This is a genomic window from Streptomyces sp. NPDC059256, assembly GCF_042753785.1.
Classification (GTDB): Bacteria; Actinomycetota; Actinomycetes; order Streptomycetales; family Streptomycetaceae; genus Streptomyces.
Genome location: NZ_JBHYZO010000001.1, coordinates 391,299 through 852,671, shown reverse-complemented (window position 1 = coordinate 852,671; position 461,373 = coordinate 391,299). Strand labels below are relative to the sequence as shown.

At 69.2% G+C, this 461,373-nt stretch carries 393 protein-coding genes, 3 tRNA genes, 5 pseudogenes and 1 riboswitch (1 of these 402 cut by a window edge); of the genes and pseudogenes, 217 read left to right on the top strand and 184 right to left on the bottom strand.

The features are described 5' to 3' along the window. Positions 1 to 55: 55 nt before the first annotated feature. Positions 56 to 328, bottom strand: coding sequence for a hypothetical protein (locus ACFXJL_RS03665; protein ID WP_329022692.1), 273 nt, complete (start codon positions 326 to 328; stop codon positions 56 to 58). Positions 329 to 587: 259 nt separating this feature from the next. Between ACFXJL_RS03665 and ACFXJL_RS03660 the strand changes: the two genes are divergently transcribed. Next, on the top strand, positions 588 to 1,859 hold the full coding sequence (locus ACFXJL_RS03660) for an Ig-like domain-containing protein (RefSeq protein ID WP_384631577.1): 1,272 nt from the start codon (positions 588 to 590) through the stop codon (positions 1,857 to 1,859). 112 nt (positions 1,860 to 1,971) lie between these two features. Here ACFXJL_RS03660 and ACFXJL_RS03655 read toward each other — a convergent pair whose 3' ends face one another. Both ACFXJL_RS03655 and abc-f read right to left on the bottom strand, forming a co-directional pair. Then, positions 1,972 to 3,603, bottom strand: coding sequence for a hypothetical protein (locus ACFXJL_RS03655; protein ID WP_384688862.1), 1,632 nt, complete (start codon positions 3,601 to 3,603; stop codon positions 1,972 to 1,974). A gap of 196 nt (positions 3,604 to 3,799) precedes the next feature. Continuing rightward, positions 3,800 to 5,533, bottom strand: coding sequence for a ribosomal protection-like ABC-F family protein (gene abc-f / locus ACFXJL_RS03650; RefSeq protein ID WP_384688859.1), 1,734 nt, complete (start codon positions 5,531 to 5,533; stop codon positions 3,800 to 3,802). A 383-nt stretch (positions 5,534 to 5,916) separates the two neighbouring features. Between abc-f and ACFXJL_RS03645 the strand changes: the two genes are divergently transcribed. Then, positions 5,917 to 6,372, top strand: coding sequence for a helix-turn-helix domain-containing protein (locus tag ACFXJL_RS03645; protein WP_384688856.1), 456 nt, complete (start codon positions 5,917 to 5,919; stop codon positions 6,370 to 6,372). A 67-nt stretch (positions 6,373 to 6,439) separates the two neighbouring features. Here ACFXJL_RS03645 and ACFXJL_RS03640 read toward each other — a convergent pair whose 3' ends face one another. After that, positions 6,440 to 7,042 carry a ClpP family protease gene (locus tag ACFXJL_RS03640; RefSeq protein WP_384631573.1) on the bottom strand — a complete coding sequence of 201 codons (603 nt, stop codon included), beginning with the start codon at positions 7,040 to 7,042 and terminating at the stop codon, positions 6,440 to 6,442. A gap of 1 nt (position 7,043) precedes the next feature. Continuing rightward, the gene (locus ACFXJL_RS03635) at positions 7,044 to 7,727 is read right to left on the bottom strand and encodes a ClpP family protease (RefSeq protein WP_384631571.1); all 684 of its coding nucleotides are present in this window, start codon (positions 7,725 to 7,727) and stop codon (positions 7,044 to 7,046) included. Between the two features lie 304 nt (positions 7,728 to 8,031). Between ACFXJL_RS03635 and ACFXJL_RS03630 the strand changes: the two genes are divergently transcribed. Then, a complete protein-coding gene (locus ACFXJL_RS03630) occupies positions 8,032 to 8,316 on the top strand; it encodes a hypothetical protein (RefSeq protein WP_358876325.1) in 285 nt (94 codons plus the stop codon). 162 nt (positions 8,317 to 8,478) lie between these two features. On the opposite strand, the gene msrA is transcribed toward ACFXJL_RS03630, so the two are convergent. Both msrA and ACFXJL_RS03620 read right to left on the bottom strand, forming a co-directional pair. Continuing rightward, positions 8,479 to 9,144 (bottom strand): peptide-methionine (S)-S-oxide reductase MsrA, encoded by a 666-nt coding sequence (gene msrA / locus ACFXJL_RS03625; protein WP_358876324.1) that lies wholly within the window; start codon positions 9,142 to 9,144, stop codon positions 8,479 to 8,481. A 102-nt stretch (positions 9,145 to 9,246) separates the two neighbouring features. Next, positions 9,247 to 10,353, bottom strand: coding sequence for a hypothetical protein (locus ACFXJL_RS03620; RefSeq protein WP_358876323.1), 1,107 nt, complete (start codon positions 10,351 to 10,353; stop codon positions 9,247 to 9,249). Between the two features lie 153 nt (positions 10,354 to 10,506). Between ACFXJL_RS03620 and ACFXJL_RS03615 the strand changes: the two genes are divergently transcribed. Beyond that, positions 10,507 to 11,664: a cystathionine gamma-synthase gene (locus ACFXJL_RS03615; RefSeq protein WP_358876322.1), complete on the top strand. Its 1,158-nt coding sequence runs from the start codon at positions 10,507 to 10,509 to the stop codon at positions 11,662 to 11,664. 216 nt (positions 11,665 to 11,880) lie between these two features. Here the strand turns inward: ACFXJL_RS03615 and ACFXJL_RS03610 are convergent, their stop codons facing one another. From ACFXJL_RS03610 to ACFXJL_RS03595, 4 genes are all read right to left on the bottom strand, one after another. Then, positions 11,881 to 12,072, bottom strand: a complete 192-nt coding sequence (locus tag ACFXJL_RS03610; RefSeq protein ID WP_329022708.1) for a DUF1059 domain-containing protein — start codon at positions 12,070 to 12,072, stop codon at positions 11,881 to 11,883. A gap of 88 nt (positions 12,073 to 12,160) precedes the next feature. Continuing rightward, positions 12,161 to 12,433, bottom strand: a complete 273-nt coding sequence (locus tag ACFXJL_RS03605; RefSeq protein WP_358876321.1) for a hypothetical protein — start codon at positions 12,431 to 12,433, stop codon at positions 12,161 to 12,163. Beyond that, complete coding sequence (locus ACFXJL_RS03600; protein WP_384688850.1) at positions 12,430 to 12,975, bottom strand: sigma factor-like helix-turn-helix DNA-binding protein; 546 nt, start codon at positions 12,973 to 12,975, stop codon at positions 12,430 to 12,432. Before ACFXJL_RS03600 ends, ACFXJL_RS03605 begins: the two co-directional genes overlap by 4 nt. A 327-nt stretch (positions 12,976 to 13,302) precedes the next feature. Beyond that, positions 13,303 to 13,848: a MarR family transcriptional regulator gene (locus ACFXJL_RS03595; protein ID WP_358876319.1), complete on the bottom strand. Its 546-nt coding sequence runs from the start codon at positions 13,846 to 13,848 to the stop codon at positions 13,303 to 13,305. Between the two features lie 158 nt (positions 13,849 to 14,006). On the opposite strand from ACFXJL_RS03595, the gene ilvA reads away from it, so the two are divergent. Next, positions 14,007 to 15,242, top strand: coding sequence for a threonine ammonia-lyase (ilvA, locus tag ACFXJL_RS03590; protein WP_384631565.1), 1,236 nt, complete (start codon positions 14,007 to 14,009; stop codon positions 15,240 to 15,242). 109 nt (positions 15,243 to 15,351) lie between these two features. Here ilvA and ACFXJL_RS03585 read toward each other — a convergent pair whose 3' ends face one another. Further along, a complete protein-coding gene (locus ACFXJL_RS03585) occupies positions 15,352 to 15,543 on the bottom strand; it encodes a DUF397 domain-containing protein (RefSeq protein ID WP_384689156.1) in 192 nt (63 codons plus the stop codon). Positions 15,544 to 15,560: 17 nt separating this feature from the next. Next, positions 15,561 to 16,388: a helix-turn-helix domain-containing protein gene (locus ACFXJL_RS03580; protein WP_384631563.1), complete on the bottom strand. Its 828-nt coding sequence runs from the start codon at positions 16,386 to 16,388 to the stop codon at positions 15,561 to 15,563. Positions 16,389 to 16,725: 337 nt separating this feature from the next. Between ACFXJL_RS03580 and ACFXJL_RS03575 the strand changes: the two genes are divergently transcribed. The 4 genes from ACFXJL_RS03575 to ACFXJL_RS03560 all read left to right on the top strand — a co-directional run bounded on the left by ACFXJL_RS03575 (position 16,726) and on the right by ACFXJL_RS03560 (position 20,505). Further along, positions 16,726 to 16,959, top strand: a complete 234-nt coding sequence (locus ACFXJL_RS03575) for a hypothetical protein (protein ID WP_384631561.1) — start codon at positions 16,726 to 16,728, stop codon at positions 16,957 to 16,959. A 550-nt stretch (positions 16,960 to 17,509) separates the two neighbouring features. Continuing rightward, complete coding sequence (locus ACFXJL_RS03570; protein WP_384631560.1) at positions 17,510 to 18,313, top strand: phosphotransferase; 804 nt, start codon at positions 17,510 to 17,512, stop codon at positions 18,311 to 18,313. Between the two features lie 324 nt (positions 18,314 to 18,637). Then, positions 18,638 to 19,657, top strand: coding sequence for an ATP-binding cassette domain-containing protein (locus tag ACFXJL_RS03565; RefSeq protein ID WP_358876313.1), 1,020 nt, complete (start codon positions 18,638 to 18,640; stop codon positions 19,655 to 19,657). After that, positions 19,654 to 20,505, top strand: a complete 852-nt coding sequence (locus ACFXJL_RS03560) for an ABC transporter permease (protein WP_358876312.1) — start codon at positions 19,654 to 19,656, stop codon at positions 20,503 to 20,505. Before ACFXJL_RS03565 ends, ACFXJL_RS03560 begins: the two co-directional genes overlap by 4 nt. A gap of 135 nt (positions 20,506 to 20,640) precedes the next feature. On the opposite strand, the gene greA is transcribed toward ACFXJL_RS03560, so the two are convergent. Together greA and ACFXJL_RS03550 are read right to left on the bottom strand one after the other, a co-directional pair. Then, complete coding sequence (gene greA, locus ACFXJL_RS03555) at positions 20,641 to 21,138, bottom strand: transcription elongation factor GreA (RefSeq protein WP_358876311.1); 498 nt, start codon at positions 21,136 to 21,138, stop codon at positions 20,641 to 20,643. 352 nt (positions 21,139 to 21,490) lie between these two features. Next, positions 21,491 to 21,892, bottom strand: a complete 402-nt coding sequence (locus ACFXJL_RS03550; RefSeq protein ID WP_358876310.1) for a DUF4307 domain-containing protein — start codon at positions 21,890 to 21,892, stop codon at positions 21,491 to 21,493. Positions 21,893 to 22,066: 174 nt separating this feature from the next. Here ACFXJL_RS03550 and mca point away from each other — a divergent pair, with 174 nt between their 5' ends. Next, complete coding sequence (gene mca, locus ACFXJL_RS03545; protein WP_384631557.1) at positions 22,067 to 22,948, top strand: mycothiol conjugate amidase Mca; 882 nt, start codon at positions 22,067 to 22,069, stop codon at positions 22,946 to 22,948. Next, a complete protein-coding gene (locus tag ACFXJL_RS03540) occupies positions 22,941 to 23,174 on the top strand; it encodes a hypothetical protein (RefSeq protein ID WP_329022724.1) in 234 nt (77 codons plus the stop codon). The genes mca and ACFXJL_RS03540 overlap by 8 nt, the downstream gene beginning before the upstream one ends. Before the next feature lie 324 nt (positions 23,175 to 23,498). Here the strand turns inward: ACFXJL_RS03540 and ACFXJL_RS03535 are convergent, their stop codons facing one another. From ACFXJL_RS03535 to ACFXJL_RS03490, 10 genes are all read right to left on the bottom strand, one after another. Further along, positions 23,499 to 25,016: a class I adenylate-forming enzyme family protein gene (locus ACFXJL_RS03535; protein WP_384688842.1), complete on the bottom strand. Its 1,518-nt coding sequence runs from the start codon at positions 25,014 to 25,016 to the stop codon at positions 23,499 to 23,501. 127 nt (positions 25,017 to 25,143) lie between these two features. Further along, positions 25,144 to 25,959: an ABC transporter ATP-binding protein gene (locus ACFXJL_RS03530; protein WP_384688839.1), complete on the bottom strand. Its 816-nt coding sequence runs from the start codon at positions 25,957 to 25,959 to the stop codon at positions 25,144 to 25,146. Beyond that, positions 25,956 to 26,948, bottom strand: coding sequence for an ABC transporter ATP-binding protein (locus ACFXJL_RS03525; protein WP_384688837.1), 993 nt, complete (start codon positions 26,946 to 26,948; stop codon positions 25,956 to 25,958). Before ACFXJL_RS03525 ends, ACFXJL_RS03530 begins: the two co-directional genes overlap by 4 nt. Beyond that, a complete protein-coding gene (locus ACFXJL_RS03520; protein WP_384688834.1) occupies positions 26,945 to 27,877 on the bottom strand; it encodes an ABC transporter permease in 933 nt (310 codons plus the stop codon). Before ACFXJL_RS03520 ends, ACFXJL_RS03525 begins: the two co-directional genes overlap by 4 nt. Continuing rightward, entirely contained in the window at positions 27,874 to 28,821 is a 948-nt protein-coding gene (locus ACFXJL_RS03515) for an ABC transporter permease (protein ID WP_384631547.1), read from the bottom strand. Before ACFXJL_RS03515 ends, ACFXJL_RS03520 begins: the two co-directional genes overlap by 4 nt. A gap of 13 nt (positions 28,822 to 28,834) precedes the next feature. Further along, on the bottom strand, positions 28,835 to 30,505 hold the full coding sequence (locus ACFXJL_RS03510; RefSeq protein WP_384688830.1) for an ABC transporter substrate-binding protein: 1,671 nt from the start codon (positions 30,503 to 30,505) through the stop codon (positions 28,835 to 28,837). A 30-nt stretch (positions 30,506 to 30,535) separates the two neighbouring features. Beyond that, entirely contained in the window at positions 30,536 to 32,209 is a 1,674-nt protein-coding gene (locus ACFXJL_RS03505; protein WP_384688827.1) for a CocE/NonD family hydrolase, read from the bottom strand. A 36-nt stretch (positions 32,210 to 32,245) separates the two neighbouring features. Further along, a complete protein-coding gene (locus ACFXJL_RS03500) occupies positions 32,246 to 32,884 on the bottom strand; it encodes an MSMEG_1061 family FMN-dependent PPOX-type flavoprotein (protein WP_329022738.1) in 639 nt (212 codons plus the stop codon). Continuing rightward, positions 32,881 to 33,867, bottom strand: a complete 987-nt coding sequence (locus tag ACFXJL_RS03495; RefSeq protein ID WP_384688824.1) for a PDR/VanB family oxidoreductase — start codon at positions 33,865 to 33,867, stop codon at positions 32,881 to 32,883. The genes ACFXJL_RS03500 and ACFXJL_RS03495 overlap by 4 nt, the downstream gene beginning before the upstream one ends. Continuing rightward, a complete protein-coding gene (locus ACFXJL_RS03490; protein WP_384688821.1) occupies positions 33,864 to 35,603 on the bottom strand; it encodes an amidohydrolase in 1,740 nt (579 codons plus the stop codon). Before ACFXJL_RS03490 ends, ACFXJL_RS03495 begins: the two co-directional genes overlap by 4 nt. 185 nt (positions 35,604 to 35,788) lie before the next feature. On the opposite strand from ACFXJL_RS03490, the gene ACFXJL_RS03485 reads away from it, so the two are divergent. Beyond that, the gene (locus tag ACFXJL_RS03485) at positions 35,789 to 36,508 is read left to right on the top strand and encodes a helix-turn-helix domain-containing protein (RefSeq protein WP_358876299.1); all 720 of its coding nucleotides are present in this window, start codon (positions 35,789 to 35,791) and stop codon (positions 36,506 to 36,508) included. A gap of 22 nt (positions 36,509 to 36,530) precedes the next feature. Here ACFXJL_RS03485 and ACFXJL_RS03480 read toward each other — a convergent pair whose 3' ends face one another. Beyond that, a complete protein-coding gene (locus ACFXJL_RS03480; protein WP_384688818.1) occupies positions 36,531 to 37,751 on the bottom strand; it encodes a saccharopine dehydrogenase family protein in 1,221 nt (406 codons plus the stop codon). A gap of 257 nt (positions 37,752 to 38,008) precedes the next feature. Between ACFXJL_RS03480 and ACFXJL_RS03475 the strand changes: the two genes are divergently transcribed. Then, the gene (locus ACFXJL_RS03475; protein WP_358876297.1) at positions 38,009 to 38,713 is read left to right on the top strand and encodes a TetR/AcrR family transcriptional regulator C-terminal domain-containing protein; all 705 of its coding nucleotides are present in this window, start codon (positions 38,009 to 38,011) and stop codon (positions 38,711 to 38,713) included. A gap of 46 nt (positions 38,714 to 38,759) precedes the next feature. Here the strand turns inward: ACFXJL_RS03475 and ACFXJL_RS03470 are convergent, their stop codons facing one another. The 5 genes from ACFXJL_RS03470 to ACFXJL_RS03450 form a co-directional block, all read right to left on the bottom strand. Then, entirely contained in the window at positions 38,760 to 39,737 is a 978-nt protein-coding gene (locus ACFXJL_RS03470; protein ID WP_384688815.1) for a hypothetical protein, read from the bottom strand. Positions 39,738 to 39,850: 113 nt separating this feature from the next. Further along, complete coding sequence (locus tag ACFXJL_RS03465; RefSeq protein WP_384688812.1) at positions 39,851 to 41,128, bottom strand: CHAT domain-containing protein; 1,278 nt, start codon at positions 41,126 to 41,128, stop codon at positions 39,851 to 39,853. A 5-nt stretch (positions 41,129 to 41,133) separates the two neighbouring features. After that, positions 41,134 to 43,746, bottom strand: coding sequence for a hypothetical protein (locus ACFXJL_RS03460; RefSeq protein ID WP_384688809.1), 2,613 nt, complete (start codon positions 43,744 to 43,746; stop codon positions 41,134 to 41,136). 31 nt (positions 43,747 to 43,777) lie between these two features. Beyond that, the gene (locus tag ACFXJL_RS03455) at positions 43,778 to 46,987 is read right to left on the bottom strand and encodes a tetratricopeptide repeat protein (RefSeq protein ID WP_384688806.1); all 3,210 of its coding nucleotides are present in this window, start codon (positions 46,985 to 46,987) and stop codon (positions 43,778 to 43,780) included. Between the two features lie 76 nt (positions 46,988 to 47,063). Continuing rightward, positions 47,064 to 47,480, bottom strand: a complete 417-nt coding sequence (locus ACFXJL_RS03450) for a hypothetical protein (RefSeq protein ID WP_384688804.1) — start codon at positions 47,478 to 47,480, stop codon at positions 47,064 to 47,066. Positions 47,481 to 47,776: 296 nt separating this feature from the next. On the opposite strand from ACFXJL_RS03450, the pseudogene ACFXJL_RS03445 reads away from it, so the two are divergent. Then, positions 47,777 to 47,920, top strand: a pseudogene (locus tag ACFXJL_RS03445) (DUF255 domain-containing protein); the annotation flags it as partial. 45 nt (positions 47,921 to 47,965) lie between these two features. On the opposite strand, the gene ACFXJL_RS03440 reads toward ACFXJL_RS03445, so the two are convergent. Then, positions 47,966 to 48,373 (bottom strand): PIN domain-containing protein, encoded by a 408-nt coding sequence (locus ACFXJL_RS03440; RefSeq protein WP_358876291.1) that lies wholly within the window; start codon positions 48,371 to 48,373, stop codon positions 47,966 to 47,968. After that, positions 48,370 to 48,633, bottom strand: coding sequence for a hypothetical protein (locus ACFXJL_RS03435; protein ID WP_358876290.1), 264 nt, complete (start codon positions 48,631 to 48,633; stop codon positions 48,370 to 48,372). Before ACFXJL_RS03435 ends, ACFXJL_RS03440 begins: the two co-directional genes overlap by 4 nt. A 601-nt stretch (positions 48,634 to 49,234) precedes the next feature. On the opposite strand from ACFXJL_RS03435, the gene ACFXJL_RS03430 reads away from it, so the two are divergent. Together ACFXJL_RS03430 and ACFXJL_RS03425 are read left to right on the top strand one after the other, a co-directional pair. Beyond that, positions 49,235 to 49,636, top strand: coding sequence for a DUF4357 domain-containing protein (locus ACFXJL_RS03430; protein ID WP_358876288.1), 402 nt, complete (start codon positions 49,235 to 49,237; stop codon positions 49,634 to 49,636). Positions 49,637 to 49,752: 116 nt separating this feature from the next. Further along, on the top strand, positions 49,753 to 50,010 hold the full coding sequence (locus tag ACFXJL_RS03425; RefSeq protein ID WP_358876287.1) for a hypothetical protein: 258 nt from the start codon (positions 49,753 to 49,755) through the stop codon (positions 50,008 to 50,010). A gap of 102 nt (positions 50,011 to 50,112) precedes the next feature. Here the strand turns inward: ACFXJL_RS03425 and ACFXJL_RS03420 are convergent, their stop codons facing one another. Continuing rightward, complete coding sequence (locus ACFXJL_RS03420) at positions 50,113 to 50,679, bottom strand: Uma2 family endonuclease (RefSeq protein WP_358876286.1); 567 nt, start codon at positions 50,677 to 50,679, stop codon at positions 50,113 to 50,115. A 197-nt stretch (positions 50,680 to 50,876) separates the two neighbouring features. Between ACFXJL_RS03420 and ACFXJL_RS03415 the strand changes: the two genes are divergently transcribed. Continuing rightward, positions 50,877 to 52,883 (top strand): thioredoxin domain-containing protein, encoded by a 2,007-nt coding sequence (locus tag ACFXJL_RS03415; protein WP_384688800.1) that lies wholly within the window; start codon positions 50,877 to 50,879, stop codon positions 52,881 to 52,883. 135 nt (positions 52,884 to 53,018) lie between these two features. Here ACFXJL_RS03415 and ACFXJL_RS03410 read toward each other — a convergent pair whose 3' ends face one another. Further along, a complete protein-coding gene (locus ACFXJL_RS03410; RefSeq protein WP_358876284.1) occupies positions 53,019 to 53,678 on the bottom strand; it encodes a TetR family transcriptional regulator in 660 nt (219 codons plus the stop codon). A 136-nt stretch (positions 53,679 to 53,814) separates the two neighbouring features. Then, a complete protein-coding gene (locus ACFXJL_RS03405) occupies positions 53,815 to 54,501 on the bottom strand; it encodes a hemolysin III family protein (RefSeq protein ID WP_358876283.1) in 687 nt (228 codons plus the stop codon). A 305-nt stretch (positions 54,502 to 54,806) separates the two neighbouring features. Between ACFXJL_RS03405 and ACFXJL_RS03400 the strand changes: the two genes are divergently transcribed. After that, positions 54,807 to 56,627 (top strand): phosphoenolpyruvate carboxykinase (GTP), encoded by a 1,821-nt coding sequence (locus ACFXJL_RS03400; protein ID WP_384631517.1) that lies wholly within the window; start codon positions 54,807 to 54,809, stop codon positions 56,625 to 56,627. A gap of 342 nt (positions 56,628 to 56,969) precedes the next feature. Here the strand turns inward: ACFXJL_RS03400 and ACFXJL_RS03395 are convergent, their stop codons facing one another. The 6 genes from ACFXJL_RS03395 to ACFXJL_RS03370 form a co-directional block, all read right to left on the bottom strand. Continuing rightward, the gene (locus tag ACFXJL_RS03395; protein WP_384688796.1) at positions 56,970 to 57,356 is read right to left on the bottom strand and encodes a hypothetical protein; all 387 of its coding nucleotides are present in this window, start codon (positions 57,354 to 57,356) and stop codon (positions 56,970 to 56,972) included. 280 nt (positions 57,357 to 57,636) lie between these two features. Beyond that, positions 57,637 to 58,848, bottom strand: a complete 1,212-nt coding sequence (locus tag ACFXJL_RS03390) for a pyridoxal phosphate-dependent aminotransferase (protein ID WP_358876280.1) — start codon at positions 58,846 to 58,848, stop codon at positions 57,637 to 57,639. Positions 58,849 to 59,193: 345 nt separating this feature from the next. Continuing rightward, positions 59,194 to 59,847, bottom strand: a complete 654-nt coding sequence (locus ACFXJL_RS03385; RefSeq protein WP_358876279.1) for a DUF4360 domain-containing protein — start codon at positions 59,845 to 59,847, stop codon at positions 59,194 to 59,196. Positions 59,848 to 60,138: 291 nt separating this feature from the next. Then, entirely contained in the window at positions 60,139 to 60,372 is a 234-nt protein-coding gene (locus ACFXJL_RS03380) for a chaplin (RefSeq protein ID WP_358876278.1), read from the bottom strand. A 323-nt stretch (positions 60,373 to 60,695) separates the two neighbouring features. Beyond that, entirely contained in the window at positions 60,696 to 61,106 is a 411-nt protein-coding gene (locus ACFXJL_RS03375; RefSeq protein ID WP_358876277.1) for a rodlin, read from the bottom strand. A 503-nt stretch (positions 61,107 to 61,609) separates the two neighbouring features. Beyond that, positions 61,610 to 62,020, bottom strand: coding sequence for a rodlin (locus ACFXJL_RS03370; protein WP_329022774.1), 411 nt, complete (start codon positions 62,018 to 62,020; stop codon positions 61,610 to 61,612). A 242-nt stretch (positions 62,021 to 62,262) separates the two neighbouring features. On the opposite strand from ACFXJL_RS03370, the gene ACFXJL_RS03365 reads away from it, so the two are divergent. Beyond that, the gene (locus ACFXJL_RS03365) at positions 62,263 to 62,502 is read left to right on the top strand and encodes a chaplin (RefSeq protein ID WP_329022775.1); all 240 of its coding nucleotides are present in this window, start codon (positions 62,263 to 62,265) and stop codon (positions 62,500 to 62,502) included. Positions 62,503 to 62,739: 237 nt separating this feature from the next. Here ACFXJL_RS03365 and ACFXJL_RS03360 read toward each other — a convergent pair whose 3' ends face one another. After that, positions 62,740 to 63,030, bottom strand: coding sequence for a hypothetical protein (locus ACFXJL_RS03360; RefSeq protein ID WP_358876276.1), 291 nt, complete (start codon positions 63,028 to 63,030; stop codon positions 62,740 to 62,742). 534 nt (positions 63,031 to 63,564) lie between these two features. Here ACFXJL_RS03360 and ACFXJL_RS03355 point away from each other — a divergent pair. From ACFXJL_RS03355 to ACFXJL_RS03315, 9 genes are all read left to right on the top strand, one after another. Beyond that, on the top strand, positions 63,565 to 64,659 hold the full coding sequence (locus ACFXJL_RS03355) for a DUF3344 domain-containing protein (RefSeq protein WP_384688790.1): 1,095 nt from the start codon (positions 63,565 to 63,567) through the stop codon (positions 64,657 to 64,659). Between the two features lie 62 nt (positions 64,660 to 64,721). Next, on the top strand, positions 64,722 to 65,966 hold the full coding sequence (locus ACFXJL_RS03350) for a glycosyltransferase (protein ID WP_384688787.1): 1,245 nt from the start codon (positions 64,722 to 64,724) through the stop codon (positions 65,964 to 65,966). Further along, positions 65,963 to 67,471: a sugar transferase gene (locus ACFXJL_RS03345; protein ID WP_384688784.1), complete on the top strand. Its 1,509-nt coding sequence runs from the start codon at positions 65,963 to 65,965 to the stop codon at positions 67,469 to 67,471. The genes ACFXJL_RS03350 and ACFXJL_RS03345 overlap by 4 nt, the downstream gene beginning before the upstream one ends. 2 nt (positions 67,472 to 67,473) lie before the next feature. Then, positions 67,474 to 68,838 carry an O-antigen ligase family protein gene (locus tag ACFXJL_RS03340; protein WP_384631505.1) on the top strand — a complete coding sequence of 455 codons (1,365 nt, stop codon included), beginning with the start codon at positions 67,474 to 67,476 and terminating at the stop codon, positions 68,836 to 68,838. After that, positions 68,835 to 70,574 (top strand): murein biosynthesis integral membrane protein MurJ, encoded by a 1,740-nt coding sequence (gene murJ / locus ACFXJL_RS03335; RefSeq protein ID WP_384688781.1) that lies wholly within the window; start codon positions 68,835 to 68,837, stop codon positions 70,572 to 70,574. The genes ACFXJL_RS03340 and murJ overlap by 4 nt, the downstream gene beginning before the upstream one ends. Then, the gene (locus tag ACFXJL_RS03330) at positions 70,564 to 71,316 is read left to right on the top strand and encodes a polysaccharide deacetylase family protein (RefSeq protein WP_358876271.1); all 753 of its coding nucleotides are present in this window, start codon (positions 70,564 to 70,566) and stop codon (positions 71,314 to 71,316) included. The genes murJ and ACFXJL_RS03330 overlap by 11 nt, the downstream gene beginning before the upstream one ends. Positions 71,317 to 71,321: 5 nt before the next feature. Next, positions 71,322 to 72,515 carry a glycosyltransferase gene (locus ACFXJL_RS03325; protein ID WP_384688776.1) on the top strand — a complete coding sequence of 398 codons (1,194 nt, stop codon included), beginning with the start codon at positions 71,322 to 71,324 and terminating at the stop codon, positions 72,513 to 72,515. Beyond that, on the top strand, positions 72,512 to 73,216 hold the full coding sequence (locus ACFXJL_RS03320; protein WP_384631499.1) for a lipopolysaccharide biosynthesis protein: 705 nt from the start codon (positions 72,512 to 72,514) through the stop codon (positions 73,214 to 73,216). Before ACFXJL_RS03325 ends, ACFXJL_RS03320 begins: the two co-directional genes overlap by 4 nt. Then, positions 73,216 to 74,367 carry a GNAT family N-acetyltransferase gene (locus ACFXJL_RS03315; RefSeq protein ID WP_384688773.1) on the top strand — a complete coding sequence of 384 codons (1,152 nt, stop codon included), beginning with the start codon at positions 73,216 to 73,218 and terminating at the stop codon, positions 74,365 to 74,367. The genes ACFXJL_RS03320 and ACFXJL_RS03315 overlap by 1 nt, the downstream gene beginning before the upstream one ends. Before the next feature lie 682 nt (positions 74,368 to 75,049). On the opposite strand, the pseudogene ACFXJL_RS03310 reads toward ACFXJL_RS03315, so the two are convergent. After that, a pseudogene (locus ACFXJL_RS03310) lies at positions 75,050 to 76,210 on the bottom strand (glycoside hydrolase family 26 protein); the annotation flags it as partial. A 179-nt stretch (positions 76,211 to 76,389) separates the two neighbouring features. Between ACFXJL_RS03310 and ACFXJL_RS03305 the strand changes: the two are divergent. After that, positions 76,390 to 77,898 carry an ATP-grasp domain-containing protein gene (locus ACFXJL_RS03305; RefSeq protein ID WP_384688770.1) on the top strand — a complete coding sequence of 503 codons (1,509 nt, stop codon included), beginning with the start codon at positions 76,390 to 76,392 and terminating at the stop codon, positions 77,896 to 77,898. Between the two features lie 35 nt (positions 77,899 to 77,933). Continuing rightward, positions 77,934 to 79,205, top strand: coding sequence for an NAD(P)-binding domain-containing protein (locus tag ACFXJL_RS03300; RefSeq protein ID WP_384688768.1), 1,272 nt, complete (start codon positions 77,934 to 77,936; stop codon positions 79,203 to 79,205). Positions 79,206 to 79,248: 43 nt separating this feature from the next. On the opposite strand, the gene ACFXJL_RS03295 is transcribed toward ACFXJL_RS03300, so the two are convergent. Further along, entirely contained in the window at positions 79,249 to 79,449 is a 201-nt protein-coding gene (locus ACFXJL_RS03295; protein ID WP_384688765.1) for a hypothetical protein, read from the bottom strand. A 492-nt stretch (positions 79,450 to 79,941) separates the two neighbouring features. Here ACFXJL_RS03295 and ACFXJL_RS03290 point away from each other — a divergent pair, with 492 nt between their 5' ends. Further along, positions 79,942 to 80,532, top strand: coding sequence for a DUF4352 domain-containing protein (locus tag ACFXJL_RS03290; protein ID WP_384688762.1), 591 nt, complete (start codon positions 79,942 to 79,944; stop codon positions 80,530 to 80,532). Positions 80,533 to 80,577: 45 nt separating this feature from the next. Then, entirely contained in the window at positions 80,578 to 81,081 is a 504-nt protein-coding gene (locus tag ACFXJL_RS03285) for a DUF5949 family protein (RefSeq protein ID WP_384688759.1), read from the top strand. A gap of 128 nt (positions 81,082 to 81,209) precedes the next feature. Here the strand turns inward: ACFXJL_RS03285 and ACFXJL_RS03280 are convergent, their stop codons facing one another. Continuing rightward, complete coding sequence (locus ACFXJL_RS03280; RefSeq protein ID WP_384689153.1) at positions 81,210 to 82,577, bottom strand: cytochrome P450; 1,368 nt, start codon at positions 82,575 to 82,577, stop codon at positions 81,210 to 81,212. 452 nt (positions 82,578 to 83,029) lie between these two features. Between ACFXJL_RS03280 and ACFXJL_RS03275 the strand changes: the two genes are divergently transcribed. Next, positions 83,030 to 83,506, top strand: coding sequence for a tyrosinase family oxidase copper chaperone (locus tag ACFXJL_RS03275; protein ID WP_384631491.1), 477 nt, complete (start codon positions 83,030 to 83,032; stop codon positions 83,504 to 83,506). A 19-nt stretch (positions 83,507 to 83,525) separates the two neighbouring features. Further along, a complete protein-coding gene (locus ACFXJL_RS03270; protein WP_384688756.1) occupies positions 83,526 to 84,404 on the top strand; it encodes a tyrosinase family protein in 879 nt (292 codons plus the stop codon). A gap of 85 nt (positions 84,405 to 84,489) precedes the next feature. On the opposite strand, the gene ACFXJL_RS03265 is transcribed toward ACFXJL_RS03270, so the two are convergent. Further along, positions 84,490 to 84,753 carry a chaplin gene (locus tag ACFXJL_RS03265; RefSeq protein ID WP_329022807.1) on the bottom strand — a complete coding sequence of 88 codons (264 nt, stop codon included), beginning with the start codon at positions 84,751 to 84,753 and terminating at the stop codon, positions 84,490 to 84,492. 263 nt (positions 84,754 to 85,016) lie between these two features. On the opposite strand from ACFXJL_RS03265, the gene ACFXJL_RS03260 reads away from it, so the two are divergent. After that, a complete protein-coding gene (locus ACFXJL_RS03260) occupies positions 85,017 to 85,217 on the top strand; it encodes a hypothetical protein (RefSeq protein WP_358876261.1) in 201 nt (66 codons plus the stop codon). On the opposite strand, the gene ACFXJL_RS03255 is transcribed toward ACFXJL_RS03260, so the two are convergent. Next, positions 85,218 to 86,831 (bottom strand): amidohydrolase family protein, encoded by a 1,614-nt coding sequence (locus ACFXJL_RS03255; RefSeq protein WP_384688753.1) that lies wholly within the window; start codon positions 86,829 to 86,831, stop codon positions 85,218 to 85,220. 19 nt (positions 86,832 to 86,850) lie between these two features. After that, complete coding sequence (locus ACFXJL_RS03250; RefSeq protein ID WP_384688750.1) at positions 86,851 to 88,125, bottom strand: amino acid deaminase; 1,275 nt, start codon at positions 88,123 to 88,125, stop codon at positions 86,851 to 86,853. A gap of 132 nt (positions 88,126 to 88,257) precedes the next feature. Between ACFXJL_RS03250 and ACFXJL_RS03245 the strand changes: the two genes are divergently transcribed. The 3 genes from ACFXJL_RS03245 to ACFXJL_RS03235 all read left to right on the top strand — a co-directional run bounded on the left by ACFXJL_RS03245 (position 88,258) and on the right by ACFXJL_RS03235 (position 90,632). Beyond that, positions 88,258 to 89,409: a sugar kinase gene (locus ACFXJL_RS03245; RefSeq protein WP_384631482.1), complete on the top strand. Its 1,152-nt coding sequence runs from the start codon at positions 88,258 to 88,260 to the stop codon at positions 89,407 to 89,409. Then, entirely contained in the window at positions 89,406 to 90,158 is a 753-nt protein-coding gene (locus ACFXJL_RS03240) for an IclR family transcriptional regulator (RefSeq protein WP_329022814.1), read from the top strand. The genes ACFXJL_RS03245 and ACFXJL_RS03240 overlap by 4 nt, the downstream gene beginning before the upstream one ends. 63 nt (positions 90,159 to 90,221) lie before the next feature. After that, the gene (locus ACFXJL_RS03235) at positions 90,222 to 90,632 is read left to right on the top strand and encodes a RidA family protein (RefSeq protein WP_384688745.1); all 411 of its coding nucleotides are present in this window, start codon (positions 90,222 to 90,224) and stop codon (positions 90,630 to 90,632) included. A 151-nt stretch (positions 90,633 to 90,783) separates the two neighbouring features. Here ACFXJL_RS03235 and ACFXJL_RS03230 read toward each other — a convergent pair whose 3' ends face one another. Then, a complete protein-coding gene (locus tag ACFXJL_RS03230; protein WP_384688743.1) occupies positions 90,784 to 92,775 on the bottom strand; it encodes a serine/threonine-protein kinase in 1,992 nt (663 codons plus the stop codon). A gap of 383 nt (positions 92,776 to 93,158) precedes the next feature. Beyond that, positions 93,159 to 94,853, bottom strand: a complete 1,695-nt coding sequence (locus ACFXJL_RS03225; protein ID WP_358876255.1) for a glycoside hydrolase family 18 protein — start codon at positions 94,851 to 94,853, stop codon at positions 93,159 to 93,161. 378 nt (positions 94,854 to 95,231) lie between these two features. On the opposite strand from ACFXJL_RS03225, the gene ACFXJL_RS03220 reads away from it, so the two are divergent. The 15 genes from ACFXJL_RS03220 to ACFXJL_RS03150 all read left to right on the top strand — a co-directional run bounded on the left by ACFXJL_RS03220 (position 95,232) and on the right by ACFXJL_RS03150 (position 109,209). Beyond that, positions 95,232 to 96,110, top strand: a complete 879-nt coding sequence (locus ACFXJL_RS03220; RefSeq protein WP_384631476.1) for a hypothetical protein — start codon at positions 95,232 to 95,234, stop codon at positions 96,108 to 96,110. A 339-nt stretch (positions 96,111 to 96,449) separates the two neighbouring features. Then, complete coding sequence (gene cpaB / locus ACFXJL_RS03215; RefSeq protein ID WP_358876254.1) at positions 96,450 to 97,163, top strand: Flp pilus assembly protein CpaB; 714 nt, start codon at positions 96,450 to 96,452, stop codon at positions 97,161 to 97,163. 7 nt (positions 97,164 to 97,170) lie between these two features. After that, positions 97,171 to 98,418, top strand: coding sequence for an AAA family ATPase (locus ACFXJL_RS03210; RefSeq protein WP_358876253.1), 1,248 nt, complete (start codon positions 97,171 to 97,173; stop codon positions 98,416 to 98,418). A 65-nt stretch (positions 98,419 to 98,483) separates the two neighbouring features. After that, positions 98,484 to 98,918, top strand: coding sequence for a TadE family protein (locus ACFXJL_RS03205; protein ID WP_384688737.1), 435 nt, complete (start codon positions 98,484 to 98,486; stop codon positions 98,916 to 98,918). After that, positions 98,915 to 99,274 (top strand): TadE/TadG family type IV pilus assembly protein, encoded by a 360-nt coding sequence (locus ACFXJL_RS03200; protein WP_384631471.1) that lies wholly within the window; start codon positions 98,915 to 98,917, stop codon positions 99,272 to 99,274. The genes ACFXJL_RS03205 and ACFXJL_RS03200 overlap by 4 nt, the downstream gene beginning before the upstream one ends. A 93-nt stretch (positions 99,275 to 99,367) precedes the next feature. Further along, positions 99,368 to 100,708, top strand: a complete 1,341-nt coding sequence (locus ACFXJL_RS03195) for a CpaF family protein (RefSeq protein ID WP_358876250.1) — start codon at positions 99,368 to 99,370, stop codon at positions 100,706 to 100,708. A gap of 122 nt (positions 100,709 to 100,830) precedes the next feature. Next, positions 100,831 to 101,772, top strand: a complete 942-nt coding sequence (locus tag ACFXJL_RS03190) for a type II secretion system F family protein (RefSeq protein ID WP_384688734.1) — start codon at positions 100,831 to 100,833, stop codon at positions 101,770 to 101,772. Positions 101,773 to 101,782: 10 nt separating this feature from the next. Continuing rightward, positions 101,783 to 102,670: a DUF5936 domain-containing protein gene (locus ACFXJL_RS03185; protein WP_358876248.1), complete on the top strand. Its 888-nt coding sequence runs from the start codon at positions 101,783 to 101,785 to the stop codon at positions 102,668 to 102,670. A 64-nt stretch (positions 102,671 to 102,734) separates the two neighbouring features. After that, positions 102,735 to 104,213, top strand: coding sequence for a sensor histidine kinase (locus ACFXJL_RS03180; RefSeq protein WP_384688731.1), 1,479 nt, complete (start codon positions 102,735 to 102,737; stop codon positions 104,211 to 104,213). Positions 104,214 to 104,384: 171 nt separating this feature from the next. Next, positions 104,385 to 105,323 (top strand): response regulator, encoded by a 939-nt coding sequence (locus tag ACFXJL_RS03175; protein ID WP_384688728.1) that lies wholly within the window; start codon positions 104,385 to 104,387, stop codon positions 105,321 to 105,323. A gap of 219 nt (positions 105,324 to 105,542) precedes the next feature. After that, positions 105,543 to 105,791 carry a hypothetical protein gene (locus tag ACFXJL_RS03170; RefSeq protein ID WP_384631897.1) on the top strand — a complete coding sequence of 83 codons (249 nt, stop codon included), beginning with the start codon at positions 105,543 to 105,545 and terminating at the stop codon, positions 105,789 to 105,791. Positions 105,792 to 105,796: 5 nt separating this feature from the next. After that, positions 105,797 to 106,474 (top strand): pilus assembly protein TadG-related protein, encoded by a 678-nt coding sequence (locus tag ACFXJL_RS03165; protein WP_358876519.1) that lies wholly within the window; start codon positions 105,797 to 105,799, stop codon positions 106,472 to 106,474. Between the two features lie 29 nt (positions 106,475 to 106,503). Beyond that, positions 106,504 to 107,103 (top strand): hypothetical protein, encoded by a 600-nt coding sequence (locus ACFXJL_RS03160; RefSeq protein ID WP_358876246.1) that lies wholly within the window; start codon positions 106,504 to 106,506, stop codon positions 107,101 to 107,103. Beyond that, positions 107,103 to 107,759, top strand: coding sequence for an OmpA family protein (locus tag ACFXJL_RS03155; RefSeq protein ID WP_384631461.1), 657 nt, complete (start codon positions 107,103 to 107,105; stop codon positions 107,757 to 107,759). The genes ACFXJL_RS03160 and ACFXJL_RS03155 overlap by 1 nt, the downstream gene beginning before the upstream one ends. A 121-nt stretch (positions 107,760 to 107,880) precedes the next feature. Beyond that, entirely contained in the window at positions 107,881 to 109,209 is a 1,329-nt protein-coding gene (locus tag ACFXJL_RS03150) for a hypothetical protein (protein WP_358876244.1), read from the top strand. A gap of 103 nt (positions 109,210 to 109,312) precedes the next feature. On the opposite strand, the gene ACFXJL_RS03145 is transcribed toward ACFXJL_RS03150, so the two are convergent. Beyond that, positions 109,313 to 109,678: a DUF192 domain-containing protein gene (locus tag ACFXJL_RS03145; protein ID WP_384631459.1), complete on the bottom strand. Its 366-nt coding sequence runs from the start codon at positions 109,676 to 109,678 to the stop codon at positions 109,313 to 109,315. Between the two features lie 338 nt (positions 109,679 to 110,016). Between ACFXJL_RS03145 and ACFXJL_RS03140 the strand changes: the two genes are divergently transcribed. Both ACFXJL_RS03140 and ACFXJL_RS03135 read left to right on the top strand, forming a co-directional pair. Beyond that, positions 110,017 to 110,967 carry a prepilin peptidase gene (locus ACFXJL_RS03140; protein WP_384688724.1) on the top strand — a complete coding sequence of 317 codons (951 nt, stop codon included), beginning with the start codon at positions 110,017 to 110,019 and terminating at the stop codon, positions 110,965 to 110,967. A 209-nt stretch (positions 110,968 to 111,176) separates the two neighbouring features. Then, complete coding sequence (locus tag ACFXJL_RS03135) at positions 111,177 to 112,748, top strand: DUF2079 domain-containing protein (protein WP_384688721.1); 1,572 nt, start codon at positions 111,177 to 111,179, stop codon at positions 112,746 to 112,748. A 42-nt stretch (positions 112,749 to 112,790) separates the two neighbouring features. On the opposite strand, the gene ACFXJL_RS03130 is transcribed toward ACFXJL_RS03135, so the two are convergent. Continuing rightward, positions 112,791 to 113,945 (bottom strand): winged helix DNA-binding domain-containing protein, encoded by a 1,155-nt coding sequence (locus tag ACFXJL_RS03130; RefSeq protein ID WP_384688719.1) that lies wholly within the window; start codon positions 113,943 to 113,945, stop codon positions 112,791 to 112,793. Between the two features lie 113 nt (positions 113,946 to 114,058). Here ACFXJL_RS03130 and ACFXJL_RS03125 point away from each other — a divergent pair, with 113 nt between their 5' ends. Then, positions 114,059 to 114,412 carry a helix-turn-helix domain-containing protein gene (locus ACFXJL_RS03125; RefSeq protein WP_358876239.1) on the top strand — a complete coding sequence of 118 codons (354 nt, stop codon included), beginning with the start codon at positions 114,059 to 114,061 and terminating at the stop codon, positions 114,410 to 114,412. A 619-nt stretch (positions 114,413 to 115,031) separates the two neighbouring features. Here the strand turns inward: ACFXJL_RS03125 and mgrA are convergent. After that, positions 115,032 to 116,087, bottom strand: coding sequence for an L-glyceraldehyde 3-phosphate reductase (mgrA, locus tag ACFXJL_RS03120; protein WP_384631451.1), 1,056 nt, complete (start codon positions 116,085 to 116,087; stop codon positions 115,032 to 115,034). Positions 116,088 to 116,310: 223 nt separating this feature from the next. Between mgrA and ACFXJL_RS03115 the strand changes: the two genes are divergently transcribed. From ACFXJL_RS03115 to ACFXJL_RS03095, 5 genes are all read left to right on the top strand, one after another. Then, a complete protein-coding gene (locus ACFXJL_RS03115; RefSeq protein ID WP_358876237.1) occupies positions 116,311 to 117,075 on the top strand; it encodes an isoprenyl transferase in 765 nt (254 codons plus the stop codon). A 641-nt stretch (positions 117,076 to 117,716) separates the two neighbouring features. Continuing rightward, on the top strand, positions 117,717 to 119,039 hold the full coding sequence (locus ACFXJL_RS03110) for a PhoH family protein (protein WP_358876236.1): 1,323 nt from the start codon (positions 117,717 to 117,719) through the stop codon (positions 119,037 to 119,039). Between the two features lie 357 nt (positions 119,040 to 119,396). Next, the gene (locus ACFXJL_RS03105) at positions 119,397 to 120,134 is read left to right on the top strand and encodes a transglycosylase SLT domain-containing protein (protein ID WP_358876235.1); all 738 of its coding nucleotides are present in this window, start codon (positions 119,397 to 119,399) and stop codon (positions 120,132 to 120,134) included. Positions 120,135 to 120,277: 143 nt separating this feature from the next. Beyond that, the gene (locus ACFXJL_RS03100; protein ID WP_384688714.1) at positions 120,278 to 121,636 is read left to right on the top strand and encodes an AI-2E family transporter; all 1,359 of its coding nucleotides are present in this window, start codon (positions 120,278 to 120,280) and stop codon (positions 121,634 to 121,636) included. Next, positions 121,633 to 122,355: a hypothetical protein gene (locus tag ACFXJL_RS03095; RefSeq protein ID WP_384688711.1), complete on the top strand. Its 723-nt coding sequence runs from the start codon at positions 121,633 to 121,635 to the stop codon at positions 122,353 to 122,355. The genes ACFXJL_RS03100 and ACFXJL_RS03095 overlap by 4 nt, the downstream gene beginning before the upstream one ends. Before the next feature lie 104 nt (positions 122,356 to 122,459). Here ACFXJL_RS03095 and ACFXJL_RS03090 read toward each other — a convergent pair whose 3' ends face one another. Then, the gene (locus ACFXJL_RS03090) at positions 122,460 to 122,996 is read right to left on the bottom strand and encodes an alkyl hydroperoxide reductase (protein WP_329022864.1); all 537 of its coding nucleotides are present in this window, start codon (positions 122,994 to 122,996) and stop codon (positions 122,460 to 122,462) included. A 3-nt stretch (positions 122,997 to 122,999) separates the two neighbouring features. Next, positions 123,000 to 123,554 carry a peroxiredoxin gene (locus tag ACFXJL_RS03085; protein ID WP_329022866.1) on the bottom strand — a complete coding sequence of 185 codons (555 nt, stop codon included), beginning with the start codon at positions 123,552 to 123,554 and terminating at the stop codon, positions 123,000 to 123,002. A 198-nt stretch (positions 123,555 to 123,752) separates the two neighbouring features. Here ACFXJL_RS03085 and ACFXJL_RS03080 point away from each other — a divergent pair, with 198 nt between their 5' ends. The 4 genes and pseudogenes from ACFXJL_RS03080 (at position 123,753) to ACFXJL_RS03065 (ending at position 124,875) form a co-directional block, all read left to right on the top strand. Then, the gene (locus ACFXJL_RS03080; protein WP_384688708.1) at positions 123,753 to 123,977 is read left to right on the top strand and encodes a hypothetical protein; all 225 of its coding nucleotides are present in this window, start codon (positions 123,753 to 123,755) and stop codon (positions 123,975 to 123,977) included. Further along, complete coding sequence (locus ACFXJL_RS03075; RefSeq protein WP_384689150.1) at positions 123,970 to 124,263, top strand: hypothetical protein; 294 nt, start codon at positions 123,970 to 123,972, stop codon at positions 124,261 to 124,263. The genes ACFXJL_RS03080 and ACFXJL_RS03075 overlap by 8 nt, the downstream gene beginning before the upstream one ends. Positions 124,264 to 124,365: 102 nt before the next feature. Then, positions 124,366 to 124,589 (top strand): annotated as a pseudogene (locus tag ACFXJL_RS03070) (hypothetical protein). Next, positions 124,555 to 124,875, top strand: coding sequence for a hypothetical protein (locus ACFXJL_RS03065; protein WP_384688706.1), 321 nt, complete (start codon positions 124,555 to 124,557; stop codon positions 124,873 to 124,875). The pseudogene ACFXJL_RS03070 and the gene ACFXJL_RS03065 overlap by 35 nt, the downstream one beginning before the upstream one ends. Positions 124,876 to 124,980: 105 nt before the next feature. Here the strand turns inward: ACFXJL_RS03065 and ACFXJL_RS03060 are convergent, their stop codons facing one another. Further along, positions 124,981 to 126,300, bottom strand: coding sequence for a tetratricopeptide repeat protein (locus ACFXJL_RS03060; protein ID WP_384688703.1), 1,320 nt, complete (start codon positions 126,298 to 126,300; stop codon positions 124,981 to 124,983). A 185-nt stretch (positions 126,301 to 126,485) separates the two neighbouring features. On the opposite strand from ACFXJL_RS03060, the gene ACFXJL_RS03055 reads away from it, so the two are divergent. Together ACFXJL_RS03055 and ACFXJL_RS03050 are read left to right on the top strand one after the other, a co-directional pair. Next, positions 126,486 to 126,740 (top strand): hypothetical protein, encoded by a 255-nt coding sequence (locus ACFXJL_RS03055; RefSeq protein WP_329022877.1) that lies wholly within the window; start codon positions 126,486 to 126,488, stop codon positions 126,738 to 126,740. 782 nt (positions 126,741 to 127,522) lie between these two features. Then, positions 127,523 to 128,377 carry a phosphotransferase gene (locus ACFXJL_RS03050; protein ID WP_384688700.1) on the top strand — a complete coding sequence of 285 codons (855 nt, stop codon included), beginning with the start codon at positions 127,523 to 127,525 and terminating at the stop codon, positions 128,375 to 128,377. Between the two features lie 70 nt (positions 128,378 to 128,447). On the opposite strand, the gene ACFXJL_RS03045 is transcribed toward ACFXJL_RS03050, so the two are convergent. Further along, entirely contained in the window at positions 128,448 to 129,461 is a 1,014-nt protein-coding gene (locus ACFXJL_RS03045) for an EcsC family protein (protein WP_384631442.1), read from the bottom strand. A 492-nt stretch (positions 129,462 to 129,953) separates the two neighbouring features. Then, the gene (locus tag ACFXJL_RS03040) at positions 129,954 to 130,514 is read right to left on the bottom strand and encodes a helix-turn-helix domain-containing protein (RefSeq protein WP_358876225.1); all 561 of its coding nucleotides are present in this window, start codon (positions 130,512 to 130,514) and stop codon (positions 129,954 to 129,956) included. Between the two features lie 98 nt (positions 130,515 to 130,612). Between ACFXJL_RS03040 and ACFXJL_RS03035 the strand changes: the two genes are divergently transcribed. Beyond that, positions 130,613 to 131,425 (top strand): SDR family NAD(P)-dependent oxidoreductase, encoded by an 813-nt coding sequence (locus ACFXJL_RS03035; protein WP_384688696.1) that lies wholly within the window; start codon positions 130,613 to 130,615, stop codon positions 131,423 to 131,425. Positions 131,426 to 131,546: 121 nt separating this feature from the next. Here the strand turns inward: ACFXJL_RS03035 and ACFXJL_RS03030 are convergent, their stop codons facing one another. Beyond that, entirely contained in the window at positions 131,547 to 131,963 is a 417-nt protein-coding gene (locus tag ACFXJL_RS03030; RefSeq protein WP_384688693.1) for a nuclear transport factor 2 family protein, read from the bottom strand. A 245-nt stretch (positions 131,964 to 132,208) separates the two neighbouring features. Between ACFXJL_RS03030 and ACFXJL_RS03025 the strand changes: the two genes are divergently transcribed. Then, entirely contained in the window at positions 132,209 to 133,189 is a 981-nt protein-coding gene (locus tag ACFXJL_RS03025; RefSeq protein ID WP_384688690.1) for a GlxA family transcriptional regulator, read from the top strand. Between the two features lie 158 nt (positions 133,190 to 133,347). Further along, positions 133,348 to 134,280, top strand: a complete 933-nt coding sequence (locus ACFXJL_RS03020; protein ID WP_384689148.1) for a LysR substrate-binding domain-containing protein — start codon at positions 133,348 to 133,350, stop codon at positions 134,278 to 134,280. Positions 134,281 to 134,309: 29 nt separating this feature from the next. Here the strand turns inward: ACFXJL_RS03020 and ACFXJL_RS03015 are convergent, their stop codons facing one another. The 5 genes from ACFXJL_RS03015 to ACFXJL_RS02995 all read right to left on the bottom strand — a co-directional run bounded on the left by ACFXJL_RS03015 (position 134,310) and on the right by ACFXJL_RS02995 (position 139,261). Continuing rightward, entirely contained in the window at positions 134,310 to 136,751 is a 2,442-nt protein-coding gene (locus tag ACFXJL_RS03015) for an FtsX-like permease family protein (protein WP_384688687.1), read from the bottom strand. A 58-nt stretch (positions 136,752 to 136,809) separates the two neighbouring features. Further along, complete coding sequence (locus tag ACFXJL_RS03010) at positions 136,810 to 137,496, bottom strand: ABC transporter ATP-binding protein (RefSeq protein WP_358876219.1); 687 nt, start codon at positions 137,494 to 137,496, stop codon at positions 136,810 to 136,812. Next, positions 137,493 to 138,017, bottom strand: a complete 525-nt coding sequence (locus ACFXJL_RS03005; RefSeq protein WP_358876218.1) for a PadR family transcriptional regulator — start codon at positions 138,015 to 138,017, stop codon at positions 137,493 to 137,495. Before ACFXJL_RS03005 ends, ACFXJL_RS03010 begins: the two co-directional genes overlap by 4 nt. A gap of 78 nt (positions 138,018 to 138,095) precedes the next feature. Beyond that, positions 138,096 to 138,329: a hypothetical protein gene (locus ACFXJL_RS03000; protein WP_329022896.1), complete on the bottom strand. Its 234-nt coding sequence runs from the start codon at positions 138,327 to 138,329 to the stop codon at positions 138,096 to 138,098. Beyond that, the gene (locus tag ACFXJL_RS02995; RefSeq protein WP_358876217.1) at positions 138,326 to 139,261 is read right to left on the bottom strand and encodes an SPFH domain-containing protein; all 936 of its coding nucleotides are present in this window, start codon (positions 139,259 to 139,261) and stop codon (positions 138,326 to 138,328) included. The genes ACFXJL_RS03000 and ACFXJL_RS02995 overlap by 4 nt, the downstream gene beginning before the upstream one ends. A gap of 518 nt (positions 139,262 to 139,779) precedes the next feature. On the opposite strand from ACFXJL_RS02995, the gene ACFXJL_RS02990 reads away from it, so the two are divergent. Continuing rightward, positions 139,780 to 142,020 (top strand): transglycosylase domain-containing protein, encoded by a 2,241-nt coding sequence (locus ACFXJL_RS02990; protein WP_384688683.1) that lies wholly within the window; start codon positions 139,780 to 139,782, stop codon positions 142,018 to 142,020. Positions 142,021 to 142,084: 64 nt separating this feature from the next. On the opposite strand, the gene ACFXJL_RS02985 is transcribed toward ACFXJL_RS02990, so the two are convergent. The 5 genes from ACFXJL_RS02985 to ACFXJL_RS02965 all read right to left on the bottom strand — a co-directional run bounded on the left by ACFXJL_RS02985 (position 142,085) and on the right by ACFXJL_RS02965 (position 150,677). Continuing rightward, positions 142,085 to 143,548 carry a catalase gene (locus ACFXJL_RS02985; protein WP_358876215.1) on the bottom strand — a complete coding sequence of 488 codons (1,464 nt, stop codon included), beginning with the start codon at positions 143,546 to 143,548 and terminating at the stop codon, positions 142,085 to 142,087. A gap of 373 nt (positions 143,549 to 143,921) precedes the next feature. Next, positions 143,922 to 145,853 (bottom strand): SpoIIE family protein phosphatase, encoded by a 1,932-nt coding sequence (locus tag ACFXJL_RS02980; RefSeq protein ID WP_358876214.1) that lies wholly within the window; start codon positions 145,851 to 145,853, stop codon positions 143,922 to 143,924. Between the two features lie 636 nt (positions 145,854 to 146,489). Further along, positions 146,490 to 147,170 (bottom strand): DUF402 domain-containing protein, encoded by a 681-nt coding sequence (locus ACFXJL_RS02975; protein WP_358876213.1) that lies wholly within the window; start codon positions 147,168 to 147,170, stop codon positions 146,490 to 146,492. A gap of 90 nt (positions 147,171 to 147,260) precedes the next feature. After that, positions 147,261 to 148,655, bottom strand: a complete 1,395-nt coding sequence (locus ACFXJL_RS02970; RefSeq protein ID WP_329022906.1) for a class II fumarate hydratase — start codon at positions 148,653 to 148,655, stop codon at positions 147,261 to 147,263. 336 nt (positions 148,656 to 148,991) lie between these two features. Further along, positions 148,992 to 150,677: a fumarate hydratase gene (locus ACFXJL_RS02965; protein WP_358876211.1), complete on the bottom strand. Its 1,686-nt coding sequence runs from the start codon at positions 150,675 to 150,677 to the stop codon at positions 148,992 to 148,994. Between the two features lie 193 nt (positions 150,678 to 150,870). Between ACFXJL_RS02965 and ACFXJL_RS02960 the strand changes: the two genes are divergently transcribed. After that, positions 150,871 to 151,548 (top strand): DUF1707 domain-containing protein, encoded by a 678-nt coding sequence (locus tag ACFXJL_RS02960; protein ID WP_384631426.1) that lies wholly within the window; start codon positions 150,871 to 150,873, stop codon positions 151,546 to 151,548. Between the two features lie 225 nt (positions 151,549 to 151,773). Beyond that, positions 151,774 to 152,127, top strand: coding sequence for a WhiB family transcriptional regulator (locus tag ACFXJL_RS02955; protein ID WP_329022912.1), 354 nt, complete (start codon positions 151,774 to 151,776; stop codon positions 152,125 to 152,127). A 383-nt stretch (positions 152,128 to 152,510) separates the two neighbouring features. On the opposite strand, the gene glpX is transcribed toward ACFXJL_RS02955, so the two are convergent. After that, the gene (gene glpX, locus ACFXJL_RS02950; protein ID WP_358876209.1) at positions 152,511 to 153,542 is read right to left on the bottom strand and encodes a class II fructose-bisphosphatase; all 1,032 of its coding nucleotides are present in this window, start codon (positions 153,540 to 153,542) and stop codon (positions 152,511 to 152,513) included. 116 nt (positions 153,543 to 153,658) lie between these two features. Here glpX and ACFXJL_RS02945 point away from each other — a divergent pair, with 116 nt between their 5' ends. Beyond that, positions 153,659 to 154,210: a DUF4245 domain-containing protein gene (locus ACFXJL_RS02945; RefSeq protein WP_358876208.1), complete on the top strand. Its 552-nt coding sequence runs from the start codon at positions 153,659 to 153,661 to the stop codon at positions 154,208 to 154,210. A gap of 75 nt (positions 154,211 to 154,285) precedes the next feature. Here ACFXJL_RS02945 and ACFXJL_RS02940 read toward each other — a convergent pair whose 3' ends face one another. The 4 genes from ACFXJL_RS02940 to ACFXJL_RS02925 form a co-directional block, all read right to left on the bottom strand. Continuing rightward, positions 154,286 to 154,876: a malonic semialdehyde reductase gene (locus ACFXJL_RS02940; protein WP_358876207.1), complete on the bottom strand. Its 591-nt coding sequence runs from the start codon at positions 154,874 to 154,876 to the stop codon at positions 154,286 to 154,288. Between the two features lie 139 nt (positions 154,877 to 155,015). Beyond that, entirely contained in the window at positions 155,016 to 155,252 is a 237-nt protein-coding gene (locus ACFXJL_RS02935) for an exodeoxyribonuclease VII small subunit (protein WP_358876206.1), read from the bottom strand. 156 nt (positions 155,253 to 155,408) lie between these two features. Beyond that, the gene (gene xseA, locus ACFXJL_RS02930; RefSeq protein WP_384688675.1) at positions 155,409 to 156,617 is read right to left on the bottom strand and encodes an exodeoxyribonuclease VII large subunit; all 1,209 of its coding nucleotides are present in this window, start codon (positions 156,615 to 156,617) and stop codon (positions 155,409 to 155,411) included. A 214-nt stretch (positions 156,618 to 156,831) separates the two neighbouring features. Further along, positions 156,832 to 158,250, bottom strand: a complete 1,419-nt coding sequence (locus ACFXJL_RS02925; RefSeq protein WP_384688672.1) for an APC family permease — start codon at positions 158,248 to 158,250, stop codon at positions 156,832 to 156,834. Between the two features lie 80 nt (positions 158,251 to 158,330). On the opposite strand from ACFXJL_RS02925, the gene ACFXJL_RS02920 reads away from it, so the two are divergent. Both ACFXJL_RS02920 and ppgK read left to right on the top strand, forming a co-directional pair. Continuing rightward, positions 158,331 to 159,344, top strand: coding sequence for a 4-hydroxy-3-methylbut-2-enyl diphosphate reductase (locus ACFXJL_RS02920; protein ID WP_384631421.1), 1,014 nt, complete (start codon positions 158,331 to 158,333; stop codon positions 159,342 to 159,344). 30 nt (positions 159,345 to 159,374) lie between these two features. After that, positions 159,375 to 160,130, top strand: a complete 756-nt coding sequence (gene ppgK / locus ACFXJL_RS02915; RefSeq protein WP_384688670.1) for a polyphosphate--glucose phosphotransferase — start codon at positions 159,375 to 159,377, stop codon at positions 160,128 to 160,130. A 63-nt stretch (positions 160,131 to 160,193) separates the two neighbouring features. Here the strand turns inward: ppgK and ACFXJL_RS02910 are convergent, their stop codons facing one another. Then, complete coding sequence (locus ACFXJL_RS02910; RefSeq protein ID WP_358876201.1) at positions 160,194 to 160,790, bottom strand: DUF6542 domain-containing protein; 597 nt, start codon at positions 160,788 to 160,790, stop codon at positions 160,194 to 160,196. A gap of 226 nt (positions 160,791 to 161,016) precedes the next feature. Between ACFXJL_RS02910 and ychF the strand changes: the two genes are divergently transcribed. The 3 genes from ychF (at position 161,017) to ACFXJL_RS02895 (ending at position 166,981) form a co-directional block, all read left to right on the top strand. Next, complete coding sequence (gene ychF / locus ACFXJL_RS02905; RefSeq protein WP_384688667.1) at positions 161,017 to 162,105, top strand: redox-regulated ATPase YchF; 1,089 nt, start codon at positions 161,017 to 161,019, stop codon at positions 162,103 to 162,105. A gap of 691 nt (positions 162,106 to 162,796) precedes the next feature. Beyond that, the gene (locus ACFXJL_RS02900; protein ID WP_384689145.1) at positions 162,797 to 164,683 is read left to right on the top strand and encodes a DNA/RNA helicase domain-containing protein; all 1,887 of its coding nucleotides are present in this window, start codon (positions 162,797 to 162,799) and stop codon (positions 164,681 to 164,683) included. Between the two features lie 189 nt (positions 164,684 to 164,872). Then, positions 164,873 to 166,981, top strand: coding sequence for a DUF2075 domain-containing protein (locus tag ACFXJL_RS02895; RefSeq protein ID WP_384689142.1), 2,109 nt, complete (start codon positions 164,873 to 164,875; stop codon positions 166,979 to 166,981). Positions 166,982 to 167,055: 74 nt separating this feature from the next. On the opposite strand, the gene ACFXJL_RS02890 is transcribed toward ACFXJL_RS02895, so the two are convergent. The 5 genes from ACFXJL_RS02890 to ACFXJL_RS02870 form a co-directional block, all read right to left on the bottom strand. Further along, positions 167,056 to 167,184 carry a DUF6408 family protein gene (locus ACFXJL_RS02890; RefSeq protein ID WP_384688664.1) on the bottom strand — a complete coding sequence of 43 codons (129 nt, stop codon included), beginning with the start codon at positions 167,182 to 167,184 and terminating at the stop codon, positions 167,056 to 167,058. A 951-nt stretch (positions 167,185 to 168,135) separates the two neighbouring features. Beyond that, positions 168,136 to 169,494 (bottom strand): hypothetical protein, encoded by a 1,359-nt coding sequence (locus ACFXJL_RS02885; RefSeq protein WP_384688661.1) that lies wholly within the window; start codon positions 169,492 to 169,494, stop codon positions 168,136 to 168,138. Continuing rightward, complete coding sequence (locus ACFXJL_RS02880; RefSeq protein ID WP_384688658.1) at positions 169,491 to 171,491, bottom strand: hypothetical protein; 2,001 nt, start codon at positions 171,489 to 171,491, stop codon at positions 169,491 to 169,493. The genes ACFXJL_RS02885 and ACFXJL_RS02880 overlap by 4 nt, the downstream gene beginning before the upstream one ends. Further along, positions 171,488 to 172,282: a toll/interleukin-1 receptor domain-containing protein gene (locus ACFXJL_RS02875; RefSeq protein ID WP_384688655.1), complete on the bottom strand. Its 795-nt coding sequence runs from the start codon at positions 172,280 to 172,282 to the stop codon at positions 171,488 to 171,490. The genes ACFXJL_RS02880 and ACFXJL_RS02875 overlap by 4 nt, the downstream gene beginning before the upstream one ends. Before the next feature lie 326 nt (positions 172,283 to 172,608). Continuing rightward, a complete protein-coding gene (locus tag ACFXJL_RS02870; RefSeq protein ID WP_384688653.1) occupies positions 172,609 to 173,853 on the bottom strand; it encodes a helix-turn-helix domain-containing protein in 1,245 nt (414 codons plus the stop codon). An 852-nt stretch (positions 173,854 to 174,705) separates the two neighbouring features. Here ACFXJL_RS02870 and ACFXJL_RS02865 point away from each other — a divergent pair. Next, a complete protein-coding gene (locus ACFXJL_RS02865) occupies positions 174,706 to 176,280 on the top strand; it encodes a S8 family serine peptidase (RefSeq protein ID WP_384631408.1) in 1,575 nt (524 codons plus the stop codon). Between the two features lie 194 nt (positions 176,281 to 176,474). After that, positions 176,475 to 177,635, top strand: coding sequence for a DUF4190 domain-containing protein (locus ACFXJL_RS02860; RefSeq protein ID WP_384688650.1), 1,161 nt, complete (start codon positions 176,475 to 176,477; stop codon positions 177,633 to 177,635). Between the two features lie 266 nt (positions 177,636 to 177,901). Here the strand turns inward: ACFXJL_RS02860 and ACFXJL_RS02855 are convergent, their stop codons facing one another. Beyond that, positions 177,902 to 179,290 carry a glycoside hydrolase family 18 protein gene (locus ACFXJL_RS02855; protein WP_384688647.1) on the bottom strand — a complete coding sequence of 463 codons (1,389 nt, stop codon included), beginning with the start codon at positions 179,288 to 179,290 and terminating at the stop codon, positions 177,902 to 177,904. A 277-nt stretch (positions 179,291 to 179,567) separates the two neighbouring features. Here ACFXJL_RS02855 and ACFXJL_RS02850 point away from each other — a divergent pair, with 277 nt between their 5' ends. The 5 genes from ACFXJL_RS02850 to ACFXJL_RS02830 all read left to right on the top strand — a co-directional run bounded on the left by ACFXJL_RS02850 (position 179,568) and on the right by ACFXJL_RS02830 (position 185,235). Further along, positions 179,568 to 180,320, top strand: coding sequence for a GntR family transcriptional regulator (locus ACFXJL_RS02850; RefSeq protein WP_329022950.1), 753 nt, complete (start codon positions 179,568 to 179,570; stop codon positions 180,318 to 180,320). Between the two features lie 278 nt (positions 180,321 to 180,598). Then, positions 180,599 to 180,778 carry an SPOR domain-containing protein gene (locus ACFXJL_RS02845; RefSeq protein WP_329022951.1) on the top strand — a complete coding sequence of 60 codons (180 nt, stop codon included), beginning with the start codon at positions 180,599 to 180,601 and terminating at the stop codon, positions 180,776 to 180,778. Positions 180,779 to 181,053: 275 nt separating this feature from the next. After that, positions 181,054 to 181,521 carry a (deoxy)nucleoside triphosphate pyrophosphohydrolase gene (locus tag ACFXJL_RS02840; protein ID WP_384688643.1) on the top strand — a complete coding sequence of 156 codons (468 nt, stop codon included), beginning with the start codon at positions 181,054 to 181,056 and terminating at the stop codon, positions 181,519 to 181,521. Positions 181,522 to 182,055: 534 nt separating this feature from the next. Continuing rightward, positions 182,056 to 182,472: an ATP-binding protein gene (locus ACFXJL_RS02835; protein WP_358876518.1), complete on the top strand. Its 417-nt coding sequence runs from the start codon at positions 182,056 to 182,058 to the stop codon at positions 182,470 to 182,472. 147 nt (positions 182,473 to 182,619) lie between these two features. Next, positions 182,620 to 185,235, top strand: a complete 2,616-nt coding sequence (locus ACFXJL_RS02830) for a SpoIIE family protein phosphatase (RefSeq protein ID WP_358876189.1) — start codon at positions 182,620 to 182,622, stop codon at positions 185,233 to 185,235. 136 nt (positions 185,236 to 185,371) lie between these two features. On the opposite strand, the gene ACFXJL_RS02825 is transcribed toward ACFXJL_RS02830, so the two are convergent. The 6 genes from ACFXJL_RS02825 to ACFXJL_RS02800 form a co-directional block, all read right to left on the bottom strand. After that, positions 185,372 to 186,085: a PspA/IM30 family protein gene (locus ACFXJL_RS02825; RefSeq protein ID WP_358876188.1), complete on the bottom strand. Its 714-nt coding sequence runs from the start codon at positions 186,083 to 186,085 to the stop codon at positions 185,372 to 185,374. A 354-nt stretch (positions 186,086 to 186,439) separates the two neighbouring features. Then, complete coding sequence (locus ACFXJL_RS02820) at positions 186,440 to 188,518, bottom strand: TPM domain-containing protein (RefSeq protein WP_384689139.1); 2,079 nt, start codon at positions 188,516 to 188,518, stop codon at positions 186,440 to 186,442. 150 nt (positions 188,519 to 188,668) lie between these two features. Then, a complete protein-coding gene (locus ACFXJL_RS02815; protein ID WP_329022958.1) occupies positions 188,669 to 189,463 on the bottom strand; it encodes a succinate dehydrogenase/fumarate reductase iron-sulfur subunit in 795 nt (264 codons plus the stop codon). Next, positions 189,460 to 191,385: a fumarate reductase/succinate dehydrogenase flavoprotein subunit gene (locus ACFXJL_RS02810; protein ID WP_384631395.1), complete on the bottom strand. Its 1,926-nt coding sequence runs from the start codon at positions 191,383 to 191,385 to the stop codon at positions 189,460 to 189,462. Before ACFXJL_RS02810 ends, ACFXJL_RS02815 begins: the two co-directional genes overlap by 4 nt. A gap of 1 nt (position 191,386) precedes the next feature. Beyond that, positions 191,387 to 192,208 carry a hypothetical protein gene (locus ACFXJL_RS02805; RefSeq protein ID WP_358876186.1) on the bottom strand — a complete coding sequence of 274 codons (822 nt, stop codon included), beginning with the start codon at positions 192,206 to 192,208 and terminating at the stop codon, positions 191,387 to 191,389. A 37-nt stretch (positions 192,209 to 192,245) separates the two neighbouring features. Next, complete coding sequence (locus ACFXJL_RS02800; protein WP_384688638.1) at positions 192,246 to 192,500, bottom strand: hypothetical protein; 255 nt, start codon at positions 192,498 to 192,500, stop codon at positions 192,246 to 192,248. 737 nt (positions 192,501 to 193,237) lie between these two features. On the opposite strand from ACFXJL_RS02800, the gene ACFXJL_RS02795 reads away from it, so the two are divergent. The 14 genes from ACFXJL_RS02795 (at position 193,238) to ACFXJL_RS02730 (ending at position 213,998) form a co-directional block, all read left to right on the top strand. Next, positions 193,238 to 195,712: an ABC transporter family substrate-binding protein gene (locus ACFXJL_RS02795; RefSeq protein ID WP_384689136.1), complete on the top strand. Its 2,475-nt coding sequence runs from the start codon at positions 193,238 to 193,240 to the stop codon at positions 195,710 to 195,712. Positions 195,713 to 196,059: 347 nt separating this feature from the next. Beyond that, complete coding sequence (gene typA / locus ACFXJL_RS02790) at positions 196,060 to 197,961, top strand: translational GTPase TypA (protein WP_358876184.1); 1,902 nt, start codon at positions 196,060 to 196,062, stop codon at positions 197,959 to 197,961. A gap of 1,560 nt (positions 197,962 to 199,521) precedes the next feature. Beyond that, on the top strand, positions 199,522 to 200,559 hold the full coding sequence (locus ACFXJL_RS02785) for an ABC transporter permease (protein ID WP_358876183.1): 1,038 nt from the start codon (positions 199,522 to 199,524) through the stop codon (positions 200,557 to 200,559). A gap of 99 nt (positions 200,560 to 200,658) precedes the next feature. Continuing rightward, positions 200,659 to 202,452 (top strand): ABC transporter substrate-binding protein, encoded by a 1,794-nt coding sequence (locus ACFXJL_RS02780; protein WP_384688635.1) that lies wholly within the window; start codon positions 200,659 to 200,661, stop codon positions 202,450 to 202,452. A 107-nt stretch (positions 202,453 to 202,559) separates the two neighbouring features. After that, the gene (locus tag ACFXJL_RS02775; protein ID WP_358876181.1) at positions 202,560 to 203,537 is read left to right on the top strand and encodes an ABC transporter permease; all 978 of its coding nucleotides are present in this window, start codon (positions 202,560 to 202,562) and stop codon (positions 203,535 to 203,537) included. 10 nt (positions 203,538 to 203,547) lie between these two features. Beyond that, positions 203,548 to 204,609 (top strand): ABC transporter ATP-binding protein, encoded by a 1,062-nt coding sequence (locus ACFXJL_RS02770; RefSeq protein ID WP_358876180.1) that lies wholly within the window; start codon positions 203,548 to 203,550, stop codon positions 204,607 to 204,609. Positions 204,610 to 204,621: 12 nt separating this feature from the next. After that, positions 204,622 to 205,740 (top strand): dipeptide ABC transporter ATP-binding protein, encoded by a 1,119-nt coding sequence (locus tag ACFXJL_RS02765; protein WP_358876179.1) that lies wholly within the window; start codon positions 204,622 to 204,624, stop codon positions 205,738 to 205,740. A 238-nt stretch (positions 205,741 to 205,978) separates the two neighbouring features. After that, positions 205,979 to 206,914, top strand: a complete 936-nt coding sequence (locus tag ACFXJL_RS02760) for a GNAT family N-acetyltransferase (RefSeq protein WP_358876178.1) — start codon at positions 205,979 to 205,981, stop codon at positions 206,912 to 206,914. A 285-nt stretch (positions 206,915 to 207,199) separates the two neighbouring features. Continuing rightward, the gene (locus ACFXJL_RS02755; RefSeq protein ID WP_384631386.1) at positions 207,200 to 208,831 is read left to right on the top strand and encodes an ABC transporter substrate-binding protein; all 1,632 of its coding nucleotides are present in this window, start codon (positions 207,200 to 207,202) and stop codon (positions 208,829 to 208,831) included. 114 nt (positions 208,832 to 208,945) lie between these two features. Next, positions 208,946 to 209,869, top strand: a complete 924-nt coding sequence (locus ACFXJL_RS02750; RefSeq protein WP_358876176.1) for an ABC transporter permease — start codon at positions 208,946 to 208,948, stop codon at positions 209,867 to 209,869. Continuing rightward, positions 209,862 to 210,842 (top strand): ABC transporter permease, encoded by a 981-nt coding sequence (locus tag ACFXJL_RS02745; protein ID WP_358876175.1) that lies wholly within the window; start codon positions 209,862 to 209,864, stop codon positions 210,840 to 210,842. The genes ACFXJL_RS02750 and ACFXJL_RS02745 overlap by 8 nt, the downstream gene beginning before the upstream one ends. A gap of 10 nt (positions 210,843 to 210,852) precedes the next feature. Then, positions 210,853 to 211,860: an ABC transporter ATP-binding protein gene (locus tag ACFXJL_RS02740; RefSeq protein ID WP_358876174.1), complete on the top strand. Its 1,008-nt coding sequence runs from the start codon at positions 210,853 to 210,855 to the stop codon at positions 211,858 to 211,860. Beyond that, on the top strand, positions 211,853 to 212,884 hold the full coding sequence (locus ACFXJL_RS02735) for a dipeptide ABC transporter ATP-binding protein (RefSeq protein ID WP_329022984.1): 1,032 nt from the start codon (positions 211,853 to 211,855) through the stop codon (positions 212,882 to 212,884). The genes ACFXJL_RS02740 and ACFXJL_RS02735 overlap by 8 nt, the downstream gene beginning before the upstream one ends. Before the next feature lie 193 nt (positions 212,885 to 213,077). Continuing rightward, complete coding sequence (locus ACFXJL_RS02730) at positions 213,078 to 213,998, top strand: hypothetical protein (protein WP_384688628.1); 921 nt, start codon at positions 213,078 to 213,080, stop codon at positions 213,996 to 213,998. A gap of 178 nt (positions 213,999 to 214,176) precedes the next feature. Here the strand turns inward: ACFXJL_RS02730 and ACFXJL_RS02725 are convergent, their stop codons facing one another. Both ACFXJL_RS02725 and ACFXJL_RS02720 read right to left on the bottom strand, forming a co-directional pair. Beyond that, complete coding sequence (locus ACFXJL_RS02725) at positions 214,177 to 216,348, bottom strand: hypothetical protein (protein ID WP_384688625.1); 2,172 nt, start codon at positions 216,346 to 216,348, stop codon at positions 214,177 to 214,179. Between the two features lie 110 nt (positions 216,349 to 216,458). Further along, positions 216,459 to 218,624, bottom strand: coding sequence for an alpha/beta fold hydrolase (locus tag ACFXJL_RS02720; RefSeq protein ID WP_384688622.1), 2,166 nt, complete (start codon positions 218,622 to 218,624; stop codon positions 216,459 to 216,461). A 156-nt stretch (positions 218,625 to 218,780) separates the two neighbouring features. Between ACFXJL_RS02720 and ACFXJL_RS02715 the strand changes: the two genes are divergently transcribed. From ACFXJL_RS02715 to ACFXJL_RS02700, 4 genes are all read left to right on the top strand, one after another. Next, positions 218,781 to 218,975: a hypothetical protein gene (locus ACFXJL_RS02715; protein WP_329022991.1), complete on the top strand. Its 195-nt coding sequence runs from the start codon at positions 218,781 to 218,783 to the stop codon at positions 218,973 to 218,975. A 177-nt stretch (positions 218,976 to 219,152) separates the two neighbouring features. Further along, entirely contained in the window at positions 219,153 to 220,043 is an 891-nt protein-coding gene (gene mshB, locus ACFXJL_RS02710) for an N-acetyl-1-D-myo-inositol-2-amino-2-deoxy-alpha-D-glucopyranoside deacetylase (RefSeq protein ID WP_384631377.1), read from the top strand. Next, positions 220,040 to 220,450, top strand: a complete 411-nt coding sequence (locus ACFXJL_RS02705) for a DUF6113 family protein (RefSeq protein ID WP_384688618.1) — start codon at positions 220,040 to 220,042, stop codon at positions 220,448 to 220,450. Before mshB ends, ACFXJL_RS02705 begins: the two co-directional genes overlap by 4 nt. A 235-nt stretch (positions 220,451 to 220,685) precedes the next feature. Next, a complete protein-coding gene (locus ACFXJL_RS02700) occupies positions 220,686 to 222,731 on the top strand; it encodes a hypothetical protein (protein ID WP_384688615.1) in 2,046 nt (681 codons plus the stop codon). Between the two features lie 240 nt (positions 222,732 to 222,971). On the opposite strand, the gene ACFXJL_RS02695 is transcribed toward ACFXJL_RS02700, so the two are convergent. From ACFXJL_RS02695 to ACFXJL_RS02685, 3 genes are all read right to left on the bottom strand, one after another. Beyond that, positions 222,972 to 224,087, bottom strand: a complete 1,116-nt coding sequence (locus tag ACFXJL_RS02695; protein ID WP_384688612.1) for a winged helix DNA-binding domain-containing protein — start codon at positions 224,085 to 224,087, stop codon at positions 222,972 to 222,974. Positions 224,088 to 224,210: 123 nt separating this feature from the next. Continuing rightward, the gene (locus ACFXJL_RS02690) at positions 224,211 to 225,059 is read right to left on the bottom strand and encodes a transglutaminase-like domain-containing protein (RefSeq protein WP_384631371.1); all 849 of its coding nucleotides are present in this window, start codon (positions 225,057 to 225,059) and stop codon (positions 224,211 to 224,213) included. A gap of 124 nt (positions 225,060 to 225,183) precedes the next feature. Further along, positions 225,184 to 226,218 (bottom strand): GNAT family N-acetyltransferase, encoded by a 1,035-nt coding sequence (locus ACFXJL_RS02685; protein ID WP_384688609.1) that lies wholly within the window; start codon positions 226,216 to 226,218, stop codon positions 225,184 to 225,186. A gap of 115 nt (positions 226,219 to 226,333) precedes the next feature. Here ACFXJL_RS02685 and fdxA point away from each other — a divergent pair, with 115 nt between their 5' ends. Both fdxA and dapC read left to right on the top strand, forming a co-directional pair. Beyond that, on the top strand, positions 226,334 to 226,654 hold the full coding sequence (fdxA, locus tag ACFXJL_RS02680; protein WP_250919434.1) for a ferredoxin: 321 nt from the start codon (positions 226,334 to 226,336) through the stop codon (positions 226,652 to 226,654). A 120-nt stretch (positions 226,655 to 226,774) separates the two neighbouring features. Beyond that, positions 226,775 to 227,869, top strand: a complete 1,095-nt coding sequence (gene dapC / locus ACFXJL_RS02675) for a succinyldiaminopimelate transaminase (protein WP_358876164.1) — start codon at positions 226,775 to 226,777, stop codon at positions 227,867 to 227,869. A gap of 250 nt (positions 227,870 to 228,119) precedes the next feature. Here the strand turns inward: dapC and ACFXJL_RS02670 are convergent, their stop codons facing one another. After that, positions 228,120 to 228,566 carry an ATP-binding protein gene (locus ACFXJL_RS02670; RefSeq protein ID WP_358876163.1) on the bottom strand — a complete coding sequence of 149 codons (447 nt, stop codon included), beginning with the start codon at positions 228,564 to 228,566 and terminating at the stop codon, positions 228,120 to 228,122. Positions 228,567 to 228,868: 302 nt separating this feature from the next. After that, complete coding sequence (locus tag ACFXJL_RS02665) at positions 228,869 to 229,855, bottom strand: hypothetical protein (RefSeq protein WP_384631365.1); 987 nt, start codon at positions 229,853 to 229,855, stop codon at positions 228,869 to 228,871. A 449-nt stretch (positions 229,856 to 230,304) separates the two neighbouring features. Here ACFXJL_RS02665 and ACFXJL_RS02660 point away from each other — a divergent pair, with 449 nt between their 5' ends. Continuing rightward, complete coding sequence (locus tag ACFXJL_RS02660) at positions 230,305 to 231,054, top strand: TIGR00730 family Rossman fold protein (protein ID WP_329023011.1); 750 nt, start codon at positions 230,305 to 230,307, stop codon at positions 231,052 to 231,054. Positions 231,055 to 231,180: 126 nt separating this feature from the next. Here the strand turns inward: ACFXJL_RS02660 and folP are convergent, their stop codons facing one another. Then, positions 231,181 to 232,041 (bottom strand): dihydropteroate synthase, encoded by an 861-nt coding sequence (gene folP / locus ACFXJL_RS02655; RefSeq protein WP_358876161.1) that lies wholly within the window; start codon positions 232,039 to 232,041, stop codon positions 231,181 to 231,183. 121 nt (positions 232,042 to 232,162) lie between these two features. On the opposite strand from folP, the gene ACFXJL_RS02650 reads away from it, so the two are divergent. After that, complete coding sequence (locus ACFXJL_RS02650; RefSeq protein ID WP_358876160.1) at positions 232,163 to 232,519, top strand: DivIVA domain-containing protein; 357 nt, start codon at positions 232,163 to 232,165, stop codon at positions 232,517 to 232,519. Continuing rightward, complete coding sequence (locus ACFXJL_RS02645) at positions 232,512 to 233,126, top strand: DNA-3-methyladenine glycosylase I (protein WP_358876159.1); 615 nt, start codon at positions 232,512 to 232,514, stop codon at positions 233,124 to 233,126. Before ACFXJL_RS02650 ends, ACFXJL_RS02645 begins: the two co-directional genes overlap by 8 nt. Before the next feature lie 45 nt (positions 233,127 to 233,171). Here ACFXJL_RS02645 and ACFXJL_RS02640 read toward each other — a convergent pair whose 3' ends face one another. Continuing rightward, positions 233,172 to 233,972, bottom strand: coding sequence for an enoyl-CoA hydratase/isomerase family protein (locus tag ACFXJL_RS02640; RefSeq protein WP_384688602.1), 801 nt, complete (start codon positions 233,970 to 233,972; stop codon positions 233,172 to 233,174). Positions 233,973 to 234,294: 322 nt separating this feature from the next. Between ACFXJL_RS02640 and ACFXJL_RS02635 the strand changes: the two genes are divergently transcribed. Continuing rightward, entirely contained in the window at positions 234,295 to 234,462 is a 168-nt protein-coding gene (locus tag ACFXJL_RS02635) for a DUF3117 domain-containing protein (protein WP_009997451.1), read from the top strand. Positions 234,463 to 234,741: 279 nt separating this feature from the next. Here the strand turns inward: ACFXJL_RS02635 and ACFXJL_RS02630 are convergent, their stop codons facing one another. Beyond that, entirely contained in the window at positions 234,742 to 235,443 is a 702-nt protein-coding gene (locus tag ACFXJL_RS02630) for an O-methyltransferase (RefSeq protein ID WP_358876515.1), read from the bottom strand. Positions 235,444 to 235,550: 107 nt separating this feature from the next. On the opposite strand from ACFXJL_RS02630, the gene sigE reads away from it, so the two are divergent. The 5 genes from sigE (at position 235,551) to ACFXJL_RS02605 (ending at position 240,760) form a co-directional block, all read left to right on the top strand. After that, a complete protein-coding gene (gene sigE / locus ACFXJL_RS02625) occupies positions 235,551 to 236,318 on the top strand; it encodes an RNA polymerase sigma factor SigE (protein WP_329023019.1) in 768 nt (255 codons plus the stop codon). Then, the gene (locus tag ACFXJL_RS02620) at positions 236,315 to 237,301 is read left to right on the top strand and encodes an anti-sigma factor family protein (RefSeq protein WP_384688599.1); all 987 of its coding nucleotides are present in this window, start codon (positions 236,315 to 236,317) and stop codon (positions 237,299 to 237,301) included. Before sigE ends, ACFXJL_RS02620 begins: the two co-directional genes overlap by 4 nt. 108 nt (positions 237,302 to 237,409) lie before the next feature. Further along, a complete protein-coding gene (locus ACFXJL_RS02615) occupies positions 237,410 to 239,137 on the top strand; it encodes a trypsin-like peptidase domain-containing protein (RefSeq protein ID WP_384688596.1) in 1,728 nt (575 codons plus the stop codon). Positions 239,138 to 239,499: 362 nt separating this feature from the next. Continuing rightward, positions 239,500 to 239,946, top strand: coding sequence for a sec-independent translocase (locus ACFXJL_RS02610; protein ID WP_358876155.1), 447 nt, complete (start codon positions 239,500 to 239,502; stop codon positions 239,944 to 239,946). Positions 239,947 to 240,067: 121 nt separating this feature from the next. After that, on the top strand, positions 240,068 to 240,760 hold the full coding sequence (locus ACFXJL_RS02605) for a hypothetical protein (RefSeq protein ID WP_358876154.1): 693 nt from the start codon (positions 240,068 to 240,070) through the stop codon (positions 240,758 to 240,760). Positions 240,761 to 241,032: 272 nt separating this feature from the next. On the opposite strand, the gene ACFXJL_RS02600 is transcribed toward ACFXJL_RS02605, so the two are convergent. Genes ACFXJL_RS02600 through ACFXJL_RS02590 form a run of 3 tightly spaced genes read right to left on the bottom strand, consistent with a single transcriptional unit; the run spans position 241,033 to position 244,060 of the window. After that, a complete protein-coding gene (locus ACFXJL_RS02600; RefSeq protein ID WP_358876153.1) occupies positions 241,033 to 242,166 on the bottom strand; it encodes an Mrp/NBP35 family ATP-binding protein in 1,134 nt (377 codons plus the stop codon). Between the two features lie 42 nt (positions 242,167 to 242,208). Then, positions 242,209 to 242,790 carry a DUF1003 domain-containing protein gene (locus ACFXJL_RS02595; RefSeq protein ID WP_358876152.1) on the bottom strand — a complete coding sequence of 194 codons (582 nt, stop codon included), beginning with the start codon at positions 242,788 to 242,790 and terminating at the stop codon, positions 242,209 to 242,211. Beyond that, positions 242,783 to 244,060: a magnesium transporter MgtE N-terminal domain-containing protein gene (locus tag ACFXJL_RS02590; RefSeq protein ID WP_383534006.1), complete on the bottom strand. Its 1,278-nt coding sequence runs from the start codon at positions 244,058 to 244,060 to the stop codon at positions 242,783 to 242,785. The genes ACFXJL_RS02595 and ACFXJL_RS02590 overlap by 8 nt, the downstream gene beginning before the upstream one ends. A 238-nt stretch (positions 244,061 to 244,298) precedes the next feature. On the opposite strand from ACFXJL_RS02590, the gene ACFXJL_RS02585 reads away from it, so the two are divergent. Next, the gene (locus ACFXJL_RS02585) at positions 244,299 to 245,069 is read left to right on the top strand and encodes a hypothetical protein (protein ID WP_358876151.1); all 771 of its coding nucleotides are present in this window, start codon (positions 244,299 to 244,301) and stop codon (positions 245,067 to 245,069) included. Positions 245,070 to 245,082: 13 nt separating this feature from the next. Here ACFXJL_RS02585 and ACFXJL_RS02580 read toward each other — a convergent pair whose 3' ends face one another. Together ACFXJL_RS02580 and ACFXJL_RS02575 are read right to left on the bottom strand one after the other, a co-directional pair. Next, positions 245,083 to 245,595 carry a hypothetical protein gene (locus ACFXJL_RS02580; RefSeq protein WP_384688590.1) on the bottom strand — a complete coding sequence of 171 codons (513 nt, stop codon included), beginning with the start codon at positions 245,593 to 245,595 and terminating at the stop codon, positions 245,083 to 245,085. 80 nt (positions 245,596 to 245,675) lie between these two features. After that, positions 245,676 to 246,791 (bottom strand): magnesium and cobalt transport protein CorA, encoded by a 1,116-nt coding sequence (locus ACFXJL_RS02575; protein ID WP_358876149.1) that lies wholly within the window; start codon positions 246,789 to 246,791, stop codon positions 245,676 to 245,678. 473 nt (positions 246,792 to 247,264) lie between these two features. Between ACFXJL_RS02575 and ACFXJL_RS02570 the strand changes: the two genes are divergently transcribed. From ACFXJL_RS02570 to ACFXJL_RS02555, 4 genes are all read left to right on the top strand, one after another. Then, a complete protein-coding gene (locus tag ACFXJL_RS02570; protein ID WP_384688588.1) occupies positions 247,265 to 247,867 on the top strand; it encodes a suppressor of fused domain protein in 603 nt (200 codons plus the stop codon). Between the two features lie 230 nt (positions 247,868 to 248,097). After that, positions 248,098 to 248,736, top strand: a complete 639-nt coding sequence (locus ACFXJL_RS02565; protein WP_329023042.1) for a DUF6758 family protein — start codon at positions 248,098 to 248,100, stop codon at positions 248,734 to 248,736. Positions 248,737 to 248,886: 150 nt separating this feature from the next. Continuing rightward, positions 248,887 to 249,759 (top strand): PHP domain-containing protein, encoded by an 873-nt coding sequence (locus tag ACFXJL_RS02560; protein WP_358876147.1) that lies wholly within the window; start codon positions 248,887 to 248,889, stop codon positions 249,757 to 249,759. A gap of 43 nt (positions 249,760 to 249,802) precedes the next feature. Beyond that, positions 249,803 to 250,408, top strand: a complete 606-nt coding sequence (locus tag ACFXJL_RS02555) for a MarC family protein (protein ID WP_329023046.1) — start codon at positions 249,803 to 249,805, stop codon at positions 250,406 to 250,408. 108 nt (positions 250,409 to 250,516) lie between these two features. Here ACFXJL_RS02555 and ACFXJL_RS02550 read toward each other — a convergent pair whose 3' ends face one another. Beyond that, the gene (locus ACFXJL_RS02550; RefSeq protein ID WP_329023047.1) at positions 250,517 to 250,669 is read right to left on the bottom strand and encodes a hypothetical protein; all 153 of its coding nucleotides are present in this window, start codon (positions 250,667 to 250,669) and stop codon (positions 250,517 to 250,519) included. Between the two features lie 188 nt (positions 250,670 to 250,857). On the opposite strand from ACFXJL_RS02550, the gene ACFXJL_RS02545 reads away from it, so the two are divergent. Then, positions 250,858 to 251,769 carry an NYN domain-containing protein gene (locus tag ACFXJL_RS02545; RefSeq protein ID WP_329023049.1) on the top strand — a complete coding sequence of 304 codons (912 nt, stop codon included), beginning with the start codon at positions 250,858 to 250,860 and terminating at the stop codon, positions 251,767 to 251,769. Between the two features lie 67 nt (positions 251,770 to 251,836). Here ACFXJL_RS02545 and ACFXJL_RS02540 read toward each other — a convergent pair whose 3' ends face one another. Continuing rightward, positions 251,837 to 252,703: an alpha/beta fold hydrolase gene (locus tag ACFXJL_RS02540; protein WP_384688582.1), complete on the bottom strand. Its 867-nt coding sequence runs from the start codon at positions 252,701 to 252,703 to the stop codon at positions 251,837 to 251,839. A 114-nt stretch (positions 252,704 to 252,817) separates the two neighbouring features. After that, entirely contained in the window at positions 252,818 to 254,848 is a 2,031-nt protein-coding gene (locus ACFXJL_RS02535; protein ID WP_384689133.1) for a DEAD/DEAH box helicase, read from the bottom strand. A gap of 564 nt (positions 254,849 to 255,412) precedes the next feature. Between ACFXJL_RS02535 and ACFXJL_RS02530 the strand changes: the two genes are divergently transcribed. Further along, a complete protein-coding gene (locus tag ACFXJL_RS02530; protein WP_329023055.1) occupies positions 255,413 to 256,138 on the top strand; it encodes a ferritin-like fold-containing protein in 726 nt (241 codons plus the stop codon). A 142-nt stretch (positions 256,139 to 256,280) separates the two neighbouring features. Here the strand turns inward: ACFXJL_RS02530 and ACFXJL_RS02525 are convergent, their stop codons facing one another. From ACFXJL_RS02525 to ACFXJL_RS02510, 4 genes are all read right to left on the bottom strand, one after another. Then, positions 256,281 to 256,550 (bottom strand): hypothetical protein, encoded by a 270-nt coding sequence (locus tag ACFXJL_RS02525; RefSeq protein ID WP_329023056.1) that lies wholly within the window; start codon positions 256,548 to 256,550, stop codon positions 256,281 to 256,283. A gap of 276 nt (positions 256,551 to 256,826) precedes the next feature. After that, the gene (locus ACFXJL_RS02520) at positions 256,827 to 257,054 is read right to left on the bottom strand and encodes a DUF3107 domain-containing protein (protein ID WP_329027770.1); all 228 of its coding nucleotides are present in this window, start codon (positions 257,052 to 257,054) and stop codon (positions 256,827 to 256,829) included. 122 nt (positions 257,055 to 257,176) lie between these two features. Further along, positions 257,177 to 257,830 (bottom strand): TetR/AcrR family transcriptional regulator, encoded by a 654-nt coding sequence (locus ACFXJL_RS02515; protein WP_384688579.1) that lies wholly within the window; start codon positions 257,828 to 257,830, stop codon positions 257,177 to 257,179. A 167-nt stretch (positions 257,831 to 257,997) separates the two neighbouring features. Next, positions 257,998 to 258,237 carry a hypothetical protein gene (locus ACFXJL_RS02510; RefSeq protein ID WP_358876144.1) on the bottom strand — a complete coding sequence of 80 codons (240 nt, stop codon included), beginning with the start codon at positions 258,235 to 258,237 and terminating at the stop codon, positions 257,998 to 258,000. Between the two features lie 154 nt (positions 258,238 to 258,391). On the opposite strand from ACFXJL_RS02510, the gene ACFXJL_RS02505 reads away from it, so the two are divergent. Then, positions 258,392 to 259,357 carry an alpha/beta hydrolase gene (locus ACFXJL_RS02505; RefSeq protein ID WP_358876143.1) on the top strand — a complete coding sequence of 322 codons (966 nt, stop codon included), beginning with the start codon at positions 258,392 to 258,394 and terminating at the stop codon, positions 259,355 to 259,357. 150 nt (positions 259,358 to 259,507) lie between these two features. Beyond that, positions 259,508 to 260,899 carry a DUF3152 domain-containing protein gene (locus tag ACFXJL_RS02500; protein ID WP_384688576.1) on the top strand — a complete coding sequence of 464 codons (1,392 nt, stop codon included), beginning with the start codon at positions 259,508 to 259,510 and terminating at the stop codon, positions 260,897 to 260,899. A gap of 650 nt (positions 260,900 to 261,549) precedes the next feature. On the opposite strand, the gene ACFXJL_RS02495 is transcribed toward ACFXJL_RS02500, so the two are convergent. Further along, positions 261,550 to 261,681 carry a hypothetical protein gene (locus tag ACFXJL_RS02495; RefSeq protein WP_384688573.1) on the bottom strand — a complete coding sequence of 44 codons (132 nt, stop codon included), beginning with the start codon at positions 261,679 to 261,681 and terminating at the stop codon, positions 261,550 to 261,552. 578 nt (positions 261,682 to 262,259) lie between these two features. Between ACFXJL_RS02495 and ACFXJL_RS02490 the strand changes: the two genes are divergently transcribed. The 3 genes from ACFXJL_RS02490 (at position 262,260) to moeZ (ending at position 265,348) form a co-directional block, all read left to right on the top strand. Then, positions 262,260 to 263,228, top strand: a complete 969-nt coding sequence (locus ACFXJL_RS02490; protein WP_358876140.1) for an NAD-dependent epimerase/dehydratase family protein — start codon at positions 262,260 to 262,262, stop codon at positions 263,226 to 263,228. Further along, entirely contained in the window at positions 263,216 to 264,106 is an 891-nt protein-coding gene (locus ACFXJL_RS02485; RefSeq protein WP_384688569.1) for a spherulation-specific family 4 protein, read from the top strand. Before ACFXJL_RS02490 ends, ACFXJL_RS02485 begins: the two co-directional genes overlap by 13 nt. 63 nt (positions 264,107 to 264,169) lie before the next feature. Next, the gene (moeZ, locus tag ACFXJL_RS02480) at positions 264,170 to 265,348 is read left to right on the top strand and encodes an adenylyltransferase/sulfurtransferase MoeZ (protein WP_329023070.1); all 1,179 of its coding nucleotides are present in this window, start codon (positions 264,170 to 264,172) and stop codon (positions 265,346 to 265,348) included. A 190-nt stretch (positions 265,349 to 265,538) separates the two neighbouring features. On the opposite strand, the gene ACFXJL_RS02475 is transcribed toward moeZ, so the two are convergent. The 3 genes from ACFXJL_RS02475 to ACFXJL_RS02465 all read right to left on the bottom strand — a co-directional run bounded on the left by ACFXJL_RS02475 (position 265,539) and on the right by ACFXJL_RS02465 (position 272,135). After that, positions 265,539 to 267,128 carry an alpha/beta hydrolase gene (locus ACFXJL_RS02475; protein ID WP_384631339.1) on the bottom strand — a complete coding sequence of 530 codons (1,590 nt, stop codon included), beginning with the start codon at positions 267,126 to 267,128 and terminating at the stop codon, positions 265,539 to 265,541. A gap of 259 nt (positions 267,129 to 267,387) precedes the next feature. Beyond that, on the bottom strand, positions 267,388 to 268,968 hold the full coding sequence (locus tag ACFXJL_RS02470; RefSeq protein ID WP_384688565.1) for an alpha/beta hydrolase: 1,581 nt from the start codon (positions 268,966 to 268,968) through the stop codon (positions 267,388 to 267,390). Between the two features lie 203 nt (positions 268,969 to 269,171). Then, positions 269,172 to 272,135, bottom strand: a complete 2,964-nt coding sequence (locus ACFXJL_RS02465; RefSeq protein ID WP_384688562.1) for a lysylphosphatidylglycerol synthase domain-containing protein — start codon at positions 272,133 to 272,135, stop codon at positions 269,172 to 269,174. Between the two features lie 227 nt (positions 272,136 to 272,362). On the opposite strand from ACFXJL_RS02465, the pseudogene ACFXJL_RS02460 reads away from it, so the two are divergent. From ACFXJL_RS02460 to nudC, 5 genes and pseudogenes are all read left to right on the top strand, one after another. Further along, positions 272,363 to 272,752, top strand: a pseudogene (locus ACFXJL_RS02460) (MGMT family protein); the annotation flags it as partial. A 323-nt stretch (positions 272,753 to 273,075) separates the two neighbouring features. Further along, the gene (locus ACFXJL_RS02455) at positions 273,076 to 276,507 is read left to right on the top strand and encodes an ATP-dependent helicase (protein ID WP_384688559.1); all 3,432 of its coding nucleotides are present in this window, start codon (positions 273,076 to 273,078) and stop codon (positions 276,505 to 276,507) included. Positions 276,508 to 276,700: 193 nt separating this feature from the next. Next, entirely contained in the window at positions 276,701 to 280,375 is a 3,675-nt protein-coding gene (locus tag ACFXJL_RS02450; protein ID WP_384688556.1) for a UvrD-helicase domain-containing protein, read from the top strand. 10 nt (positions 280,376 to 280,385) lie between these two features. Next, positions 280,386 to 281,780 carry a dipeptidase gene (locus ACFXJL_RS02445; RefSeq protein ID WP_358876132.1) on the top strand — a complete coding sequence of 465 codons (1,395 nt, stop codon included), beginning with the start codon at positions 280,386 to 280,388 and terminating at the stop codon, positions 281,778 to 281,780. Between the two features lie 141 nt (positions 281,781 to 281,921). Continuing rightward, positions 281,922 to 282,833 carry an NAD(+) diphosphatase gene (gene nudC, locus ACFXJL_RS02440; protein ID WP_384631874.1) on the top strand — a complete coding sequence of 304 codons (912 nt, stop codon included), beginning with the start codon at positions 281,922 to 281,924 and terminating at the stop codon, positions 282,831 to 282,833. A gap of 292 nt (positions 282,834 to 283,125) precedes the next feature. Here nudC and ACFXJL_RS02435 read toward each other — a convergent pair whose 3' ends face one another. Further along, the gene (locus tag ACFXJL_RS02435; RefSeq protein ID WP_329023082.1) at positions 283,126 to 283,380 is read right to left on the bottom strand and encodes a mycoredoxin; all 255 of its coding nucleotides are present in this window, start codon (positions 283,378 to 283,380) and stop codon (positions 283,126 to 283,128) included. Between the two features lie 269 nt (positions 283,381 to 283,649). On the opposite strand from ACFXJL_RS02435, the gene ACFXJL_RS02430 reads away from it, so the two are divergent. From ACFXJL_RS02430 to ACFXJL_RS02410, 5 genes are all read left to right on the top strand, one after another. Then, complete coding sequence (locus ACFXJL_RS02430) at positions 283,650 to 285,824, top strand: ATP-dependent DNA helicase UvrD2 (protein WP_384688553.1); 2,175 nt, start codon at positions 283,650 to 283,652, stop codon at positions 285,822 to 285,824. 163 nt (positions 285,825 to 285,987) lie between these two features. Beyond that, positions 285,988 to 286,314, top strand: a complete 327-nt coding sequence (locus ACFXJL_RS02425) for a hypothetical protein (RefSeq protein ID WP_384631325.1) — start codon at positions 285,988 to 285,990, stop codon at positions 286,312 to 286,314. 194 nt (positions 286,315 to 286,508) lie between these two features. Then, the gene (locus ACFXJL_RS02420) at positions 286,509 to 286,877 is read left to right on the top strand and encodes a WhiB family transcriptional regulator (RefSeq protein ID WP_329023089.1); all 369 of its coding nucleotides are present in this window, start codon (positions 286,509 to 286,511) and stop codon (positions 286,875 to 286,877) included. After that, the gene (locus ACFXJL_RS02415) at positions 286,874 to 287,197 is read left to right on the top strand and encodes a hypothetical protein (protein WP_358876129.1); all 324 of its coding nucleotides are present in this window, start codon (positions 286,874 to 286,876) and stop codon (positions 287,195 to 287,197) included. The genes ACFXJL_RS02420 and ACFXJL_RS02415 overlap by 4 nt, the downstream gene beginning before the upstream one ends. 90 nt (positions 287,198 to 287,287) lie before the next feature. After that, a complete protein-coding gene (locus ACFXJL_RS02410; protein ID WP_384688549.1) occupies positions 287,288 to 287,491 on the top strand; it encodes a hypothetical protein in 204 nt (67 codons plus the stop codon). Positions 287,492 to 288,162: 671 nt separating this feature from the next. On the opposite strand, the gene ACFXJL_RS02405 is transcribed toward ACFXJL_RS02410, so the two are convergent. Next, a complete protein-coding gene (locus ACFXJL_RS02405; RefSeq protein ID WP_384688546.1) occupies positions 288,163 to 289,608 on the bottom strand; it encodes an ABC1 kinase family protein in 1,446 nt (481 codons plus the stop codon). 39 nt (positions 289,609 to 289,647) lie between these two features. Then, entirely contained in the window at positions 289,648 to 290,931 is a 1,284-nt protein-coding gene (locus ACFXJL_RS02400) for a ThiF family adenylyltransferase (protein WP_384688543.1), read from the bottom strand. Between the two features lie 278 nt (positions 290,932 to 291,209). Here ACFXJL_RS02400 and ACFXJL_RS02395 point away from each other — a divergent pair, with 278 nt between their 5' ends. The 4 genes from ACFXJL_RS02395 to ACFXJL_RS02380 all read left to right on the top strand — a co-directional run bounded on the left by ACFXJL_RS02395 (position 291,210) and on the right by ACFXJL_RS02380 (position 295,133). Next, the gene (locus tag ACFXJL_RS02395; protein WP_384631318.1) at positions 291,210 to 291,845 is read left to right on the top strand and encodes a M48 family metallopeptidase; all 636 of its coding nucleotides are present in this window, start codon (positions 291,210 to 291,212) and stop codon (positions 291,843 to 291,845) included. 232 nt (positions 291,846 to 292,077) lie between these two features. Then, entirely contained in the window at positions 292,078 to 293,679 is a 1,602-nt protein-coding gene (locus ACFXJL_RS02390) for a TerD family protein (protein ID WP_384688540.1), read from the top strand. 13 nt (positions 293,680 to 293,692) lie between these two features. After that, a complete protein-coding gene (locus tag ACFXJL_RS02385; RefSeq protein WP_358876125.1) occupies positions 293,693 to 294,373 on the top strand; it encodes an AIM24 family protein in 681 nt (226 codons plus the stop codon). 19 nt (positions 294,374 to 294,392) lie between these two features. Next, positions 294,393 to 295,133 carry an AIM24 family protein gene (locus ACFXJL_RS02380; RefSeq protein ID WP_358876124.1) on the top strand — a complete coding sequence of 247 codons (741 nt, stop codon included), beginning with the start codon at positions 294,393 to 294,395 and terminating at the stop codon, positions 295,131 to 295,133. Between the two features lie 75 nt (positions 295,134 to 295,208). Here ACFXJL_RS02380 and ACFXJL_RS02375 read toward each other — a convergent pair whose 3' ends face one another. Together ACFXJL_RS02375 and ACFXJL_RS02370 are read right to left on the bottom strand one after the other, a co-directional pair. Next, positions 295,209 to 295,733, bottom strand: coding sequence for an NUDIX hydrolase (locus tag ACFXJL_RS02375; RefSeq protein WP_384688536.1), 525 nt, complete (start codon positions 295,731 to 295,733; stop codon positions 295,209 to 295,211). Continuing rightward, complete coding sequence (locus ACFXJL_RS02370) at positions 295,730 to 297,253, bottom strand: zinc-dependent metalloprotease (RefSeq protein ID WP_358876122.1); 1,524 nt, start codon at positions 297,251 to 297,253, stop codon at positions 295,730 to 295,732. The genes ACFXJL_RS02375 and ACFXJL_RS02370 overlap by 4 nt, the downstream gene beginning before the upstream one ends. A gap of 192 nt (positions 297,254 to 297,445) precedes the next feature. On the opposite strand from ACFXJL_RS02370, the gene ACFXJL_RS02365 reads away from it, so the two are divergent. The 4 genes from ACFXJL_RS02365 to ACFXJL_RS02350 all read left to right on the top strand — a co-directional run bounded on the left by ACFXJL_RS02365 (position 297,446) and on the right by ACFXJL_RS02350 (position 301,004). Then, positions 297,446 to 298,573, top strand: a complete 1,128-nt coding sequence (locus ACFXJL_RS02365) for an SDR family oxidoreductase (RefSeq protein ID WP_358876121.1) — start codon at positions 297,446 to 297,448, stop codon at positions 298,571 to 298,573. A 93-nt stretch (positions 298,574 to 298,666) separates the two neighbouring features. After that, positions 298,667 to 299,125, top strand: coding sequence for a molybdenum cofactor biosynthesis protein MoaE (locus ACFXJL_RS02360; protein WP_384688531.1), 459 nt, complete (start codon positions 298,667 to 298,669; stop codon positions 299,123 to 299,125). A gap of 496 nt (positions 299,126 to 299,621) precedes the next feature. Beyond that, positions 299,622 to 299,795, top strand: coding sequence for a hypothetical protein (locus ACFXJL_RS02355; protein ID WP_329023115.1), 174 nt, complete (start codon positions 299,622 to 299,624; stop codon positions 299,793 to 299,795). A 117-nt stretch (positions 299,796 to 299,912) separates the two neighbouring features. Next, entirely contained in the window at positions 299,913 to 301,004 is a 1,092-nt protein-coding gene (locus ACFXJL_RS02350) for a PDZ domain-containing protein (RefSeq protein WP_384688528.1), read from the top strand. A 206-nt stretch (positions 301,005 to 301,210) separates the two neighbouring features. Here the strand turns inward: ACFXJL_RS02350 and ACFXJL_RS02345 are convergent, their stop codons facing one another. Continuing rightward, positions 301,211 to 301,879, bottom strand: coding sequence for a PPA1309 family protein (locus ACFXJL_RS02345; RefSeq protein ID WP_384631307.1), 669 nt, complete (start codon positions 301,877 to 301,879; stop codon positions 301,211 to 301,213). A 175-nt stretch (positions 301,880 to 302,054) separates the two neighbouring features. Here ACFXJL_RS02345 and ACFXJL_RS02340 point away from each other — a divergent pair, with 175 nt between their 5' ends. From ACFXJL_RS02340 to ACFXJL_RS02330, 3 genes are all read left to right on the top strand, one after another. Beyond that, positions 302,055 to 305,009, top strand: a complete 2,955-nt coding sequence (locus tag ACFXJL_RS02340) for a UPF0182 family protein (RefSeq protein WP_384631871.1) — start codon at positions 302,055 to 302,057, stop codon at positions 305,007 to 305,009. A gap of 116 nt (positions 305,010 to 305,125) precedes the next feature. Next, a tRNA-Met gene (locus ACFXJL_RS02335) sits at positions 305,126 to 305,199 on the top strand. 202 nt (positions 305,200 to 305,401) lie between these two features. After that, the gene (locus ACFXJL_RS02330) at positions 305,402 to 307,555 is read left to right on the top strand and encodes a sel1 repeat family protein (protein WP_384688525.1); all 2,154 of its coding nucleotides are present in this window, start codon (positions 305,402 to 305,404) and stop codon (positions 307,553 to 307,555) included. A 68-nt stretch (positions 307,556 to 307,623) separates the two neighbouring features. On the opposite strand, the pseudogene ACFXJL_RS02325 reads toward ACFXJL_RS02330, so the two are convergent. Further along, a pseudogene (locus ACFXJL_RS02325) lies at positions 307,624 to 307,820 on the bottom strand (helix-turn-helix domain-containing protein); the annotation flags it as partial. A 221-nt stretch (positions 307,821 to 308,041) separates the two neighbouring features. Next, positions 308,042 to 309,253, bottom strand: a complete 1,212-nt coding sequence (locus ACFXJL_RS02320) for an MFS transporter (protein ID WP_384688522.1) — start codon at positions 309,251 to 309,253, stop codon at positions 308,042 to 308,044. Positions 309,254 to 309,635: 382 nt separating this feature from the next. Between ACFXJL_RS02320 and ACFXJL_RS02315 the strand changes: the two genes are divergently transcribed. Continuing rightward, a tRNA-Met gene (locus tag ACFXJL_RS02315) sits at positions 309,636 to 309,709 on the top strand. 183 nt (positions 309,710 to 309,892) lie between these two features. Here the strand turns inward: ACFXJL_RS02315 and ACFXJL_RS02310 are convergent. After that, entirely contained in the window at positions 309,893 to 310,309 is a 417-nt protein-coding gene (locus ACFXJL_RS02310) for a transcriptional repressor (RefSeq protein ID WP_329023123.1), read from the bottom strand. A gap of 138 nt (positions 310,310 to 310,447) precedes the next feature. Here ACFXJL_RS02310 and ACFXJL_RS02305 point away from each other — a divergent pair, with 138 nt between their 5' ends. Next, complete coding sequence (locus ACFXJL_RS02305) at positions 310,448 to 311,899, top strand: catalase (protein ID WP_358876115.1); 1,452 nt, start codon at positions 310,448 to 310,450, stop codon at positions 311,897 to 311,899. 504 nt (positions 311,900 to 312,403) lie between these two features. Here ACFXJL_RS02305 and ACFXJL_RS02300 read toward each other — a convergent pair. Next, complete coding sequence (locus ACFXJL_RS02300) at positions 312,404 to 312,805, bottom strand: CBS domain-containing protein (RefSeq protein WP_358876510.1); 402 nt, start codon at positions 312,803 to 312,805, stop codon at positions 312,404 to 312,406. A gap of 470 nt (positions 312,806 to 313,275) precedes the next feature. After that, positions 313,276 to 314,076, bottom strand: a complete 801-nt coding sequence (hisN, locus tag ACFXJL_RS02295; RefSeq protein WP_384688517.1) for a histidinol-phosphatase — start codon at positions 314,074 to 314,076, stop codon at positions 313,276 to 313,278. 190 nt (positions 314,077 to 314,266) lie between these two features. Here hisN and ACFXJL_RS02290 point away from each other — a divergent pair, with 190 nt between their 5' ends. After that, positions 314,267 to 314,875 carry a TetR/AcrR family transcriptional regulator gene (locus ACFXJL_RS02290; protein WP_384688514.1) on the top strand — a complete coding sequence of 203 codons (609 nt, stop codon included), beginning with the start codon at positions 314,267 to 314,269 and terminating at the stop codon, positions 314,873 to 314,875. Between the two features lie 43 nt (positions 314,876 to 314,918). Here ACFXJL_RS02290 and ACFXJL_RS02285 read toward each other — a convergent pair whose 3' ends face one another. The 4 genes from ACFXJL_RS02285 to ACFXJL_RS02270 form a co-directional block, all read right to left on the bottom strand. Continuing rightward, positions 314,919 to 315,242, bottom strand: a complete 324-nt coding sequence (locus tag ACFXJL_RS02285; protein ID WP_329023131.1) for a multidrug efflux SMR transporter — start codon at positions 315,240 to 315,242, stop codon at positions 314,919 to 314,921. A 114-nt stretch (positions 315,243 to 315,356) separates the two neighbouring features. Beyond that, complete coding sequence (gene rsgA, locus ACFXJL_RS02280) at positions 315,357 to 316,370, bottom strand: ribosome small subunit-dependent GTPase A (RefSeq protein ID WP_358876111.1); 1,014 nt, start codon at positions 316,368 to 316,370, stop codon at positions 315,357 to 315,359. Between the two features lie 12 nt (positions 316,371 to 316,382). Continuing rightward, a complete protein-coding gene (gene aroA / locus ACFXJL_RS02275; RefSeq protein ID WP_358876110.1) occupies positions 316,383 to 317,705 on the bottom strand; it encodes a 3-phosphoshikimate 1-carboxyvinyltransferase in 1,323 nt (440 codons plus the stop codon). Positions 317,706 to 317,774: 69 nt separating this feature from the next. After that, entirely contained in the window at positions 317,775 to 318,572 is a 798-nt protein-coding gene (locus ACFXJL_RS02270) for a M50 family metallopeptidase (protein ID WP_358876109.1), read from the bottom strand. A gap of 49 nt (positions 318,573 to 318,621) precedes the next feature. On the opposite strand from ACFXJL_RS02270, the gene ACFXJL_RS02265 reads away from it, so the two are divergent. From ACFXJL_RS02265 to def, 8 genes are all read left to right on the top strand, one after another. Further along, positions 318,622 to 319,437 (top strand): SOS response-associated peptidase, encoded by an 816-nt coding sequence (locus ACFXJL_RS02265; RefSeq protein WP_384631298.1) that lies wholly within the window; start codon positions 318,622 to 318,624, stop codon positions 319,435 to 319,437. Positions 319,438 to 319,662: 225 nt separating this feature from the next. Continuing rightward, entirely contained in the window at positions 319,663 to 320,337 is a 675-nt protein-coding gene (locus tag ACFXJL_RS02260; protein ID WP_384689128.1) for an alpha/beta family hydrolase, read from the top strand. Between the two features lie 273 nt (positions 320,338 to 320,610). Next, positions 320,611 to 321,294: a sigma-70 family RNA polymerase sigma factor gene (locus ACFXJL_RS02255; protein ID WP_383534158.1), complete on the top strand. Its 684-nt coding sequence runs from the start codon at positions 320,611 to 320,613 to the stop codon at positions 321,292 to 321,294. Beyond that, positions 321,291 to 321,620: a mycothiol system anti-sigma-R factor gene (gene rsrA / locus ACFXJL_RS02250; protein WP_329023144.1), complete on the top strand. Its 330-nt coding sequence runs from the start codon at positions 321,291 to 321,293 to the stop codon at positions 321,618 to 321,620. The genes ACFXJL_RS02255 and rsrA overlap by 4 nt, the downstream gene beginning before the upstream one ends. 218 nt (positions 321,621 to 321,838) lie before the next feature. Next, a complete protein-coding gene (locus tag ACFXJL_RS02245; RefSeq protein ID WP_384688509.1) occupies positions 321,839 to 323,296 on the top strand; it encodes an HD-GYP domain-containing protein in 1,458 nt (485 codons plus the stop codon). Next, positions 323,296 to 324,615 carry an HD-GYP domain-containing protein gene (locus ACFXJL_RS02240; RefSeq protein WP_384688507.1) on the top strand — a complete coding sequence of 440 codons (1,320 nt, stop codon included), beginning with the start codon at positions 323,296 to 323,298 and terminating at the stop codon, positions 324,613 to 324,615. Before ACFXJL_RS02245 ends, ACFXJL_RS02240 begins: the two co-directional genes overlap by 1 nt. A 173-nt stretch (positions 324,616 to 324,788) precedes the next feature. Continuing rightward, positions 324,789 to 325,790, top strand: a complete 1,002-nt coding sequence (locus tag ACFXJL_RS02235) for a hypothetical protein (RefSeq protein WP_329023150.1) — start codon at positions 324,789 to 324,791, stop codon at positions 325,788 to 325,790. Between the two features lie 123 nt (positions 325,791 to 325,913). Continuing rightward, positions 325,914 to 326,546 (top strand): peptide deformylase, encoded by a 633-nt coding sequence (gene def, locus ACFXJL_RS02230; RefSeq protein WP_329023152.1) that lies wholly within the window; start codon positions 325,914 to 325,916, stop codon positions 326,544 to 326,546. A gap of 58 nt (positions 326,547 to 326,604) precedes the next feature. On the opposite strand, the gene ACFXJL_RS02225 is transcribed toward def, so the two are convergent. Further along, positions 326,605 to 327,570: a GlxA family transcriptional regulator gene (locus ACFXJL_RS02225; RefSeq protein WP_384688503.1), complete on the bottom strand. Its 966-nt coding sequence runs from the start codon at positions 327,568 to 327,570 to the stop codon at positions 326,605 to 326,607. Positions 327,571 to 327,652: 82 nt separating this feature from the next. On the opposite strand from ACFXJL_RS02225, the gene ACFXJL_RS02220 reads away from it, so the two are divergent. After that, entirely contained in the window at positions 327,653 to 327,985 is a 333-nt protein-coding gene (locus ACFXJL_RS02220; RefSeq protein ID WP_384631291.1) for a hypothetical protein, read from the top strand. Between the two features lie 135 nt (positions 327,986 to 328,120). Here ACFXJL_RS02220 and ACFXJL_RS02215 read toward each other — a convergent pair whose 3' ends face one another. From ACFXJL_RS02215 to ACFXJL_RS02205, 3 genes are all read right to left on the bottom strand, one after another. After that, positions 328,121 to 329,140 (bottom strand): ribonucleotide-diphosphate reductase subunit beta, encoded by a 1,020-nt coding sequence (locus ACFXJL_RS02215; RefSeq protein WP_358876102.1) that lies wholly within the window; start codon positions 329,138 to 329,140, stop codon positions 328,121 to 328,123. Further along, a complete protein-coding gene (locus tag ACFXJL_RS02210; RefSeq protein WP_384631287.1) occupies positions 329,140 to 331,557 on the bottom strand; it encodes a ribonucleoside-diphosphate reductase subunit alpha in 2,418 nt (805 codons plus the stop codon). The genes ACFXJL_RS02215 and ACFXJL_RS02210 overlap by 1 nt, the downstream gene beginning before the upstream one ends. A gap of 163 nt (positions 331,558 to 331,720) precedes the next feature. Then, positions 331,721 to 331,800, bottom strand: a riboswitch (cobalamin riboswitch). Positions 331,801 to 332,998: 1,198 nt separating this feature from the next. Then, positions 332,999 to 333,763 (bottom strand): GntR family transcriptional regulator, encoded by a 765-nt coding sequence (locus tag ACFXJL_RS02205; RefSeq protein WP_329027779.1) that lies wholly within the window; start codon positions 333,761 to 333,763, stop codon positions 332,999 to 333,001. A 900-nt stretch (positions 333,764 to 334,663) separates the two neighbouring features. On the opposite strand from ACFXJL_RS02205, the gene ACFXJL_RS02200 reads away from it, so the two are divergent. The 6 genes from ACFXJL_RS02200 (at position 334,664) to ACFXJL_RS02175 (ending at position 342,931) form a co-directional block, all read left to right on the top strand. Further along, positions 334,664 to 335,950, top strand: coding sequence for an extracellular solute-binding protein (locus ACFXJL_RS02200; RefSeq protein WP_329023161.1), 1,287 nt, complete (start codon positions 334,664 to 334,666; stop codon positions 335,948 to 335,950). Between the two features lie 111 nt (positions 335,951 to 336,061). Next, positions 336,062 to 337,039, top strand: coding sequence for a sugar ABC transporter permease (locus tag ACFXJL_RS02195; protein ID WP_358876100.1), 978 nt, complete (start codon positions 336,062 to 336,064; stop codon positions 337,037 to 337,039). After that, on the top strand, positions 337,039 to 337,869 hold the full coding sequence (locus ACFXJL_RS02190; protein ID WP_384688497.1) for a carbohydrate ABC transporter permease: 831 nt from the start codon (positions 337,039 to 337,041) through the stop codon (positions 337,867 to 337,869). The genes ACFXJL_RS02195 and ACFXJL_RS02190 overlap by 1 nt, the downstream gene beginning before the upstream one ends. Positions 337,870 to 337,874: 5 nt before the next feature. Continuing rightward, on the top strand, positions 337,875 to 339,410 hold the full coding sequence (locus tag ACFXJL_RS02185) for a glycoside hydrolase family 3 N-terminal domain-containing protein (RefSeq protein ID WP_358876098.1): 1,536 nt from the start codon (positions 337,875 to 337,877) through the stop codon (positions 339,408 to 339,410). Positions 339,411 to 340,002: 592 nt separating this feature from the next. Then, a complete protein-coding gene (locus ACFXJL_RS02180) occupies positions 340,003 to 341,073 on the top strand; it encodes an SIS domain-containing protein (RefSeq protein WP_384640454.1) in 1,071 nt (356 codons plus the stop codon). A gap of 373 nt (positions 341,074 to 341,446) precedes the next feature. Continuing rightward, positions 341,447 to 342,931: a histidine kinase N-terminal domain-containing protein gene (locus ACFXJL_RS02175; RefSeq protein ID WP_358876508.1), complete on the top strand. Its 1,485-nt coding sequence runs from the start codon at positions 341,447 to 341,449 to the stop codon at positions 342,929 to 342,931. A 181-nt stretch (positions 342,932 to 343,112) separates the two neighbouring features. Here ACFXJL_RS02175 and ACFXJL_RS02170 read toward each other — a convergent pair whose 3' ends face one another. Both ACFXJL_RS02170 and ACFXJL_RS02165 read right to left on the bottom strand, forming a co-directional pair. Further along, the gene (locus ACFXJL_RS02170; RefSeq protein WP_003953983.1) at positions 343,113 to 343,370 is read right to left on the bottom strand and encodes a WhiB family transcriptional regulator; all 258 of its coding nucleotides are present in this window, start codon (positions 343,368 to 343,370) and stop codon (positions 343,113 to 343,115) included. Positions 343,371 to 343,687: 317 nt separating this feature from the next. After that, on the bottom strand, positions 343,688 to 344,656 hold the full coding sequence (locus tag ACFXJL_RS02165) for a diacylglycerol kinase family protein (protein ID WP_329023170.1): 969 nt from the start codon (positions 344,654 to 344,656) through the stop codon (positions 343,688 to 343,690). Positions 344,657 to 344,798: 142 nt separating this feature from the next. On the opposite strand from ACFXJL_RS02165, the gene ACFXJL_RS02160 reads away from it, so the two are divergent. Then, the gene (locus tag ACFXJL_RS02160; RefSeq protein ID WP_329023172.1) at positions 344,799 to 345,215 is read left to right on the top strand and encodes a hypothetical protein; all 417 of its coding nucleotides are present in this window, start codon (positions 344,799 to 344,801) and stop codon (positions 345,213 to 345,215) included. Between the two features lie 307 nt (positions 345,216 to 345,522). On the opposite strand, the gene ACFXJL_RS02155 is transcribed toward ACFXJL_RS02160, so the two are convergent. The 3 genes from ACFXJL_RS02155 to ACFXJL_RS02145 all read right to left on the bottom strand — a co-directional run bounded on the left by ACFXJL_RS02155 (position 345,523) and on the right by ACFXJL_RS02145 (position 347,434). Continuing rightward, positions 345,523 to 346,521, bottom strand: a complete 999-nt coding sequence (locus ACFXJL_RS02155) for an RNA polymerase sigma factor SigF (RefSeq protein WP_358876096.1) — start codon at positions 346,519 to 346,521, stop codon at positions 345,523 to 345,525. Then, positions 346,518 to 346,931: an anti-sigma regulatory factor gene (locus tag ACFXJL_RS02150; RefSeq protein WP_329023176.1), complete on the bottom strand. Its 414-nt coding sequence runs from the start codon at positions 346,929 to 346,931 to the stop codon at positions 346,518 to 346,520. Before ACFXJL_RS02150 ends, ACFXJL_RS02155 begins: the two co-directional genes overlap by 4 nt. A gap of 242 nt (positions 346,932 to 347,173) precedes the next feature. After that, positions 347,174 to 347,434: a UBP-type zinc finger domain-containing protein gene (locus ACFXJL_RS02145; protein ID WP_329023178.1), complete on the bottom strand. Its 261-nt coding sequence runs from the start codon at positions 347,432 to 347,434 to the stop codon at positions 347,174 to 347,176. 289 nt (positions 347,435 to 347,723) lie between these two features. Between ACFXJL_RS02145 and ACFXJL_RS02140 the strand changes: the two genes are divergently transcribed. Next, entirely contained in the window at positions 347,724 to 349,325 is a 1,602-nt protein-coding gene (locus ACFXJL_RS02140) for a Na+/H+ antiporter (RefSeq protein ID WP_384688490.1), read from the top strand. On the opposite strand, the gene ACFXJL_RS02135 is transcribed toward ACFXJL_RS02140, so the two are convergent. Both ACFXJL_RS02135 and ACFXJL_RS02130 read right to left on the bottom strand, forming a co-directional pair. Next, positions 349,301 to 350,212, bottom strand: coding sequence for a 1-aminocyclopropane-1-carboxylate deaminase/D-cysteine desulfhydrase (locus tag ACFXJL_RS02135; protein WP_384689124.1), 912 nt, complete (start codon positions 350,210 to 350,212; stop codon positions 349,301 to 349,303). The genes ACFXJL_RS02140 and ACFXJL_RS02135 overlap by 25 nt on opposite strands. A gap of 120 nt (positions 350,213 to 350,332) precedes the next feature. Further along, the gene (locus ACFXJL_RS02130) at positions 350,333 to 350,923 is read right to left on the bottom strand and encodes an N-acetylmuramoyl-L-alanine amidase (protein ID WP_384688487.1); all 591 of its coding nucleotides are present in this window, start codon (positions 350,921 to 350,923) and stop codon (positions 350,333 to 350,335) included. A gap of 287 nt (positions 350,924 to 351,210) precedes the next feature. On the opposite strand from ACFXJL_RS02130, the gene ACFXJL_RS02125 reads away from it, so the two are divergent. The 4 genes from ACFXJL_RS02125 to ACFXJL_RS02110 all read left to right on the top strand — a co-directional run bounded on the left by ACFXJL_RS02125 (position 351,211) and on the right by ACFXJL_RS02110 (position 355,419). Continuing rightward, positions 351,211 to 352,635, top strand: coding sequence for a family 2B encapsulin nanocompartment shell protein (locus tag ACFXJL_RS02125; RefSeq protein WP_384688484.1), 1,425 nt, complete (start codon positions 351,211 to 351,213; stop codon positions 352,633 to 352,635). A gap of 226 nt (positions 352,636 to 352,861) precedes the next feature. Beyond that, positions 352,862 to 353,893 carry a family 2 encapsulin nanocompartment cargo protein polyprenyl transferase gene (locus ACFXJL_RS02120; protein ID WP_384640669.1) on the top strand — a complete coding sequence of 344 codons (1,032 nt, stop codon included), beginning with the start codon at positions 352,862 to 352,864 and terminating at the stop codon, positions 353,891 to 353,893. 157 nt (positions 353,894 to 354,050) lie between these two features. Beyond that, positions 354,051 to 354,626 carry a dihydrofolate reductase family protein gene (locus tag ACFXJL_RS02115; protein WP_358876091.1) on the top strand — a complete coding sequence of 192 codons (576 nt, stop codon included), beginning with the start codon at positions 354,051 to 354,053 and terminating at the stop codon, positions 354,624 to 354,626. A gap of 352 nt (positions 354,627 to 354,978) precedes the next feature. Next, entirely contained in the window at positions 354,979 to 355,419 is a 441-nt protein-coding gene (locus ACFXJL_RS02110; RefSeq protein WP_358876090.1) for a DUF6304 family protein, read from the top strand. Positions 355,420 to 355,631: 212 nt separating this feature from the next. Here the strand turns inward: ACFXJL_RS02110 and snpA are convergent, their stop codons facing one another. Next, positions 355,632 to 356,294, bottom strand: coding sequence for a snapalysin (gene snpA, locus ACFXJL_RS02105; RefSeq protein WP_358876089.1), 663 nt, complete (start codon positions 356,292 to 356,294; stop codon positions 355,632 to 355,634). 233 nt (positions 356,295 to 356,527) lie between these two features. Between snpA and ACFXJL_RS02100 the strand changes: the two genes are divergently transcribed. Then, a complete protein-coding gene (locus ACFXJL_RS02100; protein WP_358876088.1) occupies positions 356,528 to 357,484 on the top strand; it encodes a LysR family transcriptional regulator in 957 nt (318 codons plus the stop codon). 3 nt (positions 357,485 to 357,487) lie between these two features. On the opposite strand, the gene ACFXJL_RS02095 is transcribed toward ACFXJL_RS02100, so the two are convergent. From ACFXJL_RS02095 to sodN, 3 genes are all read right to left on the bottom strand, one after another. Continuing rightward, complete coding sequence (locus tag ACFXJL_RS02095) at positions 357,488 to 358,027, bottom strand: NUDIX hydrolase (protein ID WP_384688479.1); 540 nt, start codon at positions 358,025 to 358,027, stop codon at positions 357,488 to 357,490. A gap of 178 nt (positions 358,028 to 358,205) precedes the next feature. Beyond that, positions 358,206 to 358,685, bottom strand: a complete 480-nt coding sequence (locus ACFXJL_RS02090) for a hypothetical protein (RefSeq protein WP_384688476.1) — start codon at positions 358,683 to 358,685, stop codon at positions 358,206 to 358,208. A 346-nt stretch (positions 358,686 to 359,031) separates the two neighbouring features. Further along, positions 359,032 to 359,427, bottom strand: coding sequence for a superoxide dismutase, Ni (gene sodN, locus ACFXJL_RS02085; protein WP_329023196.1), 396 nt, complete (start codon positions 359,425 to 359,427; stop codon positions 359,032 to 359,034). A 151-nt stretch (positions 359,428 to 359,578) separates the two neighbouring features. Here sodN and sodX point away from each other — a divergent pair, with 151 nt between their 5' ends. After that, positions 359,579 to 360,001: a nickel-type superoxide dismutase maturation protease gene (gene sodX, locus ACFXJL_RS02080; protein ID WP_384689120.1), complete on the top strand. Its 423-nt coding sequence runs from the start codon at positions 359,579 to 359,581 to the stop codon at positions 359,999 to 360,001. Here the strand turns inward: sodX and ACFXJL_RS02075 are convergent. Beyond that, on the bottom strand, positions 359,902 to 360,534 hold the full coding sequence (locus ACFXJL_RS02075) for a CGNR zinc finger domain-containing protein (protein ID WP_358876085.1): 633 nt from the start codon (positions 360,532 to 360,534) through the stop codon (positions 359,902 to 359,904). The two genes, sodX and ACFXJL_RS02075, sit on opposite strands and share 100 nt — an antisense overlap. Positions 360,535 to 360,622: 88 nt before the next feature. On the opposite strand from ACFXJL_RS02075, the gene ACFXJL_RS02070 reads away from it, so the two are divergent. The 3 genes from ACFXJL_RS02070 (at position 360,623) to ACFXJL_RS02060 (ending at position 362,761) form a co-directional block, all read left to right on the top strand. Continuing rightward, on the top strand, positions 360,623 to 361,390 hold the full coding sequence (locus ACFXJL_RS02070) for a class I SAM-dependent methyltransferase (RefSeq protein WP_384688472.1): 768 nt from the start codon (positions 360,623 to 360,625) through the stop codon (positions 361,388 to 361,390). A gap of 133 nt (positions 361,391 to 361,523) precedes the next feature. Then, positions 361,524 to 362,018: a sigma-70 family RNA polymerase sigma factor gene (locus ACFXJL_RS02065; protein WP_358876084.1), complete on the top strand. Its 495-nt coding sequence runs from the start codon at positions 361,524 to 361,526 to the stop codon at positions 362,016 to 362,018. Next, complete coding sequence (locus ACFXJL_RS02060; protein WP_384640482.1) at positions 362,015 to 362,761, top strand: hypothetical protein; 747 nt, start codon at positions 362,015 to 362,017, stop codon at positions 362,759 to 362,761. The genes ACFXJL_RS02065 and ACFXJL_RS02060 overlap by 4 nt, the downstream gene beginning before the upstream one ends. Positions 362,762 to 362,822: 61 nt before the next feature. Here the strand turns inward: ACFXJL_RS02060 and ACFXJL_RS02055 are convergent, their stop codons facing one another. The 3 genes from ACFXJL_RS02055 to ACFXJL_RS02045 form a co-directional block, all read right to left on the bottom strand. After that, on the bottom strand, positions 362,823 to 363,590 hold the full coding sequence (locus ACFXJL_RS02055; protein ID WP_358876082.1) for an amino acid ABC transporter ATP-binding protein: 768 nt from the start codon (positions 363,588 to 363,590) through the stop codon (positions 362,823 to 362,825). Continuing rightward, positions 363,587 to 364,528 (bottom strand): amino acid ABC transporter permease, encoded by a 942-nt coding sequence (locus ACFXJL_RS02050; RefSeq protein WP_358876081.1) that lies wholly within the window; start codon positions 364,526 to 364,528, stop codon positions 363,587 to 363,589. The genes ACFXJL_RS02055 and ACFXJL_RS02050 overlap by 4 nt, the downstream gene beginning before the upstream one ends. A gap of 202 nt (positions 364,529 to 364,730) precedes the next feature. Then, positions 364,731 to 365,720, bottom strand: coding sequence for an ABC transporter substrate-binding protein (locus ACFXJL_RS02045; protein ID WP_384640486.1), 990 nt, complete (start codon positions 365,718 to 365,720; stop codon positions 364,731 to 364,733). 528 nt (positions 365,721 to 366,248) lie between these two features. Between ACFXJL_RS02045 and ACFXJL_RS02040 the strand changes: the two genes are divergently transcribed. Beyond that, entirely contained in the window at positions 366,249 to 367,460 is a 1,212-nt protein-coding gene (locus ACFXJL_RS02040) for an NADP-dependent malic enzyme (RefSeq protein WP_358876079.1), read from the top strand. A gap of 566 nt (positions 367,461 to 368,026) precedes the next feature. After that, on the top strand, positions 368,027 to 368,992 hold the full coding sequence (locus ACFXJL_RS02035) for a zinc-binding dehydrogenase (protein ID WP_384688466.1): 966 nt from the start codon (positions 368,027 to 368,029) through the stop codon (positions 368,990 to 368,992). Positions 368,993 to 369,131: 139 nt separating this feature from the next. Here the strand turns inward: ACFXJL_RS02035 and ACFXJL_RS02030 are convergent, their stop codons facing one another. Further along, positions 369,132 to 370,070 carry a helix-turn-helix transcriptional regulator gene (locus ACFXJL_RS02030; protein WP_384688463.1) on the bottom strand — a complete coding sequence of 313 codons (939 nt, stop codon included), beginning with the start codon at positions 370,068 to 370,070 and terminating at the stop codon, positions 369,132 to 369,134. Between the two features lies 1 nt (position 370,071). Next, entirely contained in the window at positions 370,072 to 370,980 is a 909-nt protein-coding gene (locus tag ACFXJL_RS02025) for a DUF4097 domain-containing protein (RefSeq protein ID WP_384640492.1), read from the bottom strand. A 151-nt stretch (positions 370,981 to 371,131) separates the two neighbouring features. Between ACFXJL_RS02025 and ACFXJL_RS02020 the strand changes: the two genes are divergently transcribed. Continuing rightward, positions 371,132 to 371,974 (top strand): hypothetical protein, encoded by an 843-nt coding sequence (locus tag ACFXJL_RS02020; RefSeq protein ID WP_384688459.1) that lies wholly within the window; start codon positions 371,132 to 371,134, stop codon positions 371,972 to 371,974. Positions 371,975 to 372,228: 254 nt separating this feature from the next. Here ACFXJL_RS02020 and ACFXJL_RS02015 read toward each other — a convergent pair whose 3' ends face one another. After that, positions 372,229 to 372,411, bottom strand: a complete 183-nt coding sequence (locus ACFXJL_RS02015; protein WP_329023220.1) for a DUF6104 family protein — start codon at positions 372,409 to 372,411, stop codon at positions 372,229 to 372,231. A 119-nt stretch (positions 372,412 to 372,530) separates the two neighbouring features. Here ACFXJL_RS02015 and ACFXJL_RS02010 point away from each other — a divergent pair, with 119 nt between their 5' ends. The 4 genes from ACFXJL_RS02010 (at position 372,531) to ACFXJL_RS01995 (ending at position 379,839) form a co-directional block, all read left to right on the top strand. Continuing rightward, positions 372,531 to 373,139: a CU044_2847 family protein gene (locus tag ACFXJL_RS02010; protein ID WP_384688456.1), complete on the top strand. Its 609-nt coding sequence runs from the start codon at positions 372,531 to 372,533 to the stop codon at positions 373,137 to 373,139. After that, the gene (locus tag ACFXJL_RS02005) at positions 373,118 to 375,142 is read left to right on the top strand and encodes a trypsin-like peptidase domain-containing protein (RefSeq protein WP_384688453.1); all 2,025 of its coding nucleotides are present in this window, start codon (positions 373,118 to 373,120) and stop codon (positions 375,140 to 375,142) included. Before ACFXJL_RS02010 ends, ACFXJL_RS02005 begins: the two co-directional genes overlap by 22 nt. Before the next feature lie 127 nt (positions 375,143 to 375,269). Beyond that, the gene (locus tag ACFXJL_RS02000; protein ID WP_358876072.1) at positions 375,270 to 376,283 is read left to right on the top strand and encodes a MoxR family ATPase; all 1,014 of its coding nucleotides are present in this window, start codon (positions 375,270 to 375,272) and stop codon (positions 376,281 to 376,283) included. A gap of 94 nt (positions 376,284 to 376,377) precedes the next feature. Then, on the top strand, positions 376,378 to 379,839 hold the full coding sequence (locus ACFXJL_RS01995) for an SAV_2336 N-terminal domain-related protein (RefSeq protein WP_384688450.1): 3,462 nt from the start codon (positions 376,378 to 376,380) through the stop codon (positions 379,837 to 379,839). Between the two features lie 157 nt (positions 379,840 to 379,996). On the opposite strand, the gene ACFXJL_RS01990 is transcribed toward ACFXJL_RS01995, so the two are convergent. The 4 genes from ACFXJL_RS01990 to ACFXJL_RS01975 form a co-directional block, all read right to left on the bottom strand. Beyond that, on the bottom strand, positions 379,997 to 383,902 hold the full coding sequence (locus tag ACFXJL_RS01990) for a multifunctional oxoglutarate decarboxylase/oxoglutarate dehydrogenase thiamine pyrophosphate-binding subunit/dihydrolipoyllysine-residue succinyltransferase subunit (RefSeq protein ID WP_384640505.1): 3,906 nt from the start codon (positions 383,900 to 383,902) through the stop codon (positions 379,997 to 379,999). Between the two features lie 300 nt (positions 383,903 to 384,202). Next, positions 384,203 to 385,297 carry an ATP-binding protein gene (locus ACFXJL_RS01985; RefSeq protein ID WP_358876069.1) on the bottom strand — a complete coding sequence of 365 codons (1,095 nt, stop codon included), beginning with the start codon at positions 385,295 to 385,297 and terminating at the stop codon, positions 384,203 to 384,205. Next, on the bottom strand, positions 385,294 to 386,031 hold the full coding sequence (locus tag ACFXJL_RS01980; protein WP_329023234.1) for a response regulator transcription factor: 738 nt from the start codon (positions 386,029 to 386,031) through the stop codon (positions 385,294 to 385,296). The genes ACFXJL_RS01985 and ACFXJL_RS01980 overlap by 4 nt, the downstream gene beginning before the upstream one ends. A gap of 91 nt (positions 386,032 to 386,122) precedes the next feature. After that, positions 386,123 to 386,842, bottom strand: a complete 720-nt coding sequence (locus ACFXJL_RS01975) for a spermidine synthase (protein ID WP_384688446.1) — start codon at positions 386,840 to 386,842, stop codon at positions 386,123 to 386,125. A gap of 528 nt (positions 386,843 to 387,370) precedes the next feature. Between ACFXJL_RS01975 and lon the strand changes: the two genes are divergently transcribed. After that, entirely contained in the window at positions 387,371 to 389,782 is a 2,412-nt protein-coding gene (gene lon / locus ACFXJL_RS01970) for an endopeptidase La (RefSeq protein ID WP_358876067.1), read from the top strand. 272 nt (positions 389,783 to 390,054) lie between these two features. Beyond that, positions 390,055 to 390,903 (top strand): pentapeptide repeat-containing protein, encoded by an 849-nt coding sequence (locus ACFXJL_RS01965; protein WP_384688442.1) that lies wholly within the window; start codon positions 390,055 to 390,057, stop codon positions 390,901 to 390,903. Between the two features lie 91 nt (positions 390,904 to 390,994). Here the strand turns inward: ACFXJL_RS01965 and ACFXJL_RS01960 are convergent, their stop codons facing one another. Beyond that, positions 390,995 to 391,795, bottom strand: coding sequence for a lysozyme (locus tag ACFXJL_RS01960; RefSeq protein WP_384689117.1), 801 nt, complete (start codon positions 391,793 to 391,795; stop codon positions 390,995 to 390,997). Between the two features lie 272 nt (positions 391,796 to 392,067). Between ACFXJL_RS01960 and ACFXJL_RS01955 the strand changes: the two genes are divergently transcribed. After that, the gene (locus ACFXJL_RS01955; RefSeq protein WP_384640515.1) at positions 392,068 to 392,577 is read left to right on the top strand and encodes a MarR family winged helix-turn-helix transcriptional regulator; all 510 of its coding nucleotides are present in this window, start codon (positions 392,068 to 392,070) and stop codon (positions 392,575 to 392,577) included. 118 nt (positions 392,578 to 392,695) lie between these two features. Here the strand turns inward: ACFXJL_RS01955 and ACFXJL_RS01950 are convergent, their stop codons facing one another. Then, positions 392,696 to 393,484: a hypothetical protein gene (locus tag ACFXJL_RS01950; protein ID WP_384688438.1), complete on the bottom strand. Its 789-nt coding sequence runs from the start codon at positions 393,482 to 393,484 to the stop codon at positions 392,696 to 392,698. 373 nt (positions 393,485 to 393,857) lie between these two features. Here ACFXJL_RS01950 and ACFXJL_RS01945 point away from each other — a divergent pair, with 373 nt between their 5' ends. The 5 genes from ACFXJL_RS01945 to ACFXJL_RS01925 are packed head-to-tail and all read left to right on the top strand — an operon-like array spanning position 393,858 to position 399,466. Beyond that, positions 393,858 to 396,638, top strand: coding sequence for a nitrate- and nitrite sensing domain-containing protein (locus ACFXJL_RS01945; protein ID WP_384640518.1), 2,781 nt, complete (start codon positions 393,858 to 393,860; stop codon positions 396,636 to 396,638). Then, positions 396,635 to 397,117: a roadblock/LC7 domain-containing protein gene (locus ACFXJL_RS01940; protein ID WP_358876063.1), complete on the top strand. Its 483-nt coding sequence runs from the start codon at positions 396,635 to 396,637 to the stop codon at positions 397,115 to 397,117. The genes ACFXJL_RS01945 and ACFXJL_RS01940 overlap by 4 nt, the downstream gene beginning before the upstream one ends. Continuing rightward, positions 397,114 to 397,530: a DUF742 domain-containing protein gene (locus tag ACFXJL_RS01935; RefSeq protein WP_358876062.1), complete on the top strand. Its 417-nt coding sequence runs from the start codon at positions 397,114 to 397,116 to the stop codon at positions 397,528 to 397,530. Before ACFXJL_RS01940 ends, ACFXJL_RS01935 begins: the two co-directional genes overlap by 4 nt. Then, positions 397,511 to 398,182, top strand: a complete 672-nt coding sequence (locus tag ACFXJL_RS01930) for an ATP/GTP-binding protein (RefSeq protein WP_384640523.1) — start codon at positions 397,511 to 397,513, stop codon at positions 398,180 to 398,182. Before ACFXJL_RS01935 ends, ACFXJL_RS01930 begins: the two co-directional genes overlap by 20 nt. A 39-nt stretch (positions 398,183 to 398,221) precedes the next feature. Continuing rightward, positions 398,222 to 399,466, top strand: a complete 1,245-nt coding sequence (locus ACFXJL_RS01925) for a styrene monooxygenase/indole monooxygenase family protein (RefSeq protein WP_358876061.1) — start codon at positions 398,222 to 398,224, stop codon at positions 399,464 to 399,466. Positions 399,467 to 399,474: 8 nt separating this feature from the next. Here the strand turns inward: ACFXJL_RS01925 and ACFXJL_RS01920 are convergent, their stop codons facing one another. The 4 genes from ACFXJL_RS01920 to ACFXJL_RS01905 form a co-directional block, all read right to left on the bottom strand. After that, positions 399,475 to 400,308: a hypothetical protein gene (locus ACFXJL_RS01920; protein WP_384688432.1), complete on the bottom strand. Its 834-nt coding sequence runs from the start codon at positions 400,306 to 400,308 to the stop codon at positions 399,475 to 399,477. 126 nt (positions 400,309 to 400,434) lie between these two features. Then, complete coding sequence (locus tag ACFXJL_RS01915) at positions 400,435 to 400,719, bottom strand: hypothetical protein (protein ID WP_329023254.1); 285 nt, start codon at positions 400,717 to 400,719, stop codon at positions 400,435 to 400,437. Positions 400,720 to 400,848: 129 nt separating this feature from the next. Next, on the bottom strand, positions 400,849 to 401,583 hold the full coding sequence (locus ACFXJL_RS01910; protein WP_384688429.1) for a TetR/AcrR family transcriptional regulator: 735 nt from the start codon (positions 401,581 to 401,583) through the stop codon (positions 400,849 to 400,851). Between the two features lie 53 nt (positions 401,584 to 401,636). Further along, positions 401,637 to 402,572, bottom strand: a complete 936-nt coding sequence (locus ACFXJL_RS01905; RefSeq protein WP_358876058.1) for a diiron oxygenase — start codon at positions 402,570 to 402,572, stop codon at positions 401,637 to 401,639. A 340-nt stretch (positions 402,573 to 402,912) separates the two neighbouring features. Here ACFXJL_RS01905 and ACFXJL_RS01900 point away from each other — a divergent pair, with 340 nt between their 5' ends. Beyond that, the gene (locus ACFXJL_RS01900) at positions 402,913 to 403,818 is read left to right on the top strand and encodes an ADP-ribosylglycohydrolase family protein (RefSeq protein ID WP_384688425.1); all 906 of its coding nucleotides are present in this window, start codon (positions 402,913 to 402,915) and stop codon (positions 403,816 to 403,818) included. A 26-nt stretch (positions 403,819 to 403,844) separates the two neighbouring features. On the opposite strand, the gene ACFXJL_RS01895 is transcribed toward ACFXJL_RS01900, so the two are convergent. The 7 genes from ACFXJL_RS01895 to ACFXJL_RS01865 form a co-directional block, all read right to left on the bottom strand. Next, positions 403,845 to 404,324 (bottom strand): DUF3291 domain-containing protein, encoded by a 480-nt coding sequence (locus tag ACFXJL_RS01895; RefSeq protein ID WP_384688423.1) that lies wholly within the window; start codon positions 404,322 to 404,324, stop codon positions 403,845 to 403,847. A gap of 66 nt (positions 404,325 to 404,390) precedes the next feature. Beyond that, positions 404,391 to 405,848, bottom strand: coding sequence for a penicillin-binding transpeptidase domain-containing protein (locus tag ACFXJL_RS01890; RefSeq protein WP_358876055.1), 1,458 nt, complete (start codon positions 405,846 to 405,848; stop codon positions 404,391 to 404,393). Further along, entirely contained in the window at positions 405,845 to 407,200 is a 1,356-nt protein-coding gene (locus tag ACFXJL_RS01885) for an FtsW/RodA/SpoVE family cell cycle protein (protein WP_384640542.1), read from the bottom strand. The genes ACFXJL_RS01890 and ACFXJL_RS01885 overlap by 4 nt, the downstream gene beginning before the upstream one ends. Positions 407,201 to 407,285: 85 nt before the next feature. Then, a complete protein-coding gene (locus ACFXJL_RS01880; RefSeq protein ID WP_384689114.1) occupies positions 407,286 to 408,488 on the bottom strand; it encodes an ATP-binding protein in 1,203 nt (400 codons plus the stop codon). 155 nt (positions 408,489 to 408,643) lie between these two features. Further along, positions 408,644 to 409,387 (bottom strand): hypothetical protein, encoded by a 744-nt coding sequence (locus tag ACFXJL_RS01875; protein WP_358876053.1) that lies wholly within the window; start codon positions 409,385 to 409,387, stop codon positions 408,644 to 408,646. A 130-nt stretch (positions 409,388 to 409,517) separates the two neighbouring features. Continuing rightward, the gene (locus ACFXJL_RS01870) at positions 409,518 to 409,832 is read right to left on the bottom strand and encodes a zinc-ribbon domain-containing protein (protein WP_383532926.1); all 315 of its coding nucleotides are present in this window, start codon (positions 409,830 to 409,832) and stop codon (positions 409,518 to 409,520) included. Beyond that, on the bottom strand, positions 409,829 to 412,018 hold the full coding sequence (locus ACFXJL_RS01865; protein ID WP_384688418.1) for a PBS lyase: 2,190 nt from the start codon (positions 412,016 to 412,018) through the stop codon (positions 409,829 to 409,831). The genes ACFXJL_RS01870 and ACFXJL_RS01865 overlap by 4 nt, the downstream gene beginning before the upstream one ends. A gap of 181 nt (positions 412,019 to 412,199) precedes the next feature. On the opposite strand from ACFXJL_RS01865, the gene ACFXJL_RS01860 reads away from it, so the two are divergent. Beyond that, a complete protein-coding gene (locus ACFXJL_RS01860; protein WP_384688415.1) occupies positions 412,200 to 413,240 on the top strand; it encodes a nuclease-related domain-containing protein in 1,041 nt (346 codons plus the stop codon). 71 nt (positions 413,241 to 413,311) lie between these two features. Here ACFXJL_RS01860 and ACFXJL_RS01855 read toward each other — a convergent pair whose 3' ends face one another. After that, positions 413,312 to 414,217, bottom strand: coding sequence for a DNA ligase (locus tag ACFXJL_RS01855; RefSeq protein ID WP_358876049.1), 906 nt, complete (start codon positions 414,215 to 414,217; stop codon positions 413,312 to 413,314). 140 nt (positions 414,218 to 414,357) lie between these two features. Next, positions 414,358 to 415,233 (bottom strand): non-homologous end-joining DNA ligase, encoded by an 876-nt coding sequence (gene ligD, locus ACFXJL_RS01850; protein WP_384688413.1) that lies wholly within the window; start codon positions 415,231 to 415,233, stop codon positions 414,358 to 414,360. Between the two features lie 58 nt (positions 415,234 to 415,291). On the opposite strand from ligD, the gene ACFXJL_RS01845 reads away from it, so the two are divergent. Both ACFXJL_RS01845 and ACFXJL_RS01840 read left to right on the top strand, forming a co-directional pair. Then, positions 415,292 to 416,368: a Ku protein gene (locus ACFXJL_RS01845; RefSeq protein ID WP_384688410.1), complete on the top strand. Its 1,077-nt coding sequence runs from the start codon at positions 415,292 to 415,294 to the stop codon at positions 416,366 to 416,368. A gap of 82 nt (positions 416,369 to 416,450) precedes the next feature. Continuing rightward, a complete protein-coding gene (locus tag ACFXJL_RS01840; RefSeq protein ID WP_384688406.1) occupies positions 416,451 to 418,190 on the top strand; it encodes a protein kinase in 1,740 nt (579 codons plus the stop codon). Positions 418,191 to 418,278: 88 nt separating this feature from the next. Here the strand turns inward: ACFXJL_RS01840 and ACFXJL_RS01835 are convergent, their stop codons facing one another. After that, positions 418,279 to 419,088, bottom strand: a complete 810-nt coding sequence (locus ACFXJL_RS01835; protein ID WP_358876045.1) for an SAM-dependent methyltransferase — start codon at positions 419,086 to 419,088, stop codon at positions 418,279 to 418,281. A gap of 416 nt (positions 419,089 to 419,504) precedes the next feature. Between ACFXJL_RS01835 and cseB the strand changes: the two genes are divergently transcribed. The 4 genes from cseB (at position 419,505) to ACFXJL_RS01815 (ending at position 423,678) form a co-directional block, all read left to right on the top strand. Beyond that, positions 419,505 to 420,233, top strand: coding sequence for a two-component system response regulator CseB (cseB, locus tag ACFXJL_RS01830; RefSeq protein WP_384689111.1), 729 nt, complete (start codon positions 419,505 to 419,507; stop codon positions 420,231 to 420,233). Between the two features lie 80 nt (positions 420,234 to 420,313). Continuing rightward, positions 420,314 to 421,513: an ATP-binding protein gene (locus ACFXJL_RS01825; protein ID WP_384689108.1), complete on the top strand. Its 1,200-nt coding sequence runs from the start codon at positions 420,314 to 420,316 to the stop codon at positions 421,511 to 421,513. Between the two features lie 207 nt (positions 421,514 to 421,720). After that, complete coding sequence (locus ACFXJL_RS01820) at positions 421,721 to 422,686, top strand: D-alanyl-D-alanine carboxypeptidase family protein (protein ID WP_384688403.1); 966 nt, start codon at positions 421,721 to 421,723, stop codon at positions 422,684 to 422,686. Beyond that, complete coding sequence (locus tag ACFXJL_RS01815; RefSeq protein WP_384688400.1) at positions 422,683 to 423,678, top strand: endonuclease/exonuclease/phosphatase family protein; 996 nt, start codon at positions 422,683 to 422,685, stop codon at positions 423,676 to 423,678. Before ACFXJL_RS01820 ends, ACFXJL_RS01815 begins: the two co-directional genes overlap by 4 nt. Before the next feature lie 165 nt (positions 423,679 to 423,843). Here the strand turns inward: ACFXJL_RS01815 and ACFXJL_RS01810 are convergent, their stop codons facing one another. The 9 genes from ACFXJL_RS01810 to ACFXJL_RS01770 all read right to left on the bottom strand — a co-directional run bounded on the left by ACFXJL_RS01810 (position 423,844) and on the right by ACFXJL_RS01770 (position 436,290). Next, a complete protein-coding gene (locus ACFXJL_RS01810) occupies positions 423,844 to 424,734 on the bottom strand; it encodes a siderophore-interacting protein (RefSeq protein ID WP_384688397.1) in 891 nt (296 codons plus the stop codon). Between the two features lie 3 nt (positions 424,735 to 424,737). Continuing rightward, positions 424,738 to 426,642, bottom strand: coding sequence for an ABC transporter ATP-binding protein (locus tag ACFXJL_RS01805; RefSeq protein ID WP_384688394.1), 1,905 nt, complete (start codon positions 426,640 to 426,642; stop codon positions 424,738 to 424,740). Continuing rightward, positions 426,639 to 428,411 carry an ABC transporter transmembrane domain-containing protein gene (locus ACFXJL_RS01800; protein ID WP_384688391.1) on the bottom strand — a complete coding sequence of 591 codons (1,773 nt, stop codon included), beginning with the start codon at positions 428,409 to 428,411 and terminating at the stop codon, positions 426,639 to 426,641. The genes ACFXJL_RS01805 and ACFXJL_RS01800 overlap by 4 nt, the downstream gene beginning before the upstream one ends. After that, positions 428,408 to 429,352 (bottom strand): ABC transporter ATP-binding protein, encoded by a 945-nt coding sequence (locus tag ACFXJL_RS01795; protein ID WP_384688388.1) that lies wholly within the window; start codon positions 429,350 to 429,352, stop codon positions 428,408 to 428,410. Before ACFXJL_RS01795 ends, ACFXJL_RS01800 begins: the two co-directional genes overlap by 4 nt. 32 nt (positions 429,353 to 429,384) lie before the next feature. Then, positions 429,385 to 430,452, bottom strand: a complete 1,068-nt coding sequence (locus ACFXJL_RS01790) for a FecCD family ABC transporter permease (protein WP_384689106.1) — start codon at positions 430,450 to 430,452, stop codon at positions 429,385 to 429,387. 62 nt (positions 430,453 to 430,514) lie between these two features. After that, positions 430,515 to 431,585 carry a FecCD family ABC transporter permease gene (locus ACFXJL_RS01785; protein WP_384688385.1) on the bottom strand — a complete coding sequence of 357 codons (1,071 nt, stop codon included), beginning with the start codon at positions 431,583 to 431,585 and terminating at the stop codon, positions 430,515 to 430,517. A gap of 51 nt (positions 431,586 to 431,636) precedes the next feature. Continuing rightward, positions 431,637 to 432,719, bottom strand: coding sequence for an iron-siderophore ABC transporter substrate-binding protein (locus ACFXJL_RS01780; protein WP_384688382.1), 1,083 nt, complete (start codon positions 432,717 to 432,719; stop codon positions 431,637 to 431,639). A 317-nt stretch (positions 432,720 to 433,036) separates the two neighbouring features. After that, positions 433,037 to 433,891, bottom strand: a complete 855-nt coding sequence (locus ACFXJL_RS01775; protein WP_384640582.1) for a helix-turn-helix domain-containing protein — start codon at positions 433,889 to 433,891, stop codon at positions 433,037 to 433,039. Between the two features lie 197 nt (positions 433,892 to 434,088). Next, positions 434,089 to 436,290 carry a UvrD-helicase domain-containing protein gene (locus ACFXJL_RS01770; protein WP_384688379.1) on the bottom strand — a complete coding sequence of 734 codons (2,202 nt, stop codon included), beginning with the start codon at positions 436,288 to 436,290 and terminating at the stop codon, positions 434,089 to 434,091. Positions 436,291 to 436,386: 96 nt separating this feature from the next. Between ACFXJL_RS01770 and ACFXJL_RS01765 the strand changes: the two genes are divergently transcribed. Beyond that, positions 436,387 to 438,984: a DUF262 domain-containing protein gene (locus ACFXJL_RS01765; RefSeq protein ID WP_384688376.1), complete on the top strand. Its 2,598-nt coding sequence runs from the start codon at positions 436,387 to 436,389 to the stop codon at positions 438,982 to 438,984. A gap of 46 nt (positions 438,985 to 439,030) precedes the next feature. Here the strand turns inward: ACFXJL_RS01765 and ACFXJL_RS01760 are convergent, their stop codons facing one another. Continuing rightward, on the bottom strand, positions 439,031 to 439,702 hold the full coding sequence (locus ACFXJL_RS01760) for a hypothetical protein (protein ID WP_384640591.1): 672 nt from the start codon (positions 439,700 to 439,702) through the stop codon (positions 439,031 to 439,033). 283 nt (positions 439,703 to 439,985) lie between these two features. Between ACFXJL_RS01760 and ACFXJL_RS01755 the strand changes: the two genes are divergently transcribed. Further along, positions 439,986 to 440,408, top strand: coding sequence for a 3'-5' exonuclease (locus tag ACFXJL_RS01755; protein ID WP_384688373.1), 423 nt, complete (start codon positions 439,986 to 439,988; stop codon positions 440,406 to 440,408). Positions 440,409 to 440,493: 85 nt separating this feature from the next. Here the strand turns inward: ACFXJL_RS01755 and ACFXJL_RS01750 are convergent, their stop codons facing one another. Continuing rightward, complete coding sequence (locus ACFXJL_RS01750; RefSeq protein ID WP_384640624.1) at positions 440,494 to 440,628, bottom strand: hypothetical protein; 135 nt, start codon at positions 440,626 to 440,628, stop codon at positions 440,494 to 440,496. Positions 440,629 to 440,778: 150 nt separating this feature from the next. Between ACFXJL_RS01750 and ACFXJL_RS01745 the strand changes: the two genes are divergently transcribed. After that, positions 440,779 to 443,901 (top strand): tetratricopeptide repeat protein, encoded by a 3,123-nt coding sequence (locus ACFXJL_RS01745; RefSeq protein ID WP_384688369.1) that lies wholly within the window; start codon positions 440,779 to 440,781, stop codon positions 443,899 to 443,901. A gap of 209 nt (positions 443,902 to 444,110) precedes the next feature. On the opposite strand, the gene ACFXJL_RS01740 is transcribed toward ACFXJL_RS01745, so the two are convergent. Both ACFXJL_RS01740 and ACFXJL_RS01735 read right to left on the bottom strand, forming a co-directional pair. Continuing rightward, positions 444,111 to 444,467: a DNA-binding protein gene (locus ACFXJL_RS01740; protein ID WP_384689103.1), complete on the bottom strand. Its 357-nt coding sequence runs from the start codon at positions 444,465 to 444,467 to the stop codon at positions 444,111 to 444,113. Between the two features lie 180 nt (positions 444,468 to 444,647). Further along, positions 444,648 to 444,719: transfer RNA gene (locus tag ACFXJL_RS01735), tRNA-Arg, on the bottom strand. A 194-nt stretch (positions 444,720 to 444,913) separates the two neighbouring features. Here ACFXJL_RS01735 and ACFXJL_RS01730 point away from each other — a divergent pair. The 14 genes from ACFXJL_RS01730 to ACFXJL_RS01665 form a co-directional block, all read left to right on the top strand. Beyond that, positions 444,914 to 445,396 carry a response regulator gene (locus tag ACFXJL_RS01730; protein WP_358876005.1) on the top strand — a complete coding sequence of 161 codons (483 nt, stop codon included), beginning with the start codon at positions 444,914 to 444,916 and terminating at the stop codon, positions 445,394 to 445,396. 55 nt (positions 445,397 to 445,451) lie between these two features. Beyond that, positions 445,452 to 446,426 (top strand): ArgS-related anticodon-binding protein NrtL, encoded by a 975-nt coding sequence (gene nrtL, locus ACFXJL_RS01725; protein ID WP_384688366.1) that lies wholly within the window; start codon positions 445,452 to 445,454, stop codon positions 446,424 to 446,426. A 10-nt stretch (positions 446,427 to 446,436) separates the two neighbouring features. Next, a complete protein-coding gene (gene lysA / locus ACFXJL_RS01720) occupies positions 446,437 to 447,828 on the top strand; it encodes a diaminopimelate decarboxylase (protein WP_358876003.1) in 1,392 nt (463 codons plus the stop codon). A 101-nt stretch (positions 447,829 to 447,929) separates the two neighbouring features. After that, positions 447,930 to 449,228, top strand: coding sequence for a homoserine dehydrogenase (locus ACFXJL_RS01715; protein ID WP_329027797.1), 1,299 nt, complete (start codon positions 447,930 to 447,932; stop codon positions 449,226 to 449,228). 7 nt (positions 449,229 to 449,235) lie between these two features. Beyond that, complete coding sequence (gene thrC / locus ACFXJL_RS01710) at positions 449,236 to 450,318, top strand: threonine synthase (protein WP_329023367.1); 1,083 nt, start codon at positions 449,236 to 449,238, stop codon at positions 450,316 to 450,318. Positions 450,319 to 450,810: 492 nt separating this feature from the next. Next, positions 450,811 to 451,767: a homoserine kinase gene (thrB, locus tag ACFXJL_RS01705; protein WP_358876002.1), complete on the top strand. Its 957-nt coding sequence runs from the start codon at positions 450,811 to 450,813 to the stop codon at positions 451,765 to 451,767. A gap of 393 nt (positions 451,768 to 452,160) precedes the next feature. Next, positions 452,161 to 454,197: a transcription termination factor Rho gene (gene rho, locus ACFXJL_RS01700; RefSeq protein ID WP_384688362.1), complete on the top strand. Its 2,037-nt coding sequence runs from the start codon at positions 452,161 to 452,163 to the stop codon at positions 454,195 to 454,197. Between the two features lie 296 nt (positions 454,198 to 454,493). Beyond that, the gene (locus tag ACFXJL_RS01695; protein ID WP_384688359.1) at positions 454,494 to 456,263 is read left to right on the top strand and encodes a trypsin-like serine protease; all 1,770 of its coding nucleotides are present in this window, start codon (positions 454,494 to 454,496) and stop codon (positions 456,261 to 456,263) included. Positions 456,264 to 456,475: 212 nt separating this feature from the next. Continuing rightward, complete coding sequence (locus tag ACFXJL_RS01690) at positions 456,476 to 457,618, top strand: LCP family protein (protein WP_384688356.1); 1,143 nt, start codon at positions 456,476 to 456,478, stop codon at positions 457,616 to 457,618. A 158-nt stretch (positions 457,619 to 457,776) separates the two neighbouring features. Continuing rightward, positions 457,777 to 458,001 (top strand): 50S ribosomal protein L31, encoded by a 225-nt coding sequence (gene rpmE / locus ACFXJL_RS01685; RefSeq protein ID WP_250918244.1) that lies wholly within the window; start codon positions 457,777 to 457,779, stop codon positions 457,999 to 458,001. 101 nt (positions 458,002 to 458,102) lie between these two features. Then, the gene (gene prfA, locus ACFXJL_RS01680) at positions 458,103 to 459,182 is read left to right on the top strand and encodes a peptide chain release factor 1 (protein ID WP_358875998.1); all 1,080 of its coding nucleotides are present in this window, start codon (positions 458,103 to 458,105) and stop codon (positions 459,180 to 459,182) included. 37 nt (positions 459,183 to 459,219) lie between these two features. Continuing rightward, positions 459,220 to 460,065 carry a peptide chain release factor N(5)-glutamine methyltransferase gene (gene prmC, locus ACFXJL_RS01675; protein WP_329023378.1) on the top strand — a complete coding sequence of 282 codons (846 nt, stop codon included), beginning with the start codon at positions 459,220 to 459,222 and terminating at the stop codon, positions 460,063 to 460,065. Positions 460,066 to 460,099: 34 nt separating this feature from the next. After that, positions 460,100 to 460,747 carry an L-threonylcarbamoyladenylate synthase gene (locus ACFXJL_RS01670; protein WP_329023379.1) on the top strand — a complete coding sequence of 216 codons (648 nt, stop codon included), beginning with the start codon at positions 460,100 to 460,102 and terminating at the stop codon, positions 460,745 to 460,747. Further along, positions 460,744 to 461,373, top strand: the 5' portion of a protein-coding gene (locus tag ACFXJL_RS01665; RefSeq protein WP_358875997.1) for a protein-tyrosine-phosphatase. 39 nt of this gene lie beyond the right edge of the window; the window shows 630 of its 669 coding nt (coding positions 1-630); the start codon lies at positions 460,744 to 460,746; the stop codon falls past the right edge of the window. The genes ACFXJL_RS01670 and ACFXJL_RS01665 overlap by 4 nt, the downstream gene beginning before the upstream one ends.

The following is a 461,373-nucleotide window of genomic DNA, read 5'->3' as shown; positions in this document are numbered from 1 at the left end:
TGGAACCGTCGTTCGGTACTGCCCGGTCCCAGCCGGGTACAGACCCGAAGGACCCTCAGGTCACCAGGGACGCACGCTGGCGCACGGCGTAGGTCACGAAGCCCACGCCGATGCCGAGGAAAGCCGTGCCGCCGATCAAATACGGAGTGGTGTCGGGGCTACCGGTGTCGGCAAGTCTCAGCTCCTCGCCGGTCACCCCTGCTGTGGTTCGCTGGTTCCCCGTCCCGTCCTGGTCTGCTGTGGCGTTCGCTGACGGAACGAACCACAGCGCACAGAGAAGGGCTCCTGCGGTTGCGGCGGTCAGAAGCGGTCGGCGTGCGACGGACACGGACACGATCTCCCTTGAGACGTACTGGAGTTGGCCGGATGCGCTGATGCTAGTGAAAGCAGCGGTTCGGAGGAAAGCCGGGAGCTCGCAAGACCCACCCGTGAATGCCGGGACCCCACCAGGGAAGATGGTGATACACCAAGAAGGCGGCCGTGTAGGCATCCGGCGAGTGGCGTTCCCCACATCTGTGGGGGAGTAGGAACCGGGTAGCCCGAAATGGGTGTTGAACTCAGTAGTTCGGTCAGGGGAAAACGGGACGATGGAGAAGCGTGTGATGACGGACAGCAGGCGGCGCAAGGGTCTTGTGGCCGTGTCAGCGGTGCTGAGCGGGGTGCTGGTGCTGTCCGCCTGCAGCAGTGACGGCGGAGACAAGGGCGGGGACAGCTCCGACGGCTCCAAGAAGTCCCAGGCACAGGTCGACGAGGCGGCGGCCAAGGAGACCTCCAAGGCGCGAATAGCGATTCTCCCGAAGAACGGTGCGACCAACGCGAGCATCAACAACGCCGCCAAGGTCACCGTCGCGGAAGGCACGCTCACCGAGGTCACCATGACGTCCGAGGCCGGACAGACGGTCAAGGGCACGCTCGCCGCCGACGGCAAGAGCTGGGCCCCGGACGGACAGCTTGAGAGGTCCACCAGCTACAAGATCGCTGTCACCGCGAAGGACTCCGCCGGGCTCACCGCCCACGAGAACACCTCCTTCACCACCGTGTCCCCGAACAACAGCTTCATCGGCAACTTCACGCCGGAGGACGGTTCCACGGTCGGAGTCGGCCACCCCGTCTCCATCAACTTCAACAAGCCGATCGTCAACCAGAAGGCCGTCCAGGAGGGGATCACCGTCTCCTCCAGCAGTGGACAGGAAGTCGTCGGCCACTGGTTCAACTCTCAGCGCATCGACTTCCGGCCGGACCAGTACTGGCAGGAGGACTCGACGGTCACCCTCAAGCTCGCCCTGGACGGCGTCGAGGGCGCGCCCGGTGTCGTCGGTGTCCAGCAGAAGACGGTCACTTTCAAGATCGGCCGCAACCAGGTCTCCACCGTCGACGCCAAGTCCAAGATGATGACGGTGACCCAGGACGGCAAGACCATCCGCGAGATCCCGATCTCCGCGGGAGCGCCGAGCACCCCCACGTACAACGGTCAGATGGTGATCTCCGAGAAGTTCAAGGAGACCCGGATGAACGGTGCCACGGTCGGCTTCACCGATGACGACGGCAAGGGCGAGTACGACATCAAGGACGTTCCGCACGCCATGCGGCTCTCCACGTCGGGCACCTTCATCCACGGCAACTACTGGGGCGACGACGGGATCTTCGGTCGGAGCAACACCAGCCACGGCTGCGTCGGCCTCAACGACGCCAAGGGTGCGAACGACTCCAAGCAGCCCGGCGCCTGGTTCTACGACAACTCGATCATCGGTGATGTCGTGATCGTCAAGAATTCGAAGGACAAGACGATCAAGCCGGACAACGGCCTGAACGGCTGGAACATGAACTGGGCGGACTGGAAGGCGGGCTCCAAGGTCTGACCGACCGCCAGGGGCCGGCCGATGAGCCCCACAGCACGGCACGAGCGGCGGCGACACCCCACCCGGGGTTGTCGCCGCCGCTCCTTGCTGAACCGCCTTCCGCGATCCGCTCTCAGCACTCAGCCTGGCGCGTCAACCCGTAGCGGGAGCCCATCCGGTACTCCCCGCCGCGCTCCACCGTCAGCCGTGTCCATTCGCCCTCCGGACGCAGACACGCACCCTCCACCCGGAGCCAGGGCGAGTACGCGACCCGTACCGTCACCGACCCCGCCGACGGCATCCGCACCACGAGTTCGGCCGCATCACTGCGTACGGCCGTACCGGGCGACGACACCAGCGGTACGGCGTCCCGCACCTGGTAGACCGTCCAGTCGTTGTCGCCCCAGGCCCGTTCCAGCCACGACGGCGCACTGTTGACGATCTCGGCCTCGCCCTCGGCCGGCCCGTCGATCTGACCGTGCGGCACCACCACCAGGCCGACCCCTCGCTGGTCCAACCACTGGCGGTAGGTCGATGTGCTCAGCGAGCCGTCGTAGAAGAGCCGCCCGCGCTCCACGTCGAGTTGACGGTTCCACCCCCGCGCCATGTTCACGTGCTCGGCGAGGACATCGGCCTCCCGGTGATTGCGGGCCGGGACGACCTCCACCCGGGTCCGATCCGCGCCCAGTCGGGTCAAGGCGCTGACGACGCCCTCCGTGTTCTCGGCCCAGGACGGCACGTCCACCGAGACGACCAGGTCGTCCTTCGTCTTCTCCAGCACCCAGAACGTGTTGACGGCGAGTACGACGACGAGCGCCGCGCGGAGCGCACCCGTGACCCCGCCGCCGGCCGAACGCAGAAGGCGGCTGAAACCACCGTGTGCCAGTACCGCGGCCAGCAGCACGGGCGGCCCGGCGAGACCGGCCAAGCGCTCCACGTTGGTTCCGATCGGCGACGGTATGAAGAACGTCAGCACCACACCGAGGGCGTAGATGCCCGCCCCGTACCGCACGGTGCGCCATTCGTCCGGCGCGGTGAGGACCACGATCGCGCAGACCAGGAGCGGCAGCCACAGTTTTCCCGAAGGCATCGGCATCTCCCCCGCGAAGGGGAAGAGCAGGGTGACCGCGCCCACCACCACGGTCGGTGGCACCAGGAGGGCGGCAGCCCGCCGCCAGTGCCGCTCCAGCGCCAGGGCCGCGCCCACCACCAGGAGGAACAGCCCGGCGACCGGGCTCGCCATGGTCGCGAGCGCGGCGAACAGCGCGGCGAGCAGTGTCCGTCGCATCCACACCAGCGCGAGCATCCCGATCGCCAGCCCCAGGGCGAACGTCGTGCGCCCGGACGCCACGTTGCACCAGATCGCCACCGCGCCGAGCAGCGCCGGCCACAGGGGGGCCGGCACCTTCGCCTGCTGGAGGAGACGGGCCAACGCCCAGGTACCGACGAGCCCCGAACCGACGGACACCGCCGGGACACCGAAGGCCGCCATCAACGGAGGGGCGAGGAGGCTGTAGTTCGCGGTGTGCATCCCCCCGTACCAGGACAGGTTGTACGCGGACCACGGGTGCCGCTCCACAAAGCCCGTCCAGGCGAACTGAGCCGCCAGATCCCCACCGCCCGTGGCCAGCCACAGTGCCCAGACCACGTAGAACGGCAGGATCACCCCCGTCACCAGGAGCGGGACGCGCCACTCGGGTGGTGCGTCCCGCTCGACGGTGGTCGCTGCCGGTCTGATCGCTGTTGCCTGTTCACTGAACCCCACGCCACAAACCCTACTGTCGGGCGAATGCCGGTTCGGCGGCCGTCGGCCTCCGCACAGCGAAGCGAGGAGCTCATGCGCCACATCGTGCTCCATCCCCCCACCGAGACATCGAGCCATGGCAGCGGCCGTCGGGGACGACGGACCGTCACCCCGCAGCCCCTGTCCGACCCGGGCGCGGGGCGACGGCCGCCTGTCGCTAGATCGAGGCGTACGTCGTCCGGTCCGACACGCTGGCGCCCGCCCTCAGCTCCAGACGCTCCCCCTCGAACCCCCTTCGGAACCTGCGGTCGTGCGAGACCACCACCACCGCACCGGCGTAGTCGGCCAACGACGCCTCAAGCTCCTCCACCAGACTCAGCGCCATGTGGTTCGTCGGTTCGTCGAGTACGAGGAGGTCCACCGGTGCGGCGAGCAGCCGGGCCAACTCCAGCCGCCGCTGCTGACCGACGGAGAGCGCGGCCACCGGGACGGCGAAGTCCGCCTCGTGGAAGAGGCCGACGTCCAGCAGTTCGTCCGCGTACTCCTCGGGCAGCCCGGGTCGGCCCGCCGCATAGGCGGTCAGCAACGGAAGTCGGGACGGCCGTGCGGGCAACTCCTGACGGAGGTAGCCCACCGCGGCTCCCGTTCGATGCGTCACCGTTCCGGAATCGGGGCGCAGTTCTCCCGCGAGGACACCCAGCAGGGTCGTCTTCCCGGCGCCGTTGGGGCCGGTGACCAACAATCGGCCTCCGGACTCCACCCGCAGCCCGGCAAGGCGCAGCCGTCGACCGACGCTCACGTCCGCCAGTTCGACCAGTAGTCCGCCACCGGCCGCCGAGGTGGGCCGGGCCCGAAAGCGCAAGGGTTCCGGCGGCGCCTGCACCGGCTCCCTCCGCAGCCGTTCCAGATGTTGACGCGCCGCCCTGACCTGCCCGGAGAGTTTGTCCTCATGGGATCGGCGGTGCTTGCCGAAACCCTCCCGCGGGTCCTTGCCGCTCGAAGCGAGCCGCTGCCCCGCGGCAGCGACCAACTCCTGTGTGCGCGCCACATCCTCCAACCACTCCTGGTGACGCTGCTCCCAGCGCCGGCGCGTGGCCGCCTTGGCGGTGCGGTAGCCCTGCCAGCCGTCCCCGTACCGGGACACGGCACGGGTGTCCCGGTCGACTTCCAGGATGGTGGTGGCGATGCGATCGAGGAAGTCCCGGTCATGGGTGACCGTGACCACCGTGCCGCGGTGGGCGCGTAGCCGTTCTTCGAGCCAGGTCGCGGCCTGCTCGTCCAGGTGATTGGTCGGTTCGTCGAGGAGGAGCAATTCGGGGGAGGCGGCGAGGACGCACGCCAGGGCGAGGCGGGACTGCTGTCCGCCGGAGAGCGTGCCGAGGCGGCGCTGCCGAGAGAGTCCGGACAGGCCGAGCCCGTGCAGCGAGGCGTCCACCCGGGCGTCCATCGTGTAGCCGCCGCGTTCCTCGAAGGCGGTCAGGAGGTCTCCATAGACGGCGAGTGCTTCTGCACCTGTGTCTGCACCTGTGTCTGCACCCGTGCCTGTGCCTGCACCTGTGTCTGTGCCTGCGCCTGTATCTGCGTCTGCGTCTGCGTCGGCGTCGGCAAGGGTCTGCTCGACCTGTCGCAGCCGACGCTCGATCGACCGGAGCTCGACCAGGGCCGCATCGATCGTGTCATCGACGGTGTGATCGGGGCCGAGCCCAAAGGTCTCGGCGATGGTCTGGGCGAGATGGCCGACGCCTCCCGGCGCATGGACGGTGATCTCACCGGTGTCGGCGGGTTCCACTCCCGCGATCAGACGGAGCAGGGTGGACTTGCCGGAGCCGTTCTCACCGATGACTCCGGCGCGTTCGCCGGGCCGGGCGGTGAGGGTCACTTGATCGAGGACTGAGCGGTCCCCATAGGACTTCGAGACGTCCTTCATGGACAACTGGGCGCGTTCGCGCATGATCTTTCCCTGACAAGAAGAGGTGAGGGTTCGGACTCAACGGGCGAGGCGGACGGCACACGAGATCAACGCGGCGCGACCATGCGCGCCACGGACGAGGCGTCCGTGCCCGGAATCAGAGAAAGAAGTAGTGCTGGTGCGAACCCATGCCTCCACTGTAACCAGACCCGCCCGGTGGACGCGTGCCGATATCGCCCGCTCCCTCCGATCGTGCCGGTACGGGCGCGCGGTCGGTCCGTACCGGCACCCGGGGTGCCGACTGGTCGGCTCTGCCTTCACGAACGGGTCGGCTGCCGGCCCGCCGCCGCCTTCGCGCCGGGATTTCGCGCGGGGCGCAACGCAGCCGTCTCCCTTTCGGCGGATGCACTTCCTACGCTGGTCAGGTGAGCAGCCAAGCGTCCAACCCGGCCCGTGTCGTCCCCCTGAGCCAGGCGTCCCTGCGCCCTGCCGAGCGGGAGCCACTCTGGCGCGATGTCGTCGGCGGCGTGCTGCGTCGTGAACGGCTCGCACAGGAACGCACCCTCCAGGACGTCGCGGACGCGGCCCGGATCTCGATGCCCTACCTCTCCGAATTGGAGCGAGGACGCAAGGAGGGTTCCTCCGAAGTCCTTGCGGCGGCGGCCGGCGCCCTGGGCCTGAGTTTGGCCGAACTCCTCGCACTCACCCAGGACGAGTTGGCGCGTCGCACCGGATCCGCCGGACGACTCCAGCGGATCGGCGCGTCCAACCCGGCAGCGCCGCTGAATCAGCACCAGCACCAGCACCAGCACCAGATCCGGCACCAGCACCGGAGCGGCGGCCCTGCCCGCTACCAGGGCCAGGTGAGCCTCGCGGCCTGACGCCGCAAGCCCCATCAACGCAGGGCATCAACGCAGGGCAGGGCGGGCGCGCCCCGCCCTCGCGGTCTCACCCCGGTAGCTGCCGCCTGCTGATCACCTCGTCCGCAAGCCCGTACGCCACCGCCTCCGGCGCCGTGAACACCCGGTCCCGGTCCATGGCGGTCCGCAGTTCGGCGCCGTCGTGCCCGGTGTGCCGGGTCAGCACCTCCTCCACCTGGGAGCGGATGCGCAGCATCTCCTTCGCCTCCAGGCTGAGATCCGACACCACGCCCTGCCTGCCCCGGCTGGAGGGCTGTCCGAGCAGCACCCGCGAGTGCTCCAGCACGAACCGCCGTCCCGGGTCGCCACCCGCCAGCAGCACCGCGGCGGTCGAGGCCGCCTGGCCGACGCAGAACGTCGAGATGGGCGCACGGATGAAGCTCATCGTGTCGTAGATCGCCATCAGCGAGGTGAAGGAGCCACCGGGCGAGTTGATGTAGATGGCCACCTCGCTCTCCGGACTGGACGATTCGAGGTGCAGCAGTTGGGCGATGACCACATTGGCCACACCGTCGTCGATCTCCGTACCGAGGAAGATGATGCGCTCGGAGAGTAGCCTGCTGTAGATGTCATACGCCCGCTCGCCCTGTGCGGTGCGCTCGATCACGGTCGGAATCGTGTACTGGGCCATGTCAGAGCCCCATCCGTCGTCGCGTACCGGCCGGCCGGATGTCGTCGAGCGAGGCGACGACACGATCCACCATGCCGTACTCCCTGGCCTGTTCCGCGGTGAACCAGCGGTCCCGATCGCTGTCCCGGGAGATCGTCTCCATGCTCTGCCCGGTGTGCTCGGCGGTGATCCGTTCGATGGTCCGCTTGGTGAATTCGAGGTTCTCCGCCTGGATCGCGATGTCCGCGGCGGTTCCCCCGATGCCGGCGGACGGCTGGTGCATCATGATCCGCGCGTTCGGAAGTGCGCTGCGCTTGCCCGGGGTTCCCACGGTGAGCAGGAACTGCCCCATGCTCGCGGCGAATCCCATGGCGAGCGTGGACACGTCGTTGGGGATCAGCCGTAGCGTGTCGTAGATGGCGAGCCCTGCGGTCACGGATCCGCCCGGGCTGTTGATGTAGAGCGCGATATCGGTCTGCGGGTCCTCGGCGGAGAGCAGCAGCAGTTGGGCGCAGACCCGGTTTGCGGACACCTCGTCGACCTGGGTGCCGAGGAAGACGATCCGCCGTGCCAGGAGTTGGCCGGCGAGCTGATCGTCGAAGGGGGTGGCGGGCGTCTCGCCCTCGGCCGCCCGCGGACCGTCGCTCCCGGCGTACCGGTCCTGTGCACTCCCTGGCCGTTCCCACGGGGACAACAACGCTGACATGGAACCTCCTCGTGATGGCGGCCCTTGGTGCCGCATTCACCACTGTCCGCGCGCCGACAGACGACTGGCGGCTTTCTCTGCCCGTGGCAGATCGGCCGAGAGCAGAGCGGGCCGATGCTGTGGTCCCGAACGAGTTCGCCCGGACCAACAGGAGTCGCACCGGCGGGAGTTGTGTGGCAGGAGTTGTGCCGGGAGTCATCACGGCCGTGTCGCTGTTGGGTAGTGGCCCGGATTCGGTCGCCCGGCAGATTTCACCGCACCCGGTCTTCCGGACCCAACCCTGCCCATGCCTACGATTCAACGCATGATCAAGATCTCATGGGCACTCATGGACGTTCACGTCGACGAATGGATCGGTGAGGATGTCGTCACGGGCGCGGCAGCATTGGAAGCGAAGGTCGGCTCGGTGGTGGGGGCGAGCGGGATGAAGCCCGAGGCCGTGCAGGGCTGGCGGGAAGCCTTCCTCACCCCCACGGTCGAGGCCCTGCGCAGTCAGGGAGCCAGCGCGCTGGCGCGGGGCGAATCGTGGAGCACAGCCGCCGGGCCGTTACTCGTGCACCTGGACCCCTCGACCCCGGAGTCCCCGTAGACGAAAGAGGAGCGAAGTGCAGCGTCCGGCGGGGCGTCGGATGGCCCGCGGGTGCCGCGGAAGGTGCGTGCCAGGGCGGACCCGACGCTCGTCGGGTCCGCCCCAGTGCTGCCCATGCCTCCGTCGATTCCCCTGAGAGGGCTCGATTCCGGTGGAGAAGGCTCAGCCGTCCGCCTTGGCGACACCGATCGGGCAGCTCACACCCGTGCCGCCGATGCCGCAGTAGCCCGTTGGGTTCTTGTCGAGGTACTGCTGGTGGTACGCCTCCGCCGGATAGAAGGGGCGGCCTTCCTCCGGGAGTACCTCGGTGGTGATGTCGCCGTAGCCCGAACCGTTCAGAACCTGCTGGTAGGCATCGCGTGACGCCGCAGCGGCGGCTGCTTGGTCCGGGGTGTGGGTGTAGATCGCGGAGCGGTACTGGGTGCCCACGTCATTGCCCTGCCGGAAGCCCTGCGTCGGGTCGTGGGACTCCCAGAAGACCTTCAGGAGCTGTTCGTACGACACGACGGACGGGTCGAAGACGACACGGACGGCCTCGGTGTGACCCGTCTGGCCCGAACACGCCTCTTCGTACGTGGGGTGGGGCGTGACCCCGCCCTGGTAGCCGACCAGCGTCGTCCAGACGCCCTGGGTCTGCCAGAACTTGCGCTCGGCACCCCAGAAACATCCCAGGCCGAAGTCAGCGACCTCCAGGCCCGCGGGATAGGGCCCCAGCAGGGGATTGCCCAGGACCGTATGGCGTGAGGGAACCTCGAACGCGGGCGCGGGGCGTCCCTTGAGCGCCTGGTCGGGGGTCGGCAGCTGAGGGGGACGGCGGGACAGGAACATAAGGGGGCTCCTTGAGATTGCTGGGCCTCTTGACCAACGTATGAAAGCGATCCCGCATTCCCCCGGACCGCGCTTCCCCGGCCTTCCGTGACCCCGCGGACCTCAGTGGGAGAGGGTCGCCGGGCTGCCGCCGTTCGCCTCGTACCCGGCCACCGCGAGGTTCCGGTAGACCGTGTACTCCGCGGCCGGGTCCGAGCTCTCCGTCCACGGCACCGCGCCGACGTGCCCGTCCACGCGGACGAGCTGGTGCATCGCCTCCGCCCACCGCTCCGAGCGTACGAGGAACTGGATCAGCAGATGGCGTACGTGCGCCAGCATCGGGTCGTCGGCGCGTGCCGAGTGCACCGCGTACAGCGCGCCTTCCATCGCCTTGGACACGACGGCGGTCTGGTAGAAGCCCTGGACCATCACCAGGTCGGGCATGTGCTCGTGCACCGCGAACAGCGGAAGCGAAGCCAGCAGCGAACCCCGAGGGGCCCGCGCCGCGGCCGTGGTGGCGAAGTGGTCCGCCTCCTGGCGGCTGCCGTGCCACTTCTCGCTCCAGTACCGCAGGGCGGCCAGGTGCGCCCCCATGTGCTCCGGAGCGCGGTCGATCACCTTGGCCCACAGCTGGTCGAACTGCTCGTGCGGATAGCCGAGGCCACGGGCGACCGCCAACTCCACGATGTACGGAACGGGGTCGCCCGGACCGAGGAGCGCGGCTTCGCCGCAGACCGTACGGGCCTCTTCGAGGATGATCCGGAAGTCGTCCGAGCCCACGGTGGACGACCGCCACGCCTGCTGGACCAGGAACTCCGCATGGACCTGCGCACCGCCCGCGTCCTTCGGAGACTCCGACCGCCACGCCCGCAGCCACGCCCCGCCAACGCCTGGCCTCTCCTGGAGCTCCAGCGACGCGGCGCCGGCGAACGCCTGCACCCGCTGCCAGCGCACTTCGCCGTCCTTCGGCGTACCGGACAGCAACTGTGCGGCGGCCCGCCAGTCCTGCGTCCGCTGGACCACGTCGAGCACATCGAGGAGATCCTGGTCGGGGCCGGGAAGTCGGATGTCGAGCTCTTCCTGCCGCAGGAATCCATAGCTCTGCGGGTCGGCGGCATCGGGTGAGCCGGGAGCCACCTGCTGGATGCCACCACGGCGCCGGCGCATGACGTAAGGACCGATGATCGCGGCCAGCATGGCCATCGCGATCAGGAACCACAGAATCTCCATGACGCCATTGTCCCGGACCGCCCGGGTTACGGGCCACGTCCGCGGTCCGTGCGCAGCGCGGGGGCTGGGCACGTCCACGGATCGGGCGGACGCGGGCCACGCCCGTGGACGGTAGACGCCCCACCCGCGCGGCGGTACTACCCTGAGGGACTTATGAGCCACCAGCACAGCTCCCAGAACCTCGAAACCCTCGCCATTCACGCCGGCAACACCGCCGACCCGTTGACCGGCGCGGTCGTCCCGCCCATCTACCAGGTCTCCACCTACAAGCAGGACGGTGTCGGGGGACTGCGTGGCGGCTACGAGTACAGCCGCAGCGCCAACCCGACCCGTACCGCGTTGGAGGAGAACCTCGCGGCGCTGGAAGGCGGACGGCGCGGGCTCGCCTTCGCATCCGGGCTCGCGGCCGAGGACTGCCTGCTGAGAGCGCTCCTCGAACCCGGCGACCACGTGGTGATCCCCAACGACGCCTACGGCGGCACCTTCCGGCTCTTCGCCAAGGTGGTGGCGCGCTGGGGCGTCGAGTGGTCGGTCGCCGACACCTCCGACCTGTCGGCGGTACGGGCCGCGGTCACCCCCAGGACCAAGCTGATCTGGGTGGAGACGCCGTCCAACCCCCTCCTCGGGATCACGGACATCACCGCGCTCGCCGAGATCGCGCGCAGTTCCGGCGCCCGACTGGTGGTGGACAACACCTTCGCCAGCCCCTACCTCCAGCAGCCCATCGCGTTGGGCGCCGACATCGTCGTCCACTCCCTGACCAAGTACATGGGGGGCCACTCCGACGTGGTCGGCGGCGCGTTGGTCGCTGCCGATGCCGCGGTCGGCGAGGAGTTGGCGTACCACCAGAACGCCATGGGCGCTGTGGCGGGCCCGTTCGACTCCTGGTTGGTGCTGCGCGGGATCAAGACCCTGCCGGTCCGGATGGACCGGCACAGTGAGAACGCCGGCAGGGTCGCGGAGATGCTGACCCGCCACCCGCGCGTCACCCAGGTCCTCTACCCGGGGCTGCCCGAGCACCCGGGGCACGAGATCGCCGCCAAGCAGATGAAGTCCTTCGGCGGGATGGTCTCCTTCCGGGTCGAGGGTGGCGAAGAGGCCGCGGTGGAGGTCTGCAACCGGGCCCAGCTGTTCACTCTCGGTGAGTCACTGGGCGGGGTGGAGTCCTTGATCGAGCACCCGGGGCGGATGACCCATGCCTCGGTGGCGGGCTCGGCGCTGGAGGTTCCGGCCGATCTGGTGCGGCTGTCCGTGGGCCTTGAGGCGATCGACGACCTCCTGTCCGACCTGCACCAGGCGCTGGGGCGCTAAGGCATCCCGCCCCTGGATTCGACGTTCGACGTACGGGAGCCGGCCCCCCGACCGCGGGGTGCCGGCTCCATTCGTTCCGGAACGGACGGCGTCAGCGACCGACATCGGCTCTGGCCCGCCCTTACATCGTCACTTTCCGTGAATAGGTGTGCTCTCCTTGAGCGCCGTTTCTCGTCCCTGTGTCCCGGCACTATCGGTGTGATGTCGGGGCACGGGTCAGGCCGGCACCCTCTCGTCTTCCAGCGAGGCGCGGACCTGCTCCCTCAGCTCGGGGGTGTCCTCGTGGCTGTGCACGGACACGGCGTGCTCGGTCGCTGCCCGTACGACTTCCTCTTCCTCGCCGGTGATGGTGAGGGTGCAGTCCATCTCGCTCGGGAACTTGCGGCAGTCAGCGACTTTCCTGGTCATGGTGACCTCCTCGGAGCTGTCGGTACACCGCACCTCCAGGATAGTTCCGACAGGGATGTATCCATGCAAACAGGGCGTAATGGATGTGTTATCCGTCCGTCGGTGGAGTCATGTCCACCGGTCGCACATTCCAGGGCTCGACGGCCATGGCCCACACCGTCGCCGCGACCACCACGGCCAGGAGGAGCAGCCATCCCGTCCGGCGCAGTGCGCGACGGCGGCGCAGCACGGTGGCCCCACGCGTCACGGCCCGGGCGATGAGTTCCTTGGGGACGGCCGGGGGGCGGGTCTCCAACATCTGACGGACCTCGCGCTCCTTGCGGCTCGGAGTGCCGCCGGGTATCCGACTGGGCCCGGTCATGACGCCGACTTCGGCGATGTGTCTGACGTGTCTGCGGTGTCTGACGTGTCTGCGGTGTCTGAGGGGCGGGGGGTGTGGGGGGTGTGGGGGGTATCCGCACGCGCAGCGCGGTCGGCGCACAACGCGGCGACCGCACGGCGACAGACGGTACGGACTCGTTCCTCGGAGAGCCCGAGCAGTGCTGCGGTCTGCTCCTCCGCCACCCCTTCGTACAGTCGCAACACCACGACCAGGCGTTCCTGAGGTGTCAGCCGCGCCAGCACCCCGCCCTCCGTGCGGTGTCGACGCCAGGAACAGCGGGCGAAGCGGTGGACGAGTTCCTGACGGGTGCAGTCGTACGGGTCCTCACCACGCAACCGGTCCCACTGCGCAAAGGTCAGCGCCAGCGCGGCCGTCAGCAGGTGTTGTGCACGAGCATTGGCAGTGGGGGACTCGGCCGTCAGCAGTGTCGCGGCATGGAGCAGCCGTCCCGCCGCGCCCGCGGTGAATACTTCGAACTCCCGGACGCGGCGATCCGCCAGTGCCGACCGCCGCTCGCTCACGTCCTCATATAGAGGCAGCTGTGCAGTCCTGGTCAAGAGGTCGGCGCAGCCCTTCGTGCGCCTGTGCCGGGAACCCGGGCACCGGGGTTGTGGTGCGGGAGTCCGAGCGGTTGCCGTCAGGAGTCGTACGGGCCTGTGAGGCCGTATCCGTCCTGTTCAACGGGGCGGGCTTCCGGGGAAAGGCAGGGGGCCTACGGGTCGATCGAGCCGTACGAGCCCTGGTTGACGTGCGCCCCCAAGGGCCGGATGAGACGACCTAGGGGCGTGGGGGCATGGAAACGAACGTGGTGCGTGGGCGCACCCGAAAGGGCCGGGTGCAGTCGTGGCCTATGACACGGCCGATGAGTTCTGTGCGTTGATCGAGGGCAGTCCGGCCACCCCCTGGTCCATCGGGGACATCCCGGCCTGACGGGCTGAGAGCGCGGTGTTGAAACGGGTGAGCAGGCTACAGAACGACTCGCGTTCCGACTCCGTCCAACCGTCCGTGACCTGGGCCATCAGTTCCCGACGCGAGCTGCGGACCTCTTCGAGGCGAGCTTGGCCACGGGGGGAGAGTTGCAGGACGACGGCCCTGCCGTCCTCCGGGTGCGAGGTGCGTTTCACCAGACCGGTGTCGACCAGGGGTGCGACTTGGCGGGTGACGGTGGATGAGTCGATGCCCATCCCTGCTGCGAGTGCTTTCACACCCATCGGACCCTCCCGGTCGAGCCGGTTGAGCAGCAGATAGGCGGCGCGGTCCATGGAATTGCGGACCTGGCCGACCCCGCCGAGCCGGGTCTGCTCCGCGCGACGTGCGAAGAGGGCGACCTGGTGCTGGAGAGCATCGAGGAGGCCAGGTTCGAGATGAGTCGTCATGTCCTGAGAAGTGGGCATGGCCAGGGGGCTCTCTCGTGCGGTGGTCGATTGGTGGGGGACAGAGTACGCGGACGTGGGGCGGTGCGTACGGGGCCTGGGGAAACCCATAACAAGTGGTCGCGACGGCGATTGGTGAGCGTGGGCCGTCCAGCGTGAGAGCTGCGAGACTTGGCGTCATGACCTTCAGCACGCCTGACACCTTTCGCCCTGTCATCCTCGACGATGTGCGCGGGGCGCAGAAGATGCTCTCCGGCGTAGCGCGCATGACCGCCATGGAAGGCAGCAGGCATCTGTCCCAGTTGGTTGGTGCTCCGGTGCACTTCAAGTGCGAGAACCTCCAGCGAACCGGCTCGTTCAAACTGCGCGGCGCCTATGTGCGGATCGCGGGGTTGCGGCCGGAGGAGCGAGCCGCGGGAGTGGTCGCCGCGTCCGCTGGGAACCATGCGCAGGGAGTGGCTCTCGCCTCCTCCCTGCTGGGAGTGCGCTCCACCGTTTTCATGCCCGTGGGCGCGCCGCTGCCGAAGGTGGCGGCGACACGGGAGTACGGCGCTGATGTGAGGCTCTATGGGCAGGTCGTCGATGAGACGATGGCCGCCGCGCAGGACTATGCGGAGGCGACCGGCGCAGTCTTCATCCACCCGTTCGACCACCCCGACATCATCGCCGGGCAGGGCACGGTGGGTCTGGAGATCCTGGAGCAGTGCCCCGAGGTGCGCACGATCGTGGTGGGGGTCGGTGGCGGTGGTCTGGCCGCGGGCATTGCGGTCGCGGTGAAGGCGGTGCGTCCCGATGTGCAGGTGATCGGTGTACAGGCCGAGGGCGCCGCCGCCTATCCGCCGTCCCTGGCCGCGGGCCGACCGGTGTCGATAAAGGCCCCGGTGACGATGGCCGACGGCATCAAGGTGGGCCGCCCGGGTGACGTACCGTTCAAGATCATCGGAGATCTGCTCGACGAGGTGCGCACGGTCTCCGAGGACGCACTGTCCCGTGCGCTCCTACTCTGCCTGGAGCGGGCGAAGCTGGTCGTCGAGCCGGCCGGGGCCTCCCCGGTGGCGGCCCTGCTGAGCGATCCCAAGAGCTTCCGTGGCCCGGTGGTCGCTGTTTTGTCGGGCGGGAACGTGGACCCGCTGCTGATGCAACGCATCCTGCGCCACGGCATGGCTGCGGCCGGCCGCTACCTCTCGCTACGACTGCGACTCACCGACCGCCCCGGTGCGCTGGCGGCGATGCTCGGGGCACTGACCGTGCTCGACGCCAACGTCCTCGACGTGAGTCATGTGCGGACCGACCCCCGGCTCGGGCTCACGGAGGTGGAGGTGGAACTCCAACTGGAGACGAAGGGGCCGGAACACTGCGACCAGGTCGCCGCGGCGCTGCGCGAGGCCGGATACACGGTCACGGTCATGGGCTGAGCCCGCCCCGCTCGTGCGCATCGTCCGGAGTCGGATGCCACGACACAACGGAGGGTCCCCCGCAGCCGCGGGGGACCCTCCGTCGTTCGTCTGCCACTTCCTCCATGTCTTATGTGGGGAGGGCGTTGTCCTTTATCGCGTTGACGAAGGAGGACCAGGCCGGTTCCGTGACGGAGATGGCGGGCCCATCTGCGACCTTGCTGTCTCGTACGGGGACGGCGCCTTGCGCTGAAACCCGACTGGGGGCCCACTCAAGGCACTGTCCGCCGGAAGATCCGCTGTAGGACGACTTCGTCCACACAACACTGTGGTAGTCAATCACTGCTTGTACTCCTTGGTCAGAACCTTGATGAACGCAACTGACTCATCAGGGGGCAGAGCATGGGCGCGGAGGCGGTCATAGATCTCGGTCCCCATCCGGACAGCGTCGTCGGAACGATAAATCCTGCCTCCTTGCGGAACGTCATCTGCATAGAGGACGGCAGGTGCGCCAGAAAACTCCAGCATGGTGAACGCCTGTGTGTGCGCCGCGGCTGCGCCAGCGGAGAATGGGATCACCTGAATGTCCACTCCTGGGCACCCTGCTCTGAAGATCAAATGTTCAAGCTGGCCAATCATTACTGACTGGCCGCCCACCACGGTGCGTAGGCAACTCTCGTGCAAGACAACCCAAAGCAGGGGGGTTGCTTCTCGATCGAGGATGTCGTGGCGCCTGAGACGGGCCGCTACCTTTCCGTTGATGATCTCTGCTGCGGCTCGTGGATGGCCTGCGGTGAAGATCGCCCGTGCGTAGTCCTCTGTCTGGAGCACGCCCATGATGCTCGTCGTCGAGTAGTCGAGGATTCGGCTTGCTTCCCACTCCAGTTGGAGATACGGCACGAACCACGACGGATGGTCCCCCTCCGCTACTCGGCGGAGCAAGCGTGCGAACAGGCCGTGTGTCCCGAACGTGAGATCGCAGCCTTGGGCGAACCTCTCGCTCGGCATCAGCGTTCCCGCTTCCGCTTTGCTCACATAGCCTGTGGAGTACCCAACGGCCTTCCCGAGCTGAGTCTGGGTCAACTTGCGGCCCTTCCTCACTTCTCGGACTTCCAGGCCGAACCGCTGAAGCGGATTCAAATCTACTGGCTGATGTCGTGAACTCATGCGGCTGACCTCGTACTTGGGTGCCCTAATCTGCGTAAACATGGCAGGTTCAGTTTGAACACTAGCATTCAAACCATGCCGTCCCTCGTGCCTTTGTGTTGGTCTGGCGACGCACAGAAGTAGACGTGGAGGTCGGAATGATCATGAGTGGTGGAGATGATGAAGGCCGGCGCATCGCAGGGCGACTCCGTCTCGAAAGAGTCGATGGCTACGGGGAATTCGCCTCACGCAGGATGTTTCCTGGCGGATTCGAATGGACTTCCTCTGTTCGCACACAGGTTGGCGTGAAGCTCTCCGCGCCAGCAGGCTCTGGGTGGCCGTTCCGGGTGGTGGCGTAGTGGCTTTCGATCCCGAGGTCGGCGATGTGGTGCGGGACGTTCAAACTCGGCGCGTGGGGCGGGTGATGGACCGCGAAGGGGGCTACATCCAGCTTCGCCCACTCAACGGCGGTGTGGAGTGGGATGCGTTGCCCGAGCACGTGGTGCCCGCCGAGCAATCGGACGCGATGAGCGCCGAAGTGGCCAGGGTCAATGCGCAGAGCAGGAGTGCGCGGTCCGGGGCGGCGTTGTGAAGGTGTGTCCGGTCGTTGCGGGAGTGCGTCGGCTCGGGCGGGGGCGTGCGGTGTGGTTTGCGTTGATCGCCGTGGTGCCCGCCACGCTGTTGTGGGCGGCGCTCTCCCGGGTTCTTTGACTCCTGCGCCATGGGCTCCCGGCCCCCTCGCCTTCCGCGTGCGTGGGGGCCGGTGAAGGGGGTTCGTCCGGTCGGGCTGAGGGGCCCGGCCGGACGAACCCCGGAACGCAACAGCGCCCCACCATGACGGCCCGAGCGCATGTACGGGGCTTTCCCCGTGGAGGGCGGGGCGTTAGACGTTGGGGGGCTATACACCATGCCAACGACAGTCGGGAAAGAGATAGTTGGCAGGAGATCTTCGAACAGCTGAACACGACAGAATCGGCCGAGGAGCGATGCATGATGCCCTGGATTCTGAGCCAGTGCGACCACCAGTGGGTTGGCTGGAGCGGGAAGAACAGGTGCCGCAAGTGCGGTGCCACGCAGGGCTCGGCGACTGAGCAGGTGGGGCCTTCGCAGCGAGGCGGCCTTGTACACCCCGAGAGGTAAGCATGTCTGAACGTGTCGGTTGGGATGCCCTTCCCTGGGCATTGCGCGCAGCGATCGAGGAGCGTACGGGGGAGGTGACCGGGTCCGAAACCGTGCCTGAAGGGCTGAACTGCTCAACCGCCCTGGTCCTGCACGTTCGGCGGCACGGGCGACTCTTCCTCAAGGGCGTGCACGAATCCCATCTCGACGAGGTCTCCGCCCTGTGCCGGGAGGAACTCATCAATGAGACGGTTCGGGGGGTCGCCCCGGCCATTCGGCACAGCGTCAAGGCTGCCGGTTGGTACTGCCTGGCGTTCGCGTATCTCGATGGCCGACACGCCGATCTGGCGGCGCCGGCGGACCGGGAGGCGATCGGGACCACCCTGAAGGCGATGCAGCAACTGCGCGTTCCTGACTTCCCGGTACCGCCGCTGGTCGAGAGGTTCGTCGGCTATCTCAAGCCGGGGGAGAAGGAATTACTCGTCGGTGGGCATCTGCTGCACACCGACACCAACCCCCACAACCTGATGATCGGCCACGACGGAGGGCGCGCCTCCGTCATCGACTGGGCCATGCCGGCGCTGGGGCCGGCTTGGGTCGACGCGGCCAATACGGCTGTACGGATCATGGAGTGCGAGCAGTCGCCCGAGACCGCCCTGCGATGGCTCGCGGGCTTCGCCAGCTGGCGGTCCGCCGATCCACGGGCCGTTGCGGCGTTCGTCGAGGTCACCTGTAGACACTGGAGCGATCGGGTGGGCGAGCGGGGTGCGGCCGGCAGCAATGCCCGCTTCCGGCGGCTGCTCGGCTTCCCGCACAAAATCCCCTAGCGATTCTCTGCTCGGCAGATAGTGTCTGCGGCGAGCGTCGACGGGTCCGGGCATTGCGGATGCCCGGACCTGGGCGGGAGCCTCCCGGCGCTGTCGGAGGACCCTTCACCGTCGGGACACCTCGGCGATGGAAGGCGCGATGTATCGCGATATTCATCTTGAGACTCGCGATACATCGCGTTAGTGTGCTCCTCGTTGCGCCCCCAGTGGACGTTGAATCGGGCGCAACATATCCGTAGAAATGTTTTGATACAGGGCATTCTGGTGTGGGCCCGCAGCTCCACCACCGTGCCCCGAGCCATCTGCCACCATGGGAGTCCCCATATGCCAGGCGCGATTTATGCCGAAGGGCTGGTCAAGACCTTCGGCGAGGTCAGGGCCTTGGACGGCGTCGATCTCGACGTACCCGAAGGTACGGTTCTCGGACTGCTCGGCCCCAACGGCGCCGGCAAGACCACGACCGTGCGCGTTCTCACCACCCTGCTCCAACCGGACAGCGGCAAGGCCGTCGTCAGCGGCATCGATGTCCTCAAGCACCCCAACGAAGTCCGCCGATCCATCGGCCTCTCCGGCCAGTTCGCCGCCGTCGACGAGTATCTGACCGGCCGGGAGAACCTCCACATGGTCGGCCAGCTCTACCAAATGAGTTCGCGCGACGCCAAGGCGCGGGCCGCGCAGCTCTTGGAGCGGTTCAACCTCGCCGATGCCGCGGATCGGCCCGCCAAGACCTACTCCGGCGGTATGCGACGCCGGCTCGACCTGGCCGCCGCCCTCGTGGTCTCCCCGCCCGTGATGTTCATGGACGAGCCCACCACCGGTCTCGACCCCCGCAACAGGCAGCAGCTCTGGGAGGTCATCCAGGAACTCGTCAGGGGCGGTACGACACTGCTGCTGACCACGCAGTACCTGGAGGAGGCCGACCATCTCGCCGACACCATCTGCGTCGTCGACCACGGGCGGGTGATCGCCCGCGGCACCGCCGACGAACTCAAGGCGCGCACCGGCGGGGAGCGCGTGGAGGTCGTCGTCCACCAGCGCGATCAGATCGACCCTGCCCGTGAGGTGCTCGCTGGCCTCGGCAAGGGCGAAGTGGCCATCGCCGAGCACACCCGCAAGCTCACGGTCCCGGTCGCGGGCGGCGCCAAGCTGCTCGCCGAGGTCATTCGGGACCTCGACGCCCGAGGGGTGGAGATCGACGACATCGGACTGCGTCGACCGACCCTCGACGACGTCTTCATCTCGCTCACCGGACATGCCGCCGAGATCGCGGCCGAAGAAGCCGAAGAGGCGGACGCCGCAGGTCGGCAGGACGGCCGTGACGGCCAGAACGGGAGGACGAAGTGACCACCACGACGGAGGCCGCCAACCTGGCGGCCCCCCAGCCCCGTGGCGGCATCGTGCAGTCCGTACGCGACTCACTCGTCGTCGCCCGACGGAACCTGATTCGCATGACCAGGATTCCCGAGGTCATTCTGTTCGGGCTCATCCAGCCGGTGATGTTCGTGGTGCTGTTCAGCTACGTCTTCGGCGGTTCCGTGAGCGTCGGCGGCAGCACCAGCGCCGTTGACTACCGCAACTTCCTGATGGCGGGCATCTTCGCGCAGACCGTCACCTTCGCCACGGCGGGGTCGGGCGCGGGCATCGCCGATGACATGCACAAGGGGCTGATCGACCGGTTCCGGTCCCTGCCCATGGCGCGCGGTGCGGTGCTCACCGGACGTACGCTCGCCGACCTCGTCCAGACCACGCTCACCATCGTCGTGCTGGTCATCGTGGCCCTACTGGTGGGCTGGCGCATCCACGAGGGCATCCCCAAGGCGCTCGGCGCCTTCGGCCTGCTGCTCCTGCTCGGGTATGCGTTCTCCTGGATCGGCGCCCTGATCGGGCTCTCGGTCCGCACCCCCGAGGCCGCCACCTCGGGCGGGCTGATCTGGCTCTTCCCGGTCACGTTCATCTCGAACGCGTTCGTCGACTCCAGCCAGATGACGCCGTGGCTGCGGCACATCGCCGACTGGAACCCCTTCAGCGCCACCGTTCAGGCGTGCCGCGAACTCTTCGGCAACCCCGGGGTCTCGCAGTCCGACGCCTGGCCCATGCAGAACCCGGTGTGGGCGTCGCTGATCTGGTCCATCCTGATCATCGTCGTCTTCCGTTCGCTGGCGGTCCGCAAGTACCGCTCGGCGGCCGTCTGACCTCCTCCCGGGCGCCAATGCCCGCAGGACATACGCCGAGGGGCCGGATCGCTGATGCGATCCGGCCCCTGTGTTCATCCGGCTCGGTGAACCGCGCGCCCCGACCGTCAACCGAACCGGTCGGGCGGCGGCTGCTCAGCCGCCGTAGGGCTTGGCGGCCAGGATCTTCACCGAAGCGCTCTTGCCGTTCGGCAACTCGTACTGCGCGGTGTCGCCGACCTTCTTGCCGTTCACACCCGTGCCCAGGGGGGACTGCGGGGAGTAGGTCTCGATGTCGGAGCTCGCGTACTCGCGCGACGCCATCAGGAAGGTGAGGGTGTCGTCCTCGTCACCGTCGAAGGCGATCGTCACCACCATGCCGGGCTCCACGATGCCGTCGTCGGCCGGCGACTCGCCGACCTTCGCGGTGTCCAGGAGCTGGGTCAGCTGGCGCACTCGGAGCTCCTGCTTGCCCTGCTCCTCCTTGGCAGCGTGGTACCCGCCGTTCTCCTTCAGGTCCCCCTCCTCGCGCGCAGCTTCGATCTTCTTGGCGATCTCGATGCGCGCGGGACCAGACAGGTATTCCAGCTCGGCCTTGAGCTGGTTGTACGCCTCCTGGGTGAGCCAGGTGACGTTCTCGCTGGTCTGGGTCACAGGTGCTCCTCGTAGGTACTGGGAATACAAAGCATCGCCCTACCCAGAAGGATGATGCCTTCCCGGGTGGGCGAAACCACGACCCTAACAATTTCGTGGCGGAAGGGGGAGAACAAAAGCCATCAGACATGCGTCTGTGCAGGTCAGTGTCGGAATCCAGCCCTCGGCGTCGAGATTTCGACAGCGGCCGGGACGCCTTATCTCACTGGTTGCTGCCCTGGCGCCACCCTGCGTTGCCACTGGGGCGGCCGGGAGACCTGTGGTTCATGGGTCGAGTTCGGGACAATCGCTCTGGCGTGTCGAACCCGTCGAATCCATGTCTCGAACCCCGGCAGGAGTCCGCCCAGAGGCCCTAGCCAACCGTGCAGCCGGCCAGCTCCGCGCTGGTCGCGAGTGCCGTCGTACGGATCTTGACCACCTGGTCGATCCGGTTCTCGCCGGCGGGTACCGGCACTTCGAGCCAGCCGACCTCCGCGCCGTCCTCGGACCGGGAGCGCACGGTGCAGCTGCCCTTCGCCGACTCGTCCTTGCGGATCTCCAGATGCAGCTGGACCTCGGTCTTGGACACCACCGAGAACTTGATCACCTCGGCGCTGATCTTCTGCCCCGCGATGTAGTCGTAGCCGAACCAGCCGACCATGCCGACGAGCCCCACGCCCAAGATCGCGCCCAGCACCTTGAGCTTGCGGTCGGCGCGCTGGTCAGCGGAGCGCCCGTAACGACCCTCGGGAAGCTGGTCGCGCACGGCGGTCATGGTCTTTCCTCCAGGACTGGGGGACGCCGGAATTTTCCCTCCCCCGATTCGGTCACTATAGAAGCCCCCCGAGACGTCCCGACCGCCGCCCCGTATGACGTCCCGGCAGCCGGCCCAGCCGGACAGAACCATTTTTGTTGCGCTATATCGCTACGAGTCATTGAGGATTGAGTCTTGACTGAGCAGCTGAGGCTGATGGCCGTTCACGCCCACCCCGACGACGAGTCGAGCAAGGGCGCGGCCACCATGGCCAAGTACGTGTCCGAGGGGGTGGCCGTGCTGGTGGTGACCTGCACCGGAGGCGAGCGCGGTTCCATCCTCAACCCCAAGCTGGTGGGCGACTCCTACATCGAGGAGAACATCCACGAGGTTCGCAAGAAGGAGATGGACGAGGCCCGCGAGATCCTCGGCGTCGACCAGGAGTGGCTGGGATTCGTGGACTCGGGACTTCCCGAGGGTGACCCGCTGCCCCCGCTGCCCGACGGCTGCTTCGCCCTGGAGGACGTGGACCGCGCCGCGGGACGCCTGGTGCGGTCGATCCGCTCCTTCCGTCCCCAGGTGATCACCACCTATGACGAGAACGGCGGCTATCCGCACCCCGACCACATCATGACCCACAAGATCACGATGGTGGCCTTCGAGGGGGCGACGGATGCCGAGCGCTTCCCCGAGGACGAGTTCGGCCCGGTGTGGCAGCCGCTGAAGCTCTACTACAACCAGGGCTTCAACCGGCCGCGTACGGTCGCGCTGCACGAGGCGCTGCTCGCCCGCGGTCTGGAGTCCCCCTACGGGGAGTGGCTGGAGCGCTGGAAGGAGTTCGAGCGCGTGGAGCGGACGCTGACCACGCATGTGCCGTGCTCGGAGTTCTACGAGATCCGGGACAAGGCGCTGCTGGCGCACGCCACCCAGATCGACCCTGACGGCGGCTGGTTCCGGGTGCCGCTCGACCTCCAGCGCGAGGTCTGGCCGACCGAGGAGTACGAGTTGGCGAAGTCTCTGGTCGATACCTCCCTCCCCGAGGACGACCTCTTCGCGGGCATCCGCGACAATGCCTGATATGAGCGCAAGCGCAAACCTCGCAATGACGCACGCGGCGACCCTCGCCAAGGAGCTCGACGAGAACAAGGTCACCCCCGGTGTCCTCGGCTTCCTCGTCTTCGCGGCCCTCGCCCTCGGTGTCTGGTTCCTGATGAAGTCGATGAACCGGCATATGCAGCGGGTCAACTTCGAAGAGGCCGAGGACCCCAAGGCGGAGCGGACCCCGCGGGCCAACAGCGCCTGAGTCGGCCGGAGCGCCGCCGTCCCCCTGCGGGCCGAGAGGCCCGGGGCGGTGGCCCCGGCTCCGGCTGCCCTCGGCGGTCACCCACAGTGACGACATGGGGGCGGAGGGGTCTCCTACGGTGGTGGTCCGCGGTCGTCGTCTTCGGTCGTCGTCTTCGGTCGTACGGCTTTCGTCGCGCCTTTTCGGCCGCGAAGCCCCCGCTCTTGACGCGGCGAGCGACCCCGCTGGAGACGCTGCGAGGACGGGGAGCGAGCAACGACGAGGACCGGCCGGGGAAACCGGCCGGTCCTCGTGGTTTTCGGACCCTCCCGCGCGTACGGGGAGTCAGTGGTCGAACGTGGTGATCAGCGCCCGCCGCATGATCTTCCCGGTGGATGTCTTCGGCAGATCGGACACGAAGCGGATCAGGCGGGGCCGCTTGTAGGCGGCCAGCCGGTCCGCCGCGAAGGCGGACAGCTCCTCATCCGTGGTGTGCGCACCCGGCGCCAGCACCACATAGGCACAGGCCAGCTCGCCCTTCACCGGATCGGGCACCGGGCCGACCGCGACCAGCGCCACCGCGGGGTGCGCGGCCAGCACCCGCTCGATCTCCGCGGGGTAGACGTTGTAGCCCCCGGTGATGACCATGTCCCCCCGGCGGTCCACGATGAAGACGTGCCCGGTGGCGTCCATCGTTGCGATGTCCCCCGTGCGCAGCCAACCGTCGGCGTCGATCGCTCGGGCACTCGCCTCCGGATCGCCGTGGTAGCCGAGCATCACGATCGGACCCCGGACCAGGAGTTCGCCCGGTACGCCGCGGGCGGCAGTGCGGCTGAGGTCGTCGAGATCGGCGATCCGCACCTCCACTCCGGGCAGTGCCACCCCGATGGAACCCGGTACCGCGGGCGCGTACGGGCTGTGGGTGGTGCCCAGACCCGAGATCTCCGTCATCCCCCACAACTCGATCAGGGGGGCGCCGCTGCGCTGTTCCCAGCGGTTGATCGTCGTCGTGGGAATCGTCTGGCCGCCGACCGTGCACCGGCTCAGCGACGACAGGTCAGCCCCGCCGAGCGCGGGATCGGCCAGCATCATCGCGTACATGGCCGGTACGCCCTCGAAGAGGGTCGCCCGGTGCTCGTCGATCAGTCCGAGTGCGGCGGCCGGGGCGAAGCGCTCCATGAGGACCACGGTGCCGCCGACGAGGAACGTGCCGTTGATGACGACATTGCCGTACACATGGGGTGCGGGCAGTGCGGTGACCACCACGTCGTGCTCGGTGCGGGCGTGCATGGTGGCGGTCATGGCGCAGTTCAGCAGGACGGCACGATGGCTCTGCACCGCTCCCTTGGGATGGCCGGTCGTCCCGGAGGTGTAGCCGATGGTGCAGGGCAGGTCCGGGTCCGTGGTGACCTGGGGGGCCGGCCCTTCGAAGGCGGTCAGTTCGGCGAAGTCGACCGCGCCGTCCGCGGGGCCGCCGAACGAGACGACCGTCCGCAGCTCCGGCAGCTCCCGGGTCAGCTCGGCCACCGCGGCGGCCTGCTCGACCGAGGTGAACACCGCCGCAGCCCCGCAGTCGCGCAGGACATAGGTGAGCTCCTCCCGGGTGAGCATCACATTGACCGGGTTGACGACCGCACCCGTACGGAGCACGCCGTGATAGGCCGCGACCCACTCCCATCGGTTCTGTGCGTACAGCGACACCGTTTGACCGGGCCCGACGCCGCGGTCGGCGAGGGCCGCCGCCACCCGGTCGGCCAGCAGGTCGAGTTCGGTGAAGCTGAGCGTCCGGTCCGTGGTGATCAGTGCGGTCTTCGCACCGAACCGGGCCGCTGCCCGACGCAGGATGTCTCCGGGTCCGTTCACTGGTGCCTCCGTCGAGCTCGCGTACACGGTCGGGTCGGGATCGAGAAGTGGCGCGTTCGGCAGGCCGGCCGGGTGGCACGGGTCCACGCGGGGCGACGGGCCGGCACCCGGCGAGCGGGGCAGGGGCTCATGGTGTGCCCCGGGCGGGGACGCTCTCGCGCAGCCGCTGGGTGTACGCGTGCCGGGGGTGGTCCAGGACCCGTTCGGTGGGGCCCTGTTCCACGATGTGGCCGGCTTGGAGCACCAGGACCTGATCGGCCATGTGTCGTACGACGGCCAGATCGTGGGTGATGAAGATGTACGCGACCCCGGTGGTGTCGCGGATGTCGCAGAGCAGATTGAGGATCTGGGCCTGGATGGAGACGTCAAGCGCGGAGACCGCCTCGTCCAGCACGATGACCCGGGGATCGGCGGCGAGGGCGCGGGCGATGGCGACCCGTTGGCGCTGGCCGCCCGAGAGGCCCGACGGCAGTGCCGCGGCCTGGCGCTCGTCGAGGCCCACGGATGCGGCGATCTCCATGACGCGGTCGGCGCGGTCGGTTCGGCTGAGGCGGGTGTGCAAGCGCAGGGTCTCGTCGATGGTGTCCCGGGCGCTCTGCCGGGGGTCGAGCGAGGTGTAGGGGTCCTGGAAGACCATCTGGAGTTGGCCGCCGCGCCGATGGCGCTCGGCGGTCCTCCGGGCGGGACTGCTGCGGTCGTGGCTCAGTACGGAGATCGTTCCGGCGGTGGGGCGTTCCAGCCCGGCGAGCATCCGGGCGGTGGTGCTCTTGCCCGAGCCGGATTCGCCCACGATGCCCAGGCATTCACCTGCGGCCACCTGGAAGGTCGCCCCGGCGAGCGCGACGAACTCGCCCCGCGGGGGACCCAGGGGACCCGGGGTACCGGTCGGATACACCTTGCGCAGGTCCCTTACGTCGACGACGGGCTCCGGGGGTGCGCTCATCGGGTCACCTGCCGGGAAGTGGGAGCGGTGGAGATATCGGCCAGCCGGTCGCAGCGCACCAGCCCGTCCTGTCGTACGGCCAGCGCAGGCCGGGACTGCCGACATGTGTCCACGGCGTGGGCGCAGCGGGTGGCGAACGCACAGCCGGGCGGCGCTTCGAACGCGGACAGCGGGCGGCCGGGCACCACGGGCAGACGCGCGGCACGGACGTCGGGGGCGGGCCGGGCGGCGAGCAGCCCGCGCGTGTACGGATGGAGTGGTGTGCGGACGAGCGACTCGGCCCGGCGCACCTCCTGGAGACAGCCGGCGTACATGACGGCGACCCGGTCGCAGAAGGTCGCCGCGAGATCGAGGTCATGGGTGATGAAGACCAGTGCGGTGCCCTCCTCGCGGCGCAGTTCATCGAGGAGCGAGACGACCTCGGACTGGGTGGTGACGTCGAGGGCCGTGGTGGGTTCGTCGGCCAGGATCAGCCCGGGGCGAGCGAGGAGCACCGAGGCGATCATGACGCGCTGGAGCATGCCGCCGGACATTTCGTGCGGGTACTGGCGCATCCGGCGCGGCGGGTCCTCGATGCCGACCCGGTCCAGCATCTCGACGGCGGCCTTGTGGGATGCGGTGGTGCGGTCGATCTCGGTGAGGAAGTCGCCGATGCGCTGACGGGGATCGAGATGGGCCCTGGCGTCCTGGAAGACCATCCCGATCCGACGGCGGGCCACGGTTGTTGCCGCCAGCCCGACCCGGCCCTGGGCGCTTCGCCCGTAGAGGTCGGTGCCGTCGAACCGGACGTCGCCCGTCACGGTGTGGCCGTGCGGCAGCAGACCCATGACGGTCCGGGCGGTCATCGACTTGCCGGAACCCGATTCGCCGACGACGCCCAGCGCTTCGCCGGGGGCGACCGTGAGCGTGAGATCGGTGATCACCGGGCGCGGGGCGCCGTCGATGGGGATGCTCACGGACACCCCGTCGAGGTGGAGCAGGGGGTTCACGGGGTCCTCCCGGTCGACTTGGACGCCCGACGGGTGCGCCGGGGACGGGTGTCGCCGCCGAGGCGGTCACCGAGGAGCATCAGCGCGACGACGGTCGCCACGATCAGCGTGCCGGCGTACACGACCTGGGATGAGTGGCCCTGGAGGACCGCTTGGGCGTCGTTGACGAGGACGCCCCAGTCGGCCTGGGGGGATTGGACGGCCAGACCGAGGAAGGACAGGGCCGCCAGATCCATCAGGGCACTGGCGAAGGCGATGGGTATCTGCGCACCGACCACGGGGCTGATGTTGGGCAGCAGATGGCGCAGGCAGATCGTGGTGCCGCTGTGCCCCTGGACGGTGAGCGCGGCGATGTACGGCATGGCGCGTTGACGCAGGGCCGCGCTGCGGGCGACCCGGGCCACGTACGGCAGATAGGCGACGGCGAGCGCGAGGACCGCGGGCGCAGGTCCGGGGCGGAAGACGGCGACCGCCAGGACGGCGAGGAGGATGGCGGGCAGCGAGAACACGATGTCGAGGAAGCGACCGACGACCGCGTCGAGCCAGCCGCCACGCCAGGCCGCCGCCAGGGCGAGCGGTAGTCCGATCACCAGGCTCAGCAGCACGACCAGGGCGGGTCCCAACAGGCTGGTGCGGGCGCCCCAGATCAGCCGGGACGCGATGTCCCGGCCGGTGCCGTCGGTGCCGAGGAGATGGTCGCCGCCGGGCGGGGCGTAGACGTTGAGCAGGTCCTGCGCATCGGGATCGTACGGTGCGACCACGGGGGCCAGCAGCGCCGTCGCGATCATCAGCGCGATCCATCCGAGCGCGATCAGGCCGGCGATCCCCAACCGGTCGCGCAGGCGCTTCCCGGCCGGGGTGGCAGCCGGGGGAGCGGGCGCGGTCGATGCGGGCGATGCGGCCACCGAAGGGGGCTGGGTCGTCGTCATGCCGTGCCCTTCTGCCGCAGTCGGGGGTCGAGGAGTTGTTGGGCGATGTCGACGGCGAGGTTGGCCAGGACGAACGCGGTGACCATCAGCAGGGTGACGGCCTGCACGGTCGGGAAGTCCTTCTGGTTGACGGAGCCGATGAGGAGCGAGCCGAGGCCCGGCAGCCCGAAGGCGTTCTCCACGACCACCGTGCCGGCGAACAGGGCGGCGACGAGCAGCCCGCCGACGGTCACGATGGGCGGCGCCGCATTGGGCAGGACATGACGGCGCACCACCTGCCGGTGGGGAATGCCGCGCGCCCGGGCGGTCTGGGCGTACTCCTTGTCCAACTCGGCGCGCACGGCGGCCCGGGTGACCCGGGCGAGCAGTGCGGACGAGATCAGGGCGAGGGAGAGCGCGGGCAGGACGAGGGCGTGCAGTCGGCCGATGAACCCGGCGTCACCGGCGCCGTAGGCCGGGAACCAGTCGAGCCGGACCGCGAAGACCGAGATGCCGATCGAAGCGGCGACGAACGCGGGGACACCGGCCGTCACCGCGGTCACGGCCGACACCAGGTCGTCGATGCGGCCGGGCCGAAGGGCCGAGAGCAGCCCGAGGCCCAGACCGATGACGGCGATCAGCACCGCGGTGACCGCCACCAGGGAGAGCGTGGTGTCGAACACCGCGCCGATCCGGGTGGCGACGGGCTGGTTCCCCACGAAGGAGGTGCCCAGATCGCCCTGGAGGGCGTCACCGAGCCAGTGCAGGTAGCGCACCATGAACGGGTCGTCGAGACCGTACTGCTCCCGTACCGCTGCGCGGCGTTCCGGGGTCGGGGTGCTGTTGCCGAGGAGGACCGATTCGGGGCTGCCCGGCGCGAGGTAGAGCGCCGCGAAGACGACGAAGCTCGATACCGACAAGGTGACGAACAGCCCCGCCAGGCGGCCGGCGAAGAATCGCATCATGGTGCGCGCCGCCTTAGGGAGCGCCGACGGAGGCGGCCCAGGGGCGGCCCATGTAGGCGAAGGTCAGGGGAACGCCCGCGACTTTGTCGCTGAGGTAGACCGTGGCGCGGGGGGCGACGATCGGAATCCAGGGCAGGTCTTTCGCCAACTGCTTCTGGGCCTCGATCAACAGGCCGGCCCTGGCCTTGTCGTCGGTGGTGCCGAAGGCGCTCCTGATCTTCTCGGTGACGGTCGGGTTGTCGTAGCCGCCGTAGTTCTGCGGGCCGTCGGGGGTGGCGATGAAGCCGTACAGGAACGCCGGTTCCATGACCTGGATGTAGTTCATGGTGAGGAAGGCGTCGTAGGGCTTGCGGGCGGCGGGGTCGATGAACATCTCCCCGTACTGGGCCAGGGGCAGCCCGACGATCTCCAGGTCCAGGCCGATCGCCTTGCCCGCCTGCTGGAGGGTGGTGGCGACGCTGGAGTACAGGTCGATGCCGGTGGGGTAGGCGAGCTTCACCTTGCGGCCGGTGGCGCCCGCTTCGGTGACCAGCTTCTTGCCCCGGGCCGGGTCCTTCTTGATGGTGAGCTCGTCGTACGCGTTCTGGTACTGGTTGCGGGCGTACCCCCAGGTGCCGGGGCCGGCCACGGTGTACAGCGGGTCGGCCGCACCGGAGAAGATGCTGCGGGCGATGCCCTCGCGGTCGATGGCGGCGGAGAGCGCCTGGCGCACCCGGGCGTCGGCCAGCGGACCGCCCTTGAGGTCGCTGACGATCAGATCGAGGTTCTGTGGCGAACTGCCCTCGGCGCCGGTCCACAGTTTCCCGCCGCTCGCCTTGCCGAGGGTGGGCACCAGTTGGGAGGGGATGTTGAAGCCGCCGTCGACGGACTTGCCTGCGATGGCGTTCGACAGGGCCTTGGCGCTCGCGGGGAAGACGAAGGTGACCTTCTTGGAGCGCACGGCCGACGGGTCCCAGTAGTGGTCGCTGCGCTCCAGCGCCAGATCGTTGGTGCCGTCGAAGGAGGTGACCCGGTAGGGGCCGGTGCACAGCACCCCGCCTGCCGGAGTGCCGAGGGCGGCACCCTTCGCCTCGGCGTGCTTCTTGCTGAGGACGGAACCGCCGAGGGTCGCCAGGACGTTGACGAAGACCGCGTCGGGCTTCTTGAACTTGATGGTGATCGACCGGTCCGATGCGCCGGTGCCCGCGGTGATCGATGCGACGTTGGCGTACAGGGAGCTGTACGAGGACACCACGGCCGGGTTCATGTTGCGTTTGAGGCTGAACACGACGTCGTCGATGGTCATCGGGGTGCCGTCGGTGAACTTGACCCCCTCGCGCACGGTGAAGGCCAGGGTCTGCGGATCGGGCTGCTTCCAGGAGGACGCCAGTCCCGGGGCCAGGGTGTAGTCGCTCTTGACCCGCAGCAGCGACTCGCAGATGTTGGGCAGCACGGTCTGCTCGGGATAGTCCGCGTTCTTGATCGGGTCGAGGCTGTACGGGGCCCGGTAGTCGCCGTACCAGGTGTACGAGTCCAGGCCACCGGTCGCCGTCGGGGTGTCCGTGCGGCCCTTGGCGAAGGACTCCGGCTTGTCGGCGTCGCCGCCCCCGCCGCCGCACGCGGTCAGGGCGAGGGCACTGGCCACCAGGCCGACCAGGGCGGTGCGCGCCGGTCTTGAAGTGCGTGGTGATATGTGGAGATTCATGAGGGATGTCTCCTAGCGTCTGTCGAGCGTCTATGCGGAGCCGTCGGAGACGGTGAGGGTCAGGTGCGTGCGGTCGCCGCCGATGCGCAGGGTCTGCTCGGCCGGACTGAACTTGGTGGCCTGCCACAGGTCCCCGTCGGTGCCGGGATGCGGCGCGTACAGCGGGAAGTCGCTGCCGCAGATCTGGAGGCGCAGCCGGTGGCCGGGCCGCAGCCGGTAGCCGGTGTGGCCGAGGTCGACCCGGACGCTCTGCGGCCCCTGACCCGAGATCAGGCACTGACCGCGCACGATCATGCGGGCGGAACCGTCGGGGGAGACGTCGTGGAGCTTGACGAAGAGGTGTCCGGCGGCGGCGCTGGTCTCGATGTCGACCGTGGCACCGACCGGGCCGACCAGGTCGAGGGGGACCTCGACCGGTGCACCGGTGAAGGTCGCCACATCGGGCCGGCCGTGCAGATGCTGCTCGTCGGGGTATTCCTGGAGGTGCACCCACGGGTCACGGACCGGAGACGGTACGGGATCGAGCGGGTCATGCGTCCAACGGACCGCTGTCGGCCGCTGCTCGGCGGTCTCGGTGAGGGTGCCGCCGTCGGCGCTCGCGGTGGCCAGCGATGCTCCGGCCGGGTGCAGCCGCAGTTCCCGGGTGGCGGGCGGCGGCCAGGAAGCGGCGGTGCGCTCGCCCTCGTGCCCCTGGTACCAGACGGCCCGCGGGAAGCTCCCGGGGTTGCCGCGCCCGCCGACGAAGGCATCGAGGAAGTCGAGGGTACGACCGAGGTAGCGCGGCAGGACCGCGTCCAGCACCGACTCGTGGACCCCGTGGTCCAACTCGGGCGGTACGGGCGCCTGGTCGAGGTGGTAGGTGTGGTGGTCGCAGGCGTCGGCGTCGAGGTAGGCGTGCTCGCGCCAGCGCGGGTCGGCGAGTTGCGCGGTGTGGTCGCGCATCGATGCGTCGATGAGGTTGTCGAACCAGCCGACGCGGTGCAGTACGGGCACGGGCCGACCCGCCAGCGGCGCCCGGGTGCGGAACGGGTCGACGAGCGGGCGCCCCGAGATCACGCTGTCGACCGCGGCGGAGCGGTGACCGATCGCGGCGAACGCGTCCTCGAAGAGGTCCCGCAGGGGTCGTACGGACCAGTCCACCTCATAGGCGTACAGGTTCTTGTCCACCCACATATGGGCGAAGTAGTTGGCGAAGTACAGGCACAGCGCCTGATCGGTGCCGCTGCCCGCGAGATCGCTGAGGTCGGAGATCTCCATGCTGGTGACCCGGGGGACGATGGCGCGCAGCGCCGGATGGCCGCCCGCTGCCCCGGCCCACTGCGTGTAGCCGTGGTAGGAGTCGCCGACCATGGCGACCGATCCATTGGACCAGGGCTGGGCGGCGACCCAGTCGAGCGTGTCGTACGTGTCCTCGATCTCATGGACGAACGGCACGGTGTCGCCCTCGGAGCGGAACTTGCCGCGCACGTCCTGGGCGATGAAGACATAGCCGCGCTCCAGATAGAGCGGTGCGATCTTGTGCACCGCCATATAGGCGCTGGCCTTGTCGTAGGGCAGACGGCTCACCACCGCGGCGTGCTTGCGCGGGGACGCCGGCAGATAGACGTCCGTGGCGAGGCGGGTGCCGTCGCGCATGGAGATCAGGTGCTGTTCGGCGCCCTCGTGGAGCGGGGACGGGCCGATCCGCAGGAACGGGACGGTCATGGGATTCCTCTCGGGGCGACGGTTGAAAGGGTCCGGCTACAGGTTGTGGCGGTAGTCGTCGGCGAGATCGTCGTCGAGGAGGGCCGCGGTGAGTCCGGCGATGCCGAAGTGTGCGGCGGCGATGGTGCCGCCCGAGGGAAGCTGGGCGGCGAGTTCGCGTGGCTCGTCGTCCCAGAGGCCGGATCGGATGACGGCCTTGGCGCAGTGCAGATACGCCTCGTCGACCTCGACGACGGTCGCCAGCTTCGCCGGGCGGCCCCGGGACTCCAGCATGGGCAGCAGATCGGGGTCGTCGGTGGGATAGGCGCGCCCGTTGACCCGCAGGGTCTCCGCGTAACCGGGCACCAGGAAGAGCAGCCCCACACCGGGGTTCTCACAGATGTTGGTGAAGGTGTCCGCGAGCTGGTTCCCGGGACGGTCGGGGATCAGGAGGGTCCGGTCGTCCAGGACGCGGACGAAGCCCGGGTGGTCGCCGCGCGGCGAGCAGTCGGTGCGACCTGCGAGATCGGCGGAGGCGACGCAGCAGAACGGCGAGTGGGCGATGAAGAGCCGGCAGTGGTCGTCGAGACGGTCGAGGACCTTCTGCCGCATCACGGGGTCCGGGGTGCCGACGATCTCCCGGACCCGGGCGAGGTCGATCCGGCCGGGGCGGGTGGCGAGCGGGGCAGTGGTCATAGGTCCAGCTCCAGTACGGGGGTCAGGGAGCGGGAGACGCACGGGTACATCAACCGGCCCGCCTCTCGTTCGACCGCATCGAGGATGTGGTCGCGGTGGTCGGGGACACCGGCGCGGACGATGACCTCGCAGGTGCCGCAGATGCCTTCGCGACAGGAGCCGTGGACCTTGATCCCGGCGCCGAGGAGCGCATCGAGGACGCTCTCGTTCGCGGGGACGTCCACGGTGGTCCCGGAGCGCACACAACGCACCTCCACCGGAGTGTTGGACTCCGCGGCGCCCACAGCGGCGGGCGGCTTGAACCGCTCCGTGTGCGGACGCAGCCCGTCATGGCCCTTGCACGCCTCCGTCAACGCGTCGAGCAGTCCCTCGGGGCCGCAGCAGTAGACGGCCACCGGCTCCTCGCCCGGGCCGGGTGCGGCTTCGGCGAGTGCGTCGGCGAGCGGGAGACGGCCGTGTTCGTCGTGGGCCCAGACCCTGGCGCGATCTGAGTGCCCGGCGAGTTCGTCCAGGAACGCCATCGACGCCCGGCTGCGCCCCCCGTACAGCAGCCGCCAGGGGGTGCCCCGCCGATCGGCCTCGCGCAGCATCGGCAGGATCGGGGTGATGCCGATGCCGCCCGCGACGAAGAGGTAGCGGGCCGCCGGGAGCAGCGGGAAGTTGTTGCGGGGCGGGCCGACCGGGATGACCGCGCCGGGCCGCAGGAAGCGGTGGATGTACTCGGAGCCGCCGCGCCCGCGGGGCTCGTGCAGCACGGCCACCCGATAGCTGCCGGTGGTGGCGGGGTCGCCGCACAGGGAGTAGTGCCGTTCCACACCCGTGGGCAGGCTGAGCCGTAGATGGGCACCGGGCTGCCAGGGCGGCAGCGCTGCGCCGTCGGGGTCCACCAGCGTCAGCGACAGTACGCCGTCCGCCTCCCAGCGCAGTTGGTGCACGCGCAACCGCAACTCGTCTGGCGCGTCGGGGAGCGCCGGGGTGCTCACGGTGCGCCTTCTCGCCGGTGGACCGGGACGCCCTCGACGAAGGTGAGGTCGACCCGGGTGTCGGCTATCTCATGCACGGACTCGTCGAACGGGTTGCGGTCGAGCACGGCGAGGTCGGCGTACTTGCCCGGGGCGATGGTGCCCGTGACATGGTCCAGGTGGTTGATCCAGGCGCCGGCCGAGGTGTACGCCGCGAGGGCGTCGGCCAGCAGCAGTCGCTGTTCGGGCAGGAACGGAGTGTCGGGGCCGATGCCCGGCATGGTCCGGTTGACGGCGACGTGAATGCCGGCGAGCGGATCCGCACTGGAGACGGGCCAGTCGCTGCCCGCGGCCAAGGTGGCGCCCGAGGCGCGCAGCGCACCGAAGACGTACTGGCGGGCCGCTCGTTCGTCGCCGAGGAAGGGGACCGTCAGCTCGGACATCTGCTCGTCGCACACGGCCCACAGCGGCTGCATGTTGGCGGTGGTCCGCAGCTTCCGGAACCGGGGCACGTCGTCCGGGTGCACGAGTTGGATATGGGCCAGGTGGTGCCGGTTGTCACCGTGGTGCCCGGCCCCGCTGGCACCGGGCGTGTCGCGGCGTACTTCTTCGGCGGCCTCGATGGCGTCGAGCGCTTCGCGCACGGCGCGGTCGCCGATGGTGTGGAAGTGGACCTGGAATCCGGCTCCGTCGAGAGCGGTGACCGCCCGGTTGAGCTCGGCGGGCGTCAGATAGCTGTGTCCACTGCCGGGGCTCGCGTCGTGCCCGGGGCCGTGGAGGTACGGGGTGAGGAGGGCGGCGGTGAAGTTCTCGCAGACGCCGTCCTGCATCACCTTGACGGTGGTGGCGCGGAAGCGGCCGACGTGGCTGCGCTCCCGGCGTTCGACGAGTTCGGGCAATTGCTCCACACCGCGTTCCCGGTCCCACCACAGGGCCCCGGTGACCCGGCCAGTGAGCAGGCCGGAGCCGGCGAGGCTCCGATAGGCGTCCAGCGGGTCGGGATAGCTCAGATAGGCGCCGATCAGGGCGTCCTGCCAGCCGGTGACCCCCAGGGAGTGGAGGTGCCGTTGGCCTTCGAGGAGCGCTTCCTCGTACTCGTCCGCGGTGATCGCGGGAAGGTGCCGGGCGACCAGGTCGGCCGCTCCCTCGTGGAGGGTGCCGGTGGGCGTGCCGTCCGCGGCCCGTTCGATCCTGCCGTCGGCCGGGTCGGGGGTGTCGCGGTCGATGCCCGCCAGGCGCAGGGCGAGGCTGTTCACCCAGGCCCCGTGCCGGTCCCGGTTGAGGAGGAAGACAGGGCGGTCGGGGACCACCGCGTCCAGCGTCGCCCGGTCGGGCGCGCCGGACGGGAAGTGGTCCATCGACCAGCCGCCGCCCACCACCCAGGGCCGTTCGGGGTGGCGTTTCGCGTAGGCGCCGACGAGCTCGGCGCAGGCTCTGGGTCCGGTCGCCCCGAGGAGGTCGCAGCGCGCACGCTCCAGACCGCCGAAGACGGGGTGGGCGTGGGCATCCACGAAGCCGGGGACCAGGAGCCGCCCGGCCAGCTCGACCACCTCGGTTCCCGGGCCGATCAGGGCACGGGCCGCGGGGGCTCCGACGGCGACGATCCGGCCCGCTCGCACCGCGACCGCGTCCGTCCAGGAGCGGGCCGCGTCCCCGGTGAAGACCGGGCCACCGGTGAGCACCAGGTCAGCCCGGTCCTGCGGGGCCGTGGCGCCCCGCGCGGCGCTCGGCCGGGGCTGGATACGGGTCTCGGTCATGCGGTTCGGCCTGTTCCGTGGGAGGGGCGAATCGGGTTGGGGAGGGTCTTATCGGGCTGATGGGTCTGAGGAAACACCCGCGATTCCTTCATGTCAATGCCTTGGACTAAGGCTTTGTCCAACGTGATGTAGCCTGATGTGCGCCAGCCGTGACACAGGACTTCGTGAGACGAGATGATGAAGCGGTGACCACCACATCCGGCCGCACCACCCGCGCCGCCAGTCGCACCCGCTTGCCCCGGGGCGCACTCACCCCGGAACGCATCGTGGAGACGAGCCTCAAACTCCTCGACGAACACGGCACCGACGGCTTCTCCATGCCGCGCCTCGGCAAGGCGCTCGGCGCCGACCAGACCGCGGTCTACCGCCACTTCTCCGGCAAGGACGACATCCTGCTCGCGGTCGCGGACCGGCTGCTCGAAGAAGCCTTCCAGGGCTTCGAGGCGCAGCCGTACTGGGCCGACACCCTCGCCGATGTGTGCCGACGGGTGCGCGGCGCCTACCTCGCCCACCCCGCAGCCGCGGCGCTCTCCGGGCCCCGCACCACCCGGCGACCCGCCGAGATGCATGCGGCGGACGCCGTGATCGGAGCTCTGGGCGACGCCGGATTCGATCCGGCCGAAGCCGCCCTGCTGTACCGGGTCGTGGCCGACTTCGCCCTGCTCTGGTCGGGCGGTGAGGCCGCCTTTCACAGCCTCGACGCCGAGACCCAGGCGCACGAGGCCGACGGGTGGAAGCGCGCCTACCGCGCCGCCGACCCCGCGGAGTACCCGCACATCCACCGCGTCCGCGACCCGCTGTTCGAAGTGGACTCGGCCGACGTCTTCGAAACCGCGCTCCAACTGCTACTGGACTCCATGGAGCGCCGCGCCCCCCGAGGCGCCCGACCGGACCCCTCGGGCTGACGGGCGCGCGCCCCGCGACCGCTCACTGCTCGCGCATCCCCCAGGGAGAGCCGTAAGCGGTCAGCAGATCGAGGAACGGCCCCGGTGCGAACGCCTCGGGACCCAGCACACCGGCGCCGCTCCACGCACCCGTCGCCACCAACTCCAGTGCCACCACCGGATTGACGGCGGTCTGCCACACCACGGCCTGCGAGCCGTACTCGCGCATCGACCACTCGTTGTCGACCACGTGGTACAGGTACACCTCACGGGCCCGCCCGTCCTTGGTGCCCTTGACCCAGGTCCCCGCGCACGTCTTGCCGCGCATCCGGTCGCCCAGCGTTGCCGGATCGGGCAGGGCAGCCGCCACCACATCGCGCGGCGACACCCGGACCGGTCCCGAACCACCGTTCACGGTGACCGGTTCGGTGCCGTCGAGCCCGAGCTTGTGCAGCGTCTTCAACACCTCGATGAACTCATTGCCCAGGCCGTACTTGAAGGTGACCCGCCCCGCCTTCACCCAGCGCGGGACCAACAGCACCTCCTCGTGCTCCACGTTCACGCACTCCACGGGACCGATGCCCTCGGGGAAGTCGAAGACCTCCGGCTCGCTGAACGGCTCGGTGGTGAACCAACCGCGATCCGCCTCGTAGACCACCGGCGGGTTCAGACACTCCTCGATCGTGGTCCAGATGCTGAACGAAGGGGCGAAGTCATAGCCGTCGACGGTGATGTTGGCGCCGTCGCGGATGCCGATCTCCTCGATCTCGTCGAAGAGTTCGTCCGCGGCATGACGGGCGAAGACATCGGAGAGCCCCGGCTCCACACCGAAGCCGACGAGGGCGAGCCTGCCCTCGTCCTCCCACTCCTTCGCCACCGCGAACTGCTCGTCACCGAGCTTGACGCCGCACTCCTCGTACGGGCGCTCCGGATGCGGCCGGGACAGCGACATCGCCATGTCGAGGTAGTGGGTGCCCGCCGTGGCCGCCGCCTCGAACAGGGGCATCACAAAGCGCGGATCGGTGGCGTTCAACAACACGTCACAGCGGTGTTCGGTGAGCAGCGCCGCCACCGCCGTCCGATCGTTCGCATCCACGCGCGCCGCGGTGAAGCGGTCGGCGGCGCCACCGAGCGCCTCGACCGCCCGCTCCGCCCGTCCCAGGTCGTAGTCGGCGACCACCATGTGATCCAGGAACGGGCGCCGGGCGGCGATCTTGGTGATCGCACTGCCCACGCCTCCTGCGCCGACCAGCAGAACTCTCATCGCGTTCATCCCATCCGTCGCTCGGGTCAACGGGCCCGTACCAAGGAGCCCGGAGGCAGATACAACGCCTTGCGGACATCCGGGCGCAACGGTGTTGGCATAAGCCGCACGGGCGCCCGAATCCTTACGGGTCACCGAGGAACGGTCGTACCCCCTGTAGACGCTGGGGAAGTGCCTGCCGGGGAAGCGCACGGCAGGGGATTCCACACAAAGGGATTCCACACAAGGGGATCTCACAACGGGGAAAGGAGCTGACCATGGCCAAGAAGGTGGTGCCCGAGGGGGAGCGGCGGCGCAGGCGGCCCACCCGACAGGGCGCGGTGCTCTCCGAGCGGCTCATCGTCGAGACCGCACTGCGCCTGCTGCGCTACCACTCGGGCGCGAGCCTGACCGTGCGCCGACTCGGTGGTGCACTCGGAGCCGACCCCAGCGCCCTGTACCGGTACTTCCGCGGCATGGACGACCTCACCCTGGCCATCGCCGACGAACTGATCGGCCGCGCCATCGAGGGCTGGCGGCCGAGCGGCCAGTGGCGGACCGATCTGCGCGCGCTCGGGCTGCGACTGCACGCCGCCTACCTCGCCCACCCCCAAGCGGCCGTCCTGGCGGCGAGCCGCATCACCGGGCGGCCCCATGAGGCGGCGGCGATCGAGGCGATCCTCGGAGTGCTGCGCACCGCGGGATTCGCGGACGCCGACACCGTGCGCGTCTACCGCAGCCTGGTCGACCTCAGCCTGGCGTTCGCCGCCCTCGACGGCGCGGCGCTCGCCCTTCCCGAGGAGAAGCGGGACGCCGACCGGGCCGTGTGGCGCAGCCGCTACGGAGGACTGACCGCCCGGACCCATCCCCATATCGCCGCGACCGCCGGGCTGCTCGTCGGCTGTGTGGACGGCAGCGCCTACCCGGCGACGCTCGACATGCTCCTGGACAGCACCGCGAGCCGCCTCCCCACCGCGCGGTGAGTCGCGCCGGATGACGCGTCGCGCTGGGATGGCAGGGGCTTCGCCATCAGCGGCTGTGATTCGCCAAGGACAGCAACAGATGGGCTGTCTCCGTACGGAGGTGGTCCGAGTGGGAGCCCGACGGCCCCCGGCCGGCCGTGAAGACCGCTCCCGCGTCCACACTGACGAACCAGTGGTCGAGCGCAGCCAGGTCGTACGCCTCGGTGGCCGGCCGCATCCGGATCGACGACACCGGCTCGGGGGCCGTCCCGATGCCCTGGCTCCCGATGCCACGCCGCTGCTCGGCGATCCGGTGCCACAGCCCCGTCGCCCAGTCGCGTTCGGCATAGGTGGCGACCACCGGGCCGCGCAGCGGTGCGTGCGCGAGTGCGGTGAAGGTGGTGGCGAAGGCGTCGCGCGGTGCGGCCATCTGGAGCAGCAGCATCGAATCCACGGTGAACGCCCGCCCGGCAGGTCCCGGTCTGCTCCATCCCAGCGTGGTCCCCGGCCGGTCGTCCGCCGCCCACTGCACCGCCTCGCACAACACCCGACAGCCGAACGAGTGCCCCACCAGATGGAGATACTGCCCGGCCCGGTTGGCGAGGACGGGCGCTGCCGCCGGGTCGGCACGCTGGCTGTCCAGGTAGCCAAGCAACTGGCCGATGACGCGCCCGGCGTGCCCCGATTCACCAGACAACGCATGCGCACGGTCACGGATCCGACGGTAGCCGCCCAGATGCGGCCCGCTGCGCGACGGCCACCGCAGCACCACCAACCAGGGCGCGAACCTCGCTTCGAGTGCGGGATAGAGCGCCCGTCGGCTCTCGTACTGCTCGTCGGCCAGCGCCAGCAGTCGGTTCGCCGCCGCAGCCGCCGCATCCGGAGCGGTCTGCCAACCGTGGACGTAGACGATGATGTCGCTGGCCCAGGACGGCGGTGTCAGCACCGCAGCGAAGTGCTCGTCCAGCCGGTCCGCCGCGACGGGCTGCCCACCGTCCAGCAGCCAACCGCTCTCATCGAGGTCGACGATGTGCATCGTGGTCATGGCGCCTGCCTCAAGGACTTGTTGGTGCGGGGTCGACATCGAGTCGGGTCCGGGCGATCCATGGGGGAGTACGGTCGGTGTGACCGGTCCTGTCGCCGGTGAGGGTTGTTCCATCAGCCGCGCTCCAGCCGTTCGTCCATGCCGCCGTGCAGTCCGTAGGCGAATCCGAGCGGGTTGCCGTACGCGTCCGCGAAGTGCCGCGCCAACTCGTGGGCGATGGTGCCCGCCGTCCGATGCCCCTCCAGATAGCGGGTGACGAACGCCAACGCGTACTCGGCGGCGAAGACCTGCGGCATCTCGATCTGCGGCCCGATCACCCCACGCGCACCACGCTCGATCAACGCCCGCCCCAGATAGGCGAGATCGGCACCGGCCGACAGCCCCGCGTAGCAGGCGTTGAGCAGCACCAGCGGCCTGAACGCCTCCGGTTCATCGCCCGACACCGGGCGGGCGGCCACGGTGTACGCGTCGATCTCCCCGCCGTCGGTGAGCCGCACCACCAGACAGGATGTCTGCCCGTCGTCGCTGCGGAAGTTGCCGTGACACCAGAAGTACATCAACTGCTCGTCGAGCGTGCCGTCCTCCAACGCCCGCAGCAACGCGGCACGCGTGGTGCGTTCGGTGAAGGAGGTGTTCTTCGCCAGCGCGGCGGCGACCTCCCCCGCCCTCGTCCGTCCGGTCGGATCGATCGTGGTGTCGTGGTTCAGGGACACGGAGGGAATCCGCGGCGGCGGCCAGAGCTCCTCCGGGGCCTTGGTGTAGTTCGGACTGGCCTGCTCGATCTGATGGCCGTAGCCGAGGAACCGGTGGAACAGCGCCGACAGTTCGCCGTCCTTCCCGTCCCGCCGCGGCAGTGCCAGCATCCCCCAGGGCAGAAGGAGCTCCGAGTCGACCCGGATGCGCAGCGGCGGTCCCGCCAGCACCGAGAGCAGTACCTCCCGGAACCGCTCCACGTCCTCTCGACCGTCGGACGCCAGGAGCAGCCCGAACAGCAGGTGCGCCCCCTGATCGGCGAGTTCCGCAAGCACCGTGGCCAACTCGTCCGCCGGCTCCCCGGTGAGGTCGAGTTGTGAGGCGTACGGCAACACCGCCCGGCCGCGTGCCGGTCGGCCCCGGCCGTCCAGCGGCTGGAGGTCGATCAGCTCCCGCTTCCACAGATGCCGGAGCCGGCCCGCCACACCACGGATCTCGCCGGGCCTGCGGTGGAGGACCACCCGGTGTTCCGAGCCGATGACCGGCACCGCCGATCCGTACATCCGTACCTGGATGCGGTCGTCCCCGAGCAGATCGAGGGCGAGCACCAGATCGGGGGCGACCAGGGCGCGCTGCGGCAACGCGGTGAACCCCCGGCTGGGGTCCTCGACGATCCGGACGGGCAACTCGCGGACCATCCGGCTCACCCTTCCCCCCGCGTCGACGGCACCAGGGCGGGGGTGAGCACCTGGACTTCCGTCTCCACCTGCTGGAGCACCACGCCGCTGTGCCGGTCCTCGACCGTGAACCGCAACCCCAGCGGACCGGCGCGATGAGGTGTGATCCGGAACTCCGAGCCGCCCCCTTCCCCGGCATCGGCCCCGGCCGAGGAGGGCCAGACCGTCACCGCATGCTCGGGACGCAGATCGGCGTCCCCGAGCGGAGTAGCGCTCACACTCAGCAGCGGAGTGTCCTCGGGGCCGACGACCGCCCACGGGTGCGCCGCACCCGGCTCGACGCCGACCGTGATCCGTGCGGTGCCGCCCTCGTACACCTCGTCCAGGAGCGTGAGCAGCACCCTGCACTGATCCTCGGGGCGAGGGCCCTCCACCGATCCCGAACCGTCGGGAAGTCGTTCGGGAACCGTGTAGCGCGCGGCGCGCGGAATGTGGGTCGTGGGCCCTTGCGGTATCAGGGCGGGCGGATGGAAGCGGCTCAACTCCTTCAGGGCGCGCACCCGGGCGGCGCTGTCCCGCTCGATGACGGCGGCGGTGAAGTCGGCCCAGTGCTCCCCGGCTTCGTTCTCCGTGCCCACGAAGAGCCCGCGTGCCTGGGCGACCAGCGACGGCTGTGCGGTACGTCGTCCGATCTCCAACCGGGTCCACGCCAACCCGCCGGTGCAGCCGATCGCCTGGAAGTCGTGCGCCACGTCCCACAACGCGGGCATCGACACCTCACCCGATGAACCCTGGAGGGCGAGATGGTGACGGGTCCAGGCCGCGCCGAGTGCATCGTCGACGTCTTCGAAACGGTCCAGGGCGCGGTTCAGCGAGTGGTCCGCGGAGTCGGGGGAGCCCTCGTCGGCGAGGGCGAGGCCGTACCGGAGCAGTGCCCAACCCTCCCCACGAGGGTCATGGGCCCGCCGGTGACCGGTCACCGCCCGCTGGAGCGCCGGTACGGCACGGGATGGATCGCCGCCCAACAACAGGGCCCACGCCAGCCCCGTATCGGCCCAGGCCACCCCGCGCAGCTCACCCCCGAGCCCGAAGAGTCGACGGGCGGTACGCAGATGCACCTCGGCACCCCGGGGGTCGCCCACGACCAGCCGCAGTCGCCCGTACTCGTACGCTGCCCACGCCTCGCCGCTCTCGTCCCCGGTGATCTGGTGGTGCTCGACGGCGGACCTGATCAGTTCCGCCGCGCCGCGCACCCGGCCCTGGTCCAGGCTGATGGCCGCCCGCAACCGGGCGTTCTCACCTCTGGGCCCCTCGGGTTCGAGGGTGAACAGCGACCACTCGGCGCGCCCGAGCTGTCCCGTCTCCCGTGCCAACACGGACGACTCGGCCCTGGTGACGGTCGGCTCTTCGATGGAATCGACGATGTGATGGGCCAGGTCGACATCACCGGTCTGGCGGGCGAGAGCTGCCAGTGGCAGTGCCACGTCGGTGGCTTGGGTCAGCAACAGCAACCGGGCCAGGTCATTGCGCCGGACGAGGGCCCGGGCGATGGGTTCGATGTGCCCTCGGCCCCGGGAACCGCCCGAGATCAGCATCCGCTCGGCCAACAACACCGAGGGCTCCAGCGGTGCCGAGGGAACCTCCCTCAGCACCGCCCGTTCCAACCGGCGCAAGCTGGCCGCCCGCCACAGGGGACGTCCGCGCCGTGCGAGTTCCGCGAGGACGGACGGCAGCCGCCAGTACCCGGGGCGCGGGTGGTGCAACACACCCCGTAACAGAAGTTCTTGCAGGGCGCAGTCCGCGTCCGGTACGGGCAGTGTCCGGGCCATGGCGTCCGGGAGTTCCGCCAGGTCCAGCACGGCGAACGCCGACAGCATCGCCTTCGCGTCCTCGCCCAGGGAGTTCCGCACCTGGAGGAACAACTCCTCGGGAGTCCCGGGGACCGGCCCTTCCCACGGTCCATCGCGCAGCAGCCCCCGTGCCGCTCGTAGCAGGACGGGAAGCCCGCGGCTGGCGCGGTGCAGCGGCTCGGCGACCGCTTCGGGCAGTCCTAGGAGATCAGCGCTGTGGTGCGGAGGCAGCGGGGGTACTTCCCAGACGTCCAGTCGCCCCGAGTGTGGAGAGGCGTCCACCGTGGAGGTGGCCAGGACCAGTGATTCCGTGGTCACCAAGGCATCGTCCACCGCCCGCAGCAGCGGCAGTCCACCAGACCTCGGCGGTAACCCGTCGACCACCACCACGACGGGCCGCCGCGCCAACGCCCCCTGGCACACCCCACTGAGCCAGGAGATGTCGCGCTGCTCCCACACCGTTTCCATCAGGTCCTTCGGCGGCACACCGACCCGGGCCGCGAGCAGGAGCAACAGCGATCGGGGGCCATCTCCTGTGTACGGGAGATGGTGCACCGGCTGGCCGCGCTCACCACCGATCACCTCCGCCACCTTTCGGGCGACGGCTGAGGTGCCCGAGCCAGCGCGCCCGTGCAACTCGATCAGCCGGGGCCGACGAGGTACCTCCGGAACGCGCCTGCGAAAGTACGGCAGCGGCCCCTTTTGCGCCTCGGCTGCGATCTGTGCGATCAGGGAGTCCCGACCCACCAACCGCCCAGCGTCGAGTTCATCGCCCAGCACTCCGGCCATCGCGCACCCCCGACCATCCAGTATCACCGCATCAGTTCGCCGCGGCCACGGAAACGCCCATCACCTCCCGCGCATGCCGACCGGGCACCATCCCCAACGTCCACGCCTGCCAGCCGTCCTCCAGCCGCAGACCGCGTTCCAGCATCACCGACAGCGCCTGCGCACAGTCGTCCAACTTGGCGTCCCGCGTACCGTGTCCCGATTCCCGCAGTCGCGCCAACTCCTCCTGCGCCACCACCGTCCCGACCTCGATCCCACCCGGAGAGGCGAACGGCAGCACCGTACAGCGCAGGAAGCGGGCCCAGTCCCCGCCCCGCTCGTCCCCGTACGAAGCGAACAGTTCCACCGCCTCATCACACAGTGCGAGCGCCTGCTGAGGCTTGCCGTTGCCCGCGTCCACCACGGCCAACTCCAGGGTGCACCAACCCTCCCCGTGGGCCACGCCGATACGGCGGAAGTCCGCCCGTGCGTCCATCAGCAACTGACGCGCGAAGCCGGAGTTGCGGAGGTTGCCCGTCTGGGCCGCGCGCAGATCACGGGTGAGCCGCCCCGAATGATGACGGGCACATGCCAGCCCATAGACGTCGCGCATCCGCGAGAACATCGTCCGCGCCCGCTCCAACTCCCGTACCGCCTGATCGCCGTCGCCGCGCTCCTCCAACGCCTGGCCCAGGTAGTAGAGGGTCCATGCCTCACCCCGCGCGTCCTCGTTCTCACGGTGTCGGGAGAGCGCCTGCCGCAACTGGTCCACCGCCGACCCCGCCTCACCGTCCACCAGACGACCGCGCGCCAACTGCGTCAGCGCCCACGCCCCACCACGGGCGTCCCCCGTACGTCCATAGAGGTCGAGTGCGGTACGCAACTCCTCATCGGCGCTGGGCACATCGCCCATCCGCAAATGGACCTGGCCGAGCTGGAAGTGGGTCCAGGCGGCACCGTGCACCGACTCGCCCTCCTGGTGCAACCGCTGCGCGGTCGCCAGTAGATCGAGCGCCTCCGCGAGCCGCGCCTGATCCCGGCGCACCGCGGCCAACGCGTGCAGTGACCATGCCCGGTCCTCCGCGCGCTCGTCCGACGACTGGAGCTCCACCGCCTCCGTCAACCGGGCCGCGGCCTCCGTGAGATTTCCCTGGTGGTGCAGTGTGATTCCGAGCGAACACAACGCCAACGCCGTGCCCGAGTCGTTCTGCGCCTCCCGGTACAGGCCCACCACCGACGACAGGGTCGTACGCGCCTTGTCCAGCTCGCCCAACTGCCGGGCCGCGATGCCCGTACGCCACTGCACCGACCGCTCCAACAACCCCTGATCAACGGCCTGCGAGAGCTCGCTGATCTCCCCGAGGCGGTAGAGGTCACCGCGCAGCAAGCAGTAGTCGGCCAGCGCACCGAGCAGATTGAGCACCGTCTGCTGCTCCACCCCCTCCGCATGGCGCAGTGCCGATGTGATGAAGCTGGACTCGTCGTCGAGCCAGCGAAGTGCCGACTCCAGCGAGGAGAAACCGTGCGCCCCGAACTTGCCAGCGCGGGTGGAGAGCTTGCCGTCGACCATACGGATCACGGCGCCTGCCAGATCCGCATAGCTCTGGATCAGTCGGCCCTGTGCGGCCGTGCGCTCATCGGCCGCCTCCTCCTCCAGCAAGCGGGCCCGGGCGAAAGCACGTACCGAGTCATGCAGCCGGTAGCGGTCCCCGCGCACATGGTCGATCAGCCCCGCCGCGGCCAGCTCCCCCAACAGTCGCTGGGCCTCCTGCTGGTCGGTGCCCAGCAGCGCCGCCGCTGCCGCCGAACCGAGTGATGCCCGGCCGGCCAGCGCAAGACGCCGCAGCAGCCGTCGTGCCGCGTCCGGCTGATCCGTGTAGCGCAGCCAGAGCACACGCTCCACCGGGCCGGCCTCGCCGCGCTCCCCAAGAGCTGCGACCAGCTGCTGTGGCGTACGTGACCCGAGGGACGACCCCGCGATCCGCAGCGCCAACGGCAACCCGCCGCACGACTCGCGGATCTCCTCCACTGACTGGCCGTCGTACACGCCCCACGAGGGCTCGGGCTCCTGGCCCCGCAACAACTCCTCGGCGCTCGCCGTGTCCAACGCCTCCACCGGCAGTTGGTGCACCCACGCCGGAGTGTCGGCCGGCAGCTCCAAGCGGGTCCGGGAGGTGATCAGCACCAGACTGTCCGAGCGCTCCGGCAGCAGGGTCCGCACCTGCTCCGCATCGCCCGCGTCATCCAAGATCACTGTCACGGGCAGTCCGGTCAACTGCTGGTGGTAGAGCTCGCTCAATCTGCGTACCTGCTGCTCGGTCGACGAACGCTCCCGGAACAGCAGTTGCTCCCGCGGCGCACCCAACCGGTTCAACAGGTGCAACAACGCCTCCCGGGTGGTCAGCGGATGCTCGCTGTCACCCCGCAGACCCACCACGCACGCACCCCGGAACTGATCCTTCAAATGGTGTGCCGCGCGTATCGCAAGAGCGGTGCGACCCGCCCCGCGCTCCCCGTACAGCACGACGACCGTCGGCTTGGTCTCGGTGGCGGCACGACCGGCCTGCACCCACTGGCTGATCTGCGCCATCGCATCGCGGCGCCCGCTGAACACCCCACTGGGCTGCGGCAGATGCCCGAACGACTGCGCCAGCACCGATCGCATACGCGCCGCAGCGCTACGGTCCGCACCGCGCAGTCGCACCGATGCACCGGCCGCGTTCTGCGGGGCGGGAAGTGCGCCGGCCAGCATCCGCTGCTGGTCCAGGAAGGGCCTGATCCCGCGCACCTCCAGGGCGGTCAGCCACTGGAGACGCAACTGCTCGGTACCGCCGGGCTGGTTCAACGCGCCCGCCCGGCGATGGGCCGCCGGCCAGTGGGACGCGGTCACCTTGGCCACCGTGGTGGCCGCCCCCGCGGCTGCAACGATCGCCCCCGCACCGAGCGCCGTACCGGTCGTCGTCCCCAACGCCATATCGGCACTGACCGCGGCGGCGGCGGCCACGGCCGTCACCACCAACGGAGTCGACAGGTTCTTCCGACTGAACTGCGCCCCCAGCGGCCGTCTCGCCGACTCCGCAGCACTCAGGGCCTGTTCGTACGCCGTGTACTCATCGGCCGCGTTGGACGCCATCCCGTCGAGCGCCGCCCGCCCCCGCGCCAACAGCGCCCCACTGTCCGTCCGTCCGCCCGTACGCCGTGCCTCTTCCTCCACGGCACGTACCAACAGCCGCTCGGCTTCGGTCCGATGGCTGTCCCGCATAGCGGTTCCCCCTCAAGATTCGGTTCCCGTTTCGGGTCCAAGTGTCCTGTGTGCGGGGCATTCGCGCGAGAGAGCCTTACGCGGGCAGCCAGCCGGGCCACCAGGGCGGAACGTTGTCATCGGCGCAGGCGCCGTCGCTGATGGTCCCCAGGGCGTAAGGCGTCCCCAACCAGGAGAAGTGCACGAGCGCCAGCGCAACCAGCACCCCGACGAACACCACCGCGGGCACGACCCGCCGCACCATCGGCCCCGCCCGGTGCACCCCGGCCGCGGCCAACGCCCATCCGAACAACCCGCAGAAGGCGGTCGCCAGCACGGTGAGCGGCGCTTCCCACATCCACCAGTCCAGAACGCTGAGCCGATGCTCCTGCGCGACGCGACACTCACGCCGGGCCGCGAGGGAGAGCCGATGAATCCCGTACCCGGCGACCCCACCACCCACCAGACTCAGACAACCCCCGGCCCACGGCGTCCGACGCCCGATCCGCTCCACGACAGACCCCCTCCACCCCTAAAAGGGACGCAACCCCCGCCCCACCTGGTTCCTGGTGTGGCCCCTGGGGCAAGGGAGCACTGCCGAGCGCCACCCGATACCAGCTCCTGGGGGGCGGTGCTGGACCCGGGCAATCCACGGCGAGGCCAGCCAGGACGGAATGACCGTCCAGCGCTGTCAGACGGCTCCCAGGGAGCCGCCGACCACGCAATGGCGCACAAGTGCAATTCGGCCGAGTGAGGCGGGCTCGTCAGTGTTTCACTGGTCGCATCAAGCGCTGTGAGAGGCTGGGGCTCATGAACCGGTTGGCTGGTGTGACCTCGCCCTATCTGCTCCAGCACGCTGACAATCCGGTCGACTGGTGGCCCTGGATGCCGGAGGCTTTCGAGGAAGCCCGGCGCCGCGACGTACCCGTACTGCTGTCGGTCGGATACTCGGAGTGACACTGGTGCCAGTGAACTCGCGAACCCGGCAGTGGACGGCGCTCACACCTCTCTGACGATCACACGGTTTCCGCAGAGCTTCGACCAGTCGTCGCGGTCAGAAGTCAGAACGATCACGGGAGCCGGGACGCGGAGCGCGAGCGCGGCGACGAGGGCGTCGATCGCGTACTTGTGCCCGTGCAGCCCGCCTGCGTCCTGAAGCAGCTCCACGGCAGTCAGGGAGTCCTCCAGGCCGACCGGTTCCACTCGCAGTCGGGAGAGCACCCACTTCAAGCGCTGCAGATCAGTCTTTCCGTGTACGGCTTCAACAATGGTCAGCGCGGACACGAGGACGGGAACCCCAGCCTGCCGGGATGCCTCGATGCGAGCCGCCATACCGCGGTCGTTGCGCAGGAGCAGAGAGAGCGCCTCGGAGTCGAGCACCAGCGAGCGGGCCGGCTGCTCCTTCACGCGGCGCCCCGCTCGGCGTTCTCGTCTCCGAATAGCTCGCGTCGGGCAGCTTCGACCTCCTGCTCCGTGAGCCCGCCGTGCTCCTCCTCATGGGCCGCCACGATCTCGGCGAGCCCGTCCATGGTGAGCTGGTGCCTGACGGCTTCGGTGATGTAGCTGGACAGCCCGCGGCGGCCGGTTCGGGAGCGGAGCTCGCTGACCAGCTCGGCGGGCATGGACACGGAGATGTTCTCAGTGGTTCCGGCTCGAGTCTGTTTCACGAGCACAGTGTAAGACAGTCTCTATTACAGGGAGGCGGTGTCTTGGCTTCCGTGCCCTCCATCCCGGGTCTCCACCTCTGGGGTGACCTGCGTCACGTGCTGACCATTCCTCGACACCTTGTCGCCGCAGTTCCGTCGAGCGAGTCGACGTCTGGAGCTGCAGCTTGGCTTGAGAGTAAGTGCGCAGCCAGGCTGCGCATAGGGATCGGTGAGGGGAGATGTTCGTGAGCGAAAAGGGTGCAGACCTGGCGGTAGAGGTCGCCGACCGGTTGTGGCGGGCATACGCGCCCTACCGACGCGGCCGGGACGCTACCCGTCGCCCTCCCCGATCTCGACACCCAGCGGTCCATCGGCGAAGCCATGGCGAGCTTCGACGCCCATGAGCGGCGGCTGCTGGACCAGTTGGCGACGACGCGGGACATGCGCAGCAGGGCACTGAGCAGCTTCCTGGCGAGATGAGGCGCCCGGACCTTCGTCCGGCACCTCCGGAACTTCTCCTTAATCGCTTGCAGTCGAAGTTGACTCGAGTTGCTTGTGCTGCTTAAAATCGAAGCGAAGTCAAGGCGTCCCGTCGGGGAGGCCGTCTACGTAAGGAGTGAACATGGCCACGCTGAGTATCCACTTCGACCCCGCCGTCATCGCCCGACTCGTGAGCGCGAGCGGTGACGACACCATTCACGTCACCCTGTCCCTCGGCGAAGGAGCGGCCTCTGCGCAGGCCGCTCCGGTGATTCCCCAGGGACCCCTGGCCGGGCTGATGCGCGCCGGCCTGCTCGAACCGGGGGCGGTGCTCACGTTCCGTCAGCGTCGCGCCAACAGGTTGGGCCGTGCCGTCGTCACTGCCGAAGGTCAGCTCGTCGTCGACGGGCACCCCTCCCCCTTCCCCTCGCCGTCGAAGGCCGCGGAGGCCGTGACCGGCAACGTCATCAACGGCTGGACCCTGTGGCGGACGCCCGAAGGTTCCACGCTGGATCAGCTGCGACAGCAGCTGGATGCCGAGTAACCGTCCACATGGCCCCGGCCGCGGGGCGTCGAACTCGTTCCTGAACCATGCCGTTTGCTTGCACCCGCCGCCGAGGCATCTCGTTCCGGCAGCGGGCTTTGAACCCGGGGGGCTCCTTGTACGTAACCTTTGACCTGATCACCGCCCTCGTCGTTGCCGGAGCCTTCACGGCCGGGGCGCTCGTCTACCACCGGACCGCGCCGCCGGAGGGTGCGACGACCGCTCTGTCGAGAGGCGAACGGCTGGCGGTCGCCCTTGGCGCGGCGGCGACCGTCATCGTGATCGGCGGATACCTCGGGAACGGGTTCCGAGGCATCGAGCACGCCGCGGACACACAGTCGGTGGGAGCCGTGAAGTCCGGGGTCGGCCGGTAGGCGGCGCCGTGGCCGGAGGCGCCCCTGGCGCAAGGCTTGCCCGGGGCGCCTCCGGCCGTCGTTTCCGTCGGTTCTCCGCTGCATACCGTGAGCAGAGTGACGTCACATGACCCCGAGATCGACCTTGACGGAGAAAGGTGCGGTGGCCTTCACCGTGCCGGTGAACACCTCGCCGTCCCTGTACGCCTTGGTGGCGGGGTCGAGGACATAGGTATAGACGATGGGGACACCGGTGGCGGCCTGCTCGACCCGCCAGTAGAAAGGGATGCCGGCCTTGGCGTACTGGTCGACCTTCACGATCCGGTCGGTGGTCTCCGAGCCGGGCGACACCACTTCGACCACCAGGAGTACGTGCTCGGGACGGGTAGGCGTGAGGTCGATGGTCTCCGCCCGGTAGACGATGACGTCAGGGCGGCGGTTGGTGAGGGGAACGTCCTGCAGGCGGACATCGAAGTCCGTGTCGGCGTTCCAGTCTTTGCCTGCGGCCGTGTCCAGGGCATTGGCCAGGATCCGGGCCAGCCGGTTGTGGCGCTTGGAGGCGCTCGGGCTCACGACGACCATCCCGTCCACGATCTCGATGCCGGCGCACTGCTCCTCGGACCAGGAGTCGTACTGTTCCGCGCTGATCTGCGTATGCATCCACGCGGGCGCCACCATCTCGGCGGTCATGGTGTACCTCCTTCGAGAGACCTCGGCAGGTCCGGCGCTGCTGCGCCAAGCCTACTGTTTCGAGGTGCCGGGCTGCCCGACTCGGAAGGGTGGAGAGCCGCCGACCACGTAATGGCGCACAAGTGCAATTCGGCCGAGTGAGGCGGGCTCGTCAGTGTTTCACTGGTCGCATCAAGCGCTGTGAGAGGCTGGGGCTCATGAACCGGTTGGCTGGTGTGACCTCGCCCTATCTGCTCCAGCACGCTGACAATCCGGTCGACTGGTGGCCCTGGATGCCGGAGGCTTTCGAGGAAGCCCGGCGCCGCGACGTACCCGTACTGCTGTCCGTCGGATACTCGGCGTGCCACTGGTGCCACGTCATGGCCCACGAGTCCTTCGAGGACGAGCAGACCGCCGCGTATCTGAACGAGCACTTCGTCGCCGTCAAGGTCGACCGCGAGGAGCGGCCCGACGTCGACGCCGTGTACATGGAGGCCGTCCAGGCCGCCACCGGTCAGGGCGGCTGGCCCATGACCGTCTTTCTCACCGGCGATGCCGAGCCGTTCTACTTCGGCACCTACTTCCCGCCCGAGCCGCGCCACGGTATGGCGTCCTTCCGGCAGGTCCTCGAAGGGGTTGCGGCGGCCTGGAAGGACCGGCGCACGGAGGTCGCGGAGGTCGCCCAACGGATCGCCCGCGATCTATCCGAGCGTTCGTTCACCCATGGAGGGGATGGGGCACCCGGCGAGGAACAGCTCGCGCAGGCACTGCTGAACCTCACCCGGGACTACGACGAGCGGCACGGCGGCTTCGGTGGCGCGCCCAAGTTCCCGCCGTCGATGGTGTTGGAGTTCCTGCTGCGCCACCACGCCCGCACCGGCGCGGACGGCGCCCTCCAGATGGTCGTCGAAACCTGCGAGGCGATGGCGCGCGGCGGTATCTACGACCAACTCGGCGGTGGGTTCGCCCGCTATGCGGTGGATCGCGAGTGGGTCGTTCCGCACTTCGAGAAGATGCTCTACGACAATGCACTGCTGTGCCGGGTGTACGCCCATCTGTGGCGCGTCACCGGATCGGACCTGGCCCGCAGGATCGCGTTGGAGACCGCGGACTTCATGGTGCGGGAACTGCGCACGCCTGAGGGCGGTTTCGCGTCCGCCCTCGACGCGGACAGCGACGACGGTACGGGCCGCACCGTCGAGGGCGCCTTCTACGCATGGACGCCCGAGCAACTGCGCACTGCGCTCGGAGACGAGGACGCCGGGCGCGCCGCGGACCTGTTCGGCGTCACGGCCGAAGGCACCTTCGAAGAGGGCGCGTCGGTGCTTCAACTCCCGGGTGCGGAAGCCGACCCGGAACTGCGCCGACGGCTGCTCGCGGCCCGCGCTGAGCGTCCGCGTCCGGAACGGGACGACAAGGTGGTTGCCGCCTGGAACGGTCTCGCCATCGCCGCGCTCGCCGAGGTCGGCGCCTACTTCGACCGGCCCGATCTGATCGAGCGCGCCACCGAGGCGGCGGACCTCCTGGTCCGGCTCCACCTGGATCCGCACGCCAGGCTCCGGCGCACCTCACGGGATGGACGCGTGGGGGCCAACGCCGGGGTGCTGGAGGACTACGCGGATGTGGCGGAGGGGTTCCTCGCCCTCGCCGGTGTGACGGGTGAAGGGGTGTGGCTGGAGTTCTCGGGGTTCCTCTTGGACATCGTGCTCGACCAGTTCAGGGGCGATAACGGCACCTTGTACGACACGGCCCACGACGCGGAGCGATTGATCCGCCGTCCACAGGACCCGACGGACAACGCGACCCCCTCGGGTTGGACGGCGGCGGCGGGCGCCCTGCTGTCGTACGCGGCCCACACCGGTTCCACCGCCCACCGCACGGCCGCCGAGGACGCCCTCGGCGTGGTGAAGGCCCTCGCGCCCAAGGCCCCTCGTTTCATCGGCTGGGGGCTGGCCGTCGCCGAAGCCCACGTGGACGGCCCCCGCGAGGTCGCGGTGGTGGGGGCGTCCGCCGATCCACTCACCGACGGGCTCCACCGCACGGCGCTGCTGGGCCGTGCCCCCGGTGCGGTGATCGCGCGGGGTGAACCGGGTGGCGATGAGTTCCCCCTGCTCAAGGACCGCCCGCTGGTGGCGGGCGAGGCGGCGGCCTATGTGTGCCGGGGCTTCGTCTGCCGGATGTCGGTGACCACATCAGAGGAGTTGGAGCGCGAACTCCGACCGTAGGGCCTTGCTCGGGCCGAGGAGCACGAAGCACGAAGCACGAAGCACGAAGCACGGGCCAAGGATCCGAGGGGCCGGGGAGCTCGATCGGCAGGTCCGCCGTCGGTCGGGTGCCCGGGCGGGGTCGATCGGGTCAGCTCAGGGTCGCCAGCCGGAGTCGAGCCCCCGCAGCGCCGCATCCATCAGTTCTGCCAGATCGTCCCGGTGCCCCCGTTCGGCCCAGTACAGCAGCACCTCCCGCAGCACCCCCATCACCGCCGCCACCCGCACCCGTACGTCCAGATCGTCGTGGGGGCGGCCGGCGCGGTCGGCGAGGACGCGGATCAGGACGGCGGACGTGGAGGTCATCGTCTCCGTCATACGGGCTCGCACGGCGGGGAACTCCACCATCAGCCGGGTGCGCTGCACCACCTCGTCCTGCTCCGCGCTGACCCGGGACGTCAGGGAGTGCACGACGACGTTGCGGATCGAGTCGAGCGGGTGTTCGTCAACCGGTCGCGCCCGCAGTTGGGCCTCCACGATCGGGCCGTCCTCATCGGTGAGGACGATGTCCTCCTTGGTCGGGAAGTAGCGGAAGACCGTCGACGGCGAGACCTCGGCCGCTGCCGCGATCTGTTCCACCGTCGTCGCTTCGTACCCCTGCTCGGCGATCAGCCGGTATGTCTCCTTGCGGATCGCGAGGCGGGTCTTCAGCTTCTTGCGCTCCCGCAATCCCGGGCGTGGCGAGGCCGACTGCTGGGACTCGGCGAGTCGGTCGTCCGAGGGCTTCGGGGTGGAGTCGGGTGCGGAGGCGGCCATGTGCTCATTGTCCGGCACCGGTCATGGGCGCCGCCGCCGTGCAGGCCGCGGAGCAGGGCCGTGTACGCCGCACGGCGGGCGAGCAGAAAGGCCGTGGCGATGTCGTCACGGCCTCGTACTCGTGGGGGCCGGAAGGTCAGTGCTGATAGGCGACCAGGGAGATGCCGACGTAGTGCACGACGAACGCCGCCAGCGTCAGTGAGTGGAAGACCTCGTGGAAGCCGAACCAGCGCGGTGACGGGTTGGGCCGCTTGATCCCGTACACCACTCCGCCGGCGCTGTAGAGCAGTCCACCGACGATCACACAGACGAGTACCGCGATCCCCCCGGTCCGCATGAAGTCGGGCAGGAAGAAGACCGCCGCCCAGCCCATCGCGATGTAGCAGGGGGTGTAGAGCCAGCGTGGCGCGCCGACCCACAGCACCCGGAAGGCGATACCGGCGGCGGCTGCGGCCCAGACCGCCCACAGAAGGGGCCGTGCGGTGGAATCGGGGAGCAGGAGCATCGTGAGCGGGGTATAGGTGCCCGCGATGATCAGAAAGATATTGGCGTGGTCGAGTCTGCGCAGGATGGCTTCGCCGCGCGGTCCCCAGTTCCCGCGGTGGTACAGCGCGCTCACGCCGAACAGCAGGCAGGCGGTCAGGACGTAGATCGCGCACGCCAGCCGGGCCCGTGAGGTGCCGGCGGACGCCGTGAGCACCAGACCCGCGACGAGCACCGCCGGGAACATCCCGGCGTGAATCCAGCCACGCATCCTCGGCTTGACGGGCACTGGCTCTATCTCGGTCACGTCGGGCGCGGCGGAGCTCGCGGCAGAGGTCATGCTCTGGATGGTACCTACGGAACCGTAGGTCCCACACAGCTACCGGGCCTCACCGCCCAGATCGATGTGACCAGCGCTTATACGACCTTTATGGAGAGGGCCGTTCGCCTGGGGCGGTGGCCCTTCGGGGCGTGGGAGGGGGACGACACGAGTGGTGATGCTCACGTGAGATGCCCTCTGGACATATGGGCGCAAGCCACGGATGATCAGATGAGTGCGGTCGGCACCGGATGAGCGGCTACGAAGCATCCGGGTCGCAGCCCCCACGGGGCAACCATCCTCAAACCCCTCACTTAGGAGCGATCGTGGCGCGCGACATCGCGGCTCCCACCGTCCCCACTCACCACCGGGAGCTGATCTCCTGGGTCGACGAGATCGCAGCAATCACCGAGCCGGACAGCGTCGTCTGGTGTGATGGTTCCGAGGCCGAGTACGAGCGCCTGTGCGAGGAGCTCGTGGCCAAGGGCACCTTCAAGAAACTCGACCCGATCAAGCGTCCGAACTCGTACTACGCCGCGTCCGACCCCTCCGACGTCGCCCGGGTGGAGGACCGTACCTTCATCTGCTCCGAGAAGGAGGCGGACGCCGGCCCGACCAACCACTGGAAGGCTCCCGCCGAGATGCGGGACATCTTCACCGGTGAGCAGGGCATCTTCCGCGGTGCGATGCGCGGACGCACGATGTACGTGGTGCCCTTCTGCATGGGCCCCGTCGGTTCGCCGCTGTCCGCGATCGGCGTCGAGATCACCGACTCCGCCTATGTCGCCGTCGCCATGCGCACCATGACCCGCATGGGCAAGGCAGTCCTGGACGAACTGGGCTCCGACGGCTTCTTCGTCAAGGCCGTCCACACCCTGGGCGCGCCCCTCGCGGAGGGCCAGCAGGACGTTCCGTGGCCCTGCAACTCCACCAAGTACATCTCCCACTTCCCCGAGAGCCGCGAGATCTGGTCGTACGGCTCCGGGTACGGCGGCAACGCCCTGCTCGGCAAGAAGTGCTACGCCCTGCGGATCGCCTCCGTCATGGCCCGCGACGAGGGCTGGCTCGCCGAGCACATGCTGATCCTCAAGCTCACCCCGCCCAAGGGCCAGTCCCAGTACATCGCCGCGGCCTTCCCCTCCGCCTGCGGCAAGACCAACCTGGCCATGCTGGAGCCCACGATCCCCGGCTGGACCGTGGAGACCATCGGCGACGACATCGCCTGGATGCGGTTCGGCGAGGACGGCAGGCTGTACGCGATCAACCCCGAGGCGGGCTTCTTCGGCGTCGCGCCCGGCACCGGCGAGCACACGAACGCCAACGCCATGAAGACCCTGTGGGGCAATGCGGTCTTCACCAATGTCGCGCTCACCGACGACAACGACATCTGGTGGGAGGGCATGACGGAGGAGACTCCGGCGCACCTCACGGACTGGAAGGGCAACGACTGGACCCCCGAGTCCACCACCCCGGCCGCCCACCCCAACGCCCGCTTCACGGTCCCCGCCGCACAGTGCCCGACCGTGGCCCCCGAGTGGGAGGACCCCAAGGGCGTACCGATCTCGGCGATCCTCTTCGGCGGCCGTCGCGCCAGTGCCGTTCCCCTGGTCACCGAGTCCTTCAGCTGGCAGCACGGTGTCTTCCTGGGCGCCAATGTGGCGAGTGAGAAGACCGCGGCGGCCGAGGGCAAGGTGGGCGAGCTGCGCCGCGACCCGTTCGCGATGCTCCCCTTCTGCGGCTACAACATGGGCGACTACATGGCCCACTGGCTCAAGGTCGGCGAGAGCGCCGACCCGGCCAAGCTGCCCAAGATCTACTACGTCAACTGGTTCCGCAAGAACGACGCCGGCAAGTTCGTCTGGCCCGGCTTCGGCGAGAACAGCCGGGTGCTGAAGTGGATCGTCGAGCGGCTCGAAGGCAAGGCCGACGGCGTCGAGACCCCCATCGGCATCCTGCCGACCGCGCAGGCGCTGGACACCGATGGTCTGAAGCTGGGCGCGGACGACCTCGACTTCCTGCTGAAGGTGGACACCGAGGTCTGGCGCGAAGAAGCGGCCCTCGTGCCGGAACACCTCAACACCTTCGGCGACCACACGCCGAAGGAGCTGTGGGACGAGTACCGCGCACTGGTGGCCCGACTGGGCTGACGCCGCACTCCGCTGCCGTCCGGGGCCACGGGCGGCAGCGGTCGGGCGTCCCAAGACGTCGCGGCAGGACATCTCGACATCCGCCCTGACCCGTGGGGTCGCCACGGTCTGCCGTGACAGGGGCCTGACCCATGGTCGGGCTGTACAGCGGTCGGGCTGCATCAGCAGACACGATCCATGACGGGCCCCAGGCCCCCGGAAGCCCCCTCACGGCTTCCGGGGGTCGCTCATTTTCTCCGAGCATTCGTGCGAGCAGCCATGGGAGGACAACCACGTGAGATCGGCAGACGACCGTGCGTGGCGCCCGGTCCACGCGCCTGAGCGGCCCGTGGACCGGGGCCGTCAGTGGGCCCCGACCAGTCGGGGCGCGTCGAGGGCCGCCGCGTGGGCGTCCATGCGCTCGGCGGCGAGGATGGCGACCGTGGTGTCGGCGCGGGAGGCCGCGACGACCAGCGCCCGGCCGGCCAGAGCGTGTGCCCTACGGTGCAGAACGTGCGGATCGCCCGTGCCCACCGTCGTGCGGCGCACGGGGGCCGCGCCACGCAGTCGGGTGATCTGGGCGGCGATGCGCTCGGCCGGCTCGCTCAGGGCCAGCTCATCGGTGACGGTCAGCAGTGCGGAGAGATGGCCCGCCAGCTGGATGTCCAACTCCTCCTCGCGCGTCCGGTGCGGATAGCCGTCGGACGGGGCGGTGGAGTGGACGGATTTGGTGCGGATCGGCTCGTACATGGGGGATAGCCTCCTGCTCACTTCCAGGAGACCATCCTAGCTTAGATCAAGTCTAAAGTTGAGCTCGGTCGGAGATGCTGGCGATTTACGGGCCGCACTTCGCCCATAAATCGCCCCAAGGCATCTGAATGCACCGGAAGGCCGCCTCCCAGGGCCGGTCTCAGCGCCGGCGTACGCCCCGGAGGGGGCACGACATGCGGCTGAGCGCTGGGCCAGGAGGGCGGCCTTCAGGTGTTGGCCCGCCTTCCGCACGTCAGCGGCGGAGGGTGCGGGCAGGGCCTCAGGGCTGGCCGTAGCCATCCAGGAACGATCCGATCCGGGTGATCGCATCCGCGAGCTCCGGCGCGGCCGGCAGGGTCACGATCCGGAAGTGATCCGGCTCCGGCCAGTTGAACCCGGTTCCGTGCACCACCATGATCTTCTCGGCGCGCAGAAGGTCGAGGACCATCTGTCGATCGTCCTTGATCTTGTAGACCTGTGGGTCGAGCCGGGGGAAGAGGTAGAGCGCACCCTTCGGCTTGACGCAGGTCACCCCGGGGATCTGGGTGACCAGGTCGTACGCGACGTTCCGCTGCTCCAGGATGCGTCCGCCCGGGAGTACGAGGTCCTCGATCGACTGTCGACCGCCGAGCGCCGTGGCCACCGCGTGTTGGGAGGGCATGTTGGCGCACAGCCGCATGTTGGCGAGGACGGTCAGCCCCTCGATGTAGGAGGCGGCGTGGTCCTTGGGCCCGCAGACCGCCATCCATCCGGTGCGATATCCGGCCACCCGATAGTTCTTCGAGAGGCCGTTGAAGGTGAGGACGAGGAGGTCCGGGGCGATCGCGGCGGTCGGCGTGTGGGTCGTGCCGTCGTAGAGGATCTTGTCGTAGATCTCATCGGAGCAGACGACCAGCTGATGGCGCCGGGCGATTTCGGTCAGCCCGCGCAACATCTCGTCGTCGTAGACCGCACCGGTGGGATTGTTGGGGTTGATGATCACGATCGCCCGGGTGCGGTCCGTGATCTTCCGTTCGATGTCGGCGAGGTCCGGCATCCAGTCGGACTGCTCGTCACACCGGTAGTGCACGGCCGTACCACCGGCCAAGGACACCGATGCGGTCCACAGCGGGTAGTCCGGGGCGGGAACGAGCACCTCGTCACCGTCGTCGAGCAGTGCCTGCATCGACATCTGGATGAGCTCCGAGACGCCGTTGCCGAGGTAGACGTCCTCGACGTCCAACTCGATGCCCTTGGTCTGGTAGTGCTGCATTACCGCGCGCCGTGCGGACAGCAACCCCTTGGCGTCGCCGTATCCATGTGCGGTGCCGAGATTGCGGAGGATGTCCTCCAGGATCTCGGGTGGGCATTCGAACCCGAAGGCTGCCGGGTTGCCGGTGTTGAGTTTGAGGATGCGCTGCCCTGCTGCTTCCAGCCGCATCGCTTCCTCAAGGACCGGACCCCGGATCTCGTAACAGACATTCGCGAGCTTCGTCGACTGGATCACCTGCATGACGGTGAGCTTACGGCCGCGTATCGGCGCGTGCCGTGCGTTTTTCCGCGGCTCGCGACAAGGGCACCGGTAGGGGAATGTCCTCTTTAGTGCTTCATTTGGCGAGAGCGCCCCACGTCCTTGGAAAACGTTCCCCGGATGAGCTCGGCACCTGCGGTTCGCCCCTTGGGCGACGGAGAGCGACGGATGAATGTTGCGCTCGTCACCTCGCCCGTAAGGGCCCTAATGAGGGCTGAGCCATGAGGCCGAAGACCATGAAAGGGGCGGAAAGCCACCGCCCCGGCCGTTGGAAGGAAGCGGCCGAGGCGGGGTCGCTCGTTAGGTCAGCGCGGGGCGTTCAGCGGTTCAGGGGCATTCCTTCCACGCGAGTCGGTAGACGGTGTCGATGGCGCCATCGGTGGAGTCCATCGCCATGAAGCTGGTGGTCTTCGTCCGGTCGGAGAGCCCGGGGCTCACCCGCAATTCGGTGTTCACGTTGAAGTTGCGCTTCACGCCGCAGGGCGCCCAGACCATCTGGCCCCACTCCGTGCTGTTGGTGGCCTGCCAGTTGTCGTTCAGGGGGCCGCGGAAGTTGTGGGTCCGGGAGGCTGTGACCGGCGAGCCCTGGAAGTAGTACGACGCCTTCTGGGTGCCGATCGCGGTGGGCTCCAGGCTGGCGAAGCCGCGGTAGTCCGTGCTGGCGATCGCATAGGTGAAGCCCTGCGGTACATGGAGCACCAGGCTGAGCTGGCAGTTCTTCCGGAAGTCGGTCGGTGAGGCACCGACTCCCACCTTGGCGAGGTAGTCGCTGTAGGTCACGGTGAAGGCGGTGTTGTCCTCGGAGACGGCCACGGCCGCGGTGCCGGGGTGACAGCCCGATCCATTGATGGTTGCGATGTCGATGGTGATTTTCTCTGGTGGTGCGGCAAAAGTCACCGTCTTCGCGGAAGCGTTCGAAGCACCGAGCAGTGACGCCAATATGGCCGCCGCAGCACCACTCGCGAAAAGTGCACGGGACATGATTCTCCGTTCGATGGGAATGAGAATTCTTTCATCCAGAAAAGACCATGACCGGGCAGGGTCATGACAATCCTTCAGGAAATGAAACAGTTTCCTGAAGGAGCGGATAGCGGAATGCTAGATACCGGGAGGTGCTGTTGCCAGAGGGTTAGCCACTCTGGTCGTTATCGGCAATGAGTTGGCGTGAAACAGCCCCGGGGCACGCTTTCGCATGCCCCGGGGCTTTGATTCTCTGACTCATTGTCAGTTATTCGCTACTGACGAATTGTCGGTAGCGAAGACAGAAAGTAGTCAGTCGTTCACACAGGTGTTGCCGAAGGCGGGGTTGAGAAGTCCGATCACGTTGATCGAGTTGCCACAGACGTTGATGGGCACGTGAACGGGGATCTGAATCAGGTTGCCGGACAGAACGCCGGGCGAACCGATCGCGGCACCAGTGGCGTCGGCGTCGGCCATGGCCGGGGCAGCAGAGCCCAGCGCCATGATGACACCAGCGATGACGGCAGCAGCCTTCTTGTGCTTCATCTTGTGATCCTTTCAGTGGCGGTGCGGTACGCAGCCACGGCCTTCGCGCTGCGTCGACAGTTTTCTGTGCATTCGCACCCCCGCAGATCTAGTAACGAGTGGATTCCCGCGAGGAAACCGCCATATGGCTAATCGTTCGAAATGTCACTCGTATGCCGCACTATATTTCTTCAGATCGGCAGCAAATTGCTTTAGGTGATAACTCAACGTAAAGCGATGGGGTGACGTCGTTCAAATTTCGAGAGCGCCGGAGCCGCCCATGGCGGGGAGGAATGAGTGTGCCCCCGAACGCCTTGCGCTCAGGGGCACACTCAGTTCGGCGCTTAGTTGTTGCCCGCGCCGTTGCCCGACAGGATCGGGATGTTGCTGAGGATGTGCGACAGCGGCTCGTCACCCTTGGCCTGCGTCGAGTTCTCGGTGCACTGCTGGTTCTGCGGCGCGGAGAGGATCGAGACGTCCTGGACGGCGACCGGGATGAGACCGATCAGCGAACCGACGTTGGCCTTCGCGGGCAGGGCGATGCAGGGCTTGTTCAGCGACCCCTGGACGAGGGCGAACTGCGGGCTCATGTCGCCGTGGGTGGCGGAGTTGCCGTAGGTCTGCGAGGCGCCGTTGCCGCTGAAGGAGGTGGTGCCGTTGTCGTTGCCGATGGCCAGGGCCGGGGAGGCCACGGCCGCACCGGCGCCCACCATCGAAGCGGTGACCGCTGCGGTAGCCAGAATCTTCTTGATCACTTGATGTCCCTTTTCGCTATGAACGATCGATCGTGGAGCAGACTGATCAACTGCCCTCGACCCGTTTGGTTCCGCCCGTTCACTCGAATGCGGCACGGCCCTCGATGGCGATGACGAACGGAAGATCAGCGGAGTGTCATATAAAAGGACCCCGGCGGGAGGGGGCGGACCGCCGCGCGTCTCCCCACGCGCCATGCCAACAGGAAGCACGACTGCCCCACGACGCAATGCGCCGCCGGCTGGAGGCTTGCGCAGGAAAGGATCCATGGGCGATCCGCCCGTCCCATTGAAGCAGCGCGCACAGCGCCCGCAGGGTCGACTTCACCCGTCTGCGGAATGAATCCGGAACGAATCAGGAACGGCTTTCTTCCAAGAATTCCCAAGACCACCGGAACAGCACGAGCACCTCGACGCCCAAAGGGAGTCGAGGTGCTCGTGCTGCTGTCGTAACCGCTGTCTCCGATGGCCGGGAGCGCCAGGAGCCGATCGGAAACAGAACGGGGTCAGCTGTTGGCGACGCCGTTGCCGGAGAGGACCGGGATGTTGCTGAGGATGTGCGAGAGGGGCTCGTCACCCTTGGCCTGGGTGGAGTTCTCGGTGCACTGCTGGTTCTGCGGGGCCGAGAGGATCGGGATGTCCTGGACGGCGATCGGGATGGCACCGATCAGGGAGCCGACGTTGGCCTTGAGCGGAAGACCGATGCAGGGCTTGTTCAGCGAGCCCTGGACGAGGCCGAGCTGCGGGCTCAGGTCGCCGTAGGTCTCGGAGTTGCCGTACGTCTGGGAGGAGCCGTTGCCGCTGACCGAGGTCGTGCCCTGGTGGTCCCCGATGGCCATAGCCTGCGGCGCCATTGCTGCGCCCGCGCCCGCCACGGAGAGGGTGACCGCCGCGGTCGCCATAACCTTCTTGAACATGTTCCGTCCTTCTGTTCGTGGATGCCCACTGCTGGAGCGTCCTGAGCAACTACGTCGTCGGTCGTTTGGTTCTCCCGGTTCACTCCAATGGGCCTTCTTGGCCTTTTGTGGGCCGTTCATCGGAACAATCCGCCGAACAGGGGGTAGCTGGGATGTCGCCCGTGTCGTCTTGCCCGGTCGTCCGTTTCGATCTGTGTGAGCCCATCGCTGGGCAGAACATCGAACAGAAGGTGCTATCTCCCATGAAGACTGCCAAGAAGGTCGCCGTGGTCCTGGCCACTGCCGGTATGGCCGCTGGTGCCGCCGCGGGCTCCGCGTTCGCGGACAGCTCGGCCCACGGTGCCGCCGTCGGTTCCCCGGGTGTCCTCTCCGGCAACCTGATCCAGGTCCCGGTGAACGTGCCGGTGAACGTCGTTGGCAACACGATCAACGTCATCGGCCTGCTGAACCCGGCGTTCGGCAACACCGGTGTGAACGCCTGACGTTCCACCCGCGTCACACATCGACAGTGGCGTCACCGGCACCTGCTGGTGGCGCCACTGTCGTCGTCCGGGCTCAGGGCCGTGCAGATGATGAGTGTGAATCGGGCCCTCCGCGCACTCGGCACGGGCGTACGAGGAGCACGAGCACGCGTGAGGACGGACGTACGGACGCACGATGAGGGGGTGCGGCAGCAACTGCCGCACCCCCTCATCGCGGTGCTCGGGCGGGGCCGTACGTCAGCCGCCCAGTTCAACACCGCCGAGCAGCGGTGTGAGCTCGCTCGCGGTCCGGAGCACGTGCTGGGGAGCGTCGCCCTTGACCTGGTTCAGTCCGGTCGCGGTGTCGGCGACGTCCTTCACGGCGTCACCGCTACCGCCGTTGAGGAGCGGCGTCTCGCTCACCGCGTGGGCGAGGCCGCCGTTCAGGCTCATGGGAGGCATGCCCGACGTGGCGGCCATGGCCGGAGACGCCGCGCCGAGCGCGGCCACCGAGCCGGCGATGATCGCGGCAACCCTCGTGTACTTCATCTCTTCGCATCCCCTTCTCCGGCGACGGTCGTCGCCGCCTTCGCCCTGGGTAACGAGATGCGGACGACGGAGAAACCCTTGCGGAGTTTCTCGTATCAAAGGCTCATGTGTTCTTCCGTACGTCGGATCGTCCACTGGTGCGGTGAACGCCCGGCGTTGAGGCGGTGCGGGAAGCTGACTTGGCCGGTGGACGCGAGGGGAATGCCAGGGCGCAGGGCCGACGCCCGTCTGCTTTCCGCTGCCTGCCTGTCGACTTCGGGCGGCCGACGGAGACTCCCGGAGGGTCCTCAACGAGCTTCGTCTGAAAGGGATGTGCGGAATCACTCGAAGGGCTATTTGTTCTCGGTATCCCTCAGGCAATCCCGGTCACCTTTTATGTTGCTGAGCTGCCGGTCATAGTACCTACAGCTCGGATAACCTCCAGATGGCCCTACAAGCGAGTCTGCGTGATTTCCAACTAGCTCTCTGACAAAGTGCACTCCTGCTTTTGTCATTGTTGACCAAGCATGTTGACCAGCATGGAGAGCCAGCCTCATGAAGACATCGACGGGCTTCGCCGCGCGAGGCATCCTGGGTGCGCTGATCCTTCTTGCATTCTCGGGTACTCCGCTGTCGGCCGCCGGCGTCCCGTCGGCCGTGGAGGAATCTTCGAGAATTCCCTTCACCCAGCGGTACCAGGCGGTTCACCACGGTGGCGTCGTGCGCGCCGCGAACTCCTCGATCACCTGCCGGACCGCCAAGTCCACCGCTCCCGCCTCCTGTTCCTCCGTCAAGACGGGCGCGGACGGGACGAACGGCGACTTCGACATGTTCTACATCGACGAGGACGACGACGCGAACACGTACAACTCCAGCCGGGCGGAACTCGCCCTGCCCAAGAGCTCCCGGGTGACGTACGCCCGGCTCTACTGGGGCGGAAACCTCAGGGTCGGTGAGCAGAAGCCGCCCAAGGACAACGGCCGCATTCTGATCACCGAACCCGGCGGCAAGTACAAGGAAGTCCTCGCCGATACGCAGATCGCCCACCGCGACACGGACGGCAGCGATGCGTTCCAAGCCTCAGCGGATGTCACGCCCCTGGTCAGTCAGAGCGGTTCGGGTCTCTACACCGTGACCCAGATCAATGTGGCGATGGGGCATTCCCGTGTCGGCTCCTGGGGCGGCTGGACCCTCGTCGTTGCCTATGAGAACAGTGCGGAGCCTCTGCGCCACATCTCGATCTGGGACGGTTTCGAGACCCTGGACGCCGAACGCAAGAGCCATGACCTCACGCTCTCCGGATTGCGCATTCCCGCCCGCGCCACCGGTCGGGCCGGATTCGTCTCCTATGACGGTGACCGAGGCGTCAGCGGTGATGCGGTGAACGTGGTGGCGGACCAGGGAAAGACGTTCGGGCTCACCAGTTCGACCAATCCGGCGACCGACGTCATGAACTCCACCATCACCGGTCCCGGTAATCCGATGAAACGACAGCCTGCTCATGTGAACACCCTGGGCTATGACTCGGACGTGTTCGACATCTCTCCCGCGCTGGCATCCGGCGGTAGTCGTTTGAATTTCACGTTCTCCGCCGAAAACCTCGGATACTTCCTCGGCGTTCTCTTCGTGCAGGCAGATACGCGCCGCTGAGTCCCGACCGCGGCGCTGCTCGCCCGAGCAGGTCCCCAGCCCACGTACCAAGAGAGCCGCACGTGCCGCAACGAAGCCGGACTGAGCCGAGCCCACCGACCATCCTCCATCTCGTGCAGCCGGTGGAGGGGGGAGTCGCCCGCGTCGTCATCGATCTGGTCAAGGCGCAGACCGAGGAGGGGCTACGGGCCGTCGTGGCCTGCCCCAGCGGTGGTGAACTCGCCTCCGCGGTCGAGTCGATGGGCGTCCCCGTCCACCGCTGGCAGGCCGGACGTGCGCCCGGCCCCCGGCTCGCCCGGGAGGTCTTCACCGCGGCCCGATTGATCCGCGGACTCGCACCCGACCTGGTGCACGCCCACAGTGCCAAGGCCGGGCTGGTCGCGCGCCTCGCGGTCCGTGGACGGATTCCCACCGTGTTCCAGCCGCACGCCTGGTCCTTCGACGCCGTCGGCCCCACCGGAGCCCGTCTGGCGCTGGCCTGGGAGCGGCACGGTGCCCGCTGGAGCACCCGCACCCTGTGCGTCAGCGAGTCCGAACGCCGCGCAGGACAGGCCGCCGGCATCGACACCCGTTGGACCGTCATCCACAACGGCATCGATCTGAAGCGCTTCAACACCGATCATCTAGATAACCCAGATCACCCAGATCGCCCATACCACCCAGATCGCGCCGACCTTTCCGACGCAGGGGAGGGCAAGCGGCAGCTGGGTCTCAAACCACGTGACCTGAGCGGCATCCCCGCCGATGCGCCGCTGGTCCTGTGCGTAGGACGGCTCTGCCGGCAGAAGGGCCAGGACGTTCTGTTGGCAGCCTGGCCCCGGATCACGGCCGCCGTGCCCTCGGCGCATCTGGTGCTTCTCGGCGACGGTCCCGAACGCGAACGGCTCACCCGCACCGCCCCACCGCACGTCACCTTCGCCGGTGCCAGTCCCGACGTCCGGCCCTGGCTGCACACGGCGGACCTCATGGTGCTCCCGTCCCGCTGGGAGGGCATGGCCCTGGCTCCGCTGGAGGCCATGGCCTGCGGGCTGCCCGTGGTGGTCACCGACGTCAGCGGGGCCCGAGAGAGCCTGCCCCCGGGCCAGGAGACCCACGGCCTCGTACCGCCCGATGACCCCCGGGCGCTCGCGGACGCCGTGATCGCCCTGCTCAGGGACCCGGTCCTGCGCACCGCCCTCGGGCGCCAGGCGCACGGCCACACCCGGACCACCCGTGACTTCAGGGCCACCGCCGCCGCCGTGTCCGGCCTCTACCAGGACCTTCTGAACTCGCCCCACACCCTGACGAGGAAGAGCGCCACACGATGACGACGGAGAGTGTTCCAGCGCACCACACCGCCCGCACGATGGCGGTCACCACGGCCGTCAAGACCACCGTCCATCCACCGCGCCGCGGAGTCCGCCGCCCGCCCGTCCCACACGGCACGTTCGATGCATGGGGTGCTCACGGTCTGCGCCGCCATGGCCAGTTGGCCGGGCTGCTCACCGCCGATGTACTGGCGTTCGCGGTGACCGCAGCCCTGCTGGCCCCGCGGAGCTGGCCCGGTCCCCTCCTTGCGCTCCTGGCCCTCGTACCGCCCGCGCTGCACGCCTGCCGCGGGCTGTACCGGCCCGCTCTCTCCCCGTCCCCCCTGTTCGACGCGCCCGCAATCAGCGGTCTCGCGCTGGTGCAGTGGCTCGCCACCGCCGAGGGCCTCGCCGCCTACGACCCCCGCTACACCGCCGGTTGGCGACACCTCGCGCTGGCCGTCGCCGCCCAGACCGTGCTGTGCTGCGCCGCCCGTGCGCTCGTCCACCGCGCCCGACGCTGGTCGGTGCAACGCTCCCCGCAGTCGGTCCTCGTCGTCGGTCGATCCGCGCTCACCCAACAGGTCACCGCCGCCCTGTACGACCACGCCGAGTACGGGATGCGTCCCGTCGGGCACGTCGACATCGGCAAGGCGCACACCGTGCCCGCGCCCGCGTCCGACCCCGGCTCACCACCCCTGCTCACCTCCATCCAGGACGTCAGCCGGGCCGTGATCCAAAACGCCGTACGCCATGCGGTCTTCACCCAACCACCCGCGTCGGACGTCGAATCCGAGGCACTGCTCGCCCTCTTCGCCGAGCATCGCTGCGCGCTGTGGCTGGTCGACGGCGGTGCGGCCGTGGGGCAGACCTGGCGGCGGGCAGCCGGTCACGACCACCTCTGGGGGTTCTCCGTGACCCCGTTGCACAGTGGACTGCACCGCCCGCTCGCCCGGGCGGTGAAGCGGACCATCGACACCCTCGTCGCCGCGCTCGTCCTGGTCTGCGCCGCACCGGTACTCGCCGTGTGCGCGCTGGCCGTACGCATCGCCGACGGGCCCGGTGTCCTGTTCCGGCAAGAACGCATCGGCCTGGGCGGGCGGCCCTTCACCCTCCTGAAGTTCCGCACCCTGCGCCCGGCCGACGAACAGGAGTCCGCCACCCGCTGGAGCATCGCACTCGACCGACGGATGAGCACCACCGGGCATCTGCTGCGGCGCACCTCGCTCGATGAACTGCCCCAGTTGTGGAACGTACTGCGCGGCGATATGAGCCTGGTCGGACCGAGACCCGAACGGCCCTACTTCGTCACCCAGTTCAGCCACACCCACCCCGGCTACCGCGACCGCCACCGCATGCCGGTCGGGATCACCGGACTCGCACAGGTCAACGGTCTGCGCGGAGACACCTCCATCGAGGAGCGGGCCCGCTTCGACAACCACTACATCGCCACCTGGTCGCCCTGGCGGGACGTGTGCATCCTGGCGCGCACGGCCACCGCGCTGTTCCGGCTCGGGGGCAGTTGACCATGACGGTGCAGTCCGCCGCGCTCGCCCTCCCGCTCGCATCGCCGTCACCCGGCCCGAGGGGCATGCCGCGCACGATCGCCCGCTGGTGGCCGCTGCTACCGCTGGTCGTGACGGTGCTGCTGCTCGCCGCGCCCCTGCCCGCCGGCAGCGAGGCGGGCGCCGGCGGTCTCGCCCCGGCCGATGTCGCATCCGCGGGACTGGTCGGCTTCGCCCTGGTGCGCACGCTGCGACAGCGTGCCCGCCCGCTGACCGCGGTCAGTGCCGTCGTCTTCGCGCTACCCGCCCTCGCGGTGACCGTCGCCACCGTCACCGCCGCCGATCCGATGGCCGGCCTCACCGGGTACGTCCGCTACCTCCAGGTCTTCGTCCTCGTGCCGACCGCGGTGGTCCTCCTGCTGCGCGACACCCGCGACTTCCGCGTCGTCACCGGCGCACTCGCCCTCCTCGCCCTCGCCCAGGGGGCGATCGGCGTCCACCAGTACGCCACTGGAACCGGCGCCTCCTACATGGGCGAGGACATCCGGGCCGTCGGCACCTTCGGGCCCACCGACGTCATGGGAATGGCGACCGTCGTCGCCTACGGACTCCTCGCCGCCGCCGCCGTGGCACTGCGCCCGCCCGCCGGCGCACCCCGCTGGCTGCGCCCCCTCGCGGTCGCGACGACGGCCGCGCTGGTCCTCCCGCTCGCGCTCTCGTTCAGCCGGGGGACCTGGATCGCGACCGCACTGGCCGCGTTCGCCGTCATCGTGCTCACCGGGGTGGCACGCGCCGTGCGGGTCCTGCTGGTGCTGACCGCCGTGTCCGTGGTGCTCGTCGGCGGTCTGGGAGTCGGCTCCGAGTTGGTCGCACAACGACTGACCAGCATCACCCAGGTCACCGACGCCCCCGACCGGTCCGTCACCGACCGCTACACCATGTGGTCCGCCGCCGCGAGCATGTGGCGCGAGGAACCAGTCCACGGGGTCGGCCTCAAGGGATTCCCCACCCATCGGGACGGCCACGCCTCCATCGGCCTGTCATCGGGCAGCGACACCGCGGGTGCCGGCCGTGCCTTCCAACGCCAGCCGCTGCTCTCGCCGCACAACATGTACCTGTTGATCCTCAGCGAGCAGGGCCTCATCGGCGCGACCGCGTTCATCGGCAGTTGGGGAGCCATCCTCCTCGGTTCGCTCCGGCGACTGCGCGAACGCCGCGGGGCGGCCGACTGCGGTCTCGCCGCCGTCGCGCTGATGATCTGGCAGACGGTGGACTTCCTGTACGCCGACATCGGCGGGCCGTCCACGGTGCTCACCGGTGTGGTCCTCGGGCTCGCCGCCTGGTGGGCGCTCGCCCCGGCCGCACCCGACGGGGCGAAGACCGCGTGAAGGATCGGGACGCACAGGCCGAAGGGGCACCGCAGGCCCCGGCACGCCCCGCGGAAGACCCGCAGCAGACCGACGGGCCCACCGAATGGCACACCCCGCCACCGAAGGCGACCCTGCCGGTCGGCGAGGCCACCGCGGACACCACCCCCCGGCTGGGGAACTTCCTCGCCCGCGCCGCCGCGGTCACCGCGTCCCTCACCGTCGCCGGCGCCCTCCTCGGGCTCGTCCGGGACCAGGCCATCGCCCAGTTCTACGGCGCCAGCACCGACAGCGACGCCTTCCTCATCGCCTGGACCGTCCCCGAGATGGCCGCCACCCTCCTCATCGAGGACGCGATGGCCCTCCTCCTCGTCCCCGCCTTCAGCCACGCCATCGCCCGCCGAGCCGCCGACCGCTCACGCGACGCGGCGCCCGGGGCCGACCCCACCCGGGACGCGGTGCGCGACCTCGTCGCCGCCACCCTGCCGCGGTTGTTCACCGGGCTCGCCCTCGCCACCGTGCTGCTCATCGCACTCGCCCCGCAGTTCGTCCGCGTCCTCGCCCCCGGTTTCGCCGATCCGGACCTCGCCGTCGACTGCACCCGGCTCACCGCCCTGACCGTCCTGACCTTCGGCATCACCGGGTACTTCAGTGCCGCACTGCGCGCCCACGGCCGCTTCCTGCCCCCCGCCGGGGTGTACGTCGCCTACAACACCGGCATCATCGCCACCATCCTCGCCCTCCACACCGTGTGGGGCGTGCGGGCCGCCGCGGCCGGGGTCGCCGTCGGCGGGCTGCTGATGGTCCTCGCCCAACTACCCGCCTTCCTACGCCAGGTGAACCACCCGGCACCGGCACCCCGTCGGCGGCGCGTCCCGCGCCAGCGCGAGCACGCACCCCTCATCGGCTTCGCGGTCGTCGCGCCGATCGTGTTGTTCGCCATCAGCCGTCAGTCACAGGTGCTCGTCGAACGGTTCCTCGCCTCCTCCCTCCCGGGCGGGGCGATCTCGCATCTGAACTACGCGCAGAAGGTCGCACAGATGCCGATGGTGCTGTCGCTGATGTTCTGCACGGTGACGTTCCCCGCCGTCGCCAAGGCCATGGCGGAAGGAGACCGCGAGCGGGCCCGCCGTCGAGTGGAGAACGACCTCGCCCTCGCGGGCCTCGTCGTCCTCCTCGGCACCGCGCTCATCCTGGGATACGCACCCCAGATCATCGAAGTGCTCTTCCAGCGCGGTCAGTTCGACGCGGCGGACACGGCGACCACCGCCACCGTCATGCGCGTGTACGCGGCCGGTCTGCTGGGACACACCCTGGTCGGTGCGTTGGGCCGGCCGTTCTTCTCCTCCGGACGCCCCACCTGGTACCCCGCAGCCGCCATGGCAGCCGGGCTCCTCGTCACCGTCGCCGCCGGCACCGTCGCGGTCGGCCCGTGGGGCGTCTACGGAATCGCCGCCGCGAACGCCGCCGGCATCACCACCACCGCCCTGCTGCTCCTCCACGGTCTGGGCACCCGCGTGGTCTCCATCCACGTCCCCGCCATCAGCCTGGCCCTCGCCCGGCTGGCCGTCGCCGCCGTCACCGCCGCCCTGGCCGGCCGACTCGCCTCCTCCCTCACCCCCCACCCACTGACCGCCCTGGCCGTCGGGTGCCTCCTGGTACCCGCGGTCTTCACTGTCACCGGACTCGCCGTCCGGGCCCCGGAAGTCGTCCATCTGCTGGCACTCACCCGACAGAGGATCCGTCATGTCCGCTGACACGGCGACGGCCCACAGCGCCGCCGACACCACCACCCGCGAATCCCTCACCCGGCCCTGGATCCTGATGTACCACTCGGTCGCCGACCCCACCGACGACCCGTACGGCATCACGGTCGCCCGCGACCGCCTCGACCTCCAACTGCGGTGGCTGCGCCGCCGAGGTCTGATCGGCGTGGGCGTGGGCACCCTGCTGCGCGCCCATGCCCACGGCAACGCCGCCAAACTCGTCGGGCTGACCTTCGACGACGGGTACGCCGACTTCATCGACGCCGCCCTGCCCGTACTGCGCCACCACGGCTGCACCGCAACGCTCTTCGTCCTGCCCGGACGCATCGGCGGCACCAACGAGTGGGATCCCGACGGGCCGCGCCGCCCGCTCATCGGCGAGGACGGCATCCGCACCGCCGTCGCGGCCGGTACCGAGATCGCCTCGCACGGACTCGCCCACACCGATCTGACCCGCGCCGACGACGAGGAACTGCGCCGGGAGACCTGGCTCAGCCGCCGATGGCTGGCCGAACTCACCGGAAGGGCGCCCGAAGGCTTCTGCTACCCGTACGGCACGGTCGACGCACGGGTCGCCGGCGCGGTGCGGGACGCCGGGTACACCTACGCCTGCGCCATCCGACCCCCCACCGCCGTCGCCGGCACCTACGCCCTCGCCCGCACCCACATCAGCCAGGCCGACCGGGCCGTACGCCTCGGGGTCAAGCGCCTGCGGCACCGGCTCGGCAGGTGAACGGGATGCGTGTCCTCCATGTCATCACCGGGCTGGGAGCGGGCGGTGCGGAACAACAACTGCGGCTCCTGCTGCGCCGACTGCCCGTGCGCTGCGACGTGGTCACCCTGACCAATCCGGGGACCGTCGCGGAAGGACTGCGCGCGGACGGCGTCCACGTCACCCATCTGGGCATGCGCGGCAACCGGGACCTCGGGGCGCTGCCCCGGCTCACCCGACTGATCCGGCACGGCCAGTACGACCTGGTCCACACCCACCTCTACCGGGCCTGTGTGTACGGGCGCCTCGCGGCCCGGCTCGCCGGGGTGCGCACCACCGTCGCCACCGAACACTCCCTCGGCACCGCCGAGATCGAAGGCCGGCCGCTGACCCGCCCCACGCGGGCCCTCTACCTCGGCTCGGAACGGATCGGCTCGGCGACGGTCGCCGTGTCCGAGACGGTCGCCCGCCGGCTGCGGGACTGGGGCGTACCGGCAGGTCGCATCCATGTCGTCCCCAACGGCATCGACGCCGCACACTTCCGCTACGACCCGAAGGCCAGGCTGACGGTGCGGGCCCGACTCGGCATCGCACCGGACACGTTCGTGGTGGGCGGGGTGGGACGACTGGTGCCCGGGAAGCGCTTCGACGCACTCGTACGGGCGGTGGCCGCGCTCCCCGGTGTCCACCTGGTCCTCGCCGGCGACGGCCCCGAGCGCACCGCCCTCGCCGCCCTCGCCGCCCGGCTGGGGGTGACGGATCGCGTACGGCTGCTCGGTGAGTGCGCAGGTGACACGGGTGCCCATGGCGCACTCGCCGAGCAGAGGCACGCACCCACCGTCCCGCAGTTGCTGTCCGCCGTCGACGTCTTCGTCTCCGCCTCCCGAGAAGAGGCGTTCGGGCTGGCCGTGGTCGAGGCGCTCGCCGCCGGACTCCCCGTACTGCACGGCCCCTGCCCCGCCGTCGACGACCTGCCCGCCCACCAATCGCCCGGTGCACTGCGCTGCGACGGCACCCCGGAACAACTCACCGCCGCACTGCGCAGACAACTCGCGGCCGGCCAGCGGCGCCAGCCGCCACCGGCCGCAGTGGGCCACTACGACATCACCCGCAGCGGCGAACTCCTGATGGAGGTCTATGCGGGTGCCCTCGCCCGGTCAGCCGACCGGTACCCCGCCGATCATCCCCACCCCACCCCGACCGAGAGAGCACGACCATGACCGATTCGCCCGAGCAAGAGCCCGCGCCCCACCGGCGAAAGGGACGGGTCCGAGCCCGATTCGCCCGTCTGCTCCGCTGGTGGACACTGCCCGTCTGGGTACTGGTCGGCGCGGTCGGCGGAGCCGCGTACGGGGTCCTCGCCCCCCGCCAGTACACGGCCACCAGCTACGCCATCGCCGTACCCGCCAAGGACGCCCAACCCGGAGCGGCGCTCGGCTTCGCCCAGGCGTACGGGCGCATCGCCACCAGCGACTCCACCCTCGCCTACGCCAGGGTCGCCGCCGCCATGCCCGTACGGAAGCTCCGCAGCCAGGTGCGCACCGAGACCTCGCCCGACTCGCCCATGATCGCGATCACCGGTACCTCGAACCGACCCGGTGAGGCCGCCGACATCGCCAACGCCGTCGCCGACGCCCTCTTCGTGAGCAGCAACCAGGTCGCCAAGAACACCGGGGTACGGCTGCTCAGCTTCTCCCAGGCCATCCCCCCGGCCTCACCCACCTCCCCGTCGGCGCGGGTGGCCACCGCGGTCGGCGGCTGCACGGGCGGACTGCTGGGCGGCCTGGTCCTGCTGGTACGCCCCCGGCGCACCGACCGGTCGGACAGCGCACCCGGCCCAGAGACCGGTCAACCGGCCGCGGCCACCGTGGTACCGGCGCCCGCCGGTGAAGCCACCGGCAAGCAGCGCGGGCGCGTCTGATGACCGCGCAGCACACCCCGGCGACCGTCACCCTCTGTCGGGACCCACGGGCCTTCGCCCAACTCCGAGAGGAGTGGGACGACCTCCAACGCCGCTGCGCCAGCGCCACCCCCTTCCAGAGCCACGCCTGGCTGGACTCGTGGTGGCTCTCGTACGGGAACTCCGGGCGGCTGCGTGTGGTCCTCGTGCGGCGGGACGGCCGACTCATCGCCGCGGCGCCGCTGATGCTGGTCCACCGGCCCATGCCGGTCCTGGTTCCGCTCGGCGGAACGATCTCCGACTACGGTGACGTCCTCGTCGACGACGATCACGCAGAGGGGGCACTCGCGGCCCTGGAACGCGGACTGCGAAACGCCGCCCGGCATGCCGTCATCGACCTCAGGGAGGTGCGCCCGGGCGCCGCCGCCGAGGGCCTCTACGACCACTGGCGCGGCGCCAAGCGACAACTGGCGGACTCGATCTGTCTGGAACTGCCCGCCGAACCCATGGACGACCTGGTCAAACGACTCCCCGCGCACCGCGCCCAACGGGTGCGCGCCAAACTCCGCAAGATCGACTCCTTGAAGATCGACGACTACGCGGTCGGCGAGGACGAGGTGCCGGATGCCATCGGGCATCTCCTGCGGCTCCATGAACTCCAGTGGCGAGGCCGCGGAGTCACCCTCGAACATCTGCGTCCCCGCTTCGCCGAGCACCTGGTGCGGGCCACCCGCCGCATGATCCGTGAGGGGAACGCCTCACTCATCGAGTACCGACAGGACGGCGAAGTGGTCGCCGCCAGCGTGACCCTGCTCTCCGCGAACCTCTCCGGGGGGTATCTGTACGGCGCCTATCCGGGACTGCGGGAGCAGAAGGTCGACGTGGCGACGATGCTGCTGCGCCATGACGCGGACTTCGCCGCCGCGACGGACCGCCGGGTGGTGAGCCTGTTGCGCGGCCAGGAGTCCTACAAGAACCACTGGCGTCCACGGGCCGTGACCAATCTGCGGCTGCTGATGGCCCCGGCCTCGTGGGAGCCGGTCCTTCGGCTGCACGCGGCGCGGGCTCAGGCGCGCAGGCGCGCGGCGGAGACCGTGGTGTCACGGTTCCCCGCCGCGCAGGAGTGGCGGGCCCGGCTCAACGACTGGCGGGCGGACTTTCGTTCACGCTGATCGAGGCCCGGCCGGGGGGTCAGTCCTCCGTGCTGGCTGTGTTGGCTGGGGCTTCCGCCCCGGCTGCGGGCTCCGGAGTGCTGGGACTGCTCGGGCTGCTCGGGCTGCTCGGTCCAAAGGGCCAGGTCGCAGGCCAGGGGACCGTGACGCACAAGGTGTCATCGGCGACCCATCTCTTGATCCAGTCCGCAACGTTGAGTGGGACGCACCACTTCCTGGGGTTGAGCGGGAGTACGGGGCCGAGGGGTACGGGCAGCAACGGGCCGGGCTGGACGGTCGGAGGCTGAGTCGGTGTGGGAGTCGGGGGCTGAGTCGGTGTGGGAGTCGGCGTGGGCGTGGGAGCGGACGGTGAAGTCGGCTCAGGTGGCGCGCTGGTCGGTGTCGGTGTCGGTGTCGGTGTGGAGGTGGGTACGGGTGTGGATGTCGGTGCTGCGGGAGTGGGGACAGTCGGTGTGCTCGGGACCGGAGTCGGGTCCACCGGGTTCGGTGTCGGTGTCGGGGTGGGTGTGGGCGTTCCGCTCGGCACGGGCACCGGTGCGCTCGGGGTCGGTCCCTGCGGGGTCGCTGCGGTGGGGGTGGCCACCGGAGGAGCGGGCACCTGCGGGGTCGGAGCGGAGGGTGTCGGTGTGGAGGGCACGGCTACGGGCGGAGCAGTCGGAGTCGGACCTGCCTGCGTGGGGACGGCGGGCGACGGAACTGCCGGTGCGGGGAGGGTGGGTGGGGGAACCGTCGGCACGGGAGGCGTGGGAATCGACGGTGTGGGGAACGGCGTCGGCAGGGTGGGCACAGGCGGCACAGGCGGCACAGGCGGCACGGGCGGGATCGGCGGTACCGTGCCCGGCTGCCCCAGCAGCATGGAGCGGTAGACCTTGGACGACTCGGGGTTGTTGCCGCACTGCCAGACGCCGTGCGGGCAGTAGTCCGTGATGGTCTGGTACAGCGGCTTGTGCCGCGCAATCCATTCCAGCATGCCCCGCATATAGTCGGCGTTGTCGCCGTTCCGGAAAAGTCCCCACTCCGGGTATGAGATCTGCTTGTTGTGGGCCGCCGCGAATTCCACCTGCTTGTAGAGTCCGTACGGTGCCGACGCCTGCTCCTCGAATGTCTTTCCGGGGGCCTGGTCGTAGGAATCCATCCCGATGATGTCCACCACGTCATCACCGGGGTAGCAATCGGTCCAGGGAATCGCGTCCGTACCCCTGTTCGGGGCGAAATCAAAGCGGAATGACTGCCCAGGAACAGAACGCATCGTCGTGACGATGCGGTTCCAGTACGTTCGCCACGAGCGGGGGTCGGGGCCGCAGCGGTGGCTGTACGTCGTGCCGTTCATCTCCCAACCGAGCACGATCACCGTGTCCGGAACCCCCAGATTGACCAGTCGTTCGGCCAGCGTCCGGAAATGGTGATCGAAGTGACCCGTCGCACCGACTCTGAGCAGACGGGCGACCTCCCAGTCGCTGAGCCGTGCCTCGTTCCGTTCCAGCATGGGCACGTTGAGCACCAGCATCCGATCGGCCGCACCGCGCCGCCAGTGCGCCCAGTCCTGGAGGAACTGAGGGGCTCCCTCGATGTTGCTCCAGCGGTCGCCGGGAAGGTAGGTGTGCCCCACCCGAAGCTGGGCACCGCCGAGCCAGCGCGAGAACTGCTCGATGCGTCGCACGCCGTCGGCCCCATAGGTGAGATAGGCACCCATGGCGGTGGACGAGGCCGCGGGCGGGACGGGGTCGACCTCCGCGGCGCGGGCCACACCTGCCGTCTGTAGGCCCCATACGCCCGTTGAGGCGAGGAGGCTGACGGCGATCGTCCCGATAGAGGTACCCGTGAGGCGGCGCCGACGGTTCATAGCTCCTCCTTAGGAAGGCCGTTCGCCTCCGAAAACATTCTGCGGGGGCGAACCCGCCGCTGATTTAACGGCGTACCAGACCGTAGGCAGAAAGTCCTACTAGTGAGCTTATTGACGACACGTCAGTAACCCATTCGCGATAAGTCCTAGCGATATTCAGGACCATCCAGGTGAACGTCATGACGCTGATTCGAACGTTCGACGCAGAAGTGCCCGCATTGGTGCTCCGCCTCGACCGCAACCCCTTTCACCACGGCACCCTCGGCGCCGTCCGATCGCTGGGGCGCGCCGGTGTCGAGGTCCATGCCGTGGTGGAGGCCGCCGACAGCCCCGTGGTGCGCTCCCGCTTTCTGCGGGGTGCCCACCTCGTCCCGTCCGGCCCGCTCGGGGCACGACAGTTCACCGAACTGCTCCTACGGGTCTCCGACCGGATCGGCACACGCGCCGTGCTCATCGCCATGGACGACGCGAGCGCGATCCACGTCGCCGCGCACGGCGCCCTGCTGAAGGACCGCTACCTCCTGCCGAACCAACCGGTAGGGCTTCCAGGTCTCCTCGCCGACAAGGCGGAGCTCGCGGCGGTCTGCGCCCGCGCCGGGATCGGTCATCCACCGAGCGTGGTCCCGCGAAGCGCCGACGAAGCTGCCGAGGCGGTGGACGCGCTGGGGTTGCCGCTGGTGGCGAAGTGGAGTCGACCGTGGCTGCTCAGCCCGGTGAGCGGACTGCGCAGCACGACCCTGGTGCGATCGACCGCCGCTGTCCGAGCCCTCTACGCACGTGCCGAGTGCGCGGGCAGCCGACTGCTCCTCCAGCGCTATGTGCCCGACGCACCGCGCACCGACTGGTTCTTCCACGGCTACTTCTCCGACACGCAGGCCGCCACGGGTGCCACGGGCACGACGGAAGGTCCCCGCTGTCTGGTGGGCGGCAGCGGGCTCAAGGAACTGTCCTGGCCCGCTCGGACGGGGCTCACCGCGAAGGGCCGCTGGCAGCCCAACGAGGAGGTCGAGGAAGCGGCCCGGCGCCTCGTCCACCAGGTCGGCTACCGGGGCATCCTCGATCTCGACTTCCGTCGGGACGAGGGCACGGACTCCTATCAACTCCTGGACGTCAACCCGCGCCCCGGGGCGCAGTTCCGACTCTTCACCGATGTCGGCGGCCTCGATGTCGTCAGGGCGCAGTACCTGGATCTGACCGGTCAGCGGGTGCCCCACTCGGTCGGTCGGCCGGGACGGGTGTTCATGGCCGAGAACTATGCGCTGCTCTCCGCGGCGATGTCACTGGGGGTGCGGAACCGGCCCGGAGAAGTGCGGCGGATCAGGACGACCGGGCCCGGCGCGGGCTTCCGGCAGAACCCCGTAACCGCCTGGGGGGTAACCGACGAACGGCCTCGGGGCGACCGCCGCACCACGGCGCCTGTCGAGGGGCCGCGGCAGGCCGGCGCGGCTGGCGCGGTCGGCAGGAGGAGGACCGTCGTCGAGCGCGCAGGAGCCGGGGGACGGGACTGGGAGGTCGCCTGGTTCGCCGGCGACGACCCGATGCCCTTCCTCGCCATGCTCCGGGCCTGGTTCGGCCGGGGTGCGGTCAAGGCCGGCCGGCGACTGCGTCCCCCGCCGCTCCTGCCTTATCGCACCCGGCGTCCGGCGCCGCGCCCCCGTGAGCCGGACCATGCGCCTCCGCTTCTCTGATCCGCTCACCCCAATCCCCCCGTTAAGGAACCACGATGTACGACATGGCAGTGATCGGCGCCGGACCCTACGGCCTGTCCGTCGCCGCGCACGCGGCGGCTGCCGGAATGAGCATCCGCATCTTCGGCCGGAGCATGGAGTCCTGGCGGGACCACATGCCCAGCGGCATGTTCCTCAAGTCCGAGCCCTGGGCGTCGAACCTCTGCGACCCGGCCGGCCGCCACACGCTCGGCCGCTTCAGCGCCGAGCGGGGCTTCGAGGCGGTGCACGGCAGCCCCCTGCCGATCGGCGCATTCACCGAGTACGGACTGTGGTTCGCCCGGCGCGCGGTGCCCGAGGTCGACGAGCGAACGGTCACCCTGGTCACCTCCGCCGAGAACGGCTTCGCGGTGCGGACCGCCGACGGGGACAGCATCGGCGCCCGTACGGTCGTCGTCGCCGTCGGCGTACTGCCCTTCGTCCGGGTGCCACAGCCACTGGCCGACCTGGGCCCGGAGCACGCCACCCACAGCAGCGCGCACCACGACCTCTCCGCCTTCCGGGGGTGCGAGGTCACGGTCATCGGTGCGGGTCAGGCAGCGCTGGAGACCGCGACCCTCCTCGCCGAACAGGGCGCGCGTCCACGGCTGGTCGCCCGTGCCGATCGGGTCCGCTGGAACACCGTTCCGCTGCCACTGGACCGCGGCGCACTGCGCTCGGCACGGACCCCGATCAGCGGCCTCGGCAGCGGCTGGACCAGCTGGGCATACGCACAGCTGCCCTGGGCGGTACGGACGTTGCCCGCGACGACCCGCGAGCACATCGCGCGCACCGCGCTGGGCCCGGCGGGGGCGTGGTGGCTCAAGGAACGCTACGAACGGCAGGTGCCCGCCCTGCTGGGGCATCGACTGCACGGTGCCGAAGTGCACGACGGACGGGTGCGGCTGACGCTCGTCGAACCGGACACCACGAGGTTCGTGGTCGAGACCGACCACGTCATCGCCGCCACGGGCTTCACCCCCGACCTCGACCGGCTCTCCCTCCTGGACGCCCCGCTGCGCCGGGCGATCACCACCCTCGGCGCCGGCCGTGCCCCCGATCTCAACGCCGCCTTCGAGTCCTCCTGGCCGGGACTCTTCTTCACCGGGCTGCTGAGCGCCCCTTCGTTCGGGCCCTCGATGCGCTTCGTCTACGGGGCCACGTACACCGCCGGTCGGCTGGTGGCGGGAGCCCGTGGGCGGCTGCGGGGCCGACGTACCCAGTTGTTGCCCCGCCCTGCGGCGCCCGCCTCCTCGGTGGACGGGGCCGCTGCGCTGCGCGAGGGCTGATCGCGCCGGGGCTGTGGGTCCACCCGTTCCGCAGCCCCCGGCCTCAGTACGGAGGTCTGCCCTGGAACCAGCCGAGGTGCGGAGCGGGCGCGGCGCCACGGTCGGGTGGCAGGGGCTGGTGCACCGGGAACTGGATCAGACGCGCCCATTCCAGGTCCGGCACCCCGGGGAGGGTGCGTCCTGCCGCCGTCCACTCCTGGGAGAGCTGCTCGTAGATCGGGATCTCCTCGCGGGGTGGGCCCATCGGCCGGGGGGACGGCTGGGGGTGCGGTTGGGAATGCGCCCGTGGAGGGTGCTGAAGCGTCTGAACGCGCTGCCATCGGGCAGGCCCGGTTGTCCTCGCCATATGTCGGCCAACGCCCGGCCCGTCCGGGAAGTCACTGAGGAAGGCCGACGACGGAGTACCGCAGGAACGATAATTCGAGCCCGCGGCCACCGCCCTTCCCGTTGATCGGACTTCACGCCCGCAAGACCACTCGGAGTGCGCCCCCCGAGCGTGACCCGGAGATGCGCGCCGATCATGTGCGCCCCGGCCCGTGGTGTGCCCCCTGCGGGTGACACGTCCCACGACACGGCCCGCCGGTAGGGGATTTCGGACCGGAGGGCCGAGAAGATACGGAAAACGGCCCATCATCCAGCGGGCCGCGCCGTCGGAGCCCTAGCGGGGCACCCCACGGATCGCCACTCAGAGCCCGGGCCGCCCGACGGCTCGCCCGCGCCCGTCCTAAGGGGACCGATGCGACGACACATCACTTCCGCGCTGTTGGCTTCGGCGCTCGTGATGGGGACCGCCACCGCCTGCCAGACCATCTGGAGCGACCAGGACGCAACGACCACCCGAGGCGAGCGCGACCCTGCACCCCGTGCCGCTCCGCCCGCGACCGATGCCAAGGGGAATCCGGCCGGCACCTCCTGGATCGGCGACTCCGTGAACATCGGAGGACGGGCGTTCGGCGAACACCTGCGCATCTCCGTACTCGGCTTCGTCGATCCGGCCGTTGCCACCGGCAAAGCTGCGAAGGAGCCGGCCGCGGGAAACCGCCGACTCGGCGTGGACGTCACGCTCGCCAATGTCGGTGGCAAGCCCTATGACGCATCCAAGGCCACTGCATGGGTCGTGGACGATCAGGGCAAGCGCCATGCGGCGAGCGTGACGGAAAGGATCACCACCGGGATTCCCTTGAAATGGAACACGGTTGCGGCGGGTGAACAAACACAGGGTTGGTTGGTGTTCGAAGTCCCGGAGAATGCCCGCATCACGCAGTTCTTCTGCACTTTGGGGACCACGACCGTCTCCTGGCAACTCCACTTTCCACCATCCAGGTGAACGCAAGGCCCGGCCACGGCTGATCGGGCACTAAGGTGCCGATCCATGACCACTGCGAACTCCACCCAACCATCCGTCCAGCGAAGCCAGTTGGGCACCCTTTCCGTACTCGCCTGGACCGGTGACCCCGAAGCCGGATACGACATGCCGTATCTGCTCGTCTATTCCCTGGGCGATGGGGAGGGTGCGAACGGCGGAAGTGAAACGGCCCTGCGCGCGCTCATCGAAAAGGTGGGACTGAAAGTCGGATCGGCGATGACCGATGTGACGGCGGGCTCCGTCAACTCACCGATCAGACTGCTCGTCGAGGGCGGTCACGCCGTCCTCACCATGCCGTACCTGAGCGCCCAGTGCCCCGCCCCGAAGGAGTGGCTGGCCGCGGTCGACCAGCGGGGGCACGTCCACCTCATCATCGCGGCCCGCCCATGGGCCGCTGCCACCCCCGGGGAGCCCATCAGCGAGGAGACCCTCCAGGCGTTCCTGGGCGACGAGGAGACGCTGCTCGCATCCGGTCATGTCCTGCTGCCGGTGAGCCAACTCCGCCGCTGACGGCAACGGCTGTTTTCCCGGCCCGAGAGCCGAACCACGGAACCGCCGTGGAACGGGCCCGGTGCCGGGATCGGGCCGTTCTCGCGAACCGGGCCGGGGAAACCCGATCCGGGCCGGGAAAACCCCGCTCAACACGGACGGTCGACGGTACCTCGATCGTCGATCGGCCCGAAGTCGATCGCACCGATACCCGCACCGCGATCCACATCGATACCCGCATCGATACCCGCACCTACGTCACCACCGGTGTGAGTGGGACCGAATGCGAACGGCAGGGACCTGACCCGATTGTCAAAGCTGGAATCCACCAGTTCCGCCGCCCCCACGGCCCGTAGCGCAGGCGGAACCGTCAACAGCTCCTGGAAGATCGCCTTCATTTCCTGCCGGGCCAGATGGGCTCCCAGACAGTAGTGCGGTCCGCCGCCCCCGTATCCCAGATGGGGATTGGGATTCCGGGTGATGTCGAACGCGTCGGGATCGTCGAACACTCTTTCATCGCGATTGGCCGAGGCATAGAAGAGCACCACCTTCTCGCCCGGTACGAATTCCCTACCGCCCAGTTCACATGCCGTGCTCACCGTGCGACGGAACTGGATGATGGGTGTGGAATGGCGTACGACCTCCTCCATCGCGCCATCGGCGTACCGGTCGAAGTCGGATGCCAGCAACGCGCGCTGCTCCGGGTGGTCGCTCAACAGCACCAGCCCATGGGCGATGGCGTTGCGGGTGGTCTCCACACCCGCGACCAGTAGCAGGGAGAAGAACGCCCCCAGTTGGCGGGCGGTCAGCGCCTGACCGTCGATGTCCGCACAGACCAGTGCGGACACGAGGTCGTCGGCGGGCTGTCGACGGCGCTCCCTCGCCAACCGCGCCATCATCCACTGCATATGGGCCAGCGCCCGCAGCCCGCGGCCTGGAACGCGCAGCCGTGAGCGCCGTACTCCGACGTTCTGCGACGCCTCGTCGACCCGTCGGGCGATCTGTCGGCGGTACACCGGTGGAATGCCCATCAGATCGCAGATGACCTCGAACGGCATCCGGGAGGCCACCGAGGCCACGAAGTCCCCCGGCCGGTCCCGGACCACCTCGGCGACGATGCGGTGGGCCACCTCGCGCACATTGTCCTCGGCGGCGGCCAGCAGCCGGGGAGTGAACGCCCGGGCGACGATCTTCCGCAGGGCCGCGTGCTCAGCGCCGTCCATGTTCACCATCGAGTTCCCGAACACGGCCTTCGCCCAGGCGGCCGGTTCGGGCGTGGTCACCCCGGGGGCGCTGGCGAAGTTCCCCGGGGTGCGGCTCGCCTCCTGCACATCGGCGTGCTTCACCAGTGCGAAGAACCCTGGCTCCGACCCGAAGTGCCGCGGCGCATCCAACTGCCTCAGCAGGGCGAACGACCGCAGCCGCTGAGGACGCGGCAGCCGCCAGAACGACGGATCGGCGAGATCGACACCGTCGACCGTCAGTTTCGCTGCTGATCCCGTTGAGCTCGACGACATCGACGGGGGCGGCTGCATCGGGACCGTCATGGTCACCACCTTCTGGCTTCTGGAGTAGGGCGACCGCGCCGAACCACGACATGACAGCCGCAGGGTCCAACACGACGGGCAACATGCTGGTTTACCGCGCCAGCACGGGCGGGCACGCCACGACGGGCGTTGCTGCGGACAGGGGAACTTCCCGTGGCGTCCGGCCCTCCGCGCCGGCGCCGCCACTGTGCCGACCACTCCCTAGCGGTCAACAGGCGCAGACACCCACGCAGACGCAGACACCCACACAGGCACAGGCACAGCCGGGATCCCACCTTCCCTCCACGCCCTCGCTCGCCCGGGCATGGGGCACCCCACCGGACTCGGCTCACAACGCTCCGGTCCCGCCACTCGGACGAGCAACCCTTTCGCGGCGACCTCGTTGACAGACCGAAGCACAACCCCAGCGAAAGAGCTCGTCCATGCCATTGCTCGACCGTCCGACCGTGCGCTTCCTGTCCCGCCGCACACTGCTGCGCACCGCCTTCACCATCGGGGTGGTCGCGGGTACGGCCGGAGCGCTCGCGCCGATCATCGCCCGCAACCGGCCGGTACGGCCCCCGCGGCGGGGCGTCGCCAGGCCGCCCGGTCTCGAACGGTTCGCCGAGGTGTACCGGGGCCGGCACATCGAGGGCACCGCGACCGTGATGGTCCCCATTGGCGCAGACGGTCGGGGGCGTGCGGTGCCCGTCGCCGTGCCGAGCGTCGAGGTGCGGATCGACGGCCGTCCCCTGCACGTGATGCGCCGGGCCGACGGCAGCTACCTCAGCCTGGTCAACCACTACGAGTCCTTTCCGACGCTGCGCGACGTGGCCCGGGCCGCGGTCGACGACCTGGGCCCCGCACAGTTGTCGTCCACTTCGTCGCGGGGGCACTCCACCGTCCCGCAGACCCACTGAGCCCGGAGGTCCGGCACCGGTGTACACCCGCAAGAACCAGCGGAACCTGACCCGTACGGAGAAGCGGCGCCTGGTAGATGCGCTGCTGACACTCAAACGGTCGGGACGGTACGACGAGTTCGTACGGATGCATGGGGAGTTCTACGTCACCGATGCGGAGGAGGCCCCCCGGGCGGCCCATATGACGCCCTCGTTCTTCCCCTGGCACCGTGCCTTCCTCCTGGACTTCGAACGCGCCCTCCAGGAGGTCGACGCGGAGGTCACCATCCCCTACTGGGACTGGACGGTCGATGACTCGCCCGCCTCGTCGCTGTGGGCGGACGACTTCCTCGGGGGCACGGGCCGGGTCGGCGACCGTCAGGTGATGACGGGCCCCTTCGCCTACGCGAACGGGAACTGGCGCATCGATTCCCGAGTGACCGACGGCAGGTACCTCACCCGCAATCTCGGCCGCCCCTCCGATCCTGTCACCCTGCCCACCAAGCAGGACGTGGCCGACGCGCTCAAGGAGTCCGTCTACGACGAGGCTCCCTGGGACTCGACCGTGCCCACCGGCTTCCGCAACCGCATCGAGGGGTGGACCGCGAACGGCACGGACGGCATGGATGCCCCGGTGCGCTGGCGCAACCACAACCGGGTCCACCGCTGGGTGGGCGGACTGATGTTGGGTGCCACCTCACCCAACGATCCGGTGTTCTGGCTGCACCACTCGTTCATCGATCTGCTCTGGCACCGTTGGCAGCAGGCACACCCGAACGCGGAGTACCTGCCACGGACCCCGCTGCCGGCGTCCGACCCCCAGGGCGGCCGGGTCTTCGCGCGCAATGAGCCGCTGCCGCCGTGGGGGACCACCACGGCGGATCTCCTGGACCACACCCGCTGGTACCGCTACGCGTAGCCGGCCGCGTCCACAACGGGACGGAGCAAGACCGAGGCCCCCCTTCCGCGGAAGGGGGGCCTCGGTGCTCGGGGTGTGAAACGGCTCAGTGGCCGTAGGCGTTGCCTTCGGAGGCGTTCACGCAGGTGTTGCCGAACGCGGGGTTCAGCAGAGCGATGATGTTCACGGTGTTGCCGCACAGGTTGACCGGGATGTTGACCGGCACCTGGATGGCGTTGCCGGAGATCACACCGGGGGAGTGGGTAGCGGCACCGTGCGCTCCGGCGTCGGCAACAGCCAGGCCGGCGCCACCGGCCAGGATGGCGCCCGAGCCGGCGACGACGGCAGCGGCCTTCGCGATACGCGACATCAGTTCTCCTTGCAGATCTGAACTCGGCCACAGGACTTGCGGCCTTCACGCTGCTACAACGCCCGAACCCTTGGGCGGTAACGGATCGACGGCAAAGTGCCCGCCCTTGGCCGTAACGAAGGGCGATGAGCGGGTCCGCCCAGGTGGGCGAGGTGTCACAACGAAGGACGCCGAACCGCGCCCCGGCGCACCCGCCGGGGCGCGGACCGGCGCTGTCGACGCGTACACGGTGACCACTCGCCCGCCCGGGCGTTGCACAACACATGACCCTCTACAAGAAGGCCACCGCAGTGGCCGTCCTCGCCTGTGCGCTCGCCGTTCCGGCGGTCGCCACCGCCCATGCAGCTCCCCGAACCACCGTGCAGTCGGCCGGGGAAGTCGACCGCAATCTCATCAAGCCGCCGCCCGGCGGGGTGCTCGCTCCCGTCACCGACGCAGCCGCGAAGCTCCTGCCCCGCCGCTGATCAACCCATCGGGCCCGGAACCCGGCGTACCGAGCGGCCCGCCAGTACATCCGTGCGCACCCCGTCCTCGATCACGAACCTGCCGTCGATCAGTACGTGCGGAATGCCGACGGGCAGGGTACGCGGGGCTTCGAAGGTCGATCCCGCGGCGACCGTCAACGGATCGAACAGGACGAGGTCGGCGCGGTACCCCTCCCGCACCAGCCCGCGGTCCGGCAGCCGAAGCCGGGCCGCGGGGCGCGAGGTCAGATGTGCGACGGCCTCCTCCAGACCGAGGACGCCGAGTTCGCGCACGTACCGACCGAGGTAGTGCGGGAAGGTGCCGTAGGCGCGCGGATGGGGCTTGCTGCCCTGGAGGATGCCGTCACTGCCACCGGTGTGCACCCGGTGGCGCATGATCGCGCGGACGTTCTCCTCATGGCCGACGTGCTGGAGGATGGTGGAGCCGAGCCGGTCGCCGATCAGCAGCCGCCGCGCCGTGGTCCAAGGGCTCTCCCCGCGGGCCCGGGCGCTCTGCTCGATCGTGCGGCCCACGTGGGGAGCGAACGCCGGGTCGCTGACGCCGGAGATCTCGATCGTCTCCCACTCGATCGGCACCCCATGGCAGCCGTCGGAGCCGATCTCCTCCAGATGGTGCCGGATCCGCTCGGCGATCTCGTCGTCCATGAGCCGCGCCAGCGTCGCGTCCGGTCCGCCCTCGCTCGCCCAACTGGGGAGGACGGCGACGAGCGTGGTGGAACCGGGGGTGTACGGATAGGTGTCGAGCGAGATGTCGGCGCCGGCGTCGATGGCCCCGTCGAGCAGTGCGAGCAGATCGGCGGCCTTGCCCTTGTTCACTCCAAAGTTCATGGTGGCGTGGGCCAGATGGAGGGCGCAGCCCGCGTCCCGGGTGAGGGTGACCATCTCCTCGTAGGCGCGCAGTGCTCCGGCCCCGTACGAGCGGTGGTGGGGGCAGTAGTAGGCGTCGTACTGGGTGAGGACGCGACACAGTTCGGTGAGTTCGGCGTCGGGCGCGTACATGCCGGGGGTGTAGGTCAGTCCCGAGGACATGCCGACCGCGCCCTGCTGGAGCCCTTCGGCGACGAGTTGCTTCATCCGCTCCAGCTCGGCGGGGGTCGCGGGGCGGTCGTCCCAGCCCACGACGTGCATCCGGACCGTTCCCTGGGGGACCAGGTAGGCGGCGTTGACGGCGATGCCGCGGTCGAGCCGGTCGAGGTACTCGCCGACCGTGCGCCAGTCGAAGTCCACGGACGCATCGCCCGGTCCGCCGCCGTTCCAGCCGTTGATGGCCTGCCGCACGGCCGTCAGGGTGCGGTCGTCGACCGGCGCGTAGGACAGCCCGTCCTGGCCGAGGACCTCCAGGGTGACGCCCTGGGCCGCCTTCGCCTCGTGGGCCGGGTCGCGCAGGAGCGCGAGGTCGCTGTGGGCGTGCATGTCGATGAAGCCGGGGGCGAGGGCGAGCCCGGCGGCGTCGAGGGTGCGGGGCGCGGAGAGGGCCGGGTCGCCCTCGCGGCGGATCCCGGCGATCCGCCCCTCGTGCACACCGACGTCGGCGCGGTAGGAGGGGCCGCCCGTGCCGTCGATGACACGTGTGTCACGGATGACGAGATCCATGGTTCCGGACTCCCCGGGCCTAGAAGAATGTGCGGATGTAGTCGCTGACCGTTCCGTCCGCTTCGACCAGCGGGATCAGCTGCCACTTGTCGAAGGCGGTGCAGGGGTGGGACAGACCGAGGCCGATCCAGTCGCCGACCTCCAAGTGGGCCTCCGCCGTGGTGCGCAGCCAGCCGTGCTGGTCGGACAGTCCACTGACGGTGATGCCGTCCGCCGGCCGGATCGCGCCCGTGCGCCCGTCACGCACCACCTGTGCCTCGGGCAGGTCCAGGTCGTACGCCGCGTCCCGCTTGCCCGCGTTGATGAACGCCTGCTCGGGGGAGGGGCGGGAGACCACCTGTGCCCAGAGCCGGAAGGCCGGCTGGAGGGCGCCCTCCTCGGGGACTCGGTTGAACGGCGTCAGATGGCGGTAGTGGCCGTCGTCGTGGGAGACGTACGCACCGGAGCGGAGCAGCTTCAGCACCGGGCGGGACAGTTCCGGGATCTCGGCGAACACGTCCGCTACGGCGTCGAACCAGGCGCTGCCGCCCGCGCTGATCACGATCTCCTCGGTGTCGGCGAACCGCCCGGCCTTGTCGAAGTCGACGGCGAGCGCGATCATGCGCCGCAGCCAGGCGCGGACGCTGGTGCCGTCGGCGGCCGGTACTTCGCCCTCGTATCCGGCGACCCCGACCAGCCGCAGGCTCGGTGCGGCGGCGACGGCATCCGCGACGGCTGCGCATTCGGCCTCGGTGCGCGCGCCGGTGCGCGCACCCTCGCCGGCGCCGAGTTCGACCACCACGCCCAGGGGGCGGGCGGCACCCGCCCTGGTGAGCGCTTCGTCCATCAGTTCCACGCCCCGTACGGAGTCGACGTAGCAGATGAACGTGAAGTCGGGGTCGGCGAGCTCGTCGGCGAGCCAGCACAGGGCGGCGGCGTCGACGACCTCGTTGGCGAGGAAGATGCGCTGGATGCCGTGGGCCCGGCAGACGCGGGCCTGGTGGGGCTGGGCGACCGTGATGCCCCAGGCGCCGTGCTCCAGTTGCCGGGCGAAGAGCTGCGGAGCCATCGAGGTCTTGCCGTGCGGCGCGAAGGCCAGGCCGTGGCGCTCGGAGTAGGTCTGGAGGAGGGTGAGATTGTGTTCGAGGGACTCTGCGGAGAGTGCGAGCACGGGGGTGGTGAAGCCGCCGGTGAAGAGGTTGAGGCGCTCGGACGCCAGTTCGCCGACCGTCAGGCCCACGGCGTCCGGCGGTAGCGCCTTGAACCGGTGGTCGACGCGCTCGTGCCGGAGCAGGGCGAGCTGGTCGGCGGGCATAGAGCCTCCTCATTGAGACGGCCGTTGCACTACTTGCAACAGTCATTGCGCATATTGCTCGATGTTGTCTAACATCCGGCACAGTGCCGGGTCAATGGACTCGACCGCCCCCCATCCCGCGAGGAGCCCAGGGTGAGCAGCCCGACCGGAACGGCAACCGTGGCCACGACTGACGTCATCTGCCTCGGCGAGTCCATGGTCACCTTCCTGCCGTCACGGCCAGGACGCCTCGCCGATGTCCCCTCCTTCGCCCGCGCCATCGGGGGCGCCGAGTCCAATGTCGCCTGCGCGCTCGCAGCGGCCGGCCACCGTGTGCGATGGGTCAGCAGGGTCGGCAGGGACGGTTTCGGAGACCATCTGATCGAAGCGATCTCCTCCTACGGAGTGGACACCTCCGCCGTCGGCCGCGATCCGCGCCGACCCACCGGCATCTACTTCCGCACCGCCACCGACCGCTCCGCCGCCAGCCATGAGGTCGTCTACTACCGCGCCGGCTCCGCCGCCTCCGCGATGTCCCCCGCGACCGTGCCCGCCGCGGACCTCAGCGGCGCCCGCGTACTGCATCTGTCCGGCATCACCGCCGCACTCTCCGACGACTGCCTGGCCCTGATGCGGGAACTCACCGCACCGCGCTCGGGCCGCCCCCTCATCTCCTTCGACATCAACCACCGCCCCGGGCTGTGGGCGGACGACCGGGGCGCCGAGGTGCTCCTGGAACTCGCCCGCGGCGCCGATCTCGTCTTCGTCGGGGAGGACGAGGCCGAGCACGCCTGGGGCCTGCGGGGAGCCCGCGCCATCCGGGACGAGCTGCCGCAGCCCGCGCTCCTGGTGGTGAAGCAGGGCGGCAAGGGTGCCGCCGTCTTCGCCGCGGAAGGGGACGACCGGCTCGCGACCATCCCCGCGTCGGGACCCGAGCCCGGCCGGAAGAACCCCACCGCACTCGCTTTCGACGTCACCGCGGCCGAGCAGGGCCGCGGCAGCCCGGTGGACTCGGTCACCTTCGTCCCCGCCCCCCGGGTGGAGATCGTCGCCGCGGTCGGCGCGGGCGACGCCTTCGCCGCCGGCTTCCTCTCCGCCACCCTGCGCGGTCTGCCGATCAAGGACCGTATCCGCCACGGCCATCTGATGGCCGCCGCGGCGCTCACCGTCCCCGGAGACGTCGGGCAGCCGCCCGCCACCGCCCGTGCGGACGCTCTCGTGGCACTCGATGACGCTGACTGGGAGAGACTTCGTCTCGGCCCCGGCTGGACCTCAGCCGTGGATGAGGAGGTACGCACACCATGAGCCAGACCGTTGACCGCGCCCTGAGCATCCTGCCGCTGCTCGCACAGGGGCCCGCTGACCTTGGACAGGTCGCGACGAGCCTCGGCGTACACAAGTCCACCGCACTGCGACTGCTGCGTACCCTCCACGACCACGGGCTCGTCTACCGCCAGCAGGACCAGCGCTACCGCCTCGGAGCACGGCTCCTCGCCCTGGCCCAGGAAGCGGTGGAGAATCTCGACGTACGCGAGATCGCCCATCCCCATCTCATCACTCTCAATGAGCAGATCGGGCACACCGTCCACCTCGCCGTCTACGAGGAGAGTGAAGTCCTCTACATCGACAAGGTCGAGAGCCGCTATCCCGTACGGATGTACTCCCGCATCGGGAAGCCGGTCGCGATCACCGTCGCTGCCGTCGCGAAACTCCTCCTCTCCGACCTCCCCGAGTCGGAGCGTCGGATCATCGCCGAGAAGCTCGACTACCCGATGTACACCTCCCGTTCGACGCCGAACGCCGCGGCCTTCCTCAAGGAACTCGCCGCCGTGCGCGAGCAGGGGTGGGCCACCGACCTCGGCGGCCACGAGGAGTCCATCAACTGCATCGGCGCGCCCATCCGCGGCGCCGCCGGCCGGGTCGTCGCCGCGATGTCCGTATCCGCGCCCAATGTGGTCGTCACCGCCGAGGAACTCCTCACGCTCCTCCCGCTGGTGCGCCGTACCGCCGACACCATCAGCCGGGAGTACTCCGGCTCCGTCACACCCCAATGAGTCCCAGCCCCGAGTCCCAGCCGAGTCCCGGCACCCCGTACGAAAGGCCCCGAAGGTAGTTCCATGACCGAGAAGATCGCGCTCACCCCCGCCACCCACACCACCCCGCCCGCCAAGTTCTCCCACGGCGTGAAGAAGGGCAACATCCTCCAGGTCGCCGGCCAGGTCGGGTTCCTGCCCGCCGTCGAGGGCCAGGCGCCGACGCCCGCGGGCCCCACACTGCGCGAGCAGACCCTCCAGACCTTCGCCAACGTCAAGGCGATCCTGGAGGAGGGCGGCGCCACCTGGGACGACGTGATGATGATGCGCGTCTACCTGACCGACGTGGACCACTTCGCCGAGATGAACGAGATCTACAACGCGTACTTCGAGGAGCAGGGCCTCAAGGCGCCCGCCTCGGCCCGGACCACGGTGTACGTCGGACTGCCCGCGGGGCTCCTCATCGAGATCGATGCGCTCGCCGTGCTGAGCTGATCACACCACTGCCCGCGTCGCTGGTCGCACCCTGATCACACCACTGGCCGTGCAGGGGCGAGCCCGAGGCGGGTTTGCTGTCAGCGGGCCGGTTCGGACACCCTCCGGGCCGGCCCGCTCGTTCGTTCGGACGTACGTACCCAGCCGTCGATCAGAGGGATTGCAGACACAACAGGGTCCGCAGCCGCGTCGCGTCGATGTACTCGGACGACTGCCGGCCCGGGCCCGTGGGACACATTGTGATCGGCGCACCGCTGTACTTCTCCGTCCGGGCCAGGACGACGCGCCAACTCGCCCGTTCCGAGTCACACGAGACGGCCTCGACGGACTGGAACGACGCCGCAAGGCAGTCGCCGACGTCCGTGTGCCTGGCCCGGTCGATGGGGCGGGCGGAGGAGGTGGCCGAGCTGCTGCTGCGATCGTCGCCCCCGCCGTCGGCGTCGTCGGACAGGGTGACCAACAGGACTCCGACGAGCACCAGTACGAGCGCCACCGCGCAGCCGAGCAGCCAACGGGTCCTGGGATTCAGCTCGGTGTAGCGAGGCGCGGCGGGTACGACGGGATAGCGACGGATGGGCGCGGGCGGTGGCGCCGGATAGTGGTGCAGCTCCACCGGCCGACGGGGCCGCGGTTGGGCTCCCGGCTCGGGCCGTTCGCCCCGGACGGGGCCCGTGACGCGTGCTTCCACGGGTGTCTCGACGGGTGTTCTGACCGGTGCTTCGATGGGTGCTTCGGCGGGCGGCGCTTCAGCGGGTGCCTCTTCTGCGGGCGAAGGGGCGCGGTCCACGAGGGCTCGGTGCTCTGCCGTCCGGGGGGAGGGCACACCGGAACCGGCCGCGGGTGGTACCGGGGGAGCTGAGGGATTCGGGGCGGTCGAGGGCGTCGAGCGAGGCGTACGCGTGCTGGCCCGCGACCGACGCGGGGCGCGCGGGGCGGACCTCGGCACGGGACGGGCGTCCACCGCGGATACCGGTGGTGTCTGTGCCAGTGGTGTCTGTGCCGGTGGTTTCCGTGCTGCCGGTGGTGCGGGCGCCGGGCGGGCGTTCGCCGGTTGTACGACCACTGGCTGCTGCTCGATCTGCACGACGGCAGGCGGTGCCACAGCCGCTTGGGCGACGGCTTCCTGGGCGACGGCCGTGGGCGGAGCGGGCGATGTGGACGGCGCCGGTGTGCCGGGAGCCCTGGCGGGGCGCGGGGGCGTGCCCTTCGCCTCCCTGCCCAGCGTCGCCGCGAGTTCCGCCCCCTGCCGCTCGTACGCCGCCATCAGCTGTGCCCAGCTCCCCGGCAGCCAGTGCCGTCCCGGCTGGGAGGCGGAGGGCGCGGCCAACTCGGTCGTGAATCGGGCCAGTAGTTCGTCCGGGCCGGGGCGCTGTGTCGGCTCCAGCGAGAGACAGTGAAGGACGACGTCCTCCAGGGCGGCCGGCAGTCCGGTGGCGTCGATCTCCCCGCGGCCGACCCTGGCCAGGAGTTGCAGCGTGTCCTCGCCCTCCGGGTAGGGCGATCGACCCACGGCGAGGTGGAACAGGGTGGCACCGAAGGAGTACACGTCGGATGCGGCGGTGGACGGCTCGCCGCGCGCCTGCTCCGGCGAGGTGAAGGCGATCGTGCCCAGGGTCAGACTGGTGCGGGTGAGATCGGTGGCGTGGGAGATGCCGAAGTCGATGACCCGGGCCCCGGACCCGGGTAGCAGGATGTTCTGTGGCTTCACGTCCCGGTGGACTATGCCCTCCCGGTGCAGGGTGAACAGCGCCGCCGCGATCCCGGCCGCCACCCAGCACGCCGCACGCGCCGGCAGGACGCCCGCCACCCGTACCAGTTCGGCGAGCGAGGGCGCCGGAATGTAGTCGATGGCCATCCAGGGCCGCTCGGCCGAGGCATCGGCTGCCCGGACCCGGGCGGTGTGGGCGCTGTTGATCCGCCGGGCGAGCAGGACCTCGCGGGCGAACCTACGGCGGTCGACGTCACTGATGACCCCCTCGGCCAGGAGCGACTTCACGGCCACCAGTCCGTCGTCCGCCGTCGAGCGGGCCAGATAGACCCGGCCCATCCCACCCGCTGCGAGCCGTACGAGCAGCCGATAGGGCCCCAGTTCCCCCGGATCTTCCCCACTGAGCGGCAACAGCCGCGCCCCCGTGCCGGTCATCCTCTCCCCCTGCCGTGATGCCGGAGTGCAGCGTACCGACCAACGGGGTCCGGGACAGCGTCCAATGTGTCACGGACCGGGCCGCTTTCGCGCCGGCCGGTCGAGGGGGTGCGGACACCATGGGAGAGAGGGCACCCCGCCACGCCCGGACGCTCGGGGGCCCACAACGGACAGCAGCGCCACCGGAGACGGTGACGCTGCTGTTTACGTCGTACGACCTGGGCGTGGGGTTGGACGGTGCGTACGACAGGTTCCGCCGCTGGCCCCTCTTCCGGATCGGGTCGGGTTCACCCGGCCCGCGCCGGAGAGCAAGGCCCTTGGGCTCGTCATCCGGATCGGGCCGGCTAGGGACCGGCTTGATCCGGAATCAGAGTCTCCAGGTGCTACGGCAGTCCGTGGACGTGCGGTCCGACCACGCTCGACCAGGCGTTCCCGGCAGTGGCGTCCCAGTTGGTGGACCAGGTCATCGCACCGCGCAGGCCCGGGTAGGTCTTGGCCGGCTTGAAGGTGCCGCAGTTGGTGCCGCGGGCCAGGCAGTCCAGCGCGTTCTTCACGATGGTCGGGCTGACGTAGCCGCTGCCCGCACCGCGGGTGGAGGCCGGGGTGCCGAGGCCGACCTGGGAGGCGTCGAGGCCGCCTTCCAGCATGATGCAGGCCAGACCGGTGAGGAAGTCCACCGAGCCCTGCGAGTACACCTTGCCGTCACAGCCGAGCATCGCTCCGCTGTTGTAGTACTGGGTGTTGACGACGGTGAGGATGTCCTTCACGTTCAGCGCCAGCTTGAAGTACTCGGAGGCGGTGGACTGCATGTCCAGCGTCTGCGGGGCCATGGTCAGGACCATGCCCGGGCCCGCCTTGGCGGAGAGCTGCCGCAGCGCCTTCGTCAGGTACGTGGAGTTGATGCCGTGTTCGAGGTCGATGTCGACCCCGTTGAAGCCGTACTCCTGCATCAGCGCGTAGGTGCTGTTGGCGAACGCGGTCGCCGAGGCGTCGCTGTTGATGGTGACGTTGCCGATCTCACCGCCGACGGAGATGATCACGGACTTGCCCGCGGCCTTCTTCGCTGCGATGTCCGCCTTGAAGTCGGCGGGCGATGCGTAGCCGACGGCCGGGCTCAGGTTGAAGACGATCTCACCCGGGGTCGTGGTGGCATCGGCGAAGGCCACGGCGATGATGTCGTACTCCGACTGCACATCGCGGAGCTTCTGCACGGTCGCGCCGTTGTTGAAGTTCTGCCAGTAGCCGGTCACCGCGTGCTTGGGCACGTTCGGGTTGGGCTCCACCGAGCCCTTGGACGTACGACCGGCGACGTTGGCCGTGCGGCCGGACTCGCCGGCGCCGTTGGTCGCCGTCACCTGGAACTGGTACAGCGTGTCCTGGGTGAGCCCGGTCACGGTGGCCGATGTGCCGGTCGCAGACTGGACCTTGGTGCCGTCGCGGTAGACGTTGTAGCCGGTGGCGCCGGCGGACGCGGTCCAGTTCAGCGCCACGGACGAGGGGGTCACGGCGCCGGTCGCGAGCCCGGTGGGCGTGGGGGGAACCACCGGCTCCTCGGTACCGCCACCGCCGTCGGGGCCGTACACGTTCACATCGTCCACCTGGTAGGCGGGAGTGCCGTACCAGCCGTGGGTGTACACCGTGACGGACGTGGTGCTCGCACCCGTACGGAAGGTGGTGTTCAACTGGGTCCAACCGGTGGAGCCGGGGCTCCACGTCGACACGTCGGTGGTGCCGGTGCCGCTGGCTCCCAGGTAGGTGTGCCCGCCCTGCACCCAGGCGCTCAGCGCATAGGTCGAGTTGGGCTTCACCGTGACGGTCTGGGTGCACTTGGCATTGTCGTGCCCGGCGGGCGTCGCCTTGAGGGCGGAGGCCCCGGTGCGCACCGGCGTCGACACATTGGTGCCGGAGGCGCCGGAGCAGGTCCAGTTGGAGAGTCCTGACTCAAAGCCGGCGTTCTTGGCGACGTTGACGTCGGCTGCCTGTGCGGTTCCCGTGGTGCCCACGATGGCCACGCCGGCGCCGACGGCGAGCGCCAGCACACCGCCAAGCCATCTTTTTTTGCGCGTGAAGGGTTCCACTTGCTGCCTCCAGGTGGGGGAGTTGGGGGGATGGAGGAAGAAAAGAGGTACGTACGGTGGCCACCGTTGTTGCCCGTAAAGCTGGTCCAGACCAATAGGCTTGTCAAGTCCTCTGACGCTGATTCGTCCTACGACGTGGTCATCGCTTTTCGGCCACAGCGGAGCGTAGACCCCCTGACGGGTCTGATGGGGCGGGATGGTGGATCGTCAGCTTTTCGCCCGCTTTGGTGTGTGCGGAGCGTGCACGGACTGGGGCTGTGAGTTCAAGAAGGTGTTCTCTGCCGTCAAAGTCGCAGATAAAGTGCTGATGCAGGAGCAGCGAGTACGTATCTGCGGTCACGGGAGCCCCCGGCGGCCGGAGCCGAACGGGGAACCAGCGTGCCGACCGCAATAGCTGTCACCAGCGCAGATCTGGTGCTACCGGCGATGGACCAGCACACGCCCACGGCGGCCCTCCTCGCCGCGCCGCAGGATCAGCCGCTCGAAGCGGCCCTCGCCGACATGACCGTACTGCTGGAGCAGCACGGTTCGGTGATCGCGATCTATCCGTCGACGATCGGCCTTGCCCACGAACGGCGACTGCACACCGTGCGGTCCGTGCTGGAGAGCAATCGCATCGCCCTGCTGAAGCTGGATCTCCCGCCGCTGGCGATCGGCGTCCTCGTGCGCCAACTGCGGCAGTTGTCGATCTGCGACTTCGGTGCGGGGATCGTCGCGTCCGCAGCCCGGCTGCTGTCGCACTACATCTACGCGGGCGCCCAGTTGAACTCCGTGGCCAGGCTGGACCGGGTGCCGGTCAGTCTGAAGTCCCATGCGAAGTCCTGGGTTCCCGGCTCGCAGTTCGGGGTACTGGCCAATCCTCGTCCGGAATTGATCAGGATCGGGACGGGGCAGCTTTCCGGGCCGGACTTCGCCACCCGGCTGGTCGTGGCCAAAGGACAGTTGCAGTCTGAATGGATCAGCGAGACGCTGATCCCGCAGTGGCGCACGCAGAGTTTGGAGGAGAACGACTTGCCGGCGGACTCGCCCGGTTGGTGGGGCACCGGCAAGCTCATTGAATTCGCGGCCTTCCTGCCGGACATCTCCATCCTCTACCAACTGGTCTCGTCCGTACGGAGAGAGGTGTGCACCTGGTGCGGAATTGACATCATCGGCGATCGCTGCGGATTCTGTTCGGCGTTGCTCGCCGCTGCCGAAGGTCAGGGTCGGGATTCCCGGGTACTGAACCATGGAACAGTCGCGCACCGCGGTTCGTGAGTCGGGTGCCGGCGGGTCCGCCCCCGCCCCGGCCGAGCCGCCCCCACCGGGTGCGGCCGTCCCGTATGGCTCGGTGCGCAGGGCCCAGCGGCTCTCCCACCGTGACCAAAGACCCGTCCGTTCGCCTTTGCCACGGCAGTTCGTACCCCTCGGGTGGCCACCCGTAGGACCGCGTCCGTCGACGGTGGGACGTCCGACGGGCCTGCGATCCACACCCACCGATCCGGGTCGCAGGGGATCGCGCAGCCGCCCCACTGCGGCGCGCAACCCGCTTCCTGTCGTACGTCCCACTCTGTCCGCTCCGTCAGCCCATGATCTGCGAACGAGGTCGTCCAACCAATGAATTCACGCCAACGCCGTGGCGTTCTCCTTCTGCTCCTTTCGGTGCTGTGCGCCCTCGCCGCGTTCGCCGGCGTGATCTCCGTGATCAACAATGTGAATTCGAAGGTCGGTCCAGAGGCCACGGCGTACGAGCTGAAGACGGATGTGTCTCCCTATACGGCTCTGAAGCCCGCTCAGTTCACCAAGGTGCGGATACCGCAGCGTTGGCTGCCGAGCAGCGCGGTATCGGAACTGTCCGTGCTGCGCGGAAAGATCGCCGTCACCCAGCTGCGCAAGGGCTCCCTGCTCCAGGAAGACATGATCGTCAAGCGGCCCGAACTGGCCGCGGGCGAACAGGAGATCGCCATCATGATCGACGCGGCCACCGGAGTCGCGGGCAAGATCACCCCCGGTGATCTGGTCAACATCTTCGCGACCTTCGCCGGCAAGGAGAAGGGCGATCCGGACCAGTCCCGGATCATCGTTCCCAACGCCAAGGTCATCGACGTCGGCAGGCTGACCCCGCTGGAGCGCAAGGAAGGCGATCGCGGCAGCGCCGCCCGTGAGGCCGTGCCCATCACCTTCGCGCTCAACACCACGGACGCCCAGCGTCTGGCGTACGCGGAGTCCTTCGCCGAGAACGTGCGGCTCGCCCTCCTTGCCAAGGGCAGCCCGGCCACCTTGCGCCCCGGGGACAGCACGTACACCCTCGGCGAAGACAAGAACAGGTGAGGGCTGTATGACCATACGCATCCTCCCGGCCGTCGGTGATCTCGACGCGGCCCGGTCCATCACCACCCTCCTCAGCCAGCTACCGGAGACGGAACCGGCGAATCCGGTAGCGGACTCGACCTCACTGCTCGATCTGCTGGCCCGGCTCGCCGCCGAGTCGATCGACGAACTGCCCGAGGTCGTGCTGGTCCACGAGCGGATCGGACCCGTGCCCGCACTGGAACTGATCCGGGAGGTGGCACTGCGCTTCCCCGCCGTCGGCGTCATCCTGGTCACGGTCGATGCGACCCCCGGCCTGTACTCGGCCGCCATGGACTCCGGAGCCCGCGGACTGATCGGCTTCCCCCTCTCGTACGAGGAGCTCGCCCAGCGGGTCCAGGCGGCGGCGGGCTGGTCCACCGGGGTGCGGCGCCACCTGGGACACGGCGCGGACGTGTTCACCGGCCCCGGCGGCACGGTCGTCACCGTCAGCGGCGCCAAGGGCGGGGTGGGCGCGACCGTGACCGCGGTCCAGCTCGCCCTGGCCGCTCAGGCGTCCGGCCGGTCCGTGGCCCTGGCCGACCTCGATCTCCAGGCCGGCGACATCGCCTCCTACCTCGATGTCCAGTTCCGGCGCTCCATCGTCGACCTCGCGGGCATCCAGGACATCTCGCCGAGAGTGCTCCAGGACGCCGTCTTCGCCCACCACACCGGGCTGGGGCTGCTCCTCGCGCCGACCGACGGCGAACGCGGCGAAGAGGTGGACGACCGGGCCGTACGCCAGATCGTCAGCGCTCTGCGTCACCGCTACGACGTGGTCATCGTCGACTGCGGTACGCAGATGAACAGCGCGAACGCCGCCGCCATCGAAATGGCCGATACCACCTTGCTGGTGACCACGCCCGATGTGATCGCCGTCCGCGCGGCCAAGCGCATGATCAGGCTCTGGGACCGGCTCCAGATCCGCAAGGCCGAGGAGACGGTGGCGGTGGTCAACCGGCACAGCCGCTCCACCGAGATCCAACCCCCGTTGATCGAGAAGATCACCGGCACCCGCATCGCCCGGACGACCGTCCCCGCAGGCTTCAAGGAGCTCCAGCCCGTCGTCGACGCCGGCCGGATGCAGGACCTTGAGGCCAAGTCCGCGGTGAAGCAGGCCCTGTGGCAACTCGCGGCCGAACTCTCGCTCGTCGCGGTGGCGGAGGGGGAGCAGCGGCAGGGGAAGTTCCGCGGCGATCGGGGCTCGATCGGGCTGCGAAGGACACGATCACGATGACGGGCGGCCGGGCAGTGCTGCCGGGAGGCCCATCGGCGGCGGACAGGTCGGGCTCTGGGCGGACCGTGGAGTCCCCCCGTGTCGATGGGACCGACGGCGGCTGCCCGCAGACCACCGACGCCCGCACTCGGAGCATCCGACGACGCCTCGGTGACGACCGGGGTCAGGCCGCGGTCGAGTTCACCGGCACGATCCCCCTCATCCTGGTCACCATCGTCCTGATGTGGCAGGCCGCCCTGACGGGCTACACCTTCGTCCTCGCCGGGAACGCGGCGGACGAAGCCGTCCGTGCCGGGGTCGTCGGCGGGGGAGGTGCGTGCCAGGCGGCGGGAGAGGCCCATCTACCGTCGGCCTGGCAGGGCTCCTCCTTCTCCTGCGGCGATTCGGGGGACTACTACCGGGCCACCGTGGACCTCGACGTACCCCTGCTCTTCCCCGGAGTGAGCTTCTCGGTCACCGTTCCCGGCGAAGCCGCAGCCCCCCGGGAGGACGAGCCATGAGCCGACACCGCCAGCGCCAACGGGAGCGCGGACAGGCCGCGGTCGAGTACGCGGGCGTGATAGCCCTGCTGCTGTTCGTCGCCCTCGCCGCCATCCAACTCGGCGTCGCCGCCTACGCCGCCCAGCAGGCGGGCACCGCCGCCCGCGCCGGAGCCCGGGCAGCCTCCATGCCCGACGGAGACGGTCGAGCCGGCCTCGCAGCGGACGCGGCGGTCAGCTCATGGCTCACCCCGAAGACGCAGTCCGGATCGTGTGGTGACCAGATCACCGTCTCGGTGACGATCGACATCCCCCAAGTGCTGCCGATCTTCGACTTCGGTAGTGCACGTCGGAGCGTCACCATGCCCTGCGACTGAAGGAGTGTCCGAACCCACGAGCACCACGCCGGCGAAACGCCGGGCAGCACCGGGAAACACGGCACGAAGCGGGGGAGTTGGGGAGATGGCGACATGAGTCTGCGGGCACGCATCAACAGTCCCGAGCCGGTCAACGGCCACGGGGAGGAGAACCGACTCGTCGGCGTCTACCGGGCCAAGCTCCTGGAGGAGATAGACCTCGCCGAAATGTCCTCGCTGGCCGCCGCCGACCGGCGGATACGGCTGGAGCGGGTCCTCGGTCACATCATCAGCCGCGAAGGCCCCGTACTCTCCACCGCCGAGCGCTCCCAGCTCATCCGACGCGTCGTGGACGAGGCGCTGGGCCTCGGCATCCTTGAACCGCTCCTCGAAGACGCCTCCATCAGCGAGATCATGGTCAACGGCCATGACCAGGTCTATGTCGAGCGCGCCGGACGGCTGGAGATGCTGCCGCTGCGCTTCTCGTCCAACGAACAGCTGATGCAGACCATCGAGCGGATCGTCTCCACCGTCAACCGACGGGTCGACGAGGCGAACCCCATGGTCGACGCCCGTCTCCCGTCGGGCGAGCGAGTGAACGTCATCATTCCGCCGCTCTCCCTCAGCGGCCCCATCCTCACCATCCGACGCTTCCCGCGCGCCTTCACCCTGCAAGAGATGATCGCCATCGGCTCCCTGGACGAGCAGATGACCCTGCTGCTCGCCGGACTGGTGCGCGCCAAGTTCAATGTGATCGTCTCCGGGGCCACCGGTACCGGCAAGACCACCCTCCTCAACTCCCTCTCCGGTCTCATCCCCGAGGGCGAGCGCATCGTCACCATCGAGGACTCGGCCGAACTGCAACTCCAACAACCGCACGTGATCACGCTGGAGAGCCGGCCACCCAATGTGGAGGGCAAGGGACGGATCACCATCCGCGACCTCGTCCGCAACTCCCTGCGCATGCGCCCCGACCGGATCATCGTGGGTGAGGTCCGCGGCGGTGAGACCCTCGACATGCTCCAGGCCATGTCCACCGGCCACGACGGCTCACTCGCCACCGTCCACGCCAACAGCGCCGAGGACGCGCTGATGCGGCTCCAGACCCTGGCGTCCATGGCCGAGGTGGAGATCCCCTTCGCGGCGATCAAGGACCAGATCAACAGCGCCGTGGACGTCATCGTCCAACTCACGCGGCACGCCGACGGCTCCCGACGCGTCACCGAGGTCGCCGTGGTCGACTCCCACGGGCGCGAGGACTACCGCATCGTCTCCGTCTGTCGCTTCCACGCCCGACCCATGGCCGCCGACGGCCGGATCCACGGCGAGTTCGGCTACTACCCCGTGCCCCGTCGGATCGCCGAACGCCTCTATATGAAGAACGAGGCGCTCCCCGCAGTCTTCGGAGTCGCCGACCGCGACGACCAACTCGCCGTACGGAGAACCGCCCTATGACCGGTCCCTGAACGCGGCCGTCCACCCCGACTGCCCCCGATCCCGGTCGTACGGCCCGCCCGCCCCACGACCGAAAGCACCAGGCCCGCCCACCGCCAGCCCACCGAAAAGGCCCGCCCGACATGGACAACCTCCCGCTACTGACGACCGGAGTGGCCCTGCTCGCCGGTGTGCTCGGAGTCATCGGCGTACACGCCTACTCCTCGGGCAGGGCCCAACAACAGGCGCTGGTCGAACGCATGAGCCAGACCGGTGGTGCTCTCGGCCGATCGGGCCGCAAACGCCGATTCGGCGGCTTCGACCGCCGACTGCGCACCACCAGACTCGGCCGTCGCATCGAACGCAAGATCGCGGCGACCGGACTGGACCTGACCACCGGCGAGTACATGGTCTACGTGATCGCCGTACTGCTGGCCGTCTACTTCGTCATCGGCGCGATCCTGGCCCCCTTCTTCGGCCTGATCGCCGCCGTCGCCAGCATCTGGGGCGCCAACGCCTTCCTCAACTGGCAGCGCACCAAGCGCACCGAGGCGTTCATCGGTCAGCTTCCCGAGTTCACCCGCGTACTCGCCAACGCCACCCAGGCGGGCCTCGCCCTGCGCACCGCGCTCGCCATGGCCGCCGAGGAACTCGACGAGCCCGCAGGCCATGAACTGGGCATCGTGGCCGACCAACTCGCCGTGGGACAGAGCCTGGACGACGCCCTCGGGGAACTCGCCGACCGGCTTCCGTCCCGCGAACTGATGGTCCTCGTCACCACCCTGATCCTGGCCAACCGGGCGGGCGGCCAGGTCGTCACCTCACTGCGGAACCTGACCGAGTCACTGGAGGAGCGCAAGGAGACCCGACGGGAGGTCACCACCGTGCTCTCCCAGATCAAGGTCACCGCCATCGCCGTCCCCCTCCTCGGGCTGGGCTTCCTGCTGATGATCAACAGCATGACACCGGGCGCACTCGACAAGATGACCAGCTCGGTGACCGGCCAGGCGGCCACCCTGCTCGCCGTCGGGCTCTATGTACTGGGCGCCTTCCTGATCCGCCGCGTCTCGCGGATCCAGGTCTGAGAGGACACACATGGGACTGCTGCTCGCTCTGCTGCTCGCCCTCTCGGTGTACGGGGTCTTCCACGGCATCCGCATGTACCGCGCGGACGCCAAGCTTCCAGGCGACCTCCAACTCGCCCTGGAGGTCGGCGCCACCCGCACCACCGCGGTCGGCTCGGTCATCGACCGGCTCGGCATCCGGTACGCGCCCGCGATCCTCCGCACGATGGGCCCCACACGCGTCGACGCCCTGCGCCGACGTCTGGACATGGCCGGAAACCCGGGCGGCATGACCGTCGACCGGTACGCGGCCCGGCGCGCCGTCTACGGATTCCTCGGTGTGCTGGCCGCCCTCTCCATGCTGGCGCGCGGCCAGTTCGTCCTGGCGATCCTGCTCTTCGTCTACGGGCTGTTCTGGACGGACGTCATCATCAAGGCGGCCATCCGGCGCCGCCGCGCCGACATCGAGCGCACCCTGCCCGACTTCCTCGACGTCCTGGCCGTCGTCGTCTCGGCCGGACTCGGCTTCCGCCAGGCCCTGGAGCGCGTCGCGGAGAAGTACCAGGGGCCCTGGGCCGATGAACTGCGGATCACCCTGCGCCAGATGGACATGGGCGTCAGCCGTCGTGACGCCTTCGACCAACTGAGGAAGCGCAATGACTCCGACCAGGTGTCCAAGTTCGTCACCGCGCTCCAGCAGGGCGAGGAACTCGGTGCGCCGATCGTCGAGACCCTCATCCAGATCGCGACCGACATGCGCCGCACGGACGCGCAGAACGCCCGACGCAACGCGGCCCGTGCGGTACCCAAATCCACCCTCGTCGTCACCCTGATCATGCTGCCGGCCACGATGATCCTGATCGTGATGAGCTTCTACTACGGCTCCGGGGTGGACCTCGCCGAAGTCCTGGGCGGCTGATCCGACCGCCCGGCGCACGTTCCACAGACAGTCATGGAAAGCCACCGACAGGAGGTGACACACGATGCCCTCGGCCCGCCGAGCACTCGTGGCCAAGGCCCTGCCCTCCACGGGCAGCGACCCGGGGCCCGTGCCCCGTCCGACCGGCAGCGGCGGGGCCCTGGTCCCCATGAGCCGCAGAACACCGCCGACCGATCCGCCCCCCGAGGGCCGAGCGCCGGCAGCCACCGCGTCGGCCCGGATCCGCAGGGCCCTGTTAGGCGACCCGAACACCCCGGCGCCCTCGCTGCCGCTCCAGGTCAACGCCCTGCAAGCGCTGTGCCGTCAGGTCTTCGGCTTCCGACTCGCGATGATCGCGCTGGCCGCCCCCTTCGCGCTCGCCGGCGCCGCTTCGGGCCCGGCCAGTTGGCTGATAGGCGCGGCGGTCCTCGTCACCTTCATGACCTCGTACGCCCTGCTGCGTGACTGGGAGCGCTTCGGGCCCGTCCTGCTGCGACACCCCTGGCTCCTCGGCGCCGACATGGCGTTCGGCGCACTGCTGCTGGTGACCGCGTCGCCCGACTCGACCCTGGCGTACGTCACCATCTGCACGCCCCTGTTGGCCGGACTGATCTCCGGTTGGCGGGGCGCTGTTGTCTTCGCCGTGCTCCAGTCCCTGATCGTCGCCGGTGCGTACGCGCTCAACGACGGGACGGAAGCCCGCTTCACCGCCCTGTTCCTGCCCGGGCTCTGTGCCCTGGCCGGGGTCCTCGGGACGACCCTGCGCAATCTGGTGCTCGGTTTCGGAACGGCCAGCCAGGCCCTGACCGAGGCGCGGTCCCGGCTGGCGGCCAGCGGAGCGGTCGAGGAGGAACGCGCCCGGCTCGCCCGGGAGATGCACGACTCGGTGACCAAGACACTGCACGGGCTTGCCCTCGCAGCGGACGGCCTCGCCCGCTCCGCAGCCCGCTCGGACCCGGACACGGTGCGCGGTGAGGCCGAACTGGTGGCCCGCTCCGCCCGCCGGGCGGCGGCCGAGTCCCGCGAGATCCTGGCCGATCTGCGCCGTTCCACCGGAGTGGACAGCGCACCCGGCGGCGATGCGGTGGACGTGTTGGCCGAACTGCGCACCCGAGCCGCTGACTTCGGCCGGCACAGTGCGGTGCGCTGGGAGTTTCGTCCCCTCGGCCGGCCGACGGTGGTCCTGCTGGTGCCGACGGTGGCCCGCCAGGTGTTGACCATCGTCTCCGAGGCACTGGAGAACGCCCGCCGCCACGGCAACCCGGCACGGGTGGAGGTGTCGGCCGGCGTCGTGCACGGCGTACTGCGCATCAGCGTGTACGACGACGGTACGGGGCTGCCTGCGGGCACCTCCCTGGCAGCGCTCCGCAGGAACGGCCATTTCGGGCTCGTCGGCATGGTCGAGCGGGCCGCCGCGATCGGCGCGCGCATCCGGATAGGCAAGGGCGAGGCCACCCGGGGCACGGAGGTCCGTCTTGAACTGCCCCTTCCGGCCGAACCGTCCCGTTCGCCCTCGCCCTTCCCGTCCCCCGTCGTCCACTGAGAGGAGGTCCGGATCATGTGGGACACCCAGCCCCCGCACACTTCGCACCCTGAGCGCATGCATGCCGTACAAGGAGTAAGGGGAGCGCAGGGCGCGCAGGCAAGGCAGACAAGACAGACAAGTCAAGGGGCACAGGGAGCGCAGGAGATACCGCGAGTTCAGGGAGGACCGGTGGCCGAACCAGGGATCTCCCGACCGCCGTCCACCGCCGTGCGGATCGTGATCGCCGACGACAATCCGGTCGTACGAGCCGGTCTTGCCGCCCTGTTGCGGGGACACGAGAACCTGGAGGTCGTCGCGGAGGCGGCGGACGGTGTCCAGGCGTACGAGGCGGTGATCAGCCATCGACCTGATCTGGTCCTGTTGGACGTCCGGATGCCCGGAGTGGACGGCATCTCGGTCCTGCCCCATCTGGTGGGTCTCGCCCCGGTCCTCATGCTGACGTACAGCAGTGAGAGCCGGGTCGTGCACGAGGCCCTTCGCCGAGGGGCCGGCGGCTATCTCGTCCATGGTGAGTTCACCGTGGAACAGCTAGTTTCGGCCATCCATGACATCACCGCGGGGCGGGCTGCTTTCTCCCCTTCCGTTTCCTGTGCGCTGCTGGCCGGGATTCGTGGAGATCAGTCGGCCGATCGGATCGCGGGACCGCTTCCGGATGGGCTCGGCACCCGCCCTCCTTCCCTGAGCCGCGTTGACCCTTCGCAATTGGAATCGATTCCTGCCGGTGCGGATTCTCCCTCGCACCCTCAATACCGCGCTGCTCAACCCGGTTGGAGTCGACTGGTGTACGGCTCCAATCAGGGAAAGTTTTCGCAACAGTCTTCGCTTAAGCAAGCGAATGTGGGACATTCGTCTGCGGTGGGGTCGATGGACGTGGTCCCGGGCCGACCGCAGGGCGTGCTGGGCGAGTTGAGTCGTCGGGAGGTGGAGGTGATGGAGTTGATCGCATCCGGGCTGACGAATCAACAGATCGCCGCCTCCTGCTTCATCAGCATGAAGACGGTCAAGAATCACATCAACCACATCTTCGGCAAGCTGAACGCCCAAGGTAGGGGTGAGGCCATCGAAGTGTGGCGCGGTGCCGTCCGGAGGGAGGCCGGTCCACAGTGAGCAGGGATACGGATACCACCGGCACGTTTAGCGAAAGACGTCGAATCCGCCATTGGGCCCGGAGTTGGGCCCTCGGGCCCATTCACGACAGAGCCGTCCCGGCGTACATTTCTCACGCTGCCATCTATGTCGATACGGAGAGTAGCGATATGGCGGGCGGTGCCATGGAGTCGTATGAGCCGGCCGGTGATCGGGCCGTCGGCGCCGGAGGGGAACACCATGCAGAACGTGACGCTGAAGGCCGCGGTCAAGGCCCGTCTGTTCATTTCGGCCCGGACGGCAGCAGTCACCGAGGCGCTGCGCAGGCGTCGCGACGCGGGCCAGGACTCCGTCGAGTACGTCGGCGTGATCGTGCTGGTGGCGGCGATCATCGCGGCCCTCGTGGGTTCGGGCGTGGCCGGCGACATCGCCAATGGTCTCAAGAGCCAGGTGTCGAAGATCCTGGGCGGCGGAGGCGGCGGCGAGTAACCGATCTGCTGCCTCCCCGCGGCGGTGACGCGGGGCAGGCGGCCCCGCTCTACGTGGCCGTGGTGGTCGGCATCCTGGCCCTGGCGCTCGCGTTCTTCGCGGTGGGGCAGGCGGGCGCCACGCGCAACGGTGCCCAGTCCGGCGCCGATGCGGCGGCCCTCGCCGCGGCCATGGACTCCCGTGATCAGTTCGGCGTCGAACTCGCAGGCCGACTCACCGATGCCGACTTCCTTGAGCAGCTCTTCGACGGCGAGATCCTCGGCGACCCCGGTGATGGATGCCCTGCGGCGCACGCCCTGGCGGAATCCAACGGAACCGTGGTGGTCCCGGGCAGTTGCCAGGCCCTCGGCGGCGATCGCTGGGGCTACACCGTGACCGTCAGATCACAGGAGCCGGTCGGTGACACGATCCTGCCCGGTACCGAGAGCGAGACGGCCAAGGCCACCGCAACCGCCGTCGTGATGCCCCGATGCACCTTCGAGGCTCCTGACGAGGAGCCCCCGCCGGACAGCGGCGAGGGTGAGGAAGCAGAACCGACCCCACCGACCCCTTCGTCATCGGACGAACCGATCCTGGCGGGCGTGCTTTTCTGCGACGGTGAGGAGTTCCCCCTCGACCCCGACAGTCCGGACCCTCTTCCTGACATGTCAGAACTCTTCACCGTCCGGTTGGCCGAGGACTGACCGCGACCGAACGCAAAGGAACAGCACTGATGAGCATTCGCCACAGAGCGAAGAACCGCAGGGCCGCCGGGGCCGTGCTGGCCGCGGCACTGTCGCTCTCTCTGACGGCCTGCGGCGGTGGTGACGACGGTTCGGACAAGAAGAACGCCAAGTCCCCATCGTCCACCGTGGGCGCCCCGGAGCAGCCGCAGCAGCCGGACCAGGGCGACGGAGGTGGTGAGTCGGAGCCCGGCAAGGTACTGGCGACGATCAACGGGAGCAATGGGTTCCAGTTCACCATCAACAGCGCCGTACGGGACGAAGGCGGATTCCTCACGATCTCCGGGGTGCTGAAGAACACCACGGGAAAGGGGCTGACCACTCCGGTCCAGTGGAACGGCACGGAGAACGAAGTCACGATGACGGGGCCTTCGTTGGCGGGAATGACCCTGGTCGACAAGAAGGCCAAGAAGCGCTACTACGTCCTGCGGGACACCGATGACTACCCACTGACCACCACGGGGTTGAGTATGTTCACCTCCGGCCAGAGCGTGGACTTCTTCGCCCAGTTCCCCTCTCCTCCCGCGGAGACGGACACGGTCGAGGTCCAGATCCCGCTGATGCCCACCGCGACGATTGAGCTCTCCTGATGGGTGCGGAGACCGCCCGGAGGCGGAGAGACCCACATCCCTCGGTGACGGTGTCCGTCGCCGTGGTGCTGCTGTTCACCGGGCTCCAACTCGGCGGCGCCTCCGGGGCCGCGGCCAAGGACGATCCCAGCGCGCCGCCCGACAGCGCGCCCACGTCCGCGGCACCGGCGATCGACAGCAGCAGCCCCGGTCTCAGGATGCGCGAAGGAGCCAAGCTCGCCTCGTCGCGGGTGTTGGACATCGTCTCCATCGTGGAGACCGAGGGGGGCGAGGAACGCCGCGAGGAGACCCCCACCTCACTGAAGTTCGCCCTTCAGGCCGAGGTCCTGTTCGGCAAGGACAGTGCGAAGCTCACCCCCCAGGCGGGCGGCCGGATCTCTGCGATCGTGGCGGAGATCCGTCGGCACAAGGCTCAGAGTCTGCGCGTCTTCGGCTTCACCGACGACCTCGGCACCTATGAGCACGGCAAGGTGCTGTCCAAGAAGCGCGCCGACGCCGTCCACGGAGTGCTCAGCCAGCAACTCAACGACGCCTCCGTCACCTATGTGGTCCGCGGCTACAGCGAGGACTATCCGATCGCGGACAATTCCAGTGAGGAAGGGCGCAGAAAGAACCGCCGCGTCGAGGTCTCCTTCCCCACGGGCGGGGCCGGTTGAGTACGCCATATCCCGTCAGTCGTATGTGAGGCCAGCTATACGAGGCAGGTGGGAGCCGCAGTACGCTGCGGGCCGACTGTCGATGCGTGAGCTGATCGACTGATGGGCTGAGGAGCATGCAATGGGACGGGGCGGCACGGCGGCAGGGGTCAGGACCACGGGAGCGGGGATCGCCTGCGGGCTGATACTCGCCCTTGGCCAGGCGCCCCTTCCCGCCGCGGCGGCCAATCCCGACTGGCTCAGCTCCTATGAGACGGCGCCCGACGCGCAGCCGGTGAAGGGCGCTTCCTCGGCCTCGGCCGGCGGGCCCCGGCTCACGCCCGGCACATACGTCGACACCATTTCGGGCGGGGAGCGGAAGTTCTACCGAGTGGCGCTCGACGGCACGTCCAATGCGTATGTTTCGGCCGTCCTCGCGCCACCGCGTGATGGAACGGTCAGCGCGACCGACGGCATCAGGGTCTCCCTGCGTTCGGCCGAGGGCGCGCAGTGCAGCGTCAGCAACGACATCACCTTCGGCGGTACGACCCCGCTGCCCGTCGCCGACTACTCCACCCGCCGCATCGGCAAGGGCCGCGAGTGCCAGACGCCGGGGGACTACGTCTACTCGGTGGAGTGGATCGGTTCTTCGGGTGCGTCCACGGCGAGTCGGTGGCCCGTCGAGTTGAAGTACATGAAGGAGCCCGGGCTGAAGGCCGGGGCGGTCATGCCGTCCGCGCCCGCGTCCTGGAGCACCCGACTGCCCCAGCGGGTGAAGGGGGAGGCGAAGGGCGCCAGCGGTGGATCCGGCTTCTACGATGCGACCCCCGTGGGCCACGGTGTGTGGCGCGACCGGCTCAACCCAGGTGAGAGCCGCTTCTACCGGGTGCCGATCGACTGGGGTCAGCAACTCTTCGTCGATGGTGACTTCGGGGACGCGGCGTCCGATGCCTCATCGGTTGCGGCTGGTCTGCGCATGACGGTGTTCAACACGGCGCGCGGCTTCGTCGACGACACCGGAGGCGACTACCGCGGCACGCCCACCACCTTGTCGATGAGCACGGCACCGGCCGCCTTCGCCAACCGGGTGGCCGACCAGGACGACCGGAGCGCCATGCGCTTCTCCGGCTGGTACTACCTCCGGATCTCGCTCGACCAACGCATCTCCAGCCCCCTGCCGGTGACTTTACGGGTGGGCATATCCGGCGAGCCGCAGGACGGACCCGAGTACGAGGGCGATGCGACGGATGCGGGGTTCGGCATCTCCGAACTCGAACGCGCCGCTGCCCAGCAGAACGCATTCCTCGACGATGACGATGACCGTGCGGAAATGCTGTTGATCGTGGGTGTCGTGGGGCTCGTCATGGGGACGCTCCTGGTGCTCTGGCTCGTCGTCTGGGCGGTGTTGAGCCGGCGTGGCCGGCGCAGACGCACCGCAGCCCGTACACCGTTCAAACCGAGCCCCCACTGATCGGCTGCCCGATGGCGTCGTCGGACGGACGGCGGAAGAGGGGCACTCGGCCGGCGCGCACACGAGCCCCGCGGGATTCGACACAGGCCGTTCGACAGGCTCGTCAGTCGCTGCCGTCGACCCTCAAATGCACCCCCTTGCTCACTCCCCAAGCCGCCATCGACCCGCCTTCGGCCTCCAGCACATGACGGGCGCGCAGCCGCGGCCTGCCCAGCCGTCCGGGTTTCAGCGTGTGGACGTCCACGACCTTCAGATCCCCGTCGAGATAGGCCACGTCGATGGTGAACTGCATCTGGAAGGTGTGCACTCCGCTGCATCGGGTGATCAGCAGGGCCCCGTCGATTCCGGGCCGCCCCAGCAGGCCCCGGCGTCGGGTTCCCCGGCTCGCCGCGATCTCCAGGGGGAGGGCTTCGTTCCCCGGTACCCACAACACGCCCTTGCCGTCCTGCCATTGGTGTCCTCGTCGCATGGTCGAGACCGTAGCCCGCCCGGTCACCGTCCGGGCCGTGACCGTGTACGGAACCGTGCCACGGGCGCACGGGCAGGGCACGGCAGTCCGGGCGCGACCTGCACGGCCCAGGTCCCGAGTCCCCGAGAGCCGGCCCAGGCCCCGAGTCCCCGAGAGCCGGCCCAGGTCCCGAGTCCCCGAGAGCCGGCTCAGGTCCCGAGTCCCCGAGAGCCGGCCCTGAGGTCAGATCTTGAGATCCGGGCCGGGCCCCCGGGTCCCATCTGGGCCCAGGGTCCTGTCCCGAACCGGATCAGCGAAGGCCCATGACCCGGCTCACCCGAGCAAATAGTCTCTGAGCCGTGTACGCCACGCTCATCGCCGCCTCCGTCCTGTGGGGCCTCGCCACCGGACTCCTCATACTCCGGGCCGCGTACCGGCTGGCCGTCCCGGCGACGGACCCCTGGCGGGACGAGTGCCCCGCCGGCCATCCGTTCCGCGGTCCCCTCGGGGGCTGGTTGGGCCCGGCGCGGTGCTCCGACTGTGCGGGAGCGAAGGGCGGTTCGCTCCTCCCCGGTCCGGGCGATGGATCGTACGGAAACAGCGGGACAGGTGGGCGCACGGCATCCGATGCGCGGTCAGCCGCGGCGAACGCGACACCGGCGAACGCGACACCGTCGGACCCGCCGTCCGTGCTGCGTGCGGACCCGACCTCCGGCCGGAAGCCCACAGCGGACGGCGGCGGGCCTTGGCGGAGTGTCTCCGTCCGGATCGCGCCCGGCGTTGTCCCCCTCCTGACGGCCGCGGTCTGTGCGGTGCTCGCGGTCGCCACCGGCTGCCGTCCGGAACTCGCCGTGTGGCTGGTGCTCACGCCCGTCGCCACCCTGCTCGCCGTCGTCGACGCCCGGGTCCACCGGCTGCCCGACCACCTCACCCTCCCGCTGGCCGCCGCCGCGGTCGTCCTGCTCGGCCTCGCTTCCGTGCTGCCGTCGGACGGGGGTTCCTGGACCACAGCCCTCCTCGGCGGGCTCACCCTGGGGGCCTTCTACTGTCTGCTGTTCGTGATCCACCCCGGCGGCATGGGGTTCGGCGACGTCAAACTCGCGCTCTCGCTGGGGGTGGTACTCGGCTGGTACGGCTGGGGGGTGCTGATCACCGGTGCGTTCGCCGGGTTCCTTTTCGGTTCGCTGTACGGATTCGGGCTGATCGCCCTTGGGCGCGCGCACCGCAAGAGCGCGATCCCGTTCGGTCCCTTTATGATCCTCGGCGCACTCTTCGGAGTCGTGTGGGGAGCATTCGCCGCCCTCCGCTGACCTCAGGTCAGATCGGTCGTGCCACCGACGTCGGTCGGAAGGCGATCAGGGGCGGTGGACCGAACGGTTCCGGAGCGAAAGGCGCCGGGAGTCGGTTCCATACCGAGCCGTACGGCGGTCGGATGTCCGAACGGGGAGCTCACTCCCGAGGACACGCCCCCCTCTGAGGTGTACGGCCGACCGTTCGCCCCCGTCTAGCATCCGGATGTATGCGGACGTTCTTGGACAACTCAACTGTGTGGCGTGAGGGACTGCTGAGGGCCGTCACTCCCCTTCGGGCCCGCACCCCGCACCCGCCCGCCCGCACCGGGACGCCCCACCCGACGACGTTCCGCACCGGCCGTCGGGCGTCGCTGCCGTGGAGTTGGGCGGCCGTCCTCTTCGCCCTCTACGCCACCGTCGCCGTCCGTCGCCATCTGCTGATGCGCACCACCGGGTACGACCTCGGCATCTTCGAACAGGCAGTTCGCGCCTACGCCCAACTCCGGCCCCCGATCGTCCCGCTGCGCGGCGAGGGCTTCAACCTGCTCGGCGACCACTTCCACCCCGCGCTCGCCGTTCTTGCACCGCTCTACCGGCTCTGGCCCTCCCCGCTCTGTCTCCTGCTCGTGCAATCCGCGCTCCTCGCCGTCGCCGCCGTGCCGTTGGTCGCCTGGGCGGCCCGTGTGCTCGGACGCAGGTCCGCCCATGTCATCGCCCTCTCCTACGGCCTGAGCTGGGGCATCGCATCCGCCGCCGCCTTCGACTTCCATGAGGTGGCGCTCGCCGTTCCCCTGCTCGCCCACGCGCTCGCCGCAGTGGGACAGCAGCGCTGGCGCGCTGCCGTCGCCTGGGCCGCGCCCCTCGTACTGATCAAGGAGGATCTGGGGCTCACCCTGGCCGCACTCGGCTGCCTCATCGCCTTCCAGGGGCCGCGCCGGCTCGGTCTGGTCACCGCGGCGGTCGGCGTGGGCGCATCGCTGATCGAGATCACCTATCTCCTGCCCGCCTTCAACCCGGCGGGCGGCTATGCGCACGGCGAGAACCTGGGTGCCGACCTCCACTCCTCCTGGCTGGCCACCATCGCCTTCGCGCCGCTCGACGCACTGCGGCCGGACATCAAGGCCATGACCCTGGTCCTCGTCTTCGCCCCGTCCGCCCTGCTCGCCCTGCGCTCACCGCTCGCCCTGCTCGCCGTGCCCACCCTGGCTTGGCGGATGTTGTCGCAGAACGGCTTCCACTGGGGCACTTCCTTCCACTACAGCGCCGTGCTGATGCCGATCGTGTGCGCCGGGCTGATCGACTCCCTGCGGAGGTGGCGCGGCAGTGGACATCCGCTCGGCGCCCGCCACGTCCGAGCCTCGCTCGCCACCGTCCTCGCGGTGACCGCCGTCCTGCTGCCGTCGTTCCCGCTCGCCCAACTCGTCCAACGCGCCACCTGGCGGACCACCGCGCACATCGAAGCGGCCCGGGCGCTGCTGGACGAGATTCCGGACGGTGCGTCGGTCGCCGCCTCCAACCGGCTGGTGCCGCAACTCACCTCCCGTTGCGACGTGGTGCTCTTCCCCACCTTCCCGGTCGACGCCCGGTTGTACGAGTACAGCAAGGGAAAGCTGCCGCGTCCCACGGCGCAGTGGATCGTCCATGACGCCAGGGCGCCCGAGGCATGGCCCTACCGCACGGGGCACTGGCCCTACCCGCCGGAGCAGCAGGCCGCGGAGCTCGCCGCCGCCCGAAAGGTCCACGGCTATCGGCTCGTGGCGGAGCGGGACGGCATCACCCTGCTCCGGCGCACCCGCTGAACCGGCCACTGGTCACCAGTGACCACTGAGCGATGACGTTCCCTAGGCGTGCGCCCCCACCAGCACCTTCCCGACCGTCAGCGTCGCGCGTGCCTCCAGTACCTCCGCGACACGCTCGACCTGCTCCGCCAACTCCTCGCGGGCGGACGCCCGGTCGAGGGACTCCCCGATCGGTTCGACAGTCACCGCGATCCGCTTTCCTGACCTCTTCTGATGCCATACGCCCGCCACTGCGCCGTCGACCAGGACGACCGGGTAGTTCCCCGCCTGCCCGCCCGCCAGTGCCCTCTCCCGGGCTGGTCCGGGAAAGAGCAGCTCCCGCGGCTGTGAGGCGATGGTGTACGCGTCGAAGTACGGGAGCAGCCGCACACCCCGGGGTTCGGCGGCCGGGAACTCGCCGTCACCGGCCGCCACGAAGGCCGCATCCCCCTCGTACCGCACGGGTTCGATGCGGCCCTCGGCCGCCGAGGACCGGAACAACTCCTTCGCCCAGCCCTGCGGGGCGGCCAGCCACTTGGCGAAGTGCGCGGAGGTGGCGGGACCGTAGGCGCGGAGGTACCGCACGACCAGTCGCCCCAGTGCCTCGCCCTGCTCCATGGGCACGGCTTGGGGGTTGGTGTGGGCGACCCGGCGGCCCTTGTTCGGCGCGAAGGCGAGCACGCCCCGATGGGCCGCGAGGTGCGTCACCTGTCGCCAGCGCGCCCACTTGCCCTGGAACGCTTCCATCACCGGGTCGCCGGCCCAGGGTCCGGTACGCGCGACGATCGCCTCGGTGAGTTCGTCGGTGGTCAGTTGGGCGTCCGTCAGGGCGTCGGCGATCGCATCGATGACCTGCTCGGTCTGGGCCGCGGTCAGGCCCACGGCCTCCGGTGCACGGCTCGTGGTGCCCGGGATCGCCGTCAGCGCACCGGTCCACATCGGGAGGTCGTCCCTGGCCAGCAGATGAATGGTGCCGCGGGGACCGTAGGTCTTCACCAGTGAGCCGTCGGTCCACAGCGCATCGCGAACGGTGGTGCGTGTCGCCCCACCACCGAGCCTGAGCGCCACCGAGAGCTCGGCGGCCGACAGCACCTGTGCCTGTGCGGCCAGCATGGCCGAGGTGACCGTGGCCGGGGTTGCCCGGAGAGGGGTGTCGAGCCCCTGACGCGACAGGGTGCGGGCATTGGACTGCGTCCAGGTCACGGTGCGTGTCGTCATGGCTCGACTCTAGGATCCATCGAGGACAGCTTCTGGCCTAGTTGATGCAGGCGTTCGAAGGGAAGTGGTGTACTTCCCGGACGGTAAGTGTCAGGGACATCCGAGGAGTTGCCGTGCCCAAGGCCAAGCCCGTCTATCAGTGTGGCCTCGACGCCGCGGTCGATGTCGTCGGTGGAAAGTGGAAGCCCCTGATCCTGTGGGCTCTCCATGACCGCACCCATCGCTTCGGCGAGCTACGGCGTGAGGTGGTCGGGGTCACCGAGAAGGTACTGATCCAGCAGCTCCGGGAGCTGGAGGCGGACGGGATCGTCCATCGCGAGGTGTACCGCGAGGTGCCGCCGCGCGTCGAGTACTCGCTGACCGAGTTGGGAGAGGCGCTCAATCGGGCGCTGGAGCCCTTGGGCGCCTGGGGCGAGACCTTCATGCAGGAGATCATCGAGCGCAAGACCAAGGAGTGCGCGGTCTGAACGATCGTGCGGCCTTGAGCCGGCCCCGCACAGGGACGCCCAGCCGGCCGCCCGGACTCACAGTCGCCGGGCCGCCCGGGCGAGCTCGATCCCGTACGCCCCTCCGCCTCGGCTGCCGGACCGGACCGACCGGTCAATCCGGCGCCCCTTCCCCGGGTCACCCGTGCGGGTTAGCCCATCCGGATGCGGCGCGGAAACCAGCCGGGCGAAGGGCCACCCCCACCACCTACGGCCATCGGGACGGCAGCACTCAGAGAACGGCGAAAGCACGGGAACGGCACCCCTGAGCACCCTTCGCGTACGCCCTGAACAGCCCGTGAGCATCCTCGGGACTGTGCTCTCCGCCCGCCCCTCGACCTCGTGGCGAGTGGCGCGCTCCTTGCCTGACAGCCTGGTCAAAGCCACCGGCGCGGCGGTGGCGAGCAGCACGACCTGCGAAGCGTTATGGTGGAAGCCCCCCCTCGGGCCGGTCCGTATCCCCCCCCACGGACCGGCCCGGTTTCTTTTCCGGCCCGGGGTCGAAACCCCGCGCCAGCCGTTCGGTCGGCGCCGTTCGCCGGGCGCCTCTGGGCCCCGGAGGGCCCCGGACGCTCCGATGGACGGGGAGGGCTCCCGCCCCTCAGCCCCGGTCCGCCCAGATGTTCGTGCCCTGGGTGTCCACGGCGAAGGCATCGATCTCCGCCAGCTCGGCATCGGTCAGCGGCTCTGCGGCGAGCGCACCCACGTTCTCCTCCAGTTGCGCCACGCTCGACGCACCGATCAGCGCCGACGTCATCCGCCCGTCCCGCAGGACCCAGGCCAACGCCAACTGCGCCAGGCTCTGTCCCCGGCGCGCCGCGATGTCGTTCAACCCGTTGAGCCGTCGCACCACCTCGTCCGAGAGCAGATCCGGGTCCAGCGACTTGCCCTGGGTCGCCCGTGAGCCCGCCGGAATGCCCTTGAGGTACTTCCCCGTGAGCAGGCCCTGGGCGAGGGGGACGAAGGAGATGCAGCCCATGCCCTCCGCCTCCAGCGTGCCGAGGAGCCCGTCGTCCTCGATCCAGCGGTTGATCATCGAGTACGACGGCTGGTGGATCAGCGCGGGAACCCCCATCTCGCGCAGCAGCCGGGCGGCCTCGGCCGTCTGCTCCGCGTTGTAGGAGGAGACGCCCGCGTACAGGGCCTTGCCCTGACGTACCGCGGACGCCAGCGCACCCATGGTCTCTTCCAGCGGAGTGTCCGGATCGAAGCGGTGCGAGTAGAAGATGTCCACGTACTCCAGACCCATTCGGCGCAGCGACGCGTCGAGCGAGGACAGGAGGTACTTCCGCGAGCCCCATTCCCCGTAGGGTCCGGGGTGCATGAGATAGCCCGCTTTGGTGGAAATGATCAGCTCGTCGCGGTACGGGGCGAAGTCCCGGGCGAAGATCTTGCCGAAGTTCAGTTCTGCGGAACCGGGCGGCGGGCCGTAGTTGTTCGCGAGGTCGAAGTGGGTCACTCCCAGGTCGAAGGCCCGACGCAGGATGGCGCGCTGGGAATCGAGGGTCCGATCGTCACCGAAGTTGTGCCAGAGACCGAGGGAGATCGCGGGCAGCTTGAGCCCCGAGCGACCACTGCGCCTGTACTCCATGGAGTCGTAGCGGTCGGTGGAGGCGAGATAGAGGGACGGCGAAGGAACCGCGTTGGAATCAGTCACACCTGTCTGCTTATCACGGACTTGTGACAGACCGGGTTGGGTCACTGTGCCCCATGCGCAGTAATGTGGCCGCTTCAGGGGATGCCGCACGGCGCGGGCGAATTGCCGCATGGCGATGGCTGTACCGGTCATCGCGCCGTTCAACGCAACGGGCCCCGGCAGCGGACTCCCTACCCCCGGCACCCAGGGCTGATGCGCCCGCCAGAACCGAGAGGTGAACTCTGTGAACTTGCGTGACCTGGTGTACAGGCTCTACGCACGCCGGGTGGAAGGCCGACTGGACCACGCCCAGGTGCCCAAGCACATCGGAGTCATCCTCGACGGCAACCGTCGCTGGGCCAAGGCGTCCGGCAACACCCCCGAATCGGGTCACAAAGCGGGCGCCAGCAAGATCCAAGAGCTGTTGGGCTGGTGCGCGGAGACCGATGTCGAGGTCGTCACGCTCTGGATGCTCTCCACGGACAACCTCGACCGGCCGGACGACCAACTCATTCCCCTCCTCGGGATCATCGAGGACGCCGTGCGCGCCCTGGCCGCGGACGGCCGCTGGCGGGTCCACCACGTCGGGACGCTCGACCTGCTCCCCGCCCGTACGCAGTCGGTGCTGAAGGAGGCCGAGCAGGCCACGCTCGGCATCCGCGGCGGAATACTGGTCAACGTCGCCGTTGGGTACGGGGGGCGCCAGGAGATCGCCGACGCGGTCCGCTCACTCCTGCTGGAACACGCCGAGAAGGGCACCAGCGTCGAGGAACTCGCCGAGACCGTCGACGTCGAACACATCTCCGAACACCTGTACACGCGCGGTCAGCCCGACCCGGATCTCGTCATCCGCACCAGCGGAGAGCAGCGGCTGTCGGGCTTCATGCTCTGGCAGAGCGCCCACTCCGAGTACTACTTCTGCGAAGTCTTCTGGCCCGCCTTCCGCAAGGTGGACTTCTTGCGCGCGCTGCGTGACTACGCGGCGCGGCACCGCCGCTACGGCAGCTGACACCGCGGTCGGTCCGAGGGGTGGTGCGCCCTCGCATCCGGGCGGGCAGCCGATTGCCGCGGGACCGCCGAGGCGCGCGCCCCGCCGATTCATGCGCCCCCCTGTGCGACCGACCGCCCTCGGTGTTGTCCCGCCCGGTCTCCCGGGTCCTTCCCTGCGTCCGGCCCCTCGTCCACCGTCGTCACGGACGGTAACCGTGGCGGCTCGGATCGTTGCGCCGACCGACTGACCGGGGCGGGCCCCGCGCCGCCCACGCACCTTCCGCCGAGGGCTGCTCGACACACCCGAACCGATGCCCCCACCAGAGCTGATAACCCCGCGTTCATCCAGGTGTCGTGGCACATCGGGCATGGTCACGTGTGTTCGAGGGAATACCCCTTGCAGGTCGACGTCCGAACCACGAACGTCGTATCTCAGTGAGTGGCCGTGACCGCTCACCCGGGAGGCCCTTTGCACTCGATGGATCGCACTCCTCGTGCGGACCTGGACAGGGGCCGGTGCTCGGCCCGTGCATCGTGGCCGATGACCCGGTCCCTTCCCCGCCTAGGGCGGGGAGATCTGTCTGCTGTCCTCCGGCGGCAGACACCAAGGCCCGCGACGGCGTCGCACCGCCGACCTCATCCGAGGGGGTACGTCCTTCCGTGGTGAACAGCACAAAGCGCCGGATGCCCGATAGGCGCACTTACGTTCTCGACACCAGCGTCCTGCTGGCCGATCCAAGCGCCCCGACCCGTTTCGAGGAGCATGAAGTCGTGCTCCCGATCGTGGTCATCACGGAGTTGGAGGCCAAGAGGCACCATCCAGAACTGGGTTACTTCGCCCGGCAGGCACTACGCCTGTTGGACGACTTCCGCATCCGGTTCGGACGTCTCGACGCCCCCATTCCGCTGGGCGACCTCGGCGGCACGATCCGGGTCGAGCTCAACCACTCCGATCCAGGGGTCCTCCCGGCCGGTTTCCGGCTCGGTGACAACGACTCAAGGATTCTGGCGGTGGCGAGGAACCTCCAGGCGGAGGGGTATGACGTCACGGTCGTCTCCAAGGACCTACCCCTACGGATCAAGGCGTCCTCGGTCGGGCTCCTCGCCGAGGAGTACCGCGCGGAGTTGGCCATCACCGACTCCGGCTGGACCGGAATGTCGGAGCTGTCCCTCTCCGCCGATCAAGTGGATCTGCTCTACGGGGAGGAGACGCTCTACGTTCCCGAGGTCGCCGAACTGCCCGTCCACACCGGACTGGTCCTCCAGTCCGAACGGGGCAAGGCACTCGGCCGGGTCACGGCGGAAGGGAACGTCCGGTTGGTGCGGGGCGATCGGGAGGCGTTCGGCATCCACGGCCGCAGCGCCGAACAGCGCATCGCGCTCGATCTGCTGCTCGACCCGGATGTCGGCATCGTCTCCCTCGGCGGCCGGGCCGGTACCGGAAAGTCGGCGCTCGCGCTCTGCGCAGGTCTGGAAGCGGTCCTGGAGCGGCAGCAGCACCAGAAGGTGATGGTCTTCCGTCCGCTGTACGCGGTGGGCGGGCAGGAACTGGGCTATCTGCCCGGTACCGAGGCCGAGAAGATGAGCCCCTGGGCACAAGCCGTCTTCGACACCCTCTCGGCCGTCGCCGGGCGAGAGGTCATCGAGGAGGTCCTGGGACGCGGCATGCTGGAGGTCCTCCCGCTGACGCACATCCGCGGCCGTTCGCTCCACGACGCGTTCGTCATCGTGGACGAGGCCCAGTCACTGGAGCGGAACGTCCTGCTCACGGTGTTGTCCCGAATCGGGGCGAACTCCCGGGTGGTGCTCACCCACGACGTGGCCCAACGGGACAACCTCAGGGTCGGCCGGTATGACGGAGTCGTCGCCGTGGTCGAGAAACTGAAGGGGCATCCGCTCTTCGCCCATGTCACCCTCACGCGCTCCGAGCGTTCGCAGATCGCCGCACTGGTGACCGAAATGCTGGAGGAAGGCCAGATCTAGGAGGAATTGACCCTCGGCGCCGCCCCGCAAGCGCAGCAGCGTAGCGGGGCGGCGCTGTGCTGCGCGGTTCTTTCCGGGAAGGTTCTGCGCCAAACGGCGTGTGAGCTATCCCACGTAATGAATAATTGCCTTGCGGCGTGACGTTGGGGCAGAGTCTTGCTTCCGTCAGGCCCCGCATACGGCACCGGCACCACTCGTGGTGCTAGCAACACACAACTCAACACCTGCCGTCGTATGCCGCCCGCAAGTTTCACCGGCTCTCCCGCTGGGAGTTGACCACGGGCCCGCGCCTCCTGTGACCAAGACAGTGGAGGCCAGCGTCAGGGGCACGATTCGCCCGCGGGGTCACCTCAGGCGATGCTGGAAGGAAACCGTGTGAGCCGGATCTCGGTCCGGGGGTTCGCGGTGGCGTCTGCCACTGCGGTCACCACCGTCGGAGCAGTCGTGGGCGTGGCCTCTGGCGACCCCCAGTCCTCAAGTGACAACTTCGAGGCGGCGGCTGCCGACACGACCCTCCTCGCTGAAATACCCATGGGTCAGCAGGCCCAGGTCCAGGTCTCCTCGCTGACTGAGCAGGCCGATGCCCAGGCGGCAGCCGCCGAGGCTTCGGCGCGCAAGTCCGCCGAGGAATCCGCCCGCATCCAGGCGGCCCAGCTCGCGAAGTCCAAGAAGGACGCCGCGGACAGCAAGGCCAAGAAGGAGGCGGAGGCCGCTGCCAAGGCCAAGGAGAAGGCCAAGGCAGCCGAGCGCGCCAGCCGGGATTCGGTGCGCGACGCCTCCAGCTTCACCGCCAAGAGCTCGTACAGCGTCGCCGAAGTCAAGGCGATGGCCCGACAGATGATTCCGGGCGACCAGTTCCAGTGCTTCAGCAACATCGTCCAGAAAGAGTCCACCTGGAACTATCTGGCGCAGAACCCGTCCTCCGGCGCTTACGGACTGGTCCAGGCACTGCCCGGCTCGAAGATGTCCTCGGCCGGTGCCGACTGGCGGACGAACCCCGCGACCCAGATCAAGTGGGGCCTGAAGTACATGAACGAGCGGTACGACAGCCCTTGTGGCGCTTGGAGCTTCTGGCAGGCCAACCGCTGGTACTAGAGTTCGCCGGGCCCTGAGGCCCGTCATGACTCCCGCTCAACTTCGGCATGCCCCTCACCGTCCCTACGGTGAGGGGCTCCGTTGCGTGTAGCGTCGTCGATCCCGGGGTCTCGGGAGGAGTTATGGGGGGAAGAAGCACCATCATGTCGAAAGTGCCAGGGTGGCTCGCCGGTTGGGGCGATTCACTCAACCGGATGTCCGAGCGCATGGGCGAACGCCAGGAGCGCTCCCGCGACCCAGCTGACCTGGACGTGAACGTCGAGAAGCTACCCGTGGACGAAGATCTCCCGGGCCCTGCTGACGGACCGCGGAGCGTGCCCGCGCCTCCTCCGTACGCACCTGCCGTGCAGCCCCGCCCCGATCCGGTGGACGCCATTCCGTGGGGGATGAGGGTGGCGGCCGAGGCAGGCTGGCGGCTGCTGGTGCTGGCGGGGACCCTGTGGGTGCTGATGCGGGTCATCAGTGCCGTACAACTCGTGGTCCTGGCCTTCGTCGCCGCGCTGCTCATCACCGCACTGCTCCAGCCCACCGTCGCCCGGCTGCGCAGGCTCGGGCTACCGCGCGGGCTGGCCACAGCGGTCACCGCCGTGGCCGGATTCGTCATCATGGGGCTGGTCGGCTGGTTCGTCGTCTGGCAGGTCCTGGAGAACCTCGGCGACCTCTCCGACCGGGTCAGGGACGGCATCGACGAGTTGAAGCGCTGGCTCCTCGACAGCCCCTTCCATGTGACGGAAAGCCAGATCAACGACATCGCCGCCAATCTGAGCGACACCATCGGCACCAACACCGAGGAGATCACCTCGGCGGGGCTCCAGGGTGTGACCGTGATGGTGGAGATCCTCACCGGGATGCTGCTCGCGATGTTCTCGACGCTCTTCCTGCTCTATGACGGGAAGCGGATCTGGAACTGGAGCCTCAAACTGGTCCCGGCCCAGGCCCGTGCCGGTGTCGCCGGCGCAGGTCCCCGGGCCTGGCGCACACTGACCGCCTATGTGCGGGGCACGGTGGTGGTGGCCCTGATCGATGCGATCTTCATCGGTCTCGGCATCTACATCCTCGATGTGCCGATGGCCGTGCCGCTCGCCGTCTTCATCTTCCTGTTCGCCTTCATCCCCCTGGTCGGAGCGGTGATCTCGGGGGCGTTGGCCGTCGTCGTCGCGCTGGTCACCCAGGGCGTGTTCAGCGCCCTGATGGTGTTGATCGTGGTGCTGGCGGTACAGCAGATCGAAGGCCATGTGCTCCAGCCGTTCATTCTCGGCCGTGCCGTACGCGTCCATCCGCTGGCCGTGGTGCTCGCGGTCGCGGTCGGCGGTATGACCGCGGGAATCGGTGGCGCAGTGGTCGCGGTGCCCCTCGTCGCCGTGACGAACACGGTGGTGGGCTATCTTCGCGCGTACAGCAGGGGAGAGGCGCTGAAAGGCACGTCACCGCCGCACGGCGCCACGGCACTGGGCTCCTCGCCCGCCGTGCCGCCCGAGGCGCCGACGAGGGAAGTGCCGTGATATCCGAGCCGGAACTGTTCGACGGGGACGAGCCCTACAACGACGCGCGGACGATTCCAGAACAGCGCACCGAGGCACCCGTACCCGTTGAGCCCGGTGTTTCGGACGACGGTGTACGGCGGCAGTCCTGGCTCTGGGCGCTCGGCGGAGCGATCGCCGCTTCCGCGGTCTGGGCCGGTGGCATCTACCTCCACGACGAACCGACGCCGGTACCCGACACTGGCGACTGGCGGGCCAGCCGCAACCTCTGCGCCGACGCGAAACTCAACGCGTTGACGACAGAACTCGGCACCCCGCCGTCCGCTCCCAGCCCCTTGACCCGGGTCCATCCGGACCAGCATCGGGCGAGTTGCTTCCTCGCCTTCGAGGGGGACGAGTCGAAGGGCAGATTTCCGGCCACGGTCAGCCTCACGTACACCCTGCACAAGAAGATCGACCCCGGACCGGAGTTCGAGGCGGAGCTGACACCGATGCTCAGCGCTGATGAAACGCCCGACACTTTGAGGCGCGTCGAGCGGTTGGGGGACAAGGCATTCGTCACCGTGAAGGGTGGAGAGGAACTGGCGATCCATGTGCTCGACGGTCAAGCCGTGCTCGGTATGACCGTCCAGATGGACCTGTACGCCAAGACGGGCGCCCGCCCGCCCACGAACCTCTCCGGGATCAAGGCGTCCATGATCGCCGACACCAAGGCGCTGATGGTCGAGCTCCAGAGCTGAGATCGTCTGGGCGGCGGCTGGTGCACGGGCCGGACGGACGACGAAGGACCCCGCCGTTCGCACATCGGCGGGGTCCTTCTTCGTGATGGAACAACGGGGGTCGGCTACTGGGCCAGGACCGCTTCGGAGTCCAGCGTGGCACCGACGGCCTGGACGACCGCCGCGATCTTGAAGGCTTCCTGGATCGTCTCGCGGTCCAGACCGGCCTTGCGCAGCACCTGCTCGTGGGAGTCGAGGCACTGTCCACAGCCGTTGACGGCCGAGACCGCCAGCGACCACAGCTCGAAGTCGACCTTCTCCACGCCCGGGTTGCCGATGACATTCATCCGCAGACCGGCGCGCAGGGTGCCGTACTCCGGGTCCGACAGCAGGTGCCGGGTCCGGTAGAAGACGTTGTTCATCGCCATGACCGCGGCGGCGGACTTGGCGGCGGTGTACGCCTCGGGGGAGAGGTTGGCCTTGGCCTCGGGCTCCAGTTCGCGCAGGGCGATGGGGCTACGGGAGGCGATGGCGGTGGCGAGGACGGTCCCCCACAGCTGCTGCTGCGAGAGCTTGTCGTTGTTGCCGATCACCGAGCCGAGGTTGAGCTTGAGGTCCTTGGCGTAGTCCGGTATGGCGGACTTCAGCGCGTCGAGGGACATCGGTCACTCACCGGCCAGCAGGGCGACGGGGTCCAGGGTGGTCTCGCCCTTGGTCCAGTTGCACGGGCACAGCTCGTCGGTCTGGAGGGCGTCCAGCACCCGCAGGACCTCCTTGGGGTTACGGCCGACGGAGCCGGCGGTCACCATGGTGAACTGGATCTCGTTGTTCGGGTCGACGATGAAGACGGCACGCTGGGCGAAACCGTCGGCACCCTCGATGCCGAGGTCGCGCATCAGCTCGTGCTTGGAGTCGGCCAGCATCGGGAAGGGCAGGTCACGCAGGTCGGCGTGGTCCTTGCGCCAGGCGTGGTGGACGAACTCCGAGTCGCCCGAGAAGCCGAGGACCTGGGCGTCACGGTCGGCGAACTCGTCGTTCAGCTTGCCGAAGGCCGCGATCTCGGTGGGGCAGACGAAGGTGAAGTCCTTCGGCCACGCGAAGACGACCTTCCACTTGCCCTCGTAGGACTTGTGGTTGATGACCTCGAACTCCTTGCCGGTCTCCAGGGAGACGCAGGCAGTGAGCTCGTAGGTGGGGAACTGGTCGCCGACAGTGAGCACGTGTTACTCCAGGTACATGAGGGTGTTGGACAAATGCACCCTGTCATACCCTTGATCGCGGATGAAATTGATCAATGCGGTCAGTGTGATCCGGTGGGCCGATCAATGCTCGGGCCCCACTGTTGCCAGGTAGCCCGATCGGGCGGTTTCGCCTTGAGCTTCGTATCTTCCTTGCGGTCGGCGCGTAATACCAGGGCTATGGCACTCGGCGACCGGCATCAGAAGAAGGATGTTGAGGCGGCGCTCAAGAGGGCGGAGGCTGCCGGGCTCAAGGTGACGCATGACAAGAATCGACATCGATGGGGGTGGGTGATCTGCTGTCCGTGCGCTGTGAAGTTCCGCATTCACTGCACGCCCCAGAGTCAAGGGAGCGAGGCGAAGAAGATCGATGGCCTCATCAAGGACCACCGTGGCTGTGCGTGAGTGGGACTTCGTCCTGCATCTTCAGGAGCCGCTGACCCCCGCGCAGTCGGACACCGTGGACGGTCTCTATGACTTCAATGACGGGCGCATGAGCCTGGTCGAAGGGCCGGGCACGGCCGAGTTCTGGTGCACCTTCGAGGCCGAGGCGCTGACCGGAGCCATCGCGGAGGCACTGAGCCTCTTTGAGCAGCTTCCTGGCGTCCTGGTTCGCAGTGTGGAACTGGGGCCACGGGAGCTGGAGGACAACGGGATGGCGACGCCGGCCGTCGTACGGGCGCCCGAGTAGGGCTGTCGCCTAGATGATCAGTTCCCCTGCCAGGTAGCTCGATCGGGCGGTTTCGCCTTGAGCTTCGTATCTTCCTTGCGGTCGGCGCGTAGTACCAGGGCTATGGCACTCGGCGACCGGCATCAGAAGAAGGATGTTGAGGCGGCGCTCAAGAGGGCGGAGGCTGCCGGGTCAAGGTGACTCGCACCGGCAGCGGGCACCGGTGGGGATACGTGCTGTGCTGTCCGTGCAACCAGCGGCGCACGGTGTCGTGCACTCCGCAGAACCCGAGCGAAGAAGCGAGGTATATCGATGGATTCGTCAGGCAGCACCGCGCTTGCGCGTAACTGGTACTTCAATCTGGTTCTGCAGGATGTCATGACCGAGGAGCAGTCCGATGCGCTGGCACAGTTGGCCAGCTTTCACGACGGAAGGATCTCGCTGGTCGAGTCTCCCGAGCGCTCCTGGTTCACCTGCTCGTTCGAGGCGGAGACGATGACGCAGGCCATCGCTGATGCCCTGGCGCGATTCAAAGACTTCCCGAGCGTCCTGGTCCAAAGCGTTGAGCTGGACCCGATCGCGCTTGAGTACAACGGGATGGCGACGCCGGCCGTCGTACGGGCGCCCGAGTAGTGCTGTCGACCAAGCTCGGATGCACAGTCTGTTAAGTAGGGCCATTCGACAGCCGAACCACTTCCCGGGGTCCGGATATAGGCCGAGGGTGTGCGGGCGGCGGCCCTAGGCGGCCTGAGCGGCACGATCGTAGATCGCCCTGGCTGTGGGGTTCGCGCGGTAGGGCTTGAGGAGTGGGCTGATGCTCGCGACATGCCGGTCCACTCGGCCCGAGTGCATCGCCGGGTGTTGATCCAGGACCTGTGACCAGGCACTGCACGCCTCTTCGAGGTGCCCCATCTCCAGTTGCCTCTCCGCCAGCATCGAGCCGAAACGCAGCCGCGACCTCTGGCTGTCGCGGGAATCCCGCAGACGAAAGTGGAGCTTCAGGGAAGAGACGCTGCCCGGGGCGTCGCCCAGCGCGTAGCGAACCTGTGAGACCGCGTAGGCGACAGTGGCAGGGCTGAAACCACCGAACGCTCCCGCAGCGCTTTCGGCCTTGTCCATGGCCGTCTCTGTCTCCCTGAGGCTTCGCAGCGCTTGAGTGCGCTCTCCGGCCACGGCATAGGCATGGGCCTGCTGCGCCGCCAGAAAGGCGGTCATGCGTGGGGTGGTGGAGGGGGCGGCAACGGCTGCCGCATTGGCGAGCCGGGCAGCGGTGGTCCCATGACCGAGGTCTGCGGCCTGCACGGACATTCCTCGGAGAACGTGACAGTAGGTCATATGATCGGCGCTGGCCCCAGCCAGCTCCAGAGCCTTGACGTAGTAGCGCTGGGCCAGGCCCTGCAAGCCTTCATCGACGGCCATGTAGCCGGTCAGATAGCTGAGGAAGGCCGCGGCTGACAGCATCGCCTTGCGCACTTCTTCCGTGGCATCAGCTCGAAGGTAAGGGGCCACTGTGTTCACCAGGAACGCGGCGGCCATCGGGCGGGCGTGCCGCCCTCCGAACTGGTCATCGAGCTCGGAAATCCGTTCCGTCATGTTGGTGACCATGCGGACGTCAGACATGCCCACGCGCTGACTGGTGCCGTGCTGCACGGCTTCCATTCGCCCCACCACGTCAGGCCAGTTGGGAACGGTGAGCGCCACTGAGAACAAGCCCGCGCCCACGATGCCGCGGCGGGACGGCGACATGTCTTGGCTGCCCAAGTCGATGAGCCCGTCCACCGTACGAGTGGCCGAATCCCCCGGCGGTGTGGGGAAGCCCGCGTCCGCGTAGGTGACTGGCCTTCGGAGGCGGCGGGAGAGGGCCTCGACGATCAAGGGTCGTGTCTCCTCCTTGGGTGCCTGGCCGCTCAGCCACTGGCTGATGGACGGTCGTTGGTACGCGGTTGGGGTACCTCGCTCCGTTCCCAGACGGTTGACCAGTTGGGCGAACTGTCGATGGGTCCAACCCGCCTCGCGGTGTAGTCGGGCCAACCGTTCGTTCGGCTTGCGCGTAGACATGCGACCTCAACTCCTCGCACCCATAGCCCATTTACCACTTTTACCCCTGGGCTCCGATCCAAAGGTACCCCCGAGCGTAGTCAAGCTGTTGCCTAGAGCGAGCACGGAATGCAGCACAGACGCAAGAGGCCCCCGCGACCGCGCGAACGGTCCGGGGGTGTGGACAACGCTTGAGGAGCGTCGACATGACCCACCGTACCGCTCAAGGCTTTGAACCCCCAGGGGAGAGCTATGTGCCCAGGGAAGGCGACGTGGTGCGTGACACCCGTACGAGCCGCGTGGGTCGGGTGATGGGGCATGTGGAGCCCTTCTGCTACCTCCGCCCCCTCAAGGGGGGAGTGGAGTGGGAGGTGGAACCCGAGTACCTGGTGCCGGCCCGGCAGTCTGACGCTATGTCAGATGAATTGTCCCAGGTCAACGCCCGGAGCAGAGGTCAGTGAGTCACTGCACCCTGGTCAGCGGCCTGCGCCGGCTTTGGCACTCCTGGGCTTGCTGGCTCCTGGTGCTCCCGCCACCGGCCTGCCTTCTGTGGGCCCTGCTCCAGCGGGTCTTCTGATCATCCCCGAGACTCCCGCTGCTCAGGACTGCACATCCTGAGAGCGGTGAAGGCGCCGTACGGCAGGGCTGAGGGTCCCTGTCGTACGGCGCATGGAACGAGCGCGCGGGTGTCCCCGTGAGGCGCATCTGCATCGCCTTGGTTGGGAACGGCGTACAGCCGCTGAGGAAGCGAACCACGAATGCGTGATGTCATTCGCCGTGCCGTTGTGCGTGTGCTGGACCTCCTGGACCGAACACAACGCCGACACGGCATTCCCCGAACCCAACGGATTCAGGCGGAGCTGGGGGTCTGGGCGAAGCCGTGGCCCACACCTACACCTGAACACGTCTTGGAGCGTCACTCTCCCTTCTGTGGAGATGACCTCCCTCTCGCCAAGAGGTACGTACGTCTCGACGCCCCCACCATGCAGTTGCAGGTGGTGAGGGCGCGGACCTACAAGACCCTGGTCATCGCTCCCCGAGGAGTGCACCTGGGGAATCCGCGAAACATGAGACGAACGGCAGACTCAGCATGAAGCCTTGGGTGACTGGTGCGGACGACTGTGAACACCGCTGGGTGCCGTGGAGTGGCGAACGGCGCTGTGCGAAGTGTGGCGCAACTCAGCGATAGTCAGGAGGGGAGGGGTGTCGGGACGGGTGCCCTTCCTCGCTCATGGGAGTGATCATGATGGAAAGAGTCCGCTGGGACGAGTTGCCCTCAGACCTACGCGCGGCAATCACGGCACGAGCGGGACAGGTCACTTCTGCTCACGTCGTTCCCGAGGGCCTGCACTGCACCGCTGCGCTGAAGCTCCGTACGGAACGGGAATCCCTGTTCCTCAAGGGGGTGCGGCTCACCGATGGGCCCGGGCTCGCGGGTCTCAAGTTCGAACAGGAGATCAATGGCATCCTGACCGGAGTCTGCCCGCCCATCAACTTCCAGGTTGAGGCCGCGGGGTGGTACTGCCTCGCCTTCGCCTACATCGACGGGCGCCACGCGGACTTCACCCCTGGTACGGAGGACCTGCCGTCCATCACGCTCACACTTCGGCGAATGAGGACTCTCCGCAACCCGAGGACACCTGTGGAAAGCCTTGCCGGGAAGTTCAAGGGGTTCCTTTCTCCCGCAGAGGCCGAGCTGCTGACGGGGTCGTGTCTGCTCCACATGGATTCCAACCCTCACAACGTGCTCGTCACACCCCGACGAGCCCACTTCGTGGACTGGGCGAGGGCGGCCCTCGGGCCGGCATGGGTGGACCCCGTGTACATGGCGACCTGGTTGATGACGTACGGGTGCCCTCCGGAGGATGCCCTCAAGTGGCTCTCGAACTTCACCAGTTGGCGACAGGCGGACCCGAGAGCCGTGGAGGCGTTCGTGGCCGCCTCGTGCCGGCAGTGGACGGACCAGGTGGGGGAGGCCGACGCGAAGGAACGGAACGAGCGCTTTACGCGGCTCCTGGGCTTTCCCCATGAATGGTCGTTGGGTTCCGGCTCCTTGCAGGGCGTTCCATTGGCGTCGCATCGGATCGACCGGTCGTAGTCGGCGCTACGGGTGCCCGCCCCAAGGTGGGACCCGCAGCGGCGACATCGTGGCCTTCAAGGACCGCCATCTAGGTGGCGTCGGTCGGGAGGTCGTCATCCTGGTCGGTCGTCAGTGCGGCAGGCAGCGGTAGCCCGTACTTGTCGCACAGGAATCGGGTCTGGCAGTACCGCTGGGCGTCGGCGGCCACTCTGCCGAGGATCGCGGCATTCATGCCGGCACCGATGAGGACACCCACGAACGGGACCACCTTGGCGACGTTCTGAACCGGCACTCTGGAGCCGGCCGGGCCCAACTGCTTCATCAACTTCTCCAGTGCGGCCAGCAGCCGGTGGTCCTGGCGGAGTTTCTCGGACCATCTGATGCGTCCCTTGATCGCGTTCGCCGCCCGTGCGGTATCACGCAACGGCTCGGCCTTTGCCGCCTGGGCCATGAAGGACCGGCGTACCAGGCGTTGGATGAACGCCTGCTCGTCGGGGTCTTTGGCGTCGTAGCCGTAGGAGTACGCGACGCGCGTTGCGATCGACGTGCTCAGGACCTGGACGACGAGGATGTCCGCTGTCATCGCAACGGGTATGCCGGCGACGGGAACCATCGCCAGCAGGCCCATGGCGCCACCCTCGAACGCGCCGGCGGTCCGCCATCGGAGGGTGTTGGAGGTCAGCAGCCGGTCGCAGACCTTGAGGTCCTGCTGTCGCAGTTCGGTGAAGCTGTCGAGTTCGACTCCTCGTTTGCGGGCGAGCTTCTCGACGTTCTTCGGGTCGTTGAGGTCCATGGCCCAGTCGTTGACCAGTTCGAGCAGTGCTGCCGCGCCTGCGAGTGCCGGGCGCATGGCCTTGTCGGCGACAGCGTCGCCTGCCCGACGGATGGGGTCGGTGACCGTCTCCGGCACGGCGTCCTTCACCCGTCTCGCGGCCTGCCCCGCGACCTCACCGGTGCGACCGAGTGCGGTGCTCGCCCAGTTCGGCAGACCGCGGCGGTTGTTGCGGCGCTGCCAGTGGTCGTTGAGGGTGTCCCACACCTGCTTGTCGTACGCACTCATCGGGGCTGCGCCGAGGGCGAGTGGGGCGGTGTCAGAGCTCATCGAGGTTCTCCATGGGGACCGTTGCTGGTGGTGCGCGATGCCCTACCAGCCAACACAGGGGTGACAGCGGTGAGGGTGGCGATGTCCAAAGCCGGCTGCGCCGGGCACCTGTGGGTTGGCAACTCATCTCTGCCGCGAAGAGCGGTCAGGATCCATGATTCTGGCCTCTTTTGGGAGGTTGGGGCAGGGCTTTGGCCTTGTTGAGATCTCTGTACCCGTCGACCAGGGTGGTTGGGGGCGCCTGGCGACGAGCCCCCACGTTCATCTGCCGGGCGTCCGCGGGCTGTCTGCCCACACACCCAACGTCAGGACGGCGGCTGCCCGCGCTGGGATCCGCCCGCCGAGACCGGATGTATTTCCCCGCGGATCTGGATGCGGAAGAACTCTGCCCAGGGCCAGCTGTATCTGGTTCGGACCCGGCTGGAGAGCACGGCGTCACATCAACTGGGAGCTGGCCTTGTGAGCGGTTTGCCCACCGGCGTACGGGAGCGGTCAGTGTGCGGCGAGCGCGCGGAGCGCGAGTTCTACCTGGTGGGCGATAGCGGCTGGCTCATCGTCGGGCAGCAACTGCGCGATGCGGATGAGTCCGAGGAGTTGATAGGCGATGTCGTCCGCCGTCACATCGCGAGCAAGGGTCCGATCGCCTTGGGAGCGGTCAACGGCCTCTTGGCCGATCTTGGTGAGATGCGCCAGGCAGCGCTGGAGGTCTGCATCCGACGGCGATCCGCCTGCCAGTACATCGATCATCGCCTGGTTGGCGACCAGGCCGGTGATCGTGGCGGTGAAGAACTCGCGGAGGCCGTCCACTGCGGAAGACCCCGTTGGCAGGGGGGCCCGTGCGAGTGCGGCGAGATCGGTCCCGGTCACGGCCTGCACGAGGTGTTCGCGGGTGGGGAAGTGCCGGTAGAGGGTCCCGATGCCGACGCCGGCCGCCGTGGCGACGGCCCGCATGTCAACGGCCATGCCGGACCGTCGGAACGCCTCACCCGCCGCGGCGAGGATGCGTTCCCTGTTGGCTGCGGCGTCTCGGCGCTGCTTGCGATCCTGTGACATCCCTCCACTATAGCGATTCGGAACACGTGTTCCGTTTGATGCTATCTTTATTCGGAACACATGTTCCGCTATGGAGGGGAGTGGGCACGGTGCACACGATGGTGATCACAGGAGGCACCGACGGTATGGGCGCGGCCCTGGCCCGCCACTACCTCGCGGCCGGGGAGCGCGTCACGGTGATCGGAAGGAGCCGCAGCAAGTTCGATGCGCTGGTGGCGGCCGTGTCCTGCGTGGATCCGTCGGCAGCGGCGCGGGCTGAGTTCGTCCCGGCTGACCTGTCCCTGGTCGCCGACAGTCGGCGGGTGGTCGATCACCTCCTGGCGCACCATGAGCGCATCGACTCCCTGGTGCTGGCCGCCTCCTTCATCCGGCAGCGCAGGCAGACCACGACCGAAGGACATGAGGCGTCCTGGGCGCTGTTCTTCCTCAGCAAGTACCTCTTCGTCACCGGACTCGCTCCGCTGCTTCGTGTCGCCGAACGGCCGGTGATCGTGAACACCGCGGTCCCGGGTGCGCAAGTGGATGCGGTGAACTTCGAGGACCTGGAGATGGTCCATGAGTTCACCTTCAGACGCTCTAATGCCCAGCAGCGTCGCGCCAACGAACTCCTCGGGGTCCTCGCCGCCGACGACATTCCCAACCTCGCCTACATCACCTGGGGCCCGGCCCGGCTGGTGCGTTCCAGCTTCGCGAGCGAGGTCGGAGGGGTCATGCGCATCACCGCCGCCGTCCTCGGGCGCCTACTGGGCCAGCGCCCGGAAGCCGCGGTAGGCCCGATCATCCGCATCATCGATGATCCGAGCCCGGGACGAGCCGCCTACCGCGGCGCAACCGAGCGCGCCCTCAACGTCGGCCACCAGGACGGGACGGACGCCGTACGGCTGGCTGCGGCGGTCGAGGAGGGCCTGTGACGGCTCGGGGCTACGGCTGCCGTCGGACGGAAGCCCGACGGAACCACCGCGGATCATCTACGAGCCCGAGTCCCCGGCCCGTAGGTGACCAAGGAGGCAGGGGCAGGGCGGAAGCACTCATCTAGGAGGTGAAGGCTTCGCTGATGGCGTGACTGTCCTCGTGCATGCGGTAGCCGGTGATCTTGCCGTCGGCCGCGGTGATGTGGAGGGCGAAGTGGTTGGTGAAGGACTTGCCGGTGGCCAGGACCCCGAAGCGGTTGTGACCGATGATCACAGCGTGGTCCCCGTCGACAACGGTGGTGGCGACGACGTACTCCTCGGCGGGAGTCAGGTGCTGCCCGAAGGAGGCGAAGAACGCGGCGATCTCGTCCTTGCTGGTGCGGCTGCCGGCCCACGGGACGTCGGGGGCGCCGGCGACCTCGAAGTTGACGCCGTCGTCGAACAGGTCGAGCAGGGCGGGCACGTCGCCTTCGCCGAAGCGCGCGAAGAACGCGTCAACGACGTCACGGGTGCTGGTCGGAGCGGTGCTGGTGCTCACGGTGGTTCCGTTCTAGGTGATGGGTGATGGGTGATGGGTGATGGGTGATGGGTGATGCGTAGGGCGTAAGGCGTAAGGCGTGGGAGGGGAGCGCTGCTTGATGCGGTTCGGGGAGTCGGCGGTGTGAAGGCGCAGCGGGATTTTCTTGGGATATGTGCGAGTTCTCTCGGGTGTGTCCTCCAGGCTGCCCCGGCGGAGAGCGTCCCAGTAGTGGCCCGATGGCCAAGGAGTGAAAGGATCGGGTCATGCACCGCGTTGGCGTTCTGGCCCTGGATGGCGTGGTCCCCTTTGAACTCGGAATCCCCGCACGGATCTTCGGCGCCGCCCGCGACGACACGGGCAACCGGCTCTACTCCGTGACCACGTGCAGCTTGGACGGCCGGCCCGTCCGTGCAGAGGCCGACTACCAACTCACCGTCTCCCACGACGCATCCCTGCTGGCCACCGTCGACACCGTCGTCATCCCGCCCTCCCATGCGCTGGGTCCCCTTCGCCAGGAGGGCCGGCTGCCCGATGCCCTGCGCGAAGCCTTGGCCGCCATCCGTCCGGGCGCTCGGATCGTCGCGATCTGCACCGGCACCTATGTACTGGCTGCCGCGGGACTGCTCGACGGGCGCCCCGCCACCACGCACTGGCGCGAAGCCGAGCGTCTCCAGCGCATGTTCACCACCGTGCGCGTCGACCCCGACGTCCTCTTCGTCGACGACGGTGACATCCTCACCTCCGCCGGGGTGGCCGCAGGAATCGATCTCTGCCTGCACATCGTCCGCCGTGACCACGGCAGCGACATCGCCAACGAGGTCGCCCGCTCCTGCGTCGTACCCCCCTGGCGCGACGGCGGCCAGGCCCAGTACATCCGGCGCCCCGTCCCCGACCCCACCGCCTCCGGCACCGCCCCCACACAGGCGTGGGTCATGGAACGACTCTCCCAACCCATCGCCTTGGTCGACATGGCCGTCCACGCAGGCGTCAGCGTGCGTACCTTCACCCGTCGCTTCCGTGACGAGGTCGGCACCAGCCCCGGTCGATGGCTCATCCGTCAGCGGGTCGATCTCGCCCGGCACCTGCTGGAGAGCACCGACTGGCCCGTCGACCTGGTCGCCGACCGCGCTGGATTCGGCACCGGTGTCTCCCTGCGCCAGCACCTTCATGCCGCCATCGGCGTCACACCTCAGGCATACCGGCGCACCTTCCGTCCTGCGACCGTCGACGGGTCGGCCCGGTAGCGGCTGGCCATTCGCCGTGCTGCCCGGCCTGCGGGTCTGCCGCCAGGCCGATGGGGCAGGTCCACCGATGTGGATCAAGGGGAGGGGAGTGGGAAAACGATGTCGAGAAGTCGATTAAACTCCTGGGGAGTGATCGAAAGGGCTGATCAGTGGGTGCAGTGAACCGGGGCAAGCAGCCCAGCCTCACCCAGTTGCGTGCCTTCGCCGCCGTCGCCGAGCATCTGCACTTCCGGGACGCCGCCGCGGCCATCGGCATGAGCCAGCCCGCGCTCTCCGGTGCCGTCTCCGCCCTGGAGGACGCCCTCGGGGTGCAGCTGGTCGAGCGTACGACCCGCAAGGTGCTGCTCTCCCCCGCGGGCGAGCGGCTCGCCGCCCGGGCCCATGCCGTCCTACGGGCCGTCGGTGCGCTGATGGAGGAGGCCGAGGCGGCACGGGCGCCCTTCACCGGCGTACTGCGGCTGGGGGTGATCCCCACCGTCGCGCCCTATCTGCTGCCGACGGCCCTGCGCCTGGTTCAGGACGCCTATCCGGATCTGGAGCTCCAGGTCCACGAGGAGCAGACGGCCTCGCTGCTGGACGGACTGACCGCGGGACGGCTCGACCTCCTGCTCCTCGCGCTGCCGCTGGGGCTGCCAGGACTGATGGAGTTCCCGCTCTTCGACGAGGACTTCGTCCTGGTCACACCCGAAAGCCATCCGCTCGGCGGCCGTCCGGACATAGCGCCGGGGGCGCTCAGAGAACTGCCGATGCTTCTCCTCGACGAGGGGCACTGTCTGCGCGGTCAGGCCCTCGACATCTGCCGGGAAGCGGGCCGGGGCGACGACGCCTCGGTGACCACCACGGCTGCCGGGCTCTCCACCCTGGTCCAACTGGTGGCCGGCGGCCTCGGGGTCACACTGCTTCCGCGTACGGCCGTGGAGGTCGAAGCCGGTCGCGGCGGGCTCAAGACCGCGTCCTTTGCCGAGCCAGCTCCCACCCGCAGGATCGCCCTGGTCGCCCGCCCCGGAGCCGCACGGCAAGCCGAGTTCGCCGAGTTCGCCGGGGCGCTGCGCGAGGCACTGCGCCCACTGCCGGTACGGATCGCGTCCTGACCCGTGCAGGGAGCGAGCCGCAACCGCGGTCACTCCGTGCGCAGGCCGTCCGGCCGCATCATCCGCCACAGCGGCGGCAGGCTGAGCAGCGTCACCAGCAGGATGGCCGCGGCCCCCACCCCGGCCACCGGGAGGAACAGCCACCAGCGGGTGACCTCCTTGCCGGTCAGGGCCAACATGGCGGCCCCCAGCGCCAGACCGCCGCCGATGGCCACCGCGGTTCCCAGCACCACCGGTATCGCGGTCTGCCACAGCACCGACCAGGCCAGGGTCGTACGACGGGTGCCGAAGGCGACCAGCGATGCCAGCAGCCGTCGCCGTTCCGTGAGCTGTTCGATCTGGGACACCAGCATCGAGGCGGCGATCAGCCCCAGGGTGGCGGTGGCGGCTGCGAGCAGGCCGGTCTGGAGGCTCTCGTACCGGGCGTCGCGCTCGATCATCCGGATCGACCAGATCCGCAGCCCGGGGTCGATGGCCGCCGCCGTGTTGCGGACGTGTTCCCGGGCGTCGGGGAGGCCCCCGTCCAGGCTCACCTGGGCCGTCGTCGTACCGCTGGGCAGCAGTGCGACGTCCAGTGCGCCGAAGGTGGCGAAGACGCCGATGGTCTCCCAGTCCTCAGGGTCCTTGGCGACGACGGTCCGGGTGTCGCGCGGCAGGGTCCACAGGGGTGAGCGTTTGCCCTCGCCGTCGCTCAGGAGCAGGGCGCTTCCCTTCCTGGCGGTGGCGTCCACCCATGTGTTCTGCTCGCGGCTGTGGGCGCTGTGGATGACGAAGGTGTCCCCGTCCTCGCAGGAATCGATCGTGGCCAACTGCTGCAATGTGGCGCAGTTGGCCATGGTCAGCGAGGTCACCGTGTTCCTCTCGGGGTGCTGCACCGCCGCCCGGACGGTGGTGATCACCTCCCGGACCCCCTCGGTCCGCTCCAGTTCCCGGGTCATGCGGTCCGCCAGCGGCCGGCTGGGACGGTCCGATGTGACATTGAGCTGGTTCCAACCGGGATGCTTGCTCAGCATCCTGTTGAACTCGTCGTGCATTCCGGCGAACAGCATCTGGAGGGCGATCGCCCCCGCCACCGCGACCATGATCCCGCTCACCGCACGGGTCGGCGGGCCGCTGCTCAGCTGGAGCCTGCGGGTCGCCAGTTGCCAGGGGAGCGGACCGCCCCGCATCCGCCCCACCACGGCCTCGACCAGCCACGGCAGTAGGGCGGCCACACCGAGGAGCATCAGGATCGAGCCCAGGGCGATGGGGAGGGGATCGACCACCCTGGGCGATTCGACGTCGCCGACGCCGTCCACGTTGAGCAGCAGCAACAGCCCCACGGCCGGCAGTAGCGGACGCCACCAGAACCGGCGGCGCGGCGGGGTGGAACGGCGCACCACACCGAGCGGTTCGATCACCACCGAGCGCAGTGCGACCAGGGTGACCAGGACCGAGGCGACGGGTACGGAGACCAGCAAGGCTGCGGCGAGTTCGGGCAGCGGCACCACGTCCGATGGGAAGGCGCTCAGCTCCCAGATGCGTATCCATCCGGCGAACTGCCGGACCAGTGCGAACAGGGCGACGCCACAGAGCACCCCCAGCACCGAGCCGAACAGCGCCTCGCCCGCGGCGATCCTCCGGGTGGTGGGTGCGTCGGCTCCCACCAGGCGCAGTGCGGCCAGCCTGCGATCGCGTCGATCGCCGCCGAACCGCACGGCGGTGGCGATGAACACGGCCACCGGCACCAACAGCACGACGCAGGCGAGGGTGATCACCACCACGAGGAGCGGATCGTAGGGCAGGGACTGCGTCGTCGGGCCGCCCCAGCCCTCGGTCCTCTCGGCCCCGTCGCCGGTCGCCAGGCTGGAACTTCCCGCGTAGAAGAAGAGCTCGCCGGGGTCGAGTAGCCCCGCGTCCCCGATGGTGCCGATCACCCGGTGGTCCAACCGGTCCGCCAGCAGCCGTCCCTCGTCGGACGCGAGCAGTTCCCTCAGGGCGGGGGAGACCAACATCTCGCCGGGCCCGGGCAGTTCCCCGATACCGGGAGGAAGCGTCGGCCGCGCGCCCTCAGCGCGCAGGAGCACGCCCTCGACCACCTCCTCGCGGTACTCGGTCGACGCGTCGGCCCACACCATCGAGGTTGCTGTTGGCGTTGACTCTTGCGTGGAGGGCGCCGGCGCCGGCGCCGGCGCCGACTCCGCCGACTCCGACGACTTCACGGGGTCCATGACCATGGCCCCGGACGGGGTACGGGCCTCGGCCCGTCGATCCCGGTTGTCCATGATCTGCGGCACCGACGCCGCGATCAGCAACAGGGCGACCCCGAGTCCGACACCCGCGGCCGTCAAGGCGTTGCGCAACCACCCCTCGCGCCCGCCGAAGGCCCCGAAGCGCAGGCCGTACGCCAGGTCCCGAAGCCAACTCCGGATGCGACCGGGGCGGTGGTACCGAGCGGGGGCGCGGTCGCTGCGCTCTTCCGTGAGGATCATTGCGTGGGGGTCCGGATCATGTGATCGGTGGGGGTGGGGAGCTTCGGGTGGTGGAGTGTCACAGGGTGTGGTCGGGGTCCCGGGTCCTGCCGTCGCGGACGACGATCTCCCGGTCCGAGTAGGCGGCGACCCGGGTCTCGTGGGTGACGAGGACGACGGCGGCGTTCGTGGACCGCGCCGCCTCGGTCAGCAACTCCATGACCCGCTCACCGCTGTAGGAATCCAGGGCTCCGGTCGGCTCGTCGGCGAACACCACCCGGGGCGAGGTCACCAGGGCACGGGCGACGGCCACGCGCTGCCCCTGCCCACCGGAGATCTCCCCGGGCCGCTTGGCGCCGACGTCGGCGACCTCCAGACGCTCCAGCCACTCCGAAGCGGTCGCCTCGGCAGCCTTGCGACGGACACCGGCCAGCCGCAGCGGCAGGGCCACGTTCTCCGTACAGCTCAACTCCGGTACGAGTTGCCCGAACTGGAAGACGAAGCCGAATTCGGTGCGTCGCAGGGCGCTGCGCTCGGCGTCCGAGAGCGTGCACAGGTCCTGCCCGGCGTAGCGGATCTTCCCGGCGTCCGGCGGGACGATCCCCGCGAGGCAGTGCAACAGCGTCGACTTCCCCGAGCCGGACGGGCCCAGCACCGCCACCACCTCGCCGGGGTGGATGGAGAAGGAGGCACCGGCCAGCGCCGGTGTGTGGGCGTAGGACTTGTGGATGTCCTCGGCGACCAGGAGTGATCCCTCGGGGATCATGCGCCGACCTCCGCAGCGAGCCGGTCCAGCCGGGTGGAGGTCAGCTCCAGCCAGCGCAGATCGGCTTCGAGGTGGAACAGCGCGTGATCGCAGATCAGTTGGTCCGCCAGGTCGCCGTGCCGCTTGCGGTCGGTGAGCTGGCGCATCAGCCGCAGATGCTCGGCGCGCTGGGTGTCCAGCAGGGCCGCGGCGCTCCGGCCGGTGAGCAGGGCGATGACGACCTTGGTGTACAGGGTGGACTGGAGGTAGGGCTCCGGCTTCTCCGGCTGGGTGAGCCAGAGGGAGACATCGGTGATCCCGGCTTCGGTGATGGCGTAGCGCTTGCGCTCAGGCCCTCCGCCGGCCTCCATGCCGTCGACTTCGACCAGCCCGTTCTTGAGCAGCCGCGACATCGTCGAGTAGACCTGCCCGTAGTGCAGAGGACGGTCCTGCCCGAACTTTTCGTCGAAGGCGCGTTTGAGGTCGTAACCGTGGCGCGGCCCGGATTCCAGGAGCGCGAGGAGGGTGTGACCTATCGACATGTCCAGCACTGTACGTGGTGAGTACGGCGCCCTCGCATATGAGCGCCCGAACCGGCGTTCACCGGCTCGGGCGCGTGCTCACTCGTGCGTCGGAGCTTCCGGGGGAGGCGTCTGCTTCGGTGGACGGCCCCGCCGGGGGATGGGGCCCACACCCCCCGGCAGTCGACCCGCCTCGGACAGTGCACGTCGTAGCAGGTACTCGATCTGCGCATTGGCGCTGCGCAGTTCGTCGGACGCCCACCGGGCCAGCGCGTCGTAGACCACCGGGTCCAGCCGCAGTAGTACCTGTTTGCGCTCGGCCGGGGGCGTCACTGGTACAGAGTGCCCGTGTTGAGGACCGGCTGGGCCGAGCGGTCCCCGCACAGCACCACCAGCAGATTGGACACCATCGCCGCCTTCCGTTCCGAGTCCAGTTCCACGATGTCCCGCTCGCCGATCCGGTTGATCGCCTCTTCCACCATGCCCACGGCACCGTCCACGATCAGCCGGCGCGCTGCGACCACAGCGCCCGCCTGCTGGCGCTGGAGCATCGCGGAGGCGATCTCGGGAGCGTATGCGAGATGGGTGAAGCGGGACTCGACAATGTGCACACCCGCCGCCTCGACCCGGGCGCGCAGTTCCACGGCGAGCTTCTCCGTGATCTCCTCGGCGTTGCCCCGCAGGGAGAGACCGTCCTCGTCGTGGGCGTCGTAGGGGTACTCGATGGCGATGTGACGCACGGCGGCCTCGGTCTGCGTGGAGACGAACTCCAGGAAGTCGTCCACCTCGAACAGTGCCTGTGCGGTGTCCTCGACCTTCCACACGACGACGGCGGCCAGTTCGATCGGGTTGCCGTAGGCGTCGTTGACCTTCATCACCGCGGTCTCGTGGTTGCGCACCCGGGTGGAGATCTTCTCGCGGGAGGTGAGCGGATTGACCCAACGCAGCCCGTCGGTGCGGATGGTGCCGCGGTAGCGGCCGAAGAGTTGGACGACCCTGGCCTCACCGGGCGCGACCATGTTCAGACCGCACATCGCGAGGAACGCCCCGAACGTGATCAGGCTGCCGACGATGACCAGGGTCGCGATCACCGCGGGGCTGCCGGTCATGGCGCCGAACACGATGGTGAGGACGCCCAGGACCAGGCCGAGCAGACCCAACAGGAGCGCGAGCCCGCCGCCGATGCTGTGGGCGGCGAACTCGCGTACGCGTGGCGCGGGCATCTGCGGTACGTCGTCGATGTGTGGAGCGGTCGTGGCAGTCATGGGTTCCCCCGTCGTCCGTTGTCCGATCGGCCGCGGCGCGCGCATGGCGGCCACGGCCGGAGCCATCGCCCCAGTGGTCTCTCCCTGAGTAGCGGATCTCTCCGGGGAGCGTCGCCGAGTGATGTGCTCCAGCTAGCTAAGTGATTACACATTAACTCAACGGGGCAACCCTGCACACCCCTCGGGAGTCGGTTCCAGTGGACGGGGTGCTGTTTGTCACGTCCGTAAAGTCCGGATCGGTAAACCTTTGTCACAGCGGCCGGTGCTAGTTTTCTGAGCTGCTTCCTGCATGCGGCGCAGTCCCCGCGGGCGGCATTTTCCAGAACCGGATTCAGCGGTCAGGGCGGTACGCATCCGAAGCGGTTCGTGCTGCGGAACGCGGGCAACCGCCAGGCATCGACACCGCACGAACCCGGTGACCGGCCTCCGGCACCGGCGGACGGACCCACGGGCGGAAGCGGTTCACCGCCGGACCGACCGGCGCCGACGACAGCGAGCGAGAGCGGAGCGGACGAGCGATGGGCCGAGCGGAAGCCCGACGGGCGCGGGAAACCGGCGCCCGCCAGTCCAGAAGGGCCGCCGCGCCCCGGGGCATACGACGCTTCTTCACCTGGAGGAAGGTCCTGGGCACCTTCCTGGGGCTCGTCGTGCTCCTCGCGGGCGCCTTCTTCGTCGTCTACCTGTTGGTCCCGGTGCCCACCGCCAACGCCCACGCGGAGATGCAGAGCAACGTCTACAAGTACAGCGACGGCAAGATCCTGACCCGTACCGGCAAGGTCAACCGCGAGATCATCGGGCTGGAGAAGATCCCCGAGGACGTGCGCTACACCTTCGTCGCGGCGGAGAACAAGTCGTTCTACAAGGACCACGGCATCGACCTCAAGGGCACCACCCGCGGACTCATCAGCACCGTGACCGGCCGCGGCAAGCAAGGTGGCTCCACGATCACCCAGCAGTACGTCAAGAACTACTACCTGGACCAGGACCAGACGGTCACCCGCAAGCTCAAGGAACTGGTGATCTCGCTCAAGGTCGACCAGAAGAGGAGCAAGGACGAGATCCTCGCCGGGTACATCAACACCAGCTACTACGGGCGGGGCGCCTACGGAATCCAGGCCGCAGCCCAGGCGTACTACGGCGTCGACGCCGGAAAGCTGACCCTCGCACAGGGCGCGTATCTGGCCGCGCTGCTCCAGGCGCCCAGCCAGTACGACTGGGCGGTGGCCTCCGACACCGGCAAGAAGCTGGTCAGCGAGCGCTGGCGGTACACCCTGAACAACATGGTCGAGGAAGGCTGGTTGGACGCCGCCGAACGCGACCGGCTGACCTTCCCCGTGCCCAAGGCGCCGAAGGCGGCCCCCGGCATGGAGGGGCAGACCGGCTATCTCGTCGAGGCCGCCAACACCGAGCTCGCCCGCCAGGGAGTCAGCGAAGAGGACATCAAGGCCGGCGGTTGGACGATCACGCTCACCGTCGACAGCAAGCGGCAGAAGGCGCTGGAGAAGGCCGTCCAGAAGGAGTTGGAGGCCAAGCTCGACCGCAAGGGCGACAAGAAGGACGCCACCGTCCAGGCCGGAGCCACCTCAGTCGACCCCGAGACCGGTGCCGTCGTGGCGCTCTACGGCGGAGTCGGCGCCACCGAGCACTGGCTCTCCAACGCCACCCGCCGTGACTACACCCCGGCGTCCACCTTCAAGCCGGTGGTCCTCGCCTCCGCCCTGGAGAACGAGTCGAAGACGCAGGACGAGCAGCCGATCGGCCTCAACACCCTGTACGACGGCACCAGCAAGCGTCCCGTCGAAGGAAGCGACACCCCCTTCAATCCGGAGAACGAGGACGATCGCGACTGGGGCCCGGTCACCGTGCAGAAGGCGACCAACAGCTCGATCAACTCCGTCTATGCGCAGATGATCGTCGACGTCGGGCCCGACAAGACCAAGCGGACCGCCCTCGACCTCGGAATGCGGGACGGCAAGGACTGGCCCGAGCGCCCCGCGATGTCGCTCGGCACCATGCACGCGTCGACGTGGGACATGGCCGGGGTGTACGCGACGCTCGACAACCACGGCAAGAAGGTCACGCCGACCATCCTGAAGTCGGCGAAGCACCAGTTGCGCAAGCCCGACCTGGCGGACCCGATCGGCAAGCAGGTCATCAGCCGGGGAACCGCGGACACCGTGACCTCCGCCCTGGAGGACGTCGTCCGCAACGGCTCAGGCCGCAATGCCCAGGGCAACTACGACGCCGCCGGCAAGACCGGCACCGCGGAGAACAACTTCGCTGCCTGGTTCGTCGGCTACACACCCAAGCTCGTCACCGCCGTTGCCCTGTTCGGCGAGAAGCAGGACGGCACCGGCCGGGTCACCCTGACCGACGCCATCAGCCCCGGGCGGACGGGCGGCGGTGGCTTTCCCGCCCGGATCTGGCAGGAGTACACGGCCAAGGCGCTCGGCCAGGACGCGGACGCCCGCTTCGACCTGGAGGTCAAGGAGCCCGCCCGCAGCGAGCCCGAACCGGAGCCCTCGCCTTCGGAAGAGTCGAGCCCCTCTCCGAGCAAGTCGGCCGAACCGTCCGACGAGCCGTCGCCGAGCCGCTCGGAGCCGGAACCCGAGCCGTCGTCCGATGAGCCGTCGCCGAGCAGGTCCGAGGCGGAACCCGAGCCCTCGACCAGCAGCAGCCGATCGACGGAGCCCAACCCCAAGCCCAGCAGGTCCGGCCGGCCCACCCAGGGCAGCGAGGGCGGCAGCTCCCGCGAGTAAGACAGGACGGTGGCACCCGGCTCTCCGGCCGGGTGCCACCGTCACGGTCGTTCGGGGAAGGAGCTCAGCCGCCGTTCACCTTGTTGGCGATCCGGTCGCCGATCCCCTTGTCGATGTTGCGCCAGTACTGGAAGGCGCGGTCCAGGATCGGCCGGGACACGCCCTGGAGCAGGTGCCCGGACACATTCGCCACCAGCCGGTCCCGCGCCGCGTCGTCGAGCACCTCACGGACCTGGGTGCCCGCCTGGCCCCAGTCGTCGTCCTCCCGGTGCAGCCTGGTCGCCTCGCGGACCATGTCGCCCGCCGTCGCCCAGCCCGCCGGATCGCCGAAGCGGTCCACGTCCGCGGCCGGCCCGCCGAAGGAGTTCGGCGCGTACGGCATCGAGGCGTTCGACGGCACGTACCGCATCGGACCGTCCTTGGCGTAGGAGTTCACCGCGGAGTGCGGCCGGTTCGGTGGCAGTTGCGCGTAGTTCGGACCGATCCGGTAGCGATGGGTGTCCGGGTACGAGAACAGCCGTCCGAGCAGCATCTTGTCCGGTGACGGACCGATTCCGGGCACCAGGTTCGACGGCTCGAAGGCCGCCTGCTCGATGTGGACGAAGTAGTCATCGGGGTTCTTGTTCAGCACCATCCGGCCGACGTCGATCAAGGGATAGTCGCCGTGCGGCCACACCTTCGTCAGGTCGAACGGGTTGAACCGGTAGTCCGGCGCGTCCTCGAAGGGCATGATCTGCACCTTCAGGCTCCAGGTCGGAGCGTTCCCGGACTCGATCGCCTCGTACAGGTCCCGGCGGTGCTTGTCCCCGTCGTGCCCGGCCAGCTCATCGGCCTCGTCCTGGGTGAGGAACTCGATGCCCTGGTCGGTCTTGAAGTGGTACTTCACCCAGAACCGCTCACCGCCGGCGTTCACCCACATGTACGTGTGCGAGCTGTAGCCGTTCATAAACCGGTAGGAGCGGGGGATGCCGCGGTCACCCATCAGCCAGGTGACCTGGTGGGCGCTCTCCGGCGAGAGCGTCCAGAAGTCCCACTGCATCTCGTTGTTGCGCAGCCCGGTCGCCGGGTGCCGCTTCTGCGAGCGGATGAAGTCCTGGAACTTGATCGGGTCACGCACGAAGAAGACCGGCGTGTTGTTGCCGACCATGTCGTAGTTGCCGTGCTCGGTGTAGAACTTCAGCGCGAATCCGCGCGGGTCGCGCCAGGTGTCGGGCGATCCCAGCTCACCGGCGACCGTCGAGAACCGGGCCAGCATCTCGGTGCGCTTCCCCGGTTGGAAGAGGTCCGCCTTGGTGAACTGGCTGACGTCATGGGTGACCTCGAAGAAGCCGTACGCTCCCGATCCCTTGGCGTGCACCACCCGTTCGGGGACCCGCTCCCGATTGAACTGGGCCATCTTCTCGATCAGATAGTGGTCCTGGAGCAGGATCGGCCCGGCAGGGCCGACGGTGAGCGAGTGCTCGTCGCTCTCCACCGGGATGCCGGCGTTGTTGGTCGTGTACGGAGCTTTGGGCGATGTCTCGGTCACGAGCGTCCTCCCGGGGCATGGGGGATGAGGGTGTGGTCGCTTCGGCCGTCTGCCCCAGTCAACTCCGCCGACACTTCGTCGGCAACTTTTACGGGGATGCGCCCCCGTCATCGCCGCCCGGTCAGCGCAGTGCGTACGCAGGGAACCGCCCGCTCGTCGCCTTCACACCCCGGCCCCGAACCCGATCGGGTGACGGCCGTACGCGCCCACCGCCCGTTCGGGCCACCCGGCGACGGCCACGATGATGGAAGCCGGCCACGACGACCAAGAGCCGGCGACGAAGCGGCGACGAAGCGCGGTGGTGCCCGCCGGCAACGGATCAGGGCCGCACCCCCAGCCGGGGATGCGGCCCTGATCGACACCGTGGGACGACTCAGGCCCGGGTCGGCAGTTCGAACCAGACCACCTTGCCGCTGGAGAGCCGGGTGGCACCCCAGCGCCGCGCCAGCCGGTTCACCAGGAACAGCCCGCGTCCACCCTCGTCCGTGTCCCGCGCCCGACGCTGTCGGGGCAGCTGCGGAGAGTCGTCGCCGACCTCACAGCGCAGGACGTCCGTCCGGAGCAACCGCAGGGTCACCGGGCGTTCCGCGTAGCGCACGGCATTGGTCACCACCTCGCTGACCAGCAACTCCACCGCGTCGCTGAGCTCCTCCAGACCCCAGCGGGACAGCGCCCGGCGCGCCAGCCGGCGGGCCCTGCCCGGGGCGGCGTCCTCCGGCTCCAGGAACCAGTAGGCGACATCACTCGGCGCGATCCCGTCGAAACGGGCTGCGAGCAGTGCGATGTCATCGTCCCGGTCGCCCGGCCCCAGCATGTCCAGGACGTCGTCGCAGAGCGCTTCCAACGGCGGCGAATGGTCGGGACCGGTCAGCTGGGCGGTCGCGGCCAGCCGCTCCCGGAGCTGCTCGATGCCCGTCCACACGTCCCGCAGCCGGGACTCGACCAGACCGTCCGTGTACAGCAGCAGGGTCGCCCCCGCCGGTGCGTCCAACTCCACGGCCTCGAAGTCCACCCCGCCCACACCGATCGGCGCCCCGGGCGGAACCCGCAGCACTTCGGCGCGGCCACCCAGATGGAGCAGCACCGGCGGCGGATGGCCGGCGTTGGCGATGGTGATCCGGTGCGAGACCGGGTCGTAGACCGCGTACATGCAGGTCGCCATCCGGTCCGTACCGAGGCGCTGCGCCTGCTCGTCCAGATGGTGCAGCACTTCCTGCGGCGGAAGATCAAGACCGGCCAGGGTCTGTGCGGTGGTCCGCAGCTGCCCCATGATCGCCGCTGATGTCATCGAGTGCCCCATGACATCGCCCACCACCAGTGCCACCCGACTGCCGGGCAGCGGGATGGCGTCGTACCAGTCGCCACCGACCCGCGCGGTCTCCGCCGCGGGCAGATAGCGGGACGCGAGGCGCACCCCGGTCGGCTGGGGCAGCGAGTCCGGCAGCATCGTGCGCTGGAGCTCGTCGGCGATGTACGCCTCCCGCCCGTACAACACGGCCTTGTCGATGCCGAGTGCCGTGTGCGTGGCCAGTTGCGCCGCGACCAGCAGATCGTTCGGCTCGAAGGCGGGCCGGTCGGGGCGTCGGACGAAGACCGCAGCACCGATCACCCGCCGACGTCCGCGCAGCGGGGCGAGTATCGCGCGGTGTCCGTTCGGGACGGTCCGGTCGGCGCCGAGCAGTTCGGGCAGGGCGGCCCGGGCCGCTGCGGAGTCGCCGAAGACGGGCCGCACCCCGCGCAACACCTCCGACAGCGCACCACCGGGCCGCACCTCGCACAGCTCTGATGCGGGTGTGAGATCGGTGTGCGGGTCGACGGATGGCGAGGTGAGTGCCGAGGCGGACAAGGAGGTGCCGGTGACTCCGGCGAGCAGCGCCGAGGTGCTGAAGTCACCGCTGTCTTCGGCTAAACGCAGCCGGTCGGTTCGCCGCAGTCGCAACACGAACGGCGCGACCGGGCGCTCGTCACCGACGGGGAGCGGGTCGCGGAGGAAGACCAGGATCGCGTCCGAGAACGTGGGCACGGTCGCCCGACACAGCCCCAGCACGATCTCGTCGAGGTCTATGCCACGAGCGATCCTGCGGGTCGCTGCGCCGGTGAAGCGCAGCCGGTCACCCTCGCGCCGCGCGGTTGCCGCCAGGTCCTGCATATCGGCCGGCGGGCCGTTGGGCGCGGGGACGACGGAGGGGGCGGCCGGGGCGGGCACGGCCGGTGAACCGGCCGAATCCGCCCGCGGCCGGGTGCGTTCCTGGGGCCTCGCAGCCAAGGGCTGGCGGCCTTCGTGGGAGGTTGGCTGCTCCGTCACGCGTGGGCTTCCGTCCGTCTGGGCCGGGTGTGCGATGCGAACGCCTCGTGAGGCGGTGTACCCGCTCTACAGGTGGCGTCGACAGGGTGGCGGGCATCCGGCACGGCTCCACCCCCTAGAAGAAACTTGTGGCGACTTGGTGACTTGCGGTCAGGTCGTGCGCTGCGCCGAAGAGTTACCGGTTGGTTCCGAGCGACTCCGAACGACACAGCCCTGCGGACGACGATCCTACGTTTGCCCCCAGGGGGCGTATCAAGAGTCTCATGGCCTCGTATGCGCCGGAGTGTGTTCAGGGACCGGAGTCCGACATCTTGCGGGACGGGTGACCGACACACCCGCGGGACCATCATGCCCCTCGAAGGTGCACCCGTTGAAGTCACCCCGCGCCGGCAAACTCAGCCGGAGCGGCGCGGGGCGGCTTCCACGGGTGGGAGACGGGCCTCCGCCCCGCTGGTCGGGAACGTCGGAACGTGAGCGACCTGAGAACCTTATGGGCCTTCAGAGTCTTATGTGACTTCTGTATAGTTTGCCCCTCTTTGGGGCTTTGTGGCGCTCGTGCTGGCGGGCCGTCGGGGTACGCGGACGCTCGCCACGGCCGCGGTTGCCCTCGTGCGCACGTCCGGCGGCCCGCCCCCGTCAGAAGGCCAGCCCGGCGGCCGTACGGTCCCAGTCGGCCGGCAGTTCCGGCACCCGCCACCCGGGATCGGGGCGCCAGTGCTCCCACCCCTCGGAGAACGGTGCACCCCAGGCGTTGATGACCTCCACGGCGGACAGCCCCGCGGCCCTGACCTGCACGGCCTTCTGGGCTTCCATCAGACCCACCCGCTGCGCCTGGTCGAACTCGTCCTCGTCCTCCCAGCGCCAACTGCGGTCGGGATAGACGCAGATGTCCAGGAAGTGATCCTCGGAGTCGATGCCGTCCGCCCAACGGGTCCGCGGCTCCTCCAGGTTCACGTACCAGTTCTTGAACCGCCAGCCCGGTTCCCAGAACAGCCAGACCGACCAGGGTTCGCCCGGTCGGGCCAACTTGAGCACACCTGTGCCAAACCAGTGGTCGCGCTTGACCGTGCGCGGAGCCGTGTAGCGGGTGGCGAGCGGCTGTTCGTGGACGGGGGTGCCGTCCACGAGCACCGGCTTCACGCACTCCGTACCCGGAGCCATCCACACGGCCAGCACATCGGCGGTGTCCTGGACGACGGTGACGGGGCGGCAGATGTCCACCCCGTAATGACCCGCCAGGTCCGGGGCATGGCCGCGATAGCGCCAGAGGATGTGGTCTCCGGGGCTCCAGCGTTCAATGCGTTCCGTGCCTGTCATGAGCAGATTTTAGGAGTACGGCACACCTGTCCGTACCGGATCTTCACAACGACGCGCCCGGGCGGGCCGACCACCGGTCGGGAACAGCCCTCAGGGCCGGGTCATCCGCAACACGTCCAGTGCCTCGTCCAACTGCTCCAGCGTCAGCGCCCCGCGGTCCACATACCCGGACTCCAGGACGACTTCGCGGATGGTCTTGCGCTCCGCGAGCGACTTCTTGGCGACCTTCGCCGCCTCCTCGTACCCGATGTACTTGTTGAGCGGGGTGACCACGGACGGCGACGACTCGGCGTACTCCCTGGCCCGTTCGACATTGGCGGTGATGCCGTCGACCGTGCGGTCGGCGAGCAACCGGGACGCATTGGCCAGCAGGCGCACCGACTCCAGCAGATTGCGGGCCAGCACCGGCAGCATCACGTTCAGTTCGAAGTTGCCGGCCGCGCCCGCGACCGTGACCGTGGTGTCGTTGCCGATCACCTGGGCCGCGACCATCAACACCGCCTCGGGGATCACCGGATTGACCTTGCCCGGCATGATCGAAGAACCCGGCTGGAGATCGGGCAGATTGATTTCGGCCAATCCGGTGCGTGGGCCACTGGCCATCCAGCGCAGATCGTTGGCGATCTTGGTGAGGGACACGGCGATCGTGCGCAACTGGCCGGACGTCTCCACCAGGGCGTCCCGGGCACCCTGCGCCTCGAAGTGGTCCCGGGCCTCGGTCAGCGGAAGCCCCGTGGACCGCGCGACCTCGGCGATCACGGCCGCCGAGAACCCGGGCGGGGTGTTGATGCCGGTGCCCACCGCGGTCCCGCCGAGGGGCAGTTCGGCCAGCCTCGGCAGCGCCGATACCAGCCGCTCCACCCCGTAGCGGACCTGCGCCGCATAGCCGCTGAACTCCTGGCCCAGCGTGACGGGCGTGGCGTCCATCAGATGCGTGCGCCCGGACTTGACCACCTCGGAGAACTCGACCGACTTGCGCTCCAGCGACGCCGCCAGGTGCTCCAGGGCCGGGATCAGATCGGCGGTGACGGCCGCGGTGGCCGCGATGTGGATCGAGGAGGGGAAGACATCGTTGGACGACTGGGAGGCGTTCACATGGTCGTTCGGGTGGACCGGGCGGCCCAGGCGCTCACCCGCGAGCGTGGCCAGCACCTCGTTGGTGTTCATGTTCGACGAGGTGCCGGAGCCGGTCTGGAAGACGTCGACGGGGAAGTGGTCGTCCCACCGCCCGTCGGCGACCTCCGCCGCCGCATCCACGATCGCCCGCGCGATGTCCTTGTCGAGCACACCGAGTTCGGCGTTGACCTCGGCGGCAGCCGCCTTGATCCGGGCCAGGGCCTCGATGTGCGCGCGCTCCAGCCGCTGCCCCGAGATGGGGAAGTTCTCCAGTGCCCGCTGGGTCTGGGCACGCCACTTGGCGTCCACGGGCACCCGCACCTCGCCCATGGAATCGCGCTCGATGCGGTGGTCGGCGGCGTCGGTCATCGGGACGGTACCTCCAGCTCTGGGGGCCCGCCGGGCGCGGTCCCCCGCGGATAGGTGAGCGGTTGTCCGGTTCCGGCTATTCCCCGCTGCATGTACCGACCAGTAAATACCCGAGCACAAAGACCCGAGCGCCCGACACGGGGCGCGACACGGGGGCACGAAGGACCCACAGCGCGCGGTGAGCCACGGGGGCGCCCTGCGACGGGCGTCGGGCCCCGTAGTGAACGCCGGAGCCGTGGACCCTGCTGGGCGACCCCGCCCGGCCCTGGAGAGCCCGACCCTGGATACCCGACCCTGGATACCCGACCCTGGATACCCGACCCTGGAGACTTGACCCTAAAGACCCGGTCCGCGCACCGGGATGGAGGTGAAGGTCGGAGCCGGAGCCGGCTCGGTGAAGAAGTCGTTCCCCTTGTCGTCGACCACGATGAACGCCGGGAAGTCCTCCACCTCGATCCGCCAGACGGCCTCCATCCCCAACTCCTCGTACTCGACGACCTCGACCTTCTTGATGCAGTCCTGCGCCAGCCGCGCCGCGGGCCCACCGATCGACCCCAGGTAGAAGCCGCCGTGCGCGCCGCACGCCTCGGTGACCTGCCGGGAGCGATTGCCCTTCGCCAACATCACCTTCGAGCCGCCCGCGGCCTGGAACTGCTCCACGTACGAGTCCATCCGGCCTGCGGTCGTCGGCCCGAAGGAACCCGACGCGTACCCCTCGGGGGTCTTGGCCGGGCCCGCGTAGTACACCGGGTGGTCCTTCAGGTACTGCGGCATCTCCTCGCCCGCATCCAGCCGTTCCTTGATCTTCGCGTGGGCGATGTCACGGGCGACCACCAGCGGGCCGGTGAGCGACAGACGGGTCTTGACCGGGTACTTCGTCAGCTCGGCGAGCACCTCGTCCATGGGGCGGTTGAGGTCGACGCGCACGACGTCGGCGTCAGCGAGGTGATCATCGGTGGTGTCCGGCAGGAACCGCGCGGGGTCGGTCTCCAACTGCTCCAGGAAGACACCATCGGCGGTGATCTTCGCCACGGCCTGTCGGTCTGCCGAGCAGGACACCGCGATGGCCACGGGCAGCGAGGCACCGTGCCGCGGCAGTCGTACGACCCGGACGTCGTGGCAGAAGTACTTGCCGCCGAACTGCGCCCCGATGCCGATCTTCTGCGTCAGCTCGAAGACCTTCTCCTCCAGCTCCTTGTCCCGGAAGCCGTGCCCGGTGGGGGAGCCCTCGGAGGGCAGTTCGTCCAGATAGTGGGCGGAGGCGTACTTCGCCGTCTTCAGCGCGAACTCCGCCGACGTACCGCCGACCACGATCGCCAGGTGGTACGGGGGACACGCGGCCGTGCCCAGCGAGCGGATCTTCTCCTCCAGGAACTTCATCATGGAGGACTCGTTCAGGACGGCCTTGGTCTCCTGGTAGAGGAAGGACTTGTTCGCCGAACCGCCGCCCTTGGCCATGAAGAGGAACTTGTACGCGCCGCCGTCGCTCGCGTAGAGCTCGATCTGCGCCGGGAGGTTGGAGCCGGTGTTCTTCTCCTCCCACATGGTCAGCGGGGCCATCTGCGAGTAGCGCAGATTGAGCTTGGTGTACGCGTCGAAGACGCCGAGCGACAGCGCCTCCTCGTCCCGGCCCTCGGTCAGGACGTTCTGACCGCGCTTGCCCATCACGATCGCCGTACCGGTGTCCTGGCACATGGGCAGCACGCCCGCGGCGGCGATGTTGGCGTTCTTGAGCAGGTCCAGCGCGACGAACTTGTCGTTGGACGATGCCTCGGGGTCGTCCACGATCCGTCGCAGCTGCGTCAGATGCGCCGGCCGCAGATAGTGTGAAATGTCGTGCATCGCCTCGGCGGCGAGCCGGCGCAGGGCTTCCGGCTCGACCTTGAGGAACGTCCGTCCGTCGGCCTCGAAGGTGGAGACGCCCTCGGCGGTCACCAGTCGATAGGACGTGGTGTCCTCTCCCAGGGGGAGCAGGTCGGTGTAGGCGAACGCCGGGCTGGATGGGCGGGGGACTAGAGACATTGCGGCCATTCCTCACTCGGCGGGCAGCGACGCAGCCTCCGTCGGCGGCGCGCCCTCCAGCGTAGAACGCGGTGCGACGCGACTTCTGGTGAGGTAAGGCTCAGTAGAGAAAGCGCTGGCAGAGTGCCGTTCATCGACCTCGGAACGGTGTTGCCCCTAGTCGCGATCTATCGCGTTTAGCTACCCTTGTCCCGTGGACCTCGAAAAGCACCCCCAGAAGCCCGCCGTCCCAGCGGAGCGCGGCGTTGCCCCGAGCGCGCCCGGTGCGATCCGCGCATCCGACGCGGATCGCGATCGGATCGCCGACATCCTCCGGGACGCCCTGGCCGAAGGGCGGTTGGACGCCGAGGAGCATTCCGAGCGGATCGACGCGGTCTACCGCGCCAAGACCGTCGGCGAACTCCAGCCGCTGGTGCAGGACCTGCCCGCCACGCGCAAGGGCTCCGAGGCGGCCGGCTACTCCTACGGTCCCGAGGACCCGACGGGCGAGACGGAGAACCTGATTGCCGTGTTCTCCAGCTCCACCCGCAAGGGCCGCTGGCGGGTCGGCCGTCGCACCAACGCCTTTTCCCTGTTTGGCAGCGTGGAGATCGACCTCACGCAGGCGTTGTTCCAGCAGCGGGTGACAGTGATCAATGCAACATCGATTTTCGGCAATGTTGAAGTGCGCGTGCCCGAGAACATCACCTTGCGCGGCAACGGCAGTGGCATTTTCGGCAACTTCGAGGTACGCGGCCTGGAGGCTGCTGACCCCGAGGCCCCCGTGGTCGTCGTCAACGGATACTCGGTCTTCGGCAATGTCGAGGCGAAGGCGAAGCGCGGCCGTCGGGTCTCCGACCTCCAGCACCGCCTGAAGAAGTTCCTGGGCTAGGCAGGGTCTGACGGATCCGGTCTGCTCTGTGTCGCCGTGCACGCACTCCCCGGTGCCCAGCGGCTGACCGCAGGTGTCAAGCCCCTGGCCGAATTTCGGTCGCGAACGGCTGTGCGGGCTTCCGCGGAGGTGGAACTCGATGCCACTCAGTGCATAGGCGTGCGCACAGCGGGTAGGGAGAGCTGCATCGTCTCTCGCTCGCGAAGCCGTCGTCAGGAGTAGACCGTGCTGCAACTGCCGTACCAGTCCTTGCAGGTGGCCGCTGTACCGCCTCAGCGTGCGCCCGCTCGGGAAGACCAGGACGGCCCCTGGCATGCGGAGGCGGTGTGCCGTCGGGACGAGGCCGGACTGTTCTTCGCACCCTCCAAGGAGCCCACGGCCGCACGGCTGTCGCGCGAAGAGGCCGCGAAGAGGGTCTGCGGGCGTTGCCCGGTGATGGTCGAGTGTCGGGAACACGCACTGCTCCAGCCCGAGCCCTACGGAGTGTGGGGCGGACTGACCGCGGCTGAGCGGCGGGTGGTGCTCGCCCGGCGCAGGCGGCGGGACGTGGAGACCAAGAAGTCACAGTCCGCGGCTTGAGCGGGAAGCGGGAGCGCCGGGCCCACGGTCGCCCGGCACAGTGAGGACGGACGCTTCACCGGCTGTCCCCTCGTACGCGCTCACCGGTGTCGCTGAGAGACCCGACACCAGTGAACGCACCAGGGGATGAGCTTGGAGTGCCTCCCCCTGCGTGTGTTCTGCGCCGTACGGTCCGCGACCATCGGCTCAGGGGCGCCCCTGGGAATGGTTCGGGGCACCCCTGTTCGCGATGGGACCGGCGGTGTCGGCAGCAGCCGAATGCCACTCACTGTGTGTGGTCGAACCGCAGTCGCACTCCTGCGTCTCGGCCCTGAACTACTACATCGTTCTGAACTACCGCATCGTTCTGACCTACTGCATTGGTTGGAACTGCTGTATGGGAACTACTGCGCGCGGTCGAAGTCGATCTGGCTGTACGCGCGCAGCTTGGACAGCCGGTGGGTGGAGTCGATCTGGCGGATCGTGCCCGACTTGGAGCGCATGACGAGCGACTGCGTGGTGGCGGTCTCCGCGCGGTACCGCACCCCGCGCAGCAACTCCCCGTCCGTGATGCCGGTGGCGACGAAGAAGACGTTGTCCCCGCGCACGAGGTCGTCGGTAGCGAGCACCCGGTCGAGGTCATGGCCGGCGTCCAGGGCCTTCTGGCGCTCGGCTTCGTCCTTGGGCCAGAGCTTGCCCTGGATCGTGCCGCCGAGACACTTGATCGCACAGGCGGTGATGATGCCTTCCGGCGTACCGCCCACGCCCATGAGCATGTCGACGCCCGTACCCTCCCGTACGGCCATGATCGCGCCGGCCACATCGCCGTCGGAGATGAACTTGATGCGTGCGCCGGTCTCCCGGATCTCCTTCACGATGCTCTCGTGACGCGGGCGGTCCAGGATGACGACCGTCACGTCCTCGGGCGATGACCGCTTCGCCTTGGCGACGCGGCGGATGTTCACCGACACGGGGGCGTTGATGTCGACGAAGTCGGCGGCCTCCGGCCCGGTGACGAGTTTGTCCATGTAGAAGACCGCGGACGGGTCGAACATGGCGCCGCGGTCGGCCGCCGCGAGAACGGCGATGGCGTTCGGCATGCCCCGGGCGGTCAGGGTCGTGCCATCGATCGGGTCCACGGCGATGTCGACCTCGGCACCGGTGCCATCACCGATGCGCTCGCCGTTGAAGAGCATCGGCGCTTCGTCCTTCTCACCTTCGCCGATGACGACGATGCCGTTCATCGACACGGTGTGGACGAGGGTCCGCATGGCCTTGACGGCCGCACCGTCCGCGCCGTTCTTGTCACCGCGCCCGACCCATCGACCCGCGGCCATGGCGGCGGCCTCGGTGACCCTGACCAGTTCCAGGGCAAGGTTGCGATCGGGGGCCTCGGGCGAGACCTCCAGCTGGGACGGCAGATTGTGCTCGGTCATCGGAGCGCACCTTTCTGTACGACGACGGCCGGATATAGAGGGTGCTGTGACTCTATCTGCACGTCGACAAAATGAGCAGTGGGGCCCACGTTTGAGCGCCGACCACGGATGCGACGATGGTGTGCGTGGCAGGTATGCGAGGCAAGCAGACGGTTCGGGACATGGTGCTCTCGATGGTGGTCATCGGGGCCGTCGTCGGTGTGACGTACATCTTCATCCCCCGTGACGATACGAAGGACCCGATCAAGCGGGTCGACTACTCGATCGAGTTGGTGACCGCCCAACGCGCGGCGCCCTACCCGGTGGTCGCGCCCGAGGGTCTGCCGAAGGCGTGGAAGCCCACTTCGGTGACCTACAACCGGAGTGACTCCAACGCCTGGCACCTCGGGTTCCTGGACCCGAAGCGCGAGTACGTCGCCGTGGAGCAGTCGACCGCGCCGTTCAAGAAGTACGTCGGACGGGTCACCCATCGCGCCGAGGACACCGGCCGGACCCGGCAGGTCAACGGCGAGAGCTGGCAGATCTGGGAGGGGCCCAAGTACGACGCCCTGGTGCGCGAGGGCAAGGGCGCGACGACCGTGGTCACCGGCACCGCCCCGCTCGACCGGCTCGCCGAGATGGCAGCCGCACTCAAGGTGAAGACCCCCAAGCCCGTGGGCGCCGCCTGACCGGCCCGCCCCTACGCAGGAAAGGGCCGCCGCACCCAGCAGGGGTGCGGCGGCCCTTTCCTGCTCGGGGTGTGGTCAGACCGTGGTGACCACGTCGTTGTAGGCCAGTCGCGGCGAGCGCGGGAAGGCGGCGTCCTCACCGGGCTTGCCGATGTTGACGATCATGAGCGGGGTGTGGTCGGCGTCCAGGAACTCCTTCTGGACACCGGAGAAGTCGAAGCCGGTCATTGGGCCCGCGGCAAGACCCGCCGCACGGACGCCGACGATGAAGTACGCGGCCTGGAGCGCGGCGTTCAGGCTGGCCGCCTCCTCACGAACCGGGCGCTCGGCGAAGAAGACGTCCTTGGCCTGCGGAAAGTGCGGCAGCAGGGACGGGAGCTCCTCGTGGAACTCATTGTCGGCGGCGAGGATCGCCACGAGCGGAGCAGTGCCGGTCTTGCCCTGGTTGCCCTCCCACATGTGGGGGACCAGGCGCTCACGGGCCTCCGCGGAACGGACCAGGACCACTCGCAGGGGGTTCTGGTTGAAGGCGGTCGGTCCGAACTTGACCAGGTCGTAGATCGCCTGGATCTGCTCATCGGTCACCGGCTCGTCGGTGAAGGTGTTGGCAGTGCGTGCCTCGCGGAAGAGGAGGTCCTGGGCGGTGGGGTCAAGGACGATGCTCATGCTCGGAGTGCCTTTCGGTGCTCGTGGGGGTGTACGACCGGGCATAACCGTAGCCGAATACATTAAATTTCAACTAATCAGTGAGTTGTGACGACCCTCACCCGCCCGCTGCACCCTTGCGCACCCCTCACCAGGGCTTTTAGTCGTTTTCGGCGTCACCCTCGCCCGACTCGGGACCTGCCAGCGCGGCATCCAACCGAGCCCGGGCACCCTCCAGCCAACGGCGGCAGACCTTGGCCAGCTCCTCGCCCCGCTCCCAGAGCGCCAATGACTCCTCCAGCGTCGTGCCGCCCGCCTCCAGCCGGCGCACCACCTCGATCAACTCGTCCCGCGCCTGCTCATAGCCCAGCGCCGCTTCATCCGTCTTCGCAGCCATGCAAACCACCCTTAGATCCCGGACCCGAGGTCCTGTTCCACCGTCCGTACGAGCCGGCCGAAGCCCATGGACCGCTCGGCCCGTGCTCAATGCGCTCCCCGCACCTGCCCTGCTCACCTGGGGCGGGCTCCGCCCCGATGGCGCAGCCCGCGGGCCTCACTCCACGACCCGCACCGCGAACTCGCCCTCGAAGACCCGAGCCCGCAGCTCTTCCCCTCCGCCCACCTCGCCCGGCGCCCGCACCACCGCACCATCGGCACGCTGAAGTACCGCGTACCCCCGCTCCAGCGTGGCCGCCGGAGAGAGTGAGACCACCCGCGCCCGGGTGTGGGAGAGCTCGGACTCCGCGCGGTCCAGGAGATGCCCGAGCACCCGCCGACTGCGCGCCACCAGCGCATCCACCTCGGCCTCCCGCTCGTCCACCATCCGGTGTGGACGCTCCATCGCCGGCCGCCCCAGCGCATGGGCCAGACCGCGCTCCTCGCGCTCCAACACCCCACGGACCGTCCGCAGCGCCCGGTCCCGCAACTGGCGCACCCGCTCCAACTCCTCGCCCACATCGGGCACCACCTTCTTGGCGGCATCGGTCGGTGTGGAAGCCCGCAGGTCGGCGACGAGATCCAGCAGCGGCGAGTCCGGTTCGTGCCCGATCGCGGACACCACCGGCGTACGGCACGCGAAGACGGCACGCACCAGCTGTTCGTCCGAGAACGGGAGCAGGTCCTCCACGCTGCCGCCGCCGCGCGCCACGATGATCACGTCCACCGCGGGGTCCTGGTCCAGCTCCTGAACCGCCTCGATCACCTGGGTGACCGCATGGATCCCCTGCACGGCCACATTGCGCACCTCGAACCGGACCGCGGGCCAGCGCCGCCGGGCGTTCTCCAGGACATCGCGCTCGGCCGCGGACGCCCGCCCGCACACCAACCCCACCCGATGGGGCAGGAACGGCAACGCCTTCTTCCGATCGACGGCGAACAGGCCCTCCCCGCCCAGCGCCCGCTTCAACTGCTCCAACCGGGCGAGCAGCTCACCGATCCCGACAGGCTTGATCTCCACCGCCCGCAAGGACAGCTGCCCCCGCGGCGCGTACCACTCGGGCTTGGCGTGCACCACGACCCGCGCCCCCTCGGAGACGACATCGGCCACCGCGTCGAAGACCTGCCGGTAGCAGGTGACGGCCACGGAGATGTCGTACGACGGGTCACGCAGGGTCATGAAGACAACGCCCTGCCCTGGGCGCCGGGAGAGCTGGGTGATCTGGCCCTCGACCCAGACCGCACCCAGCCGGTCGATCCATCCGCCGATGAGCCGGGACACCTCGCCGACGGGGAGGGGGGCGTCGGGAGACGTGTTCAGAGCCATGCGAACGAGCGTATCGGCCGGCTCCGACAACGCCCCCCGCCTCGACCGATCGGGACCGCTGCCCGGTGCCCGTCAACACCGCGGGGGAGAGGCCATGCCGACCGGATCGACACCCGTTAGGTGCGACCCCAGTGCTCGGCCGGCCGGCTTGGCAGGTGCATCAGGTACATCAGGCGCGTCGGGTGCGTTGGGTGCATCAGGCGTGTCAGGCGTGTCAGGTGCGTTGGGTGCGAGCCCAGCGCACGGCCAGCACCACCAGCCCCACCGCCAACCACACCGCGCCCACCACCTGCGCCGATCCCGCCGCCTTGGCCATCACCGCGATCAGGATCGCCGCCCCGACCACCGGCACCACCACATGCCGGCCCCAGGCGAATCCTCCCGCCCCACCACCACGCTGCACCACGAACCAGCCCACCACGCTCGCGTGCAGCAACACGAACGCCGTCAGTGCCCCGATGTCCACCACCGACACCAGATGATCGAGGCCGTCGTCCCGGCGCGCCGCCCAGACCGCCGCCACCAACGTCACCACGGCTGCCAACAGCAGCGCGACCCGCGGCACCCCCGACCCCGTACGCGCCAGACCCCGGGGCAATCTGCGATCACGCGCCATCGCGAACAGCAACCGCCCCGCAGCCGCCTGCCCGGCCAGCGCGGCGAAAGCGGCACCGATCGCCTTGCTCAGCGCGATCAGATCGTGCAACCAGCTCCCGACCGAGGCATCCACCGCCACATAGAACGCCGCCCCCTGCTTGGCCGGGTCCGCCGCCAACTCCGCCGACGACACCGGCTCCAGCAGGGCCGCCAGATAGGTCTGCACGATGAACAGCACCCCAGCGAGCACCAGACAGAACAACACCGCCCGAGCCACCTTGCGCGAACCGCCCGTCACCTCCTCAGCGAAGGACACGATCGCGTCGAACCCCAGATAGGACAGCACGGCCACCGACACCGCCCCCAACACCGCCGCCAGCGAGAAGTCCCCGTCCCCGGTGAAGGGCGACAGCCAGCCGCGCTGGGCACCGTCCCGCGCCAGCACCACCACCGCGGAGACGACGAAGACCACCAGCACCACGATCTCCATCGCGAGCACGGCGAACCCCACCCGGGCGGCGGCCCGAACCCCCCAGAGGTTCAGCAGCGTGGTCACCACGACCGCGATCAACGTCCACACCCACCGGTCGACCCCCGGCACCAGGGCTTCCATCGCGATTCCCGAGAACAGATAGGCGACCGCCGGGATCAGCAGATAGTCGAGCATCATCATCCAGCCGGCGATGAAGCCGGCCCCGTCGCTGAGGCCCTTGCGCGCGTACGTGTAGACCGACCCGGCCCGGGGCGCGACCCGCACCATCTGCGCGTAACTCACCGCCGTGAAGCCCATCGCAATGGTGGCGACCACATAGACCAGAGCCACCGCACCGTGCGAGCGGGCGTCCAGCGTGCCGAACACACCGACCGGGGCCATGGGCGCGATGAACAGCAATCCGTAGACGACGAGATCGCGAAATCCCAGGGTGCGCCGCAGTTCACCGCCGCCGTTCGGGTCCCGCCCGGGCGCGCCGTCCGCACCCGCCCCGCCCGCGTCCCGACCCCCTCCGCCAGCCGCAGAGACTCCCGCCGTACCCATCCGGCCCTCCGTCCGTCGCCCGTCCGCACACCAGTCTTGGCCCGGGTGGTGATCTCCCGCCTGTTCTGAGCGGCCTTACGATGGGGGGCATGACTGCTACGCCTCTTGCCCGCCGCGTCCTGCTCGCCGCGCCCCGTGGCTACTGCGCGGGAGTGGATCGTGCCGTGATCGCCGTCGAGAAGGCCCTTGAGCAGTACGGCTCACCGATCTACGTTCGCCACGAGATCGTCCACAACAAGTACGTCGTCCAGACCCTGGAGAAGAAGGGCGCGATCTTCGTCGACAAGACGGCGGAGGTCCCCGAAGGCTCCATCGTCATGTTCTCCGCGCACGGGGTCGCCCCCGTCGTCCACGAAGAGGCCGCCGGCCGCCAACTCGCGACCATCGACGCCACCTGCCCCCTGGTCACCAAGGTGCACAAGGAGGCCGTCCGGTTCGCCAACGAGGACTACGACATCCTCCTGATCGGTCACGAAGGCCATGAAGAGGTCATCGGCACCTCAGGCGAGGCCCCCGACCACATCACGCTCGTCGACGGGCCGGACGACGTCGCCAAGGTCGAGGTCCGCGATGAGTCGAAGGTCGTCTGGCTCTCCCAGACCACCCTCTCGGTCGACGAGACGATGGAGACCGTGGACCGGCTGAAGGAGAAGTTCCCCCAGCTGATCTCCCCGCCCAGCGACGACATCTGCTACGCCACCCAGAACCGTCAGATCGCCGTCAAGCAGATGGGCGCCGAAGCGGACCTGGTGATCGTGGTCGGCTCCAAGAACTCGTCGAACTCCGTACGACTGGTCGAGGTCGCCCTCGGCGCCGGCGCATCCTCCGCCCACTTGGTCGACTTCGCCGAAGAGATCGACGAGGCATGGCTCGAAGGGGTCTCCACGGTCGGAGTCACCTCCGGGGCGTCCGTTCCCGACATCCTGGTCGAAGGCGTACTGGAGTGGCTCACCCAGCGCGGCTACGAGGACGTCGAACTCGTGAAGGCGGCCGAGGAGTCGATCACCTTCTCGCTGCCGAAGGAACTGCGCCGGGATCTGCGGGCCGAGGCCGCCGAACTGGTCGCCAAGGCATCCGCGCGCGCTGGCGAGTGACAGTGCGGAGCTGCCCTTACCGTGGGGTCCATGAACGTGTTCGGAGTGGACATCGGTGGATCGGGAATCAAGGGCGCTCCCGTAGATCTTGAGCGCGGTGACTTGGCGGAGGAACGCCACAAGGTACTGACACCGCACCCTGCGACGCCGGACGCCGTGGCGGACGGCGTCGCCGAAGTGGTGCGGCACTTCGACTGGTCGGGCCCGGTGGGCATCACCTTCCCCGGCGTGGTCACCGACGGAGTGACGCGTACGGCGGCCAACGTCGACAAGGACTGGATCGACAAGGACGCGGCGGGGCTGCTCAGCGAGCGGCTCAAGGGTGCACCGGTCACCCTGCTGAACGACGCGGACGCCGCGGGCATCGCGGAAATGACCTTCGGCGCTGGCCGGGGCCGCACGGGCACGGTGATCGTCCTGACCCTCGGGACGGGCATCGGCAGCGCGGTCTTCACCGGCGGACGGCTGCTCCCCAACACCGAGCTGGGGCATCTGGAGCTGCACGGACGCGACGCCGAGACGCACGCGTCGACCAAGGCGAAGGAGGACGAGGACCTGAGCTGGCACCACTGGGCTCGGCGGGTGCAGAAGTACCTCGCCCACGTGGAGATGCTGTTCTCGCCCGAGCTGTTCATCCTCGGCGGTGGAGTGAGCCGGAAGGCGGACAAGTTCGTTCCGCTGATCGAAGGGATCCGAGCGGAGATCGTTCCCGCGGAGCTCAAGAACAACGCGGGCATCGTCGGCGCCGCCATGGCGACGCAGGGCGACCGGCACCACCAGAGCTGACCGGACCAGCAGAACGGAAGGTGGACGGGCCCGGGCCGACAGCGGCCTGCGGCCCATCCCACCTCATCGGACGTGCGGCCGGTGAGCGGGCGGCGGTGCGACGGGGTGGACCTTGCGCCGACGCCGCCCCATCGACCGCACCTTGCGCACGCAGGTGATCAGACCGGCTACGAGGGTGCCGCCGTAGAGCCACCCGGCATGCACGGCGAGCGAGGTGACCACAGCCATGATCTGGCCACCGATGCCGCCCTCCCCACCGGAGATGGGCACGACTCCGACGGCGAACGCAATGGGAACCCCGATGGGTGCCGTGACCAGGTCTGCTTCCCGCACCCACAGGGCCGTCAGTGCACAGACCGGCAAATAGAGCATCCCGAACACCGCGGCCGAGCCGTCGAAGAACAGCCAGTCGAGTGCGCCGATCACCAGCATGGTGACGATGGCGAAGAGACCGGCGCCCAAGCCCGTCAGTCGCGGTGCCGGAAACCGGCGCAGGGCGACGACCAAGGCGGATTCGGAACGGGCCGGGGCCGTGGGCCGGAGCCCGTACACGGCGGGCGCGTCGGCGAGGGCGCTCTGCGGTGAGAGGGGTCCCTGCGGCGTCAAAGGGGGCTGCGGCCGTTGCCGGCGCTGGGGGTTACTCGTCCTGTGCTGCTCCACGACCCCAACGTAGGTTGCGAGCGGCCCGGAAGTCGGCACGGGACACGCACTTTGGATGACCTTGGCGAAGAGTTCGACTCCCCGCCGCACCAAGCGGCGTACCATCCCGTCCTCGCCGGCCCCGACCCGCCCGTAAACTGGGTGGTCGGTCCCCGTCCGGACCGACCGGGATCGCCCGGCATCGGGCCGGTCCCCACCCAGCATCCTCACTCAGGAAGTCGCCAACGTGTCGCTCACGATCGGAATCGTCGGCCTGCCGAATGTCGGTAAGTCGACCCTTTTCAATGCCCTGACCAAGAACGACGTGCTGGCGGCCAACTACCCGTTCGCCACGATCGAGCCGAACGTCGGTGTGGTCGGGGTCCCCGACGACCGACTGGCGAAGCTGGCGGAGATCTTCGGCTCCCAGCGGATCCTGCCGGCGACGGTCGACTTCGTCGACATCGCGGGCATCGTCCGCGGCGCGAGTGAGGGCGAGGGGCTCGGCAACAAGTTCCTGGCGAACATCCGCGAGTCCGATGCGATCTGCCAGGTCATCCGTGCCTTCAAGGACGACAACGTGGTGCACGTCGACGGCAAGGTCTCGCCGAAGGACGACATCGAGACGATCAACACCGAGCTCATCCTCGCCGACCTCCAGTCGGTCGAGAAGGCCGTCCCGCGGCTGACGAAGGAGTCCCGCCTCCAGAAGGACAAGGTGGCGGTGCTCGCGGCGGTCGAGGCCGCCCAAAAGATCCTGGAGTCCGGCCAGACGCTGTTCTCGGCGGGCATCACCAAGGGCACCGAGCAGGGCGACCTGCTGCACGAGCTGCACCTGCTGACGACGAAGCCGTTCCTCTACGCCTTCAACGTGGACGAGGACGAGCTCGTCGACGAGGACTTCAAGAACGAACAGCGCGCACTGGTCGCCCCGGCCGAGGCGATCTTCCTCAACGCCAAGATCGAGTCCGAGCTGATCGAACTGGACGCCGAGGAGTCGCTTGAGCTCCTCCAGTCCATGGGCCAGGAAGAGCCCGGCCTCGCCACCCTCAGCCGGGTCGGCTTCGACATCCTGGGCCTCCAGACCTATCTGACGGCAGGCCCGAAGGAAACCCGCGCCTGGACCATCAAGAAGGGCGCCACGGCCCCCGAGGCGGCCGGTGTGATCCACACCGACTTCCAGAAGGGCTTCATCAAGGCCGAGGTCATCTCCTTCGACGACCTGATCACGACGGGCTCGGTGGCGGAGGCCCGCGCGAAGGGCAAGGCGCGCATGGAGGGCAAGGAGTACGTGATGCAGGACGGGGACGTGGTGGAGTTCAGGTTTAACGTGTAGTCGTGCACTTACTGCATGTGAGGTTTTGAGTCAAGCGTGCACGTCAGAAGGGGTCGGGCTCTGTCGAGCCCGACCCCTTCGTCGTCCCCGTGCTGGACGGGCGCTGGATGAGGGCGATCGGAATCGCGTTTTCGCAGGTGGGAGCGCTGTGCTCGACGTTCAGGTTCAACGTGTAGCGGCTGACGTATCGCCATTCCCAATCTGGCGAACGTGCGGGTCAGTGGGGCTCGACTCTTCGGGTCGAGTCCTTAGCTAGCTTTTTCCCGTGCTGGGATAGCTGTCGCCTCGCCACGTATCGTCGTGGTCATCCGTACCGTGCTGGGACACGACCCGGCGTAGAGCCCGATTCGTCAGCCCTCCACATTCCTGCAGTTCAGGGGTTCTATTCCCTTACCTGGAGGAATGTGCCCGGGCGCATCCTGGCCGTGCCGGTGAGTGACGAAGCAGCGTGGGCGCTTGCACGACATGGAGCGTGCAGCCGAAGTTGGGTCGTCGACTCATGGTCGGCTTCTCGTGGAAGGGGCTGGGCCTCAAGCGCCACGCATGCTGCCGCCGATGCGACAGACAATCTCGCCAGGTACCCTCAAACGCATCGTCAACGCGGCCCGACGGGCTTCCGCTCCACCCCGTGGAGTCTCGAAGGACATGCCCCCACCCGCACGCGCCATTTCGTGTTGCCCGGGGGAAGTCCTTGTTGTTCCGCGCGTCTGCGAAAACGGTCGCCGCCATGGCGCTCGACAGTTCGCTCTATCTCCACCTCACCGAGCAGTTCACCCACAAGCACGGCTACCGGCCCAACCCCTCGGAGTCGCGGTCTTGGGAGCGGAGCATCCCCGCGCTGACCGCCGCGCTCATTGACGCGGGACTCGGTGACGTCGAGGTCATGCTCGAGTACGCACTTCCGATGAACAGTAAGCGAGTCGACGCGGTTCTCGCCGGGATCCACCCACGCACGGGTGACCCCTCGTACGTCGTGGTGGAGCTCAAGCAGTGGAGCCACGTTCTACCGGATGAGGACGACCCGGTGCTCTGCCACGTCCCGTCATACACTCAGCCGGTCCTCAACCCCATCGAGCAGGTGCGCCGCTACTGCGAGTACCTGGTCAACTTCAACGGCGCTGTGGCCGGCCACCCGGAGAGGGTCGGGGGAGTGGCCTTCCTGCACAATGCAACCGAGTTCGATGTGGCTGCCCTGCGCGAGATCGAGTCCGACCAGTGGGGCCAGCTGTTCGCAGGCGACACCCGCGGAGGGTTCATCGACCACGTTCGTGCCCGGCTCAGCCCTGAGTATCCGGGCGCCGCAGCTGCTGATGGGCTGCTCGCGGGCAGGACGATTCCCTCGAAGCAGCTGATGGCTGTCGCAGCGCGGGAAGTCCGCGAGAGGGAGCAGTTCGTGCTTCTCGACGAACAGCAGGTCGCTTACCGAAAGGTCCTCAACGCGGTACGCAAGGCTCAGCAGTCTGACCACAAGGAGGTCGTGGTAATCACCGGTGGCCCCGGCACCGGCAAGAGCGTCATCGCGCTCTCGCTGCTCGGCGAGTTGTACCGGCGAGGCGTCCCAGCTCTGCACGCGACCGGGTCCCAGTCCTTCACCAAGACGATGCGCAAGGTCGCGGGTGCCAGAAAGCGCGAAGTCCAAGATCTCTTCAAGTACTTCAACAGCTTCATGACGACGGAGAAGAACAGCCTCGACGTACTGATCTGCGATGAGGCCCACCGCATCCGTGAGACATCCGCCAACCGGTACACGCCGGCCGCACGCCGGACCAGTAAGCAGCAGATCGACGAGCTGATAGACGTGGCCAAAGTGCCCGTCTTCCTGCTCGATGAGCACCAGGTCGTGCGCCCGGGCGAGATGGGCACGGTGGAGGACATTCGAGCCGCAGCCGCACGCAGGGGTTTGAACTGCCCTGTCGTCAGGCTGGAGAGCCAGTTTCGCTGCGGCGGGAGCGATGCTTACCTGCGCTGGGTGGTGCGGCTTCTGGGACTGGAGACCGGTGGCCCGGTGGTGTGGAACACGGACGATCGCATGCACCTCTTCGTGGCCGACAGCCCGGAAGAGATGGAAGGCTTCTTGGATGGCCGCCGCGGTCAGCACTACAGCGCTCGCATGTCAGCCGGCTACTGCTGGCAATGGTCCCCGGAACCCAAGCCAGGGCAGCCTCTTCCGGCGGACGTGCGGATCGGCGACTGGGCGCGCCCCTGGAACTTGCGCGGCGACCGCTCTGTCTCGGGTGCGCCACCGTCTGCTCTGTGGGCCACAGACCCGGCGGGTTTCGGGCAGATCGGTTGCGTCTATACCGCGCAGGGTTTCGAGTATGACTGGTCGGGCGTCATCATCGGCCCCGACCTGGTGTGGCGCGGCGATCGGTGGGTAACGGTCCGTACGGCATCCAAGGACCCGGTGTTCAAGCGCTCTACGCCGGACGCCGATGTGGATCGGCTGATCCGCAACACGTACAAGGTGCTGCTGACCCGCGGAATGGTCGGCACGGTCGTCTACTCGACGGATCGGGAAACGCAGGAGAAGCTACGAGACCTGGTGGGGACCGGGCGGCGCGTGGACGTCACGGTGTGAATGACCGGACTGAGCTACCAACTTTTCGCCAAGGTGCCACTGACGTCCATGAGACGGCGGGAGTTCGCGTGAGCTGCACGACCTCCTAGGATCGCTTGTAGTCATTGCGGCCCGACGGGCTTCCTCCACACGAGGACATGTCCCCACCCGCACGAGTCACTCGTGCTCTGGGGGAACCACCTCGTGTCGATGCTCCTGCTGAGGCTATCTGCGCAGGACCTGCTCACTCTGAACTCCAGGCGGCGGATGGTGTCGCATCTCGCTGCCAGGTACTGGTACTTCCGAGGGCGCGAGGTGTCCGATACCGAACGGGAGGCATGGGCCGAGAGCCTGGTCGAGTTGGCGGAGGACCTCGTCGAAGCGGGGCGGGGCAACGTCGAGATGGTCGTCGAGTGCGCGGCGACGATCGACGAACCGAAGAAGGGTGAGCCGCCCCTCATCGATGTCGTGCTTGTGGGCCGACACCCGGAGACGGGGCTGCCGTCCTTCCAGCTTGTCGAGCTGAAGCGATGGTCGATGGTGACGCGAGTGGAAGCCGCCACCGCGCAGCTCGTGAGTGTGCCGGGGTTGAAGAGGCCCAAGAAGCACCCTGCGCTGCAACTCAGGAACACTTACCAATTGTTCACTGGAGATCAGGGCCCACTGCGTGGCATCGCGGTGGAATGCGGCGGATTCGCATATCTGCACAATGCCACCGACGACTCCGTTCGACCGCTGCTCGATACGTTGGCGCCGACAGGAGCCTATGAGCGTGTGTACACCCGTGACAGCCGCGATCTCCTCCTCAGGGATCTGCGAAAGCATTTCACGGAGGACGGAGCGGCCTCCGAGGCCGAGCAGCTTCTCAGGTTCATGAACCTTCGCAACACGCCGCTTCTCGACGCGATGATCCGGTCTCGCGGGGAGGACACCGTGTTCACGTTGCGCGGCCAGCAGAAGAGGGTGGCGGTGAGTGTTCTGGAACGAGCCGCCCTGGTCCTCGGCGATCGCGATCAGCCCTCTCCTCCGCGGGACGACGAGAGAGCCGTGTTCATCGTGACGGGTGGTGCGGGTACCGGAAAGAGCGCGGTGGGTCTGCAGCTCAGAGCCGTTTTCGAGGCAGCCGGACGCACGGTGAAGTACGCCAGTGGCAGCCGTGCGTTCAACGGGGCGCTCCAGGAGCAGGTGGGCTACACCGACAAGGAGTTCAAGGAGAGATTCGCCTACTTCAGTTCCTTTGTGACCCCTCCGGATCCTCCCTTGGATGTCCTCATCTGCGACGAGGCGCATCGCCTGAGAGAGCGAACCATCGACATCTACCAGCGAGAGGAGAAGTCTGGCAAGCAGCCCCAGGTAGACGATCTGCTCGATGCCTCCCGCCTCACTGTGTTCCTTCTCGACGAGAGCCAGTCCGTGCGACCCAAGGAAGTCGGAACGGTGAGTCTGATCGAGGAAGCCGCAAGAGCGCGGGGGATCACTCCGCTCCGCTACAGACTCAGGGAGGAATGGCGGTGCGGGGGCAGTGACGCCTACATCCGCTGGGTGCGGGCTGTCCTCGGCATTGAGGAAGGAACCACTGAGTGGACCCCCGACGGTTTGATGCATGTCGAGGTCGCGGACAGTCCGGAGCAACTTGAGTACATCATCAGAACGGAGGCGGCGGCGGGAGCGACTGCTCGCATGGTGGCCGGCTTCTGCTGGCCGTGGACTGAGCCTGTGGGCCAGGGGAAGGCCGCGCGCCTGGAGGCAGACGTGCGGATCGGTGACTGGCACCGACCGTGGAACGCCAAGGGCGACTCATTCCGCGAGAACGGTTCTGTGCCCCCGTCCACGAAATGGTCAGTACATCCGTATGGCATCAACCAGATCGGCTGCGTCTACACGGCTCAGGGCCTTGAATGGGACTGGTGCGGGGTGATCCTTGGCGAGGACATGGTGAGACGCGATGGCCACTGGGTCTACCGCAAGGGGCAGTGGCGCGAGGATACGGAAAGCGGGGTGAAGCGTGTCAGGGTGCCTGGTTCGTTCGACATGAAGCTCCGTGAGGGGACGGGAAGCGAAGAAGAGAAGGCGGAGGAGTTCGCGCGGTGTGTCCGGCACGCGTATCACGTGCTCATGACAAGGGCGAGCCGGGCGACGGTGCTGTACTCCACGGATGAGGAGACACAGGCGTACCTCAAGAGCCGCGTAGGTGACGTTCAGATACACGGCCTGCGGCCTACGTGGGAGAACCTCTCTGCCGAGGCGCGGGTTCCACATCACCCCAGCCCGAAGAGGAAGGGCCATGCCACCACTCCCGGGCAGGAACTGCTCTTCTGAGAGGCCCTTGCCTTAGCGCTAAAGCCGGACAGACTGAAGAGTGGCGGGCTCGCCGGGCCCGCCACGGGCCTGCCTCAGATGAGGTGGCGTGCTGCCACCGCCAGTGCCTCCCACACGAGGTTGGAGATTACGCTCGCGGCGACGCCGGCCAGAATCTCGCGGATCCAGGGACGACGCGCAGGGTTGTACTCGACAGGTTCCATAAGGCCCACTCCGTGGTGTGAGTTCCGAGTGGTAGGACCGCCCTACCGGGCATCCGCCCCATCCGTAACTCACGCCCAGTGGACTGGACCGTGGACTCCGCCTCGTACCCTCCGGGAAGGTGCGCAGCAGTAAAAGCCTATCTCACGGGGCGCTCTCGCTCATCGGGCCAACAGCACTGCAGCCGAATGGAGTTAGAGCTTGAGATCGACCCAGGTGTTCCTTTCCGCCAGCACTGAGGTTGGGCACCGTCTTCGCCGGCCGTCGACTGTCCGCCCACTTTGGGAGCAAGGCAAACGGATACCCCGGGACCGGCCCCCCGTACCCCTGTGAGCAGGACTCTCGACCACGTACGTCGCCTGATGCTGGGACTCGGCCGCCCCGACCGCCGCATACACCCGACTTCTCCCGAAACACCCTGTCGCGCCTGCTGAAGGCCATCGACGTCCAGCAGTCCACGGCTCACGTCAGGTTCGGTGACGCATGGAAGCTGCAGCCGCACCCCCTGGACCGTGAACACGCCGGGGAGGACCGTCTGGCCACGCGCGACGAGCTCGTGCAGGAGGAAGGTCGCGTATCTATCTGGTCGGCCACCGCGGAATCGTCGAGGCCGTCCAGATTCGGGAGCGCCAGGGCGGACCTGTCCGACTCTTCGGAGTCGGGCCCTTGGCTCGTTCCCAAGCTGGGACACGTGGTGCAGCATCACCAACTGAGGCAAGGTCGTGGTCTGTACTGAGCTGGGGCGTCTGATGAGGCTTGCTAGAGAAGGAGGAGCTGTTCCAGTGGGAAGGCGTGCTGGGATGGTGCCTGCGTTGGGCCGTTGCCCCTCCTCCCCACCGTCGCCCGCGGTAGCGTGCGAGCGGGTGATGATCGTGCCCCGATATCGCGACAGGAAGCGCGACTCCGTCGTGGTGTGCGGTGACGGGGCGCTTCGGAGGCCGACACCTATCGGATCAGCTCCCGTCCTCGTCGTCCTCTTCCTGTGCGTGAGGGGTGGCGGGCCGGTGCGGGCTGTGTGAGGTGTCCCAGAAGTACGGAGGTGTCATGTCGCTCTCGTCCGTCTCCCCCCAGCTTTGATTCCGTTCGTCCGCTCCGCTCTCCGCCGACCTCGGCGTGAATGTTCCTGCGCCCGCGCCGTCAGCTGGGTCCTCGGCATCGGCCACGTTGGTGAACGGTGAGTCCTCGGGGGCTGGGTAGGGCGGTGACCAGGGTCCCGTGGTGCCACCCGCTTGCGAAGGTCCATCCTCCGGCCTCTCGCCCTCGTCGGGCTCTGCGAGAAGGGTTCGCCTGATCTCATCGGCGGCCTCGTACAGCCCGGCCATCTGCAGGCTCCGCACCACACGGTGCACGAACGTCGTGCACTCGTCCGTGTCCGGCTTCAGACCCAGTGCTGTCAGCAGTAGGAGCAGCCGGTCCACAACCCCCACTTCGTCCTCCCGGTTGAACGTCCCTCCTCCCTGGCTACGTCCGTTCCACAGTGGCACCCCGACGCCCGCTTCGCTCCGGGCGTCGACGGGCGGGACGAGCAGGTGGCGGAAGAGCTCGGGCACCTCATCGTCATTGGCCGCCGCGGCGATCTGGGCGAGCGGGCCGATCATGTCGACCGCCTTCTCGATTTCGTTCTCGTGCCGGGCCAGCCACCACACCACCGCGCTGCCCGCGCTCTTGAGCACGTCGTCACCGAGGTAGCGGCGCTTGTTGCGCTCGTGCTGACGCTCGTGTTCCCAGATCTCCTCGTCCTTGCGAAGGTCGTTCAACTTCCGCAGGCGCTCACGGTCGGCGAGGGCGAGGACGAGCGTGACATCGGTGGCCATGGCCTGCACACGTCCGCTGCGGTCCGGGATCGGAACGCCCAGCTCGCCCTCCAAGAGATACCGCGCGAAGCTCGCCCGGCCGGGCTCCTCGTGGCGGACGACTTCCAGGGCTCGGTTGACGACCGAGGACACGGCGAGAGCTGGGGCGGCGCCGTCCGACCGGTCGGCGTGATGCGAGGTCGGCCGCCAACGCACGGTGGCGGAGAACAGGAAGTCGTAGCCGTCCGCCGCGCTCGGCAACGCTGCGTCGTTCACCCGCGTCTCCTGATACGGCTGCTCCGTCGGCGCTACGAGTGGTTCGGGTTCTCCGGGCTCGTACGGGTCGGCCGGTGCGCGGCCACCGCTGAAGGCCGTCATCACGAGCAGCAGGGAGCCCGAGGTCGTGACCGCGGACATGAAGCCCCACAGCAGCACTGACCAGTTCAGGAGGTTACCGAGAACAGCCGGTGCGAGGCCGCAGAGCGCGACGAACAGCAGGCTGGGAATGCGGTGTTTCATCGTGCCTCTTCCGTGGTCGGTGGTCCGTCGTCCGCATGCTCCGTGCTCTCGGTGTGGGCATACTGAGCAAGGTCGATGTGATGCCAGAAGAGGGTGGCGACGGCCGCCCGGGACGGGTGGCAGGCGGCCCCTGCCCAGTCGCAGGCGATGGCGTAGAGGCGGTGGAGAGCGGCCGTGCCGCCGTGTGTCGCCCTGACCATCACCTCAAGCGCCATTTCCGGCATGTTGTCGCCCGCCACGGAGTTCAGCCAGCTACACACCAGCGGGGTCCAGAGCTCCGTCGGCGGCTGGAAGAAGACTGTCCGCCAGCCCAGGAACAGGTCCGGCAACGGTGGCGGGTCCGGTGCCCGGTCGCTTCTCAAGAGCTCCGTGAGCAATTGGAGATGGGGTTCCGCCGCTCGCGGCCCCCGACGCATCCGGTCCCGCAAGCGGTCGATCAGCAGCCTGTAGAGCCGACGGTCGCGGCCGACGAGGTCGAGAAGCGCCTCCCGGGCCTCGCCCGCCGCCTCCCCTTTTCGTACGGCGAGGTAGTGGAGCCGCACGATCGCCTGGTCAGGATGCGTCGTGCCGAGGTTCTGGACGCAGGCGCTGGTCAGGACACGGGCGAGACCGTCCGACAAGGGGCCGGACCTCGCGCACTTGTACATCCGCTCGCGGAACCATCCCCCGAACCTCTCGTGGTTGAGGCCGATTTCGAGGGCCGCCGCGGCTCGCGGGTCGCGGGACACCCCCGTCGCGCTGCTCGCCCAACGGGTCGCGAGATTGAAGAGGTGGTCGGGCCGCCCGACGGCCAGCGACTGCTCGCCAAAGCGGACGATGACGTTCACACGATCGTCGATGGACAGAGAACGCAGACCGGCGGCTTGACCGATCCAGTCCCTGAGGTCGTCGCGCACCCCGGGGAAGTTCGCCCAGAAGTACGTCCGTACTGCGTCGGCGTAGGCCAGGCGCTCGAAGCGGAGCCGCCCATCCAGGTCCCGCTCGACCCCGAGCGCAGTCAACCGCTCCCCGAAATCCGTCTGCGCGAGCTCGGTCGTTGCCTCTTCCTTGTGTCTCACTATCCTCATCAGGCCGTGCCATGCCTCGTAGACGGCATCGGCGCGGGCCTCCTCGAACACTGCCGTCGCGAGAAGCAAGGTCCGTTCGGGCGCGGTGCGGACCGTGGCCATCTGTCGGCCCACCTCACCGGCGCGGTCGGTCACCGCGTGCATCGCCTGGTCGAGCCACCCCGCGAAGTCGCCGCCGAACCGCCCGCTGTCGCGAGCGGCCCTCACCAGCCCTGCGAGCCGTGCCAGTTCCCGCATGGGGGAGCGGTCGCACAGGCGCTGGAGGTCGGGGTTCTCCAGGTCCGCAGGGCGGAGAGCCATCCGGTCCATGCGGAGGTATCCGGTGATGACGGCGATGCCCCGGGGGCGCCCCAGTGTCACCAGGTGCGGTTCGAGGTCCGGCGCGTGGATGTGCTCCATGCCCGAAGCCAGGACGACGACCAGGTGTGCCCCGGCCTCATGTACCTGTGACCGGTACACAGCCAGCCGGCCCTGAGCTTTGGCGTACGACTCCTCGTCAACCATCCCGGAGAGATCGAGGAGGAAGCGATCCCCCTCACCGGGGGCGAAAGGACTGTCGTCCGTGTCCTCGGGCTTGGCCAGGGCGGGAAGCTCCTCGAACCGGGCCCCTTCCTCATCGACGCCCCCTTCCTCACCGAGCCTGTGCAGCAACATGATCGCCGCAGCGCGTCGGCCGCTGCCCGGTGGAGCGTCGAGCAGCACCACTGATCCGGGCTTCTCCAGGCGGTCGGAGGCGACGCGGTAGCCCACGGGGGCAGTGAAACGATCGGCCAGCCGCATCCGGTCCTCGTGGACGATCCGGAGGGATTCGACTCGTCTGCGCATCATCCGGTCCGCCGCGTCGCGGCCGTAGAAGTTGTACTGGGGCCCCTCGCCGTTGTTCACCGGGCCGTACGGATCATTGACGGTGACGCGGTCGTGTTCGGTCATCGTTCGTCGTCCGAGCGTCGGCGCTCGCGTTCGAAACGCTGGTGCACCGTTCCGCTGTTGTCGCCCGCCGTGAACTGAACCCCGGTGTTGTCGCCCTCGAAGTGGGGCGCGTTGTATTGGCTGCCCTGACCGGTGTTCACCGGCCCTTGCGGCTCGTTGACGAACGTGCCGGACATGTCTCCGTTGAGGTTTCCGATGCTGCCGCGCATGTGCTGCTCGACATCGCGCGTCCGCATCCTGGTGTGCCCGGTGTCCTTTGCCGACTTCTTGCGGGGCTTTGACTCTGCCCGCTCCCGTGCCGCACGGGCGTCGCGATCCACCGCGCCCAACTCGGGCAGCAGACGGGCGAGGTCGTCGCCGAGTGCCGTCAGGTCTGGTCCTGAGTTGCGGTGGTCGAACCGCTTGTACTGGCAGTCCGCCAACTCCCGCAGATCGTCCGGGAGGACGGCGCTGTCGATCCGCGTGGCCCTGCCTACGAGCACGGGGATCACCAGGATCCCGCGGTCTAGCGCGGTCTGGATCTCACGACGGGTCCAGTCCTGCTCTGCTTCGATGGCGGGACGACCGTTGGCTCCCCGTACCTCTGCCCAGCGCGGGCCGATCACGGCGAGGAGCGCCTCGCACTCCTTCATCGCCCTCACCAGTTCCTTTGGGAAGCGCTGTCCGATCTCAATCGAGCTGCTGGCGAAGAAGATTGGATCCTCGCCGAACCGCCGGACTAGCTCCCGAGCGATCATGGCCGCGGCGGATTCCTCGTCGCCTGTGCGGTAGTTGACGAAGACGTCAGTCATCGAATGGTCCCTTCATATAGGAGGTAGACGGGTGTGAATGGGTACGAGCGCGGGGGGTTGGGCACGAGGGCTCCGTCGCGCTGGTCAGCCCGTGCCACGAGGTCCCGACCGTGCGACGGCACGGCGCGCCCACGGGATGGCGTTCGAAAAGAGGCGTGCTACTGGCGCGTCATGATCGAGGGGCAGCCCGAGGAGCCGGGGTGCGGTGCGATGCATCAGTAGGCGGCCAGAAGGTGCCGCCGGGATCGTTGGACTTGGACGGCCGGAGGGGCTGGGTAGTCCGGCGAACCGGGCGGTTCAAGCCGGTGTTGTGCGCGGAGCGGGTGTCAGTCGTGCGCAGGTGCGAGTACCTGTGCCAGCGCCGGCTGGAGATCGCGCACGGACCGGCTACTGCGGAACCGGGAGATTTCCCGCGCAAGACGTCGGATGTCGCTGTTTACCGTGGCCGAGGGCACGGCCGGCATCACGGATAGAAGCTCTGCGGCGATCGTGCACGCGTGGTCGATCTCTCCGGACGCGGCGTGGGCCAAGGACCTACGGAAGCCATAGCGGGCGCGGGTGCGCAGCGCGTGCGGTGGGAGACCGCGGCATTCCCGGTCGAGGACCTCGGCAGCGGCCTTGGGGCGGCCGAGGTCATACAGGCACCAGCCGGTCGTCATGGCTGCCGGATCGCTCACGTGGGTGGTGCCGATCAGGGGCTGGGCGCCGCTGCGGGCGTCGTCGCTGTCGAGGAGCCTCCGCGCCCTGTCGAGGCTGCGGAGGCAGTTGCGTTCGTCGCCGGCGAGTGCGTGTCCTTGCGCCTCCCGCTGGGCCGCGAGTCCCCGAATGCGCGGCGGGAGTTCGTTGGTCTGGGCCTGGCGGGCCAGGGCGACGGTGCCCACGGCGTCCCCGTCATAGAGCGTGACCAGGGCGCGTCGCACGAGCGCGTAGGAACCGAGGTACGGATCACCCCCGGCGCGTGCCAGTTCGGCGGCCTCACCGGTCCAGCCGAGCGCCGCAGCGCTGTCCCCGGCCTCCTGAGCCATCCAGCCGGTGAACTCCGCGAACCGCGACGCGAGCAGCAGCGTGGGGGCCCGAGCAGCGGACGGGGTGTCGGTGACCAGTCCGGCGACCGTGCGCGTCTGTGTCTCCAGCAGGGGAAGCAGGGCCTTCGGCGCGGTGGACTGGCCGAGCTTTCGTAGCTGGTCGAACTGGGCGCGGAAGGAGGGGAGGAGGGGGCCGGTGGCAGGGGGCGCCTGATTGCCGTGTTGCAGGCCAAGGTCGATCAACGCGTCCGAACCCGCCGCGAGAATCGCCCGGCGCCCGACGAGCCAGGGGCTCGGGGTGGGGGTCTCGTCGGTATCAGCGTCTGTCTCAGGGCGGACGGCCAGACGCTCCAACTCGCCGTTTACCCCAAGGAAGGCGTCGCACCGCCTGGCCAGCTGGGGTGACGCGGAACGCTCCCCGCGCTCGACCTTGCTGAGATGCCCCTTGTCGTAGTTGAGTGCCGCGGCGAACTCGGTCAGAGTGAGCCCCGCTTCCTGTCGTAAACGGCGGAGCTCCGGGCCGAAGCGTAAGTTCGTACTCACCATCAACCTCCCCTTGATCAGCGCCCGTGAGAGCTGTGCAGCCCCACCCCACTGGGAACTTTTGTTCGGTATTCGTCCGATGTGATGGCCAGTGGCGAACACCCATCGTGACGGAGTCGTATCGCTTTGCATCCGAGAGTGAGTTTGGCACGAGGTGCGTTTCGAGGATCGAGATTCGGTGGGGTTGCCCGTTGCCTCTTCGGTGCTCTTCTCTGCGAAACGCTGTCGACCTTCCTTGTCGAGGCGCTGAGCGGGCCAGGTGAGGGCTTCGCCGACATGGCCCGTGCAGTTGGCGAGAACAGGGCTATGCCTCTGTCATGAGCGCTGAAGCCCTCTGGGGCGAGCGGATCGTTGCTGCGGACCTGCCCGTGTCGCTACGCCCGTCAAGAGGTCGCCGCTACCGGGACAGATTCCCGCTTGCGGTTCTGACTGCATCTACTCCCTCCCCAGGGAGGAGACCGGGCGGAGCGGGGTGCGCAGACCCTGACCTTGGTAGATAGGGACCAGTTGACGCGGTCGGGGCGTTGGGCCCCTGGTCCGTGAGCCGCGCTTCGAGCGCCCGTGCGATGCAGGGGTATCACGCTCCCACTGGCGGAGTGTTGGTTCGCCTGTCGCGGCGCCCCGATGGGTGAGTAGCCATTGGCCACACAATCGCCAGCGCCAACGGGTCCTCAACGCTCGGTGACTTGTGTGGCGCATGTGTTACATCGATGTGCGGCCCCTTGTGGGATTCCTATGGAGCGGCCAATCTTTCGCTCAACAGGCAAGGCATGTACATGGCAGATTCAGCTGCCGCTATTTGTCATGCACCTGATGAAAATTGCATGTGTCACCCATCGAGGAGGATCCCCCGACATGACAGTGCTGCGAATCCCGCGTCGAAGACTTACTGCGGCCAGTGCCATTGCTGTTGCTGCCCTCGCGCTCGGCGCGATTTCCGCGCTCCCGGCCACTGCGGCCGACCGGGCGCCGGAGGGGAGCATCCAGAACGCGGGTGCCCCGGGCGTCATCAAGGACAGCTACATCGTCACCCTGCGCGACTCGGCCGCTGACGCTGCCTCTCCTCAGGGACGGGCCCTCGCGGCCGAGTACGGAGCCAAGATCCGGCACACGTACCACGAGGCGTTGAACGGGTACGCCGTCCAGCTCTCGGAGGCGCAGGCCAAGAAGTTCGCCGCGGATCCGGCCGTCGCCGCTGTCGTCCAGAACCGGACCTTCACCGTGGCCGCCACCCAGCCCAATCCACCGTCCTGGGGTCTGGACCGGATCGACCAGCGGGCCCTGCCCCTCAACGGCAGCTACACCTATCCGGACACCGCGGGTGAGGGCGTGACCGCGTACGTCATCGACACCGGTGTGCGCATCAGTCACGGCGACTTCGGCGGCCGGGCCTCGGACGGGTACGACGCGGTCGACAACGACAACGTCGCACAGGACGGGAACGGCCATGGCACCCATGTCGCCGGGACCATCGCCGGTGCCGCCCACGGCGTTGCCAAGAAGGCCAAGGTCGTCGGGGTGCGGGTGCTCAACAACGCCGGTTCCGGGACGACCGCCGGTGTCGTCGCCGGCATCGACTGGGTGACGCGCAACGCGGTCAAGCCCGCCGTCGCCAACCTCAGTCTCGGCGGTGGCGCCGATGCCACCCTCGACGCAGCCGTGCGCAACTCGATCGCCTCCGGAGTCACGTACGCGATCGCCGCCGGCAACTCCAACGCCGACGCCGTCAACTACTCGCCCGCGCGGGTGACCGAGGCCATCACCGTCGGTTCCACCACCAACACCGACGCCCGTTCCAGCTTCTCCAACTACGGCAGCGTGCTGGACATCTTCGCCCCCGGCTCGTCCATCACCTCGGCCTGGCACACCAGCGACGCGGCGACCAACACGATCTCCGGTACGTCCATGGCGGCCCCGCACGTGGCGGGCGCGGCAGCGCTGTACCTCGCGACCAACACGGCCGCGACCCCCGCGCAGGTCTCCACCGCACTGACCACGGCTGCCACCCCCGGCGTCGTCACCAACCCGGGCCCCGGTTCGCCGAACCGCCTGCTGTACGTCGGTACCGGGAACACCAATCCTCCCGGCAAGCGCTTCGAGAACGCCGCCGACTACGCCATCAACGACCACGCCACCGCGGAGTCCCCGGTCACGGTGAGCGGAGTCGCCGGAAACGCCCCGGCCGCACTGAGCGTGCCCGTCGACATCAAGCACACCTACATCGGCGATCTGCAGATCGACCTGGTCGCGCCCGACGGGAGCGTCTACAACCTCAAGGCGTACGGAGCGGGCGGTAGCACGGACAACATCAACACCACGTACTCGGTGAACGCGTCGTCCGAGGTCGCGAACGGGACCTGGAAGCTGCGGGTCACCGACAACGCTTCGCAGGACGTCGGCAAGATCGACCTGTGGGCACTCCAGTTCTGATGCGCATCGAGCCTCGATCCGTCGGGACGTCAGACTCCTTCAACTGACGTGACGCCGGAGCTCGATGGAGGGGCGGTCGCCATGGCGACCGCCCCTTTTCGGTGTGGACCCGGCGCACGGCGGGCGGTTGGTCGGTCTATACGATTTCGGCCTACCCCGGCCCCACTCCACTTCCGACGAGGAGCGCCGCATCCGTGGATCCATCGCAGCAGGGCGGACAGCAGCCGTACCAGCCGCATCCCATGCCACAACCTCATCCTGCGTATCTCCCGAACCAGCCCTATCAGTCGTACCCCGTACCCCCGTTCGCGCCCACCTCAGCGGTGAACGGCTTCTCCATCGCGTCCCTCGTGTGCGGTCTCCTCTGCTGTCTGCCGCCGCTCGGCCTGGTCTTCGGGCTGATCTCGCTGCGGCAGATCCGGCGCAGGGGTGAGCGCGGCAAGGGCATGGCGATAGCGGGCACCATCCTCTCCTCGGTCAGTACCCTGCTGACGCTCGCCCTGCTGGCGACCGGGGTCCTGGGCAGTGTGTGGGAGGGGATGAAGGAGGGCATGGACGAGGCGTCCCGTTCCCGCAGCACCCTCGACCTCCGCAGCGGTGACTGCTTCAACCTGCCGGGCCAGGGGAAGACCGACGACTCGGAGAAGGAGACCGCGGCCGTCGAGACGGTGGAGTGCGCCGGCGAGCACCAGGCGGAGATCGCGGGGGACTACAAGATCACCGGGTACCGTGATTTCCCGGGTGAACGAAGGCTGGAGGCCCTCGCCGAAGAGGGCTGCCAGAAGATCAACGACGCCTATGCGATGGACCCGTGGGTGGTGCCCCACACCATGGACTTCTACTACTACCTGCCGACCCGGCAGAGTTGGCGGTTGGACGACCGGAGCATCACCTGTGGATTCGCCACCACCAAGGGTCAGATGACGACGGGTTCCGTACGGCGTGACGCCACGGTCCTCGACCCCCACCAGGTCGCGTACCTCCGGGCGGAAGGCTTGGTCCTCCAGGCCCACTATGTGATCCCGGAAGCCGACTTCGCCGAGGATGTCGCCGGTCATCAGCAGTGGGCGACGAGGGTGGCCGCAGCTCTCGGTCAGCAGGCACGGGCCCTTCGCCAGCACACCTGGCCGCAGAGCGCTTCGGGCCCCGCGATGGATCGTGCCGCGGAGTTCGAACGGGCCGGCGCCCATTGGCAGAAGGCCGCGGTGACCAGGGACGAGGAGCGCTTCTGGGAGCACAGCAGGGCGGGGGAGACCGTCCTCGTCAGGAAGACGGAGATCGCCCTTCGCGGCGCCATCGGGCTGGAGACCGTACCGCCGATCGAGCCGGAGGCTGGGCAGGAGAGCGCCGTCTGAGCGCAAGGCCATCCGATGTCGTACGGGCGATGGCCCACGGGAACGGGAGCGGCTGGCCGCCTCGGTGTGGGCACCGCCCGGGAACGCACAGGTCCGGGATGCGTCGGCCAGGGGTGCGTCGGCCAGGGGCGCGGTCCTTCGCCGACGCGGAAGGGTCCTTCGCTGACGTGGAAGAGACCGGCGTCAGGGCCACCGACAGCCCGTGCGACGCCGGCCTCGCTCCGATCGCTCTCCCGGACCGTCCGGCCCGGGGGAGCGGTGCCTCGTCAGCGGCGCTTGAGTCCGCGGTCGATGCTGGTCATCAGCTCACCGTCTGAGGTGTCTCCGTCCAGGGACCAGATCATGGCCCCACCGAGGTCCTCGTCGCGGATGTACTCCGTCTTGGCGCGCAGCACCTGGGGGTCGTCGTACGTCCACAGGGTGTTGCCGTCGAAGATCCAGGCGTGCCCGTTCTTCTTGTCGCGGTGGACCTTGTACGTCCCCGAGTCGACCAGCTTCTTCAGGGCCTTGTAGTCCTCGTAGCCGGCCTGCCAGGTGGCGGGCGCGGGGCGCGCGGCGGGCTGGTTCAGCCCGTCGCCCCCACCGGTCACTCCGGTCCAGCCCTGGCCGTAGAACGGAAGGCCCACCACCAGCTTGCGGGCGGGAGCGCCACGCTTGAGCCAGTCGTTCACGGTCTGGTCGACGCTGAAGTCGTTCTTCGCCCGCAGGGCCGACTGCTGGTTCGTGGTCGCCTCACCGGAGACATGGAAGTCGTAGCCCTGGAGGTTGACCCAGTCCAGATCGCGCATGATCTTGCGGACCTCGAAGCCCGCGTCGATCTTGGCGGGGGCGGTCGGGACGAAGGCGGTGAGGTCGTAGTGCTTGGCCTTCTTGCCCGTCCGGACGGCCTCGCTCTTGGCGTAGGTGTCGAGCTGGGTGCGGAACTCCTTCACCAGGGCGGTGAAGTTCTTCTTGTCCTCAGGGCGGTAGGGGGTGTCGTCCTCGCCGGAGGATCCGGGCCACTCCCAGTCGACGTCGATCCCGTCGAAGACCCCGGCTGCTGCGCCGGCTCCGCCTCGGGTGCCGTCCACGGGCAGATTGCCCTTGATGTAGAGGTCGATGCAGGAGGAGACGAGCGCCTTGCGGGACTCGGGGGTGAGGGCCGCGTTGGAGAAGTGGGTCGACCAGCTCCAGCCGCCCAGCGAGATCAGCGCCTTCAGACCGGGGTACTTGGCCTTCAGTTCGACGAGCTGATTGAAGTTTCCAGCCAATGGCTGGTTCCAGTCGTCCGCGACGCCGTCGACCGAGTTGGCGGCGTCCAGCGGGCGTACGTAGTCGGCCCAGGGGTCGCCCTCGCCGAGCGTGCTCGGCATGTAGCACTTGCCTTCGGGGCTGACATTGCCGAAGGCGTAGTTGATGTGGGTGAGCTTGGCCGCCTGACCGGTCTTGTCCATGTCCTTGACCTGGTAGTTCCGGCCGTAGACACCCCACTGGGTGAAGTAGCCGACGCGCTTGTAGGAGCGTCGGTCGTCATCGTCGTCGTGGGAGGCGCCGGCAGCGGCTCGCGGAGTGACGGTCGCACCCGCCGGGTCGGCGGTCGCCGCGGGGGCGACGGTCGCCATGAGTGAGAGCGCGCAGGCTGCAACTGCGGTACGAACAAGGGTTCTTCGACGCATGTGACTCATTCCTGTGTGTGTCTCGGCGTGGTCGTGCGCCGACACATCTCCGTGAACGGGCGTCGTGCAGCTCAGGACGGTATTGGTCTGTACCAATAAGGTCAATGCTTAGGAAATGAACGATCATTTGGGTTGAGGAAATGTGTCTCTTGAGGCAGGTGGGAATCGGTCGTAGGGGGCCAAGTCATCACTTCGAGTGAAACTCTGGCCCATAGTTGCGGTCAACAATCCGCCGTTGTCAGTCTGTTGCTGTCTGTCAATGCGAGGGGAGTGGCCAGTGACATTCGGTGAGCAGCCCGCGTATTTGCGCGTTGCCGGCGATCTCCGCCAAAAGATCGTCGATGGTTCCCTGCCTCCTCATACGCGTCTCCCGTCGCAAGCTCGAATTCGTGCGGAATACGGAGTTTCGGACACCGTCGCCCTGGAGGCACGCAAAGTGCTGATGGCGGAGGGTCTCGTGGAAGGCCGTTCCGGATCGGGGACCTATGTACGGGAGCGTCCCATTCCCCGTCGTCTTTCCCGCACCGGCTACCGCTCGCCGCAGGGGGGCAACCCCTTTCGTCAGGAGCAGGCGGCTCAGGGTGCTCGGGGCACCTGGGAGTCCAGCAGCGAGCAGGAGTCGGCGAGCACGGAGATCGCCGCTCGGCTCGGTGTCGATGTCGGCGCCCGGCTGATGCGCACCCGCTATGTGTTTCGCGACGCCGGTGAGGCGATGATGCTCTCCACCTCGTGGGAGCCGTTGGCCGTCACCGGGCGAACCCCCGTGATGCTGCCGGAAGAGGGGCCGTTGGGCGGGTGCGGAGTGGTCGAACGGATGGCTGCCATCGATGTCGTCGTGGACAACGTCTCGGAAGAGGTCGGTGCCCGGCCGGGGTTGGCGGAGGAGCTCATGACGCTCGGCGGGGTGCCGGGGCATGTGGTGATGGTCGTGGCGCGCACCTACTACGCGTCCGACCGGCCGGTCGAGACGGCGGATGTCGTCGTCCTCGCCGACCGCTTCCGGGTGGCCTATCGCCTTCCGGTGAAATGAGTCCGAGCGGAGGCGTCGCCGTGGGCGAGAACCGTGGTGCTCGTCGAAGACGATCTTCCTGATCATGCTGGAACGGAGTGGCGGGAGGGTGTGAGGGTGCTCCGTGGTGCTGGGATCGACTCCGGGGAGTGCGCTGGCCGCCGCGCGCCCTCTGTTTCCTGCCTCTTTGTGTAAACCCGTATCCGCTGAGTGAAGGTCAGGCGTAGGCTCGGGCATATGCGCATTGCGGTTTCCTGGCCACGGTTACGGGCGTGCGAATCAATCGAAGGAGGAGTGCGATGAGTGACACCAGCGCTGTGCTCCCCTGGCTCGTCATACGCGAGGACGACAACGGCAACCGCTATCGCGTCGGCCGGTACGCCACCGAGGACGAGGCTCAGCGGATGGTCACCTCGCTCGATAGCAAGGGACACAAACAGGTCTACTGGGTTGAGCGCATCGAGCGCACGACTCTCTGAAGGTCTCCGGATCCTTCTGGGGCACCATGGTCGGTCTCGTTCGGCGCATCGCGCTGAGGGCTTGAGCTGGCGGTCTTGAGCTGGCGGTCTTGAAGGGGCGGCCATCTTGAATGGGGCATTCCGAATTGCCACGGCCGGTCGATGGCTCGTACCCCTCTTTCCCGACCTCTGTTTGCTGATCCCCAGTGGCCTTTCCGGAGTGGGGTCGTGCGGGCCCTTTGGGCGGTGCCGGCGACATGCCAACGCCCCGGCGTGGTCGCAGTAGGCTCCCGCATATGACTGATCGCGTGGTGGTGGCCGCAGCCGTGTACGACCGGGGGCGACTCCTTGCCGCACGTCGCAGCGCTCCCGCGGACATCGCCGGACGCTGGGAGTTGCCGGGCGGCAAGTTGGAGGCAGGGGAGAGCGCGGAGGGCGGACTCCTGCGCGAACTGCGCGAAGAGCTGGGAGTGGAAGCCGAGATCCTGAACAGGATTCCTGGTGAGTGGCCGCTCAACTCGGGCTATGTGCTCCGAGTGTGGACGGCTCGACTGGTGTCGGGCGAACCGCAGCCACTGGAAGACCATGACGCTCTGCGCTGGTTGTCCCCCGATGAGACCGACACCGTGGACTGGCTCGACCAGGACCGCCCGGCCGTCGCGGAAGCGGCTCGTCAGCTACGACGGGCCCGTGGTGCGTTCCGCTCCGAAGCGGACGCGGACGCGGGCGAGCAGGGTGCGGAGCGCGGCGAGAGCTCGATCTGAGGGATCAGCGCCCTCGCCGGGCTGAGCGATGGCCCGCCCGCCCGTCACCCCCTTGACCTCCCGCTCATCTCCCGGACCCCCGAACCCCCGACCCCCGGACCCCGGACCGGCCTTGGCCCCCGCCGCCGAGAGTCACCGCCAGAGTCGTGGTTGCTGCTGGCCGCGGGCGCGGAAGCGAACGGGCGCGGCGGAAGCAAAGGGGTACGACGGCAGGCGACGCCAGATCGTCCCCAGTGGCGACACCCCTGCGATTGCGCTGGACGAGTGCGCGGGGCTCACCATCGAAGGAGTGGGTCGCTTCGATGCCCTGACCGGGGGAGACGTCTTCCCGCCTCGGGCGGCCCGCCGCAGGTGAGAGCGCCGTCCGCAGCGAGCGGCTGCCTCGCGCTCACTCGGTGGCACGCCGCGTTCCCCGTACGCCATGTGCATCAGCGGTATGCCGTTTAAGTGACTTATGGCGATATCTCTAGCCGAATGCCGGGTATGTGCTGAGTGACCCCCTGAGAGGGGTACGTGTCTGCTGCGATCCGGGAAGTGAGCGGCGTGATCGACATTGACGGCGCACGCGCCGAGTGGACCTTCCCTGCCGAGGCCAACGCCGTACGCACCGCGCGCCACGCCGTTCGCGACACCTTGAACGCCTGGGGACTGGATTCCGGTGCTCGCGATGTGACCGTACTGCTGGTCAGCGAGTTGGTCACCAACTCCCTTCGCTACGCATCCGGACCGATCGGGGTGCGCCTCGTCCACCGCGAACCGACTGAGGGACCGCCTTCCCTGCTGGTCGAAGTCTCCGACCCGCTGCCCGATCCCCCCACCGAGCGCGTCGCGGCCCACGATGACGAGGGCGGTCGAGGTCTCCAACTGGTCGCCGGTTCTGCCCGCCGCTGGGGTACCAGACGGGACACAGAAGGCAAGACGGTGTGGTTCGAGCTGGCTCTTGCCGGTTAAAAGTGTGAAGGGACAACGATCACAGCTCGTTCGGCGCAAAATGAACGAGACCGTGCTGTGATCGTGAACGCCGTGTCCGTCAGCGCCGTAGTGCTGAATACTGCGGTCATGGCCGGTCCGGTGCGGTGAGCTGGAGGGGACGGTCGCGTGAGCGAGATATCTGGGTCGACAGGCAGCGTTGTATGGCAGAGCAACCCGCCTGGCTCGATCTATGACTACATCAAGGCCGCCTCTTTTTCGATCGGCCCTGATGGTCGGATCGATCAGTGGAGTCAACGTGCGGTAGAGCTCTTCGGCCTGACAGCCGCCGAGGTCAGGGGCAGGGATCCGATCGAGGTCTTCGTCCCGGCGCAGCTGCGCCCGCACGGCCGGCGGCAGGTGTCGGAGATCCTTGACGGCAAGGAGTGGACGGGACTCGTCCCCTATCGATTGCCGGGATCCGAAGGCGCCCAAGGGGTAGCCGAGATCTATGTGATGCCCAGTGAGACCGAGACGGGTGCCCGAGCGGCCCTCTGCATCGTCGTCGATGTCCAGGCACTGCGCCGGATCGAAACCGATCTCGCTGCATCGCAGGCCATTTTCGGCCAATCCCCCTTTGGGTTTCTCCTCTTCGGCACCGACCTCAAGGTGCAGCGCGCCAACCAGCGCTTCGCCACCATCTTCGGTGGGACCGCCGAAGAGCACCGAGGTCGGACCGTCTACGACTACCTCTCCCGCTCCGAAGCGGACCGGATGACCGCATCGCTGCGCAGGGTCCTGGCGACCGGAGAGCCGGCGATCGACCTGCAACTCGTCGGATCCATCCCGAACAGCAAGGACCGCAGGCACTGGTCGATCAACCTCTATCGCGTCCACAGCGGCTCCGGTCGTCCCGTCGGAGTGGCCGGCATCGGCACCGATGTCACCCGCCGCCATGTCGCCGCCCGTGAGGCCGCCAACGCCCGCCGCAACCTCGCGATCCTCAACGAGGCGAGCGCCCGCATCGGCAACTCGCTCGATCTGGAGACGACCGCCCGCGAACTGCTCGACGTCGCCGTTCCCGGATTCTGTGACCTCGCGTCCGTCGACCTCTACCAAGGGTTGCTCACCGGAGAGGAAGCCCCGCCCGGCCGCTGGGACTCCCCGCGCGCCGAGGGCGCCGGCGCGGGCACCGCCACCCTGCGGCGCGTCGCCTTTGCGAGCGCCGTCTCCGACGCGCCCCTGATCACGACACCGGGCTGCGGCTCCCGCGGCAACACCCCCACCTCCGTGGGCGAGGTCCACCGCTACGCCTTCAACTCGCCGTGCGCCAACGCCCTGCGCGCGGCCCGTGTCCAGTTGATACCCGGCGAGGAAGGCAGCCTCGTCCAGTCCACGCTCGCGGTGCCGATGATGGCCCATGACACCGTCGTCGGACTGGTGCAGTTCTCCCGGGCCAAGGGAAGCGAGCCCTTCGGGGATCGGGACCGGGCACTGGCGACCGAGCTCGCCGCCCGCGCCGCGGTCTGCATCGACAACGCCCGCCTCTACCGCAGGGAGCACGAGCGGGCGCTGATCCTCCAACGCAGCCTCCTGCCGCCCGGTGACCCCGAGGCCGCCGGTCTGGACATCGCCTGTCGCTACCTCCCCGGTAACACCGCGACCGAGGTCGGCGGAGACTGGTTCGACGTCATCGAACTGCCCGGTCACCGCACCGCACTCGTCATCGGCGATGTGATGGGGCGGGGGCTGCGGGCGGCGGTGGCCATGGGCGAACTGCGGACCGCGGTCAGGACCCTGGCGCTGCTCGATCTGGAACCGGCCGAAGTGCTCTCCGCGCTCGACGAGGTCGCCCGGGGGCTCGGCAGCCCCATTGGTGCCCAGCAGTCCGCACGCGTCGCCCATAAGTCCCGTGAGGCGGACCTCGCCGAGGTCTACCTCGCCACCTGCGTCTATGCCGTCTACGACCCCGTCACCCGGCGGTGCACCTTCGCCAACGCGGGGCATCTGCCCCCCATCCTCGTCGAACCGGGCGAAGAGGCCCTGCTGCTCGACGTGCCGCCGGGGATGCCGCTGGGCGTCGGTGGCGAACCCTTCGAAGAGGTCGAGGTCGAACTCCCGGAAGGGGCACTGCTCGCCCTCTACACCGACGGCCTCGTCGAGTCCCGCGAACAGCCCCTCGATGACGGGCTGCGCGCCTTCCGCACTGCCCTGACCGACCCCTCCCGGCCCGCGCCGGGGCACCGCTCGCCCGCGGTGATACGCCCCGCAGACGTCTCCAAGTCGTTGGAGGACGTCTGCGACCATGTGCTGAACACGCTCGACACCCGGCACGGCGAGGACGACATCGCCCTGCTGATGGCCCAGGTGCAGGGGCTGCCCAGCGAAGCGGTCGGCGACTGGCGACTGCCGCGGGAGCCGCGCTCGGTCGGCCGCGCCCGTGAACTGACCCGGGGCCAACTGCTCACCTGGGACCTCGAAGCCCTGGTCGACACCGTCGAGCTCCTGGTGAGCGAGCTGGTGACCAATGCGCTGAGGTACGGCGAAGGCGAGATCCGACTGCGACTGCTGCGCGATCGCACCCTGGTCTGCGAGGTCTGGGACGCCGGTCTCGTACAGCCGCGACGCCGACGCGCACGGGACACCGACGAAGGCGGTCGGGGCCTCCAACTGGTGGGCATGCTCAGCGCCGGCTGGGGGTCCCGCCGGACTCCGCGCGGCAAGACCGTCTGGTTCGAACTCGCCCTGCCGGACGACGGGCCGAGCGCCGAACCCACGGTGGAGCAGCTGCTGAGCATGTTCTGAAGAGTCCCGCCACCACCGACGGGCTCGCCGGAGCACGGTCCCCGGCCATCCAGCGAGCCCGGGACCGCGGCCCTCCCGGGCATCCTGCGACGGACGCCCACCGCACGGCCACCCCACCCGCAGTCGAGGAGCCGTGCTAGGACGCCGCCTTGAGGGCGGCCAGTCGGGCCTCCACCTCCGCCGTGTCCCCGAGGCTGTCCAACTGCTCGAACTGGGCGTCCAGCGATGACGCGGCCAACTCCTGTTTGCCCAGCGCTCTGGCCTCCTCGCGGCGCACCTTGTCCTCGAACCGTGAGATCTCGCTGCTGGGATCGAGCACATCGATGCTCTTCACCGCGTCCATCATCTGGTTCTGCGCATAGGCCGTTCGTGAACGGGCCACCAACTCGTCCCGCTTTGACTGGAGCTCCCCGAGCTTGATCTTCATCTCGTCGAGTCCGACCTTCAACTTCTCGACGACGTCCGTTTGCGAGGCGATGGTCGGCTCCGCCGTGCGCGCCTCCTTCTCGGACTGCAACTGCCGCTGAAGGGCCACCTTGGCGAGCCGGTCGAAGGTGTCGGCCTCCGCGCTCTGGCCCTCGGCCCGCAACCCATCGGCCTTCTTGCTGGCGGCCAGCGCCTTGTCGCCCCACTCCCGAGCCGCGGCCACATCCTCCTTGTGGTCCTGCTCCATCAGCCGCAGATTGCCGATGGTGCCCGCCACCGCCTGCTCCGCCTCGCTGATGTTGTTGGTGTAGTCCCTGATCAGCTGGTCGAGCATCTTCTGCGGATCCTCCGCCTGGTCGATCAGGGCATTGATGTTGGCCTTCGCCAACTGGGTCACCCTGCCGAGGATCGTCTGCTTGGTCATGGCGCATCTCCTTGAAGGGGGTGCTGGACGCCTTCCAGCGGTGGCTTCCTCGCCCGTCGTGCGGGCTGTGGACGAACGCGGCCTTCCCATGGGCCTTCGAACGGCCCTTCGAGCGGGTGGCGCCGTGCATCCAGCAGGCGGCCCCCGCCCCGCCCGGGGCGATGACCGTCCTCGGGCCGGGAACGACGGGCGCGGCGCCGCCTGGACCCGATGTCGCCCCCGAACGGACCGGCACCCGAAGGGGAGGGGCCAGTGCCCCGAGAGGGCTCCGCCGTACAGCCGTGCACACAGCCGTGCGTATAGCCATGCACACAGCCATGCGTATAGCCGTGCGCGCAGCCATGACACGGTGCATCAGAACCGCCCCCCACCCATCCGGCCGCGCGTGCCGCCTCCGCCGAAACTTCCAGGACCGCCGCCGAAGCCGCCGCCCCCCAAGCTGCCGCCATACCCCCCACCCCTTCCGCCGCCGAGCAGCCCGCCGAGGATGATCCCGCCGAGCACGGCGCCCCCGAGTCCCCCTCCGGCACTTCCTGCTCCGGGTACACCGCCCGGCCCGAATCGGTTCCCGAACCCCCTGACGTCGTCCTCGGCCAGGCTCTGCGCCTGCCGGGCCAGCGCATCCGCCTGCTGGGCCTCGGCGAGCGCGGCCTGAGGGTCGCCGCCCGTGCCGACGGCGGCATCCGGTCCCGCCAACTCGGCCGAGTGCGCCAGCCGACGCTGTGCCTCCGCCAGCCGGGTCCTGGCCTCGCTGCCCACCGCACCGCGATGGGTGGTGATGTAGTCGACCGCCGCGCCGATCGATGAGCGGGCCGCGAGGGTCGCCTGCCCCAACAGCGCCCTCGCCCTTCGTCCGCCCTCCTCGTTCTCCCGCACCCCGGCCAGCGATTCATCGAGCGCCGCATCCGCCTCCTCCACCCGTCGCAGCGCGTCGATGGGGTCGTACGGCCCGGCCGCCACTTCCGCGCGCACCTCCGCCACGACCGATTCGGCCCGTGCGATACGGCCCTGGAGCGCGGCCGTCGGCGCGCCCTGCGCCGTCCCCTTCAACAGTCCCCCCGCTTCGGCCAGGTCGCTGTCGGTCTCACTGAGCGCGCCAGGCAGATTCCCGGCCGCCTCGGCGAGCTCCCTGGCCCGTCGGTCGACCGCTTCCATCAGCCGGCCGGCCTGGTCCAGTGCCCCTTCGGCGGCTCGCACATGGACGGCCGCTGAGCCGTTGTCGCCGGCTTCGATCGAGGTACGGGCCTGATCGAGCCCGCTTCGCGCGAAGACCAGTCGCTCCTTGGCCTGCTCGGCGTCGGCCCCGACCGGCGAGGACGCCGAAGGCGCGTACCGCTCCCGCATCACGGACAGCGTCGCCTCGGTCGTGATGACCCGCCCGTCGAGGTCGGCGAATGCGGCCTCCGCGGCGGCCAGCGCCTGTGGGGCGTTCTGTTCCAGGGCACGCAGCCGGTCGAAGGCTTCCGCCTCGGCGTCCAGCCGCCGATTGGCGTCGGTGCACCGGGAGAGGATCTCGTCCAGCATGTGCCGTCGGGTGTCGTCGTCCTCGGGATGGGCGTCGTCGAGTTGCTGGCGCAGCCGGAAGGCGGCGGTCAACTCCTCTTTGGCATACGTCACCGCCTCCTGGAAGGGCCTGGCTGCGGCGTCTCCGAACTGGGCGGCTGCGAAGCCCAACTCCTCCTGACTGGTGCGTACGGCATCGTCCGTCTCGACCAGCGCCCGTCTGGCCTTCTGGTCCAGTTCGGGCAGCGGCGTGAGTGGGGGAGCGCCGCCACTGGTCCAGCCCTGACCGCCCTGCGGGGTGGTCCGGGTGGTGCTGCGCCGCCGTCGTTTCACCAGGGCGTAGGCGCCGACCGCACCCACTGCTGCCACCAGCGCGATCGGCAGCACCAGATCGCCGGCCTGCGCGCCAGCGGACGATCCACCGGGATCCGGATCGCCGGGTCTGATGACGGGCGTGGGGACCGGTTGACCGCTCAGTACGGCGGCATAGCCGTTCGCCGCCCCCGTTGCCGCGCCGGCCCAGTCGTTTCGTCGTAGAGGGGGTTCGATGGCGACCGCGGCGACCTCGGCGAGTTGGGCGTCCGTCATGGGCGAGTCCGCTGCCACCCAGTACGCGTACTGCCGGTCGTGGGTGGCCACCGCGAGCAGGGCGTCGTTCTGACCGAGGCCGTTGCGCTGTGCGGTGGCGTCGGCCCAGTCCTGGGGAGAACGGCCGGAGAAGTCCCTCACGTAGACAGCGAAGAGTTGCAGCCGCTCTTGGCGGTCGAGCCGTTCAAGGGCTTGGACGACGTCGGGGCGTCGGTCACCGAGTGCGTCCACCCGGTCGGTGATCTGACCCTCCCGTGCCAGGGCGACGGGGTCGTCGGCCCGAGCGGTCGGTCCGGCGGGCACGATCAGCCACCATGCCGCCACCCACACGGCCAGCAGCATTCGGAGGGCTATTCGGCTCACGTTTGGGAGGCTATGTTCGGTTTTTGCGGTCCGCGACCCGATCACGGCCAGACGGGGTAGCCCACCCCTGCGGGTACGGGGAGGGCCGTGCCCCGGAGTCCCAGCAGGCCCCGGGGCACGGCCCTCGGCTCAGTCCCGGCTGCCTCCCCGCCGGCCGATCTTGCTGCCGAGCCACACCAGCGGGTCGTACTTGCGGTCCACCGCCCGTTCCTTCAGCGGAATGAGCGCATTGTCAGTGATCTTGATGCCCTCGGGACAGACCTCGGTACAACACTTGGTGATGTTGCAGTAGCCGAGACCGTGTTCGTCCTGCGCGGTCTTCTTGCGGTCGAGGCCGGCCTGTGCGGCGGCGTCCAGCGGATGCATGTCCAGTTCGGCCACCCGCATCAGGAACCTCGGCCCGGCGAACGCCTCCTTGTTCTCCTCGTGGTCCCGCACCACATGGCAGGTGTCCTGGCACAGGAAGCACTCGATGCACTTGCGGAACTCCTGCGAGCGGTCCACGTCCACCTGCTGCATCCGGTACTCGCCCGCCGCCACACCCGGAGGCGGTACGAACGACGGCACCTCGCGCGCCTTGGTGTAGTTGAAGGACACGTCCGTCACCAGATCGCGCACCACGGGGAACGCCCGCAACGGCGTCACGGTGATCGTCTCCTCACGCGTGAAGACGGACATCCGCGTCATACAGAGCAGCCGCGGTCGACCGTTGATCTCGGCGCTGCACGAACCGCACTTGCCTGCCTTGCAGTTCCAGCGGACCGCGAGGTCGGACGCCTGGGTGGCCTGGAGCCGATGGATGATGTCGAGCACCACCTCGCCTTCGTGGACCTCGACGGCATAGTCCTCCAACTGCCCGCCGTCCTGGTCGCCCCGCCACACCCGAAAGCGCGCCGTGTACTGGGTCGAAGCCGTCGCACTCACTGGTAGAGCTCCTCTTCGGAGAGGTACTTGACCAGCTCTTCCTTCTCGAAGAGAGCGAGCAGGTCCGGACGGATGGGCTCGGTGGCTTTGCGCTCCAGGGCGATCTGGCCCTGGCGAGGATCGGCCGCCGGTTTCCCGGTGGGATCGACCAGTCGGCACAGCAGATTCACCGGCCGCCACTCGCGTTCCATCGTGGGACAGTCCTCACGGGTGTGGCCGCCGCGGCTCTCGGTGCGTTCCAGCGCCGCCCGGGCGATGCACTCGCTGACCAGGAGCATGTTCCGCAGGTCCAGCGAGAGGTGCCAGCCCGGGTTGAACTGGCGGTGCCCTTCGACCCCCGCCCGGCGCGCCCGGCCGCGCAGCTCACCGAGCTTGTCCAGCGCCGCTTCCATCTCCCCGCCCCGCCGGATGATGCCGACCAGGTCGTTCATCGTCTGCTGGAGCTCTTGATGGAGCGTGTACGGATTCTCCGGCTGTGCTCCGCCCGGCTGCGGCTCGGCCTGGAACGGCCGCAGGGCCTCGGTGGCCGCCGCTTCGATCTGGGCCTCGTCCACGGCGGGGCGGGAGGTGCGTGCCGCGGCGTGCTCGGCGGCGTGCAGCCCCGCACGACGGCCGAAGACCAGCAGGTCGGACAGGGAGTTGCCGCCCAGTCGGTTGGAGCCGTGCATACCGCCCGCGACCTCGCCCGCCGCGAACAGCCCCGGTACGCCGAGGGCTGCTGCGCTCTCGGACTCGACCGCGATCCCGCCCATCACATAGTGGCAGGTGGGACCCACTTCCATGGCCTCGGCGGTGATGTCCACGTCGGCGAGTTCCTTGAACTGGTGGTACATCGAGGGCAGTCGGCGCCGGATGACATCGGCAGGCATCCGGGTCGACACATCGAGGAACACTCCACCGTGCGGTGAACCGCGGCCGGCCTTCACCTCGGAGTTGATGGCTCGGGCCACCTCGTCACGGGGCAGCAGTTCCGGAGGCCGACGGTTGTTGTCCGGGTCCTCGTACCAGCGGTCGCCCTCCTCCTCCGTCTGCGCGTACTTCTCCTTGAAGACGTCGGGGATGTAGTCGAACATGAACCGCTTGCCCTCGGAGTTGCGCAGCACTCCGCCGTCGCCGCGGACCGACTCGGTGACGAGGATTCCCTTCACCGACGGCGGCCAGACCATGCCCGTCGGGTGGAACTGCACGAACTCCATGTTGAGCAGTGGTGCGCCCGCGAGCAGTGCCAGCGCGTGCCCGTCGCCCGTGTACTCCCAGGAGTTGGACGTCACCTTGAAGGACTTGCCGATGCCGCCCGTGGCGAGCACGACGGCGGGTGCCTCCAGGACGAAGAAGCGGCCGGTCTCCCGCTCGTAGCAGAAGGTGCCGGAGACATGGTCGCCGTCCTTGAGTACCCGGGTGACCGTGCACTCCTGGAAGACCTTCAACCGTGCCTCGTAGTCGCCGAACTCGGCCTTGTCCTCTTGCTGGAGCGAGACGATCTTCTGTTGGAGGGTGCGGATCAGTTCCAGTCCGGTGCGGTCACCGACGTGGGCCAGTCGGGGGTACTCATGTCCGCCGAAGTTCCGCTGGGAGATCTTTCCGTCGTGGGTGCGGTCGAACAGGGCACCCCAGGTCTCCAGCTCCCAGACCCGGTCGGGTGCCTCCTGGGCGTGGAGTTCGGCCATGCGCCACTGGTTGAGGAACTTCCCACCGCGCATGGTGTCGCGGAAGTGCACCTTCCAGTTGTCTCCGGAGTTCACATTGCCCATCGAGGCGGCGATTCCGCCCTCGGCCATCACCGTATGGGCCTTGCCGAACAGGGACTTGCAGATCACCGCCGTACGGGCGCCCTGCTCGCGTGCCTCGATGGCCGCCCGCAGTCCGGCGCCGCCCGCGCCGACGATCACGACGTCCCACTGCTGTCGTTCCAGCTCTGTCATCTCAGAACAACCTCGGATCGTCGAAGGCACCGGACGCGATCAGATACACGTAGAAGTCGCAGAGTCCGACGCTGATCAGCGACGCCCAGGCGAGTGGCATGTGGCGCTCGTTGAGTCGGCCGACCCAGCCCCACATGCGATAGCGCACCGGATGCTTGGAGAAGTGCTTCAGCCGGCCGCCGATGATGTGGCGGCAGGAGTGGCAGGAGAGCGTGTAGGCCCAGATGAGCACGATGTTGACGAGGAAGACGAGCGTGCCGAGACCCATGTGGCCCCACTCGTAGTTCTCGTCCCGGAAGGTGAGCACCGTGTCATAGGTGAGGATTCCGGCGACCGGAATGGCCGCGTAGAAGAAGTACCGGTGCATGTTCTGGAAGATGAGCGGGAATCGCGTCTCACCCGAGTACTTCTTGTGGGGCTCGGCGACCGCGCAGGCCGGCGGCGAGGCCCAGAAGCCCCGGTAGTAAGCCTTGCGGTAGTAGTAGCAGGTCAGCCGGAAGCCCAAGGGAAAGATCAGGATCAGCAAGGCGGGGGAGAGGCCCCACCAACTGCCGAGGATCTCCCAGTTGGGGCCGCCCTTCATGGGCTCGCAGTTCTCCGCGAGGCATGGAGAGTAGAACGGCGATACGTACGGCGCCGCGTAGTAGTCCGCGTTGGCGAATGCGCGCCAGGTCGAATAGATGATGAAAGCGAGCAGTCCTCCCGCGGTCAGGGCCGGTGCGAGCCACCATCGGTCGGTCCGCAGATGGCGGGGGCCGATGGCGGCACGCGTGGGGCCGCGCACGCCGGTATGGACTTGTGTCGGTTCGGTACCAGTGGCCAACGAGGTCTCCTAGGGCCTGCCTTTCGGCCAGGCCGGATCAGGGAGCACGCCTGTCACGGACGCCCAGACCCTCGTCGTCCGAGTCCGTCCACAGCGCGTTGTCGTACGGAACGTCGGGGATGGTGACCAGATCGACGCGGTCCGTCGGCCTGTGCCCGGGGGCCTTGGTCGAACCGGGTCGCTGGTTGTCTGCGCCACCCAGTCGATCGACGGTTCGTTCGAGCTCTGAGACGCGCTGGGCCAACTCGTCGAGCCGCTGCTGAATGATCGTCAGATCAACTTGCTGGGACATGACTTGCCCTCACTTCCGCAGGGTGCGGGTGGCGTCGTTCATGCGCCTGCGAGTGTTGCGCTTCGCACCCCCCTTGGGAAGGGGACGAGCGGGATTCTCATCGCCTCTCATCACGCACATCGTCGACGCACCCTCGATGGGTTTGCCCCTATTTTGCAGTTTTCTTGGGAAATTTCTGGTTGCGCTGAGTCGCACATTGCGCCGCACGAGTGACTTTTCGGGGCGCCGGCGCCGTGTCTGCGCCCTCGGACGCTCCCTCTCCACTTCAGTGAGCCGGAATCGGTGTGATCATCCCAAATTCCATGAAATAGGATGAAGAGGTAAAGCTCATGCCCCAGGCCGACGAGCCGAGCGGAAGGGCCCGCTCCCGGACTTTCCTGGCCGCCAGGACCTCCGGGGCCGCCGAGCCTTCGGAGCACTCCGCGCCCACCGCCGGAGCCTCGGCGGGGACGGCCGGGCCCATCTCCTTGCCGACCGCCGACACGGCACCCGCGAACGGCGAACGGCGCTCGCCGGTCGACGCCCCGCGAACCCAACCGGAATCAGCAGCCGGACCCCGCCCGGATGCTCCGTCCGTATCTGTTTCTTCCGCATCTGTTTCTTCCGTGTCTGCTTCGTTCGCATCTGTTTCGTCCGCGTCGGAAGGGCCACGGCCGAGCAATCGGCAACACCACTCATCCAGCAGTGCCCACCGGGCGAGCCGCCCCCTCGCACTCCTCGTCTGCGGAGCCTTCGTCCTGCCGGTACTGACCGGCTGCACCACGGACGACTCCGGGGGCAGCGGCCAAGTCGTGCCCCAGGACATCGCCCAGACGGCGCGCGGCGACATCGGCCACGGCGGCACCTTGAGATGGGCGATCGACGCCGTGCCCACCACGTTGAACACCTTCCAGGCGGACGCCGACGCAGCGACCTCCCGGATCGCCGGAGCCGTGCTCCCCGCCCTCTTCACCCTCGACAGCAACGGTCGCCCCCAGCGCAATCCCGACTATGTGGAATCCGCGAAGATCGTTGCCCGGGAACCCAAGCAGGTAGTGCTCTACAAGCTCAACCAACGAGCGGTCTGGAGCGACGGCCGGGAGATCGGAGCCCCCGACTTCGCCGCCCAGTGGCGCGCGCTCAGCGGTCGCGACACCGCCTACTGGACCGCGCGCAATGCGGGGTACGAGCGCATCGAGGAGATCCAGAAGGGCGCCAACGACCTGGAGGTCAAGGTCACCTTCAAGAAGCCCTACGCAGATTGGCAGTCCCTCTTCACACCGCTGTACCCGAAGGAGGTGACCGCGAGCCCCAATGCCTTCAACGACGGTGCGCGCAAGACCCTCAAGGCCACCGCGGGGCCCTTCCGGCTGGGCGCGGTTGACCGCAAGGCCGGCACCGCGGTCCTCGAACGCAACCCCCGCTGGTGGGGCGAGCCGGCCAAGCTGGACCGTCTGCAGTTCACCGCCGTGCCACGGGCCGAACGGGCCGCCGCCCTCGCCGCGGGCAGGGTGGACATCGCCGAGATCGACCGCGGTACGGCGGAACGCATCGCCCTGGCCAAGCGTGAGCAGGGAGCCGCAGGCCAGCAGCGTCGAGAAGGCGCCGGAGGCGCTGCCCGCCAGCGCACCGCCGGTCAACCGCCCGCGCAAGGAGCGGAGTCCGCGGCCAACGCCGAGCAGAGAGCCGCGCGGAGCGCCCGGGAACTCGCCCACGGTCCGGGCGCCCGCGTCACCCCGTCCGACGCCCTGTTGTCCTGGGCGCTCGCCCATGGCTCCGACCCCGAAGCCGCCGAGAAGGCCCAGGCCGCCCGCCTGCGCACCACGCGTGCGATCGAGGTCTATGCGAGTGAGCAGCAGGGACTCACCGGCTACGTGGTCCGCAAGTCCCTGGAGCCTGCCTTCACCCAACTCGCGCTGAACGGCGAGACAGGGCCGCTCGCCGACGACCGGGTACGTCGTGCCGTCGCCCGGGCGCTGGACCGCAAGGAACTCGCCGAGACGGTGCTCCGTCCGCTCGGGCTCCCCGCCGTCCCGCCCGGCAGCCATCTGGCTCTGGCAGGTCAGCGCGCCTACACCGACAACAGCGGGGCGCTCGGCGAGCACAACACCCAGGAGGCCCAGGCGCTCCTCGCCGACGCCGGCTGGGTGCCCGGCGGCGCACTCACGAAGCCGGAGCCCGCCAAGGCCGGTGGCGAACGGGTGGACGTCCCGCCCGGTGCGGCCACGGTGCCCGCAGAGGAAGCCCCCGGAGACGGGAAGAACCCGAACGCCAAGGACACATCGGCCGGAGCCCTCGACGGCAAGGCCAAGGACGGGCGCGCTGCGAAGGCGAAGGACCAGACGGCGGACACCCCCTCCAGCGAGGGGCTCTACATCGTCGGTGACGAGAAGGACGGCAAGGCCAAGGACATGGGTGCCACGGTCATGGGCACCGACCGCACCCATGTCCTCGCCCCCGCTCCGGTGGACTTCCAGGACCTGTCGATGCAGCGCCGAGCGGACGGTGCCGCCGAGATGCAGCGCCAGCCGGGCGGCCGGGCGGGGGCGTATGCCCCGGCCGGTACGGCGGCTCCGGTCGCCGCGGGCGGACGGCTCGGTAAGGACGGCAAGGCGCTCTCCCTCCGATTCGTCCTGCCGTCGGGCCCCGGATCGGAGGCACTCCGTGCGGTCGGTGACAAGATCGCGCGGATGCTGGACCGGATCGGCATCCGGACGGAGATCGTCAAGGTCGCCGACGAGAGCTACTTCCGGGACCACATTGCCTCGGGGAACTACCACCTGGCGCTCTACTCCTGGCCCGCCACCGCATATCCCGCGACCGACGCCCGTCCCATCTACGCCAAGCCAGAGCCCGCGAGCGACGGATCCCTCCTGGTCGAGCAGAACTACACCCGCGTCGGTACGGACCACATCGACCAGCTCTTCGACCAGGCCGCCGCAGAACTCGACGAGGACACCGCCCGCGATCTGATGCGGCGGGCCGACGCCCGGATCTGGGCCGCGGCCGGGTCCATTCCCCTCTATCAGCGCCCGGAACTGGTCGCCGCCAAGCCGAGCGTCCGCAATGCGGGGGCGTTCGGGTTCGCCACCCCGCGTTACCAGGACATCGGATTCGCCAAGGGATCCGTACCGGCGCGGGGGCCCGCGGCCCCCGGGGAGCAGGCGCAGGAGCAGCCCGAGCCCGCCCGTACCCGCGCGGCCGAGGGGACCGCAGCCGAACCTGCCGGGTGACCCTCGGGGCTGTCGTTTCCGTACCGTGCGACCGCTGATCAGGCGGTCAACGGCCCCAGGGCGATCGCCACAACCTCAGAGTCCCCTCAACTCCCTTGCCCGCCGGAACCACCGGCGGGCAAGATCATGTCCACCCCTTGACCCTTGTTCAACCCGGTCGACGATCCCGGCGCCCCGATTCCGCGTGGACGGCCCCGCCCCACCTGCGGAACTCCCTCTCGCATTGGTCCGGGAAGCCCCGGACGCAACAGCCCCGTACCATGGGACAGAGCCGTGGCGCGTCTGCCTCGGCGGGGCGTACAGAGGAAAACGCCGCATCCCACGATCGAGAGAAGCGCCAGCCAGTCATGCCCACGCGCCACGACATCCGTAACGTCGCCATCGTCGCCCACGTCGACCACGGCAAGACCACCCTGGTCGACGCCATGCTGAAGCAGGCCGGCGCCTTCGCCGCCCACCAGCACATCGACGACCGGGTGATGGACTCGAACGACCTGGAGCGTGAGAAGGGCATCACGATCCTCGCCAAGAACACGGCGGTGAAGTACCACCCCAAGGCGGGGGGTGCGCCCATCACGATCAACATCATCGACACCCCCGGTCACGCCGACTTCGGCGGCGAGGTCGAGCGTGGTCTGTCCATGGTCGACGCGGTCGTCCTGCTGGTCGACGCCTCCGAGGGTCCGCTGCCGCAGACCCGCTTCGTCCTCCGCAAGGCCCTCCAGGCCCGGATGCCCGTCATTCTCTGCATCAACAAGACGGACCGTCCTGACTCCCGGATCGACGAGGTCGTCAACGAGACCTACGACCTCTTCCTCGACCTGGACGCCGACGAGGACCAGATCGAGTTCCCCATCGTCTACGCCTGCGCCCGTGACGGCGTCGCCTCGCTGACCAAGCCCGCCGATGGGACGGTCCCGGCCGACAGCGACAGCCTGGAGCCGTTCTTCTCCACCATCCTGCAGACGGTTCCGGCGCCCGAGTACGACGAGTCCGCGCCGCTCCAGGCCCACGTCACCAACCTGGACGCCGACAACTTCCTCGGCCGCATCGCGCTGCTGCGCGTGGAGCAGGGCGAGCTGCGCAAGGGCCAGACCGTGGCCTGGATCAAGCGCGACGGCACCATGGCCAACGTCCGCATCAGCGAGCTGATGATGACCGAGGCCCTGACCCGCAAGCCCGCCGAGGTGGCGGGCCCGGGCGACATCTGCGCCGTCGCCGGTATCCCCGACATCATGATCGGCGAGACGCTGGCCGACCCGGAGAACCCGATCGCGCTGCCGCTGATCACGGTGGACGAGCCGGCCATCTCCATGACCGTCGGTACGAACACCTCGCCGCTGGTCGGCCGTGGTGGTACGGGCAAGGGCGCTGAGAACAAGGCCGCGGTCAAGGACCGCAAGGTCACCGCCCGGCAGGTGAAGGACCGCCTCGACCGCGAGCTGGTCGGTAACGTCTCGCTCCGCGTCCTGGAGACCGAGCGCCCCGACGCCTGGGAGGTGCAGGGCCGTGGTGAGCTGGCGCTGGCCATCCTGGTCGAGCAGATGCGCCGTGAGGGCTTCGAGCTGACCATCGGCAAGCCGCAGGTGGTCACCAAGGAGGTCGAGGGCAAGATCCACGAGCCCGTCGAGCGGATGACGGTCGACGTTCCCGAGGAGCACATGGGTGCGGTCACCCAGCTCATGGGCGTCCGCAAGGGTCGGATGGACAACATGTCCAACCACGGCTCGGGCTGGGTCCGGATGGAGTTCGTCGTTCCGTCCCGTGGTCTGATCGGCTTCCGCACGGAGTTCCTGACGAACACCCGTGGTACCGGTATCGCCCACTCCATCCACGAGGGTCACGAGCCGTGGTTCGGCACGCTGACCACGCGGAACAACGGCTCGCTGGTCGCGGACCGTTCGGGCTCCGTCACCGCGTTCGCGATGACCAACCTCCAGGAGCGCGGTGTTCTCTTCACCGAGCCGGGCACCGAGGTCTACGAGGGCATGATCGTCGGAGAGAACTCCCGCTCCGACGACATGGACGTCAACATCACCAAGGAGAAGAAGCTCACCAACATGCGCTCCTCCTCGGCGGACTCCTTCGAGGCGATCGTCCCGCCGCGGAAGCTCTCGCTGGAGCAGTCCCTTGAGTTCTGCCGCGACGACGAGTGCGTCGAGGTGACTCCGGAGGCGGTCCGCATCCGCAAGGTGAAGCTGGACGGGCGCGAGCGCGCTCGTGCGGCTTCCCGCGCCAAGCACGGCTAAGACCGGCCCCTCCTTTCGGATCCTGCTCGGTGTGATCCGCTCGGCCTGATCCATGGGAGCCCAAGAGCACGCGGGGGAGCCCGTTTTCCCCGGACGGTCTGAAACGGCCGGGTACGACCTTCGTGGTCGTACCCGGCCGTTTTGTCGTCTGGCTTCGCTGCGACCTTGTTGCGTCGTTGCGTCGTTGTCCCCTCTGGCCTGCTTTCGTCGCTGCCTTTGTTCTGCCGCCCGGAGGTGGCGGTGCGCTCGGCGTCGCCATCGCTCTCGGTCTTGCGACGTCGCAGGAGAAGAATCGAGACCCCTTCGCCTTGGGTCACAACACTGTCGCTCTCTGTCATGTCCCACTGCAGAGGACTGCAGAGGAAAGGGCGGGGGCAATTTCACGCCGTTGTGCGTCGTCCTGTTCTTGACCTTGACGGTCCATTTCGCAGAGTGCGCGGGCTCGGATCGGGGCGATCTCCTCCGCTACGCAACCTGGGACGGCGATTCGGATCGCGGGTGGCGGCAATGATTCATGGGGTCGAGCTGGGCCCGGCCGGCACCCGGACCAGCCCCCCGGGGCGGGAAGGGGGCTGGAGAGCCCTCACATAGCCCTCCTGGGGCTCGTACGCCCCAAAGGCATCCCTCGTCCCCCAGGTCACTGTCGCGCCGCCAGGGGACACCTTCCGTCCCGCCCCCGTGCCACGCGGGTGAGTGTGCCGAGGCTCGTCCGTAGGTTTTGGCCGCCCCGAGGGCTTCGATCCAGGAGCGGGCCGGCCGAGAATGACGGGTTGAGCCGGCGATCTTCAAGAGCGGCGACCCGGGCCGTTTGCCTCTACCCCATGCGTGGGAAACTGTGGGATTGGACCACCGGCGGGGGCTCGTCCGTCAACAGGTTTTCCTCTCAACTACGTCCGACTATCGGGCGTAGCTCACCGGAAACCTGTATTAACAGTCCGTTTCGAGTGTGTCTGTCTGCGATCCCTTTGTCCGAATTTTGGTCCTCGGGGCCTCGCTGATGTTGCCAAAACGAGATGCTTTAAGTGTGGTTTACGGCCCGAACTTACCCAATAGTTGGCTTCACTGAGCTCGGGTCAACGGGTCATGCGCTGTGGGGAGCGCCGACTCACGAGCACACGGGGTACAGCTCTTCGCCGTCAGGGGTGTCGGCGGGTGTCATGTGCCCAACCTTGCAGTGAACACGTGGACTCATGAGGAGGAACCCATGCGCGGTGCCACGAGCGCCAGTGGGGTCGGGTCGTCACCGATGCCGTGTACGGCCGGTTTCCAGCGCATTCCATCCGGTTTTGCCGCCGACGGCGGCGGCCACCGATCCTGAGCCCCGGTCAACCGCTCGGCTCGCGATCCTGAGGGTGGAATCAATCCCTATTGACGCACTTTCCGGCCATTTTGTCCGTGGGTAGATCCATGGGCACGAGGCAGTACGGTCACGCCCACTGAGGGCTGGCCGACTGGGGGATCGTCATGCGGTGGCTCTGACGTACGGGTGTACAACACCCGGCCGTCCCAGTCGCCGTGCGCAGGACCGCGGGTCACCCGACACCCGTGAATGGACACATCATGACCAGTCCAATCGAGACTGAGGCCTCGACCGCCTCCGTCGCCTTGGACAAAGACACCGCGACCAAGAACGACGCTGCCGACGGCGTGAACCTCACCGGCCGTTCGCCGGGCCAGCTGATGTGGATGCGCTTCAAGCGCGACCGCGTGGGCGTGGTTTCCGCCGTAGTGGTGATCCTCTTCTTCGTCGTCTCCGCGCTGGCTCCGGTGATCTCCAAGCTGTACGGCAAGGACCCGTACACGCTTTATGCGGACAAACCAGGCTATGAGGGGCTCCTTGATGAGTTCTCCCTGCCTGTAGGAGCCTTCGGTGGCATCTCCGGAGACTTCTGGTTCGGCGTCGAGCCCAACCTGGGTCGCGATGTGTTCACCATGCTGCTCTACGGGATGCGCACCTCGCTGTACATGGCGCTCGTGCTCACCTTCCTCTGTGTCCTCACGGGCGTGGTCATCGGCATGGTGAGCGGCTACTTCGGTGGCAAGGTCGACTACTGGCTCGGACGGACCACGGACTTCTTCCTGGCCTTCCCCAGCCAGTTGTTCTTCATCGCCTTCATGCCCGTGGTCACCGCGCTGTTCGTCTCCCCGACGGACGAGACGCCCACCTATCTGCGCGCGGTCGTGATGATCCTCGTGCTCTGGTTCCTGGGCTGGATGGGCATGGCCCGTCTGGTGCGCAGCTCCGTACTGTCCCTGCGTGAGCGGGAGTTCGTGGAGGCCGCCAAGGTCTCCGGCGCCTCCCGGTGGCGGATCGTCCGCAAGGAGATCCTGCCCAACATCGTCACCCCGATTCTGGTCCAGGGCACCTATCAGCTGCCCAGCTCCATCCTGACCATCGCCTTCCTCTCGTACGTGGGCGTGGGCTTTGTGGAGCCGACCCCCGACTGGGGCCGGATGTTCGCCACGGGATCTGAGATCTACGAGCAGAACCCGGCGTTCATGTTCTTCCCGGGCGTCGCCATGGTGGTGTTCGTCCTTGCGTTCAACCTTCTCGGCGACTCGGTCCGGGACGCGTTCGACCCCAAGACCGGACGGTGACGTCCAAGGGCGAGGGTGGCTGCCGCCCTCGCGCCGGGCAACCGGACGGTCAGGCAGCTCTTGATGAATGACAAAGGACAGGTAGGTGCATCGAGCATCATGAAGCCCATTCGTTCGCGCTCAGCGCGCGTCATAGTCGTCGCCGCCGCGGCCGGCTCCCTGGCGCTCACCGGCTGCTCCAAGGACAGCGGTTCCACCAAGGACGAGTCGAAGTCCAAGAAGGACGCCGCCGCGCAGTCCACGCCGGTTCAGTACGGAGACGCTGCCGCGTCCAACGGACCCGCGGCCCCGGTGCCCGGTGCCAAGAACGGCGGCACCATCAATGTCTACATGCAGTCCGACCTGAGCCACATGGACCCGGGTCAGATCTACGTCAGCGACGCCGGTCAGTTCTCCAACCTGATCCACCGCGGCCTGACCAACTTCCAGGAGGACGACAAGGGCAACCTGACGGTCGTCGGTGACGTTGCCACCGACTCCGGTCAGTCGTCCAACGGCGGCAAGACCTGGACGTTCAAGCTCAAGGACGGCGTCAAGGACGACAAGGGCAACGTGATCACGTCTGCCGACGTCCGCCACACCATCGAGCGTCTGTACTCGAAGGTCATCTTCGACGGTCCCACCTTCGTCCAGACCTGGCTCTCGGGTGCGAAGTACCGTGACGCGCTGCCGGACGGCCCCTACAAGGGCAAGCACCTGCCCGACACCGTGCTCGCGACGCCGGACGCCAAGACGGTCGTCTTCAACTTCACCGACCCGCAGCCCGACCTCCCGCAGGCGCTGGCCATGGCCGGTTACAGCATCGTGCCCGCGAAGGCGGACACGAAGGAGAAGTACGACAAGGCTCCCGCCGCGCTCGGCCCGTACAAGCTGGCCGAGTACAAGGCCGGCAAGTCGATGAAGCTGGTGAAGAACACCAACTGGGACCCGAAGACCGACGCGGTCCGCCACCAGTACGTCGACGGTTACAACTTCACCACCACCATCGACCAGCCCAGCCAGACCAAGCGTCTGATCGCTGACCAGGGCGATGCGAAGAACGCGATCCAGTTCACGGACTCGGTCGACCCGGCGCAGATGCGTGACGTCATCACCAACGCGAAGGTCAACAAGCGCACGGTCAAGGGCTACCAGCCCTACGTGTGGCAGATGACCTTCAACCTGGACCGGCTGAAGGACAAGAAGGTCCGCGACGCCATCACCTACGCGCTGCCCAACCAGCGCATGATCCAGGCTGACGGTGGCAAGTACGGCGGCGAACTGGCGGGCGGTCTGTTCGCGCCGACCCTGCCCGGCTACGACCCGGCGTACGACCCCTTCGGCAAGCAGAAGAAGCCCAACGGTGACCCCGCGAAGGCCAAGCAGCTGCTGAAGGAGGCGGGCGTCGCCAAGGGTACGAAGCTCAGCTACGCGTACTCCAACACCCCGCGTGGGCAGAAGCAGATGGTCATCATCAAGGAGGCCCTGAACGCCGTCGGCTTCGACGTCCAGGCCAAGGAGATCGACCGCGCCTCGTTCTACGAGCAGATCGGCAAGGTCAACAACAGCTTCGACCTCTACATGACCGGTTGGGGCCAGGACTGGCCGTCCCCGGCCACGGTCGTGACCCCGGTCTACGACGGTGACCTGGTCGCCGACGGTGGTTCGAACTACTCGCACATCAAGGACGAGCAGGTCACCAAGGGCATCGACGAGGCCCTGAAGCTGTCCCCCGAGGCTGCTGCCAAGAAGTGGGAGGAGATCCACCACCGCATCGTGGAGGAGATCAACCCGGCTGCTCCGGTCTACTACTCGAAGCAGATCCAGCTCTCCGGCTCGAACGTCGGTGGCGCCAAGTACAGCACTGAGTCGAGCTACATCGACATCAACGACCTGTACCTGATCAACCCGTAACAACCCCGCACGGATGATCCTTGGGGGTGCGCGCCAGGCGGAGCGCACCCCCAAGGGCCCACGTATGTCACCCCCCGCCGCCTTTCCCAAGAGAGCAGCCTCCCGAGATGCTTCAGTTCCTCATCCGCAGGTTGACCGGCGCAGTCGCGATCATGTTCTTGATCGCTGCGTTCACGTTCTTCCTTTTCTATACAATTCCCCAGGACTTCGCCGAACTCGCCTGCGGCAAGACCTGCACGAAGGAGAACATCGCGGTCATCCGCGAGAACCTCGGGCTGGACAAGCCCATCACCGCCCAGTTCTGGGAGTTCATGGGCGGGATCGTCTCCGGTCGGGACTTCGCCGTGGGTCACTGCCCCGCGCCGTGCCTGGGCGTCTCCTTCTCGTCGAACGAGTTCGTCTGGGACTCGATCATGGACCGCTTCCCGCTGACGCTCTCCCTGACCGTCGGCGGCCTGGTCATCTTCCTGACCCTGGGTCTCGGTGCAGGTCTGCTCGCCGCCTGGAAGCGCGGCACGGTGATCGACAAGATCGTCAGCGGCACGTCGATGCTGCTCAGCTCGTTCCAGATCTACTTCCTCGGCCCGATCGTCCTCGGCATCATGGTCTACAGCACGGGTTGGATGGAGAACCCGTCGTATGTGCCGTTCACTGAGGACCCGGTCGGCTGGGTGGTCGGACTGCTCATCCCCTGGGCCGTGATGGCGACCATCTTCACCGCTCAGTACACGCGTATGGCGCGCTCGACCATGATCGAGCAACTCCAGGAGGAGCACGTCCGCACGGCCCGCGCGAAGGGCATGAAGCAGCGGTACGTATTCTTCCGTTACGCCTGGCGCGGTTCCCTGACGCCTATCGTCACGATTCTCGGCATGGACCTCAGCGGCCTCCTCGCGGGCGCCGTCGTGACCGAGTTCACCTTCGACCTGCCGGGCATCGGACGGCTGGCCGTGAACTCGTCACTGGACAAGGACCTGCCGCTGACGATGGGCGTGATGCTGTTCGGAGCCTTCTTCATCCTGCTCCTGAACATCCTCGTGGACCTCGCCTACGCCTACATCGACCCGCGCGTACGCCTCGCCTAGGAGAACGACCGTGACCACTCTGACCAAGACCGAAGACACACCGGCCCCGACCGGGCCGGGGGCCTTCCTCTCGGTCCGCGACCTGCGGGTGCGGTTCTCCACCGAGGACGGCATCGTCAACGCGGTCGACGGCCTCTCCTTCGACGTCGAACGCGGCAAGACGCTGGGCATCGTGGGCGAGTCGGGCTCCGGCAAGTCCGTGACCAACCTGACCATCCTCGGTCTGCACAACCGCAAGACCACCGCGATCGACGGGGAGATCCACCTCGACGGCCAGGAACTGCTGGACACTCCTGAGCGGCAGATGGAGAAGCTCCGCGGCAACAAGGTCGCGATGATCTTCCAGGACCCGCTGACGGCTCTCTCCCCGTACTACACGGTGGGTCGCCAGATCGCGGAGCCGTACATGAAGCACACCGGCGCCTCCAAGAAGGAGGCGAAGGCCCGGGCGATCGAGATGCTCGACAAGGTCGGCATCCCGCAGCCCGCGACGCGCTTCAACGACTACCCGCACCAGTTCTCCGGCGGCATGCGCCAGCGCGCCATGATCGCGATGGCGCTGATCTGCGACCCTGATCTGCTGATCGCGGACGAGCCGACCACCGCGCTCGACGTGACCGTGCAGGCCCAGATCCTCGATCTCCTCAAGGAACTCCAGCAGGAGATGGGCTCAGCGATCATCTTCATCACCCACGACCTGGGCGTCATCGCCAACATGGCGGACGACCTGCTGGTGATGTACGCGGGCCGGGCCGTGGAGCGCGGCAGCGTCCGTGAGGTGCTCCAGTCGCCGAAGCACCCCTACACCTGGGGCCTGCTCAGCTCGATGCCGCGTCTGTCCAGCCCTCTCGACGAGGCGCTGATGCCGATCCCCGGTTCGCCGCCGAGCCTGCTCAACCCGCCGTCCGGTTGCCCCTTCCACCCGCGCTGTGTCTTCAAGGACCAGGTCAGCGGTGGACTGTGCTCGGGCGAGCGCCCGGCGCTCGCCGAGGGGCGCGCTTCGGCCTGCCACCTCACGGGGGACCAGAAGCAGTCCATCTTCATCGATCAGATCAAGCCCCGGCTCGGCTAGGGAGACGCAGACATGAGCGAGAACGTCACTCTGCCGCAGCAGCAGGGAACACAGAAGCCCAAGACCACCGGTGAGCCCCTGCTCACGGTGGAAGGGCTGACCAAGCACTTCCCGATCTACGGTGGCTTCCCCATCAAGCGCCAGGTCGGCGCGGTCAAGGCCGTCGACGGTGTTGACCTCACGGTCCACGCCGGTGAGAGCCTCGGCCTCGTCGGCGAGTCCGGATGTGGCAAGTCCACCACCGGTCGGCTGATCACCAAGCTGATGGACCCCACCGCCGGCAAGATCACTTACGCCGGTACGGACATCACGTACGCCAGTCGCAAGCAGATGGCGCCGGTGCGGTCCGAGATCCAGATGATCTTCCAGGACCCGTACTCGTCGCTGAACCCGCGGCAGACCGTCGGCACGATCATCAAGTCGCCGATGGAGGTCAACGGGATCAACCCGCCCGGTGGGCGGGAGGCGCGCGTCCGGGAACTGCTGGAGACCGTGGGTCTCAACCCGGAGCACTACAACCGCTTCCCGCACGAGTTCTCCGGCGGTCAGCGGCAGCGCATCGGCGTGGCCCGGGCCCTGGCGCTCGAACCGAAGCTGATCGTCGCCGACGAACCGGTCTCCGCGCTCGACGTGTCGATCCAGGCGCAGGTCGTCAACCTGCTCAAGAAGGTCCAGGACGAGTTGGGGATCGCCTTCCTCTTCATCGCCCACGACCTCGCCGTCGTACGCCACTTCTCCCAGCGCGTGGCCGTGATGTACCTGGGCAAGGTGATGGAGGTCGCCGACCGCGAATCCCTCTACACCCGGCCGCGTCACCCCTACACCCACGCACTGCTCTCGGCCGTGCCCGAGGCCGACGTCGACTCCTCGAAGAAGGAGCGGATCCGCCTCCACGGCGACGTTCCCTCGCCGATCATGCCGCCGTCCGGCTGTCGCTTCCGCACCCGCTGCTGGAAGGCGCAGGACAAGTGCGCGACGGACGAGCCGCCCTTGGTGCAGATCGCCGGCAGTGACGACGGTCATCTGACCGCGTGCCACTTCCCGGAGGCGCCCTCGATCGCGGCCCGCAAGGAGGACGTGGTGATGGACCCGGCGCTCGTCGCGCTGGAGGAGAGCCACACCACGGACTGAGTTCCGTGTGGTGAAGGCCCCGGACAGCCACCAGCACGCAAGGAGGCCGGGGCCTTCGCTGTGTCCGGGGTGACTCGTGGCACCGGCCCGCCCCGAAGGCCGTGCTCCCGCCCGGTACGGCGCCGCGGGGCCCGGCTGGCCAGCGGGCGACTGGAAGACCACGGGCGCCCGGTCCGGTGGGCTTTCCCGGGCGGAAAACGCGTTGCACCGGCCCTGCCGTGCACCGGACCCTGAGCGGATGGAAGAACTGACCGTCCGGCCGGCCGTCCCCTCTGACGCGCCCGAGATCTGCCGACTGCTCAACGCCGTGGACCTCGCCGAGATCGGGCGTGAGGAGACGGACCTGCACGAGGTGGAGGCTGACCTCACCCACCCCGAAGCCGCACTGGAGGAGAACTCCTGGCTCGCCTTCCGTGCCGGGGAACTCGTCGGCTACGGGCTGATGTGGGACGACTCCGGGGCCGAGCGCATCGATATGGACCAGTACATACGCCCCGGCGAACAGGACGCGGGGGAGCGGCTGCTCGATCTGATGGAGGCGCACGCCGTGCGCCGGGCCGCGGGCAACGGCGCGGCGAAGGCCGTCGTCCATATGCACCTCAATGTGCGTCCCACCCTCGATCCGGCGATCCTGGTCGATCGCGGCTGGCACACGGTGCGCCGCTACCACGCACTCACCCGGACGCTGTCCCCCTCGGTCGACCAGGTGCCCGAGCCGCGCCAGGGACTCACCCTGCGTTCCTGTGAGCAGGAGTCCGATCGCAGGCTGGCGCACCAGCTGATCGAGGAGACGTTCGCCGACCACTTCGACCACCAGACCCGTAGTTACGAGCAGTGGCTCGCCGACCGGGGGGCCCATATCGACTGGTCCCTGGTGTGGATCGCCTCCCTCCCCGGGACGGGTGACGTCGCCGTGACGATCACCCGCAACGACCGGGAGAGCACCGGGTGGATCAGCTATCTGGGTGTGCGCAAGGAGTTCCGGGGGCGGGGCGTCGCGGGCCATCTGCTGCGCCATGCGTTCGGGGTGTACGCGGAACTGGGGCGCGACCGCATCGGTCTCGGCGTGGACACCGACAATGAGACGGGCGCCCTGAGGCTCTATGAGGCGCACGGCATGACGACCCACTTCGCGGTGAACACCTGGGAGGTCACCCTGCCGGTCGGCTCGTAGGGGTGCGTCCCCGGGAGGCGCTCGCATCTGTCGGTTCGCCTCTCGCGCGCAGCGGGAGGTGAGCCGCGGGCGGGGTGTCTTCCCCCTTCCCCCGAGGGAGCGTTTTCCTGTCGGCTTCCTGGCGACTTCTTGGCGACGGAGTGCCCCGCCGACCGGGTGGCTTCCTGCCGTTCTGACCCGTCCGGACGGAGCGAACTCGTCCGGACGGCCGCGGCTGGCGTGCAGAATAACCCTAAATAGGGTGATATCCGTTCTAAGTGAGACTTAGGACATGGGAGGCACTCCATGCGTGGAGCCACGCACGCCAAATGGGTCGTAGGCGCGGTCGTGGTCGCCCTTGCGGCGACCGCCTGCGGCGGGGGCGGCGACAGCGGTGGCGGCGGTGGCGCAGACGGAATCGTCAGTGCCTCCTGGGGCGATCCGCAGAACCCACTGGAGCCCGCGAACACCAACGAGGTCCAGGGCGGCAAGGTCCTCGACATGCTCTTTCGGGGACTGAAGCGGTACGACCCCAAGACCGGCGAAGCCCAGGACATGCTCGCCGAGAAGATCGACACCACCGACTCGATCAACTTCACCATCACCGTCAAGGACGGCTGGACCTTCAGCAACGGCGAGGCGATCACCGCCAAGTCCTTCGTCGACGCCTGGAACTACGGTGCCGACCTGCGCAACAACCAGCGCAACGCCTACTTCTTCGGCTACATCGAGGGCTACGACAAGATCCACCCCGACTCGGGGCAGCCGACCGCCAAGACCCTGACCGGCCTCAAGGTCACGGGCGACCGCACCTTCACGGTCAAGCTCACCCAGAAGTTCTCCACCTGGCCGGAGACCCTCGGGTACGCGGCCTTCGCCCCACTGCCGCAGGCGTTCTTCGACGACCATGACTCCTGGCTCGCCAAGCCCGTGGGCAACGGCCCGTACACCGTGGACTCCTACTCCCGGGGCTCCCAGATGTCCCTGCGGAAGTGGGACGACTACCCCGGATCGGACAAGGCCGAGAACGGCGGTGTCGACCTCAAGGTCTACACCGACAACAACACCGCCTACACCGATCTGACCGCCGGCAACCTGGACCTCGTCGACGACGTCCCCGCCTCCCAGTTGAAGAACGTCAAGGCCGACCTCGGCGACCGCTACATCAACACGCCCGCGGGCATCATCCAGACCCTCGCCTTCCCGTTCTACGACGACGCGTGGAACGGGCCGAACAGCGAGAAGCTCCGCACCGGGCTCTCCAGGGCCATCAACCGCCAGCAGATCACCGACACCATCTTCCAGAAGACGCGCACGCCCGCCAAGGACTGGACCTCGCCCGTCCTCGGCGAGGAGGGCGGATTCAGCGACACCCTGTGCGGCGACGCCTGCGAATACGACCCCGCCGCCGCGAAGAAGCTGGTCGAAGAGGGCGGCGGCATCCCCGGCGGCTCGCTGAAACTCTCGTACAACGCGGACACCGGCTCGCACAAGGACTGGGTCGACGCCGTCTGCAACAGCATCAACAACGCACTCGGCAACGACCGCGCCTGCGTCGGCAACCCCATCGGCACCTTCGCCGACTTCCGCAACCAGATCACCCAGTCCAAGATGCCCGGCCCCTTCCGGGCCGGCTGGCAGATGGACTATCCGCTCATCCAGAACTTCCTCCAGCCGCTCTACTACACCAACGCCTCCTCCAACGACGGCAAGTGGAGCAACGACGACTTCGACCGACTCGTCGACCAGGCCAACGCCGAATCGGACACCGCCAAGGCGGTGCAGACCTTCCAGCAGGCCGAAGAGGTCGTACGGGACCAGATGGCCGCCATTCCGCTCTGGTACCAGAACGGCAGCGCCGGCTACTCGACGCGCATCTCCAACGTGGAGCTGAACCCCTTCAGCGTCCCCGTCTACAACGAGATCAAGGTCAACTGACCGAGGTGGACGACCGGCCCGGTGTCCCGTACACCGGGCCGCACCCTTCCCCCGGCAGCGCGCTCACCCCGTGAGATCCGGCATTGACCACGAACACGACCCCTGGAGACCTTCATGGGACGTTATGTGATCCGGCGTCTGCTACAGATGATCCCGGTCTTCTTCGGTGCGACGCTGCTGATCTTCCTCATGGTCAATGTGATGGGCGACCCCATCGCCGGACTCTGCGGCCAACGCCAGTGCGACCCCGCGACCGCCGCCCAACTCCGCAAGGAGTTCGGCCTCGACAAGCCCGTCTGGCAGCAGTACCTGACCTACATGGGCCACGTCTTCACCGGCGACTTCGGCACCGCCTTCAACGGCCAGCCCGTCACCGAGCTAATGGCGTCCGCCTTCCCGGTCACCATCCGGCTCACCATCGTCGCCATCCTCTTCGAGATCGTCATCGGGATCACCCTCGGCGTCCTCACCGGACTGCGCAGGGGACGCCCCATCGACACCACGGTCCTGCTGCTGACCCTCGTCGTCATCTCCATCCCCACCTTCGTCACCGGCCTGCTCCTCCAACTCCTCCTCGGTGTGGAGTGGGGCATCATCAAACCCGCGGTGTCACCCGAGGCACCCTTCAATGAACTGCTGATCCCCGGCCTGGTGCTCGCCTCCGTGTCGCTGGCGTACGTCACCCGTCTCACCCGGACCTCCATCGCCGAGAACGCCCGCTCCGACTACGTCCGCACCGCCAAGGCCAAGGGCCTGCCCAGACGCCGGGTCATCACCCGACATCTGCTCCGCAACTCCCTGATCCCCGTGGTCACCTTCATCGGCACCGACATCGGCGCACTGATGGGCGGAGCGATCGTCACCGAGCGCATCTTCAACATCCACGGCGTCGGCTACCAGCTCTACCAGGGCATCGTCCGCCAGAACACCCAGACCGTCGTCGGCTTCGTGACCGTCCTGGTGCTGGTGTTCCTGCTGGCGAACCTCATCGTGGACCTGCTCTACGCCGTACTCGACCCAAGGATCCGCTATGCCTGAGCCGCGGTACGACGACGACGGAGCCATCGCATCCACCGGTGCCGGCGGGCCGATGGACCTCGCCACCAGCGAGGGTGCGACGCTGGAGAAGACCCCCGGCGGACCGCTCGGCACCGGCCCCACCGGCAAACCCCGCAGCCTGTGGTCCGACGCCTGGCGCGATCTGCGACGCAACCCCGTCTTCATCATCTCGGGCCTCTTCATCATCTTCCTGGTGATCATCTCGATCTGGCCCTCGCTGATCGCCTCCGGCAATCCCCTCCAATGCGACCTCGCCAAGGCCCAGGAAGGCTCCCAGCCCGGGTACCCCTTCGGTTTCAACGGACAGGGCTGCGACGTCTACACCCGGGTGGTCTACGGGGCCCGCACCTCGGTCACGGTCGGGGTCTGCGCCACCCTGGGCGTGGCACTCCTCGGCTCGGTGCTCGGCGGGCTCGCCGGGTTCTTCGGCGGCGGCTGGGACGGAGTCCTGTCCCGGCTCACCGACATCTTCTTCGGCATCCCCGTCATCCTCGGCGGCCTGGTGCTGCTCTCCGTCGTCAGCTCGACCACCGTCTGGCCGGTCGTCGGCTTCATGGTGCTCCTGGGCTGGCCGCAGATCTCCCGCATCGCCCGCGGATCGGTGATCACCGCCAAGCAGAACGACTACGTCCAGGCCGCCCGGGCACTCGGCGCCTCCAACTCCCGCCTCCTGCTCCGGCACATCGCCCCCAATGCCGTGGCGCCCGTCATCGTCGTCGCCACCATCGCGCTGGGCACCTTCATCTCCCTGGAGGCAACGCTGTCCTACCTCGGCGCCGGGCTGAAGCCGCCCACCGTCTCCTGGGGCATCGACATCTCCTCGGCCTCCCCCTACATCCGCAACGCCCCGCACATGCTGCTCTGGCCGGCCGGCGCGCTGGCGATCACCGTGCTCGCGTTCATCATGCTCGGCGACGCGGTGCGCGACGCCCTCGACCCGAAGCTGCGCTGAGGAGCCCGCCATGAGCACCGACTCCCTGCTGGACGTACGCGACCTCCAGGTCGAGTTCCACACCCGCGACGGCGTGGCCAAGGCGGTCAACGGTGTCAGCTACACCGTCCACGAGGGCCGGACGCTCGCCGTACTCGGCGAATCCGGCTCCGGGAAGTCCGTCACCGCCCAGGCCATCATGGGCATCCTCGACACCCCACCAGGGAAGATCACCGGCGGTCAGATCCTCTTCCGCGGCCGGGACCTGCTCACGCTCAAGGAGGAGGAGCGACGGAAGATCCGCGGCTCGGAGATGGCCATGATCTTCCAGGACGCCCTCTCCTCGCTGAACCCGGTGATCAACGTCGGTGATCAACTCGCCGAGATGTTCATCGTCCATCGGGGGATGTCCAAGAAGGACGCCCGAGCCAGAGCGGTCGAACTCATGGAGCGGGTCGGCATCCCCGCCGCCAAGGAGCGCGTACGGCAGTACCCGCACCAGTTCTCCGGCGGCATGCGCCAACGCATCATGATCGCGATGGCGCTGGCCCTGGAACCGGCCCTGATCATCGCCGATGAGCCCACCACCGCCCTCGACGTCACCGTGCAGGCCCAGGTGATGGACCTCCTCGCCAAACTCCAGAGCGAACTCAACATGGGCCTGATCCTGATCACCCATGACCTCGGTGTCGTCGCCGACGTCGCCGATCGGATCGCCGTGATGTACGCGGGGCGGATTGTGGAGACCGCACCCGTCCACGACATCTACCAGGCACCCGCCCACCCCTACACCCGAGGACTCCTCCGGTCGATCCCGCGGCTGGACCAGAAGGGCCAGGAGCTCTACGCGATCAAGGGGCTGCCGCCGAACCTGATGAACATCCCACCGGGCTGCGCCTTCAACCCGCGCTGCCCCCTGGCCCAGGACATCTGCCGCACCGACGAACCACCGCTGTACGAAGTCTCCCGGGAGCGTGCCAGCGCCTGCCACTTCTGGCAGCGCACACTGGAAGGAGAGGAGGCGGCAGCCGATGACTGAGGCGATCCTCGAAGTCCGTGACCTGGCCAAGCACTATCCGCTGACCCAGGGCATCCTCTTCAAGAAGCAGGTGGGCGCGGTCCGGGCGGTGGACGGCGTCGACCTCGACCTCATCACCGGGGAGACCCTCGGCATCGTGGGCGAATCCGGGTGCGGCAAGTCCACGCTCGCCAAGATGATCGTCCATCTGGAACAGCCGACCGCCGGAACCATCCGCTACAAGGGCGAGGACATCACCAAGCTCTCCGGGCGGGCCCTGAAGGCGGTCCGACGCAACATCCAGATGGTGTTCCAGGACCCGTACACCTCGTTGAACCCGCGGATGACGGTCGGCGACATCATCGGCGAGCCGTACGACATCCACCCCGAGGTCGCCCCCCGGGGAGATCGGCGCCGACGCGTGCAGGACCTGCTCGACGTGGTGGGCCTCAACCCCGAGTACATCAATCGCTATCCGCACCAGTTCAGCGGCGGGCAGCGCCAGCGCATCGGCATCGCACGCGGACTCGCACTCCAACCGGAGATCATCGTCGCCGACGAACCCGTCTCCGCGCTCGACGTATCCGTCCAGGCGCAGGTCATCAATCTGCTCTCCGGCCTCCAGGACGAGTTCAACCTCAGCCTGGTGTTCATCTCCCACGACCTCTCCATCGTCCGTCATATCTCGGACCGGGTGGGCGTGATGTACCTGGGGCGGGTGGTGGAACTCGGACGGGACGAGGAGATCTACGAACACCCCACCCACCCGTACACCCAGGCCCTGTTGTCGGCGGTCCCCGTCCCCGACCCCCAGGCGCGCGAGTCCCGTGAGCGGATCCTCCTCGGCGGGGACGTGCCCTCACCGGCGAACATCCCGTCCGGCTGCCGCTTCCGCACCCGCTGCTGGAAGGCACAGGAGCGCTGTGCCCTCGAAGTGCCGCTGCTGGCCGTGCCGGCGGTCTTCCGACTCGGGGAGGGCCCGGCGAAGCATCCGTCGGCCTGTCACTTCGCCGAGGAGAAGCACGTGGTGCCGACGGCCGAGTGAAACGCGCGCCCCCCGCACCGGTTTAACGCGCGGGCAACGCGCCCGTCGCGATCCCGATATACGGACGGTGCAGTCTCGGGCGGGTACGGCCGTGCGGGTGCCGTAGATCGGCCGGGGGTTCCTCAACGGGTCCCCGGCCGATCGTCCGGACGCAGTCTTGTCCCTGCGCAGGGCGCGGCGGCACGATCTCAGGGTGACGCTCACCTCAGGAGCCAGGAGAACCGGCGCGGCGCTCTGCATCGCCCTCGCGCTGATCGAGGGCGGTTGGATCGTCCGCGACCTGACCGCGATGCGATCCTCACTCGACCTGTGGAACTCCTGGATCGGCCGGCTCCATGGCAGGTCGACCACGACCACCCTGGAGACCCCGCTTCTGCTGCTGGTCCACGTCACCGTCCTCGTGGGCGCCGTCCGGCGTCGGACCACCGCCGGTGCGCTGGTCGCAGCCGGTTTGGTGACCCTGGTGGTCCGGCTGCCGGGGCTGTGGGTGCTCACCTCGCCCTGGATGGATCTGCGCGCCACCGACGAACTGAGGATGCGGGCCGTCTACACCTCTCTGGCGGCCCTCGGGCTGGGCGTGGGCCTGTTGATCACTGCCGCTGCGGGGAGGAGCGCCGCCACCCGCCCGACGCAGCGGGCTCCGCTGCTGACCTCGCTGCTCCTCGGGGTCGCCGCCGGTGTGCTCGCGGGCTGGGAGATCCGTCGGTTCGCACGTTCCCCCGACGGCGAAGCCCTCGATCGGTTCACCGCGAGCGAGTCGGCGCTGCTGCCGCTCCTGGCCGCCCCGCCCGGCTGGCTCGCGGTCCTCACCGCAATGCTCGCGCTCGTGGCGACACTTGCGGCGGTGCGTCCGCTGGGCCTGGTAGCGGCGGCGCTGTTGGCCGCCGCGGCCGTCCGTCAGCTGGGCGGCCTGCTCCGTGACGGGGTTGCGTTACGGCTGAAGGAGTTATCCGTGGAGGAGCAACTCCTGGTGGCGTCCTGGGGCTTCGAGGCCACGGCGGGCGCGGTGGTCCTGGTGCTGTTGGCGCGCTCCGAGCCGGTCCGGCCGGCCTTCCGCGAGAGCCCCCCGGCGATCGGTCCGCCACCGCCGTCCGCCCCGCCGCCGGGGTGGTGAGGGGGCCGTCGACACACGGTCCACCGACCGGTGCCCCTGTCCTGTGCTGGGACGACGACGCCGGGGGCGCCTTGCGGCACCCCCGGCGTGACATCGAGGGCGAGGAAAGCGGAGGGACTAATTCAGAGTGAGTGAGAAGGAAGTCCGTCCATGGCCTCGCCGAACCCAACGCTAGCAGTCAGCCCGGGATCAGGGCACGCAGGTTTTCCGGGGTGATGACCAGGGAGTCCGGGTGCAGTCCGTCCGGGCGTTCCAGGCCGATGTACGTGACCGGCCCGTCCGGGACCGTCGTACCGTCCCACAGCGCGGTGCCCGCCGCGCGCTCCTCCATCAGCTCGATGAGGTACCGGACGGTGAGGTACTCCCGCTCGACGACGCCGCGCACCAGCGTCGCGACCGACACCCGGTTCTCCTCGACCCGGTTCGAAGTCGGATTGCCCCGGAGGTACAGATGGAGCCACTTGGCCCGCCAGCGGCCGTCGTTCCCGCGCAGGAACGCCAGCGGTAGCGCGACCCGGCCAGGGCCTCGCAACTCCGACTTCATGCGCACGGTCCGCGGCTCGAAGGGGCGTCCCCTCTGCTCCGCATCGCGCAGCATGAACCCGAAGACCGACTCCTCGGCCTCCTCGAAGCCCTCTCCCGAGAAGATGTTGACCTGCGGAACGATGAAGGACCCTCGCACGGCGTCCAGACGCAGATTGATGAACTCCGAAGCACCGTCCGGTGCGTTCGTGATGTCACCGGAGTGCTCGCCCTCCACCGCAGTGAGCGCGGTGTACGACAGCCAGACGACGGTCTCGTACGAGGCGTTCAGCATCAGTGCCGATAGGTCGTAGTCCGTCGAGCGTTCGGTCTGCTTCCAGTGGACGAAGAACCTCAACAGGTCGCCGTCGACGGGGGAGAGGGAACCCCGGGGCAGCACGCCCAGGCCGGCGGTCGTCGCCTTGCCGCTGAGCGGGAGCGCGACGTCGAGGACGTCCGGATCGATCAGCAACCGCCCCGGCTCCGGGAGCCGACGGCGCATCTCGGCGTCCAGGGCGGCGATCAGACGCCTGCGCTCCGCCTCAGGTAGGGGTGGACGCACATCGTCGGTGACCTGGGCACGGCCGAGGCGATTGACGAAGACACGGCGGTCATCGGACTCGCGCGCACGGTTGTGGAGGTGCTCGCGGACCGAGAGCAGGACCCTCGCGGAGACCCGTGGGGCGACCTGCTCGGCCGCGGCCACCACGGCATCGCGCTCATCCTGGGTGAGACACGTGCGCAGCAGACGGTCGAGGGAGCGGAACAGCTTGCCCGGCGCGGCGGTCAGCAGCCGTGCGGCGCCGGTGAGGTCGTGCGCTCGCAGCAGTGTCTCGACGCGGCTGTCGAAGGAGGGCGCCTTCAACTCGCCCCGGGCCACGGAGAACACCTCGGCAGCACGGGGCCAGCGCGGGAACTCATGCGGATGGAGTCGCTCGCCCAGCCGCTTGAAAACCTCCCGGTGCGCGGTGACATCGCCGAGTTTGTCGGGGGTCGCTGCGACCACACGGTCGAGTGCGGCGAGTAGGGCGCGGCGGGTGCGTCGGGGCAGCGATCGGAGTCGGGTCGGTGCCACCAGGGTCACATCGCCGTCCGAAAGCGCGCAGGCCAGGCGGAGTACGTCCGTGACGGTGTCCACCAGGAGGTCAGCGCCGGCGCCCAGACGGGCGACATTGACGACCGCACGGTTCTCCCTGACGGGGATCTCCTTGGGCTGGGGCCCCTCGACACAGTGTCCGGCGAGCACGGCGAGGTCCCGCAGACCCTCCGTGCCGAGCGGGGTGGTGCTGCCCGCCAGGGCCAGGTACAGGGCGCTGACCTCGGTGTCCGCGTTGTCTCCGAGGTGGAGGACCGTCGTGCGGTCGCCCGTGGCGGGGAGCAGTTCATCGTGAGCCGCGAGCATCTCGGCGTAGGCGTGCTGGTAGTTGCCGTACGACGGGAGGGTCAGCAAGTCGAGGATCCCGGAGCGCAGTTGGGCGAGGGTGCCGTCACGCGAGGTGTCGTCGACGAGTGCCTCGGCGATGCACTGCATCCAGAAATCGAATGTGTTGGGCACATGGGCCGGGAAGTCGATGAAGTAGGCGTTGTGCCGGACGTGGTCGCCGACCATCTCGCGGACGGTCTCCAGGGTGCGCGCGGCGGTGGCGACGACTGCTTCCTCGGCCAGTCCCGACAGCCGTTCCAGCAGGGCCGCCGAGAGCTTGAAGCCCACCGACATCAGTGCGGCATCGAACTGCCGTGCCGCGACACCACCTTGCCCGACGGGCCCCGAGGGGGCCGGGAGACGGTGGGTGTGCCGGATGACCAGGGGTTCGAGGCGGTGGGACATTCCGGGATGATCGCAGAACCGTGCGCAGCGACGCATACGGATTTCGTACGCCCGTACGGGCAGGTCCGGCCCTGTGCGCGGGGCCCCGTGGGGAGCCCCGCCCGGTCGTCTCAGCCCAGCCTTCGCTTCAGGAAGTCGACCTGGAGCAACAGGAGGTTCTCCGCGACCTCCTCCTGTGGAGTCATGTGCGTCACCCCGCTCAGCGGCAGCACCTCGTGGTCGCGTCCGGCCGCCAGCAGAGCGGACGACAGCCGCAGGGTGTGGGCGGCGACCACGTTGTCGTCGGCGAGACCATGGATGATCATCAATGGTCGAGCGGGGTCCTCGGGAGCGGTCAGTCCGTCCTGCGTCACCAGCGAGTTCGACGCGTACACCGTCGGGCGTGCGTTCGGGTCTCCCAGATAGCGTTCCGTGTAGTGGGTGTCATAGAGGCTGAAGTCCGTTCCCGGAGCGCCGGCGATCGCGGCGTGGAACACGTCGGGCCTCCGCAGTACCGCGAGAGCCGCCAGATAGCCGCCGTAGGACCAGCCACGGATGCCCACTCGTCCGAGGTCGAGGGGGTACTGCTCAGCCAGCCAGTGGAGGGCGTCCACCTGGTCGTCGAGCGTCAGCGGAAAGTCGTCCTTGATGGCCTTCTCCCAGGCGGGGGAGCGTCCCGGGGTGCCTCGACCGTCCGCGACGATCACCGCGAATCCCTGGTTCGCGAACCACTGGGAGGTGAGATGGCTGTTGTGTGCCGCGTAGACGCGTTGACCGCGCGGCCCGCCATAGGGATCGACAAGGACCGGAAGCGGTCCGTCCGACTCCTGGTACTCCTGTGGCAGCAGTACCGCGCACGGAATCCGTCGTACTCCGGCCTCACACAGTCGGGGGCGTGTGGTCAGTACCGGCTGTTCGGCGCGGGTCGCCACCGGGCCCAACTCCTCGCCCTCCCGCAGGACCGTGAACGAGGCGCCGCTGACATCGAGCCGTGCCGTGGCCAGCACGGTCACCGCGCCCGTACGCACCGCGTTGTGCACACCCGGGCCGTGGGAGATCCGCTCGACGCCCTGCTCGGTGACCCGGTGGACATGGAGTTCACCGACCTCAGGATCGACCGCCGTCTCGCCGGCGGAGGCCAGCACCAGGACGTCGTCGGTCCCGATGTCGAGCACCGCCCTGAGGTGGAGCGAGGAGTCCGTCCAGAAGCGGTCGCCGACGGCGAGTACGCGTGCGCCGCCTTCGTCGACGATCCGCACCAGAGCGCCACCAGGGCCCCATGCCGGCACGCCAGGGAATAGATCAAGCCAGGCCGAATCCTCGTCGCTCTGAATGACCCTGGTGCTGCCATTGTCTGCATTCACCGCTAGGTAATGATGAATTCGCTGCTCGCGGCTCTGGACAAGCAGGATCGGGGCGCCGCCCTTGGACCAGTGAACGCGTGCGAGATAGGGGAATTGGATACGATCCCAGCCAATCTCCATTTGCTCGCCGTCCAGGGTCACCAGAGAAAGCCGCACCTCGGCATTGGAGGTCCCGGCAGCGGGGTAGGCCACCGGCTCGGGCGCCCGCTCCGGATGGGAGGGGTCCGAGATCCACCAGCGCTGCACCATGGATTCGTCCACGCGCGCCACCAGCAGCCGGTCGGACTCCGGCGACCACCAGAACCCGCGGGAGCGCCCCATCTCCTCCGCTGCGATGAACTCCGCAGTCCCGTAGGAGATGTGCTCGCCCTCCGGTTCGACCAGGGCCCTGTCCCCCTCACCCCCGGCCTCGACGACCCGAAGGGAACGCTCGCTGACATAAGCGATGTGGCGACCGTCGGGCGACGGCCTGGGGTCCACCACTCCTGCCAGCGCCGGGAGTTCACGGACGGTCCCTGCCGGCAGCTCCGCGCAGAACAACCGCCCCGACAGCGAGAAGGCGGCCAACTCGACCGCCTCGTCCACCGCGTACGCGACGATCCCCGCCCCGCCCTCCCGCCCGCGCTCGCGCCGCGCACGCTCTTGCGCCGAAAGCTGCTCCTCCCCGCCGTCGAGCAGGACTCCGGGGTCCGCGGCCAGCCGCTCCCGGAGCCGATTCCCTTCGTCGGCACGGTCGGTGGCTAGGTCAGTGGCAAGGTCGGTGGCAAGGTCGATGACCCACAGCTGACCGCACCGATCGGTCCCCGAGGACGACCGGATGAAGACCACCCTGGCGCCGTCCGGGGAGATGGTGAAAGTCCGGGGTACGCCCAATGTGTAGCGCTGTGTCCGGGCGTTCTGGCGCGGAAAGGAGAGCGGCTTCCTCATGGTCATGTGACCGAACCTAGCGGTCGTGCGCCCCCGTGTGCTGCCGTGCACCGATCGATGCGTTCGCACGGATAGTTATGATCCGTAGCGCAAGGTGGGTAGGAACCACCTGGCACATGCAACCTGCCTGTCCCGACCGAATATCTGTGGAGGTGAACCGCCGTGGCCCTCTCGATTTCGGCGGTGTTGCTGCTGGCGATCATCATGTTCCTGCTGATCCGGAAGTCCGGACTCAAAGGCGGGCACGCGGCGGTCTGCGTGTTGCTCGGGTTCTATCTCGCTAGCTCGTCCATCGCTCCGACGATCACCGATCTGACCACGAACGTCGCCGGAATGATCGGAGACTTCAAGTTCTGATCGTCCCCTCGCGCCCCCGCGGCGCTCCCAGCGGTCTTCGGACGGCCCTTCTGCGGCCCTTCGCGGCTGTTTCTGTCGTCCCGGTCGCCGCTTGTGACCAGGGGGAGGGCAAATCCGGCCAACGAGGGCCGCACGTTCTTGCACGGCGGCGTGGCTCGCCCTCGTAGGCTGTCCCATATGAAGGATCTTTCCGCCCGTCGTCTGCTCCTGGTGCACGCGCACCCGGACGACGAGTCGATCAACAATGGCGCCACCATGGCCAGGTATGCCGCCGTCGGCGCCCAGGTCACGCTGGTGACCTGCACCCTCGGGGAAGAGGGCGAGGTGATCCCACCGGATCTCGCGCACCTCGCATCCGATCGCGAGGACCGGCTCGGTCCGCATCGCATCGGCGAGCTCGCCGCCGCCATGAAGGAACTGGGCGTCGCCGACCACCGCTTCCTCGGCGGGCCCGGCCGCTTCCGGGACTCCGGGATGATGGGCGTCGAGCAGAACCGCCGCGAAGGCGCGTTCTGGCAGACCCCCGTCGACGACGCGGCCGGCTACCTCGTGGAGATCATCCGAGCGGTACGCCCCCAGGTGCTGGTGACCTACGACCCCACGGGGGGCTACGGCCACCCCGATCACATCCAGGCGCACCGGGTGGCGATGCGGGCGGCCGAGCTGGCCGCGGAGCGCGCCTACCGCCGCGACCTCGGTGATCCGCACACCATCACCAAGATCTACTGGAACCGGGTGCCCCGCTCGGTGGTCGAGGCGGCGTTCGCCCGGCTGCACGCGGACACCGATGTCGACTTCGAGGGCATCGCCCCGATCGACGACGTTCCGGGAGTGACCGACGACGCGCGGATCACCGCCGAGATCGACGGGACGAAGTACGCGGAGCGCAAAGCCGCCGCCATGGCGGCCCACGCCACGCAAATCACCGTCGAAGGAACCAACTTCGTACTCTCCAACCGGCTGGGGCAGCCGATCCTCACCACCGAGTACTACGAGTTGGCCCAGGGCGTGCCCGGGGCACCCGAGGGCGAGCGTGAGCAGGACCTGTTCGCGGGCGTGACGGCATGAGCAGCGACGGCGCCCCGGGAGCGTGGCTGGCCCGTCCCGCCCGGCCGGGACGGATCGCCGCCTATCTCGGGCTCGCCCTGTTCGGCGCGGTCGTCGGTGTCACCGGCTCGCTCGTCCAAGGCGCCTGGTTCCCGGGCGGATTGCTGCTCGCGCTGCTGGCTTCGGCCGGTCTCTTCTACGGGGCTGCCCGCACCACCGGCGCCCAGTTGGGCGCGATCGCCTCGGGTGCGGGCTGGCTGATAGCTATCGTCGTGGTCAGCACCGGGCGCGCCGAGGGCGATGGACTGTTCTCGGCGGGAATCGGACCGCTCGCGTACATCGTCGTCGGCATGGCCCTTGCTGTGATGTGCGCCACGATGGTCGGGGCGACGCAACCGAACGGAGACAAAACCCGACTTGACCGGTAGGGCCCTGTGACGAACCCCGCGGAAAGCGGCGGATCGACAGGCTTCTAGGGTGGGGCGCCACAGAGGGCGATCGCCCTTCGAACTGACCATGCCCGTACGGTCGACGGGATGATGCTTTCCCCGTCGCACAGTGAGTGTCCTTGGCGGCCAGTATGGTGGTGCGCGCCGCCGAGCCGCCCACAGCAGTAGCTATCCAGTAAGAAACGGGCGGCGAAGCCAACCGGGAGAACCTGCTTTGAGTCGTGAAACTGACAGTTCGTCCTCCGGGCCCCAGGGGCGCGGGGGAGCCGCGTACCCCTCAGGGACACCGCCCTACGGGTCGCGCCAGTATCCGCCGCTGCACCCGACGCAGGACGCTCCGGACGGAGCGGCGACCGATGCCGCAGACAGGGCTCGTGACCCCAGGTCCGACGCTGCCGCGGCACAGTCCGTGGCCACGTCGAAGCCCGAACCCAAGACCGAGACGACGCTGACGACCCGGATCCGGATCAACATCCCGGGTTCGCGGCCGATCCCCCCCGTCGTCATGCGCAAGCCCATGAGCGAGGCCGAGGCACCGGCCAAGGCGCCGGCTCGTCCGGCCGTTGAACAGGATGCCGAGCGCACCGCCGCCATGCCGGCGATAGGCGCCCCCCAGGCACCCACGGCCCCCGCGGGGCCGACCGGCGCCCCGACCGGGCAGCCGACGGAGAAACCGCCGTCCAGCGACTGGTTCGCGCCGAGGAAGTCGGGGACGAACGGCGCGGGCATCCCGTCTCCCGCAACCGAGGAGCGCACGGGCGCGCCCGTGGCCGCCGTGCCGGGTCAGCAGGGCGGCTCGAAGGGCTCCCTGAGCGAACTGGCCGCCGGCGCGGGTACCGCCGCATCGGCGCGCCAGCAGCCGACGGGGGCGACCGCAGGGCCCGCGCAGGGCAATATGCCGGTCCGCCCACGGTCGGACGGCGGCCCCAAGGCCGGTGTCCCGGGGGCCGCGGCACCCGCCGGCCACCTCGCAGCGCTCCCCGGCCAGCAGACAGCCGCGGGCTACGGGGCGCCGGGTGCGACCGCACCCAGGATGTCCGACGACACGGCCGTCCTGACCCCGCAGAAGCCGATCCCGGAGCAGGGCGGCAGGCCGGCGCCCCGTAGTCAGGTCTCAGGCGACACCCTCACCAGCGGTATCCCGGTGGTCCCCGCCGTCGACACCGCAGGCGGTACGGGTCCTCATGGGCGCCGCACAGGGGGCGACTTCGCACCCGCGGACTTCCCGGCCGGCCCCGCCGCAGCGCGCCCGAGCGCGCCCGATGCCGCCGCTCCGGCGCCGGCCTCCCGGCCGGCCCCGCCACCCCCCGCGAAGAAGGGGCGCTCCAAGCTGGTGCTGATGGGCGTGGGCGTCGTCGGGCTGCTGGGCATCGCCTATGGCGCCGGCCTGCTGCTGAACCACTCGGAGGTGCCGAAGAAGACCACGGTCCTCGGTGTGGACATCGGCGGGGGCACCAAGGAACAGGCGGTCGTCAAGCTAGACGCCGCACTCGGCAAGCGGGCTGCGACAGCCCTGCAACTCACCATCGGGGACAAGAAGGAACAACTCGCCCCGGACAAGGCGGGACTGTCCCTGGACAGCCAGACCACCGTGCGGCAGGCGGCGGGCAGCGACTACAACCCGATCTCCGTCATCGGCTCCCTCTTCGGTGAGCAGCGCGTCGCTGAACCGGTCATCGTCGTCGACGAGGAGAAGCTGAGCGTCGCGCTGACCGACCTCGCTGGCAACTCCGGCTCGGCGGTCGAAGGCACGATCAAGTTCGAGCCGAACAAGGTGACGGCCGTACCGGGCAAGCCCGGCAACGGTCTGGACGTCGCCCGTTCGATGACCTCGGTGAAGGACGCGTTCCGGGCCCAGGTGGAGACCGGCCGCCCCAATGTGGTGCAACTGCCGGTGGTCTCACGGGAGCCGACCGTCAGCGAGGCAGAGATCCAGCGGGCCCTGAAGGAGTTCGCAGAGCCCGCGATGTCCGACCGGATCACCATCAATGCGGGCGGTCAGTCGATTCCGTTCGGTCCGGCCAAGTCGCTGCCCCGGATCCTGTCGATGAAGGCGGTCGACGGCAAGCTGGTCGAGTTCTACGACAAGAAGGCGATCGAGGAACTCATCGGAAGCACCTTCGCCGGGGTGATGATCACCAAGGGCGACGGTCAGAAGCACCAGCTCAGCGCCGATGACGTGGCTCAGGCCATGGGCCCGGCGCTGCGCGGCAAGACCCAGGCGGAGCGTACGGTCGAGATCTCCCTCAACCCGAACTGACGCATCTGCGCACATCGTGCCCGGTCACCCTGCCAGGGAGGCCGGGCACGATGCGTTCCCCGGTGCGGGAGGTGGTGGTGCGGTTTCAAGGGCACCCTGTCGCCGAGACCGAGACCGAGACCGAGACCGAGACCGAGACCGAGACCGAGACCGAGACCGAGACTGACACTGAGACCGAGGTCGGTGACCTCAGCAGTGGCGTTGCCCGTCGGCCCCGTCAGCCGCATCCATCTGGCGGCCTCACCCGGACGGGTGAAGAAAGGCGGCGACCTCGACGGCATCACGCTCGATGGCCGCCTCGGTCGGCGCCGACAGCGCGGTGAACGCCTCCCGCCGTACGCCTCCTTGAGTGCTCCGCCCTCGACTCCAGGTGGCGACGGCCAGACCGTCCGCGATCACGGTCGGTCTGATCTGTCCGCCGCCGGGCCACACCTGTCGCTCGAAGCCGTCGGGCACGGCGAAGGCGCGACTGCGGTAGCCCACCAGGAAACCGTCGTACGCGGGGAGCAGTCGCACATCGTTCCGGGGCTCGGCCGTGGTGGGCTTCCGACCCGACGGCATGCTCAGCTCGCCGTACTCGCCGTACTCGCCGTCGCCGTACTCGCCGATCTCGCCGCCGTCCGCCAGCGCCCGCCACGCCCGACGCGCCTCGGTGATCGGCAGCCCCGACCAGAGGGCGAAGTCGTCCGGGCCGACGGGAGCATGGCCGTGCAGATAGCGCCGGGCGAGTTCCAGGAGGGCTCGCTCGGGCTCCCAGCCTGCCCCGACACCCGGGTGTGGGAGCCAGTCGGCGAGCAGGACGAAGGTCTCTTCGCCGCCGTGCAGCGGACCGTGGCAGACGATCCCCGAGAGTGCCGCGTTCCGGATCAGATGGAAGGTGGCCTGCCCCTCGAACGGCAGGTCCGCGCCGGCGAGCCGCTGTGTCAACTCGGCCCGGCTCAGCGGCCCGGAGTCGGACAGCGCCCCCTCGATCACGGAACGGGCGCGCTCCCGGACCGTCTCGTCCAAGCCCAGGGCCCGGTAGCGATGCGCGGTGGCGGCCAGCAGTCGGGGTGCCAGCAGCGCGAGCACCCAGCGCAGGTCCTCGCCGGGGACGGTGTGCAGGGTGCCCCGCATCAACCAGGTCCGTACGATGCTGCGGTCGTCCTCGTACGCCGTGCGAACGTCTCCCGGTACGAGCCGGCGAGCCCGGACCCGGATGCCGAGGTCGACGGCGGTGCGGTCCTGTGCCTGGAGGGCGAAGACCCGCCGTACGACCGCTGCCGCGGAATCCTCCCGCACCCCGTCGCCCACCGCTTGCGACCCCGCCCGCAACAGTCGCACCTGCTCGGTGTCGTACCGCGGTCCTGCTGACATGTGTGGCCCTTTCAGATCTGCGCGCGGTGCGCGATCCGGCCGGCTCGCCCAGCGGTCCGTGCAACCGCGTCCGCCGCGCTCCGCCATCTCGTACTCGACCGGGTCGTTCGTTCGACCGGTCCGCTAGTTCAACCGGGCCCGGGCCGCGCGGGCACGGCCCCTGAGCGTCTGCGCCGTTTCGGGCTCCACCGCGGCCACCGCCTCCGCATAGGCGTCCAACTCCGCCGCCCCCGTCAGGAAGTCACCGCGTTGAAGGAGCAACTGGGCGCGTTCGTAGCGCAGCTTCGCCGGATGCGAGGGCAGCAGCAAGGACAGTTCCACCGCCCACAGGGCGACGTCCGTGCGGTCGGGGCGCCCCGACGCCCACGCCCGGATGTTGTTCAGGATGCGCAGGACCACGTCCAGCGGTTGCGCGGCGGAGAGCATCTCCGGCCGCAGTGGTGCCCCAGTAGCCTCCACGACCAGCAGTTCTGCGTCCATGCCGGTCAGCGGAGTGCCACCGGCGAAGGGGTCGGCGAGTACCTGGGCATCGAGGTCCGCGAGTTCGTGCGGGTCGCCGAAGCCGACCACGAAGTGACCGGGCAGGGCCACTCCGTACACCGGAGCACCGGCCCGCCGGGCCACCTCGATCCAGACCACCGAGAGCAGGATCGGCAGCCCGCGACGGCGCTGGAGCACCGTGTGCAGGAGCGACGACTCCAACCGCTGGTAGTCGTCGGACGTCCCGTGGAACCCGTGGCGACCGCCGAGCAGGGCGGCCAGCGCCGCCGCCCATTCATGGGGGCCCTTCACGCCGTAGGGGACGAGTCCGGCGAGCCGGTCCAGTTCGATCTGGGCGGCGTCCAGGCCGGCTTCGTCCAACGAGGGGTCGGCCACCGCACCCAGCAGCAGACAGAGGAGCGAGAGGTCGGGCCGCTCGGCACGCGCCTCCTCGGCGAATCGCTCGCGATGGTCGGTGCCGTCGTCGTGCATGTGCCGTCCTGTCCCTCTGCGTTCGTCGGGGCCGTGTCCATACGTTGGAAGATGATCCTCCGCCACGGAGGCGGGGCCGCACCGGATGTGGCGCGCCCCGCCTGAGGGCGGACGGCGCTCATGGTCAGAGCACCTGGGGACGGAAGTGGTGGTAGCTGTGGTGGGTCGCGAATCCCATCCCGTCGTACAGTGCCCGCGCCCCTGCATTGTCCGCCTCCACCTGGAGCCATGCGGCTGACGCACCCTCTTCCAGGGCGCGTTGTGCCAGTGCGGTCATCACGGCGGTGCCCAGACCCTGTCGGCGGTGCTCGGGGGCGGTTTCCACCGCCATGAAGCCGGCCCAGCGGCCGTCGACGACACAGCGGCCGATGGCCGCCGGCACGGCATCCGCGGCGGTACGCCCGTCCGCCGATGGCTCGTCCGGGGCGGGCACCGAGGCGAACCACACCGAAGGGCCGCTGCTCAGCACCCTGCGCATGGCGTCCCCGTAGCTTCCGTTGCGTTGGTAGCGACGCAGCCAGCCCTCGTCGAGGTCACGAGACAGCCGCACCCGTTCGACGGGCGCCACCCGATCGGCGACGGGGGTGAGTGCCCCGATGCGCACCAGGGCTGACACCTCGCGCCGCCACCCATGGGCCTCAAGGTCCGCGCAGAGCTTTTCCTGAGTGCCCGCTGCACCCGTCGACGCCTGGATGTAGGCAGGCAGCCCCCGTTCCTCGTACCAACCGCGGACCCGGGCGAGCGCCTCGGGAAGCGGTAGGCCCGGTTCGCCGAGCGGCAGCACCGAGTTGGCGCGGCGGGTGAAGCCGGCGGACGCCCGCAACTCCCAGTCCCCGAGGCGATCGCTCTCGACCGGCTGCCACGCCCGCGCGGTCACCCGGGCCAGTTCGGCGAAGCCCGCGGCCGGGCCCCGCCGTCGAGCAGGCGCGGGGGGCACGACCTTGCCCGCGACGAGCGCGGATTCCGGGATGTGGACGCTCTCACCGGTCTTGCGTGTGATGAGGAGCACACCGTTGTCCCAGGATGTGAGAACTCCGATGGTGTCGGTGAACTTCTCGACCCCCGCTGCGGGATCGGTGAGACGTCGGATTGATACACGTTTGCCCACGTCATGGGGTGTAATACGGACTTCGAGGCGTCCTGCGCCAGTGATTTCCACAGTTGTGCAAGCCCCTCCTGTGCGGATCGTCGTCAGGAACGGAGATACTAGGTGCGGGCATCGACGACGCCGCGCTCCCGCGCAATGCCAGAGCCCTACCGAGAGGAACGACAGCGTGACCTACGTCATCGCGCAGCCTTGTGTAGACGTCAAGGACAAGGCGTGCATCGAGGAGTGCCCCGTCGACTGCATCTACGAGGGCTCGCGGTCCTTGTACATCCACCCGGACGAATGCGTCGACTGTGGGGCCTGTGAGCCCGTCTGCCCCGTCGAGGCGATCTTCTACGAGGACGACACTCCGGAGGAGTGGAAGGACTACTACAAGGCGAACGTCGAGTTCTTCGACGAACTGGGATCCCCCGGCGGTGCGTCCAAGCTCGGTCTGATCGAGCGCGACCACCCCTTCGTCGCTTCCCTCCCGCCGCAGAACGGCTAGGACCGGCACGTCCTCGCGTCCCGTACGTCGTCGTTCGTGCGGGACCGAGGCACCGTGAGCCCTGGGCGAGGGCCCGGGCTCGGGTTCGGGCGAGAGCCCCACGAGTAGAGAGAACGTCCCGTGTCCGCAGTCTCTTCGCGCCTCCCCGTCTTCCCGTGGGACCGGCTGGAGCCCTACAAGGCCAGGGCCGCCGCCCACCCCGACGGCATCGTGGACCTCTCGGTCGGTACGCCGGTCGACCCCGTCCCCGCGCTGATCCAGCAGGCCCTCGTCGAAGCGGCCGACTCGCCGGGCTATCCGACGGTGTGGGGCACGGTCGCCCTGCGCGATGCGTTGACGGGCTGGGTGGAACGCCGACTCGGTGCGCTCGCCGTCTCCCACCAGCAGGTGCTGCCCGTCGTGGGCTCCAAGGAACTGGTCGCCTGGCTGCCGACCCAACTGGGCCTCGGCGCCGGTGACCGGGTCGCCTACCCTCAGCTCGCCTACCCGACCTACGAGGTCGGCGCGCGTCTGTGCGGGGCGACCCCCGTCAGTTACGACGACCCCACCGAGCTGGACCCGACCGATCTCAAGTTGCTGTGGCTCAACTCGCCGTCGAATCCGAGCGGCCGGGTGCTGGCCAAGGACGAACTGAAGCGGATCGTCGCCTGGGCGCGTACGCACGGGGTGCTGGTCTTCAGCGACGAGTGCTATCTGGAGCTGGGTTGGGAGGCCGAACCGGTCTCCGTGCTCCACCCTGACGTCTGCGGCGGTTCCTTCGACGGGCTGGTCGCCGTCCACTCCCTCTCCAAGCGGTCCAACCTGGCCGGCTACCGGTCCGCGTTCATCGCCGGGGACGAGAAGGTGCTCGGCGAGCTGCTCCAGATCCGCAAGCACGGCGGAATGATGACCCCCGCACCGGTGCAGGCGGCGACGATCGCGGCGCTCGGTGATGACGCCCATGTCGTCGAACAGCGGGCGCGGTACGCGGCGCGACGTTCCGTGCTCCGGACGGCCCTGGAGGGCCACGGCTTCCGGATCGAACACAGCGAGGCGAGCCTGTACCTCTGGGCGACGCGTGACGAGCCGTGCTGGCAGACCGTGGGACACCTGGCGGAACTGGGCGTCCTGGTCGCCCCCGGCGACTTCTACGGCACCGCGGGCGAGCGGTTCGTCAGGGTGGCCCTCACGGCGACCGACGAGCGCGTCGAGGCGGCCGTCAAGCGCCTCGGCTGATCTTCGCACTGATCCGCAGGCTGATCTTCGCCGGCGGTGGCGCAGCGGCACGGTCGCCATCGCGGGACCGGCAGACGGACGACAGGGCCCCGGGTGCGAACCCGGGGCCCTGTCGCATGGTGTGGCCCTGTGCGGATCTCCTGCGCCCGTGAGCGCGGGGCCCGCGCTCACGGGCGGTCCACGATGACCCGGCGAGCTGCCGTACCGCCGTGGGCGGGCGGCGGCGGGTCTGCCGAACGCCGAGGGTCGGTCAGCCGAGCGGCAGGCCCTTCAGGGGCAGCTGGTCGGCGGGCAGAGTGCTGCCGAGCTGTCCGGTGGGCAGGCCGCCGAGGGACTCGCCCGTGCTGCCCGTGGCCCGACCGAGGGTGCTGCTCGCGGTTCCGGTGACCTCTCCGGCAGCCTTCTGGGCGGCCGGCGCCGCGGCCTCGCCCGCCTGGCCAACGGTCTTGGCCGCGGCCGGGACGGTCTCCTTGACGGTGTTGTTCCCGGTGCTGTCCGCGAGGTCGGAGGTCTTCTGCGCGGCGCCGTCCACGGCACCGCTGAGGGCTCCCGAGTCGAGCGCGGTCAGCGCGCCGAGGGGGTTGGCCTGCTGGAGTTCCACGGCACTTGCGGAGCCGGCCGCACCGACCACGGGAACTGTGCCAGCGGCGATGAGCAGCGCGGCGCGGGCGATCCGACGGGTCAGGGGGAGGGACATGATGCTCCTTGAGACAGAAGGATTTACGTACTGGGGGAAGCCCGGTCTGGGTGATCGGACGCAGTGACAACCGCTGCAAGGGCGGGGGAAGTTGCGGTGCCTCAAGGTAAAGAATTAGTAATGTGTCGCATTATCGGCCCTGGATAAAGACGGGCAAACATTCCCACGTTCGACATCCTGCCGAACCGTCACTTCCCTTGATTCCCAAGGGGTGCGCCGCAGGGGGGCGCGGACTGGACCGCGTGCTCCGTTGGTGCATTGGAGTGATGGCGTCCCATAACTCCTGCGGGGGAACGTTCGGATCAGCGTGCGATGCGGATACGGACCTCGTCGTGGCCGGTCTTGGCGGATTGCCCGGCTCCACCGCGTGCGGGCTCCCCGGCGGCGCCGGAGCGCCAGCCCTCCCCGGACGTCCTGGCGTCCTCGGCGCGCCACACCTTGCCCCCGTAGGAGACCTCGTCGATCCGCAGTCCGTCGGCGCGCGCCACCGCCCAGTGCGCCAGTTCCCAGCCGCGCTTGGACGCCTTGCTGCCACGGGTGCCGTCATTGGCCACCAGCGCCGGTGGCAACGGGATCAGCACCTCGCCCGCGGGTGAGGTGCCCGAACGGCCCAGGGCTCCCGCGGACACCGCTTTCGGCGCCACGTCGGGCCCGAACGCCCGCAGCAGCTCCGCCCGCACCTTCACCGCGTCGCCGGCCGTGGTGCCCTTCGTGGTGGCGCAGGTCAATGCCGAGTCCGTCCGCCCGGTGAGCGCTGCGGCCAGCAGGGAGGCGTTCAGCTCGTGCTTGGCGTACGCCTGGGGGAAACCGCTGCGCTGGACGCGCTGTGCGGCCACCGTCAGCGGCAGCCGCGAGTAGCCCGGCACCTCGACCAGTCCGTCGTAGAACTTCCCCGCCGAGTAGACCGGGTCGAGGATCTGCTTCGGGGTGCCCCACCCCTTCGACGGCCGTTGCTGGAACAGCCCCAGCGAATCCCGGTCGCCGTGTTGGATGTTGCGCAGCGACGACTCCTGGATGGCGGTGGCCAGGGCGATGGTGACCGCCCGCTCGGGCAGCCCCCTCCTGGTGCCGACCGCGGAGATCGTCGCCGCGTTCGCCGCCATCTCCGTACTCAACTCATAACTCGGGCCACCGCCGCTGGAAGAGGCCCGTACGACACAGCGGGCGGCCCGGTCGCCTGCGATGAACTGCACGGCCACATAGCCGACCAGCAGCAGCAGGACGCAGAACGCAACCGCGGAACGGGGGACACGGCTGGGTCGGGAAGCGGAGGAGGCGTGCTTGGACACCCGCCCACCGTACTAGGCCCGGTCCGCGACGGAGCCGTCCGAACCGGCCCTGTCCCCAGGTGGTTCCGTTCGGGTCGCACTTCCGCGTGACAGTGCTCGGGCGGCGCCCGTCGGCTTCGGGCCCGTGACGGATTTCCGTCCCCGGTCCGTGCAGTCGGTCCATGGCGCCAGGTCCGAGTTCGGCCGGGGGCGACATCCCCCCGGCCGGCACACCACGGTCCCCGTACCGACCGCACCGAACGACGGCCCCATGCATCTGTGCGGCCCTGTGCGGCTTGTGTGCATAGCGTTCTCTCTGTGTACAAGAGGGATGGGTGCCTGGCCGGTGACAAGATCACACATGGTGAAGGACGGTGACGGGAGTGGCTGACGTCCGGAGTTTCCCTCCTCGTCGCCTTCGTCGACCTACCCTTGCTCCAGCAATTGATGTTCGGCGGAGGGAGCAGGTCATGGGCAACCCCGAAGGTTCGCGGGCGCTGGAGGAGCAGCGACAGGGGCCGGTGCTGCGTCGCAGGGACCAGGTGCAGCCAGGGACAACCGACCAGCGGCTGCTGGACACCGAGGGTGACTCCGAGTGGGTGCACACCGACCCCTGGCGGGTCATGCGCATCCAGTCGGAGTTCGTCGAGGGCTTCGGCGCGCTCGCCGAACTGCCCAGCGCGATCAGCGTCTTCGGCTCGGCCCGCACCAAGCCGGGCACCCCGGAGTACGAGGCGGGCATCCGCATCGGTACGGCGCTCGTCGACGCGGGCTTCGCGGTGATCACCGGCGGTGGTCCCGGTGCCATGGAGGCGGCCAACCGCGGTGCGCGGGAGGCCAACGGGATCTCGGTCGGTCTCGGCATCGAGTTGCCCTTCGAGCAGGGGCTCAACCAGCACGTCGACATCGGCGTGAACTTCCGCTACTTCTTCGTGCGCAAGACGATGTTCGTGAAGTACGCGTCCGGGTTCGTCGTCCTGCCGGGCGGATTGGGCACTCTGGACGAACTCTTCGAGGCGCTGACGCTCGTCCAGACGGGCAAGGTCACCCGGTTCCCGATCGTCCTCTTCGGTACCGAGTACTGGAGCGGTCTCGTGGACTGGCTGCGGAACACCGTGGTGGGCGGCGGCAAGGCGTCGGAGAAGGACCTGCTGCTCTTCCACGTCACGGACGACGTGGAAGAAGCCGTGTCGCTGGTGACCAAGGAGACGGGGCTCTGAGGCCCGCTTCCTGAAGGCCGGTCCGGGTCCATCGCCCTCCTCGCAGCGGGTACGGGGCGATGGGACCGGGTGCCGGGCTTCCGTATCGAAGCGGCGGCACCTCCGGTACGGGCGGCCCCGACCGTGTCAGGCCAGCCCTCTGCGGGCCACCGCGGGCTCCCGGTGCCCCGCGATCGACGACACCATGTCCAGGACCTCGCGCGTCTGAGCCACCTCGTGCACCCGGTAGACACGTGCGCCCAGCCAGGCGGAGACCGCCGTCGTCGCCAAGGTGCCCGTCAACCGCTCCTTCACCGGGCGGTCCAGGCTCTCGCCGACGAAGTCCTTGTTCGACAGCGAGACCAGCACCGGCCAGCCGGTCTCCACCATCTCGCCGAGCCTGCGGGTCGCTTCCAACGAGTGCCGGGTGTTCTTCCCGAAGTCATGCCCGGGGTCGATCATGATCGACTCCCGCGGTACCCCCAACTCCACGGCACGCTCGGCCAGTCCCAGCGTCACCCGCAGGATGTCCTCGACCACGTCCTCGTACGACACCCGGTGCGGCCGGGTGCGGGGCTCGGCACCGCCTGCGTGGGTGCACACCAGACCTGCGCCGTAGCGGGCCGCGACCTCGGCGAGTCGGGGATCCACCCCGCCCCACGCGTCGTTCAGCACGTCAGCGCCTGCTTCGCAGACCGCCTCACCCACTTCGTGGCGCCAGGTGTCGACGCTGATCACCACGTCCGGGAACCGCTTGCGCACCTCTGCCACAAAGCCGACCGTTCGGCGCGCCTCTTCATCGGCGGTGACCTCTGCTCCGGGGCCCGCCTTCACCCCTCCGATGTCGATGATGGCGGCGCCCTCCGCCACCGCCTGTTCGACCCGGGCGAGCGCGGGCTCGTCGCGGAAGGTCGCACCCTGGTCGTAGAAGGAGTCGGGGGTACGGTTCACGATGGCCATGATCACTGGCTCGTGCGGACCGAATTCACGCTGTCCCAGCCGCAGCATCAGCTGTTTTCCTCCTCAGGTCGTCCGGCTGAGACCCTAACTGTCACACCGGCGTGGCACGATCAGAGCCGGGAACGGTTTCCGTCCGGGAAGCGCCCGAAGGTCGGGGAGAGGGTCGTCCGTGTTCTTGTTCTTGCTGATCACGATGGTTGTGGTCGTCGGCGCGGTCACGCTTGCCGTGATCGGTGGCGGTGACAGCGCGGCCCTGCCCGACACGGCGCCCGAGCAACTTGTCGATCCGTTGCCCGACACCCGGCCGATCGGTCGGGCGGACGTCGAGGCGCTGCGGCTGCCGGTGAGTCTGCGCGGCTATCGCATGGCCGATGTCGACGACGTGCTCGCCCGTCTCGGCGCAGAACTGGCCGAGCGTGACTCCCGCATCGCCGAGCTCGAATCCGCCCTGGCAGGTGCGCAGGCGACGGCCGTTGGCGGGCCCGACCTGTTCACCAAGCCCGGCGAGGGGGCCCACGGTGAGTGACACCGGCCTTGCGGCAGGACCCGATGGGAAGCCGCGGTGCCCCTGGGGCCTGTCCACCGATGACTACGTCGCCTACCACGACGACGAGTGGGGCCGCCCGGTGCACGGCGACGACGCACTCTTCGAGCGGCTCTGTCTGGAGGCGTTCCAATCAGGTCTCTCCTGGATCACGATTCTGCGGCGGCGCGAGGGCTTCCGTCGCGCCTTCGACGGCTTCGCGATCGCCTCGGTCGCCACCTACACGGAAGCCGACCGGGAACGACTGCTCGCCGATGTGGGAATCATCCGCAACCGCGCCAAGATCGACGCGACCATGGCCAACGCACGGGTGCTCGCCGAGTGGGCCGAAGGCGATCTCGACGACCTGATCTGGTCGTACGCGCCGGACAGCGCCACTCGTCCCGTGCCCCGCACCATCGCCGACGTACCCGCGGTGACCGATGAGTCGACGGCGCTCGCCAAGGACCTCAAGAAGAAGGGGATCCGGTTCATCGGCCCTACCACCGCGTACGCCCTGATGCAGGCGTGCGGACTGGTCGACGACCACCTCGAAGGCTGTGTCGCTCGTGGCGGTGGCACCCCCGGCGCGGGAGCGACGCGCCGCTGACGGCCGCTCCCGTCCCGCCAGGTCAGACCCGTTCCCCCGAATGGCCTAACGTCCGAGGAACTTCGGCTGCTCCTTGGCGACGAATGCCCGTACGGCGATCAGATGGTCCTCGGAGACCCCTGCTCGCGACTGGAGCTCGTCCTCCTTGTCCAGCGTCTCGTCCAGCGAATGGTCCGCCGCGTAGGCAAGGGATTCCTTGATCGCCGCGTAGGCCAGGGTCGGGCCGTCGGCCAGTGCCCTGGCCACGGCGGCGGCCTCGGCCGCCAAGGCGTCCGCAGGGACGATCTTGTTGGCGATGCCCAGGTCAAACGCTTCCTGGGCCGTGATGGAACGTGGGAAGAACAGCAGGTCGGCCGCCCTGCTCTGGCCGATCAGCCGCGGCAGCGTCCAGGAGATCCCGGAGTCAGCGGTGAGCGCGACATTGGCGAAGGCGGTGGTGAACTTCGCGGTATCGGCGACGACCCGGTAGTCCGCGGCGAGGGCGAGCCCGAACCCTGCTCCGGCCGCCACGCCATTGACCCCGGCGACCACGGGCTTCGGCATGGAGGCCAGCGCACGGATGAGCGGGTTGTAGTGCTCGCGCACGGTGCTCATCACATCTTCGGAGCCGTCCTTCCTGGCCTGGGTCAGGTCGGCGATGTGCTCCTTGAGGTCCTGCCCCACACAGAAGGCCCGCCCGTTCGCGGTGAGCAGGACCGCCCGTACGGAGGTGTCCGCCGCCGCCGCGAGTACCGCGTCCCGCAGGGCGACCTTCGATCCCCCGTCCATGGCGTTCATGGCCTCGGGCCGATTGATCGTGATCGTCGCGAGTCCGTCGCTCACCTCGTACAGCACGGAGTCGGCCATGTCGGGTCCCCTTTGCGGCTCAGCGGGTGGGTGCATGGCACAGCATGGCGGAGATTTCGGGCTGCAAGCATGTGACCTGCGTCAAAGAACGAGCGGTCGAATGGGCGGCCCGATCGGGGAAGCGGCGGCAAAGTATCGCAGGACGATCGGCGAATTGGGTGGTTTTGCGAAAGCGCGTTGCCTAAGCGATGCCGACCGATGTTGGTCATCGGGTCCTGCGATGCGGGATAATGACCAGGAAGCAATGTGTTCGATGCCGGTGACTCGTGCCTACCCAGGGCCGTCGGCTGACGATGAGCTGGTTTCAGGAAGGGGAACGAGCATGGCGGCCATGAAGCCGCGGACGGGCGATGGCCCGCTCGAGGTGACCAAGGAGGGGCGGGGCATCGTCATGCGCGTTCCGCTCGAAGGCGGCGGTCGGCTTGTCGTCGAGCTGACTCCGGACGAGGCCGAAGCGCTGGGCGATGCCCTGAAGAAGGTCGTTGGCTAACCTGCGAGCGCCCGATGTTCTCCTCGCCCCGGCATCCCTCGTGGATGCCGGGGCGAGACGCATTTCCGTGAATCGCCGCGACCCCCGGATGGCCCTGGACGGGCGAACCTCTGTTCACCCGCAGTCGCCGCCCCGTACGACGCTGGGGCCCGGGCGACGACGGGTAGCCCGGCCACCGGGTCAATCGGGTCGATACGGCTGGAACGCGTCGGAAGAGTTCCCGTCGCGCCCCGAGTTCCCCTCCGACCCGCGGGCGGACGACGCCATGGGGCAGAACGCCTAGGCCCGGCGCACCGCGCACAGCAGCCCGTCACCGACGGGCAGCAGGGAGGCCAGTAGCTCCTGACTCTCGCGCACCGACCGCAGCAGCTCCCGCAGTCGCAGCACCTCGGCGGGCTGCGCCGCCGAGTCGACGGTGCGTCCGCGTGCGAAGACACCCTCGAAGCACACGAGCCCACCGGGTCTCAGGAGGCGGGACGATTCGGCGAGGTACTCCAGCGACTCCAGTCGATCCCCGTCACAGAAGACGAGGTCGTAGCCGCCGTCGGCCAGGCGAGGCAGGACGTCGAGGGCCCGGCCGGGGATGAAGCGGGCCCTGTTCCCGGCGAAGCCGGCCTCGCGGAACGCCTCCCGGGCGAACTGCTGGCGCTCCGGCTCGGGGTCGACCGTGGTCAGCACCCCGTCCGACCGCATTCCCTGGAGCAGATAGATCCCGGACACGCCCGTCCCCGTACCGATTTCCGCCACCGCTTTCGCGTCCGCGGTCGCGGCCAGCAGTCGCAGCGCGGCGCCGGTGCCAGGCGACACCGAGGGGACTCCCGACTCCCGGGCCCGCTCACGGGCCCAGTGCAGTGCGTCGTCCTCGGCGACAAAGGCGTCGGCGAACGCCCAGCTCGTCTGCCGGTTTGCGGTAATGGGCCTCTCCTGTCCCCGTAGTTGAACGCGACGTTGACTGTATCCGCTGGCTCTGGGAACCCGCAGATGGGACCAGGCGTTGTACGGGGCAGGGGGGCGCAATGGATCAGAGCGGTAAGCAGCACCCAAATTCGCGTAAAGATTCTTATCCGGAGCTAACGGGCGAGGTGGCTATGGTAGGGGCTCCGCTGGACACCACCAGAGCCGATAGGGGAGGTGCGGCTGCACCTGCGGATCGGAGAGGAGCGCTCAGACGCTTCCTCAGGTCACCGGGTGAGCCGAAATCCGTGACCAACTTTGCTGACCGCTCCGCCACTGCCGACTCCGCAACAACCGCGACCTTCGCATCGGATGCGGAATCCCAGGCGTGGACACCGCCCACTTGGGAGGAGATCGTCAGCACGCACAGCGGTCGGGTGTACCGCCTCGCCTACCGCCTCACGGGCAATCAACACGATGCCGAAGACCTGACGCAGGAGGTCTTCGTCCGTGTTTTCCGGTCGTTGTCCACCTACACGCCGGGCACGTTCGAGGGCTGGCTCCACCGCATCACCACCAATCTCTTCCTGGACATGGTCCGTAGGAAGCAGCGCATCCGCTTCGATGCCCTCGGGGACGATGCCGCTGAGCGGCTGCCCAGCCGGGAGCCCTCCCCCCAGCAGGTCTTCAACGACACCCACTTCGACGCGGATGTGCAGCAGGCACTGGACACCCTTGCGCCCGAATTCCGAGCCGCAGTGGTGCTCTGTGACATCGAGGGGCTCTCCTACGAGGAGATCGCCGCGACCCTCGGGGTCAAGCTCGGCACCGTCCGCAGCCGTATCCACCGTGGCCGCTCGCATCTGCGCAAGGCACTGAAGCACCGTTCCCCCGAGGCCCGTGCCGAGCAGCGTCTTCTGGCGGGAGCGGTCGGACTCGCAGGGGAGGTAGGACCGGCGTGAGTGGCACAGGCCCCACCCCAGCTGAGCAGCATCTGGGGGACCGGCTCGCCGCCCTGGTCGACGGCGAGCTCAAACATGACGCGAGGGACCGTGTCCTCGCACATCTGGCGACCTGCCCCAAGTGCAAGGCGGAGGCCGACGCCCAGCGCCGGCTGAAGAGCGTCTTCGCACAGGCCGCGCCGCCACCCCTGTCCGAAGGGCTGTTGGCCCGGCTCCAAGGGCTGCCCGCAGGACCGGGAGGTGGTGACCTCGGCAGGGGCGGACCTTTCCAAGGGACCCTCGCAGGACGGGACGGCGAATCCCCCTTCGGCGGCGTGACGTCATCCACGGGCCGTCTCCGAGACCGTCACGGGGAGACCTTCGGTTATGTCCCCGGCGGGCACGTCGGTGCCGGTGTGCTCCCCGGGGCTACCGCCCGCGGGCAGGAAGCAGTCTCACCGGGCAGTGGTTTTCGCATCCATGATGTGGGGCGCGAAGCGGAGCGCTCCCCGTGGAAGGGGCGTCGCTTCGCCTTCGCGGCTGCCAGTGCGGTGTCCTTCGCTGCCATCGCCCTCGGCGGAGCCCTGCCCCTGGAGGCTTCACTCCAGGCCGGCCCCCGGGGCGGCAACACCGGAAACAACGTGACGCCGATCAGGCCCGCGGCCACCGGGACTCCCGGGGTCAACACCGCCACCGCGGCCAATGTCCGGAGCAGCGACTACGAGCGCCGTCGCGGTCCCGTCCACACCCCGACCAGATCGGAGGAGAGGGCGATCGGTCTCTCCGTGTCGGGTCCTTTGACGCCCGGTCCGCTGAATCGACCCCTCGCCACCCCGGCGGTCGGGCCGATCAGTTCGGTGGCGCCGCTCGGGGCCTTCACACCGACCCCCCTGATACGTCCGACGGGATCGGCCTTCCACCTCGCCACCGCGTCGGGCCTGACTCCCTGGGCGACCCCTGCCCCGTCCCACCTCATGGCGCCGACGCACCCGTCCGCACGCTGACACCACCACCGCCGACCAGACCCCTGCGCGGGCATTCTCAAACCTGGTTGAATCCTGGGACGGGTGCCCGCGGGGGTGCCGTGGCGGACAGCTGTATGCGGAGAGTGCATGGACGACGGGAAGCCCATGGGCGCCAAGGCCAACTGGTGGAGCCGCCCCCGCTCGGGCGACACGACCCGTCCAGCACCCCACGGTCTCCAGGACGAGCCCGGGGACGCCGTGCCGCCCGCTGAGGCCGCGCCAGCGGCTCCCGTACCGCATGTGCCCCCCGATTCCTCGTCCCATGCCTCCGAGCCCTCCTACGGTGTGTCTCGGCCGCCCATGGAGCGTCACGGTCAGCCGGGCACACCCGGACCCGGTCCGTTCGAGCCGGATCCGAGCGAGCGCGGGCCGTCGGGTGGCGGCTCCCCGCACGCCCCCGGCCGGCCCCAGCCGTTGCACGAGCCGGACCGGTACAGCACCCCGCCCTACGGCAGACCCGGGCCATGGGCGCCCGCACCGCCCGTACAGCGTCCGGTGCCCACCCCGGCAGGGGGCACGCCCCTTCCGCCGGCCGGGGACGCGTCCGTGCCCCCGCAGTACGGCGGGCCCCGGCCCGCACCGCAGCAGCCTCAGCCTCGCCTCACGCACCCCACCCCGATGACGAGTCAGTTCCAGTACGACCCGTGGGGTGCCCCGGGCGCCGCGCCGCTCACCGTGCACGACGAGTCGACGACGCCCCGGCGCAAGGGGCGACGGACCGGAGCACTGTTGGTCGGGGCCGCACTGCTCGCCCTGGTCGCGGGCGGGATCGGTGGTGGCGTCGGCGCCTACATCGAGCGCAACGGCGGGATCACCCAGGTCGAACTGGACCAGGCTCCGGCCGATGACGGCGGCCGGGCTCCCACGAGCGTCGCGGGCATCGCAGCCCGCGCCCTGCCCAGTGTGGTCACCCTCCATGTCAACGGTGGGGGTGAGCAGGGCACCGGTACCGGGTTCGTCCTCGACCGCAAGGGCCACATCCTCACCAACAACCATGTCGTCGACCCCGCAGGCGCCTCCGGCGAGATCTCCGTCACTTTCAGCGGGGGCGAGACGGCCCGGGCGACCCTGGTCGGCAAGGACAGCGGCTACGACCTCGCCGTGGTGAAGGTCACGGGGGTCTCCGGCCTCACCCCCCTGCCGCTGGGCAACTCCGACAGCGTCCAGGTCGGCGACCCGGTCGTCGCCATCGGCGCACCCTTCGACCTCCAGAACACCGTGACCTCGGGGATCATCAGCGCCAAGGAACGCCCGATCACCGCGGGCGGCGAGAAGGGCGACGGCAGTGACGTCAGCTATGTCGATGCCCTCCAGACCGATGCACCGATAAACCCCGGCAACTCGGGCGGCCCGCTGGTGGACCTCCAGGCCCGGGTCATCGGCATCAACAGCGCCATCCGCGCAGCCGACACGGGTGGCGCGGAGGGCAGCCAGTCCGGATCCATCGGTCTCGGCTTCGCCATCCCCATCAACCAGGGCAAGCGGGTCGCCGAGGAGCTGATCAACACCGGCAAGGCCACCCATCCCGTCATCGGGGTAAGTCTCGACATGAAGTACACGGGTGACGGTGCCCGCGTCGGAGACAAGGGCAAGGACGGCACCCCGTCCGTGACCCCCGGTGGCCCCAGTGCCAAGGCGGGCGTCGAACCAGGGGATGTCATCACCAAGGTGGACGGCCAGCGGGTCCACAGCGGTGAGGAGCTCATCGTGAAGATCCGCTCGCACCGCCCGGGCGACACCTTGGAGCTCACGCTCACCCGCGCCGGGCAGGAGCGCTCCTTGACGCTCACCCTCGGCTCGGCGGACGGCGACTGAACCGGGCCCGTGCCTGCCTTGGCAGGCGTTGTCCTCCGTCGTTCGAAGGCCGACCGGATGATGCCGAACAGGTGATATCGGCGATAGATGTACAGACCGTGCTGAATGGGTGAAAATCAATCATCGATCCATGGTTGACGGAACCACCGTCACCACCGTCGAGGCCATGAGGGGTCGGCCGCGGGGGAGGCCCGCGGGCGCTCCTTCGGTGTGAACGGCCGATGATCTGTGGCCGTCAATCCAGGATCACGGCCTCCCAGCACGTGACTCCCCCAAGTCCTGACGGGTACCGTGGATCGGGCTCGGATGCCCGTCCGACCTCCGGGCCGGGGGAATCAGCTGAGAACACGAGGAGCTACAGGGTGTTCAGTGACATAGGCGTACTGGAGGTGCTCACTCTTGTCGTGCTCGCCATGCTCATCTTCGGCCCCGACAAGCTCCCGAAGCTCATCCAGGATGTGACCGGCTTCATTCGGAAGATCCGAGAGTTCTCCGACAACGCCAAGCACGACATCCGCAGCGAACTGGGCCCTGAGTTCAAGGACTTCGAGTTCGAGGACCTGAACCCCAAGACCTTCATCCGTAAGCACCTGAACGAGAGTGACGACCTGCGTGAGCTGAAGGAACTGGGCCGTTCCTTCGACCTCACCAAGGACATCAACGAGATCTCGGACACCGTCCACGGCACCGATTCCGACGCCTCAGTCCCCGCCGCGGTCAACGGCGGATCCGGGACACCGGACCTGCTGAAGAAGCGCGATCAGCCGGTGAAGGACGAGCGCCCGCCGTTCGACGCCGACGCCACCTGAGCACGGTCAATCCCTGCGACGGGGCAGTGGGTGGCTATTCTCTCCATCTGTCAGGACGCGAGGACGCCCGAGGGGGGCGGGTCCGCTCCAGACCTCGGACACAGAGGAGGCGGCCCGCTCGATGGAGACGACCAGTCGGCCGACGGCGCAGAACACGGCCAGTGATTCCCCCGCTCCCGACGTTGAGGACTCAAAGGCGGCGGAGCGCGCGGAAGCAGCGGCCCGGAGCGCGGCCGACGCCTATGCGCGGGCCCCTTTCCCCTGGTACGGCCTCGACGCGGCGTTCACCGGCCAGCGCTGGCTGATGCAGGTCGGATCCGCAGCCGACGGGGTGGTCCAACACGGTTCGCTGGGCCACGGTGACGAACCGTCGATACGGACCGAGGCCACGGCACTGGAGAAGGAGCGGTTCGCGGTGGTGATCACCGTCGCCGCGAGCCCGGTGCGCCGCAGCGGTGACGGCACCGGAGTGCTGGACGCCACCACGGCCTCGTCGGCGGCCTGGCTGGCGGGCTCGGGCCTGCTGGCCCACACCTGGCCGCCGCAACTCGACCACACACTGCGGGACGACTGGCTGGACCAGCAGACGGAGACGGCCTTCGAACTGGCCGACGATCTCCAGGGCTCGGCGTGGTCCACGCTGTCGCTCCCGGTGGACGGGGAGCCGACCACCTTCCACTACCGCGAATCCGAGTTCGGCTGGGTGCTGGCCGGGTCCACCGCGGCCGGTGTGCACATCGGGGCGTACGGGCGCGGGATGAGCGCCTACGGTCTGGGCTTCTTCGAGGTGCGCGACCTGGGGCCGTACGTCTGAGCACACCGGGCCCCACGGCCCGGACTTGCCTCGATGAGCGAACGGGGCCGTCATGCTGCGGCCAGGACACCCGCCTTCCCGCGTACGGGGCGGCGCCCCCAGCCCGGGTGATCGCCGCCCGTGGACGGGTCTTCGGGAACGACGGCGCCCGTGCTGCGGAACTCGGGGACGGCGCCGGGCGGGATCACATCGGCTGCACCCGCCCGGCCGGAACCGGTCCCCAGGAGTCCCGTGGCAGGCCCGCCCGGTTGGCGGGACCCCGACGAGGGGACCTAGAACTTGTTCTTCGGCGTGATGCCCAGGCTCATCCCCGACAGCCCTCGCTGACGGCCGCCCAACTTGCCCGCGATGGCGCGCAACGACGCACCCGCGGGGGACTCCGGGTCCGTCAGCACCACGGGCCTGCCATCGTCGCCGCCTTCGCGTAGCCGTACGTCGATGGGGATGGACCCGAGTACCGGCACATGGGCTCCGGTCGTCTTCGTCAGACCCTCGGCGACCCGCTGGCCGCCTCCGGTGCCGAAGACGTCGACCATCTCGTCGCAGTGCGGGCAGGGCAGTCCTGCCATGTTCTCCACCACGCCGACGATCTTCTGATGGGTCTGGACCGCGATGGAACCGGCTCGCTCGGCCACCTCCGCCGCCGCCTGCTGGGGAGTGGTGACCACCAGGATCTCGGCGTTCGGCACCAGTTGTGCCACCGAGATCGCGATGTCGCCGGTGCCCGGGGGCAGATCGAGGAGCAGTACGTCCAGATCGCCCCAGTACACATCGGCGAGGAACTGCTGGAGCGCCCGATGGAGCATCGGGCCGCGCCAGACCACGGGTTCATTGCCCGGGGTGAACATGCCGATGGAGATCACCTTCACACCGTTCGCGGACGGCGGCATGATCATGTTCTCGACCTGGGTGGGTCGACCATGGACGCCGAGCATGCGGGGCACGGAGTGGCCGTAGATGTCGGCGTCGACGACGCCGACCTTCAGCCCGTCGGCCGCCATCGCCGCGGCGAGGTTCACCGTCACCGAGGACTTCCCCACGCCGCCCTTGCCGGACGCGACCGCGTACACCCTGGTCAGCGAGCCGGGTTGGGCGAAGGGAACCTCCCGCTCGGCGGTGCCGCCGCGCAGCGAGGACGCCAGTTCGCGCCGCTGCTCGTCGCTCATCACGTCGAGCGTGACATCGACGCGGGTGACTCCGTCGACGCGCTGTACGGCCTCCGTCACATTGTTGGTGATCGTTTCGCGCATCGGGCAACCGGAGACGGTGAGGTACACCGTGACGGCCACCACGCCGTCCGCTCCGACCGTGACCGATTTGACCATGCCCAGGTCGGTGATGGGTCGGTGGATCTCGGGGTCGTTCACCGTCGCCAGTGCTTCAAGCACCGCGTCTTCCGTAGCCATACGACGATGGTACGGCGCGGCCCGCCGGGCCCGGGAAGCCCGTCAGCGGTCGGCTTCGTCACTCCCCTGGCCGCCTTCGTGGGGAAGGTGGCCCCGGCGGTCCTGCACATCCCTGAGCAGGTCCTGGATCTCGGAGCGGATCCAGTCCCGGGTGGCCACTTCGCCCAGTCCCATCCTGAGCGCCGCGATCTCCCGGGTCAGGTACTCGGTGTCCGCGATGGACCGTTCGTTCTGCTTGCGGTCCTGTTCGTGGGTGACCTTGTCCCGGTCGTCCTGCCGGTTCTGCGCCAACAGGATCAGCGGGGCCGCGTAGGACGCCTGGAGGGAGAGCATCAGGGTCAGAAAGATGAACGGGTACTCGTCGAAGCGCAGCGCCTTCGGGGCGAAGATGTTCCACACCACCCACAGGATGATGATCAGGGTCATCCAGACGATGAACCTGCCGGTGCCCAGGAACCGCGCGATCCGCTCCGAGAGCCTGCCGAACGCCTCCGGGTCGTACTCGGGCAACAGTGTGCGGCGGGGTGCGCGGGGCAGGTCGAGCCGCACCCGGGGGCGCGCAGCCGCACCCGCCCCGGAGCCGGGCCGGTCCTTCGTCTCCTCGCGCTCGCCGCCGCTACCCATGCGCGGACTCCTCGAAGTCCGTCTCACGCCAGTCGTCGGGCAGCAGGTGGTCCAGTACGTCGTCCACGGTCACGGCACCGAGCAGCGATCCGATCTCGTCGACCACGGGGGCGGCCACCATGTTGTACGCGGCGAGATAGCTGGTCACGGCCCGTAGGGGAGTGTCGGGTGCGAGCGGCGGAAGATCGCTGTCCACCATCGACCCCACCAGGGTGAACGGGGGGTCCCGCAGCAGCCGCTGGAAGTGGATCGTGCCCAGGTAGCGCCCGGTGGGAGTCTCCTCCGGCGGGCGGCACACGTACACCTGTGCTGCCAGCGCGGGGGAGAGGTCCTGCTGCCGCACCCGGGCGAGGGCGTCGGCGACCGTGGCGTCCGGCCGCAGCACGATGGGCTCGGTGGTCATCAGACCGCCCGCGGTGCGCTCCTCGTACGACAGGAGCCGCCGCACGTCCGCGGCGTCGTCCGGGCGCATCAGGGCGAGCAGTCGCTCCTGGTCCTCCTCGGGGAGTTCGGACAGGAGGTCGGCGGCGTCGTCCGGGTCCATGGCCTCCAGGACGTCAGCGGCACGCTCTTCCTGGAGCTTTCCGAGGATCTCGACCTGATCGTCCTCGGGCAACTCCTCCAGCACGTCCGCGAGCCGGTCGTCATCGAGCGCGGCGGCCACCTCGGCCCGTCGCTTGGGCGTCAGATGGTGCAGTGCGTTGGCGACATCGGCCGGCCGCAGCCGCTCGAAGGTGGCGACCAGGCTCTCCGCGCTCTGGCTGTCCTCCTCCAGGGAGAGTCCGGTCACGGCCGACCACTCGACGGTGAGCGTCTCCCCCCTGCGGCGCAGCGCCCCGCCGCGTCCGCGCCGCACGAAGACCTTGTCGATCTCCCAGTCGCGGCGAGCCGGCAGCCGCTGGACGGACACGTCGAGGACGGTGGCCTCCTCGCCGCTCTCCACGAGTTGTACGCGTCGGTCGAGCAGTTCGCCGAGGACCAGCCGCTCGGTGGGACGCTGTTCGAAGCGCCGTACGTTCAGCACGCCGGTGGTGATGATCTGGCCCGATTCGATGCCGGTGATACGGGTCATCGGGAGGAAGATCCGCCGTCGGCTCAGCACCTCCACCACCATGCCCAGCAGCCGGGGCGGACGGTGGCCCACCCGCAGCATCGCCACCAGGTCCCGGACCCGGCCCACCTGATCACCGCTCGGGTCGAAGACCGGGACGCCGGAGAGGTGGGAGACGAAGACACGCGTGACGCTGGCGACCACGGTCGACACCTCCATCCCGGTCTGCGGCGCTTCGCCGGAAACACTGTCCTTCAGGTGCTTCAGGCTAGCCCGTACCGATGTGTACCGCTGCTGCCAGGGGTCCGTACGGACCGGGCGCGGAACCCGTGCACACCCTGCACGACTGGCTGCGAGAGGTCGACTGCCACCCCGGTACGCTGCGGTCTGCTCCCCGATCATCCGCAGGCGAAGCAGTTGGCGTTCAGCTGCCCAGCAGACGAGAGGCAGTGTGCTGGTGACTCTCCTCCCCCCGGTTTCCCGTGCCCGCAGGACCGCCCTGTCCCTGGTGCTCTGTGCAGGGCTGGCCGTGTCCGCGACGGCCTGCGAGGAGAAGGTCGACCCGGACAAGGGCACCAACGGTGTCGGCCGGCTCACCGCCGCCGAGATCGAGAGCAAGGCACGGGCCACGGCGGACGCGGCATCAGCGGTCCGTCTGGCCGGGACGCTGGTCAGCAAGGGCGGCACCTACAAGCTGAACATGCGGCTCAAGCAGGACGGCGGCACCGGTTCGGTGACCACGAGCGAGAACGCCTTCGAGCTGCTCAGGATCGGTGACGACCTGTACCTCAAGGCCGACGTGGGTTTTTGGAGCCATGACGACGGTGCCTCGGGCGAAGCGCCGAGCGAGGCGGACGAGGAAGCGGCCCTCAAGCTGCGCGACAAGTACGTCAAGGTTCCGCAGGGCGACCCGGCGTACGACAGGTTCCGCGGCTTCACGGACATGGACGTGCTGCTGGAGGGCCTCCTCGGCATGCAGGGCAAGTTGAGCAAGGGCGACCGCACCAAGGTCGGCGGCGTACAGGCGATCAAGGTCCAGGCGGCAGCCGGGGCCGGTGGCGTCCTCGATGTCTCACTGGAGGGCCTGCCGTATCCGCTCCAGTTCGCGCGGGCCGGCGGCAAGGGCGTCCTGACCCTGGGCGAATGGGATGTGGACTTCGCGCTCGTGCCGCCCACCAAGGAGGAGACCGTGGACTACGGGAAGCAGCTCCCGAAGACCAGCGGCTGAGCCCGTACGGCGGTCAGCCGCGCTTCTTCTTGCGGGACAGCAGCAGTCGGGGCAGGGCGGCCGGGATCGGGTGCCGGGTGGTGGCCCCGGTGGGCAGCGGCGGGGTCGCCAGCGAGGTCTGCGGATGGTCGGTCGTCGACTCCCGGGGGGTCAGCCGCACCACCCGGCACTCGCGCCGCCATCGATCCGGCACGGTCTCCGCGTCCACGGCGTTCAACCGCTTCCCCTTGAGCTCCGCCACCGCGGACTCCCAGGGCTCGGATCCCGGCTCCAACTCGCTCACCACGGCGGTCCAGGACACCAGCCGACCGCCCTTGTCCTTGCTGCGGACGATGACCTCGGCGGTGCCCCCGTCGACCAGGCCCGGCAGCGGCTGTTCCCCGGGGCCATCACCCACGACCAGAGCCGCGCCCTCGTGCCACACGTGCCACAGCGTGCGCTCGGGGCCCGTGGAGCGCACCCAGATGAGGCCGGACTTCTTGGTGGCTTCCTCGACGAGTGCCTGGGCGAGCAGCGTGTCTGTCATGGGCGCAGCCTATCCAGCCGCCAGCCGCCAGCCGCCAGCCGCCAGCCGCCAGCCGCGGCCGGTCGCTGGGCCGCCGGTCGCTAGAGCCAGCCGTTGCGCTTGAGCGTCCGGTGAATGGTGAAGCAGATCCCGATGATGGCGGTGAGCACCATGGGATACCCGTACTTCCACTGGAGCTCCGGCATGTAGTCGAAGTTCATGCCGTACACCCCGCACACCGCGGTGGGCACCGCGATGATCGCCGCCCAGGACGTGATCTTGCGCATGTCCTCGTTCTGGGCGACCGTCGCCTGTGCCAGGTTCGCCTGGAGGATCGAGTTCAGCAGCTCGTCGAAGCCGATGACCTCCTCCTGGACCCGGGCCAGGTGGTCGGCGACGTCACGGAAGTACTTCTGGATGTCCGGGTCGATCAGCCGCATGGGCCGCTCGCTGAGCAACTGCATGGGCCGCAGCAGCGGGGAGACGGCCCGCTTGAACTCCAGCACCTCCCGCTTCAGCTGGTAGATCCGCCCGGCGTCGCTACCCCGCTGCCTGCCCTTGGACGGCGCGGAGAAGACATCGATCTCGACCTCGTCGATGTCGTCCTGCACGGCTGCCACGACCGCGATGTAGCCGTCGACGACATGGTCGGCGATGGCGTGCAGAACCGCGGACGGCCCCTTCGAGAGCAGCTCGGCGTCCTTCTCCAGCCCGTACCGCAGTGCCCGCAGCGAACCCTTGCCACCGTGCCGGACCGTGATGACGAAATCCCGACCGGTGAAGCACATCACCTCACCGGTCTCCACGACCTCACTGGTCGCGGTCAACTCGTCGTGCTCCACGTAGTGGACGGTCTTGAAGACGGTGAACAGGGTGTCGTCGTACCGCTCCAGCTTGGGCCGCTGATGGGCGTGGACCGCGTCCTCCACGGCCAACGGGTGCAACCCGAACTCCGCGGCGATGCCGGCGAACTCCTCCTCCGTCGGCTCGTGCAGACCGATCCAGACGAACCCACCGCCCTCGCGCACCCTCAACATCGCCTCACGGGGCGTCTGCGAGTCGTCCCCCGGGAGGCGGCGCCCATCGCGGTAGACCGCGCAGTCCACGACGGCGCTGGATGCCGAAGGGTCACGGGTGGTGTCGTACGAGTGGTAGGCGGTGCTGCTCCTCCGCAGGGCAGGACGGACGGCGGCACGGAGGTCACGAATCATCGACATGGCTGGCTCCTTCACGGAGAGGCCGTCGGCGAGTGGCGTGGCACAGCCCGGAATGGGGACGTGAGCACTACGTCCGCAAAGCGGGCGGCACCGCGGGATCGCGGTGACGGCGTTCGCTACAGACAGGCAAAAACGAGCTGCTCTTCCGTCGTGCGGGATTCCAGCTACGGAACGCCGTGGTACGGAACGCCGTCGGAATGCCGTGGGCCTGTGCGAGAGGCCCTAGACCGCCAGGAAGTGACGCCGTACGGAAGAGCGGTTGGTACTGCACGGTCGACTTCGATCCACCGCAGACCCCACCTCCTCCGGCCGGTCCCCCGTAGGGGATAGCGTGACGCCGGGAGCGGGCGGCGCCTTGGCGCCGCCGGCCTGTGTGCTTTGAGCACACCAACCCGGCCAGCGGCCAAGACTATCAGCCGACTGCGGGTCAATCCCTGTGATTGCCCCATCCTTACGCGTTCTATGCTCGCCGGATGGCAGACGTTCTTGCTCTGGTCGAGGCCAGGTTGTGTACGGCGCTCGGGGAGCCGGACGCCCGGGCCTCGGTGACGTTCATCGGTACGGACCGGATCGAGGTCCTGCGCTTTCGCACCCCCGGCGACGGGTCCGCGGACGATCTGGTCCGTTACGCCACCCTGGGGATGTCCGCCCACCCCATGAACGATCCGACATCGACGATCGCCGACCCCGTGCAGGGCCCGCGCGCCGAACTGGTCCTCTCGGTGCGTCCGGGAGCAGCGGACACCGATCAGGTGCTGCGCCCCTTGGCGATCCTGGCCGCGTCGCCGCAGGTCGAAGGGGTCGTCATCGCGCCGGGCGCCTCCCTGGACATCGGTGCGCCGCTCTGGCCCTCCGCGCCCTTCAGCTCCGTACTGGTCGCCGAACCGGGCGGGCTCGTCGAGGATCTGGAACTCGATGCACCACGCGAGCCGGTGCGCTTCCTCCCCCTGCTGCCGATGACGTCCAACGAGGCGGCCTGGAAGCGGGTGCACGGCGCGGCGGAACTCCAGGAGCGCTGGTTGGCGCGGGGGACCGATCTACGAGATCCGCACCGCAGGTCCGTGGCCCTCGACTGAAGGCGCAGCCCCCGTGTCCCCCGCCCCGTCGAGGACGTGACGAACGCCTCCCAAGAGGGGCAACCGTCCGTGTTCGAGCGGCCACCCCCCTGAGCCTCCTGGGTCGACGCCTCCTGGGTCGACACTGAGCGTGACGCTCAGTTGAGCCATATCGGCTCTGAGTGAGCAGCTCACTCCGGACGGGTGATCGTCCTTGACGCGACGCCGGGCGGGTAGGACCGTGGAACGCTATGAGGGGCGAACCCAGTTGCCCGAAGTGCGGTGGCCGGGTCAGGGCGCCCGGTCTCTTTGCCGAAGCTTGGCAGTGCGGTGTACACGGCACCGTGCACCCACTCCAGCCGGTGATTCCGCCCAGTGTCGAAGCCCTCGGGGTCGTGGTGCACCGGGCCAGGGTCCCCGTGTGGATGCCCTGGCCGCTGCCCGTCGGCTGGCTGTTCACCGGTGTCGCGTACGCCGGTGACGACCGCAGCGGAGGCCGAGCGACCGCCGTGGTCTGCTCCGGTCCCGGCCCGCTTGGCGGGATCGGAGAACTGCTGCTGATCGCAGAGGAGTTGGGCGTCGGGCTCGGCTCGCGCTATGCCGGCATCGACGGCCCCGACCCCGGCCAGCACATCGACATCGGCAGACCCGCCCAGTCGAAGGTGCTCGCCGCAGGACGTCCCACACCCTTGTGGCACGTCCAGGGCACTCCCGCGGACCGTGCCGTCTTTGCCGGCGAGGCCCGCGGGCTGTGGCTGTGGGCGATCGTCTGGCCCGAACAGTCCGGGCTCCTGATGTACGACGAGTTGGTGCTGACGGATCTGCGCGACGCCGGAGCGGAGGTCGAACTGGTGCCTTGCGGCGCGCTCTCGCCACGACTGCTGTCCTGAGCCGCACACCGCGGGGCGGCCCTGCGGCGGCCGGATGACGGCGGATGGATGGAGGAGTCGGGTCGCTGACCGCCGGGCGGCCGGGCCGCCTTCGGCTGCCCGATACACTGGACCGTCCCCCGTTCGCCCGACATCCCCGGAGTGCCGCTCGTGCGCATCGATCTGCACACCCACTCCACGGCGTCGGACGGTACGGACACCCCCGCCGAACTGGTGCACAAGGCCGCGGCGGCCGGGTTGGACGTCGTCGCCCTCACCGACCACGACACGACGCGCGGCCATGCCGAGGCGATCGCGGCCCTCGACGAGGCCCCCCGCGCACTGACCCTGGTCACCGGGGCCGAGATCTCCTGCGCGCTCGACGGGGTGAGCCTGCATCTGTTGGCGTACCTCTTCGACCCGCAGGAGCCCGCCCTGCTGCGCGAGCGCGAGTTGGTGCGCGACGACCGGGTGCCCCGGGCGCAGGCGATGGTCGCCAAACTCCAGGAGTTGGGCGTCCCCATCGACTGGGAGCAGGTCGCCCGCATCGCCGGCGACGGATCGGTCGGCCGTCCCCACATCGCGACCGCCCTGGTGGAACTCGGCGTGGTCCCGAGCGTCTCCGACGCCTTCACACCGCAGTGGATCGCCGACGGCGGCAGGGCGCACATCACCAAGCACGAACTGGACCCGTTCACCGCGGTCCGGCTGGTGAAGGCCGCCGGCGGAGTGTCCGTCTTCGCCCATCCGGCAGCGGCGAAGCGCGGACGCACGGTGCCCGAGCAGGTCATCGCCGACCTCGCCGCAGCCGGCCTCGACGGCATCGAGGTCGACCACATGGACCACGACGGTCCGGCCCGTGCACGACTGCGCGGCCTCGCGGCCGACACCGGCCTGCTCACCACGGGTTCGAGCGACTACCACGGCAGTCGCAAGACGGTCGGGCTCGGCGAGTACACCACCGACCCGGAGATCTACGGCGAGATCACCCGCCGTGCCACCGGCGCCTTCCCGGTCCCCGGCGCGGGCGGACGTCGCACCTGACCTTCGCTGCCCCGTTCGACCCCTCTTCTCGCAAGGCATCACCGTGTTCGACGCTGCCGTTTTCGGCTCCCTCTTCCTCACTCTTTTCGTGATCATGGATCCGCCCGGGATCACACCGATCTTCCTCGCCCTCACCTCGGGGCGTCCGGTCAAGATGCAACGCCGGATGGCCTGGCAGGCGGTGGCGGTCGCCTTCGGGGTCATCACCGTCTTCGGTCTGGTCGGCCAGCAGATCCTGGACTATCTGCATGTCTCGGTGCCCGCCCTGATGATCGCCGGCGGACTCCTCCTGCTGTTGATCGCCCTCGATCTACTGACGGGGAAGACGGACGAGCCCCAGCAGACCAAGGACGTCAACGTCGCCCTCGTACCGCTGGGAATGCCCCTGCTCGCAGGGCCGGGTGCCATCGTCTCGGTGATCCTCGCGGTCCAGAACGCCGATGGCGCACCCCAGCACATCGCGGTCTGGGGCGCGATCGTGGCGATGCACGTGGTGCTCTGGTTGACCATGCGCTACTCGCTGGGCATCATCCGCGTGATCAAGGACGGGGGAGTGGTGCTGGTGACCCGTCTCGCCGGCATGATGCTCTCCGCGATCGCCGTGCAGCAGATCATCAACGGTGTCACCCAAGTCGTGCAGAGTGCCTGAGACGGTGGACATGGGTCCACCCACGACAACGCCCCCGCACGGACCGATGTCCGCTGCGGGGGCGAGTCATGTCACGCGTGCGCCGATGGCGCTACGCAGGTGTGGGCACTACAAGGCCGACGCGTCGGCCGGGCGGATGTAGATGCGCTGGCCGGTAGCGGCGGCCTGCTGCACGATCCGGTTGACGGAGGCGGCGTCCACGACGGTGCTGTCCACGGCGGTGCCGTCGACGTCGTCGAGGCGCATGATCTCGAAGCGCAAGGCTTCTCCCTTCGTCTGATCCTCCCCAGGGGAGAACTGTTGGTAGCGCGCACCCCACTGCTCCGGGTGCGCAGGTTCCACTCGGGTTCAACAGTGATGTGCCCGGCAAATATTCCTTACACTAAAGAAAATCTTTGGCACGCTAACTACTGGTGGGTGTCGCCGAGCGCCCTGAGAATGAGCTCCGTATGAACGAGGCAACGATCGACACAGCGATCACCCAGATCAGCGCACGTCTGGACCGCACCAACGAGCTGCTGCACCGCATGCTCGCCGAGGTGGCCAAGACGCCCTCCACACACGCCATCTTCGTGGACGCAGGTTACGTCTACGCTGCGGCAGGATTGCTGGTTGCGGGCACCGAGGACCGACGCTCCTTCGACTTGGATGCAGAAGGTCTGATCGACGCGTTCATCGACAAGGCCCGCAGCATCTTCGCCGACAGCAGGCTCCTCCGGGTCTACTGGTACGACGGCGCCAGGCGCCGCATCCCCACGCCGGAGCAGCAGTCGATCGCCGAACTGCCCGACGTCAAGGTGCGACTGGGCAACCTCAACGCCAACAACCAGCAAAAGGGCGTCGACTCGCTGATCCGCACCGATCTGGAGTCCCTCGCGCGCCATCGGGCCATCAGTGACGCGGCCCTCGTGGGCGGTGACGAGGACCTGGTGTCCGCGGTGGAGGCGGCCCAGGGGTACGGGGCACGGGTGCACCTCTGGGGCATCGACGCCTCCGAAGGCGTCAACCAGGCCGAGGCGCTGCGCTGGGAAGTGGACAGCACCCGCACCTTCGACCTGGACTTCTGTCGCCCCTACCTCACCCGCCGAGCCGTCTCGACGTACGAGAACGAAGGTACGCCGCCCCCCTCGCGCGATGAGGTGCGGTTCGTCGGTGCACGGATCGCCGCCACCTGGTTGGCCGAACGGGGCAGCGAAGCCCTCGCCGAGCTACTGCCCGGCCATCCCTATCTCCCGGGACCCGTCGACCAGGATCTGCTGATCGAGGCGGAGGCACTGCTCCAGCGGTCGCTACGGGGACACGCGGTCCTGCGCAGGGCCCTGCGTGACGGCTTCTGGCAGCATCTCCAGTCCCAGTTCTGACGGACGTTCGGCACTCCTGGCCGCCCTCGCACAGGTGGGGGCGGAGCCAGATGGCACGCGGCCCGTCTCAGTGCGCCGCCCAGAACCTCGCGACGGCATCGGCGGTCTCCCGCGGTCGATCGGTGTTCGGGGAGTGCCCTGCACCGGGGATGACGGTCCGCTGGGCACCGAGCCGCTCCGCCATCCGGTCGAACAGCGGTACCGGCCAGGTGTCATCGCTCTCGCCGCTGATCACATGTACGGGAAGCCGGGGAACGGCCGCGAGCTCATCGACCCGGTCCGGCTCGATCGACAACTGTCGACCGGTGGTGATCAGCTGCTGCGGATGGTGCCGCAGCCAGCGCCGACGCAGATCCTCGCCGTCGACGGCGGCTTCCTCCGGCGTCTCGAACGCCCGCATCGCCGCCCACACCTCGGCCATGCTCAGCTGCGCCAGCGCCTGGCTCAGCAGCGCCACCTTCTGTTGCTGGGCGGCAGTGATCTGCGCGGGACCGGATGACATCAGAGTCAGCGTACGAAAGGGTGAGACGGCCGGGGTCGCCGCCACCTCCAGGACGGCGGCGCGGGCGATCTGCCCACCGAGCGAGTGCCCCAGCAGATGCACGGGCCCATCGACGGCCACCGCCTCCACCTGCGCCAGCACATCGAGGGCCAACTCCCGCTGGGAATAGGCGTCGGGTTCGTCCGGGCCGGTCGTCTCGTACTGGCCCCGGCCGTCGACGCACACCGCGCGAAAGCCCGCTTCCGTGAGCGGAGCGAGCATGGCGATGAAGTCCTCCTTGCTCCCCGTGAATCCCGGGAGCAGCAGCCCGGTGCCCGAGGGGGCGCGCTCGCCCGTCGGTCGGGCGTCGAGCACGGCGAACTCCCCACGAGAGGTACGCAGCCTCACGGAGCGGGCGCAGGGAGGAGGAGCGAAGGTCGGCGGACGACTCATACAGGGAGATTACCCGGGGGCCATCCGACCCGCCCGGCCGTCCCGGGCAGCCGGCACCCGCACACAGAACGGCCCGGCTCCCCCATGGGGAAACCGGGCCGTCGGCCGATCGGATCAGGCTTCGGCCTGGGCCGCAGCCTTGGTCGTACGGGTACGGCGTCGAGGCGCGGCCTCCGTGGCGACGGCCGTACTTTCGGCGACAGCAGCAGGTGCAGGTGCGTCCGCTGCCGCGACCGTCTTACGGGTGCGTCGGCGGGGCTTGACCTCGGCCTCAGCCTCCGCGGACTCCGGTGCGGAGGCGGTCGCGACGGCCTTCACCGCACGCGTACGCCGGGGCTTGGCCTCCGGGGCGGCTGCTTCCACCGTGTCGGCGGCCGCGACGGCTTTGACGGCCTCGACGGCCTTGACCGCGCGGGTGCGTCGGCGGGGCTTGACCTCGGCCTCAGCTTCCACGGCGGGTGCGGCCTCGACGACAGCTTCGACGGCCTTGACCGCGCGGGTGCGTCGGCGGGGCTTGACCTCGGCCTCAGCCTCTACGGCGGGTGCGGCCTCGACCTCGGTGACCGTCTCGACGGCCTTCACCGCACGCGTCCTGCGACGACGCGGCTTGGCCTCCGGCTCGGTCTCCTGGAGCGGCTCCGTCGGCTGGGCCGGCACCTGGAGGGTGGCGGGCGCCGGCTGGGCGTCCGCCACGATCTCCACCGCGGCCGGGGCCTGCGCCACGACCGTGCTTGCGGCTCCGGTCGCACGCGTCCTACGCCGACGCCTCGGGGTCCGCGGCTGTGCGTCGTCCTCGGCGGCCGGTGCGTCCTGCGCCGGTGCTGCCAACTGCTCGGCGGCGGTCTCCGTGGAGCTGCCACCCCTGGTACGACGGCGCTGGCGCGGCGTCCTGGTGCGCGCGGGACGCTCCTCCACGGCGACAGGGGCCGGCGCGGCCTTGCGGCCCCGCCCACCGGTCTCGCCCAGGTCTTCCACTTCCTCCGCCGCAAGACCGGCACGGGTGCGCTCGGCCCTCGGCAGCACGCCCTTGGTGTCGGCGGGAATCTTCAGCTCGTCGAAGAGGTGGGCGGAGGTGGAGTAGGTCTCGACCGGGTCGTGGAACGACAGGTCGAGCGCCTTGTTGATCAGCTGCCAGCGGGGGATGTCGTCCCAGTCCACCAGGGTGACGGCCGTACCCAGCGCACCGGCGCGGCCGGTGCGGCCGATCCGGTGGAGGTAGGTCTTCTCGTCCTCGGGCGACTGGTAGTTGATGACGTGCGTCACGCCCTCCACATCGATGCCGCGCGCTGCGACATCGGTGCAGACCAGGACGTCCACCTTGCCGTTGCGGAACGCGCGCAGGGCCTGCTCGCGCGCACCCTGGCCGAGGTCGCCGTGGACCGCTCCGGAGGCGAAGCCGCGACGGGCGAGCTGCTCGGCGATGTCCGCCGCGGTCCGCTTCGTACGGCAGAAGATCATGGCGAGGCCACGGCCTTCGGCCTGGAGGATCCGCGAGACGAGCTCCGGCTTGTCCATGGAGTGCGCGCGGTACACCCGCTGGGTGGTGTTGGCGACGGTCGCGCCGACGTCGTCGGGCGAGGTTGCGCTGATGTGCGTCGGCTGGGTCATGTAACGACGGGCCAGCCCGATGACCGCGCCCGGCATGGTCGCCGAGAACAGCATCGTCTGCCGCCGGGGCGGCAACTGCTGGATGATCTTCTCGACGTCGGGAAGGAACCCGAGGTCGAGCATCTCATCGGCCTCGTCGAGCACCAGGGACCGAACCTTGGAGAGGTCGAGCTTCTTCTGGCCGGCGAGGTCGAGCAGTCGGCCAGGTGTACCGACGATCACATCGACGCCCTTGCGCAGGGCTTCGACCTGGGGCTCGTAGGCCCGGCCGCCGTAGATCGCGAGGACGCGCACATTGCGCACCTTGCCCGCGGTCAGCAGGTCATTGGTGACCTGGGTGCACAGCTCGCGCGTGGGGACGACGACCAGTGCCTGCGGGGCGTCGGTGAGCTGGTCGGGCGTGGCCCGGCCCGCTTCGACGTCGGCGGGCACGGTGACGCGCTCCAGCAGCGGCAGTCCGAAACCGAGCGTCTTGCCCGTACCGGTCTTGGCCTGCCCGATCACATCGTTGCCGGAGAGCGCGACGGGGAGCGTCATCTCCTGGATGGGGAAGGGGGACAGAATGCCGACGGCTTCGAGTGCCTCGGCGGTCTCGTCCAGGATTCCGAGATCCCGGAAAGTCATAGGCTGCGTAGTCAGGGTGTTGCCTCTTCTGTGAGACGCGACGTGAGGCGAACGATGGGGGTCGTGCCGCACCTGGGTACTAGGCCGACCGTGGGTTGGCCGGATGGCGCGGGACCACTGCCGTCGCTCAAGCGCTCGTGCCGCTGAGGGGCCCCTCATCTGCGGTCATACGCGGGGCGCATATCCGCACGGAGGGCGGTCGGGTCGGAGCCGATCGTGCCACCGACCGGGCATCCTCATGGGGAGTCGGAAAGATAAAGATCTTTCCAACAATCACTGCAAACACTGCGATCGCCCGCTGAGAGAGCAGTACATGAAATCAGAACGCTCAGCAGGCGCAATACCACTGTACCCCGGATTCGCGCATGTGTGTTGGGCGAATCCGCAGGAACCGGGGCAGCGGGTCGGCGGCAAAGCCGTACGGGCACCCCTGACCAGGCCCTTACGACCTAGGGTCAGCGGGCTATTGTGCCCGTCATGGAGACGCCAGACAACGCCACAGAACACACGGGGATCGCGGCCCAGGACTGGGCCACCGCGTCCGCGGACCCTCAGTACCGCGCAGCAGTCGTGGATCTTCTGGGGGCGCTCGCCTACGGCGAGCTGGCCGCTTTCGAGCGGCTCGCCGAAGACGCCAAGCTCGCCCCCACCTTCAGTGACAAGGCGGAACTGGCCAAGATGGCTTCCGCTGAGTTCCACCACTTCGAGCGGCTGCGGGACCGGCTCGCCACGATCGAGGCGGACCCCACGGGCGCCATGGAGCCCTTCGCCCAGGCGCTGGACGACTTCCACCGCCAGACCGCGCCGTCCGACTGGCTGGAGGGTCTGGTCAAGGCGTACGTCGGTGACTCGATCGCCAGTGACTTCTACCGCGAGGTCGCAGCCCACCTCGACGCCGACACGCGTTCCCTGGTCCTTGCGGTGCTCGACGACACCGGGCACGGCAACTTCGCGGTGGAGAAGGTCCGCGCCGCGATCGAGGCCGATCCGCGGCTCGGCGGACGTCTTGCGCTGTGGGCCCGACGGCTGATGGGGGAGGCGCTGTCCCAGGCGCAGCGGGTGGTGGCCGAGCGCGACGCGCTGTCCACGATGCTCGTCGGCGGCGTGGCGGACGGCTTCGACCTGGCCGCGGTGGGCGAGATGTTCACCCGGATCACCAAGGCGCACACCAAGCGGATGGCTGCCCTCGGGCTCGCTGCCTAGACCATGTCCGCCGAGTGGCGCCGGTCCGTCCTGAGGACGGGTGCACCGGGCGGAATCCCCCCCGTACACGGCACCCGTACACGGCACCCGTACACGGCGTGGGACCCGCGCGGACGGCGGTCCCCGGGCCCGCACCACTCGATCAGAAGGGGATCGCCCGCCGCAGCCGACGGCCTGACGGCCGCAGCAGCAGGGACAGCAGCACGGCCCCGATCAGGACCGCACCCACCAGCGTCCCCAGGAACTGGCCGGGGCCGAGCGCCACGTGCGTGACATAGGCGCCGAAGAGCGCACCGAACGCTCCCGTGAGAAAGACGACACGACGTTCCGGGAGACGGTCGGCCAGTTGACGGTCGGCGAGCCACGCGAGGGCGAGTCCGAGGAGAATCGAACCGATCGCTTCCCACTGCACTGCTGATCACCTCACGGACACGGGTAGGGGCAGGTCGGTCTAGCCCGTACTACCCGTTGGCCACGGCGAACAACCCTTTCCCACGAGGCGTTGGGAGCTGTGGCCGGAACCCGAGTACGTACCTGCGAGGGGAGAGCGGGGGAGCGTGGCGCCGGCCGCATCACGACGGCCCGTCTTCGCCGGGAACGCTCACCGGCGCCGCGCAGCCGGCACATGGTTCGGGGCCCTGGCGGAATCTCTTCCGCCAGGGCCCCGAACTGCTTGACTCAAGCCGTCCTACAGCGCGCCGAAGCCCACGCGTCGCGTCGCGGGCTCACCGATCTCCACGTACGCGATCCGGTCCGAGGGCACCAGAACCCTGCGGCCCTTGTCGTCCGAGAGGCTGAGCAGCTGCGCCTTACCGGCCAGCGCCTCGCCCACGGCGCGCTCGACGTCCTCGGCGGAGTCCCCGCTCTCCAGAACGATCTCCCGGGGCGCGTGCTGCACGCCGATCTTGACCTCCACGGCTATGTCCCTCCGAACGGTGCGTTGCGCGGTCATTCGCGCCGTACCCAGCACACACTAGCCGGGCCGGACCGGCCGGCAGTCGCCCTGGGTGAACGCCAAGAGCGAACAGTGCCCGTACGTCAGGACTGTTCGGTCAGGGAATCGGCCCCGTGGAGGGGGAAGCCGGCGATGCCGCGCCAGGCCAGCGACGTCAGCAGTTGGACCGCGGTGTCCCGCGGGATGCTCGAACGGCTGGAGAGCCAGTACCTGGCCACCACCTGCGAGACCCCGCCCAGCCCCACGGCCAGCAGCATGGACTCGTCCTTGGACAGGCCGGTGTCCTCGGCGATCACCTCGGAGATCGCTTCCGCGCACTGGAGGGAGACCCGGTTCACCCGCTCGCGCACCGCGGGCTCGTTCGTCAGGTCCGACTCGAACACCAGTCGGAAGGCGCCGCCCTCGTCCTCCACGTACGCGAAGTAGGCGTCCATGGTCGCCGCGACACGCTGCTTGTTGTCGTTCGTCGACGCCAGCGCGGTCCGCACGGCGAGCAGCAGTGCCTCGCAGTGCTGGTCGAGCAGGGCGAGGTAGAGCTCCAGCTTGCCCGGGAAGTGCTGGTAGAGCACGGGCTTGCTGACGCCCGCCCGCTCGGCGATGTCATCCATCGCAGCCGCGTGGTAACCCTGCGCCACGAATACTTCCTGGGCCGCGCCCAGAAGCTGGTTCCTGCGGGCTCGGCGTGGCAGACGCGTGCCTCGCGGGCGCGCCGCCTCTGTCTGCTCGATGGCTGTCACGCCGCCTCCCAAAATCTGTAATGTGCGCGCTGTGCGCCGCGCCCGCCATCGTACTTTTGGGTAACCCAGTCGTGGGCGTCGCGGACGCAGAATTTCACGGACCGGACAGTCGCGGTAGCTCCCTATTCGTGGGCAATCCGTGGGCAAAGAGGTCAAGGTCAGTCAGGTCAGCGATAGTCGTCCTCATCGAGGGTGACCACCCGTGCCTGCTCCACCGCGTCCGCCTCATTGACGTGGTCCTTGTCGATGTGGGGCGGTGGATCATCGTGTTCCGGACGCACCTCGCTCTCCTGCTCGGCGGCGTCGGCCTCCGGCGCATCGGTGTCGGTGCCGTCGGTGGAGCCGGTGCCGGCGTTCTCGCGCTCGGCCTCGTAGACGGTCTCTGGGTCGGTGGGATCGATAGCCATGAGGCACCGCTTTCCCGGAAGCAGGGGGCTCATCCTTGGAGCTTCGGTGATGGTCCTTGTCTATGAAGCGTAGGAGCTACTGATTCGCGGCGCTACGCGATGTGTGACGCCGAACACACGATTCGCGGTGTGATCGTCTCGTAACATTGCACGCATGTCTTCGACCGAGCTGCCGGACACCCGCTCCGCCACCGCCGACGAGGCACCGAGACCGCGCACCGCGCGGGTCGCCCCGGGGGAGGAGTTGCGCTCCGTCGCGCTGGCCGGACTCACCCTCTCGATCAGGTCGCGCCCGCCGAGCCGGGTCGGACTGCCGCCCGCCCTCTTCGTCCACGGCCTCGGCGGTTCCTCGCAGAACTGGTCGGCGATGATGCCGCTGTTGGAGGACGTCGTGGACGGCGAGGCCCTCGACCTCCCCGGTTTCGGTGACTCCCCGCCGCCGGGCGACGGCAACTACTCGGTGACCGGACACGCCCGGGCCGTCATCCGCTATCTGGACGCCTCGGGCCGCGGTCCCGTCCATCTGCTCGGCAACTCCCTCGGCGGCGCTGTGAACGTCCGGGTCGCGGCCGTTCGCCCGGATCTGGTGCGCACGCTCACGCTCGTTTCGCCCGCCCTGCCCGAGTTGCGCGTCCAGCGCAGCGCCGTGCCCACGGGAATGCTGGCCCTGCCCGGCATCGCCCGGCTGTTCAGCCGGATGACCAAGGACTGGACGCCGGAGCAGCGGACCCGCGGTGTGATGGCTCTCTGTTACGGAGATCCTTCACGGGTCTCCGATGAAGCACTGGGGCATGCGGTGCAGGAGATGGAGCGTCGGGTCCAACTCCCCTATTTCTGGGATGCGATGGCCCGCACGGCACGCGGTATCGTCGATGCGTACACGCTGGGTGGCCAGCACGGACTGTGGCGACAGGCGGAGCGGGTGCTCGCGCCGACACTCCTCGTCTACGGGGGGCGCGACCAACTCGTCTCGTACCGTATGGCAGGCCGGGCCGCTGCGACCTTCCGGGACTCGCGGCTCCTGACCCTGCCGGACGCCGGGCACGTGGCGATGATGGAGTACCCGGAGACGGTTGCCCAGGCCGTCCGAGAACTGCTTGACGACACTGGTAGGAGCTGATCGGCGCCCGTGGGACGACACAGCCGCAAAGGCCCCGCACCCAAGGGGGGTTCGGGTCGCGATCCCCAGGCGGACGCATCCCCGCCCGGTGCGTCTGACTCCCCTGCGTACGGCTCGGGTTCACCCGGTTCGGCCCAACGCGCCCCCCGCATGGGGGAAGCCCAGGCCGCGATGCGTCCGGCTCCGTCCGCACCGAACGGGCAACGGACCCCGCCGCCCCAGGCGAACGCGGGCGGACGGCGGCGTTCAACCCCGCCCACCGGCCCCGAGCACCTTCCTGCCGGATACGCGCCCCAGCAGGCGCGCGGCGGGCATCCCGAGCAGCACGAGGGCGGGGGAGGGTGGGGAGTCCCCCGTACCCAACAGATGCCGCAGGGCGGACCCGCTGGGCCCGCGGGCCGGGGTGCTGGAGGCCGTTCGGTCGGCGGCCCGCGTCAGCAGCCGTCGCCCGCGGGAGTCCCCGGGCTCCAGGGCGCCATGGCGCAGGGGACGCGTGTACCCGGTCCTCGCAGGGAGTTCGTCGAGGCGTTCGACGGTGCCCGACAGCCCGCGGGCGCAGACCCGTACGCCTCCGTCACCACCTGGCCAGAATCCCCTGATACTGCCGATGTCGTTGATGGTGTCGATGTCACCAACGGCGCCGATGAGATGGGGAACGACCGAGGGGCTGCGGAGCCTCCGTCGGACGGGCGTTCCCCGCGACCTTCGCCCGAACCTCCCAAGCCCAGCAAGGGGCGTACGGTCACGGGCATCGCTGCGGCGGCCGTGACCACGGTCCTGGCCATCGTCGTCGCCGGTCAGGTGGCCGAGGAGACCAACAAGAAGCCCGGCACCGCCACCACGGGGGACGAGCGGGGCAGTGTGGGTCCGGCGTCGCGTTCGGAGGGTCGCAAGACACCCGCGGGCGGGGCACCGGCACGTGAGGTGAAGCCCGCCGCGCCGAGCTATGAGCAGTTGATGGCCTCCCCGTTCCCCATCGACCCCAAGTTGACCGCGGACGGCACCTTCGAGGCTGTTCCCGGATTTGAGAAGGCGCCGGGGAAGGGCCGTAAGATCCGTTATCGCGTGGACATCGAACAGGGATTGGGAATGGACGGTCTGCTGTTTGCGACCGCCGTGCAGAAAACCCTGAACGACAAGCGCAGTTGGGCGCACGGCGGCCTTCGGTCATTCGAGCGCATTTCCTCCGGCGAGCCTGATTTCGTCATCACCCTCGCCAGTCCCGGAACCACGGACGTGTGGTGTGAGAAATCCGGCCTCGATACATCGATCGACAATGTGAGTTGTGATTCCGCAGCGACCGATCGAGTGATGGTGAACGCCTTTCGATGGGCGCAGGGATCGGACACCTACGGCCCTCGCGCTCTGCACGCCTATCGTCAGATGCTCATCAACCACGAGGTCGGACATCGCCTAGGCCATGATCATGTGAACTGCTCGACCGAGGGCGCACTCGCCCCCGTGATGCAGCAGCAGACGAAGTCCCTCAACATCAAGGGCATTGCCTGCCGACCCAACCCCTGGGTGCATCCGGGCGGCTGACTTCAGATCGGCTCTTTCGGCCCGCGGGGTGTGCCCCCGCGGGTGTGGTTCCGTGCCTGGGCCGGGCGCGGCGCGCTGCTCCAGAGCCGGTCTGCAGAGCCGGTCCGCGCGGGCCCGTTCATCGAGCTGCCCCGCGTTCGGGCAAGGCTTCGGCCTGCTCGGAGGCGCACCGTTGGATCGTCGTCAACCACCCGTGAGGCCGTCCCGCACCAAGGGCTTGCCATGGTCTGCGGAAGAGCTGGCCTTGGCATGACACAACGTAATGGCGATCTCTCTTAGCGCGACGAAACGTGTGCCGGGGGCGAAAGTTACGTGCATTCACCCCTTCCGGTGGCGCGACGGACAACCGTCCATCACACCACCGTCACCCCGGCTTACCGTCGTCCCGCTGTGGTCGCCGCATCGACGGCTGCCGACAACGAGGGAGATCGGGGGTGCAATCGGTGCGGAGTGTGCTGCTCACGTACGGTGTGCGCCTCCCTGCGGAACGTGGTGGACCAGCCCGGTGCGGTGGACTCGACGACGGGACCCAGGGGCAGGAAAGCGGCCTCGGCCCCGCGTACCGACCTCGGGTGTCCCTGCTTGCGGTGTCCCTGCTTGCGGTGCCTGCGCTTCCGATCGCCGTGCCCCTACCCGTACCCGTACCCGGATCAGCCGGGCTGGGTGGGCGCCGCGCCGAACGCCCTCAGCCGCTCGTCTCGGCCCTCCGCCTCGATGGCCATGACCTCACGAACGCCCGTCCGGGCCGCCCTGATGACCGCTGCCGGTCGTCCGTCACTCATGACGGACGGCTGCCTCCGCGCGGGCCGTTGGCTAAACGCTTCTGCGAACGGCCGCCATCGGCCGGCCGCCACCCGTACGGGACGCACATGTGCACCCACCGCCGACGGGCCCACCGTACGAAGGGACCGTGCCCAGCGGCTCCGAGGCGGCCCGCCGCGCGGATGCCGCACCCCGTCGGCACCCCCAACGGTCGTCGGACCGGGATCCGACGCGCGCAGAGGCGACCGTACGAGGCAAACACGGCCTCACGGCGTCGGTCCACCGAGCACCGGCCGTCGAACAGCGCCCGGGTCCTGACCACGGCCGAGTGGAATCGCATGGCATTTCACGGCATTTGGTGTGAGCCGCTCTGCCCCCGCGCGGATCCACGAAGCCGACGGACTCCCCCGTACGGCAGCAAGCTTCCACCCCTCCCCGCCCCACGGGTCACCCGGACCGGAAGACAACGACCCCCACCCGCAGTGTCCGCACCATCGGTGACCGACCACACGCCAGCAGCCGCATCGACCCCGAAGGAGATCCACGACATGACCAGCCAACTCCCGGCCGCGACCCGTCGGCACGCAGGGGGCACGCGATGAGGGTGCTGCTTCTCGGAGCCAATGGGTTCCTCGGCCGATTCGTCGCCGATCGACTCCTCGCCGACCCCGCCGTGCATCTGACGGCACTCGGCCGGGGCGACGACGCCGACGTCCGCTTCGACCTCGCCGGCGGCAGCCCCGGCGCACTGACCCGTTTCCTGAGCGCCGTCCACCCCGGCGTCGTCATCAACTGCGCGGGTGCGACGCGCGGCGGCGCCCGTGACCTGACCCGCCACAACACCGTCGCCGTCGCCACCGTCTGCGAAGCGCTGCGCCGCAGCGGGTGTGGTGCGCGACTCGTCCAACTCGGCTGCGCCTCCGAGTACGGGCCGTCCCAACAGGGCTCGTCCACCGCGGAGGACGCCATCCCCAGACCGGGCGGCCCCTACGGCGTCAGCAAACTCGCCGCGACCGAGTTGGTGCTCGGCTCCGGCTTGGACGCCGTCGTGCTGCGGGTCTTCTCACCGGTGGGCCCGGGCACCCCGGCCGGTTCCCCCCTGGGCCGTCTCGCCGAGGCGATGCGCCGTGCGATGCAGTCCGGCGACGGTGAGCTCAAGCTCAGCGGGCTCGGCGTGCAGCGCGACTTCGTCGACGTACGGGACGTGGCCAGGGCCGTCCACGCCGCCTCCCTCTCCGCCGCCCAGGGCGTGGTCAACATCGGTACGGGTCGAGCGGTGCGTCTGCGCGACGCGGCGGCCGTCCTCTCCCGGGTCGCCGGATTCGCCGGCGCCCTGCACGAGGTGGACACCCCACCGGGGCGGCCACCGGGAATGGGGATCGGCGCACCGCGCTCCGAATCCGTCCTGGAGCAACTCGGTGCCACCCCGGTGCCCTACCCCGACGGATGTGGCGGCTGGCAGCAGGCCGATGTGCGCACGGCCCGCGACCGGCTCGGCTGGCGGCCCCGCATCAACCTGGAGGAATCCCTGGCGGACATCTGGATGGAGGCGGCATGTCGCATCTGACCGCCGCCGATGCCCGGCTCTCCGCGACGGGGACGGAACAGTTGGGGCTGGGCGTACCCGGCTGTGCACACCCCCTGGTGGCCCCCACGGAGTGGGCGGAACTGTCCCGTCCAGGCACCCCCTTGCACTGGGTGGTGCTGAACGTCGCCAACGGGCCGGGGGACTGCCCCGATCCCCATGGCCTGGCAGCGGCCGGGCGGCTGACCAACGCGGGGGTGCGCGTCCTCGGCCATCTCGACCTGGCCCACGGCCGGCGTCCGCCCGGTGAGGTGATGGCCGACGCACAGCGCTATCTGGAGTGGTACCGGGTGGGCGGCTTCCTCCTCGACCGCTGCCCGACAGACCGCCAGGACCTGCCCGCGGTGCGTAGTACGACGGCGACCTTGGCCGGGCTGTCCGACGGCGGCCATCTGGTCCTCGGGCATGGAACTCACCCCTACCCCGGCTTTCTGGAGGCCGCCGACCAGTTGGTCACCTTCTCGGGCGCCTGGGCCGACTACCGCTGGTCGCAGGTGGCGCAGTGGACGGCGGACCATCCACCGGAGCGTTTCGTCCACCTCGTGCACGGGGTTCCGCGCACACATCTGGAGGAGGCGACCCGCATCGCCCGCTGGCAGGGCGCGGGGACGATCTTCTTCACCGATCGCACGGACCGGCTCGATCGACTCGGTCGCGGGGTGGGCGCGGGCCGACTCGGTCCGGGCCGGTGCTGCGAAGAGACTTACGGGGAGCGGTGGGCGGTGGCTCCGGAGCGCTGGGCGCGAGCCGGTGGCCCACTGCTGCGCGGAGTGCAAACCGGGCAGATATCCCCGTATGACACCCTGCCCGGCTACTGGGACGAATTCGTCTCGCAGATCGGACCGGGTGTCTCGGAATGAGAAGACGCGTGGCAGTGTTACCGGAGAACAACCGTACTGACTTACCGACGCAACGGAGTCCCCGTGTCGCTGCCACCCCTGGTCGAGCCAGCTGCTGAGCTCACCGTCGACGAGGTCCGCAGGTACTCCCGCCACCTGATCATCCCCGACGTCGGGATGGACGGGCAGAAGCGGCTGAAGAACGCCAAGGTGCTCTGTGTGGGCGCCGGCGGCCTCGGGTCGCCGGCCCTGATGTACCTCGCGGCGGCCGGTGTCGGCACCCTCGGCATCGTGGAGTTCGACGAGGTCGACGAGTCGAACCTCCAGCGCCAGATCATCCACAGCCAGGCCGACATCGGCCGCTCCAAGGCCGAGTCCGCCAAGGACTCGGTCCTGGGCATCAACCCGTACGTGAACGTGGTCCTCCACAAGGATCGGCTCGAAGCCGAGAACGTGATGGACATCTTCAGCCAGTACGACCTGATCGTGGACGGCACGGACAACTTCGCCACCCGCTACCTCGTCAACGACGCGTGTGTGCTCCTGAACAAGCCGTACGTCTGGGGCTCGATCTACCGCTTCGACGGCCAGGCTTCCGTCTTCTGGTCCGAGCACGGTCCCTGCTACCGCTGCCTCTACCCCGAGCCCCCGCCGCCGGGCATGGTCCCGAGCTGCGCCGAGGGCGGTGTGCTCGGAGTGCTCTGCGCCTCCGTGGGCTCCATCCAGGTCACCGAGGCGATCAAGGTCCTGACCGGTGTCGGTGACTCCCTGGTCGGCCGTCTGATGATCTACGACGCTCTGGAGATGCAGTACCGCCAGGTCAAGGTGCGCAAGGACCCCAACTGCGCGGTCTGTGGCGAGAACCCCACCGTCACCGAACTGATCGACTACGAGGCGTTCTGCGGTGTGGTGTCCGAGGAGGCCCAGCAGGCCGCCGCCGGCTCCACGATCACTCCGAAGCAGCTCAAGGAGTGGATCGACGACGGCGAGAACATCGAGATCATCGATGTTCGCGAGGTCAACGAGTACGAGATCGTCTCCATCCCGGGCGCGAAGCTGATCCCCAAGAACGAGTTCCTGATGGGGACGGCCCTCCAGAGCCTGCCGCAGGACAAGAAGATCGTCCTGCACTGCAAGACCGGTGTCCGTAGTGCGGAGGTGCTCGCGGTCCTGAAGTCCGCTGGCTTCGCCGACGCGGTGCACGTGGGCGGTGGAGTGATCGGCTGGGTCAACCAGATCGAGCCGAGCAAGCCCATCTACTGATCCACTACTGATTCCCCGCAGAATCCGTCAGGGCTCCGACCGGTCACCGGTCCGGGGCCCTGATCGTTTCCGGGCAGGGGCAGGGGCAGGGGCAGGGGCAGGGGCAGGGGCAGGGGCAGGGGCAGGGGCAGAGGCAGGGGCAGAGGCAGGGCCCCCTGGGGTGGACGCCCCACCGCATCGAAGCCCCCGACTAGGAGCAGATCTTGCCGTCGGCCGGAATCTTCCCGTCCAGCAGATAGTCATCCACGGTGCGGGTCACGCATGAGCTGGTGCCGTAGGCGCCGTGCCCTTCACCCTTGTTGGTCACCAGCACACCCACGCCGGAACCCAACTCGTCCGCCATCCGCCGTGCACCTTCATAGGGGGTCGCGGGGTCGCCCGTGGTCCCTATCACCAGGATCGGATCGGCGCCCTTCGCCGACACCTCCGGGGTCTCCCATGCGCCGGTCACCGGCCAGTCGGCGCACCAGCCCGCGAGGTCCCAGGCCAGATAGGGACCGAAGACCGGCGAGACCTTGGTGAAGTCGGCCAGATGACGGGACCGCACCTCGTCAGCCGTCACCTTCGCCTTGGTGTCGGCGCAGGATATGGCGCGCTGGGAGTGGTCGCGCGTGGTGTACTCGCCGTTCTCGTCCCGCCCGTTGTACGAGTCGGCGAGGGCCAGCAACTGGGCGCCGTCACCCTTCTCCGCCTCGGCCAGTGCGTCCGTCAGATACTGCCACTGGCTCTCCGAGTACAACGGCAGGACGATTCCGGTGAGGGCGAGGCCCTGGGTCAGCTTCCGGCCGCCGCCCGCGGGCATCGGCTCACGGTCCAGCCGGTCCAGCAGCTTCACCACCCGCGCGGTGCCGTCCTTCGCACTGATGTCGCGGCTCTTGAAGTAGTTGTCCAGGGCTCGCTGGAAGCCCAGTGTCTGATTGCGCGCATGGCCCACGTAGTCCGCGCTCGGGTCGACGACGGCGTCCAGGACGAGCCGGCCCACCTTGCCGGGGAACAGATGGGCATAGACGGCGCCCAGTTCCGTGCCGTACGAGAAGCCCAGGTAGTGCAGCTTGTCGTCGCCCAGGACCTGGCGCATCAGATCCATGTCCCGTGCGGCGTTCGACGTGCCCACATGGGGGAGGATCCGGCCCGATATACGGGCGCAACCGGCACCGAAGGCCCGGGAGTCCTTGAGGAACGCCTGCTCCTCCGCCGGGGTGTCCGGAGTGTTGTCCAGACGGAAGCCCGCTTCCGCCTGCTTGCTGTCGCGGCACACCACCGCGGAACTCTCGGCAACACCCCGCGGGTCAAAACTGACCAGGTCGTAACGGCTGTTGAGGGTCTTGAACTCGGCCGCGCTGTTCGGCAGCGCCGCGACGCCCGAGCCGCCCGGCCCACCGAAGTTGAACAGGAGCGATCCGATGCGGCTGCCCGGCTTCTGTGCCTTCGCCCGCACCAGGGCGATGCCGATCGTCTCCCCGGCCGGCTTGCGGTGGTCCAACGGCGCCTTGAGCGTGGCGCACTCCCACCGTTTCTCCGGCTTCTGCGCATAGCTGCCGTACGCCTTCACGGGCGCCTTGCACTTCTTCCAGACGAGCTTCTGTCCGGTCAGCGCAGCCGGCAGTGCTGCCTGTGCGGCAGGACCATCGGTGGTGGGTGCGGCGCTGTCGAGCGTGCTCGGCGCGGTGCTGCTGCCACCGGACCCGGGCGCGCCCTTCGCGGGCGGGTCATCGCTGCATCCCACGACGCCGACCAGCAGCAGTCCCGCCGCTGCCAGCGCGCCCGCGCGCCTGCGCATGGTCCTGTCCACCGAGCCCCCCATGGCCTGTGAGATGTCCCGCCATCCTAGGCGGCGGCACTGACACAACGACCGAGGCCCGCCCGTTGCGCACCACCCCTACCGCCCGTACTGCCTGCAAGGGACGTCACCTCGCACCATCGGGCAGGAACACTTCGCACCAACGGGCAGGATCACACGGCCCGTCGGGAACGGCGATTCCCGGCCCGCGGCGGACCCGCGGCGGACCTGCGGAGTATGTCGAAGGGAGTGGGAGGGGTCAGGTCTCCTTGCACACCGTCCCCGAGGCGGGCACCGTCCCCCGGAGGAGATAGCCGTCCACCGCGCGTTGGACACAACGGTTGCCGCTGTTGTAGGCGCCGTGCCCCTGGCCGTCGTAGGTCAACTCGACGCCCACGCCCTCACCCAGCGCCTCGACCATCGCCCTCGCCCCCTCATAGGGCGTCGCCGGGTCGCCGGTGTTGCCGATGACGACGATCGGCGCGGCCCCCGGCGCGGACACATCGGGCGAACTCCACTCCCCGGCCACGGGCCAGTGCGTGCACCCCAGCATGCCCCAGCCCAGGTAGTCGCCGAAGACGGGTGAGGCGGCACGGAACTCCGGCAGCTTCTCCTTCGTCTGCTCCAGCGAGTATCGCTCCTTGGAGTCGACGCAGTTGATGGCTGCATTGGCGGCACCCGTATTGCTGTAGTGGCCGTTGTCGCTGCGCCCGTTCATGGCATCGGAGAGGGCGAGCAGCAGCGCTCCGTCCCCGCCGTCGGCATCGTCGAGCCCCTGTTCCAGCAGCTCCCAGTACTCGGTGGAGTACAGCGCCTGGGCGATGCCGTTGGTCGCCTGGGTCTGGGTCAGCTTCCGGTCGCCGATACCGGCGATCGGATTCTCGTCCAGCTTCCGGAGCAGTGCCACGATCCCGTCCTGGATCTCCTGTACGGAGGTGCCGGGCAGCAGACATTCATCGCCGCGCGCGATGCAGTTCTCGGCGAAGTTGGTGAGGGCGAGCTGGAATCCTTTGGTCTGCCCCAAGGAGCTCTGCTCCGCGTTCTTCGTCGGGTCGACGACGGCGTCGAACACCGCCCTGCCGACGCTCTTCGGGTAGAGATGGGCATAGACCCCGCCCAGTTCGGTGCCGTACGAGATGCCGAAGTAGTGCAACTTCCCATCGCCGAGCACGCGTCGCATGAGGTCCATGTCGCGGGCGGCGCTGACGGTCCCCACATGGGGCAGCTCCGAACCGGAGTTCTCCTCGCAGGCGTTGGCGTACCCCTTCAGGCTGTTCGTGTACGCCTTCTCCTCGGCCGCATCGTCGGGCGTCGCGTCCTGCGCGTAGAACACGTCCAGTTGACGGTTGTCCTCGCATTCCACCGGCACGCTGCGGCCCACGCCGCGGGGGTCGAAGCTCACCAGGTCGTAGCGGCTGCGCAGGGCCGCGTAGTCGGGGGCGAGGGAGGGCAGGGTGGCGACTCCGGAACCACCGGGACCCCCGAAGTTGAAGATCAACGAGCCGATCCGTTCCTCCTGGTTGATCGCCTGGGCCCGGATGAGGGCGAGTTCGATGGTTTCGCCATCGGGTTTGTCGTAGTCCAGGGGTACGTCCATGAACGAGCACTGCCAGGTCGCACCGCCGGGCAGGGGTGAGGGCGACGGCCCGCCGCCCTCCGCCTCGGACGGAGCCGGGCAGGCCGTCCAGGTGAGCCGTTGGCTGGCGAAGTCGTCCACCGTCGACCGGTCCGACCCGCTGTCACCGTCCTTGCTCCCGCCGTCCGAGCAACCCGCGGCCAGCAGCACGGTCAGGGAAGCGGCGAAGGCGACGGCACGCACGGCTGCGGAAGTGGTCGGCATGACGCCATCGTGCGGTGCGGCGGGCGGCTCCGCCCCCGTTGCGGGCCAAGCGGGTGGTGCGGCGGAGCCCCACCATCCGAGGAATCCGGGAAGGCGACCATCTGCCGCAGTCACCGGCAGCGCTGCCGCCCACCGATTCGATCGGCTGACCCTGCTCACCCGGGCTCACATGCGTACCCGGGCTCACCCGGGCTCGCCCGGTTCTACAGTGCGCCCTTGCGCGTCAGGTGGTTGAACATGAACCACCCCGGCAGCACCGGCAGCCAGAGCGTCAGCGTCCGGTACAGCAGCACCGATGGCGTGGCGACCTCCTTGGGCACCCCGGCGGCGATCAGACCCAGGATCAGCGCGCCTTCGACCGCCCCCACACCACCCGGTGTGGGCGCCGCGGAACCGATGGCATTGCCCGCCAGGAAGACCACGGCAAGGCTTGCGTAGCTCAGCGGCTGGTGCCCGTCGCCGAAGGCCCTGATCGATGCGTCCAGACACATCACGAACGCACCGGTCAGCAGCAGCATCCCGCCGATGCCGGTGAGGAGCTTCCCTGGCCGCTGGAGCACGTCGAGCATCCGGGGCACCACACCGGCGAACAGCGACCGCAGTCGGGTCGCGACGAACTTCCGCAGGAACGGAATCGCCGTCACCACCAGCACCAGCACCGCGACCGTCAGCAGGCCGGCGATCACGGTCCTGGACGGATTGAGGGACGGCGTCTTCTCCGTCCCGGTGAGATAGCCGAACGTGAGCAGTAGCAGGATGTGGGCGCCCAGACCGAAGAGCTGTGACGCCCCCACGCTCGCCACCGCGAGTCCCGGCCGGACCCCCGAACGTTGGAGGAACCGGGTGTTCAAGGCGACACCGCCCACCGCCGCCGGCGCGACGATCTTCACAAAGGAGCCCGCGACCTGCGCCGCCACCGTCCGAGGGAACGGCACCCGCTCGGGCACGAAGCCCAGCAGGCTCATCGCGGCGGCCATGTACGTGAGCGCCGAGAACGCCGCAGCGGCGGCGACCCAGCCCCAGTGCGCATGGCTGAAGTCCGTACCGAAGTCATTGCCCGCGATCTGCGAGAGCAGGAAGTACGCGGCGACGGCGCCGGCGATCAGGCTCACCAGCGTGCGCGGCCGGATGCGCTCCAACCGGACCGGCTCGACCGGGGCCTGCGGCCGGATCAACAGCACCTGATGGCGGATCTGGGTGAGCAGATCCTCCTCCCGCACCTCATCGAGAGCCTCGTCGATGGCCTTCTTGTCGGCCTGCTTCTCCGCCCGCTCCGCTTTGCGCGCAACCTTGGCGTCCTCGTCCTCGGATCTCGCCGATGCCTCGGAGCGGGCCCGCTTGGCGGCGGCCGACGCCTCCAGCGTGGCCTCCCGCTCCCGCTCGGAGCGCTCCCGCGCCAGTTTGCGCAGCGTCGCCCGCGTCGATCGGGTGAGCGCGATCGGCTGGAGCAGCGGCAGACAGTTGGCCACCCGGTCCGGACCGAGGACCTCCAGTGCGGTGGCCACCGCACGTCCGGCCCCCACCCGCAGTCCGATGGTGGTCAGGAGTTGGGCGATGTCCATGCGGAGGACCACATCGCCCGCGGCGATCTCGCCACCGCGGAGATCGGTCAGGATCACCTTGCCGGAACGGTCCACCAAGATGGCGTCACCGTTCAGCCGGCGGTGGGCGATGCGGCGCGACTGCAACGCCTTGACCTGCCGCCACGCCCCCCGCACCACATCATCGGTGATCTCTTCGTCCGTCATCGCGTCCAGCGAACGCCCACCGAGGTGCTCGTACACGAGCATCACGGCGTCCGGCCCCAACTCCGAGGTGGCGATCAGCTTGGGCGCGTTGGCGCCGGCGGCGATCGCCGCGTACGCGAGCAGCGCCTCCTGCTCCAGCGCCTGCCGCAGCGACTGGAGCGAGCGCCGAGTGGTGATCGAACGCAGGGTCAGCCGACGCCACACCCGGTAGAAGAAGCCCTGTGCCTGCTGTTCCCGGTCGACGACCGTGACGTCGAGCGGAGGGCCGTCCTCCAGGGTGACGAGATAGCGCCGACCCCGGTCGTTCTGGTCCGTGCCGGCGCCGTCCTGACGCTGCGGCACCAATTCGGGGACGTCCTCGGCGCGCATCGCCTTGACCGGGTGGAAACCGACGTGGCGCAGTCCCGCCATCAGGGTCTGGCCGGTGGGGCGCACATTGGGCGAGCCGACGGCGTACAGCGTGCCGTAGGCGACCGTCCAGCCGAGCAGCACCGTCAGGATGATCGAGAACGGGGTCGTATAGCCCGCTACCAGCATCGCGAACGCATCCAGCAGCAGCACCACCCACAGGACCACCCGCCAACGCGGTCTTCGGGCCATGCCGACCGCGGTCATATAGGCGATGACGGGTGCCAGATAGCCATGGACCGGATCGGTCAGTCCGCCGTTGGTCTGGGTCTGGGTGAGGGCGTCCTGAAGGGTCCCCGGGGCGGCCCGGGCGACCCAGAGGTCGGTGGCCAGCGTGACCCCGTGCGCGAGCACGGCGGCGAGCACGCCATCGGCGATCCGCAGCCCGTCCCGTTTGATCAGGCGTTCGATGGCGAAGGCGACGGGGACCAGCAGCACGGCGATGCTGGAGACCAGACCGGCGATCTTCACCAGGAGGTCGGGAGCCTGCCCGGTGCCCTTGCTGATGTCGTGTTCCAGCCCGGACGTGGTGCCACTGGCGAAGGCGGCGATGGCGAGCACCACGGCGATGGCGAGCACGCCGATGAGCAGGCGCAGCAGGTCGGAAGGCCGGTGTACACGGGCGGCGAGCAGTGGCTCATCGCCTGAGACCCGGTCGACGCCGCCGATGTCCGGTGCGTCCCTGCACACGTCGTCCGCGGGGTCGCCCTGGTCGTTCGACAGCTTGTCCGCGGTGGGCGCGCCGTCCTCGGTGGCAGGCCCGGACGGTCGTTCCTGCGGCGCCGAACGGTGGCTCCCGGCGGTCGGCTGTTCCGAGTCGCCCGTCGGTGAATCGCCCGCCAATGAATCGTCCGTCGGCGAGTGGACCGGCGACAGCGGGCCGGGCCCCTCGTCGCCCGACGCCCTGTCGGAACCGTGCGGATCTTCCACCCTGTCGAGCCCCTTGGACGGAACGGATGCGTCCGGGTACGCCTCGGTCTCAGGGATGCCCGCCGCCCCACCTGGCTGCACGCCCTGCTCCTCGGTCGTCTCGGTCTCTTCTTGATCTCGTATCACCAGTCACCGCCCGCACGATGGTGGCACGACCTGAGGACAGAGCGGGGAATCAGGGTGTATCGCGGGGAGATGAACCGGGTGATACGGAGCACTTCATCGAATGCTGACCATTGTCCACCCCCGCCGTCCCTCCTGCGGTTTATCCACAGGTACCCCGAAGGCTGTCGGTGGGGTGCGGCAGGATGGGAGGGGTGGAAGAGCTGTCGCACCGCGAACAACCCGAACATCCCGAGTATGGCGAACACCCTGATCACTCCGAGTACCCCGAATACGCCGAGCGGGTGCTCGATGTCGTCGAGCTGATCCCGCCCGGTCGGGTGATGACCTACGGCGACATCGCGGAGTGGCTCGAAGAAGGCGGCCCGCGCCAGGTGGGTCGCGCGATGGCCCTGTACGGCGGGGCGGTGGCCTGGTGGCGCGTCGTCCGGGCGGACGGCACCTTGCTGCCCGGCCACGAGCAGGAGGCCATGATGGCCTACCGCAGCGAGGGCACACCCCTGCGCCAGGCCCCGGTCAGCGCGGAGGGGCATCTGCCCCGCCTCGACATGAAGCGCGCCCGATGGGACGGCGGAAGCGGTGGTGACGATGCTCACGGTGAACCGCCGACGGCCGATGGCGCCGCGGCGGCGTCGGCCAGCGGCGCACCCCAAGCGGGCCCGCACGACGTCACCACGGCGCCCGGGAGCAGCCGGCGCCCGAGCGGGACGGGCGCCGGAGCCCGCACACCGGCCCGCGGCGCGGGCCGCAGCGGCGCGACGGGCGGAGGCCGCCACGGCAACGGCTGACCCAGTGCCACACCCCCCTACACGGTAGGCATCAGGCGGCGTAGCGTCGTCGACGCGCGGCACCGGCCGCTCCGTCATCACCAGCACACCCACCAGGACCGGCGATCCACGTGAGCTCCTCCTCCACCACCGGGAATCCCCCGTACCAGCGACAGGTACGGCGGCGGACCCCGGGCGCATACCGACTGGTGCGGACGCAGCCGGGCACGGTGGGCCCCCCTGTGCTGGACGCCGCACAGCGCGCGGTGGTTGACCACGACTCCGGCCCACTGCTGGTCCTCGCAGGTCCGGGAACGGGTAAAACCACCACACTCGTGGAGGCCGTGGCCAAGAAGGTGGCCGAGGGCACCGACCCGGAACGCATCCTCGTCCTCACCTTCAGCCGCAAGGCCGCGGTCGAACTGCGCGATCGCATGGCACTGCGTCTCGGCTCCACCCGCGGCCCGCAGGCCACGACGTTCCACTCCTTCTGCTACGCACTGGTCCGCGCCCACCAGGACTCCGACCTGTTCGCGGAACCCCTGCGGCTGCTGTCCGGCCCGGAGCAGGACGTGGCCGTACGAGAACTGCTCACCGGGCAGCTGGACCTGGAGGCCCGCGGACTGGCCCGCCATCACTGGCCCGACGAACTACGGGCCTGTCTGACGACCCGCGGATTCGCCGACGAGGTCCGCGCGGTGCTGGCGCGCAGCCGTGAACTGGGCCTCGGACCCACGTCCCTGGCCAGCTTCGCCGCCCGCACGGGCCGCCCGGACTGGCGGGCCGCCGCCTCCTTCCTCGCCGAGTACCTGGACGTCCTCGACATGCAGGGCGTCCTGGACTACGCCGAACTGGTCCACCGTGCCGTGCTCCTCGCCGAGCGCACGGCCTCGCCGCACGCCTTCCCGTACGAGGCGGTGTTCGTCGACGAGTACCAGGACACGGATCCCTCACAGGTGCGACTGCTCCGGGCGCTCGCGGGCGGTGGGCGCACCCTGGTCGCCTTCGGCGACCCCGACCAGTCGATCTACGCCTTCCGCGGCGCCGACGTCAACGGCATCCTCAACTTCCCCGACGCCTTCCCGCAGCGTGACGGGACCCCGGCGAAGGTGGCGGTCCTCGACCGGTCCCGCCGCAGCGGAGCGAAACTGTTGGCAGCGACCCGACTGCTCACCCGACGGATGCCGCTGACGCAACTGCCAGCCGACAAGGTGCGGGCCCACCGGGATCTCGAATCCACCCGAGGCGGCGGCAGGGTCGAGGCTTACACCTTCCCGACCGCCTCCACGGAACTCGACAACATCGCCGACATCCTGCGCCGGGCCCATCTGGAGGACGGGGTCCCCTGGCATGAGATGGCGGTCCTCGCCCGTGCCGGAAGCCGTACCCTCCCGTCCATTCGACGCGCCCTGACCTCGGCGGGCGTCCCCCTCGAAGTGGACGGGGCGGATGTGCCCCTGCGCCATGAACCGGCGGTGGCGCCCCTGCTGACCGCTCTGCGCGTGGTGGCGAGTGCCGCCGGAACCACGCCGACGGCACCGCACGAGCGGCAGGAGCCCCAGGAGCCGGAGGAGCCGCAGGAACCAACGGCACCGCACGAGCCGATCGCGCTGACCGAGAGCACCGAGCCGTACGAGCCCATCGAGGAGTCCGACGACCGCCCCGCCCATCCCGACGACGCCCCCCCGCCCTGGCTGGACGTCGACACCGCACTCACCCTCCTCGCCTCCCCGCTCGCCGGCATGGACACCGCCGACCTGCGCCGCCTCGGCCGGGCCCTGCGCGACGAGGAGCGCGCCGCGGGAAACCGCGTACCACCGCCGTCCGACCTCCTCCTCGCCCGTGCACTCGCCGAGCCCGAACGACTGGTCGCGCACGACCCCTCGTACGCACGCAGGGCACAGGAACTCGGCCGACTCCTGCACCAGGCGCGGAAACTCCTCGAACGGGGAGGCACCGCGGAGGAGGCCCTGTGGGAACTGTGGAGCGGCACCACCTGGCCGGCCAGGCTGGAGCGGGCCGCCCTGCGCGGCGGCGCCGCCGGCCGTAACGCGGACCGGGACCTGGACGCCGTGTGCGCCCTGTTCGACACGGCGGCCCGCGCCGAAGAACGCACCGGAGGCCGCGGCGCCCTGAACTTCATCGAGGAGATCGAGGCCCAGGACATCGCCGCCGACACCCTCACCGGCCGGGAGACCAGGCCCGACGCCGTACGACTGATGACCGCACACCGTTCCAAGGGCCTCGAATGGGGCCTCGTCGTCATCGCCGGCGTGCAGGAAGGACTCTGGCCCGACCTTCGGCGCCGCGGCTCCCTCCTGGAAGCCGACCGCATCGGCCGCGACGGACTCGCCGAACCCCTGACCCCGGGCGCCCTCCTCGCCGAGGAACGCCGACTGTTCTACGTCGCCGCCACCCGCGCCCGCGACCGGCTGGTCGTCACCGCGGTCAAGGCACCCGCCGACGACGGCGACCAGCCCTCCCGGTTCCTCACCGAACTCGGCGAGGAACCGCACGACATCACCGGCCGCCCCCGCCGCCCCCTCGCCGTCGCCGCGCTCGTCGCCGAACTGCGCGCCACCACCGTCGACCCCGAGGCGACCCCGACCCTCCGGGACGCCGCGGCCCACCGGCTCGCACGGCTCGCCGCCCTCACCGACGACGAGAGCATGCCGCTCGTCCCCTCGGCACACCCCGACCGCTGGTGGGGCCTCGACGAGCCCACCCGCAGCCAGGTCCCCCTGCGCGACCGGGACCAACCCGTCACCCTCTCCGGCAGCGCCCTGGACCAGCTCGCTAACACCTGCGCCCTCCAGTGGTTCCTGGGCCGAGAGGTGAAGGCCGACGCCCCGGCCACCGCCGCCCAGGGCTTCGGGAACGTCATCCACGTACTCGCCGACGAAGTCGCATCCGGTCGCACCCCCGCCGATCTCGCCGTCCTCATGGAACGCCTCGACTCCGTCTGGGACGGTCTCGTCTTCGACGCGCCCTGGAAGTCGCAGCAGGAGAAGCAACACGCCCGCGACGCCCTGGAACGCTTCCTGCGCTGGCATGTGATGGACCGCGCAGGCCGCACCGCCGCCGCCACCGAACAGGACTTCTCCGTCACCCTGGAAGCGGGGGAGTACGAGGTGCGCATCCGAGGCTCCATGGACCGCGTCGAACGCGACGCCGAAGGCCGTGCGTACGTCGTCGACTTCAAGACGGGCAAACAGGCACCCACCGGCGACGCCGTGGCCCGCCACCCCCAGCTCGCCGTCTACCAGCTCGCCGTACGCGAAGGCGCGCTCGACGAGGTCTTCGACGGGAACCGGCCCGATTCCGGCGGCGCCGAACTCGTCCATCTGCGCCAGGGCGCCCCCAAGAGGGAGGGCGGTGACGCACTGCCCAAGGTCCAGGCGCAGGAACCGCTCGCGGGGGAGTGGGTCGGCGAACTCCTCGCCACCGCCGCCGGTCGCGTACTCGACGAGCGCTTCACCCCTTCCACCGGACAGCACTGCACCGCCTGCGCCTTCCGGGCCTCGTGCAGCGCCCGCCCGGAGGGTCGACACATCATCGACTGAGCCGCGTGGGCCGTGTGGGCCGTGTGGGCCGTGTGGGCCGTGTGAGCCATGCGGCCGAGGCGGCCTGGGCGGCCGGAGTGACCTGTGTTGTGACCGGGCTTACCCTCCACCGTGCCGGCATGCGCCCGCACCCACCGCACCGCAGGGGCTTCCCGGGACCGACTGTCACCGGCGCCCGTTAGCCTCATTCGTTGTGACCGCGCGCCTGACCGACCCCGAACAGCTCAAGGAGCTCCTCGGCATCCCCTTCACCCCGGAGCAGACGGCCTGTATCACCGCGCCGCCCGCCCCGCAGGTCATCGTGGCCGGAGCCGGCTCGGGGAAGACGACGGTCATGGCCGCCCGCGTGGTCTGGCTCGTCGGCACCGGCCAGGTCGCACCCGAACAGGTCCTCGGGCTCACCTTCACCAACAAGGCCGCCGGCGAGCTCGCCGAACGCGTCCGCAAGGCCCTCGTCCAAGCCGGCGTCACCGATCCCGACATCATCGACCCCGACCACCCCCCGGGCGAGCCCCGGATCTCCACGTACCACGCATTCGCCGGACAACTGCTCACCGACCACGGACTACGCATCGGGCTGGAACCCACCGCCCGACTGCTCGCCGACGCCACCCGCTTCCAGCTCGCCGCCCGCGTCCTGCGCGAGGCCCCCGGCCCCTACCCGTCCCTGACGCGCTCCTTCCCCCTGCTGGTCAGCGATCTGCTGGCCCTCGACGCCGAGCTGTCCGAGCACCTCGTCGAGCCGGAAGACCTCGCCGCGTACGACACCGAACTGCTCCGCGACCTCGACCACGGCACCCTCTCCAACGCAGACCTCCGCAAGATCCCCGAGACCGCCGCCGCCCGCCGTGAGCTCCTCGAACTGACCCTTCGCTACCGCGCCGCGAAGAGCACCCGCGAACTCCTCGACTTCGGCGACCAGATCGCGCTCTCCGCCCGCCTGGCCCTCACCAGACCCGCCGTGGGGGCGACGCTCAGGAACGAGTTCCGGGTCGTTCTGCTCGACGAGTACCAAGACACCTCCGTCGCCCAAAGGCTCCTCCTCTCCGGACTCTTCGGCCAGCGCACCGGCCACGCAGTGACCGCGGTCGGCGACCCCTGCCAAGCCATCTACGGCTGGCGCGGAGCCTCCGTCGCCAACCTCGACGACTTCCCCGACCACTTCGCCGCCGCGGACGGCACCCCCGCCACCCGGTACTCGCTCAGTGAGAACCGCCGCAGCGGCGGCCGGCTCCTCCACCTCGCCAACGACCTCGCCACCCCCCTGCGGGCCATGCACGAAGGCGTCGAAGCCCTACGGCCCGCGCCGGGAGCCGAGCGGGACGGATCGGTCCGCATCGCCCTGCTCCCCTCCCACGCCCAGGAGATCGACTGGCTCGCCGACTCCATCGCCCATCTCGTCCGCACCGGCAAGTCGCCCGGCGAGATAGCGGTGCTGTGCCGTACGGCCGCCGACTTCCCCGAAATCCAGGGCGCCCTGGTCGCCAGGGACATTCCCGTAGAAGTCGTCGGACTGTCCGGACTGCTCCACCTCCCCGAAGTCGCCGACCTCGTCGCCGTCTGCGAAGTCCTCCAGGACCCCGGGGCGAACGCCTCGCTCGTCCGGCTCCTCACCGGCCCGCGCTGGCGCATCGGCGCCCGCGACCTCGCCCTCCTCGGACGCCGCGCCCGACTGCTCGTGCACCGCGCCACCGCCGACGACCACGACCCGGACGAGCGCCTCGCCGCGGCCGTCGAGGGCACCGACCCGGCCGAGGTCACCTCCCTGGCCGACGCCCTCGACACCTTCCTCGACGCCGGCGGAGGCCACCCGGAGGACGGTCTGCCGTTCTCGGCCGAGGCCCGACGCCGCTTCGCCCGCCTCGCCGCCGAACTGCGCGAACTCAGACGAGCCCTCGCCGACCCCCTCATGGACGTGCTCCACCGCGTCCTCGGCACGACCGGCCTCGACGTGGAACTGTCCGCGTCCCCCCATGCACTCGCCGCCCGCCGCCGCGAGACCCTCGGCAACTTCCTCGACGTCGCGGCCGGCTTCGCCGCCCTCGACACGGACAGCACCCTCCTCGCCTTCCTCGCCTTCCTGCGCACGTCCGCGCAGTACGAGAAGGGCCTGGACAACGCGCTGCCCGGAGGCGAGAACACCGTCAAAGTGCTCACCGCCCACAAGTCGAAGGGCCTGGAGTGGGACGTGGTCGCCGTGCCGGGACTCGTCGCCAAGCACTTCCCCAGCGATCAGCCGCGCGAGGCGTGGACCGCACACGCCCGGGTGCTGCCCCACGCGCTCCGCGGGGACGCGGCGACCCTCCCCGACCTCGGCTCCTGGGACGCCAAGGGGATCAAAGCCTTCAAGGACGCCATGAAGGCCCACCAGCACACCGAAGAGCTCCGCCTCGGCTATGTCACCTTCACTCGACCCCGTTCGCTGCTCCTGGCCTCGGGCCACTGGTGGGGCCCCACCCAGAAGCGCAAACGCGGACCCTCGGCCTTCCTGGAAGCCCTGTACGAACACTGCGCCCAGGGCCACGGTGACATCGAGGCATGGGCGGACACACCGCCGGCAGACCTGGAGAACCCCGTCCTCCAGGAGTCAGGACCGGAGCGGGCCTGGCCGCTCCCCCTGGACGCGGACTCCCTGGTCCGCCGACGCCACGCCGCCGATCTCGTACGGGCCCACCTCGCTTCCGCCACGCACGATCACGACCCCCGGGACACCCGGTCGCACCGCGACCCCGAGCCCCCGTACCCCGAACAGTCCAGGCGCACCCACGTCGACGCCCCGGCACCTGCCGCCGTCGAAGACGACCTCTTCCCCGCCGGATGGGAAGAACCCGACCCGTACACACCCGATCCCTACGAGCCCACCCCCGATGAGGACGAGCCGTACGACACCAGCCCGTACGCGGGGACACCTGACGACGACGTGCCGCACGACGAAGTCGCGCCGCCGCGACCGGAGAGGCACCCGACCGGGAGCGAGCAGGCCGAAGAACACGAGACCGAGGGCGCATCCGATGCCCCCGCACCCGAGCCACACCACGCGGACGGCGCCCACCCCCGCCAGACCGGCCGGGACCGGCGTGACCTTCCCCACCCCCGACGAGAAGCCGAGGCCACCACCCCGGAGGAAGCCCGCGCCATCGCCTCCTGGGACCGCGACCTCCAGGCCCTCACCCGTGAACTCCAACGCTCCCGCTCGACCACACGGACCGTCCCGCTCCCCGCATCGCTCACCGCCTCCCAGCTGATGCGGCTGGCCGCCGACCCCGACGGATTCGCCCAGGACCTGGCCCGGCCCATGCCCCGCCCGCCCCAGCCCGCAGCCCGACGCGGCACCCGATTCCACGCCTGGGTGGAATCCCGCTTCGAGGAGCTCCCCCTGCCCATGCTCGGCCCCGAAGAACTCCCCGGCGCCGACCCGGACGACCACGGCACCGATCACTCCGAGATCACCGACGAGCACGACCTCGCCGCCCTCAAGGAAGCGTTCGAACGCACCCCCTACGCCCGCCGCACACCCCACCGCATGGAATCGCCCTTCCAGATCACCCTCGCCGGCCGGGTCATCCGGGGCCGCATCGACGCCGTCTACCGCACCACCGCCACCACTCCGGACGGGCTGACCACCCATGCGTACGAGATCGTGGACTGGAAGACCAGCCGCACCCTCACGGCCGACCCCCTCCAACTCGCCATCTACCGCCTCGCCTGGGCCGAGCAGCACGGCCTCGCCCCGGACGCCGTCGAAGCGGCCTTCGTCTTCGTACGCAGCGGAGAGGTCGTACGCCCCCAGGCCCTGCCCGACCGCGCCGACCTGGAACGCATCCTGCTGGGCGAGACGGCGGAGGAAGGGCTCACCGACGCCCGTTAGGCTCACTGATATGAGCGACACCCCGGACAGCGCCGTCCGCCAGTACATCGAGCAGCACCGCGTCGCCTTCCTCGACGACCTGGTGGAATGGCTGCGCATCCCCTCCGTTTCGGCCCAGCCCGAACACGCGGCGGACGTCCGGCGCAGCGCCGACTGGCTCGCGACCAAGCTGCGCGAGACGGGATTCCCCACCGTCGAGGTGTGGACGACACCGGGTGCGCCCGCGGTGTTCGCCGAATGGCCGTCGCAGAACCCCGACGCACCCACCGTCCTCGTCTACGGCCACCACGACGTCCAACCCGCGGCACCCGAGGACGGCTGGCACAGCGACCCCTTCGAGCCGCGCGCCGAAGCGGGCAGGCTGTACGGCCGCGGTGCCGCGGACGACAAGGGCCAGGTCTTCTTCCACACCCTCGGCGTTCGGGCGCACCTCGCGAGCACCGGCCGCAGCGCGCCCGACGTCCATCTCAAACTCCTCATCGAAGGCGAGGAGGAGTCCGGGTCCCCGAACTTCCGCTCGCTCATCGAGAGCGCTAAGGACCGCCTCGCCGCCGACACGGTGATCGTGTCGGACACCGGCATGTGGTCGCCCACCACCCCCACGGTCTGCACCGGAATGCGCGGCCTCGCCGAGTGCGAGGTGGAACTGCACGGCCCCGACCAGGACATCCACTCGGGATCGTTCGGCGGCGCCGTACCCAACCCGGCGACCATTGCGGCCCGGATCGCCGGCTCCCTCCACGACGCCGACGAACGCGTCGCCATCCCCGGTTTCTACGACGACGTCACCCCGCTCACCGATGCCGAACGGGCGCTGTTCGCGAAGCTGCCGTTCGACGAAGCCGCCTGGCTGGCCACCGCGGGCTCGCACGCCACGCTGGGCGAGGCCGGCTACTCCACCCTGGAACGCATCTGGGCCCGCCCCACCGCAGAGGTGAACGGAATCGGCGGCGGCTACCAAGGCCCGGGCGGCAAGACGATCATCCCCGCGTCCGCCCGGCTGAAGCTCACGTTCCGCCTGGTCGCCGGGCAGGACCCCGACGCGATCGAAGTGGCGGTCAGCCGCTGGATCACCAACCTCATCCCGGACGGCATCCGCTTCGACATCGGATTCGCCCCCTCCACCCGCCCCTGCCTGACCCCGCTCGACCATCCGGCACTCCAGTCGGTCGTCCGCGCCATGAGCCGAGCCTTCGACGGACAGCAGATCCTCTTCACCCGCGAAGGCGGCTCCGGCCCCGCGGCCGACCTCCAGGACGTCCTCGGCGCGCCCGTGCTCTTCCTGGGCATCTCCGTACCTTCCGACGGCTGGCACGCACCCAACGAAAAGGTCGAGGTGGACCTCCTGCTCAAGGGTGTCGAGACGGCCGCACACCTGTGGAGCGACCTCGCCACCCACAGCTGATCCGCGCAGAACCGAATCCCGATCCACCGGGGGAGATGGAAGTACGTGAGCACTAACGGCCATGCACCTGCGGACCGCACCGAAGAACCGGACCGCACCGATCGCGCGGACCGTGGCGAACACCAGGGCCCGACCGCGCCCGTGAGCCTCACCGCGCCCAGCGGAATCGACCGCCAGGCACACCACCGGCTCGACGAGGCATGGCTGGCGGCAGCCTGGAGCCACCCGACCACCAGGGTGTTCGTGGTCTGCGGCGGCCAGGCACTGATCGACGACACCCCCGACGGCCGCACCGAACTGGTGATGACCCCGGCCTTCGAAGCCCCCGTCACCGAGACCCACCGATACTTCCTCGGCACCGACGAGGACGGCGTGCGCTACTTCGCCCTCCAGAAGGACGCTCTCCCCGGCCGGATCGACCAGTCAGCCCGCCCGGCCGGACTGCGCGAAGCCGGACTGTTGCTCTCCCCGCGCGACACGGCGCTCCTGGTCCACGCGGTCGCCCTGGAGAACTGGCAGCGGCTGCACCGCTTCTGCTCCCGCTGCGGCGACCGGACCGTCATCGCCGCCGCGGGTCACATCCGCCGCTGCCAGGCGTGCGGCGCCGAGCACTACCCGCGGACCGACCCGGCTGTGATCATGCTCGTCACCGACGAGGACGACCGGGCACTCCTCGGACGCCAGCTGCACTGGCCCGAAGGGCGCTTCTCCACCCTCGCCGGCTTCGTCGAACCCGGCGAATCCATCGAACAGTCCGTACGTCGGGAAGTGTGGGAGGAGGCCGGGGTCACCGTCGGCGAGGTCGAGTACGTCGCCAGCCAGCCCTGGCCCTTCCCCTCCAGCCTGATGCTCGGCTTCACCGCCCGCGCCACCTCGTCCGACATCACCGTCGACGGCGAAGAACTGCACGAGGCCCGCTGGTTCTCCCGGGACGACCTGCGCAAGGCATTCGAGTCCGGCGAGGTGCTCCCGCCGTACGGCATCTCCATCGCTGCCCGGTTGATCGAACGGTGGTACGGCCAGCCGCTGCCCAGGCCCGGCAGCGGACTCTGACCTCGCCTTTCCCACGCAGCAGCCGGCCCGGACCCGACCGACGGACGGGTGAGGGAAGCAGTCATCGTGTCGGCAGCACCTGAGGGCGGACGTCACACCTGCCCCGATCCTGCCTCGGTCCGCCTCGGTCCCGCCCGGTCTCAAATGCAGCCGACCATCCGGACACGGCATCGGAGCGGAGCTCAACGACGCGCGAAGCGAGGCCCGGTGAACGCGGAAGGGACCCCGCGCTCGCGGGGCCCCTCCGACATCACAGACCATCACAGACATGGACACACGGGCGTACGGGGGATCAGGAGGCAAGCGCCTGCTTCACCTGGGCCAGGCTCGGGTTCGTCATGACCGACTCGCTCCCAGCGGGAGAAATCACGAGGAGGGTCGGCACGGTCTGGTTGCCGCCGTTCGCCTTCTCCACGAAAGCCGCGGACTCCGGGTCCTGCTCGATGTTGATCTCGGTGTACGCGATGCCCTCGCGATCCATCTGGCCCTTCAGCCGACGGCAGTATCCGCACCACGTGGTGCTGTACATCGTCACAGTGCCCGACATCGTCCCTCGTGCTCCTTCGTCTCACGGCGACCCCACGCACCCGCTGGTGCGCGCGCACCAGGTCAAACGCACGGGCTCCGGCCACCATTCCCGAATCCGGCATCGCCGCCGCCCCCGGCCGATGCACGGCAGGACGAGCACCTTCGCCTTCGCCTTCGTCGGTGTCCGAGCCAGCGGGGTCGGTCGATCGGCGGCGATTCATACGACTACTCCGGCTCCCCTGTGGACAACCGCCGCGCCCGCCTCCGCGGACCTGGCAGCATGGCAGGGTGACAGCAGCAACGCACTCCTCCCTTTTCCCGCAGGTCCCCGAGTCGGCCGACGCGGTGCTCGACGGGCTCGACCCCGAGCAGCGCGAAGTGGCGACCGCCCTGCACGGTCCCGTGTGCGTGCTGGCCGGTGCCGGCACCGGGAAGACCCGAGCGATCACCCACCGCATCGCCTTCGGTGTCCGAGCCGGCATCCTCCAGCCCTCCAGCGTGCTCGCCGTCACCTTCACCAACCGTGCTGCGGGAGAGATGCGAGGACGGCTCCGGGAACTGGGCGCGGGCGGTGTCCAAGCACGCACCTTCCACTCCGCGGCCCTGCGACAGCTCCAGTATTTTTGGCCAAAAGCCGTTGGTGGTGATCTGCCCCGACTTCTGGAGCGCAAGATCCAACTGGTGGCCGAGTCTGCTGCCCGCTGCCGGATTCGCCTTGATCGCAACGAGCTGCGCGATGTCACCAGCGAGATCGAATGGGCGAAAGTCACCCAAACGGTTCCCTCTGACTATCCTGCCGCCGTCGCTAAATCCCTTCGTGATGCCCCTCGCGATTCATCGGAAATCAGCCAAATCTACGGAATGTACGAGCAGCTGAAGCGGGATCGCGCGGTGATTGACTTCGAGGACGTCCTGCTCCTCACCGTCGGCATCCTCCAGGACCGCCACGACATCGCCGACCAGATCCGCCGCCAGTACCACCACTTCGTGGTCGACGAGTACCAGGACGTCAGCCCGCTCCAGCAGCGCCTGCTTGACCTCTGGCTCGGCGACCGCGACAACCTCTGCGTCGTCGGCGACGCCAGCCAGACGATCTACTCCTTCACCGGAGCCACCCCGGACCACCTGCTGAACTTCCGCACCCGGCACCCCTCGGCGACCGTGGTGAAACTGGTCCGCGACTACCGCTCCACCCCCCAGGTCGTCCACCTCGCCAACGGCCTGCTCAGCCAGGCCCACGGCCGAGCCGCAGAGCACCGGCTCGAACTGATCTCACAGCGCGACCCGGGGCCCGAGCCGTCCTACACGGAGTACGCGGACGAACCCTCCGAAGCCGAAGGCACCGCGCGCCGCATCCGAGAGCTGATCTCCGAAGGCGTCCCCGCCGGGCAGATCGCCGTGCTCTACCGCATCAACGCCCAGTCCGAGGTCTACGAGCAAGCCCTCGCCGACGCCGGAGTGCCTTACCAGCTGCGCGGAGCCGAGCGCTTCTTCGAGCGTCAGGAAGTGCGGGAAGCCGGGGTCGCCCTACGCGGTGCCGCCCGCGCCGGCGGCAATGACTCCCTGCTCGACGACGCCGAGGACCTCCCCTCCCAGGTGCGTGCGGTCCTCTCCACCAAGGGGTGGACAACAGAGCCTCCGGCCGGCTCCGGAGCGGTACGGGACCGCTGGGAGTCCCTGGCCGCCCTGGTGCGGCTCGCTGAGGACTTCACCCGCGCCCGATCCGGGGCCACCCTTACCGATCTCGTCGCCGAACTGGACGAGCGGGCAGCAGCCCAACACGCACCCACCGTCCAAGGCGTCACCCTCGCCTCCCTCCACTCGGCCAAGGGCCTCGAATGGGATGCGGTGTTCCTGGTCGGCCTCACCGAGGGCATGATGCCGATCACCTACGCCAAGACGGACGAGCAGGTCGAGGAAGAGCGACGCCTGCTCTACGTCGGTGTCACCCGAGCCCGGTTCCACCTCGCCCTGTCCTGGGCACTGGCCCGCTCACCCGGCGGTCGAGCCACTCGGCGCCCCACACGTTTCCTCAACGGAATGCGACCGGGAAGCACAGCCGCTGGGGCCCGAGGCGCCGGCGGCCAAGGCGGGATCGAGCGGGGGGCCGGCGGACGCCGAAAGCGCCGGGGCCCAGCCCTGTGCCGAGTCTGTGGAAAGACGCTCACGGACGCGGGCGAGATGAAGCTGATGCGCTGCGAGGACTGCCCCTCCAACATGGACGAAGGACTCTACGAACGGTTGCGGGAGTGGCGCGCCGGCCAAGCCAAGCAGCTCGGGCAACCCGCCTATTGCGTGTTCACCGACAAGACGCTCATGGCGATCGCCGAAGTGGTCCCGGGGGACGAGCGCGAACTGTCTGCCATCTCCGGAGTCGGTGGCCGCAAGCTGGACCGTTTCGGAACCGATGTCCTCGCCATCTGCGCAGGCCAGGAGCTTGACGAGGGTGAAGACGAAGACTGAGCGAAACTCGTCGGAAAAATAGTTTGCGCACGCACCAGCGCTCACCATAGGTTCTTAACCACGCGAACAGCGCTTCTCCGAAGCACTGTCATCGTGGTGTACTTATCCGAATACAGCGACCGGCCCCGGCCGGTCCCCGAGACGCCGAGAGGAGGCGAGTCCAGTGATCAGCAACAACACCAGCTTCAACACCGCCGTGAAATTGACCGATCGCTCGGTCGTCGTCTCCGCCTGCTCGCTCGGCTTCTCCGCGTCGCTCCATGGCACCGGTGTGTCCAGCTTCTCCGCAGAGATGCCTCTGGCTCCCCTGGGCGGATTCCCCGTCCTGGAGCGGATCGAGCGACCGACCAAGGCACTGGAAGCAGGAGTAGCAGCGGCAAGGGCTAATGCCTATGCCTTTGCGGCAGCCAGTGCCGGCACCAAGAAGCAGACGCAGCACGACATGAAGTGGGCCTTCCGCGGGCTCGAACCCTGGAGTGATCCAGCCTGAGGTAGATCAGGCCGGCGCCTTCAGGGCCGCGGAACCCCACTCGGGTACCGCGGCCCTTCTGTTTTCCCCAAAACCAGGGAGTCAGAGCGAAGGGGCCTCGGGACAGCACCACCCGGTACCAGCCCTCCGGTTCGCCCGGGGGACCACCAACCGGCCAACCGGCCGGACCGAACAAGACGAGGAATGACACCACCGTGCAACTCGAAGCGCACGCCCCGTCCGTACCGCCTTCCGAGACCATCCCCCCGCGTGTCCGCCCGGAGGACTCCACCTTGACCCCGCTGACTGCGCTCACCGCGCTCGACGACGCCATCGAGAACCTGGGCGTACCCGTTCCCTGCCGCTCCTACGACCCCGAGGTCTTCTTCGCCGAGTCGCCCGCCGACGTGGAGTACGCCAAGGCCCTCTGCCGCACCTGCCCGCTCATGGAGGCATGTCTTGCCGGTGCCAAAGAGCGGCGTGAGCCGTGGGGTGTGTGGGGCGGAGAGCTCTTCGTCCAGGGAGTCGTCGTAGCCCGCAAGCGGCCCCGTGGGCGTCCGCGCAAGAACCCGGTCTCGGCATGAACATCATCGGGACCATCGACCGCCCCCTCACGCACGAACCCAAGAAGCAGGCCCCCATGCCCTCTTCCGCGAGTGAGCCCTCCGGCTCCGCGACCCCAGACGTCAGCACCACCGGCGCGAACGCCTCGCGCCAGAACAGGACCCGCGAAATGCAACTCATCCCAGAAGCCCTGGCTCGTGCGCATATGCACGACCGCATGCGTGAGGTGGAGAGCGAGCGCAGAGCCATTCGGCTCCTGACCGCCCGACGCATGCAGCGCCGCGCCGAGCGTGTTTCTCTGCGCGCTCGCCGTGCGCTCGCCATGGCCGTCATGAACTGACAACACGAACCTCGCAGGGGCCGGTCCGACGGACCGGCCCCTGCGGTGCGTTGTCTCCACTGCCCGTCGCACCGGGGTTATCGTCACTTCGTGGACCAGCAGCAGCCCTGCCCGGAGCCGTCGGATACCCAGCACATCGTGTGTGCCCGCTGCGGTAGAACCGCAGAAGGCGAGGGAGCCCCGGCCACCTGGACCTACTCCATGGAGGACGGAAGCCGTCGCCACTACTGCGACGACTGCGCCCGCGCCAACATCAGATCGATCGAAAGCAGACTCGACTCCAACTGGTGGTGACACCGGCCGTGGGGCCCGGAGACGCCGCCGTCACGATCAGTCGCAGACTCCGCCCGTTGCCGCACAGCTTCGCTCGACCTAGAGCGCCGCCCCACCAGCCACGCAGCGACGGACCCGTGTCCCACTGCCCAGGGACTGACCGACAGCGCCTCGGCTTCAGCTCTGATCGGACTGCTCAAGCAGGGTGTGAGGGATGGGGCGAAGCGGGTGAGAGAGGAGAGCGCTCCGAAGTCTCGACGCTGACTTCTGAGCGAGCGGGCTTTCGCCGAGCACCTGGACCTAGGCGACGGCCAGGTGTGCAGACGGGTGCGAGGGGCACTGAGCTCGGCGATGGGAAGTCTCTGCTTCCCGCTGGGGGCCCTCCCCCCTCCCCTCCCCCTCCCACCCCTTTGTTGTGACGCATGGCTGCTCCGCGGGCATGCGTCTGGTCGCCTTGCCTCGGACCGTCAGGGTGAGTGCGCATGCCACCCCTGTGCGCCCGGCTCCCGGTGATGTCCCGTGTCCGTCCCCGACCAGACAGCGCCCATCTGCCTAGCCTTGGTGCTTGGTGCTTGGTGCTTGGTGCTTGGTGCTTGGTGCTTGGGTACTCGTCACTCCTGTGCTGGTGGCCGCTCCGCGTTCGGGCCCAGCCGATATGCGATGGCGCGACCTGAGAGGGCGCGGCCAACCAGCTACTGTCCGCCGGGACTCGCCGCAGTCTCGGTGGCTTCTGCGCACTCGGCACTCCCAGCGTTCTCAGCGCTCTCAGTCTGCTCAGGGAACTCTGCGCTTGCCAGACTGCTGTCTTCATCTTCCGGAAGGAAGCCTGGTACCCATGCCTCCAGTTCGTCCCGGAGCCGCACGCTGGCATTGAGCTGACACAGGACGCCAATGGTGCTCAGGGTCACCCTGTGTATCAGTAGATAGGCCGGCGGCAGGTTCAACTGCTTGCCCAGTTGGTGGGCGGGGGAGCGGATGTCGGCGATCCTCGCAGCCTGCGTGCGCATCCACTGCCGGGTGAAGGTGAACTCCTCCAGGTCGGCAGGTTCGATGATCGGTACGAGGTACTCCAGTACCGCTTCGGGGTCGAGCTCTATCTCGTCCTTGACGAAGCCTTCGGCACACAACAGCTCGTACACCATGTCTGCTTCGCCCTCCAGCGCCATCCGAAGACAGTCGCCGATGGGCTGGGGAAGCCCGCCGGGCAGCCGGTCGACTGTTCCGAAGTCCAGTACGCCAAGCCGCCAGCCCTCGCCGTCCTCATCGGGAAGGAGCCGGAAGTTCCCAGGATGGGGATCGGCGTGCAGTAGCCCGGTCCGCGCAGGGCCGGAGAAGAGGAAGCGTGCCAACAGTTGCCCGGCTCGGTCCCGCTGCTCCACCGTGCCGTCCGCGATCACCTCGGCCAGGGGAATGCCGTCGATCCACTCCGTCACCAGCACCTGATCGGACTGGTGGACCACTTCAGGCACCAGCACATCGGGGTCGTCCGCGAACTCCTCGGCGTGTTCCCGCTGTGCTTGTGCCTCCAGACCGTAGTCCAACTCCTCCGACACCCGGTCGCGCAGCTCGTTGATCAGTGGTTTGAGATCCATCCCGGGAATCAGTGGGCCCAGCAGCTTTGCGAAGCGGCTCAGCTGTGTCAGATCGGAGAGCAGTGCTTCGCCCGCGCCCGGATACTGCACCTTCACCGCGACCTCACGCCCGTCGTGCCAGACGGCGCGATGAACCTGTCCGATGGACGCGGCGGCGGACGGTTTGTCCTCGAAGTTGGAGAACAGCTCCCGCCAGTCGCTCCCCAGCTGCTCCGTCAGTACCTTGTGCACGGTCCGTGTCGGCATCGGCGGAGCCGCGTCCTGGAGCTTGGTCAGCGCGGCGCGATAGGGACCCGCGATGTCCTCGGGGAGAGCCGATTCGAAGACGGACAACGCCTGCCCGAACTTCATGGCCCCCCCTTTCAGCTCACCGAGGACTTTGAAGAGCTGATCAGCGGTGCGCTGTTGCAGCTCCCGGGCGACGAGCTCAGCGGACTTGCCACCGATGCGCTTGCCCAGCCCCCAGGTGGCTCGGCCGGCGAACCCCAAGGGCAGTGCGGCCAACTTGGCGGTCCGAGTGACCGCCTTCCGGGGAAGATCAGACATAAGCCCCTCCAAAACCCAGACAGTTGCGCCGCGTGCGTCCTACGGCCCTGACTCCGTTGACTGCGGATGGTCCATTGTCTCGTGAGTGGACGTCGAGCCCGAGGTTTCGGCCCCCTCACTTTTCCCAGCTGCGCCGCAGCCGCAAGCCTCGTGTGCTCGGAGGCGCTCCGACCGCCAGCTCAGCATCGGCTGGGCAACCTCCCAGCGTGCGCCAACGCTCAACGGTAGGCCCCCGTCGAGGAACGACAGCGTGTGCGCCGCGGCCAACCCGGCCACGGTTGCGGCGAGAGAGATGTCACACGCGGGCACCGCGTTCCTTCGGCTCCCCGAGCGCCACTGAGCGAGCAGGCGTGGCCATCCCGGGTCCCCATCGGCCCTGCACCGTTCCCAGCAGCCGGCGCAGGCGGACCCACCGGGCAGCACCAAAGGACCCACGAAGCCCGTGGCCTCCACCACCCCGGCGTAGAGATGAGGCGTCCCGGTGGTGATCCAATGCTCGGCTTGTGCCGGATCGGGTGCATACGCCGAAAGGCCGTCGCGAGGGCAGACCACGATCAATGAGACCGCAGGTTCCGAGCAACTCGTCGCCGGGACTCCGCCTCCGGACGGCGGGCGAGGGCGAGGGCGAGGGTGAGGGTCGGGACCTTCCTCCCGTGCGGTGGGTCCGCGATCAGGAGTCGTGGTCCGTGTGGGCAAGCCACTGGTGCGCCTTCCGGCCCGTGGCGCGGGGTGCGGCGCGCTGTCGCGCACCAGCCGACGGGCCGCGACCTCACGCCTTTCACCCACGGCTCCCGGCGACAGGCCGCCGGGAGCCGCATCCCCAGGTTCGACGCACCCGCCATCGAGGGTGTCGACGCGCCCCACACCGGCCGCGGACAGCAGTGCTGCCACGGCTGCGCCGACCCGACCTGCACCGCGCACCTGGACTCGCATCGCGTGGCGGGCCGCCAGATGTCGTATCGCGGCGCCCGGCCCGGGGTGGACCACCGAGAGCGACGCCAGATCGGGCCGGAGACGCTGAAGCCGACCGGGTTTGGCGCGCAGCACATCGGCGGCAGGCCCGCCCGCGGTCGGATCGTCGAGTAGTCCGGCTGCGGTGAGGCGGCCGATCAACGCGTCCGTCTGCCCGTCGGGGAGGCCCATCGCATGGGCTTCCTTGCGTAACAGCGGCAGCCCCCGGGTTCCGTCGAACAGTTGGAGGAGGCTCCCGGTGGCCGGGTCCATCGGCCCGACCACCACCGCGTGGGCGGGTGTCACGCCGAACTGCACGGTCTGTCGCTCTCGCCATGCCCGTCGCAGTGCGGGCTTCACCATCGGATGCATAACAACTCCCCGTCGAAGATGTCGACCACATAGAGCACACACGCATGGCACACACATGGGACACAAATGTGTCTTTGGGCATGTCGGGATCGCGTGGGTCCCCGTCTGGTCGTGGGTGGGGGACCGGATCTCAGAATGCAGGGTGGGGAGGGGGCGGGGAGAAAGTTATCCACAGGGCGATGTATTAGTCGTAAAAGTAGTGCGGTCGTCGGGGGAGGATCGAACGGAACCGATCCGGGGGTGGGACTTACCCCGGTGCCAACGGGTACCGTCGAGGCGTGTCCGTCGATCCGTCCTCCCGCACCACAGGGGAGACCCCAGCGCGCCCGCCGGGGGTTCAACCGCGCGAGGTGGTCGTGCGTCCGTCCCGAGGAGTGGCGACAGGAGCGGCGACGAGCGCAGTCGAGGTCCGCAGGAGCGCCCGTCGCAGCAGAACCGTGTCCGCGTACCGCGAGGGCGACCGGACCGTCGTTCTGATCCCGGCCCGGATGTCGGAGGCCGAGGAACAGCGCTGGGTCAGCGTCATGCTCGACAAGCTGGCCGCCCAGGAGAGCAAGCGGATGCTCGGCGACAGTGATCTGACCGAGCGCGCGAAGCGCCTGTCCGCGCAGTACTTCGACGGACGAGCGTCCCCCACATCGGTGCGGTGGGTGACCAATCAGAACACCCGCTGGGGTTCCTGTACGCCTGCGGAGGGCAGCATCCGTCTCTCGCACCGCCTCCAGGGGATGCCCGAGTACGTCATCGACTACGTCCTCGTCCATGAGTTGGCACATCTGCTGGTGCCCGGGCACGGCGCCCGCTTCTGGCAGCTCCTTGAGGCGTACCCCCGCACCGAGCGGGCCCGAGGGTATTTGGAGGGAGTCATTGCCGCGGACCGGTTGCCCCGGCTTCCCGCCGCGGACGGAGAATGATCACCGGTGGGTGCCCGGCGAATCGCTGTAAGGGCGTGGCCGTAAGGGCGTGAGGGAGCGGCTTCCTTCCGCTGTGGCCCCACTGCGCATCGAATGCCATCACGCCGTGTTCCCCCTTGAACCCTGCGTACCGAATCTGTCCCAACACATGCCCGGGCTTGGCTGAATGTGACATGCGGCTTAGCCTGGCGCGACGCATTCGTATTTCTGGGATGGGGGACGGTCGTTACGCATGGCCAGGGAATTCCAACGCGGCCACAAGGCCAAGATCAGTGATCTCACGCCGGGAACGGATCTGTACGTAGGTGTGCAGATCGCGGGTCCTGGTCTGACGTTCGACATCAGTTGTTTCGGGCTGGACGCCAATGAACAGCTCTCGGACGACCGGTACTTCATCTTCTTCAACCAACCGAAATCGCCGGAGGAGTCCATTCAGCAGCTCGGTGCCCAGTCGGGTGACACCGAGGCGTTCCGCGTCACGCTGGACCGGATTCCTGCGAACATCCACAAGCTCTCCTTCACCGCCACGGTCGACGGCGCAGGACAGATGTCCCAGGTCGGTCCCGGCTACATCCGCATCGTCGCCGGTGGGGAAGAGGTCGTCCGCTACCCCTTCAACGGTTCCGAATTCACCACCGAACGCGCGGTGATGCTCGGTGACTTCTATCTGAAGGACGTATGGCGCTTCGCCGCCATCGGACAGGGCTTCGACGGCGGTTTGGACGCGCTCCTGCGCAACTTCGGCGGCGAGGTCGCCGAGGACCAGCCGGCCGCGCCGACGCCTCCGGCCGCGCCCGTGTTCGGCGCACCGGCACAGCCCGCTCCGGCACCGGCGTTCGGCGCACCTGCCGCACCCCAGCCGCCGCCTCCACCAGCTCCTTCGTTCGGGGCTCCGCCCGCGCCCGCACCCGCGCCGATACCGGCTCCGGCTCCGGCACCTCAGCCGTACGCGGCACCCGCGCCCCAGCCGTACGCCGCGCCCGCCGCTGCGGCACCCGTGGTGCCGCCCCAGGCGTTCGCTCCCGGGCAGCCGCCTCAGCAGCCGCAGGGGCAGTTCCCAGGCCAGTTCCCCGGACAGGCCGGTGTCCCCGTGGCGCCCTCGCCCTACGGACAGCCCGCCCCTGCGCCCTTCGGTCAGCACCAAGGCGCGCCCCAGGCGATGCCGCAGGCCGGGCCCGGTCTGCAAGCCGCACTCCAGCCGTACCGGGAGACCGCAACCGGCCTGCGCTGGACCCCGCAGAACCCGAACCTGATGCGGGTCGAACTCGCGCTGGGTGGCGGCGGCGTGCTCGCTCGGCAGGGCAGCATGGTGATGTACCAGGGCAAGGTGGACTTCAGCCATAAGGGCGCCGGATTCATCGGTCGCAAACTGGGCGATGCCACCGGCCAGGAGATGCAGCTGATGCGCTGCTCGGGCCGCGGGCAGGTGTTCCTCGCCGAGGACGCCGCCCATCTGCACCCCATCGAGCTCCAGGGCGACGGGATCTGCGTCTCCGCCGAGAACGTCCTGGCCTTCGACGAGGACCTCCAATACGAGATCCGTCGGATCGAGGGGCACGGCATCCCCGGTGGAGCCTTGTTCACGATGCACTTCAGCGGCACCGGCACCGTCGTGGTCAAGACACAGGGCATTCCGGTCGTCCTGCCGGTCACCCCGGCCACCTATGCCGACTCCAACGCCGTCGTGGCCTGGTCGTCAGCCGCCCAGGTGATCATCACCAGTCAGGTCCGGCTCCGTCGCAACGCCTACCCGGGTCACAGCGGCGAGACGGTCAACCTCCAGTTCCGGGGCGCTCCCGGCAACTTCATCGTCGTCCAGCCCTACGAGGTCTGAGGGAGCCCGAAGAATGAACCAGCAACTCGCGGGCTTTGCCCCCACCCCGGTCACCGCCCGGATGGAGAACCACGGCCGGACCATGCTCAAGGTCGCCATGGCCACCGGTCAGGACCTCTTCGCCCGTACGGGCTCCATGGTGTCGTACGAGGGTTTCATCCAGTACGAGCCGAATCCGCCGGCAGCCCGCCAGGCCGCCGCGCAGTGGGCCACGGGTGAAGGCGCGCCCATCATGAAGTGCTCCGGCGACGGACTGCTCTACCTCGCCGACTACGGTGCGGACGTCCTCGTCATCAACCTCAACAACGAGTCCATCTCCATCAACGGCACCAACGTCCTCGCCTTCGACGCCCATCTCCAGTGGGGCGTCGAAAAGGTCAAGGGCCTGGCGAAGCTCGCAGGCCAGGGCATGTGGAATGTGGAGATCGCGGGTACCGGCTGGGTCGCCGTCACCTCGCGCGGTGTGCCCATCGTCGTCGACTGCGGGCGCGGAGACGACGAGACCTACGTCGACCCCGACGCCCTGGTCGCCTGGTCGCCCAACCTCAAGGTGAAGGGGAAGCGGAGTTTCAAGGCCTCCTCCCTCATTGGACGGGGCAGCGGCGAAGCCTTCCAGATGGCCTTCTCCGGTCAGGGCATCGTCGTCGTACAGCCGAACGAGGACAGCACCGACCGTTTGCGCATTCGGGGCTGAGGGGGAACGGGAACACACCATGCAGAGCCCACTTTTCAACCACGCAGACCAGCAGTCCCAGGAGCGCTACGCACTCCAGAATCCCCAACTGCTGCGGGTGTCCCTCACCGGACACGACGACATCCTTGCCCGCAAGGGTGCGATGGTCGCCTACCAGGGCGCCATCGACTTCGACGGTGAGTACCAGTCCACCAGCCAGCGCAACGCCAGTGCTCGTACGGGCGAGGGTCTTGACCTGATGCGCTGCTCCGGGCAGGGCACGATCTACTTCGCGAACCTCGCGCAGTACGTCCACCTCGTGGACGTCGACCACGAGGGACTCACCGTCGACAGCGCCTATGTCCTGGCGCTGGACTCGGCCCTGCACACCGAGGTCATCGCCGTGGACAGCCAGTACGGGATCTCCGGCTCGGGGAAGTACCAGCTCAACATCACGGGCCGGGGCAAGGTCGCCATGATGACCTCGGGTCAGCCGCTGATGATGCAGGTCACGCCCGAGAAGTACGTCAGTGTCGACGCCGATGCGGTGGTCGCCTGGTCGACACAGCTACGGGTCCAGATGCAGGCGCAGACCCATGCGTCGAGCATCGTCCGAAGGCGGGGCAACACCGGTGAGGGCTGGGAGCTGAGCTTCACCGGGAACGGGTTCGCCCTGGTGCAGCCCAGTGAGGTCATGCCCCCGCAGAACGCTCAGATCGGTGAAGGGCTGCGGGGCCAGTTCGGCAACAGCGGCCAGAACCAGAACAACTCCTGGAACTAGCAGGCGTTCGCTCCGCTGCTCGGACACCACGGTGTTCGAGCAGCGGAGCCGTGTCCGCACTGCGCCATGTCCGCACTACAGGGCGGCTCGGGTCCGCTCCAACAGCCGGATGACCGATTCGTCCGCCACATCAGCCACCTCGTCGTAGGCGTACCAACGCAGGTCCAGGGACTCTTCGCTGATCCGGACGGCCGAACCGGGCGGCGCCAGTGCGGCGAACTGCACATCCAGATGCCAGTTGCACGGCGCAGGGATCGGATGCCGGTCGAGGCGTACCGGCTCCCCCGACCGCAGCAGCGTCAGGCCGTCGATGCCCGACTCCTCGGTCGCCTCCCGCAGCGCGGCCCGCGCGAGCGTCGCGTCCCCGGGCTCGCAGTGGCCACCCATCTGGAGCCACATGCCCAGCTTCTTGTGCAACGTCAGGAGCACCCGCTGTCGCTCCGGATCGATGACCAGAGCGCTCGCCGTCAGATGACCCGCTGAGCAGGACTTCCACATGGCGTCCGGGTGCGCGGACAGATGGTCCAGATACGTCTGCCGCAGCTCGTACTGGTCCCCGTATCCCTTCAGGACCACCACGGCGTCGTCATGCAGGCTCACCGGCCCGAGCCGCCCTGGCCATCCGCAGGGTCATCGCCCGACTGATCGCCCTTCGTGTCTCCGATGTCGGTGCTGTCGGTGCTGTTGGTGGTTTCGTTGGTGCCGTCGCTCTCGGGGGTGGTGCCACCGGCGCCGGTACCGCCGCGGGAGGCCGCCTCGCCGAGCATCTTGTCCAACTCGGAGAAGTCCATCTGCTCGCGGTGGACAAAACCATCGGGGTCATCGAGGTCGGTTGCGGTCGGCAGCATGTCCGGGTGCTCCCACAGTGCGTCGCGCCCGTCCATCCCACGGGCGTCGGTCAGGGAGGCCCACAGCCGCGAGGCGTCCCGCAGCCGGCGGGGACGCAGCTGGAGACCGATCAACGTGGCGAAGGTCTGCTCGGCCGGACCGCCCGAGGCACGACGCCTGCGCAATGTCTCGCGCAGAGCACCGGCCGACGTCAGCCGGGTCGCCGCCGCCTCGTGCACCACGGCGTCCACCCAGCCCTCGACCAGCGCGAGAGCCGTTTCCAGACGGGCCAGCGCCGCCTTCTGCTGCGGTGTGTCCTCCGGCTGGAACATGCCCTGCTGGAGAGCCTCCTGCAACTGCTCGGGATGCGTCGGGTCGAACTGCCCGACGACGTCCTCCAGCTTCGACGTATCGACCTTGATCCCGCGGGCGTACCCCTCGACCGCGCCGAACAGGTGCGAGCGCAACCAGGGCACATGGGCGAAGAGGCGCTGGTGGGCCGCCTCGCGCAGAGCCAGATAGAGCCGCACCTCATCCTTGGGCACGCCCAGGTCCTTGCCGAGCGCCGCGATGTTCAGCGGCAGGAGAGCCGCCTTCCCCGCGGGGCCCAGCGGCAGACCGATGTCGGTCGAGCCGACCACCTCGCCCGCCAGCACGCCCACGGCCTGACCGATCTGCTGGCCGAACATGGCTCCGCCCATGGAGCGCATCATCCCGAGCAGCGGACCCGCCATGGCCTGCATCTCCTCGGGCAGCACATCGCCCATGGCCACACCGACCCGCTCGGCAACCGGGTCGACCAGCTGCTGCCAGGCAGGCAGGGTCGCCTCGACCCACTCGGCGCGACTCCACGCCACCGAAGTCGTCGCACCGGACGGCAGCGACGTCGCACCATCCAGCCAGACGTCCGCCAGTCGCAGCGCCTCATCGACCGCGGTGCGGTCACCGGGGCTCACGCTCTCGTCCTTGGTGCCGTCAGACGTGCCCTGGGAGACCGTCTGCCGGGCGATCTGCTTCGCCATGTCCCAGTTCACCGGGCCACCCTCGTAGCTCAGCATCTGGCCCAGCTGCTGGAAGGCCGCGCCCAGGTCATTGGGGTTGAGCGAGCCGAACATGGCGGCGAAGGGATTGTCCGCACCTCCGTCCCCGCCTCCGAAGCCGAATCCGAAAGGATTGGCAGGTGAAGGGCCACCGGCGCCGTGGCCACCGCCGGCGGGATCGCCCTTCTTGCCCTTGTCGCCGTCGTCCGGCTCCTCCGGCGGAAGGCCGAATCCGAATGGGGTGTCACTCACGGGTTTCCTCGGCTCGTAGGGCCACCGGCTCCGGGCCGGCGGCGAATGCCCAGTGTTCACCACCCAGCGTAGACATCCGGGCCCGCCAATGGGCTCGGTGCTTCACTGACTCGTGGCCTGCGGCAGGATGGACGCCACCTGTACGTACGTGTCATTCGCTTACGTACTGAAGACAACCGCTGGAGACACCTGGTGAGTTCCCCAGATCCGCAGGTTCGCGGAGCGCGAAACCGCTCAACCCCGACCCCGGGCGAGGGGCCATCGGGCCGTGGTCCCATCGTCGCGATCACCGGTGCCGCCACCGGCATCGGTGATCTTCTCGCCCGACGACTGGCCGCGTCAGAGGAGGTCAAGGAGGTCATCGCCATCGATGAGCGCCGCGGTGAGGTCGCCGAGGCGCAGTGGCACATCCTGGATGTACGAGATCCGGCCATCGCGGAGAAGCTGCGCGGGGCCGATGTCGTCGTGCACCTGGCACTTGACCTCGATCTGGAGACCGATGCCGCCGCACGTACTGCGTATAACGTACGCGGTACACAGACCGTGCTCACGGCGGCTGCTGCCGCGGGCGTGCACCGGGTCGTCCTGTGCACATCGGCCATGGTGTACGGAGCGCTCCCCGACAATGACATTCCGCTGTCGGAGGACGCCGAGCTGCGCGCCACCGCCGAGGCGACGGGCGTCGGTGATCTCCTGGAGATCGAACGGCTCGCCCGGCGCGCGCCCCGAGCCCATCCCGGGCTCAATGTGACGGTGGTCAGGCCCACGGTGCTGGTCGGCGGCACCGACACCGCTCTCACCCGCTACTTCGAGTCCCCCCGCCTGCTCGTGGTGGCCGGATCGCGTCCCGCGTGGCAGTTCTGTCATGTCGAAGACCTGGTCAGCGCGCTGGAGTACGCGGCGCTTGAGAAGGTCGAAGGCGAGCTCGCCGTGGGGTGCGACGGCTGGCTGGAGCAGGACGACGTCGAGGAGCTCAGCGGCATCCGACGGATGGAGTTGCCCTCGGCCGTCGCCCTGGGGGCTGCTGCCAGGCTGCACCGCATCGGACTGACCCCCTCACCCGCCGGCGACCTCGCGTACACGATGCATCCGTGGGTCGTCAGCGTGAGCCGTCTCCACGACGCCGGCTGGCGTCCGCAGTGGACCAACGAGGAGGTTCTCGCCGCTCTCCTCGACGAAGTGGAGGGTCGTCACACCGTCGCGGGACGCCGTCTCGGCCGCAAGGACGCGACCGCTGCGGGAGCCGCCGGGGCGACGGTCGCCCTGCTGGGTACGGCCGCGCTCGTGCGTCGCGCCCGCAAGGCGCGCCGACGGCTGTAGCTGGGGTTCGGGCAAACCCGGTACGGTTCCCGGGCCCGGCCTCGGCGACCCTCGGTGTCCTGCGCTGTCGGTGGCGTGGGGCACGATGAGTGCATGGCCACTACGTACGACCACCCCGGTGAGCGGGCGGCGGAGGATCCCGTCCGGCTCATCGCGGTCCGTGACACCCCCCTGTCCCTGGACGAGGTCTTCGCCGCCGTCAGCGATGAGTCGGCGGGCGGCACCGCGCTGTTCGTCGGCACCGTGCGCGACCACGACGGCGGAGCGGACGTCGCGGAACTCGGGTACTCCTCCCACCCCTCGGCGGAGGCCGAGCTGAGGCGGGTCGCGGAGAAGGTGGCCGCCGAGTTCCCGGTGCGGGCGATCGCCGCCGTCCACCGGGTGGGCGATCTGCGGATCGGCGACCTCGCGGTGGTCGCCGCAGTCTCGTGTGCCCACCGGGCCGAGGCGTTCGCGGCCTGCCGCAAGCTCATCGACGACCTCAAGCGGGACGTCCCCATCTGGAAGCACCAGACCTTCACCAACGGCACCGAGCAATGGGTTGGCGCATAGCGCGGTCAAAATCGGGGTGGTGGTCAGGCGGCGGGTGGGGCGGGGTGCGTAGCGCCGTCTTCTGTGGGGTGGTGGTCGGGTGACGGGTAGGGGGGGGTGCGTAGCGCCGTCTTCTGTGGGGTGGTGGTCGGGTGACGGGTGGGCGGTTGGCTTCTTGTACTCCTTGAGGCGTACACGGTTGGGCCTTTCGGTGTACGCCGAGCCTTCCGCGGTTCCCGTACGGTTGAGGTGCCGGGCGTTGGAAGGCGGCGTCGTCCTGATGGCGACTCCGTGGTCGGGCCCGGTCGGCAGCGGTGTGGCGAACGGCGTGTGGGGGCTTGGTCCCTCGCATCCACGACGGCGTTTCGCGGTGGCATGGGGGAAAGATCGCAAGTGAAACCCCTACGGCATCCAAGCGCCCGATTTGCGTAACCGCCCCCCTGCCACGAGCGTTGAACGTGCAGATGGCTAATCTGCTGATCACTCGGTTGCTTGTTCATGGGGTAGGGAGGCCGCGATGGCAGCACTCGCCTGGTTGTTGATTCCGCTTTTCGCTGTTGTCGGTGCTGCGATATGGGGCGGCTGGGCCTCCCGGAACCGCACCACCGGTGATGTGGCCGAACTGGCCGGCTACGCTCGCTTCCGGGATGCGATGGAGAAGGCGGACTCCGGCGGTGGCCGCGCCTCCTAGCCGCATCTTCCCGCCGAGCTGATCCACCTCCGGTCCGTTGTGCAGGGGCTTGTCGATCGCCCCTGGTCGGACCGGCCCCGACAGTGCAGGGACGGGCCTGTCCCGTACTGTCGTTCCATGCCACGCCGCACTGCGACGATGCTCGCGTCGACCCTCCTCTTCATTGCGCTGCTGTGCGCAGGGGTGCTTCTTCCCGTGCCGTACTCGGAGATGTCGCCCGGCCCGACGGTGAACACCCTGGGGGACGCACGCGGCGAGCCCGTACTGGACATCGAGGGACGGCAGACCTACCCGACGACCGGTCATCTCAATATGACAACGGTCCGGGTCACGGGTGCGGACTACCGCATGAACATCGTGGAGACGGTTTACGGCTGGCTGGCTCATGACAATGTCGTTGTGCCGCACGACACCCTCTATCCGGACGGCAAGACGGAAGAGCAGTCCACCCAGGAGAACGCCGAGGAGTTCACCCAGTCGCAGGAGAGCGCCAAGGTCGCTGCGCTGAAGCAGTTGAAGATCCCGGTGAAGATGCGTGTCCTCGTGGCGTCCGTCCGCAAGGACAGCCCGGCGGAGGGTCGGCTGCACGCCGGCGATCTGATTCGGGCGGTCGACGGAAAGCCCGTCAAGGAGCCCGGCGACGTCGCCAAACTGGTCACCCAGCGCAAGCCCGGTGACCGGGTCGTCTTCACGATCGTGCCCGCGAAGGATGCGGCAGCCGCGGAGAAGGCGCGCAAGGAGCCGACCACCACCCGCAATGTCACGATCACAACGGTTCCCGCGCCCGGGCAGAGCGACCGGCCGATCGTCGGCATCGAGGCGGGCACCGACCACACGTTCCCCTTCACCATCGACATCAATCTCGCCGATGTCGGAGGCCCCAGCGCAGGATTGATGTTCGCCCTGGGCATCGTCGACAAGCTGACCCCGGAGAATCTGACCGGTGGGAAGTTCGTGGCGGGAACCGGCACGATCGACGACGACGGGAAGGTCGGCCCGATCGGCGGAATCGAAATGAAACTGGTGGGAGCGCGCCAGGCCGGGGCCCAGTTCTTCCTGACCCCGAGCGACAACTGCGCGACCGCGGTATCGGATGTTCCGGACGGGTTGACCCTGGTGAAGGTGGAGACCATGGCCGATGCGACCAGGTCCCTGGAGAAGATCAAGTCCGGGAAGACCTCGGACCTGCCCCGCTGCTCAGTCGGCTGACCGACGAGGTTGCATGGCCGGCCGGGCCGCTCCCCAGCCGCCCGGCCGACGAACCGCACACGGATGTCGGCAACCGACTGTCGACGAGCAGTGCGGCAGTAGCCCATGAACCAGAGCGGTCCGACCTGCACCGGCCGGACCCGCCACGCCCTGTTGGGCCGCGGCGAAGACCGGCCGATGACGGCCCCTGATACTGCATCGAGCCGCTACGCCTCGAAGGTCGCCGAGAGTGCCTCCGCCAGCCCGGGCACCAGATCCGATCCGGTCAGGACCTCTCGCGAAGAGTCCTTGTCCCGCAGGCGCAGCGCCGACTCACGCGTCCCGTCGCGCAACACCGCCACCGTCATCCGTACTTCCTGGCGGTCCGGGTGGGCGGCCACCCACTGCGCCAGCGACGCATCGTCGAGTCCCTGCGGAACCGCGGCCTCGGCCGACGACGGAAGCATCTGACGCTCCACCGTCAAGGCGCAGCCGGCGACCGCATCCGGCCAGGCGATCGTGGCGAGGAACTCGTCCAGCGGCTTGCCCGCCGGGATCTCCTCCTGCTCGATCGGCGTCAGGGGTGCGGCGGCGTCGTCCCCGTCGAGCCCCAGCTGCGCCGCCAGTCCGGGTTCCTGGACGCGCAGCTTGGTCGTGTCGACGAGCGCGAACAGTCGCGCAGGCTGATCCCAGCCAAGGCCCGATGCGTATTCGTCGATCTCCAGGACGGCGCGGGTCAACGGGGTGGCCGCGATCGGCCCGGAAGGAACACCGGCGGAGCTGCCGGAATCGGCCCCACCAGGTGCGTTGGTGCTCTTGGCGGCTCCGGATGCGGACCCGGACGACGACGGGTCGGCGGGCGGATCGGAGGGGGCGGAAGAAGAAACATTGGACATGCCCAATATCCTGCCTCCTTCTGGCCCCGGGATGGGAACTAGGTAAAGCCTCAGTAAGTTGCACAAGTGGGCTCTACGATCGCGGGGCCCAGCTTGGCACGACCGCGTCCATGACCCACATGGCCGCTACCTCTACACAACCGCGAACTTCGAGGTGCGCACGTTGGCTTTCCAGATGCCGGACCGCGGCGGAGGCCCCCCGACCGGGCCACGGATCAGAGTAGGCCGGCCGTCCCGCCGCGTCCGCACCCTGCTGATGACGCTGGGTGTGCTGGCGGTCCTGGCGATGGCGTTCGTCATGTTCGCCGGCTTTTGGACCGACTGGCTGTGGTACCGATCCGTTGACTACTCATCGGTGTTCACCACCACTTTGTGGACCAAGGTCGGGCTCTTCGCCGTCTTCGGTCTGTTGATGGCGCTCGCCGTCGGGGTGAACATCTGGCTGGCGCACCGGCTGCGCCCGCCGCTGAGCGCCATGTCGTTGGAGCAGCAGAGCCTCGACCGGTACCGCATGGGCATCGCCCCGTACAAGAAGTGGGTGCTCCTTGCGATCACCGCTCTGGTCGGGTTGATCGCAGGTGCCTCCGCGACCGGTCAGTGGCGCACCTGGCTGATGTGGGTCAACGGTGTCGCCTTCGGCGAGAAGGATCCCGAGTTCGGTCTGGACGTGGCGTTCTATGCGTTCGACCTGCCGTGGTACCGGTTCCTGCTCGGCTTCGGCTTCGCTGCGGCCGTCCTCTCGCTGATCGCCGCCGCACTGACCCACTACCTCTACGGCGGGCTGCGCATCACCAGCCCCGGGGCCCGCGCGACCGCCGCCGCCACCGGACACCTCTCGGTGCTGCTCGGCCTCTTCGTCTCCCTGAAGGCCGTGGCGTACTGGCTCGACCGGTACGGGCTCGCGGTGAAGTCCAGCGACTTCAAGGCCACGGGGAACTGGACGGGCCTGCGGTACGTCGACGCCAACGCCTACCTCCCGGCGAAGACGATCCTGTTCTGCATCGCCGTGATCTGCGCCCTGCTCTTCTTCGCCACGCTGTGGCGGCGCACCTGGCAGTTGCCGGTGATCGGGTTCGGGCTGATGGTCCTCTCGGCGATCCTCATCGGTGGCCTCTACCCGGCCATCGTGCAGAAGTTCCAGGTCCAGCCGAACGAGCAGGCCAAGGAAAGCCCGTACATCCAGAAGAACATCGATGCCACCCGCAAGGCGTACGGCATCGACAGCACGAAGGCCGAGGACTACAAGGGCAAGGGCGACCCGACCCGCAGGTCCCAGCAGCGGGAGGACGCCAAGTCCGCCGCGAGCTACCGCGTCGTCGACTCCAACGTCGTCTCGCCGGCCTTCCAGCAGCTCCAGCAGGAGCGGAAGTACTACCAGTTCCCGGACACGCTGGACGTCGACCGCTACCCCGGCCCGGACGGGAAGCCGCAGGACACCGTCATCGGTCTGCGGGAGCTCGACATCGAGGGCATCCCCAAGCGGAACTGGATCAACGACCACTTCACCTACACCCATGGTTACGGCGCGATCGCGGCCAAGGGCACGAGCGTGGTCAGCGACCCCAACAAGGGCACGGTCGGATCGCCTGACTTCACCGAATCCGGAATGCCCACCAAGGGGCAGCTCGGTTCGTACGAGCAGAAGATCTACTACGGCGAGAAGACCGAGCAGTACTCGATCGTCGGTGGTCCGCAGAAGGAACTGGACTACGAGGCCAGCACCGGGCCGACCAAGTACACGAGCTATCAGGGCAAGAGCGGCGTGAGCCTCTCCAGCGCCTTGAACAGGGCCGCCTACGCGGTGTCGTTCAGCGAGCCGCAGCTCTTCTACTCCGGCGCCGTCGGCGACGGGTCGAGGATCCTGTACAACCGCACCCCCAAGGAGCGCGTCGAGGCCGTCGCACCCTGGCTGACCATCGACGGCGACGCCTATCCGGCCGTGGTCGACGGCCGCATCCAGTGGATCGTCGACGCCTACACCACGACCAACGGCTACCCCTACGCATCGCGTACGACGCTCGGGGACACCACGACCGACTCGCTGACCACCAACCAGCGCGCCGTGGTCGCCCAGCAGAACCAGGTCAACTACATCCGCAACTCGGTGAAGGCCACCGTCGACGCCTACGACGGCAAGGTCAAGCTGTACCAGTGGGACACCAAGGACCCGGTCCTCAAGACCTGGATGAAGGCGTTCCCCGGCACGGTGAAGGCGAAGAGCGAGATCTCGTCCGAGTTGAAGTCGCACCTGCGGTATCCGCAGGACATGTTCAAGGTGCAGCGCGAACTGCTCACCCGCTACCACGTCACCGAGCCCGAGCAGTTCTACAGCGGCAGTGACGCCTGGCAGGTGCCGGACGACCCGACGAACAAGGACAGCAGTGCGGTGCCCCCGTACTACCTGAGCCTGAAGATGCCGGGTGAGAAGGAGCAGAAGTTCTCGCTGACGACGACGTTCACCCCGGCCGGTCGCCCCAACCTCGGTGCGTACATGGCCGTGGACGCCGACGCCAACAGCGATAGCTACGGCTCGATGAGACTGCTCAGAGTCACGGAGACGGTCCAAGGGCCCTCTCAGGTGCAGTCCGAGTTGAACGGTGTGCCAGAGGTCGCCACGTTCGTCCGCGACCTCAGAGGCACCGACTCCGACATCGAGTACGGCAATCTGCTGACGATCCCCCTGGACGGCGGGTTCCTCTACGTCGAACCGGTCTACGCCCGAGGTGGCAGTGCCAACTACCCGCTGTTGCGGAAGGTGGCCGTCGCCTACGGCGGAGGCAAACCCGTCTTCAAGGACAGCCTGCCGGAGGCGCTCAACGCGGTCTTCGGCGAGGAGGGCACCGAGGAGCCGACCACGCCACCGGGCGAGGAACCCACCAAGCCGACACCCGACCCGACGGCGCCACCCGCCACGGGTGACGCGGCCCTGAAGGCGGCCATCAGCGACGTCGTCAAGGCACAGGCCGAGATGGACGCGCTGTTGGAGAAGGATCCGAAGGACCGGGAGGGCTACGGCAGGGCCCAGGACAAGCTGGAAGCCGCCATCGAGCGTCTCGCGGCTGCCCAGGGCCGACCGAGTACGACTCCGCCGCCGAAGTCACCAGCCCCCTCGCCGTCCACGTCGACCTAGTCGCGCAGACGGTCCCCGTCCCATGGGTACGCCCCGTGGGGCGGGGTGGGCAGAGGCGGCGACAGCCGCTCTGATCAGGCAACATCCCGCGCCGTGATAGTGTGTGAACACAACGACGCGGGGTGGAGCAGCTCGGTAGCTCGCTGGGCTCATAACCCAGAGGTCGCAGGTTCAAATCCTGTCCCCGCTACTGAAATAAAGAGGGCCCGAATCCTTTGAGGATCCGGGCCCTCTTTATGCGTATGTGATCACGTGGGGAACTGCGCGTGGCGTGCTGCGAGTTGGCTCAGTAAGTGTTTGACTTGTCTCTCTGTGGGCATGTCGACAAAACGCTGAAGTGACCTCACTGGCTGCGGTATACCAGGTGTACGCGGGTTGCGGGTGGTGCGACGATGGAATTTATGGGGGACAGGGCGACTCTGTTGAAGACAGGGCGGTTTGTGCAGCGAAATGCCGTAAATGCAGCGGATGCAACGAGTTCCGCTGCTGACAGCATCGCCAGCACCACCGCCCACCCCGCCATGCGCCATCCCGCCTCCCTCGGCGCGGGCCCTGTCGGCCCCGTCGACCATGAGGACGCCAACGGGCCAACGGTGACTGCCGAGTCCGCGGACGCGGTGGAGAGTGCCGAGACGGAGGAGCGCTACCGACGGGCCGCCGCCGACGGCGACACGGCCGCCATGAGCCTGCTGGGCGCCGCCCTGTTGCGCCGTGGCGACCTCGATGGCGCGGAACCCCATCTGCGCGGCGCGACCGCCGACGGAGACCGTGCCGCAGCCAACAACCTGGGCGTCCTCCTCCACCAGCGGGGCTACGCGGACGAGGCGGCGGCCTGGTGGCGCGTGGCCGCCGTCGCCGGATCCGCGGCGGCAGCCCATGCCCTGGGCCGCCACTTCCGGGAACGCGGTGACGAGCCCGCTGCCGAGTACTGGCTGCGCCAGTCCGCGGAACAGGGCCATGCCCTGGGCGCGTACGCACTGGCGGACCTGCTGGAACACCGTGGTGAGAAGGGCGCCGAGCGCTGGCTGCGCTCGGCCGCCGAACAAGGGCACCGGGAGGCGGCCTATCGGCTCGCCCGGGCGCTGGAGTCACGTGCTGCGGAGGAGACACGGCCGGCAGGCGCAGCGGAGTTGATGCTGGGAGGCGGTCGAGCCCTTCCGGCGCGATCGGGCGAGGGCGGCACCGTAGGCGTGCACGGCGACCGGTCGCCACGGGACGCTGGCCATGGCAGCGCTTCCCGGGGCGGAGCGCGCGCTGCGGGACAGAGCGCGCGCCCGGCAGACCGCGGCGATGACCCGGACCAGACGTCGAGCAGCGCGACGAACCTCGTGCTGACCACCCTCGACGAGGCCGCCCAGTGGTACCGCCAGGCCGCCGCACGTGGACATCGGCGGGCTGCCCTGCACCTCGGGTCGATCCTGGAGCGGCGCGGTGAGCTCAAGGAGGCCGGCCGCTGGTATCTGAGTGCCGCCAAGGACGGTGAGGCCAGGGCGGCCTGTGCGCTCGCCTTCCTGCTCCGGGACGCCGGCGACGAGGAGAGCGCCGCCGTCTGGTGGCTGCGGGCCGCCCAGGACGGCGACGGGAACGCGGCCAACGCTCTCGGCGCCCTCCACGCGGCCCGTGGTGAGCCGCAGACCGCCGAGCGCTGGTACCGCGCCGCCCTGACGGCCGGCGATGTGAACGGCGCCTACAACCTCGGTCTGCTCTGCGCCGCGCAGGACCGCATCGCCCAGGCCGAGCAGTGGTACCGGCAGGCTGCCTACGCGGGTCACCGCGAGGCGGCCAACGCACTCGCCGTCCTGCTGCTCCAGGCGGGCGACCTGGTGGGCGCCGAGCCCTGGTTCTCCAAGGCGGCCGAGGCGGGAAGCGTCGACGCCGCCTTCAACCTGGGCATCCTCTACGTCGGCCGGGACGATGACCGTACGGCGCTGACCTGGTACGAGAGGGCCGCTTCTGCCGGGCACACGGAGGCCGCGCTCCAGGTCGGCATCGCCTTGCTCAGGGACGGCGACGAACTGGCCGCCGAGCGTCATCTGCGCTGCGCGGCCGGTGGCGGCAGTGCCGAGGCGGCGTTCCGGCTCGCCACTTTGCTGGACGCCCGACAGCCGCCTCCGGGCGCGCCGGCGCTCGGAGAGTCGCTGGCGGAGAAGACCGAGTGCGAGGAGTGGTACGAGCGGGCCGCCGAACAGGGGCACCGCCGTGCGCAGGTGAGGGTCGGGATGCTCGCCGCCGCCCGGGGGGACATGACCGATGCGGCCCGCTGGTACCGGGAGGCGGCATCGGCGGGCAGCCGCAACGGCGCGTTCAACCTGGGCCTGCTGCTGGCCCGTGAGGGCAATGAGCGTGAGGCAGCCCTGTGGTGGACCCGCGCGGCGCGGGCCGGGCACGGCCGAGCGGCCCTGCGCCTCGCGCTCCTCGCGGCCCGCCGCGGAGAGCTCTCCGAGGGGCAGCGCTGGTGCGCTCGCGCGGTGGAGCTCGGGCCCGCCGAGGTCGCCGAGCGCGCCGCACGGCTGCGGGAGGCACTCCATCAGGAACTCACGGCGTAGCGCCCGCCATAAGAGCGGACGGGCGGTTGGCCACCGGTCCACCGGTCCAGCAGGTCGTGGCTGACACAGGGCCGTCGTCCGTCCGGAGGGCGCGGTCTGTGGCGTCCGGTGCTCCCCTCGGCATGCCAGCGGTGGACCCACGTGTGTGCTGTGGCCGTGACACGCCCATCTCCGTGGCCACGTGGGCAACGGGACGGCCCGTGAGGACACGTTCGACCAGGATCCGCCTGCCGTGAACGGTCAGCTGGCTGTCGTGAACGATCAGCGGGCATTGCGGTGAGACACGAAGACCTCCGTGTGTGGTGCGGCTTGGACACCTCCACCCCACCGGAGGTCGTCGCCATGATCAAGACCCGGGACCGTCAACAACGCTCATGATCAATGCACCTGGCCCGGGGCCAACCAGTCGGCGCCGTACGGAACACAGCCCGTCAGCATCGACGCCCCTGACCGCTCGGGCCGCTGGGCTGCTGGGGGGTGCCGTGATCAGTCCTGTGCGCAACGATCCGGAGCCCGGTCCGCCGTTGGCTCGATCGTGTGCAGCCGTGCGAACGGAACGACGGAGGCGAGCGCGAGCGCGATCACCCCCATGAGGACGAGGGCGAGCCAGGCGCCGGACCGCTCGATGACGATTCCTGCCGCTGCGGACGCCAGCGATGCACCGAGGTTCACCGATGTGTTGATCCATGTCGATGCTTCCGTCCGACCGGATACCGGAACGAGGGTGTCGGCAATGAGGTATCCGGTGATGAGGGACGGGGCGAGGAAGAGGCCGACGAGGGCGAGGCCCGCGGCGAAGAGAGCGAGCGTGTCGAGTTGCGACACGAGCACCGCGGCAAGACCCATGCTCACGCACAGGACGAACAGCCTCCCGCCGATTCCCCCCTTCAGGTCCAGCTGTCCGTAGAGAAGACCTCCGATGGCACTCCCGGCGGCGAACGCCGCCAGCAGCCAGCCCGAAGCGGCGACAGCATCATGTTGCGCGGCGACCGCGGGTGCTGCGATCTCCGCGACACCCAGCACACCACCGACGCCCAACAGGACGATCAGCACCCTGACGAACCCCGGTTGCCGCAGCGGGCGATCGCCTCGCGCGCCACTGCCTCCCCTTCCGCGCAGCGCCCGTGACGACGCACTGGACGTCATCGCCGCGGTGCCGCCGAGAACCGCTGCCGCGGTCACCCAGAGCCCGACGCCGGGAGAGCCGGCCACGATGACCGCGGTGATGATGACGGGACCGCCGACGAAGAGGAGCTCTTCACAGACCGCGTCGATGCTGAATGCCTTGGTCCGCTGATCACCTGCCGTCGTGATCGAGGCCCAGACCATGCGCATCGCCGCGCCCAGGGGCGGTGCGCTCAGTCCGACCGCCGCACTGAGGACGAGGAACCAGAAGGCCGCGATCCCTTCGGCTTCCGTGAGGAGCGCGAGAGCGATGAAGCCCGTGGCTTGGCCCGAGGCCATGGTGGTGAGCGCGGTCCGTTGCCCGAACCGATCGACGGCCCGGGCACGCCAGGGGGCGGCGATGACGTTGGCGATTCCGAAGGCGGCTGTGGCGAAACCGGCCTGGGCGTAGGAACCCGTACCTTCCTGGACGGCGAGGAGGAGGGCGAGACCGCCCATGGCGAGAGCGGACCGACCGATCAGGGCGGGGAGGAAGGCGCGAAGCGCGCCGGGAAGGAGAAGCACTGCGAGCACGAAGGGGCTCCGATGATGTGCGACCGACGGCAAAGGCGAGGCCGTCGGGAATCTGACGGCCATCGAGGTCCGGAGGGCAGGAGAGAGAGCACCCTCAACGGATCAGAACCTGGACGGGAGAGAACCAGGACCGTCAGATGAACATCACGATGAACACCCGGGAAGGGTAGCAACCGCGGCCCCCACACCCCCGGGGCGATTCCGCCGCCCCCATCTCGGCGGCGACCCCTGGATGAGGGCGTCTCGGTAGCGGCGCGCCGTGCGGAGCCTGGTCCGCTCAGGTCGTTCGACCTGGTCCGAGCGGGGAGAGGGAGGCAGGAGCGGGCTCCCGTGAATGGATTTGCTCTGGTCGACGGGGGCAGCGTAAGGTTGGGTTCATCGCCGCGGGGTGGAGCAGCTCGGTAGCTCGCTGGGCTCATAACCCAGAGGTCGCAGGTTCAAATCCTGTCCCCGCTACTGAAACGAAGGCCCGGACTCTTCTGAGTCCGGGCCTTCGTCATGCGTGGGAAGTCGACCCGTGAGGAACCACGCTCATCGGGATCGGATGCGGCGGGCCGAGGCCGGCGCCGGGGAGAGCGGCCGATCGCGCTGTTCGTCGTGGGGGAGTGCGGCTGGGACAGGTGGTCCCGGCTGTTCGGATCAGGCGCCCGCGCATCCCGGACAGAGGCCGCGATAGGTGACCTCGACGTCCGAGATGGTGAAGCCGAAGCGCTCCGAGTCCGGGAGGTCGGCCAGCGGATTGCCCGAGGGGTGGACATCACGGATCGCTCCGCACCTGCCGCAGACCAGGTGCTGGTGCGGCCGGTGCGCATTGGGGTCGTACCGCTTGGCGCGGCGATCGGTGGCCACTTCCAGCACCTCGCCGAGGGAGACCATCTCACCGAGGGTGTTGTAGACGGTCGCCCGGGAGATCTCCGGCAACTTGGCGACAGCCCGAGCATGCACCTCGTCGGCGGTCAGATGGACGTGATCGCCGTCGAGGACCTCTGCGACGACACGCCGCTGTGCAGTCATGCGCCAGCCGCGCCCACGAAGCCGTTCCAACAGGTCACTCATAAGGCTCAGCCTAGCAGCGGGATCGCCTGATCCCGAATGGGTGTGACTTTGGATGTTCACTTGACTTAGACAAAGTCCATCGTAGGATCGGCTTCGATACAAGCAAGGGTCAGGAACGCAAGGACGCAGGAGGCGCACGTGACGCAGGGACCGCTCACTACGGAGGCCGGGGCGCCGGTCGCCGACAATCAGAACAGCGAGACCGCGGGCGTCGGCGGTCCTGTTCTCGTCCAGGACCAGGCGCTCCTGGAGAAGCTCGCCCACTTCAACCGCGAGCGCATCCCGGAGCGCGTGGTGCACGCCCGCGGGGCCGGTGCGTACGGGACCTTCACCGTCACCGCCGATGTCTCGCAGTACACGCGCGCCGCGTTCCTCTCCGAGGTCGGCAAGGAGACCGAAACCTTCCTGCGCTTCTCGACAGTGGCTGGGAACCTCGGTTCGGCCGACGCGGTTCGCGACCCCCGGGGCTTCGCGCTGAAGTTCTACACCGAAGAGGGCAACTACGACCTCGTCGGGAACAACACCCCGGTGTTCTTCATCAAGGACGCCATCAAGTTCCCGGACTTCATCCACACCCAGAAGCGCGACCCCTACACGGGCTCCCAGGAGGCCGACAACGTATGGGACTTCTGGGGTCTGTCGCCCGAGTCGACCCACCAGGTGACCTGGCTCTTCGGCGACCGGGGCATCCCCGCCACCCTGCGCCACATGAACGGGTACGGCTCCCACACCTTCCAGTGGAACAACGCCAACGGCGAGGTCTTCTGGGTGAAGTACCACTTCAAGACCGACCAGGGCATCAAGAACCTCACCCAGGCAGAGGCCAACCTCCTCGCCGGTGAGGACCCGGACAGCCACCAGCGCGATCTGCGGGAGTCCATCGAGCGGGGCGAGTTCCCCTCCTGGACCGTGCAGGTGCAGATCATGCCCGCGGCGGATGCGGCGACGTACCGCTTCAACCCGTTCGACCTCACCAAGGTGTGGCCGCACGAGGACTACCCGCCGATCGAGATCGGCAAGTTGGAGCTCAACCGCAACCCGGAGAACGTCTTCGCCGAGGTCGAGCAGTCCATCTTCTCGCCCGCCCACTTCGTGCCGGGCATCGGGCCGTCCCCGGACAAGATGCTCCAGGGCCGTCTCTTCGCCTACGGCGACGCCCACCGCTACCGCGTCGGGATCAACGCCGACCACCTACCGGTGAACCGCCCGCACGCCACCGAGGCGCGGACCAACAGCCGTGATGGATTCCTCTACGACGGCCGTCACCAGGGCGCGAAGAACTACGAGCCCAACAGCTTCGGCGGTCCGTTCCAGACCGACAAGCCGCTGTGGTCGGCCACCCCGGTCTCCGGCGCCACCGGAAACCACGAGGCTCCGAGCCATGCCGAGGACAACGACTTCGTCCAGGCGGGCAATCTCTACCGGCTGATGTCCGAGGACGAGAGGGGCCGGCTGATCGAGAACCTCTCCGGCTTTATCGCCAAGGTCTCGCGCGACGACATCGCCGAGCGTGCGATCAACAACTTCCGTCAGGCCGACGGAGACTTCGGCAAGCGGCTCGAAGCCGCCGTTCAGGCCCTGCGCGGCTGAAACGCGCTTGCCGTGTGAGCGGGAAGGCCGGACCCCTGTCCAGGGAGGTCCGGCCTTCTCTTGTGCGCGGTCGTTCCGCGGTCGTTCCGCGGTCGTTCCAGGGACGCGTTCTCCCGGAACGGCCGGGTCGGTCGCCCGGATCGTCGGACAGTACGTCAGGGCGGATCGGTCGGTACGGACCGGTGGCCTCGCTGTGCGCACAGGGAAGCCACCGGTCCGGTCACGTCGTACGGATCGGTCGGTACGGATGGGAGTCGTGGCCCTTGCGCAGTGCTGCGTTCATCGCGCGGTCGGGCCGTCCGGTCGAGGGTGTCGTTCGGTCGGCGCCGATGGTGATCGATGCCGTGGGGGCGGTTGCAGTCCCCGGCCGTGCTGTGGTCGGCCGTGGTGGGTGGCCCTGGTCGCGGTCGCTCCGTGCTCGGGTCGGCGTGCACGGCGGTCGTACCGCGAAGGGCCGGGGGCCTTGGGCGATCCTCGCCACCGGCGAGTCCGCGGAAGGCCCCGCTATCCGACGAGCGCCGCCCTTTGGCGGCGCACGGGAGCCCAGCAACGGATGATGTCGCGGACGGAGACGATGCCCACCGGCCCCGCGCTGTCGAGGACGACGAGATGACGGAAGCCACCATGGGCCATGGCTTCCGCCGCCTCCTCCAGCGTCCACGAAGGTGCCGCGAAGACGACGTCGGTAGTGGTGTGGGCGCCGGCGGTTTCTCGATCGGGGTTCTCCCCGATCCCCACCGACTTCAGGATGTCGCGCTCGGTCAGGATGCCCACGCCCCCGGCGTCACCGTCGAGGACGACGGCTGCGCCGACTCTACGGGCGGCCATCAGGCCGGCGGCCTGACGGAGCGTGTGGGTGGGTCCGATGGTGAGGACCACCGTGCTCATGGCGTCACGGACGAGCATGGATGGAGCCACCTCCTTGAGGGATTCGGGCCTCTTGCGGCCCTCGGGTGAACCCGTGCGTGAGCCCTTAGAGAAAGAATTCACAAGTTCACAAGAGGGTCGACTTTCAGAGTCGCAGCCTTGGGGAGGGGCAGCAAGGGGGTGTGCACGACTGGTTCTGAGACCTGAGGGGGGCCGTCCGGTTAGGCGATCTTCGAGATCTCGGGCCTCGGGCGCAGGACGATCTCCAGTGGCGGGGCCGGGGCATGCGCGCCGAACGCCCGCCGCCCGGGATGCCCGGCGACTAGGGCGCCGGCGCGGCGGGCCGGCCCAACCCGCAAGCTCCGAACCGGCGCAGGGCGATGACGGCGCCCGTCCAGTCCGATCCCCCGTCCAGCCCGATCCCCCGACACGTTCGTTCGCCCAGTGAGCACAGACGGCCCGTCAGGCGGCGGGCCTGTCAGACAGCGGGCTCGTTGGGCTCGGCGCGATCAGCTCTGTCCGTGCAGATAGCCGAGCAGGTCGGCGTGGAGCAGCCCGTTGGACGCGGCGCCGTTTCCGCTGTGCGGCCCGGGGCGGCCGTCCAACCCCGTGAAGGAGCCGCCCGCCTCCGTGACGATGACGGCGTTGGCCGCCATGTCCCAGAGCGAGAGCTCCGGCTCGGCGCAGATGTCGATCGAGCCTTCCGCCACCATCATGTACGGCCAGAAGTCGCCGTAGCCGCGGGTCCGCCAGCAGGCACGGGTCAGATCCAGGAAGCCGTCCAGTCGGCCCTGCTCCTCCCAGCCGCTCAGCGACGAGTAGGCGAAGGAGGCGTCACCGATGGAGCTGACCTGGGAGACCTGAAGTCTGCTCGCCGAGGTCAGGGAGCGGCCCGTATAGGCTCCGCCACCCTGGGCCGCCCACCAGCGACGCCCGAGTGCCGGTGCCGAGACGACCCCGACCACGGGCTGGAAACCGCCCTCGCCCTGCACCATCAGTGAGATCAACGTGGCCCAGACCGGCACACCGCGGACGTAGTTCTTGGTTCCGTCGATCGGGTCGATCACCCAGCGCCGCGGACCCGTGCCCTCGATGCCGTATTCCTCGCCGAGGACCGCGTCGCGCGGTCTGGCCCGCTGGAGTTGCCCGCGGACCAACTCCTCCGCGGCCTTGTCCGCCTCGCTCACCGGTGTCATGTCCGGCTTGGTCTCGACCTTGAGGTCCAGGGCCTTGAACCGATCCATCGTCGCGGCGTCGGCGGCGTCCGCAAGGACATGGGCGAGACGGAGATCGTCGTGGTAGTCGGGCATGCCCTCACCCTATCGGGGTGCCCCGGGCATGATCGCGGCGAGCGCAGTCCGGCGTCCACAGCGGCCGGATGGCGGCCGGCCTGGGCCGGACCGTCGCCCTTGACACCCCAGGACCGCGCCCCAAGTCTGGGTAAAGAGCCGTACGCGGGACCGGACGCCTGATCCGGGGCCCCGCAGCCGGGGAGGCGATGTGCCGTCAGCCCGAGAGTCCCTGCTCAACGCCGCCCTCGAAGCCCTGGCCCAACGGCCGTGGTCCGCGGTGCGGATGGTGGATGTCGCAGCCGCCGCCGGTCTGTCCCGCCAGACGCTCTACAACGAATTCGGGAGCAAGGACGGGCTGGCGCGGGCCTTGGTGCGGCGCGAGGCCGACGCCTATCTCCAGGGCGTCGACCGACTCCTGGCCGCTGCCGTTCCGGGAGACTTCCCCGACGTGGGCCATCGGCGTCGGGAGGCTCTCGCCGAGTGGACGATCCAAGAGGCGAGCGAGAACCGGCTGCTGCGCGCCCTTCTCACCGGCTGCTGGGGCGATCGGCTTCCCGAGCCGAGGATTTCCCCTGACGGCGGACCCGCCGACGCCTGCCCGCTGACACCTGGTGCGATGGTCGCCCTGGTGCGGGATCGCCTCTGCGCCACTCTGGCGGCGGACGGTTTCGACTGCGCCGTGCCCCGGGAGTCGCCCGACTCTGCTCACGGCTGCGAGTTCGCGGTCCGGCTCACCCTGTCCCATGTCGTCGCCCCGGCTCCGGTGGGGCAGGCCCGTATCGCCGTGGGTCCGCCGCTCTGTCCGGTCGCAGACTGATCTCGAAGTTCGCGTACTCGGGAACTCAGTGGGGTTGGTGCGCTCAGTGTGCCGAGCCCGACAACTGGAGCCCGATGACACCGATGATCACGAATGAGATCGAGACGATCTTGAGCGCGGAGACCACGTCGTCCAGGAACACCATGCCGTAGATCGCCGTACCCGCAGCACCGATCCCCGTCCACACCGCGTACGCCGGGCCCACGTCGAGCTTCTTCAGCGCGAGGGTTAACAATCCGAAGCTGCCGAGGGCGAAGGCGGCGAAGGCGATGGTCGGCCAGAGGCGGGTGAACCCGTGGGAGAGCTTCAGACAGACGGCGAACCCCGTCTCCAGGATTCCGGCGACCACCACGAGCAGCCACGCCATCGCGCCTCCAACAGTCGGTGACTGCTTCGTGAGACTTCATCAGTCTTCAATGGACTTCGTCGGACTTGATGTGATTATGCCCGTATCGATATCCGAAGACCGCCAATGCGCGCTTTAGTCGCCCTCGCGTCGCTCACGGGTCGACAGCAGCCGTCGCAGCGAGTACAGCCGGGCGGGATCGGCGTGGCCCTCGGCCACCCAGGCGTCGAGGGCGCAGTCCGGCTCGTCATGGCTACAGGAGCGGGGACAGTTCGCCGTACCCGGTTCGAGGTCGGGAAAGGCGAGGATCACCCGGGACGGATCCACATGGTGCAGCCCGAACGAGCGCACTCCGGGAGTGTCGATCACCCAGCCGCCCTTCTCGTCCGCGAGGGGGAGGGCGAGCGCCGATGTGGTGGTGTGCCGGCCCCGGCCCGTGACCGCGTTGACATGACCGGTCGAGCGCCGACGCTCCTCCGGTACCAGGGCATTGACCAGCGTCGTCTTGCCGACGCCCGAGTGCCCCACGAAGGCGGTCGTACGTCCTGACAGATGCTCACGCATCAACCCGGCCGCGACGCCGTCGCCGAACTCCTCCCGACTGGTCACCACATGCGGGACGCCCAGTGCCCCGTACATCTCCAGGAGTTCGTCCGCGGACGCCAGGTCCGACTTGGTGAGGACGAGCAGGGGAGTGAGACCGCCGTCGTACGCGGCGACAAGACAGCGGTCGATCAGCCGGGGGCGCGGTTCGGGGTCGGCGAGGGCGGTCACGATGGCCAACTGGTCGGCGTTGGCGACGACGACCCGCTCATAGGGATCGTCGTCGTCGGCGGTGCGGCGGAGCACGGAGGACCGTGCACCGATGCGGACGATACGAGCCAGGGTGTCCTTGTCCCCGGAGAGATCACCGACGATGGAGACCCGATCGCCGACGACCGCCGCCTTGCGGCCCAGTTCACGGGCCTTCATGGCGTGGATGATCCGGTCGTCGACGAGGCAGGTCAGCCGTCCGCGGTCCACGGTGAGGACCATGCCCTCGCTGGCGTCCTCGTGCTTGGGGCGGATGTTGGTCCGCGGTCGGTTGCCCTTGCGGTTGGGGCGGACGCGTACGTCGTCCTCGTCGGGGTTCTTGCCGTAGCGCCGCATCTCAGATCCCGTTCAGTTTCCCGCTCCGAGCATGTCTGCCCACATTCGCGGGAAGTCGGGCAGGGTCTTCGCGGTGGTCGCCACGTTCTCGATCTGGACGCCGTCGACGGCGAGCCCGATCACCGAGCCCGCGGTGGCCATCCGGTGGTCGTCGTAGGTGTGGAACACGCCACCGCGCAGGGGGCGGGGTCGGATGTGGAGGCCGTCCTCGGTCTCCGTGACATCGCCACCCAGCTCGTTGATCTCCTTGGTGAGCGCGGCCAGCCGGTCCGTCTCGTGCAGACGCAGATGCGCCACGCCCCGCAGGGTGGACGGTGAGTCGGCCAGCGCCGCGACCGCGGCGATCACCGGGGTGAGCTCACCGACCTCCCCGAGATCCACATCGATGCCGTGGATCCGGCCGGTGCCGGTGAAGGTGAGACCCGCGTCCGTCAACTCGTAGGAACCGCCCATGTCCGTGAAGATCGTGCGCAGGGCGTCGCCTGGCTGGGTGGTGCGCTCGGGCCAGTCCGGGATGGTGACCCGGCCGCCGGTGATCAGAGCGGCTGCGAGGAACGGCTGGGCGTTGGAGAGATCCGGTTCGATCGTGACATCGCGACCCAGGACGGCCGAGGGGGAGACCCGCCAGACGTTGGGCTCGCCGCCGGTCTCCGGCTCGTCCACCTGTGCTCCCACGGCGCGCAGCATGTCGACGGTCATACGGATGTGGGGCATGGACGGCAGGGTGGTGCCGATGTGCCGCACCTCCACGCCCTGGTTGAAACGGGGCGCCGAGAGCAGCAGTGCGGAGACGAACTGCGAGGACGACGAGGCGTCGATCTCCACCGGGCCACCGTCGAGCGCTCCACCGCCGTGGACGGTCAGCGGGAGCGCGCCGCGCCCTTCGTCGTCGATGCGGGCGCCGAGGGCCCGTAGGGCGTCGATCACGCCGTGGAGGGGGCGCTCGTACGACCGGGGGTCGCCGTCGAAGCGGATCGGCCCGTCGGCGAGGGTGGCGACGGGGGGGAGGAAGCGCATCACCGTGCCGGCGTTGCCGACGTCGACGGTGGCGGGACCATGGAGCCCAGCCGGGATGACCCGCCAGACCTCGCCCTCGCCATCCGCGCCGACGCCCTCTTCGATGCCGACGCCCAGCGCGCGCAGCGACTGGGCCATCAGCAGACTGTCGCGGGACCGCAGGGGGCGGCGCAACCAGCCGGGCTCCGCAGCGAGTGCGGCGAGCACCAGGGCGCGGTTGGTGACCGATTTCGATCCGGGCACGGTCACCGTCGCCTCGACGGCTTGGGTCGCGAGCGGGGCGGGCCAGAGGGCAGGGTGCACGGAGGCTTCGGTCATGGTCTTTACTTTAGTGGCTCCGGGACGGCCGCCCGTTTGATCAAATGCTGGCGAAACCGTGCACCACTCCTACAGGTCCAGCAGCCAGCGCCCGCCGCCGATCAGCGAGCAGGCCGCCACCGCGTGGAACAGGAACAGCCACAGGACGGCCGGCGCATGGGTGAGCCGGGCCAGTTGATCGGCGTCGGAGTCGGGTGCTCCACCGTGGCGGCGCTTGACCTGGAGTTCGAAGGACGGGCGTACGCCTCCGAGCAGGAGGAACCAGACGGCGGTGTAGGCGAAGGCCGCCTGGACCTCGGAGCCGGCCAGCCAGGAGATCAGCAGGAAGGCTGCGCCGGTGAGGATCACCGTCAGGGCGCCGTAGGCGTTGCGGATCATGACGAGCAGCAGCAGGAGCAGCGCCGTGGCCAGCCACAGGAGCAGGGTGATGTGCCCGGCTGCGAGCAGCCAGGCACCGCCGAGGCCAAGGAGGGGCGGGGCGGTGTAGCCGGCGGCTGCGGTGAGGATCATGCCGAGGCCGGTGGGTTTGCCGCGGCTGACGGTCAGCCCGCTGGTGTCCGAGTGCAGCCGGATGCCCTCCAGGCTGCGGCCGGTCAGCAGGGCGATCAGGCCGTGGCCGCCCTCGTGGGCGATGGTGATGGCGTTGCGGGACAGTCGCCACAGGGGACGCGGTGCCACGGCGGTGAGCGCGAGCACCGCGGTGGCTATGACGAGCCACTGTTCGGGGGCGGGCTGGGTGCTGATGACCCGGTCCCAGAGATCACTGAGTGATCGCCCGATGGAGTCGGCGGCCAGTACCGGGTCCGTCCCGCCCTCGGGCGCGGAGGAGGCCAGGGGTTCACGGGAAGCGGAATGGATCTTATCCATTTCTGGGGCGGCTCCTTGGACGGCGTTCCGAAGTGGCAGTGTTGCAGTTATGTGCGGACGGTATGCGGCGAGTCGTAAGCCCGAGGACCTGGTGGAGGTCTTCGGCGTGGAGCAGTGGGAGCCGAAGGAGACCTTGGCGCCCGACTGGAACGTGGCCCCGACCAAAGAGGTCTACGCGATCCTCGAACGCCCTCTGAAAGACGCCGATGACCCGCGTCCGGTTCGCCAGCTGCGCACCTTGAAGTGGGGTCTTGTGCCGTCCTGGGCGAAGAATCCCGAGGGGGCCGCCCGGATGATCAATGCCCGGTCCGAGACCGTGCACGAAAAGCCCTCCTTCCGTCGCCCCTTCGCCTCGCGCCGCTGCATCCTGCCCGCCGACGGGTACTACGAGTGGGTCACCGGCGTCGACGAACGGCAGCTGGAGGAGGCGGGGAAGAAGAAGCGGCCCCGCAAGCAGCCGTACTTCGTCACTCCCGCGGACGGCTCGGTCTTCGCGATGGCGGGCCTGTACGAGTTCTGGCGGGACCGCACCCTCCCCGATGAGCACCCCCGGGCCTGGTGGGTCACCTGCACCGTGCTCACGACCGAGGCGGAGCAGGGGCCGCTGGGGGTGGCGCCGGCCGACGGTCCGCGGTCCCTGGCGGACATCCACCCCCGGATGCCGCTGATGCTGACCCCGGACCGCTGGGACGACTGGTTGGACCCCTCGCGCACGGACCCGGAGCAGTTGAAGGCGCTGTTGGAGCCGCCGCCCGAGGGGCTGATGCGGGCCTACGCCGTTCCCACGGCCGTCAGCAATGTCCGCAACAACGGGCCGGAACTGCTGGCGGAGCTGGCCGCGCCGGAGGAGAGCACGCTGTTCTGACCCGCTCGGACCTGCGGTGTCCCCTTCCGACTCGACCCGGTCGGGGTGGTCCTGCCCGGTGTGGGCACCGGTGCGGGGCAGGATGGGTGCGTGAACCACCGCCGCACCAGTTCCCCCGCGACCCGTACGCGCGAGCACGCAGGACCGGGCGTCGCCGCCGTGTCGAAGGGCGCGAACGCCAAGAACGCGACTGACACCACCGAGTCTGCGCAGGCGGGAGCGGCCGTGAACCCAGGGAAAGCAGCGAGTGCCCTGCCGGCCCCGAGCACCGAGCTGGTGGAGACCGATACCGGGACCGCGCGCATCAGCTGGCACCACGCCGCGCACCCCCGTCTGGTGCTCGCCCTCGGCCATGGCGCCGGCGGCGGTGTCCACGCCCGCGATCTGGTGGGCCTCGCCGCCGCGCTGCCCCCGCACGGAGTGAGCGTCGCCCTCGTGGAGCAACCCTGGCGCGTGGCGGGCAAGAAGGTCGCCCCCGCCCCCGCCACCCTCGACCGTGGATGGCGGGGCGCCTGGCCCACCCTGTGCGGACCCGGCCTTCCCGTCGTCGCCGCGGGACGCAGCGCGGGGGCCCGGGTGGCCTGTCGGCTGGCCGCGGAGCTCGATGCCGCCGCCGTCCTCGCCCTGGCCTTCCCCCTCCATCCGCCGGGACGTCCGGAGCGTTCCCGGGCGGCGGAACTCCTCGGCACCGAGGTCCCCACGCTCGTCGTCCAGGGCGCCCGTGACCCCTTCGGCACTCCGGAGGAGTTCCCCGAAGGCGCGTACACGATCACTCGGATCCCCGACGCCGATCATGCCTTTGCCGTACCCAAGCGCTCCGGCCGCACCGAACAGGACACCGTGACGCTCATCACCGAAGCCGTACGGGATTGGCTCCGCCCCCTGTTGGCCGAGGCGTGAAGAGGACGGGAATGCCGGGTGCCCCGGGTCTGTTGCAGCGGATGTCAGGACCTGAGTCATCCGAGCTCGGAGTAGGGAGTACCTCGCATGAGTTCGACCATCTGCCCCCGCCGTACGCACAGCGCTGACCTGGAATGGTCCGTGCTGACGGCGGCGAAGACCGCCCCTGTTCGGGCGCCTGGCGGAGCCGGTCGACAGGGGCTGGCCACCGAAGGTCGACTATTCTCCGATTCGAGCGGGTCCACCTTCGGTCCCGCCACAGCGTTGGAGGAGGTGGGTCCGGTCACTGGGACCGACGACGGCCAGGCGGCACAGGCAGACGCAGAGCCCGCGGAGACGTCACGGCCCGCGGAGACGGCTGCGGAGCGCAACGCCCGTTTCGAGCGGGACGCCCTCGGCTTCCTGGACCAGATGTACTCCGCCGCGCTGCGCATGACGCGCAATCCGGCCGATGCCGAGGATCTCGTCCAGGAGACCTACGCCAAGGCGTACGGCTCGTTCCACCAGTTCCGCGAGGGCACCAACCTCAAGGCGTGGCTGTACCGGATCCTGACGAACACGTTCATCAACTCGTACCGCAAGAAGCAGCGCGAGCCCCAGCGCAGCGCTGCCGAGGAGATCGAGGACTGGCAGCTGGCGCGCGCCGAGTCGCACATGTCGACCGGTCTGCGTTCCGCCGAGTCGCAGGCCCTCGACCACCTTCCGGATTCCGACGTGAAGGCCGCGCTCCAGGCCATTCCGGAGGAGTTCCGCATCGCGGTCTATCTTGCCGACGTAGAAGGCTTTGCGTACAAGGAGATCGCGGACATCATGGGTACACCCATCGGGACGGTGATGTCCCGCCTGCACCGGGGCCGTCGACAGCTGCGCGGCATGTTGGAGGACTACGCCCGTGAGCGTGGGCTCGTCCCGGCCGGTGCGGGGGAGTCGAACGAAGCGAAAGGCTCGGGCTCATGAGCTGCGGAGAGCCGCACGAGACGGACTGCTCAGAGGTTCTCGACCACCTCTATGAGTTCCTCGACCGTGAGATGCCCGAAGGTGACTGCACCAAGTTCGAGGTCCACTTCGAGGAGTGCTCTCCCTGCCTGGAGAAGTACGGGCTGGAACAGGCCGTGAAGAAGCTCGTCAAGCGCTGCTGCGGGCAGGACGACGTCCCCACCGATCTGCGGGCGAAGGTCATGGGCCGGATCGATCTGATCCGCTCCGGGCAGACCGTGCCCGACGAGGACGTGCAGAGCGCGTCGCGCGCCACGGTGGGCCCGGCGGAGGTCCAGGGCGAGTGAGGTGAAGGCGTCCGAAGAGGATGCCGATGAGGGTGCGCCGCAGCGGATGCGGTGCACCCTTTTGCCGTACCGCTACCGCCGAGTATTCGACTAGAACGCCCGTGCGACACCTTCGTACGCGCCCGGTGTCACTCGTCTGTGCGAACGGCTCCCCGACCACCTGCCCCAGGCGTCCCAACTCGCTAGCGTGACGCGCGAGGTGAGAAGGGGGCGGGGAGTTGAGGTCCGTACCGGCCGCGGCGCACGCGTACATTCTCTGCGCAGTGCTCAGCACCGTGCTGCTCGCCCTGCCCGCCCTGCGGCCGGGGGCCGGCATCAACTGGGTGGCCGTGGCGCTGCTCGCAGGGCTGTACGCGGCCTGCGAACTGCCCGCCCGCTGTCGACATCTCGGCCGGTCCGTCCCCGTCAGCGCGGGATCCTTCTTCCCGGTCCTGCTGGCCGCAGCCTTCCTGCTGCCACCGTCCGCAGCCCTTCTGGTTGCCATCCCCGGGGCACTCGTGGGACGGGTCGAGCGCCGCCCGGCCGCCCTGCGCCGCATCTGGCGCGCCGCCCAACTGTCCCTCGCCATCTGGGGCGCCGCACAGACCTACGACTTGCTGGGCGGCGACCACGCGCCCGGCTCCGGGCCCAGCCCCATCGACTTCCCCCTCGTCCTGCTCCCCGGCGCGGCCGGCGCGCTCGCCTTCTGCCTGGTGCTGACCGTCCTCGAAGCGGGCATCCTGGCCACGGCCGAGCGCACCCCCCTGCGGGCCGGCTGGCACGGACCCGTCCTCGGTGCGCTCCTGCCCCATCTGGTCCATGGACTGGCCGGGCTGATGATGGCGGTGCTCTGGCAGAGCCCCTACGGCTGGCCGTCAGCCCTCTTCGTCCTGCTCCCGATGTACATCTCCTGCTGGCTCTTCGCCCAGTACCACCGCGAACGCACCGCCTACCAGGCCACCATCCGCGCCCTGGTGCAGGCCGTCGACATCAAGGACCGCTACACCCGTGGCCACAGCGAGCGCGTCGGCCGGGCCTCGGTCCTCATCGCCCGCGAGCTGGGCCTGGCCGAAGACCGGATCGAGGTCATCCGATTCGCCGGGATCCTGCACGACGTGGGCAAACTCGGCGTCCCCACCCGGGTGCTCCGCAAGGAGGGCCCCCTCACCCCCGAGGAGAGGCGGGTCATCGAACTGCACCCGGAGTACGGTCACGAGATCGTGCGCGGCATCGGCTTCCTCGGCGAGGCCCGGGCCGCGATCCTCCACCACCACGAGCGGGTCGACGGCACCGGCTACCCCTACGGACTGGCCGGGGACGACATCCCGGAGTGCGCCCGGGTGGTGGCCGTCGCCGACGCCTTCGACGCCATGACCTCGACCCGCTCCTACCGCCGCGCCCGACCGGTGGCCACCGCCCTGACCGAACTGGAGCGCTGCGCGGGCACCCAGTTCGACCCCCGGATGGTGCACGCCCTCGTGCGCGCGCTCGCCCGCCACGGCTGGGAGACCGAGGTCACCTCCGACGAGCCGCTGCCCCAGGGCACGTGGGGCCGTCGCGATCGGACCGAAACGCATGACATCCCGGCCCAACCGGTACGGGTCTTCGCCCATGGCAGCGCGGGTCGGTGGGCCGCAGTCGACGAACCGTCCGCCCACCGTGCCGGCCCGGCCGAACGCCCCGCGGGGGACCCCTGATGAACCCCCCACCAGCGGCCGACCCGCGCCCCTTCGGGGGCACCGCGAGCCCGATACCGGCACCTGGCGTCACCGGCGCCACCGTGATCGCCCTGATCTACCTCTCCGCCGGTGCGCTGGTCTGTACCGCCCTCGCCGCCACCCTGTGGCACGGAGTACACGAACCGACCGTGGCCTTGGCCTTCGGCGCGTTGATCGCCATCGGTGAACTGGCCCGCTGCGGCACCGTCCCCTCGGAGCGCGAGGCCGCACCGCTCGGCGCCGCCGGTGCGCTCGCCTACGCCCTGCTCGGCGAGTGCGGCGGCGGACCCACCAGCCACGGCGTCTTCCAGGTCACCACCGTCGTCTTCGCCGCCGTGCTCACCGGCATCGTCCCCCATGTGGCGCGCGGCCGGGGGCCCTCGCCCGACCACGTCGTCCGTCGGGTGCTCACCGTCGGATTCGCCGCAGTCTGCTTTCAGCCGCTCTACAACTCGGGCGAGCTGCCCCTGTGGTCCAACGAGTCCTACTACGCACTGTTCCTCCTGGTACTGCTCCTCCTCACCGCCCTGTGCGACGCCGTGCTCGCCGCCGTGATGCTCAGGGCCCGCACCGGCTTCCCCTATCTGTCCCTGCTCCGGGACGAACTGCGCGCGCTGCTCGGCATCGGCTCCGCGGTCTGCGCCACCGGCGCCGTCATCGCCCTCGCCGTCGCCGCAGCCGGGCTCTGGGCCCTGCCCGTCTTCTGCGTACCGCTCCTGCTCACCCAGCTCTCCTTCCGGCGGTACGAGGGCTTCCGCGCCACCTACCGCCAGACCATCGTCTCCCTGGCCCGCGCCACCGAGATCGCCGGCTACACCCCGCCCGGCCACGCCCGTCGGGTCGCCGAGCTGAGCTGCGCGGTCGGCCGGGAGGTGGGGCTCGCGGGCAAGGACCTCACCGTGCTGGAGTACGCGGCCCTGATGCACGACATCGGACAGCTCTCCCTGGTGGACCCGGTACCCGACGGAGCCACGGCACTACTCCCGGTGGCCGAGCAGCGTCGGATCGCCCTGCTCAGCGGAGCCGTCGCCCGCCAGACCGGTGTGCCACCTGCGGTGGCCATCATCGTGGAACGCCAGGCCGACCCCTCGTACGAACAGCCGCTGGCCGCTCGTATCGTCCGAACGGTCAATGCATACGACGATCTCACCGGGGCACATGGAGGGGGCGCGGGCGGGGCGCTGGCGGCCCTGGAGCGGCTGCGGCTCGCCCCCGAGGCCGACCATCAGCGGGAAGTGGTCGAAGCGCTGGCCAGGGTGCTGGCGCGGGGTGCACAGGCACCGGTGCGCCAGGCGTGATCCAGGAACGCTCCAGGCGGGTCTGGCACCCCTCCAGCCTGGGTAACCCATGGGTAATGAGCCAGCCGTCGACCGGGCATGGTTGGATGCGAAAGAGGACAGAGAACCAGCGTCAAGCAGACACACACAGAGCGTCCGGGGGAACTTCCCCGAGCGATCGGCAGGCGGGAATCGTGAAGATCTTCGGGAAGGTACGGCATCGGCCCTCCGCCTCGTGGCGGCAGGCCACGGACCGCGCGTTCACGCTGATCGGCGACGGCCGGTACGAAGATGCGGGCGCGCTGCTGACCAGGGCCGCCGATCTGGAGCCTTGGCTCTCGGAGTCCTGGTTCAATCTGGCCCTGCTGCACAAGTTCCGGCACGACTGGGAGCAGGCGCGCGCCGCAGGACTGCGGGCCGTGGCCCTCCTGGACAAGGAGACCGGAGCCCCCGACTGGTGGAACGTGGGCATCGCGGCCACCGCACTGCAGGACTGGCCGCTGGCCCGCCGTGCCTGGCAGGCGTACGGACTCAAGGTTCCCGGTCTGCCCACCCGCAGCGGTGTGGGCGCGGGGCCGAGCGGCGCCGCCGTCGGCATGAACCTGGGCAGTGCGGCCGTGCGGCTCTCGCCCGAGGGCGAGGCGGAGGTCGTCTGGGGGCGGCGGCTCGACCCCGCCCGGATGGAAGTGCTCTCGATCCCCCTGCCCTCCTCCGGGCGGCGCTGGGGCGAGGTCGTCCTCCACGACGGGGTGCCCAACGGTGAGCGAACGACATCCGCCGGACCTGCCTACCCCGTCTTCGACGAGATCGAGTTGTGGGCGCCCTCCCCCGTCCCCACCTGGGTGGTGCTGCTGGAGGCCGCCACCGAGGCCGACCGGGACGCACTGGAGCAATTGGCGTCCGACGCGGGATTCGCCGCCGAGGACTGGTCGTCATCCGTGCGGCTGCTCTGTCGCGCCTGCTCCGAGAGCAGGATGCCGAGCGCCGAGGGTGAGGGGGAGCACCTCGATCCGCACGATCACAGCGAGCCGGGTCAGCCCGGACCGCTCGGTCACCGCACATCCGGCGATCTGTGGTCCCCGGAGCGGGAGTGCGGCATCGCGGCCCCCGCCGGGCTGGTGCGCGGGCTGCTGGACGGCTGGGTATCCGACAGTCCGGACACCCGAGAGTGGCGTGATCTCGAAGAAGTCTGCTGAAAGCTGCCCGTAGTGTGGAGGGGCACAGCGCGACCGCACCAACCGGCTGACGCTGGCAGACATGGGCCCCCACCGGGCGGGCACTGGGCATTCACCAGGTACTGAGGAAGGCGTACGGCTGACATGGCGTCGCAGCAGGAGACGGACCAGCAGGTCAATGATGGTTTCGTCGTGGACACGGAAGACTGCGAGGCACGTGAGCTCGCACATCGCGAGCGCGGCACCTCGCGCCCCATCACGGTCGTCGGCAATCCGGTGCTCCACAAGGAGTGCAAGGACGTCACGGAGTTCGACGACAAGCTTGCGGCGCTGATCGACGACATGTTCGCCAGCCAGCGCACCGCCGAGGGCGTGGGGCTGGCCGCCAACCAGATCGGCGTGGACCTCAAGGTCTTCGTCTACGACTGCCCGGACGACGACGGTGTGCGGCACGTCGGGTACGTCGTCAATCCGGTGCTGGAGGAGCTTCCCCCCGAGGAGCGTCACCTCGACGACTCCAATGAGGGCTGCCTCTCCGTGCCGACCGCGTATGCGTCGCTCGCCCGCCCCGACCATGCGGTCGTGCGCGGCCAGGACCTCGAAGGCAACCCCATCAAGGTGCGCGGCCAGGGCTACTTCGCCCGCTGCCTCCAGCACGAGACCGACCACCTGTACGGGTACCTCTACATCGACCGGCTCTCCAAGCGGGACCGCAAGGACGCGTTGCAGCAGATGGCCGAGGGCACTCCGCGCTACGCGGTCGTCGCCAACGACTGACCGTGCGACGAGCGGGCCCCGGCACTCGGTGCCGGGGCCCGCTCGTGTCTGTTCCCGCTCATCCCACCGCTACCGGACCGCGGAAGGTGCGGCGGTAGGCGTTGGGCGTGGTGCCGAGCGTACGGAGGAAGTGGTGGCGCAGGGCTGCCGCATTGCCGAAGCCCGAGCGGCTCGCGATCGCGTCGACCGTTTCGTCCGTGGACTCCAGGAGTTCCTGTGACAGCAGGACCCGCTGTCGCAGCAGCCAGCGGTACGGCGTGGTTCCGGTCTCCTGTTGGAAGCGGCGGGCGAAGGTCCGGGTGGACATATGGGCGCGGGCGGCGAGTTGGTCCACGCTCATCTCCCGGTCGAGGTGACGTTCCATCCAGCCGAGCACCTCTCCCACGGTGTCGCACCGGGTGCGCGGCAGGGGCCGTTCGATGTACTGCGCCTGGCCGCCGTCGCGGTGCGGTGGGACCACCATGCGTCGGGCGATGTGGTTGGCGATCTCCGGGCCGTGCTCCTGACGCAGCACATGGATCGAGGCGTCGATCGCCGCCGCCGTGCCCGCCGATGTGATGATCGATCCCTCGTCCACGTACAGCACGTCTGCGTCGACGACGGCGTGCGGATAGCGGTTCGCGAGGGCCTCGGCATGGCGCCAGTGGGTGGTGCAGCGACGGCCGTCGAGCAGTCCGGCGGCGCCGAGGACGAAGGCCCCGGTGCAGACGCTCAGCACCCGGGCGCCCCGGTCCACGGCCCGGCGCAGAGCGGTCAGAAGGTCTTCGGGATAGTCGCGCGTCGGATAGTCGCCCCCCGTGGGCACGGCGATGAGGTCCGCGGCGTCCAGTCGCTCCAGACCGTGGTGCGTGGTGATGGAGTAGCCGGCATGGGTGGCCAGGGTCCGGTGCGTGGCGGACACCACCGCGAAGTCGTAGACGGGCATGCCGTCGTCGCTGCGGTCCAGACCGAACACTTCACCGAGCACGCCGAGTTCAAAGGGATGTACGCCTTCGAGGAGCACGGTGGCGACATTCTTCAACATGGATTGAGTGTGGCAGTAATTCGATGGTCCATGACAGTCCTGCCACTGACTTTTCTGCTGCGGCGGCAGGACAGTAGAGGGCATGGACACATTCCTCGGTTACCTCATCGTCCTGGGACTTCTCACCCTTCTCGTACTTCCCTCGCTTGTCGGGCATGCAAGGGATCGTTCCGTCGACCGTCAGCTCCGGGCGGCTGAGCGCGAAGACGCCCCCCTGGTCCGGGCCGCCGAGCCCGGTCCCGTCCGGCCGGATGCGGCACCGGTCGCGGTTCCGTTGCGGTTCACCCCGATCGGCACCGCCGCGAGCGACCACGGGCCCGAAGCCGCGGCCAGCGGTGGTGCTTCCCACCCCGGCGTCATCGGCGATGCCTACCCGGCCGCCCCGGTCCCCAGCACATGCGGCGTCGCCCGGTAGCGCGGTGTGCGCCCTGCGCCTGCACCACACCGCAGCAGGGCGCCCCCGCCCAACAGACAGCGCCCCCGGTCCGGAGCCGGTAGGAGAACCGGCCCCGGTCCGGGGGCGCACAACGGCATGGCCGACTGCCGCAGCCTAGAAGTCCTCGTCCAGGTCGACGGACCCCTCAACGGCCACCTGATAGGCGGACGGGCGGCGCTCGAAGAAGTTGGTCAGCTCCTGGACGCCCTGCAACTCCATGAACGAGAACGGGTTCTGCGAGCCGTACACCGGGGCGAAGCCCAGCCGGGTGAGCCGCTGGTCGGCGACGCACTGGAGGTACTCCCGCATCGACTCGGTGTTCATGCCCGGCAGTCCGTCGCCGCACAGGTCCCGACCGAACTGGAGCTCCGCCTCCACGGCCTCCTTCAACATGTCCGTGACCTGCTGCTGGAGTGCGTCGTCGAAGAGTTCGGGCTCCTCCTTGCGGACCGTGTCCACGACCTCGAACGCGAAGTTCATGTGCATGGTCTCGTCGCGGAACACCCAGTTCGTCCCGGTGGCCAGACCGTGCAGCAGACCGCGGGAGCGGAACCAGTACACGTAGGCGAAGGCGCCGTAGAAGAACAGCCCCTCGATGCAGGCGGCGAAGCAGATCAGGTTGAGCAGGAACCGGCGCCGGTCGGACTGCGACTCCAACTGGTCGATCTTCTCGACCGAGTCCATCCAACGGAAGCAGAACTGCGCCTTCTCCCGGATGGACGGGATGTTCTCCACGGCCGCGAACGCCGCGGTGCGGTCCTCCGGATCGGGGAGGTAGGTGTCGAGCAGCGTCAGATAGAACTGGACGTGCACGGCCTCCTCGAAGAGCTGACGGCTGAGGTAGAGCCGCGCCTCCGGGGAGTTGATGTGCTTGTACAGCGTGAGCACGAGGTTGTTGGCGACGATCGAGTCACCGGTCGCGAAGAAGGCGACCAGCCGGCCGATGAGGTGCTGCTCGGCCGGGGTCATCTTGGCGAGGTCGGAGACGTCCGAGTGGAGGTCGACCTCCTCGACGGTCCAGGTGTTCTTGATCGCGTCCCGGTAGCGCTCGTAGAAGTCCGGGTAGCGCATCGGGCGCAGGGTGAGCTCGAAGCCGGGGTCGAGCAGGTTCTTGACGGGTTGGGGGGTGGGCATTACTGGCACGCCTCGCAGGACTCGGGGTTCTCCAGGGAGCAGGCGACCGCATCCTCGGCGGCCTGCTGCGGGGGGACGGGGACGGGAGCGGGGGCGGCGTTCGTGGTGCCGGACGCCGCACGGGCGATCCGGGTGGCCGGCCGCGACCGCAGGTAGTACGTCGTCTTCAGGCCCTGCTTCCAGGCATAGGCGTACATCGAGCTGAGCTTCCCGATGGTCGGCGTCTCCAGGAAGAGATTCAGCGACTGGGACTGGTCGAGGAACGGGGTGCGCGCGGCTGCCATGTCGATCAGGCCGCGCTGCGGGATCTCCCACGCCGTCCGGTACAGCTCGCGCACCTCGGCCGGCACCCAGGTGAAGCCCTGCACCGAGCCGTTGGACTCGCGCAGCGCCTCCCTCGTGGTCGCGTCCCAGACACCGAGCCGCTTCAGCTCCTCCACCAGGTAGTTGTTGACCTGGAGGAACTCACCGGAGAGCGTCTCGCGCTTGAAGAGGTTGGAGACCTGGGGCTCGATGCACTCGTACACACCGGCGATGGATGCGATCGTCGCGGTCGGGGCGATGGCGAGCAGCAGCGAGTTGCGCATGCCCGTCGTCGCGATCCGCTCCCGCAGGGCGGCCCAGCGCTCGGGCCAGTGCAGTTCGACGCCGTAGTGGTCGGGGTGCAGCACACCGCGGGCCGTACGGGTCTTCTCCCAGGCGGGGAAGGTGCCGTGGCGCTCGGCGAGTGCGCAGGACGCCTCATAGGCGGCGAGCATGATCCGCTCGGAGATCTGGGTGGAGAGCGCCCGGGCGGCGGGGGAGTCGAACGGCAGCTTCAGCTGGAAGAAGACGTCCTGGAGGCCCATGGCGCCGAGGCCCACCGGGCGCCAGCGCGAGTTGGAGCGGCCCGCCTGCTCGGTCGGATAGAAGTTGATGTCCACCACGCGGTCGAGGAAGGTGACGGCGGTGCGGACGGTCGAGTCGAGGCGCTCCCAGTCGACGGCGCCGTCGACGACGAAGGCACCGAGGTTGACCGAGCCCAGATTGCACACGGCGGTCTCGCCGTCATCGGTGACCTCAAGGATCTCCGTGCACAGGTTCGACGAGTGGACCGTGTGGCCCGGCTCGGCGGTCTGGTTGGCGGTGCGGTTGGCCGCGTCCTTGAAGGTCATCCAGCCGTTGCCGGTCTGCGCGAGGGTACGCATCATCCGCCCGTAGAGCTCCCGGGCGGGCATGGTCTTGCGGGCCAGGCCCTGGGCCTCCGCGCGCCGGTACACGGCATCGAACTCATCGCCCCACAGATCGACGAGTTCGGGCACGTCGGACGGGGAGAACAGTGACCACTCACCGTCGGTGTCGACCCGCCGCATGAACTCGTCCGGCACCCAGTGGGCGAGATTGAGGTTGTGGGTGCGCCGGGCGTCCTCGCCGGTGTTGTCGCGCAGCTCCAGGAACTCCTCGATGTCCGCGTGCCAGGTCTCCAGGTAGACGGCCGCAGCGCCCTTGCGCCGGCCGCCCTGGTTGACGGCGGCGACGGAGGCGTCCAGCGTCTTCAGGAACGGCACGATCCCGTTGGAGTGCCCGTTGGTACCGCGGATCAGAGAGCCGCGGGCACGGATGCGCGAGTACGAGAGTCCGATGCCGCCCGCGTGCTTGGAGAGCCGGGCGACCTGGTGGTAGCGGCCGTAGATCGAGTCCAGCTCGTCCAGGGGCGAGTCCAGCAGATAGCAGGACGACATCTGCGGGTGGCGGGTGCCCGAGTTGAACAAGGTGGGTGAGGACGGCAGGTAGTCCAGCCGGCTCATCAGCCGGTACAGCGCGGTGACCTCGTCGAGGGCGCGTACGGAGTCATCCTCCGCCAGGCCGCAGGCGACGCGCAGCATGAAGTGCTGGGGCGTCTCGATGACCTGACGGGTGATGGGGTGGCGCAGCAGATAGCGGCTGTAGAGGGTGCGCAGCCCGAAGTAGCCGAAGCGGTCGTCGGCCGTGGGGTCGAGGGTCGCGTCGAGGCGTTCGGCGTGGAGTGTCACGAACGCGGCAGTGCGGTCGGCGATCAGACCCTCGGTGTGGCCGACGGCGACGGAAGCGGAGAAGCAGGATGCGCCCTGGCTCTCGGCCTCTTCGGCGATGGTGAGGGTCAGCAGCCGGGCGGCGAGCCGGGAGTACGCCGGGTCCTCGGAGATCAGTCCGGCGGCGGCATCGGTGGCGAGCCCACGGAGTTCGGCCGTGTCCGATCCGGCGTTCCGTCCGCGCAGTGCGGCGGCGGCGACCCGACCGGGGTCGGTGTCCGGCAGATCAGCGGTCAGATCGGTCAGGGTCCGCAGCAATGCGGTTCCCGGTCCGTCCTCGCCGTTCCGCGACGGGGGAACCTGCTGCGGCATCTGCTCGGAGATGTCGGCGGTGCCTGAAACCGGATCGGCAGGCGCGATGGTCACGTGGTGCTCTCCCTCGCTCGGCTCGCGGGCCGACGGGTGGGGAGGGCAGGGCCGCCCGAGCGCACGCCCGGCATGGGGCAGCACTGTGCGGCGTCCCCCGGCCCAACCGCGAGGCCCGGACGTCTGGGCACCCGGATCGGTTGAACCGGGCGCGCTGTCGGCAGTCGGCCGGACTCGTACAGGTACGACAAAGCGCACCACGACATACCGTTGCGGGACAGTTCCGGATTCGCACCGGATTCCTCTGCGACGACAGCGAGATGAGCATACATGTGGGGGGCCATGCTGGAAGTACCCCCCACATGTTGTGTCGTGGCGGAACGCGAGGGGGAAGCCGGCGCCCTTGCGGCGTAGGGGCTGTGGCCCTGGAAAGCCCGGGTTCGAGGGGTTGGGGACTGCCGTTCGATGGGTTTGCGGGGGCGTCGGCGGGGTCCTCAGGGGCGGCCACGGGTCCACGGCATCGGGTTGCGGGCTCGGCGATGGGTCCTCCTTTCGTGGCGGTGCCCGCGCTTGGGTGGCGGGGCGGGGGTGGGGCCGACTCAGTGGGCACGGCGGGCACATGGACGGGTGCGTACGGCACCGTCGAATCCGGTCTGAGCGATCCGGTGGGCGATCCGCGCCCAGGTGCCCACGAGTACCGGCGAGTACCGGCGAGTGCGTGAGTGTCCGTGAGGGTCCGCGCGTGCCTGCCAGTAGCTCGGGGTTGCACGGCGCGGGGCGCGCGGGGGACAGAGACCGAGCCGGGGAAGGCGGAGGGGTGCAGAATGCCGCGTCGTTCGGAACACCCCTGCTCGACCGGCGTCATGACAACGCCATGAGGCGCCATGCGGGGGCGATATGAAGGAGAGGAGCCGTCCTTCGACCACCACCGGATTCCGAGCTCGCAGAGCATGGTGAAAGGCCCTGGTGGGACCGTGTCTGCCGGTGGCGGTGCCTCGACATGGACTTTCGGCAACCCGGGCCTACCACTACATCGTGGGAATTCCCGTCTGCATAGAGGGTTCCGAAGTGCCGGGTGGAAATTGGGGGGCCGCCACGGCGGATAGCCGATGCCGACCACGTACCGTTCCACCGGAGAATTACCGAAATCGCAAACCTGAAAGCGCTCAACAACGGATGGCTCGTGATCGGTGGTTCAACGCCGTTCACCAGCGTGGGGCTCCCGGGCAAGGCCGCTCACCGCTGCGCCGATCGGCGATCCCGTGCGGATCGCACGAGGGGGCGGGAGGGCACGGGGTCGTCGCGCGCTGGGAGGGCCCGGTGGGGGTGATCGGGTCGCGCGACGAGGGCGGCCGTTACCGGCGGCCGTCCGCACGGCCGGTGCGGACCGGGCCGTTGGTGTCGTCATTGGCAGGTTGAGCAGGTTGAGCAGGTTGGGTGTGAGGGGTTGGTGGTGCAGTCCGGGGAGTTCCGCAGCCGGGGCGGTCCCGGACCGGCTGGTCTAGTTCAACGGGCGACGTAGACGTGCCACGAACTTGTAGCGGTCGCCCCGGTAGACGGACCGAACCCATTCCACCGGTTCGTTGTTGGCGTCGACCGAGTGCCGGGAGAGCATCAGCATCGGTAGTCCCACATCGGTCCCGAGCAGCCCGGCTTCGCGCGGCGTGGCCAGCGAGGTCTCGATCGTCTCCTCCGCCTCCGCGAGACGGACGTCGTAGACCTCGGCGAGTGCCGTGTACAAAGAGGTGTACTTCACCAGCGAGCGCCGCAGGGCCGGGAAGCGCTTCGCCGACAGATGCGTGGTCTCGATCGCCATCGGCTCCCCGCTCGCCAGCCGCAGCCGTTCGATGCGCAGTACCCGGCCCCCGGTGTTGATCTCCAGGAGTTCGGCCAGTCGGTCATCCGCCGTGACATAGCCGAGGTCGAGGAGTTGTGAGGTGGGTTCGAGACCCTGGGCTCGCATGTCCTCCGTGTAGGAGGTGAGCTGGAGCGCCTGGGCGACCTTGGGCTTGGCGACGAAGGTCCCCTTGCCCTGGATCCGCTCCAGCCGTCCCTCGACCACCAGCTCCTGGAGGGCCTGTCGGACGGTGGTGCGCGAGGTGTCGAACTCGGTGGCCAGAGTCCGTTCAGGCGGCACCGGTGTGCCCGGGGGAAGGGTCTCCGTCATCTCCAGCAGATGACGCTTGAGGCGGTAGTACTTGGGCACGCGCGAGGTCCGTGTGACAGGGCCCGTCCTGCCCTCGGTGCCGCCCCCGTCCGAGGCCAAGCCTTGATTGCCTGGCTGTTGTGCTGCTGCCGTCACCGATTCCTCCATCACTAGGTTTCACATCGTGGCATGGGCTGGCCTCAGGGCGTCACCCTCTCGGGTGCCCGGCCGGGCAACGGGCACGAGTGCACCTCTTATACACCGAGGGGACCACGCTTGGTCTAGTCCATCGGGCAATGTTGCTGCCAGACCGTAGTACGGAAGGCGTGGCCGGTCAGGGCACCCGGGAGCGCTTGGGGAGGGTGCCTCCGTCTCCTGTGTGCGACCTGTGGAGTGCGGTCCGCGGCCGGTTCGCCAGCGGTTGTCGATCACCGGGGGACGGCGCGTGATGGGCTCAAGGCGGGAGTGCGTCGAGAGTGTCGAGGGCGTCCCTGCGCGAGTGTGCCCCGTGATCGCCGGTGCGTTTGCGCGGGGGCTCGAACGGTGCACCCTGTCGAGCCCCGCGGCGACGGTGGACCCGTCGGCGGTCGACGGTGGTGGCCGACCCCGGGAGCGCTGCGACCCTTCGGTCTCCGGGGGCGTCAGCGGCTCGTGTGCCGTGTGTGGCCGGCTTTCGAACGGTCGGACGAGCGGTCTTCTCGAACGGCCCCCAACGCCGCTCGCCCCAGGTAATACTGCTGTGGTCTGGGGCCTCTGTCGGAGCGGTTGAACATGGATGCCCGCTCCGTCATGGCTTCACGCTGACGGTCAGATGTCGGTCTGATAACGGACGTGTCGGGCCTTCCGGTCGAGCCTTGACAGCCATAAAGGTCTAGGCCAAGCTCCGGGTGCTGGTCTAAACCACTAAAGATCAGTTCCCAGCCCCACGAGCAGTACTAGGCATCGGCTTGGCGGTACGAGCAGTACTAGGCATCAGCTTCGCGGTGGGCAGGGGTTGCAGACATCCCTGAGGAGGGTGGCGTGAAGCGCAAGCTCATCGCGGCGATCGGCGTCGCAGGCATGATGGTCGGTCTCGTGGCATGCGGCAGCGACGACAAGGACAGCGACAAGGGCAGCGAGTCGAAGGGTCCTGACAGCTACAAGGGTCAGACGCTGACCGTCTGGGCGATGGACGGCTCCACCCCCGACCAGTGGCAGGCGGACCTGACCGCCGAGTTCGAGAAGACCACGGGCGCCAAGGTCAAGTTCGAGGTCCAGCAGTGGAACGGCATCCAGCAGAAGCTGACCACCTCCCTCTCGGAGGAGAACCCGCCGGACGTCTTCGAGATCGGTAACACCCAGACCGCGGCCTACGCCAAGACCGGTGGCCTCGCGGACCTGGGCGACCTGAAGAAGGAGATCGGCGGCGACTGGGCCGAGAACCTGAACAAGGCGTCCGTCATCGACGGCAAGCAGTACGCCACCCCGTGGTACTTCGCCAACCGCGTGGTCCTCTACAACAAGTCCGTGTTCAAGGAGGCCGGCATCGCCGCGCCGCCGAAGACCCGTGACGAGTTCTACGCGGCCCTGGACAAGATCAAGGCCAAGGGCAAGGCCGAGCCGATCTACCTGCCCGGCCAGAACTGGTACTACTTCGTCGGCCTGACCATCGGACAGGGCGCCGAGCTCGTCAAGAAGGACGGGGACAAGTGGGTCTCCAACCTCGGTGACCCGAAGGTCGCTGCGGCTGCCGAGCTCTACAAGAAGCTCCAGTCGTACTCCAAGGCCCCCAAGGACAAGGACGAGGCGACCCCCCAGCAGGCCGACATCTTCGCCAAGGGCAAGACCGGCGCCTTCATCGGCATGGGCTGGGAAGCCGGCACGGCGATCAAGGCCAACCCGGCCATCGAGAAGGAGATCGGCTACTTCACCATCCCGGGTGAGACCGCCGACAAGCCCGAGGGTGTCTTCCTCGGTGGCTCCAACCTCGCCGTCGCCGAGGGCAGCAAGAAGAAGGAGCTCGCCAAGGAGTTCCTGAAGCTCGCCCTGTCCGACAAGTACGAGGGCCAGCTCGCCAAGCTCAACGGCGTCATCCCGAACAAGGAGTCGCTGAACTCCAACCTCGCGGGCAACCCGGTCGCCGAGGCCGCGGCGCCGTCCGCCAAGTTCGGTGGCACCACCCCGCTGATCGCCGAGTGGGCCGCCGTGGAGAACGCTCCGAACCCGATCAAGACCTACCTGACCGCGGTCCTGAACGGTAAGTCCCCGGCCGACGCTGCCAAGCAGGTCGAGGGCGAGTTCAACAAGCGTCTCTCGCAGAAGCAGTAAGCACCCGCTGTAGGGGGGTGGGTTCCGGACCGGAACCCACCCCCCTACAGGCACACGTGCTGCCCCCGACTTCTGCTTCCCCCCAGTTGCCTAGGAAGAGATGGCAAGAGCATGACCGTGCAGACCGAGAGGCCGCCATCCGGCCCGATGAAGGTCCACCGGCGGACCAATGGAGGACACGGGAAACCTCCGGAGAGCAGACGAGCCGGAGCGCTTCTGCCCTATCTGCTTCTGCTCCCCGCTGTCGCGGTCACCTTGGTTTTCCTCGGTTATCCGCTGATCAACAACGGCATCCTGTCATTCCAGAACCTGAACATGAGGCAGCTGATCCAGCACCTCACGGAATGGAACGGAATTGACAACTACAAGGAAATCCTGACGGGTTCGGATTTCTGGCGGGTCACCGGCCGCTCCATCGCCTTTACCGCCGCGAACGTCGTCCTCATCATGCTGCTGGGAACGCTCGTCGGGCTGCTGCTCGCGCGTCTCGGCAAGCGGATGCGCGTGGCCCTGCTGATCGGCCTCGTCCTCGCCTGGGCCATGCCGGTCGTCGCTTCCACCACCGTCTACCAGTGGCTCTTCGCCCAGCGCTTCGGTGTCGTCAACTGGGTCCTCGTCCAGCTCGGCTTCGAGAACATGGCTGACTACAACTGGCTGGGCAGCCAGATGTCCACGTTCTTCGTGGTCACGCTGCTCATCGTGTGGCAGTCCATACCGTTCGTCGCGATCAACCTCTACGCAGCGACGACCACCATTCCCAAGGAGCTCTACGAAGCCGCCTCGCTCGATGGCGCAGGCGCCTGGAAGAGCTTCACCTCGGTCACGCTCCCCTTCATGCGGCCGTTCCTGTACGCAACGACCTTCCTTGAGATCATCTGGGTTTTCAAGGCGTTTGTACAGGTCTACACGATCAATGCCGGTGGCCCGGACCGTCTCACCGAGATCCTGCCCGTGTACGCGTACATCGAGGGCATCGGTAACCAGCACTACGGCATGGGCTCGGCGATCGCCATGCTCACCATCGTGATCATGCTGGCGCTCACCGCGTACTACCTCCGGATCGTCCTGAAGCAAGAGGAGGATGCGTGATGAAGCGCTCACTGCTTGGCCGTCTCTGGCCCAACATCACTGCCGCACTGCTGATCGTCGGCTTCATCTTCCCCGTGTACTGGATGTTCGCCACGTCGTTCAAGAAGACGCCGGACATCGTCTCGGACACCCCCGTCTGGTTCCCCACGAGCCCGACGCTGGAGCACTTCGAGACCGCCCTGAACGCGGACAACTTCTGGACGCTGGTCCGCAACTCGCTGACCGTCACCGTCCTGGCCGTCGTCTTCTCGCTGATCATCTCGCTGGCGGCGTCCTTCGCCCTCGCGCGGATGCGCTTCAAGGGTCGGCGCGGCTTCATCGTCGGCTTCATGATGGCCCAGATGGCGCCGTGGGAAGTCATGGTCATCGCGATCTACTTCATCGTGCGCGACGCCGACATGCTCAACAGCCTGATCCCCCTGACCCTCTTCTACATGGTCATGGTGCTGCCCTTCACCCTCCTGACGCTCCGCGGCTTCGTCGCCGCCGTGCCGAAGGAGTTGGAGGAGTCCGCGATGGTCGACGGCTGCACCCGCCGTCAGGCGTTCGTCAAGGTGATCCTGCCGCTGCTCGCGCCCGGTCTGATGTCGACGTCCATGTTCGGCTTTATCACCGCGTGGAACGAGTTCCCGATGGTGCTGGTGCTCAACAAGGACGCGGAATACCAGACGCTTCCGCTGTGGCTGTCCAGCTTCCGCTCCACCTTCGGCGACGACTGGGGCGCCACCATGGCCGCCTCCACCATCTTCGCCATCCCGATCCTGCTCCTCTTCGTCTTCCTTCAGCGCAAGGCCGTCAGCGGCCTTACTGATGGCGCAGTGAAAGGCTGATCCCGGTGGGAATCCCGACCAGCGGACTCCGTGCGCAGGACCCTCTGTACGCGGACGCCCTGGCTGTTCTGCAGCCAGGCTTCGGAGGCACCACGGCACCCGAATGGGTCCGTCGCACCGTCGCTCAGGGCCTGCTCTCGGTGGCGCTGTACGGCCGCAACTGCAAGGACCCCGAGCAGGTTGCGGCGCTCACATCGGAGTTGCGCAAGGAGAACCCCGACATCCTCGTCGCCATCGACGAGGAGGGCGGGGACGTCACCCGGCTGGAGGTCATGGGCGGCTCGTCCTGGCCCGGCAGCCTCGCGCTCGGAGCGATCGACGACCTGGCGGTCACCCGTGACGTGGCCCGTGAACTCGGCCACTCGCTGGCCGCCTGCGGCGTCAACTTCAACTGGGCGCCATCGGCCGACGTCAACGCCAACCCCGACAACCCCGTCATCGGGGTCCGGGCCTTCGGCGCCGACACCCAACTCTGCGCCCGGCACACGGCAGCCTGGGTCGAGGGACTCCAGTCCGTCGGCGTGGCCGCCTGTGCCAAGCACTTCCCCGGCCACGGTGACACGGCGGTCGACTCGCACCTGGGCCTGCCCAGCATCGAGGTGTCCGAGACCGTACTGAGGGAGCGGGATCTGATCCCCTTCCAGGCTGCGATCGACCAGGACGTCAAGGCCGTCATGACGGCGCACATCATGGTCAACGCGCTCGACACCGAGCACCCGGCGACCCTGAGCCGTCGGGTGTTGACCTCCCTGCTGCGCGCCCCCAAGTCCGAAGGCGGGCTCGGCTACGACGGGCTGATCGTCACGGACGGTATCGAGATGGGCGCCATCGCGCGCACCTACGGCGTGGCCAGGGGCACCGTGCTCGCCATCGCCGCGGGCGCCGACGCGATCTGCACCGGTGGTGACTCCTTCGGCGAGGACACCGTCATCGAGCTCGCCGGCGCCATCGTGGACGCCGTCCACTCGGGCGAACTGCCCGAGGAGCGGCTGGTCGACGCCGCGAGCCGGGTTCGCGCGCTCTCTGCGTGGACCGCTGAGCAGGCCCACCCCGACGGCCGGCGCGCTCCGGACGCCTCCGTCGGTCTCGCTGCCGCCCGCCAGGCGCTGCGGGTGACCCGCGGTGCCCAGCACGATGCCGTCACCGGTCCCGTCCAGGTGGCGACGTTCTCGCCCGAGGCCAACTGCGCCGCAGGCGCGGAGACCCCCTGGGGCGCCGCCGCAGCCATCGGTGAGCTGCTGCCCGGCTCCGGTCAGGAGATCTACAGCAGCGATCAGGCGACGGCCGACGGCACCGATGTGCTGGTCGCCAAGGTCCTGGGTGCTGCCGGTGAGCGTCGCACGGTCGCGGTGGTGCGCGATGCGCACCGGCACCCGTGGATGGCCGATGCGCTGACCGCCCTGGTGACCGCCCGCCCCGACACGATCGTCGTGGAGATGGGGGTGCCGCAGGCCGAGCCGACCGGCGCCCTGCACATCGCCACCTTCGGCGCGGCGCCGGTCTGCGGCCGGGCCGCGGCGGAGGTCATCGTCGGTAGGTGAACCAAGGAGCGGGCCTCTCGCCGCCGCCCCTCCCGACCGGGAGGACCGCGGCCACGAGGGGCCCGTTCGTACGATCCCCGGGAGCACCACCGCGTTCGTTCGCGGCCGGTCGCCCCCGGAGGGCCGGTGTCGGGCGCGGCACAGCAGGAGGGGACCGCGCCCAACACCGGCCCTTTTGCGTGCCCCTTTCCGCCCGGCGCTGTTGCGCGCACGCGGTCAATACACCGAGGACACCTAGGCCGTGAAAGCGCCGGGCAGGAGCAGCCGGGCCCCCGGCCGGCCGTGCGGCAGCCGCATCCCTCCCCCGAGCCCCGGACCAGCCCCAGACCAGCCCCAGACCCGAGCCCCGGCCAGGAACGTGCTGGTCATCCTGGCAGACCGTACGATCGTGGCAGTGGTTCGCGCGGTTCCCGGTCGAGGCACTCGGTCGTCCTCGTTCCCTGTGCGCCGGCGGAGAAGCGCAGCGTGCCACGGTTGCTGGCGGCTTCTCGGCGATCCCGGGCCGCAGCGGACCCGCACGCCCCCTGGGATCGCCGAGGGGCCAGCAGTACGTCCGCCCCGGAGCACGGAACGCTCTTTGGAGGCACAGCGCATGACCGCCACGACGTCATCCGACCAGCGCGAGCGCCCGGGCCGCATCATGTCCGGCGAGATGGCGGAGCAGCCCGAGGTGCTCCAGCGGATCCTCACCCGCGGTGCACCGAGGATTCGCCAGATCGCCGCCGAGATCGCCGCCCGAGCCCCCCGCTTCGTCCTGCTGACGGCCCGCGGCACCTCCGACAATGCCGCGCTGTACGCGAAGTACCTGCTGGAAGTGCGGCTCGGGCTGCCCTGCGGGTTGACCTCGATGTCCACCACGACGGCCTACGGCGCCCGTCCCGATCTCCGCGACGTCCTGGTGATCACGGTGAGCCAGTCGGGCGGCTCGCCCGATCTCGTCGCCTCCACCCGGGCGGCCCGGGAGGCCGGCGCGATCACCCTGTCGGTCACCAACAATCCGGACTCCCCGCTGGCCGCGGTCTCCGAGTTCCACATCGACGTGCTGGCCGGCCCCGAGAAGGCGTTGCCGGCCACCAAGACGTACACGGCCTCGCTGCTGTCGCTCTATCTGCTGGTGGAGGGTTTGCGCGGCGGTGACGGGGCTGCGGCGCGGGTGTTGCCGGCCCTGGCGGCTGAGGTGCTCGCGCGCCAGGACGAGGTCCGTCAGTTGGCATCGCGCTACCGATTCGCCGTACGCATGGTGATCACCTCGCGCGGCTACGGCTATCCCACCGCCAAGGAAGCCGCGCTGAAGCTGATGGAGACCAGCTACATCCCGGCCCTCTCGTACTCCGGAGCCGATCTGCTGCACGGTCCGCTGGCGATGGTCGACAACATCTCCCCGGTGATCGCCGTGGTGACGGACGGCAAGGGCGGCGAGGCGCTGCAACCGGTCCTCGACCGGCTGCGCGGCCGGGGCGCCGATCTGGTGGTGGTGGGGCCCGCGCCCCAGGTGGCGGCGGCGTCGGCGGGTTTTGTCCTGCCCACGGCGGGTGTGGTGGAGGAGCTCCAGCCGGTGCTGGAGATCCTGCCGCTCCAGATGCTGGCGTACGAGGTGACCATCGCCAGGGGGCAGGACCCGGATGCGCCGAGGGCACTGGCGAAGGTGACGGAGACCCACTGAGCGCCGAGGGGCGTCTCGGGGCCGATCGGACCGCGACGGGCCCGGAAATACCCGCGGGCCGCGGCGCCTGACGGGACCCTCAACCCGTCCGGCACCGCAGCCCGGAGTGCTCCGGCCGGGCGGGTGTGCGGGCCCGCCGGGCCGTGGGGGAGGTCTCGATGCAGTCAGGGCAGAGAGCACCGGGGCCTCGGTTCCACTCTCCTGTGCGGGGAGAGCGGAAGTTCTTGTGCTCGTTATTGTGGACTAGACCATTCGAAGATGTCCATCTATCTGGCGCTGTTTGTTCGTACTCTCATCCATCTCTCATCAAGTCTCATCAAGCCCGGCCCCGGTGAGCGTCCGCCACGCGGGTACGCTCGCACTCGTGCCCTCCATGAACGACCTCGTACGCCAGCACACCGCGCTCGGCGAGTCCGATCTCGAATGGCTGCATCTGCTGGTCTCGGAGTGGCAGCTGCTCTCCGACCTGTCCTTCGCGGACCTCGTCCTATGGGTCCCCACCCGCGACGGCTCCCGCTATGTGTCGGTGGCCCAGATGCGCCCGAACACGGGCCCGACCTCCTACCAGGACGACATGGTCGGCCATCTCGTCCCACGCGGGCGCCGCCCGCTGCTCGACGCCGCGCTCGACGAGGGCCGGATCGTGCGCGAGGGCGACCCGGAGTGGCGCGAGGAGGTGCCCGTACGGGTCGAGTCGATCCCCGTGCGCCGGGACGGCCGGGTGCTGGGGGTGATCGCGCGCAACACCAATCTGCTGACCGTGCGCACGCCGTCGCGGTTGGAGCTCACGTATCTCCAGAGCGCATCGGACCTCGCCCAGATGATCGCTGCCGGAACGTTCCCCTTCCCCGGACAGCAGGTCGACATGGACGCCTCACCGCGGGTCGGTGACGGACTGATCCGGCTCGATGCCGAGGGGATCGTGCAGTACGCGAGCCCCAATGCCCTCTCCGCTTACCACCGGCTCGGACTGGCATCGGACCTCGTCGGCCATCACCTCGGTCAGGTGACCGCCGATCTCGCTCCTTCGCGCGGCCCGGTGGACGAAGCCCTGGTCAAACTCGCCAGTGGCTATGCGCCGCGGGAGACGGAAGTGGAGGGCAACGGCGGAGTGATCCAGTTGCGCGCCATTCCGCTGAAGCCCAAGGGCAGCCGGATCGGTTCGCTCGTACTACTGCGCGACGTCACGGAACTACGTCGTCGTGAGCGTGAGTTGATCACCAAGGATGCGACCATCCGGGAGATCCACCACCGGGTGAAGAACAACCTCCAGACCGTCGCTGCGCTCTTGAGGCTCCAAGCCCGGCGCATGGACTCCGCCCAGGGCCGCGAAGCGCTCAACGAGGCCGTACGGCGGGTCGGTTCCATCGCCATCGTGCACGAGACGCTCTCGCAGACCCTCGACGAGCGGGTCGAGTTCGATGAGATCGCGGACCGGGTGATCGCCATGGTCGCGGAGATCTCCCCGGGAAGGGTCGTGTGCCGTCGAACGGGACGCTTCGGTGTCCTGGACGCCGAAGTCGCAACCCCGCTGTCGATGGTGCTGACCGAAGTGCTCCAAAACGCTCTGGAACACGCCTTCCCCGCGGGAGAACGGGGATTCGTGGAAGTCGCGGCGGTCCGCGGAGAGCGCTCAGGCGACGTCCAGCAGAAGGGCCGGCTACTGATCACCATTCAGGACGACGGCTGTGGATTGCCCGAGGGATTCGATCCCCAACGGGCCGGAAATCTTGGATTGCAGATCGTGCGGACCTTGGTGGAAGGCGAGTTGGGCGGGGTGTTCGACATGCTTCCTGTGACAGAACCGGGACACGGCACCCGAGTGGTGCTCGACATTCCGGTCAGCGCCCAGAAATAGCCTTACCCGATATTCCCCTCCCACTCCGTGAGGAATGGCACAGCAGCGAGCCCCGGACCTAAAGAAGATGGTCCGGGGCTCGAATGCTGTGAGTTTTACTGGCTGCGCGCTGCGACTCGTGGGCGGTGAGTGCGTACTCTCTGTACGCGCCGCCGGAGGCTCAGGCTCGGTGCGGTGGCAATCAGGCGCTGGCGTTACGCGCCCGGTTGCGAGCGGCGCGGCGCTTCATTGCGCGGCGCTCGTCCTCGCTGAGGCCACCCCAGACGCCGGAGTCCTGGCCGGACTCAAGCGCCCACTGCAGGCACTGCTCCATGACGGGGCAGCGACGGCAGACGGCCTTGGCTTCCTCGATCTGCAGCAGCGCAGGACCGGTGTTGCCGATGGGGAAGAAGAGCTCGGGGTCTTCCTCGCGGCAAACGGCGTTGTGACGCCAGTCCATGGCTGCTACCTCTCCTTGTATGACATGCAGGTTGCTTGTGAATGTGAACGCTTTCACGAATCCCCCCACAACGGAAGGGCCGAACGCCGAACACGTCGACGTGGTCCAGGGTTTAGAGGAGGGGTTCTGGCGGTCTGTGGGGCCGATTCTGCGGGCCGTCCCGATCGCCATGAAGAGACTCGCAAACCTCGGCGACGGATACAACCCCTTCCGGAAACTTTTTTTTGATTCCTCGGTGTCGACTAGGTCACAGCCGTACTTCTATGGGGTGGAGTCCAGTCCGTACGTTCGAGATAAAGGACTAGAGGCCCTTCCACTCACACAATCACACGCAGTGCACGGCGTACGCCTGTGAACGTCACGCTCGTACGGAGCCCCAGATGGTCACCGTCCATCTGAAAGGGCAGCGGAACCTTTGAATTCAAGGTGAAGTCAGTGAGGTCGTGGAGTGTCGTCGCGTGCTTGCCGTGCGGCCCTCGCTCGGGGCTCGACATCAACAGCTGTGTGGCATAACGGGCTACGGCCGGCGTCGACAGTTTGGTCAGACCGAGAACGTCGAGACCGGTGTCGAAGGACGCCTTCGGAGAGGCGTACAGCGGCCGATTGCCCAGGAAGCTCCACGGAGAGGTATTGCAGACTATGGAGAGCGCGAGATCGGTGATCGGATCGGCGCCGGGGCGCTCCAGGGAGATCACGCCCTGTCTGCGGTGGGGGTCGTCCAGGAACTGGCGCATGACCTGGCGCACGTACAGCGCATGGGTCGAGCGCTTCCCCCGGGCCCGCTGCTGTTCGACGCGACCGATCACACTGGCGTCGAAGCCGACCCCGGCGCAGAAGGTGAACCAGCGGGAGGGTACGGATTCGTCCTCCGTGCCGGGCGTGCCCGACGCCAGGCCGAGGCCCACCGTCCGCTCGCTCTTCTCACGGAGTGCGTCCAAGATCGCACCCGTGGCTTCGACGGCGTCGTTGGGGATCCCGAGCGCACGGGCGAAGACATTGGTGGAACCGCCCGGTACGACCGCGAGCCGCGGCAGCCCCTCCGGCTCGGGCCCGTGGTGGAGCAGGCCGTTCACGACCTCATTGACCGTGCCGTCACCACCCAGCGCGACGACCAGGTCGATCTCGCCGGATTCGGCGGCCCGGCGCGCCAGGTCACGGCCGTGGCCCCGGTACTCCGTGGTGATGGCTTCCAGCTTCATCTCGCTGGCCAGTGCATGGATCAACACATCACGGGTGCGTGCACTGGTGGTGGTAGCTGCTGGGTTGACCACGAGGAGTGCGCGCATGTGAGGCAGCGTACCCACCTGGGGGTACCTGGCCCAGTTCGGGTGCAGGCCGCGAGGCCGGCCGGTGGGACGGCGGGCCCGCTCCTGAGCGCGGTGAGCCCTGCTCCGGCCCGGCGGGAGGGGGGCCGGTTACCCTGCTGGGGTGAGTACTGACCCGACCCCCCGCCCCGCCCGCCTGACCGCCGCCGCGGCCGTGTCCGGCCTGGAGGGCCTGGCGCTGGTCGGCTACGGCATCTACATGCTGGTGATGGGGTTGCTCGGCAGCCCCGAGAGCCCGACCCAGGCCGAGATGGGCGGATTGACCATGATCGCGCTCGGCGCACTGCCGCTGGCTGCTGCTCGCGGCCTGCTCGGGCAGCGCAGCTGGAGCCGTGGCCCCGCGATGATCACCCATCTGATGGCGCTGATCCCCGCGTGGACGCTGCTGCGTTCATCGGGCGGACTGATTCCGCTCGGCATGCTCGTCGCCGCCGTCGCCGTGACCGGACTGGTGCTCCTCGTCAATCCGACGACGACGCAGGCCCTGGGGATCCGCGGCCCCGGCGCCCGCGACGCATAGGCACGGCGGAGGCTTCGACGGGCTTCGATGGGCGAACCCGTCACAGGCGCACAACGGGGCGACAGAGCCGGTGCGGCAGGGGCCCAGAGGGCGCCCAGGGGCTCCTGAGACGGCCTTGCCGTGCCACACCGGGCCCATTTCCCCCAACCATGGCTGAGCTCGCCCTCACCGGCCGCCCCGCGGCTGTTTGGTCGCCGAGCGTGACGGCCGTACCGGTGCAGGACCTCCGGCCCGTAACGCAGAGCGGGCCGCGACCGCCTGGAGCGGTCACGGCCCGAACAACCCCGAACAGCGAGGACAGCCCCCGCTACTCCTCCACCAGCAACTTCTCCCGCAGTTGCGCCAGGGTGCGGGCCAACAGCCGCGATACGTGCATCTGCGAGATTCCCACCTCCTGGGCGATCTGCGACTGCGTCATGTTGCCGAAGAACCGCAGCAGCAGGATCCGCTTCTCGCGCGGCGGCAGATCCTCCAACAGCGGCTTGAGCGACTCGCGGTACTCGACGCCCTCCAGCGCCTCGTCCTCCGAGCCCAGGGTGTCGGCCACCGCCGGGGACTCGTCGTCCGTGTCGGGCACGTCCAGGGAGAGCGTCGAGTAGGCGTTCGCCGACTCCAAGCCCTCCAGGACCTCCTCTTCGGAGATTCCGAGCCGTTCCGCCAACTCGTGCACGGTCGGCGAGCGGCCGTGCTGCTGCGACAGCTCCGCCGTCGCCGTCGTCAAGGAGAGCCGCAGCTCCTGGAGGCGACGCGGCACCCTTACCGCCCAGCCCTTGTCCCGGAAGTGGCGCTTGATCTCGCCGACCACCGTGGGCGTGGCGTAGGTGGAGAATTCGACACCGCGCTCCGGGTCGAACCGGTCCACCGACTTGATCAGCCCGATCGTCGCGACCTGGGTGAGGTCGTCGAGCGGCTCCCCGCGATTGCGGAACCGCCGGGCCAGATGCTCGACCAGCGGTAGATGCATCCGGACCAGCCGATTGCGCAGCTCCGCCTTCTCGGCAGACCCTTCCGGGAGCTTTCGGAGCTCGACGAACATCGCCCGAGCCCCGCTGCGGTCACGTGGATCGTGCTGCTGATCGTCGGTCATGAAATCTGCCCTCCCCCTGACACTCGGCTGGCTGAGGCCCTCCCCTTCGGAGTTGGGGGGTGCGCCCCCGACCTGTGCCGGCTCCGCCCCTGCCGGGTGGCCGTCGACTCCGTCCACCGGGTGTGGCCTTGCCTGCTGTTCCGGGAAGTCATGCACCGCGGGTGCCTCGTCGCGCACCGGACCGTCCTCGTTCCGCACCGGACCGTCCCCGTCTCTCATGCCGGCCCGGGGCCGGCGCCGCGCTGTTTGTACAGACTGATGGAGACCGTCCGGTCATCGGCGACCGACGAGTCGACCTTCCCCGCCAAGGCGGAGAGCACCGTCCACGCGAAGGTGTCGCGCTCCGGCGCCCGGCCGTCGGTCGTCGGCGCGGAGACCGTGACCTCCAGCGAGTCGTCGATGAGCCGGAACACACAGCTGAGGACCGAACCGGGAACCGCCTGCTGCAACAGGATGGCGCACGCCTCGTCGACCGCGATCCGCAGATCCTCGATTTCGTCGAGGGTGAAGTCCAATCGCGCCGCGAGACCGGCCGTGGCCGTACGCAACACCGACAGATAGGCACCCGCTGCGGGCAGCCGGACTTCCACGAAGTCCTGGGTCCCGGGCTCGCCTGCGATCTGGGACACCCTCACCTCCAAGGTGACACAAGCTCTTTCGGGGCCGCGGGAGAAAGATCCCGAAGCCGTCGCTACACAGTCCGTGCGTAGCAGTACTGGCCCGGCGACGCTATCGCGATCCATAGCGTTGTGTCGCAGGACCCCCATCCTCAGCAACTGTCACTCATGGTAGGCATATAGCCACACACAGTGGCTAGAGGTCTGCGTGACCCAATTGCGAGGATGCGGGGGAGGGTTGACGTACCCAGACTTCAGACGATCGAACCGTCGACAAAGCACCATCGCCAGCTCTCACCTGGCTCGAAGCTCCGCATCACCGGGTGGCCGGTCTCGGCGAAGTGGGCGCTCGCGTGCCTCAGCGGCGATGAATCGCAGCAGCCCACGGAACCGCAGACCAGACAGAGCCGCAGATGCACGGGCTGGACCCCCGCGGCCAGGCACGCCTGACAGGTCTCGCTCGACGGAGCCGGCTCCGGGCGAGGCAGTGCTGCTGTGTGCGGACACTCGCTCATGTTCGCCAGGTTACGGCGCGAAGGGCGGACGTTCGCGCTGGGAGCGCCGAACCGCCGGAACGGGCGTGAGATGCCGGAACGGGCGTGAGATGACGGGATGCCCGGACCGCAAAGGGACGCGACGGGACGCGAGGGGGCGTGAGGAGGGGCGTCGCCGTCCGATCGGCCATGCTGTCGCCCGGACGAGCGGTGCTGGGTGCCCGGGTCACCGGGATTGGCCCGGGCAGCCGACCGAGGCCGAGCAGGGCCGGCCTCCAGGACACCGAGGGACGAGCGTGAGGGACGGCGCATGGACGCATTGCCACTGGTGGCGCTGATCGCGGTCAGCGCCGTGATCGCGGGAGCCGCCCGCAGAACACCCGTACCGCCACCGCTGCTCCTGGTCACGATCGGGCTGATCGCCGCGTACGTACCCGGGGTGCCGGACTACACGCTCGATCCGCACATCGTGCTTCCGCTGCTGCTGCCTCCCCTGCTGCACACGGCCGCGCTCGACAGCTCGTACCTCGACCTCCGCGCCAATGTACGACCCGTCGCGCTGCTGTCCGTGGGGTACGTCCTCTTCGCCACGGTGTCGGTCGGCTATCTCGCCCACCAGTTGATCCCCGAGCTGCCTTTGACGGCCGCGCTGGTGCTCGGAGCGGTGATCGCCCCGCCGGACGCGGTAGCGGCGACGGCCATCGCCCGCCGGCTGGGGCTGCCGAACCGGATCACCACGATCCTCCAGGGCGAGTCCCTGGTGAACGACGCGACGGCGATCACCGCCTACAAGGTGGCGCTCGCCGCGGCGATCGGTGAAGGGGCCAGCTGGGCCGGGGGGATCGGCGAGTTCCTGTTGGCAGCGGTCGGCGGGGTCGGGGTGGGGCTGCTGCTGATGGTGCCGATCCACTGGCTGCGTACGCATCTGAAGGAGGCGCTGCTCCAGAACACCCTGTCGCTGCTGATTCCGTTCATCGCGTACGCCGCCGCCGAGCAGGTCCATGCCTCAGGGGTGCTCGCGGTGGTGGTCGTGGCGCTCTACCTCGGACATCGTCGCTGGCAGGTGGATTTCGCCACCCGGCTCCAGGAGGAGGCGGTGTGGAAGATGGTGGGCTTCATCCTGGAGTCCACGGTCTTCGCGCTGATCGGCCTCCAGTTGCCCTATGTGCTCGAAGGGCTGGGCACCTACGGCGTCGCCGAATCCCTGGGGTACGCGATCGGGGTCTTCGTCTTCGTGGTGGCGATGCGCTACCTGTGGGTCTTTCCCGCGACCTTCCTGCCCCGCAAGCTGTCCTCGCGGATCAGGGACCGGGAGCCGGGCGTCGGCTGGCGGGCGCCTGTGGTCGTGGGATGGGCGGGGATGCGGGGTGTCGTCTCCCTGGCGATCGCGTTCTCCATTCCCCTGACCACGGCCGCCGACGAGCCCTTCCCGGCGCGCAATCTGGTGCTGTTCCTGACCTTCACCACCGTGATCGGCACCCTGGTGGTCCAGGGGCTGACCCTGCCGGCGCTCATCCGGCTGCTCAAACTGCCGAAGAAGGACCGGAACGCCGAGACGCTGGCCGAGGCGCAGGCGCAGAACGAGGCGTCCGAGGCGGCGGACGAGCGGCTCGATGAGTTGCTGATGGACGAGCGCAATGCGCTGCCGCAGGCGCTGGAGGACCGGTTGCGGACCGTGATGGAGCGACGGCGCAACGCGGTCTGGGAGCGGCTCGGCGCGGTCAACGAGCGGACGGGGGAGTCCGCCGACGACACCTATCGACGGCTCGCGGGGGAGATGATCGAGGCCGAGCGCGAGGTGTTCGTACGGTTGCGGGACGCCCGCAGCATCGACGACGAGATGATGCGCACGCTGCTCAGACGGCTCGATCTGGAGGAGGCCGCCGCCTACCGCGAGGAGGAGTCCGGCTGACCTGTGATGACGGCCGCCAGCCGGGTGCCGGGGGAGAAGGCGCCCTCCGTGGCGAGCACCGTTAGGCCCCAGAGCATTTTGGCGACATATGTACGTTCCACGGGTAGTCCGTGACGTGCTTCGAACTCAGCTGCGAATGCGTTCAGTTCGGGTGTGGTCCGGGCGTAGCCGCCGCAGTGGAAGCGTTCGTCCAGGGACCAGGCCCCTCGGCGACCGCCGAAGGCTGAGCGTTGGATACGGAGCGTCTCGGCGGCCAGGAAGTCGCCTTTGAGGACGGGGAACGCCAGCGCTCGCTGGTCCGGCCCGAGACCGGCGGCCAGTCCGGCGAGGGTGCCTCCGGTACCGCAGGCGACGGCGGCCACGTCCGCCTGCCCCCGCAGCTCCCGGCCGAGCGAGGCGCAGCCCTCGGCGGCGAGGGCGTTGCTGCCGCCTTCGGGGATCACATAGGCGTCGTCCGGTGCCGAGTCGCGCAGGAGGCGCGCCAGCACCTCGGGCTCGGTCTTGCGGCGGTAGGTGGCCCGGTCGACGAAGACCAGCCGCATCCCGTGGTCGGCGCACCGGGCGAGTGAGTCGTTGAGGGGGAGGTGGGCCAGCTCATCCCCGCGGACCACGCCGATCGTGGGACAGCCGAGCAGTCTGCCGGCCGCTGCTGTGGCCCGCAGGTGATTGGAGTAGGCGCCGCCGAAGGTCAGCAGGGGGCGCCCGGCCGCGGCCCTGAGATTGGGCGCCAGTTTGCGCCATTTGTTGCCGGGGATGTCGGGGTGGATCAGATCGTCGCGCTTGAGCAGCAGACGGAGGCCGTGGCGGGCGAAGCGCTCATCGTCGACCGGTTGGAGCGGAGAGGGCAGCCGGGGCTCCAAGGCGGCGGTGGGGTCGGGCGCTGACATCGGCATCCACCCATTGTCACCTGCGTGGACAGGGCGGTCCTCGGGCGGGCGGGGTCGGCTCGACCCGGCCGCGGAGCCGTCAGGAGGGCCGCCCAGTGGGCCGGCTCGGTGGGCCGGGTATCACTTCAGCCGCTCCTGCACGCGCTCGCGCAGCCAGGCCATGGTGAAGCCCCGGGGGTCGGGCTTGCCCGGCTGCCACTCCAGATGACCGATGACCGAACGCGCACCCCAGCCGTGCACCCGGCACACGGCGGCCGACGCCTGCTCGATCGCCGTCAGTTGGGCGGCGGGCCAGGGGTCCTTGCCGTCACCGAGGTTGATGCATTCGAAACCGTAGAAGTACCGGTTGCCGTCCGTGTTGGCCTCGTTGTCCGGCGGCAGGGCCTTCTCGGCGATGACCGCCCGTAGGACGTCGTCGTCGCCCATGCCGGCGTGGTTGGCGCGACCGAAGCCGACCAGGTGCACGGTGCCCTGCTTGTCGATGACGCCGTGGCACAGCGGTCCCGGTAGATCGCTGCGCCCGTCGCGGCACAGGGCGACGGTTTCCGCCGTGCCCCGGGTGACGGTGTGGTGGATCATCACTCCGTGCACGGGCCCCCAGGGGCCCTTGTGGTTGCGGTTGTGGGTGCGCCAGTCACCGACTTGGACGACGGTCAGCCCCTCGTCGCGAAGTGCTTTGAGGAACGTGCTCGCGGACATGGGTGAGGCCATGGCCGACTCCCTGAGGTACGAGGGGTACGGAATGTTCCGTACTTGGCTTGTCCAGCCTTTACCCGCTGTCCCGTCGGGGGCCATGCGTACGAGTGGTGTGCGAGCCGATCCGGTCACTCAATCAAACGGATTGTTGAATTCTGCGCAACATGCCCCGTTAGTCGGTAAGTATTCCCATCCGTTCGTGTAATGGTGCTGGCCCATCCCGCACTGGAAGTCTTTCCCTCGCAGGTCAGGCCGGCTGGTCGGGCCTCGTAGATCAGACCATGATCGAGAGGGAGTCCTAAATGTCGGTTGGTTCGGTTGGTTCTGTCGGCGACGAAGTACGTGATCAGCAGGCATCCAAGCAGCAGAGCCTCGGCACGGCAGCCGCGCGGAATCTCGCGACCACCACCAAGTCCGCACCCCAGATGCAGGAGATCACCTCACGGTGGCTGCTGCGGGCGCTGCCATGGGTGCAGGTGCAGGGCGGCACCTATCGGGTGAACCGCCGACTGAGCTACGCGGTGGGTGACGGCCGGGTCACCTTCGTCCAGACCGGTGAGCGGGTCGCCGTGATCCCCGCCGAGTTGGGGGAGTTGCCCGCGCTGCGGCAGTACGACGACGAGGGCGTCCTCGGCGAACTGGCGAACCGCTGCGAGCAGCAGGAGTTCAGCGCCGGTCAACTGCTGGCGGAGGCGGGCTCGCCCGCGGACCGCGTCCTGCTGCTGGCCCACGGCAGGGTCGAGCAGATCGGCACCGGCCCCTACGGGGACGAAGCCGTCGTCAACGTCCTCGCCGACGGCGCCTACCTGGGCGATCAATCGCTGGTGGAAGCGGACGCCACCTGGCAGTACACCGCCCGGGCCGCCACTGCCTGCACCGTTCTCGTGCTCACCCGCAGTGATGTGCTCAACCTCGCGGAGCGGGCGGAGTCGCTGCGGACCCATCTGGCCGGGGTCGCGGCCCTGCCCCGGCAGCGGACCAACAAGTACGGCGAGGCAGCCATCGACCTCTCCGCCGGCCATGTCGGCGAAGCGGTGGTGCCGCACACCTTCGTCGACTACGAGGCGTCCCCGCGCGAGTACGAACTGAGCGTCGCGCAGACCGTTCTGAAGGTCCACAGCCGGGTTGCCGACCTCTACAACCAGCCGATGAACCAGACCGAGCAGCAGTTGCGGCTCACGGTCGAGGCGCTGCGCGAGCGCCAGGAGGACGAGCTCATCAACAACCGGGAGTTCGGTCTCCTGGCCAACTGCGACTACGAGCAGCGCCTCCAGCCCCACGACGGCGCGCCCAGCCCCGACGACATGGACGAACTGCTCTCCCGGCGGCGGGGATCGAAGCTCTTCCTCGCCCACCCGAGGGCCATCGCCGCCTTCGGCCGCGAGTGCAACCGGCGTGGACTGGTGCCGCAGAGCGTGGAGGTGGGTGGACACCATGTGCCGGCGTGGCGTGGTGTGCCCATCTTCCCCAGCAACAAGATCCCGATCACCCCGGCCCGGACCACGTCCATCATCTGCATGCGTACCGGTGAGGCCGAGCAGGGTGTCATCGGGCTCCAGCAGGCGGGCATTCCGGACGAGATCGAGCCGAGCCTGTCCGTGCGCTTCATGGGCATCGACGAGCAGGCGATCATCTCCTACCTCGTCACGGCGTACTACTCGGCCGCGGTCCTCGTCCCCGACGCGTTGGGTGTCCTGGAGAACGTCGAGGTGAGCCGCTGGAGCTGAGCCGTCACCGGCCGGGGCGGCCCTGCTCACACCCGCCCCGGCCGCCGCCGCGCTGTGCCGCACCCGACTGCTCCTCGCATCTTCGACTTCCAGAACCGGCCCTGCCGCCCGGCTCCCCGTGCTTCGGCCGGCGGGGCAGGGGGCGGTGTCCGGCCGTGCTTGCCGCCTTTGGGGCCCACCGCGGTGAACCGCCCCGTCCGTCCCGTGAAAGGACCAGCCGTTGACCATGTCGGAGGCCGTCGAGGGCCGTGAGGCCCTCGCCCTTCTGGAACGTACCCGCGACGCCGTCGATCCTCGACTCCGTGCAGCCGTCGAATCTCTGCCCGGTTCCCTGCGCCACGTCGCGATGTACCACTTCGGGTGGGAGCACGCGGACGGGACCTCCGCCACCAAGCCCGCCGGGAAGGCCATCAGACCCGCCTTGGTGCTGGCCGCCGTCCGTGCGCTCGGCGGCGAACCGCGACAGGCGGTGCAGGCCGCGGCTGCCGTGGAGTTGGCGCACAACTTCACGCTCCTGCACGACGATGTGATCGACGAGGACTCCACGCGTAGGCATCGGCCCACCGCGTGGACGGTCTTCGGCACCGCCGACGCCATCATCGCCGGTGACGCCATGCTCGCCCTCGCCCTGCGGTTGTTGGCGGAGGACAGCCACCCCGCCGCCGCGGCGGCCTCTCAGCGGGTCGCGGCCTGTGTGATCGAGCTCTGCGCAGGTCAGCAGGCGGACTGCGCCTTCGAGGAGCGTGCTCCACACGAGGTCTCGTTGGACGAGTGCGTCCAGATGGCGACCGCGAAGACGGGGGCGCTGCTGGGGTGCGCCTGTGCGGTGGGGGCGCTGTACGCGGGAGCGGGTCCTGAGGAGACCGAGGCGATGGACGCCTTCGGCCGTGAGGCAGGGTTGGCGTTCCAGCTCATCGACGATCTGATCGGCATCTGGGGGGACCCGGGGCGGACGGGCAAACCGGCGGGTGCGGATCTCGCCGCGTACAAGAAGTCGCTGCCCGTGGTGGCGGCGCTCACCTCCGGCACGCCGGCGGGGGCGGAGCTCGCGGAGCTCTACCGTGGCCCGATGACGGGCCGGACGATCGGTCTCGCCGCGGATGCGGTGGACCGGGCCGGAGGCAAGGACTGGGCACAGCTCCAGGCGTCCGACCGTATGGCCAGGGCGGTCCACGAACTGTCCCGGGCGGTCCCGGACCTCGCTGCCGCGGGGGACCTCCTGGCCCTTGCGGAGTTCGTCACGCGCCGCACCCGCTGAGAGCGCCCCGGGCGATCGAACCGGTTCCGGGAGAACATCGCTTGCCAAACCACTACGCCTGAACCACTATGGGTGGAGTGGTTGCGCCGACGGTGACTGGGTGACTGGTGGTCCCGTCGCGCCGCCCGACGGCTACTCGACGACGAATGGGACCGGTTTGCGCAAGCTCAGCTACTACGTTGCCGCATCGATCGACGGCTTCATCGGCGCCCCGGGAGGGGACGCCGTGTTCTTCAACAGGTTCGTGGTCGGCGACTACCTCGACTACATGCGAACGGAGCAGGCGGACACCCTGCCGGCCATGGCCCGCCAACACTTCGGGGTCGAGGACCGGCCCCTGAGCCGCTACGACACCGTGATCCAGGGGCGCGCCAGCTATGACCTCGCGCTCCAGGAGGGCATCACCCGCCCCTACGCCCATCTGCGGGAGATCGTGGTCTCCCGCACCCTCACCGAATCCCCCGATCCCCAGGTGGAGATCGTTTCGGCCGATCCCGTCGGCCGGGTCAGGGAGTTGAAGAAGGAGGAGGGGCTCTCCATCTATCTCTGCGGTGGCGCCAATCTCGCGGGTCAACTCCGGGACGAGGTGGACGAACTCGTCATCAAGACCTACCCCGTGGTGCTGGGTGAGGGCATGCGGATGTTCGATGCCGGGTTCCGTGTCGACGACTTCTCGTTGACCTCCTCGCGGGCCTTCGACAACGGTGTGGTCGTCCGGCAGTACGAACGCTGATGACCCGGGGTGCCGCCGCCCTGTGGGCCGGTGCCCCCGGTTGGACGGCCGGGCCCGTTCATACCCCAATAGGCTGAACATACGGGTGGCGAACGAGGCGGAAGGGCAGCAGTCCCCAGACCGCACGTCGACGTCGGGAGCGCGGTCGGCCCGGCCGGGGCCGCCGTCGAGCGGCGGGGAATCCCGGGCGTTGGCCCCTCCTGGGCCCCGGTCGAAGTCACCGTCCGGGCCGCCCGTCGCGCGTGGAAACCACGGCACGGCCCATCGGGGCGACGATCCGGCCCGGCTTTCGATGGCCGATGAACCATCCCGGCTGTTCAGGGCAGGGCCACATACCGCTACAGTCCGCGCCATGTCATCGGATTCGACTGAAGTCTGGGCGGGCTGGTACCGCGACCGACGTGGCGCGGAAGCGGTCACGATCGCGGCGCACGGACGGCAACTGCGCACGCGCATCAGGGGTGTTGAGTACGAAGGGGCGACCTTTGCCGCCCTGGAGGTCATCGGAGCGGAGGGAGTCCTCTCCTCCTGCGTACTGGAGTGGGACATACCGCTGCCCGTCCATGTGGACGGCGGTGTCGACCGGGCCACACTGAGTTGTCTGCTGACGCTCGGTGAACTCAGGCCCGAAGGGTCCCTCGATCGGGCGGACCTCAACCTCACCCTGCACTACGGCGGAGCCGCCTACGAGTCCGGAGTCGCAGGAGGCGACTTCGACGATGCGCTCGACCGCATCCAGAAACAACTGCCCTCCGGGGCCGAGTTGGGATCACACCTCTGCGCCGAGGTCTGATCCGACCCGAGGATCAGCCGGAACGCACGAACGCCAAGAGCGCCCCCTCATCCAAGGACGAAGGGGCGCTCTCGGGGCGGTACGACAACACCCGCGCCGTGGGCGCGGTGGAGAAGGAGGGGGCGCCCCGCTTCCTGGTAACGGGACGCCCCCGGCAGTGCGGGCCCTGCCCCTGCGGTCCTGGCGGTGGAGACCTCAGGGCCCGCTCATGGTCAGGAGGTACGCGCAGCCGCAGCGGCCAGCCCGTAAGCCCAGATCGAGTTCACCCGTGACCGCTCCTGGGTGTTGGGCACCGCATTGCGGCAGGACGGCCCCGGGCCGCCACCGGACATCAACTCGCTGCACGGACCCCGGTAGTTGTCCGGCAGGCCGAGCACATGACCGGTCTCGTGCGAGGTCACCCGGTACGAGTCGTACTGCTGGTTCTGCCGGTAGTCGAGGAAGATGTAGCCGCGTCCGCGGCCGTCCGTGCTGGCGTAGGAACCGCGGGCGTCATTTCCCTCGTAGTAGCGGAAGTTCGGGTTGCTGCCCTCCTGGAGGCGCACATTGGTGACCGAGCTGTTCCATATCTGGGTGCTGCGCGCTATCTGACTGCGGAAGGTGGGCGCGCTGGCCGCGTTGTACGTGACGGTGACGACACGGGCGCCGGGGTTGGCGGCCCGCTGCTCGGCGACCGACTTCAACACGGCCTGGAAGAAGGCCCTGGTCGCCTTGGTGTCCGCAGCGGACCCCTCGTAGGCGACGTAGGACGGGACGGCGGCCTTCGTGGGGGAGTCGGCCGGGACGGCGGCGGTGGCGGGGACGGCACCGAGTGCGGCGGCCAGGGTGAGGCCGACGGCGAGTGCGGCGGAGAACGCGGTTCTGGGGTGACGCATGGGGGGCTCCTACTCGTCCGGTTGGGAATCCGGTGAATCGGATCGTGCGCACACAACCGATGAGTCCTGCTGGACCCGGGGAACGGATGCGTAACGCAGAGTCTCGGGGAGAGCGCCCACCCGCGGATGATGCCAACTGGTGATAACCCCGCTGCATCACACTGTCCCCGTCCGTCCGCTGTGCCCGAACTGTGTCTCTGGTGCGGTCGTTGGCGTCGCCCTACTCTCGGGTCATGGAGCTAGAGGTGAGGCACCTGCGCGCCTTGTGCGCCATCGCGGAGACCGGCAGCCTGCACAAGGCGGCACGCCGACTCGGGGTCAGCCAACCGTCCCTGACGACCCAGTTGCGACGGATCGAGAACTCCCTCGGCGCCGAACTGTTCTCACGCGAGCGGTCCGGTTGTCGACCGACGCCCCTGGGCCGGGCCGTACTGACCCGAGCCAGACCGTTGGTGGCCGAAATGGCAGCCCTCGTGGTGGAGGCCAAGGCCGCCGCTGCCCGAGCGCAGGGCGCCCGGCTGCGCGTCGGTTCGACCGCCAGCAGCGCGCTGCCAGGCTGGCTCGGCCGACTGCGGCGCAGACTGCCCGACACCGATATCTCGCTGCATGTGGACGTCTCGGCGAACGCCCTGCTCAGGATGGTCTCGTCCGGGCAACTCGACGTGGCGTTCGTCCATGAGGTCGAGGGCTGCCCGCTGCTGGTCCCCGACGGCGTCTTCCGTCGGGTGCTGATGGAGCGCGAGCCACAGTTCGTCTCCATGTCACGCGACCATCCGGCCGCCGCCGCCCCCGTCGTGGAGCTGAGGGATCTGGCCGAAGACCGATGGATCGTCGATCCGACCGTCGACGGCGAATGGGATGGTCTGCGGAGGGTGTTGGCCGCAGCGGGACTCAATCCACCGGTCCTGCACGGCGACTACCACACGGCCGCCTCGCTGATCGCGGTCGGCGAGGCGGTCGCCCCCTGCCAGCCGACCTCGGGCGGGCGGAACGACATGGCCGTACGACCCCTGCTCGGCGATCCCCTCGCCGTCCGGCTGCTGCTGTGCACCCCGCCCGGCCCCCAGGAGCCGTACGACGAGGTGTACACGGACCTGGAGTCCGCCTATCGGGAGGCGGCGACCCGGGCCGCGGTCTACCGTCAGTGGCTGCGCCGGCACAAGAGCCCGCTGATCACCCCGGCAGCCTGACCGTCAGCGCCCCGAGGTGGCCTCGTCCAGCAGCAGATAGAGCAGCCCCACCAGGCTGCCGCCACTGACCACTTCTCGGCGGTCGATCATCGCCCGGATCTGCGTCAACTCGATCCACTCGATGCGGTCCGACTCGTTCATCTCGGTCGGTGGGCCGGCGTAGTGTGCGCCGTCGGCCCGGAACACATGGTGCTCAGAGTCCGTGATGCCGTTCGCGGGCTGGGCGTAGACCAGGGGTTTCATCGCCCCGACCCGCCAGCCGGTCTCCTCCTCGACCTCCCGTGCCGCCGTCTGCTCGGGGGTCTCGCCCGGCTCGATCAGCCCCATCGGGAGCTCCCAACCCCAGGTGTCCGTGATGAACCGGTGCCGCCACATCATCAACACCCGGGCCCGCTCGTCCAGTACGGCCGCGACCGCGAGGTGACGCATCCGCACGACATGGTGCTCAAGACGGAGGCCGTCCGGCTGTTGGACGTCCGCGAGCCACAGATTGACCCACGGGTTCTTGTAGATCTGCCGTTCCCCATGGACGGTCCACCGCATCAGCTCAACTCCTTCGCCCCCAGCGCCCCGTACCGCACCGGGCGCTGATCTGGTCTGCCGGGCTCCTGTCTACGCCCATCAGGGGGCATGCATGGCAATCCATCACCCGTGCGGCCTACGGGCTTCGGAGGCAACCAGCCGATGACCAGGCTGACGCGCGGCGCGGAGCGTCCGGGCGTCAACGCTTGCGCTTGCGGCGGGACTCCCAGTACGCCAGCAACTCGGCGGCCTTCTCGTCGAACCGCTTGTCCAGCATGGACATCGGGGACGAGAGGGCGAACTGGTTGCCGTTCTTCCGCACCACCACCAGACGCCGACCCCAGATCGTCCGCCCCACCTGGATCTCAGCGACGTCCCCCCACGGGATCTTCCCCCGCGATCCGCGCGCCACGACCAGCGCGGACGCCGTGGCCTGCACGCCTCGGGGCCGGGGTATGACACAGCACGCGGCGCCCGCTATCGCGGCCATCAGCACACCGTTCCTGAGCTGACTCACGGGCATCGGGTCATCGGTGAAGAGCAGTCCCACGTACAGCAGCAGGGACGCCATCAGGATGCCCACCGTGGCCGGCACCGCGATCTGCACCCGACTCGGCCGGTACGTGATGACCTCGTTGCTCGGCTTGTCGTTCCTCGCGGGACGCTTGAACTTGTTCACTGAGGCCACCTTCACGTCACCCGCCCTGAACCGGGGTACCTCTCCCCGCGGGTGAGCACGACAGTACGACAGCGGTACGGCCACTCGCCGGGAATCCGCCGTCGGTCCACGGCCCGCCGGCGGCCATATCGACGCGGATCGCCCGGCTGTCCGTGCCTCCGGTGCGACGAGGGCCCACCGATGCCGTGGATCGGTCGTGCGGACTCCGGCCCGACCCGGGACGGACACCGCCCCGCCGGCTCCCGGTGCATTCCCGGACGGTCCGCACCTACGTCAAGGGCCCCACCGCTGCGCGCGGTGGGGCCCTTTCGACCTGCAATGACGCCGTGCGAGGCAGACGCACGCGTCAGGCTTGCTTGGTCTCCCAGAAGATCTTGTCGATCTGGGCGATGTAGTCCAGCGCCTTCTGACCCGTCGCGGGGTCCGTCGACGCCTTGGCGGCCGACAGCGCCTTCAGGGTGTCGTTGATCAGCTGGTGGAGCTCGGGGTACTTCTCAAAGTGCGGGGGCTTGAAGTAGTCGCTCCAGAGCACCGAAACGTGGTGCTTGGCGAGCTCCGCGCGCTGCTCCTTGATGACCGTTGCGCGGGCCCGGAAGTGCGCGTCCTCGTTGGCCTGGAACTTCTCCTGGACTGCCTTGACCGATTCGGCCTCGATCCTGGCCTGGGCCGGGTCGTAGACACCGCAGGGCAGATCGCAGTGCGCGCTGACCTTCACCTTGGGGGCAAACAGGCGGGAGAGCATGGTGCAGTCCTTCCTCGTGATCGTCTTCTCAGGTGGGACATTACTCCGTGAGAGAGTCGATTTCGCGAGTGCCCCCTAGGGCTTAGGACGAAAGTCCGGGGTCAGTATGCGACCGGTGGCGGAACTTACCCTGGTACTCGGAGGTGGCCGGATGTCGGAGCTGGGCCGGGCGCAGAATGCGCCGTTCGGTGTGGCCGAGGTGTCGGGACCGTCCATGTATCCGACGCTCAAGCCCGGCGATCAGCTACTGGTCCACTACGGTGCGCAGGTCAGACCCGGCGATGTTGCCGTGCTGCGCCATCCCCTCCAACAGGACCTCCTGATCGTGAAACGGCTCGCCGAGCGGCGGGCGGGCGGCTGGTGGGTGCTCGGGGACAACCCGAGTGCCGAAGGGGACAGCAGGGTGTTCGGAGCCGTCCCGCCCGAACTGCTCCTGGGGCGGGTGCGGGGTCGCTACCGGCCGCGCGCCGAGGGTCAGCGGTCGGCGCTGGGGCTGGTCTCCTGGGCGCTGACGGCCGTACGTCCCGTGCTGTGCAGCCGGTCGGTGCTCTCCAGGCGCTTGCGGGCGCGGTAGGCGGCGACGTTGGCGCGGGTGGCGCAGCGGTCCGAGCAGTAGCGGCGGGAGCGGTTGGTCGAGGTGTCCAGATAGGCGTTGCGGCAGGGCGCTGCCTCGCACAGCCCCAGCCGGTCCACCCCGTACTCCGTCAGATGGACGGCAAGTCCCATGGCCGCGATCGCCGCATAGCCGGCGGTGGCGTTGGAGGGGTGCTCGGCGAGGTGCATATGCCACTTCGGGCGGCCGTCGTCATCCCGGAAGTCGTGCCCTGAGATCTGCGGGCTGACGGGGAACTCCAGCAGCAGTGAGTTCAGCAGGTCGACGGCTTGGGTCTCATCGCCCTCGTCGGCCGCGGTGAAGACCGCCCGCAGCCGGCCGCGCACCGAGCGGAAGCGCGTCACATCGGCATCCGTCGCGCGCCGGGCGGCCTGTGCGGACGCCCCGAAGAGCTCCCGGATCACCTCGACCGAGGTGAGGGAGTCCTTGCCGCGGGCCGGCTCCTCGGTGTTGACCAGTCGCACGGCGAAGTCCGAGTAATGGGCTAGTTCCACTTGTAGTCCTTACCGGGGGCGGTCTAGAGTCGGGCTGTCGAAGTAATGGATGTTACTGGTTACAGGGTATTACGAGTGGGAGGCTTTCATGGGAGAGGCGCACATGCCCCGCAGCGCGGACTGGAATGGGTGGCAACGGAGCTGGGACCGCCAACAAGAGTGGTACATGCCCGATCGCGAGGAGCGGTTCCAGGTCATGTTGGACATGGTCGAGGCGACCGTGGGATCCGCGCCGCGGGTGCTGGACCTCGCCTGTGGCACCGGCACCATCAGTGACCGCCTCCTCGCGCGGATGCCCGAAGCGACCAGTACCGGTGTTGACCTCGACCCGGCGCTGCTGACGATCGGGCGGGGGCACTTCGCCGGGGACGACCGCATCACCCTGATCACCGCCGACCTCACCGATCCCGAGTGGCCCGCGAAGCTGCCCCACGACACGTACGACGCCGTGCTGACCGCGACAGCCCTGCACTGGCTTCGGTTGGGGCCGCTGGCCGCGCTGTACGGACAACTCGCCCAGCTGGTGCGGGACGGCGGGGTCTTCCTCAACGCGGATCGCATGATCGACAGCTCCACCCCGCGGATCAACGCGGCCGAGAGTGCCCACCGGCACGCCCGGATGGACCGGGCCAAGGCTGCGGGTGCTGTCGACTGGTCCGAGTGGTGGGCGCTGGCGGGCCGGGACCCCGTGCTCTCCGGGCCGGTGGCCGAGCGCTTCGCGATCTACGGCGAGCATGCCGATGGTGAGACGCCCTCCGCCCACTGGCACGTCGAAACCCTCCGAGCGGCCGGGTTCGGTGAAGCGCGCACGGTCTGGTCGTCCCCGTCGGACTGCCTGGTTCTCGCTTTGAAGTGACGTTCCTGCATTCGTCTTCGACGGTTCCCGGCCATGTTCCGTCCAGCTCCGGCAGTAGGTGCAACCCTTCCGCCGGCCACCGCACTGAAGGGGTGGACGGCCCGCGCCTAGCGGGTCCGGGGGAGGGGTGGCGATGGGGCGGGCCGAAGAAGACGCCGCGCTGCACGCATTCGTGGAGGGGAGGCGCTCGGCTCTCTTTCGCAGCGCCTATCTGCTCTGCGGCGACCGGGACGAGGCCGATGACCTCGTACAGACGACCCTCGTCAAGGTCGTCCTCGGGGGACGGCGGCATCTGCGCCTGGACAACATCGAGGCGTACGCGCGCAAGACCCTGATCAACACCTTCATCGCCTCCCGGCGGCGGTTTTGGCGGCGGGAGTACGCGTATGCGGAGATTCCCGACCAGGCCCGGGTCCCGGAGGCCGACAGGGAGACGGGGCTGCTGGTCCGGGAGGCCCTGGCGCGGCTCACACCACGGCAGCGCGCCGTGGTCGTGCTGCGCTACTGGGAGGACCTGACGGTCTCGGCCACCGCGGAGCTGCTCGACATGCGGGAGAACACGGTGAAGAGCCATGCGGCCCGCGGACTCGCCGCGCTGCGGGCCGAGGTGCGGGAGGAACTCGTATGAACGACATCAAGGACCTGCTGGAGCGGGCGGCGGCCGGTGCCGGACGCTGCGCAGTCACCAGCGAGGACGTCCATGTCCGGGCCGCCCACATCCGGAGCCGACGCATGGCGGTGGCGAGCGGGGCGCTGGTGGCCGTTCTGGTACTGGCGACGTTCGTGGGTCCGGTGTTTGACGCATGGCGCGAGCCACAGCACTCCTTTGCCGCAGGCCGAAAGCTGCCGGCGGCGGCCTTCCCGGCGCCGATCAATGAGATCCAGCGGTTGAAGGCGCTCACCTTGATGCTGCCCAAACGGTTGGGCCAAGGCGGGCTCCTCCGCCAGACGGACAGCCTCTACGACCGTCGCCACCAGACCCCCGAGGATGTGATCGGGCCCTTCGACGGGCGCGTCCTGATTCCCAGCGGATACCTCTACATCGAGGTCTTCCACGAAGACGATCTGGTGAAGAGCGACCGCATGCGCGAGATGGTCTCCCAAGGGCCCTGCGAATCTGCCGCCACGGGGCCCTGCGAGGTGGAAGAGGTGCCCGGGAGCGGAGACCTGGGGATCTGGAGTGAGAGGCGGGAACCCTTCATGGCGTGGCGGGGATTCCACGGCGGGTACTCCGGAGTCCTCAAGTTGAAGGACGGCTCCGTACTCACCATCACCGAAGGGATCTCGGACAAGGCGGAACTCGCATCCCTGACCCGCTTCGAGTTCCGCGAGCTGATGCTCCGCGTCGAGTTCCTGCCCGAGGAGAGGTAGCCCCCGGCACGCGAAGGAGGTGGTGCGGGGAACTCGGCCCGCACCACCCCCTGGCGTACCGTCAGAGCACCTTCGACAGGAAGGACTTCGTCCGGTCGTGCTGCGGATTGGTCAGCACATCGCGCGGATGTCCCGACTCGACCACCACGCCGTCGTCCATGAAGACGAGTGCGTCCCCCACCTCGCGGGCGAAGCCCATCTCATGGGTGACGACGACCATCGTCATGCCGTCCTCGGCCAGACCGCGCATCACATCCAGTACGTCGCCCACGAGTTCGGGGTCGAGCGCGGACGTCGGCTCGTCGAACAGCATCAGCTTCGGCTCCATCGCCAGCGCCCGGGCGATCGCCACCCGCTGTTGCTGACCGCCCGAGAGCTGCGACGGGTAGTTCATGGCCTTGTCCGCGAGGCCCACCCGGTCGAGGAGTTGCTCGGCCCGGGCGCGGGCCACGGCGCGGGCCTCGCCCTTGACCTGGACCGGGGCCTCCATGACGTTCGCGAGGGCCGTCATATGGGGGAAGAGGTTGAACCGCTGGAAGACCATGCCGATGTCCCGGCGCTTGACGGCGACCTCACTGTCCTTCAGCTCGTAGAGCTTGTCCCCCTTCTGGCGGTAGCCGACCAGTTCGCCGTCGACGTAGAGCCGGCCGGCGTTGATCTTCTCCAGATGGTTGATGCAGCGCAGGAAGGTGGACTTGCCGGATCCGGAGGGACCGATCAGACAGAAGACCTCCCGGGGGGCGACCTCCAGATCGATGCCCTTGAGGACCTCGATCAGACCGAAGGACTTGTGCACGCCCTCCGCCTTGACCATGGCGTTCGTGCTCATGCGGAGACTCCCTTCGGACGGCGCACCGAGAACACGGTCGACTTGATCTTCTGGAACGGGGTGGGTGGCAGGCTGCGGCTGGAGCCGCGTGCGTAGTGCCGCTCCAGGTAGTACTGGCCCACGCTCAGGATCGATGTCATCACCAGGTACCAGGCGGCGGCCAGGAAGTACATCTCCACCGGGGCGCCGGAGGACTGGCCGATGTTCTGCGCCTGCCGGAACAACTCCGTGAACTGGACCGCGGCGACCAACGAGGTCGTCTTGAGCATATTGATGACTTCATTGCCGGTCGGCGGCACGATGACCCGCATCGCCTGGGGGATCACGACACGGCGCAGCGTCTTGCTCTGGCTCATGCCGAGCGCGTGTGACGCCTCCGTCTGCCCCTCGTCGACCGAGAGCAGACCCGCACGGCAGATCTCGGCCATGTACGCGGCCTCGTTCAGTCCCAGCCCCAGGAGCGCCGTCAGCATCGGCGTCATGAATTGGGACCACTCGTCCTTGTAGAAGCCGAGGTTGATGGTCTCGAAGACGAGCCCCAGGTTGAACCAGACGAAGAGCTGGACCAGGACCGGGGTGCCGCGGAAGAACCAGATGTAGAACCAGGCGATGGAGGAGGTCACCGGGTTCTTGGAGAGGCGCATCACCGCCAGCAGGATGCCTCCGACGATGCCGATCAGCATCGACAGGAAGGTGAGGACCAGGGTCTTCCAGACGCCGTCCAGAATGCGGTCGTCGAAGAAGTAGTCGGGGATGGCACCCCAGTTGATCTTGCCCTGGGAGAAGGCGTTGACGATCAGCGCGAAGAGCGCGATCGCGATGAACGCTGTGATGTAGCGGCCGTAGTGGCGGACCGGGATGGCCTTGATGGCCTCCGGGGGGGTGGTTGGTGGCGGCGGTGTGTCGTCCGGCCCCGTCTTTTCGATGTCGACTGTCACAACGAGCCTTTCAATGCCGAGTCGGCCGGGACATGGCCTGATCGGGGGTCCTGTACTCCACCGGGGTGAAGTCCCGGGACGGTGCGCGGCGCTCGGGAGGTGTGTACCCGTTCTCACCTGCGTCGTGCTGAACCGCCCGGTGACGGGCCCGGTGGGACCCCGGCCGGGGGTCGGTCCGGCCGGGGATGCCTACCCGTTGGGCTCAGGTACCACCGTTGACCTTGGCCTCGGTCACCGCGCCCGCGGCGACGCCCCACTTGTCGACGATCTTCTGGTATTCGCCGTTCTTGATGATCGCTTCCAGAGCCTTCTGGATGGCGTCACGCAGCTGGTCGTTGCCCTTGGCGATGGCGATGCCGTACGGGGCGGCCTCCACCTGCTCGCCGACGATCTGGAAGTCGTTGCCGCCGCCCGAGGTCTTCACGGCGTAGGCGGCCACCGGGAAGTCGGAGGAGCCGGCGTCGGCGCCACCCGCGCGCAGCCGGGTCTGGGCCTCCAGGTCGTTGTCGAACGCCTCGATGGTGATCTTGCCCTTGGCGCCGCACTTGGTGCTCTCGGCCTTGGCCAGGTCCTCGGAGACCGTGCCGCGCTGGACGGCGATCTTCTTGCCGCACAGGTCGGCCCAGGACTTGATGCCCTTGTCGTCGCCCTTCTTGGTGTAGATCGAGACGCCCGCGGTGAAGTAGTCGACGAAGTCGACGCCCTCGCCGACCTTCTTCTTGGTCTCGGAGTCGACGCCGTCCTGGCGGTCCTTGGTGTCGGTCATGGCCGACATGGCGATGTCGTACCGCTTGGAACGCAGGCCCGTGATCAAGGTGTCGAAGGTGCCGTTCTCGAACTCGAAGTCCACTCCGAGCTGCTTGCCGAGGGCGTCCGCGATGTCCGGGTCGATGCCCACGGTCTTGCCCGCGTCGTCCTTGAACTCGACCGGCGGGTAGGCGATGTCGGAACCGACCTTCACCTTGCCCTGGTCCTGGATCGCCTTGGGCAGCAGATCGTGCAGCGGCGCTCCGCCCTGAGAGCTGGAACCGGTGCTCTCGGTGGTCTTCTTGCTGCTGCCGTCGGTCTGGTCGCCGCACGCGGTCAGCAGCATGGAGCCGGCGACCGCGACAACGCCTACCGCGATGATCCGGGAGTTGAGGGTCTTCCGGGTCTTCGGGGCGGTCGTCTTGCGCGTGATGCTTGCGGTCATGAGCGGGGTCCTCCGGCGTGTCAGAAAGCTGCCATTTCTTGTTCGTATCCAGGTCAGGTACTCACCATCGAGTGTCCCGACCTTGTGTGTTTTCGGCATCTTGCCATTCGGACTAGCCCATTCAGGGGGCCGCGCATGTCAAAATCGCATAACGGGACACCCCCGACCTCCCGTCGATCGGCCCCTCGGGGCCGAATCATTGACGGAAGGGGCGTCTTTCAGCCGGAAGATCTGCGGCTTGCGCTTCTCCAGGGAGAGGACATACGGCACAAGATCGACGTGTCGTGATATCCGCCGATGAGTCATGCCGTCCATCGGGATATGGACTCGTCTTGGGGGGCCTCCGTCCGGTATGAAGGACGATTACACCCCTCATCCGGGGCTCAGGGCGCGTGTGCGGCGCGCCCGCGTGTGCGTATTCACCCTGCCCGGCGGGCCAACCGTCGACGTGGGGCACGGACACGGTGCCCGCCCCTCCTCAACCAGGAGTGGAAACCCTCAACTGATGAAGAAATAAGGGGTCAACCCATGGCAGCGGAGATCGTCAACCCCCATAGCGACAGCGCGACGGAGAGTGCTCCAGAGGAGCCCTTCGATCCGGCTTTCGCGCTTCACCGCGGCGGGAAGATGGCCATTGTGGCCACCGTTCCCGTGCGGGACAAGGACGACCTTTCCCTCGCATACACCCCCGGCGTCGCCAAGGTGTGCTCCGCCATCGCGGAGCAGCCCGAACTGGTCCACGACTACACCTGGAAGTCACAGGTCGTCGCCGTGGTCACGGACGGGACCGCGGTGCTGGGCCTCGGTGACATCGGACCCGAGGCGTCCCTTCCGGTGATGGAAGGCAAAGCGATCCTCTTCAAACAGTTCGGCGGCGTCGACGCCGTGCCGATCGCGCTGGCCACCAAGGACACCGACGAGATCGTCGAGACCGTGGTCCGGCTCGCACCCTCCTTCGGCGGGGTGAACCTGGAGGACATCTCGGCGCCGCGCTGCTTCGAGATCGAGCGCAGGCTCCAGGAGCGGCTGGACATCCCCGTCTTCCACGACGACCAGCACGGCACCGCGGTGGTGACCCTCGCAGCACTGCGGAACGCCGCCAAGCTGACCGGCCGTGGCATCGGCGATCTGCGTGCGGTGATCTCCGGTGCGGGCGCGGCCGGTGTCGCCATCGCCAAGTTCCTCCTGGAAGCGGGGCTGGGCGATGTGGCCGTCGCCGACCGCAAGGGGATCGTCAGCAAGGACCGGGATGACCTCAACCCGGTGAAGCGCGAACTGGCCGAGATCACCAACCGGGCGGGGCTCAGCGGATCGCTGGAGTCGGCCCTCGCCGGAGCCGATGTCTTCATCGGCGTCTCCGGCGGCACGATCCGCGAGGAGGCCGTGGCGTCCATGGCCCCCGGCGCGTTCGTCTTCGCCATGGCCAACCCGAATCCGGAGGTCCACCCCGACGTGGCCCACCGGTACGCGGCCGTGGTGGCGACGGGACGCAGCGACTTCCCGAACCAGATCAACAACGTGCTGGCCTTCCCCGGGATCTTCGCGGGCGCGCTCCAGGTGCGGGCGTCGCGGATCACCGAGGGAATGAAGATCGCCGCGGCGACGGCGCTCGCCGACGTCGTGGGTGACCAGTTGGCCGCCGACTATGTGATCCCCTCACCGTTCGACGAGCGCGTCGCACCGGCCGTGACGGCCGCGGTCGCGGCTGCCGCCCGGGCGGAGGGCGTGGCCCGACGTTGACACCGGGCGGGCTGGCCCGCCCCCGGGTGGCCGGGCGCTGACCTGCGGGTCAGCGCACCCACTCAGGTAACGGTCGGGAGCCTGCCGCCCCGGCGAAACGAGCCTCAGGGCCCCACCCCTTCGGGGGAGGGGCCCTGGCTGCTGTCCGAGACCATCGATACGCGACCACCGACAGGGACCATCGATACGCGACCGCCGACAGGGACCGCCGATACGCGACCGCCGACACGGGATCACTGACGGGGGTCCACCGACACAGGGCCACTGACGGGGGTCCAGCCGTGCGGGACCGCCTTCGCGGAGCCGCCCGCACGGGTTCGCATAGCCCGAACGGTCGCGGCCATCCGGGAAGCGCCGCGGTTCACTGCCGCCGAGCCCGGTACGCGGTTCACTGCCGCCGAGCCCGGTACGCGGTCCACCGCCGAGTCCGGTGTGCGATCCACCCTGGTTGGCACAGCAACGGCTCCGAGAGCGGCGCCGCCCGTACCCCGTCGTGATCGCGGGGGCGGCGCGTGTCACACCCCTGCGTGGTTCCGCCACCCACCCTGCCGACCTAGGGTCGAGCCATGTTCGCCGCCTACGCCGCTCGCATCGACCCCGACCATCCCCTCGACGGGCTGGAGCTCGGTGAGGTCCCCGCTCCGGAGGACCGGCCCGGCTGGACCACGATCACCGTCAGAGCCGCCTCACTCAACCACCACGACCTCTGGTCCCTGCGCGGCGTCGGTCTGCCCGAGGAACGGCTGCCGATGATCCTGGGCTGCGATGCCGCGGGGATCGACCCGCAGGGGCGCGAGGTGGTGGTCCACTCCGTCATCGGTCAGAGCGGCCACGGCGTCGGACCCGACGAGCCCCGCTCCATCCTCACCGAGCGCTATCCGGGCACGTTCGCCGAGCGGGTCTCGGTGCCCACCTGGAATGTGCTGCCCAAGCCGAAGGAGCTCTCCTTCGAAGAGGCTGCCTGTCTGCCCACGGCCTGGCTCACCGCGTATCGGATGCTGTTCACCAACGCCGGGGTGCGTCCCGGGGATTCGGTCCTCGTCCAGGGCGCCGGCGGTGGGGTCGCCACCGCGGCCATCGTCCTCGGCAAGGCGGCGGGACTGCGGATGTACGCCACCAGCCGGGACGAGGCCAAGAGGGTACGGGCTCGTGAACTCGGCGCCGAAGAGGCGTTCGAACCGGGGGCGCGGCTACCGCGCCGCGTGGATGCGGTGATCGAGACCGTCGGGGCCGCCACCTGGTCGCATTCGGTCAAGTCCCTGCGGCCCGGTGGCACTCTGGTGATCTCCGGAGCCACCAGCGGGGACCGTCCCCCGCACGCGGAGCTGACCCGCATCTTCTTTCTGGAACTGAAGGTCGTCGGCTCCACGATGGGTTCCAAGGACGAGCTCCAGGCCCTGCTCAACTTCTGTGCCGTGACGGGGGTACGACCGGTGATCGACGACGTGCTGCCGTTGGACCGGGCCCGTGAGGGATTCGAACGGATGGCGGCGGGCGAGGTCTTCGGCAAGGTGGTGCTCAAGCCGTCCTGACCCCGGGCCGAGAACCGTCCGTTCCGGCTCCCGGTCGGTGGCGTACCCCGGATCGCACCACCTCGGGCGCTCGTCGGACGGGCACCCGAGGCGGCACTCCGGTCTCCATGGACCACAACGGGCCCGGACCGGGGGCGGACTACTTCTTCTGGATGAGCGCGGCCACGATGTGGGCCGCCGCCGCGGACAAGTGTCGACGGGCGGTGGCCAATTGCGGCTCGGTCACACCGTGGTCCTTGGCCGCATCGCGGATGTCGTCACGGAAGCGGTCCAACAGCCGGTCCAGGTCCCGGGCCGGGTCGCCCGTGGACGGGTTGTCCCTCGGCCACTCCTCGTCCAGAGAGCTCGGCCGCGGCGGCGTGGGCGGTGGAGTGGGAGCGGGGGGAGGCGGCGGTGTCGGTGCATCCTCCGGCGCGGAGGGCATCCCCGCACTCCTCGCCAATCCGCTCAGCTGGGAGGTCAGTTCCGACAGGCCCTCCCGCAGGCCCGTAGGCCAGTCCCCGCGGGCGAAGTGGTCCTGCACCTGGTCCTGCACCTGCTTGGCGATGCGCTGCACATCGTCCCGCGCCTTCTCGTGGGCCTCCTTGGCCTGACGGCGGGCCCGTTGGGCGTCCTCCCGGGCGCGGCGGGCCTGCTCCTGCCACTCGTGGGTGGTCTTGGCCCACTCCTCCTTCTCCTGGGTGTGCGAGGTGCGCGCCCTGGAGGTAGCGGCCCGTACCTCGCTGCGCAGCTTGCCCGCGGCGCCGCGCACATCGTCGCGGATCTCCGCGGCGAGTTCGGACACGGACTCCCGGATCTCCAACTCCAGATCGGCCAGTTCGCCGCTGCGCCCCGCCAGTTCTGCCCGCCCCGCCTCGGTGAGCGAGTAGACCTTGCGCCCCCCTTCGGTGGCGTGGGTGACGAGCCCTTCGGCCTCCAGTTTGGCGAGCCGGGGGTAGACCGTTCCCGCGGACGGCGCGTACAGACCGTGGAAGCGCTCCTCCAGCAGGCGGATCACCTCGTACCCGTGGCGGGGCGATTCGTCCAGGAGCTTCAGCAGGTACAGGCGCAGTCGGCCGTGGGCGAAAACGGGAGGCATGTCAGAACACCTTTCCGGTGTCGGTGGGGTCAGCGTCATCCGCGCTCGCGGCGGGAGGTGGGTCCGCGGGGGCTTCGGATGCCTCGGACGGCCTGCGGAGCAGGGCGATGGAGCCTGACATGGTGGTCGCCTTGAGCTTGCCCGTCCCCGAGCCCAAGGTGCCGGTGATCTTCTTGGCGCCCCACTGCCCGCTGACCCGGAGGTCCTCGAAGGCGTTGGAGACCGCACCGCTGGCCGTGTTGGCATCCACCTGGGCGTCAGCGGGGTGCGGCAGCCTGATCGCCACTTCACCGGAGACCGTCGTCAGGCTGACGTCGGTCGGGACCGCCGTACCGTCGTCGTGCGCGGCGAGGTCCACCAGCATGTCCCCGCTGACCGTGTTGGCCCGTACCCGGGAGCCCGCGCCGCCTTCGATGACGGTCAGGTGACCCGATACGGACTGGTAGCGCAGCCTGCCGGTGACGCCCTGGGTCTCCAGATTGCCCGACACGGTCTCGGCCACGACGTCGCCCGCGAGCCGGACGAGGGTGGCGTCGCCGTGGACGCTGCGGACGGACGTCGCACCCTGGACGCCGGAGATCACCGCTCCCGCGCCGACCACCCCGACCTCCACGGTGGCGCCGAGCGGCACCGCGAGGGAGACGACGGCGTCACGGTGCCAGCCCTTGCGGTCCAGCCACTTGAGCCAGTTGTGCCAGGGCAGGTCCTCGTAGGCGATGGTGAGGGTGGAGCCCTCCTGGGTCACCTTCAGCGCGGGTCCGTCGAGCTGGGTGACCTCCAGCCGGGCCGAGTCGCCGTCCGTCCCCACGACATTGACCGCTCCATTGACGACCCGCACCTTGAGTGCGGTCACGGGCCCGTCAAAGGCGAGCTTCTGCGGCTCCTTGACCTCCCACGTCGACACCGCCATGACGCTGACCTCCCCATCGGCCGTGACGCAACATATCGCGTCTTCCGCTAGATACGATATATCGCGATCGGCGGGTGTCAAGGTCCGCTCGTCCGGCCATTGGGGGTGCGTACCGGGTCATGAACGGACGAACTGGCCTAGCGTGAGAGGCATGAACGCGACACCCACCGGTGCACTGCTGCTGTGCCGGTCCGAACCCTTCGCCGCGCGGCCCCCGGCGCAGCTGCTGCGCGAACAGCTCCTGCTGGCCCCTGCCGGCGAGGGCTGGAGCGTTCTCGTACCGGAAGGAAGGCCCTGGCGGGACAGCGGTGAGTCCGTGGAGCGGGTCCTCGCCGGCTGGGCCTCCGCGATGGCGATCGGCACCAGCGGACCCGTGGTCGCCCTGTGGTGGGACGGCGAGCGTGCGGGAACCACCCTGGCCTCCGGATTTCGCCGTCAGGTCGGTTATGTGTGGCTGGCGGACGGCACCGCTGTCGGTGAGGACGAGGCGATGCGGACCTTCGCTGCCCGCCTCGGCCTCGATCCCGTACTGGACGTCCAGTCGCTCGAACCACTCACCCGCCCCGACCCCGAATCCGACGCGCGCTCGCGGCTGCTCGGATTGATCGCCGTGCTCTCCCGGGCCGGACTCGAACTGCCACCCGGACTCGCCCCGGGTGAATCCGCCGGCCAGCTCCGGGCCACTGCCCAGGCGCACGGTGCCCAGACCGTCCAGTGGGCCGGCTGGCGCGGTGCGGTACGCGCCGAGATCCAGGCCGTCGAGGACGGGCTGGACCACTGGCTGGGCACCCCCCGCCGGCAGCCGTCCGCCCGGGTGTTCGCGGCCCTGCAACTGGGTGCGGGGGTGCCGCTCGCGCTGTGGGGGCTGCGTCGGCGCAGCGCCGGTTGGGTGGTCGCCGGCGGGGTTCTGATCGCCTACGGGGGCGTGGGACTGGCAAGGGGGCCGGGCGGCGAGCGACACCACGACAGCACAACGGCAGAACAAGACGACTGACCGGAAGCGCGACACACGAATAGCAGGAACAGCGCAAACAGCAGGAGCAGCACGAACAGCAGGAACAGTGCGAACGGTGAGCGCCGCGACCCGGGGGGGGCCGACGCCGGCGCACTTCTGGCCACCGGAAGGCCGCCGGGGGGTGCGCGCCCGGTCGCGTCCGCCGCGCGTACCGCCCTGTTCGTCGTCGTCCCTAGCCGTCCCTAGCCGTTCTTAGTCGTCACCAGTCACGCGCAGCGCCTCGTCGTCACCGGTCACTCGTCTTCGTCGTCGTCATCCAGTCGTGCCAGCCAGGTGGCCAGGCGTTCCACCGGCACCTCGAAGTCAGGGTTGAGGTCGACGAAGGTGCGCAACTGTTCGGCCAGCCACTCGAAGGTGACCTCTTCCTGGCCGCGCCGCTTCTCCAGCTCCTCGATGCCGCGATCGGTGAAGTACAAGACATGCTCCTGGGGCTAACGGGGGACTACCTCATCAGACTACGGCGATCGCCGACGGCCCAGGAGGCCGGATCGGCGGACCCGTGGCGACCGGCCGGCCCACCGAGGAGCGGGGACCCGTGAACGGACGCATCCAACAGATCGAACTGCCCGGGGGAGCCGTCGTGCACGCCCGGCTGTCCGCTCCCGGAGGGGGGTACTGGGAGGACGAGGAGGACGTGGGCGTGGGGGAGCAGGCCGTCGCCCGGGTCCGACAGTTGCGGGAGCTGATAGCCGGCATCGGTGACTCGGTCCTCCAGGCGGCAGCCGCCGCCGGCCCGGACGAGGCGAGCGTCACCTTCGGGATCGAACTGACCGCCAAGTCCGGAGCGGCGCTGGCCGTCCTTGCCACGGGGGAGAGCAAGGCATCGGTCCAGGTTTCCTTGACCTGGTACCTCCACGGTCAGCAACCCGGTCACCCCCACGGACGGCTTCCGGGGCCGGGCCACCCTGACGCGCCCCCCGGCCCGTCTCCGTCTCCGTCCCCGTCTCCGTCCCCGTCTCCTTCGCCGTCTCCTTTGCCTTCGCCCGGCACGGACGGGCAGGGCACACCGGTCCCGGCCCCCGCCGTACCGCCCCAGCCGCCGAACGCACCACCCCAGCGGTCCGATCCCGTACCGGCACCGCCCCGACACCCGCCCGCCCCCACCAATCCCATCAGCCCCCCATGTCCCCCCACGGTCCCGTGAACGCCTCGGAGTCCGGGTCCGATCCCGTCATCGACGCCCTCGCCCGCGCCGCCACCGTCCAGTTGCGCGCCTCGGACGAGCAGGGCGGCGCATGCTGGGGCACCGGGTTCTTCGTCGCCCCCGGTCGGCTCCTCACCTGCGCCCATGTCCTCGCACCCCATCTCAGGGGCGGCCTCGACCGGGTCTTCTGGGTCGCCGGCAGCGAGGTCAACGGTGGCGAGCCGCTGCCCGCCCGACTAGACGCCTGGTTACTCGACGGCTCCGCCAGACCCGAGGTGCGGGTGCCCGTCGAACAGGATCTGGCCCTCGTACGACTGCTGGACGCGGCGGTGGAACACGAGTGCGTATGGCTGACCGACCGCACCGACTACCCCGGCGGTCGCGGTGTCGTCCAGGGCTATCACCCCGACACGGCCGACCCGGGCTCCCGGCGTGCCGTCCGCTGGAAGGCGACCGTACGGATCAACGGCTTCGACGACGATCACGGTCTGCGGTTTCGACCCGAGGCGGAGTTCCCCAAGGGCGGCTCCGGATCGCCCGTCCTCGACGCCCACACCGGAGCGGTCGTCGGTCTGCTGAAGTCGCGGCGCGTCGGCAAGGACGGCGGAACGGCCATCGCGGCCACCGCCCTGCGCCGGTTCGGCGCCCGCTACCAGCAACTGATGGCCGACCACGACCGCTGGCACGGCCAGTCCCCGAAGATCACCGGGCACAACTGGATCGAGCGCCAACACCAACTCCCCGGCTCCGGAATCCACACCGGCGGTGACCAGTGGAGCCCCCAGGACCGGCGCGAAGCCCTCTCCCAACTCGCCGCCATGACCGCCCCCGACGGCATCAGACCGGTCGCCGCACTCGCCAGGAAGGCCCGCGGCGACATCCCCCCACCACCGGGGCAACTGCCCCCCTACACCTGGCGGGACGGGCACGGACTGCTGTACGAGGCCGGACAGCCGGTCGCCGCCATCGCCGCGCTGCACTACCTCCAACTGGTGGCCGAGTACGAGCGACTGCGCGGCGGTGACCCGGCGGCCCTGGTGGGCTGGGTGGTGCAACGGCTCCAGGAGGTGCCCCGCATCGTCCACACCGTCGTCACCCAGGCCACGCTGCCGCCCGCACTCCGCCATGTTCCGGCCCCCCTCGGTCAGCGGCCCGTCGTCGCCCGCTATCCCCGCGTCGGGGACGGCCGGGCCGTCGTCGTGGTCGAACTGGAACCCGTCATCGACGCCCGCGCCCCGCGCTTCTACTGGCGCATCCGGGTCGACGACGGCCACGGCGTCGACGAACCGCTCCACGAGGAGCAGCACGGCGACGGCGTACCGCCCGAGCGGTTGATCCAGCGGCTGCGCACCCCGCTCGCGGAGATCTTCGCCACCGTGGACGCGCCCGGTGCCCCAGCACCCCTGGAAGTCGCCCTCCCCGCCGACCGCTTCGACACCGCCGTACACCGCTGGCAACTCACCGAAATGGCCCGCTTGCACCATCCTGCGCAGGTCGGTGTGCGGCGGACCGTGGTGCTGCGCGACATATCCCGACGGGGAGATCCCGACGAGCGGTGGCGGCAGCGCTGGGAGGCACTGGAGCACGCCGGCACACCCACGGCCCACCGAACGCCCCCGGTGCGACAGGTGCCCCGGGCCCGGCACTTCGACGCCCTGGCGCCGTCAGCGGTACCCGTCCTGTGCAGACCGGTGGGCAGCGGTGTCGGACGACGGGCGATCGGCCTGGCGCTGACCGCGGGATACGGCATCGCCCTCTGGCACACCGACGGTCACCCCGAGTACGGCTGCACCGAGACCTGCGACCGCTTCCACGACGGCGCCGCCCTCCTGCTGGCACAGGCGGGTGACGCACATGAACTACCCGAGCGCCTACGGCGCCTCAGGGACGACATCAGCGGCTCGCGGAACAGCAGGCACTGGGCCGAGGGCGCGGCCATGCTCTACGACGACCCCGGCCGTCCGCTGCCCGCCGACGAAGACGACCCGCTGGACTCGCCCTGATCCGCGGGCGCTCGTCGCCGAATTCGCCACCAACCGCCGTCCGCGACCTGTCATGGGACGGCGGGGCACTGGGTACATATTCCGCGTTGCCCGCCACGGCCCCCGGGCCGCCGTTAAGGAGCGAGCGATGGACGACTGGCTGATCTACCGGGGCACGGGAGCCCCCGACCCCGACCGCATTGCTTCGCTCCCCCCGCCCCCGCCCTGGCGCGCCTTCTGCGGCGAACCGCTACCGGATGCCGCACCCCCCATCGAAGCCTCCTCGCTCCGACGGCTGGGCAACCGCATCGAGACACCGCCCGCGCAGGACGCCGAAGCGCTTCAACTGATCAACGCCGCCCTCTATCTGCGCCGCCCCCTCCTGGTCACCGGCGAACCCGGCTCGGGGAAGTCCACCCTCGCCCACTCCATCGCCTATGAACTCGGCCTCGGCCGTGTCCTCCAATGGCCCATCGTCAGCCGCACCGAACTCACGGACGGCCTCTACACCTACGACGCCATCGGCCGCCTCCACGACGCCCAACTCGCCGAACGCCACGACCCCTCGCACAGCGACGACATCGGGCGGTACATCAGACTCGGGCCGCTCGGCACCGCGCTCCTGCCCGCGATCCGGCCCCGCGTCCTGCTCATCGACGAACTCGACAAGAGCGACATCGACCTCCCCAACGACCTGCTCAACGTGGTGGAGGAGGGCGAGTTCGCCCTGCCCGAACTGGAACGGATCGCCGACAGGCCCGGCCACGACGAGGTCCGCGTCCTCACCGACGACGGCCGCCGCGTGCCCGTGCACGGCGGACGGGTGCGCTGCCACGCCTTCCCCCTGGTGGTGATGACGAGCAACGGCGAACGGGACTTCCCCGCCCCCTTGCTGCGCCGCTGCATCCGACTCCATCTCGACCCGCCGCGCGACGAACGACTGGCCGCCATGGTGCAGGCCCACTTCGGCTCGGGCTCGGACGAACACAACCTCGATCTGATCGGCCACTTCACCAGCGAGGACGGCGACGGCGAACTACGCCCCACCGACCAGCTCCTGAACGCCATCTACCTCACCCAGCACACGGTGCGCACGGAGCCCGGACGCCGCGAGGAGATCGCCGACCTCCTGATGCGGCCCCTCGACACCAGGCACGGGTGACGCCATGGGCCCATCCCGAAGGTCCCGGGACCCCGGGCCACCTCCCCACCCCCGAGGCACCCCGGCTGTGGACGCGGACCCGCCCGCGGAGGGGGTGCCGTCGCCTGACACCCTGCACACCGTTCTGACCGCCCTGGCCGCCAGGCTGCGCGCAGCGGACCTCGCCCCCACCGCGAAGGAACTCGCCGACGCACTGTGGCTCGCCCGCCACACCCCCGCCATCGGGCTCCGTCCGGCCCCCGCCATCCCCCCGCCAGGTCGTCCGGACGACCGTCCCGCGGCCACCGAGCCCGGGGTGCCCCCGGCGACGGACGCCCATGGCGCGGACGAAGACTGCCGTGCAGCGGGATGCACCGCCGAGCCCCAGCCCTCCCGTACCACCAGCCTCTACGGCCCCGCGCCCGTGGAGAGCACCCCGACCACCCCGGCCGGTGAGGCACGACGTCGGATACCCGTCCCCCATCCCGCGGTCCTGCCTGACCCGCTGGCCCTGGAACGCTCGCTGCGGCCCCTCCAGCGCTACCGCCCGCCCACCCGCCCGGAGCGCCGTGCGCTCGACGAGACCGCCACCGCCGAGCGCGCCGCCGACACCGGGCTCGTCGTCCCCGTGTTCGCCGCCCGACGCAGGCGCGAGGCCCACCTCGCCCTCGTGATGGACGACTCCAGCTCCACGGTCGTGTGGCGCGGCGCCTTCGAGGAGCTCCGACAGATCTGCGAACGCGCCGGCGCCTTCCGCGACATCACCGTCCACCACATCGATCCGCACCTCCCCCTGCCCGCCGATCTCTCGGACCCCTCGGGCCGCAGACTCACCCTGGTGCTCAGCGACTGCGTCGGCCCCCTGTGGCGCAGCGGGCGCATCCAACAGCTCCTCCACACCTGGGCGGCGACCGCGCCCGTCGCCGTCGTCCAACCGCTGCCCCAACGGATGTGGGCACGCACCCACCTCCCGGCCCGCCCCGGAGTGCTACGGCGGCGCGAGGGGCCCGCGGGGCGCATGGAGTTCACCGCACGGGGCGCCGCCCGCGCCCTCGTCCCTCCAGCGGGCGCCATCCCCATCCCCGTGCTCGCCCCGCGCCGCTCGTCGTTCGAGGCGTGGACCCGGCTGGTCACCGGAGCCACCGGGCAGACCCTGCCGGCCGCCGCGGCCCTGGTCCTGCGGCGCCACCCGCCCGCTCCGGAGCGCCCCCGTACCGCGGGCGACCTCGTACCCGCCGAACGCGTACGGGCCTTTCGCAAGCACGCCTCACCGGCCGCCGCACAACTCGCCGTCTACCTGGCCGCCGTCCCCCTGATGCTGCCGGTGATGCAACTCGTCCAGCGCGCCATGCTCGTGCGCAGCGGCCCGGACGTCCTGGCCGAAGTGCTGCTCAGCGGACTGCTGCGGCGCGATGACAGCGGCCCCACCGAAGCCGAGGGCGGTCCCGCGTACGCCTTCCTCGACGGCGTACGGGACGAACTGCTGGGCCAACTCGGGGCCAGCAGCGCGGCCCTGGTGCTCAAGCACTGCTCCGACTACATCGAGGCGCGCTACGGACGGACCGTACGCAACTTCCCGGCGCTCGCGGCGGCCTTCCTCGCCGGCGCGGTACCCGCACCCACCCCGGTCGACCCCGCGGCCCTGTCCCGGCTCGCCGACCAGGACGGCCCGGGGCTCTGGGCCTTCGCCCAGGTCTCCACACAGGTCCTGCGCCGCCTCGGCACCCCACCGCCCTCGACGGTCCCCGACAGCCTCACCCACAACGGCCCGGCCGCCCTGGTCGCCAAGGCCCGCGCCGCCTACACCCACTTCGGCGAGCACGGCACCGTACGCGATCTTGACACCGCGATCCGACTGCTCGGCTCCGCCACCCAGGAGGAACGACGGACCACCGAACGGGCCGCGCTCTTCGAGGAACTCGGCGAGGCCCTGCTGCGGCGCTGGCTGGTCCGGCCGTTGCCGGAAGACCTCATCGCCGCCCTGGACGCGGCCCAGAGCGCCATCTCCGACGGTCCCCCGAGGGCGCATCTCACCCTCGCCCGGGTACTGCACGCCATGGCGGAGGAGGTGGCGACGGGACGCCTCGACTCCAAGCTCGTACCGGAATGGGTCTGGGTCCAGGCCGGGGCGTCCGACGAGCCCGCCCGGCGCATGCAGTCGGTGGCCGCCGTTCTGCTCTCCGCCGCCGACAGCAGCCTGGCCGAACTGACCGTGCCCCCCGAGCGCTACGACCGCCGCTACGAGGACATCGCGGTGGCCGCGGCAACCACCCGCATCCGCGTCCTGCGCCGGCTCGCCGCCCTGGGTGCACCGCACGGCACACGACCCCCCGCGGTGCCGCAGGACCCCGCCACGACGACCGGCGGGCCACCGTCGCCGTCCCGTCGTGAGGATCTGCCCCAGACGGCCAGACAGCCACAGGCCACCCCGGGGGAGTGGTTCACCGCCACCCTGTGGATCGCCGTCGGTGTCGTCCAACGGCTCCTCGACCGGGCCACCGGCACCCAGGAGACCTATCCCGACGGCGACACCGAACTCCCGTCGTCCGAGCGTCGCGAACCCGCACTGCTGCTGCGCGGCGGGCTCCTCCTCGACCTCGCCCGCCACCACCGCGGCGACGGGCCCGTACGACCGACGGCCGTGGACCCGGCGACCGCCCGTGAGTACGCGGAACGAGCGGGTGAGGACCTCCACGCCGGCATCGACGGCATGGACTGGGACGCCGTCGACGGGCGCGAGCTGTGCCGGGCATGGTTGGACTACGCCGACGCCATCGAACTCGCCGCCGACCTCCTCGACGACGACGCCAGACTGCGCATCCTCCAGGCACTCGACCAGGCCCGCCGCGCCGTCGGCCGGGACGAGCGGGCCCGGGCCGGCATCCTGCTGCGCATGGCCAGGCTGTTGGAGCAGCGCTACCTCTCCACCGGCAGTTGGGCCCACCGCGACTCGGCCGTCGCCGCCTGGACCGAGGCCCTGCCCCTGCTGGCCCAGCGCGATCCGGCCCGGCCCACCGTCCTCACCTCCCTCGGACGGCAGTTGACGGAACGGGGCGTCGACAAGGACACGGCCGACGATGTCCACGCCGCGGTACGGGCCCTGCGCGCCGCGATCGAGGCCACCGGACCGGCCGACCCCGAGCTGCCGCGGCGTCGAGCGCTGCTGGGACAGGCGTACATCGAGCGATTCCGGGCCGACGGGAAGCCCGCCGACCTCCAGTTGGCGGACTGGGCGCTCGGCGCAGCCGCCCGTACCGTCGACGATCCGGAACTGGCCGCGTACGCCTGGTGGTACCGGGCCCTGTGCTCCGCCCTGCTCGCCCGGCTCGCCGGATCGCCCACCCGACTCCAGTCCGCGGTCGACTACTGCCATCGAGCCCAGCGCGGGCCCACCGGGCTGTTGGAGACGGCCGTGATGACCCAGTGGGCCCGCGCGGGGCGACTGGAGCGCACCTCAGGCCCCGAGCGGGCACTGAACGAGCACCGGGCAGTACTGGCACTGCTGTCCGCCGCGGGCATCAAGACCGGAACGGGCCTGCTCCGCAGGGAAGTCGCGCGGCTGGAAGCGGCGCGCTGAAACCCCGGGGCCCAGCGTTTCCGTGCCCCTTGTGCCCCCAGTGCCCCCGTGGCCCCCGGACATGAGAGAGGGGCCCGCCCCGCGCCTGCGCGCGGAACGGGCCCCTCGAACATCAGCCGTCAACCATCAGCCGGGCCCCGGCGAGCGGAGCACCGGATCAGGCGTCGAAGACCTCGTTCACCAACTGCTGCTGCTCCGCCTGGTGACGCTTGGCGGAACCCACCGCCGGCGACGAGCCGTGCGGACGCGAGATGCGCCGCAGCCGCTCGCCGTGCGGAATGTCCGCGCCGACGGCCAGATCCAGGTGGTCGATCAGGTTCAGCGCGATGAACGGCCACGCACCCTGGTTCGCCGGCTCCTCCTGCGCCCACAGATACTTGGCGGCGTTCGGGAACTTGGCGATCTCGGCCTGGAGCTCCGCACCCGGCAGCGGGTACAGCCGCTCCAGACGGATGATCGCCGTGTCCGTGATGCCGCGCTTGTTCCGCTCGGCGTCCAGGTCGTAGTAGACCTTGCCGGAGGTGAACACCACCTTGCGCACGGCCGTCGGGTCCACCGATGCATCGCCGATCACCGGACGGAAGCCGCCGGTCAGGAACTCGTCCACCTTCGACGCCGCGGCCTTCAGACGCAGCATCGACTTCGGCGTGAAGACGATCAGCGGCTTGTGGTGCGGGTTGTGGACCTGCCAGCGCAGCAGGTGGAAGTAGTTCGACGGGAGCGTCGGCATCGCGACCGTCATGTTGTTCTGCGCGCACATCTGGAGGAACCGCTCCGGGCGGGCGGAGCTGTGGTCCGGGCCCTGGCCCTCGTAACCGTGCGGCAGCAGCAGGGTGACGCCGGACGTCTGGCCCCACTTCTGCTCGGCCGACGAGATGAACTCGTCCACCACGGTCTGAGCGCCGTTGACGAAGTCGCCGAACTGCGCCTCCCACATCACCAGCGCGTCCGGGCGGGCCAGCGAGTAGCCGTACTCGAAGCCCATCGCCGCGTACTCGCTCAGCAGCGAGTCGTAGACGTTGTAACGGGCCTGCTCGTCGGTGAGGTAGAGCAGCGGGGTGTAGTCCTCGTTGGTCACCTGGTCGACCAGCACCGCGTGCCGCTGGCCGAAGGTGCCACGGCGCGTGTCCTGACCGGAGAGGCGGACCGGGGTGCCCTCCATCAGCAGTGAGCCGATGGCCAGCGTCTCGCCCATGCCCCAGTCGATCGTGCCGTCCTCCACCGAGGAGGCCCGACGCTGGAGCTGCGGCAGCAGCCGCGGGTGGACGGTGACGTTGTCGGGGATGTTCACCTGGGACTCGGCGATCCGCTTCACGACCTCCTGGGAGATCGCGGTGGTGACCGCCACGGGGAACTCGGCCTGAGCGTCCGGGACGAGCGCCGGGGCCGGGTGGCTGGTGGCCTCGCGGACCTCCGCGAACACCTTCTCCAGCTGGCCCTGGAAGTCCTGGAGCGCCTGCTCCGCCTCTTCCAGCGTGATGTCCCCGCGACCGATCAGCGACTCGGTGTAGAGCTTGCGCACCGAGCGCTTCTTGTCGATCAGCGCCACCATCTGCGGGTTGGTGAACTGCGGGTTGTCGCCCTCGTTGTGACCGCGGCGGCGGTAGCAGATGAGGTCGATCACGACGTCCTTGTTGAACGTCTGGCGGAACTCGAACGCGAGCCGCGCCACCCGGACGCACGCCTCGGGGTCGTCACCGTTCACATGGAAGATCGGCGCCTCGATCATGCGCGCCACGTCCGTGGCGTACATCGAGGAGCGCGAGGACTCCGGGGCGGCGGTGAAGCCCACCTGGTTGTTGATGACAACGTGGACCGTGCCGCCGGTGCGGTAGCCGCGCAGCTGCGACATGTTCAGCGTCTCGGCGACCACGCCCTGTCCGGCGAAGGCCGCGTCACCGTGGAGGGCGACCGGCAGGACGGTGAAGTCCGTACCGCCCTTGTTGATGACGTCCTGCTTGGCGCGGGCGACGCCTTCGAGCACCGGGTCGACCGCCTCCAGGTGGGAGGGGTTGGCGACCAGCGAGACCTTGATCTGCTCGCCGTCCAGACCGGTGAAGGTGCCCTCGGCGCCCAGGTGGTACTTCACATCGCCGGAGCCGTGCATCGACTTCGGGTCGAGGTTGCCCTCGAACTCGCGGAAGATCTGCGCGTAGGACTTGCCGACGATGTTCGCCAGCACGTTCAGCCGGCCGCGGTGGGCCATGCCGATGACGACCTCGTCCAGCCGTGATTCGGCGGCCGAGTCGATGACCGCGTCCAGCAGCGGAATGACGGACTCGCCGCCCTCCAGCGAGAAGCGCTTCTGACCCACGTACTTGGTCTGGAGGAACGTCTCGAACGCCTCTGCGGCGTTCAGCCGGCGCAGGATGCGCAGCTGCTCCTCGCGCTCCGGCTTCGAGTGCGGGCGCTCCACCCTGTCCTGGATCCACTTGCGCTGCTTCGGGTCCTGGATGTGCATGAACTCGATGCCGGTGGTGCGGCAGTACGAGTCGCGCAGGACGCCCAGCACCTCGCGCAGCTTCAGCAGCGACTTGCCGGCGAACCCGCCGACGGCGAACTCGCGCTCCAGGTCCCAGAGCGTGAGGCCGTGCTCCGTGATGTCCAGGTCGGGGTGCTTGCGCTGGCGGTACTCCAGCGGGTCGGTGTCGGCCATCACATGGCCGCGGACCCGGTAGGAGTGGATCAGCTCGAAGACCCGCGCGGCCTTGGTGACGTCGTCGTCGTGCGAGGCGTCGATGTCCTTGAGCCAGCGGACCGGCTCGTACGGGATGCGCAGCGCCTCGAAGATGTCGTCGTAGAAGCCGTCCTCGCCGAGGAGGTAGTTCGCGACGACCCGCAGGAACTCGCCGGAGGCCGCGCCCTGGATCACCCGGTGGTCATAGGTGGAGGTCAGGGTCATGACCTTGGAGATGCCCAGCTTGTTCAGGGTGTCCTGGGAGGTGCCCTGGAACTCGGCCGGGTAGTCCATCGAGCCGACGCCCATGATGACCGACTGGCCGGGCATCAGACGCGGCACCGAGTGGACGGTGCCGAGGCCGCCGGGGTTGGTCAGGGAGACCGTGACCCCGGTGAAGTCGTCCATCGTCAGCTTGTTGCCGCGGGCACGGCGGACGATGTCCTCGTACGCCTGCCAGAACTCGAAGAAGTTGAACGTCTCCGCCTTCTTGATGGCGGCGACGACGAGCTGGCGGTCGCCGTTCGGCTTGACCAGGTCGATGGCGAGGCCGAAGTTGACGTGCTCCGGCTTGACCAGCGTCGGCTTGCCGTCCTTCTGGGCGAAGGAGTAGTTCATCGACGGCATGGCCTTCAGGGCCCGGACCATCGCGTACCCGATGAGGTGGGTGAAGGAGACCTTCCCGCCCCGGGCACGCTTGAGGTGGTTGTTGATCACGATCCGGTTGTCGAAGAGCAGCTTCACCGGGACGGCGCGCACGGACGTGGCCGTGGGCACCTCCAGCGAGGCGTTCATGTTCTTCGCCACCGCGGCGGAGGGGCCGCGCAGGGTCACGAACTCGGGGCCACCCCCACCCTCAGCCGGCGCGGCCGGTTCTTCCTTCTTGGGGGCAGCGGCCTTGGGGGCAGCGGCGGCGGCGGGCTTCGCCGGGGCTGCCTGGGGAGCGGCAGCGGGCGCGGCCGGAGCCTGCTGCGGGGGCGCGGCCTGCTGGGCCACGGGCGCGGGTGCTGCGGGGGCTGCCGGCGTCGCGGCCTGCGCGACGGGGCGACCCGGCTGCGCCGCGCCGTTGGCGGGCGCCACAGCGGCGGGTGCGGCCGGAGCCTGGGTCACCGGTGCCGCAGCGGGCTCAGCCGCGGCCTCCGGTGACGGGCTCGCGGTCGCAGCCGTGTTCTCGGCGCCTGGCTTGTAGTCGGCGAAGAAGTCCCACCAGGCACGGTCGACCGAATTCGGGTCCTGGAGGTACTGCTGGTAGATCTCGTCGACGAGCCACTCGTTGGCACCGAAAGCGGCAGCGGGATCAATTCCCTGCGCGCTTCGGTCGGTCGTGGGGGCACCGCCCGGCCGGAGGTCGGGGGAGCTGGAGTTACTGGGGGACTGAGACGACACGGCGGCAACCGCCCTCTTCCGCTTCACAAGGTGGTGGACAGCGGGAATCAAGGCTACGCCCCTGGGGGCGGGAGGTGCAGGCTGGATGGGTCATCGTCGCGCAAGTCACACCGAAAGACGGGTTTCGGGGCCGAGAATGGCGGGAAACAAGCACGTTTTGCCGTCGGTGCGGCTATCGCTCACCCTTGAGCGGCCCCCGCGGCGCACCGCGGTCTTCGGGACCGGGGTCGCCCTCTCTGACCTTGGCGTCCCCCGGGGGCGGACAGTCGTCCCGTACGGAAGAGACCCTATGTCAACACGTCAACCGCGGGGCTGCGGAATCCCGGGAAGGGTGACCAGGATGCGGCAGCCGCGGGCTGATTCGGCCACCCCGATCCGCCCGCCGTGGAGGTCCACGGCCCAGCGGGCGATGGCCAGACCGAGCCCCGTGCCGCCGTCGCTGCCCTTCCCGTGCGGGGAGGGCACTTTGCCCCGGTTGAACCGCTCGAAGACCCGGTGCCGCTCCTGCTCGGGAATGCCCGGACCCTCGTCCACCACTTCCAGCTCCAAGGATTCCGGTTGACCGCCTCGACGGGCCCGGACCGTCACCCGCCCGTGCGGGGGCGAGTGCTTCACGGCGTTGTCGATCAGATTGGCGACGACCTGGTGGAGCCGTTCCGCGTCCGCGTGCGCGGTCAGCTCGGGGGGCCAGACGTCCAGATGCAGATGCACATCCGTTCGGGTGTGGTGCCCTGACCCCGAGGCCAGACCGCGGCGGGCCACGGCCAGATTCGCCTCCTTCAGCACCCCTGACAGATAGGGCCACACCTCGAACCTGCTGGCTCGCAGCGGAAGGACGCCGTTGTCGAGCCGGGAGAGGTCCAGCAGGGTCTCCACCAGCCGCCCCAGACGCTCCGTCTGCTTCAGCGCGGTCCGCATCGTCTCGGGGTCAGCCGCGGACACCCCGTCGACCACGTTCTCCAGGACCGCTCGCAGCGCCGCGATGGGGGTGCGCAGTTCGTGCGAGACATTGGCGACCAGTTCCTTGCGGTGCCTGTCCACGGCCTCCAGGTCATCGGCCATGCGATTGATCGTGGAGGCGAGGTCGCCGAGTTCGTCACGGCGATCGGCGCCCCGCACCCGATGGGTGAAGTCACCGTGCGATATCCCCTTCGCCACCCGGTTCATGTCGTCCAGCGGCGCGGTGAGCCCGTGCGCCACGAACTGGGTGATCAACAGGGTCGCTATCACCGAGAAGACGGTGATGAAGCGCAGTTCGGTCGAGGTGCGCAGGGCCACCAGGACCAGCCCCGTGGTGATGAAGACCGAGACGACGACCAGCATCCCCAACTTGGTCTTGATCGAGATGGAGACCGCTCGCCGCTCGGATCGCCCCGGCCGGGGGTGGCGCCTCATGGAGCGGGCGTCTCCAGGGCGTAGCCGACCCCGTGGACCGTACGGATGCGCTCGGCGCCGATCTTGCGGCGCAGCGCCTTGATGTGGCTGTCCACGGTCCGGGTGCCGGAGGCGTCGGCCCAGTCCCAGACCTCGGCGAGCAACTGCTCCCGGGACAGGACCGCGCGGGGGGTGTTCGCGAGGCAGACCAGCAGGTCGAACTCGGTGGGTGTGAGATGGACGTCGTCGCCGCGGACCCGGACCCGGCGCTGCGCGTGGTCGATCTCCAGTTCCCCGAGGCGCAGGATGCCGCTTCGGGGCGTCACGGCGGCCAGTGCCGCCCGCTCGACCCGGCGCAGCAGGACATGCACCCGCGCGGCCAGTTCCCGCATGGAGAAGGGCTTGGTCATGTAGTCGTCGGCCCCGACGCCGAGGCCGACCAGCATGTCCGTCTCATCGTCACGCGCGGTGAGCATGAGGACGGGGACGGGTCGCTGGGCCTGTACGCGCCGGCACACCTCCAGCCCGTCGAAGCCCGGCAGCATCACGTCGAGCACCATCAGATCGGGCTGCCACGCCTGGGCGGCATCGACCGCCGCCGGACCGTCCGATGCCGTCTGCACGAGGAATCCCTCGGCGCGGAGCCGGGCGGCGATGGCGTCCACGATCGTTGTGTCGTCCTCGACGACCAGCACCCGGCGCTGGGCCCCTGGTGTGGCGCTGGCGCCGTTGTGGGTGGTCTGCGTCTGTTCCATCGCCCGCCCCTGTGAGCGCTCTCATGAGGTTTACGCTCGTTGTAGATCCGGTGTGTAGCTCAGCAGCGTAAGGGCATACATGCGCTCTGGGCTACGCAGGGTGAATGGCGAGGTGGACCACGTCAGGCACTCCTCGGACAACGGGGATCTCCTCGGTCCGCACCCCGGTGAACCCGGCTTTCCGCAGCGCTCGTTCAAAGGCGGGCGATGGCTGGGCGGACCACACGGCGAGTACGCCCTGCGGTCGCAGCACCCGTCCGCACAGGGCGAGGCCCTTCGGCGTGTAGAGGGCCTCGTTGTCGTCCGTGACGGTCCAGTCCGGGCCGTTGTCGATATCCAGACACAGGGCGTCGTAGCGCTCGCTCGTGGTTCGAAGGTGGGCCAGGAGATCACCGCGGACGATCACGGTCCGGGGATCGGCGAGAGCGGGGGCGGAGATCCGGGCGAGGGGCCCGGACAGATGCCAGTCGACGATCGCGTCCTCGCGCTCGACGACGGCGATATGTCGCCATCGCGGGTCTCTGGCGGCCTGGGCGAGCGAGAAGCCGACCCCCAGCCCGCCGATGAGCAGCGCGGGATCGCGTCGACCGGCCAGGGCGTCGGCGGCTGCGTCGATGAGCAGCCGTTCGGAGCGCCCGTCGGAGGTGTCCATCAGGAAGCACCCATTGGCGATGATCTCGTGGTGCTCGCCGCGCTGCCGCAGCACGATCTCGCCCCAGGGGCCGTCACGCCGGTCGAGCGTGACGGGAAGGGGTGCGACCAGGGTGGTGGATGGGTTCGCGCGGGGAAACACGGGTGACCTCCGGTCCATGGGTGGGTGGTCATCGTGTCCGCGATATCTGCCCGGGGCATCTGCTTTTGGCCAAGGCGAGGCGTACGGGGTCGATGGTGGGCGTGCGGTGTGCAGTGGGGTGGTACGGGGTGCTCTGGGGGCGCATGGGGCGTGCGATGGATATCGCCCCTGGGGGCTCCCGTGCTGTCCATGGCCGGTGGGGGAGATGGCCGCGATCACGGCCATCGGCAGTCGTACGGGCGCACCCCCGCCCGCGGCCCAAGCGGGCTCTCCGGCACTTCGACGGCACCGTCGTCCGGCCCTGTGCTTCATGCTCTGATCCCCCCTGAGGGGCGGGTCCCGCTCACACCTCTCTATCGCTCCCGGCGCGCAGCTTGGTCCACATCCATGAGAAGAGCCAGGTCAGGGACGGATCGGGGGCAGGCGAGCGGGAGTGGCCGGGGAGATCGCCCAGAGCGAACAGAGCGCGGGGAACATCTCGGGGGCGTCCTGCATTGAGAGGTTATTGAGTCGATAGAGCTCAACTTCACTGCCTAAGGGGAGATCATGGCTGCTGAGTCCCAGACGTTCACACCGCTCACCCTGCCCGTGCTGCCGCTCGATGACGAGGTCGTGCTGCCCGGAATGGTGGTGCCGCTGGACCTGACCGACACCGAGGTGAGAGCAGCGGTGGAGGCCGCACAGGCCGCCTCCCGCTCCGAGAACAGCAAGCCCACGGTGCTCCTTGTTCCACGCGTCGACGGCAACTACGCAGGGACCGGTGTGCTCGGGACGATCGAGCAGGTCGGACGGCTCTCCGACGGTGACCCCGGAGCGCTCATCCGCGGCCGAGGCCGTGTGCGCATCGGCGCGGGCACCACCGGACCCGGTGCCGCCCTGTGGGTCGAGGGCACCCGTATCGACGAGATCGTGCCCGACCCGCTGCCCGGTCAGATCGCCGAACTGGTGAAGGAGTACAAGGCCCTCGCCACCGACTGGTTGAAGAAGCGCGGGGCCTGGCAGGTCGTGGACCGCGTGCAGCAGATCGACGATGTCTCCCAGCTCGCCGACAACAGCGGATACTCACCGTTCCTGACCACCGCACAGAAGATCGAACTGCTGGAGACGGCCGACCCGATCGCCCGGCTGAAGCTCGCCACCGAGCAACTGCGAGAGCACCTCGCCGAGCAGGACGTCGCCGAGTCCATCGCCAAGGACGTACAGGAAGGCGTCGACAAGCAGCAGCGGGAATTCCTGCTGCGCCGCCAGCTCGAAGCCGTCCGCAAGGAACTGCGGGAGATCAACGGCGAGGACGGCGAGGACGAGTCCGACGACTACCGGACCCGGGTCGAAGCCGCCGATCTGCCCGAGAAGGTGCGCGAGGCCGCCCTCAAGGAGGTCGAGAAGCTGGAGCGGGCCAGCGATCAGAGCCCCGAAGGCTCCTGGATCCGCACCTGGCTGGACACCGTCCTCGAACTGCCGTGGAACGAGCGCACCGACGACCAGTACGACATCGCGGGCGCCAAGGCAGTCCTCGATGCCGAGCACGCCGGCCTTCAGGACGTGAAGGAACGGATCACCGAGTACCTGGCCGTGCGCAAGCGGCGCCTCGACCGAGGGCTCGGAGTCGTCGGCGGGCGGCGCGGCGGAGCCGTGCTCGCGCTGGTAGGGCCTCCGGGTGTCGGAAAGACCTCGTTGGGCGAATCGGTCGCGCACGCCATGGGGCGGAAGTTCGTCAGGGTCGCCCTCGGCGGCGTCCGTGACGAGGCCGAGATCCGTGGCCACCGGCGCACCTATGTCGGTGCGCTGCCCGGTCGTATCGTCCGGGCCATCAAGGAGGCCGGTTCGATGAACCCGGTCGTCCTCCTCGACGAGATCGACAAGGTCGGCTCCGACTTCCGCGGCGACCCGGCCGCGGCCCTCCTCGAAGTCCTGGACCCCGCACAGAACCACACCTTCCGTGACCACTACCTGGAGGTCGAGCTCGATCTGAGCGATGTCGTCTTCCTGGCCACCGCCAATGTGCTGGAGGCCATCCCGGAGGCGCTGCTCGACCGGATGGAACTGGTCCGGCTGGACGGCTACACCGAGGACGAGAAGGTCGTCATCGCCCGGGACCACCTGCTGCCGCGCCAGCTGGAGCGGGCGGGCCTGGAGAAGGACGAGGTCGTCCTGGAGGACTCGGCGCTGCGCAAGCTCGCGGGCGAGTACACCCGTGAGGCGGGCGTGCGAAACCTGGAGCGCTCCGTCGCCAGGCTGCTGCGCAAGGTCGCGGCCCAGCACGAGCTCGGCGACCGGGAGCTGCCGTTCACCATCGGCGCGGAGCAACTGCGCCCGCTGATCGGACGGCCGCACCACGTACCGGAGTCGGCGCAGGACCCGGCCGAACGCCGTACCGCCGTGCCCGGTGTCGCCACCGGACTCGCGGTCACCGGCGCGGGCGGCGATGTGCTCTTCGTCGAAGCGTCCCTCGCCGATCCGGAGACGGGAGCCTCCGGGCTCACGCTCACCGGCCAGCTGGGCGATGTGATGAAGGAGTCGGCGCAGATCGCCCTGAGCTTCCTGCGCTCGCGCGGAGCCGAGCTGGAACTGCCCGTAGGTGACCTGAAGGACCGGGGCGTGCACATCCACTTCCCGGCCGGATCGGTGCCCAAGGACGGCCCGAGCGCCGGCATCACCATGACGACCGCGCTCGCCTCGCTGCTCTCCGGACGCCAGGTGCGCACGGACGTGGCGATGACCGGAGAGGTCTCCCTGACCGGTCGGGTCCTGCCCATCGGCGGTTTGAAGCAGAAGCTGCTGGCCGCCCACCGGGCGGGCATCACCACCGTGGTGATCCCCAAGCGGAACGAGGCGGACCTGGACGATGTGCCCCAGGAGATCCTGGACACGCTCCAGGTGCACCCGGTGACGGATGTTCGCCAGGTGCTGGAGCTGGCGCTGTCCCCGGCGGACGTACTGGTTACGGCAGCGGCCTGAGCCGGGTCGGTCCCGGGCGGGGCATCTGCACCCGCCCGGGACCGCCGACCACCTCCGACGGGGGAGGAGGCCACCCCCGAAAGAGAAGCCCGAAGGGGCCGCACTCTCCCCTGCGGCCCCTTCGCCCTGTGCCCCCCCCCGCAGCGATGAGCGCGAAGTCGGCGTACCACACGCGCCCGGTGGCACCCACCCACCGAAGGGCACCAACGAGGGCACGGCGGCGCACAGACCGGTAGGCGCGAGCAGTCCCCGGCAGCCCCCACAATGGGGCCATGGAGTCCACTGAACCGCAGGTCGGCACCCTCACCCTGCGAGCCGACTGCACCAACTGCTTCGGCCTGTGCTGTGTGGCCCTCCCCTTCGGCCGTTCCACGGACTTCGCCGTCGACAAACCGGCCGGCACCCCCTGCACCCGGCTGAACGACGACTTCGGCTGCTCCATCCACACCCGACTGCGCACCAGCGGATTCACCGGATGCACCGTCTACGACTGCTTCGGCGCCGGCCAGAAGGTCTCCCAGATCACCTTCGGCGGTGCGGACTGGCGCCGAAACCCCGGCGCGGCTCCCGCCATGTTCACGGCCTTCCCCGTCGTACGACAGCTCCATGAGCTGCTCTGGTACCTCGCCGAATCCCTCACCCTGGCCCCGGCCCGCGAGCTTCACGGCGCGCTGCGGGAACTGCTCGTCCAGACCGAGGACCTGACCCTGCTGCCCGCGGACGACCTCGCGGCCCTCGATGTCCCGGCCCATCGGCAGCGCGTCAACGTCCTGCTGCTGCGCACCAGCGAACTGGTGCGGGCCGGGGCCCACCCGGCGGGCAAGGGGGGCAAGGGGCGCCGCCCGAAGGACCGACGCGGCGCAGACCTCATGGGCGCTCGACTGCGCGGGGCCGATCTGCGGGGCACCAGCCTGCGCGGCGCCTGTCTCATCGCAGCGGATCTGCGGGGCGCCGATCTGCGGCAGACCGACCTCATCGGCGCGGACCTGCGCGACGCCGACCTTTCGGGCGCCGATCTGACGGGTGCGATCTTTCTGACCCAGCCGCAGGCCAACGCGGCACGCGGCGACGGCGCGACCCGGCTGCCGGCGGCGCTGGACCGCCCCGCGCACTGGTCCTGACCGAGGGCCAGGGCCCTGAGGGAAGCGCGGGACGGCCCCAGAGCGGGCGACGCTCGCCGGGGGCGCCCGGCGGCATTCGGCCGACGTCTGTTCAGCCGTTGGCCAGGGCCACGACCCGATCGAGTGCTCCGTTGAACTTGTTGTGATCGCCGACGATCGGCCCGGACGAGGTGTACTGCCACATCGTCTGCACCGACCAGCCGGCCGGCAGGGTGCCGGGCGCCGTGTTGTACCGGGCGATCCACAGCGGGTTGACCGCACCGAAGCCGGCGTGGTTCCCGGTGCACTGCGTCCACCAACTCGTCGCTGTGTAGATCACGGCGTCCCGACCGGTGCGCGCCTTGTACCGGGCGAGGAAGTCCTTGATCCAGGTGACCATGCCGGACTGGGTCTTGCCGTAACAGGCGTCCCCGTACGGGTTCCACTCGATGTCGAGCGCACCCGGCAGGGTCCGGCCGTCCGGGGACCACGCCCCGCCCCGGTCGACGAAGTAGTCGGCCTGGGCTGCTCCGGTCGCCGTGTCGGGGGTGGCGAAGTGATAGGTGCCGCGGATCATTCCGACGTCGTAGGAGCCGTCGTACTGCTGACTGAAGTAGGGGTTCTTGTAGTAGGTGCCTTCCGTTGCCTTCACATAGGCCCACTTCACACCGCTGGTCCACAGCGCCGGCCAGTCGACGTTGCCCTGGTGGCTGGCGACGTCGACACCTTCGGTCTGGGTGGCCTCCGGCTCGGGACTGCGCTGCTGGGGCGGCAGCCCCCCTTCGCCGTCATGGGCGATGACGCCCATGCCCAGATGCGCCGACCCGCGGGGCGGGATGTCACCGGCCCCGGCGGCGGAGGGAAAGGTGAAGAAGAGGGAGAGGGCTACGAGGAACGCACCGGACGTCGCTATGAACGAGCGGTGCGGTCTCCCTGACGGGGGAAAAGTTCGCTTTCTTCCTGATCTGTCCACAGATGTAGCGTGCCTGTGGAGTGCTCAGCGGGAGCGATCGACGGTGATGTCAGGACATGCCTGGATGGAGCAATATGGTGTGGACACGCCATCCCTCGTGCGAGGAGGGAAAGGCGCGACGAAGGCGGGAGCGCGCGGGGGCTCGTCGGGCCACGTCTGCGAAATACTGACCGAGTCGCGGAGATGACCACCGCCGGCGAGGTCTTTCCTGAATGGATAAGCGTACGAGGGGTGTTGACGTGCAGAGCAGTGGTACGGGGAGCGGGGCTGAGCCCCAGGGCGCAACGGAAGTGGACGGTGCATTCCTCGCCCTGGAAAAGGAATTGGCCGTCTTCCTGCGCCGCGCCCGCGCCTCCTCCGGTGAGATGGCCCGCGCGGTCCATCCCGGACTGGAGCCCGCCGCCTATGGGTTGCTCGTGCAGTTGGAGGCGACGGGGGTGCAGCGGGGCACGGATCTCGCGACGTACTTCGGCGTCGGCAAGGCCACGATGAGCCGTCAGCTGCGTGCGCTCGAAGAAGTGGGACTGGTGTCGAGGGAGCCCGATCCCGCCGACGGCCGGGCGTCACTCGTACGGCTCACGGAAGAAGGTCTGGAGCGGTTCCGCCGAGTGAGGGACGCCCGGCGGGCGACCTATGTGCGCAGGTTGGCCGCCTGGGACGGCGGGGAGGTCGCAGAGCTGGCGAGGCTGCTGCACCAACTGAACGTCAGTGCGGAGTCCTGACCCACGCCCTCGCGAAGGCTTCGACCAGGAGCCGCGCAACACAGGGCCATCGGCCCGCCACTCCCCTCCCGGACCCCGGGTGCGGAAGGCGGGTGCCGGCCGTACGGCTGCGGGGGGCCTACAGCTCCGCGAACACCACCGCGGCGTCGTCGTGCAGCTTCCAGCGGATGACCCGTCCGCTCTCCCCGACCTCGGTCTCCACCGCCCGCACCCGGTCGATCAGTCCCTGGGCGCCCTCCTTGCGCAGCACCCCCAGACAGGCGGTCCAGTCACCCTGGTCGAACATCTCCACCCAGCGCGATGCCCCGTCCGTCAGAGCGGCCAGCGCCCGGACCTGGCTCATCGGCGTGCTGCCCGTCACCGCTCGGGTCGCGACCTCCGGATCGGCGGCGGCGGTGAAGAACCCGCCCTCCGCGTTGCGCAGCCGATCGGCCGACGCATGGGTCCGCAGGGACTCCTGGGGCAGTCGGGCGATGCGATCGTCGAGGACCGCCCGCACCTCTCCCTCGGGGGACTCCAGGAGTAGGACCGAGTCCGAGAGGACGAGATGCTCCACCTCTCCCGAGGAGCCGCCCCAGCGGGCCATGACGACGGTTGCCTGAGGTGTTCTCGCGTGAGAAAGGTCACAGCCGATCCGATGAACATCGGCGGTGCGTCGAATTGCCGAGGCGAGAATCGCGGTCAGGGGATCATCCGGCAGAGAAACGGACAGTTCGAGCAGGGCCCCGCCCAGTCGAGCGGTAAACCAGGGGACTCCATGCTCACAGCCGTAGTCGCCGTCCGGAGGGGTCACTCCATCGAGGGCGACCAGTGCTCCACCCTGGCCCGACGCGGGCAGGGCCACGGCTGCCCAGTCCTCGTTGGGGCGTTCGGGCGAGCCGGGTGAAGTGGCGAGTTCGATGCGCATGACACTCAGTCTGCATGAGTCGTTCACGTTGCCTGCACAATCGTGCAAACCATCCGTACGTCCAGGTCAGGGGGTGTTCACCGGTCCTGAACGGTCAAGGGGCGAAGCTGCGGGCGCGCATCCTGTCAAAGCCCGGCCGGAAGATCCAGTCAGTGTCCATTCCTGACGCCCGGTCGCAACCGAGAGGAGTTGTTCGCCAACTCCCTGGTGTTGTTCACTCGTTCAGGTGGCGGAGCGGCCGATGTGCACCTCCCTCCCAAAAGCACTGGAATGGTCTTAAGTCATACCAGGGGTGGGATCAGGTGGATGACCGGTCGTCACCTCTGCTTCACGGTTCAAAGGGCGGACGAGTCAAGCAGGATTGCGAGCACCGGTGCAGAAGAAGCGGCCTCAGGCCCCCCTGGTTCCTGAGACGTTCCAGGCACAGCCCGTCCCGCCGGCCCCCGTCGCGTACGGCCGGGTCAAGCGCGTGCGCAGCAGGTTGGTCGCGGGCGTGGCGGTGGTCAGCCTCGTCGTCGTCGGTGCCGGACTGCCCGGCATCTTCGCTGTCTCGGCGGAACTGACCGAGTCCCAGCGGCTGGTCACCCTCGCCGAGCTCAACCGACAGGCCGTCACCCTCGCCCACTCGCTCGCCGATGAGCGCGATGAGGTCACCGCGTACATCGCCGCGGGCCGTGAGGAGCAGGACCGCGAGACTGATGCCGGCGACAAGGACCGGCGCGAGGTCACCGCCAACCGCAGTGCCCGGGTGGACCGTCAGATAGACGAGATCACGGCGGCCATCTCCGACGAGCGCGCCGGACTCCGTCGGGAACTGGCCGCGGTGCCGTCCGTGCGCCGTGACGCGATGACCGGCAAGGGCACGGCGATGGAGGCCCACCGCGCCTACACCACCGTCATCACCGGATTGCACGCCCTCGCCGTCGAACTCGCCGACGAGACGCCCTCCCGCGCTCCGGGCGCCACGGCCGCCACCCGCGCACCCGCCGCCCTCGGCCTCGCCGCCGAACAGGCGTCCGCCACCCGGGGGCTGTTGCTGGCCGCCCTCTCGGTGCCCGCGGGAGAGGTCGAGCAGGGATTCGACGAGATCACCGGACTCCCCGTCGAGAGGGAGACCGAGGAGTCGAAGGCCGCCGCCGAGGTCCGCAACGCTCTGAGCGCCGGTGCCCAGCAATCGCGGGTACGGGAACTCGCGGCGCTCGCCGACTTCGACCAGGCCGCGGACAGGGACGCCCGTGAGTCGCTGGCCGCCACGGTCACCGGCGCCGAGGTGAAGACCGCCGAGGGCTACCTCACCAAACTCACCGACCAGCCCCAGCTGTCCGAAGGCGATCGCAAGTCCAACCGCGAGAAGCTGGAGTCCTCCCTCACCGCCCGCATCGAGTTGATGCGCGGCATCGAGTCGTCCCTCGCGTCCGACCGGATCATCGGCTTCGAGCAGCTTCGTGACGACGATGTCACCGCCCTGGAGATCCGGATCGCGCTCCTCGGCGGCACGTTGTTGCTGACCATCGGCGCGCTGGCCGCCATCGCCCGCACCCTGACCCGGCCGCTCGCCGTGCTGCGCATCGGTGCGGCCCGTCTCGCAGCCTCCCCGGAGCTGGAGGAGCCGGTCCGCTTCACCGGCCGCAACGATGAGTTCGCCCAGGTGGTGCGCTCCCTCAACGCCCTGCACGGCAAGGTCGTCGAGCTCGGCGCCCGCGCCGAGCAGTTGGAGGACGACCGGGGCGAGCTCGCCGGTTCACGGGATCTGGCGGCTGCCCAGCTCGCCGCCGCCCGCGCTGAGATGCGCCACAACACGGCCGAGCTCACGGCTGAGCTCGAACGGCTGCGGCACACCGTCGACCACACCTTCGTCAACCTCTCCCTGCGCACCCTCGGGCTCGTGGAGCGCCAGTTGGGGGTGATCGAGAAGCTGGAGGAGCGTGAGCAGGACCCCGAGCGGCTCGCCACCCTGTTCAAGCTCGACCACATGGCCACGGTCATGCGCCGCCACAGCGAGAACCTCCTCGTCCTCGCGGGCGCCGAGCACGGCCACACCCACACCGGCCCGGTGCCCCTCGTCGATGTGCTGCGCGCAGCCGTCAGCGAGATCGAGCGGTACGAGCGGGTGGTCATCCAGTCCCTGCCGCCGCACGCCCAGGTCGCGGGATTCGCCGCGGACGACCTCAGCCACCTGGTGGCCGAGCTGCTGGAGAACGCCACCTCGTTCTCGCCCCCGGACGCCCAGGTCGAGCTCTCCGGCTGGCTGCTGGAGAGCGGTGAGATCATGCTCTCGGTGCAGGACAGCGGTATCGGGATGACCGCGGGCCGGCTCGCGGAGCTCAACGCCCGGCTGGCGGACCCCCAGTCGTACGAGGCGGCCCCGCCGGCAGCCTCCGGCCGGGACGCCGAGGGCCTCGGGCTGCGGGTCGCGGCGCTGTTGGCCACCCGGCACGGCGTGCGCGTACAACTGCGCGAGCAGGCACAGGGCGGGGTTGCCGCCGTGGTGGTCCTGCCCCAGGGGCTGCTGCCCAGGGAGACGCACGCCCAGCACCGCCCCGGCTCCGACACGACAGCGGTGCACCTGCCCGGGTCGGTCGCCGAGGCCAACTCCAACGCCCTGCCGAGCACTCCGCGTCAGCCGCTGCCCGGACCAGTCCCCGGTCCGTTCGTCGACCCCCTGGTCGAAGCGGCCGAAGCGGCTGTGCGTGCTGCCGAGCCCGAGGTGCACGAGAGGGCCGCGGACAGCGCACCGGAGACCCAGGCGCCCGATGAACCCACCTTCGAGATGCGGCTCCCTGAGCCGGAGCAGTATCCGGTCATGCCCGGCCAGGCTGCGCCCGTCCGGCCGGTCGAGCCGGTAGCGTCAGATCCCGCGCCGGCCGGGGACCCCACGCCGGCCGAGGCGCCCGGGCCGCTGGCCGGTCCCGCGCCCGTCTGGGACAAGGTCACCGACAAGGGCCTGCCCAAGCGCACACCCAAGGTCGTCAAGCCCGCCGCCGCACCGGGCGAGCGGACCGGCAGCGTTGACGCCGAGGCCCTGCGACGCAGGCTCGGCGGATTCCAGCGCGCTGCCGACGAGGGTCGTCGCGAAGCCGAAGCGGAGTTGGCCCAGGGCGCACGCACGGCGACAGAAGAAGCGGGGGACACAGTCGAGGAGGCACGCAGTTGACTGCGACCAGCACGTTCGGCCTGAGTAGTGAGGCCCGCAATCTGCACTGGTTGCTGAGCAATCTGGTGGAGGAGGTGCCAGGTCTACGCTCGGTGGCCGTCGTATCGTCCGACGGGCTCTTGTTGCTCTCGTCCGACCCGGCCCAGAACGCCGTCCCCCTCGGGGCGGTCCACCGGGAGGGTCCCAAGGGCTCCAGCGCCGACCTCGCCACCATCGTCTCCGGGATCGGCAGCCTGACCATCGGCGCCGCCCGGTTGATGGAGGGCGGCGGGGTCAAACAGACGATGGTCGCGATGGAGGGCGCCTGCGTGTTCATCATGTCGATCAGCGACGGTTCGCTCCTCGGCGTCAGCGCCGACGCCGACTGTGACATGTCCGTCGTCGCCTACCACATGGGTCTCTTCGTGGGCCGCGCCGGCCATGTGCTCACCCCCGAACTCCGCAGTGAACTGCGCCAGTCCCTGGAGGGGGCTCGATGACCGCCAACGGGTCGCACGCCATCGGTCCCTCGGGGCTGCCGGTCCGCGGTGAGAACCGCCGCCCCGCCCGGGTACGGCCCTACTCGCTGACCGGTGGCCGTACGCGATTCGGCCATGTGTTGCTCGTGGAGACCTTCGTGGCCGCCATCGAGGCCCCACCGGAGCGTCCCGAGCTCACCCAGGGCAACCCCAGGGTGATGCCCGAACTCCAGGCGATCGTCGAGCTGTGCCGCCGGATGCGTACCGTCGCGGAGATCTCGGCGCTCCTCAAGATGCCGCTCGGGGTCGTCAGGGTGCTGTTGAGCGACCTGGCGGACCAGGGAAAGATTCGTGTATATGGCACCGGACAAGGTTCGGGACGCCCGGAACGCGCACTGCTGGAAAGGGTGCTGAGTGGACTCCGCCGCCTCTGAGACTCTGCCTGCCCACAATCCCCCCGAGCAGCCGCAGCACGGTCCCCCGAGCGCCCGCACAGCCGCCGACGAGGGGCTGCGGGACTGGCAACTGGACCATGCCCGCGCGCCCACCGCCGCCAAGATCGTGGTGGCGGGCGGTTTCGGCGTCGGCAAGACCACTTTCGTGGGTTCGGTCTCCGAGATCACCCCGCTCCAGACCGAAGCGCTGATGACGCAGGCGAGCGAGGAGACCGACGACCTCACGGCGACGCCGGAGAAGCTCACCACCACGGTCGCCATGGACTTCGGCCGGATCACGCTCGACGCGGACCTGGTCCTCTATGTCTTCGGGACCCCGGGACAGCAGCGCTTCTGGTTTATGTGGGACGACCTGGCGCGAGGTGCGGTCGGTGCGGTGGTGCTGGCCGACACCCGTCGGCTGTCGGACTGTTTCCCGGCCCTGGACTACTTCGAAAGCAGCGGACTGCCCTACGTCGTTGCCGTGAACCACTTTGACGGCTCGGAAATGTTTGAAGTTGAGGACGTGCGGGAGGCCTTGACCATACCGGTACATGTACCGATTGTGATCATGGACGCGCGCAGGCGGACCACGGTGATCGAGGCACTCCTCGCTCTGGTGGCCCACGCGCTCGCAGCCACTCCTGAATAGTCCTTAGCTCGCTCTGCCCAGACGAAAGAGATCCCCCGGATGCGGAAGATACTCATAGTCGGAGCCGGTCAGTCCGGTCTCCAGCTCGCCCTCGGCCTCCAGTCGAAGGGTTACGAGGTCACCCTGATGTCCAACCGCACGGCCGATGAGATCCGCTCCGGCCGGGTCATGTCGACGCAGTGCATGTTCCACACCGCCCTCCAGCACGAGCGCGACCTGGGGATCAACTTCTGGGAGACCCAGGCCCCGAAGATCGAGGGCCTCGGAGTCTCCGTCGCAGGGCCCGAGTCGCAGCGGCTGATCGACTGGGTCGGCAAGCTCGACGGATACGCCCAATCCGTCGACCAGCGCGTGAAGATGGCCGGTTGGATGGAGACCTTCGCCCAGCGGGGCGGACAACTCGTCATCCACGGTGCCGCCGTCGGCGACCTGGACTACTTCTCCCGCACCTACGACCTGGTCATGGTCTCCGCGGGCAAGGGCGAACTGGTCTCCATGTTCGGCCGGGACGCCTCCCGGTCCCCTTACGACGCCCCGCAGCGTGCACTCGCGGTCGCCTATGTGCACGGTCTCGGCCCCCGCCCGGAGCACCCCGAGTTCGACGCGGTCCGCTGCAATCTGGTGCCCGGTGTGGGCGAGCTCTTCGTCATGCCGACCTACACCGTCTCCGGCCGGGCCGACATCCTGTTCTGGGAGGGCGTACCCGGCGGTCCGCTCGATGTCTTCCAGACGATCAAGGACCCCTCCGAGCACCTCGCACTCACCCTGGAACTGCTGGAGCGCTTCCTCCCGTGGGAGTACGCCCGTGCCACCAAGGTCGAGCTGACCGACGCGGGCGGCACTCTGGCCGGACGGTACGCGCCGACCGTGCGCAAGCCCATCGGACAGTTGCCGGGAGGCGGCCTGGTCCTCGGAGTGGCCGATGTCGTCGTCGCCAACGACCCGATCACCGGCCAGGGCTCGAACTCGGCGTCGAAGTGCGCGACCGCGTATCTCGACTCCATCGTCGAGCACGGCGACAAGCCGTTCGACGGGGACTGGATGCAGGCCACCTTCGACCGCTACTGGGAGACCGCCCAGCACGTCACCAAGTGGACGAACGCCATGCTCGCGCCCCCGCCGGAGCACATCCTGAACCTGATCGGCGCCGCCGGTCAGCTCCAGCCGATCGCCGACCGGTTCGCCAACGGCTTCAACGACCCCGCGGACTTCGAGAACTTCTTCTACGACCCCGCCCGCACCGAGGCGTACGTGGCCGAGGTCGGGGCGGCAGCTGCCCCGTAGGGCAGCCGTCAGTCGGCGTCGCGGTCCGTCGCGGTCTCCTCGGGAGGCTGCGACGGACCCGCCGTGCGAGGCGTGGTGAGATCGCCGCCCTCCAGGGCCGTCAGGGCGGCCAACTGCTCGGGCGAGAGCGAGGCCAGCACCTCCTCGACCGCGGCCAATCGGTCGGCTGCCGTCCGCTGCGCCTTCTGCTGGCGGGCTGCCAGCTCCAGTTCACGGTCGTACGCCCGACGGGAAGCCGCCGCCAGTGTCGCGGCGCGTCGAGTGTCGGCCCGCAGCCGGTCCAGGGTCGCCAGTCGATCGGCGGCGACCCGCTCCCATAGATGGCGCTCGTCAAGGGCGCGCTCGGGCTCACGGGCGAGGAAGATCTGTAGGTAGCGCGACAACTCGCCCAACTCGGACCGGCCCTGGTACTGCTCACGGGCGATGCGGCCCACTTCGTCGCGGCTGTCCGCCAGAGCCTTGCGCGCGGCCCTGAGCCCGCGGGTTAGCTCGATCGTCCGGGTCCGCTGGGCGACCAGCTGTCGCTTCACGGTGCGGTACTCGGCTTCGGCCGTCCCCGCCTGGCGGTAGAGCGTCTGGAGCTGGGTCAGGGCGGTGGCCACGGTCAGCGGTGCGGCCCCGGGCTTCTCGTCGGTGCCAGTGCCAGTGCCTGCGCCCGTGCCTGCGACTGACCCCGGGGCGGGCTCCGGTGCGGTGGTGTCGGTGTCCGGGTCGGTGGCGGCGGGCCGGGTGAGCGCCGAAGCGGTGCCCCGGAGCGGACCGGGTGCCTCGGTGGACCCCACCACCGGGGCGGCTCCCACCACGATCGCCATGCACACAGCGCCCAACCACCTCGCTGACACCTCGTCACCTCCGACTGGGGCGGCCCGTCCACCCAGGAGCCGAGGCTGCGCCCCATGGACCCCGCCCGCCTCCCGGACGACCGGATCGGCCCAACGAGGTCACTCCTGACGGCAGGATCCCGCGCTCTACGGCGTGTCGGCTGGACCCTGCGGCTTCGACCAGGGCCACCGCAGCTGACGCCGCTCCTTGCCCTCGGGGGCGTACTCGTACGCCCAGCCCCGCTGGAGCCCCAGCCGCTTGGTGTAGCCGCGCGGGACCCGGCGATAGGCGTACACGGTCACCGTGGAGCCGTCGTCGCCGGGGACGGGGATCTCGTACCACTTGGGTGGATGCCCGGTGTGCCCCACCAGCACGGGCAGCACCTGCCCGTCGAGCGGGCCACCGACAAAGGGGGTGCTTTCGCTTCTCACCTGCACAGTCTCGCTCAACTGCGGGTGCGGTACGCCACCGGCCACGGGGGCGCGGGCCGGCCGGCGGGGTGGTCGCGGGCCGTGGGTGTCGGGTGCGCCGAAGGCCGGGCGCCTACTGCTCCGGGGCGCCTACTGCTCCGGAGTGGGGGAGGCGTCCGCCAGGAGGGGGAGCACTCGGGCGGCGAGCCGGTGCACCGGGCCTTCGGGTCGTTCCTGGGCGATGAGCGCCCCCACCGCGGCTGCCGTCTCCCCGTCCGTGGCCGCCGACACCGTGAGCAGCGCGATCAAGTGGTCCACCAGCCAGTCGCGCAACTCGGCCGGCGCCGGCTGCTTCCCCTCGTCCAGCCAGATCAACGAGGCCGCCTCCACCGCGGCGATCCAGGTGCGCACCAGCATCCGCAGCCGGGGGCCGGGCTCCTCGGCGCCGAGGTGCAGCAGGATCTGCTCGGCGGCTGCCCTGCGGACACCGTCCACGATCGTGTTCGTCCGTGAGGTCTCCACCACGCTGCCGCCCCGCAGGAGGGCGCTGAAGCCGGCGTCGTGCTCATCGACGAAGGCGAGATAGCGGCCCAGGACCCGGGAGAGCCGTTCGGTGGGAGGCCCCGACCGGGGCTCGTCGAAGCACCGCTCCAGCACCTCGGCCGACGAACGCAGGGCGCTCTCGTACAACTGCGGCTTCCCACCGGGGAAGTAGCGGTAGACGAGCGGCCGTGAGACACCGGCGGCCTCGGCCACGTCGTCGAGGGACACGTCGTCCGGGGCCCGGTGGGCGAACAGGCGCAGCGAGGCCGACAGCAACTGGCTGCGGCGCTCCTCGACGCTCAGCCGCCGGTAGGCGCGGGGCGCCGGGACGGGAGTGGTCATGCTCCGCAGCGTAACCGGGCGGCCGGGTCGGTGGGCGATGACGGAGGAAGCTCTCATGCGAGGAGGCCGGAGCGCTGCCAGAGCTTGCGGCCGGGCCCGCGCAGTACCCCGATGTCATCGAGGAAGTCGGTCAGGCGCCTGGCCCCTGACTGCATCACCTCGCGGCGGTGGCCGCTGGCCCGCGCCTGGGCGACGGCCTCGCGACGATCGAGTCCGACATTCGTGTACACCTGGGGGTTGACGAAGCAGACGGAGAACACCTGGGCCGCGTGCCCACAGCTGATGCGCGTGAGTTCCTGCTCCCAGCGGGGCGCGGTCACCATCTGGCGGCGCAGTTCCTCCCGTGCGTAGCGCACATGGCGTGCTTCCTCCACCACATGGATGCGGGTGACACCGCGCACGAGGGTCTGGACCCGCTCGTCGGGGAAGGTGAGCCGCTGCATCCAGTCCAGGATCTCCTCGCCGAGCAGGGTGGCCGCGAACGAGCCCGGGGTGGTGGAGACGGTCTTCAGGGCCCGCGCCAGATTGTGGTAGAGCCGGGGGACCGGGTACGCGGGGGCGTCGCCCTTGTGGATCATCCGCGCGAACATCATGGAGTGCCGGCACTCGTCCGCGATCTCCGTGAGGGCGTACCGCACGTGATTGCTGGTCACCGACTTGTCGTAGATGTGGCGCACCAGCAGTTGCATCAGGATGATCTCGAACCAGATGCCGAGCGAGGCCAGTGAAGCGGCTTCGTGGCGGGCGAGCTCCATCCGTTGTTCCTCGGACATCCGGCGCCACAGCGGGGTGTCGTAGAGCGAGACCAACTCCGGTGGCCAGAACCACTTCCCCTCCTCGATGGGGGAGTCCCAGTCGAGCTCGCGGTCCGGGTCGAACGAGTGCTTGGCGGAGGCTTCCAGCAGTCGGGCGGCGACCTGTTCCCGGTCGCGGAGGGGGCCGAGTGCGTCGTGGAGCGTCCGCAGTTCGGCTTCGGACACGGTCGTCATGACGGAGAACACCTCACGAGTGTCAAGGGTGGACCTGGCGGCTTGCCCCGGGTGCGGACCCGACCCGCAGGGGGATCAGGTCCGAGGGCCACTCCTTATGAGACTCTCCGTCAGCAAGCCCGTCAATCCCCTGAAGGCAACTTGCTGACCGACTGTCCAATAGGCGTTCCGCGGTGGGTCGACGGGCACCACGACCGAGGGAAGGGGCGTTCCGTACGGTCCACCCGGCCGCGCTGTGGACCGGCTCGGCCGATCCGGTCGAGAAAGTCGTCGATCGACTCCGCCAGTTGCGCCGGGATAGGGGATGCGGGCCGCTCGCGCCTTCCGGGACCATGGCGGCATGTCGGTTCAACAGATCCAGGTCAACCCGGAAGCCGCCCGCCGCAGTCTGGAGGGGCTCGCCCTCGGGGACGCGTTCGGGGAGCGGTGGTTCCCCCTCTTCCGTGAACGGGCGCAGGCGTTCGCCGATGTCCGTGAGCGCCGCACCCCCGATGAACCCCTCTGGCGCTGGACCGACGACACGGCCCTGGCCCTGGCGATCCACCATGTCCTCGTCCGGTTCGGCACGATCGACCAGGACCGACTCGCCGCCCGGTTCGCGCTCGCCTTCGACGCCGACCCGGGCCGCGGCTACGGCAGAGGCATGCATCAACTCCTGCCCCTGCTGCTGGAGACACCCGAGCAGTGGCGTACGCAAGCGCAGTTGCTCTTCGACGGCGGCAGCCTCGGCAACGGCGCGGCCATGCGGGTGGCGCCGCTGGGGGCCTGGTTCGGGGCCGACCTGGTCGAGGTCGCCCGGCAGGCCGAGTTGTCGGCGAGGGTGACCCACGCCCATCCGGAGGGGGTCGCGGGAGCGGTGGCGGTGGCGATCGCGGCGGCCCTCTCGGTCCGCGGTGGGCTCACCGTCCAAGCGGTCGCCGACCGCACCCCCGAGAGCGCCGTACGCGCCGGACTGGTGCGGGCCGCGCGGCTCCCCTTCGAGACCGAGCCCTGGAAGGCGGCGGACGTCCTGGGCAACGGGAGCCGCATCAGGGCCGATGACACCGTGCCCTTCGCCGTGTGGACGGCCGCCCGGCACCCCGACGATCTGGAGGCGGCCCTGTGGAGCACGGCCGAGGGCTTCGGCGATGTGGACACGACCTGTGCGATCACGGGCGGGATCGTCGCCGCGCGCACGGGCATCGACGCGGTGCCCGCCGTGTGGTTGGAACGGCGGGAGGCGCTGCCCCTGCCGGACGAGGGGTGACCGCCGAGCGGCGGCCCGGGTGACGGTCAGTCGGTCGGGTCAGCCTCCGGCGGCGGGAACGATGTCCGCAGGGTGAACGCCTGTGGAGTCGGCCCCTCGGCGCGGAGCAGCACCAGACGCTCCTGTGCCTCCTCGACCGTCGGCCGGTGCCCCGCGGGCACCCACCACATCGTCGTCATGTGCTCCTGTACCCGCTCGAACCAGTCGAAGCGGCGGGCCAGCGCCTCCCGGTGCTGCCCCTGGTACATGTAGGCCGTCAGGGCATGGGGGTCGCGCCACACCGAGAGGTTCACCAGCAGCCACGGATCGTCGAACGGTCGGATCGCCGTCGCGTTCCCGTCACCGTCGTCGGCCAACCTCCAGACGAACCCGTCCGCGGCGTCCGCCTCCGCGTTCACCGGGTCGAGCCAGTCGACGAAGTCCTTCAACTCCACCGAGTCCAGAGGGAACTTGAGCCGCGCCATGTTCACCTGCGCGAGTTGATGGGGAGCCCCGGAGAAAGTCATGGCCGCACCCTAACCAGACGTTCCGGCCGCCCCGGAGGGCGGGGCGGTGCGAACCGGGGGCGGGCGTCACTTGCGCAGTGCCGCCTCCATCACCGCACGGGCGATGGGAGCGGCACTGCCGCCACCGCTGATGTGCCCGCGCACCGCCTCCGCGTCCTCCACCACCACGGCCACCGCCACCGCGGGTTGAAAGGCGTCCTCCCGCTGGGCCCAGGAGATGAACCAGGCGTACGGAGTCCCCGAGTTGTCCAAGCCGTGCTGGGCCGTGCCCGTCTTGCCGCCGACCAACGCCCCCGGGATCGCAGCGTTCGCCCCGGTGCCGTCCTCCACGACCCGCACCATCAGGTCCTGGAGGCGGCGCGCTGTGGTGGGCTTCATCGCCCGTTGGTAGGGCATCGGATGGGTGCGGGAGATCGCACGGGTGCCACGGGCCACCACCCGGTCCACCAGATGGGGGCGCATCACCTCACCGCCGTGGGCGACCGCCGCGGCCACCATCGCCATCTGGAGGGGAGTGGCGGTGGTGTTGAACTGCCCGATGGAGGACAGGGCGAGTTGGTCCGGGCTCATCCGGGTGTCGAAGTTCGACGGGGTGACCGCGGACGGGATGCGCAGATCATGGTCGTTGAAGCCGAAGGCGCTCACCGTGGCCAGCATCCTGGTCAACCCCACCCGGGCGCCCACGTCCGCCATGACGGTGTTGCACGACCACTGGAGGGCATGGGCGAGCGAGGTGTCACCGCAGCCGCGCACCGCGTTCGGCAACCGGGTCCTGGTGCCCGGCAGCGAGAAGGGATCGGGTGTTCCCAGGGGCGCGTCCACATCGGTGACGACCCCCGCGTCCAGCGCCGCGGCAGCCGTGACGATCTTGAAAGCGCTGCCCGGTGGATAGGTCTGGCGAATGGCCCGGTTCACCAGCGGGCGGGTCGCGGTGGACTGGAGGCGGTCCCAAGCCGCGGTGACGGCTGCGCCCGTCCCGGAGAGCACCCCGGGGTCGTAGGAGGGGCTGCTGACCAGTGCCAGGATCCTCCCGGTGGACGGCTCAAGGGCGGCGACCGCGCCGCGCTTGCCGCCGAGGCCGGTGAACGCGGCCCGCTGCATGGACGGTTCGATCGTGGTGATGACGTCCCCGCCCGGAGGCCGGCCGCGGCTGATGTCGTGCCACAGCGGAATCGCGCGGAGCAGCGGGTCGGTGCCCGCCAGGGCACGGTCCTGGGCGTTCTCGATGAGCGTGGTGCCGTACGTCTGCGAGGAGAACCCGGTCACGGGCGCGTACAAGGGGCCTTCCGGGTAGGTGCGTTCGAACCGCAGTTGCTGGCCGGTGTCCTTGGAGCCCGTGACGGAACGTCCGCCGACGATGATGTTCCCGCGCGGTTCGGCGTAGCGGGCGATGTCGCTCCTGCGGTTGGCGGGGCTCTTGCCCAGCGCGTCGGACTGGACGACCTGGAGCCGGGCCGCATTGACGAGCAGGGCGACGAGCAGGGCACAGCACAGCCAGGCCGCGCGTCGGATGTAGCGGATCACCGCGCCTCCGGAGGGTCGATGGGGGTGCGGGCCGAGTGGCTGACCTTGATCAGGAGGGCCACGATCAGCCAGTTGGCGACGACGGACGAGCCGCCCTGGGCGAGGAAGGGCATCGCCATCCCGGTGAGCGGGATCAACCCCGTGACGCCACCGGCGATCACGAAGACCTGGAGGGCGACGATGGAGGCGAGGCCGATGGCGAGCAGTCGGCCGAAGGGGTCGCGCAGATGGAGCCCGGCGTCGAAGCCGCGCGCCACGAGCAGCCCGTACAGCAGGAGGATGCCGGTGAGGCCGACCAGCCCCAACTCCTCGCCGGCGGTGGCGAGGATGAAGTCGGACTTCACGGCGAACCCGATCAGGGTGGAGTGCCCGAGGCCGAGGCCGGTGCCGAGGACCCCGCCGGCGCCGAAGGCGAACAGTGACTGTGCCACCTGGCCGGCACCCCGGCCCGCCTCGATGGTGGCGAAGGGGTCGAGCCAGTCCTCCACCCGGCCGTGCACATGGGGTTCGAACACGCCGACGGCGAACGCTCCTGCGGCGGCGAGGGTCAGTCCCACCGCGATCCAGCCGGTTCGTCCCGTCGCCACGTAGAGCATGATCACGAAGAGGCCGAAGAAGAGGAGCGAGGTGCCGAGGTCCCGCTCCAGGATCAGCACCGCGACGCTGGTGAGCCAGATCGTCACGATCGGGCCGAGTACCCGCCCGGTCGGCAGTTGGAGCCGCCAGATCCGGCGTCCCGTGACCGCGAGCGCATGGTGGTTGGCCGCGAGGTAGGCGGCGAAGAACACGGCGAGGAGGATCTTGGCGAACTCGCCGGGCTGGAAGGAGAGTCCGCCGATCCGGATCCAGATCCGGGCGCCGTTGACCGCGGGGAACAGGATCGGGGCGATCATCAGGGCGAGCGCCGTGGCCACCGACACATAGGCGTACCGCTGGAGGGTCCGATGGTCGCGCAGGACCAGCACGGTCGCGGTGAACAGGGCCACGCCGAGCGCCGACCAGAGCAGTTGGGCGGGTGCGGCGGGGTGGTTCGGGGTCTCCAGGTCGAGACGGTGGATCAGGACGAGTCCGAGGCCGTTGAGGAGTACGGCGATCGGGAGGAGGAGGGGGTCGGCATAGGGGGCGCGCAGCCGTACGGCGATGTGGGCGAGGAGGGCGACGAGCCCGAGACCGCCGCCGTAGCGCAGTGCGTCCTCGGGTACGGCGTGGTTCCGCGCGAGTCCGACCGCGGCGTATCCGTAGACGCAGATGAGGACGGCGCAGACCAGGAGGGAGAGTTCGACGCCCCGACGCCGTGCCGGGTGGGGGGCGAGGGGAGGGGTGTGTGCCGGCGCCTTGGTGGTGGCGGTCATGGCAGGCAACTTAGCAAGCGGTAAGTCTTATGTCCTTTATGTCACGCATGCGCGGTCCGGTCGGCCGGCGGTGTGCCGCGCCTCCTCAGAGCAGCGGTCCCCGCGGCCTGGGTACCGGACGGTGAGGAAGGACCAGACAGGCCATCGCCCCGCCGTCGGGCGCCTGCGCGAACCGCAACCGTGCCCCGATCACCGCAGCCTGACCCACCGCGATGGTCAACCCCAGACCGTGCCCCTTGCTCCCGCCCTCCGTACGGAACCGGGCCGGGCCGTGCTCCAGCAGGTACGCCGGGTAGCCGGGCCCCCGGTCGGTGACCGTCACCGTCAGCCCGTCCACGGTCAGGACGACCGGCGCCCTGCCGTGCCGGTGCGCATTGGCGATCAGATTGCCGAGCACCCGCTCCAGCCGACGCCGATCGGTCTCCACCGTCACGTCCCGCACCAGACGCACCTCGGTCTCGGTGCCCGAGGCCCGCACCACCCGTTCGGCCAACCGCCCCAACTCATGGACGTCCAGATCCACCGTCTCGCTGCCCGCGTCGAGCCGGGAGATCTCCAGCAGGTCCTCCGTCAGGGAACGCATCGCCCGCACCCGGTCCCGCACCAGCTCGGCCGGCCGGCCCTCGGGCAGCAGTTCGGCGGCTGCCGTCAGACCCGTCAGCGGGGTCCGCAGTTCGTGCGCCACATCCGCCGTGAACCGCTGCTCGCTCAGCAGCTTCCCCTGGAGCGAGGACGCCATGGAGTCCAGGGCGACCGAGACCGTGGCGACCTCGTCCTGTGGGCGGGACGGATTGCGCGTGCGCGGATCGTTGACCCGCGCATCGAGGTCGCCCGCGCTGATCCGCCGAGCCACCTGTGCCGTCAGATGCAGCCGGCGCGTCACCCGGGTCACCGCGAACGCGCCCACCAGCAGCGTCGCCCCGATCGCCAACACCGACGAACCGACGATCGCCCGGTCCAGGCCCGTGATGGTCCGCGCGCTGAGCGTGTAGTCGAGGCGTACGAACAGCGCCCGACCGTCTGCGGGGCCGGCCGCCCACATCGTGGGGCGGCCGTCGTAGCTGCTCACCATGGTGCCGCGTTCGCCCTTGACCGCCAGAGCCCGCAAGGAGCTCGGTAGGGCCGCGTGGTCCACCCCGGCGTACGGCGGCAGCGGCTCACCGGCCCGATAGGCGTCGGTGACCTCCTCCAGTTTGGCCAAGGCCTTTTCCCTCGACTGCTCGACGGTCTGACTGGTGACGGCGGCGTGGACCAGCGTCCCGAGCAGGGTCGCCAGCACACAGCACATGACCACGATGAAGACGGCGGCCTTCCAGGTGAGGCTGACGGCCCAGCGCGGCAGCTCCCGCCAAGGGCGCCGAGCCTTCGGGACGGCGTGCGGGTCGCCCGCGACCGCGTGCCCATCGCGCCCGCCCCGGCGCCCGGGCAGCAGACGCCCGACCTTCACTGCGGCTCCGCAGCGGAGCCGGTGGCGCCGGGCGCCGGTTCGTCCCCGGTCGGTCCCTCTCCGGTCGCCTCGACCCGCACGATCTCGTCGCGCGTCGGCAGCATCGCGCCGTTCCGCGCGTCCCAGGACCAGGCCGTGCGGTACTCGTACCCCGGGATGCCCGCCGACACCGAGCGCAGCACGATGTCCCGGCCCGCCAACTGCACGCGGACCAACTGGTCGGCCGTCGACATGATCCGCGTCAGGGCGTCGGACCGCGCCTGGGGGCGATAGACCCGGACCGCCGTCAACTGCTCGGGCAACTTGATCCCCACGATCAGCTCCTCCAGCCCGTCGCCGGTCAGATCGCGGTAGTACGGCGACATCACCGGACAGACTTCCGGCTTCTTGTCGCACTGCTTGAGCTGGGCGAGCGTGGTCCGGAACACCCCGTCGGGTCCGGTGTACAACTCCGGATGTGCCCTCGACTCGGCCCTGATCACCGCCACCGGATCCAGATCGCGCACCCCGGACGGCGGTACGTCGATCCCGGGGATCGGAGCGGTGTTCGTCTCGCCGTAGTCGTACGGGGGAGAGGTGACGGGTGCCAGCCCCGGCCACAGCTGCACCGGGCCGGTCGCCGTGGCGGTCGGTCCCGAACTGCGCAGCTCACCGGCTCCGCCGCACCCCACGAGCAGTACGGCGACGACCGCTGTCAGCGCGGCGGCGAACAGCGGCAGACGGAGCGGGCGCGAAGGCACGGTCCTCCGGGGTGGCTGGGGATGACGGGGCCCGACCACTTTATGCGCAGCGGCCCGTGCCCCCGATGGTGGGACCGAGCGCGACCGGTCCGCTGCCGGCGGTCACGAAGAGCCCCCGTGACCGCCCTGCTCAGCGCTGGTAGGGGTTCTGGCCCTGCTGTCCCTGGGGGAGTCCGTACGACGGGCCTCCCTGCCCGCCCTGCTGCCAGCCGTCGCCCTGTGCCAACAACCGGTCGGCCTGCTCCTTGACGAGTTTCTGCTCGGCCCCGCAGAACGTGCACTGCGTGGAGTACTTCGTCGAGACCGGGAACAGCGGCACGAAGAAGAGCGTGAACTTGGTGACCCGCTTGCGCAGTGCGTGCGCGGCCGGATTGCCACAGGACCCGCAGACGAGGGTCAACATCGCCAGCTGGTGGAGGTATCCCTTGGTACCGAAAATGATCATGTCGTCGGTCTCTCCCTGGTCAGCGCCCGCCGGCACAGGGCCAGCAGCTTCTCATCCCTCACGATGTCATGGCTGCCGTACCCGCCGTCGATCGCGTTGTGACGTCGGACCCGGCCCAGCTCCGCACGCAACATCTCCACGGCCCCCTGTGCCCCGTGCGCCACCGCAACACCACTGTCGGCCGCCGTCTCCGCCAGCCGCTCGGCGATCGGAACGCGCGTGAACGGCAGAGCGTCCCAGGCGCCCGCCAACACCGGCCACGCCCGATCGGGCTCGCCCGTGATCCGCCACAGGGCGAGCGCGGCGTCCACCCGCGTCCAGGGGTCCTGCGCCCGCAGCAGCGCACCCAGCTCCGGTGCCGTCTCCCGGGCAGCCCCGCCCATCGCACCGAGCACCGATGCCGCCGAACGCCGGGCCCCCGAGTCCGCCGACGACAGCGCGGTGCGCAGGGCGGGCAGGACCACCGTCGGATCGCCCTCCACCGACCACAGCGCACCCGCCGTCTTCGCCCCGAACGCACCCGACAGCGCCTGCGAGCCGCCCGCCCGCACCAACAGCGCCCGCAGGTCCGGTATCGAGGCGCGGGCCGCCGGGCCGAAGGCCGTCAGCGCCCGCAGCACCAACTCGATCACCCACTCCCTGCGGTACTCCGGCGCACCCCTGAGCACCCTGAGCACCTCCGGGAGCGCCTCCACGGCCCGCAGCGCGGTCAGCCCGGACAGCACGGGCCCCGCCAGGTCATAGAGCCGGTGATCCAGCGCCATGTCGGCCAGCCGCCTGCGCAGCGCCGGCACGAGCGCGATCGCCGCACCGCCGAGCGGGTCCAGCACCTGCCCCAGGTCCTGAGGGGTCTCGGGCAGCTCCAGCAGACGCGCCAGCACCGGCACCGCCCGAGGGTCGCCCGTGCGCGCCAGGGCGGTCAGCGCACTGCCCAGCATCCGCGGTCCCGTGGCCCACTCCTGGACCCAGCGACCGGGGTCGGCCACCACGAACTCCGCCAGCGCATCAGCCGCCGGCGCCGCGAGTGAGAACAGCTCGCCCAAGGTCACCGCGGCGGCGTCGGCCAGCCTGGGCTCCCGTTTCGCCAGCTGGGTGCCGATGAGACCCACCAGCTCGGCGTACTCCCCGCGCCAGGTGCGCAGCAGCGCACAGCTCATCCGTACCGCGTCCAACCGCTGCCCGCCGTCGGGGCTGCGCAGCTGGTCGGCCAGGAGCGCCGTGCGGTCGGTGACCCGGTCGCCCAGTCCGGAGTGGAGCGTACGCAGCAGATCGCCGGTCCAGGGGGTGGAGCGGCCGGTGGGGAGGTGGCCCTGCTCCGGTCGCGATCCGCCCGAGGCGGACGGCATCACTCCGGGGACGGGGGGAGCGGTGGGCTCGTCCCGCAGCTCGCGAAGGAGTCCCGTCACTCCGGTGACGACGTCCGGAGGCAGGGCGAGGGGCGCACAGCGGGCGAGTTGCGCGAGTGCGGAGAGCCGCAGGCCGGCGTCGTAGGTGCGGGACGGGGCCACGGGGTCGGCAGCGGTAGGGAGCGGGGAACCGTCCGGGCCCTGCGGTAAGGGGCCCGCGACCCCTTCGGGCAGTCCGGCCAGTTCCACCAGCCACTCCACGACCTCGGACGCCAGCCAGCCGTGTCGTAGCGCCACCCGGCCCGCCGCCTCCACACAGGCGAAGCGCACCTCCGGATCCTGCTCGATCTTCAGACGCTCCCGCAGCAGCCCCAGCACCAGTTCGGGTTCGCCGTGCAGCGTGGCGAGGGCGAGGGGGGCGGTCAGCCGTACGCCGCGGTCGTCGGAGTCGACGAGGGCGAGGAAGACATCGGCGCTCGCGGTCACCGCCGACGCGGCCATGGCGTAGTTCGCCGCGTACTCGAACTCGGCGTCGTCCGGGTCGAGCTCGTCGTCGCCGTCCAGATCGATGCCGCCGATGCTGGTCAGCAACTCCACGATGCCGCCGCGGTCCTGGACGGACGGATCGCTGACGAGCTCCAACAGGAACGGTATGCAGGCCAGCGTCGAGTCATAGACATCGCCCTGGTGGTGTACCGCCCCGTACATCCCGTCGAGTGCCGCCTCGCGCTCCTGCGGGTCCTGCGACGTCAACCCGTGGAGCAATTCGGGCACATCGTCCGCCGGACCGTAGGCATGTTCCAGTGCGGCCCAGTCGACCTCGTCGATACCCCCGAACACGCCTGCCCCCTCCCAAGAGCCGAGCGCCACAACTCCGCGGCAGAACTATGCGCCGGAACCCCGCGCTTGGGGAGAGTCTGCACCACACCCATGGCCCCAAGGGGTTATTGCCCCAAAGGCCCCGGGGCTGTTCCCATGGATCCCACGAGCGGTTTCCGGTCGCGGGGGTTGGAGCGGTGCCATGGCGTTGTTACGGGTCACACCAGCACTCTGGGAGGGCCGTACCCGGCTCTACGTCAGCTTGGCGAACGGCCGGCACGTCGCCTGGTACGACAGCGGGGGCGGTGGGGGTGATGAAGCCCGGCCTCCTCATCCTGCTCGGCCTCCTCATCCTGCTCGGCCTCCCCACCCTGCCCGGGCCGAGGACCCCGACCACCCCGACCCTGCCGACCCTTCCGATCCGCCCGATGCCCACGGGGTCGGTGAGGTCAGCGATCTCCGTGGCGCCGATCCCGTCGACACCCGGGAGGGCGGTCGGCCCCTTGACCTGGACGCCCCAGGGGGCTGTGCCGGGCACATCAGCCTGGTCTTCGAGCGGTACCGCCAGGCCGTGCTGACCGTGCTCGCGCCCCATCTCACCGGTGCCTGGACCATCGGACCGCCCCCCGTACCGAGCTCCGCGGACCTGCTCAGGCTCGCCCTCCACCCCGATGACGACCTGGCGCCCAACCGGCCGGGGGAGACGATCCACGCCGAACTGGACCTGCCGATCGGAACGGCCCGGCGCTGGGCGCGCGATCCCCGCCGTCCCGCGCGGGCCCGACTCCGCGCCCATCAGGTGCTCGGCGCGGAACTGGAGCGGCTCGACGCCGCGGGCTGGCGGGTCCTGCACGCCGTCCCCCTGCCGGGCGCCGACCGCATCGACCATCTGCTGATCGGCCCCGGTGGTGTGTTCGCGGTGCACACCGTGCCCGCCCACCGGCTGCGGCTGCAGATCGCGGACCCCGAGATCCGGGCCGGTCGGGGTGTGCCGGTGCCCTTGCTGCGGCTGACCCGCCGCCGCGCCGAACGCGCCTGCTCGGCCCTGGCCACCGCGGTGCGCCCGGTTCTCGCCGTGGTGGGCGCGGCGCGACTGGAAGTGCTGCGGGCGCCGGGGGACGTACGGGTGCTCCGGGAGCGCGATGTGGCGTCGTTCGCCGACCTCGGGGCCGTGCACAAGCCCGCCGACATCGCGGCGCTCCACGCACTGGCGCGCGATCGCCGCACCTGGCTGCGCAGCTGATCCGGACGGGGCTCCCCGGTCCGGCAGACCCATGACCCGGGCTGGTGTGGACCTCTCGCGGCCGGGGTCCGTCAGCCTTCCGAACGCACCCGGACGAACCGGGCCGTCGGCTCCCGCCTCCCCGACGGCTGGAGCACCTCGACGAGCAGCGGTTCGACCAGCAGACGCACCGGTCCGAGCCCAGGGCGCTCCACCAGCTCACCGAGGCGATCGGCCACCACCGTGCCGACCTGATGGGACTGCGTGGCGGTCAGCCGGGGAGAGGTCTGCACGATCTGTCCGTCGGGCAGTTCGACCAGCAGCGCCCGTGGGCGGTCCGGACCACCGAAGACACCGAGGAGGCGCCCGTCGCGCGTATCGGCGTGCCGGATCTTGCGCCATGACCAGGTGGAGCCCGGCCGATAGGTGGAGTCCAGGTCCTTGGCCACGATCCCCTCGACGCCCACCTCGCGCAGATCGCGGAACCACAGCTCCGCGGTGGTCCGGTCCTCGGTGGCCAGGACGCGTTGCAGCGGTGGCTCCACGGCGGCCATCACCTCTCCCAGGAGCGGCCAGCGCTCCCGCAGGGGGCGGCTTCTCACGTCCCGTCCCGGGACGGCCAGGACGTCGAAGGCGATGTAGGACACCGGCACGGCGAGCCGTTGCCGTTCGGTGGTGGACTTCAACAGGTCGGTGAAGCTCAGCCGGCCGTCCCGGTAGGCGCAGAGCTCACCGTCCAGGACCGTCCCCGGCGCCAGCCGCCGCCCCAGCTCGGCGGCGATCTCGGGGAACTCCCGCGCCAGATCCCGGCGGGAGCGCGACTGGAGGAAGACCCGACCGCCCTCCAGTACGAAGGCGATCGCGCGGAATCCGTCGAGTTTGACCGTGTACTGGAAGCCTCCTGGCGTACTGCCCTGCTCGGGGATCTCATCGACGGGACGTGGGCGCATCACATCGACGGGCGGGCGCAGGGCGATGGTCGGGTGGCTCTCGTCCATGGCGTCAGGGTGGGCCCGCCCGATGGCCGGTGCCCGTGCGGGCTCGCCGGGCCGGGCCGGTGCGTCACCGGGACGGCCCCACCGTGCGCGGCTGAGGGAGGCCCGTACGCGGGACGCCGGCTTTTCGGTGCGGGAGTGCCTCAGGGCAGGGGCCGTGCCCGGTCGGGGTCGGTGAGCGCGCCCATCAGGTCCCCATACCGGTCCAGCCGCGGTGCGATGTCCGCGAGCCGCAGCACCAGATTGCGGCGCGCCTCCACCTCTTCCCAGGTCAGGGGTGCCGAGACGGTCGGCTCGGCACGTGCCCGCAGGGTGTAGGGGGCGGCGGTGGTCTTGGCAGCCGCGTTCTGGCTGTGGTCGACGAAGACCTTCCCGGGGCGCAGCTTGCGGTTCATCCGGTGCAGCACCAGATGGGGGAGGACGCTCTCCCCCTCCTGGGCGAGTTCCTTGGCGTACGCGGACACCTGGGCGGAGGGAGTGGGCACCAGCGGCACCAGGATGTGCAGGCCCTTGGACCCCGAGGTCTTGGCGTACGCGTCCAGGCCGTCCGCCGCGAGCCGCTCCCGCAGCCACAGGGCGACCTCGCAGCACTCCTCGACGGAGGCGGGGGCACCCGGGTCCAGGTCGAAGACCATCCGGTCGGCGACGGCCGGGGCCGCGACCGTCCACTGCGGTACGTGCAACTCCACCACCAAGTTCGCCGCCCAGACGAGCGAGGGCAGGTCGGCGATGACGACCTGGCGGGCGCGGGGGTCCTCCGAGCGCGGTACCGGGGTGGTCGTTACCCACGATGGCGTACCGGGCGGCGGATTCTTGGTGAAGAACAGCTGCCCATCGGGGCCGTCCGGGTAGCGCAGGAAGGAGACCGGACGGTCGTGCACATGGGGCAGGAGCGCCTGTGCGGTGGTGGCGTAGTAGTGGAGGATCTCGCCCTTGGTGGTTCCGGTGGCCGGGTGGATGACCTTCTCCAGATTGCTGAGCGCCAGCCGCCGCCCGGCCACCTCGGTGATCGGCGTCATACGATGAGAATCGCATGAAAGCCATATATGCGTGTGAATCTCATGAAAGGGATCTAACGTGCGATCCATATGGAACGGCGCGATCTCCTTCGGCCTGGTCAGCATCCCGATCAAGCTGGTGAACGCCACCGAGAACCACTCCATCTCCTTCCGCCAGATCCACACCGCGGACGGCGGTCGCATCCGCTACCGCAAGGTCTGCGAGCTGGAGGACAAGGAGGTCACGGCGGCCGAGATCGGCAAGGGGTACGAGGACGCCGACGGCTCGATCATCCCCATCACGGACGAGGACCTCGCCGCCCTTCCCCTGCCCACGGCCAAGACGATCGAGATCGTGGCCTTCGTCCCCGCCGCCTCGATCGACCCCTTGCAGATGGACGCCGCCTACTACCTGTCCGCCAACGGGGTCCCGGCCGCCAAGCCCTACACCCTCCTGCGCGAGGCCCTCAAGCGGAGCCAGAAGGTCGCCCTGGCCAAGTTTGCGCTCCGGGGGCGGGAACGGCTGGGCATGCTGCGGGTCGTCGACGATGTCATCGCCATGCACGGGTTGCTCTGGCCGGACGAGATCCGGCGCCCTGAAGGGGTGGCGCCCGAGACCGAGGTGACGGTCCGGGACGCCGAACTCGACCTTGCGGACGCCCTGATGGAGACCCTCGGCGAGGTGGACATGGACTCGCTCCAGGACGACTACCGAACCGCGGTGGAGTCGATGATCGCCGCCAAGGTCGAGGGCGGCGGGGCACTCCCGGAGGCCGAACCCGCCGAGCGCGGCGGCGGAAAGGTCATCGACCTGATGGCCGCTCTGGAGAGCAGTGTGAAGGCGGCGCAGGAAGCCCGTGGCGAAGAGGCGGAGGGCGAAGCGGTCGCCCGGTCCGGGAGCGGGTCGGTGGCCGAGGTGACGTCGATCAAGGGACGGAAGAAGACGGCCACGAAGAAGACCGACTCCTCGCGGGCACCCGCCAAGAAGACCGGCGCCAAGGCCAGCACCGGGACCAGTACCAAGGCCAGCACCGGGACCAGTACCAGGGCCGGTGCGGCCAAGAAGGCCGCGCCCGAGAAGGCGGCGAAGAAGACCGCGGCCAAGAAGACGACGAAGAAGACCACCCGGTCCACACCGAAGAAGCGCGCTTCCTGACGCGCGTGCCCCCGCGCAAGGACCGGATGGGTGCAGCCGGGTGAGGACGAGGATGTCCTCCCGATCTCGTAAGCTCCGGGCCATGAGCGGTGGGGAGTCGGCAAGACGGGTCATCGACGGGCGCTTCGAGTTGGAAGCACGGCTCGGCGGTGGTGGCATGGGCACGGTGTGGCGTGCGCGCGATCTGGTACTCGATCGGGCGGTGGCGCTGAAGGAAGTGCGACCTCCCGACCCCGGGCTCGCCGAGTACGACCCCCAGGCTGCCCTTCTGCTGCGCGCCCGGGTGCTGAGGGAGGCCCGTGCGCTGGCGCGCGTCGACCACCCCAATGTGGTGACCATCCACCATGTGGTCGACGGCGGCGAGAACACCTACCCCTGGCTGGTGATGGAGTTGGTGACCGGCGGTTCGCTCCAGGACCGGCTGGCCCGCGGGCCGATGGCACCGGTCGAGGCAGCCGCCCTCGGGCTGGAGATATCGGCCGCCCTGCGCGCCGCCCACGACGTCGGCATCCAGCACCGGGATGTGAAGCCCGCCAATGTGCTGCTGCGGCCGGACGGCCGTCCCGTCCTCACCGACTTCGGCATCGCCGCCATCCGTGAGTCGACCGTGCTGACCGCGACCGGGTCCCTCATCGGCACACCCGACTTCATGGCACCTGAACGGATCTCGGGACAGGACGGAGGGCCCGGTTCTGATCTCTGGTCGTTGGCGATGATGCTCTACGTCGCCGTGGAGGGCGTCCATCCACTGCGCAGGGGGACGACCCTCGCCACGCTCGCAGCCGTCCTCAACGAGGAGTTGCCGCCCCCGCGTCAGGCGGGCCCGCTGGCCGATGTGCTCAGAGCCCTCCTGGTGAGGGACCCGGACGCCCGCCCGGACGCCGACACCGTGGACCGGATGCTGGCCGCCGCCGCCCGGGGCGAGCACGGGCCGGCCGCTTCCACCGCGCCGCCCGAGACGTCATACCGACTGGGACCCCCGAGTACACCGTCCACCGCGCCGCTCGGTACGTTCGGCCCGCCCATCGACCCCGTGACCTCGCAGGACGCCGTCCCCCCGTACCCCAACCCCACGGGCGGGCGCGCCGGCCTCCGGCCGACCGTCGTGTCGCCGTCCGCCCCACCGCGACGGTCCGCGCTCCGACGCCGCACGGCCGTCGTCTCCTCGCTGCTCGCCACCGCCCTGACCGCCGTCCTGGTGTGGAGCGTGCTGCCCGGGTTGCTGCCCGACGACGAGAAGAAGTCCTCGGCCACACCCGGGGGCGCCACATCCCCGTCCGCGTCCACCGCCAAGGGCGCCGCCCCCTCCCCGTCGGGTCCCGGAGCACAACAGAAGGACGACACCGAGGGGCAGGAGAAGGGCGAGCCCGCCAGCCTGCTGACGCCCGACGGACTGCGGCTCGTGGTGAAGGAACTCAAGGCGGAGATGGGCACCGACCAGGTGGGCAGGTTCGTCGTGTACCCCGAGTACGCGTCCGTCAACGGCATGGTCAAGGGCAGCAAGACCCGCTTCGACAGCTATGACTACCGCGTCGGCGAGGGAGTCTCCCGCGGCATCATCAGCGGCACGCTCTCGGGCGGCGAACAGCCGGTGGGACTCGACACGTACGACTGGGACATCGTCCCCGCCCTGATGAAGAAGGCCGAGGCGGACCTCGGCGTCGAGGACCCGACCTCGCGCTACCTCGTGCTCTCCACACCGAACTCCCTGCACCAGTCGGAGGCGGGCATCTCCATCTATCTGTCCAACCAGTACGGCTCGGGCTATCTGTTGGCCGACCGCACGGGAAAGGTGATCAGGACGGTGCCGGCCCCCAAGTGACCGCCGCCTCCCGGCCGTCACCCTTCGCGGGCCATCCCTTCGGCATCGCAGGCCGCACCCGCGCCACCGACCCGTTCTGACGACACGCCTAGGGCTTGCGCGCCACTGCCCCGTACATGGCGATGTCCCGGTCGTCGACCGGTGACGGGTCGGCCGGCGGTCGCCACTTGTGCACCTGCTGGACGCCCGGCTCGACGAGTTCCAACCCGTCGAAGAACGCCTCGGCCTGCTCCCGTGTGCGCAGGCACATCGGCATGCCCCGCCGCTCGTACTCGGCGGCCACCCGCCCCACCTCGACCGGAGCGAAGTCGGCCGTGCCGATGGACATGGCCACATAGCTGCCGGACGGCAGCGGGTCGAGCAGTCGCCGCACCAGCGCGTGGTCCGCCGGGGGCAGGATGAAGTGAAGGATCCCGATGACCATCAGCCCCACCGGTTCGCGCAGATCCAGCGCCTCCCGGAAGGCGGGTGAGCCGATGATGGCGTCCGGGGTGCGCATGTCCGCATCCACGTACGCGGTGCGCCCCTCGGGCGAACTGGTCAGCAGCGCCTGTGCATGGGCGAGCACGATGGGGTCGTTGTCGACGTAGACCACCGCCGCGTCCGGACGCTCCTCCTGGACCACCTCATGGAGATTGGGCGAGGTGGGCAGCCCCGTACCGATGTCCAAGAACTGGCGTATGCCCGCATCGCGCGCCAGATGGCGCGCGGCCCGGTGCATGAACGCGCGATTGGCCCGCATATGGACCGGAAGGGCCGGCCACTCCCGACACATGGCGTTGCCGGCCTCGACATCGACCGAGTAGTGGTCCTTGCCGCCCAGAATGTAGTCGTAGACCCGGGCTGAGTGCGCCTGGCCCGCATTGACCCCGTCCGCCGCCTGCTCCTCGTGTTTCACAACGTTCCTCCATAAGCCGATGGGATGGGAGTGTAGAGGCGCGCGGCCCCGAAGCGCCTCAACGCACCTGTACTGGAAGGCCGTTGGAGCGGTACCGCAGTGCTTGCCGCAGCCCGACGGGATGCCCGGCGCGACCTATGGACGGACCGGTACGAGACACGCGGTCCGCCCCGTGTCCAGCTGCCGCTCCACCGTCACCGGGTGGTGTCGGCAGGACCGATGCCCCGGGTCCGATGCCCAGCGGATACCTGTTGGATACACGGCCTCCGCGCAACGGATGGGTCGCTGCCGCACAGTGGGTCCGGCGGGTCGAGGTGCTCGCGGCGAATCTCCGGCGCAGCACCAGGGAGGATCGTGGAGCGGTACCGACGTCGTACAGGGAAAGGCCCGCAGTGAGCGCAGCATCGCAGGAGGACATCGTCCCCGGCTCCCACCAACCGCCCGAAGGGACTCCGGTCCTCCTCCTCGTCGAGGACGACGAGGTGATCCGCACCTCGGTCTCGATGGCCCTGGCGCGCTACGGCTTTCGGGTGCACTCGGCCGCCGACGGCCTGACCGGCCTGGAGATGTTCCGCGAGCACACGCCCGATCTGCTGCTGCTCGATGTGATGCTGCCGGAGCTGGACGGCATCGGCCTCTGCCGCAAGGTGCGGGAGACCAGCCAGGTGCCCATCTTGATGATGTCGGCGCGCGGCGATTCCCTGGACGTGGTGTCGGGCCTGGAAGCGGGCGCCGATGACTATGTGGTGAAGCCGGTCGACACTCCCGTACTGGTGGCCCGGATCCGAGCCCTGCTGCGCCGTACGACCTTCACCCCCGACCCCTCCGAGACGGCGGGGGCGGCCTCGGCAGCGGACCGGGACACTCTCGTCTTCGGCGATCTGACGGTGGACACCCGGGGACTCGACGTGTTCCGCGACGGCGAGCGGGTCGCCCTGGCCCCCACGGAGCTCAAACTCCTGCTGGAGTTCGCCGGGCACCCCGGGATCGTCCTGGACCGGCAGACACTGCTGCGCAATGTGTGGGACTACGGCTGGGACGGCGACACCCGGGTCGTGGACCTCTGCGTCCAACGCCTGCGCAAGAAGATCGGCGCGGACCGCATCGAAACGGTCCGCGGCTTCGGCTACAAGCTGCGGCGCTGACGGCGATGCGCACAGGAAACGGGAACGCCCTCGGGGGCTCATGGAACTGGCGCTCACTGCGCTGGAAGATCGCCGCGCTGGTGGTCCTGACGTCCTGCGCGGTAGCCGTGACGGTGGGCGTGCTCGTCCACCGGGCCACCGAACAGCGGCTGTTTGCTGAGGGCGAGGGGAGCGCCCTGCACGAACTGGAGACCGTCGTCGAGGAGTACCGGCGGGGCGAGGACGTCTTCCGGGAGAGGGGCGTGGTGGCGGGGGAGGAGGTCCCGCCCGAACTCCTCAGCCGGGTGGAGCGCGCCCGAGGCGCAGCCGCCACCTGGTACGACACCGACAGACGGCACGGTCCCTGGATGTGGGCGGGCCAGTCCGTCGGCGGCCAGGTGCTCGCCGTGGAGATCGAGTTGGGCTCGGACCAGCGGAATCTGGCCGCCCTGGACCGCACCACCATCAAGGTCTCCGCCGCCACCCTGGGCGTGATCACCCCGCTCTCACTGGTCCTCACCGAACTCCTCAGCCGCCGGCTGCGCCGGGTGGCGCGCACCGCTCGGCGCATCGCGGACGGGGAACTGGACGCCCGCACCGGAACGGGTGGGCGCAGAGGCGATGAGGTCACCGAGATCGCGGGAGCGGTCGACTCGATGGCCCAGTCCCTCCAGCAGCGGCTGATCGACGAACAGCGGTTCACCGCGGACGTCGCCCATGAACTGCGCACACCGCTGATGGGACTGGTCACCTCCACCGAGTTGCTGGCCGAGGGGCCGGCCACCGAACTCGTCCGGGACCGGGTGCGCGTGCTGCGCGGACTGGTTGAAGACCTGCTGGAGATCTCACGCCTCGACGCGGGCGCGGAGGCGGCCGACGAGCGGATCGTGCCGGTCGGCAGTGTCGTCGAGGAATCGGTGACACGGACCGGGCTGCCCACCCGTACGGTGATCGTCCACGACCAGCGCGTTCCGACCGACCCGCGCCGTCTGGACCGCATCATCACCAATCTGGTGCTCAACGCCCATCGCCACGGTCGTGAGCCCGTCGAGGTGCGTGTGGACGGCACGAGCGTGACCGTACGGGACCACGGTCCTGGCTTTCCCGACTCCCTCCTGGCCAACGGGCCGCAACGGTTTCGCACGGGTGTTGCGGAACGCGGCCACGGCCATGGGCTCGGGCTGACCATCGCGCTCGGACAGGCCCGGGTCATCGGGGCCGCGCTCCACTTCTCCAACGCGGAGGACGGCGGAGCGATCGCCGTCCTGAGACTGCCCGACCAGGCCCCGCCCACGCTCTGACTCGGCCCACGCTCTGACTTGGCCCTCGATCGGGAGACGGCTGTGATCAGGCCCCGGACCTGCGGTGATCCAATCCATGCCCGGCCTGATGCGTGGTTGACACATGGCCGAGCGCTGCCCGACGGGTGATCTCAGCGGTGCGGACACAGCCCTCCCACAGGCTGACCGACATGCGCAATCCCGCGTGTCCGTCCCCCGGAGGCAGCCGTGCACATCCCGTCCGACCACGGTCCGATCCCCGACCGCCGGCCACCGCGACGGGCACCCGCCGCCGTGATCTGGGGCGCGGCCATGGCGCTGCTGCTGATCGCACTCGGCGGTTGGGTCATCACCAGCGGAACCGAGGAGCACCAGGAGTCGAAGCCCTCGCTCTCCACCGGCGCCCTGTCCTTGCCGTGGCCACGGGACGGCCAGGCGAGTGTGATCGACACCCGTACCGGTGCGTCCGGCACCAGCGGTGAGCAGAAACCCGTACCCATCGCCAGTGTCACCAAGGTGATGACCGCGCACGTCATCCTCAGCGGCCACCCGCTGAGGCGGGGACAGTCCGGGCCGGTCATCACCGTCGACCAACAGGCGCAGGACGAATCCCACTCATCGGTGGAGTCGACCGTCCGTGTCGAAGCGGGTCAGCGGCTGACCCAGCGGCAACTGCTGGAGATGCTGCTCCTTCCCTCCGGCAACAACATCGCCCGACTCCTGGCCCGTTGGGACGCCGGGAGCGAAGCCGCCTTCGTCACCAAGATGAACCGTGCCGCAGCCGCTCTCGACATGCGACGCACCACCTACACCGACGCGAGCGGAATCGGACCCACCACCATGAGCACCTCCGACGATCAGTTGCGGCTGGCTCGGAAGGTGATGCGCGACGCGACCTTCCGGGCGATCGTCGCCACCCCGGAAGTCGCCGTCGGCGGCCCCACGGGCACCCTTGCCAACACCAACAGACTGCTCGGCACCGCGGGTAACGTCGGAATCAAGACCGGATCGAGCACTCCCGCGGGTGGGGCCCTGATGTGGGCCACCACGACCGGGCGGGGATCGGACGCGGGGCTCGTCCTCGGTGTCGTACTCCACCAGAAGCCGAACACCACACCCGCCGAGGGGTTGGACGCAGCCTTCCAGGCCGCCGAACGGCTCGCCGAGGCCGCGCGCAAGGGCGGCCGGTCATGACCGTCGAAGCGCCCCTCACCACCAGCGAAGCCCTTCCCCGCGCCCTGGATGACCGACCACGACGAAGGTTCGATCCGCGGAACGCCAACGGCCGGTGGATCGCCCTCGCGAGCTTCCTGTACGCGATCGCCCTGCTCGCCCACCCCCTGGTCCCCAACGGTGCACGCAACTCGGGCAGCCTCGTCGACACCTTCCTGCCCTGGTCATGGCTGGCGATCCCGCTGCTCCTGCTCCTCGCGCTGGTGCGCCGCGCCCCGCTCGCCCTGATCGGGGCACTCCTGCCCGGGCTCGCCTGGCTCGGTCTGTTCGGAGGTTCGCTCATCGACAAGCGAGGGGCCGACGGGGAGCTCACCGTGGTCAGTCACAACATCGGTGCGGAGAACCCAGACCCCGCGGGCACCGCCCGCACCCTCGCCGGGACCGGTGCCCAGGTGATCGCCGTTCAAGAACTCTCCACCACCGCACGGGAGGAGTTCCAGGGGGCACTGCCCGCGCGCTATCGACACCACACGGTGCAGGGCGGTGTGGGTCTGTGGAGCACCTATCCGATGACGGCGCCCGAGCCCGTGGACATCATGCCGTGGCCGCGTGCCCTGCGTGCCACCCTCGCCACGCCGAAGGGGCCCGTCACCGTGTTCGTGGCCCATCTCGCCTCGGTCCGGGTGACCTCGGAGTCCGGCTTCACCACCGACCGCAGGGACCAGGCGGCAGATCTGCTGGCCCGGGCCGTCGACCGGGACCCCGCGGCGAAGGTCCTTGTCGTGGGCGACTTCAACGGCACGCCCGACGATCGTGGACTGGCCCCGCTCCTGGACGGGATGACCTCCGCGCAGGAGGTCGCCGGGGACGGCTTCGGCTTCAGTTGGCCGGCCCGCTTCGCGCTGGCCCGCATCGACCACATCCTCGCCCGTGGCCTTCGGCCGACGTCCGCCGACACCCTCCCCCCGACCGGGAGCGACCATCTGCCCGTGGTCGCCTCCTTCCATCTCTGACACAACCTCTGACACGACCACATCAGCCCGGCCAGCCCGGCAGCACCAACAGGCCCGCCAGCCCGCCAGCGCCAACAGTCCCAGCGGCCACCTGAGTACGGGGCTCGCACGCCGCTCTCGGTACCTGACACCGGATGCCGGCCGGTCATGTCATCCCGTTCTGTTTCAGAGGCCCAGGCCGCTCAGCCGGTCCTCGTACGCGATCGTGACGTCCTCCAGATCGTCCTTCGGGTCCTCCCAGAGGGCCTCCAGTTCGGCCTTCACATCGGCCGGCAGCGCTTCCCAGCGCTCGGTCCAGGAGTCGGCGTTGGGAGACCAGTAGCCGACGACCTTGAAGCGGCTTGAGGGCAGGGACAGCGTCTTGCGGAAGTGCTTGCGCACGGTGCGCAGGGCCGTGGTCTCGCCCGCGGTCCACACATAGGTGCCGGTGAGGTCGCTGTCCTCGGGCAGGGCCGCGGTCACCAGGTCCGCCAGCCGGCTCGGGCCGTGGCCGTTGCCGCCGTACGCCCAGGTGACCTTGGCGCGCGGATGGGCCGGCAGGGGCTGCACCGACGCCTGGTCCGGCACTTCGACGATCACCCTGGTGGTGATGTGGTCCGGGGTGTTCTCCAACAGCCGGGCGACCGCCGGCAGCCCGGTCTGGTCCGCGACCAGGATCTGGCGGGTGACGTCCTCGGGCGGGTCGTAGAGCCCGGTGGGGGAGTTGAAGCCCAAGGGGTCGCCCGGCCGGGTCCCCGCCGCCCAGGTCGCGGCCACTCCGTGGTCGTGCAGGACGAAGTCGATGTCGATCTCGTTCACTTCCGGCCGGACCGCACGGATCGTGTACGTCCGCATGGGCGCGGTGGGACTGCCCTCCGGGGTCTCCCAACTGGTCTCGGTCGCGACCGGCAGGGACAGGTCATGGCGGTCGGGGCCGTGCGGGAAGAACAGCCGCACGTACTCGTCGCCCACGCCCGTCGAGGCGAACTTCGACAGGTCCCCACCGGTCAGCACCACACGGACCATGGTGGCGGTGAGGGGCTCGACCCTGGCGACGACGGCTCGGTAGATCTCCACGGTTCAGTGCTCCTTGTCGGCTTGCGCACCGGCGCTGGGTGCCGGTGCGGCATTGGTTTGGATCCGGAGGGCCCCGAGTTCAGGGGTCGGCCGCTCCCTTGAAGTCTGTGATGCGGGGCTCGTGTAGGCACGCCACAGGGCCGCGTACTCGCCCGCCGCGGCCAGGAGTGCGCGATGGGTGCCCTCCTCGGCCACCTCTCCGTCCTTGAGGAGGACGATGTGGTCGCACTCCCGGGCCTGTTCGAGGCGGTGGGCGACGATCACGCTCGTCCGGTCGCGGGTGACCCGTTCGAGGGCCGCGCCGAGCACGGCACGACTGGCGGGACCCGACTCGGCGGTCGGCTCGTCGAGGACGAGGAGCGGCGGATCGGCCAACAGCGCCCTGGCCAGCGCCAAGTGCTGGACCGAACCGTCGTCCAGGGGCGCGCCGTCCGGGCCGCCGAGGACCGCGTCGAGCCCCCGGCCCGGCTCCAGTGCCCAGTCGGCACCGGTCTCCCGCAGTGCGGCCACCAGTTCGGCATCGGTCGCCGCCGGCTTGGCCAGCCGGAGGTTGTCGGCGAGTGTGCCGCCGAAGAGATGCACCTCCTGGGTCACCAGATAGCCGGCGATCTGCTCCGCCCCGGTGTCGGCCGTGATCCGTCCCCGCCCCGGCCGACCGACCCCCGCGACCAGCCGCGCCAGGGTGCTCTTGCCCGAACCGCTGGCGCCCACCAGGGCGACGGTCCGACCACGGGGGATCGACAGGGTGACATTACGCAGGGCCTCCCGGGCTGCACCGTCGTACGCGTACGAGACACCGGTCACGGCGACGGCGGGGGGTTGCGCGGGGCGCGGCGCCCCGCCGGCCGGTGCGGAGGCGGCTCCGCCCGGCGGGGCCAGGTCCGTGACGCCGACCAGGCGGGCCAGGCCCACCGTCGCGCGCTGGATGTCGTCCAGGCTGGTCAGCAACACACCGATCGGGTCGAACAGCCGGTGGAAGTACAGGGCAGCCGCCGTGGCCGTCCCCAGGGTGATCGCGCCCTGGCCGAGCAGCACATAGCCGGTGGCCAGTACGGCGGCCAGACCGATGAACTCGGCCGTGTTCAGCCAGCCGAAGAAGCTGTTGCGCAGCCGTACGCCGTCACGCTGCCGATCGACGGCGCGTTCGCTGCGCTCGGCGAGTTCGGTCAGATGAGTGTGCTGCGCCCGGTACGCCCGGATCGTCTCGGCGCCCCGTACCGCCTCGATGACGGTCTGCCCGCGCGTGGACTCCAACTGGCGGATGTCCCCGTACACATGGTGTGAGCGGGCGAGGAAGCGGCGGGTGGCGTACCAGTGCAGGGGGACGCAGACCAGCCCGGCGACCGCGAGGCGCGGGTCGAGGACGGCGAGGCCCGCCACGGTCAGGACGATGGTGAGTGCGGCACCGGTGATGTCGGGCAGCACTCCCGAGGCCGCTTCGGACACCGCTTCCACATCGCCCGTGACCCGGGAGACCACATCGGAACTGCCCGATGCCTCCAGGGTGTCGGGGGGCAGCCGTACCGCGGCGTCGAACACGTCCTCACGCAACCCGGCCAATACGTCCTGCACCAGGGCGACCAGCATCCGCCCACCGAGGTAGCCGAGTGCGGCACTGACCAGCGAGGCGGAGACGAGGGCCGCGCCCAGAGCGGCCAGACGACTTGTTCCCGCCCCGTCGACGACCGTGTCGACGATGGCGCCGAGCAGCGGAGGGGTGGTCAGGGCGCTCGCGGTACCGGCGAGCAGTACGCCCAGGGTGGTGGTCAACCGTCGGCGGTGCTGGCCGAGTCGGCGCACCACTTCCTGTCGGGTCCGGCGCGGGGTGGCAACGGGCAGCCGATGGTCAGCGCCGGACGCGGTGGCCGTGGCTGTGGTCGAGTCCGGGGCGGATGCGGTCGGGGTCACCGGGGTGTTCCGTTCGGTTGGTCGTCTCGTCGGCCGTCGTCGTGCGCGAGACCGTCCGCACGTCGGTCGTCGGCCGCCTCGGTGAGGTCGCCTGTGAGGTGGGCTGTGAGGTGGGCTGTGAGGTCGACCACCCGGTCGCAGCTGGACAGCAGGATGCGGCTGGTGGTGATCAGTACGGTGGTGCCCGGGAGCCGTCCGAGCCCCTCCGCGATCCGCTGCTCGGTCACCGGATCGACCGCGGTGGCGGGCTCGTCCAGGACGACCACCTCAGTGCCCGCGTGCAGCGCCCGCGCGAGCAGGAGCCGCTGACGCTGACCGCCCGAGAGCCTGCGGCCGTGCTCACCGATGTCCGCGTCCGGGCCGCCGATGTGCTCCAGTACGTCGTCCAGGACGGCCGCCCGCACCACGGCGGGTACGGGGGCGACACCCGGTGGTGTCAGATTGGCCCGCAGGGTGCCGGAGAAGAGGGTGCCCTGATGGGGCGGTGCCGCGATGTGCGCGCGGACCGTCTCGGGGCCGAGGTCGACGGCGTCGGTTCCGTCGATCACGATGTCCCCTCGCCCCGGTGGGACGCGGCACGCCAACCGGTCGCTGAGGTCCCGCGCGTGCGCCGGGTGCCGGGGGACCACTCCGATGAGCTCCCCGGGCACCAGTACCAGCGGTGCCCCGTGGCCCGGCGGCTGCCAGACGATGGGAACGGCCGTCGGGGAACCGGACGCGTCCGGTGTGTCGGACGGGGACCTGGCGGGCGGCACGGCCCCCGTCGCCGCGGCGGCGATCAGGGGCGGTTCGGCCAGCAGATCGGCGATCCGCCGCGCGGAAGCCCGTTTGTGGGCCCAGTTGGAGGCGAACGTTCCGACATGGGCGAGGGAGCCCTGGAGGAACTGGGCGAGCCCGAGGACGGTCACCAACTGGCCGATGGTGAGCTCACCCCGGAGGGCGAGATAGCCGGACGCGGTGGCCAATGCGGCCAGGAAGACACCGGACAGCAGCAGGCTGAGGGCCGAGTACCCGAGAACGGCCCGCGCCGCGGCGACGGCTCCCCGCTTCGACGCGTCACTCGCCGCTCGATAGCGGCTGGCGGCCTCCGTCTGGGCGTTCATTCCGGACAGCACCCGCAGTCCGGTGATCATGTCGGTGGCGACCTCTCCCGCCCGGGCGGCGGAGCCCTGTTCGGCCAGGCCCCGCGCTTCGAGGGGCATTGCGAGCCGCCGCATCAGCAGCAGGACCAGGACCGTGCTGACGATGACCCCGAGCGCGAGGGGCACCGAGATGAGCAGCAGGGCCGTCGACGCGGTGAGGATCGCGGTGATCGTGGCCGCCTGGTCGACGACGCTCCAGGAGACCCCGGCGACCCGGTAGGTGTCGGAGGAGACCAGGGACAGCGCCTCGCCCGCGCCCGGCCGCCGGCGCAGCCCGTAGGGGTCGAGGAGCCGCACCATGGTGAGCTGGCGCAACTCGTGCTCGGCATAGCCGTAGACGTCGACCATGGCGGCCGACGCCCGTTGGTACGACAGGGACAGGGCGAGGAACACCCCGGCGAGGACCGCGATCCAGCGCAGCAGGGCGCCCGGGTCGGCGGGTTCCAGCGCCCGGTCGATGATGACGCCGATGAGGATCGGCACCAGCGCCTCGCAGAGCTGGTGGACCATGAACGCCAGGGTGGTGAGCCCCAGTCGCAGACCGCGTCCACCGCGCAGCAGCGCGATCTTGAACAGTGCTCCGGCACCGGACGGCGGACCGGGCCGCGCACCCTGCGCCCGGCTCACGCGGCGGTTCCGTCGGGCAGTCGGTGCCGGGCCAGCGGAACGACCATCGGGGTACCGGTCTCCGGGTCGGGCACCACCCGGCACGGCAGCTCGAACACCTCGCGCACCAGATCGGCCGTCATCACCTCGGCCGGCGGGCCCTCAGCGATGACCCGGCCGTCCCGCATGGCGACCAGGTGGGAGGCGTAGCGGGCGGCGTGGTTGAGGTCGTGCAGGACCGCGACGAGCGTACGGCCGGAGCGGTGCAGATCGGTGAAGAGCTCCAACAGCTCGATCTGGTGGGCGATGTCGAGGAAGGTGGTCGGCTCGTCCAGGAGGAGGACGGGGGTCTGCTGGGCGAGGACCATCGCGACCCACACGCGTTGACGCTGACCACCGGAGAGTTCGTCGACGAGCCGGCCGGACAGATCGGTGACGGAGGTCGCCGTCATCGCCTCGGCGACGGCACGCTCGTCCTCGGCCGTCCACTGGCGGGTCATCTTCTGGTGCGGATAGCGGCCCCGGGCCACGAGTTCGGCGACGCTGATGCCGTCCGGCGCGAGTGAGGTCTGCGGCAGCAGTCCGAGACGGCGCGCGACCTCCTTGGAGCGGTACTGAGCGATCGACCGGCCGTCGAGCAGCACCTGACCGCTGCTGGGGGCGAGCAGTCGGGCCACAGCGCGCAACAGGGTCGACTTGCCGCAGGCGTTGGGGCCGATGATCGCGGTGAAGGAACCCTCCGGTATCTCCAGGTCCAGATGCTCGGAGACGGGACGGCGGGCATAGCCGAAGGTCGCGTCGCGCACCTCCAGCCGGGCGGGCGCGGGCGCGGCGGTCGGGGCGGTCGCGGCTCCGTGGTGCTGGTCGGTCGGCTGGGCGGACAGGTCCGTGCGACCCGGCGCGGGGGTGCCGCTCGGTTCGGGGGTGCCGCTCGGTTCGGGGAGGTGAGTCTTCGGGGGCATGAGGGGTCCTTGGGGTGCGGGCGGGGCGGGGCTCATCGGCGGGTCGCGTACTGGCGGGCGAGGAGCCAGGCGAGATACACCCCGCCGACGCAGACGGTCACCACTCCCACCGGCAGGTCCACGCGGAGCGCGGCGAAGTCGGCGGCGACCAGGACCAGGGCCCCGGTGAGCGCGGCGGGCACGATCCGCAGCGTGGTGGAGCTCTTCGTCAGACGCTGGGCGATCTGCGGGGCGGCCAGGGCGATGAAGGCGATCGGGCCGACGGCGGCGGTCACCAGGGCCGTGAGCGCCACCCCGACGACGGTGCCGGCCAGCCGGGCGCGCTGGGCCCGGACCCCGAGTGCCACGGCGGTGTCGTCGCCCATCTCCAACTGCACCAGGGGCCGTACGACGGCGAGGGAACAGAGCACCAGGGCGACGAAAGTGACGGCGGTGGGGACCAGTTCGTCGAATCCCAGACCGCTGAGGGATCCGGCCGCCCAGGTCGCGGCCAACATCGCCTGGTGCGGGCTCACCGACAGCAACAGCATCGAGGTCAGCGAGCTGAGCCCGGCGCCGACGGCGATACCGACGATGATCAACCGGAACGGGTGCAGCCCGTCCCGGTACGCGAGCAGGTACACCACCAGCGCGGCCACGGCCCCGCCGATCAGCGAACCGGTGCCGACCGCGAGGTAGTTCGCGGTGCCGAACAGCAGCATGACGACGCTCGCCCCCGCGTAGGAGCCGGACGAGAAGCCGATGATGTCGGGGGAGCCGAGCGGGTTCTTGGTGAGGGACTGGAAGAGCGCCCCGCTGATGGCCAGTGCCGCACCGCAGACGAGTGCGAACAGCAGCCTCGGCAGTCGCCAGTCCACGACGACGAGCCGCGCCCGACGGTCCGAATCGGCGTCGAAGAGCGCGGTCACCACTTGGGCGGGGGTCAGCGAGATGGAGCCCGTGCCCAGGGTGAGCACACTGAGCACACAGATGGCGGCGGTGAGAACGCAGCAGATCAGGACGGTACGACGGTCCACGCGCAGGGCGAACCCGAACCGCCGCAGGGCCCAGGCGGGACGTCCGAAGTCGACGCCCGTGGACGGCTTGTCGACCGTCGTCACCGATGGCGCGGGCGGGTGGGTGGCGGTCACGACGGGTTCCCGTTCCCGGATGGAGTGGTCGTTCACAGTCCGCTCACATTCCGCCGCCGGACGAGGGCGACCAGGACGGGGGCGCCGACGAGTGCGGTGACGAGCCCCACCCGTAGCTCTCCCGAGGGCATGACCACCCGTCCCACCACATCGGCGGCCAGCAGGAACGCGGGCGCGACCAAGATGGTGAGGGGCAGGATCCAACGCTGGTCGGGGCCGGTGAACCAGCGCACCACGTGCGGCACCATCAGCCCGACGAAGGCGATCGGACCGGCGACGGCTACAGCCGTCCCGGCGAGCAGGGTGACCGACAGGACGACGCCCACCCGGGTCATACCGAGCGGCACGCCCAGCGCGCGGGCGTTGTCGTCGCCGAGCGCGAGCGCATTGAGCGAACGGGCGGTGAGCAGCCCGATCAGCAGTCCGGCGCCGATGAGGGGGCCTGCGATCGAGAGGATGTCGAGATCGCGGCCACCGATGGAGCCGACGCCCCAGAACCGCATCAGGTCGAGCGTCGCCAGGCTCTTGAGGGTGAGCGCGGAGGTCAGTCCGCTGAACACGGCGGTGAGCGCCACCCCGGCGAGGGTGAGCTTCACGGGGGTGGCCCGATCGGCGCCCAGCGAACCGAGGGTGTAGACGAGGACGGTCAGTCCGAACGCACCGGCGAGCGCGAACCACACGAACTGCGCCGGATCGGTCAGACCGAGTACCGCGACGGCGAAGGTCACGGCGAATCCGGCACCGGCGTTGACGCCCAGCACACCGGGATCGGCGAGGGGGTTGCGGGTGAACGCCTGGATGAGCGCGCCGCACAGGCCCAGCGCCGCGCCGACCACCAGCCCGATCACCGTGCGGGGCACGCGCAGATCGCGGACCATCACCTGCTCGTCGATAGAGGGGTCGAAGCGGAACAGGGCGTCCCAGACGGTCCCCGGCGCGATCCCGCGGGCGCCGACCATGACGCTGAGGACGGCCATGGCGATCAGCACCGCGATGGCGGCGAGCAGCACCAGAAAGCGGTGCCGGTGGCGCGGGACCAGGCCCGTACCGGAGTACGGGCCTGGCGCGTCACGCCGTGTGGAGGGTGGTGCGGTCGTCGTCACGGGTGATCCTCGTGGGTGGGCTGTGCGGGGTACGAGGGCGATGGGGCCGGTTCAGGAGGTGGAGGCGTCCGACCTGCCCTTGCCCGCGACCGCGTCGGCGAGCAGGGGTGCGTACCGCTCCATCGCCCATGGGATCGACAGCACGGTCGGACCGCTGACGGCCATGCCGAGTTCCGCGGTCTCGACGAACGCGTACTGCTTCTTCTCGATGGGGTCCCAGCGCTTGAAGAGGGGATCGTTCAAGGAGTACGGAACCTCCTTGGGGTCGTAGGCCCAGCCCACGAAGACGTCCGCCTTGACGGTGTCGAGCTTCTCCAGGCTCACCCCGCCGTAGAAGTTGGTGCCCTTGACACCGTCCGTGATGACCTTCATCGAGGGGGTGTTCACAAAGCCGATCTCGGTGAGCAGCCGGACCCTGGGGTCGTAGTCGACGTACAGACCGGCCTCGGTGGACCCGGGGGTGAGGGCGGTGCCGTAGGTGAAGGTCTTGCCCTTGAACTGGGGGTTCGCCTTGACGACATCGGCGAGCACGCCTTCCGTGTCGGTCACGAGTGCCTCGGCCTTCTCGTTCTCGCCGAGCGCCTTGCCGATGGTGCGGGTCATGTCCTGCCAGGTGCCCCCGTCGAAGGGCCGCTCCAGATAGGGGATGGTGGGCGCGATCTCGGTGAGCCGCTTGTAGTCGACATCGGTGATGCCGGAGTACAGCCCGATGATCAGGTCGGGGTCGAGGGAGAGGATCTGCTCGAAGTCCATCTCGCCCGAGTCCCCGTAGTTCAGGGTCTCGGGGAGCTTTCCACCCAGCTTCTCGGCCTGGGTGCGGAACCAGGGGGTGTGGCCGTCCTTGTCGCCGCCCCACTGCTTGTCGACGCCGACGGGGAGAACGCCGAGCGCGGCAACGATGTCCTGGTTCATCCAGCTGACGGCGACGATGCGCTTCGGCTTCTCGGGGATCTCGGTGGTGCCGTGGGCGTGCTTGATGCTGACCGGGAACGCGGCTGAGGAGTTCTTCTTCTCCGCGGGCTCTCCCTTCCCGTCGGAGCCCGAGGCATCGGTGCCACCGCAGCCCGTCAGGACGAGGGCGGCGGCAACCGCCAGGCCGGCGACCCGGGCCCAGGTCCTTGATCGACGGGGCATTGGGGCTGGTGTGGCCGCTGGGGCGACCGTGGGTAGGGACATGGTTCTCCTCGGCTGTGCGCACCGCGAGGGCATCGCGACGGCGGTTTGGGGGTGAGGGCCGCCACGGCGGTACGGGAAAGGTGCATGGCCGGAGCGCACGGAGGTGGTGTCGGCCTTCCGCAGGGGAAGTTAGGTAACCCTCACTTGAACCAACGCTAGGGAACCTCGGAGCCCTCGGGCGTTGCGTCCCGGCCATGGTGCGTCGCGAATCGGCCACCCTCGTCTGGCCGTCTGGCCGTCTGGCCGTCTGGCTACCTGGCTGGCCGATGCGCCGGTCAGGGAAGCACGGACACGGACCGTTCCCGGAGGTACTCGGTGGGACTCGCCCCGGTGACCCGTCGGAACGCGGCGCTGAACGCACTGGTGGTGGAGTACCCGCAGCGGTGCGCGACGAGGTTGACCGGGTGGCCCTGGGTGAGCATGGCCGTCGCTGCGGACATCCGTACGAGGGAGCGCCAGCGGCTGAACGACATGCCGATGTCACGACTGAACGCCCGGGTGATCGTCCGCACACTGAGCGAGTGCCGCGCCGCCCACTCCTCCACCGAACGGTCGCTGTCCGGGTCGCGCAGGACGTCGTCCGCAAGCGCCCGAATGCGCCAGTCCACGGGAACCGGCACCTCCAGCACGGGCAGCGGATCCTCCTGGAGCATTTCCAGAATCACCCGCTGGGTACGCAGCCTGAGGTCATCGGGCATGGGCGTCGCATCGAGATGCAGCAACATCTCCTGGAGCGCCCGCCCCACCTTCACCATCCGCAGCGACGTCCAGCGATCCGGGATCGCCGAACGGGCCACATAGGTGTAGCAGGCGACGCCCCCGGTGTCCGCAGTGGCGGCATGCGGCACCCCGGGCGGCACCCACACCCCCTGGCCGGGAATCAGCCGCCGTACCCCCGCACTGGTGTGCAGTGTCAGGGACCTGGTGTGCGGCCACATGAGGAGCGCGTCGGTATGGGTGTGCGGCTCGCTGAACGCCGGACCGCCGGCCTCGGTGCCGTCGAAGACGGCGGTGGTCAGCAGATAGGGCGAAGCCACCTCGGCCCCACCGGCCACCGGCGCCCCCCACCGCAAGGACACGACCGGCGCCGCCGAGGCGTGCGCATGACCCGATATATCAGCAACCGACATGAAGTTAGGTTAGCCTAAGCTCTTTCTCTCCAGTGGAACGCTCACCCCGCGGGGCAAGAAGCCGCTCCCGTCGGACGCAATCCGTACCGGACGACGCTCAGCGGTCTGCCCGGTGCGAGGTGCCCGTGCCGGGCGACGCCAGGGACCGGAGCCCGCATGCCCCTACGATGACGGCCTTGTTCGAGTCGTGCCCCGCTTCAACCGGCGCTGTGGTGAGCCGTCAGCGCCGGGACACCGACTGCGCCCGGGGCCGGACCGAGGAACGGGCTGGGGTCTCCGTGCCAGGAGATCCTGAGTGCCTCACGCGCCCTGGTGCAGGCGACGAAGAGCAGACTCAGCTCGCCCAGCAGATCCTCTCGATGCTGATGGGCGTCGACATCCTCCGCGGTGACCGCACCGCGCAGCGGAACGACTCCGTCGCTCACCCCGACAGCCGCCATGCAACGGAACTCAAGCCCCTTCATACGGTGCATGGTCCCGATGCGAACTCCGTCGCCGATCTTGGACGACGCTCCCAGCACGGTCGCCGACAGGCCCGCTCGCTGCAACTCCCGTGCGATCTCCCTGCCCAGTTGGGTGTACCGGACGGCGACACCGATGTCCCTGGGTGAGACATCGGACTGTGTCCACTCTCCGATCTGCGCCACCAGTCCCGCGATCTCCGCGGACCTGGTGTCGGAGCCCATGAGCATCGGCGGCTCGCCGTGGAAGGCGGAGCGATAGCCGGCCAGCGAGTCGTCACCGCCGTCCATGTCGTCGATCCGCTCACCCGTCAGCAGGGCCGTGGACCACGCCAGGATCTCCCGTGTGGTCCGGTAGTTGATCCGCAGCCGGGTAGAGCGCCCGGTCACCTCGACACCGAGACTGCGCAGCGACACCTTGTTGCCGTAGATCCGTTGGTGGGTGTCGCCCGCGATGAAGAGGTCGTCCGGACCCGGCCGTGTCAGTGCCCTGAGCATCCGCCACTGCGCCGGATGGAGATCCTGAGCCTCATCGATCACGACATGACGGTAGGGACGCTCCTCCCCCCGTTCCTCCAGCCGCCTGGTCGCCTCCGCACAGACCTGGAGGAACGTCCACTCCTGCGACGCCTGCAACCCCTTGACGAAGGCGTCCACCGCACGCCAGATCTGTGCCCGCTTCAGCGGGCCGAGGGCGGTACCCCGTCCGACCCGGGAGGCCCGAAGATATGCCTCGGGGGAGCGCAGGTCCTGCGCCAGGATGACCTGACGCCACTCCTGGTCGAGGAAGACCTCGGTGTACTCGATCCCGAGGCGCCGGGCGACGTCGGCCCAGCGCGCGGTGATCTCCCGCTGCGCAGCGACGATGGAGAGCGGTGCCCCGCGGTCCTCCCGCACGATTTGGTTGGCCACGGCGTCCACGTTGACCACCCTGATCTTCGCCCGCAGTTCGGGTTCGGGGATCAGCAGCTCAAGACTGTGCCGGAGATCGGTGGCGAGGTCCCGGGTGAAGGTGGTGAGCAGGATCGACTCGTCCGGCGCGTCCGCTGGAAGCCGCCGCGCCAGGTGTAGGGCGCGGTGCAGGGCGACGACGGTCTTGCCCGTCCCGGGGCCTCCGCTGACCCTGGCCGGACCCCGGTAGGAGTGGTGGTAGGCCACCTTGCGCTGACTCGGATGGAGGAAGATCCGCCAGGCGTCGAACGGTCGCGACAGGATGTCCAGCAGTTCGTCCGGGCCGGAGACCAGTGCGATCCTGCCCTGCGAGCGGGCCATGGCCGCGGTCAGTTCGTCCTGGTGGGCAGGGGGCGTCGCCGCACCGCTGCCGCCCGGCTCGCCGGCCGTCCGCTCCACCTGCGCGACAACCACCTCGCGCCACACGTCCTCCGGTTCCATCCCCGCCGCCAGACCGGCCAGCACGTCGTACTGCTGCTCCGGCATGATCTTGGCCAGGGCGTCGAGCTGGGCCTCGTCGTTCAGGTGCCGCACCAGTGGGAGCAGGTCCGCGTCAACTCCCAACCGGACCAGGTCCTTGTCCGAGACCCGCGCGAAGAGCCCCCGACCGTCCGCTGACGCGGCCTCCCGCACCCCTGCGGTCGCCCGCTCCAGCGCCACGTCGTTCCGCAGCTCGATTCCGTGGGTGGCGGAGTTGACGGTCGCCCGATGCTTCACCGCCCAGGCGATGGCGTCGTCGTGGGGCATGACCTTGAGCAGCAGGAAGCTGTCACCTGACGACGGGGCCAGTACCACCCCGCGCATGAACTGGGTGATCCGGATGGTACGTATCCGTGGGTCCCTGGCCTTCTCCAACTTCTCCAGATGGAGTCCGGCGTGGCGATGCTCCCGGAACTTGTCGAAGACCTCGTGGACGCGCTTTTGGACGGGCTTCTCCAACTTGGCGAACTCCCACAGGAAGTCCTTGTGGATTCCCAACGTCGCCATGTGCAGCCCCCCGGTCGCGCTCCGTCGAATTCCCCCGGCCACCGTACCCGGATGGGGAAGAATGTCGCTTCGGTTCAGACGGTGGGGAGACAGTGCGTGCAGGCTCATGAGGTCACGTTCAGCAAACTCGTCGAAGGCGAGAAGCAGTTCCAGGTACCGCTCTACCAGCGCACCTACAGCTGGGAGCAGGAACAGCTGCAACAGCTCTGGGACGACGTGGGCGAGCTCGTGGACGACCGCCTGGAGGGCAGGAAGCCGAGTGCGCACTTCCTCGGTTCCGTCGTGCTCGCCCCGGACGGTGTCGTGGCCGGGGGGATACAGCGGTGGCTCGTGGTCGACGGCCAGCAGCGGCTCACCACCCTGATGCTCGCCTGCACCGCTCTGCGTGACCACTACCGCGGTCGGGACGAGGCCAAGAAGGCCGACCGCATCCACAACCTCCTCCTGGTCAACAGCTATCAGGACGGGAACGACCACTACCGGCTGCTACCGACGCAGGCGGACCGGGCCGCCTACACGGCCTGCGTCCACGCCCGCCCGCAGGCCGGCGGAGCGGGCAACATCGGTACCGCCTACCGGTACTTCCTCGGCGCCCTGGCCGCGGGGGAGGAGAGCCGTGGACAGGCGTGGACCGACGAAGTGGGCACGGTTCTCATCAACTGCCTCTCCATCGTCTCCATCACCGCATCGGAGGGCGACAACGTCTACCGCATCTTCGAGTCCATCAACAACACCGGCGTGGGCCTGAGCCAGAGCGATCTGCTGCGCAACTACCTGTTCATGTATCTGCCGACCCGCGGCGAGTCGGTGTACCGGGACCTCTGGCTGCCCATGCAGAAACTCCTCGGGCCCGCCAATCTCGAACTCCTCGTCTGGCTCGACCTGGTGGTCGCGGGCGACAGCAGGGCGAAGCAGAGCGACGTCTACCGGGACCAGAAGAGGCGACTGGAGCCGCTGACCCGGGACGAGGCCGCCCTTGAGGCCGCGATCACCACCCTCGCGGACCGGGCGGGTCGGTTGATGCGGATCCGGGAGCCCGAACGGGAGAACGACCCGGAGTTGCGCGAGGTGCTGGAGCGCCTGGCCCGCTGGGGCGGCCAGATCCACTATCCGCTGGCGCTGTGGCTGCTCGACCTCGTCGACAGCGGCCGGACCACGGCACCCGAGGCGGCCGAGGCGCTGCGCTACGCCGAGAGCTATCTGGTGCGGCGACTGCTCGCGGGTCTGTCCACCACCGGCAACAACCGGGTCTTCATGGAGCTCCCGCGGGAAGTGGACAAGGACACGTCGCCCGCTGAGGCCGTGCGCAGGTTCCTGTCGAGGAACAAGACGGGGGCCCGCACCTGGCCGGGGGACGCCGCGGTCCGCGAGGCGGTCCGTACCCGGCCCTTCTACAAGACGGGGCGCGGCGGCCAGCGCTTCCAGGTGCTGCGGCGGCTCGAGGAGAGCCACGACGCCAGCGAACCCGTCGACTACGCCAAGGCACGGCTCACCGTCGAACACGTGCTGCCGCAGACCCCGGCACAGCAGTGGTTCGATCTGTTGGCGGAGGAGACCGAGGACGGCGAGAGCCCCGGCGAACTCCACGAACGGCTCGTCCACACCCTGGGCAATCTCACCCTCTCCGGTGACAACGCTCGGCTCTCCAACCATCCCTTCCACCGCAAGCAGGAAATCCTCGACTCCAGTGCCTTGCGGATGAACCAGCACATCGCCGCACAGGACCGCTGGGGGAGGGCCGAGATCCTGGCCCGCGCCGACGAACTGGCCGAACGCGCCGTGCGCCTGTGGCCCGGTCCCATCGAGGGCCTGGTCCGTGCCGACGAATGGGCGGGCTGGCAGGAGCTACGGGCTGCCTTGCTGGCAATGCCCGCGGGCACCTGGACGGCCTACGGCGATCTCGCGGCGCTGATCGGCACCCATGCCAACCCCGTGGGTCAGCACATCGCCGCCCACCCCGGACTGCACGGAGCACACCGGGTCCTGACGTCCGACGGCCGGATCTCGGACGGCTTCCGCTGGTCCGACGAGCAGCGGACGGACGACCCCCGCACCCTGCTGGAGGCCGAGGGCATCCCCTTCGACCAGGCGAGCCGGGCCCACCGCTCCCACCGGCTCACCGCGGGCGACCTGAGGACCCTGCTCGGCCGGGAGACCGAGGACGAACCCGCGCCCGCCGGGAACTCCACCGAGGAGGGCCGGCATCGCCCCGCAGAGCGGTTCGAGGACCAGCTCAGCGCCAACCAGCGGCCCGAGACGGTGGCAGGCGTGCTGAGCGCGCTCCGCTTCTGGGAGGAACAGGGCGGCCGGCGCGCGTACGGCGCGGCGAGTGAGACGAGTTGCTTCCCCATGGTGGACGTGGGCCCCGCGGGCGGCACACGCACGTTGTGGCCGCTCGGCATCTACCCGGTCTCGGGCACCGTCGAGGTCGTCTTCCAATACCTCAAGCGTCGCCCGCCGTTCGACGACGAGCCGCTGCGCCGGGAACTGATGGCGCGGATGAACGCGGTCCAGGGCATCGACCTCGCCGAGGCGAAGCTGGACCTGCGCCCGTCGTTCCCCCTGGAGGTGTTCGCGACCCAGAGCGAGGCCATCCGCTCGGTCCTGGAGTGGTTCATCCACACGGTCGCCCTGGCCGAGGCCCGCCGCCCGATCGACAACGAACCCGGTACACCACCCCGCTTCACCAGCTGACCACGGGCCGCCCGCCGCCACCCCCAGCCGTCGTCCGTCGAGAGCGCTACTTCCGGCCGGGGGTCCACTTCATGCCGAGCCGGTACGCGCGGGAGATCACGTCCTGGACTCCGGGGCCGTCCTGCGGGGTGAACCAGCGCACCTCGCGTCCGATGACGAGTTCGCCCTTTTGGCGCTTGATGAGGGCGATGGCGCAGGCGTGCGCCTGCGGCGGGCACTCGTCCAGCACCACCCGGAAGCGGTCGCCGCGGTCGGAGGTCAGGGTCACCACGGCGTCGAGGCCGCGGAAGTCGCCGGATCCTTCGTAGATGTAGACGAAGAGCAGGAGCTTCTGGAACTCGGCCTGGTGGTCCAGGTTGATGACCAGGTTCTCTCCCGTGGCGAGGGCCCCGGTCCGGTCGTCCGCGTCCAGGGCGACGTAGGGGAAGCGGTCCACCGCACCGAACGCGTTGCCCAGGGCCTGCACCACGGTCTTGGAACCGTCGGTGCAGCGGATCATGCAGCCGAGGTCGAGATCCACCGTCCTCGCTGCGGCCGACCGCAGTGACGCCCGTATCCGGCCGAACAATCCCCGCGCCTCGCCGGCCGCCCGCTGCGCAGCGGCCTGCGGCGAGGTCCAGTTGAGGTTGACCTTGATCAGCCCCGAGGTCACGCCGTGCTTGTCCAAGGAGACGGTGGGCGCGGCTTTCGTCAGGTTCACGGTGGTGGGCTTGGTCATGCGGCACCTTTCGCGGAAGGTACGGGGAGCCGGGATGGTCGACGACAGTACAGGCGGGGTGTGAGGCACCGCAGGGAATCGGTCGCTCGGCCCACTGCCACCCGTGTACGACCGCCGGGATGGGACGGAGGACGTCCACCGGCGATGCTCCGGTCGGCGAATGGACCGACGGTTCGTGCGAGGAGGGCATGTCCGTCCGACGTCGACACGCTCGCCGGCTACCGGTCGGGTCCTCCACGGCCCGGAGCCTGCGTTCCGCGGCGCACGGAGCTGGGACGAGGAGATGGATCTCGTGGTGGAGCAGTTGCGGGCCTGGCACGACGTGCCTCGGGAGGCGACGGCGATCTGCGTCCCGACCAATGACATGGTCAGCCGGCTCGCCGACCGTCTCGCGCGCAGCGGCATCACTCCCATGGAGATCACACAGGACGGACCACGGGGTGATCAGGGCGTTCACATCGGCACCATGTACCGCTTCAAAGGGCTTGAGTACCGCTGCCTGATCATCGCCGGAGCGGCCGAGGGACTCGTACCGCGGGCCTCCGTGGACGCTTGGGAACACACCGACCCCAGCCGCCACCAGCGCGAACTCCACCGGGCACGCTCTTTGCTCTTCGTCGCGGCGACCCGCGCCCGCGACGCGCTCGCCATCACCTGGCACGGCGAACCGAGCCGCTTCCTCGCACCGCTCGTCCCACCGGGTTGAGTCCGGCGCCGCCCCCACCGACCGGGTTCGGTCGGTGGGTCGTTGAGCGGTTCACCCGGAGACGCGGAGGTGTTCCGGGTGTCGCCTACCGATCGAGGAGCCAGGTGGCGAGGGCGCGTACGGCGCCGCTGACAGCTCCGCCGACGATGCTGCCGACAACGGTGACGGTGAGGGTCTTCGCGCGGCGTCCACGGTCGGTGCCGGGTTTGGTGCGGGCCATGGTGTTCTCCCCCTGGTAGAGGTTCGGTTGCTCGGTGACCCCATGGAGCGGCCCCCGGGGGGTTTCCGGCGATCCGGCCCGGTGGGGGAGGGGAGCAATTAGCCTGGTCAGCCTGCGAACAGCGGCATTTCCGGGGGGAACCCTGTCGCGATGCGGGAGGGGTGGGCACACGGGGTGGGAGCAGATGCGGAGCGGTTCTGGGCCGAGCTGAGGGCGGTGTACGAGGCGGCGGGCTCGCCGAAACTGGCGCGGCTGGTGGCCCTGGCCGGTGACCGCAGGCCGCCGGTCGCCCCGGCCTCGGACACCTCGATCAGCTCATGGTTGACCGGCACGGCGGTGCCCGGTCCGAGGACGACCGAGTTCTTCCTGCTGGTGGCGCTCTTCCTCCAGGAACGGGCGGTCGCGGAGGGGAGCGGGTACGCGCCCCGGTCGCAGGGGTGGTGGTCGCTGGCGCTGTCGAAGGCTCAGGCCGAGCGGAGCCGGGCCCGTGGCGGGAGGCCGCGTACCGCCGCGCCTCCCGCACCGCCGGCGGGGCCGGTGACGCTGCCCGCGCCGCCGTCCGAGTTCACCGGCCGGGAGGCGGCGGTGCGGGAGGTGCTGGACTGGCTCGATCCAAGCAACGGGCACAGCGGGGACAGCGGGACCGTGGTGGTGTCGGGTATGGGCGGAGTCGGCAAGACCGCGCTCGCGCTCCAGGCGGCCCACCAGGCCCGGAAACGGGGCTGGTTCCCCGGCGGGATCCTCTTCGCCGACCTGCGCGGCTTCAGTCCGGAATCCGCACTGGACGCCGCAGCCGTCACCGACCGTTTCCTGCGCGCGCTGGGCCGGAAGGTGCCTGCCACCGCGGAGGGGAAACGGGACGCCTGGCTGCTGGCGCTGGACGAACTCGCCGAGCGTGGCAGGCCGTTGCTGGCGGTGCTGGACAACGTCCGCACGGCGGAGCAGATAGTCGCGCTGGCGCCGCCGTCCCCGCACCGGGTGCTGATCACGTCCCGGCAGACCCTGTCCGATCTGCCGGCCCACCGCGTCGGCCTCGCTCCCCTCACCACCGACGAGGCCGTCGCACTGCTCGGGAGGGCGCTGCGGGTCGGTGGCAGGGGCGACGAGCGGATCGCGGGCCAGCACGCCGATGCACGCCGTCTGGCCGGGCTGTGCGGGTATCTGCCGCTTGCCCTGCGGGTCGTCGCCGCCCTGCTGCGGGACGAGCCGCACCGGGCCCTGGCGGGCCTGTGCGACGACCTGGCCGGGCTCGCCGACGACCTGGACGTCCTCGCGTACGAAGGAGTCGATGAACAGGGCCGTCCGCTGGCGGTCCGAGCCTGCTTCGAGTTGTCGTACCGGCATCTGACCGGCCCGCAGGCGCAGGTCTTCCGTCTGGTGGCCGCAGCCCCGGGCACGGACATCTCCACCGCCGCGGCCACTGTCCTGCTGGGGCTCCCCGGCACCCGGCGCCTGCTGGCGGGCCTCGCCCGGGCCCACCTCGTGCAGCAGCCGAGCGGTGACCGCTGGTCGATGCACGACCTGGTCCGGCTGTTCGCCGTCGACCACGGCCAGGCCCAGGCCCGGGCAGACGGCCGCAAAGAAGCCCTCGACCGTCTCCTGGAGCACTACCGCGCGGCCACCGAAGCCGCCGACGCCCACTTGGGGCCCGGCCACGAGGACCAAGAACACCGCTTCACCGGGCTCGAAGAGGCGCTGGCCTGGCTGGACGCCGAACACCCCAATCTCGTCGCGGTGGTTTACCGTGCTGCCGCCCTGGGCCGCCCCGATATCAGCGTCCACCTCGCCTTCGCACTCAGCCGGTACTTCGACCGCCGCCGCCATGTTGACGACTGGGTCAACGTCAGCGCGATTGCGTTCGATCTCCTCCGCAGGTCCGACTCACCCGACGGTATGGCCGATGCCATGAACAACTTCGCAGTGGCCCTCGCTGCAGCACGGCGGTTCGACGATGCCGCCGTCGTCCACACCCGTGTCCTGGCACTGCGCCGCGGAGCGGGCAACCGCAAGGGCGTGGCGGGGTCGCTCCTTGGTCTGGGCAACGTGTACGCCAAGAAACGCCAGTTCGACGAGGCGATTCACGCTTACACCCACGCGGCGGAGACCTTCGGCGAGCTGGGTGATCAGCGCAAGCGGGCCGACGCACTCGCCAACCTCGTCGGCGTGCTGAACGACCAACGGCGATTCCATGAAGCGCTCGCACTGCTCCACCAGGTGACGGAGCTCCGGGGGTCCACCGCTGACCTTGAGGAACAGCGGGACAGCTGGCTGCACTTCGGCGAGGCCCTGGCCGGTGTCAGAGACTTCGAGCGCGCCGTCCAAGCCTTCGTCAGCGCGGTCGACCTCTCCCGGCAGATCGCCGACCGCCACGGTGAGGCGATCTCCCTGACCAACCTCGGGAACACGCTGAGGGCGGTGCGGCGCATCGAGGAGGCGATCTCGGCCCACAGCCGGGCCGCCGAACTCCTGCACGGGATCGGTGACCGGCACGGCGAGGCACTCGCTCGGAGCAACCTCGGTCTGGGGCTGCTCGACGCCCGACGGCTGGACGAGGCCGTCGAAGCCCATGGGCAGGCCGCCAGAGCCTTCCGCGACGCGCGCGACCCCCACGGTGAGGGCCTCGCGCTGACCAACGCGGGGATGGGCCTGGTCCAGCTCGGACGCCCCGGGGAAGCCCTGAACAACCACCTCCGCGCCGTGGAACTCCTCCGGGGGACCGGCTCCCACAGCGAGGGCATCGCCCTGAACAACCTGGGCTGCGCGCGCCGAAGAGTGGGCCAGTTCGAGGAAGCCATCGAGGACCACGAAAAGGCCGCCGAGATCTATCGCCGGACGTCGGACCGGCTGTCGGAGGCCGACGCCCTCAACAACATCGGCCTGGCCCGCAGGGAGCTGGGCCAGTTCGAGGAAGCGGTGGCCGCCCACCTGGCGGCCACCGCCATCTACCGGGAGATCGCTGAGCGCCCGGGCGAAGCGAGGGCGTCGGCCAACCTTGCCGGCGCACTGATCGGCATGGGGCGGTACGAGGAAGCAGTCACCGCCAGCCGCCAAGCCGTGGAGATCTTCGAGGCGGTCGGAGACCTGCACGGCGCGGCCCTCGGGTACGCGAACACCGGAACCGCCCTGATCCACCTGAGCAGGTTCGACGAGGCCATCGACGTTTGCCAGAAGGCCCTCGACCTCTTCCGTGGAACGAACGACCCGGCAGGCGCAGACATCGCCTACCAAAACCTCTTCCACGCCATCCACAGGAGGCGGGGCAGCGTCGACTGAGCGGGTCGGGCAAAGTCGCCCGACCGCGCGTCAGTTGTGACGGGTACGCACAATTCCTCGACCTGTGGAAGGACGGGTCGGGGAGTCTTTTCGGAAGTGCCCCGGCAGGGTTCGGCAACGGGGGGTCCAGAGCTACGGCGTCGTCACACGTGATCGCCACTGCAGATGAGAAGTAAGCCTTTCCCACCTCTTTCACCCCAGTGGTGTCGTCAGATCGTGATGACGGTCGCGCGTCCGCCGCAGAGGTCGGTGAGGTCGTCGGGGGCTGAGGCCAGGATGGTGGCCGGCCCGGGTGCGGCGAGGGCCGTGGCGCAGAGCATGGCGTCGATCGCGTACGTGTGGCCGTGGAGACCGGCGTCCGTGAGGAGCGCCGCCGCGTGGCGGGCGATGGCCTCGGTGACCGGTTCCACCACGATGCGGGAGAGGGTCCACTCCAGGGCGGGGCGGTTGATCCGGGGGTGGACGACCTCCACCAGGGTGGCCGCGGAAGTGATCACGCGGAGGTCGTCGGTCCCGGCCAGGGCGAGCCAGGTCGTGATTGTCCGGTCGAAGATCGAGCAGGAAATCGACTGGCCGGGGAGTCAGTCGGCCCGGGGAGCGCCTCAGAGGCGTAGCAGGCTCTACCGCAGGTCCACCGCGAGCGGTGCGCAACAACGACAAAGGCCCGGACTCAGTGGGACTGAGTCCGGGCCTTCATGCTTGGCGCTTCAGCTGGTCAGCGACACTTACACACTGTCTGGCTGGAGTGCCCCCGGCAGGATTCGAACCTGCGCACACGGCTCCGGAGGCCGTTGCTCTATCCCCTGAGCTACGGGGGCGTACCACCCCGCCCGGCAGTGCCGTTCGGCGGTGACGGGTAGAACACTACCAGCTTCCATGGGCTCCCCATGAACAGGTATTTCCGTCGTCCCACGCGTCCCTCGCAGCCGTCCCGCACCCCCTTCCACCTCGGACGAACTCATGCGGGCGGGCTTCCGTGTGGGTGTGGCGGCGTCGCCCGCACGGGGCGGAAGTGGGGAAAAGCCGGACGGGAGCCTGGCCGGCGACCTACCCTCAAGTTGTGTCAGGCGCGTCCGGCCGTGTGCTCGTTGTCGACGACAACCGGGTCATCCGGCAGTTGATCAGGGTCAACCTTGAGCTGGAGGGCTTCGAGGTCGTGACCGCGGCCGATGGTGCCGAGTGCCTGGAAGTCGTCCAACAGGTGCGCCCCGATGTCGTCACGCTCGACGTCGTCATGCCGAGGCTCGACGGGCTGCGCACCGCCGCTCGGCTGCGGGCCGATGCTGCGACCAGTCATCTGCCGGTGGCGATCATCAGCGCATGCACCCAGTACGAGGTCGAGAGCGGTATCGCCGCCGGTGTCGACGCCTTCCTCGCCAAGCCCTTCGAGCCCACCGAGTTGATCCGTCTCGTGGCCCAGTTGATGCGGCGGGACCCACCGCCGGCCGTTGACGGGCGACGCGGGGCCGGGCACGCGGGGAGTGCCTGTGGCTGACCGCATGGCGAAACGCGTTCGCTAAGCGCCCCCCTTCCTCCCCTACGCTTGTCCTGTGACCCCCGCTGATCTCTCGCGAACCGTGCTGCACGCTGTGCACCGCGCGGTGCAGGACGGTGTGCTGAGTGCACCCGTTCCCGAGCGGGTCAGTGTGGAGCGGCCCCGCCCAGGTGGGCGCGGGGACTACGCCACCAACGTCGCACTCCGGCTCGCAGGCCCCGCCGGACAACCGCCTCGTGCCGTCGCCGAGACCCTGCGGGCGCGGATCGTCGACGACTCCCGGATCGCCTCCGTCGAGATCACCGGTCCGGGCTTCCTCAACATCACCCTGCGGGCGGGTGCGCAGCAGGCCCTGGTGCGACGGGTGCTGGAGCAGGGACTGAGCTACGGACACCGGGACGGGCAGGACGACCAACGGGACCCACGGCCCCTGCTCGATGTCCCCCGCGTCCAGGGGGAGGGCGACCTTCGGACCCGGCTCTGGGCCCAGAGCGTTCAGCGGCTGCGGGCGACCCAAGGGTTCGGGGAGGAGTTCGTCGCAGAGACGGGTTCCCCCGACGCCCCGGGACCGGATGTGCCGTACGACGACGAGACCCGCTGGGCCATGCTCTCGGTCGCGGCCCATGACCACCCCCGGCCTCCGGCGCACTTCCTGCCCCAGCGCGAGGACAACCCCCTCTTCCAGGTCCGTTACGCACACTCCCGCGCCCGTGCCCTCACCCGCAACGCCGCCGCGTTGGGTTTCGTCGGTGTGCCCGATGAGCAGGTGGACACACCGCTCGCCCCACTCGTCGAGGACCACCCCGCCGTCCTGGCCTCCGCCGCCCGACGGGGCGCGCCCGATCGGCTCGCCCGGCACCTTGAGGCGACCGCCGATGCCCTGCTCGACTTCCAGCACTGCGTACTCCCCCTCGGTGACGAGAAACCCATGGCCGCCCACCGCTCCCGGCTCGCTCTCGCCGAAGCCGCCGGGACGGTGCTGGCCGGTGGCCTGTCCCTGCTCGGCATCAGCGCACCCGTACATCTGTGAGAGAGACACCATGAGCCGTTCCGCACACCCCGCCGGGCCCCGTCACGCCGATGTGCTCCCCGAGGGGCACTACTCCGCGCCCCCGGCGGACCTGAACGCCCTCGACGAGAAGGTCTGGGCCCGTACCGTCCGACGGGAAGCGGACGGTGTGGTCACCGTCGGCGGCATCGAAGTCACCAAGCTGGCCGAGGAGTTCGGCACCCCCGCCTACATCCTCGACGAGACGGACTTCCGGGCCCGCTGCCGTGCGTGGGCCGATGCCTTCGGGGAGAGCGCCGACGTCTTCTACGCCGGCAAGGCGTTCCTGAGCCGGGCCGTGGTGCGCTGGCTGCATGAGGAGGGGCTCAACCTCGACGTGTGTTCCGGCGGCGAGTTGAACACCGCCCTCGATGCGGGAATGCCCGCCGACCGCATCGCCTACCACGGAAACAACAAGTCGCCCGAGGAGATCGAGCGCGCCATCCGGGCCGGAGTGGGGCGGATCGTCCTCGACTCCTTCCAGGAGATCGTGCGCGTCGCCCACATCGCCGGCGGTCTCGGCGTGCGTCAGCGGGTGCAGATCCGGGTCACCGTCGGGGTGGAAGCACACACCCACGAGTTCATCGCCACCGCGCACGAAGACCAGAAGTTCGGCATTCCGCTGGCCGGGGGCCAGGCCGCCGAAGCCGTTCGCAGGGTCCTCACCCTGGACGCCCTCGAACTGATCGGCATCCACTCCCACATCGGCTCACAGATCTTCGACACCTCCGGCTTCGAGGTGGCGGCGCACCGGGTCGTCGGTCTGCTGCGCCAGGTCCGCGATGAGCACGGAGTCGAACTGCCCGAGATCGACCTCGGCGGTGGCCTCGGAATCGCGTACACGCCCGCCGACGACCCCCGCGAGCCGCACCACATCGCGAAGGCGCTGCACGAGATCGTCACCAGGGAGTGTGAGGCCGCAGGGCTGCGCACCCCCCGCATCTCCGTGGAGCCGGGGCGGGCCATCGTCGGTCCGACCGCGTTCACGCTGTACGAGGTGGGGACGATCAAGCCGCTGGAGGGCTTGCGGACCTATGTCAGCGTGGACGGCGGGATGTCGGACAATATCCGTACCGCGCTGTACGACGCCGAGTACAGCGTGGCCCTGGTCTCTCGCACGTCCGATGCCGCACCGATGCTCTCGCGCGTCGTCGGAAAGCACTGCGAGAGCGGGGACATCGTGGTCAAGGACGCGTTCCTGCCCGCCGATGTCGCCCCCGGGGACCTGCTCGCCGTACCCGCGACCGGTGCCTACTGCCGGTCGATGGCGAGCAACTACAACCATGCCCTCAGGCCCCCGGTCGTGGCGGTCAACGACGGTGCGGCACGAGTGATCGTCCGGCGTGAGACGGAGGAAGATCTCCTGCGTCTGGACGTCGGTTGAGTGAGATAGATGTCTCGCATACCGGACGGGGGATAGAAATCACCGTCCGGTGAGTGAGACTGGTCCAACCCTGAGAAGTGATTGAGAAGCGAGGTCGGATGATGCGTACGCGTCCGCTGAAGGTGGCGCTGCTGGGCTGTGGAGTGGTCGGCTCAGAGGTGGCGCGCATCATGACGACGCACGCCGACGACCTCGCGGCCAGGGTGGGTGCCCCGGTGGAACTCGCGGGCGTGGCCGTCCGCCGCCCGGACCGGGTGCGCGAGGGCATCGACCCCGCACTCATCACCACTGACGCCACAGCCCTGGTCAAACGGGGCGACATCGACGTCGTCATCGAGGTCATCGGCGGCATCGAGCCCGCCCGCACCCTGATCACCACCGCCTTTGAACACGGCGCATCGGTGGTCTCCGCGAACAAGGCCCTCCTCGCGGAGGACGGCGCCACGCTGTACGCCGCCGCCGAGCAGCACGGCCGTGACCTCTACTTCGAGGCCGCCGTCGCCGGCGCCATCCCGCTGATCCGACCGCTGCGCGAATCGCTCGCGGGCGACACGGTCAACCGGGTCCTCGGCATCGTCAACGGCACCACCAACTTCATCCTCGACAAGATGGACAACTCCGGCGCCGGCTACTCGGAGGCGCTCGACGAGGCCACGGCGCTCGGCTACGCCGAAGCCGATCCCACCGCCGACGTCGAGGGCTTCGACGCCGCGGCGAAGGCCGCGATCCTCGCCGGGATCGCCTTCCACACCCGGGTGCGCCTCGACGACGTGTACCGCGAGGGCCTCACCGAGGTCACCGCGGCGGACATGGCCTCCGCACGGCGGATGGGCTGCACCGTGAAGCTGCTCGCGATCTGTGAGCGCGCCGCCGACGGCCGGTCCGTCACGGCCCGTGTGCACCCGGCGATGATTCCGCTCAGCCATCCGCTCGCCTCCGTCCGCGAGGCGTACAACGCCGTCTTCGTCGAGGCGGAGGCCGCCGGGCAGTTGATGTTCTACGGTCCGGGAGCCGGCGGTGCGCCGACCGCGTCCGCCGTCCTCGGCGACCTGGTGGCCGTCTGTCGCAACAAGCTCGCCGGCGCCACGGGTCCGGGGGAGTCCGCGTACACCCAGTTGCCCGTGAGTCCCATGGGCGATGTGGTCACGCGGTACCACATCAGTCTCGACGTCGCCGACAAGCCGGGTGTGCTCGCCCAGGTGGCCACGGTCTTCGCCGAGCACGGGGTGTCGATCGACACCGTTCGTCAGCAAGGACGTCCGGACGGCGGCGGCGAGGCTTCGCTGGTCGTCGTCACCCACCGTGCGCTGGACGCCGCCCTCTCGGGGACGGTCGAAGCGTTGCGGAGGCTCGACACCGTTCGCGGTGTCGCCAGCATCATGCGTGTTGAAGGGGAGTAAGGGACCCATGACGACCAACAGCCCCCGGCGGGGAACTCATCAGTGGCGCGGCATCATCGAGGAGTACCGGGACCGGCTTCCGGTCACGGACACGACGCCCGTCGTCACGCTCCGCGAGGGCGGTACGCCGCTCGTTCCGGCTCAGGTCCTCTCCGAGCGCACCGGCTGCGAGGTCCACCTCAAGGTCGAGGGCGCCAACCCCACGGGGTCGTTCAAGGACCGCGGGATGACCATGGCGATCACCCGGGCCAAGGAAGAGGGCGCCCAGGCCGTCATCTGCGCCTCCACGGGCAACACCTCCGCGTCCGCCGCGGCCTACGCGGTACGGGCGGGGATGGTCTGCGCGGTGCTGGTGCCGCAGGGCAAGATCGCGCTGGGGAAGATGGGTCAGGCCCTCGTCTACGGCTCGAAGATCCTCCAGGTCGACGGCAACTTCGACGACTGTCTGAATCTGGCCAGAAGTCTGTCCGAGAACTATCCGGTCGCCCTGGTGAATTCGGTGAATCCTTACCGGATCGAGGGTCAGAAGACCGCGTCGTTCGAAATCGTCGACGCCCTCGGGGACGCACCCGACATCCATGTACTGCCCGTCGGCAACGCCGGAAACATCACGGCGTACTGGAGGGGGTACAAGGAGTACGCGGCGGACGGCCTGTCCACCCGGACCCCGCGGATGTGGGGCTTCCAGGCGTCCGGCTCGGCGCCGATCGTCCGTGGTGAGATCGTCAAGGACCCCTCGACCATCGCCACCGCGATCCGCATCGGCAACCCCGCTTCCTGGCAGCAGGCGATCGCGGCCCGTGATGAGTCGGGTGGCTTCATCGACGAAGTGACGGACCGTGAAATCCTGCGCGCCTACCGGCTGTTGGCCTCGCAGGAGGGCGTCTTCGTCGAGCCGGCATCGGCGGCTTCCGTGGCCGGTCTGCTGAAGGCGGCAGAGGCGGGCAAGGTCGACCCCGGCCAGCGGATCGTCTGCACGGTCACCGGAAACGGACTCAAGGACCCGGACTGGGCGGTGGCAGGTGCGCCGCAGCCCGTGACGGTCCCCGTCGACGCGGTGACTGCGGCAGAGCGGCTCGGACTCGTCTGAGCCCAGATCGTGTGGGTGGGCCCTTCTCCGGGAGGGCCTCCCCGAAGGGCGCGAAGCGGTCACCGTCGGACGACCTCCGTCGGGACCGGATGGCGCGGTGCTTGGGCGCCGCGCCGGAATGCGAAGTGCCCGGCTTTTGAGAAATCGGATTCCGGGCCCTTTTCCCGAGGTTGCCGAACCGGTGAACGCGCCGGCCCGCTGGGGCGTATTTCCGACCGAAGGAAAGATCTACCCCGGCGAAAGTTCGGCAAAGCAGGGCATCGGCGAACGTAGAGGCACAGCAGGCATGCGACACGCATCGTGCGCCTCCTGTGCGCCCTATGTCGCCACAGAACCTTCCTTCGATAGGCTGTACTGAACCCGCCCCGCCGCGTGTGCCGCGGTGTTGTTGCCGTTACGGCCCTCGGGTGTCCGGTTGTTCGTAGTTTCGTCGTTGCATCGTTGTGAATCTCCCGAAATCACGCAGTCAGAACCAAGGAGTGTCATCGAGCGATGGCCGGTCCAGCGTTCCGCGCCGCCGCCGTCCGAGTGCGCGTACCCGCCACCAGCGCCAATCTCGGCCCGGGCTTTGATGCCCTCGGCCTGTCTTTGGGGCTGTACGACGATGTCGTCGTCAGGGTCGCGGACTCCGGTCTGCATATCGACATCGCAGGTGAGGGCGCTTCCACGCTGCCCCGCGATGAGAGTCATCTGCTCGTACGGTCACTCCGTACGGCCTTCGGGCTGCTCGGCGGTCAGCCGCGCGGACTGGAAGTCGTCTGTGCCAACCGCATTCCGCACGGGCGCGGTCTCGGATCCTCGTCCGCGGCCATCTGCGCCGGGATCGTCGCTGCTCGCGCGGTGACGATAGGCGGCGACGCCAGGCTCGACGACACCGCGTTGCTTGAGCTGGCGACCGAGATCGAGGGGCACCCCGACAATGTCGCCGCCTGTCTCCTCGGCGGCTTCACCCTCGCCTGGACGGACGGGGGAGCGGCCCGTGCCATCAGGATGGACCCGGCCGATTCCGTGGTTCCCGTGGTCTTCGTCCCCGAGAATCCAGTGCTCACCGAGACGGCTCGGGGCCTGCTGCCGCGAACCGTCCCCCATGTAGACGCAGCGGCCAACGCGGGCCGCTCCGCCTTGCTCGTCGAGGCTCTGACCAGGCGTCCCGAGTTGTTGCTGCCCGCCACGGAGGACCGCCTCCACCAGGAGTACCGCGCCCCGGCGATGCCGCAGAGCGTCGATCTGGTCAACCGTTTGCGCGCGGACGGCGTCCCCGCAGTCATCTCCGGTGCCGGCCCCACGGTGCTGGCGCTGGCCGATGAGGGCACGGCCGACAAAATCGCCCTACTGGCGGGTAGCGGCTGGGCCGCCAACCGGCTCGCCATCGACACTTCGGGCGCGAGCGTGCTGCCGCTCGCTCCGGCGGGTGCGACCTCGTCCGGTGACGACTCGCATTCGCAGTGATCTCGCAGTGACAAGGGATTGCCGGTGATGGAGAGGGGGAATGTTTGTTGGAGCCGGTAGTGTTAACCTCAAGTCTGCAACCGATGCCATTGCGGCTCGGAGCTTCGTGTCCCATTCGGGACCGCGCATTCTTCCGGGAGCCTCCCCCAACTGCCTGAGCAGCCTGCCTGAGCAGTTTTGAGCACGCTCCGGAACCGGCACGACACCTCCCGTTCCGCCAGGAGTGGGCCGAGCAGGGGGAATCTCGGGCCGGACCTGCATGTATCTGACTCTCCGCCGCACCACATTCGGCGGGGACCACCGCCCCGGCACGGTCCGTTCATCCGGACCGCCGGACAGCACAACCGGTCGCCGAGCCAGAAGGCCGACGTCCGCTCCAGGGAAGGACCCTTCGTGAGCGACACCACCGATCTGATGGGCGTGAGCGCCGACAACAATGTCGACACCTCCGCGCCCGCCGAAGGTGCTGCCTCCGGCACCACCTCACGGCGCCGCCGTTCCGGCACCGGCCTAGAGGGCATGGTCCTGGCCGAGCTGCAGCAGGTCGCGTCCGGCCTCGGCATCAGGGGCACTGCGCGCATGCGCAAGAGCCAGCTGATCGAGGTCATCAAGGAGGCGCAGGCCGGCGGCGGAGCGTCCACGGCCAAGCCGTCGACAGCGCCCGCCTCGAAGTCTGCCGACGAGGCCGAGGCCAAGCCGAAGCGCCGCGCCACCTCAAGGGCGCGTACGGCGGAAGCACCTGCCGCCGACGCAGCTCCCGCGGCCGAGAAGGCCGCCACCCAGCAGCAGATCGACATCCCGGGTCAGCCGGCAAGCGACGACCAGCCGGTCGCCGAGCGCCGTCGTCGGCGTGCCACCGCGCAGGCGGGCAGCCCCGATGTCCAGAGCGACTCGCGTACCGAGACGTCCGCCGAAGCGAAGGACATCAAGGCCGAGCCGCAGGGCGACGCCAAGGCGGAGTCCGCGGTCAGCGCGTCCGCGCAGGACGGCGAGGGCCGGCGCGAGCGCGGTCAGCGTGGCGAACGCGGTGATCGCAGTGAGCGTGGCGAGCGCGGCGAACGCCGTGACCGTCAGCGCGACCGCCGCGGCAAGAGCGACGACCAGCAGCAGGGCGGCCAGCGCCAGCAGCAGCAGAGCCAGCAGCGCCAGGGCCCCAGCAGCCAGCCGCCGCAGGACGACTTCGACGAGGACGGCGGCGGTCGCCGTGGCCGTCGGGGTCGCTACCGCGACCGTCGTGGCCGTCGTGGTCGTGAGGAGTTCGCGACCAACGAGCCGCAGGTTGCCGATGACGATGTGCTGATCCCCGTCGCGGGCATCCTGGACATCCTCGACAACTACGCCTTCATCCGTACGTCCGGTTATCTGCCGGGCCCCAACGACGTGTACGTCTCTCTCGCCCAGGTCCGCAAGAACGGCCTGCGCAAGGGCGACCACGTCACCGGCGCGGTCCGTCAGCCCAAGGAGGGCGAGCGCCGCGAGAAGTTCAACGCGCTCGTCAGACTCGACTCCGTCAACGGCATGGCCCCCGAATCGGGCCGCGGCCGACCGGAGTTCAACAAGCTGACCCCGCTCTACCCGCAGGACCGGCTCCGTCTGGAGACCGACCCGGGCGTGCTGACCACGCGGATCATCGACCTCGTGTCGCCGATCGGCAAGGGCCAGCGCGGACTGATCGTGGCCCCGCCGAAGACCGGTAAGACCATGATCCTCCAGGCCATCGCCAACGCGATCACGGTCAACAGCCCCGAGTGCCATCTGATGGTCGTGCTCGTCGACGAGCGCCCCGAAGAAGTCACCGACATGCAGCGGTCGGTCAAGGGTGAGGTCATCTCCTCGACCTTCGACCGTCCCGCCGAGGACCACACCACCGTTGCCGAGTTGGCCATCGAGCGCGCCAAGCGTCTCGTCGAACTCGGCCACGACGTGGTCGTCCTGCTGGACTCGATCACCCGTCTGGGCCGTGCGTACAACCTCGCAGCCCCGGCCTCCGGACGCATCCTGTCCGGTGGTGTCGACTCCACCGCGCTCTACCCGCCGAAGCGCTTCTTCGGTGCGGCGCGCAACATCGAGGACGGCGGCTCGCTGACCATCCTGGCCACTGCGCTGGTCGACACCGGCTCGCGCATGGACGAGGTGATCTTCGAGGAGTTCAAGGGCACCGGCAACATGGAGCTCAAGCTCGACCGGAAGCTCTCCGACAAGCGCATCTTCCCGGCGGTGGACGTGGACGCGTCCAGCACCCGTAAGGAAGAGATCCTGCTCGGCAGCGATGAGTTGGCCGTTGTCTGGAAGCTGCGCCGGGTGCTGCACGCCCTCGACCAGCAGCAGGCGATCGAGCTGCTGCTGGACAAGATGAAGCAGACGAAGTCGAACGGTGAGTTCCTGCTCCAGATCCAGAAGACCACGCCGTCGGCCGGCAACAACGACTGACGTACGGTCAGCACGACCACCGCGAGACCGCCCCGTCACCCTTGAGGTGACGGGGCGGTCTCATTTCTGTGCGATAGCTGTACGGCGCTGGTCAATCAATACTCCCGACACATACGATCATCAGCCCAGGTGGGGGTTTCCAGGGGGGATTTCCTGGGGGAGTTCGCAGTGTCAGGAGAGGCCGGGGGGCCTCGACAACCAGACCTGCTTCGTACATTCTTCGACGCCCCACCACCTCGTGTTCACCGGCGGGCGCAGTGCGCCTCGCCCCGTACAGACCCAAGGTGGTTAACCGAGTGCAGAAACGCACCCGTGGTGGTCGGCCGCAGCGCCGCATGAGACGTGAGATCCCGGCCCTGGCGACCGTTTTCGCCCTGGCCGGTACCGGCATGTTGGCGTCCAACGCGCAGGCCGTGGACAACAACCCGCCCACCAGCCCGGCGCCCCGTAGCGCCCCGCAGGCACCCGAGCCGTCCCAGAGCGAACTGCGCAAGCGCGTGGCCGCCGCCCTGAAGGCCGACAAGGACGCCAAGACACCCCGTACGGGGAAGAAGTCGGCGCCGAGCGCCCGCATCATCGGCGGCGGTACGACCACGATCGCCTCCGCGCCCTGGATGGCTCAGCTCTACTTCCAGGACCGTGCGGGCGACAACTACTTCTGCGGTGGTGTCGTGGTCTCCCCGTCGAAGATCGCCACCGCCGCGCACTGCGTCGAAGGCATCGACTACAAGGCCACCGGAGCCGTCGTCACCGGCACCAACCACGTGCCCACCACGACCTCGTCCGGAGCGCTCAACCTCCACGGCGGCCAGCTGACCGGTGTGTACCGGCAGTGGCACCACGAGAAGTACAACGGCAGCACGTTGAACAACGACGTCGCCGTTCTGACCCTGAACAAGCCGGTCAAGGCCAAGCCGCTGCCGCTGGTCAGGCCGACGGACACCGCGCTCTACAAGGCGGGCACCGACGGCAAGGTCTACGGCTGGGGCCGGACCAGTTCCACCAACCCCAACAGCATGTCCGACGTGCTGAAGCGGGCGGACGCCGACATCGTCTCCGACACCGCCTGCCGCGCCGCCTACGGTCCCGAGTACGGCACCGGCTTCATCGCCGGCACCATGCTCTGCGCGGGCAAGGCGCCGACCGGAAGCAACAGCACCTCCGAGACCACCTGCAACGGTGACTCCGGTGGCCCGCTGGTGGTCGGCGGCCGACTCGCCGGCATCGTTTCCTGGGGTGACGTCAACTGCGCCAAGCGGGGCAAGTACGGGGTCTACGCCAAGGTCAGCGCCTTCCAGGGCGCCCTGCGCAACCGGATCAACGACGCCAACTGGTCCGGCCTCGACCACCGCGCCGACCTGTTCGGCCGGGCCGGCAAGACGCTGTACGCGTGGGAGTCCCGGGGCACGAGCATCACCCGCCGGTCCAACTACGGGGACTTCTCCGGGGTGAACCTGCTGCTGCAGGCGGACCTCAACCGCGACGACCGCCAGGACCTGCTCTACCGCCTGCCCAACGGCGATCTGTACTGGTCGTACAGCAACACCCTGGCGGACAAGAAGATCGCCTCCGGTGCGACCTGGAAGGGGTACAAGCAGATCCTCGTCCCCGGCGACCTGACCGGTGACGAGCTGCCCGACCTGATGGCGGTCGACAGCGCCGGCAAGGCATACCTCCACCCGGGCAACGGCGCCGGCTCCTTCGGTACCCGTACGCTCATCGGCAGCGGTTGGAGCCAGTTCAGCATGGTCCGCGGCCACGGCGACTTCAACGGCGACGGTCGCCCGGACGTCGTGACGCGGGCCGCGGGCGGCAAGGTCTACCTGTACAAGGGCACCGGCAAGACGTCGGCACCGCTCAGCGCCCGTACCCTGCTGACCACGAACAGCAGCTTGAACGCCCTCGCGGTCACGGGTGACGTCAACGGTGACGGCCATGCCGACCTGTGGGCCCGTGACACGGCCGGGAAGCTCTGGCTCTACCCGGGCTCCGGCAAGTCCACGGGGGCCCTGGCCACCCGCAAGCAGTTCGGCGCCGGCTGGGGGTCGTACAACCTCTTCGGCTGACCGTCGTCAGTCCACCGGCAGTTCCCTGTGCCCACCGTGCCCCGCACGGTGGGCACAGCCCCTTTCTCAGGGAGTTCTCAGCCACTCGTGCAACCCTTGCGGTGCCCAGAGTGTCTCCCCAATGGCGGAGCAAAACTTGACAGGTCGGGCACGCTCGTCGTCGACAAGGGGGACGAGGGGCTAGTACGCAGCGGATGGGGAACCGGGGAAACATGGGAGACCAGAGCACAGGCCGAATATCCGGCGCGGGCGGGCGGCGGGACAGACCGCCGACCAAGGGGCGCAGACCCCTGCGCATCGCGGCCTGGTCCATAGCCGCCGCCCTGCTCGTCGGCGGGATCACCAGCGGCTATGTGTACTTCAAGATCGACGGAAATCTCGAAGGCGTCGACATCAACGCCAAGCTCGGTGAGAACCGGCCCGAGAACATCGACAACGGCTCCATGGACATCCTCGTCCTCGGCTCCGACTCCCGCTCGGGGGACAACGCCAAGTACGGAGGCGCCGAAGGCGGCGCCCGCTCCGACACGGCCATGATCGTCCATCTGTACGAGGGCCATCAGAAGGCCAGTGTCGTCTCCATCCCGCGCGACACCCTCGTGGAACGCCCGGAGTGCACCGACAGTGACGGCAAGACCGTCCGCGGTCAGCAGCGCGCCATGTTCAACACCGCGTACGAGACCGGTGGACCCGCCTGTGCCGTCAAGACGGTCGAGCTGTTCTCCGGCATCCGCATGGACCACTACCTCGAAGTCGACTTCACCGGCTTCAAGAAGCTCATCGACGAACTCGGCGGGGTGAAGATCACCACCACCAAGCCGATCAAGGACGACGACAGCCATCTGGACCTGGAACCGGGCACCCACGTCCTCGACGGCGAGCAGTCGCTGGGCCTGGTACGGACCCGCAAGAGCGTCGGCGACGGCAGTGACCTCGGCCGCATCCAGCTCCAGCAGGCGTTCATGAAGGCATTCATCCAGCGGGCCAAGGACGTCGGAGCCCTGAGCAACCCCAAGAAGATGCTCGACATCGCCGACACCGCCACCAAGGCGATCACCCCCGACTCCGAGCTGGACTCCGTCACCGAGCTTATGAGCTTCGCCCGCAGCCTCGGCAGCCTCGGCGCCGAGGACGTCCAGATGGTCACCATGCCGGTGGAGTACGACCCGGTCGACCCCAACCGGGTGATACCGCTGAAGGCCGCCTCCCAGCAGGTCTGGAACGCCCTGCGGCTGGACCAGCCGATCCCCGCCGCCGCCCTCAAGGAGTCCGCGGGCGACAAGAGCGACGCCGCCGACGTGGTCAGCGACACCGTTCCCGTACCGACCGATACGGCACCCAAACAGCACGGATGACCGCCCGGAGCGGTTGATTCCGTGACGGGGGAATACTTCCGCGACCACCCCGGTTTTGGGAGATACGGCCAGTCCTGGCAGACTGGTCCGTCGGCCCCGGTTCACGCATCGACAATCCGTCCCTGCGACCCGGAGCCCTCCCGAAACTAGGAGACACCTTGAAGCGCGACATCCACCCCGAGTACGTCGAGACCCAGGTCAGCTGTACCTGTGGCGCCTCGTTCACCACTCGTAGCACCATCGACAGCGGCACCATCCGTGCCGAGGTCTGCTCCGAGTGCCACCCGTTCTACACGGGCAAGCAGAAGATCCTCGACACTGGTGGCCGCGTGGCCCGCTTCGAGGCCCGCTTCGGCAAGGCTGCCGCAGCCGCCAAGAAGTAGCGAGTCACTTGCGCCGGTCCCCGGCCGCCCCCACTGCGCGGGCGGCTGGGACCGGCGCTTTGGCGTCCCTCAGGTATTCGTTTAGCAACCAGGAGCCCCCGATGTTCGAGGCGGTCGAGGATTTGATCGGCGAGCACGCCGATCTGGAGAAGAAGCTCGCCGACCCCGCGGTCCACGCCGACCAGGCGAACGCCCGCAAGCTCAACAAGCGCTACGCCGAGCTGACCCCGATCGTCGGCACCTACCGCTCCTGGAAGCAGACTGGGGAAGACATCGAGACGGCGCGCGAGTTCGCCGCGTCGGACCCCGACTTCGCCGCTGAGGTCAAGGAGCTGGAGAAGCAGCGCGACGAGCTGACCGAGAAGCTGCGGCTGCTGCTCGTGCCGCGCGATCCCAGCGACGACAAGGACGTCATCCTGGAGGTCAAGGCCGGAGCGGGCGGCGATGAGTCTGCCCTCTTCGCCGGCGACCTGCTGCGGATGTACCTGCGCTACGCCGAGCGCGTGGGCTGGAAGACCGAGATCATCGACGCCACCGAATCCGAGCTCGGCGGCTACAAGGACGTCCAGGTCGCGGTGAAGACCAAGGGCGGCCAGGGTGCCACCGAACCCGGCCAGGGCGTCTGGGCGCGGCTGAAGTACGAGGGCGGGGTGCACCGCGTGCAGCGTGTGCCGGCCACCGAGTCACAGGGCCGCATCCACACCTCCGCGGCCGGCGTGCTCGTCACCCCCGAGGCCGAGGAGATCGAGGTCGAGATCAACCCCAACGATCTGCGCATCGATGTGTACCGCTCCTCAGGGCCCGGCGGTCAGTCCGTCAACACCACCGACTCCGCCGTCCGCATCACGCACGTCCCCACCGGAGTCGTCGCTTCCTGCCAGAACGAGAAGAGCCAGCTCCAGAACAAGGAGCAGGCCCTGCGTATCCTGCGTTCCAGGCTGCTCGCCGCGGCGCAGGAGGAAGCGGAGAAGAACGCGGCGGACGCCCGTCGCAGCCAGGTCCGCACCGTGGACCGCTCCGAGAAGATCCGTACCTACAACTTCCCGGAGAACCGGATCTCGGATCACCGCGTCGGCTTCAAGTCGTACAACCTGGACCAGGTGCTCGACGGTGAACTCGACGCCGTGATCCAGGCGTGCGTCGACGCCGACTCCGCCGCAAAACTCGCCGCCGCCCAGTAATCCGCAGTAGACCCCGTACGAATCGGGTGGAGGACCAGTGAACCTGCTGCTTGCCGAGGTGGCCCAGGCCACCCAGCGGCTGGCCGACGCCGGCGTGCCGTCACCGCGCTTTGACGCGGAGGAGTTGGCCGCGTTCGTGCACGGCGTGAAGCGGGGAGAGCTGCACAGCGTCCAGGACTCGGACTTCGACGCCCGCTACTGGGAGGCGGTCGCCCGCCGTGAGGCCCGCGAACCGCTCCAGCACATCACCGGCCGCGCCTTCTTCCGCTATCTGGAACTCCAGGTGGGACCCGGTGTGTTCGTGCCCCGGCCGGAGACCGAATCCGTCGTCGGCTGGGCCATAGACGCCGTCCGGGCCATGGACGTCGTCGAACCGCTGATCGTGGACCTGTGCACGGGGTCGGGTGCCATCGCCCTCGCCATGGCCCAGGAGGTTCCGCGCTCCCGTGTCCACGCCGTGGAACTCTCCGACGACGCCCTCGGCTGGGCCCGCAAGAACGCCGACGGCTCCCGGGTCACCATCCACCAGGGCAATGCCCTGACCGCACTGCCCGAACTCAACGGGCAGGTCGACCTCGTCATCTCCAACCCGCCGTACATTCCGCTCACCGAGTGGGAGTACGTGGCACCCGAAGCCCGTGACCACGACCCCGAGATGGCCCTCTTCTCCGGTGAGGACGGGCTGGACACCATCCGGGGCATCGAGCGCACCGCGCACCGGCTGCTGCGGCCGGGCGGGCTCGTGGTGATCGAGCACGCGGACACCCAGGGCGGCCAGGTGCCCTGGATCTTCAACGAGGAGTCCGGCTGGGCGGACGCGGCCGACCACCCCGATCTCAACAACCGTCCGCGTTTCGCCACCGCCCGCAAGGCGACACCGTGACGACGACCGTGTACGTGTACGAGGAGGCCCCCTGATGGCTCGGCGATACGACTGCAACGAAGCCGACGAGCGTACGACCGGCCTGCGCGAGGCCGCGTCCGCCGTCCGCCGGGGCGAACTGGTCGTGCTGCCCACCGACACCGTCTACGGACTCGGTGCTGACGCCTTCAGTTCCGAAGCCGTCGCTGAACTCCTGGATGCCAAGGGCCGGGGGCGCAACATGCCCACCCCCGTCCTCATCGGCTCACCGAACACCCTCCACGGCCTGGTCACCGACTTCTCCGAGGATGCCTGGGAGCTGGTCGACGCCTTCTGGCCGGGAGCCCTCACCCTGGTCGCGCGCCACCAGCCCTCCCTCCAGTGGGACCTGGGGGACACCCGGGGGACGGTCGCCATCCGGATGCCCCTGCACCCCGTCGCCATCGAGCTGCTCACCGAGGTCGGGCCCATGGCGGTGTCATCCGCCAACCTCACCGGTCACCCGGCGCCCGAGGACTGCGACGCAGCCCAGGGAATGCTCGGTGACTCCGTCTCCGTCTACCTCGACGGCGGCCCGACCCCCGGGATCGTGCCGTCCTCGATCGTCGACGTCACCGGCGACGTACCGGTTCTCCTCCGCGTCGGCGCCCTCGACGCCGACGAGCTCCGGAAGGTCGTACCCGACCTTGAGGTGGCCCCTTGATCACCCCTGAGGGGCGTGGCATAGGTGCGAACGCCACCGGCGACACCTTCAGGATCCTCCACGTCAGCACGGGCAACGTCTGCCGCTCACCGATCACCGAGCGGCTCACCCGGCATGCCCTCAGCGACCGCCTCGGCGACCGCGTCCACATCCCCGCCACCGGTGCGCCCATCGGCGGCCTGATCGTCGAGAGCGCAGGCACCTGGGGCCACGAAGGTGCCCCGATGGAGGCCAACGCCGAAGTGGTCCTCGCGGATTTCGGGGCTGACTCGACGGGCTTCACCGGCCGGGAACTGCTCGACGAACACGTGATCCGGGCGGACCTGGTGCTCACCGCGACCCGCGACCACCGGGCCCAGGTCATCTCGATGGGTCACTCGGCCGGATTGCGGACCTTCACCCTGAAGGAATTCACCCGTCTGGTGCGTGCGATCGACCCGACGACCCTGCCGGACCCCAAGGACGAAGGCGTCGTCGAACGGGCGCGGGCCCTGGTGCGCGCCGCCGCTGCGCTCCGTGGATGGCTGCTGGCGCCGACCCCCGACGCGGACGAGGTGTACGACCCCTACGGTGCGCCGATCACGTTCTTCCGTTCGATCGGTGACGAGATCAACCAGGCGCTGGAC

Excerpts from the sequence above, each read along its gene's own strand:
- ACFXJL_RS01815 (WP_384688400.1), top strand. The coding sequence starts at position 422,683 with ATGACCGTCGAAGCGCCCCTCACCACCAGCGAAGCCCTTCCCCGCGCC.
- abc-f (WP_384688859.1), bottom strand. The coding sequence starts at position 5,533 with ATGCGCGAACGCGCCCAGTTGTCCATGAAGGACGTCTCGAAGTCCTAT.
- ACFXJL_RS01760 (WP_384640591.1), bottom strand. The coding sequence starts at position 439,702 with ATGACCAAGCCCACCACCGTGAACCTGACGAAAGCCGCGCCCACCGTC.
- ACFXJL_RS03640 (WP_384631573.1), bottom strand. The coding sequence starts at position 7,042 with ATGGCCCAGTACACGATTCCGACCGTGATCGAGCGCACCGCACAGGGC.
- ACFXJL_RS02475 (WP_384631339.1), bottom strand. The coding sequence starts at position 267,128 with ATGCGCAGGCGCGCGGGCGCGCTGGCAGCGGCGGGACTGCTGCTGGTC.
- ACFXJL_RS02605 (WP_358876154.1), top strand. The coding sequence starts at position 240,068 with ATGGAGACGACCAGTCGGCCGACGGCGCAGAACACGGCCAGTGATTCC.
- ACFXJL_RS03380 (WP_358876278.1), bottom strand. The coding sequence starts at position 60,372 with ATGAAGCACAAGAAGGCTGCTGCCGTCATCGCTGGTGTCATCATGGCG.
- ACFXJL_RS02750 (WP_358876176.1), top strand. The coding sequence starts at position 208,946 with ATGGGACGTTATGTGATCCGGCGTCTGCTACAGATGATCCCGGTCTTC.
- ACFXJL_RS03410 (WP_358876284.1), bottom strand. The coding sequence starts at position 53,678 with ATGGCCGCCTCCGCACCCGACTCCACCCCGAAGCCCTCGGACGACCGA.
- ACFXJL_RS02120 (WP_384640669.1), top strand. The coding sequence starts at position 352,862 with ATGTCGGAGGCCGTCGAGGGCCGTGAGGCCCTCGCCCTTCTGGAACGT.
- ACFXJL_RS01755 (WP_384688373.1), top strand. The coding sequence starts at position 439,986 with ATGGATCTCGTGGTGGAGCAGTTGCGGGCCTGGCACGACGTGCCTCGG.
- prfA (WP_358875998.1), top strand. The coding sequence starts at position 458,103 with ATGTTCGAGGCGGTCGAGGATTTGATCGGCGAGCACGCCGATCTGGAG.
- typA (WP_358876184.1), top strand. The coding sequence starts at position 196,060 with ATGCCCACGCGCCACGACATCCGTAACGTCGCCATCGTCGCCCACGTC.
- ACFXJL_RS03250 (WP_384688750.1), bottom strand. The coding sequence starts at position 88,125 with ATGCCCGCCGACCAGCTCGCCCTGCTCCGGCACGAGCGCGTCGACCAC.
- ACFXJL_RS03200 (WP_384631471.1), top strand. The coding sequence starts at position 98,915 with ATGAGCCGACACCGCCAGCGCCAACGGGAGCGCGGACAGGCCGCGGTC.
- ACFXJL_RS03470 (WP_384688815.1), bottom strand. The coding sequence starts at position 39,737 with ATGACCACGATGCACATCGTCGACCTCGATGAGAGCGGTTGGCTGCTG.
- ACFXJL_RS03305 (WP_384688770.1), top strand. The coding sequence starts at position 76,390 with ATGACGCTGATTCGAACGTTCGACGCAGAAGTGCCCGCATTGGTGCTC.
- ACFXJL_RS02725 (WP_384688625.1), bottom strand. The coding sequence starts at position 216,348 with ATGTCCCACCGCCTCGAACCCCTGGTCATCCGGCACACCCACCGTCTC.
- ACFXJL_RS03010 (WP_358876219.1), bottom strand. The coding sequence starts at position 137,496 with ATGATCCCCGAGGGATCACTCCTGGTCGCCGAGGACATCCACAAGTCC.
- ligD (WP_384688413.1), bottom strand. The coding sequence starts at position 415,233 with ATGACGCCGATCACCGAGGTGGCCGGGCGGCGGCTGGCGCTCAGCAAT.
- ACFXJL_RS03290 (WP_384688762.1), top strand. The coding sequence starts at position 79,942 with ATGCGACGACACATCACTTCCGCGCTGTTGGCTTCGGCGCTCGTGATG.
- ACFXJL_RS02720 (WP_384688622.1), bottom strand. The coding sequence starts at position 218,624 with ATGACCATGAGGAAGCCGCTCTCCTTTCCGCGCCAGAACGCCCGGACA.
- ACFXJL_RS03365 (WP_329022775.1), top strand. The coding sequence starts at position 62,263 with ATGAAGACTGCCAAGAAGGTCGCCGTGGTCCTGGCCACTGCCGGTATG.
- ACFXJL_RS02995 (WP_358876217.1), bottom strand. The coding sequence starts at position 139,261 with ATGACTGCCACGACCGCTCCACACATCGACGACGTACCGCAGATGCCC.
- ACFXJL_RS01910 (WP_384688429.1), bottom strand. The coding sequence starts at position 401,583 with ATGACCACTCCCGTCCCGGCGCCCCGCGCCTACCGGCGGCTGAGCGTC.
- ACFXJL_RS02435 (WP_329023082.1), bottom strand. The coding sequence starts at position 283,380 with ATGTCGGGCACTGTGACGATGTACAGCACCACGTGGTGCGGATACTGC.
- ACFXJL_RS02215 (WP_358876102.1), bottom strand. The coding sequence starts at position 329,140 with ATGCCCACCCCCCAACCCGTCAAGAACCTGCTCGACCCCGGCTTCGAG.
- ACFXJL_RS03060 (WP_384688703.1), bottom strand. The coding sequence starts at position 126,300 with ATGTCTACGCGCAAGCCGAACGAACGGTTGGCCCGACTACACCGCGAG.
- ACFXJL_RS02340 (WP_384631871.1), top strand. The coding sequence starts at position 302,055 with ATGCCGGACCGCGGCGGAGGCCCCCCGACCGGGCCACGGATCAGAGTA.
- ACFXJL_RS02415 (WP_358876129.1), top strand. The coding sequence starts at position 286,874 with ATGAACATCATCGGGACCATCGACCGCCCCCTCACGCACGAACCCAAG.
- ACFXJL_RS01860 (WP_384688415.1), top strand. The coding sequence starts at position 412,200 with ATGGCGTTGTTACGGGTCACACCAGCACTCTGGGAGGGCCGTACCCGG.
- ACFXJL_RS02135 (WP_384689124.1), bottom strand. The coding sequence starts at position 350,212 with ATGTCAGCGCCCGACCCCACCGCCGCCTTGGAGCCCCGGCTGCCCTCT.
- ACFXJL_RS03055 (WP_329022877.1), top strand. The coding sequence starts at position 126,486 with ATGACCCACCGTACCGCTCAAGGCTTTGAACCCCCAGGGGAGAGCTAT.
- ACFXJL_RS03040 (WP_358876225.1), bottom strand. The coding sequence starts at position 130,514 with ATGTCACAGGATCGCAAGCAGCGCCGAGACGCCGCAGCCAACAGGGAA.
- ACFXJL_RS02100 (WP_358876088.1), top strand. The coding sequence starts at position 356,528 with ATGGAGCTAGAGGTGAGGCACCTGCGCGCCTTGTGCGCCATCGCGGAG.
- ACFXJL_RS02030 (WP_384688463.1), bottom strand. The coding sequence starts at position 370,070 with ATGCCTCCCGTTTTCGCCCACGGCCGACTGCGCCTGTACCTGCTGAAG.
- ACFXJL_RS02975 (WP_358876213.1), bottom strand. The coding sequence starts at position 147,170 with ATGACAGGCACGGAACGCATTGAACGCTGGAGCCCCGGAGACCACATC.
- ACFXJL_RS02870 (WP_384688653.1), bottom strand. The coding sequence starts at position 173,853 with ATGGTGAGTACGAACTTACGCTTCGGCCCGGAGCTCCGCCGTTTACGA.
- ACFXJL_RS01975 (WP_384688446.1), bottom strand. The coding sequence starts at position 386,842 with ATGGACCGGAGGTCACCCGTGTTTCCCCGCGCGAACCCATCCACCACC.
- ACFXJL_RS03170 (WP_384631897.1), top strand. The coding sequence starts at position 105,543 with ATGCAGAACGTGACGCTGAAGGCCGCGGTCAAGGCCCGTCTGTTCATT.
- ACFXJL_RS02895 (WP_384689142.1), top strand. The coding sequence starts at position 164,873 with ATGCTCCTGCTGAGGCTATCTGCGCAGGACCTGCTCACTCTGAACTCC.
- ACFXJL_RS02945 (WP_358876208.1), top strand. The coding sequence starts at position 153,659 with ATGGTGTGCGTGGCAGGTATGCGAGGCAAGCAGACGGTTCGGGACATG.
- ACFXJL_RS03275 (WP_384631491.1), top strand. The coding sequence starts at position 83,030 with ATGCCATTGCTCGACCGTCCGACCGTGCGCTTCCTGTCCCGCCGCACA.
- ACFXJL_RS03570 (WP_384631560.1), top strand. The coding sequence starts at position 17,510 with ATGTCTGAACGTGTCGGTTGGGATGCCCTTCCCTGGGCATTGCGCGCA.
- ACFXJL_RS01900 (WP_384688425.1), top strand. The coding sequence starts at position 402,913 with ATGTCGGTTCAACAGATCCAGGTCAACCCGGAAGCCGCCCGCCGCAGT.
- ACFXJL_RS03320 (WP_384631499.1), top strand. The coding sequence starts at position 72,512 with ATGACCGATTCGCCCGAGCAAGAGCCCGCGCCCCACCGGCGAAAGGGA.
- ACFXJL_RS03520 (WP_384688834.1), bottom strand. The coding sequence starts at position 27,877 with ATGACGACGACCCAGCCCCCTTCGGTGGCCGCATCGCCCGCATCGACC.
- ACFXJL_RS02485 (WP_384688569.1), top strand. The coding sequence starts at position 263,216 with ATGTCGCATCTGACCGCCGCCGATGCCCGGCTCTCCGCGACGGGGACG.
- ACFXJL_RS02885 (WP_384688661.1), bottom strand. The coding sequence starts at position 169,494 with ATGAAACACCGCATTCCCAGCCTGCTGTTCGTCGCGCTCTGCGGCCTC.
- ACFXJL_RS02470 (WP_384688565.1), bottom strand. The coding sequence starts at position 268,968 with ATGCCGACCACTTCCGCAGCCGTGCGTGCCGTCGCCTTCGCCGCTTCC.
- ACFXJL_RS02055 (WP_358876082.1), bottom strand. The coding sequence starts at position 363,590 with ATGAGCACGAACGCCATGGTCAAGGCGGAGGGCGTGCACAAGTCCTTC.
- ACFXJL_RS03515 (WP_384631547.1), bottom strand. The coding sequence starts at position 28,821 with ATGATGCGATTCTTCGCCGGCCGCCTGGCGGGGCTGTTCGTCACCTTG.
- ACFXJL_RS02145 (WP_329023178.1), bottom strand. The coding sequence starts at position 347,434 with ATGAGCGAGTGTCCGCACACAGCAGCACTGCCTCGCCCGGAGCCGGCT.
- hisN (WP_384688517.1), bottom strand. The coding sequence starts at position 314,076 with ATGCCCGACTACCACGACGATCTCCGTCTCGCCCATGTCCTTGCGGAC.
- ACFXJL_RS02265 (WP_384631298.1), top strand. The coding sequence starts at position 318,622 with ATGTGCGGACGGTATGCGGCGAGTCGTAAGCCCGAGGACCTGGTGGAG.
- ACFXJL_RS02025 (WP_384640492.1), bottom strand. The coding sequence starts at position 370,980 with ATGGCGGTGTCGACGTGGGAGGTCAAGGAGCCGCAGAAGCTCGCCTTT.
- ACFXJL_RS02640 (WP_384688602.1), bottom strand. The coding sequence starts at position 233,972 with ATGGCCGACTCCGTGCTGTACGAGGTGAGCGACGGACTCGCGACGATC.
- ACFXJL_RS03080 (WP_384688708.1), top strand. The coding sequence starts at position 123,753 with ATGGCACTCGGCGACCGGCATCAGAAGAAGGATGTTGAGGCGGCGCTC.
- def (WP_329023152.1), top strand. The coding sequence starts at position 325,914 with ATGGCGTCGCAGCAGGAGACGGACCAGCAGGTCAATGATGGTTTCGTC.
- ACFXJL_RS02405 (WP_384688546.1), bottom strand. The coding sequence starts at position 289,608 with ATGTCTGATCTTCCCCGGAAGGCGGTCACTCGGACCGCCAAGTTGGCC.
- ACFXJL_RS03235 (WP_384688745.1), top strand. The coding sequence starts at position 90,222 with ATGACCGAGAAGATCGCGCTCACCCCCGCCACCCACACCACCCCGCCC.
- ilvA (WP_384631565.1), top strand. The coding sequence starts at position 14,007 with ATGACCTTCAGCACGCCTGACACCTTTCGCCCTGTCATCCTCGACGAT.
- thrC (WP_329023367.1), top strand. The coding sequence starts at position 449,236 with ATGACGACCAACAGCCCCCGGCGGGGAACTCATCAGTGGCGCGGCATC.
- ACFXJL_RS02240 (WP_384688507.1), top strand. The coding sequence starts at position 323,296 with ATGAACCCCCCACCAGCGGCCGACCCGCGCCCCTTCGGGGGCACCGCG.
- ACFXJL_RS03465 (WP_384688812.1), bottom strand. The coding sequence starts at position 41,128 with ATGGTCCGCGAGTTGCCCGTCCGGATCGTCGAGGACCCCAGCCGGGGG.
- ACFXJL_RS03195 (WP_358876250.1), top strand. The coding sequence starts at position 99,368 with ATGAGTCTGCGGGCACGCATCAACAGTCCCGAGCCGGTCAACGGCCAC.
- ACFXJL_RS02880 (WP_384688658.1), bottom strand. The coding sequence starts at position 171,491 with ATGACCGAACACGACCGCGTCACCGTCAATGATCCGTACGGCCCGGTG.
- ACFXJL_RS01690 (WP_384688356.1), top strand. The coding sequence starts at position 456,476 with ATGGGAGACCAGAGCACAGGCCGAATATCCGGCGCGGGCGGGCGGCGG.
- ACFXJL_RS03530 (WP_384688839.1), bottom strand. The coding sequence starts at position 25,959 with ATGAGCGCACCCCCGGAGCCCGTCGTCGACGTAAGGGACCTGCGCAAG.
- ACFXJL_RS03090 (WP_329022864.1), bottom strand. The coding sequence starts at position 122,996 with ATGTCCCTCGACGCGCTGAAGTCCGCCATACCGGACTACGCCAAGGAC.
- ACFXJL_RS01980 (WP_329023234.1), bottom strand. The coding sequence starts at position 386,031 with ATGGAACAGACGCAGACCACCCACAACGGCGCCAGCGCCACACCAGGG.
- ACFXJL_RS03605 (WP_358876321.1), bottom strand. The coding sequence starts at position 12,433 with ATGACCGGGCCCAGTCGGATACCCGGCGGCACTCCGAGCCGCAAGGAG.
- ACFXJL_RS02600 (WP_358876153.1), bottom strand. The coding sequence starts at position 242,166 with ATGGCTACGGAAGACGCGGTGCTTGAAGCACTGGCGACGGTGAACGAC.
- mshB (WP_384631377.1), top strand. The coding sequence starts at position 219,153 with ATGAAGGATCTTTCCGCCCGTCGTCTGCTCCTGGTGCACGCGCACCCG.
- ACFXJL_RS02285 (WP_329023131.1), bottom strand. The coding sequence starts at position 315,242 with ATGGCGTGGCTGCTCGTGGTGGTCGCCGGAATCCTGGAGACGGGGTTC.
- ACFXJL_RS02385 (WP_358876125.1), top strand. The coding sequence starts at position 293,693 with ATGAACCAGCAACTCGCGGGCTTTGCCCCCACCCCGGTCACCGCCCGG.
- ACFXJL_RS02575 (WP_358876149.1), bottom strand. The coding sequence starts at position 246,791 with ATGTCGATGATTCGTGACCTCCGTGCCGCCGTCCGTCCTGCCCTGCGG.
- ACFXJL_RS02155 (WP_358876096.1), bottom strand. The coding sequence starts at position 346,521 with ATGAGAGACGGGGACGGTCCGGTGCGGAACGAGGACGGTCCGGTGCGC.
- ACFXJL_RS02170 (WP_003953983.1), bottom strand. The coding sequence starts at position 343,370 with ATGGACTGGCGTCACAACGCCGTTTGCCGCGAGGAAGACCCCGAGCTC.
- ACFXJL_RS02000 (WP_358876072.1), top strand. The coding sequence starts at position 375,270 with ATGGACGACTGGCTGATCTACCGGGGCACGGGAGCCCCCGACCCCGAC.
- ACFXJL_RS02345 (WP_384631307.1), bottom strand. The coding sequence starts at position 301,879 with ATGTCCAATGTTTCTTCTTCCGCCCCCTCCGATCCGCCCGCCGACCCG.
- ACFXJL_RS02505 (WP_358876143.1), top strand. The coding sequence starts at position 258,392 with ATGTCTTCGACCGAGCTGCCGGACACCCGCTCCGCCACCGCCGACGAG.
- ACFXJL_RS02140 (WP_384688490.1), top strand. The coding sequence starts at position 347,724 with ATGGACGCATTGCCACTGGTGGCGCTGATCGCGGTCAGCGCCGTGATC.
- folP (WP_358876161.1), bottom strand. The coding sequence starts at position 232,041 with ATGCTGCGGCTGGGACAGCGTGAATTCGGTCCGCACGAGCCAGTGATC.
- ACFXJL_RS02400 (WP_384688543.1), bottom strand. The coding sequence starts at position 290,931 with ATGCATCCGATGGTGAAGCCCGCACTGCGACGGGCATGGCGAGAGCGA.
- ACFXJL_RS03330 (WP_358876271.1), top strand. The coding sequence starts at position 70,564 with ATGTCCGCTGACACGGCGACGGCCCACAGCGCCGCCGACACCACCACC.
- ACFXJL_RS03065 (WP_384688706.1), top strand. The coding sequence starts at position 124,555 with ATGGATTCGTCAGGCAGCACCGCGCTTGCGCGTAACTGGTACTTCAAT.
- ACFXJL_RS02175 (WP_358876508.1), top strand. The coding sequence starts at position 341,447 with ATGAACGACCTCGTACGCCAGCACACCGCGCTCGGCGAGTCCGATCTC.
- ACFXJL_RS02740 (WP_358876174.1), top strand. The coding sequence starts at position 210,853 with ATGAGCACCGACTCCCTGCTGGACGTACGCGACCTCCAGGTCGAGTTC.
- ACFXJL_RS02840 (WP_384688643.1), top strand. The coding sequence starts at position 181,054 with ATGACTGATCGCGTGGTGGTGGCCGCAGCCGTGTACGACCGGGGGCGA.
- ACFXJL_RS03355 (WP_384688790.1), top strand. The coding sequence starts at position 63,565 with ATGAAGACATCGACGGGCTTCGCCGCGCGAGGCATCCTGGGTGCGCTG.
- ACFXJL_RS03580 (WP_384631563.1), bottom strand. The coding sequence starts at position 16,388 with ATGAGTTCACGACATCAGCCAGTAGATTTGAATCCGCTTCAGCGGTTC.
- lon (WP_358876067.1), top strand. The coding sequence starts at position 387,371 with ATGGCTGCTGAGTCCCAGACGTTCACACCGCTCACCCTGCCCGTGCTG.
- ACFXJL_RS03500 (WP_329022738.1), bottom strand. The coding sequence starts at position 32,884 with ATGACCACTGCCCCGCTCGCCACCCGCCCCGGCCGGATCGACCTCGCC.
- ACFXJL_RS02065 (WP_358876084.1), top strand. The coding sequence starts at position 361,524 with ATGGGGCGGGCCGAAGAAGACGCCGCGCTGCACGCATTCGTGGAGGGG.
- ACFXJL_RS03540 (WP_329022724.1), top strand. The coding sequence starts at position 22,941 with ATGCCTGATATGAGCGCAAGCGCAAACCTCGCAATGACGCACGCGGCG.
- ACFXJL_RS02970 (WP_329022906.1), bottom strand. The coding sequence starts at position 148,655 with ATGACCGACGCCGCCGACCACCGCATCGAGCGCGATTCCATGGGCGAG.
- ACFXJL_RS02070 (WP_384688472.1), top strand. The coding sequence starts at position 360,623 with ATGGGAGAGGCGCACATGCCCCGCAGCGCGGACTGGAATGGGTGGCAA.
- ACFXJL_RS03185 (WP_358876248.1), top strand. The coding sequence starts at position 101,783 with ATGGGACTGCTGCTCGCTCTGCTGCTCGCCCTCTCGGTGTACGGGGTC.
- ACFXJL_RS02570 (WP_384688588.1), top strand. The coding sequence starts at position 247,265 with ATGGCAGACGTTCTTGCTCTGGTCGAGGCCAGGTTGTGTACGGCGCTC.
- ACFXJL_RS03150 (WP_358876244.1), top strand. The coding sequence starts at position 107,881 with ATGGGACGGGGCGGCACGGCGGCAGGGGTCAGGACCACGGGAGCGGGG.
- ACFXJL_RS03325 (WP_384688776.1), top strand. The coding sequence starts at position 71,322 with ATGCGTGTCCTCCATGTCATCACCGGGCTGGGAGCGGGCGGTGCGGAA.
- ACFXJL_RS03630 (WP_358876325.1), top strand. The coding sequence starts at position 8,032 with ATGATCAAGATCTCATGGGCACTCATGGACGTTCACGTCGACGAATGG.
- ACFXJL_RS03105 (WP_358876235.1), top strand. The coding sequence starts at position 119,397 with ATGCTGGAAGGAAACCGTGTGAGCCGGATCTCGGTCCGGGGGTTCGCG.
- ACFXJL_RS03405 (WP_358876283.1), bottom strand. The coding sequence starts at position 54,501 with ATGACCTCTGCCGCGAGCTCCGCCGCGCCCGACGTGACCGAGATAGAG.
- ACFXJL_RS03385 (WP_358876279.1), bottom strand. The coding sequence starts at position 59,847 with ATGTCCCGTGCACTTTTCGCGAGTGGTGCTGCGGCGGCCATATTGGCG.
- aroA (WP_358876110.1), bottom strand. The coding sequence starts at position 317,705 with ATGACCGAAGCCTCCGTGCACCCTGCCCTCTGGCCCGCCCCGCTCGCG.
- ACFXJL_RS02590 (WP_383534006.1), bottom strand. The coding sequence starts at position 244,060 with ATGGAGGTGTCGACCGTGGTCGCCAGCGTCACGCGTGTCTTCGTCTCC.
- ACFXJL_RS02780 (WP_384688635.1), top strand. The coding sequence starts at position 200,659 with ATGAAGCCCATTCGTTCGCGCTCAGCGCGCGTCATAGTCGTCGCCGCC.
- ACFXJL_RS01775 (WP_384640582.1), bottom strand. The coding sequence starts at position 433,891 with ATGTCGGTTGCTGATATATCGGGTCATGCGCACGCCTCGGCGGCGCCG.
- ACFXJL_RS01745 (WP_384688369.1), top strand. The coding sequence starts at position 440,779 with ATGCGGGAGGGGTGGGCACACGGGGTGGGAGCAGATGCGGAGCGGTTC.
- ACFXJL_RS02800 (WP_384688638.1), bottom strand. The coding sequence starts at position 192,500 with ATGTCCCAGCAAGTTGATCTGACGATCATTCAGCAGCGGCTCGACGAG.
- ACFXJL_RS02990 (WP_384688683.1), top strand. The coding sequence starts at position 139,780 with ATGGGCCGAGCGGAAGCCCGACGGGCGCGGGAAACCGGCGCCCGCCAG.
- ACFXJL_RS03265 (WP_329022807.1), bottom strand. The coding sequence starts at position 84,753 with ATGTCGCGTATCGCGAAGGCCGCTGCCGTCGTCGCCGGCTCGGGCGCC.
- ACFXJL_RS03475 (WP_358876297.1), top strand. The coding sequence starts at position 38,009 with ATGGCCAAGAAGGTGGTGCCCGAGGGGGAGCGGCGGCGCAGGCGGCCC.
- ACFXJL_RS03455 (WP_384688806.1), bottom strand. The coding sequence starts at position 46,987 with ATGCGGGACAGCCATCGGACCGAAGCCGAGCGGCTGTTGGTACGTGCC.
- ACFXJL_RS03295 (WP_384688765.1), bottom strand. The coding sequence starts at position 79,449 with ATGGGCCCACCCCGCGAGGAGATCCCGATCTACGAGCAGCTCTCCCAG.
- ACFXJL_RS01750 (WP_384640624.1), bottom strand. The coding sequence starts at position 440,628 with ATGGCCCGCACCAAACCCGGCACCGACCGTGGACGCCGCGCGAAGACC.
- ACFXJL_RS02195 (WP_358876100.1), top strand. The coding sequence starts at position 336,062 with ATGACCGTGCAGACCGAGAGGCCGCCATCCGGCCCGATGAAGGTCCAC.
- ACFXJL_RS03620 (WP_358876323.1), bottom strand. The coding sequence starts at position 10,353 with ATGGAGATTCTGTGGTTCCTGATCGCGATGGCCATGCTGGCCGCGATC.
- ACFXJL_RS02270 (WP_358876109.1), bottom strand. The coding sequence starts at position 318,572 with ATGGATAAGATCCATTCCGCTTCCCGTGAACCCCTGGCCTCCTCCGCG.
- ACFXJL_RS03190 (WP_384688734.1), top strand. The coding sequence starts at position 100,831 with ATGGACAACCTCCCGCTACTGACGACCGGAGTGGCCCTGCTCGCCGGT.
- ACFXJL_RS02705 (WP_384688618.1), top strand. The coding sequence starts at position 220,040 with ATGAGCAGCGACGGCGCCCCGGGAGCGTGGCTGGCCCGTCCCGCCCGG.
- ACFXJL_RS02005 (WP_384688453.1), top strand. The coding sequence starts at position 373,118 with ATGTCCCCCCACGGTCCCGTGAACGCCTCGGAGTCCGGGTCCGATCCC.
- ACFXJL_RS02615 (WP_384688596.1), top strand. The coding sequence starts at position 237,410 with ATGGACGACGGGAAGCCCATGGGCGCCAAGGCCAACTGGTGGAGCCGC.
- ACFXJL_RS01840 (WP_384688406.1), top strand. The coding sequence starts at position 416,451 with ATGAGCGGTGGGGAGTCGGCAAGACGGGTCATCGACGGGCGCTTCGAG.
- sodX (WP_384689120.1), top strand. The coding sequence starts at position 359,579 with ATGTCGGAGCTGGGCCGGGCGCAGAATGCGCCGTTCGGTGTGGCCGAG.
- ACFXJL_RS01965 (WP_384688442.1), top strand. The coding sequence starts at position 390,055 with ATGGAGTCCACTGAACCGCAGGTCGGCACCCTCACCCTGCGAGCCGAC.
- ACFXJL_RS03480 (WP_384688818.1), bottom strand. The coding sequence starts at position 37,751 with ATGAGAGTTCTGCTGGTCGGCGCAGGAGGCGTGGGCAGTGCGATCACC.
- ACFXJL_RS02540 (WP_384688582.1), bottom strand. The coding sequence starts at position 252,703 with ATGAGTCGTCCGCCGACCTTCGCTCCTCCTCCCTGCGCCCGCTCCGTG.
- ACFXJL_RS03005 (WP_358876218.1), bottom strand. The coding sequence starts at position 138,017 with ATGTCGATAGGTCACACCCTCCTCGCGCTCCTGGAATCCGGGCCGCGC.
- ACFXJL_RS01870 (WP_383532926.1), bottom strand. The coding sequence starts at position 409,832 with ATGATCATTTTCGGTACCAAGGGATACCTCCACCAGCTGGCGATGTTG.
- ACFXJL_RS02535 (WP_384689133.1), bottom strand. The coding sequence starts at position 254,848 with ATGACGCTCCCCGTCGCGCTCTCCGGCAACGATGTGATCGGGCAGGCC.
- ACFXJL_RS01985 (WP_358876069.1), bottom strand. The coding sequence starts at position 385,297 with ATGAGGCGCCACCCCCGGCCGGGGCGATCCGAGCGGCGAGCGGTCTCC.
- ACFXJL_RS03050 (WP_384688700.1), top strand. The coding sequence starts at position 127,523 with ATGATGGAAAGAGTCCGCTGGGACGAGTTGCCCTCAGACCTACGCGCG.
- ACFXJL_RS02125 (WP_384688484.1), top strand. The coding sequence starts at position 351,211 with ATGTCGGTTGGTTCGGTTGGTTCTGTCGGCGACGAAGTACGTGATCAG.
- ACFXJL_RS02565 (WP_329023042.1), top strand. The coding sequence starts at position 248,098 with ATGAGGGGCGAACCCAGTTGCCCGAAGTGCGGTGGCCGGGTCAGGGCG.
- ACFXJL_RS02445 (WP_358876132.1), top strand. The coding sequence starts at position 280,386 with ATGAGCGACACCCCGGACAGCGCCGTCCGCCAGTACATCGAGCAGCAC.
- ACFXJL_RS02635 (WP_009997451.1), top strand. The coding sequence starts at position 234,295 with ATGGCGGCCATGAAGCCGCGGACGGGCGATGGCCCGCTCGAGGTGACC.
- ACFXJL_RS02925 (WP_384688672.1), bottom strand. The coding sequence starts at position 158,250 with ATGGGTACGGCGGGAGTCTCTGCGGCTGGCGGAGGGGGTCGGGACGCG.
- sodN (WP_329023196.1), bottom strand. The coding sequence starts at position 359,427 with ATGCTCTCCCGCCTGTTTGCCCCCAAGGTGAAGGTCAGCGCGCACTGC.
- ACFXJL_RS01950 (WP_384688438.1), bottom strand. The coding sequence starts at position 393,484 with ATGCGCATCGAACTCGCCACTTCACCCGGCTCGCCCGAACGCCCCAAC.
- ACFXJL_RS02060 (WP_384640482.1), top strand. The coding sequence starts at position 362,015 with ATGAACGACATCAAGGACCTGCTGGAGCGGGCGGCGGCCGGTGCCGGA.
- ACFXJL_RS03135 (WP_384688721.1), top strand. The coding sequence starts at position 111,177 with ATGCGGACGTTCTTGGACAACTCAACTGTGTGGCGTGAGGGACTGCTG.
- ACFXJL_RS03130 (WP_384688719.1), bottom strand. The coding sequence starts at position 113,945 with ATGACGACACGCACCGTGACCTGGACGCAGTCCAATGCCCGCACCCTG.
- rsrA (WP_329023144.1), top strand. The coding sequence starts at position 321,291 with ATGAGCTGCGGAGAGCCGCACGAGACGGACTGCTCAGAGGTTCTCGAC.
- ACFXJL_RS03160 (WP_358876246.1), top strand. The coding sequence starts at position 106,504 with ATGAGCATTCGCCACAGAGCGAAGAACCGCAGGGCCGCCGGGGCCGTG.
- ACFXJL_RS02495 (WP_384688573.1), bottom strand. The coding sequence starts at position 261,681 with ATGAGTGACGGACGACCGGCAGCGGTCATCAGGGCGGCCCGGACGGGC.
- ACFXJL_RS03210 (WP_358876253.1), top strand. The coding sequence starts at position 97,171 with ATGACCATACGCATCCTCCCGGCCGTCGGTGATCTCGACGCGGCCCGG.
- ACFXJL_RS03615 (WP_358876322.1), top strand. The coding sequence starts at position 10,507 with ATGAGCCACCAGCACAGCTCCCAGAACCTCGAAACCCTCGCCATTCAC.
- ACFXJL_RS02490 (WP_358876140.1), top strand. The coding sequence starts at position 262,260 with ATGAGGGTGCTGCTTCTCGGAGCCAATGGGTTCCTCGGCCGATTCGTC.
- ACFXJL_RS01670 (WP_329023379.1), top strand. The coding sequence starts at position 460,100 with ATGGCTCGGCGATACGACTGCAACGAAGCCGACGAGCGTACGACCGGC.
- ACFXJL_RS02355 (WP_329023115.1), top strand. The coding sequence starts at position 299,622 with ATGGCAGCACTCGCCTGGTTGTTGATTCCGCTTTTCGCTGTTGTCGGT.
- ACFXJL_RS02810 (WP_384631395.1), bottom strand. The coding sequence starts at position 191,385 with ATGACAGAGCTGGAACGACAGCAGTGGGACGTCGTGATCGTCGGCGCG.
- ACFXJL_RS02510 (WP_358876144.1), bottom strand. The coding sequence starts at position 258,237 with ATGGCTATCGATCCCACCGACCCAGAGACCGTCTACGAGGCCGAGCGC.
- ACFXJL_RS03550 (WP_358876310.1), bottom strand. The coding sequence starts at position 21,892 with ATGACCGCCGTGCGCGACCAGCTTCCCGAGGGTCGTTACGGGCGCTCC.
- msrA (WP_358876324.1), bottom strand. The coding sequence starts at position 9,144 with ATGTTCCTGTCCCGCCGTCCCCCTCAGCTGCCGACCCCCGACCAGGCG.
- ACFXJL_RS02855 (WP_384688647.1), bottom strand. The coding sequence starts at position 179,290 with ATGCGTCGAAGAACCCTTGTTCGTACCGCAGTTGCAGCCTGCGCGCTC.
- ACFXJL_RS03370 (WP_329022774.1), bottom strand. The coding sequence starts at position 62,020 with ATGTTCAAGAAGGTTATGGCGACCGCGGCGGTCACCCTCTCCGTGGCG.
- ACFXJL_RS02785 (WP_358876183.1), top strand. The coding sequence starts at position 199,522 with ATGACCAGTCCAATCGAGACTGAGGCCTCGACCGCCTCCGTCGCCTTG.
- ACFXJL_RS01795 (WP_384688388.1), bottom strand. The coding sequence starts at position 429,352 with ATGCCCCCGAAGACTCACCTCCCCGAACCGAGCGGCACCCCCGAACCG.
- ACFXJL_RS03230 (WP_384688743.1), bottom strand. The coding sequence starts at position 92,775 with ATGACCGGCACGGGGGCGCGGCTGTTGCCGCTCAGTGGGGAAGATCCG.
- ACFXJL_RS02360 (WP_384688531.1), top strand. The coding sequence starts at position 298,667 with ATGGCCACTACGTACGACCACCCCGGTGAGCGGGCGGCGGAGGATCCC.
- ACFXJL_RS02530 (WP_329023055.1), top strand. The coding sequence starts at position 255,413 with ATGGAGACGCCAGACAACGCCACAGAACACACGGGGATCGCGGCCCAG.
- ACFXJL_RS02545 (WP_329023049.1), top strand. The coding sequence starts at position 250,858 with ATGAACGAGGCAACGATCGACACAGCGATCACCCAGATCAGCGCACGT.
- ACFXJL_RS02670 (WP_358876163.1), bottom strand. The coding sequence starts at position 228,566 with ATGTCCCTCCCCCTGACCCGTCGGATCGCCCGCGCCGCGCTGCTCATC.
- ACFXJL_RS02820 (WP_384689139.1), bottom strand. The coding sequence starts at position 188,518 with ATGCTGCTGGCCGTGTGGGTGGCGGCATGGTGGCTGATCGTGCCCGCC.
- ACFXJL_RS02220 (WP_384631291.1), top strand. The coding sequence starts at position 327,653 with ATGGACACATTCCTCGGTTACCTCATCGTCCTGGGACTTCTCACCCTT.
- ACFXJL_RS01925 (WP_358876061.1), top strand. The coding sequence starts at position 398,222 with ATGCGGAAGATACTCATAGTCGGAGCCGGTCAGTCCGGTCTCCAGCTC.
- ACFXJL_RS03100 (WP_384688714.1), top strand. The coding sequence starts at position 120,278 with ATGTCGAAAGTGCCAGGGTGGCTCGCCGGTTGGGGCGATTCACTCAAC.
- ACFXJL_RS02500 (WP_384688576.1), top strand. The coding sequence starts at position 259,508 with ATGGGGGAAGCCCAGGCCGCGATGCGTCCGGCTCCGTCCGCACCGAAC.
- ACFXJL_RS02765 (WP_358876179.1), top strand. The coding sequence starts at position 204,622 with ATGAGCGAGAACGTCACTCTGCCGCAGCAGCAGGGAACACAGAAGCCC.
- ACFXJL_RS03315 (WP_384688773.1), top strand. The coding sequence starts at position 73,216 with ATGACCGCGCAGCACACCCCGGCGACCGTCACCCTCTGTCGGGACCCA.
- ACFXJL_RS03430 (WP_358876288.1), top strand. The coding sequence starts at position 49,235 with ATGGCCACGCTGAGTATCCACTTCGACCCCGCCGTCATCGCCCGACTC.
- ACFXJL_RS03240 (WP_329022814.1), top strand. The coding sequence starts at position 89,406 with ATGAGCCAGACCGTTGACCGCGCCCTGAGCATCCTGCCGCTGCTCGCA.
- ACFXJL_RS03255 (WP_384688753.1), bottom strand. The coding sequence starts at position 86,831 with ATGGATCTCGTCATCCGTGACACACGTGTCATCGACGGCACGGGCGGC.
- ACFXJL_RS02580 (WP_384688590.1), bottom strand. The coding sequence starts at position 245,595 with ATGACAGACACGCTGCTCGCCCAGGCACTCGTCGAGGAAGCCACCAAG.
- ACFXJL_RS02660 (WP_329023011.1), top strand. The coding sequence starts at position 230,305 with ATGGGCAACCCCGAAGGTTCGCGGGCGCTGGAGGAGCAGCGACAGGGG.
- ACFXJL_RS02020 (WP_384688459.1), top strand. The coding sequence starts at position 371,132 with ATGAACGCGACACCCACCGGTGCACTGCTGCTGTGCCGGTCCGAACCC.
- ACFXJL_RS02935 (WP_358876206.1), bottom strand. The coding sequence starts at position 155,252 with ATGGCTGCGAAGACGGATGAAGCGGCGCTGGGCTATGAGCAGGCGCGG.
- ACFXJL_RS03360 (WP_358876276.1), bottom strand. The coding sequence starts at position 63,030 with ATGAAGTACACGAGGGTTGCCGCGATCATCGCCGGCTCGGTGGCCGCG.
- ACFXJL_RS02190 (WP_384688497.1), top strand. The coding sequence starts at position 337,039 with ATGAAGCGCTCACTGCTTGGCCGTCTCTGGCCCAACATCACTGCCGCA.
- ACFXJL_RS02755 (WP_384631386.1), top strand. The coding sequence starts at position 207,200 with ATGCGTGGAGCCACGCACGCCAAATGGGTCGTAGGCGCGGTCGTGGTC.
- ACFXJL_RS02735 (WP_329022984.1), top strand. The coding sequence starts at position 211,853 with ATGACTGAGGCGATCCTCGAAGTCCGTGACCTGGCCAAGCACTATCCG.
- ACFXJL_RS03395 (WP_384688796.1), bottom strand. The coding sequence starts at position 57,356 with ATGTACGAGCCGATCCGCACCAAATCCGTCCACTCCACCGCCCCGTCC.
- ACFXJL_RS03460 (WP_384688809.1), bottom strand. The coding sequence starts at position 43,746 with ATGGCCGGAGTGCTGGGCGATGAACTCGACGCTGGGCGGTTGGTGGGT.
- ACFXJL_RS02225 (WP_384688503.1), bottom strand. The coding sequence starts at position 327,570 with ATGTTGAAGAATGTCGCCACCGTGCTCCTCGAAGGCGTACATCCCTTT.
- ACFXJL_RS03155 (WP_384631461.1), top strand. The coding sequence starts at position 107,103 with ATGGGTGCGGAGACCGCCCGGAGGCGGAGAGACCCACATCCCTCGGTG.
- ACFXJL_RS02350 (WP_384688528.1), top strand. The coding sequence starts at position 299,913 with ATGCCACGCCGCACTGCGACGATGCTCGCGTCGACCCTCCTCTTCATT.
- sigE (WP_329023019.1), top strand. The coding sequence starts at position 235,551 with ATGGTAGGGGCTCCGCTGGACACCACCAGAGCCGATAGGGGAGGTGCG.
- xseA (WP_384688675.1), bottom strand. The coding sequence starts at position 156,617 with ATGGCTCTGAACACGTCTCCCGACGCCCCCCTCCCCGTCGGCGAGGTG.
- ppgK (WP_384688670.1), top strand. The coding sequence starts at position 159,375 with ATGAACGTGTTCGGAGTGGACATCGGTGGATCGGGAATCAAGGGCGCT.
- ACFXJL_RS03340 (WP_384631505.1), top strand. The coding sequence starts at position 67,474 with ATGACGGTGCAGTCCGCCGCGCTCGCCCTCCCGCTCGCATCGCCGTCA.
- ACFXJL_RS03345 (WP_384688784.1), top strand. The coding sequence starts at position 65,963 with ATGACGACGGAGAGTGTTCCAGCGCACCACACCGCCCGCACGATGGCG.
- ACFXJL_RS02300 (WP_358876510.1), bottom strand. The coding sequence starts at position 312,805 with ATGCTCGTCCGTGACGCCATGAGCACGGTGGTCCTCACCATCGGACCC.
- ACFXJL_RS02760 (WP_358876178.1), top strand. The coding sequence starts at position 205,979 with ATGGAAGAACTGACCGTCCGGCCGGCCGTCCCCTCTGACGCGCCCGAG.
- ACFXJL_RS02130 (WP_384688487.1), bottom strand. The coding sequence starts at position 350,923 with ATGGCCTCACCCATGTCCGCGAGCACGTTCCTCAAAGCACTTCGCGAC.
- ACFXJL_RS02095 (WP_384688479.1), bottom strand. The coding sequence starts at position 358,027 with ATGCGGTGGACCGTCCATGGGGAACGGCAGATCTACAAGAACCCGTGG.
- ACFXJL_RS03490 (WP_384688821.1), bottom strand. The coding sequence starts at position 35,603 with ATGACCGAGACCCGTATCCAGCCCCGGCCGAGCGCCGCGCGGGGCGCC.
- ACFXJL_RS02110 (WP_358876090.1), top strand. The coding sequence starts at position 354,979 with ATGTCATCGGATTCGACTGAAGTCTGGGCGGGCTGGTACCGCGACCGA.
- ACFXJL_RS03260 (WP_358876261.1), top strand. The coding sequence starts at position 85,017 with ATGACCCTCTACAAGAAGGCCACCGCAGTGGCCGTCCTCGCCTGTGCG.
- ACFXJL_RS03390 (WP_358876280.1), bottom strand. The coding sequence starts at position 58,848 with ATGCAGGTGATCCAGTCGACGAAGCTCGCGAATGTCTGTTACGAGATC.
- ACFXJL_RS01770 (WP_384688379.1), bottom strand. The coding sequence starts at position 436,290 with ATGGCGACGTTGGGAATCCACAAGGACTTCCTGTGGGAGTTCGCCAAG.
- ACFXJL_RS03595 (WP_358876319.1), bottom strand. The coding sequence starts at position 13,848 with ATGCCCACTTCTCAGGACATGACGACTCATCTCGAACCTGGCCTCCTC.
- ACFXJL_RS01905 (WP_358876058.1), bottom strand. The coding sequence starts at position 402,572 with ATGACGACCGTGTCCGAAGCCGAACTGCGGACGCTCCACGACGCACTC.
- ACFXJL_RS02310 (WP_329023123.1), bottom strand. The coding sequence starts at position 310,309 with ATGAGTGACCTGTTGGAACGGCTTCGTGGGCGCGGCTGGCGCATGACT.
- ACFXJL_RS03415 (WP_384688800.1), top strand. The coding sequence starts at position 50,877 with ATGAACCGGTTGGCTGGTGTGACCTCGCCCTATCTGCTCCAGCACGCT.
- ACFXJL_RS02845 (WP_329022951.1), top strand. The coding sequence starts at position 180,599 with ATGAGTGACACCAGCGCTGTGCTCCCCTGGCTCGTCATACGCGAGGAC.
- ACFXJL_RS03035 (WP_384688696.1), top strand. The coding sequence starts at position 130,613 with ATGGTGATCACAGGAGGCACCGACGGTATGGGCGCGGCCCTGGCCCGC.
- ACFXJL_RS01715 (WP_329027797.1), top strand. The coding sequence starts at position 447,930 with ATGCGTACGCGTCCGCTGAAGGTGGCGCTGCTGGGCTGTGGAGTGGTC.
- ACFXJL_RS03565 (WP_358876313.1), top strand. The coding sequence starts at position 18,638 with ATGCCAGGCGCGATTTATGCCGAAGGGCTGGTCAAGACCTTCGGCGAG.
- ACFXJL_RS01935 (WP_358876062.1), top strand. The coding sequence starts at position 397,114 with ATGACCGCCAACGGGTCGCACGCCATCGGTCCCTCGGGGCTGCCGGTC.
- ACFXJL_RS02865 (WP_384631408.1), top strand. The coding sequence starts at position 174,706 with ATGACAGTGCTGCGAATCCCGCGTCGAAGACTTACTGCGGCCAGTGCC.
- ACFXJL_RS02745 (WP_358876175.1), top strand. The coding sequence starts at position 209,862 with ATGCCTGAGCCGCGGTACGACGACGACGGAGCCATCGCATCCACCGGT.
- ACFXJL_RS01855 (WP_358876049.1), bottom strand. The coding sequence starts at position 414,217 with ATGGACGAGAGCCACCCGACCATCGCCCTGCGCCCGCCCGTCGATGTG.
- rsgA (WP_358876111.1), bottom strand. The coding sequence starts at position 316,370 with ATGCGGCGCTACGGCAAGAACCCCGACGAGGACGACGTACGCGTCCGC.
- ACFXJL_RS02165 (WP_329023170.1), bottom strand. The coding sequence starts at position 344,656 with ATGCGCGCACTCCTCGTGGTCAACCCAGCAGCTACCACCACCAGTGCA.
- ACFXJL_RS03505 (WP_384688827.1), bottom strand. The coding sequence starts at position 32,209 with ATGACCGTCCCGTTCCTGCGGATCGGCCCGTCCCCGCTCCACGAGGGC.
- ACFXJL_RS03285 (WP_384688759.1), top strand. The coding sequence starts at position 80,578 with ATGACCACTGCGAACTCCACCCAACCATCCGTCCAGCGAAGCCAGTTG.
- thrB (WP_358876002.1), top strand. The coding sequence starts at position 450,811 with ATGGCCGGTCCAGCGTTCCGCGCCGCCGCCGTCCGAGTGCGCGTACCC.
- ACFXJL_RS03610 (WP_329022708.1), bottom strand. The coding sequence starts at position 12,072 with ATGACCAGGAAAGTCGCTGACTGCCGCAAGTTCCCGAGCGAGATGGAC.
- ACFXJL_RS02040 (WP_358876079.1), top strand. The coding sequence starts at position 366,249 with ATGGCAGCGGAGATCGTCAACCCCCATAGCGACAGCGCGACGGAGAGT.
- ACFXJL_RS02180 (WP_384640454.1), top strand. The coding sequence starts at position 340,003 with ATGACCGCCACGACGTCATCCGACCAGCGCGAGCGCCCGGGCCGCATC.
- ACFXJL_RS03635 (WP_384631571.1), bottom strand. The coding sequence starts at position 7,727 with ATGTCAGCGTTGTTGTCCCCGTGGGAACGGCCAGGGAGTGCACAGGAC.
- ACFXJL_RS03015 (WP_384688687.1), bottom strand. The coding sequence starts at position 136,751 with ATGATCCTCACGGAAGAGCGCAGCGACCGCGCCCCCGCTCGGTACCAC.
- ACFXJL_RS03025 (WP_384688690.1), top strand. The coding sequence starts at position 132,209 with ATGCACCGCGTTGGCGTTCTGGCCCTGGATGGCGTGGTCCCCTTTGAA.
- ACFXJL_RS01895 (WP_384688423.1), bottom strand. The coding sequence starts at position 404,324 with ATGACTTTCTCCGGGGCTCCCCATCAACTCGCGCAGGTGAACATGGCG.
- ACFXJL_RS03510 (WP_384688830.1), bottom strand. The coding sequence starts at position 30,505 with ATGAATCTCCACATATCACCACGCACTTCAAGACCGGCGCGCACCGCC.
- ACFXJL_RS02380 (WP_358876124.1), top strand. The coding sequence starts at position 294,393 with ATGCAGAGCCCACTTTTCAACCACGCAGACCAGCAGTCCCAGGAGCGC.
- ACFXJL_RS02875 (WP_384688655.1), bottom strand. The coding sequence starts at position 172,282 with ATGACTGACGTCTTCGTCAACTACCGCACAGGCGACGAGGAATCCGCC.
- ACFXJL_RS02890 (WP_384688664.1), bottom strand. The coding sequence starts at position 167,184 with ATGGAACCTGTCGAGTACAACCCTGCGCGTCGTCCCTGGATCCGCGAG.
- ACFXJL_RS02695 (WP_384688612.1), bottom strand. The coding sequence starts at position 224,087 with ATGTCAGCAGGACCGCGGTACGACACCGAGCAGGTGCGACTGTTGCGG.
- ACFXJL_RS02690 (WP_384631371.1), bottom strand. The coding sequence starts at position 225,059 with ATGCACGACGACGGCACCGACCATCGCGAGCGATTCGCCGAGGAGGCG.
- ACFXJL_RS01780 (WP_384688382.1), bottom strand. The coding sequence starts at position 432,719 with ATGCCCCGTCGATCAAGGACCTGGGCCCGGGTCGCCGGCCTGGCGGTT.
- ACFXJL_RS02330 (WP_384688525.1), top strand. The coding sequence starts at position 305,402 with ATGGAATTTATGGGGGACAGGGCGACTCTGTTGAAGACAGGGCGGTTT.
- ACFXJL_RS02045 (WP_384640486.1), bottom strand. The coding sequence starts at position 365,720 with ATGACCGCAAGCATCACGCGCAAGACGACCGCCCCGAAGACCCGGAAG.
- lysA (WP_358876003.1), top strand. The coding sequence starts at position 446,437 with ATGAGCCGTTCCGCACACCCCGCCGGGCCCCGTCACGCCGATGTGCTC.
- ACFXJL_RS01955 (WP_384640515.1), top strand. The coding sequence starts at position 392,068 with ATGGATAAGCGTACGAGGGGTGTTGACGTGCAGAGCAGTGGTACGGGG.
- snpA (WP_358876089.1), bottom strand. The coding sequence starts at position 356,294 with ATGCGTCACCCCAGAACCGCGTTCTCCGCCGCACTCGCCGTCGGCCTC.
- ACFXJL_RS02920 (WP_384631421.1), top strand. The coding sequence starts at position 158,331 with ATGGGGGGCATGACTGCTACGCCTCTTGCCCGCCGCGTCCTGCTCGCC.
- ACFXJL_RS02825 (WP_358876188.1), bottom strand. The coding sequence starts at position 186,085 with ATGACCAAGCAGACGATCCTCGGCAGGGTGACCCAGTTGGCGAAGGCC.
- ACFXJL_RS03300 (WP_384688768.1), top strand. The coding sequence starts at position 77,934 with ATGTACGACATGGCAGTGATCGGCGCCGGACCCTACGGCCTGTCCGTC.
- ACFXJL_RS03045 (WP_384631442.1), bottom strand. The coding sequence starts at position 129,461 with ATGAGCTCTGACACCGCCCCACTCGCCCTCGGCGCAGCCCCGATGAGT.
- ACFXJL_RS03280 (WP_384689153.1), bottom strand. The coding sequence starts at position 82,577 with ATGTCGTCGAGCTCAACGGGATCAGCAGCGAAACTGACGGTCGACGGT.
- cpaB (WP_358876254.1), top strand. The coding sequence starts at position 96,450 with ATGAATTCACGCCAACGCCGTGGCGTTCTCCTTCTGCTCCTTTCGGTG.
- ACFXJL_RS03180 (WP_384688731.1), top strand. The coding sequence starts at position 102,735 with ATGCCCTCGGCCCGCCGAGCACTCGTGGCCAAGGCCCTGCCCTCCACG.
- ACFXJL_RS01885 (WP_384640542.1), bottom strand. The coding sequence starts at position 407,200 with ATGACCGCCACCACCAAGGCGCCGGCACACACCCCTCCCCTCGCCCCC.
- ACFXJL_RS03145 (WP_384631459.1), bottom strand. The coding sequence starts at position 109,678 with ATGCGACGAGGACACCAATGGCAGGACGGCAAGGGCGTGTTGTGGGTA.
- ACFXJL_RS02775 (WP_358876181.1), top strand. The coding sequence starts at position 202,560 with ATGCTTCAGTTCCTCATCCGCAGGTTGACCGGCGCAGTCGCGATCATG.
- ACFXJL_RS03420 (WP_358876286.1), bottom strand. The coding sequence starts at position 50,679 with ATGACCGCCGAGATGGTGGCGCCCGCGTGGATGCATACGCAGATCAGC.
- ACFXJL_RS02965 (WP_358876211.1), bottom strand. The coding sequence starts at position 150,677 with ATGTCTCTAGTCCCCCGCCCATCCAGCCCGGCGTTCGCCTACACCGAC.
- ACFXJL_RS03660 (WP_384631577.1), top strand. The coding sequence starts at position 588 with ATGGAGAAGCGTGTGATGACGGACAGCAGGCGGCGCAAGGGTCTTGTG.
- ACFXJL_RS02940 (WP_358876207.1), bottom strand. The coding sequence starts at position 154,876 with ATGAGCATCGTCCTTGACCCCACCGCCCAGGACCTCCTCTTCCGCGAG.
- glpX (WP_358876209.1), bottom strand. The coding sequence starts at position 153,542 with ATGACCGAGCACAATCTGCCGTCCCAGCTGGAGGTCTCGCCCGAGGCC.
- ACFXJL_RS02595 (WP_358876152.1), bottom strand. The coding sequence starts at position 242,790 with ATGGGTAGCGGCGGCGAGCGCGAGGAGACGAAGGACCGGCCCGGCTCC.
- ACFXJL_RS02035 (WP_384688466.1), top strand. The coding sequence starts at position 368,027 with ATGTTCGCCGCCTACGCCGCTCGCATCGACCCCGACCATCCCCTCGAC.
- ACFXJL_RS02390 (WP_384688540.1), top strand. The coding sequence starts at position 292,078 with ATGGCCAGGGAATTCCAACGCGGCCACAAGGCCAAGATCAGTGATCTC.
- ACFXJL_RS01880 (WP_384689114.1), bottom strand. The coding sequence starts at position 408,488 with ATGTGCTGTGTGCTGGCGACCCTGCTCGGGACGCTGGTCCACGCCGCC.